At 56.3% G+C, this 461373-nt stretch carries 428 protein-coding genes, 13 tRNA genes and 2 riboswitches (2 of these 443 running past the window's edge); of the genes, 235 read left to right on the plus strand and 206 right to left on the minus strand.

The window, feature by feature from the left end; all coding sequences use genetic code 11:
- From entC to AC0TOY_RS21600, 7 genes are all read left to right on the plus strand, one after another.
- Positions 1–611 carry the 3' portion of an isochorismate synthase EntC gene (gene entC, locus AC0TOY_RS21570; RefSeq protein ID WP_473722543.1) on the plus strand. The gene continues 565 nt to the left of window position 1, outside the view, so the window shows 611 of its 1176 coding nt (coding positions 566–1176); the start codon falls outside the window, past its left edge; it ends in the stop codon at positions 609–611.
- A gap of 9 nt (positions 612–620) precedes the next feature.
- On the plus strand, positions 621–2231 hold the full coding sequence (gene entE / locus AC0TOY_RS21575; RefSeq protein WP_473722544.1) for a (2,3-dihydroxybenzoyl)adenylate synthase EntE: 1611 nt from the start codon (positions 621–623) through the stop codon (positions 2229–2231).
- Between the two features lie 10 nt (positions 2232–2241).
- Complete coding sequence (locus AC0TOY_RS21580; protein ID WP_473722545.1) at positions 2242–3096, plus strand: isochorismatase; 855 nt, start codon at positions 2242–2244, stop codon at positions 3094–3096.
- Positions 3097–3101: 5 nt separating this feature from the next.
- The gene (gene entA / locus AC0TOY_RS21585) at positions 3102–3848 is read left to right on the plus strand and encodes a 2,3-dihydro-2,3-dihydroxybenzoate dehydrogenase EntA (RefSeq protein ID WP_473722686.1); all 747 of its coding nucleotides are present in this window, start codon (positions 3102–3104) and stop codon (positions 3846–3848) included.
- 1 nt (position 3849) lies between these two features.
- Positions 3850–4263: a proofreading thioesterase EntH gene (gene entH / locus AC0TOY_RS21590; RefSeq protein WP_048993150.1), complete on the plus strand. Its 414-nt coding sequence runs from the start codon at positions 3850–3852 to the stop codon at positions 4261–4263.
- Positions 4264–4412: 149 nt separating this feature from the next.
- Positions 4413–6518, plus strand: a complete 2106-nt coding sequence (gene cstA / locus AC0TOY_RS21595) for a pyruvate/proton symporter CstA (protein WP_024906987.1) — start codon at positions 4413–4415, stop codon at positions 6516–6518.
- A 60-nt stretch (positions 6519–6578) separates the two neighbouring features.
- On the plus strand, positions 6579–6776 hold the full coding sequence (locus tag AC0TOY_RS21600; RefSeq protein WP_006809671.1) for a YbdD/YjiX family protein: 198 nt from the start codon (positions 6579–6581) through the stop codon (positions 6774–6776).
- Here AC0TOY_RS21600 and AC0TOY_RS21605 read toward each other — a convergent pair.
- The 4 genes from AC0TOY_RS21605 to AC0TOY_RS21620 all read right to left on the minus strand — a co-directional run bounded on the left by AC0TOY_RS21605 (position 6773) and on the right by AC0TOY_RS21620 (position 9527).
- The gene (locus AC0TOY_RS21605) at positions 6773–7177 is read right to left on the minus strand and encodes a helix-turn-helix domain-containing protein (RefSeq protein ID WP_045909615.1); all 405 of its coding nucleotides are present in this window, start codon (positions 7175–7177) and stop codon (positions 6773–6775) included. The two genes, AC0TOY_RS21600 and AC0TOY_RS21605, sit on opposite strands and share 4 nt — an antisense overlap.
- On the minus strand, positions 7149–7454 hold the full coding sequence (locus AC0TOY_RS21610; RefSeq protein WP_032649596.1) for a type II toxin-antitoxin system RelE family toxin: 306 nt from the start codon (positions 7452–7454) through the stop codon (positions 7149–7151). The genes AC0TOY_RS21605 and AC0TOY_RS21610 overlap by 29 nt, the downstream gene beginning before the upstream one ends.
- A 183-nt stretch (positions 7455–7637) precedes the next feature.
- The gene (locus tag AC0TOY_RS21615) at positions 7638–8381 is read right to left on the minus strand and encodes an SDR family NAD(P)-dependent oxidoreductase (RefSeq protein WP_024906989.1); all 744 of its coding nucleotides are present in this window, start codon (positions 8379–8381) and stop codon (positions 7638–7640) included.
- Positions 8382–8438: 57 nt separating this feature from the next.
- Positions 8439–9527 carry an oxidoreductase gene (locus tag AC0TOY_RS21620; RefSeq protein WP_157188759.1) on the minus strand — a complete coding sequence of 363 codons (1089 nt, stop codon included), beginning with the start codon at positions 9525–9527 and terminating at the stop codon, positions 8439–8441.
- A gap of 159 nt (positions 9528–9686) precedes the next feature.
- Between AC0TOY_RS21620 and AC0TOY_RS21625 the strand changes: the two genes are divergently transcribed.
- The 4 genes from AC0TOY_RS21625 to AC0TOY_RS21640 all read left to right on the plus strand — a co-directional run bounded on the left by AC0TOY_RS21625 (position 9687) and on the right by AC0TOY_RS21640 (position 14600).
- The gene (locus AC0TOY_RS21625) at positions 9687–11189 is read left to right on the plus strand and encodes a sugar ABC transporter ATP-binding protein (protein ID WP_157188760.1); all 1503 of its coding nucleotides are present in this window, start codon (positions 9687–9689) and stop codon (positions 11187–11189) included.
- Positions 11186–12181: an ABC transporter permease gene (locus tag AC0TOY_RS21630; RefSeq protein ID WP_024906992.1), complete on the plus strand. Its 996-nt coding sequence runs from the start codon at positions 11186–11188 to the stop codon at positions 12179–12181. Before AC0TOY_RS21625 ends, AC0TOY_RS21630 begins: the two co-directional genes overlap by 4 nt.
- Before the next feature lie 19 nt (positions 12182–12200).
- The gene (locus AC0TOY_RS21635) at positions 12201–13265 is read left to right on the plus strand and encodes a sugar ABC transporter substrate-binding protein (RefSeq protein ID WP_157188761.1); all 1065 of its coding nucleotides are present in this window, start codon (positions 12201–12203) and stop codon (positions 13263–13265) included.
- Positions 13266–13358: 93 nt separating this feature from the next.
- A complete protein-coding gene (locus AC0TOY_RS21640) occupies positions 13359–14600 on the plus strand; it encodes an LVIVD repeat-containing protein (RefSeq protein ID WP_473722546.1) in 1242 nt (413 codons plus the stop codon).
- 62 nt (positions 14601–14662) lie between these two features.
- Here the strand turns inward: AC0TOY_RS21640 and mtnK are convergent, their stop codons facing one another.
- A complete protein-coding gene (gene mtnK, locus AC0TOY_RS21645) occupies positions 14663–15862 on the minus strand; it encodes an S-methyl-5-thioribose kinase (RefSeq protein WP_473722547.1) in 1200 nt (399 codons plus the stop codon).
- Between the two features lie 103 nt (positions 15863–15965).
- Between mtnK and mtnA the strand changes: the two genes are divergently transcribed.
- Both mtnA and AC0TOY_RS21655 read left to right on the plus strand, forming a co-directional pair.
- The gene (gene mtnA, locus AC0TOY_RS21650; RefSeq protein ID WP_473722548.1) at positions 15966–16982 is read left to right on the plus strand and encodes an S-methyl-5-thioribose-1-phosphate isomerase; all 1017 of its coding nucleotides are present in this window, start codon (positions 15966–15968) and stop codon (positions 16980–16982) included.
- Positions 16983–17024: 42 nt separating this feature from the next.
- Positions 17025–17495: an SRPBCC family protein gene (locus AC0TOY_RS21655; protein WP_473722549.1), complete on the plus strand. Its 471-nt coding sequence runs from the start codon at positions 17025–17027 to the stop codon at positions 17493–17495.
- A gap of 96 nt (positions 17496–17591) precedes the next feature.
- Here the strand turns inward: AC0TOY_RS21655 and AC0TOY_RS21660 are convergent, their stop codons facing one another.
- Genes AC0TOY_RS21660 through AC0TOY_RS21670 form a run of 3 tightly spaced genes read right to left on the minus strand, consistent with a single transcriptional unit; the run spans position 17592 to position 19431 of the window.
- Positions 17592–18134 (minus strand): 1,2-dihydroxy-3-keto-5-methylthiopentene dioxygenase, encoded by a 543-nt coding sequence (locus AC0TOY_RS21660; protein ID WP_473722550.1) that lies wholly within the window; start codon positions 18132–18134, stop codon positions 17592–17594.
- Positions 18131–18820 carry an acireductone synthase gene (mtnC, locus tag AC0TOY_RS21665; protein WP_024906997.1) on the minus strand — a complete coding sequence of 230 codons (690 nt, stop codon included), beginning with the start codon at positions 18818–18820 and terminating at the stop codon, positions 18131–18133. Before mtnC ends, AC0TOY_RS21660 begins: the two co-directional genes overlap by 4 nt.
- Positions 18817–19431, minus strand: coding sequence for a methylthioribulose 1-phosphate dehydratase (locus AC0TOY_RS21670; RefSeq protein ID WP_061715768.1), 615 nt, complete (start codon positions 19429–19431; stop codon positions 18817–18819). The genes mtnC and AC0TOY_RS21670 overlap by 4 nt, the downstream gene beginning before the upstream one ends.
- A 123-nt stretch (positions 19432–19554) precedes the next feature.
- Between AC0TOY_RS21670 and AC0TOY_RS21675 the strand changes: the two genes are divergently transcribed.
- A complete protein-coding gene (locus AC0TOY_RS21675) occupies positions 19555–20715 on the plus strand; it encodes a pyridoxal phosphate-dependent aminotransferase (protein ID WP_473722551.1) in 1161 nt (386 codons plus the stop codon).
- On the opposite strand, the gene AC0TOY_RS21680 is transcribed toward AC0TOY_RS21675, so the two are convergent.
- The 3 genes from AC0TOY_RS21680 to citR form a co-directional block, all read right to left on the minus strand.
- Positions 20716–21342 carry an IbrB-like domain-containing protein gene (locus AC0TOY_RS21680; protein WP_473722552.1) on the minus strand — a complete coding sequence of 209 codons (627 nt, stop codon included), beginning with the start codon at positions 21340–21342 and terminating at the stop codon, positions 20716–20718.
- On the minus strand, positions 21327–22550 hold the full coding sequence (locus AC0TOY_RS21685) for a phosphoadenosine phosphosulfate reductase (RefSeq protein ID WP_048990007.1): 1224 nt from the start codon (positions 22548–22550) through the stop codon (positions 21327–21329). The genes AC0TOY_RS21680 and AC0TOY_RS21685 overlap by 16 nt, the downstream gene beginning before the upstream one ends.
- A 174-nt stretch (positions 22551–22724) precedes the next feature.
- Positions 22725–23624 (minus strand): DNA-binding transcriptional repressor CitR, encoded by a 900-nt coding sequence (gene citR, locus AC0TOY_RS21690; RefSeq protein WP_024907002.1) that lies wholly within the window; start codon positions 23622–23624, stop codon positions 22725–22727.
- 622 nt (positions 23625–24246) lie between these two features.
- On the opposite strand from citR, the gene ahpC reads away from it, so the two are divergent.
- Both ahpC and ahpF read left to right on the plus strand, forming a co-directional pair.
- Entirely contained in the window at positions 24247–24810 is a 564-nt protein-coding gene (ahpC, locus tag AC0TOY_RS21695; protein WP_008501015.1) for an alkyl hydroperoxide reductase subunit C, read from the plus strand.
- A gap of 188 nt (positions 24811–24998) precedes the next feature.
- Positions 24999–26564 carry an alkyl hydroperoxide reductase subunit F gene (gene ahpF, locus AC0TOY_RS21700; protein ID WP_024907003.1) on the plus strand — a complete coding sequence of 522 codons (1566 nt, stop codon included), beginning with the start codon at positions 24999–25001 and terminating at the stop codon, positions 26562–26564.
- A gap of 60 nt (positions 26565–26624) precedes the next feature.
- Here ahpF and uspG read toward each other — a convergent pair whose 3' ends face one another.
- Positions 26625–27053 carry a universal stress protein UspG gene (gene uspG, locus AC0TOY_RS21705; RefSeq protein WP_023310731.1) on the minus strand — a complete coding sequence of 143 codons (429 nt, stop codon included), beginning with the start codon at positions 27051–27053 and terminating at the stop codon, positions 26625–26627.
- 180 nt (positions 27054–27233) lie between these two features.
- Between uspG and AC0TOY_RS21710 the strand changes: the two genes are divergently transcribed.
- On the plus strand, positions 27234–28472 hold the full coding sequence (locus tag AC0TOY_RS21710; protein ID WP_473722553.1) for a zinc-dependent alcohol dehydrogenase: 1239 nt from the start codon (positions 27234–27236) through the stop codon (positions 28470–28472).
- A 10-nt stretch (positions 28473–28482) separates the two neighbouring features.
- Here AC0TOY_RS21710 and yldA read toward each other — a convergent pair whose 3' ends face one another.
- A complete protein-coding gene (yldA, locus tag AC0TOY_RS21715) occupies positions 28483–28572 on the minus strand; it encodes a small membrane protein YldA (RefSeq protein WP_008501020.1) in 90 nt (29 codons plus the stop codon).
- 139 nt (positions 28573–28711) lie between these two features.
- Positions 28712–29122, minus strand: a complete 411-nt coding sequence (rnk, locus tag AC0TOY_RS21720) for a nucleoside diphosphate kinase regulator (RefSeq protein ID WP_024907006.1) — start codon at positions 29120–29122, stop codon at positions 28712–28714.
- Positions 29123–29368: 246 nt separating this feature from the next.
- On the opposite strand from rnk, the gene AC0TOY_RS21725 reads away from it, so the two are divergent.
- The gene (locus tag AC0TOY_RS21725; protein ID WP_023310735.1) at positions 29369–29986 is read left to right on the plus strand and encodes a flavin reductase family protein; all 618 of its coding nucleotides are present in this window, start codon (positions 29369–29371) and stop codon (positions 29984–29986) included.
- Here the strand turns inward: AC0TOY_RS21725 and rna are convergent.
- Positions 29980–30789 carry a ribonuclease I gene (gene rna, locus AC0TOY_RS21730; protein WP_473722555.1) on the minus strand — a complete coding sequence of 270 codons (810 nt, stop codon included), beginning with the start codon at positions 30787–30789 and terminating at the stop codon, positions 29980–29982. The genes AC0TOY_RS21725 and rna overlap by 7 nt on opposite strands.
- Before the next feature lie 94 nt (positions 30790–30883).
- The gene (gene dcuC / locus AC0TOY_RS21735; protein WP_032649567.1) at positions 30884–32251 is read right to left on the minus strand and encodes an anaerobic C4-dicarboxylate transporter DcuC; all 1368 of its coding nucleotides are present in this window, start codon (positions 32249–32251) and stop codon (positions 30884–30886) included.
- Between the two features lie 392 nt (positions 32252–32643).
- On the opposite strand from dcuC, the gene pagP reads away from it, so the two are divergent.
- Together pagP and cspE are read left to right on the plus strand one after the other, a co-directional pair.
- Complete coding sequence (gene pagP, locus AC0TOY_RS21740; protein ID WP_080350496.1) at positions 32644–33261, plus strand: lipid IV(A) palmitoyltransferase PagP; 618 nt, start codon at positions 32644–32646, stop codon at positions 33259–33261.
- Between the two features lie 190 nt (positions 33262–33451).
- Entirely contained in the window at positions 33452–33661 is a 210-nt protein-coding gene (gene cspE / locus AC0TOY_RS21745) for a transcription antiterminator/RNA stability regulator CspE (protein WP_002439184.1), read from the plus strand.
- A gap of 219 nt (positions 33662–33880) precedes the next feature.
- On the opposite strand, the gene crcB is transcribed toward cspE, so the two are convergent.
- The gene (gene crcB, locus AC0TOY_RS21750) at positions 33881–34264 is read right to left on the minus strand and encodes a fluoride efflux transporter CrcB (protein WP_024907010.1); all 384 of its coding nucleotides are present in this window, start codon (positions 34262–34264) and stop codon (positions 33881–33883) included.
- Between the two features lie 67 nt (positions 34265–34331).
- On the opposite strand from crcB, the gene AC0TOY_RS21755 reads away from it, so the two are divergent.
- Both AC0TOY_RS21755 and tatE read left to right on the plus strand, forming a co-directional pair.
- The gene (locus AC0TOY_RS21755) at positions 34332–35120 is read left to right on the plus strand and encodes a deaminated glutathione amidase (RefSeq protein ID WP_473722556.1); all 789 of its coding nucleotides are present in this window, start codon (positions 34332–34334) and stop codon (positions 35118–35120) included.
- A gap of 125 nt (positions 35121–35245) precedes the next feature.
- Entirely contained in the window at positions 35246–35449 is a 204-nt protein-coding gene (gene tatE / locus AC0TOY_RS21760; protein ID WP_023310742.1) for a twin-arginine translocase subunit TatE, read from the plus strand.
- A gap of 82 nt (positions 35450–35531) precedes the next feature.
- Here the strand turns inward: tatE and lipA are convergent, their stop codons facing one another.
- From lipA to leuS, 14 genes are all read right to left on the minus strand, one after another.
- Entirely contained in the window at positions 35532–36497 is a 966-nt protein-coding gene (gene lipA / locus AC0TOY_RS21765) for a lipoyl synthase (RefSeq protein ID WP_024907012.1), read from the minus strand.
- Between the two features lie 207 nt (positions 36498–36704).
- Positions 36705–37658 (minus strand): YbeF family transcriptional regulator, encoded by a 954-nt coding sequence (locus tag AC0TOY_RS21770; protein WP_024907013.1) that lies wholly within the window; start codon positions 37656–37658, stop codon positions 36705–36707.
- 291 nt (positions 37659–37949) lie between these two features.
- Entirely contained in the window at positions 37950–38591 is a 642-nt protein-coding gene (gene lipB, locus AC0TOY_RS21775) for a lipoyl(octanoyl) transferase LipB (protein WP_024907014.1), read from the minus strand.
- Between the two features lie 95 nt (positions 38592–38686).
- Positions 38687–38950: a DUF493 family protein YbeD gene (gene ybeD / locus AC0TOY_RS21780; protein ID WP_003858718.1), complete on the minus strand. Its 264-nt coding sequence runs from the start codon at positions 38948–38950 to the stop codon at positions 38687–38689.
- A gap of 106 nt (positions 38951–39056) precedes the next feature.
- The gene (gene dacA / locus AC0TOY_RS21785; protein ID WP_014069323.1) at positions 39057–40268 is read right to left on the minus strand and encodes a D-alanyl-D-alanine carboxypeptidase DacA; all 1212 of its coding nucleotides are present in this window, start codon (positions 40266–40268) and stop codon (positions 39057–39059) included.
- Between the two features lie 138 nt (positions 40269–40406).
- On the minus strand, positions 40407–41519 hold the full coding sequence (gene rlpA, locus AC0TOY_RS21790; RefSeq protein WP_148769601.1) for an endolytic peptidoglycan transglycosylase RlpA: 1113 nt from the start codon (positions 41517–41519) through the stop codon (positions 40407–40409).
- Positions 41520–41535: 16 nt separating this feature from the next.
- Entirely contained in the window at positions 41536–42648 is a 1113-nt protein-coding gene (mrdB, locus tag AC0TOY_RS21795) for a peptidoglycan glycosyltransferase MrdB (RefSeq protein ID WP_008501037.1), read from the minus strand.
- A gap of 2 nt (positions 42649–42650) precedes the next feature.
- Complete coding sequence (gene mrdA / locus AC0TOY_RS21800; protein WP_032649564.1) at positions 42651–44552, minus strand: peptidoglycan DD-transpeptidase MrdA; 1902 nt, start codon at positions 44550–44552, stop codon at positions 42651–42653.
- Positions 44553–44580: 28 nt separating this feature from the next.
- Positions 44581–45048: a 23S rRNA (pseudouridine(1915)-N(3))-methyltransferase RlmH gene (gene rlmH / locus AC0TOY_RS21805; RefSeq protein WP_003858701.1), complete on the minus strand. Its 468-nt coding sequence runs from the start codon at positions 45046–45048 to the stop codon at positions 44581–44583.
- 3 nt (positions 45049–45051) lie between these two features.
- Entirely contained in the window at positions 45052–45369 is a 318-nt protein-coding gene (rsfS, locus tag AC0TOY_RS21810) for a ribosome silencing factor (RefSeq protein WP_023334893.1), read from the minus strand.
- Positions 45370–45638: 269 nt separating this feature from the next.
- Complete coding sequence (gene nadD / locus AC0TOY_RS21815; RefSeq protein WP_267217066.1) at positions 45639–46304, minus strand: nicotinate-nucleotide adenylyltransferase; 666 nt, start codon at positions 46302–46304, stop codon at positions 45639–45641.
- Positions 46297–47328, minus strand: coding sequence for a DNA polymerase III subunit delta (gene holA, locus AC0TOY_RS21820; protein WP_473722687.1), 1032 nt, complete (start codon positions 47326–47328; stop codon positions 46297–46299). The genes nadD and holA overlap by 8 nt, the downstream gene beginning before the upstream one ends.
- Positions 47328–47897 (minus strand): LPS assembly lipoprotein LptE, encoded by a 570-nt coding sequence (gene lptE, locus AC0TOY_RS21825; protein ID WP_473722557.1) that lies wholly within the window; start codon positions 47895–47897, stop codon positions 47328–47330. Before lptE ends, holA begins: the two co-directional genes overlap by 1 nt.
- Positions 47898–47911: 14 nt before the next feature.
- Positions 47912–50494 carry a leucine--tRNA ligase gene (gene leuS / locus AC0TOY_RS21830; protein WP_407859584.1) on the minus strand — a complete coding sequence of 861 codons (2583 nt, stop codon included), beginning with the start codon at positions 50492–50494 and terminating at the stop codon, positions 47912–47914.
- 214 nt (positions 50495–50708) lie between these two features.
- On the opposite strand from leuS, the gene AC0TOY_RS21835 reads away from it, so the two are divergent.
- Complete coding sequence (locus tag AC0TOY_RS21835; RefSeq protein ID WP_023617134.1) at positions 50709–51191, plus strand: zinc ribbon-containing protein; 483 nt, start codon at positions 50709–50711, stop codon at positions 51189–51191.
- A 146-nt stretch (positions 51192–51337) separates the two neighbouring features.
- Here AC0TOY_RS21835 and rihA read toward each other — a convergent pair whose 3' ends face one another.
- The 10 genes from rihA to miaB all read right to left on the minus strand — a co-directional run bounded on the left by rihA (position 51338) and on the right by miaB (position 61564).
- Entirely contained in the window at positions 51338–52279 is a 942-nt protein-coding gene (gene rihA / locus AC0TOY_RS21840; RefSeq protein WP_420277921.1) for a pyrimidine-specific ribonucleoside hydrolase RihA, read from the minus strand.
- Positions 52280–52399: 120 nt separating this feature from the next.
- A complete protein-coding gene (locus tag AC0TOY_RS21845; RefSeq protein WP_014883001.1) occupies positions 52400–53125 on the minus strand; it encodes an amino acid ABC transporter ATP-binding protein in 726 nt (241 codons plus the stop codon).
- Positions 53125–53799, minus strand: a complete 675-nt coding sequence (gene gltK, locus AC0TOY_RS21850; RefSeq protein ID WP_032649550.1) for a glutamate/aspartate ABC transporter permease GltK — start codon at positions 53797–53799, stop codon at positions 53125–53127. Before gltK ends, AC0TOY_RS21845 begins: the two co-directional genes overlap by 1 nt.
- Complete coding sequence (gltJ, locus tag AC0TOY_RS21855) at positions 53799–54539, minus strand: glutamate/aspartate ABC transporter permease GltJ (RefSeq protein WP_008501048.1); 741 nt, start codon at positions 54537–54539, stop codon at positions 53799–53801. The genes gltK and gltJ overlap by 1 nt, the downstream gene beginning before the upstream one ends.
- A gap of 155 nt (positions 54540–54694) precedes the next feature.
- Positions 54695–55600, minus strand: coding sequence for an amino acid ABC transporter substrate-binding protein (locus AC0TOY_RS21860; protein WP_008501049.1), 906 nt, complete (start codon positions 55598–55600; stop codon positions 54695–54697).
- A gap of 353 nt (positions 55601–55953) precedes the next feature.
- Positions 55954–57492: an apolipoprotein N-acyltransferase gene (gene lnt / locus AC0TOY_RS21865; RefSeq protein WP_148769606.1), complete on the minus strand. Its 1539-nt coding sequence runs from the start codon at positions 57490–57492 to the stop codon at positions 55954–55956.
- A 5-nt stretch (positions 57493–57497) separates the two neighbouring features.
- Positions 57498–58376, minus strand: a complete 879-nt coding sequence (gene corC / locus AC0TOY_RS21870; RefSeq protein ID WP_021242574.1) for a CNNM family magnesium/cobalt transport protein CorC — start codon at positions 58374–58376, stop codon at positions 57498–57500.
- Between the two features lie 89 nt (positions 58377–58465).
- Positions 58466–58933 carry an rRNA maturation RNase YbeY gene (gene ybeY, locus AC0TOY_RS21875; protein WP_008501052.1) on the minus strand — a complete coding sequence of 156 codons (468 nt, stop codon included), beginning with the start codon at positions 58931–58933 and terminating at the stop codon, positions 58466–58468.
- A complete protein-coding gene (locus AC0TOY_RS21880; RefSeq protein ID WP_023310759.1) occupies positions 58930–59976 on the minus strand; it encodes a PhoH family protein in 1047 nt (348 codons plus the stop codon). The genes ybeY and AC0TOY_RS21880 overlap by 4 nt, the downstream gene beginning before the upstream one ends.
- Positions 59977–60139: 163 nt before the next feature.
- A complete protein-coding gene (gene miaB, locus AC0TOY_RS21885; protein WP_248272877.1) occupies positions 60140–61564 on the minus strand; it encodes a tRNA (N6-isopentenyl adenosine(37)-C2)-methylthiotransferase MiaB in 1425 nt (474 codons plus the stop codon).
- A gap of 135 nt (positions 61565–61699) precedes the next feature.
- Between miaB and ubiF the strand changes: the two genes are divergently transcribed.
- Entirely contained in the window at positions 61700–62875 is a 1176-nt protein-coding gene (ubiF, locus tag AC0TOY_RS21890; protein WP_061715753.1) for a 3-demethoxyubiquinol 3-hydroxylase, read from the plus strand.
- 106 nt (positions 62876–62981) lie between these two features.
- Here ubiF and AC0TOY_RS21895 read toward each other — a convergent pair.
- The 11 genes from AC0TOY_RS21895 to nagB all read right to left on the minus strand — a co-directional run bounded on the left by AC0TOY_RS21895 (position 62982) and on the right by nagB (position 69743).
- Positions 62982–63056, minus strand: a tRNA-Gln gene (locus AC0TOY_RS21895).
- 37 nt (positions 63057–63093) lie between these two features.
- Positions 63094–63168 (minus strand) — tRNA-Gln (locus AC0TOY_RS21900).
- 41 nt (positions 63169–63209) lie between these two features.
- Positions 63210–63286 (minus strand) — tRNA-Met (locus AC0TOY_RS21905).
- Between the two features lie 17 nt (positions 63287–63303).
- Positions 63304–63378 (minus strand) — tRNA-Gln (locus AC0TOY_RS21910).
- Between the two features lie 23 nt (positions 63379–63401).
- Positions 63402–63486: transfer RNA gene (locus AC0TOY_RS21915), tRNA-Leu, on the minus strand.
- Between the two features lie 8 nt (positions 63487–63494).
- Positions 63495–63571, minus strand: a tRNA-Met gene (locus AC0TOY_RS21920).
- Between the two features lie 226 nt (positions 63572–63797).
- Positions 63798–65462, minus strand: coding sequence for an asparagine synthase B (gene asnB, locus AC0TOY_RS21925; protein WP_014069343.1), 1665 nt, complete (start codon positions 65460–65462; stop codon positions 63798–63800).
- A gap of 249 nt (positions 65463–65711) precedes the next feature.
- Positions 65712–66464, minus strand: coding sequence for a ribonucleotide monophosphatase NagD (nagD, locus tag AC0TOY_RS21930; protein WP_023310763.1), 753 nt, complete (start codon positions 66462–66464; stop codon positions 65712–65714).
- 45 nt (positions 66465–66509) lie between these two features.
- The gene (gene nagC, locus AC0TOY_RS21935; RefSeq protein ID WP_024907025.1) at positions 66510–67730 is read right to left on the minus strand and encodes a DNA-binding transcriptional regulator NagC; all 1221 of its coding nucleotides are present in this window, start codon (positions 67728–67730) and stop codon (positions 66510–66512) included.
- 8 nt (positions 67731–67738) lie between these two features.
- Entirely contained in the window at positions 67739–68887 is a 1149-nt protein-coding gene (gene nagA, locus AC0TOY_RS21940) for an N-acetylglucosamine-6-phosphate deacetylase (protein ID WP_061715752.1), read from the minus strand.
- Positions 68888–68942: 55 nt separating this feature from the next.
- A complete protein-coding gene (gene nagB, locus AC0TOY_RS21945) occupies positions 68943–69743 on the minus strand; it encodes a glucosamine-6-phosphate deaminase (protein ID WP_023310765.1) in 801 nt (266 codons plus the stop codon).
- Positions 69744–70072: 329 nt separating this feature from the next.
- Between nagB and nagE the strand changes: the two genes are divergently transcribed.
- The 4 genes from nagE (at position 70073) to chiQ (ending at position 76152) form a co-directional block, all read left to right on the plus strand.
- On the plus strand, positions 70073–72094 hold the full coding sequence (nagE, locus tag AC0TOY_RS21950; RefSeq protein WP_024907027.1) for an N-acetylglucosamine-specific PTS transporter subunit IIBC: 2022 nt from the start codon (positions 70073–70075) through the stop codon (positions 72092–72094).
- A 169-nt stretch (positions 72095–72263) separates the two neighbouring features.
- A complete protein-coding gene (glnS, locus tag AC0TOY_RS21955) occupies positions 72264–73931 on the plus strand; it encodes a glutamine--tRNA ligase (RefSeq protein WP_032649541.1) in 1668 nt (555 codons plus the stop codon).
- 446 nt (positions 73932–74377) lie between these two features.
- Positions 74378–75775 (plus strand): chitoporin ChiP, encoded by a 1398-nt coding sequence (gene chiP, locus AC0TOY_RS21960; RefSeq protein ID WP_032649540.1) that lies wholly within the window; start codon positions 74378–74380, stop codon positions 75773–75775.
- 47 nt (positions 75776–75822) lie between these two features.
- Entirely contained in the window at positions 75823–76152 is a 330-nt protein-coding gene (gene chiQ / locus AC0TOY_RS21965; protein ID WP_024908817.1) for a ChiQ/YbfN family lipoprotein, read from the plus strand.
- Positions 76153–76248: 96 nt separating this feature from the next.
- Here the strand turns inward: chiQ and fur are convergent, their stop codons facing one another.
- From fur to ybfF, 4 genes are all read right to left on the minus strand, one after another.
- Positions 76249–76695, minus strand: a complete 447-nt coding sequence (gene fur / locus AC0TOY_RS21970) for a ferric iron uptake transcriptional regulator (RefSeq protein WP_023310771.1) — start codon at positions 76693–76695, stop codon at positions 76249–76251.
- 290 nt (positions 76696–76985) lie between these two features.
- Positions 76986–77516, minus strand: coding sequence for a flavodoxin FldA (fldA, locus tag AC0TOY_RS21975; protein WP_008501067.1), 531 nt, complete (start codon positions 77514–77516; stop codon positions 76986–76988).
- Positions 77517–77671: 155 nt separating this feature from the next.
- Positions 77672–77959, minus strand: coding sequence for a LexA regulated protein (ybfE, locus tag AC0TOY_RS21980; protein ID WP_024908816.1), 288 nt, complete (start codon positions 77957–77959; stop codon positions 77672–77674).
- A gap of 128 nt (positions 77960–78087) precedes the next feature.
- Positions 78088–78861 (minus strand): esterase, encoded by a 774-nt coding sequence (gene ybfF / locus AC0TOY_RS21985; protein ID WP_024908815.1) that lies wholly within the window; start codon positions 78859–78861, stop codon positions 78088–78090.
- 183 nt (positions 78862–79044) lie between these two features.
- Here ybfF and seqA point away from each other — a divergent pair, with 183 nt between their 5' ends.
- Positions 79045–79593, plus strand: a complete 549-nt coding sequence (gene seqA / locus AC0TOY_RS21990; protein WP_008501070.1) for a replication initiation negative regulator SeqA — start codon at positions 79045–79047, stop codon at positions 79591–79593.
- Between the two features lie 24 nt (positions 79594–79617).
- Positions 79618–81258: a phosphoglucomutase (alpha-D-glucose-1,6-bisphosphate-dependent) gene (gene pgm / locus AC0TOY_RS21995; RefSeq protein ID WP_032649535.1), complete on the plus strand. Its 1641-nt coding sequence runs from the start codon at positions 79618–79620 to the stop codon at positions 81256–81258.
- A 104-nt stretch (positions 81259–81362) separates the two neighbouring features.
- Here pgm and potE read toward each other — a convergent pair whose 3' ends face one another.
- From potE to kdpF, 9 genes are all read right to left on the minus strand, one after another.
- Positions 81363–82676 carry a putrescine-ornithine antiporter gene (gene potE / locus AC0TOY_RS22000; RefSeq protein ID WP_248163596.1) on the minus strand — a complete coding sequence of 438 codons (1314 nt, stop codon included), beginning with the start codon at positions 82674–82676 and terminating at the stop codon, positions 81363–81365.
- Complete coding sequence (gene speF / locus AC0TOY_RS22005; RefSeq protein WP_032649529.1) at positions 82673–84871, minus strand: ornithine decarboxylase SpeF; 2199 nt, start codon at positions 84869–84871, stop codon at positions 82673–82675. The genes potE and speF overlap by 4 nt, the downstream gene beginning before the upstream one ends.
- Before the next feature lie 255 nt (positions 84872–85126).
- Positions 85127–85231, minus strand: a complete 105-nt coding sequence (speFL, locus tag AC0TOY_RS22010; protein WP_003858645.1) for a leader peptide SpeFL — start codon at positions 85229–85231, stop codon at positions 85127–85129.
- A gap of 278 nt (positions 85232–85509) precedes the next feature.
- Entirely contained in the window at positions 85510–86187 is a 678-nt protein-coding gene (gene kdpE / locus AC0TOY_RS22015; RefSeq protein ID WP_024908812.1) for a two-component system response regulator KdpE, read from the minus strand.
- Positions 86184–88871, minus strand: coding sequence for a two-component system sensor histidine kinase KdpD (gene kdpD, locus AC0TOY_RS22020; RefSeq protein ID WP_024908811.1), 2688 nt, complete (start codon positions 88869–88871; stop codon positions 86184–86186). Before kdpD ends, kdpE begins: the two co-directional genes overlap by 4 nt.
- Positions 88872–89447, minus strand: a complete 576-nt coding sequence (gene kdpC, locus AC0TOY_RS22025; RefSeq protein ID WP_208763624.1) for a potassium-transporting ATPase subunit KdpC — start codon at positions 89445–89447, stop codon at positions 88872–88874.
- A 12-nt stretch (positions 89448–89459) separates the two neighbouring features.
- Positions 89460–91508: a potassium-transporting ATPase subunit KdpB gene (gene kdpB / locus AC0TOY_RS22030; protein WP_024908809.1), complete on the minus strand. Its 2049-nt coding sequence runs from the start codon at positions 91506–91508 to the stop codon at positions 89460–89462.
- 18 nt (positions 91509–91526) lie between these two features.
- Positions 91527–93206 (minus strand): potassium-transporting ATPase subunit KdpA, encoded by a 1680-nt coding sequence (gene kdpA, locus AC0TOY_RS22035; RefSeq protein ID WP_473722559.1) that lies wholly within the window; start codon positions 93204–93206, stop codon positions 91527–91529.
- On the minus strand, positions 93206–93295 hold the full coding sequence (gene kdpF, locus AC0TOY_RS22040; RefSeq protein ID WP_014069365.1) for a K(+)-transporting ATPase subunit F: 90 nt from the start codon (positions 93293–93295) through the stop codon (positions 93206–93208). Before kdpF ends, kdpA begins: the two co-directional genes overlap by 1 nt.
- Positions 93296–93604: 309 nt before the next feature.
- Here kdpF and AC0TOY_RS22045 point away from each other — a divergent pair, with 309 nt between their 5' ends.
- From AC0TOY_RS22045 to nei, 7 genes are all read left to right on the plus strand, one after another.
- A complete protein-coding gene (locus AC0TOY_RS22045; protein ID WP_013097552.1) occupies positions 93605–93811 on the plus strand; it encodes a YbfA family protein in 207 nt (68 codons plus the stop codon).
- A gap of 347 nt (positions 93812–94158) precedes the next feature.
- A complete protein-coding gene (gene phrB, locus AC0TOY_RS22050; RefSeq protein WP_473722560.1) occupies positions 94159–95571 on the plus strand; it encodes a deoxyribodipyrimidine photo-lyase in 1413 nt (470 codons plus the stop codon).
- Positions 95572–95581: 10 nt separating this feature from the next.
- Complete coding sequence (locus tag AC0TOY_RS22055; protein ID WP_473722561.1) at positions 95582–96325, plus strand: type 2 GTP cyclohydrolase I; 744 nt, start codon at positions 95582–95584, stop codon at positions 96323–96325.
- A 14-nt stretch (positions 96326–96339) separates the two neighbouring features.
- Complete coding sequence (pxpB, locus tag AC0TOY_RS22060) at positions 96340–96996, plus strand: 5-oxoprolinase subunit PxpB (protein ID WP_473722563.1); 657 nt, start codon at positions 96340–96342, stop codon at positions 96994–96996.
- Positions 96990–97922, plus strand: coding sequence for a 5-oxoprolinase subunit PxpC (gene pxpC / locus AC0TOY_RS22065; RefSeq protein WP_024908804.1), 933 nt, complete (start codon positions 96990–96992; stop codon positions 97920–97922). Before pxpB ends, pxpC begins: the two co-directional genes overlap by 7 nt.
- Positions 97909–98649 (plus strand): 5-oxoprolinase subunit PxpA, encoded by a 741-nt coding sequence (gene pxpA, locus AC0TOY_RS22070; RefSeq protein ID WP_473722564.1) that lies wholly within the window; start codon positions 97909–97911, stop codon positions 98647–98649. Before pxpC ends, pxpA begins: the two co-directional genes overlap by 14 nt.
- Positions 98650–98667: 18 nt before the next feature.
- Positions 98668–99459, plus strand: coding sequence for an endonuclease VIII (gene nei, locus AC0TOY_RS22075; protein WP_473722565.1), 792 nt, complete (start codon positions 98668–98670; stop codon positions 99457–99459).
- Positions 99460–99556: 97 nt separating this feature from the next.
- On the opposite strand, the gene AC0TOY_RS22080 is transcribed toward nei, so the two are convergent.
- Complete coding sequence (locus AC0TOY_RS22080) at positions 99557–100840, minus strand: citrate synthase (protein WP_023334930.1); 1284 nt, start codon at positions 100838–100840, stop codon at positions 99557–99559.
- A 639-nt stretch (positions 100841–101479) separates the two neighbouring features.
- On the opposite strand from AC0TOY_RS22080, the gene sdhC reads away from it, so the two are divergent.
- The 26 genes from sdhC to pnuC all read left to right on the plus strand — a co-directional run bounded on the left by sdhC (position 101480) and on the right by pnuC (position 123434).
- Positions 101480–101884, plus strand: a complete 405-nt coding sequence (gene sdhC, locus AC0TOY_RS22085; RefSeq protein WP_020684965.1) for a succinate dehydrogenase cytochrome b556 subunit — start codon at positions 101480–101482, stop codon at positions 101882–101884.
- Positions 101878–102225 (plus strand): succinate dehydrogenase membrane anchor subunit, encoded by a 348-nt coding sequence (sdhD, locus tag AC0TOY_RS22090; protein ID WP_008501088.1) that lies wholly within the window; start codon positions 101878–101880, stop codon positions 102223–102225. The genes sdhC and sdhD overlap by 7 nt, the downstream gene beginning before the upstream one ends.
- Positions 102225–103991: a succinate dehydrogenase flavoprotein subunit gene (gene sdhA / locus AC0TOY_RS22095; protein ID WP_022650618.1), complete on the plus strand. Its 1767-nt coding sequence runs from the start codon at positions 102225–102227 to the stop codon at positions 103989–103991. Before sdhD ends, sdhA begins: the two co-directional genes overlap by 1 nt.
- A 15-nt stretch (positions 103992–104006) precedes the next feature.
- Positions 104007–104723: a succinate dehydrogenase iron-sulfur subunit SdhB gene (sdhB, locus tag AC0TOY_RS22100; RefSeq protein WP_008501090.1), complete on the plus strand. Its 717-nt coding sequence runs from the start codon at positions 104007–104009 to the stop codon at positions 104721–104723.
- 233 nt (positions 104724–104956) lie between these two features.
- A complete protein-coding gene (gene sucA, locus AC0TOY_RS22105; RefSeq protein WP_032649515.1) occupies positions 104957–107764 on the plus strand; it encodes a 2-oxoglutarate dehydrogenase E1 component in 2808 nt (935 codons plus the stop codon).
- 14 nt (positions 107765–107778) lie between these two features.
- Positions 107779–108999 (plus strand): 2-oxoglutarate dehydrogenase complex dihydrolipoyllysine-residue succinyltransferase, encoded by a 1221-nt coding sequence (odhB, locus tag AC0TOY_RS22110; protein WP_008501093.1) that lies wholly within the window; start codon positions 107779–107781, stop codon positions 108997–108999.
- A gap of 117 nt (positions 109000–109116) precedes the next feature.
- The gene (sucC, locus tag AC0TOY_RS22115) at positions 109117–110283 is read left to right on the plus strand and encodes an ADP-forming succinate--CoA ligase subunit beta (RefSeq protein ID WP_006809579.1); all 1167 of its coding nucleotides are present in this window, start codon (positions 109117–109119) and stop codon (positions 110281–110283) included.
- Positions 110283–111152: a succinate--CoA ligase subunit alpha gene (sucD, locus tag AC0TOY_RS22120; RefSeq protein WP_014169173.1), complete on the plus strand. Its 870-nt coding sequence runs from the start codon at positions 110283–110285 to the stop codon at positions 111150–111152. The genes sucC and sucD overlap by 1 nt, the downstream gene beginning before the upstream one ends.
- 730 nt (positions 111153–111882) lie before the next feature.
- On the plus strand, positions 111883–113451 hold the full coding sequence (cydA, locus tag AC0TOY_RS22125) for a cytochrome ubiquinol oxidase subunit I (RefSeq protein ID WP_048990050.1): 1569 nt from the start codon (positions 111883–111885) through the stop codon (positions 113449–113451).
- 15 nt (positions 113452–113466) lie between these two features.
- Positions 113467–114606 carry a cytochrome d ubiquinol oxidase subunit II gene (cydB, locus tag AC0TOY_RS22130; protein WP_023334940.1) on the plus strand — a complete coding sequence of 380 codons (1140 nt, stop codon included), beginning with the start codon at positions 113467–113469 and terminating at the stop codon, positions 114604–114606.
- A 14-nt stretch (positions 114607–114620) separates the two neighbouring features.
- Entirely contained in the window at positions 114621–114734 is a 114-nt protein-coding gene (gene cydX, locus AC0TOY_RS22135) for a cytochrome bd-I oxidase subunit CydX (RefSeq protein WP_003858598.1), read from the plus strand.
- Complete coding sequence (gene ybgE / locus AC0TOY_RS22140; RefSeq protein WP_008501100.1) at positions 114734–115024, plus strand: cyd operon protein YbgE; 291 nt, start codon at positions 114734–114736, stop codon at positions 115022–115024. The genes cydX and ybgE overlap by 1 nt, the downstream gene beginning before the upstream one ends.
- Positions 115025–115172: 148 nt before the next feature.
- Entirely contained in the window at positions 115173–115577 is a 405-nt protein-coding gene (gene ybgC, locus AC0TOY_RS22145) for a tol-pal system-associated acyl-CoA thioesterase (RefSeq protein ID WP_003858593.1), read from the plus strand.
- Positions 115574–116266 carry a Tol-Pal system protein TolQ gene (gene tolQ, locus AC0TOY_RS22150; protein ID WP_008501101.1) on the plus strand — a complete coding sequence of 231 codons (693 nt, stop codon included), beginning with the start codon at positions 115574–115576 and terminating at the stop codon, positions 116264–116266. Before ybgC ends, tolQ begins: the two co-directional genes overlap by 4 nt.
- Before the next feature lie 3 nt (positions 116267–116269).
- Positions 116270–116698, plus strand: a complete 429-nt coding sequence (tolR, locus tag AC0TOY_RS22155) for a colicin uptake protein TolR (protein ID WP_003858589.1) — start codon at positions 116270–116272, stop codon at positions 116696–116698.
- A gap of 28 nt (positions 116699–116726) precedes the next feature.
- Positions 116727–117932, plus strand: a complete 1206-nt coding sequence (gene tolA / locus AC0TOY_RS22160; RefSeq protein ID WP_473722566.1) for a cell envelope integrity protein TolA — start codon at positions 116727–116729, stop codon at positions 117930–117932.
- Positions 117933–118066: 134 nt separating this feature from the next.
- Complete coding sequence (gene tolB, locus AC0TOY_RS22165) at positions 118067–119359, plus strand: Tol-Pal system beta propeller repeat protein TolB (RefSeq protein WP_032649508.1); 1293 nt, start codon at positions 118067–118069, stop codon at positions 119357–119359.
- 35 nt (positions 119360–119394) lie between these two features.
- Positions 119395–119916: a peptidoglycan-associated lipoprotein Pal gene (gene pal, locus AC0TOY_RS22170; protein ID WP_003858578.1), complete on the plus strand. Its 522-nt coding sequence runs from the start codon at positions 119395–119397 to the stop codon at positions 119914–119916.
- Positions 119917–119925: 9 nt separating this feature from the next.
- The gene (gene cpoB, locus AC0TOY_RS22175; protein ID WP_024908792.1) at positions 119926–120717 is read left to right on the plus strand and encodes a cell division protein CpoB; all 792 of its coding nucleotides are present in this window, start codon (positions 119926–119928) and stop codon (positions 120715–120717) included.
- Positions 120718–120878: 161 nt separating this feature from the next.
- A tRNA-Lys gene (locus AC0TOY_RS22180) sits at positions 120879–120954 on the plus strand.
- Between the two features lie 26 nt (positions 120955–120980).
- Positions 120981–121056 (plus strand) — tRNA-Val (locus AC0TOY_RS22185).
- Positions 121057–121059: 3 nt separating this feature from the next.
- Positions 121060–121135 (plus strand) — tRNA-Lys (locus AC0TOY_RS22190).
- Positions 121136–121281: 146 nt separating this feature from the next.
- Positions 121282–121357 (plus strand) — tRNA-Lys (locus AC0TOY_RS22195).
- A gap of 24 nt (positions 121358–121381) precedes the next feature.
- A tRNA-Lys gene (locus AC0TOY_RS22200) sits at positions 121382–121457 on the plus strand.
- A gap of 191 nt (positions 121458–121648) precedes the next feature.
- The gene (gene nadA, locus AC0TOY_RS22205) at positions 121649–122692 is read left to right on the plus strand and encodes a quinolinate synthase NadA (RefSeq protein WP_008501105.1); all 1044 of its coding nucleotides are present in this window, start codon (positions 121649–121651) and stop codon (positions 122690–122692) included.
- A 22-nt stretch (positions 122693–122714) separates the two neighbouring features.
- Entirely contained in the window at positions 122715–123434 is a 720-nt protein-coding gene (pnuC, locus tag AC0TOY_RS22210; protein WP_024908791.1) for a nicotinamide riboside transporter PnuC, read from the plus strand.
- On the opposite strand, the gene zitB is transcribed toward pnuC, so the two are convergent.
- Together zitB and AC0TOY_RS22220 are read right to left on the minus strand one after the other, a co-directional pair.
- Entirely contained in the window at positions 123431–124369 is a 939-nt protein-coding gene (zitB, locus tag AC0TOY_RS22215) for a CDF family zinc transporter ZitB (protein WP_024908790.1), read from the minus strand. The genes pnuC and zitB overlap by 4 nt on opposite strands.
- A 106-nt stretch (positions 124370–124475) precedes the next feature.
- Positions 124476–124856 carry a protein YbgS gene (locus AC0TOY_RS22220; protein ID WP_024908789.1) on the minus strand — a complete coding sequence of 127 codons (381 nt, stop codon included), beginning with the start codon at positions 124854–124856 and terminating at the stop codon, positions 124476–124478.
- 304 nt (positions 124857–125160) lie between these two features.
- Between AC0TOY_RS22220 and aroG the strand changes: the two genes are divergently transcribed.
- The gene (gene aroG, locus AC0TOY_RS22225; RefSeq protein WP_024908788.1) at positions 125161–126213 is read left to right on the plus strand and encodes a 3-deoxy-7-phosphoheptulonate synthase AroG; all 1053 of its coding nucleotides are present in this window, start codon (positions 125161–125163) and stop codon (positions 126211–126213) included.
- A gap of 61 nt (positions 126214–126274) precedes the next feature.
- Here aroG and gpmA read toward each other — a convergent pair whose 3' ends face one another.
- The 7 genes from gpmA to modE form a co-directional block, all read right to left on the minus strand.
- Positions 126275–127027: a 2,3-diphosphoglycerate-dependent phosphoglycerate mutase gene (gene gpmA / locus AC0TOY_RS22230; RefSeq protein WP_023310804.1), complete on the minus strand. Its 753-nt coding sequence runs from the start codon at positions 127025–127027 to the stop codon at positions 126275–126277.
- Positions 127028–127233: 206 nt separating this feature from the next.
- The gene (gene galM / locus AC0TOY_RS22235) at positions 127234–128274 is read right to left on the minus strand and encodes a galactose-1-epimerase (RefSeq protein ID WP_473722568.1); all 1041 of its coding nucleotides are present in this window, start codon (positions 128272–128274) and stop codon (positions 127234–127236) included.
- Positions 128268–129416, minus strand: a complete 1149-nt coding sequence (gene galK, locus AC0TOY_RS22240; RefSeq protein WP_032649494.1) for a galactokinase — start codon at positions 129414–129416, stop codon at positions 128268–128270. The genes galM and galK overlap by 7 nt, the downstream gene beginning before the upstream one ends.
- 3 nt (positions 129417–129419) lie before the next feature.
- A complete protein-coding gene (galT, locus tag AC0TOY_RS22245; protein WP_417927102.1) occupies positions 129420–130466 on the minus strand; it encodes a galactose-1-phosphate uridylyltransferase in 1047 nt (348 codons plus the stop codon).
- A 9-nt stretch (positions 130467–130475) separates the two neighbouring features.
- Positions 130476–131492, minus strand: a complete 1017-nt coding sequence (gene galE, locus AC0TOY_RS22250; RefSeq protein WP_048992115.1) for a UDP-glucose 4-epimerase GalE — start codon at positions 131490–131492, stop codon at positions 130476–130478.
- A 201-nt stretch (positions 131493–131693) separates the two neighbouring features.
- Positions 131694–133166, minus strand: a complete 1473-nt coding sequence (modF, locus tag AC0TOY_RS22255; protein WP_473722569.1) for a molybdate ABC transporter ATP-binding protein ModF — start codon at positions 133164–133166, stop codon at positions 131694–131696.
- Positions 133167–133233: 67 nt separating this feature from the next.
- The gene (gene modE / locus AC0TOY_RS22260; RefSeq protein ID WP_024908782.1) at positions 133234–134022 is read right to left on the minus strand and encodes a molybdenum-dependent transcriptional regulator; all 789 of its coding nucleotides are present in this window, start codon (positions 134020–134022) and stop codon (positions 133234–133236) included.
- A 127-nt stretch (positions 134023–134149) separates the two neighbouring features.
- Here modE and AC0TOY_RS22265 point away from each other — a divergent pair, with 127 nt between their 5' ends.
- The 4 genes from AC0TOY_RS22265 to modC all read left to right on the plus strand — a co-directional run bounded on the left by AC0TOY_RS22265 (position 134150) and on the right by modC (position 137001).
- Positions 134150–134299 carry an AcrZ family multidrug efflux pump-associated protein gene (locus AC0TOY_RS22265; RefSeq protein ID WP_008501118.1) on the plus strand — a complete coding sequence of 50 codons (150 nt, stop codon included), beginning with the start codon at positions 134150–134152 and terminating at the stop codon, positions 134297–134299.
- A gap of 178 nt (positions 134300–134477) precedes the next feature.
- Positions 134478–135251, plus strand: a complete 774-nt coding sequence (modA, locus tag AC0TOY_RS22270; protein ID WP_048992111.1) for a molybdate ABC transporter substrate-binding protein — start codon at positions 134478–134480, stop codon at positions 135249–135251.
- Positions 135251–135940 (plus strand): molybdate ABC transporter permease subunit, encoded by a 690-nt coding sequence (modB, locus tag AC0TOY_RS22275; RefSeq protein ID WP_032649484.1) that lies wholly within the window; start codon positions 135251–135253, stop codon positions 135938–135940. The genes modA and modB overlap by 1 nt, the downstream gene beginning before the upstream one ends.
- A 2-nt stretch (positions 135941–135942) precedes the next feature.
- Positions 135943–137001: a molybdenum ABC transporter ATP-binding protein ModC gene (modC, locus tag AC0TOY_RS22280; protein ID WP_407859597.1), complete on the plus strand. Its 1059-nt coding sequence runs from the start codon at positions 135943–135945 to the stop codon at positions 136999–137001.
- On the opposite strand, the gene AC0TOY_RS22285 is transcribed toward modC, so the two are convergent.
- Positions 137002–137820: a pyridoxal phosphatase gene (locus tag AC0TOY_RS22285; RefSeq protein ID WP_148769225.1), complete on the minus strand. Its 819-nt coding sequence runs from the start codon at positions 137818–137820 to the stop codon at positions 137002–137004.
- A gap of 140 nt (positions 137821–137960) precedes the next feature.
- On the opposite strand from AC0TOY_RS22285, the gene pgl reads away from it, so the two are divergent.
- Both pgl and tisB read left to right on the plus strand, forming a co-directional pair.
- Positions 137961–138956 carry a 6-phosphogluconolactonase gene (pgl, locus tag AC0TOY_RS22290; RefSeq protein WP_473722570.1) on the plus strand — a complete coding sequence of 332 codons (996 nt, stop codon included), beginning with the start codon at positions 137961–137963 and terminating at the stop codon, positions 138954–138956.
- 442 nt (positions 138957–139398) lie between these two features.
- Positions 139399–139488, plus strand: a complete 90-nt coding sequence (gene tisB / locus AC0TOY_RS22295; RefSeq protein WP_023332440.1) for a type I toxin-antitoxin system toxin TisB — start codon at positions 139399–139401, stop codon at positions 139486–139488.
- A 55-nt stretch (positions 139489–139543) separates the two neighbouring features.
- On the opposite strand, the gene AC0TOY_RS22300 is transcribed toward tisB, so the two are convergent.
- Positions 139544–140827: a putative acyl-CoA thioester hydrolase gene (locus AC0TOY_RS22300; RefSeq protein ID WP_024908776.1), complete on the minus strand. Its 1284-nt coding sequence runs from the start codon at positions 140825–140827 to the stop codon at positions 139544–139546.
- A 224-nt stretch (positions 140828–141051) separates the two neighbouring features.
- On the opposite strand from AC0TOY_RS22300, the gene hutI reads away from it, so the two are divergent.
- The 5 genes from hutI (at position 141052) to hutH (ending at position 147296) form a co-directional block, all read left to right on the plus strand.
- Positions 141052–142275, plus strand: a complete 1224-nt coding sequence (gene hutI, locus AC0TOY_RS22305; RefSeq protein WP_248163615.1) for an imidazolonepropionase — start codon at positions 141052–141054, stop codon at positions 142273–142275.
- Positions 142272–143210 (plus strand): formimidoylglutamase, encoded by a 939-nt coding sequence (hutG, locus tag AC0TOY_RS22310; RefSeq protein ID WP_473722571.1) that lies wholly within the window; start codon positions 142272–142274, stop codon positions 143208–143210. Before hutI ends, hutG begins: the two co-directional genes overlap by 4 nt.
- A gap of 19 nt (positions 143211–143229) precedes the next feature.
- Entirely contained in the window at positions 143230–143964 is a 735-nt protein-coding gene (locus AC0TOY_RS22315) for a histidine utilization repressor (RefSeq protein WP_061715730.1), read from the plus strand.
- A 126-nt stretch (positions 143965–144090) separates the two neighbouring features.
- Entirely contained in the window at positions 144091–145779 is a 1689-nt protein-coding gene (gene hutU, locus AC0TOY_RS22320; protein WP_024908772.1) for a urocanate hydratase, read from the plus strand.
- Positions 145776–147296 carry a histidine ammonia-lyase gene (gene hutH / locus AC0TOY_RS22325; RefSeq protein ID WP_061715729.1) on the plus strand — a complete coding sequence of 507 codons (1521 nt, stop codon included), beginning with the start codon at positions 145776–145778 and terminating at the stop codon, positions 147294–147296. Before hutU ends, hutH begins: the two co-directional genes overlap by 4 nt.
- A gap of 103 nt (positions 147297–147399) precedes the next feature.
- On the opposite strand, the gene AC0TOY_RS22330 is transcribed toward hutH, so the two are convergent.
- Both AC0TOY_RS22330 and bioA read right to left on the minus strand, forming a co-directional pair.
- On the minus strand, positions 147400–147876 hold the full coding sequence (locus AC0TOY_RS22330; protein WP_061715728.1) for a kinase inhibitor: 477 nt from the start codon (positions 147874–147876) through the stop codon (positions 147400–147402).
- Positions 147877–147924: 48 nt separating this feature from the next.
- The gene (bioA, locus tag AC0TOY_RS22335) at positions 147925–149214 is read right to left on the minus strand and encodes an adenosylmethionine--8-amino-7-oxononanoate transaminase (RefSeq protein WP_416202943.1); all 1290 of its coding nucleotides are present in this window, start codon (positions 149212–149214) and stop codon (positions 147925–147927) included.
- Positions 149215–149300: 86 nt separating this feature from the next.
- On the opposite strand from bioA, the gene bioB reads away from it, so the two are divergent.
- Genes bioB through bioD form a run of 4 tightly spaced genes read left to right on the plus strand, consistent with a single transcriptional unit; the run spans position 149301 to position 152928 of the window.
- Positions 149301–150341, plus strand: a complete 1041-nt coding sequence (gene bioB, locus AC0TOY_RS22340; protein ID WP_032641628.1) for a biotin synthase BioB — start codon at positions 149301–149303, stop codon at positions 150339–150341.
- Positions 150338–151495, plus strand: a complete 1158-nt coding sequence (bioF, locus tag AC0TOY_RS22345) for an 8-amino-7-oxononanoate synthase (RefSeq protein WP_473722574.1) — start codon at positions 150338–150340, stop codon at positions 151493–151495. Before bioB ends, bioF begins: the two co-directional genes overlap by 4 nt.
- The gene (gene bioC / locus AC0TOY_RS22350; protein WP_463726948.1) at positions 151479–152234 is read left to right on the plus strand and encodes a malonyl-ACP O-methyltransferase BioC; all 756 of its coding nucleotides are present in this window, start codon (positions 151479–151481) and stop codon (positions 152232–152234) included. Before bioF ends, bioC begins: the two co-directional genes overlap by 17 nt.
- The gene (bioD, locus tag AC0TOY_RS22355; protein WP_473722576.1) at positions 152227–152928 is read left to right on the plus strand and encodes a dethiobiotin synthase; all 702 of its coding nucleotides are present in this window, start codon (positions 152227–152229) and stop codon (positions 152926–152928) included. The genes bioC and bioD overlap by 8 nt, the downstream gene beginning before the upstream one ends.
- Here bioD and AC0TOY_RS22360 read toward each other — a convergent pair.
- A complete protein-coding gene (locus AC0TOY_RS22360; protein WP_463726947.1) occupies positions 152891–153613 on the minus strand; it encodes an ABC transporter ATP-binding protein in 723 nt (240 codons plus the stop codon). The two genes, bioD and AC0TOY_RS22360, sit on opposite strands and share 38 nt — an antisense overlap.
- Positions 153614–154365: 752 nt before the next feature.
- Between AC0TOY_RS22360 and uvrB the strand changes: the two genes are divergently transcribed.
- Positions 154366–156381, plus strand: a complete 2016-nt coding sequence (uvrB, locus tag AC0TOY_RS22365; RefSeq protein ID WP_473722577.1) for an excinuclease ABC subunit UvrB — start codon at positions 154366–154368, stop codon at positions 156379–156381.
- Between the two features lie 74 nt (positions 156382–156455).
- Here the strand turns inward: uvrB and yvcK are convergent, their stop codons facing one another.
- The gene (gene yvcK, locus AC0TOY_RS22370) at positions 156456–157364 is read right to left on the minus strand and encodes a uridine diphosphate-N-acetylglucosamine-binding protein YvcK (protein ID WP_048992088.1); all 909 of its coding nucleotides are present in this window, start codon (positions 157362–157364) and stop codon (positions 156456–156458) included.
- 225 nt (positions 157365–157589) lie between these two features.
- A riboswitch (molybdenum cofactor riboswitch) is annotated at positions 157590–157723 on the plus strand.
- Here yvcK and moaA point away from each other — a divergent pair.
- The 6 genes from moaA (at position 157711) to AC0TOY_RS22400 (ending at position 161189) form a co-directional block, all read left to right on the plus strand.
- Positions 157711–158700: a GTP 3',8-cyclase MoaA gene (gene moaA / locus AC0TOY_RS22375; RefSeq protein ID WP_248273154.1), complete on the plus strand. Its 990-nt coding sequence runs from the start codon at positions 157711–157713 to the stop codon at positions 158698–158700. (Overlaps the previous riboswitch by 13 nt.)
- A 23-nt stretch (positions 158701–158723) precedes the next feature.
- Positions 158724–159236 (plus strand): molybdenum cofactor biosynthesis protein B, encoded by a 513-nt coding sequence (gene moaB, locus AC0TOY_RS22380; protein WP_473722578.1) that lies wholly within the window; start codon positions 158724–158726, stop codon positions 159234–159236.
- Positions 159237–159239: 3 nt separating this feature from the next.
- Positions 159240–159725, plus strand: a complete 486-nt coding sequence (moaC, locus tag AC0TOY_RS22385; protein WP_023292962.1) for a cyclic pyranopterin monophosphate synthase MoaC — start codon at positions 159240–159242, stop codon at positions 159723–159725.
- Positions 159718–159963, plus strand: a complete 246-nt coding sequence (moaD, locus tag AC0TOY_RS22390) for a molybdopterin synthase sulfur carrier subunit (protein ID WP_032649449.1) — start codon at positions 159718–159720, stop codon at positions 159961–159963. The genes moaC and moaD overlap by 8 nt, the downstream gene beginning before the upstream one ends.
- Position 159964: 1 nt before the next feature.
- Positions 159965–160417 carry a molybdopterin synthase catalytic subunit MoaE gene (moaE, locus tag AC0TOY_RS22395; protein ID WP_024908759.1) on the plus strand — a complete coding sequence of 151 codons (453 nt, stop codon included), beginning with the start codon at positions 159965–159967 and terminating at the stop codon, positions 160415–160417.
- 64 nt (positions 160418–160481) lie between these two features.
- Positions 160482–161189, plus strand: coding sequence for a Bax inhibitor-1/YccA family protein (locus AC0TOY_RS22400; RefSeq protein WP_024908758.1), 708 nt, complete (start codon positions 160482–160484; stop codon positions 161187–161189).
- 89 nt (positions 161190–161278) lie between these two features.
- Here AC0TOY_RS22400 and AC0TOY_RS22405 read toward each other — a convergent pair whose 3' ends face one another.
- From AC0TOY_RS22405 to AC0TOY_RS22415, 3 genes are read right to left on the minus strand one after another with little or no spacing between them, the layout of a single operon-like run.
- Positions 161279–162241, minus strand: coding sequence for a lysylphosphatidylglycerol synthase domain-containing protein (locus tag AC0TOY_RS22405; protein WP_024908733.1), 963 nt, complete (start codon positions 162239–162241; stop codon positions 161279–161281).
- A complete protein-coding gene (gene clsB, locus AC0TOY_RS22410) occupies positions 162241–163479 on the minus strand; it encodes a cardiolipin synthase ClsB (RefSeq protein ID WP_473722579.1) in 1239 nt (412 codons plus the stop codon). Before clsB ends, AC0TOY_RS22405 begins: the two co-directional genes overlap by 1 nt.
- Complete coding sequence (locus AC0TOY_RS22415; protein ID WP_032649441.1) at positions 163476–164237, minus strand: endonuclease/exonuclease/phosphatase family protein; 762 nt, start codon at positions 164235–164237, stop codon at positions 163476–163478. Before AC0TOY_RS22415 ends, clsB begins: the two co-directional genes overlap by 4 nt.
- 133 nt (positions 164238–164370) lie before the next feature.
- On the opposite strand from AC0TOY_RS22415, the gene AC0TOY_RS22420 reads away from it, so the two are divergent.
- Positions 164371–164781: a YbhQ family protein gene (locus AC0TOY_RS22420; RefSeq protein ID WP_032649440.1), complete on the plus strand. Its 411-nt coding sequence runs from the start codon at positions 164371–164373 to the stop codon at positions 164779–164781.
- Here the strand turns inward: AC0TOY_RS22420 and AC0TOY_RS22425 are convergent.
- Genes AC0TOY_RS22425 through cecR form a run of 5 tightly spaced genes read right to left on the minus strand, consistent with a single transcriptional unit; the run spans position 164743 to position 170383 of the window.
- Complete coding sequence (locus tag AC0TOY_RS22425; protein WP_048991524.1) at positions 164743–165849, minus strand: ABC transporter permease; 1107 nt, start codon at positions 165847–165849, stop codon at positions 164743–164745. The genes AC0TOY_RS22420 and AC0TOY_RS22425 overlap by 39 nt on opposite strands.
- 9 nt (positions 165850–165858) lie before the next feature.
- A complete protein-coding gene (locus tag AC0TOY_RS22430) occupies positions 165859–166992 on the minus strand; it encodes an ABC transporter permease (RefSeq protein ID WP_473722580.1) in 1134 nt (377 codons plus the stop codon).
- Complete coding sequence (locus AC0TOY_RS22435) at positions 166982–168721, minus strand: ATP-binding cassette domain-containing protein (protein WP_473722582.1); 1740 nt, start codon at positions 168719–168721, stop codon at positions 166982–166984. The genes AC0TOY_RS22430 and AC0TOY_RS22435 overlap by 11 nt, the downstream gene beginning before the upstream one ends.
- Entirely contained in the window at positions 168714–169709 is a 996-nt protein-coding gene (hlyD, locus tag AC0TOY_RS22440) for a secretion protein HlyD (protein ID WP_473722584.1), read from the minus strand. Before hlyD ends, AC0TOY_RS22435 begins: the two co-directional genes overlap by 8 nt.
- Positions 169706–170383: a transcriptional regulator CecR gene (gene cecR / locus AC0TOY_RS22445; RefSeq protein ID WP_090417696.1), complete on the minus strand. Its 678-nt coding sequence runs from the start codon at positions 170381–170383 to the stop codon at positions 169706–169708. Before cecR ends, hlyD begins: the two co-directional genes overlap by 4 nt.
- A 207-nt stretch (positions 170384–170590) precedes the next feature.
- On the opposite strand from cecR, the gene rhlE reads away from it, so the two are divergent.
- Together rhlE and dinG are read left to right on the plus strand one after the other, a co-directional pair.
- Positions 170591–171976: an ATP-dependent RNA helicase RhlE gene (gene rhlE, locus AC0TOY_RS22450; RefSeq protein ID WP_473722586.1), complete on the plus strand. Its 1386-nt coding sequence runs from the start codon at positions 170591–170593 to the stop codon at positions 171974–171976.
- 97 nt (positions 171977–172073) lie between these two features.
- On the plus strand, positions 172074–174251 hold the full coding sequence (dinG, locus tag AC0TOY_RS22455) for an ATP-dependent DNA helicase DinG (RefSeq protein ID WP_370883978.1): 2178 nt from the start codon (positions 172074–172076) through the stop codon (positions 174249–174251).
- Here dinG and AC0TOY_RS22460 read toward each other — a convergent pair.
- From AC0TOY_RS22460 to AC0TOY_RS22480, 5 genes are all read right to left on the minus strand, one after another.
- Positions 174238–174741, minus strand: a complete 504-nt coding sequence (locus AC0TOY_RS22460) for a fimbrial protein (protein ID WP_370883977.1) — start codon at positions 174739–174741, stop codon at positions 174238–174240. The two genes, dinG and AC0TOY_RS22460, sit on opposite strands and share 14 nt — an antisense overlap.
- Positions 174738–175724, minus strand: coding sequence for a fimbrial protein (locus AC0TOY_RS22465; RefSeq protein ID WP_090418231.1), 987 nt, complete (start codon positions 175722–175724; stop codon positions 174738–174740). Before AC0TOY_RS22465 ends, AC0TOY_RS22460 begins: the two co-directional genes overlap by 4 nt.
- 23 nt (positions 175725–175747) lie before the next feature.
- On the minus strand, positions 175748–178291 hold the full coding sequence (locus AC0TOY_RS22470; protein WP_473722587.1) for a fimbria/pilus outer membrane usher protein: 2544 nt from the start codon (positions 178289–178291) through the stop codon (positions 175748–175750).
- A gap of 26 nt (positions 178292–178317) precedes the next feature.
- Positions 178318–178992: a fimbrial biogenesis chaperone gene (locus AC0TOY_RS22475; RefSeq protein WP_473722588.1), complete on the minus strand. Its 675-nt coding sequence runs from the start codon at positions 178990–178992 to the stop codon at positions 178318–178320.
- A 68-nt stretch (positions 178993–179060) separates the two neighbouring features.
- Positions 179061–179597, minus strand: a complete 537-nt coding sequence (locus AC0TOY_RS22480) for a fimbrial protein (RefSeq protein ID WP_024908718.1) — start codon at positions 179595–179597, stop codon at positions 179061–179063.
- Between the two features lie 256 nt (positions 179598–179853).
- Between AC0TOY_RS22480 and ybiB the strand changes: the two genes are divergently transcribed.
- On the plus strand, positions 179854–180816 hold the full coding sequence (gene ybiB, locus AC0TOY_RS22485; RefSeq protein ID WP_024908717.1) for a DNA-binding protein YbiB: 963 nt from the start codon (positions 179854–179856) through the stop codon (positions 180814–180816).
- Positions 180817–180935: 119 nt separating this feature from the next.
- On the opposite strand, the gene ybiJ is transcribed toward ybiB, so the two are convergent.
- From ybiJ to mcbA, 3 genes are all read right to left on the minus strand, one after another.
- The gene (gene ybiJ, locus AC0TOY_RS22490) at positions 180936–181196 is read right to left on the minus strand and encodes a DUF1471 family protein YbiJ (protein ID WP_023310874.1); all 261 of its coding nucleotides are present in this window, start codon (positions 181194–181196) and stop codon (positions 180936–180938) included.
- 285 nt (positions 181197–181481) lie between these two features.
- Positions 181482–181748: a DksA/TraR family C4-type zinc finger protein gene (locus AC0TOY_RS22495; protein WP_048991516.1), complete on the minus strand. Its 267-nt coding sequence runs from the start codon at positions 181746–181748 to the stop codon at positions 181482–181484.
- Between the two features lie 124 nt (positions 181749–181872).
- Complete coding sequence (gene mcbA / locus AC0TOY_RS22500) at positions 181873–182139, minus strand: DUF1471 family periplasmic protein McbA (RefSeq protein ID WP_024908715.1); 267 nt, start codon at positions 182137–182139, stop codon at positions 181873–181875.
- Positions 182140–182382: 243 nt separating this feature from the next.
- Here mcbA and rlmF point away from each other — a divergent pair, with 243 nt between their 5' ends.
- Positions 182383–183294, plus strand: coding sequence for a 23S rRNA (adenine(1618)-N(6))-methyltransferase RlmF (rlmF, locus tag AC0TOY_RS22505; protein WP_024908713.1), 912 nt, complete (start codon positions 182383–182385; stop codon positions 183292–183294).
- A 48-nt stretch (positions 183295–183342) separates the two neighbouring features.
- On the opposite strand, the gene ybiO is transcribed toward rlmF, so the two are convergent.
- The 6 genes from ybiO to rhtA form a co-directional block, all read right to left on the minus strand.
- A complete protein-coding gene (gene ybiO, locus AC0TOY_RS22510; protein WP_473722589.1) occupies positions 183343–185556 on the minus strand; it encodes a mechanosensitive channel protein in 2214 nt (737 codons plus the stop codon).
- 125 nt (positions 185557–185681) lie between these two features.
- The gene (gene glnQ, locus AC0TOY_RS22515) at positions 185682–186404 is read right to left on the minus strand and encodes a glutamine ABC transporter ATP-binding protein GlnQ (RefSeq protein ID WP_048991512.1); all 723 of its coding nucleotides are present in this window, start codon (positions 186402–186404) and stop codon (positions 185682–185684) included.
- The gene (gene glnP / locus AC0TOY_RS22520; RefSeq protein ID WP_014169254.1) at positions 186401–187060 is read right to left on the minus strand and encodes a glutamine ABC transporter permease GlnP; all 660 of its coding nucleotides are present in this window, start codon (positions 187058–187060) and stop codon (positions 186401–186403) included. Before glnP ends, glnQ begins: the two co-directional genes overlap by 4 nt.
- 84 nt (positions 187061–187144) lie before the next feature.
- On the minus strand, positions 187145–187888 hold the full coding sequence (glnH, locus tag AC0TOY_RS22525; RefSeq protein ID WP_023310880.1) for a glutamine ABC transporter substrate-binding protein GlnH: 744 nt from the start codon (positions 187886–187888) through the stop codon (positions 187145–187147).
- Positions 187889–188250: 362 nt separating this feature from the next.
- The gene (gene dps, locus AC0TOY_RS22530) at positions 188251–188754 is read right to left on the minus strand and encodes a DNA starvation/stationary phase protection protein Dps (protein ID WP_010428924.1); all 504 of its coding nucleotides are present in this window, start codon (positions 188752–188754) and stop codon (positions 188251–188253) included.
- A gap of 299 nt (positions 188755–189053) precedes the next feature.
- On the minus strand, positions 189054–189941 hold the full coding sequence (rhtA, locus tag AC0TOY_RS22535; protein WP_024908710.1) for a threonine/homoserine exporter RhtA: 888 nt from the start codon (positions 189939–189941) through the stop codon (positions 189054–189056).
- Positions 189942–190295: 354 nt separating this feature from the next.
- Between rhtA and ompX the strand changes: the two genes are divergently transcribed.
- Positions 190296–190814, plus strand: a complete 519-nt coding sequence (gene ompX, locus AC0TOY_RS22540; protein WP_024908709.1) for an outer membrane protein OmpX — start codon at positions 190296–190298, stop codon at positions 190812–190814.
- Positions 190815–190973: 159 nt separating this feature from the next.
- On the opposite strand, the gene AC0TOY_RS22545 is transcribed toward ompX, so the two are convergent.
- Positions 190974–192557 (minus strand): phosphoethanolamine transferase, encoded by a 1584-nt coding sequence (locus tag AC0TOY_RS22545; RefSeq protein WP_024908708.1) that lies wholly within the window; start codon positions 192555–192557, stop codon positions 190974–190976.
- Positions 192558–192840: 283 nt separating this feature from the next.
- Entirely contained in the window at positions 192841–192969 is a 129-nt protein-coding gene (mntS, locus tag AC0TOY_RS22550) for a manganase accumulation protein MntS (RefSeq protein WP_032645368.1), read from the minus strand.
- Positions 192970–193152: 183 nt separating this feature from the next.
- Between mntS and mntR the strand changes: the two genes are divergently transcribed.
- The 9 genes from mntR (at position 193153) to AC0TOY_RS22595 (ending at position 203798) form a co-directional block, all read left to right on the plus strand.
- Complete coding sequence (mntR, locus tag AC0TOY_RS22555; protein ID WP_023310887.1) at positions 193153–193626, plus strand: manganese-binding transcriptional regulator MntR; 474 nt, start codon at positions 193153–193155, stop codon at positions 193624–193626.
- Entirely contained in the window at positions 193623–194732 is a 1110-nt protein-coding gene (locus AC0TOY_RS22560) for an anion transporter (protein WP_024908707.1), read from the plus strand. The genes mntR and AC0TOY_RS22560 overlap by 4 nt, the downstream gene beginning before the upstream one ends.
- A 101-nt stretch (positions 194733–194833) precedes the next feature.
- Positions 194834–195928 carry an HlyD family secretion protein gene (locus AC0TOY_RS22565; protein WP_061715704.1) on the plus strand — a complete coding sequence of 365 codons (1095 nt, stop codon included), beginning with the start codon at positions 194834–194836 and terminating at the stop codon, positions 195926–195928.
- The gene (locus AC0TOY_RS22570; RefSeq protein WP_032649392.1) at positions 195925–197496 is read left to right on the plus strand and encodes a DHA2 family efflux MFS transporter permease subunit; all 1572 of its coding nucleotides are present in this window, start codon (positions 195925–195927) and stop codon (positions 197494–197496) included. The genes AC0TOY_RS22565 and AC0TOY_RS22570 overlap by 4 nt, the downstream gene beginning before the upstream one ends.
- A complete protein-coding gene (locus AC0TOY_RS22575; RefSeq protein ID WP_473722590.1) occupies positions 197496–199019 on the plus strand; it encodes an efflux transporter outer membrane subunit in 1524 nt (507 codons plus the stop codon). The genes AC0TOY_RS22570 and AC0TOY_RS22575 overlap by 1 nt, the downstream gene beginning before the upstream one ends.
- 107 nt (positions 199020–199126) lie before the next feature.
- Positions 199127–200167, plus strand: a complete 1041-nt coding sequence (locus tag AC0TOY_RS22580; RefSeq protein ID WP_473722591.1) for an aldo/keto reductase — start codon at positions 199127–199129, stop codon at positions 200165–200167.
- Between the two features lie 148 nt (positions 200168–200315).
- Entirely contained in the window at positions 200316–201692 is a 1377-nt protein-coding gene (locus tag AC0TOY_RS22585; protein WP_061715701.1) for a glycoside hydrolase family 1 protein, read from the plus strand.
- A gap of 51 nt (positions 201693–201743) precedes the next feature.
- A complete protein-coding gene (locus tag AC0TOY_RS22590; RefSeq protein WP_032649384.1) occupies positions 201744–203066 on the plus strand; it encodes a PTS sugar transporter subunit IIC in 1323 nt (440 codons plus the stop codon).
- 15 nt (positions 203067–203081) lie between these two features.
- Positions 203082–203798, plus strand: a complete 717-nt coding sequence (locus AC0TOY_RS22595) for a GntR family transcriptional regulator (protein WP_024908700.1) — start codon at positions 203082–203084, stop codon at positions 203796–203798.
- Between the two features lie 8 nt (positions 203799–203806).
- On the opposite strand, the gene AC0TOY_RS22600 is transcribed toward AC0TOY_RS22595, so the two are convergent.
- Positions 203807–204616, minus strand: coding sequence for a glycosyltransferase (locus AC0TOY_RS22600; RefSeq protein ID WP_157188808.1), 810 nt, complete (start codon positions 204614–204616; stop codon positions 203807–203809).
- Positions 204617–204858: 242 nt separating this feature from the next.
- Positions 204859–205779, minus strand: a complete 921-nt coding sequence (ldtB, locus tag AC0TOY_RS22605; protein WP_024908698.1) for a L,D-transpeptidase — start codon at positions 205777–205779, stop codon at positions 204859–204861.
- Between the two features lie 222 nt (positions 205780–206001).
- Here ldtB and AC0TOY_RS22610 point away from each other — a divergent pair, with 222 nt between their 5' ends.
- Complete coding sequence (locus AC0TOY_RS22610) at positions 206002–207597, plus strand: ABC-F family ATPase (protein WP_024908697.1); 1596 nt, start codon at positions 206002–206004, stop codon at positions 207595–207597.
- Between the two features lie 89 nt (positions 207598–207686).
- Here the strand turns inward: AC0TOY_RS22610 and AC0TOY_RS22615 are convergent, their stop codons facing one another.
- Together AC0TOY_RS22615 and AC0TOY_RS22620 are read right to left on the minus strand one after the other, a co-directional pair.
- Complete coding sequence (locus tag AC0TOY_RS22615; protein WP_473722592.1) at positions 207687–210050, minus strand: glycoside hydrolase family 31 protein; 2364 nt, start codon at positions 210048–210050, stop codon at positions 207687–207689.
- 17 nt (positions 210051–210067) lie between these two features.
- A complete protein-coding gene (locus tag AC0TOY_RS22620) occupies positions 210068–211369 on the minus strand; it encodes an MFS transporter (RefSeq protein WP_045909413.1) in 1302 nt (433 codons plus the stop codon).
- Positions 211370–211657: 288 nt separating this feature from the next.
- Between AC0TOY_RS22620 and AC0TOY_RS22625 the strand changes: the two genes are divergently transcribed.
- The gene (locus AC0TOY_RS22625) at positions 211658–212731 is read left to right on the plus strand and encodes a LacI family DNA-binding transcriptional regulator (protein WP_370883969.1); all 1074 of its coding nucleotides are present in this window, start codon (positions 211658–211660) and stop codon (positions 212729–212731) included.
- On the opposite strand, the gene AC0TOY_RS22630 is transcribed toward AC0TOY_RS22625, so the two are convergent.
- From AC0TOY_RS22630 to AC0TOY_RS22645, 4 genes are all read right to left on the minus strand, one after another.
- On the minus strand, positions 212728–213984 hold the full coding sequence (locus tag AC0TOY_RS22630) for a DUF1479 domain-containing protein (RefSeq protein ID WP_473722593.1): 1257 nt from the start codon (positions 213982–213984) through the stop codon (positions 212728–212730). The two genes, AC0TOY_RS22625 and AC0TOY_RS22630, sit on opposite strands and share 4 nt — an antisense overlap.
- Before the next feature lie 149 nt (positions 213985–214133).
- Entirely contained in the window at positions 214134–214949 is an 816-nt protein-coding gene (locus tag AC0TOY_RS22635) for a Cof-type HAD-IIB family hydrolase (protein ID WP_148769777.1), read from the minus strand.
- A gap of 193 nt (positions 214950–215142) precedes the next feature.
- A complete protein-coding gene (locus AC0TOY_RS22640; RefSeq protein ID WP_473722594.1) occupies positions 215143–217575 on the minus strand; it encodes a formate C-acetyltransferase/glycerol dehydratase family glycyl radical enzyme in 2433 nt (810 codons plus the stop codon).
- Between the two features lie 4 nt (positions 217576–217579).
- Positions 217580–218479, minus strand: a complete 900-nt coding sequence (locus AC0TOY_RS22645; protein ID WP_473722596.1) for a glycyl-radical enzyme activating protein — start codon at positions 218477–218479, stop codon at positions 217580–217582.
- Between the two features lie 128 nt (positions 218480–218607).
- On the opposite strand from AC0TOY_RS22645, the gene fsa reads away from it, so the two are divergent.
- Complete coding sequence (gene fsa, locus AC0TOY_RS22650; RefSeq protein ID WP_090417634.1) at positions 218608–219270, plus strand: fructose-6-phosphate aldolase; 663 nt, start codon at positions 218608–218610, stop codon at positions 219268–219270.
- Positions 219271–219368: 98 nt separating this feature from the next.
- Here fsa and moeB read toward each other — a convergent pair whose 3' ends face one another.
- Positions 219369–220121, minus strand: a complete 753-nt coding sequence (gene moeB / locus AC0TOY_RS22655) for a molybdopterin-synthase adenylyltransferase MoeB (protein WP_473722597.1) — start codon at positions 220119–220121, stop codon at positions 219369–219371.
- Between the two features lies 1 nt (position 220122).
- Positions 220123–221355 (minus strand): molybdopterin molybdotransferase MoeA, encoded by a 1233-nt coding sequence (moeA, locus tag AC0TOY_RS22660; protein WP_473722598.1) that lies wholly within the window; start codon positions 221353–221355, stop codon positions 220123–220125.
- Positions 221356–221542: 187 nt separating this feature from the next.
- On the opposite strand from moeA, the gene iaaA reads away from it, so the two are divergent.
- From iaaA to gsiD, 5 genes are read left to right on the plus strand one after another with little or no spacing between them, the layout of a single operon-like run.
- Positions 221543–222481: a beta-aspartyl-peptidase gene (iaaA, locus tag AC0TOY_RS22665; protein ID WP_463726933.1), complete on the plus strand. Its 939-nt coding sequence runs from the start codon at positions 221543–221545 to the stop codon at positions 222479–222481.
- Positions 222482–222492: 11 nt separating this feature from the next.
- A complete protein-coding gene (gsiA, locus tag AC0TOY_RS22670) occupies positions 222493–224364 on the plus strand; it encodes a glutathione ABC transporter ATP-binding protein GsiA (RefSeq protein ID WP_473722599.1) in 1872 nt (623 codons plus the stop codon).
- A gap of 23 nt (positions 224365–224387) precedes the next feature.
- Positions 224388–225926, plus strand: a complete 1539-nt coding sequence (gsiB, locus tag AC0TOY_RS22675; protein ID WP_473722601.1) for a glutathione ABC transporter substrate-binding protein GsiB — start codon at positions 224388–224390, stop codon at positions 225924–225926.
- A gap of 5 nt (positions 225927–225931) precedes the next feature.
- Positions 225932–226852, plus strand: a complete 921-nt coding sequence (gene gsiC, locus AC0TOY_RS22680) for a glutathione ABC transporter permease GsiC (RefSeq protein WP_048990345.1) — start codon at positions 225932–225934, stop codon at positions 226850–226852.
- Position 226853: 1 nt separating this feature from the next.
- On the plus strand, positions 226854–227765 hold the full coding sequence (gene gsiD / locus AC0TOY_RS22685) for a glutathione ABC transporter permease GsiD (protein WP_024908682.1): 912 nt from the start codon (positions 226854–226856) through the stop codon (positions 227763–227765).
- A 59-nt stretch (positions 227766–227824) separates the two neighbouring features.
- Here the strand turns inward: gsiD and rimO are convergent, their stop codons facing one another.
- Positions 227825–229150 carry a 30S ribosomal protein S12 methylthiotransferase RimO gene (rimO, locus tag AC0TOY_RS22690; protein ID WP_023335043.1) on the minus strand — a complete coding sequence of 442 codons (1326 nt, stop codon included), beginning with the start codon at positions 229148–229150 and terminating at the stop codon, positions 227825–227827.
- Positions 229151–229503: 353 nt separating this feature from the next.
- The gene (locus AC0TOY_RS22695; protein WP_048990348.1) at positions 229504–230421 is read right to left on the minus strand and encodes a LysR family transcriptional regulator; all 918 of its coding nucleotides are present in this window, start codon (positions 230419–230421) and stop codon (positions 229504–229506) included.
- Positions 230422–230625: 204 nt separating this feature from the next.
- Between AC0TOY_RS22695 and bssR the strand changes: the two genes are divergently transcribed.
- Positions 230626–231009, plus strand: a complete 384-nt coding sequence (gene bssR / locus AC0TOY_RS22700; protein WP_473722602.1) for a biofilm formation regulator BssR — start codon at positions 230626–230628, stop codon at positions 231007–231009.
- 106 nt (positions 231010–231115) lie between these two features.
- Positions 231116–232234: a PQQ-dependent sugar dehydrogenase gene (locus AC0TOY_RS22705; RefSeq protein WP_248163679.1), complete on the plus strand. Its 1119-nt coding sequence runs from the start codon at positions 231116–231118 to the stop codon at positions 232232–232234.
- Here AC0TOY_RS22705 and AC0TOY_RS22710 read toward each other — a convergent pair whose 3' ends face one another.
- Positions 232235–232861 (minus strand): glutathione S-transferase family protein, encoded by a 627-nt coding sequence (locus AC0TOY_RS22710; RefSeq protein WP_473722603.1) that lies wholly within the window; start codon positions 232859–232861, stop codon positions 232235–232237.
- A gap of 241 nt (positions 232862–233102) precedes the next feature.
- Between AC0TOY_RS22710 and dacC the strand changes: the two genes are divergently transcribed.
- Positions 233103–234308, plus strand: a complete 1206-nt coding sequence (gene dacC, locus AC0TOY_RS22715) for a serine-type D-Ala-D-Ala carboxypeptidase (RefSeq protein WP_048990359.1) — start codon at positions 233103–233105, stop codon at positions 234306–234308.
- Positions 234309–234375: 67 nt separating this feature from the next.
- Here dacC and deoR read toward each other — a convergent pair whose 3' ends face one another.
- The 3 genes from deoR to AC0TOY_RS22730 form a co-directional block, all read right to left on the minus strand.
- Complete coding sequence (gene deoR / locus AC0TOY_RS22720; protein ID WP_008503427.1) at positions 234376–235134, minus strand: DNA-binding transcriptional repressor DeoR; 759 nt, start codon at positions 235132–235134, stop codon at positions 234376–234378.
- A 67-nt stretch (positions 235135–235201) separates the two neighbouring features.
- A complete protein-coding gene (gene ybjG, locus AC0TOY_RS22725; RefSeq protein WP_032649343.1) occupies positions 235202–235810 on the minus strand; it encodes an undecaprenyl-diphosphate phosphatase in 609 nt (202 codons plus the stop codon).
- A 7-nt stretch (positions 235811–235817) separates the two neighbouring features.
- The gene (locus AC0TOY_RS22730; RefSeq protein WP_157188820.1) at positions 235818–236546 is read right to left on the minus strand and encodes a phosphatase PAP2 family protein; all 729 of its coding nucleotides are present in this window, start codon (positions 236544–236546) and stop codon (positions 235818–235820) included.
- Between the two features lie 168 nt (positions 236547–236714).
- On the opposite strand from AC0TOY_RS22730, the gene AC0TOY_RS22735 reads away from it, so the two are divergent.
- Complete coding sequence (locus AC0TOY_RS22735; RefSeq protein WP_032649341.1) at positions 236715–237947, plus strand: MFS transporter; 1233 nt, start codon at positions 236715–236717, stop codon at positions 237945–237947.
- Positions 237948–237999: 52 nt separating this feature from the next.
- Here the strand turns inward: AC0TOY_RS22735 and AC0TOY_RS22740 are convergent, their stop codons facing one another.
- Positions 238000–238812, minus strand: a complete 813-nt coding sequence (locus tag AC0TOY_RS22740; RefSeq protein ID WP_473713093.1) for a Cof-type HAD-IIB family hydrolase — start codon at positions 238810–238812, stop codon at positions 238000–238002.
- Positions 238802–240016: an MFS transporter gene (locus AC0TOY_RS22745; RefSeq protein ID WP_061715685.1), complete on the minus strand. Its 1215-nt coding sequence runs from the start codon at positions 240014–240016 to the stop codon at positions 238802–238804. Before AC0TOY_RS22745 ends, AC0TOY_RS22740 begins: the two co-directional genes overlap by 11 nt.
- 81 nt (positions 240017–240097) lie before the next feature.
- Here AC0TOY_RS22745 and AC0TOY_RS22750 point away from each other — a divergent pair, with 81 nt between their 5' ends.
- Positions 240098–240643 carry a TetR/AcrR family transcriptional regulator gene (locus AC0TOY_RS22750; RefSeq protein WP_045908446.1) on the plus strand — a complete coding sequence of 182 codons (546 nt, stop codon included), beginning with the start codon at positions 240098–240100 and terminating at the stop codon, positions 240641–240643.
- Here AC0TOY_RS22750 and AC0TOY_RS22755 read toward each other — a convergent pair.
- From AC0TOY_RS22755 to AC0TOY_RS22785, 7 genes are all read right to left on the minus strand, one after another.
- On the minus strand, positions 240640–241410 hold the full coding sequence (locus AC0TOY_RS22755; protein WP_473722604.1) for an SDR family NAD(P)-dependent oxidoreductase: 771 nt from the start codon (positions 241408–241410) through the stop codon (positions 240640–240642). The two genes, AC0TOY_RS22750 and AC0TOY_RS22755, sit on opposite strands and share 4 nt — an antisense overlap.
- A gap of 117 nt (positions 241411–241527) precedes the next feature.
- Positions 241528–241959: a glutaredoxin-dependent arsenate reductase gene (gene arsC, locus AC0TOY_RS22760; RefSeq protein ID WP_473722606.1), complete on the minus strand. Its 432-nt coding sequence runs from the start codon at positions 241957–241959 to the stop codon at positions 241528–241530.
- Between the two features lie 12 nt (positions 241960–241971).
- Positions 241972–243261 carry an arsenic transporter gene (locus tag AC0TOY_RS22765; RefSeq protein ID WP_473722608.1) on the minus strand — a complete coding sequence of 430 codons (1290 nt, stop codon included), beginning with the start codon at positions 243259–243261 and terminating at the stop codon, positions 241972–241974.
- Positions 243262–243301: 40 nt separating this feature from the next.
- Positions 243302–243622 carry a metalloregulator ArsR/SmtB family transcription factor gene (locus tag AC0TOY_RS22770; RefSeq protein WP_473722609.1) on the minus strand — a complete coding sequence of 107 codons (321 nt, stop codon included), beginning with the start codon at positions 243620–243622 and terminating at the stop codon, positions 243302–243304.
- 223 nt (positions 243623–243845) lie between these two features.
- The gene (locus tag AC0TOY_RS22775; RefSeq protein WP_061715679.1) at positions 243846–244325 is read right to left on the minus strand and encodes an Hcp family type VI secretion system effector; all 480 of its coding nucleotides are present in this window, start codon (positions 244323–244325) and stop codon (positions 243846–243848) included.
- Between the two features lie 221 nt (positions 244326–244546).
- Positions 244547–245254, minus strand: a complete 708-nt coding sequence (locus tag AC0TOY_RS22780; protein WP_061715677.1) for a hypothetical protein — start codon at positions 245252–245254, stop codon at positions 244547–244549.
- Between the two features lie 605 nt (positions 245255–245859).
- Positions 245860–247545: an aspartate:alanine antiporter gene (locus AC0TOY_RS22785; RefSeq protein WP_014169303.1), complete on the minus strand. Its 1686-nt coding sequence runs from the start codon at positions 247543–247545 to the stop codon at positions 245860–245862.
- 273 nt (positions 247546–247818) lie between these two features.
- Here AC0TOY_RS22785 and AC0TOY_RS22790 point away from each other — a divergent pair, with 273 nt between their 5' ends.
- Entirely contained in the window at positions 247819–248193 is a 375-nt protein-coding gene (locus AC0TOY_RS22790) for an inner membrane protein YbjM (protein WP_121425695.1), read from the plus strand.
- Between the two features lie 30 nt (positions 248194–248223).
- On the opposite strand, the gene AC0TOY_RS22795 is transcribed toward AC0TOY_RS22790, so the two are convergent.
- Entirely contained in the window at positions 248224–248493 is a 270-nt protein-coding gene (locus tag AC0TOY_RS22795; protein ID WP_006809455.1) for a GrxA family glutaredoxin, read from the minus strand.
- 184 nt (positions 248494–248677) lie between these two features.
- Here AC0TOY_RS22795 and nfsA point away from each other — a divergent pair, with 184 nt between their 5' ends.
- From nfsA to AC0TOY_RS22865, 14 genes are all read left to right on the plus strand, one after another.
- Complete coding sequence (gene nfsA, locus AC0TOY_RS22800) at positions 248678–249400, plus strand: nitroreductase NfsA (RefSeq protein ID WP_024907858.1); 723 nt, start codon at positions 248678–248680, stop codon at positions 249398–249400.
- 69 nt (positions 249401–249469) lie between these two features.
- Positions 249470–250372: a 30S ribosomal protein S6--L-glutamate ligase gene (gene rimK, locus AC0TOY_RS22805; RefSeq protein ID WP_048990925.1), complete on the plus strand. Its 903-nt coding sequence runs from the start codon at positions 249470–249472 to the stop codon at positions 250370–250372.
- Between the two features lie 63 nt (positions 250373–250435).
- Complete coding sequence (locus tag AC0TOY_RS22810) at positions 250436–250912, plus strand: YbjN domain-containing protein (RefSeq protein ID WP_003858385.1); 477 nt, start codon at positions 250436–250438, stop codon at positions 250910–250912.
- A gap of 351 nt (positions 250913–251263) precedes the next feature.
- Entirely contained in the window at positions 251264–252376 is a 1113-nt protein-coding gene (gene potF, locus AC0TOY_RS22815) for a spermidine/putrescine ABC transporter substrate-binding protein PotF (protein ID WP_024907856.1), read from the plus strand.
- Between the two features lie 102 nt (positions 252377–252478).
- Positions 252479–253612 (plus strand): putrescine ABC transporter ATP-binding subunit PotG, encoded by a 1134-nt coding sequence (potG, locus tag AC0TOY_RS22820; protein ID WP_148768830.1) that lies wholly within the window; start codon positions 252479–252481, stop codon positions 253610–253612.
- A gap of 9 nt (positions 253613–253621) precedes the next feature.
- On the plus strand, positions 253622–254575 hold the full coding sequence (gene potH / locus AC0TOY_RS22825; RefSeq protein ID WP_061715675.1) for a putrescine ABC transporter permease PotH: 954 nt from the start codon (positions 253622–253624) through the stop codon (positions 254573–254575).
- The gene (gene potI / locus AC0TOY_RS22830) at positions 254572–255417 is read left to right on the plus strand and encodes a putrescine ABC transporter permease PotI (protein WP_023310934.1); all 846 of its coding nucleotides are present in this window, start codon (positions 254572–254574) and stop codon (positions 255415–255417) included. Before potH ends, potI begins: the two co-directional genes overlap by 4 nt.
- A 65-nt stretch (positions 255418–255482) precedes the next feature.
- Positions 255483–255956: a YbjO family protein gene (locus tag AC0TOY_RS22835; RefSeq protein WP_024907853.1), complete on the plus strand. Its 474-nt coding sequence runs from the start codon at positions 255483–255485 to the stop codon at positions 255954–255956.
- 40 nt (positions 255957–255996) lie between these two features.
- Positions 255997–257124, plus strand: a complete 1128-nt coding sequence (rlmC, locus tag AC0TOY_RS22840) for a 23S rRNA (uracil(747)-C(5))-methyltransferase RlmC (RefSeq protein WP_473722612.1) — start codon at positions 255997–255999, stop codon at positions 257122–257124.
- A gap of 72 nt (positions 257125–257196) precedes the next feature.
- Positions 257197–257889 (plus strand): response regulator transcription factor, encoded by a 693-nt coding sequence (locus AC0TOY_RS22845; RefSeq protein WP_473722614.1) that lies wholly within the window; start codon positions 257197–257199, stop codon positions 257887–257889.
- Positions 257886–259355 carry a sensor histidine kinase gene (locus tag AC0TOY_RS22850; protein WP_473722615.1) on the plus strand — a complete coding sequence of 490 codons (1470 nt, stop codon included), beginning with the start codon at positions 257886–257888 and terminating at the stop codon, positions 259353–259355. Before AC0TOY_RS22845 ends, AC0TOY_RS22850 begins: the two co-directional genes overlap by 4 nt.
- 61 nt (positions 259356–259416) lie before the next feature.
- Positions 259417–261672 (plus strand): hypothetical protein, encoded by a 2256-nt coding sequence (locus tag AC0TOY_RS22855; RefSeq protein ID WP_024907849.1) that lies wholly within the window; start codon positions 259417–259419, stop codon positions 261670–261672.
- Entirely contained in the window at positions 261669–262553 is an 885-nt protein-coding gene (locus tag AC0TOY_RS22860) for a formylglycine-generating enzyme family protein (RefSeq protein ID WP_024907848.1), read from the plus strand. Before AC0TOY_RS22855 ends, AC0TOY_RS22860 begins: the two co-directional genes overlap by 4 nt.
- 66 nt (positions 262554–262619) lie before the next feature.
- A complete protein-coding gene (locus AC0TOY_RS22865) occupies positions 262620–263327 on the plus strand; it encodes a formylglycine-generating enzyme family protein (RefSeq protein WP_473722616.1) in 708 nt (235 codons plus the stop codon).
- Between the two features lie 149 nt (positions 263328–263476).
- Here AC0TOY_RS22865 and artJ read toward each other — a convergent pair whose 3' ends face one another.
- From artJ to AC0TOY_RS22895, 6 genes are all read right to left on the minus strand, one after another.
- Complete coding sequence (gene artJ, locus AC0TOY_RS22870; RefSeq protein WP_021240923.1) at positions 263477–264208, minus strand: arginine ABC transporter substrate-binding protein ArtJ; 732 nt, start codon at positions 264206–264208, stop codon at positions 263477–263479.
- A 173-nt stretch (positions 264209–264381) separates the two neighbouring features.
- The gene (artM, locus tag AC0TOY_RS22875; protein WP_024907847.1) at positions 264382–265050 is read right to left on the minus strand and encodes an arginine ABC transporter permease ArtM; all 669 of its coding nucleotides are present in this window, start codon (positions 265048–265050) and stop codon (positions 264382–264384) included.
- Positions 265050–265766 (minus strand): arginine ABC transporter permease ArtQ, encoded by a 717-nt coding sequence (gene artQ / locus AC0TOY_RS22880; RefSeq protein ID WP_473722617.1) that lies wholly within the window; start codon positions 265764–265766, stop codon positions 265050–265052. The genes artM and artQ overlap by 1 nt, the downstream gene beginning before the upstream one ends.
- Positions 265767–265772: 6 nt before the next feature.
- Positions 265773–266504, minus strand: coding sequence for an arginine ABC transporter substrate-binding protein ArtI (gene artI / locus AC0TOY_RS22885; RefSeq protein WP_048990934.1), 732 nt, complete (start codon positions 266502–266504; stop codon positions 265773–265775).
- A gap of 19 nt (positions 266505–266523) precedes the next feature.
- Entirely contained in the window at positions 266524–267252 is a 729-nt protein-coding gene (artP, locus tag AC0TOY_RS22890; protein WP_023310942.1) for an arginine ABC transporter ATP-binding protein ArtP, read from the minus strand.
- Positions 267253–267478: 226 nt separating this feature from the next.
- Positions 267479–267997 carry a lipoprotein gene (locus AC0TOY_RS22895; RefSeq protein ID WP_473722618.1) on the minus strand — a complete coding sequence of 173 codons (519 nt, stop codon included), beginning with the start codon at positions 267995–267997 and terminating at the stop codon, positions 267479–267481.
- Between the two features lie 97 nt (positions 267998–268094).
- Between AC0TOY_RS22895 and AC0TOY_RS22900 the strand changes: the two genes are divergently transcribed.
- From AC0TOY_RS22900 to AC0TOY_RS22910, 3 genes are all read left to right on the plus strand, one after another.
- The gene (locus AC0TOY_RS22900) at positions 268095–268418 is read left to right on the plus strand and encodes a heavy metal-binding domain-containing protein (RefSeq protein WP_023310944.1); all 324 of its coding nucleotides are present in this window, start codon (positions 268095–268097) and stop codon (positions 268416–268418) included.
- Positions 268415–269245 carry an N-acetylmuramoyl-L-alanine amidase gene (locus tag AC0TOY_RS22905; RefSeq protein ID WP_473722619.1) on the plus strand — a complete coding sequence of 277 codons (831 nt, stop codon included), beginning with the start codon at positions 268415–268417 and terminating at the stop codon, positions 269243–269245. The genes AC0TOY_RS22900 and AC0TOY_RS22905 overlap by 4 nt, the downstream gene beginning before the upstream one ends.
- Positions 269246–269513: 268 nt before the next feature.
- On the plus strand, positions 269514–270137 hold the full coding sequence (locus AC0TOY_RS22910; protein ID WP_061715669.1) for a helix-turn-helix domain-containing protein: 624 nt from the start codon (positions 269514–269516) through the stop codon (positions 270135–270137).
- Here the strand turns inward: AC0TOY_RS22910 and AC0TOY_RS22915 are convergent, their stop codons facing one another.
- Together AC0TOY_RS22915 and AC0TOY_RS22920 are read right to left on the minus strand one after the other, a co-directional pair.
- Positions 270138–270761 (minus strand): hypothetical protein, encoded by a 624-nt coding sequence (locus tag AC0TOY_RS22915; RefSeq protein WP_473722620.1) that lies wholly within the window; start codon positions 270759–270761, stop codon positions 270138–270140.
- Positions 270761–272311 (minus strand): ExeA family protein, encoded by a 1551-nt coding sequence (locus tag AC0TOY_RS22920; protein WP_473722621.1) that lies wholly within the window; start codon positions 272309–272311, stop codon positions 270761–270763. The genes AC0TOY_RS22915 and AC0TOY_RS22920 overlap by 1 nt, the downstream gene beginning before the upstream one ends.
- Before the next feature lie 300 nt (positions 272312–272611).
- On the opposite strand from AC0TOY_RS22920, the gene gspC reads away from it, so the two are divergent.
- The 15 genes from gspC (at position 272612) to AC0TOY_RS22995 (ending at position 288816) form a co-directional block, all read left to right on the plus strand.
- Positions 272612–273343, plus strand: a complete 732-nt coding sequence (gspC, locus tag AC0TOY_RS22925) for a type II secretion system protein GspC (RefSeq protein WP_473722688.1) — start codon at positions 272612–272614, stop codon at positions 273341–273343.
- A 13-nt stretch (positions 273344–273356) separates the two neighbouring features.
- Positions 273357–275282, plus strand: coding sequence for a type II secretion system secretin GspD (gspD, locus tag AC0TOY_RS22930; RefSeq protein ID WP_290094658.1), 1926 nt, complete (start codon positions 273357–273359; stop codon positions 275280–275282).
- 15 nt (positions 275283–275297) lie between these two features.
- Positions 275298–276776 carry a type II secretion system ATPase GspE gene (gspE, locus tag AC0TOY_RS22935; protein ID WP_473722622.1) on the plus strand — a complete coding sequence of 493 codons (1479 nt, stop codon included), beginning with the start codon at positions 275298–275300 and terminating at the stop codon, positions 276774–276776.
- The gene (gene gspF / locus AC0TOY_RS22940) at positions 276776–277984 is read left to right on the plus strand and encodes a type II secretion system inner membrane protein GspF (RefSeq protein WP_473722623.1); all 1209 of its coding nucleotides are present in this window, start codon (positions 276776–276778) and stop codon (positions 277982–277984) included. The genes gspE and gspF overlap by 1 nt, the downstream gene beginning before the upstream one ends.
- Positions 277985–277987: 3 nt before the next feature.
- The gene (gene gspG, locus AC0TOY_RS22945) at positions 277988–278437 is read left to right on the plus strand and encodes a type II secretion system major pseudopilin GspG (RefSeq protein ID WP_024907836.1); all 450 of its coding nucleotides are present in this window, start codon (positions 277988–277990) and stop codon (positions 278435–278437) included.
- Positions 278437–278922 carry a type II secretion system minor pseudopilin GspH gene (gene gspH / locus AC0TOY_RS22950; RefSeq protein WP_208763672.1) on the plus strand — a complete coding sequence of 162 codons (486 nt, stop codon included), beginning with the start codon at positions 278437–278439 and terminating at the stop codon, positions 278920–278922. The genes gspG and gspH overlap by 1 nt, the downstream gene beginning before the upstream one ends.
- The gene (gspI, locus tag AC0TOY_RS22955) at positions 278915–279295 is read left to right on the plus strand and encodes a type II secretion system minor pseudopilin GspI (RefSeq protein ID WP_473722625.1); all 381 of its coding nucleotides are present in this window, start codon (positions 278915–278917) and stop codon (positions 279293–279295) included. Before gspH ends, gspI begins: the two co-directional genes overlap by 8 nt.
- Positions 279292–279903 carry a type II secretion system minor pseudopilin GspJ gene (gspJ, locus tag AC0TOY_RS22960; RefSeq protein WP_473722626.1) on the plus strand — a complete coding sequence of 204 codons (612 nt, stop codon included), beginning with the start codon at positions 279292–279294 and terminating at the stop codon, positions 279901–279903. The genes gspI and gspJ overlap by 4 nt, the downstream gene beginning before the upstream one ends.
- On the plus strand, positions 279900–280910 hold the full coding sequence (gspK, locus tag AC0TOY_RS22965; RefSeq protein WP_473722628.1) for a type II secretion system minor pseudopilin GspK: 1011 nt from the start codon (positions 279900–279902) through the stop codon (positions 280908–280910). Before gspJ ends, gspK begins: the two co-directional genes overlap by 4 nt.
- A 15-nt stretch (positions 280911–280925) precedes the next feature.
- A complete protein-coding gene (gene gspL, locus AC0TOY_RS22970) occupies positions 280926–282059 on the plus strand; it encodes a type II secretion system protein GspL (protein ID WP_473722629.1) in 1134 nt (377 codons plus the stop codon).
- Positions 282056–282541: a type II secretion system protein GspM gene (gspM, locus tag AC0TOY_RS22975; RefSeq protein WP_024907830.1), complete on the plus strand. Its 486-nt coding sequence runs from the start codon at positions 282056–282058 to the stop codon at positions 282539–282541. Before gspL ends, gspM begins: the two co-directional genes overlap by 4 nt.
- A complete protein-coding gene (locus tag AC0TOY_RS22980; protein WP_473722631.1) occupies positions 282538–283335 on the plus strand; it encodes a prepilin peptidase in 798 nt (265 codons plus the stop codon). Before gspM ends, AC0TOY_RS22980 begins: the two co-directional genes overlap by 4 nt.
- Before the next feature lie 256 nt (positions 283336–283591).
- Positions 283592–286303, plus strand: coding sequence for a glycosyl hydrolase family 18 protein (locus AC0TOY_RS22985; protein ID WP_473722632.1), 2712 nt, complete (start codon positions 283592–283594; stop codon positions 286301–286303).
- Between the two features lie 106 nt (positions 286304–286409).
- Positions 286410–286850: a type III secretion system invasion protein IagB gene (gene iagB / locus AC0TOY_RS22990; RefSeq protein WP_024907827.1), complete on the plus strand. Its 441-nt coding sequence runs from the start codon at positions 286410–286412 to the stop codon at positions 286848–286850.
- A 133-nt stretch (positions 286851–286983) separates the two neighbouring features.
- Positions 286984–288816, plus strand: coding sequence for a chitinase (locus AC0TOY_RS22995; RefSeq protein WP_420277978.1), 1833 nt, complete (start codon positions 286984–286986; stop codon positions 288814–288816).
- Between the two features lie 118 nt (positions 288817–288934).
- On the opposite strand, the gene AC0TOY_RS23000 is transcribed toward AC0TOY_RS22995, so the two are convergent.
- The 4 genes from AC0TOY_RS23000 to poxB form a co-directional block, all read right to left on the minus strand.
- Positions 288935–289948 carry an NAD-dependent epimerase/dehydratase family protein gene (locus AC0TOY_RS23000; RefSeq protein WP_024907825.1) on the minus strand — a complete coding sequence of 338 codons (1014 nt, stop codon included), beginning with the start codon at positions 289946–289948 and terminating at the stop codon, positions 288935–288937.
- Between the two features lie 92 nt (positions 289949–290040).
- Positions 290041–291477, minus strand: a complete 1437-nt coding sequence (locus tag AC0TOY_RS23005) for an SDR family oxidoreductase (protein WP_473722633.1) — start codon at positions 291475–291477, stop codon at positions 290041–290043.
- A gap of 10 nt (positions 291478–291487) precedes the next feature.
- The gene (gene ltaE / locus AC0TOY_RS23010; protein WP_048990963.1) at positions 291488–292489 is read right to left on the minus strand and encodes a low-specificity L-threonine aldolase; all 1002 of its coding nucleotides are present in this window, start codon (positions 292487–292489) and stop codon (positions 291488–291490) included.
- Positions 292490–292527: 38 nt separating this feature from the next.
- Positions 292528–294246 (minus strand): ubiquinone-dependent pyruvate dehydrogenase, encoded by a 1719-nt coding sequence (poxB, locus tag AC0TOY_RS23015; protein ID WP_248163744.1) that lies wholly within the window; start codon positions 294244–294246, stop codon positions 292528–292530.
- Between the two features lie 151 nt (positions 294247–294397).
- Here poxB and AC0TOY_RS23020 point away from each other — a divergent pair, with 151 nt between their 5' ends.
- Positions 294398–294832: a DoxX family protein gene (locus AC0TOY_RS23020; RefSeq protein WP_032649236.1), complete on the plus strand. Its 435-nt coding sequence runs from the start codon at positions 294398–294400 to the stop codon at positions 294830–294832.
- Between the two features lie 59 nt (positions 294833–294891).
- Here the strand turns inward: AC0TOY_RS23020 and hcr are convergent, their stop codons facing one another.
- The 4 genes from hcr to aqpZ all read right to left on the minus strand — a co-directional run bounded on the left by hcr (position 294892) and on the right by aqpZ (position 299434).
- Entirely contained in the window at positions 294892–295860 is a 969-nt protein-coding gene (hcr, locus tag AC0TOY_RS23025; RefSeq protein WP_473722635.1) for an NADH oxidoreductase, read from the minus strand.
- Positions 295861–295870: 10 nt separating this feature from the next.
- The gene (hcp, locus tag AC0TOY_RS23030) at positions 295871–297523 is read right to left on the minus strand and encodes a hydroxylamine reductase (RefSeq protein WP_473722636.1); all 1653 of its coding nucleotides are present in this window, start codon (positions 297521–297523) and stop codon (positions 295871–295873) included.
- A 144-nt stretch (positions 297524–297667) separates the two neighbouring features.
- Positions 297668–298567: a LysO family transporter gene (locus AC0TOY_RS23035; protein ID WP_024907818.1), complete on the minus strand. Its 900-nt coding sequence runs from the start codon at positions 298565–298567 to the stop codon at positions 297668–297670.
- A 171-nt stretch (positions 298568–298738) separates the two neighbouring features.
- Complete coding sequence (gene aqpZ / locus AC0TOY_RS23040; RefSeq protein ID WP_023335104.1) at positions 298739–299434, minus strand: aquaporin Z; 696 nt, start codon at positions 299432–299434, stop codon at positions 298739–298741.
- A gap of 291 nt (positions 299435–299725) precedes the next feature.
- Here aqpZ and AC0TOY_RS23045 point away from each other — a divergent pair, with 291 nt between their 5' ends.
- Positions 299726–301384, plus strand: a complete 1659-nt coding sequence (locus AC0TOY_RS23045; RefSeq protein ID WP_024907817.1) for an ATP-dependent endonuclease — start codon at positions 299726–299728, stop codon at positions 301382–301384.
- Here the strand turns inward: AC0TOY_RS23045 and AC0TOY_RS23050 are convergent.
- Complete coding sequence (locus AC0TOY_RS23050) at positions 301381–302337, minus strand: VirK/YbjX family protein (RefSeq protein ID WP_148769492.1); 957 nt, start codon at positions 302335–302337, stop codon at positions 301381–301383. The two genes, AC0TOY_RS23045 and AC0TOY_RS23050, sit on opposite strands and share 4 nt — an antisense overlap.
- A gap of 159 nt (positions 302338–302496) precedes the next feature.
- Between AC0TOY_RS23050 and macA the strand changes: the two genes are divergently transcribed.
- Positions 302497–303612: a macrolide transporter subunit MacA gene (gene macA / locus AC0TOY_RS23055; protein ID WP_032649222.1), complete on the plus strand. Its 1116-nt coding sequence runs from the start codon at positions 302497–302499 to the stop codon at positions 303610–303612.
- Positions 303609–305549 (plus strand): macrolide ABC transporter ATP-binding protein/permease MacB, encoded by a 1941-nt coding sequence (gene macB, locus AC0TOY_RS23060; RefSeq protein ID WP_024907814.1) that lies wholly within the window; start codon positions 303609–303611, stop codon positions 305547–305549. Before macA ends, macB begins: the two co-directional genes overlap by 4 nt.
- A 70-nt stretch (positions 305550–305619) precedes the next feature.
- Here macB and cspD read toward each other — a convergent pair whose 3' ends face one another.
- On the minus strand, positions 305620–305841 hold the full coding sequence (cspD, locus tag AC0TOY_RS23065; protein WP_006809408.1) for a cold shock-like protein CspD: 222 nt from the start codon (positions 305839–305841) through the stop codon (positions 305620–305622).
- 267 nt (positions 305842–306108) lie between these two features.
- Here cspD and clpS point away from each other — a divergent pair, with 267 nt between their 5' ends.
- The 3 genes from clpS to AC0TOY_RS23080 all read left to right on the plus strand — a co-directional run bounded on the left by clpS (position 306109) and on the right by AC0TOY_RS23080 (position 309437).
- Complete coding sequence (gene clpS, locus AC0TOY_RS23070) at positions 306109–306429, plus strand: ATP-dependent Clp protease adapter ClpS (protein ID WP_006174393.1); 321 nt, start codon at positions 306109–306111, stop codon at positions 306427–306429.
- Between the two features lie 27 nt (positions 306430–306456).
- The gene (gene clpA, locus AC0TOY_RS23075) at positions 306457–308736 is read left to right on the plus strand and encodes an ATP-dependent Clp protease ATP-binding subunit ClpA (RefSeq protein WP_473722638.1); all 2280 of its coding nucleotides are present in this window, start codon (positions 306457–306459) and stop codon (positions 308734–308736) included.
- Between the two features lie 251 nt (positions 308737–308987).
- Positions 308988–309437, plus strand: coding sequence for a hypothetical protein (locus AC0TOY_RS23080; protein WP_473722639.1), 450 nt, complete (start codon positions 308988–308990; stop codon positions 309435–309437).
- Positions 309438–309508: 71 nt separating this feature from the next.
- Here AC0TOY_RS23080 and infA read toward each other — a convergent pair whose 3' ends face one another.
- From infA to trxB, 5 genes are all read right to left on the minus strand, one after another.
- Complete coding sequence (gene infA / locus AC0TOY_RS23085; RefSeq protein ID WP_002211347.1) at positions 309509–309727, minus strand: translation initiation factor IF-1; 219 nt, start codon at positions 309725–309727, stop codon at positions 309509–309511.
- A gap of 284 nt (positions 309728–310011) precedes the next feature.
- Positions 310012–310716: a leucyl/phenylalanyl-tRNA--protein transferase gene (gene aat, locus AC0TOY_RS23090; protein WP_032649215.1), complete on the minus strand. Its 705-nt coding sequence runs from the start codon at positions 310714–310716 to the stop codon at positions 310012–310014.
- Positions 310717–310761: 45 nt separating this feature from the next.
- Complete coding sequence (cydC, locus tag AC0TOY_RS23095; protein WP_473722640.1) at positions 310762–312483, minus strand: heme ABC transporter ATP-binding protein/permease CydC; 1722 nt, start codon at positions 312481–312483, stop codon at positions 310762–310764.
- On the minus strand, positions 312483–314249 hold the full coding sequence (gene cydD / locus AC0TOY_RS23100; protein WP_061715647.1) for a heme ABC transporter permease/ATP-binding protein CydD: 1767 nt from the start codon (positions 314247–314249) through the stop codon (positions 312483–312485). The genes cydC and cydD overlap by 1 nt, the downstream gene beginning before the upstream one ends.
- A gap of 114 nt (positions 314250–314363) precedes the next feature.
- Positions 314364–315332 (minus strand): thioredoxin-disulfide reductase, encoded by a 969-nt coding sequence (trxB, locus tag AC0TOY_RS23105; RefSeq protein WP_024907808.1) that lies wholly within the window; start codon positions 315330–315332, stop codon positions 314364–314366.
- A 545-nt stretch (positions 315333–315877) separates the two neighbouring features.
- Between trxB and lrp the strand changes: the two genes are divergently transcribed.
- The 10 genes from lrp (at position 315878) to AC0TOY_RS23155 (ending at position 329904) form a co-directional block, all read left to right on the plus strand.
- A complete protein-coding gene (gene lrp, locus AC0TOY_RS23110) occupies positions 315878–316372 on the plus strand; it encodes a leucine-responsive transcriptional regulator Lrp (RefSeq protein ID WP_000228469.1) in 495 nt (164 codons plus the stop codon).
- Positions 316373–316507: 135 nt separating this feature from the next.
- Positions 316508–320197 carry a DNA translocase FtsK 4TM domain-containing protein gene (locus AC0TOY_RS23115; protein WP_407859662.1) on the plus strand — a complete coding sequence of 1230 codons (3690 nt, stop codon included), beginning with the start codon at positions 316508–316510 and terminating at the stop codon, positions 320195–320197.
- Positions 320198–320325: 128 nt separating this feature from the next.
- Positions 320326–320940: an outer membrane lipoprotein periplasmic chaperone LolA gene (gene lolA, locus AC0TOY_RS23120; protein ID WP_024907806.1), complete on the plus strand. Its 615-nt coding sequence runs from the start codon at positions 320326–320328 to the stop codon at positions 320938–320940.
- Positions 320941–320949: 9 nt separating this feature from the next.
- Positions 320950–322293, plus strand: coding sequence for a replication-associated recombination protein RarA (gene rarA / locus AC0TOY_RS23125; RefSeq protein WP_029739490.1), 1344 nt, complete (start codon positions 320950–320952; stop codon positions 322291–322293).
- Between the two features lie 92 nt (positions 322294–322385).
- On the plus strand, positions 322386–323678 hold the full coding sequence (serS, locus tag AC0TOY_RS23130) for a serine--tRNA ligase (protein WP_008499983.1): 1293 nt from the start codon (positions 322386–322388) through the stop codon (positions 323676–323678).
- Positions 323679–323888: 210 nt separating this feature from the next.
- Positions 323889–326333: a dimethylsulfoxide reductase subunit A gene (gene dmsA / locus AC0TOY_RS23135; protein WP_090417538.1), complete on the plus strand. Its 2445-nt coding sequence runs from the start codon at positions 323889–323891 to the stop codon at positions 326331–326333.
- A 10-nt stretch (positions 326334–326343) separates the two neighbouring features.
- Entirely contained in the window at positions 326344–326961 is a 618-nt protein-coding gene (locus AC0TOY_RS23140) for a DMSO/selenate family reductase complex B subunit (RefSeq protein WP_021240882.1), read from the plus strand.
- Between the two features lies 1 nt (position 326962).
- Complete coding sequence (locus AC0TOY_RS23145) at positions 326963–327826, plus strand: dimethyl sulfoxide reductase anchor subunit family protein (protein ID WP_473722641.1); 864 nt, start codon at positions 326963–326965, stop codon at positions 327824–327826.
- Between the two features lie 275 nt (positions 327827–328101).
- Complete coding sequence (locus AC0TOY_RS23150; RefSeq protein ID WP_008499979.1) at positions 328102–329250, plus strand: MFS transporter; 1149 nt, start codon at positions 328102–328104, stop codon at positions 329248–329250.
- A 123-nt stretch (positions 329251–329373) separates the two neighbouring features.
- A complete protein-coding gene (locus AC0TOY_RS23155; protein WP_473722642.1) occupies positions 329374–329904 on the plus strand; it encodes an anti-virulence regulator CigR family protein in 531 nt (176 codons plus the stop codon).
- Between the two features lie 35 nt (positions 329905–329939).
- On the opposite strand, the gene pflA is transcribed toward AC0TOY_RS23155, so the two are convergent.
- From pflA to ycaO, 4 genes are all read right to left on the minus strand, one after another.
- Positions 329940–330680, minus strand: coding sequence for a pyruvate formate lyase 1-activating protein (gene pflA / locus AC0TOY_RS23160; protein ID WP_024907799.1), 741 nt, complete (start codon positions 330678–330680; stop codon positions 329940–329942).
- 203 nt (positions 330681–330883) lie between these two features.
- Positions 330884–333166, minus strand: a complete 2283-nt coding sequence (gene pflB, locus AC0TOY_RS23165; protein WP_473722643.1) for a formate C-acetyltransferase — start codon at positions 333164–333166, stop codon at positions 330884–330886.
- 51 nt (positions 333167–333217) lie between these two features.
- Complete coding sequence (focA, locus tag AC0TOY_RS23170; protein WP_008499974.1) at positions 333218–334075, minus strand: formate transporter FocA; 858 nt, start codon at positions 334073–334075, stop codon at positions 333218–333220.
- A 406-nt stretch (positions 334076–334481) separates the two neighbouring features.
- A complete protein-coding gene (ycaO, locus tag AC0TOY_RS23175; RefSeq protein ID WP_290094673.1) occupies positions 334482–336242 on the minus strand; it encodes a 30S ribosomal protein S12 methylthiotransferase accessory factor YcaO in 1761 nt (586 codons plus the stop codon).
- A 127-nt stretch (positions 336243–336369) separates the two neighbouring features.
- Between ycaO and AC0TOY_RS23180 the strand changes: the two genes are divergently transcribed.
- From AC0TOY_RS23180 to AC0TOY_RS23240, 13 genes are all read left to right on the plus strand, one after another.
- Positions 336370–337062, plus strand: a complete 693-nt coding sequence (locus tag AC0TOY_RS23180) for a DUF421 domain-containing protein (protein WP_023310994.1) — start codon at positions 336370–336372, stop codon at positions 337060–337062.
- A 162-nt stretch (positions 337063–337224) separates the two neighbouring features.
- A complete protein-coding gene (serC, locus tag AC0TOY_RS23185; protein ID WP_024907796.1) occupies positions 337225–338313 on the plus strand; it encodes a 3-phosphoserine/phosphohydroxythreonine transaminase in 1089 nt (362 codons plus the stop codon).
- A 69-nt stretch (positions 338314–338382) separates the two neighbouring features.
- Complete coding sequence (gene aroA / locus AC0TOY_RS23190) at positions 338383–339666, plus strand: 3-phosphoshikimate 1-carboxyvinyltransferase (RefSeq protein WP_024907795.1); 1284 nt, start codon at positions 338383–338385, stop codon at positions 339664–339666.
- Positions 339667–339851: 185 nt separating this feature from the next.
- Complete coding sequence (gene cmk, locus AC0TOY_RS23195; protein ID WP_024907794.1) at positions 339852–340535, plus strand: (d)CMP kinase; 684 nt, start codon at positions 339852–339854, stop codon at positions 340533–340535.
- Between the two features lie 111 nt (positions 340536–340646).
- Entirely contained in the window at positions 340647–342320 is a 1674-nt protein-coding gene (gene rpsA, locus AC0TOY_RS23200; RefSeq protein WP_008499966.1) for a 30S ribosomal protein S1, read from the plus strand.
- Between the two features lie 170 nt (positions 342321–342490).
- Entirely contained in the window at positions 342491–342778 is a 288-nt protein-coding gene (ihfB, locus tag AC0TOY_RS23205) for an integration host factor subunit beta (protein WP_008499965.1), read from the plus strand.
- A 214-nt stretch (positions 342779–342992) separates the two neighbouring features.
- Positions 342993–345257, plus strand: coding sequence for a ComEC family protein (locus tag AC0TOY_RS23210; protein WP_473722644.1), 2265 nt, complete (start codon positions 342993–342995; stop codon positions 345255–345257).
- A gap of 36 nt (positions 345258–345293) precedes the next feature.
- On the plus strand, positions 345294–347042 hold the full coding sequence (gene msbA, locus AC0TOY_RS23215; RefSeq protein ID WP_024907792.1) for a lipid A ABC transporter ATP-binding protein/permease MsbA: 1749 nt from the start codon (positions 345294–345296) through the stop codon (positions 347040–347042).
- Positions 347039–348016 carry a tetraacyldisaccharide 4'-kinase gene (gene lpxK / locus AC0TOY_RS23220; protein ID WP_208763690.1) on the plus strand — a complete coding sequence of 326 codons (978 nt, stop codon included), beginning with the start codon at positions 347039–347041 and terminating at the stop codon, positions 348014–348016. Before msbA ends, lpxK begins: the two co-directional genes overlap by 4 nt.
- 44 nt (positions 348017–348060) lie before the next feature.
- A complete protein-coding gene (locus AC0TOY_RS23225; RefSeq protein WP_248163772.1) occupies positions 348061–349290 on the plus strand; it encodes a winged helix-turn-helix domain-containing protein in 1230 nt (409 codons plus the stop codon).
- 45 nt (positions 349291–349335) lie between these two features.
- Positions 349336–349518, plus strand: coding sequence for a protein YcaR (ycaR, locus tag AC0TOY_RS23230; protein ID WP_061098695.1), 183 nt, complete (start codon positions 349336–349338; stop codon positions 349516–349518).
- The gene (gene kdsB, locus AC0TOY_RS23235; protein WP_023311001.1) at positions 349515–350261 is read left to right on the plus strand and encodes a 3-deoxy-manno-octulosonate cytidylyltransferase; all 747 of its coding nucleotides are present in this window, start codon (positions 349515–349517) and stop codon (positions 350259–350261) included. The genes ycaR and kdsB overlap by 4 nt, the downstream gene beginning before the upstream one ends.
- A gap of 142 nt (positions 350262–350403) precedes the next feature.
- The gene (locus AC0TOY_RS23240) at positions 350404–351297 is read left to right on the plus strand and encodes a YcbJ family phosphotransferase (protein WP_148768953.1); all 894 of its coding nucleotides are present in this window, start codon (positions 350404–350406) and stop codon (positions 351295–351297) included.
- Here the strand turns inward: AC0TOY_RS23240 and elyC are convergent.
- The gene (gene elyC, locus AC0TOY_RS23245) at positions 351274–352053 is read right to left on the minus strand and encodes an envelope biogenesis factor ElyC (RefSeq protein WP_024907789.1); all 780 of its coding nucleotides are present in this window, start codon (positions 352051–352053) and stop codon (positions 351274–351276) included. The genes AC0TOY_RS23240 and elyC overlap by 24 nt on opposite strands.
- Positions 352054–352177: 124 nt before the next feature.
- On the opposite strand from elyC, the gene cmoM reads away from it, so the two are divergent.
- The 7 genes from cmoM (at position 352178) to AC0TOY_RS23280 (ending at position 362815) form a co-directional block, all read left to right on the plus strand.
- Positions 352178–352957, plus strand: coding sequence for a tRNA uridine 5-oxyacetic acid(34) methyltransferase CmoM (cmoM, locus tag AC0TOY_RS23250; RefSeq protein WP_032649174.1), 780 nt, complete (start codon positions 352178–352180; stop codon positions 352955–352957).
- 3 nt (positions 352958–352960) lie between these two features.
- The gene (mukF, locus tag AC0TOY_RS23255) at positions 352961–354283 is read left to right on the plus strand and encodes a chromosome partition protein MukF (protein WP_208763692.1); all 1323 of its coding nucleotides are present in this window, start codon (positions 352961–352963) and stop codon (positions 354281–354283) included.
- Entirely contained in the window at positions 354264–354968 is a 705-nt protein-coding gene (mukE, locus tag AC0TOY_RS23260) for a chromosome partition protein MukE (protein WP_008499954.1), read from the plus strand. The genes mukF and mukE overlap by 20 nt, the downstream gene beginning before the upstream one ends.
- Positions 354968–359419, plus strand: coding sequence for a chromosome partition protein MukB (mukB, locus tag AC0TOY_RS23265; RefSeq protein WP_473722645.1), 4452 nt, complete (start codon positions 354968–354970; stop codon positions 359417–359419). Before mukE ends, mukB begins: the two co-directional genes overlap by 1 nt.
- Positions 359420–359597: 178 nt before the next feature.
- Entirely contained in the window at positions 359598–361421 is a 1824-nt protein-coding gene (gene ldtD, locus AC0TOY_RS23270) for a L,D-transpeptidase (protein WP_024907785.1), read from the plus strand.
- Positions 361422–361595: 174 nt separating this feature from the next.
- On the plus strand, positions 361596–362147 hold the full coding sequence (gene mepK, locus AC0TOY_RS23275; RefSeq protein ID WP_023335137.1) for a peptidoglycan L,D-endopeptidase MepK: 552 nt from the start codon (positions 361596–361598) through the stop codon (positions 362145–362147).
- 20 nt (positions 362148–362167) lie between these two features.
- Positions 362168–362815: an MBL fold metallo-hydrolase gene (locus AC0TOY_RS23280; protein ID WP_473722646.1), complete on the plus strand. Its 648-nt coding sequence runs from the start codon at positions 362168–362170 to the stop codon at positions 362813–362815.
- Between the two features lie 50 nt (positions 362816–362865).
- Here the strand turns inward: AC0TOY_RS23280 and aspC are convergent, their stop codons facing one another.
- The 4 genes from aspC to pncB form a co-directional block, all read right to left on the minus strand.
- Complete coding sequence (gene aspC / locus AC0TOY_RS23285; RefSeq protein WP_033145106.1) at positions 362866–364056, minus strand: aspartate transaminase; 1191 nt, start codon at positions 364054–364056, stop codon at positions 362866–362868.
- A gap of 184 nt (positions 364057–364240) precedes the next feature.
- Positions 364241–365332, minus strand: a complete 1092-nt coding sequence (locus AC0TOY_RS23290) for a porin (RefSeq protein ID WP_473722647.1) — start codon at positions 365330–365332, stop codon at positions 364241–364243.
- A 606-nt stretch (positions 365333–365938) separates the two neighbouring features.
- The gene (gene asnS, locus AC0TOY_RS23295) at positions 365939–367339 is read right to left on the minus strand and encodes an asparagine--tRNA ligase (protein ID WP_024907781.1); all 1401 of its coding nucleotides are present in this window, start codon (positions 367337–367339) and stop codon (positions 365939–365941) included.
- Between the two features lie 166 nt (positions 367340–367505).
- Positions 367506–368708, minus strand: a complete 1203-nt coding sequence (gene pncB / locus AC0TOY_RS23300) for a nicotinate phosphoribosyltransferase (RefSeq protein WP_048991015.1) — start codon at positions 368706–368708, stop codon at positions 367506–367508.
- A gap of 254 nt (positions 368709–368962) precedes the next feature.
- Here pncB and pepN point away from each other — a divergent pair, with 254 nt between their 5' ends.
- Positions 368963–371575, plus strand: a complete 2613-nt coding sequence (gene pepN, locus AC0TOY_RS23305) for an aminopeptidase N (RefSeq protein ID WP_473722648.1) — start codon at positions 368963–368965, stop codon at positions 371573–371575.
- A gap of 48 nt (positions 371576–371623) precedes the next feature.
- Here the strand turns inward: pepN and ssuB are convergent, their stop codons facing one another.
- From ssuB to ssuE, 5 genes are read right to left on the minus strand one after another with little or no spacing between them, the layout of a single operon-like run.
- Complete coding sequence (gene ssuB / locus AC0TOY_RS23310; protein ID WP_024907778.1) at positions 371624–372394, minus strand: aliphatic sulfonates ABC transporter ATP-binding protein; 771 nt, start codon at positions 372392–372394, stop codon at positions 371624–371626.
- Complete coding sequence (gene ssuC / locus AC0TOY_RS23315; RefSeq protein ID WP_023311016.1) at positions 372391–373182, minus strand: aliphatic sulfonate ABC transporter permease SsuC; 792 nt, start codon at positions 373180–373182, stop codon at positions 372391–372393. Before ssuC ends, ssuB begins: the two co-directional genes overlap by 4 nt.
- Before the next feature lie 9 nt (positions 373183–373191).
- Positions 373192–374337: an FMNH2-dependent alkanesulfonate monooxygenase gene (gene ssuD, locus AC0TOY_RS23320; protein WP_024907776.1), complete on the minus strand. Its 1146-nt coding sequence runs from the start codon at positions 374335–374337 to the stop codon at positions 373192–373194.
- On the minus strand, positions 374334–375296 hold the full coding sequence (locus AC0TOY_RS23325; protein ID WP_024907775.1) for a sulfonate ABC transporter substrate-binding protein: 963 nt from the start codon (positions 375294–375296) through the stop codon (positions 374334–374336). The genes ssuD and AC0TOY_RS23325 overlap by 4 nt, the downstream gene beginning before the upstream one ends.
- Positions 375289–375864 carry an NADPH-dependent FMN reductase gene (ssuE, locus tag AC0TOY_RS23330; protein ID WP_024907774.1) on the minus strand — a complete coding sequence of 192 codons (576 nt, stop codon included), beginning with the start codon at positions 375862–375864 and terminating at the stop codon, positions 375289–375291. The genes AC0TOY_RS23325 and ssuE overlap by 8 nt, the downstream gene beginning before the upstream one ends.
- A 248-nt stretch (positions 375865–376112) precedes the next feature.
- Between ssuE and pyrD the strand changes: the two genes are divergently transcribed.
- Together pyrD and zapC are read left to right on the plus strand one after the other, a co-directional pair.
- Positions 376113–377123 carry a quinone-dependent dihydroorotate dehydrogenase gene (gene pyrD / locus AC0TOY_RS23335; protein ID WP_024907773.1) on the plus strand — a complete coding sequence of 337 codons (1011 nt, stop codon included), beginning with the start codon at positions 376113–376115 and terminating at the stop codon, positions 377121–377123.
- A 166-nt stretch (positions 377124–377289) separates the two neighbouring features.
- A complete protein-coding gene (gene zapC, locus AC0TOY_RS23340) occupies positions 377290–377832 on the plus strand; it encodes a cell division protein ZapC (RefSeq protein ID WP_024907772.1) in 543 nt (180 codons plus the stop codon).
- Here the strand turns inward: zapC and AC0TOY_RS23345 are convergent.
- Complete coding sequence (locus tag AC0TOY_RS23345; protein ID WP_473722649.1) at positions 377829–378938, minus strand: YcbX family protein; 1110 nt, start codon at positions 378936–378938, stop codon at positions 377829–377831. The two genes, zapC and AC0TOY_RS23345, sit on opposite strands and share 4 nt — an antisense overlap.
- 98 nt (positions 378939–379036) lie before the next feature.
- Here AC0TOY_RS23345 and rlmKL point away from each other — a divergent pair, with 98 nt between their 5' ends.
- The 6 genes from rlmKL (at position 379037) to rmf (ending at position 386964) form a co-directional block, all read left to right on the plus strand.
- Positions 379037–381145 (plus strand): bifunctional 23S rRNA (guanine(2069)-N(7))-methyltransferase RlmK/23S rRNA (guanine(2445)-N(2))-methyltransferase RlmL, encoded by a 2109-nt coding sequence (rlmKL, locus tag AC0TOY_RS23350; protein ID WP_148769586.1) that lies wholly within the window; start codon positions 379037–379039, stop codon positions 381143–381145.
- Between the two features lie 12 nt (positions 381146–381157).
- Positions 381158–383065: an ABC transporter ATP-binding protein gene (locus AC0TOY_RS23355; RefSeq protein ID WP_024907770.1), complete on the plus strand. Its 1908-nt coding sequence runs from the start codon at positions 381158–381160 to the stop codon at positions 383063–383065.
- Between the two features lie 13 nt (positions 383066–383078).
- The gene (pqiA, locus tag AC0TOY_RS23360; RefSeq protein WP_024907769.1) at positions 383079–384332 is read left to right on the plus strand and encodes a membrane integrity-associated transporter subunit PqiA; all 1254 of its coding nucleotides are present in this window, start codon (positions 383079–383081) and stop codon (positions 384330–384332) included.
- A 4-nt stretch (positions 384333–384336) separates the two neighbouring features.
- Entirely contained in the window at positions 384337–385977 is a 1641-nt protein-coding gene (gene pqiB / locus AC0TOY_RS23365; protein ID WP_061715628.1) for an intermembrane transport protein PqiB, read from the plus strand.
- Positions 385974–386540, plus strand: a complete 567-nt coding sequence (gene pqiC / locus AC0TOY_RS23370) for a membrane integrity-associated transporter subunit PqiC (RefSeq protein WP_024907767.1) — start codon at positions 385974–385976, stop codon at positions 386538–386540. Before pqiB ends, pqiC begins: the two co-directional genes overlap by 4 nt.
- A 256-nt stretch (positions 386541–386796) precedes the next feature.
- Entirely contained in the window at positions 386797–386964 is a 168-nt protein-coding gene (gene rmf, locus AC0TOY_RS23375; protein ID WP_013097261.1) for a ribosome modulation factor, read from the plus strand.
- 71 nt (positions 386965–387035) lie between these two features.
- On the opposite strand, the gene fabA is transcribed toward rmf, so the two are convergent.
- Together fabA and AC0TOY_RS23385 are read right to left on the minus strand one after the other, a co-directional pair.
- On the minus strand, positions 387036–387554 hold the full coding sequence (gene fabA / locus AC0TOY_RS23380; protein ID WP_008499931.1) for a 3-hydroxyacyl-[acyl-carrier-protein] dehydratase FabA: 519 nt from the start codon (positions 387552–387554) through the stop codon (positions 387036–387038).
- Between the two features lie 68 nt (positions 387555–387622).
- Positions 387623–389383 carry an AAA family ATPase gene (locus AC0TOY_RS23385; RefSeq protein ID WP_473722650.1) on the minus strand — a complete coding sequence of 587 codons (1761 nt, stop codon included), beginning with the start codon at positions 389381–389383 and terminating at the stop codon, positions 387623–387625.
- A gap of 186 nt (positions 389384–389569) precedes the next feature.
- Here AC0TOY_RS23385 and matP point away from each other — a divergent pair, with 186 nt between their 5' ends.
- Positions 389570–390022 (plus strand): macrodomain Ter protein MatP, encoded by a 453-nt coding sequence (gene matP, locus AC0TOY_RS23390; protein ID WP_008499929.1) that lies wholly within the window; start codon positions 389570–389572, stop codon positions 390020–390022.
- Between the two features lie 65 nt (positions 390023–390087).
- Here the strand turns inward: matP and ompA are convergent, their stop codons facing one another.
- Together ompA and sulA are read right to left on the minus strand one after the other, a co-directional pair.
- Complete coding sequence (gene ompA / locus AC0TOY_RS23395; RefSeq protein ID WP_024907765.1) at positions 390088–391143, minus strand: porin OmpA; 1056 nt, start codon at positions 391141–391143, stop codon at positions 390088–390090.
- A 354-nt stretch (positions 391144–391497) separates the two neighbouring features.
- Positions 391498–392007: an SOS-induced cell division inhibitor SulA gene (gene sulA, locus AC0TOY_RS23400; RefSeq protein WP_024907764.1), complete on the minus strand. Its 510-nt coding sequence runs from the start codon at positions 392005–392007 to the stop codon at positions 391498–391500.
- Positions 392008–392224: 217 nt separating this feature from the next.
- On the opposite strand from sulA, the gene AC0TOY_RS23405 reads away from it, so the two are divergent.
- The gene (locus AC0TOY_RS23405) at positions 392225–392851 is read left to right on the plus strand and encodes a TfoX/Sxy family DNA transformation protein (RefSeq protein ID WP_023311030.1); all 627 of its coding nucleotides are present in this window, start codon (positions 392225–392227) and stop codon (positions 392849–392851) included.
- Here AC0TOY_RS23405 and yccS read toward each other — a convergent pair.
- Both yccS and AC0TOY_RS23415 read right to left on the minus strand, forming a co-directional pair.
- Entirely contained in the window at positions 392808–394970 is a 2163-nt protein-coding gene (gene yccS / locus AC0TOY_RS23410) for a YccS family putative transporter (protein ID WP_048991028.1), read from the minus strand. The genes AC0TOY_RS23405 and yccS overlap by 44 nt on opposite strands.
- Before the next feature lie 19 nt (positions 394971–394989).
- Positions 394990–395436 (minus strand): YccF domain-containing protein, encoded by a 447-nt coding sequence (locus tag AC0TOY_RS23415; protein WP_023311032.1) that lies wholly within the window; start codon positions 395434–395436, stop codon positions 394990–394992.
- A gap of 123 nt (positions 395437–395559) precedes the next feature.
- On the opposite strand from AC0TOY_RS23415, the gene helD reads away from it, so the two are divergent.
- Positions 395560–397614 (plus strand): DNA helicase IV, encoded by a 2055-nt coding sequence (gene helD, locus AC0TOY_RS23420; protein WP_473722651.1) that lies wholly within the window; start codon positions 395560–395562, stop codon positions 397612–397614.
- 58 nt (positions 397615–397672) lie between these two features.
- Here helD and mgsA read toward each other — a convergent pair whose 3' ends face one another.
- Positions 397673–398131: a methylglyoxal synthase gene (gene mgsA / locus AC0TOY_RS23425; protein ID WP_473722652.1), complete on the minus strand. Its 459-nt coding sequence runs from the start codon at positions 398129–398131 to the stop codon at positions 397673–397675.
- Positions 398132–398211: 80 nt separating this feature from the next.
- On the minus strand, positions 398212–398874 hold the full coding sequence (csgI, locus tag AC0TOY_RS23430; RefSeq protein WP_032638793.1) for a curli synthesis inhibitor: 663 nt from the start codon (positions 398872–398874) through the stop codon (positions 398212–398214).
- Between the two features lie 173 nt (positions 398875–399047).
- On the opposite strand from csgI, the gene AC0TOY_RS23435 reads away from it, so the two are divergent.
- Entirely contained in the window at positions 399048–399461 is a 414-nt protein-coding gene (locus tag AC0TOY_RS23435) for a CoA-binding protein (protein ID WP_008499920.1), read from the plus strand.
- A gap of 37 nt (positions 399462–399498) precedes the next feature.
- Here AC0TOY_RS23435 and hspQ read toward each other — a convergent pair whose 3' ends face one another.
- Entirely contained in the window at positions 399499–399816 is a 318-nt protein-coding gene (gene hspQ, locus AC0TOY_RS23440; protein ID WP_008499919.1) for a heat shock protein HspQ, read from the minus strand.
- 60 nt (positions 399817–399876) lie between these two features.
- Positions 399877–401067: a 23S rRNA (cytosine(1962)-C(5))-methyltransferase RlmI gene (gene rlmI, locus AC0TOY_RS23445; RefSeq protein ID WP_473722653.1), complete on the minus strand. Its 1191-nt coding sequence runs from the start codon at positions 401065–401067 to the stop codon at positions 399877–399879.
- A gap of 169 nt (positions 401068–401236) precedes the next feature.
- Here rlmI and AC0TOY_RS23450 point away from each other — a divergent pair, with 169 nt between their 5' ends.
- The gene (locus AC0TOY_RS23450; protein WP_473722654.1) at positions 401237–402046 is read left to right on the plus strand and encodes a DUF4225 domain-containing protein; all 810 of its coding nucleotides are present in this window, start codon (positions 401237–401239) and stop codon (positions 402044–402046) included.
- Here the strand turns inward: AC0TOY_RS23450 and AC0TOY_RS23455 are convergent.
- The gene (locus AC0TOY_RS23455; RefSeq protein ID WP_047071946.1) at positions 402043–402357 is read right to left on the minus strand and encodes a hypothetical protein; all 315 of its coding nucleotides are present in this window, start codon (positions 402355–402357) and stop codon (positions 402043–402045) included. The genes AC0TOY_RS23450 and AC0TOY_RS23455 overlap by 4 nt on opposite strands.
- 201 nt (positions 402358–402558) lie before the next feature.
- Here AC0TOY_RS23455 and AC0TOY_RS23460 point away from each other — a divergent pair, with 201 nt between their 5' ends.
- Genes AC0TOY_RS23460 through yccX form a run of 3 tightly spaced genes read left to right on the plus strand, consistent with a single transcriptional unit; the run spans position 402559 to position 404208 of the window.
- Positions 402559–403116, plus strand: a complete 558-nt coding sequence (locus tag AC0TOY_RS23460) for a kinase inhibitor (RefSeq protein ID WP_061715622.1) — start codon at positions 402559–402561, stop codon at positions 403114–403116.
- A 10-nt stretch (positions 403117–403126) separates the two neighbouring features.
- Entirely contained in the window at positions 403127–403915 is a 789-nt protein-coding gene (locus AC0TOY_RS23465) for a helix-turn-helix domain-containing protein (RefSeq protein WP_473722655.1), read from the plus strand.
- A gap of 11 nt (positions 403916–403926) precedes the next feature.
- Positions 403927–404208, plus strand: coding sequence for an acylphosphatase (gene yccX / locus AC0TOY_RS23470; protein ID WP_024907755.1), 282 nt, complete (start codon positions 403927–403929; stop codon positions 404206–404208).
- Here yccX and tusE read toward each other — a convergent pair.
- From tusE to AC0TOY_RS23500, 6 genes are all read right to left on the minus strand, one after another.
- The gene (gene tusE, locus AC0TOY_RS23475; protein ID WP_008499913.1) at positions 404205–404534 is read right to left on the minus strand and encodes a sulfurtransferase TusE; all 330 of its coding nucleotides are present in this window, start codon (positions 404532–404534) and stop codon (positions 404205–404207) included. The two genes, yccX and tusE, sit on opposite strands and share 4 nt — an antisense overlap.
- Before the next feature lie 68 nt (positions 404535–404602).
- Positions 404603–405154, minus strand: a complete 552-nt coding sequence (locus tag AC0TOY_RS23480) for a LuxR C-terminal-related transcriptional regulator (protein ID WP_473722656.1) — start codon at positions 405152–405154, stop codon at positions 404603–404605.
- Between the two features lie 10 nt (positions 405155–405164).
- The gene (locus AC0TOY_RS23485; protein WP_420278008.1) at positions 405165–406322 is read right to left on the minus strand and encodes a CfaE/CblD family pilus tip adhesin; all 1158 of its coding nucleotides are present in this window, start codon (positions 406320–406322) and stop codon (positions 405165–405167) included.
- Between the two features lies 1 nt (position 406323).
- Positions 406324–409041, minus strand: coding sequence for a TcfC E-set like domain-containing protein (locus tag AC0TOY_RS23490; RefSeq protein ID WP_473722657.1), 2718 nt, complete (start codon positions 409039–409041; stop codon positions 406324–406326).
- Positions 409042–409113: 72 nt separating this feature from the next.
- Positions 409114–409620, minus strand: coding sequence for a CS1 type fimbrial major subunit (locus AC0TOY_RS23495; protein ID WP_061715619.1), 507 nt, complete (start codon positions 409618–409620; stop codon positions 409114–409116).
- A 74-nt stretch (positions 409621–409694) separates the two neighbouring features.
- Complete coding sequence (locus AC0TOY_RS23500) at positions 409695–410438, minus strand: fimbrial protein (protein WP_048991051.1); 744 nt, start codon at positions 410436–410438, stop codon at positions 409695–409697.
- A gap of 309 nt (positions 410439–410747) precedes the next feature.
- Here AC0TOY_RS23500 and AC0TOY_RS23505 point away from each other — a divergent pair, with 309 nt between their 5' ends.
- Complete coding sequence (locus AC0TOY_RS23505) at positions 410748–411503, plus strand: winged helix-turn-helix domain-containing protein (RefSeq protein WP_090417486.1); 756 nt, start codon at positions 410748–410750, stop codon at positions 411501–411503.
- Positions 411500–411976: a hypothetical protein gene (locus AC0TOY_RS23510; protein WP_048991046.1), complete on the plus strand. Its 477-nt coding sequence runs from the start codon at positions 411500–411502 to the stop codon at positions 411974–411976. Before AC0TOY_RS23505 ends, AC0TOY_RS23510 begins: the two co-directional genes overlap by 4 nt.
- Positions 411977–412029: 53 nt before the next feature.
- On the opposite strand, the gene yccA is transcribed toward AC0TOY_RS23510, so the two are convergent.
- Positions 412030–412689, minus strand: a complete 660-nt coding sequence (gene yccA / locus AC0TOY_RS23515; protein WP_023335168.1) for an FtsH protease modulator YccA — start codon at positions 412687–412689, stop codon at positions 412030–412032.
- Between the two features lie 270 nt (positions 412690–412959).
- On the opposite strand from yccA, the gene AC0TOY_RS23520 reads away from it, so the two are divergent.
- Positions 412960–414588: an ABC transporter substrate-binding protein gene (locus tag AC0TOY_RS23520; RefSeq protein WP_473722658.1), complete on the plus strand. Its 1629-nt coding sequence runs from the start codon at positions 412960–412962 to the stop codon at positions 414586–414588.
- A 130-nt stretch (positions 414589–414718) separates the two neighbouring features.
- A tRNA-Ser gene (locus AC0TOY_RS23525) sits at positions 414719–414806 on the plus strand.
- Between the two features lie 65 nt (positions 414807–414871).
- On the opposite strand, the gene AC0TOY_RS23530 is transcribed toward AC0TOY_RS23525, so the two are convergent.
- Positions 414872–415276, minus strand: a complete 405-nt coding sequence (locus AC0TOY_RS23530; protein WP_473722659.1) for a GNAT family N-acetyltransferase — start codon at positions 415274–415276, stop codon at positions 414872–414874.
- A 314-nt stretch (positions 415277–415590) separates the two neighbouring features.
- Here AC0TOY_RS23530 and AC0TOY_RS23535 point away from each other — a divergent pair, with 314 nt between their 5' ends.
- On the plus strand, positions 415591–415848 hold the full coding sequence (locus tag AC0TOY_RS23535) for a YjhX family toxin (protein ID WP_021240841.1): 258 nt from the start codon (positions 415591–415593) through the stop codon (positions 415846–415848).
- A gap of 106 nt (positions 415849–415954) precedes the next feature.
- Here the strand turns inward: AC0TOY_RS23535 and AC0TOY_RS23540 are convergent, their stop codons facing one another.
- The 5 genes from AC0TOY_RS23540 to AC0TOY_RS23560 all read right to left on the minus strand — a co-directional run bounded on the left by AC0TOY_RS23540 (position 415955) and on the right by AC0TOY_RS23560 (position 420996).
- The gene (locus tag AC0TOY_RS23540) at positions 415955–416791 is read right to left on the minus strand and encodes an alpha/beta fold hydrolase (RefSeq protein WP_024907746.1); all 837 of its coding nucleotides are present in this window, start codon (positions 416789–416791) and stop codon (positions 415955–415957) included.
- A gap of 155 nt (positions 416792–416946) precedes the next feature.
- On the minus strand, positions 416947–417165 hold the full coding sequence (locus AC0TOY_RS23545; RefSeq protein WP_008499867.1) for an acyl carrier protein: 219 nt from the start codon (positions 417163–417165) through the stop codon (positions 416947–416949).
- A gap of 17 nt (positions 417166–417182) precedes the next feature.
- Entirely contained in the window at positions 417183–418616 is a 1434-nt protein-coding gene (locus tag AC0TOY_RS23550) for an AMP-binding protein (protein WP_473722660.1), read from the minus strand.
- Positions 418613–419731: an MBOAT family O-acyltransferase gene (locus AC0TOY_RS23555; protein ID WP_208763905.1), complete on the minus strand. Its 1119-nt coding sequence runs from the start codon at positions 419729–419731 to the stop codon at positions 418613–418615. The genes AC0TOY_RS23550 and AC0TOY_RS23555 overlap by 4 nt, the downstream gene beginning before the upstream one ends.
- 128 nt (positions 419732–419859) lie before the next feature.
- Positions 419860–420996: a D-alanyl-lipoteichoic acid biosynthesis protein DltD gene (locus AC0TOY_RS23560; protein WP_061715613.1), complete on the minus strand. Its 1137-nt coding sequence runs from the start codon at positions 420994–420996 to the stop codon at positions 419860–419862.
- A gap of 277 nt (positions 420997–421273) precedes the next feature.
- Between AC0TOY_RS23560 and AC0TOY_RS23565 the strand changes: the two genes are divergently transcribed.
- Both AC0TOY_RS23565 and AC0TOY_RS23570 read left to right on the plus strand, forming a co-directional pair.
- Positions 421274–421361: transfer RNA gene (locus AC0TOY_RS23565), tRNA-Ser, on the plus strand.
- A 463-nt stretch (positions 421362–421824) separates the two neighbouring features.
- Complete coding sequence (locus AC0TOY_RS23570) at positions 421825–422730, plus strand: LysR substrate-binding domain-containing protein (RefSeq protein WP_048989940.1); 906 nt, start codon at positions 421825–421827, stop codon at positions 422728–422730.
- Positions 422731–422777: 47 nt separating this feature from the next.
- Here AC0TOY_RS23570 and cobO read toward each other — a convergent pair whose 3' ends face one another.
- The 10 genes from cobO to glmS form a co-directional block, all read right to left on the minus strand.
- Positions 422778–423380 carry a cob(I)yrinic acid a,c-diamide adenosyltransferase gene (gene cobO / locus AC0TOY_RS23575; protein WP_024907741.1) on the minus strand — a complete coding sequence of 201 codons (603 nt, stop codon included), beginning with the start codon at positions 423378–423380 and terminating at the stop codon, positions 422778–422780.
- A gap of 9 nt (positions 423381–423389) precedes the next feature.
- Positions 423390–425042 carry a class I fumarate hydratase gene (locus tag AC0TOY_RS23580; protein WP_473722661.1) on the minus strand — a complete coding sequence of 551 codons (1653 nt, stop codon included), beginning with the start codon at positions 425040–425042 and terminating at the stop codon, positions 423390–423392.
- A gap of 72 nt (positions 425043–425114) precedes the next feature.
- On the minus strand, positions 425115–426116 hold the full coding sequence (gene glsA / locus AC0TOY_RS23585; protein ID WP_024907739.1) for a glutaminase A: 1002 nt from the start codon (positions 426114–426116) through the stop codon (positions 425115–425117).
- A gap of 54 nt (positions 426117–426170) precedes the next feature.
- Positions 426171–427463 (minus strand): dicarboxylate/amino acid:cation symporter, encoded by a 1293-nt coding sequence (locus tag AC0TOY_RS23590; protein ID WP_024907738.1) that lies wholly within the window; start codon positions 427461–427463, stop codon positions 426171–426173.
- Between the two features lie 165 nt (positions 427464–427628).
- Positions 427629–427946 (minus strand): DUF4387 domain-containing protein, encoded by a 318-nt coding sequence (locus AC0TOY_RS23595; protein WP_024907737.1) that lies wholly within the window; start codon positions 427944–427946, stop codon positions 427629–427631.
- Complete coding sequence (locus AC0TOY_RS23600) at positions 427943–429313, minus strand: acyclic terpene utilization AtuA family protein (RefSeq protein WP_048989929.1); 1371 nt, start codon at positions 429311–429313, stop codon at positions 427943–427945. The genes AC0TOY_RS23595 and AC0TOY_RS23600 overlap by 4 nt, the downstream gene beginning before the upstream one ends.
- Positions 429314–429316: 3 nt before the next feature.
- Positions 429317–430558, minus strand: coding sequence for a methylaspartate ammonia-lyase (locus AC0TOY_RS23605; RefSeq protein WP_473722662.1), 1242 nt, complete (start codon positions 430556–430558; stop codon positions 429317–429319).
- Positions 430558–432003 (minus strand): methylaspartate mutase subunit E, encoded by a 1446-nt coding sequence (locus AC0TOY_RS23610; protein WP_024907734.1) that lies wholly within the window; start codon positions 432001–432003, stop codon positions 430558–430560. The genes AC0TOY_RS23605 and AC0TOY_RS23610 overlap by 1 nt, the downstream gene beginning before the upstream one ends.
- An 18-nt stretch (positions 432004–432021) precedes the next feature.
- The gene (gene glmL, locus AC0TOY_RS23615; protein WP_157188878.1) at positions 432022–433410 is read right to left on the minus strand and encodes a methylaspartate mutase accessory protein GlmL; all 1389 of its coding nucleotides are present in this window, start codon (positions 433408–433410) and stop codon (positions 432022–432024) included.
- A complete protein-coding gene (gene glmS, locus AC0TOY_RS23620; protein ID WP_024907732.1) occupies positions 433410–433859 on the minus strand; it encodes a methylaspartate mutase subunit S in 450 nt (149 codons plus the stop codon). The genes glmL and glmS overlap by 1 nt, the downstream gene beginning before the upstream one ends.
- 518 nt (positions 433860–434377) lie before the next feature.
- On the opposite strand from glmS, the gene cobA reads away from it, so the two are divergent.
- From cobA to AC0TOY_RS23635, 3 genes are read left to right on the plus strand one after another with little or no spacing between them, the layout of a single operon-like run.
- Positions 434378–435148 (plus strand): uroporphyrinogen-III C-methyltransferase, encoded by a 771-nt coding sequence (gene cobA / locus AC0TOY_RS23625; protein ID WP_048989926.1) that lies wholly within the window; start codon positions 434378–434380, stop codon positions 435146–435148.
- Between the two features lie 38 nt (positions 435149–435186).
- On the plus strand, positions 435187–436257 hold the full coding sequence (cobD, locus tag AC0TOY_RS23630) for a threonine-phosphate decarboxylase CobD (RefSeq protein WP_473722663.1): 1071 nt from the start codon (positions 435187–435189) through the stop codon (positions 436255–436257).
- A gap of 4 nt (positions 436258–436261) precedes the next feature.
- Complete coding sequence (locus tag AC0TOY_RS23635) at positions 436262–436909, plus strand: precorrin-2 dehydrogenase/sirohydrochlorin ferrochelatase family protein (RefSeq protein ID WP_473722664.1); 648 nt, start codon at positions 436262–436264, stop codon at positions 436907–436909.
- Here the strand turns inward: AC0TOY_RS23635 and AC0TOY_RS23640 are convergent.
- On the minus strand, positions 436901–437767 hold the full coding sequence (locus tag AC0TOY_RS23640; protein WP_473722665.1) for an L-threonine kinase: 867 nt from the start codon (positions 437765–437767) through the stop codon (positions 436901–436903). The two genes, AC0TOY_RS23635 and AC0TOY_RS23640, sit on opposite strands and share 9 nt — an antisense overlap.
- Before the next feature lie 453 nt (positions 437768–438220).
- A riboswitch (cobalamin riboswitch) is annotated at positions 438221–438396 on the plus strand.
- A gap of 100 nt (positions 438397–438496) precedes the next feature.
- Here AC0TOY_RS23640 and AC0TOY_RS23645 point away from each other — a divergent pair.
- The 21 genes from AC0TOY_RS23645 to cobT are packed head-to-tail and all read left to right on the plus strand — an operon-like array spanning position 438497 to position 455602.
- Entirely contained in the window at positions 438497–439876 is a 1380-nt protein-coding gene (locus AC0TOY_RS23645; RefSeq protein ID WP_157188882.1) for a cobyrinate a,c-diamide synthase, read from the plus strand.
- A complete protein-coding gene (gene cbiB / locus AC0TOY_RS23650) occupies positions 439873–440832 on the plus strand; it encodes an adenosylcobinamide-phosphate synthase CbiB (RefSeq protein ID WP_473722666.1) in 960 nt (319 codons plus the stop codon). The genes AC0TOY_RS23645 and cbiB overlap by 4 nt, the downstream gene beginning before the upstream one ends.
- 12 nt (positions 440833–440844) lie before the next feature.
- Positions 440845–441477, plus strand: coding sequence for a cobalt-precorrin-8 methylmutase (locus AC0TOY_RS23655; RefSeq protein ID WP_420278019.1), 633 nt, complete (start codon positions 440845–440847; stop codon positions 441475–441477).
- Positions 441474–442613, plus strand: a complete 1140-nt coding sequence (gene cbiD / locus AC0TOY_RS23660) for a cobalt-precorrin-5B (C(1))-methyltransferase CbiD (protein WP_248163818.1) — start codon at positions 441474–441476, stop codon at positions 442611–442613. Before AC0TOY_RS23655 ends, cbiD begins: the two co-directional genes overlap by 4 nt.
- Positions 442607–443212, plus strand: coding sequence for a cobalt-precorrin-7 (C(5))-methyltransferase (locus AC0TOY_RS23665; protein ID WP_090417456.1), 606 nt, complete (start codon positions 442607–442609; stop codon positions 443210–443212). Before cbiD ends, AC0TOY_RS23665 begins: the two co-directional genes overlap by 7 nt.
- Entirely contained in the window at positions 443202–443771 is a 570-nt protein-coding gene (locus AC0TOY_RS23670) for a decarboxylating cobalt-precorrin-6B (C(15))-methyltransferase (protein ID WP_267216746.1), read from the plus strand. Before AC0TOY_RS23665 ends, AC0TOY_RS23670 begins: the two co-directional genes overlap by 11 nt.
- Positions 443764–444537 carry a cobalt-precorrin-4 methyltransferase gene (locus tag AC0TOY_RS23675; RefSeq protein ID WP_024907721.1) on the plus strand — a complete coding sequence of 258 codons (774 nt, stop codon included), beginning with the start codon at positions 443764–443766 and terminating at the stop codon, positions 444535–444537. Before AC0TOY_RS23670 ends, AC0TOY_RS23675 begins: the two co-directional genes overlap by 8 nt.
- Positions 444518–445573 carry a cobalt-precorrin 5A hydrolase gene (cbiG, locus tag AC0TOY_RS23680; RefSeq protein ID WP_463726884.1) on the plus strand — a complete coding sequence of 352 codons (1056 nt, stop codon included), beginning with the start codon at positions 444518–444520 and terminating at the stop codon, positions 445571–445573. The genes AC0TOY_RS23675 and cbiG overlap by 20 nt, the downstream gene beginning before the upstream one ends.
- Positions 445573–446298, plus strand: coding sequence for a precorrin-3B C(17)-methyltransferase (locus AC0TOY_RS23685; protein ID WP_024908221.1), 726 nt, complete (start codon positions 445573–445575; stop codon positions 446296–446298). The genes cbiG and AC0TOY_RS23685 overlap by 1 nt, the downstream gene beginning before the upstream one ends.
- Positions 446295–447080 (plus strand): cobalt-precorrin-6A reductase, encoded by a 786-nt coding sequence (locus tag AC0TOY_RS23690; protein WP_048989906.1) that lies wholly within the window; start codon positions 446295–446297, stop codon positions 447078–447080. Before AC0TOY_RS23685 ends, AC0TOY_RS23690 begins: the two co-directional genes overlap by 4 nt.
- A 10-nt stretch (positions 447081–447090) precedes the next feature.
- A complete protein-coding gene (cbiK, locus tag AC0TOY_RS23695; RefSeq protein ID WP_473722667.1) occupies positions 447091–447885 on the plus strand; it encodes a sirohydrochlorin cobaltochelatase in 795 nt (264 codons plus the stop codon).
- Positions 447882–448595, plus strand: a complete 714-nt coding sequence (locus AC0TOY_RS23700) for a cobalt-factor II C(20)-methyltransferase (protein WP_024908224.1) — start codon at positions 447882–447884, stop codon at positions 448593–448595. Before cbiK ends, AC0TOY_RS23700 begins: the two co-directional genes overlap by 4 nt.
- Positions 448592–449329, plus strand: coding sequence for a cobalt ECF transporter S component CbiM (cbiM, locus tag AC0TOY_RS23705; protein ID WP_048989904.1), 738 nt, complete (start codon positions 448592–448594; stop codon positions 449327–449329). The genes AC0TOY_RS23700 and cbiM overlap by 4 nt, the downstream gene beginning before the upstream one ends.
- Before the next feature lies 1 nt (position 449330).
- The gene (locus AC0TOY_RS23710) at positions 449331–449612 is read left to right on the plus strand and encodes an energy-coupling factor ABC transporter substrate-binding protein (protein ID WP_024908226.1); all 282 of its coding nucleotides are present in this window, start codon (positions 449331–449333) and stop codon (positions 449610–449612) included.
- Complete coding sequence (locus AC0TOY_RS23715) at positions 449599–450276, plus strand: energy-coupling factor ABC transporter transmembrane protein (RefSeq protein WP_148768641.1); 678 nt, start codon at positions 449599–449601, stop codon at positions 450274–450276. Before AC0TOY_RS23710 ends, AC0TOY_RS23715 begins: the two co-directional genes overlap by 14 nt.
- A gap of 11 nt (positions 450277–450287) precedes the next feature.
- Positions 450288–451106, plus strand: coding sequence for an energy-coupling factor ABC transporter ATP-binding protein (locus AC0TOY_RS23720; RefSeq protein WP_032649044.1), 819 nt, complete (start codon positions 450288–450290; stop codon positions 451104–451106).
- A complete protein-coding gene (locus tag AC0TOY_RS23725) occupies positions 451103–452626 on the plus strand; it encodes a cobyric acid synthase (protein WP_148768636.1) in 1524 nt (507 codons plus the stop codon). Before AC0TOY_RS23720 ends, AC0TOY_RS23725 begins: the two co-directional genes overlap by 4 nt.
- Complete coding sequence (gene cobU / locus AC0TOY_RS23730; RefSeq protein WP_024908230.1) at positions 452623–453174, plus strand: bifunctional adenosylcobinamide kinase/adenosylcobinamide-phosphate guanylyltransferase; 552 nt, start codon at positions 452623–452625, stop codon at positions 453172–453174. The genes AC0TOY_RS23725 and cobU overlap by 4 nt, the downstream gene beginning before the upstream one ends.
- Positions 453165–453923 (plus strand): adenosylcobinamide-GDP ribazoletransferase, encoded by a 759-nt coding sequence (cobS, locus tag AC0TOY_RS23735; RefSeq protein WP_061715598.1) that lies wholly within the window; start codon positions 453165–453167, stop codon positions 453921–453923. Before cobU ends, cobS begins: the two co-directional genes overlap by 10 nt.
- Before the next feature lie 3 nt (positions 453924–453926).
- Entirely contained in the window at positions 453927–454535 is a 609-nt protein-coding gene (cobC, locus tag AC0TOY_RS23740; protein ID WP_248273042.1) for an alpha-ribazole phosphatase, read from the plus strand.
- 11 nt (positions 454536–454546) lie between these two features.
- Positions 454547–455602: a nicotinate-nucleotide--dimethylbenzimidazole phosphoribosyltransferase gene (cobT, locus tag AC0TOY_RS23745; protein ID WP_048989896.1), complete on the plus strand. Its 1056-nt coding sequence runs from the start codon at positions 454547–454549 to the stop codon at positions 455600–455602.
- 73 nt (positions 455603–455675) lie between these two features.
- On the opposite strand, the gene AC0TOY_RS23750 is transcribed toward cobT, so the two are convergent.
- The gene (locus tag AC0TOY_RS23750) at positions 455676–456533 is read right to left on the minus strand and encodes a helix-turn-helix domain-containing protein (RefSeq protein ID WP_473722668.1); all 858 of its coding nucleotides are present in this window, start codon (positions 456531–456533) and stop codon (positions 455676–455678) included.
- Positions 456534–456761: 228 nt separating this feature from the next.
- Between AC0TOY_RS23750 and AC0TOY_RS23755 the strand changes: the two genes are divergently transcribed.
- From AC0TOY_RS23755 to AC0TOY_RS23765, 3 genes are read left to right on the plus strand one after another with little or no spacing between them, the layout of a single operon-like run.
- Positions 456762–458600, plus strand: coding sequence for a DUF2264 domain-containing protein (locus AC0TOY_RS23755; RefSeq protein WP_061715595.1), 1839 nt, complete (start codon positions 456762–456764; stop codon positions 458598–458600).
- Entirely contained in the window at positions 458597–459877 is a 1281-nt protein-coding gene (locus tag AC0TOY_RS23760) for an oligosaccharide MFS transporter (protein ID WP_090417435.1), read from the plus strand. Before AC0TOY_RS23755 ends, AC0TOY_RS23760 begins: the two co-directional genes overlap by 4 nt.
- A gap of 13 nt (positions 459878–459890) precedes the next feature.
- A complete protein-coding gene (locus tag AC0TOY_RS23765; protein ID WP_473722669.1) occupies positions 459891–461081 on the plus strand; it encodes a glycoside hydrolase family 88 protein in 1191 nt (396 codons plus the stop codon).
- A gap of 80 nt (positions 461082–461161) precedes the next feature.
- Here AC0TOY_RS23765 and AC0TOY_RS23770 read toward each other — a convergent pair whose 3' ends face one another.
- A protein-coding gene (locus tag AC0TOY_RS23770; protein ID WP_473722670.1) for a PDR/VanB family oxidoreductase crosses the window boundary here: on the minus strand, positions 461162–461373 show its end. 724 nt of this gene lie beyond the right edge of the window; 212 of the gene's 936 nt are visible here — the last part of the coding sequence; the start codon falls outside the window, past its right edge; the stop codon is at positions 461162–461164.

Here is a 461373-nt window from a genome sequence, read left to right on the forward strand (position 1 = left end):
GCGTGCTGCTGGGCGCCAGCCCGGAGCTGTTGCTGCGCAAAGAGGGAGCGCACTTTAGCTCGCTGCCGCTGGCAGGCTCCGCGCGTCGTCAGCCGGACGACGTGCTTGATCGTGAAGCAGGCAACAAGCTGCTGGCCTCCGAAAAGGACCGTCACGAGCACGACCTGGTGACCCAGGCGATGAAGGCCATTCTGGCACCGCGCAGCCACCATCTCAGCATGCCGGATTCGCCTCAGTTGATTACCACGCCGACGCTGTGGCATCTGGCGACGCCGGTGGAAGGCGAGGCGCGTGAAAATGAAAACGCCCTGACCCTGGCCTGTCTGCTGCACCCGACGCCGGCGCTGAGCGGTTTCCCGCATCAGGTGGCGAAAGACCTGATCGCCGAGTTGGAGCCGTTCGACCGCGAGCTGTTTGGCGGCATCGTTGGCTGGTGCGACAGCGAAGGCAACGGCGAGTGGGTGGTGACCATCCGCTGCGCGCGTCTTCGTGAAAATACCGTTCGCCTGTTTGCCGGTGCGGGCATTGTGCCTGCCTCCTCCCCGGTGGGCGAGTGGCGCGAGACGGGCGTGAAGCTTTCCACCATGCTCAACGTGTTTGGTTTGCACTAAGGAAGACTCATGACCATTCCCTTTACCCGCTGGCCTGAGGCATTTGCCCGCCGCTACCGTGAAAAAGGCTACTGGCAGGATCTGCCGTTGACCCACATCCTGACGGATCGGGCGGACAGCGATGCGATGGCGATTATCGATGGCGATCGCCACATTACCTACCGCGCGCTGAATCAGGCCGTGAACAACCTGGCCTCAGCCCTTCAGGCGCGTGGGCTACAGCGTGGCGAGACGGCGCTGGTGCAGCTTGGCAACGTGGCCGAGTTCTACATGACCTTCTTCGCGCTGCTGCAAATCGGCGTCGCGCCGGTCAACGCGCTCTTTAGCCACCAGCGCAGCGAGCTGAACGCCTACGCGGCGCAGATCAACCCCGCCGTGCTGATCGCCGATCGCGACCATGCGCTGTTTGCGGGCGATGATTTTCTTCATACCTTTGTGGATGAACATCGCTCGGTGCGCGTCGTGCTCCTGCGCGGCGATAAGGGTGACTACGCCCTGGACGCGGTGATTGCGCGCCCGGCGGACAACTTCATCCCTAACCCGACGCCCGCCGACAAAGTGGCATTCTTCCAGCTCTCCGGCGGCAGCACCGGCACGCCGAAGCTGATCCCGCGGACGCACAACGACTATGACTACAGCATTCGCCGCAGCAACGAGATCTGCGGCATTACTGCGCACACCCGCTATCTGAACGCGCTCCCTGCGGCGCATAACTACGCCATGAGTTCGCCGGGATCGCTGGGCGTCTTCACGGCGGGCGGCTGCGTGGTGCTGGCGAACGATCCGAGCGCCACGCTCTGCTTCCCGCTGATCGAACAGCATCAGATTAACGTCACCTCGCTGGTCCCGCCGGCGGTGAGCCTCTGGCTGCAGGCGATTGCCGACGGCGCGGGCAACGCGCAGCTTAACTCCCTGAAGCTGCTGCAGGTGGGCGGCGCACGCCTCTCCGCCACGCTCGCGGCGCGCATTCCGGCGGAAATCGGCTGCCAGCTTCAGCAGGTGTTCGGCATGGCGGAAGGGCTGGTGAACTACACCGCGCTCGACGACGCGCCGGAGCGCATCATCAACACCCAGGGCCGCCCGATGTGTCCGGACGACGAAGTGTGGGTGGCGGACGAGCACGGCAACCCGCTGCCGCGCGGGGAAGTCGGGCGTCTGATGACGCGCGGTCCGTATACCTTCCGCGGCTATTTCAACAGCCCGGAACACAACGCCAGCGCCTTCGACGCCGACGGCTTTTACTGCTCCGGGGATCTTATCGCCATTGACGAGCAGGGCTACATCACCGTGCAGGGACGCGAGAAGGATCAGATCAACCGCGGCGGCGAGAAGATTGCCGCAGAAGAGATCGAAAACCTGCTGCTGCGCCATGAGGCGGTGATCCACGCCGCGCTGGTGAGCATGGAGGACAGCCTGCTGGGCGAAAAAAGCTGCGCGTATCTGGTGGTGAAACAGCCCCTGCGCGCGGTTGAGGTGCGTCGCTTCCTGCGCGAGCAGGGCGTCGCCGAATTCAAGCTGCCGGACCGAGTGGAGAGCGTGGATGCGCTCCCGCTGACGCCGGTCGGCAAAGTCGATAAGAAACAGTTGCGCCTGTGGCTTGCTGAACGCGCCCGGGGCTGAGGAACAGAGTATGGCCATTCCAAAATTAACCGCTTACGCGCTGCCCACCGCCGCAGAGCTGCCGACCAGCAAGGTGAACTGGACGTTTGAGCCCGAGCGCGCGGCGCTGCTGATCCACGATATGCAGGAGTATTTCCTGAACTTCTGGGGCGAAAACAGCGAGATGATGCAGCAGGTGGTGGCGAACATCGCCAGACTGCGCGCCTGGTGCAAAGAACACAATATCCCGGTGTACTACACCGCGCAGCCGAAAGAGCAGAGCGACGAAGACCGCGCCCTGCTGAACGACATGTGGGGCCCGGGCCTGACCCGCTCGCCGGAGCAGCAGCGCATCGTCGCAGAGCTGACACCGGACGAAGCGGACACGGTGCTGGTGAAGTGGCGCTACAGCGCGTTTCACCGCTCGCCGCTGGAGCAGATGCTGAAAGAAACGGGCCGCAACCAGCTGCTGATTACCGGCGTCTACGCCCACATCGGCTGCATGACCACCGCCACCGATGCCTTTATGCGCGACATTAAGCCATTCTTCATTGCCGACGCGCTGGCGGATTTCACCCGCGACGAGCACCTGATGTCGCTGAACTATGTAGCCGGACGCTCGGGCCGCGTGGTGATGACCGACGAGCTGCTGCCGTCCGTTCCGGCCTCGAAGGCCGCACTGCGCGAGCTGATTCTGCCGCTGCTGGACGAGTCCGACGAGCCGATGGATGACGAAAACCTGATCGACTACGGTCTGGATTCAGTGCGCATGATGGCGCTGGCCGCCCGCTGGCGCAAAGTACACGGCGATATCGACTTCGTGATGCTGGCAAAAAATCCAACAATCGACGCCTGGTGGGCGCTGCTTTCCCGCGAGGTGAAGTGATGGGACTGGATTTCACCGGTAAAACCGTCTGGGTGACGGGCGCGGGGAAGGGGATTGGCTACGCGACGGCTCTGGCGTTCGCCGAAGCCGGCGCGCAGGTGACCGGGTTCGATCTGGCGTTTCCGCAGGATGATTACCCGTTCGCCACCGAAACGCTGGACGTGGCGAACGTCGCGCAGGTGCATGAGGTGTGCGGGCGCGTGCTGGCTTCGCTCGAACGGCTGGACGTGCTGGTCAACGCGGCGGGCATTCTGCGCATGGGGGCAACGGACCAGCTTTCGCAGGAGGACTGGCAGCAGACCTTCGCTGTCAACGTCGGCGGCGCGTTCAATCTGTTCCAACTGACCATGGGCCAGTTCCGCCGTCAGCAGGGCGGGGCGATTGTTACCGTGGCGTCCGATGCGGCGCACACGCCGCGCATCGGCATGAGCGCCTATGGCGCATCGAAAGCGGCGCTGAAAAGCCTGGCCCTGACCGTCGGGCTGGAGCTGGCAGGCAGCGGCGTGCGCTGTAATCTGGTGTCGCCGGGCTCAACGGACACCGATATGCAGCGCACCCTGTGGAAAAGCGACGATGCGGAGCAGCAGCGCATCCGCGGCTTCGGCGAGCAGTTTAAGCTCGGCATTCCGCTGGGTAAAATCGCCCGTCCGCAGGAGATCGCCAGCACGGTGCTGTTCCTGGCGTCCGATGCCGCCAGCCATATCACCCTCCAGGATATCGTGGTGGACGGCGGCTCCACGCTGGGGGCGTAAGATGATCTGGAAACGTCATATACCGCTCGAGGAGCTGAACGCGACCAGCCTGAATACCCTGGTGGCGCATCTCGGCATTGTCTATACCCGTATCGGTGACGACACGCTGGAAGCGGAGATGCCGGTGGATGCGCGTACCCACCAGCCGTTTGGCCTGCTGCACGGCGGCGCGTCGGCGGCGCTGGCGGAGACGCTGGGCTCAATGGCCGGTTTTCTGATGACCCGCGACGGGCAGAGCGTGGTGGGGACGGAGCTGAACGCCACGCACCATCGCGCGGTCTCCCACGGTAAGGTGCGCGGGGTGTGCCAGCCGCTGCATCTTGGGCGTTCGAGCCAAAGCTGGGAGATCGTGGTCTTCGACGAGCAGGGGCGGCGGTGCTGCACCTGCCGGCTGAGTACGATGGTGTTGGGCTAGCCCAGCCAGATCAAAGTGATCGGCTTAACACTGTGGTGTAAATCTCTGGTTTGACCACGCATTATTGCGTTTCAAAGTTGTTAAATTTTTCCGGTTGTTCTAGAAACAAAATGTAACATCTCACTGTTTCACAACAACGGACAACAACTATGAACAACTCAGGGAAATACCTTACATGGGCAGGGCTCTCCGTTGTGGGAGCCTTTGCCCTGGGCTATATCGCCCTCAACCGGGGGGAGCAGATCAACGCGCTCTGGATCGTTGTCGCCTCCGTCTGCATTTATCTGATCGCGTACCGTTTTTATGGCCGCTATATCGCAAAGAACGTGTTAGGCGTTGATGCGACGCGCATGACGCCAGCCGTCCGCCACAACGACGGGCTGGACTATGTGCCGACCGACAAGAAAGTGCTGTTCGGTCACCATTTTGCGGCGATTGCCGGGGCAGGCCCGCTGGTGGGTCCGGTGCTGGCGGCGCAAATGGGTTACCTGCCGGGGATGATCTGGATCCTCGCCGGGGTGGTATTGGCGGGGGCGGTACAGGACTTTATGGTGCTGTTTGTCTCCACCCGCCGCGACGGACGTTCGCTGGGTGAGCTGGTGAAAGAGGAGATGGGGGCCACCGCCGGGGTGATTGCGCTGGTGGCGACCTTTATGATCATGGTAATCATCCTCGCGGTGCTGGCGATGATCGTGGTGAAAGCGCTGACCCACAGCCCGTGGGGAACCTATACCGTAGCCTTTACCATTCCGCTGGCGCTGTTTATGGGGATCTACATTCGCTACCTGCGTCCGGGCCGCATTGGTGAAGTGTCGGTGATTGGTCTGGTGTTCCTGGTGTTCGCCATTATCTCCGGCGGCTGGGTGGCGGAAAGCCCGACCTGGGCGCCGTTCTTCGACTTTACCGGCGTACAGCTGACCTGGATGCTGGTGGGCTACGGCTTTGTGGCGGCGGTACTGCCGGTGTGGCTGCTGCTGGCCCCGCGTGACTACCTCTCTACCTTCCTGAAAATCGGCACCATCATTGGGCTGGCGATCGGCATTCTGATTATGCGCCCGACCCTGACCATGCCGGCATTAACCAAATTTATCGACGGTACCGGCCCGGTCTGGACCGGTAACCTGTTCCCGTTCCTGTTTATTACCATTGCCTGCGGCGCGGTGTCCGGCTTCCACGCGCTGATCGCCTCCGGGACGACGCCGAAGATGCTGGCGAATGAAAATCAGGCCTGCCTGATTGGCTACGGCGGCATGCTGATGGAGTCCTTCGTCGCCATCATGGCGCTGGTCTCGGCCTGTATCATCGACCCGGGCGTGTACTTCGCGATGAACAGCCCGATGGCGGTCCTGGCGCCTGCCGGAACCGTTGACGTGGTGGCCTCCGCCGCGCAGGTAGTGAGCGGCTGGGGCTTTGCGATTACCCCTGATACGTTGACGAGCATCGCCAGTGAAGTGGGCGAGCAGTCGATTATCTCCCGCGCGGGCGGGGCGCCGACGCTGGCGGTCGGCATGGCCTACATCCTGCACGGCGCGCTGGGCGGGCTGATGGACGTGTCGTTCTGGTATCACTTCGCCATCCTGTTCGAGGCGCTGTTTATCCTGACGGCGGTGGATGCGGGAACCCGTGCGGCGCGCTTTATGCTGCAGGACCTGCTGGGGGTGATCTCCCCGAACCTGAAGCGTACCGATTCGCTCCCGGCTAACCTGCTGGCGACGGCACTGTGCGTGCTGGCATGGGGCTACTTCCTGCATCAGGGCGTGGTCGATCCGCTGGGCGGGATTAACACCCTGTGGCCGCTGTTTGGTATCGCCAACCAGATGCTGGCAGGTATGGCGCTGATGCTCTGCGCGGTGGTGCTGTTCAAGATGAAGCGCCAGCGTTACGCCTGGGTGGCATTAGTGCCAACCGCGTGGCTGCTGATTTGTACCCTGACGGCGGGCTGGCAGAAAGCCTTCAGCCCGGACAACAAAGTGGGCTTCCTGGCGATCGCCAACAAGTTCCAGGCGATGATCGACAGCGGTAAGATCCCGGCGCAGTACACCGAGTCGCAGCTGTCTCAGCTGGTGTTTAACAACCGTCTGGACGCCGGGCTGACCATCTTCTTTATGGTGGTGGTCGTGGTGCTGGCGTTGTATTCTCTCAAGACCGCGCTGGCGGCGTTGAAAAACGATAAGCCAACGGCGAAAGAGACGCCGTACGAGCCAATGCCTGAAAACCTGGAAGAGATTGTGACCCAGGCGAAAGGGGCGCACTAACCTTTGTGCCGGGTGGCGGCTTCGCCTTACCCGGCCTACATTCCCTGTGAGATCAGAATCATGTTCGACACCCTTTCCAAAGCCGGTAAGTACCTGGGCCAGGCCGCCAAAATGATGATTGGCGTGCCGGACTACGACAACTACGTCGAGCATATGCGCGTCAACCATCCGGACCAGACGCCAATGACCTACGAAGAATTTTTCCGTGACCGCCAGGACGCCCGCTACGGCGGCAAGGGCGGGGCGAAGTGCTGTTAACCCTCTTTCGGGAGATAGAGGCTGATCTGCTCCTGCTTACAGCCGTAGATCGCCGCCAGCTTTTCGCGGGTGCGTTTTTGCGGACGGGAGTCCAGCGCTTCCAGCTGTGACACGGCGGACTGGCTGATACCGAGTTTCTCCGCCACCTCCTGCTGGGATAACCCACGCAGGATACGCCACGCGGCCTGCAAGCTGACGTTCTGCCAGGTCATGATGCTGCACACTTCTCCGGGCAATTCCACGTCATCCAGACTATCGTGTTCGACCTCAATATCCTCCAGATCGTCATCGGTTTCGTCGTCAATTTCTGACATCTGTAAGAGCATACGAAAATATTCGTGATAGGGAATAACGGCGTACTGCGTTTTCCCGTTATCGTCCTTGATTAGCTGTACAGCCATATGTGGCACTCTCCTCATGCAGGTAAGTCGTTGAAGTTCTGCGCTTGACGGCCAAAACATAACAATGGTCATCGGGATCGTCCCGAAGCGTATAGATGATGCGGTAATCGCCAACGCGTAGCCGGAAATGATCTTCTGTCGCCGATATTTTTTTGATATCGGGCCGGGGAGCCGAGCGGTCATCCAGCTCAGTAAGCTTTACCTCAATGCGTCGCTGATACCGCTCTTCAATCTTTGAAAACGCCTTCTTTGCACCATTGGACCAGACAATCTTCATCCGTACCTCCACTGTACGCCCACACAAAATATAAGGAAATAATAAGACTATTAGATAAATTCCGAATTTCTAATGGGGTACTGTAGAGCGGAGAAAAACCGGGAGAAAGCGGCAAAACGTGAACCGTCGAGGGTGCTCGGGAAGGCCTCTGCCGGACGACAGAGGCTTGCAGGAAATGTGCGATCAGGCGTTCAAACCACCGTCCACATCGAGACCAGTACCGGAGATCTGCCCGGCAGCCGGGCTGGCGAGGAAGGTGACCGCCGCCGCGATGTCTTCCGGCTGGCCGTAGTGACCGACCGCAATCATCTGGCGCTGGGCTTCCGCCTGTTCGCCGTCTTCCGGGTTCATATCGCTGTTGGTGGGGCCGGGGTGCACCAGGTTTACGGTAATGCCGCGCGGTCCTAAATCACGGGCCAGACCGCGGGTGAGGGAGTTAAGAGCGGACTTCGTCATCGAGTAAACGGCAATGCCCGGCATCGCCACGCGGTTTGCCAGACAGCTGCCGATGTTGATGATGCGCCCGCCGTCGGACATGTGCACCAGCGCTTCCTGAATGGCGATCACCACGCCGCGGATGTTGACGTTGATAAGGGCGTCAATATCCGCCAGCGTCATGGACTCCAGCGGGCCGCCGCGCGCGATCCCGGCATTGTTGACCAGAATGTCCAGCCCGCCAAGGGAACGTGCCGCATGGGTGACGGCATCCTGAATCGCCTGCGCACTGGCGCTGTCCGCCTGCACGGCTTCGCTGTGTCGTCCCAGCGCCTTAATCTCATCGGCGACCGCCTGGGCTTTATCGGCAGATTTTTCATACGTAATAATCACATCCGCACCGGCGCGCGCCAGCGAGAGTGCAATAGCCCGACCCAACCCGCGGCTGGCACCGGTAACCAGCGCCTTTTTACCTGTCAAATCGATCTGCATGATGACCTCGTTGCAAGAGTAGAAAGAATCATCATTAGGTATAGCCTGTCGGCGCGATTAACGGCTGAAGGATTCCACTTTCTCAAACGCGGCGCGCAGAACGTCAGGCGTTAACGCAACCGGTAGATAGTGAATCGACTCCACCGGGCGCAGGGTGTGGGCAATGACCTTATCCAGCGCTTCCCGGTTATTGATGTCGACGTCCAGCTCGCGAAGCGTGGTCGGCAGGTTAAAGCGCTGGTACGCCGTCACCAGCTGCGCCAGCACGTCGTCCTGGCCGAGCAGGGCGCTCTGCACCAGAATGCCGTAGGCCACCTTGGTACCGTGGAGGTATTTTTCCGTCTGCGGCAGCACGGTTAAACCGTTGTGCACCGCATGCGCCGCCGCCACGCGGGTATAGCGTTCGCCCAGCCCGCCGACCATCCCGCCGCCGGCGATAATCGCATCTACCACGTCCCGGAACGCCTGCGTCTGTTCGCCGCGCTGCTGGTCGGCCAGCGCTTCCTCACTGTGCTCCAGCAGCACGTCGCGGATCGCCAGCGCGCCGTTGATGCCCAGCCGCACGGTCAGCGGCAGGTTCTCCGGCTCAGGTGCCAACACAACCGCTTCGTACCACTTCGCCAGCGTATCGCCGATACCCGCCAGCAGGTATTCCGCCGGGGCGTTAAGGACGATCTGCGGCTCTACCAGCACCAGGAAGTTGGCGTCGTCGAAGATCTCAAAATGCAGAGCCTGACCGGCATCGTTGTACCAGACGGAGAGCGGGGTCCAGGCCGCACAGGTGGCGGCAATGGTGGGGATACCCACGAACGGCACGTCCAGACGACGCGCCACGGCCTTGACGGTATCCAGCACCGCACCGCCGCCGACGCCAATCACCACGCTGGCGTCGCTGCCGGATTCATTCGCAAGATGGGTGACGTCGCGCTCGCTGCAGTGGCCTTTAAACAGCAGGTGTTTCGCCCCCGGCGCGTGAAAGCTCTCCGGCAGGAAAGGGCGCGCGCCGTCGATAGCGCGCTCGCCGTAGATCCACACCGCGTGGGAAAGCTGTTCCGGGGTAAAGAAGTCATTCAGATGCGCAAGGCTTCCGGGGTGGGAGAAGTAGTTCGCCGGGCCAGGCACGACGCGGATATCGGTGTTGCTCATGGTGTTGTCCTTTTTTAGCAAGCGCTAACCCGATGTTATGTCTGGACATCCGGATGGCTAATAATATTTCGCTTTAACTTATGCCTTTTCCTTCGTTGTCAGTCAACCGGAGCTGTGAAAAATTCGATAAATCAGAAGAGTAATGAAGGATTTACGCGGATGGTTTCCAGTCGCCTTGAAATGCGCGGTATCAGCCTGGCCTTTTCCGGCTTTCAGGCGCTGTCGCGCGTGAACTTCACCTTAACCGGCGGATCGGTACATGCGCTGACCGGCGCCAACGGCGCGGGGAAATCGACGCTGATGGCGGTGCTGTGCGGGACGCACGACCACTATGAGGGTGAGATCAGCATTAACAACCAGTCGGTGACGATCCGCGAACCGCTCGACGCCAAACGGCTGGGCATCCACCTTGTGCAGCAGGAGGTGGACGTGGCGCTGATCCCGGGGTTAAGCATTGCCGAAAACATCATGCTCGACCAGCTGGCGCAGCCGGGGCATCGCTTCAGCTGGGGCGCGGTCCGCCAGCAGGCGAGACAGGCGCTGGCGCAGCTGGACGTTTCTCTGGACGTACGCCGTTCCATCGACAGCTGCACGCTTGCCGAAAAGCAGCAGATTTTGCTGGCGCGCGCCCTGTCCCATCACTGCCGTTTTTTGATTCTTGATGAGCCCACCGCGCCGCTGGACGCGCACGAGAGCGAGCGCCTGTTTGGCGTGGTGAGACGGTTAAAGCAGCAGGGCATCGGCGTGGTGTTTATCTCCCACCGCATTCACGAGCTGAAGGCCATCTGCGACACCTTAACGGTGCTGCGCGACGGCAAGCTGATCGAGTCCGGCCCGATGGCCGATCTTAGCGGCGAAGAGATTGTTGAGAAGATGCTCGGCCACGTGCTGAGCGATATCTACCCGCCCGCTCGGCCGCCGCACGGCGACGAAACGCTGCTGCGGGTGGAAGGTCTGCATGACGACGCGCTGCTGAAAGATATCTCCCTGCACCTGCGCAAAGGCGAAATTCTCGGGATTGCCGGGCTGGCGGGGGCGGGGAAAACCGAACTCTGCAAGGCGCTGTTTGGCGCCAGCAAAAGCCGCGTGTCGCGCGGTGAGTTGAATCAACAGCCCTGGCAGCCGCGCGACCCGGCCGACTCGGTGCTGCGCGGCCTGGCGCTGGTGCCGGAAGAGCGGCGCAAAGAGGGCATTTTTATCGACGAGCCGGTGAGCATGAACCTTGCCGTGTGCGCCGATAACAGCTTCTCGCGCTGGAGCCTGTTTGGCCATCGTCAGGCGTGGCGCTGGGCGGAGGAGGTGATTGCCCGCGTCGGCGTGCGCGCCCGCGGTCCCGGGCAGGTTTTGCGACGTCTCTCCGGCGGCAACCAGCAGAAGGTCGCCATCGGCAAGTGGCTGCGCAATGATGCGAGCGTGCTGATCTTCGACGAGCCAACCAAAGGCGTGGACGTGAAGGCCAAAACCGATCTGTTCCAGCTGATTGACGGCCTGGCGCGCGAGGGCAAAGGGGTCATTTACGCCTCGGGCGAGTTTGCCGAGCTGGTCGGGCTGTGCGACCGCATCTGCGTGCTGTGGGACGGGCGCATCGTGGCGGAAATCGCCGGAGCCGAGGCCCGTGAAGAGACACTACTTTATTATTCAACCGGAGGAACGGCGTCGTGAGCAAGGCCCTTTCAGTAAACGCGACGGCGTCTGGCCGTCAGCAGATTTTCGATTTTCTCTACAAGTGGGGCATGCTGTTAACCGTCGTCGCGCTGGTGGCCGTCTTTGGCCTGGCGTCGGACAGCTTCCTCGATCCGAACAACATCATCAATATTCTGCGCTCAATCGCCATCGTGACGGTGATTGCCGTTGGCGTGTCGATATCATTGACCATTGGCGGGTTCGATCTCTCCGTGGGATCGACCGCCTCACTGGCGAATGCGCTGGTGATTTCCCTGTTCGTCTGGCACGGCTTCGGCACCACCGAGTCGATTCTGATCACCCTCGCGCTCTGCACGCTGGTGGGGCTGTTTAACGCCTTTCTTATCGTCATCCTGCGCATTCCGGACATGCTCGCGACGCTGGCCAGCCTGTTTGTGATCCAGGGCGTGGCGATGACCTACAGCTACGGCGGGTCGATTACCGAGAACATGGTGCTGCCGAGCGGTGACATGGCGGAAGGCACCATTCCGGCGGCGTTCAGCCTGCTGGGGCAGGTGCCGACGATTGTGATCATCATGCTGGTGGTGACGGTTCTGGCGCAGCTGGGGCTGTCGCTCACCACTCACGGTCGTCGGATGTACGCCATTGGCGGCAACCCGGAAGCCGCGCGTCTCTCCGGTATTCGCACCACCCGCTACAAGGTGGCGGCCTACGTGATTGCCTCCCTGCTTGCGGGCCTGGGCGGGATTTTGCTGGCCTCGCGCATCGGCTCGTCGCAGGTAAACGCGGGCGGCGGTTACCTGATGGATGCGGTGGCGGCGGCGTGGATTGGCTTCTCGCTGGCCGGGTCCGGCAAGCCGAATGCGCTGGGGACGCTGGTCGGGGCGGTTATTCTCGGCGTGCTGTCGAACGGGCTGGTGATGCTCTCCGTGCCGTATTACGCCATGGACATTATAAAAGGGCTGGTGCTCGCGGTAGCGCTGGCGATTACGTACATACAAAAACGCTGACAACACAACGGGATAAAAAATGAAAAAGATTGCACTCTCTTTGGTGGCATTAGGGTTATTCACCGCTCTGCCTGGCTTCGCGGCCACACCCGCCCCGCTTCCGGCGGCCATTGCCAGCCATGACGGCCCGATCCGCATCGCGGTGATCCGTAACCTTGGCTCAGACGACAACACCACGCAGTTTATTGCCGGGGCCATTCAGGAAGGGAAGAAGCTTGGCTTTAAGGTCAGCACCTTTTTAAGCAACGGGGACGATGCCAAATTCCAGGACTTTGTGAACCAGGCCATCAGCCAGAAATATGACGGGATTATCCTGTCTCAGGGGCGCGATCCGTACTCCACCGCGCTGGTGAAGAAGGCGGTGGACGCCGGAATTAAGGTCGCCGTCTTTGATACCGCCGTCAACGGCGAGATCCCGGGCGTGACCGTTACCCAGCAGGATGATGCCTCCCTGACTAACCTCTCCTTCGGCCAGCTGGCGAAAGATTTCAACGGCAAAGCCAATATCGTCAAGCTGTGGGTCGCGGGCTTCCCGCCGATGGAGCGTCGTCAGGCGGCCTATAAAGAGCTACAAAAGCAGTATCCGGACATCAAAGAGCTGGAGTCTATCGGCGCGGTCTCCTCTGACGTGCAGGGCGACACCGCTAACAAAGTGGGCGCGATCCTGGCGAAATACCCGAAAGGTAAAATCGACGCCATCTGGGGCACCTGGGACGCCTTCAGCCAGGGCGCGTACAAAGCGCTGAAAGAGAACGGCCGCACCGAGATCAAGCTCTACAGCATCGACATCTCCAACCAGGATCTGCAGCTGATGCGCGAGCCGGGCAGCCCGTGGAAGGTGAGCGTGGCGGTGGATCCGAAGCTGATTGGCGCGACCAACGTGCGTCTGGTGGCGAACAAGATTGCCGGGGAAACCACGCCTGCGACCTACGATTTCAAAGCGGCGGCCATTCCGCAGGCGCTGCTGACCGCCCAGCCGGGCGCGGTGAACGTGGCGTCGCTGGGGAAAATCATTCCGGGCTGGGGCCAGACGGAAGATTTTATCGCGCCGTGGTTTGCGACGCTGGAAGCGAAGAATAAATAAAACCCAGCCGGGTGGCGGCTGCGCCTTACCCGGCCTACATTTCGCACCCGTAGGCCCGGTAAGCGCAGCGCCACCGGGCGAAAGGAGCTCAAGGTGACTCATTTACCCCCTCCCGAATACAGCCGCAATATGCGGCTGATTGGCCATAGCGATCAGGGTGGTCGCCCGGACGGCGTGCAGCTGATGGTGCACCGCGGTTTCGCCTGGATCGGCCATATGGTGTCGCAGGGCTTTTCGATTGTCGACGTGCGCGACCCGAAGAACCCGAAAGCGGCGGGCTACGTGCCCGCGCCGCCCGGCACCTGGAACGTGCACCTGCAGGCGCATGACGACCTGCTGCTGGTGATCAACGCCCGGGATCTGTTTGCCGATGCCCGCTTTGCTGACGAGAAGGTCTACTACACCCGGCAGGTGGGGGAGACCGTCCGCGACGTGCAGGACAAAGGCTGGAGCGCCGGGCTGCGCGTGTTTGATATCTCCACGCCGGACAGGCCGCGCGAAATCGGCTTTCTGTCGCTGAACGGGATTGGCATCCACCGCATCTGGTACGTCGGCGGCCGCTGGGCGTACGTATCGGCGCTGATCGACGGCTTTACCGACTATATCTTCCTGACCATCGATCTTGCGGACCCGCGTAAGCCCGAAGTGGCAGGGCGCTGGTGGCTGCCGGGAATGAACCAGGCCGAAGGTGAACAGCCGAACTGGCCGGAAGGGAAACGCTACGCGCTCCACCATGCGATTATTGCCGGCGATACCGCGTACGGCAGCTGGCGCGACGGCGGCCTGACGCTGCTGGACGTGAAGGATCGTACCCGTCCTAAGCTCATTAGCCACCGTAACTGGAGTCCGCCGTTTGGCGGCGGGACGCACACCGCGCTGCCGCTGCCGGACCGCGATCTGCTGGTGGTGCTGGATGAAGCGGTGCTCGACAACCAGGAGGACGGGGAGAAGCTGATCTGGCTGTTTGATATCCGCGAGCCGTCGAATCCGGTCAGCATCTCTACCTTCCCACAGCCGGATGAAATCGATTATGTGGCTAAAGGGGCGCATTTCGGCCCGCACAACCTGCACGAGAACAGGCCGGGGAGCTTCGTCAGCTCGACGCTGATTTTTGCGACGTATCAGAACGCGGGCGTGCGCGCGTATGACATCTCCAATCCGTATCGTCCGGTGGAAGCCGGCGCGCTGGTGCCTGCAGCACCGGAGAAAATGATGGATACCCGCCCGAATCGCCCGCAGGTGATCCAGTCGTGCGACGTGTTTGTGGATGCGCAGGGAATTATCTACAGCACGGACTATAACGGTGGGCTGTCGGTGATTGAGTATTTGGGGTAAGTGCGGTTTGGTGCCCTCACCCCGGCCCTCTCCCACAGGGAGAGGGAGAAAACCAAATGCACTCAGCTGTACTGTCGCACCCGTGCCACCAGCTCTTCCGCGCTGTCGATGCGGTCGGCAATGACAATCAGCGCTTTACCGAGCGTTATCGCGTGGCGCAGGCATTCGTGGCGCATCGCCTCGTCCTGAATGGTGTCGATATCCGCGACGTGGGAAAGCCCGACGCTGCGGCGAATGAGCTCGGTGCCGCAGAAGCCGATGGCATCATGCCAGACCTTTTTCAGGAAGGCGGAGGCATAGCCCGGCGCGCCGAGCGCGGCGTCGCGTGTTTTCTCGTGTGCCAGCGCCTGGAAGCGCTCCGCGAAGGTGTTCCACAGTTCCTGAATATCGGTCAGACGCTGCTCGCGGGCGGCGGCGGCATCGCGAATGCCCAGATGCCCCGGCAGGCCGCAGAAGTTCAGCAGCAGGTTGCCGATAGCGGTGCCGACGTCAAAGCCAACCGGGCCGAAATAGCCGAACTCGGCGTCGATGGCCTTCAGGCTGCCGTCGGCCACAAAAATCGAGCCGCTGTGAATGTCTCCGTGCAGCAGGGCTTCAGCCTGAGAAAAGAAACGGTGCTTCAGGGAGGCCACGGCAATTTTCAGCTGGGCGTCGTCGCGCAGCGCGGCGACGTCATTTTCCAGCTCGGCCGGGTAGCTGTTGCGTTCGTGGATCTGGTACGGATCGTTGAAGAACAGATCTTCGGTGATCTCGCACATCGCCGGGTTGATGAATTTCGCCACCTGCGCTTTTTTCTCGTGCGGGTGCAGGTAGAAATCGCTGGTGTGGAACAGCGCGTGCGCGAGGTATTCACCCAGCTGACGCGCCGCCTGAGGGTAGTAGATGTTGCCGATCAGCTCGCCGCGCCAGATGCGATGGCTGGAGAGATCTTCCATCACCATCACCGCCAGCTCCGGGTCGAAGTGGTGGATTTTCACCGTGTGCTGCGGGCTGTGCCGGTAGTGCTCGACCAGGGTTTGCGCCTCCAGACGGGCGCGGTCCAGCGTCAGCGGCCAGGACTCGCCGACGCAGCGCACGTAGGGCAGCGCCTGCTTAACGATGATGCGGCTCACGCCCGCGCTGTCGAAGATTTTGAACACCAGATTGAGGTTGCCGTCGCCTACCTCCTGCGCCTCCACCAGCGATGAAGGATCGTCAAGGCCGCCAAACTGCCTGGCATACTCCACGGCGTCCTGAGCGGTAAAGGTACGGTATTGCGACATGGCCTGCTCCTCACGGTTTGCTAATAAAGACATGTAGACGTCTATACATCTGGATTTCATCCTGACACAATGTGCTACAACAACGCAACAGGGAATTAACGACATGCAGACATTACAGACGACCAGCCTGCGGGTAGCGGATAATCAGCTCTTTATTCTCGACCAGCAGGCCCTTCCGCAGGAGAAACGCTGGCTTGATGCCTCAACGGTAGAGGCACTGGTCGGGCATATTCACGCCCTGCGGGTGCGCGGCGCGCCGCTGATTGGTCTCTCTGCAAGTCTGCTGCTGGCGCTGCTGGCGGAAAACGGCAAAAGCCGCGACGAGCTGGCGGTTGCGCTGGAAACCCTGCGCGCATCCCGCCCGACGGCGGTGAACCTGATGAACAACCTTGACCGCATGAAGATTGCGCTGTGGCAGGAAGAGTATGTTCCGGCGCTGGTCGCGGAGGCGCTGCGCCTGATCGACGAAGACAAACGGCTCTGTGACGCCATTGCGCAAGCGGGCAGCGCGCTGGTGAAGCCCGGCAGCCGCCTGCTCACCCACTGCAACACCGGCGGGCTGGCAACGGCAGGCGTCGGTACGGCGCTGGGCGTGATTGCTCGCGCGCATCAGGAGGGCAAGGTCAGCAACGTCTGGGTGGATGAAACCCGTCCGCTGCTGCAGGGGGGAAGATTAACCGCCTGGGAACTTGGCGAGCTGGGCGTGCGGTATCAGCTGATTACCGATTCCATGGCCGCCAGCCTGATGGCGAAAGGGCTGGTGGATGCCGTGTGGGTGGGCGCAGACCGCATTGCCGCCAACGGCGACGTGGCGAACAAGATCGGCACCTATTCCCTGGCGGTGCTGGCGAAGTTCCACGGCATTCCGTTCTACGTGGCCGCGCCGCAAACGACCCTCGATCCGGACTGCCCGAACGGCGACGCGATCCCGATTGAGCAGCGCGCCGCCAGCGAGGTGACGGGCGTAGCCGGAAGCTTTGGCGCGGTGCAGTGGGCGCCGGAAGATGCACGGGTTTATAACCCGGCGTTTGACGTTACCCCTGCCTCGCTGATTAGCGGCTGGGTGCTGGATACGGGCGTGGTCACGCCGGAAGCGGTGGCAAACGGGAAATTCGCCTGAGTCCGGCTATCCTTTAAGGGGTTCCCTTAAGAGGACAATATCGTGACGCTCGATCCTGAAACAGACTTAAAACTGGAGCGCGTGGTGGATGCCCCGCGCGACCTGCTGTGGCTTTGCTGGACTACGCCCGAACACATCAAAAACTTCTTCATTCCTGCTCCCCATAAGGTGACCGAATGCGACCTCGATCTGCGGGTGGGCGGACGGTTCAACACCGTGTTTGAGGTGGACGGTCAGCGGATGGATAACCGGGGTGTGTTCCTTGAAATCGACCCGGGGAAAAAGCTGGTCTTTACCGACGGCTATACCGAAGGCTGGAAACCGGCCGAGAAGCCGTTTATGACGGCGATTTTATTGCTGGAAGATGTCGGGGAGGGCAAAACGCGCTATACGGCGATTGCGCGTCACCCCACGAAGGAAATCCGCGAGCAGCACGAGCAGATGGGCTTCCACGAAGGGTGGGGGATTGTGCTGGATCAGCTGGTGGAGTATGTGAAGGGACTGGAGCGTTGAAGCTCGAGCGGCCTGATGCCCTCACCCCGACCCTCTCCCACAGGGAGAGGGAGCAAACACTAAAAACGGCAGCTATAGCTGCCGTTTTGCTTTTACCTATGCCAGCCGTGGATACGCGTCCGCGATCGCATCACCCGTAAACTGGGCCACCCAGCCTTCCGGATTATCGAAAATACGAATCGCCGTAAAGTTCGGCTCTGAGCCCATATCAAACCAGTGCGGCGTGCCCGCAGGAACGGAAATCAGGTCGTTTTTCTCGCACAGCACCTGATACACCTCATCGCCAATGTGCAGGCAGAACAAGCCCGCGCCTTCCACGAAAAAGCGTACTTCGTCCTCGCCGTGGGTGTGTTCGTTCAGGAACTTCGCGCGCAGCGCCTCTTTCTGCGGATTGTCGGCACGCAGGCTGATCACGTCCCAGCTCTGGTAACCCTTCTCTGAGACCAGTTTGTCGATCGCATGTTGATACGCCGCGATCACGGCTTCAGGCGCGGGATCGTGTCCTAAATCGCGATCCGCCGCCCAGCGTTCAAACCGTACGCCTTTCGCGTTGAGCTGTTGGGCGATCTCGGCGGCATCGGTACTGTGCAACTGGTGTTGACTGGCGTCTTTATCGGAATAAATGGTCAATGCGCTCATGAAGGGATCTGCTCCGGGTTAATCTCGTCAAACTGGTGGACCTGATGGTGGTGGCTTGCGCCGTCATCATCGCCGCGAATCAGCTGCAGGGTGCGAAAACCTGCCTGTTCAGCCGCGTCCAGCTCCTGATGAATATCGGAGAGGAACAGGATCTGCGACGGGGCGATGCCCGTTTGCGCCGCAATGTTCTGATACGACTGCACCTCGCGCTTGGCGCCGATGTGGGTGTCGAAATAGCCGCTGAACAGATGAGTAATATCACCTTCGTCGCTGTAGCCAAATAACAGTTTCTGCGCAGCAACGGAGCCAGAGGAATAAACATAGAGATCAATCCCTTGCGCTTTCCATTTTTCCAGCGCGGGCAGCACGTCCGGGTAGAGATGGCCGGTAAAGTCGCCGTTAACGTAGCCGTCGTGCCAGATGATCCCCTGTAGCGCTTTTAGCGCGGTAGATTTGCGGTCTTCATCCATAAAGGCAAACAGGGCGTCGATAAGCTCGCTGACGCTGGCGTGCGGATTACCGATTTCATCACGCAGGTTGTCCAGAATGGATGTGACCGGCTCGGCGTACTGCTGCGCGGTCACGAAGGCCGCCAGCCGCTCACGCGCGTAGGGGAACAAAACATCATGGACAAAACGAATATCGCTGGTGGTGCCTTCAATATCCGTCACAATCGCGCGAATCATACTCTCTCCAGTTGTCGTAAACGCATTTCACATTCAAACAGGAATTCCAGTCCTTCCAGATGACGGCGGGCTTCGGCCACATCGCGTCCCCAGCAGGTTAAGCCATGGCCGCGCAGAAGAAAACCATAATTAAGCGGACGTTCCTGCGCGTAATGGGCGATTCGCGAGGCGAGGGCGTCAATATCCTGATCGTTATCGAAGACCGGGATAGCCACCGTATCCAGATGCGTGGTCTGCCCGGTGAGGGATTTTTGCATCTCAAAGCCGCTGATGTTGAGCTCGGCTTCTTTGACCAGACGGGACAGCACCGTGGCGTTGACGGTATGAACGTGCAGGACTGCGTTGGCCTCAGGAAACAGACGATAGATAAGGGTGTGCAGCCCGGTCTCCGCCGACGGTCTGCGGCCAGACGGCGCGCGGTTGGTGGCGATCTCCACCTGGAGAAAATCTTCCGTCGTCAGGCTGCCTTTGTCTTTGCCCGATTCGCTGAGCCAGCAGAGGCGTTCGTCCTGACGCACCGACATATTGCCCCCGGTGGCGGGTGCCCAGCCTTTGGCGCCAATCCAGCGGCAGGCGTCGACCAGATGCGTGAGTTGCAGGTTGTCTGTCATTTTCCTTTTACCCTCTCGGACAGGAATATTCATATTGTTTAGACGTCTAAGCGTCTTGATTGCCAAAGACTAACATCGTGTTATAGTGGCAGCAACATAAGTATTACAAGCAGGCACAGCACAATGAGCATTAACGCATTGATTCCGCAAAGTAAACTTCCCAATCTCGGTACCACCATCTTTACGCAGATGAGCGCCCTGGCGCAGCAGCACAACGCCATTAACCTTTCTCAGGGATTTCCGGATTTCGACGGGCCGACCTATCTGCAGGAGCGTCTGGCGTACCACGTGGCGCAGGGAGCGAATCAGTATGCGCCGATGACGGGCGTGCAGGCGCTGCGGGAAGCCATTGCGGACAAAACGGCTGAGCTGTACGGCCATAAGCCCGATGCCAACAGCGACATCACGGTGACGGCAGGGGCGACCGAAGCGCTGTATGCGGCCATCACCGCCCTGGTGCGGGCGGGCGATGAAGTCATCTGCTTTGACCCGAGCTACGACAGCTATGCGCCTGCGGTTGAACTCTCCGGCGGCGTGGTGAAACGCGTGGCGTTACAGCCACCGCATTTCCGCCCTGACTGGCAGGCATTTGCTGCGCTGCTGAGTGATAAAACCCGTCTGGTGATCCTGAATACCCCGCACAATCCGTCGGCGACGGTGTGGCAGAAAACGGACTTCGCCGCGCTGTGGCAGGCCATTGCTGAACGTGAAATTTACGTGCTGAGCGATGAAGTTTACGAGCACATCTGCTTTGCAGAAGAGGGACACGCCAGCGTGCTGGCCCATCCGCAGCTTCGCGAGCGCGCTATCGCCGTCTCATCGTTCGGTAAGACCTACCATATGACCGGCTGGAAAGTGGGTTATTGCGTCGCACCGGCCGCCATTAGCGCTGAGCTGCGCAAGGTGCATCAGTACCTGACCTTTGCCGTGAACACGCCGGCTCAGCTGGCGCTGGCGGATATGCTGCGCGCGGAGCCCGAGCATTATCGCGCGCTGCCGCGTTTCTACCGTGAACGTCGGGATCTGTTCGTGACGGCGCTGAGTAAAAGCCGCCTGGAAATTTTGCCGTCTGAAGGAACCTATTTCCTGCTCGCGGACTACAGCGCGATTTCCGATCTGGATGACGTCAGCTTTTGCCAGTGGTTGACAAAAGAGGTGGGAGTGGCCGCCATTCCGCTGTCGGTATTCTGCGCCGATCCCTTCCCACACAAGCTGATCCGTCTTTGCTTTGCCAAGCAGGAATCGACGCTGCTGGCGGCGGCAGAGCGTTTGAACACGCTCTGATTATTTCACCGTCCAGGCTTCGGAATAGCGACGGTCTGCAAACAGCGCCAGCAGACCGTTGATTTGCTTGAGGCGCAGCACCTCGTCGCTGTCCATTCCGAGCTCTTTGCCAATTCGCTCATCATTCCAGCCGAGCTGTGCCAGTTCGCGCACGATCTCTGACATGGCGTTAATCTGGTGCCGACCCCGCGCCCGATTGTGACGGATCGTGGCGGCCATACGGTCATGCTTTTCCTGTCGGTCCTGGCGCAGGCAGGTGACGGGGAGATATCCCCTGAGCTGACGCTTTAACGCCGCCCGATTTTTGCCGATTTCATGGCGGTGGAAACCATCCACAATTTCGTAATGTTGCGGTTCACTTTCCGTCACGACAAGAGGTTGGGTGAATCCATCGAGTTCCAGCGACCTGGCGAGCAGCCGTTTTTCTGGAGGGGCAACGTTATTGGGGTTGTAGTCGTTAGCGGTAATCGCGTCCTGTTTGATCCAAAGCACGCAGTCTATCGGTTGCTCACGAAAAGGACTGTTTCGATGGATCGCTTCACGAAAAGCATTGATGGCGTTAATCCGATCCTCTTCGGGAAGAGACTGAAGGTACGTTTCGATCTCGGTGATTAATCGTTGTCGCATAATATGCCCCACTCCTTGCGTTTCGCCTTCACTCTTTCACTGTAGCGCTGATAATGTTTGGGTTTATTTGGGCTGAACGACAGCGCTCTGCACCAGTAGTCGTTATTAAGGATAACCTTGCAAATACGGCGCCATGAGGGAATGTCTTTGGCACCAATATCACCGTCCTGGGTGTCGGGAATATCCTCTATGCCTTTCTTCTGATACCAGCGCAGATAAATGGCGATTTTATTGCGGTAATGCTCAGCCGTATTTTGCGGCATGCTGTCGAGCAGCAGCAGGGCATATTCGCGCCAGCAGAGGTGATCGGGTTTCAGGATTTTCCGGTGACCATAAAAGTGGTTATCGTGCCCGGCGTAAATTCCTCCGCTGCGTACGCCGCTCACGCGCTCGCACATGGCCGCCCAGCGATCGGGCTCAACAACATGGTAGAGCCATAATCCCTGACGCTGCTCTGGACCAAAGGGCTCACAAATACGCATATAGCGGGGCGGCACGCCAGCCTGGAACATCAGGTCATAGAGTGGGTTATAGCAACATCCCGATTTGGCGAACCAGGTCCAGATATCGGCGGTTTTCCAGTCATAGAGAGGGTAGATATACCAGGCATGTCCCCCCGGGGCGACGGTTGTCCAGGGTTTATCATCGGCAAACCGTTGTTTACGCGCTGACGCGATAGCCAGAAAACGGTTGTAAGATTCATCGGCGCGGATGCCAATCATCACCGCCGCCGGGCGATTGCGAGAGAACCAGTCGGAGAAGCTGCGAACAAAAGTTTCAAACGTCATGCCGGGCTGGTAGAAGGGAAAAAAAGCGGGATCGGTTATCGCACCGTCAGGGGGCTGGCGGACCCATCGGGTGCCGGGTTCCCAGCATTGCCATTCCGGCTGAAATTGCGACAGGGAATTTTGCGTTGTCAGGGGAAGCGCGACCCACCAGAAATGGCCGATGATATCGCTGTATAACTCTCGCATACGTTCAACATGGGTGATGGTATGGCTAAACTGCGCTTCCCAGTCGATAAAGAGAACGTCTATTTTTATATTCATCTGTCGCGCCTGCCGGGCAACCAGGTGCAGCATGGTGGTGGAGTCTTTACCTCCTGAAAAAGAGACACAGATCCTCGGTAAATTTTCGAGAGTCCATTTTATTCGTTCCTGAGCCGCAGAAAGAACATCCTGATTAAGAGGATACTTATAAATTGACATATTTGTTCTCATCCTGAGGAATAAATACCAGACGTTAGTGTCAATACTAGAGTGAGAATGATATCAGTCAATAATTTATGATGTGTATAAAGTTAATGCTGAATGTTTATATAACGATGGTGTATGTTTCTGGAAAAGGTGGTTCCCATCCTGTGTGAAAACCACGCTAACATCTCACGGTAAAGTTATTTCTTCAATAAAACTCGCGAATGCTGAGCTATTCAGTGCGGAGCGATTATACATCATATAAATATCAATGCTGGGAAATTGAATGTCTGTCTCTACTTTGCGCAGGTTAAGCGCTGGACCATATTGTTCAAAGGCCGGCGTGGGCGCTAACCCTATGAGGTCGGATGAACTGATCACCGACAGAAGGGATATAAAAGAGTCGCTTCGATAAACGATATTTCTTTCGGTTAACAGGCTCTCGGCTTTTTCCTGGTAGTCTTTGACGCTGTTCTCATCGCTCAGGTAGGCGGTGAACTGTTCATTCAGAATCTCTTCACGCGTGGGATTTCCGCTCAAGCGGGGATGATCATTCCGGCAAACGAGCACAAAAGGCAGCTTATGGAAAAGGCTGGAGGCAATTGAGCGGCTGCTTGAGGAGGAAAAAGAAAATATCAGGTCGGCTTTTCGGTAAGCCAGGAGATCTTCTGCTGAATCAGGGGCAAGAAAAACATCATGTAATTCAATCGAATAGTTATACTTGTTCATGAGCAGTTTCATTGGCTCAAGCATCGTTTTGGTGCTCATAAACTGCGGGCAGTAAATGACAAAATTCTTCTTCAACCCGCTGCTGTGCATGATATTGATAGTCTGCTCAAGCTGGTTCAGGTTCTGTTCCAGATGATGATGCAAATTGACGCCGACGGTCGTGGGCGTGATCCCTTTACCGGAACGGATAAACAGAGGATCGTTGAGTTGTCCTCGCAGGCGTTGCAGTGACTGACTCACGGCAGAGGGTGTGATATACAGCGTCTCGGCGGCTTTACTGATACTAAGATGTTGATAAATGCACTCGAAAATGACTAACAGATTAAGATCGAATTTTTTAAGGTCGTAGAGGTTTGCCATGTTTCGTCCTGAGGATGCTGTGTTTGCTGTGGTTATCACATCACTGATAACTATAGTTTGAAGTTAACCATTTACAATCCTTTCGATTAACCCTCTTAAATTTAAATTAAATTCACCTTAATATATCATGACGCCAGATTATTGAAATAGTGCTTCAAGGAACATTAAGATAATTTTATCTCAGATGTTGGAGTGAGCATTTTAAATAACAATTGTCATTTATATATTGAGGTATTTTTATAATGAAAATAAATTTATAACGTCCCGAAATGATGTTTGGCAAAACCTATCGCAGCCATAGGCAGGAATACCTCTCTTATGGATTGCCCAATTCCTGAACGGGTGGTGTAATCAAAGGGCTGTTACCCCTTGATATAAAGGGTTGTAGAGCGCAACGCAACGCCAGCTTCGGCTGGCACTGAATGTACCTGCGGGGAATTCAGGTATCAGGGCCGCCCGTTGAGGCGGCCTTTTTACTTTCAGGCTTTCCTGTAAAAGGTTCACCTTGTTGTCTTGTCGACGTTGTAAGGTTTGGCTGATTGATTTGATAAAGCATACGCATTAGCCCCGATGGATAAAGTTGGTTACCTTACATCTCAACGAAAACACGGAGGAAGTACAGATGTCTTTGATTAACACTAAAATTAAACCTTTCAAAAACCAGGCGTTCAAAAACGGTGAGTTCATCGAAGTAACCGAGAAAGATACCGAAGGTCGCTGGAGCGTCTTCTTCTTCTATCCGGCTGACTTCACCTTCGTTTGCCCGACCGAACTGGGCGACGTGGCTGACCATTATGACGAACTGCAGAAGCTGGGCGTAGACGTTTACTCTGTGTCTACCGATACCCACTTCACCCACAAAGCATGGCACAGCAGCTCTGAAACCATTGCAAAAATCAAATATGCGATGATCGGCGACCCGACTGGCGCCCTGACCCGTAACTTCGACAACATGCGTGAAGATGAAGGCCTGGCTGACCGCGCCACCTTCGTTGTTGACCCGCAGGGTATTATCCAGGCTATCGAAGTTACCGCTGAAGGTATCGGCCGTGATGCGTCTGACCTGCTGCGTAAAGTGAAAGCAGCGCAGTACGTGGCTTCTCACCCAGGCGAAGTGTGCCCGGCGAAATGGAAAGAAGGCGAAGCGACTCTCGCTCCATCCTTAGACCTGGTCGGCAAGATCTAAGTCTGTAAAGCCTGGCGGGGCTGCGCTTGCACAGGCCTACAGTATCGTAGGCCGGGTAAACGAAGTGCCACCCGGCAATCAATGGGCGCCCCCCGCGCCCATTTCATTCCAGCACCATGATGCAAGTTGCATTCAGGCCGCCCGTTAAAGGCAGCTTGCATGATGACGTTTTAAGAGAGGGAAGAATAATGCTCGACACTAATATGAAAACCCAGCTCAAGGCCTATCTTGAGAAACTGACCAAACCCGTTGAGCTGATTGCCACGCTGGACGACAGCGCGAAATCGGCAGAGATCAAGGAACTGCTGGTTGAGATCGCCGAACTGTCGCCAAAAGTGACCTTCAAAGAAGATAACTCGCTTAACGTCCGTAAGCCTTCTTTCCTGATTACGAACCCAGGCTCTGAGCTGGGGCCGCGCTTTGCCGGCTCGCCGCTGGGTCACGAATTTACCTCGCTGGTGCTGGCGCTGCTGTGGACCGGTGGTCATCCGTCGAAAGAGGCGCAGGCGCTGCTGGAGCAGATCCGCGATATCGACGGCGATTTCGAGTTTGAAACCTATTACTCGCTCTCCTGCCACAACTGTCCGGACGTGGTGCAGGCGCTGAACCTGATGTCGGTCCTGAACCCGCGCATTAAGCACACGGCGATTGACGGCGGTACCTTCCAGAATGAAATCACCGATCGCAACGTGATGGGCGTTCCGGCGGTGTATCTGAACGGTCAGGAATTCGGTCAGGGTCGTATGACGCTGACGGAAATCGTCGCCAAAGTGGATACCGGTGCCGAAAAACGTGCCGCAGAAGCGCTGAACAAACGCGATGCCTACGACGTGCTGATCGTCGGTTCCGGTCCGGCGGGCGCGGCGGCGGCAGTGTACTCCGCGCGTAAAGGGATCCGCACTGGCCTGATGGGCGAGCGCTTCGGTGGCCAGGTACTGGATACCGTGGACATTGAAAACTATATCTCCGTGCCGAAAACCGAAGGTCAGAAGCTGGCGGGGGCGCTGAAGGCGCACGTCAGCGACTACGACGTGGACGTTATCGACAGCCAGAGCGCCAGCAGGCTGGTACCTGCTGCGGTTGAGGGTGGTTTACACCACATTGAAACCGCCTCCGGCGCGGTGTTGAAAGCACGCAGCATCATCATTGCCACCGGTGCGAAATGGCGCAACATGAACGTCCCGGGTGAAGATCAGTATCGCACCAAAGGCGTGACCTACTGCCCGCACTGCGACGGCCCGCTGTTTAAAGGTAAACGCGTGGCGGTGATCGGCGGCGGTAACTCCGGCGTGGAAGCGGCTATCGACCTGGCGGGGATTGTTGAACACGTCACCCTTCTGGAGTTCGCACCAGAGATGAAGGCCGACCAGGTTCTGCAGGACAAAGTTCGCAGCCTGAAAAACGTCGACATCATACTGAACGCGCAGACCACGGAAGTGAAGGGCGACGGCAGCAAGGTGACCGGTCTGGAATACCGCGACCGCGTGAGCGGCGACGTGCACAGCGTTCAGCTTTCAGGGATCTTCGTGCAGATTGGTCTGCTGCCAAACACCACCTGGCTGGAAGGCGCGATTGAGCGCAACCGCATGGGCGAAATCATCATCGATGCGAAGTGTGAAACCAGCGTGAAGGGCGTGTTTGCGGCGGGTGACTGTACTACCGTGCCGTACAAACAGATCATCATCGCCACGGGCGAAGGGGCGAAGGCGTCGCTGAGTTCGTTTGACTATCTGATTCGCACCAAAACCGCATAAGAAAAGAAAGTAAGGCGATACCTGCAATAGCGAGAGGCCACCGAAAGGTGGCCTCTTTTTTTATCTTACGACCATCACCGGTATGTGTGTGTGGCGGATCACGCTGGAGGCGTTAGAGCCCAGCAGATGTGTGGTAATGGAAGGGTTGCGCGAACCGATGACCACCACGTCTGCCTTCAGCTCGTTCGCCAGTTCATTTACCGCATCACGTACGCTGCCGAATCTGACGTGCGTTTTGATCCGTGAAGGGTCAATACTGAAGTGGCTGACCATGGTTTGCAGGCGCGTTTCCGCTTCATGCTGCAAATGTTCCTCGAAGCGGCGCACATCGGCAGCAAAGCGGTGAAGGCTCAGGCTGGCGGAGCCCGGGAGCACGTGCAACAGATGGATGACACCGTCCTGCTGCGCCAGGAACTCCGCGTGGCGAACGGCCTTGTCGCTCAACTCCATCTCAAAAACATCAACCGGCATAATGATTCTCTGATACATACCCGTTTCTCCTTGTTTATAAACGCTGTACTCATTCGACCACAAAATATTAATGGTTTCTGTAAGCGCCCCGTCAGTTTTCTTATCTCGCCAGGATAAATCTCAAAAGAACCGTATTACGGGGCAGACCTTCAGGGGTAGCTACCCTTATAGACTTACCTGGAACCTTTCGGAGGTCGCATGAAAGCACTTACGTATCACGGTCCACACCATGTTCGCGTCGAGAATGTCCCTGACCCCATCATCGAACAGCCCGACGATATCATTCTGCGCGTCACGGCCACGGCGATCTGCGGCTCCGATTTGCATCTCTATCGCGGAAAGATCCCGAAGGTGCAGCACGGCGATATTTTTGGCCATGAGTTTATGGGGGAAATCGTTGAGTGCGGTGCAGAGGTAAAGAATTTGCAAAAAGGCGATCGCGTGGTGATCCCCTTTGTCATCGCCTGCGGGGACTGTTTCTTTTGTCGTCTGCAGCAATACGCGGCCTGTGAGAATACCAACGCCGGGCAGGGTGCCGCGCTGAACAAAAAGCAAATCCCCGCGCCGGCCGCGCTGTTTGGCTATAGCCACCTCTACGGCGGTGTGCCGGGGGGACAGGCGGAATACGTTCGCGTGCCAAAAGGTAACGTCGGACCGTTTAAAGTCCCGCAGCTTCTTTCTGATGATAAGGCACTTTTCCTTTCCGACATTTTGCCCACGGCCTGGCAGGCGGCAAAAAATGCGCAGATTGCAAAAGGTTCAAGCGTAGCCGTTTTCGGCGCCGGGCCGGTGGGGCTACTGACCATTGCCTGCGCGCGGCTGCTGGGGGCTGAGCAGATCTTTGTTATCGATCACCATCCGTACCGGTTACGATTTGCCGAGGCACGATACGGCGCAATTCCCATCAACTTTGATGATGACAACGACGCCGCGGAAAAAATCATCGAGCTGACCGCGGGCCAGCGCGGCGTTGACGCCGTGATTGATGCGGTAGGGTTTGAAGCGAAAGGCAGCACCACGGAAACGATCCTCAGCAATCTTAAAATTGAAGGCAGCAGCGGCAAAGCGTTGCGTCAATGCATTGCTGCCGTTCGGCGCGGTGGGGTAGTTAGCGTACCCGGCGTGTACGCCGGGTTTATCCATGGCTTCCTGTTTGGCGATGCCTTTGATAAGGGGCTGACGTTTAAGATGGGTCAGACGCACGTCCATGCCTGGCTGGGTGAACTGTTACCGCTGATCGAAAAAGGGCTGCTTACGCCGGAAGAGATCGTGACCCATTATCTCCCCCTTGCGGATGCGGAACGCGCCTATAAGATTTTCGAAAAACGGGAGGAGGAGTGCCGGAAGGTGATTCTGGTCCCGGGCGCAGAAACGCCTGAGGCCGCAGAGCAGACCGTTAAGGGCCTGGTGAACGCCTTCCCGGGTGGGGTGGCCTGAGAATGTTCGCTTACCAGTGGCGTTCAAGATAGAGCACGGCCGTGACGATAATCGCCACAAAAATCAGAAAGATAAGTGTGATAACGCCTATCTCACTCATGACCGTCCCCGCGGCACCAAAACAGATTAAGCGTGGATTAAGGCCATTTTGCGCGGTATAGGAAAATCGTGTGAATTTGCGGAAAGAGGATGCGGTGGCATCCTCTGTGCAAAGCGGGTAGTCGCTTATTCAGAAGAGATTAACGCAGGTAATCGCCTGCGGCTTCTGGCTGGTAGAGCAGCTCCAGCACTTCCAGATGGGTCGAAGCGCCGCCCGGCAATTCCCAGTGGATCGTATCCCCCGTACGCAGTCCCAGCAGTGCGGCACCCACAGGCGCAAGCACAGAAAGCTGTGCGCTGCTGTCGGTCATCTGCGCCGGGTAAACCAGCGTGCGGGTCAGCTCTTCACCGGTGGTCAGATTGCGGAATTTCACCTGGCTATTCATAGTGACTACGTCATGCGGCATCGTCTCAGGCGTGCACATCTGTGCCCGGTCGAGCTCCTCATTCAGGGCGTCGGCCACGGGGAGCGAGGCAAATTCCGCTTTTTCCAGCAGCCTGTCGATACGTTCTGCGTCGAGCTCATTGATGATAATGGTAGGTCTGGACATTTTTTACTCCATGTCGTTAATGCTGCGTCTAACGCAGAAACTGATCCAAAAGAAAACCCTCGCCGTCTGGCAGCGAGGGTTTAACTCTCCCGATGATACTGGCTGAGCGCGCAAGTTTGAAGTGATGAAAGTCACATTCATGGTCCATATGAATTTTCGCTGAAATTTATTCAGTCTTCATTCCTGGCGGAATACGTTACGCTGAGTGTCCTGAATCCGGGCGTTGCCCGCCAACGAGAGAGCACTATGTACTTCTATCAACCGTCTCAGGGACACGGCCTGCCGCATGACCCGCTGAACGCCATTATTGGTCCACGTCCGATAGGCTGGATCTCCTCATGCGATAAGGCCGGTCAACTGAACCTTGCGCCGTATAGCTTCTTTAACTGCTTTAACTATCGCCCACCGATCATCGGCTTTTCCAGCAACGGCTGGAAGGACAGCGTGCGTAATATTACTGAGACAAAAGAGTTTGTCTGGAATCTGGCGACGCGCGATCTCGCGCAAGCGATGAACCAAACCTCCGCGATGCTTCCCCACGACCGGGATGAATTTAGCTTTGCCGGACTTACGCCAGCGGCCAGCCAGCTGGTTAACGCCCCACGCGTTGCAGAAAGCCCGGTGAATTTTGAGTGTCGACTGTCGCAGTGCATTCAGCTTACCGGTGCCGACGGTACGCCGGTGGACACGTGGCTGGTGTTGGGGGAGGTGGTCGGTATCCATATTGCCGAAACGCTGCTGGAAGAGGGGATATACCAGACGGCGAAAGCGCAGCCCATCCTGCGTGCGGGTGGGCCGACGGCGTACTATGGTATCAGCGATGAAAACCGGTTTGATATGGTGCGCCCGGGCGCGGATCAGTAGCCGGCTTTATCAATCACGAATTGATTTCCGCAGTTACCCGGATGTGGCTGCGGGGCAAATGAGGTCGCAGAAAGCGGGTTGTTAATGGCGTTTGCCTTCAGCGAAATCTGCATCTCGGTGAGATACGCCGGATTGCCGTTGCAGGTCAGCTTGAACGCTTTGACGTTCTCGTTGCCCCAGCTTTTGGCCACGGCGCTGTCAAAATCACTACGGTTGACGGATTTCCCGTAGTTATCGGCGAGGAATTTTCCGACCGCACTGTTTTTAACCTCCTGATTCATCCGTACCATCGTGCCGAAATAGGCATCCGGGTCAAAACCAAAGCAGACGCCATGTTTGGCATATTCGTAGCGTTCCAGGCAGGAATTCCCGCCCGCGCCCGGCATCACGTCATTGAGCTTTGCGGCAGCGGAAAGCGACAGCCCGGTTTCGGCGGCTTCGCATTTGCGGCTGGCCTTCACTTCCGGCATGTTCGGAATGGGGCGTGTGGCGCAGCCAAAACGCATCCATCGACGGTCATCCACGCCGCGTGCGGCAATAGATTTCGGCAGGCCGGGCCATAACCCGTGCACGGTCAGAAAATCGGCTTTATTCTCGCGCTCTTTTTGCAGGCGACATTCGTCAGGTTCATTACGGTTGCGCTCAACCATGCTCTGACAAAACCCGGTTTGCCAGGACAAAGCCAGCACATAGCGATCGAAATCGCCATATTGGGTTGCCTTCAGCGGTTCCGCCTGTGCGGAGAAGATACAGAGTGCAAGCGCCATTGCGCCAGACGGGATGACGATATCCTTCCTGAACATATGATTTCCTGATCGAATGAGCGTGATTAATTTCTGAGGGTTATTAAAGCATAAAAAGCGCCCGCAGGCGCTTTTTGGATATCCCTAATTTAGCTTAGGCCGCGCCGGGAACCAGCACTTCCGTGGCGATAATCACGATAATCAGGCCAACCATAACGGGCACTGAGGTACGTTTTACCACTTCGAATGGTGAGATTTTCGCCATCCCGGCAACGGCGACAACCACGCCTGATACCGGGGAGATGGTACGGCCCAGGTTTGACGCCTGCAGCATGGGTATGGAGAGATAGGCCGGGTTAATACCAGAGGAGTGAGCCAGTTTCGGGATCATCTCGACGAAAGCGTAGAAAGGCGCATTACCGGAACCCGTGGTCATCGCCGCCAGCATGGTGAGCACCACCAGAACCAGCATCAGGATAATACTGGCCGATCCGAACGAGGTGGCGATCGAGATCAGGCTCTGGATAAAGCCGATGGTGCTCAGACCCTGGGCAAAAACGCCCGCTGCCACCAGCAGCATCACCACGCCAGCGAAGGCATCCGCCATACCGCGATAGGCAACTTCCAGACCCGAGAACACCTTTTGCGTGTTAAAACCACGCACAAATTCCAGCACGGCAGCCAGCAGCATGCAGATAACCAGAATGGTGATGATGTGCAGCTGCGGGCCCCATTTGCCGTCAAAAATCAGCACCCCGATAATCGGCGTGAAGGGCAGAATGGCATAAAACGCGGGAGCGGTAGTGGTGATTTCACTCACGTCCATCATTTCATGGCTGATGTTTTCTTTCTTATCGAGATAGCGCTGCCAGAAGAAATGCGCGATACCCATGCCGACAATGGCAACAATGGAGATCGGCAGCGTGGTTTTAAAGGCGAAGTCGATGAGCGACATCTCCGCTGCCTTTGCCGCCAGCACGACGTCGCCGGAGGTAGGGGAAAGAATAATCGCGGCCGGAGACGCGCAAATGGCTGCTGCCGCGCCGCGGCTGATACCGACGTTCACCATGACCGGGAACAGCGTGGCCATCAGCAGTACGCCAAGTCCGGTAGCCGACGAAACGGCCAGCGACATCAGGCAGGCGAGGAAATAGGCGGCGACCATCAGCAGATACGGCGAGTTAATGTACTGCAGGGGTTTTGAGGCAAGTTTAACGACCATGTCGTTGGCGCCGATGTGGGTCATGTAGGCCGCAAAACCACACAGCATCATGATCATCATGCCCAGATCGCCGCCGCGGCTCATGAGCAATATTTTAATGTATTCAACAATATCTGTAGCGGTGTAACCGGTGCTGGTCGCGCTGGCAGGTAACACCTGGTGCCCCATCAGTGCGCTGATAATCAACAGCGTTAAACCGCCAACAAATAATACGCCCGTGGCCGAGTAGCCTTTAATGATGTAGCGTGCGACACCGACAATGACGACGACTCCAATAAGGAGTTCGAATAGCGTAAGCATGATTTCCCCTGTATCTCTGCTGCAATGGAGCACAAAAAATCAATAAAAAAAGAAGGATGAAATGTGCCGAATAAATGGCCTGTTCTTGCTGATTAAAATCAATAAACAGACGACTAGAGAACAGAACAAGCGTGTTTTTGCCATGGCCCATACATTTATACCATGAGGGTCTTGACCATCAGAAATGGCGCAATGTGTCCCAATAATGATAACAAATTGTTAATGTTTTGTATGGTTTCGCATGTCACTGATTACGAACGCTAAATGGAAAAAGGCACACCTCTTGTAGGCTTATTTGAGCATATCTCCCGATTTCTTTAAGAATATTCCCGGAAAATGGCCGAATAATTAGGAATAACGCCGATGCCGTTAAGCCTTGATTCAACTATTTTATGGTAAACTTTGCCTCGAATACTAAGAATGGTAATTGCATTGTGATCGTACGTAATACATTTTTCTCTGTTTTGTTGTTTATTTTTGGGCAGTTAACGTTTTCTTCTGTTGCACAGGCAGAAGGCAACGCGACGGACAAAGGCTGGTTCTCCACCTTTACGGATAATGTTTCCCAGACCTGGACGGCTCCTGAACATTATGATCTCTATGTTCCGGCAATAACGTGGCATGCGCGTTTTGCTTATGACAAAGAGAAAACCGATAAATACAACGAGCGTCCGTGGGGCGCGGGTTTTGGTCAGTCTCGCTGGGACGAAAAGGGAAACTGGCATGGCATCTATCTGATGGCCTTCAAAGACTCGTTTAATAAATGGGAGCCGATTGGGGGGTATGGTTGGGAGAAAACCTGGCGTCCGCTAGCGGACGAGAACTTCCACGTCGGTTTGGGCTATACCGCCGGGGTCACTGCACGTGACAACTGGAACTACATCCCGATCCCGGTGCTGCTGCCTTTGGCCTCTATTGGCTATGGCCCCGCAACGTTCCAGATGACCTACATCCCGGGTACGTACAACAACGGAAACGTTTACTTCGCCTGGATGCGTTTTCAGTTTTAACTGACAAAACGTTACATTGCGGTGAAAAAACGCGCAGGCGTTGATTCATAAACGATAAAAATCTGCCAGTGAAAATTAACGCGACTTTAGTCACTTTTTATCAAAGATCCGCTGGACAAAAGGTCCCACAATTGATGTACTGGTAACCGACACAGCATTTGTGTCGTTTTTTAATGTAAAGGTAATTTTGATGTCTAAGATTAAAGGTAACGTTAAGTGGTTTAATGAGTCCAAAGGATTCGGTTTCATTACTCCTGAAGATGGCAGCAAAGACGTGTTCGTACACTTCTCTGCAATCCAGTCTAATGGTTTCAAAACTCTGGCTGAAGGTCAGCGTGTAGAGTTCGAAATCACTAACGGTGCCAAAGGCCCTTCTGCTGCTAACGTAATCGCTCTGTAATTCAGACGCGTCAGCAAGAATTTCAAAACCCGCTCCCTGAGCGGGTTTTTTTCGTTTTGAATCAGCCAAGCAGATACATTTTCAGGAAGCTGGCAACGATCAGCACGCTTAACAACACCATGCCTGCGCTCATCAGACTCTGTTTCATTCTGTCACCCTCGTTCAGTTCTGCATTCAGAGTGACAGAGAAAAATTAAGCCAACATTAACGGTTCGACGGTTAATGCGTGCTTGCGGAGGAAAAGAGCCAAAATGCGATCCCCGTCATCGCAAACGAGCCGAGCATGTTAATCGCGATGTTCGCCAGTGCCCAGCCGATACGGCCTTCCTGAAAGAGAAACACGACTTCTGCGGAGAACGTCGAGAAGGTGGTTAACCCGCCGCAGAAACCCGTCGTAATCAGGACTTTCCACATCGGGTCGATGTGCGTCATTCGGTTAAACCAGGCCAGACCCATGCCAATGATAAAGGCACCAATCAGGTTAGCGGCCAGTGTCCCCATAGGAATCGCCTGATGAAGAGGATTAAACCGCATACTCAGAAACCATCGCGCAACGCTACCCGTTCCCCCACCAATAAAAACGGCTAAAAGTAGTTGTAACACGCTAAATACCTGCTATTTGATGTGTAAGAGAAGCGAGTTTAACGCCGTTTATGATGAGGGGACAAATATGTATGTTGCGGTAGGGCAATTTGCGGTCACGCCTGACTGGCAGGCGAACGCGATAACATGCGTCAACCTGATGAAGCAGGCCTGGCAGAAAGGCGCGTCGCTGCTGGTTCTCCCCGAAGCGCTGCTGGCCAGGGATGATAATGACCCGGATTTATCGGTGAAGTCCGCGCAGCCGCTGGACGGCGAGTTCTTGCAGCAACTGCTCGCCCAGAGCGTGGGCAATACGATGACGACGATCTTAACGATCCATGTTCCCTCAACGCCGGGTCGCGCAGTCAATACGCTGGTGGCGATTCGTAGCGGGGCCATTGTCGCCCGCTACACCAAGCTGCATCTCTATGATGCGTTCAGCATTCAGGAGTCGCGGCGCGTTGATCCCGGAGACAGTATCCCAACGCTTCTGGAGATTGACGGATTTAAGATCGGGTTGATGACCTGCTATGACCTGCGTTTTCCCGAGCTGGCGCTCCATCTGGCGCTGCAGGGTGCGGACGTACTGGTACTGCCTGCCGCGTGGGTTCGCGGGCAGTTAAAAGAGCACCACTGGGCAACGCTGCTTGCGGCGCGTGCGCTGGATACAACCTGCTATGTGGTTGCCGCAGGGGAATGTGGCACGAAAAACATCGGGCAAAGCAGGGTGGTCGATCCGCTGGGGGTGACGATCGCCGCCGCCGCTGAAGCCCCGCATTTGCTGGTGGCGGAGCTAAACTTAGAGAGAATTACGCTTGCACGTCAGCAACTACCTGTTCTTCGCAATCGTCGGTTTGCGCCACCGCAATTATTGTGATGTTTTTTTCAACAATGCTTGATTCACCTTGTTACAGATTGCTATTGTGTGCACGCGCTAAATGACCGTTAATACAATCAGGTTTTGGCGCTGAATGCAGCCTGTTTTAAGTAAAGAAGGTATCTATGGGTGAGATTAGTATTACCAAACTGCTGGTGGTTGCCGCACTGGTCGTCCTGCTGTTTGGTACCAAGAAGTTACGCACGCTGGGTGGTGACCTGGGGGCTGCCATCAAAGGCTTTAAGAAAGCGATGAACGACGATGATGCAGCGGCGAAGAAAAGCGCCGAGGATGACGTCCCGGCAGACAAGCTTTCTCACAAAGAGTGACAGCAACGCCTGAGGGCTTGCGAAAAAAAAACCGGCTCATGAGGCCGGTTTTTTTGTATTACTGTAAAAGAATATTACAGCATTATTTAACTTCTTCGCCTTTTGCCTGCATATCGGCGTGGTATGAGGAGCGAACGAACGGGCCGCAGGCTGCGTGGGTGAAGCCCATCGCCATCGCTTCGGCTTTCATTTCATCGAACTCGTCCGGGCTAACGTAGCGCTGTACCGGCAGGTGGTGACGGCTTGGCTGCAGATACTGCCCCAGGGTCAACATGGTCACACCGTGGCGGCGAAGATCGCGCATCACCTCAATGATTTCCTCATTGGTTTCACCCAGCCCCACCATCAGACCAGACTTGGTCGGAATATGCGGATGCGCTTCTTTGAAACGCTCCAGCAGTTTCAGAGACCAGTTATAGTCAGCACCCGGGCGGACCTGACGGTAGAGACGCGGCACGTTCTCCAGGTTGTGGTTAAACACATCTGGCGGCGTTGCTGTCAGGATATCCAGCGCGCGGTCCATACGGCCACGGAAGTCAGGCACCAGCGTCTCGATTTTGATGTTAGGGCTTTTCTCGCGAATGGCCGTAATACAGTCGGCGAAGTGCTGAGCACCACCGTCACGCAGATCGTCACGGTCAACGGAGGTGATAACCACATAGCGCAGCGCCATGTCAGCAATGGTCTGCGCCAGTTTCTGGGGTTCGTTAGCATCAGGTGCGACTGGACGGCCATGAGCAACATCGCAGAACGGGCAGCGGCGGGTACAGATAGCACCCAGAATCATAAACGTCGCGGTACCGTGATTGAAACATTCAGCAAGGTTCGGACAAGAGGCTTCTTCACATACGGAGTGAAGGCCATTCTTGCGCATCGCCGCTTTGATCCCCTGGATACGCGAAGAGTCGGCCGGAAGTTTGATTTTCATCCATTCCGGTTTTCTTAACAGCGCCTCGCGCTCTGTAGCCACGTTTTTAACCGGGATAAGGGCCATTTTATCGGCATCGCGGTATTTAACACCGCGTTCCATCACAATGGGTTTACTCATAGCGTGCGTGTTCCAGTTGCGAATATCGAAGGAAAGCGTTTCAATTCAAGGGAATGTTGTATTTATCAACTATTTTTGAACGAACGACAGGCAGTATATCATTGAAACGGTCGTTAAAGCAGCCTGCCAGATCGCCAATTTGTAAAATAGTTGTTGTTTTGTGCCTTTCGCCCTGCCTGTTGCAGGGGCTTGTGCTGGCTAAACCTGTCAGAAGGCCTGACGGATAATGCGGATGACGTTTTCCAGGACCGGGTCGCGTAAACTCAGCTTGTTGTAATGCAGTGAAATCTCGATTGATTCCGCATTAAGCTGACTGAGTGGAATGCTCTCCAGCGGCCAGCATTTTTGTAGCAGGCTGTACAGGCGTGATGGCATAACGCACAGCATATCGCTGCTGCCAATCAGCGATGCGGTGGTAAACATATTGTAACTGCTGAAGCTGATCTGACGTTCCGGGAAAATTTCATCAATACGCTGACGAAGGGCGTGGTTAGACTGCCCTTCGGTCATGAAAGACGAGTGGTCGTAGTTGCGCAGGTTTTCGATGGTCAGCGGTTCGCTGAGAACCGGATGCTGCTGCCGGCAAACCAGCACCAGGTTATCCGAATAGAGCACATTTTGACCCAGCGCTCTGGCACTGAAGCTGCCGCTTTCAATAATCAGGTCCGTCTGGAACTGGGCAAGCTGAATGTCAGGTTCATTGAGCGGCACATTACGAAGCAGGAGCTGCGGAGCATGCTCTTTCACGGCCTGGAAGATCGCCGGCATCACCAGCACACCCACAGAAGGGGAGCAGCCGATGGTGATGGTTCTCTGCTTATCATAGCTCCCGGTTAAATCCAGTGCGCCCAGAATCGACTCCAGCCCCTGGCTAATGTACTCGTGGAGATGCGTGGCGTAAGCCGTCGGCGTTACCCCCTGGCCCTTACGGATAAATAACGGGTCAGGAAATATAGCGCGTAGCTTTTGGATTGACTGACTTATTGCTGATGGCGTGAGATTAAGAATTTTCGCAGCGTTAACGATACCTTTATGGACATATACTGCCTCAAAAATAGTCAGTAAATTGAGATCAATATTACGTAAAGTCCGAAAAATTTGCGGCTTGTCTTCGCCACCAGGTTCATTCAGTCGTTTGGCTGGTAAATTATTATACTCCACGCTTTCACCCCGTATACATTCACAATATGAATGATAGTTGAATTTATTTATTATGCTTGTAGAGATTCGTAAAGTGTTGGTTTTGTATCACTTGTTTATCAAAAGCAAACAGTTGTGTGATAATTGCTCACGTTACTTATGCCGTGTTTGCCGAGCTTGCTGGAGGCTAAATAATATGTAGCGGTAATATTCGGGCGCTTCGAAAATATAGAATCTGTGGATTATTGTAAAGTGCAAAAGCGGTAAATAAACAGTGGCCCGTCAAATTATCGAGCCCTGTTGTACGATATATTAAGCAGGGATATATTCGTGTGGGGGATTGTTAAGTAGCGCTAACACGTTCTTCAAAAGCACGGGACGAATATGTTCGGGCGTAGCGGCTTCTACCCACTGGCGCATTTGCGTCATTTCCATGCCGGCGTAGCCGCAGGGGTTTATGCGCTGGAACGGCGCGAGATCCATATTAATATTCAATGCCAGGCCATGGAATGAGCAGCCTTTTCGAATACGCAGCCCCAGGGAGCAGATCTTCATTTCCCCAACGTAAACGCCCGGCGCATCGGCACGCGGATGCGCGTCAATACCATATTCCGCCAGCGTGTTGACGACGGTTTGTTCCAGTAAAGTGACCAGTTCACGCACGCCCAGCTTTCTGCGCTTCAGATTGAGCAGGACGTACATCACCTGCTGCCCGGGCCCATGGTACGTGACCTGACCGCCGCGATCGCTCTGAATAACCGGGATATCTCCCGTCATTAATAGATGTTCTGCTTTACCCGCCTGACCCTGCGTGAACACCGGCAGGTGTTCGACCAGCCAGATTTCATCTGGGGTGCTGTCATCGCGTGAATCGGTGAAGTCATGCATGGCCTGGGAGACAGGCTCATAAGGTTGCAGCCCGAGGTGACGGACCAGAATTTTATCCTGATACAAAACTGCGTCTCCGAAGACGAGGGACAAAAAGTGTGGGGGGAGTATATCACAGCGGGGAGAAGGGTTACCCGGCAAACCGGGTAACCGCAAAGGGACTACAGTACCATACGAACGATTTCGATATTGCCGAGCTCTTCGTACAGCGTCTCAACCTGCTCAATGTGTGTCGCAGTGATGGTGATAGAAACCGAGTGGTAGTTGCCCTTGCTGCTTGGTTTTACTGACGGAGAGTAGTCACCCGGCGCATGGCGCTGTACCACTTCAACCACCTGATCAACCAGCTCAGGTTTCGCCAGACCCATTACTTTGTAGGTAAATGGGGTAGGGAATTCAAGCAGTTCGTTAAGTTTGGTTTTCATGTCAGCTCCGGCGTAACGTCAAAAAATAATAACTCCCACGTCAGGTGGGAGTTATCAGGATACTTAGTATATGGGGATCAAAATCACACTTTCAAGTGTTCAATTTTTAACCAAACCAGTGGTGGAACATCAATTTAATGTAATCAATGATTTTGCCGAAGAAATTGCCTTCAGGAATTTCTTGCAGGACAACCAGCGGACGCTGATCGATCGTTTTTCCATCCAGCTGGAAGTTGATCGTGCCTACAACCTGGTTTTTCTGCAGCGGGGCGTGCAGCTCGGTGCTGTTCAGCACGTAGCTGGCTTTCAGATCCTTCATACGACCGCGCGGAATGGTCAGGTAGAGGTCTTTATCAACGCCGAGAGAAGCACGGTCGTTGTCGCCGAACCAGACGGGTTCAGACGCAAACTCTTTGCCTGCTTTCAGTGGATTCACGGTTTCGAAGAAGCGGAAGCCCCAGGTCAGCAGCTTCTTGCTTTCTGTTTCACGACCTTTAAAGGTGCGGCCGCCCATCACGGCAGAGATCAGACGCATCTGACCTTCAGTAGCAGAGGCCACCAGGTTGTAGCCCGCTTTGTCGGTATGGCCAGTTTTAATGCCGTCAACGTTCAGGCTGTTATCCCACAGCAGACCGTTACGGTTGGTCTGACGAATCCCGTTGAAGGTGAACTCTTTTTCTTTGTAGATAGAGTATTCGTTAGGGACATCGCGGATCAGCGCCTGACCAATCAGGGCCATATCACGTGCGGAGCTGTACTGACCGTCTGCGTCCAGGCCGTGTACGGTCTGGAAGTGGCTGTTTTTCAGACCCAGCGCGGTAACGTAGCTGTTCATCAGACCCACGAAGGCATCCTGGCTACCGGCGGCGAAATCGGCCATCGCCACGCAGGCATCGTTACCCGACTGCAGGTTGATACCACGAATCAGCTGGGAAACAGGAACCTGCATACCCGGCTTCAGGAACATCAGAGAGGAACCTTTGAAGACAGGGTTCCCGGTTGCCCACGCATCGTTACCGATGGTGACCAGATCCGATTCTTTGAATTTACCTGCCTTCATCGCCTGGCCGATAACGTAGCTGGTCATCATTTTGGTCAGGCTGGCCGGATCACGGCGGGCATCGGCATTCTGTTCTGCCAGCACTTTGCCAGAGTTGTAATCGATCAGGATGTAGGATTCCGCATCGATTTGCGGAACGCCAGGGATCATGGTCTTGATATTCAGGTCATCGGCGTGAGCTGCAGAAAGAGCAGCCGCGCAAAGGGCCGTGGTCAGCGCCATGCGCTGCACAAAACGAGCAGAAAAAGTGGTCTTCATGGTCAGAACTACGACATCCGTGATGGAATTAAAAAAGTGCCTTACTATAGCAAATGCTATTCAGGCAGGCATCCGACTTTAAGCATGAGTTTGTGAATGTGTTTTACACTAACTGACAATTCGGATACCGCCGGTTAATTATTTCGCAACAGCGATAAATGACTGAAGTTGAGCTTCATTCTGCAGACGCTGCTGCAGGGAGGCTGCCTGCGATTTGCTGGCAAACGGCCCCATCTGAATGCGCCAGACCGCGCCGTTCTGCTCAACGCGTCCTGGTACGCCAAACTGCTGGCTCAGACGCTGTTGATACTGTTTGGCCCGGGCCTGATCGCTCACTGCGCCTACCTGAACCACATAGCTTCCGCTGGCCGCTGCTGGAGCCGCCACCGCCGCACTTTGCGTGGCCGCTGGCGCCGTTACGGGAGCCGGCTGGGTCGCTGGCGTAGCGACGGGAGCAGGGGCTGGAGTGGGTTCACTGCCTTCCAGCACGCCCGCGGCTAAGGTCGTCGGTGCGCCAAGAAAGCCGCTACTCTTTACCGGCGCGCCGGTAGCATCCTCGCTTTGCAGCGTGTCATTGCTAATCGGGCGTATTTCTCCTCCCGGCTGAGCAGGCTCTGCCGGAGACGAGACGCTTCCCATTCCGCCGTCAAGATTTGGGCGGTCAGGAAGGGCATAGGTCTGTTTCGCCACCGTTGTACACGCGGTACCCGGTCCGGAGAGCGAACCATCCTGCGCGACGATAATCGGGTCAATACGAACTTTGGTGTTGTTCGAGGTGTTCAGGCGATCGGCAGACGCGCGCGAGAGGGAAATCACCCGGTCATTCCCGTACGGGCCGCGATCGTTGATACGCACGACGATCATGCGGCCATTCGCCAGGTTGGTGATACGGGCGTAGCTCGGAATCGGCAGCGTTGGGTGTGCCGCCGTCAGTTGCATTGGGTCGAACGCCTCCCCGGAAGCCGTCAGGTTACTGCCTGGCTCGGCATCATAAATGGCGGCAAAGCCTGCCTGACTGAAACGGGAAGGATCCTGAACAATTTTATAGCTTTTGCCGTCGCGCTCGTAATCCTGATTGGCACTGGCATTCAGCGGTTCATAAACGGGATCGGCACCGCTGATTTCAACGATCGGGCCATTACACACCGCAGGCTGCGGCGGCGCGACGGTTGCCTGTTGCTGACCATCATCACTTGTGCAGGCCGCAAGTAAACTTGCCGCGATGCAGATCCCCAGCCACTGCTTACGCATTCCGATCCCCTTATTTTTATACGCTTTTTGACAACATTTTTCTGTGGGTATGGATCGACATCACGATACCAAACCCGGCCATCAACACGATCAGTGCCGAGCCTCCGTAACTCACCAGCGGCAGCGGTACGCCTACCACCGGCAGAATACCACTCACCATACCAATATTTACGAAGACATAAACGAATAAAATCAGCATCAACCCGCCAGCCATGACGCGACCAAACGTGGTTTGTGCACGCGCTGCAATCCACAATCCCCGCATGATCAGCAGGACATACAGCGCAAGAAGTATCAGAATGCCAACCAGCCCCAGCTCTTCCGCCAGTACGGCAAAGATAAAATCGGTGTGGCGTTCCGGTAAAAATTCCAGCTGCGACTGCGTACCGTGCAGCCAGCCTTTACCGCGCAGGCCCCCGGAGCCAATTGCAATCTTCGACTGAATAATATGATAGCCCGCGCCCAGCGGATCGGTTTCCGGATCGAGTAGCATCATGACGCGCTGGCGCTGGTAATCGTGCATCAGGAAGAACCAGAGAATAGGGATGAACGCCGCTATCAGCACCACCGCGATGCCAATCAGGCGCCAGCTCAGGCCCGACAGGAAGAGGACAAACAGGCCGGAGAGCGCGATAAGGATTGAGGTGCCAAGGTCAGGCTGTGCCGCAACCAGCAGCGTTGGCAGGAAAATCAGCACCAGCGCGATGGCGGTATTCTTCAGAGACGGCGGACAGACGTCGCGGTTGATAAAGCGTGCCACCATCAGTGGCACGGCGATTTTGGCAATCTCCGAGGGCTGGAAGCGGACAATCCCCAAATCCAGCCAGCGCTGCGCCCCTTTTGAAATGGCGCCAAACGCATCTACCGCAACCAGCAAAATAATACAGAAGATGTAGAGGTAGGGCGCCCAGCCTTCGTAGACGCGCGGCGGGATCTGCGCCATCACCACCATAATGATCAGACCCATGGCAATCTGGCCAATTTTGCGCTCCATCATGCCGATGTCCTGGCCGCTGGCGCTCCAGATAACCAGGGCGCTGTAAACCAGCAGGGCCAGCAGGATCAGCAGCATGGCTGGGTCGATGTGGATTTTGTCCCACAGCGATTTTTTATTTGGATTATCCGTCATGATTATTGGTCCTCCGCCGCAGCGGCGGCCGGGTTTTCAGCCGGCAGTTCGGTGTTGTTATCACCCAGCATAATGTGGTCAAGGATCTGGCGCATGATGGTCCCTACAGCTGGACCGGCACCGCCGTTCTCCAGAATCATCGCCACCGCAACCTGCGGGTTATCATAAGGGGCAAACGCCGTCATCAGCTTATGGTCACGCAGACGTTCAGCAATGCGGTGCGCGTTATAGGTTTCGTTGGCTTTCAGACCGAACACCTGCGCAGTACCGGATTTTGCGGCCACTTTGTACGGCGTACCGGTGAAGTACTTATGCGCGGTACCGTTCGGGCGGTTTGCCACGCCGTACATACCGTCTTTCGCAATTTCCCAGAAGCCGGAATGAATGTCACCCACCGGGGCCTCATGCGGCTGGTTCCACGGCACTTTTTTGCCGTCTTCAACCGTGCTCTGTAGCAGATGAGGCACTTTTACCACGCCGTCATTGATGAGGATCATCATGGCCTTGTTCATCTGAAGCGGTGTTGCCGTCCAGTAGCCCTGGCCGATACCCACCGGAATGGTGTCACCCTGATACCACGGTTTTTTAAAGCGCTTCAGCTTCCATTCACGCGTTGGCATGTTGCCAGAACGTTCTTCGGAGAGGTCAACGCCGGTGTAATGCCCGTAACCGAATTTGCTCATCCACTCTGACAGGCGGTCGATCCCCATGTCATACGCCACCTGATAGAAGAAGGTATCCGCAGATTCTTCCAGCGATTTGGTGACGTTCAGATGACCGTGGCCCCATTTTTTCCAGTCACGATAGCGTTTATCTGAACCAGGCAGTTGCCACCAGCCCGGGTCAAACAGGCTGGTATTACGGTTAATGACGCCAGCACTCAGCGCAGAAACCGCCACGTACGGCTTAACCGTTGATGCCGGCGGATAAACCCCTTGCGTCGCGCGGTTCACCAGCGGCGTGTTCGGGTCATTCAGCAGGCCGGAATAGTCCTTACTGGAAATGCCGTCAACGAACAGGTTCGGGTCATAGCTGGGCATAGACACCATTGCCAGAATGCCGCCGGTACGAGGATCGGTGACCACAACGGCTGCACGGCTGCCCGCCAGCAGGGTTTCGATATACTGCTGCAGCTTAAGGTCGAGGGTCAGATAGACGTCATGCCCCGCCTGAGGCGGCACTTCTTTCAGCTGGCGAATCACGCGGCCACGGTTGTTAACCTCAACTTCTTCATAGCCGGTTTGCCCGTGCAAAACGTCTTCGTAGTAACGTTCGATCCCCAGCTTACCGATATCGTGCGTTGCCGCGTAGTTTGCCAGCTTGCCGTCTTTATCAAGGCGGTCGACGTCTTTGTCGTTAATCTTGGAGACGTAGCCAATCACATGCGTCAGCGCGGAGCCGTAGGGATAGTAGCGACGCTTATAACCCTTCACTTCCACGCCGGGGAAGCGGTACTGGTTTACCGCAAAGCGGGCTACCTGGACTTCCGTCAGGTTGGTTTTAACCGGGATGGAGGTGAAACGGTGAGAGCGGGAGCGCTCTTTTTTGAAGGCCGCGATATCGTCATCGTTAAGGTCGACAACGCTTTTCAGCGCTTCCAGCGTATCCTGAACATTATCAACTTTTTCCGGCATCATCTCGATTTGATAGATGGTGCGGTTTAACGCCAGCGGCGTGCCGTTACGATCGTAAATAATGCCGCGGCTGGGAGCGATAGGCACCAGCTTGATACGGTTTTCGTTTGAGCGCGTCTGGTAGTCGGTAAAGCGGACAATTTGCAGATTATAAAGGTTGGCGATCAGCACGCCGGTAAGCAGCAAAATCCCGGTAAAGGCGACCAGCGCCCGGCGCACAAACAGCGCGGACTCAGCCGTATAGTCGCGAAAAGAATTCTGTAGTTTCATCCGCTGCTTAATCTACCCTGGTCAGTCATTACTCGCGGTGATAGGGGTGGTTGGTAGTAATGCTCCACGCGCGATACAGGCTTTCTGCCACCAGTACCCGAACGAGCGGGTGGGGAAGTGTCAGCGCGGAGAGGGACCAACTTTGTTCAGCCGCCGCTTTGCAGGCGGGGGATAACCCTTCTGGACCGCCAATCAACAGACTGACGTCACGGCCATCCTGCTTCCAGCGCTCCAGTTCGTGCGCCAGCTGCGGCGTATCCCAGGGTTTTCCTGGAATATCGAGGGTGACGATGCGGTTTTTGCCTGCGGCAGCCAGCATCAGTTCGCCCTCTTTATCGAGAATACGTTTGATATCCGCGTTCTTGCCGCGCTTACCGGCGGGAATTTCCACCAGTTCGAACGGCATGTCTTTTGGAAAACGACGCAGATATTCAGTAAAACCGGTTTGTACCCAGTCCGGCATTTTGGTGCCGACGGCGACCAGCTGCAACTTCACGCATTAACCCCAGAGTTTTTCCAGCTCATACAGGCGACGGCTCTCGTCCTGCATGACGTGGACAATCACATCGCCGAGGTCGACAACCACCCAGTCAGCCGTTGCTTCACCTTCAACACCCAGTGGCAACAGTCCTGCTGCACGCGATTCCTGAACCACATGATCGGCAATCGAAACAACATGACGCGTAGATGTACCGGTGCAGATGATCATGCAGTCGGTAATACTGGATTTACCCTTAACGTCGATAGCGATGATGTCCTGACCTTTCAGGTCATCAATTTTGTCAATAACAAAATCCTGGAGTGCTTTACCCTGCAAGTTTTCCCCCTGGGGTGAATGAGATTGTAAAACGTTGAATTCGTAGCCAGACAGTATACCTGAACTCACGCCTGTGTCGGGACAAATGTCTCCGACCGGGCTTTTGAAGGCGGGTATCATCCCACCCTCTGCCTGAGATTGCATCGCCATTTTTGTAAAACAATTTCTGTAAAGCAATGATCGGCGGGAAAGTCTGGCAGCGGAGAATAACAGTATGGCTTAACCTGTCAAGGCAGGATAAACAATAAGCCGCTTTTTATGCCCTCCGGCTATTCATCTGCGCTTTTCTGATACAACCCGTGCGTATGGATATACGCCAGCACCGGGGCTGGCAGTAGATCGTCACAGGTTAAACCCTGCTGTAAACGCTCACGTATGAGGGTTGCAGAGATATCGAACCACGGCGTTTCCGCCAGATAGATCTTCCCGGCAGGCCGATTGTGAAGATCTTCAACATTATCGGTGAGATGATCTTCCAGCCACTGCTGGTACTGCGCTTCACGCATGGTCAGAGGATAGCCAGGGCGGCGGCAGACGAGCAGATGGCTGTTCTCCAGAATGGTTTCATACTGATGCCATGTGGGTAAATTCAGCAGGGAATCCTGGCCGATGATAAACGCCAGCGGCTGGTCTGGACCCTGTTCTGCGCGCCACTCCTGAAGCGTCTGTGACGTCCAGGAGGGCGTGTCGCGACGCAGCTCACGCTCATCAAGTTGGAAGAGCGGTTTATCTGCGATGGCAAGGGTGAGCATCGCTTTTCGCTGCTCGCTGGTCGCCTCGGGCTGTGGACGATGGGGCGGGACATTGTTGGGCATGATGGTGACGCGCTGAAGGCCGATCAGATTCGCCAGAATTTCAACCGGCTTCAGGTGCCCGTAATGTACCGGGTCGAAGGTGCCGCCATACAAGGCCTGTAAAGAATGCATACTATCCATCAATAAAAACGTCTGCCAGCGCCTTGTGGCAGAGCAGCAGAGAAAGGCTTTCCAGCTCCGCCCAGACTGACTGGCCGTAATCTTGTTTTAACGTGAGCTCAGCGCGCATCAGAAGCTGTACAGCCTGACGAAGCTGTTCATGACTCAGGCGGTTGACGGCCTCGGTGGTCAAAGCCCGGCGATTTTGCCACACGCGGTGTTTATCAAACAGCGAACGCAGCGGCGTATGGGCAGACTGACGCTTGAGCGTAATCAGCAGCAGTAATTCGCGCTGAAGCGTACGCAGCAGAATAACGGGTTCGCTCCCTTCAAGACGCAGCTGTTGCAGAATATGCAGGGCGCGTTTGCTTTTTGCCGACAGTAGCGCGTCCACCCAGTGGAACGGCGTGAAGTGCGCCGCGTCGTTAACGGCCTGCTCGACGCGCGGCAAGGTCAGCTTGCCATCCGGCCAGAGCAGGGAGAGTCTGTCAAGCGCCTGCGCCAGGGCCAGCAGGTTACCTTCATAGCAGTAGCACAACAGTTGATTCGCCGCATCATCCAGTTGAAGGTTGTTCTGCTTCGCTCTCGCGGCGACCCATTTAGGCAGATGTGCCTGCTCAGGCGTCTGACAGGTGACCAGCACCGCGTGGGTCGCGAGTTGGGTAAACCAGGCCGCGTTTTCCTGCGCTTTGGTCAGCTTGTTGCCACGCACAATAAGGAGCAGATCGCTGTGTAAGAGGCTGACCAGCGTAGCGAGCTGCTCGTTCATCGCCGCGTTAGGGCCGTTCTCCGGCAGCAGGATCTGAATTGTCTGGCGCGATGCGAAAAGGCTCATCGCCTGACAGAGCGAGAAGAGGGCGTTCCAGTCGGTGTTGTTGTCCAGCTGGACGGTGTGATGTTCATCAAAGCCCTGCGCGGCGGCGGCATGCCGCACGGCATCCAGGCTTTCCTGAAGCAATAACGGATCGTTTCCAAGAAGCAGATACGCCGCGCGCAGCCCTTCATTGAGCTGCGCGCGGAGTTGTTCAGGATACAGCCTGATCATCATTTACCCAGAGAGTTAGCAGCAGGAAGCGTGCCATCAACCGGTTTTTCAACGATGTCAGATCCTTGTTTGGTTGACGCTGCAATACTAGGCAGTTTACGGATCAGCTGTTCCGCCGCCTTGTCGTACATTTCGTTGATGATAATCTGCTGTTCGGCATCTTTTGCCAGTGCCGTCTGCGGGTTATCGAAGAACGAACGGTACACTTTAGCGCTGATCGGGTAGATGTCTTTACCGGGGATCAGGACTGCCGCGTTGACCGTCAGTACCATCTGATACTCTGCGGTACGCCCATCCTGGAAGATAGAGGCTGTATCTTTCGACAGACCGCCTCCTAATAGACGCAGGGACGGTACATCCTGGCGCAGCGTTTGTTTCTCAACAAGCTCAACGCCGTTCAGACGCAGCTGATTTCGAATTGCCCTGCTCAGTGGACCATTCGGATCTGATGAGTCGAACATCATCGTTTTCATCTCAGCGGGCACCGCCGTGGTATTGCGCAGGTGCCAGCCACAGCCAGCGGTGACAAGCACCGCCAGTGATAAGAGTATTGTTGCCAGTTGTCGCACGTTTCCTCCCGCGCTTAGCCAACGACCAGATTGAGCAGTTTACCCGGTACGTAGATCACTTTACGTACGGTAACGCCCTCAAGATATTTAGCGACCAGAGGTTCCTGGCCCGCGCGCTCGCGAACCTGTTCTTCGGTTGCATCGACCGCCACGGTAATTTTACCGCGGACTTTGCCGTTCACCTGGACCACGACCAGCGTCGTGTTTTCCACCATCGCTGATTCGTCAGCCTGCGGCCACGGCGCGTTGTCGATATCGCCTTCGCCTTTCAGCTCCTGCCACAGGGTAAAGCTAACGTGCGGCGTGAACGGGTTCAGCATGCGAACAACGGCCAGCAGCGCTTCACGCATTAAAGCACGATCCTGCTCGCCGTCCTGCGGAGCCTTCGCCAGCTTGTTCATCAGTTCCATAATAGCCGCAATTGCGGTATTGAAGGTCTGACGACGACCAATATCATCGGTCACTTTTGCAATCGTTTTATGAACATCGCGACGCAGCGCCTGCTGATCTTCAGTCAGTGCGGCGGCATTCAGCGCCGGGGCATCGCCCAGGGCGGTGTGTTCATAAACCAGTTTCCAGACGCGTTTCAGGAAGCGGTTCGCGCCTTCAACCCCCGACTCCTGCCATTCCAGGGTCATGTCCGCCGGAGAGGCAAACATCATGAACAGACGCACGGTATCCGCACCGTAACGCTCAACCATCACCTGCGGATCGATACCGTTGTTTTTAGACTTGGACATCTTGCTCATGCCGGTGTAGACCAGTTCATGACCTTCGGCGTCTTTTGCCTTCACGATACGGCCCTTCTCGTCGCGCTCGACGATCGCATCAACCGGAGAAACCCAGTTACGCTCGCCGTTGGCACCGACGTAATAGAAGGCATCCGCCAGCACCATGCCCTGGCACAGCAGCTGTTTTGCAGGTTCGTCAGAGTTCACCATGCCAGCATCGCGCATCAGCTTGTGGAAGAAGCGGAAGTAGAGCAGGTGCATGATGGCGTGTTCGATACCACCGATGTAGATATCTACCGGCAGCCAGTAGTTTGCCGCTTTGGAATCCAGCATACCTTCCTGATACTGCGGGCAGGTGTAGCGCGCATAGTACCAGGATGACTCCATAAAGGTGTCAAAGGTGTCGGTTTCACGCAGCGCAGGCTGGCCGTTGACGGTGGTTTTTGCCCACTCAGGATCGGCTTTGATCGGGCTGGTGATGCCGTCCATGACGACGTCTTCCGGCAGGATCACCGGCAGCTGATCTTCTGGCGTTGGCATCACGGTGCCATCTTCCAGCGTCACCATCGGGATTGGCGCACCCCAGTAACGCTGACGGGAAACGCCCCAGTCGCGCAGACGGAAGTTAACTTTACGCTCACCCACGCCAAGGGAGGCCAGCTTATCGGCGATGGCGTTGAAGCCTTCTTCGAAGCTCAGGCCACTGAATTCACCGGAGTTGAACAGGGTGCCTTTTTCAGTCAGCGCGTTTTCGGACAGGTCTGGTTCAGAACCATCGGCGGCCAGAATAACGGCTTTAATCGGCAGGTTGTATTTGGTGGCAAACTCGTAGTCGCGCTGATCGTGGCCCGGAACAGCCATTACCGCGCCTGTACCGTACTCCATCAGCACGAAGTTCGCTGCCCAGACCGGGATCGCTTCGCCAGTCAGTGGATGCTTAGCATAGAAGCCTGTCGCAACGCCTTTTTTCTCCATCGTTGCCATGTCGGCTTCGGCCACTTTGGTGTTGCGGCACTCATCGATGAAGGTAGCCAGTTCCGGATTGTTTTCTGCCGCTTTCTGCGCCAGCGGGTGACCTGCGGCCACGGCCAGGTAGGTCGCGCCCATGAAGGTGTCCGGACGGGTAGTGTAGACAGTCAGAGTCTGGTCGTAGTTCTCAACGTTGAAGGTAATCTCCACGCCTTCAGAACGGCCGATCCAGTTGCGCTGCATGGTCTTAACGGTATCTGGCCAGTGGTCGAGGTTATCCAGATCGTTCAGCAGCTCATCAGCGTAAGCGGTGATTTTGATAAACCACTGTGGGATCTCTTTACGCTCAACTTTGGTGTCACAGCGCCAGCAGCAGCCATCGATAACCTGTTCGTTCGCGAGAACGGTCTGGTCATTCGGACACCAGTTAACGGCAGAGGTCTTCTTATACACCAGGCCTTTTTTGTACAGCTCGGTGAAGAACTTCTGCTCCCAGCGGTAGTATTCCGGGGTACAGGTTGCCAGCTCGCGGCTCCAGTCATAGCCAAAGCCCAGCATTTTGAGCTGGTTTTTCATGTACGCGATGTTGTCGTATGTCCACGGGGCCGGTGCGGTGTTGTTTTTGACCGCCGCGCCTTCCGCAGGCAGACCGAACGCATCCCAGCCGATAGGCTGCAGAACGTTTTTGCCCAGCATGCGCTGGTAACGTGCAATCACATCGCCAATGGTGTAGTTACGCACATGGCCCATGTGTAGTCGACCAGAAGGATAGGGAAGCATCGACAGGCAGTAATACTTCTCTTTGCTCTCGTCTTCGGTTACTTCAAAGGTGCGCTTCTCGTCCCAGTGTTGCTGGACTTTTGATTCTATCTCTTCCGGGCGGTATTGCTCTTGCATGGCAGCCAGTGGTCCTGTTTTCAATACAGCTACAAATGTAGCCAATGGATGTGGTCATTCAGATCCGCATAGCATAGCCCAAACGCCCGCGTCAAAACAGCCTTTCGCACAAATGCGCTTTGCAGGAATTTACCGGGTCTGTGCTTCACCTGACAAAGCGGCGATGAAATAAGGTCTATTATTAGAAATAGTTACTTACCCGGGAGGCAAAATGATGAACAAGGTTGCTCAATTTTACCGCGAACTGGTGGCGACACTGACGGAACGACTGCGTAACGGCGAGCGCGATATCGATGCGCTGGTGGAGCAGGCGCGTGCCCGCGTGTCGCAAACGGGTGAGTTAACGCGAACCGAAGTGGAAGAGGTGACGCGCGCCGTGCGTCGCGATCTGGAAGAGTTCGCGCGCAGCTACCAGGAGAGCCAGGAGGAGGTCACGGACAGCGTTTTCATGCGGGTGATCAAAGAGAGCCTGTGGCAGGAGCTGGCCGATATTACGGATAAAACGCAGCTGGAGTGGCGCGAGGTCTTTCAGGATTTGAACCACCATGGTGTGTACCACAGCGGTGAGGTGGTCGGGCTCGGAAATCTGGTGTGCGAGAATTGCCACCACCATATTGCGGTGTATACGCCGGAGGTTCTGTCGCTGTGCCCGAAATGCGGCCACGATCAGTTCCAGCGTCGTCCGTTTGAGCCCTAGGTAAAGCGCAGGTTTGCTCCCTCTCCCTGTGGGAGAGGGCCGGGGTGAGGGCATCAGGCCGCAAAAGGTAAAAGCAAAACGGCAACCCCGTTGCCGTTTTTAGTGTTTGCTCCCTCTCCCCGTGGGAGAGGGTAGGGGTGAGGGCATCAGGCTGCACTATAGTAGTCCAGTCTCTCCGCCAGCAAATCCACAAACGCCTCCCTGTCGATGTCCACCATCACGGTAGTATTCGGCTTATTCCCCGTCAGCGAGTAATAATCCACCACCGTCATTCCCTGGGTGTATTTTCCCTGCGTTTCCACGCCAACCCAGCGGTCAACCGTGGTGAATATCTCAGGCTTTAACAGCCAGGCAATGGTGCACGGGTCGTGCAGGGGCGCGCCGTGGAAGCCCCACTTCTCGGCTTTGTGATACTCCATAAAGAAGTCGAGCAGCTCGGCCACGGTTGTCGCGACCGGATTACCAACGGAACGGAAGCGCTCAATATCGTCCGCCATAATCTGCGCGCGATGGGTAACGTCCAGTCCCGCCATTACAATCGGTAAGCCGGACTGGAAGACAATCTCAGCGGCTTCCGGGTCGACAAAGATGTTGAACTCCGCCGCAGGCGTCCAGTTACCCAGCCCCATGGCCCCGCCCATGATGACGATACGGGCTATTTTGCTGTGCAGTTCAGGGTGGCTGTTCAGCAGCAGCGCGACGTTGGTTTGCGGCCCGGTAGCCACCAGCGTCAAGGGTTCCATGCTCTCGCGCAGCACCTTCGCCATCAGCTCCACGGCGGTGCAGTTTTGCGGCGCGAAGCCCGGCTCCGGCAGCGCCGGACCGTCCAGCCCGCTTTCACCATGCACGTTATCCGCGATAATTAATTCACGCATCAGGGGCTTGAGGGCTCCGCCAGCGACGGGAATATCGGTACGCTTGAGCAACGTCAGCATACGCAAAACGTTACGCAGCGTTTTATCCGGCGTCTGGTTTCCGGCAGAAGAGGTGACGGCTTTGACGTCGAGTTCAGGGGAGGCAAGTGCAAGGACGAGCGCGATCGCGTCATCATGACCCGGATCGCAATCGAGAATAATAGGCTGTGCCATAGCGTTCTCCATACGTAGCGTTATTTTGTGACAAGGTTAACGCTGCAATGTGACGCCGACGAGAGGAAGTGAGTGAAAGCGTGAAGCAGTGCGCAATCCGCAGATTGCGCACCGGGAAGATTAGTGCAGGATTTTCGCAAGGAAATCTTTCGCACGCTCGGATTTCGGGTTAGCAAAGAACTCTTCTTTCGGTGAGTCTTCGACAATTTTCCCTTCGTCCATAAAGATCACGCGGTTGGCCACCTTACGGGCGAAGCCCATTTCGTGGGTCACCACCATCATGGTCATCCCTTCGTGCGCCAGTTCGACCATCACGTCCAGCACTTCGTTGATCATCTCCGGATCGAGCGCCGACGTGGGCTCATCAAACAGCATCGCCACCGGATCCATGCACAGCGCGCGGGCGATCGCCACACGCTGCTGTTGGCCGCCAGAAAGCTGCGCCGGGAACTTATCGGCATGCGCAGAAAGCCCAACGCGTTCCAGGAGCTTCAGACCTTTCTCGCGCGACGCTTTTTTATCACGCTTAAGCACTTTAACCTGCGCCAGCGTCAGGTTCTCAATAATAGAGAGGTGAGGGAACAGCTCAAAATGCTGGAATACCATGCCAACGTGAGAGCGAAGCTGGGCGAGGTTGGTTTTCTTGTCGTTGACTTTAGTACCGTTGACGACGATCTCACCCTGCTGCACTGGCTCCAGTCCGTTGACGGTTTTGATCAGCGTCGATTTACCGGAACCTGACGGCCCGCACACTACCACCACGTCGCCTTTTTTCACTTCGGTGGAGCAGTCGGTCAGCACCTGAAAGTGCCCATACCATTTAGAAACATTTTTCAGGGAAATCATTATACCGTCCTTTTCTTCAGCCAGCTGACCAACAGCGACGCGCTTAAACTAATCACAAAATAGACCGCACCCGCGAAGAGCACCATCTCAACCTGCGTACCATCACGCTCACCGATGGTTGACGCGGTACGGAAGAAGTCTGCCAGGCTCAGAACGTAGACCAGCGAGGTATCCTGGAACAGCACGATACCCTGGGTCAGCAGGAGCGGAACCATGGCGCGAAACGCCTGCGGCAGAATAATGAGCTGCATGGACTGCCAGTGCGTCATCCCCAGCGCCAGCGCGGCGCTGGACTGTCCGCGGGAGATACTCTGAATGCCCGCTCGGATAATCTCTGAATAGTAAGCGGCTTCAAACATCGAGAACGCTACCATCGCCGAGATCAGACGGATATCGGTTTTCGGCGACAGCCCCAGCACGTTCTGCAGGAAGCCGGGCACGATCAGGTAAAACCACAGCAGCACCATCACCAGCGGGATGGAGCGGAATACGTTAACGTAAGCGGTCGCGAACCAGGCGAGCGGCTTAAAGCTCGACAGTCGCATAACGGCCAGCAGAGTGCCCCAGACGATACCGACGATGATGGCAATGACGGTGATTTTTAAGGTAATCATCAGGCCATCAAGCAGGTAAGGCATGGATGGAACGATAGAACTCCAGTCAAATTCGTACATTATTTGCCCCCCATGTTGCCCGGCAGGCGAATTTTGCGTTCAACCAGGTTCATCACCAGCATGATGAAAGCGTTTATCAGAACATAGGCGAGCGTGATCGCGGTGAAGGATTCCCACGCGTGAGCGGAGTAATCCAGCAGCTTGCCCGCCTGTGCAGCCATATCGACCAGGCCAATGGTCGAGGCGATGGCCGAGTTTTTCACCAGGTTCATCATCTCGGAGGTCATCGGCGGAACGATGACGCGGTAGGCGTTAGGCAGCAGCACGTAGCGGTAGGTCTGTGGCAGGGTTAACCCCATCGCCAGACCCGCATTTTTTTGTCCACGGGGCAATGACTGAATGGCGGCACGCACCTGCTCGCAAACGCGCGCAGCGGTAAACAGCCCCAGACACATCATGGAGGAGACAAAGAACTGTACGTTCGGATCCAGTTCCGACTTGAACCACATGCCAATATTTTCCGGAAGCAGTTCCGGGATAACCAGATACCAGGTAAAGAATTGCACGATCAGCGGAACGTTACGGAACAGTTCCACATACAGGGTGCCGAGTGTTGAAAGAAAACGGTTAGGGACGGTGCGCAGAATACCGAACAAAGAACCGACAAGAAACGCGATGATCCACGCCGTTATCGATAATGCCACGGTGACCTGAAAGCCGCTCCACAGCCAGCCAAGATAGGTGGTGTTGCCGAACGGGGCTTGTTGCAGAAATATGCCCCAGTTCCAGTCGATTGACATAATAAACTCCAGAAAAAAAAGGGTAGCAGCGCTACCCTCGAAGATTGGTGAGAAGCTCATTTTTCGCGTTGAGTGGGGAACGACCACTCAACGTATAGTCTGTCCATGCTTCCCGACAATCGAGAGGGCAGGAGATCCCGCCCCTGTTGTTCTAATTAGTTAAGAGCCTTGTCATTTGGAGATTTGAACAGCGCTTTCATGTCGTCAGACAGTTCAAAATTCATGTTCAGGTTTTTAGGTGGAATCGGGTTCTTGAACCATTTGTCGAACCATTTTTCCGCTTCGCCAGAGGTCTGCACCTGAGCGATGGTGTCATCGATCAGCTTTTTGAACTGCGGATCGTCTTTACGCAGCATACAGCCGTAGGCTTCTTTCGACTGCGCGGTGCCGACGATATCCCAGTTGTCAGGTTTCTTCGCTTTCGCACGTTCGCCCGCCAGCAGGGCGTCATCCATCATAAACGCGACGGCACGACCGCTTTCCAGGGTACGGAAGGAGTCGCCATGGTCTTTCGCGCTGATGATGCGCATATCCATTTTTTTCTCGTCGTTCAGCTTGTGCAGCAGCACTTCTGACGTGGTACCGGAGGTGACAACAACCGCTTTACCTTTCAGATCAGCGAAGTCTTTAATCTCGCCGCCTTTCTTCGTCAGCAGGCGGGTGCCTACAACAAAGATGGTGTCAGAGAAGGCAGCCTGCTTCTGACGCTCGAGATTGTTGGTGGTGGAGCCACACTCGAAATCAAAGGTGCCGTTTTGCAGCAGTGGAATACGGTTCTGTGAAGTGATTGGGATCAGCTTCACCTGCAGGTCAGGTTTGTTCAGCTTTTTCTTCACGGCTTCAACGATAGCGTTGGAGTAATCCTGTGAATAACCCACGACTTTTTGCGTGTTGTCGTAGTAAGAGAACGGGACAGATGATTCACGGTGGCCGACCACGATGACGCCGTTTTTGGCAATCTTGTCGAGAGTGCTGCCTGCTGCAGGCGCATCTTCAGCGTGGACCACGCCAGCAGACATTCCCATAACCAGCATTGCTGTGGCCAGTTTACGTAATTGCATACCCAACTCCTTTTTTATCAGCGCCAGAGACGCATTGATACCCATTGTGATGTTGTTATATCTCGCGCAATGCGAGTGCAGTGTTATGCAAGCTTGTTAACATTTAGTCTGGCTTAATGTAAAGATTTTGCTGCGTTATTGTTTATTTTTGCGAAGCGCGCCGCACCATTCAGAGGCAAATATCTCCCGTTGCACCGTTTCGGTGCTACCGATGATCTACGCTGGTGCGACAAAGTTGCACGTTAAGCCAAACTGCGTTTACCTGAATAAACAAAGCAATAGGCGTGCCAGAATGGGAGTTTGGGAGGATTTACCGGGTAAGCGTCAGCGCCACCCGGCAACAGAAGGGAAGGTTATTTACGACGCTGACGCAGGCTCATCAGCACTGCGCCAAAGCCGAACAGCGTGGTCAGTATCCACAGCGACCAGTTGCCGGTACGGGCGTATGGCGTCAGTCCCGTGGTCGGCGTGACGTTAGCGGTCAGTACCTCACGGGTAAACTGCGGGATCATCGCCTGAATTTCACCCTGCGGACCAATCACGGCGGTGATGCCGTTGTTGGTGCTGCGCAGTAACGGACGCGCCAGCTCCAGGGAGCGCATACGTGCCATCTGGAAGTGCTGCCACGGGCCAATTGACTTACCAAACCAGGCATCGTTGGAGATGGTCAGCAGATAGTCCGTATCCGGGCGGAAGTTATCGCGCACCTGCTCGCCGAGAATGATTTCGTAGCAGATGGCCGGCGTCAGGGCAGCGCCGTGCGCGTGCAGCTGAGGCTGAACGTACGGTCCGCGGCTGAAGGAGGACATCGGCAAATCAAAGAACGGGGCCAGCGGGCGCAGAATCGATTCCAGCGGCACAAATTCACCAAATGGCACCAGGTGGTTCTTGTTGTACCGGTCAGTGGAGTGGTAGCTGTATTCGCTGTCTTTGCCGAGCGTAATGATGGTGTTGTAGGTGTCGTAGCGGTTCTGCTGATTCAGACGCGCATCGACAATCCCGGTGATAAGCGTGCTGCCGCGGGCCAGCAGCAGATCGTTCATCATGTTGAGGAACGGCTGCTGGTTAATTTCCAGATCGGGGATCGCAGACTCCGGCCAGATAATCAGCTGCGATTTACCCATCACCTCTTCGGTGGCGTTGGCATAGATCTTCAGCGTATTCAGCAGCTCTTTCTCGTCCCACTTCATGGACTGCGGGATATTCCCCTGCACCATGGAAACCCGCATGGCGCGATCGGGCTCAGGCGTGAACCACTGGATATAGCGCAGCGGGAAGGGCAGGGCGAACAGCACCAGCGCCACAGCCAGCGGTTTCCAGCCTCGCGTGACCAGCGCTAATACCAGCAGGCCGCTCACGACCATCAGCAGGAAGTTGATAGCTTCAACACCCATTACCGGTGCCAGGCCTTTCAGCGGGCCGTCAATCTGGCTGTAGCCGAACTGCAGCCACGGGAAGCCGGTCAGCACCCAACCGCGCAGGAACTCGGTTACCTGCCAGACCACCGGCGCGGCAATGGCGACGCGCAGCCAGTTGGTTTTGGGCCACAGGCGAGAAAGGATGCCGGCGAACAGACCGGTATAGAGCGAGAGATAGGCGGCGAGCAGTACCACCAGGAAGACGTTTACCGGGCCAGGCATACCGCCAAACTGGGCGATGCTGACGTAGACCCAGTTAATACCTGAGCCAAACAGCCCCAGCCCCCAGAAGTAGCCGATAGCGGCAGCCTGTACCGGACGACGGTTCAGGGTCAGACCCTGAAGCCCCATCAGGGAGAGAATGGCCGCGGGCCAGATATCGTAAGGAGAAAAAGCCAGCGTACCGCTGGCTCCGAGTAACAGCGCCAGCAGCAAACGGACGCGCTGGCGTTCAAGCAATGGGGCAAATGCCATTTACATTAATCTTCCAGTTTTGGCACCGGTGAGTCGTCCGGCGTTCTGACGTGAACCTGTATAATACGTCGGCTGTCGGCCATGGCTACTTTGAACTGGTAACCGTCGATGTCAACGGTCTCTCCACGCGCCGGGAGGTGGCCAAAGGCCTGCATCACCAGCCCGCCAATGGTATCGACCTCTTCATCGCTGAAGTGGGTTCCGAAGGCGTCGTTGAAGTCTTCGATGGAGGCCAGCGCGCGCACGGTCCAGGTGTGGCGGCTAAGCTGACGGAAGTCGATATCTTCTTCTTCGTCGTACTCGTCTTCGATTTCGCCCACGATCAGCTCAAGGATATCCTCGATCGTGACCAGACCGGAAACGCCACCAAATTCATCAATAACAATCGCCATGTGGTAACGCTGAGAGCGAAACTCTTTCAGCATCCGATCCACACGTTTACTTTCCGGCACAACCACGGCCTGGCGTAACACTTTTTCCATGCTGAAGGCTTCGGCATCGCTGCGCATAAACGGCAGCAGGTCTTTCGCCATCAAAATCCCTTCGATGTGATCTTTGTCTTCGCTGATGACCGGGAAACGCGAGTGGGCGGATTCGATGATCACATCGAGGCACTCGTCCAGCGTCTGGTTACGTTTCAGGGTGATCATCTGCGAGCGGGGGATCATGATATCGCGAACGCGCTGGTCGGCGATGTCCATTACCCCTTCGAGCATTTCGCGCGTATCTTCGTCGATAAGGTCGTTCTGCCCGGAATCACGAATCAGCTCCAGCAGTTCATCACGGTTTTTCGGTTCGCCGTGGAAAAGCTGGTTCAGAATGAGGGAGAAAAATCCCTTTTTACTGGTTGTCGTGTCGCTACTGTGTGAATTGTCGTCGCTCATGGCGTTTGTTAAGGGTTCTCTTGTTAGTTCAACGTTTACCGCCACGCGATGTCCTTTCGTGGCGGCAGGGGAGTCCGTCAGGTGACGGACTATTCTTTCTCGGCAATGTACGGATCCTCATAGCCCAGAGCAAGCATTATCTCTGTCTCGAGGGACTCCATCTCTTCCGCTTCGTCGTCTTCAATATGATCGTAGCCGAGCAGATGCAGGCTGCCGTGTACCACCATATGCGCCCAGTGGGCCTCAAGCGGCTTTTGCTGCTCTTTGGCTTCCTGCTCAACCACCTGACGGCAGATGATCAGATCGCCCAGCAGCGGCATCTCGATGCCCGGCGGCGCTTCGAACGGGAAAGAGAGCACGTTGGTCGGCTTATCTTTCCCGCGATAGGTCAGGTTAAGCTCATGGCTTTCCGCTTCATCCACCAGGCGAATCGTAACTTCTGATTCTTCCTGAAACTGAGGAATAACGGCATCCAGCCATTTCTGAAACTGTGCCTCATCTGGCATGCCGGAATTGTCTTCACAGGCCAGCTGTAAATCGAGGATCACCTGACTCATTTCTGTTCTTGCTCCTGCGCTTCGCGCTTACGTTCTGCGGCCAGTTCGGCCTTACGCTTCTGATCCGCCTCTTCCCAGGCTTCATAGGCATTAACGATACGCGCGACCACCGGGTGGCGTACCACGTCTTCACTGTGGAAGAAGTTAAAGCTGATTTCGTCGACCTCGGCCAGCACCTCAATGGCGTGGCGCAGACCGGATTTGGTACTGCGCGGCAGGTCAATCTGAGTGACGTCGCCGGTAATCACCGCCTTCGAGTTAAAGCCAATACGCGTCAGGAACATTTTCATCTGTTCAATGGTGGTGTTCTGGCTCTCATCGAGAATGATGAACGCATCGTTCAGCGTACGACCGCGCATGTAGGCGAGCGGGGCAACTTCGATAACGTTACGCTCAATGAGCTTCTCGACCTTCTCAAAGCCCAGCATTTCGAACAGCGCATCGTATAAAGGACGCAGATACGGGTCGACCTTCTGGCTCAGATCGCCTGGCAGGAAGCCCAGTTTTTCACCGGCTTCAACGGCAGGGCGGGTCAGCAGGATACGGCGGATTTCCTGACGCTCCAGCGCATCGACCGCCGCGGCAACGGCGAGATAGGTTTTACCCGTCCCCGCCGGACCCACCCCGAAGGTGATGTCGTGGTCGAGGATATTGGCGATGTACTGCGCCTGGTTTGGCGTACGCGGCTTAATGACACCACGTTTGGTCTTGATGTTAATGGCCTTGCCGTAGTCCGGTACGCTCTCCGCGCTCTGCTCAAGCACGCGCGCCTCTTTAATCGCGAGGTGGATCTGTTCCGGTTCGATATCTTGCGTTTCGCCGCGCATTGGGGCGGTATCAACATACAGGCTACGCAGAATATCCGCAGCGGCGTTGACGCAGATAGGGCGTCCGGTAAGTTTGAAATGATTATCGCGACGATTGATTTCGATACCCAGACGTCGCTCCAGTTGTTTGATATTGTCATCAAACGGCCCGCACAGGCTCAGCAGGCGAGCGTTGTCTGCTGGCTCAAGGCTAATTTCACGCGTATCTATGTTCAAACTGTTCCTCTTTAATTGGTTAACCGATCCGTTGCGACAGGACGTAATAAAACGGTCATTACCGAAATTATTCACGCCACAGAATAAAGGCGCAAGCGTTGCGGAAGATATTGGGGACGATGAGAGGAAATACAAGGCCTGCCGGAAGGGCAGGCCATGAGGATTAAGGCTGGTAAATCCCAACGCCAGAATCGTTTTCTTTTCGGGTGCGCGAGATTACGGATTCCGGTGACTCGGCAATGCGCAGGCCCATTTCGTCCTCGGTGCGTACCAGCTTCGCGCGCAGCGAGTTGGTCAGCACTTCAACAATCTCGACGTCTACGAATTTACCGATCATATCCGGGGTGCCTTCAAAGTTCACCACGCGGTTGTTCTCGGTACGACCGGACAGTTCCATAATGCTCTTGCGTGAGGTGCCTTCCACCAGAATGCGCTGAACGGTGCCGAGCATGCGACGGCTCCAGGCGTTGGCCTGCTGAAGGATACGCTCCTGCAGAATATACAGACGCTGTTTCTTCTCTTCTTCCGGAACATCGTCAACCATATCGGCCGCCGGTGTTCCAGGACGCGCAGAGAAAATGAAGCTATAGCTGACGTCAAAATTCACTTCACCGATGAGCTTCATGGTGCGCTCGAAGTCATCAGCGGTTTCGCCAGGGAAGCCGACGATAAAGTCGGAGCTAATCTGGATATCCGGACGCGCTTCACGCAGCTTGCGGATGGTGGACTTGTACTCCAGCACCGTATGCGGACGGCCCATCAGGTTCAGCACGCGGTCAGAGCCGCACTGAATCGGCAGGTGCAGGAAGCTCACCAGCTCTGGCGTATCGCGATAGACGTCAATAATGTCGTCGGTAAATTCCATCGGATGGCTGGTGGTAAAGCGAATGCGGTCGATACCGTCAATCGCGGCCACCAGACGCAGCAGTTCGGCAAAGCTGCCGGTGGTGCCGTCGTAGTTTTCCCCGCGCCAGGCGTTAACGTTCTGGCCCAGCAGGTTCACTTCGCGAACGCCCTGCGCGGCAAGCTGTGCGATTTCAAACAGAATGTCATCTGCCGGGCGGCTGACCTCTTCACCACGGGTGTACGGTACCACGCAGTAAGTACAGTATTTGTTGCAGCCTTCCATGATCGAGACGAAGGCGGTCGGGCCATCGGCGCGCGGCTCAGGCAGACGGTCAAACTTTTCGATTTCCGGGAAGCTGACGTCAACGACCGGGCTGCGGTTGCCGCGAACCTGATTGATCATCTCGGGCAGGCGGTGCAGGGTCTGAGGGCCAAAGACAATATCCACATACGGGGCTCTCTGGCGGATCAGCTTGCCTTCCTGCGACGCAACGCAGCCACCCACGCCGATGATCAGGTCCGGATTTTTTCGCTTGAGAAGCTTCCAGCGGCCTAACACGTGAAAGACTTTTTCCTGCGCTTTTTCACGAATCGAACAGGTGTTCAGCAGCAGCACGTCCGCTTCTTTCACATTTTCTGTCAGCTGGTATCCGTGGGTTGAATCCAGCAGATCGGCCATCTTGGATGAATCGTATTCGTTCATCTGACAGCCCCAGGTTTTTATATGGAGTTTTTTAGTCATCGACTTGCTCAGCTCAGGATTGCAAGCCGCGTATTGTAATGCTTTGGTGGGGTTGTGACCAGTATGAAGGTTATGTGTCTCAGGACCGCAAAAATCCGGTAAACTTAAGGGATTCTCCAATAAGGAAAATTGACCATGACACTCCTACACACCGAAGTTGCCGTTGTCGGCGGCGGTATGGTCGGCGGCGCGCTGGCGCTGGGGCTGGCGCAGCAGGGATTTGAGGTAACGGTAATCGAACAGGCGGCTCCGCCGGCCTTCGATCCCGCCAGCAAACCGGATGTGCGCATTTCCGCGATCAGCGCGGCTTCCGTCGATCTGCTGCGCGGGCTGGGCGTCTGGGAGGCGGTGCTGGCAATGCGCGCCCATCCTTACAGCCGTCTTGAAACCTGGGAGTGGGAAAATGCCCACGTTGCGTTTGATGCCGCTGAGCTGAAGCTGCCGCGCCTGGGTTATATGGTGGAAAACAACGTGCTCCAGCTGGCGCTCTGGCAGGCGCTGGAGACACATCCGAAGGTGACGCTGCGTTTTCCGGCCTCGATTAAGGCACTGCATCCTCACGAGAGCGGCTATCTACTGACGCTCGACAGCGGCGATGAACTGGCCGTGAAGCTGGTCGTTGGGGCGGACGGCGCTAACTCGCAGGTCAGACAGATGGCGGGTATCGGGGTTCATGCCTGGCAGTACGAGCAGTCCTGCATGTTGATTACCGTCGAGTGCGAGAATGCACCGGGAGAAAGCACCTGGCAGCACTTTACGCCGAACGGTCCGCACGCCTTTTTACCGCTGTTTGATAATTGGGCGTCGCTGGTGTGGTACGACAAACCGGCGCGTATTCGCCAGCTGCAGGGGCTTTCAATGGAACAATTGCAGCGGGAAATCCGCCTGCACTTCCCGAGCCGCCTGGGCAACGTTACGCCGGTCGCCGCCGGGGCGTTCCCACTCACGCGCCGTCACGCTTTGCAGTATGCCCGTGAAGGGCTGGCGCTGGTGGGCGATGCGGCACACACCATTCATCCGCTGGCCGGGCAGGGTGTGAACCTGGGATATCGCGACGTCGATGCGTTACTGGATGTGCTGGGCAGCGCCCGCGGACACGCGGAAAACTGGGCCAGCCATCAGGTGCTAAAGCGTTACCAGACGCGGCGAATGGCGGACAATTTCATCATGCAGTCGGGAATGGATCTGTTCTATGCCGGGTTCAGCAATGACCTGGCCCCGGTGCGCATTCTGCGTAATATTGGCCTGATGGCAGCGGAACGCGCCGGTGGTCTGAAGCGTCAGGCCCTGAAGTACGCCCTCGGACTCTAAACTTTTTTCCCTCTCCCCGTGGGAGAGGGCCAGGGTGAGGGCATCAGGCCGCACAATTCTGTACAAAAACAAAAAAGCCCGCAGAGCGGGCTTTTTTGTTACTAAGTGGCTGGGGTGCAGGGATTCGAACCCCGGAATGCTGGTATCAGAAACCAGAGCCTTACCGCTTGGCGACACCCCAATTGCGTTAAACAAACTGCTTAACGACTTTTTTAAATTGGCTGGGGTACGAGGATTCGAACCTCGGAATGCCGGAATCAGAATCCGGTGCCTTACCGCTTGGCGATACCCCAACAATTTTTTTCATTACCGAACAACATCGATAATCTAAATTTGGTGGCTACGACGGGATTCGAACCTGTGACCCCATCATTATGAGTGATGTGCTCTAACCAACTGAGCTACGTAGCCAGTACTGCAATCTTCGATGGCTGGGGTACCTGGATTCGAACCAGGGAATGCCGGTATCAAAAACCGGTGCCTTACCGCTTGGCGATACCCCATCCGTGCAACGCTTACCCGGGAATGGTGCGGGAGGCGAGACTTGAACTCGCACACCTTGCGGCGCCAGAACCTAAATCTGGTGCGTCTACCAATTTCGCCACTCCCGCAAAAAAGATGGTGGCTACGACGGGATTCGAACCTGTGACCCCATCATTATGAGTGATGTGCTCTAACCAACTGAGCTACGTAGCCATCTTTTTTCGCGTTACCTTATCGGCGTTGCGGGGCGCATTATGCGTATAGACCCTTGCAGCGTCAACACCTTTTTCAACGAAAATAGCCGGAATGTGACTGTTTGGTTAGGTTGCGAACAGCGTGACCGAATATTCGGCAATTATTGGTTATTAATCGTTTTTAGCTGTGCAAAAGCGGGGCAAAAAAAATCAGGCCCCGCAGGGCCTGATGATGAAATACGCGATTATTTGTAGGCTGACTGGTGAACGCCTACTGCACGTCCTGACGGATCGTTCATGGATTTGAACGATTCATCCCATTCAATCGCTTTGGCAGACGAGCAGGCGACGGACGGGCCACCCGGCACACACTCCGCAGCGCTCGGTACCGGGAACAATTCTTCAAAAATTTCACGGTAGAGATATGCTTCTTTCGAACCCGGCGTGTTGTACGGGAAGCGGAAGCTTGCGGTTTCCAGCTGTTGGTCAGAAACCTGTTTCGCCGCGACCTCTTTCAGGGTGTCGATCCAGCTATAACCTACGCCATCAGAGAACTGCTCTTTCTGACGCCACGCCACGCTCGCCGGCAGGTAGGATTCAAAACATTCACGCAGGATATGTTTTTCCATTTTACCGTTGCCGCACATCTTGTCCTGCGGGTTGATGCGCATCGCCACGTCGAGGAATTTCTTATCCAGGAACGGCACGCGCGCTTCCACGCCCCAGGCGGACATCGCTTTGTTGGCACGTGCACAGTCGAACATGTGCAGCGCCTGCAGTTTACGCACGGTCTCTTCGTGCAGCTCTTTGGCATTCGGCGCTTTGTGGAAGTACAGGTAGCCGCCAAACACTTCGTCCGAACCTTCACCGGAGAGCACCATCTTGATGCCCATCGCTTTGATCTTACGTGACATCAGGTACATCGGGGTCGAGGCGCGGATGGTGGTCACGTCATAGGTTTCAATGTGATAGATCACATCGCGGATCGCATCCAGACCTTCCTGCACGGTGAAGTGAATTTCATGGTGCACGGTGCCGAGGTGGTTTGCCACTTCCTGCGCGGCTTTCAGGTCAGGTGCGCCTTCCAGGCCCACGGCAAAGGAGTGCAGCTGTGGCCACCAGGCTTCTGAGCGCTCCTGATCTTCCACGCGACGGGCCGCGAATTTCTTGGTGATCGCGGAGATCACGGAGGAGTCCAGACCGCCGGAGAGCAGCACGCCGTAAGGCACGTCTGACATCAGGTGGCTTTTCACAGAATCTTCCAGCGCCTGACGCAGCTCGGCTTTGTCCGTGACGTTGTCTTTTACCGCGTCGAAATCGAACCAGTCACGCTGATAATATTGACGGATCTCGCCGTCTTTACTCCACAGGTAGCTGCCTGCCGGGAACTCTTTGATAGTGCGGCAGACCGGTACCAGGGCTTTCATTTCAGAGGCAACGTAGAAGTTGCCATGCTCATCGTGGCCCATGTACAGCGGGATAATGCCGATATGGTCGCGGCCAATCAGGTAAGCGTCTTTTTCGCTGTCGTACAGCGCGAAGGCGAACATACCCTGCAGGTCGTCCAGGAACTCAGGCCCTTTCTCCTGATACAGCGCCAGGATCACTTCACAGTCAGAACCGGTCTGGAACGCGTAGCGGTCGCCGTATTCGGCGCGCAGCGCCTGGTGGTTGTAGATCTCACCGTTGACAGCCAGCGCGTGCGTTTTTTTCTCGTTATACAGCGGCTGTGCACCGGCGTTGACGTCAACAATAGACAGACGTTCGTGAGCCAGAATCGCTTTGTCACTGGCGTAAACGCCTGACCAGTCCGGTCCGCGATGGCGCATCAGGCGGGACAGTTCGAGTGCCTTTTTACGCAGTTCGCCTGCGTCAGTTTTAATATCCAGTACGCCAAAAATTGAACACATAACCTTCTCCGTTAACCCTGTTGCTTTGTAATGTTGCTTGCTTATGAAAATGCCGCAAAGGGGCAGGGCGCGCAAGCGTTTTACGGGTGAAAACGGAAATAGTGCAATGGCGGTTGCCGATCTGTGAAAAATGCATATGTCATGAGCGCTTTTATTGATGATTATGCAATGAAAGTGCTTTTCCGTTAGATGTAGTTGTGTTTTACAGGCGAGAAAATAAAAAACCACGCCCTGAGGCGTGGTTCGGAATCAGATAATGTCGATTTCGTCGACGGAGGGGTAAATCCAGCTTGGCCGGAACGGCATCGAATCAATGTCATCAAGCTGAGAGACGCCAGAGAGGACCAGAATCGTCTCCAGACCCGCCTGGAAACCGGCCAGAATATCGGTGCGCAGGTTGTCGCCAACAATAACGGTTTCTTCAGAGTGGGCCTGCATTTTGTTCAGTGCGGCACGAATGATCCACGGGCTCGGTTTCCCGACAACGAACGGCTGACGACCAGAGATTTTTTCGATACCGGCACACAGCGCGCCGCAGGCCGGATAAAAACCGCGGCCGTGGGTATCCGGATTGGTAGCGATAAAGCGCGCACCGCTGGCGACAAAGTATGCAGCTTTATGCATCATCTCCCAGTTAAAGGATCGCGTTTCGCCAACAATTACAAAGTCCGGGTTGACGTCGGTGATGGTAAAGCCCGCTTTGTATAGCTCATGGATCAGCGCACCTTCACCCACCACGTAGGCTTTTTTCCCTTCCTGACGCTTCAGAAAATCCGCCGTGGCCATCGCCGAGGTATAAAACACGCTGTCCGGGACGTCGACACCCGCCGTGGCAAAGCGGTTTGCCAGATCCTGACCGGTCTGAGAAGGGTAGTTCGTGAGAAGAACCAGAGGCATTCCTTTGTCGATGATGCGGTGAAGAAACTCCGCAGCACCCGGCACGGCAACGTTGTCGTGCATCAGCACGCCGTCGATATCACAAATTACATTCTTAATGGTCATGGACAGTCCGACATTAAAAAAAGAAGGCGTTACTATAAGGTCCGATCAACTTTCCAGCAAATGCTGCAGCAGAATTCCGTTGAGCATGGCGCGTTTGACCAGCGCGAACGCGCCAATCGCCGAGCGATGGTCAAGCTTTGAACGAACCACCGGAAGATTCTGGCGGAATGCTTTCAGCGCCTGGGTGTTAATACAGCCTTCAATCGCGGGGAGCAGCACCTTTTCCGCTTCCACAATTTCACCGGCGATCACCACTTTTTGTGGGTTAAACAGGTTAATGGCGATGGCGATAGTTTTCCCCAGATGGCGCCCCACCTGCTCGATTACTTCACAGGCCAGCGCGTCGCCTTTATTAGCGGCTTTGCAGATGGTGCCTATTTTGCAGTCGTCCAGCGTGACGCGGCTTTGGTAACCCTGTTCAAGCAGATGGCGGACGCGCTGCTCGATGGCCGTGTTGGCGGCGATGGTTTCAAGACAGCCGAAATTGCCGCAGTGGCAGCGCTCCCCAAGGGGCTCAACCTGAATGTGGCCAATCTCACCGACGTTACCGTTGCGACCAATAAAAATACGGCCGTTAGAGATAATGCCCGCGCCCGTTCCGCGGTGAACGCGCACCAGAATAGAGTCTTCACAGTCCTGACTCGCACCAAAGTAGTGCTCCGCCAGCGCCAGCGAGCGAATATCGTGGCCCACAAAGCAGGTCACTTTAAAACGCTTTTCCAGCGCATCGACCAGCCCCCAGTTTTCAACCGGAATGTGCGGCATATAGCGGATCACGCCGCTTTCCGGGTCGACCAGGCCGGGCAGAATTACGGAGATAGCGATGAGTTCGCGGATCTTGCGCTGACAGCTTTCAATAAACTGCGCGATGGTATTCAGCAGCGCATGCTCCAGCGTCTCCTGGGTGCGCTCCGGAAGAGGGTAGTGCTCTTCCGCGATGGCTTTACTGCTCAGATCGTATAGCGTGAGCGTGGTGTCATGACGGCCCAGACGGACGCCAATTGCCTGAAAATTACGGGTTTCAGTAATAATGGAGATGGCGCGACGGCCTCCGGTGGAGGCCTGCTGATCGACTTCTTTGATCAGACCGCGCTCAATAAGCTGGCGGGTAATTTTTGTCACGCTGGCGGGTGCAAGCTGGCTTTGTTCGGCTATCTGAATTCGCGAGATGGGGCCGTGTTGGTCAATCAGGCGATATACCGCCGCACTGTTAAGTTGTTTAACGAGATCGACATTACCGATTTGAGCTTGTCCGCCAGGTGTCATACTTTTACTTACTCAGTGACGACCTCGTTACCATTAACGATGGTCTTAATAATTTTATAATCGTGTGTGAATGCCGTCAGGTTTGCAACCATACCTGGTGCAATTCCGCCGAGCTGTTTATCCACGCCCATTGCGCGAGCCGGATAAAGGGTTGCCATACGCAGGACTTCCTCAAGCGCAATCCCGCAATGCTCAACCAGGTTACGCACCCCTTCAATCATGGTCAAAGAGGAACCACTCAGCGTACCGTTTTCATCAACACACAGTCCATTGCGGTAGTATATTGTTTTACCGGCAAAAATGAACTGCTCAATATTTGCACCTGCCGGTGCAGTGGCATCCGTCACCAGACAAAGCTTGTCACCTTTCAGCCGCTTAGCATTGCGAATGTTGGTGTAATCAACGTGTAAGCCGTCAGCAATAATACCGCAGTAGACGTCTGGCTCATCCAGAATCGCCCCGACCAGACCCGGTTCACGGCCTGTGATATATGGCATGGCGTTGTAAAGGTGCGTCGCGAAGGTAATGCCCGCGCGGAAACCGGCTTTCGCTTCTTTCAGCGTCGCGTTTGAGTGACCGGCTGAAACGATAATCCCGGCGGCAGCAAGTTTGCTGATGACATCCGTACCCGTCATTTCAGGTGCCAGCGTCACTTTGGTGATCACATCGGCGTTGGCACACATGTAGTCAACCAGCTCCGCATCAGGCTTACGCACGTAATTCGGGTTATGCGTTCCTTTCTTGACCATGTTCAGCCATGGCCCTTCAAGGTGCAGACCCAGCGCCTGATTAGGATGTTTGGCCAGATATTCACGCATCACACGGATACCCTGCTTCATGAGGTCATCACTGCTGGTGATGAGCGTTGGCAGATAGCTGGTGCAGCCCGATTTCTCATTGGCTTTTTGCATGATCTCCAGCGTTTCGACCGTTACCGCCTCGGCGGTATCATTGAATTGCACACCGCCGCAGCCGTTGAGCTGAACGTCGATGAAACCGGGGGAGATTACTGCTCCATTGAGTGAGCGCTGTTCAATCTCCGGCGGCAGTTCTGCCAGCGGGCAAACACGTTCAATCAGGCCATCAGCGATAACAATCGCATGGTCATCCAGAATTTCATGGCCGGTATAAATCCGACCGTGGGTTAAAGCGTACATAACGACCCCCGGTTAAAAAAAGCGGCCGCCTCCTGATGAAGAGGCGGTTATTCAATTACAGACCTTTGATATTCTCGGCTTCTAACTCGTTGAAGTATTTCAGCGTTTTTACCTTCAGCTCCATCGTGGACGGTTCGTCACAGACGATGACGGATTTCGGATGCAGCTGCAGGCAGCTGATGGTCCACATATGGTTAACGTTGCCTTCAACGGCAGCCTGGAGCGCCTGCGCTTTCACGCCGCCCAGCACCAGAATCATCACTTCTTCGGCATCCAGCAGGGTGCCTACGCCTACGGTCAGGGCGTATTTTGGAACCTGGTTAACATCGCCGTCAAAGAAGCGGGAGTTTGCCACGCGCGTGTCATGGGTCAGCGTTTTAATACGGGTGCGGGAAGCCAGAGATGACGCCGGTTCGTTAAACGCGATATGACCATCATTACCTACACCACCCATGAACAGGTGGATCTTACCGTAAGAACGGATTTTTTCTTCATACTGACGGCATTCTGCGTCAATATCCGGCGCGTTTCCATTCAGCAGGTTAATATTTTCAGATGGAATATCAACGTGATCAAAGAAATTGCGGTGCATAAAGCTATGGTAGCTTTCCGGGTGGTCTTTCGGTAAGCCAACGTATTCATCCATATTGAAGGTGACAACATGTTTGAAGCTAACCTGGCCTGCTTTATGCATCTCAACCAGCGCCTTATAGGCTGTCAGCGGCGTGCCGCCTGTTGGAAGTCCAAGAACGAAAGGACGATCGGCAGTCGGCTTGAATGCGTTAATGCGGTTTACGATATGGCGAGCGGCCCATTTACCAACTTGTTCAGCAGTTGCCAGGGGAATCAGTCTCATTGTTCACCTCGAGAGTTAAAGTAGAAGAGTGGGCGGATGGCTATCGGAACCTGATACTTAAGCGTAACCTGGAAACTTTCAGGCCGGATCAATCCGTCTTGATTTTTTGAATGATAAAATAAGTTTTCGCTGTTAGCCAGTATAAGGGAGGGTGAATAACGATATTTGGTGACAAAAATCACAAAAAGTACGCGTTTAATTTGCGATACGAATTAATTTTTCACACACTCACAATGCCAGTGAATCATCAACTGTATCTATAGTTCGTGACACAATAAAAAAACAGAGCTGAGAACATGCCTTAAACGGGGTCTCATAGGGGGAAGAAAGTGAGTATTCTAGGTTATTTACAAAAGGTTGGTCGCGCACTGATGGTGCCGGTCGCCACGCTGCCTGCCGCAGCCATCCTGATGGGTGTCGGCTACTGGATCGACCCCAACGGCTGGGGTAATACCAGCGCGCTGGCGGCGTTCTTTATCAAGTCGGGCTCTGCCATTATCGACAACATGTCCGTGTTGTTTGCTATTGGTGTGGCTTATGGTATGTCCAAAGACAAAGATGGCGCCGCTGCGCTGACCGGTTTTGTCGGTTTCCTTGTGTTAACCACTCTCTGCTCACCGGCAGCGGTGGCCATGATCCAAAAAATCCCGGCGGACCAGGTTCCGGCGGCATTTGGTAAGATCAGTAACCAGTTTGTCGGTATCCTTGTGGGTATCATCTCCGCTGAACTGTATAACCGCTTCAGCAGCGTAGAGCTGCCAAAAGCGCTCTCCTTCTTTAGCGGCCGCCGTCTGGTCCCCATCCTGACCTCGTTTGTGATGATCGTTGTTGCGTTCATCATGATGTACGTCTGGCCGATGATCTTCGACGGTCTGGTGAACTTCGGTGAGCACATCCAGAAACTGGGTTCTGTCGGTGCGGGCGTGTACGCGTTCTTTAACCGTCTGCTGATCCCGGTCGGTCTGCACCACGCGCTGAACTCTGTATTCTGGTTCGATGTTGCCGGTATTAACGATATTCCTAACTTCCTGGGTGGCGCACAGTCCATCGAAGCAGGTAAAGCGGTTGTCGGTATCACCGGTCGTTACCAGGCTGGCTTCTTCCCGATCATGATGTTTGGTCTGCCGGGAGCTGCGCTGGCTATCTACCACTGCGCACGTCCAGAGAACAAAGCGAAAGTGCTGGGTATCATGATGGCGGGGGCGTTCGCGGCCTTCTTCACCGGTATCACCGAGCCGCTGGAGTTCTCCTTCATGTTCGTGGCGCCAGTTCTGTATGTGATCCACGCTGTGCTGACCGGTATCTCCGTGTTCATCGCTGCCAGCATGCACTGGATTGCCGGTTTCGGCTTCAGTGCGGGTCTGGTGGATATGGTGCTTTCTTCCCGTAACCCGCTGGCAACACACTGGTGGATGCTGATTCCACAAGGTCTGGTGTTCTTCGCGATCTACTACATGGTGTTCCGTTTCACTATCACCAAATTCAACCTGATGACCCCGGGTCGTGAGCTGGCCGTGGCCGGTAGCGAAGCGGATGGTCAGGATGTGAACGTGAGCGGTGCTCAGGATCAGGACGTTTCAGGTCTGGCGCGTCAGTACATCGCCGCTGTTGGCGGTTCTGACAACCTGACCGGTATCGACGCCTGTATCACCCGTCTGCGTCTGAACGTGAAAGATTCTTCCCTGGTGAACGAAGCGCTGGCCAAACGTCTGGGTGCTTCCGGTGTTATCCGCCTGAACAAAACCAGCGTGCAGATTATCGTTGGCTTCGTGGCAGAGAAAATTGCTAACGCCATGAAAACCACCGGTCCGGTAGCCGCAGCAGAAGCTTCTGCCGCACCTGCCGCCGCGCCAGCGGCTGCAAAACCGCAGGCAGTACCCAACGCCAAAACGGTAGCCGCGCTGGTTTCACCGGTAACCGGTGAAGTCGTTGCGATTGAGCAAGTGCCTGACGAAGCCTTCGCCAGCAAAGCGGTCGGTGACGGTGTGGCGGTGAAACCAACGGAAAAAACCGTTGTGTCTCCGGCGGCCGGCACCATCGTGAAAATCTTCAACACCAACCACGCGTTCTGCCTCGAAACCGAAAATGGTGCGGAGATCGTTGTCCATATGGGTATCGATACCGTTGCGCTGAACGGTCAGGGCTTTACTCGCCTGGTGGAAGAGGGCGCTGAAGTGGTGGCAGGGCAGCCGATTCTGGAAATGGATCTGGACTTCCTGAACGCCAACGCACGCTCCATGATAAGCCCGGTGGTTTGCAGCAACATTGACGACTTCAGCGGTCTGGTTATCCAGGCGAAAGGTCAGGTTGTTGCGGGTCAAACACCGCTATATGAGATTAAAGGCAAGTAATCGCTCCTGAGTAGAGTCATGCCTTAAGCGGCGGGGGATATCCTCCGCCGCTTTTTTTTGCAGCAAATGCCCCCATTATTTTCTTCAGAGACGTTTTAAGGGTTGTCACTACGTCCGGCTTATAAGATCATACGCCGTTATACGTTGTTTACGCTTTGAGGAATCCACGATGAGTGAGGCAGAAGCCCGCCCGAGTAACTTTATTCGTCAGATCATCGATGAAGATCTGGCCAGTGGTAAGCACACCACAATCCATACCCGTTTCCCGCCGGAGCCGAACGGCTACCTGCACATCGGGCATGCAAAATCTATCTGCCTGAACTTTGGCATTGCCCAGGACTACCAGGGCCAGTGCAACCTGCGTTTCGATGATACCAACCCAGTAAAAGAAGACATCGAATACGTTGAGTCCATTAAGAACGACGTGCAGTGGCTGGGCTTCAACTGGTCTGGCGACATCTGCTACTCCTCTGACTATTTCGATCAGCTGTACGCCTATGCGGTAGAGCTTATCAACAAAGGTCTGGCGTATGTCGACGAGCTGTCTGCTGACGAAATCCGCGAATACCGCGGTACGCTGACCGCGCCGGGCAAAAACAGCCCGTTCCGCGATCGCAGCGTGGAAGAGAACCTGGCGCTGTTTGAAAAAATGCGTGCCGGCGGCTTCGAAGAAGGCAAAGCGTGCCTGCGTGCCAAAATCGATATGGCGTCTCCGTTCATCGTGATGCGCGATCCGGTGCTGTACCGTATCAAGTTCGCAGAACACCACCAGACCGGTAACAAGTGGTGCATCTACCCGATGTACGACTTTACCCACTGCATCAGCGATGCGCTGGAAGGTATTACGCACTCCCTGTGTACGCTGGAGTTCCAGGACAACCGTCGTCTGTACGACTGGGTGCTGGATAACATCACCATTCCTGTGCATCCGCGCCAGTACGAGTTCTCTCGTCTGAATCTGGAATACACCGTGATGTCCAAGCGTAAGCTGAACCTGCTGGTGACCGACAAGCACGTTGAGGGCTGGGATGACCCGCGTATGCCTACCATTTCTGGTCTGCGTCGTCGTGGTTACACTGCCGCGTCTATTCGTGAGTTCTGCAAACGTATCGGCGTGACCAAGCAGGATAACACCATTGAGATGGCTTCCCTGGAATCCTGCATTCGTGAAGATCTCAACGAAAACGCCCCGCGCGCGATGGCGGTTATCGACCCGGTGAAACTGGTCATCGAAAACTATCCGCAGGGTGAAAGCGAGCTGGTCTCCATGCCTAACCATCCGAACAAACCGGAAATGGGAAGCCGTGACGTGCCGTTCAGCGGCGAGATCTGGATTGACCGCGCTGACTTCCGCGAAGAAGCCAACAAGCAGTACAAGCGTCTGGTGCTGGGTAAAGAAGTGCGTCTGCGTAATGCTTACGTCATCAAAGCCGAGCGCGTTGAAAAAGATGCGGAAGGGAATATCACCACCATCTTCTGTTCTTATGACGCTGAAACGCTGAGCAAAGATCCTGCTGACGGCCGTAAAGTGAAGGGCGTTATCCACTGGGTGAGCGCATCCCACGCGCTGCCGGTAGAAATTCGTCTGTACGATCGTCTGTTCAGCGTGCCTAACCCGGGTGCGGCGGAAGACTTCCTGGCGACCATCAACCCGGAATCGCTGGTGATCAAGCAGGGTTATGCGGAGCCTTCTCTGAAAGCCGCTGAAGCGGGCAAAGCGTTCCAGTTCGAACGTGAAGGTTACTTCTGCCTGGACAGCCGTTACAGCACCGCGGAAAAACCAGTATTTAACCGTACTGTAGGTCTGCGTGATACCTGGACGAAGATCGGCGAATAATATTGCTGCTCTGGTCAATGAGAGACAAACGCCGCACTGTGCGGCGTTTTTTTATTTAACGATCAGAGTATTAAGCCAGGGCTTAAAGAGGCGTCATGAAAATATCAGGTCAATGAGGTGCTACTTATTTTTTTAAAAAAAGTTTGTGCCATTGCGAAAATCAAAAATGTTACATAAAAGGAAAGAGATTCCACGTCTACCCACTGAAATACCTGATAATTCCCCGTCATTCCTCGCCTTCCCGTAAATGTTACAAAGCACTACCAATTATGTGCACTTCGTCATAATCCTGACTTTTGTCCGCTAAAAAGCATTGATAATTCGCGTCGCGAAAAATAACCTAAAGACGGTAGTTAATTCGAGGGTATTTAAAACTACCCCTGACCATTTGGTCTTTTTTATTTACGCCGTTTCAGGCGTTTTAATTCGTCAAAGAGGAATAATCTATGCGTACGTTCAGTGGCAAACGTAGTGCGCTGGCGCTGGCTATTGCCGGTGTGACAGCAATGTCGGGCCTGGTGATTGCGCCAGAGGCAAAAGCAGCGGGTTTCATCGAAGATTCTACCCTCACGGGCGGTATTTATTACTGGCAGCGTGAGCGTGACCGTAAAGACGTCACTGAAGATAAATACAAAACCAACCTTTCTCACTCCACCTGGAACGCCAACCTGGACTTCCAGTCAGGCTATGCCGCGGATATGTTCGGTCTGGATATTGCTGCGTTCACCGCGATTGAAATGGCGGAAAACGGCGACAGCGGCCACCCGAACGAAATCGCCTTCTCCTCCAGCAACAAAGCCTATGATGAAGACTGGTCCGGGGATAAGAGCGGTATAAGCCTTTACAAAGCCGCGGCGAAATTTAAATACGGTCCGGTATGGGCGCGCGGCGGTTATATTCAGCCAACTGGCCAGACTCTGTTAGCGCCACACTGGAGCTTTATGCCGGGTACCTATCAGGGTGCGGAAGCGGGGGCTAACTTTGACTACGGTGATGCGGGTGCGTTGAGCTTCTCCTATATGTGGACCAACGAGTACAAAGCGCCTTGGCACATCGAGATGGACAAGTTCTACCAGAACGATAAAAAAACCAAAGTCGATTACCTTCACTCGCTGGGCGCGAAATACGACTTCAAAAACGATCTGGTGCTTGAAGCGGCATTTGGTCAGGCACAAGGCTATATCGATCAGTACTTTGCCAAGGCCAGCTATAAGTTTGATGTCGCGGGTAGCCCGCTGAGTACCAGCTACCAGTTCTACGGTACGCGCGATAAAGTCAGTAACGGTGGGGTCAATGACATTTATGACGGCACCGCGTGGCTGCAGGCACTCACCTTCGGCTACAAGGTTGGCCAGGTTGATTTGCGTCTGGAAGGCACATGGGTGAAGGCGGAAGGGCAGCAGGGCTACTTCCTGCAGCGTATGACTCCGACCTACGCCTCCTCCAACGGCCGTCTTGATATCTGGTGGGATAACCGCTCAGACTTCAACGCCGACGGCGAGAAAGCGGTCTTCTTCGGTGCAATGTACGATCTGAAAAACTGGAACCTGCCTGGCTGGGCGGTGGGCGCTTCTTACGCTTACGCCTGGGACGCAAAACCTGCCGACATGGCAACACCGGATGCTTACTACGATCCCAACTATCGTCTGAAAGAGTCTTCCTACAGTCTGGATGCAATCTATACCCTGCAGGATGGCCGCGCGAAAGGCACGATGTTCAAACTGCACTTCACCCAGTATGACAACCACTCCGATATCCCGAGCTATGCGGGCGGTTACGGCAACATCTTCCAGGATGAACGTGACGTGAAATTCATGGTTATCGCCCCATTCACCATCTTCTGATAAACGCACTGGCGGGCTGAGTCCCGCCGGTATGGAGACTGTATATGATGAAAAAAATCGTAGTCGTCGCGTTGCTGGCATCAGGGCTGGTGGCGTGTGCTCAGACTCAGGCACCAAAAGAGGACTCCCGTCTGAAGGAGGCGTATAGCGCCTGCATTAATACTGCGGAAGGTTCGCCGGAGAAAATTGAAGCCTGTCAGAGCGTGCTAAACGTGCTGAAGAAAGAGAAAGCGCATGAGCAGTTCGCGACGCAGGAAAATGTCCGCGTAATGGATTACCAGGCCTGTATCCAGGCGCGTAAAACCGGTAACGATCAGGAAGTGGCGAAGCGTTGCGACCAGATTTGGAAAGAAATTCGAAGCAATAACAGTAAGTAACTCGCTGTTATCATGCCCGGTGGCGCTGCGCCACCGGGCATTTTTTTAGGCAAAAAAAAGCCAACCTTACGGCTGGCTCAGAGTATGAACACTTGTTTATTTCGCGTCGTGCGCGTGGTCGTCTTCGCGGCAATCGCCTTCAGCACAATGACCGTAAAGGTACAGGCTGTGGTTGGTCAGGCGGATGCCATGACGCGCGGCGATTTCACGCTGGCGTGATTCGATGGAATCATCGCTGAATTCAATGACCTTGCCGCAATCGAGGCAGATCAGGTGATCGTGGTGCTGCTGCTGGGTCAGTTCGAAAACAGATTTACCGCCTTCGAAATTATGACGGGTAACAATGCCCGCGTCATCAAACTGGTTCAGCACGCGATAGACGGTAGCCAGCCCAATCTCTTCACCCATGTCGATAAGACGTTTATAAAGGTCTTCCGCACTGACATGGTGATTGTCTGGACCCTGAAGCACTTCAAGGATTTTTAACCGAGGAAGCGTAACTTTCAGGCCAGCCTTCTTTAATGCGGTATTGTTGTCAGTCATGCGGAATCTGTCCTGTTGCTAAACGATTCACTTCTGTAGGAAGTGACAGAAAATGCACCTGGGATAATGCGTCTCATTATAGAACTGCCATGGCTAAATGAAAACTGCAAGTCTCAGGCAAAATATGCTTATAAAAATGGGGTATCACCAACAAACTTGCTCAATGGAAAACCACATTTTATCAGGGAGACATTGTACAGGTCTGGGCGAAAAAGTTAAAAGATTGTAGCGATTAATTTAATCGGTTTGACCTGGGGCATGGGCGCAACCGCAGTTGCGCCGCGAAATAATCAGGCGTTCAGAATATCGTCCAGGTGCAGTTCTTCACGGATCTGCTTCACCCACTTCTCAACACGCTCGGCGGTCAGTTCTGGCTGACGGTCTTCGTCGATGGCCAGACCCACGAAGTGATCGTCATCGGCCAGGCCTTTAGACGCTTCGAAGTGGTAACCGGCGGTCGGCCAGTGGCCTACAATAACCGCGCCATTCGGCTCAATGATGTCGCGGATGGTGCCCAGCGCGTCACAGAAGTATTCGGCGTAGTCTTCCTGATCGCCACAGCCAAACAGGGCGACCAGCTTACCGTTGAAGTCGACTTCTTCCAGCGTCGGGAAGAAATCATCCCAGTCGCACTGGGCTTCACCGTAGTACCAGGTTGGGATACCCAGCAGCAAAATGTCATAGCCTTCCAGATCTTCTTTGCTGCTCTTGGCGATGTCATGCACATCAGCAACGTCTTTACCGAGCTGTTTTTGAATGTTTTTTGCGATATTTTCAGTATTGCCGGTATCACTGCCAAAGAAAATGCCGATGATTGCCATGAGTAAAATAACCTCTTGAAACTTAATAGTATGGTGGCGCAATTCGGCCACGGATAAGGGCAATAATAGCAGAACTGGCAACCCTGCGGAAACAGCTATCGCGCAGGACTGCACTCTGTGCTACATGAAAAGGGCGATAAAGGGGATTTTCAGACTTATGCCTGGCCGCGTAACGTTTCAAGCTGAGCGATCAACATCTCTTCAATGAGTTCACTGCGGCTGATATTTCGCGCGTCGGCCAGCTCGTTCAGCGCATCGACGGCGTCGGCGTTAAGCTTCAGTTCGACACGCTTAAGCCCACGATTTTTATCGCGTTTAAGCTGGTTGCGTTTATTGATACGCAGCTGTTCATCGCGCGAAAGCGGATTCGTCTTGGGTCGTCCCGGGCGACGCTCATTCGCGAACAGATCTAGTGTCGTACGGTCCGTTTGTTCTTTGGCCATGATTCTGAGACTTCGGGGGAAACACGCCGCCCTGCTAATGCCCGGGCGATAAGCGCGCCATCATACATCACCAAAAACGGCACGCCAACGACTGGACGCCTGCAGCCTTCCAGTCGCTTTCTTTTTAATCAATTTGCAGTATCAGCAAGATAGCGGCGAATGGCGCGCAGCACGGCGTCAGGTTTTTCCGCATGCACCCAATGCCCGGCACCGGCAATAACGTGGGCGCGAGCCTGCGGGAATTGGGCCAGCAGCGTGTCGCGGTATGCGTCGGTTACGTAAGGCGAGTTTCCGCCGCGAATAAAGAGGGTAGGGTGCGGCCAGGCGGGGACGGTTTTCCAGCCCACGATGTTGTTGTACTGGTCCCAGAGCACCGGCACGTTAAAACGCCATTGCCCGTCAACAAACGACTTCAGCAGGAACTGCACGACGCCTTCTTCATCAAGATGCTCACGCATGACGGCAGCCGCCTGTTGGCGTGTCGCGACACCCGCTTCTGTGACCGCATTAATGGCGGCAAAAATCTCGTCGTGACGACGGACGTCATAATCCACGGGCGCGACGTCAATTACCACCAGGCCGCTAATACGGTCCGGGGCCAGTGCCGTCAGGGCCATCACCGCTTTACCACCCATTGAATGCCCGATCAGCGTTACCTTCTGCAGGCTATGTGCGTCCAGTGTATCCAGCAGATCCTGCGCCATCGCCGCGTAGGTCATCTCGTCGGAACGCCCGGAAAGACCGTGATTGCGCATATCGACCTGTAAAATATCGTGGTCGGTAACCAGATCGCGTGCCAGCACGCCCAGGTTATCCAGGCTGCCAAAAAGCCCGTGAACCAGTACGATGGGAGAATTATTGTTCGGCGATTGTGCAGTTTGCGCTCGGGTATTCAATTTCATGGCAAAGTTCTTTTTTTACGTATGTCAGGTTAGGGTATCATGTTGACCATTCTGCCGCCCGGCTGCAAGGTTCCAGTTTAATCTGACTTTTGCCGCCAACCTGGTTTGACGCTATCCGCTGTTGGGATTTGACCTTATAATCCCAATGACTTGTATTCAGATAAGATATCGCACTGGATTAAGATGAAAACAATCGAAGTTGATGACGAACTCTATCAGTATATTGCCAGCCAGACGCGGCATATCGGGGAGAGCGCGTCCGACATTTTACGGCGCATGCTTAAAATTTCCGCCGCTTCACAGCCTGCTACCCCAGTCACCAAAGATGTCGTGTCTCAGCCGAGCGTTGTTGCACAAGCAAAACCTGCCGTGACGCCGGCAAAAGATAAAGTGCGCGCGATGCGCGAGCTGCTGCTCTCCGATGAATATGCGGAACAGAAAAAGGCGGTTAACCGCTTTATGCTGGTGCTGTCTACACTTTATTCACTGGATAACAAAGCGTTTGCTGAAGCGACCGAGTCGCTGCACGGTCGTACTCGCGTCTATTTCGCGGGCGACGAGCAGACGCTGCTGCAAAATGGCAATCAAACCAAACCCAAACATGTTCCTGGCACCCCGTACTGGGTGATCACCAATACCAATACGGGCCGCAAGTGCAGCATGATTGAACACATCATGCAGTCCATGCAGTTCCCGGCGGAATTGATTGAAAAGGTTTGCGGTACAATTTAACCCTTGCATCAGAAGGACCCGGTAATGGCAAATCACAGCCGTGCAGGCCAACCTGCACAACAAAGCGATTTGATTAACGTCGCTCAGCTGACCGCGCAGTATTACGTGCTGAAGCCGGTCGTGGGCAACGCAGAACACGCAGTGAAGTTTGGTACATCTGGTCACCGCGGCAGCGCGGCGCGCCACAGCTTTAACGAACCGCACATTCTGGCCATTGCTCAGGCCATTGCGGAAGAGCGCGCTAAAAACGGCGTTACCGGTCCGTGCTACGTGGGGAAAGATACCCATGCCCTGTCTGAACCGGCGTTCATCTCTGTTGTGGAAGTGCTGGCTGCAAACGGCGTCGATGTCATTGTTCAGGAGAACAATGGCTTCACCCCAACGCCTGCGGTCTCTAACGCCATCCTGGTACACAACAAAAAAGGTGGCGCGCTGGCTGACGGTATCGTTATCACGCCATCCCACAACCCGCCGGAAGACGGTGGCATCAAATACAACCCGCCTAACGGTGGCCCGGCCGACACCAATGTCACCAAAGTGGTGGAAGATCGTGCGAACGCCTTGCTGGCTGACGGCCTGAAAGGCGTGAAGCGCATCTCTCTGGATGCGGCCATGGCGTCCGGCCACGTGAAAGAGCAGGATCTGGTTCAGCCGTTCGTGGAAGGGCTGGCGGATATCGTCGATATGGCGGCCATTCAGAAAGCCGGCCTGAAGCTGGGCGTGGATCCGTTGGGCGGCTCTGGTATCGAATACTGGAAGCGTATCGCCGAGCATTACAAGCTGGATCTGACCATCGTGAACGATCACGTCGATCAGACCTTCCGCTTTATGCACCTGGATAAAGACGGCGCGATCCGCATGGACTGCTCTTCCGAGTGCGCAATGGCGGGCCTGCTGGCGCTGCGCGATAAATTCGATCTGGCGTTTGCGAACGACCCGGATTATGACCGTCACGGTATCGTCACTCCTGCCGGGCTGATGAACCCGAACCACTATCTGGCGGTTGCGATTAACTACCTGTTCCAGCACCGTCCGCAGTGGGGAAAAGAGGTGGCCGTCGGTAAAACGCTGGTTTCCTCGGCGATGATCGACCGCGTGGTCGAGGCGCTGGGCCGCAAGCTGGTGGAAGTGCCGGTGGGCTTCAAATGGTTCGTTGACGGTCTGCACGACGGCAGCTTTGGTTTCGGTGGTGAAGAGAGCGCGGGGGCCTCTTTCCTGCGTTTCGACGGCACGCCATGGTCAACCGATAAAGACGGCATCATCATGTGCCTGCTGGCGGCGGAAATCACCGCGGTCACCGGTAAAAACCCGCAGGAACATTACAATGATCTGGCGGCACGCTTTGGTGCACCAAGCTATAACCGTATTCAGGCTAGCGCGACGTCAGCTCAGAAAGCGGCCTTGTCCAAACTCTCTCCGGAGATGGTCAGCGCAAGCACCCTGGCAGGTGACCCGATCACCGCGCGTCTGACGGCGGCACCGGGCAACGGTGCCTCCATTGGTGGGCTGAAAGTGATGACCGAAAACGGCTGGTTTGCCGCGCGTCCATCCGGTACGGAAGATGCGTATAAAATCTATTGCGAAAGCTTCCTCGGCGCTGAGCACCGTCAGCAGATTGAGAAAGAAGCGGTAGAGATTGTCAGCGAAGTGCTGAAAAACGCGTAAGTGCGGTTTGGGTGCGGGCTGATGCCCTCACCCCGGCCCTCTCCCACAGGGAGAGGGAGAAAACAATAAAAACGGCAACCCTTGGGTTGCCGTTTTGCTTTTACCTAACTGTGCTTGTTCTTCAATTCAAACCGTGGTGACACCAGACCGTACAGCGTCCAGCCCATAAAGGTCACCATCGCGCCATACAGCATCGCTTCCTCACCGGATGAGTAGAGCGCGTAGAAGCTGTAAATCGCGCCAATCAGCGCCACGATATTCGCCGCACGCGCCTTGCGTGGATCCACCTTCGCGACTTTCTGAATAATCACCAGCGCCGCCATCGACAGAATATACGGAATGATATTTGTCACGACCGCCAGGTTGACCAGCACGTTGAACTGGCTGTTTAGCGACGGGCTAATGGTCATCAGCGACAATCCGCTCTGGAAGATGACAATCGCCAGCATGCCCTGCACCGGCGCATCGGCTTTGGTCACGCGGGAGAAGATTTTTGGGAAGTAACCTTCATCAGCGGAGGATTTAAACACCTGTGCGATGGTGAACTGCCACCCAAGGAGTGAACCGCAGCAGGACATCACCATCAGACCCATGATCACTTTCCCGACTTCCGGAGTGAACATCTGCGCGAAGGCCAGCCCGAACGGCGCCGTGGAGTTAGCCAGATCCATATTCGGTACGATGCCCGCAATGACGTTAGTCGAGACGATATAGATCACCGCCGCGCCCAGCGTTCCGCCAAGGACCGCAATCGGCACGTTCTTTTCAGGATTGTCCACCACTTCCGCGTTCGCGCAGGCGGATTCCAGCCCCAGGAAAGCCCAGAGCGTCATAGCGATAGAAGAGCCCACAGCGGTAAAGAACGGCACATGGTGCGGGTTCCAGGAGTTGGCGTACAGCGTCGGGCTGAACCAGAACCAGCCGATGATGCACAGGCCGACAACCGGGATAATCACGCCCCAGACGGTGATACTGGAGAGCTGTCCGGTGATACGCGCGCCGCCAAAGTTAGCTACGGTGCAGATCCACAGAACCCCGATGGTCGCCAGCCCAATTTGTACCGGGCTGAGCGTCGCGCCAAACAGCTCCGTACCGTAACCTACGGCGGAGATGGCAATCGCCACGTTGGCGATCAGCAGCGACACGCCGTAGGTGTAGTTGGCCATAAAGTTGCCCGACTTGCCAAAGGCGTATTCGGCATAGCCCCCCATCCCGCCTGACTTACGACTGAACATCCCGCACTTGGCGAACGCCCACGCCAGCGCCATTGAACCGACTGCCGTCACCAGCCAGGAGATGATAGAGATGGTACCCACCTCTGCAAGCTTGGTGGGCAGCATGATAATCCCGGAGCCCATCATGTTCACCATGGTGAGGATGGTCAGCTGCACCACGCCCATCTTATTGGACTTACTCATAATTTCTCTCCTTTCAGCAGCGCGGGCTGAGCGGCGGGTTGTTTGATGACATTGCAGCGAACCTGTTTGCGGCCCTCACACTCCTCGACGTACACACCCTGCAGCTCCGGCGCGAAGCCCGGCAGAAGGTTGATGCCTTCTTCCAGGGCGGCAAAGTAGCGCAGCACGGAACCGCCCCAGACTTCCCCTGGGACAACACACAGCACCCCCGGCGGATAAGGAAGTGCGCCTTCGGCGGCGATGCGGCCTTCCGCGTCGCGCAGGGAGACCAGCTCAACTTCACCGCGCAGATAGGCGTAGTTCGCGTCCTGCGGGTTCATCATCACGCGTGGGAAGTGAGACTTGCGGAACATCTCTTTCTGCAGCTGTTTCACGTTGTGACGGGCGTACAGGTCATGCATCTCCTGGCAGATCTGGCGCAGGGTGTAATCCGCGTAACGTTCCGGATGCTGTTTGTAGAGAGAAGGCAGGACCTCTTTCAGCGGAACATCGCTCTCGAGCAGTTTTTCGAAGCGCACCAGCTGGGCCACCAACTGTTGAAGTTTGCCCATATCTTCCGCAGGCGTGAGCAGGAACAGGATCGAGTTGAGATCGCATTTTTCCGGCACGATGCCGTTTTCACGCAGGAAGTTGGCGAGGATAGTGGCGGGCACGCCGAAGTCGTCATACTCCCCGGTGCGGGCGTTAATGCCCGGCGTGGTCAGCAGGAGCTTGCATGGGTCGATAAAATACTGATGCTCTGCGTAGCCTTCAAAAGCGTGCCAGTTTTCACCCGGTACGAAGTGGAAGAAGCGCAGGTCGGTCGCAATCTCCGCCGTATCCCAGCTTTCCCACGGACGGCCATCCACCGTCTCCGGCACGAAGGGACGCAGATACTGGCAGTTTTCCAGGATCAGCTTGCGCGCTTCGATACCGTTCACCACGCAGTCCATCCACATGTTGCGGCCGCTCTGGCCTTCATGCATACGGGCGTTAATGTCCAGCGCGGCAAACAGCGGATAAAACGGGCTGGTGGAGGCATGCATCATAAAGGCATTATTCAGCCGCTTATGCGGGACATAGCGCTGTTGCCCTTTGATATGGCTGTCTTTCTTGTGAATTTGCGAGGTCTGGGAGAAGCCTGCCTGCTGTTTATGCACGGACTGGGTGACCAGGATCCCCGGATCGTTTTCGTTCAGCTCCAGCAGCAGCGGCGAGCAGTCGGCCATCATCGGAATAAACTGCTCGTAACCCACCCAGGCTGAGTCAAACAGGATGTAATCACACAGGTGCCCAATCTTATCCACCACCTGACGGGCGTTATAGATGGTGCCATCGTAGGTACCCAGTTGGATCACCGCCAGACGGAACGGACGCGCATCGCGTGCACGGCCCGGCGCCACCTCTGCTACCAGCTCGCGCAGATAGCTTTCTTCAAAGCAGTGGGCGTCAATGCCACCAATGAAGCCGTACGGGTTACGCGCGGTTTCGAGATAGACCGGCGTTGCGCCAGCCTGGAGGAGGGCACCGTGATGGTTAGATTTGTGGTTGTTACGGTCGAACAGCACCAGGTCGCCCGGGGTGAGCAGGGCGTTAAGCACCACTTTGTTGGATGACGAGGTGCCGTTCAGCACGAAGTAGGTCTTATCGGCATTAAAGACTTTTGCCGCATGCTGCTGGGCAATGCACGGTGCGCCTTCGTGGATCAGCAGATCGCCCATTGCGACGTCGGCGTTGCACAGATCGGAGCGGAAAAGCGTCTCACCAAAGAAATCGACAAACTGATTACCGGCTGGATGGCGGCGGAAGAACTGACCGCCCTGATGCCCAGGACAGTCAAACGCGCTGTTACCCTGCTTCACATAGTCGACCAGGGCGCGGAAAAACGGCGGGCGCAGTTGGGTTTCGTACTTCAGGGCTGCTGCTTCCAGCTGGCGTCCATAAAAGTCGTTGCTGGTGTCTGAATACTCAAATACGCCATGAATGCGCGATAAATAGTCTGCCGGAATGATCTCTTCTTTATGCGTCGCGACAAAAACAGGAATGCCAAAACCGGTGGCTTCTATTTCGTCCAGGATACCGCTGGCAATATCCGTTACCGCCAGAACAATGGCGGCAACATCAATATAATCAGAAGCGCGGACATCCACCAGTTCACGCTGGGTGGTAAAGCAATCCGGACAGGCACGGCTGGCTGCGATTTTTAAACTTTTCATCTTTCTCTCTTTATTTTAGGTAATAAACGTCCCTCGATTTCTTGCAAGAAAGAAATCGATAATTTTCCGGAAAAAAAAGCAAAGGGTGGCCGCTGATTTAAATCAGTGAATTGCTTTTTTGATGATTGAAATTCAGTCCGCCCGGTGCGGATGAGTCTGAATCAAAATGAATGAGCGCACGAGTTCACAGGCAATAGCCTGTAAAATAAGGTGTTTCAGGATGACCTGTAAGCGAGTGCGCCAGAAGTCGAAGGACTACCGGGCATTAAAGAGATGAAAGTCAAAGCAGTTTCGGTGGGCAAACATCATGATATGTGTTGTCCGCCTTATATGGGGCATTAAACGATTGTTGTTTTCCATGATTCATTTTCCTTTCAGTAATTGAAAGCATGGTCATTTTATCCAGGAAAAGGCGATTAACCGTGAGGTAGATCACCGATAATCGATCAAATCAGAAATAAATATTCGTTTTAGATGAATATCGCAGATCAAAATTCTGATTTGTTGATGGTGCGTTAATGGGTTGTGTTATCAATGTTTTAAATGAGCAAAAATAACCCGTAAAAATAACGTATGGGTTATTTGTGAAATATTTTCTGAGGGATTAAGTTTTATTTAGAAATAAAATGAATAGTTATTCAAAGCATAAACCGATAACCGATACCGGTTTCAGTTAATAGATGGCGAGGGCGAGCGGGGTCGACTTCGAGTTTCTGACGAAGATGTCCCATATATATGCGTAAATAATGACTATGTTCCACAGCGTTGGGTCCCCACACCTGACTTAACAGTTGGCGTTGGGTGAGTACCTTACCGTGGTTGTTGAGCAGTACGGCGAGCAGGCGAAATTCTATCGGCGTGAGGTGAATCTCCTCATCGCCGCGCACAATGCGCCGCGCGGCCAGGTCAACCCGGATATCCCCAAACGTGTAGGTTGGGTCAGCAGGTGTGGTTGCGCTGTGGCGACGCAGCGCCACGCGAAGGCGGGCCTGTAGTTCGCCGATCCCAAAAGGTTTAATCAGATAGTCATCCGCCCCGGCATCCAGCGCCGCGATTTTATCCGTCTCTTCAGTACGGGCGGAGAGCACGAGGATCGGCATCTGGCTCCACTGACGGACTTCCCGGATAAAATCGATGCCGTCACCGTCCGGTAGGCCAAGATCGAGGATCACCAGGTCCGGCTTGCGGGTAGCGGCTTCAATTAAACCCCGCTGAAGCGTACCCGCATCATGAACGCGCAGACCGTCTCCTTCCAGCGCAGCGCGCAGAAAACGGCTAATGGCGATCTCATCTTCAACAATCAGAACGTTGATCACAAATCCTCTGGTAATTCATTAAGTTCTGGCGGGGTTTCCAGAGGAAGTGTAACACAAAACCGCGCGCCGCCTTCCGGACGATTCTCTGCGGAAATGGTCCCGCCATGGACGTCAATGATCGCCTGGCAAATCGCCAGCCCCAGCCCGACGCCTGGAATGGCCGACTCCTTATTGCCGCGTGCGAATTTCTCGAAAATAGCCAGCTCCTGCCCGGCTGGGATGCCGGGGCCGGTATCCCAGACGTCAAGACGAAGCGTACCATCGTCCACCGTCGCATCCACCCCAATCCGGGCGCTGGAGCCCGCATATTTGCCGGCGTTCTCCAGCAGGTTGATCAGCACCCGCTCAAACAGCGGACCGTCGACGTGAATTAACGTCAGAGGCTCGGGCATGTTCAGCGCGATATGTCGCCCACCCAGGCCGGGTTCGAGCATTTTCAGGGCGCTGCCCACCACCTCTTCCAGCGTGAGCCACTCTTTTTTGAGGTTAAAACCGCCTGACTGGATACGCGCCATATCGAGCAGGTTATTCACCAGGCGCGTGGTATTCAGCACATGCTGGCGGATCTCACTGGCCTGAAGGGCGTGTTTAGAGCCTTCCGCCGCCAGGTCAAGCGTCAGGATTTCTGACTGACCAAACAGGACGGTGAGCGGGGTCCGCAGATCGTGAGAGAGCGCCGCCAGCAGCGAGTTACGAATGCTTTCACGCTCGCTCGCCAGACGGGCCTGTTCCTCGCTGGCGGTAAGGGCCAGTCGTTCCAGCGCGCTGGCAACCAGCAGCGTAAACGTCTCCAGTAAACGCTGCTGTTCGGGGATCATCAGCTGGCGCAGGTTGGAAGGCTCTACGATGACCAGCCCCTGATTTTTATCGGCACTGCGCAGCGGCAGAATTTGATAGGGCACGCCGGGGAGGGTGTCGGTCCCTGCGCCCGCCGGTAAGCCTTTGTCAAAGCTCCAGCGCGCGATGGCTTCGTCCCAGGGCGTCATGCCGCTGGCCGAGGTCAGCGGGCGCAGCTTGCCGTGTTCGTCCGGGAGTAAAATCAGGTTGCTGGCATGAAACGTCGAGCGAATAAACTGCTCGCTGGTCTGCACGATATCCAGCGGCGTACGGCCCACCGCCAGCGATTTCGACATCTCATAGAGATGGCGCGTACGCTGTTCGCGGTAGCGGGCGATGCGCGCCTGGTAGCGCACGCCCGCCGTCAGATTCCCGATCACCAGCCCGACGGTGAGCATCACCGCAAAGGTGAGAATGTATTGTACGTCCGAGACGGCGAGCGTCCCGCGGGGAGCAATAAAGAACAGATCGAAGCTGATGACGTTGACAACCGTCGCCAGTACCGACGGCCAGCGCCCGTAAAAGAGCGCCACCACCACCACGCCAAGAAGGTAGATCATCACCAGGTTGGCGGCATCAAACGCAATCAGCCACTGGCTGGCAATGACGGTAATCAGGGCGCAGAGCACGACGGCGACAAGACAGCCGCGAAGTTGAATGCGCCATTTATCGCTGAAGGTGCGGCTGTCCGGCGCGCGATTCGGTAAGGGGGTAGGTTTGTCATCCAGCGCCACGATCACCAGATCCAGATCCGGCGCACGACGAGCCAGCTTGTCGGCAAAGGATTCGCGGCTAAACCAGCGGCGATGCTGGCGACGGCCAATGACGATTTTCCCCAGGTTGTGCTCGCGCGCGTAGCGCAGAATGGCTTTATCTTCCTGAGGATCTGAAAGGGTGGCGGTTTCGGCACCCAGCTCCTGCGCCAGGCGCAGCGAACTCAGGATCGCGCGACGCTGGTTTTCGGGCAGCGCGTGCAGCTGCGGCGTTTCGACATATACCGCATGCCAGACGCTGCCAAATTTGGCCGCCAGGCGCGCGGCGGTGCGGACAAGTTTTTCGTTGCCGCTGCCGTGGCCGACGCACAGCAGGATGGCATCCCGCGTGTGCCAGACGCGTTCCTGGCCCTGCAGGTCGCGCCAGGCGCGCATCTGATCGTCCACCCGGTCGGCGGTTCGGCGCAGGGCCAGCTCGCGCAGGGCTATCAGGTTGCCTTTACGGAAGAAATGTTCGATGGCGCGCTCGGCCTGGCCGGCGATATACACTTTGCCTTCGTGCAGGCGCTGGCGCAAATCATCGGGGGGCAGGTCGACCAGCACCACCTCGTCCGCGGAATCAAAGAAGGGGTCGGGCACCGTCTCGCGCACCTGAATGCCTGTCACGCCGCTGACCACGTCGTTCAGGCTTTCAAGATGCTGAACGTTAACCGTGGTGAACACATCGATGCCAGCTTCAAGTAGCTCTTCAACATCCTGCCAGCGTTTTGGGTGGCGTGAGCCTGGCGCATTGCTGTGCGCCAGTTCGTCCATCAGGATAAGGGCGGGACGGCGGGCGAGGGCGGCATCGAGATCGAATTCGGTGACTAACCGACCGCGATGGCTGATGCGGCGGGGCGGCTGGGTAGCCAGCCCCTTCAGCAGCGATGCCGTCTCTTTACGTCCGTGGGTTTCAACCACGCCGATCAAAATATCGAGCCCCTGCGCCCGAAGCCGCTGGGCTTCCGTCAGCATGGCGAAGGTTTTCCCGACGCCCGCGCAGGCGCCGAAGAAAATTTTCAGTTTGCCACGATGGGCTTCAGCCGTCTGTTCAAGCAGCCTGTCCGGATCCGGGCGCATGGGCTCGTCGGTCATTTAGTTTTTCCTTAGCGCGTCCAGCGCCAGATTCAGCTCAACAATATTTACCACGGGCATGCCGATGAAGCTGACCAGCGGCTTTTGCGTGTGCTCTGCAACCAGCTGGCTCACCTGTTCGACGGTTAGCTGGCGGGCGGCGGCGACGCGCGGGATCTGCCATGCCACGGCTGCCGGCGTCAGGCTGTAGTCCAGCCCGCTGGCCGAGGCGGTCACCAGCTCCACGGGTACTTCCCGGCTGGCCTGTGGATTCGCGGCGCGAAGGGTTGCCACGCGCTCAGCGACGGCTTTGTCCAGCTCCGGGTTGCTGCCCGCCAGGTTGCTGCCGCCGGATGCCATCGGATTATACGGGCTTTCGGCAGTGGCGGAAGGGCGTCCCTGGAAGTAGCGGGCATCCGTAAAGTTCTGACCAATCAGGCGAGAACCGCGGTTTTCACCGTTTTGCAGTATCAGCGAGCCGTTAGCCTGATCCTTAAACCACCACTGGCCCAGCGCGGTGGTCACCAGCGGGTACAGCCCGCCGGTAATGAGAGACAGCAGAATAAACAGAAGTATAGCGGGGCGTAACATGGTCATTTGATTCACCTTTTAAACCAGGCCGAACAGCGTCAACAGCAGGTCGATAACCTTGATACCGACGAAGGGCACCACCAGCCCGCCCAGGCCGTAAATCCACAGGTTACGGCGCAGCATGGCGGCCGCCGTGAGCGGCTTGTAGCTCACGCCCTTCAGCGCCAGCGGGATCAGGAAGACAATAATCAGGGCGTTAAAGATGACTGCGCTCAGAATGGCCGAGGCCGGAGAGTGCAGGTGCATCACGTTCAGGGCGTTTAACTGCGGATAGGTCGCGGCAAACGCGGCCGGAATGATGGCGAAATACTTCGCCACGTCGTTGGCGATGCTGAACGTGGTCAGCGACCCGCGCGTCATCAGCATCTGCTTGCCGATGTGTACCACTTCGATCAGCTTGGTCGGGTTAGAGTCGAGGTCGACCATATTGCCCGCCTCTTTTGCCGCCTGGGTACCGGAGTTCATTGCCACCGCCACGTCGGCCTGCGCCAGGGCAGGGGCATCGTTGGTACCGTCACCCGTCATCGCCACCAGACGGCCTTCCGCCTGATACTGACGAATCAGTGCCAGCTTGGCTTCCGGTGTGGCTTCGGAAAGGAAATCATCCACGCCCGCTTCGGCGGCAATCGCCGCGGCGGTAAGACGGTTATCCCCGGTGATCATTACCGTTTTGATCCCCATCTTACGCAGCTGGGCAAAGCGCTCCTTGATGCCGCCTTTGACGATATCCTTCAGCGCAATTACCCCCAGCACATGGGCCCCTTCGGCCACCACCAGCGGCGTCGCCCCCTGACGGGCCACGCTTTCGACCAGGCTGTCCACTTCCGGCGGGAAGTGACCGTTGTTAGCCTCGATGTGGCGGCGGATGGCGTCAACCGAGCCTTTACGGATCATGCGATCCTGAATGTTAATGCCGCTCATGCGGGTTTGCGCCGTAAAGGGCACGAACGTGGCGTGCAGGCTCTGAACGTCGCGCTGGCGCAGGTTAAAGCGCTGCTTGGCGAGGATCACGATACTGCGGCCTTCCGGGGTTTCATCGGCAAGCGAAGAGAGCTGTGCGGCATCTGCCAGCGTTTTTTCATCCACGCCCGGGGCGGGTAAGAAATCTGACGCCTGACGGTTACCGAGGGTGATGGTCCCGGTTTTATCCAGCAGCAAGACGTCCACGTCACCGGCGGCTTCCACCGCACGCCCGCTGGTGGCGATAACGTTGGCACCGAGCATACGGCTCATGCCGGCCACGCCGATGGCCGACAGCAGGCCGCCAATGGTGGTTGGGATCAGACAAACCAGCAGCGCCACCAGTACCGTGACGGTGACCGCGGTACCGCCATAGGCAGAGAATGGCCACAGCGTCGCGGTTGCCAGCAGGAAGACGATGGTCAGGGCCACCAGCAGGATGGTCAGGGCAATTTCGTTTGGCGTTTTACGACGCTGGGCGCCTTCCACCATGGCGATCATCCGGTCGAGGAAGGTTTCACCCGGGTTAACGCTGCACTGGATCACCAGCCAGTCGGAGAGAATGCGCGTCCCGCCCGTCACGGAGGCGAAATCGCCGCCGGACTCACGGATCACCGGCGCGGATTCGCCGGTGATGGCGCTTTCATCCACCGATGCGCCCCCTTCAATGACTTCGCCGTCGCAAGGGATGATGTCACCGGCTTCCACCAGCACCACATCGCCTTTACGCAGTTCATCCGCCGGAACGTGGTCCATCTGCGCGCCGTATTTCGGTTCGCGTAGCTTGCGCGCGAAGGCGGTTTTTTTCACCCCTTTCAGGCTGTTGGCCTGGGCTTTACTCCGGCCTTCCGCCAGTGCTTCCGCAAAGTTGGCGAACAGCACGGTAAACCACAGCCACAGGCTGATGGCACCGGTAAACATCGCATTCCCCGGCATGTGGCCCGTTCCCATGGCAATCGCCAGGCCGGTGGTCAGGACGCTTCCCGCCCAGACAATAAACATCACCGGGTTGTGCCACTGCACGCGCGGGCTCAGCTTTTTCACCGCATCCATGAGCGCCTGACGAACTAATGACGGTTCGAACAGGGCCAGTTGTTTACGACTCATGACAATTTCTCCGCAAAATCAGCGTAAAGAGAGGTATTCCGCGACCGGGCCTAACGCGAGGGCGGGGATAAAGGTCAGGGCGCCGACCAGTAACACGGTGCCCGTCAGCAGGCCGATAAACAGCGCGCCGTGGGTCGGTAACGTCCCGGTGGTGGTCGGTTGGATTTTTTTGTTCACCAGCGATCCGGCAATCGCCATAACCGGCACAATGATCCCGAAACGACCCATGAACATGCAGAACGCCAGCAGGCAGTTCCAGAACGGTGAGTTGGCGCTTAAGCCTGCAAAGGCGCTGCCGTTGTTGTTGGCGGCAGAGGAGACGGCATACAGCACTTCACTAAAACCGTGAATGCCAGGGTTAAAGATGCCGCTGCGTCCGGCCTCGGTCATCAGGGCCAGCGCGGTGCCGAGCAGCACAAGCGCCGGGGTGACCAGAATCGCCAGCGCGGTTAATTTCATCTCGCGGACGTCGATTTTTTTACCCAGATATTCCGGGGTGCGGCCAATCATCAGACCGGCAATAAACACCGCCAGCAGCACGAACAGCAGCATGCCGTACAGACCAGAGCCTACGCCGCCAAACACCACCTCGCCAATCTGCATCAGCCACATCGGGATCATGCCACCCAGCGCCGTAAAGGAATCGTGCATGGCGTTGACCGCCCCGCACGAGGCAGCCGTGGTGACCACCGCATACAGGCTGCTGGCAAGAATGCCAAAGCGGCTCTCTTTACCTTCCATGTTGATTGCGCTGTCGGCACCCAGTGTCAGGAAGTGCGGATTACCCTGCCATTCGGCCCACATCACCAGCGCAACACAGACCACGAAGATAAGCGACATGGTCCAGAGCAGGGTGCGCCCCTGACGGCGATCGTTAACCACGTCGCCAAAGGCAAAGCAGAGCGCGGTGGGGATCAGGAAAATCGCCAGCATCTGCACAAAATTGGTCAGGGCGGTAGGGTTTTCAAACGGGTGCGAGGAGTTGGCGTTGAAGAAGCCGCCACCGTTCGTCCCGAGCATTTTGATGGCTTCCTGCGACGCCACTGGCCCCATCGGCAGGAGCTGTTTTGCGCCTTCCAGCGAGGTATAAGGTGCGTAAGGCAGCAGGTTTTGCAGGCTGCCCTGCTGAATGAAGAACAGCGCGATCAGCAGCGCAATCGGCAGCAGGATCCACAGCGTAATGCGCGTCAGATCCACCCACGCGTTACCCAGCGTGCTCACTTTCTGGCGCGCAAACGCACGCGTCAGCGCGAAGATCACCGCAATACCGCTCGCGGCAGAGAGGAAGTTCTGCACGGTTAACCCGACCATCTGGCTGAAGTAGCTGAGCGTGGTTTCACCGGAATAGGACTGCCAGTTGGTGTTGGTGACAAAACTGACCGCCGTGTTAAGCGCAAGATGCCAGGACAGGCCCGGTAACTGTTGCGGATTCAGCGGCAGAATGCCCTGCAACATCAGCATGGCAAAAAGCGCAATGAGCCCAACGATATTCAGCAGCAGAATGGCGATCAGATAGTCACGCCAGTTCATCTCCCGATCGTCTATTCCCAGTACGCGCCAGATCCCTTTTTCAACGCTTCCCGTGCCGGGCAGGGGAACGTTATTGATTAGCCGTGCCAGCCCCGAGCCCAGCGGCCTTGCCAGGACGAACAACACCACTAAGAAACTGGCAATAAGCAAAAACGCCTGAGCAGCCATCAGAATGCCTCCGCATTAATCAGGGCATAAACCAGATAACCCAATAACAGGAACACCAGCACGATGCCGGCAATAAGACCTGCACTCACAATCCACCTCCGGGTGACTTTTGTTGTTGTGCTAACGGTAGGATTTATGGCGCAAAGATTTCGCAAAAATGAGAAGGGCGGGTGTAAAAAAAGTATAAAAATGGCAAAGCCCACAATTTAACTATTGATAAGTAAATCGTTAACTTTTTTGTAACTTAATTACAGTGTGAGTGTAAATTTTTGCTAAACGGACGAAAATAAGTGGTCGGATGAGTAGTAAAATTACAAACAAAGCGATATTATTTTAGCCAGGTCACAGATTTTGAATTTTCCGGATGACGTTTCCGGCCAACTATAGGGGAGAAAAATATGGATCTTTATAAAGAGTATCCGGCTCATATCGTGTTCATGCGCCGCGCTTTCGCCGTAGTGGCTGGCGTGCTGGCTCTGCCGGTGATGCTGTTCTGGAAAGATCGTGCACGTTTTTATAGCTATCTGCACCGCGTCTGGGCGAAAACCAGCGAGAAGCCGGTATGGATGGATCAGGCCGAGAAAGCGACCTGCGACTTCTACTAAGACTACACACAGCAATAAAAAAACCGCCAACAGTAATGTGGCGGTTTTTTTGTCCCTCGGGATTCGCGGTCCGTTGGGTGGTCTTCCAGCCCCTACCCGGGATTTTTATCATCCCCTCCTGTAAGCAGATGGCAATCCCTCGAAGCCTTTATAAAATCCTAATAAGTGATGAGCCGATCGGGTTTGTTGCTTTAACCACGATCTCGCAGGACAAGTAGCGTTAAGGCCGCCTCGGGCGGCCTTTTTTATTTCATCCCGTCTACACTTCATGGCAAAGTAGTTCAATGCATGCTTTTTCCTTTTACGGCATGCCCTTACGGACATAATGGATATTTGCCTGGAGTTTTATGCCCACCCATCTGGTTTGGTTTCGCGCGGAACTGCGCGTACATGACAACATCGCCCTCGCGGCAGCCTGCCGCGCCAAAGACGCTAACGTACTGGCTCTGTTTGTGGCTACGCCCGGGCAGTGGCGGCAGCATGATATGGCGCCACGCCAGGCGGCCTTGCTGCGGGCGTATCTGACCGATCTGCAGCATTCGCTTGCCGGAAAAGGCATACCGCTGATTTATAAAGAGGTAAGTGATTTTGCCGCACAGCTGCAGACGGTGCAGGAGACCTGTAAGCAGCACAACGTCACGCATCTTTTTTACAACTATCAGTACGAATTCAACGAGCAGCAGCGCGACCGTCAGCTGGAGAAGATACTGGAAGATGTGGTCTGTGAAGGATTTGATGACAGCGTGATGCTGGCGCCGGGCAGCGTGATGACCGGCAACCGTGAAATGTATAAAGTTTTCACACCGTTTAAAAATGCCTTTATCAAGCGTCTGAAAGAGTCGCTGCCGGAGTGCGTTGCCGCGCCTGCCGCGAGGGGCGAACCCCTGAAGGACCTGCCTGAACTGACGTTCGATTATCCTCAGCAGCCGTTTGATAAAGCGCTGTTCCCCGCCGATGAGAAAGCGGCCATCGCCCAACTGCGCCAGTTCTGCAAACAGGATGCGGCCAACTACGACGCGCGTCGGGATTTTCCCGCCATCGAGGGCACCAGCCGCCTGTCGGCCTGTCTGGCACTGGGCGCGATCTCTCCTCGCCAGTGTTTACATCGTCTGCTGGCGGAGCAGCCGCAGGCGCTGGAGGGCGGCGCTGGGTCCGTCTGGCTGAATGAACTGATCTGGCGTGAGTTTTATCGCCATCTGATGACGTATCATCCCGATCTCTGTAAGCATCGTCCGTTCATTCCCTGGACCGACAACGTAAAATGGCAGCACGAAGAGGCACTTTTACATGCCTGGCAAAAAGGAGAGACGGGCTATCCGATAGTCGATGCTGCGATGCGTCAGCTCAATGAGACCGGGTGGATGCACAACCGCCTGCGAATGATCACCGCCAGCTTTCTGGTGAAGGATCTGCTTATCGACTGGCGTATCGGAGAGCGCTATTTTATCTCTCAGCTGATCGATGGCGATCTTGCCGCGAATAACGGCGGCTGGCAGTGGGCAGCCTCAACGGGCACCGATGCGGCTCCCTATTTCCGGATTTTTAATCCAACCACTCAGGGACAAAAATTTGATGAGGACGGCGAGTTTATCCGCCGCTGGGTCCCTGAACTTAAGGAGATACCGGCTAAAGCGATCCACGAACCGTGGGCATGGGCGGATAAACAGCGTGTAAAACTGAATTATCCCCGCCCGATTGTCGATCATAAACAGGCGCGTGTCGCCACGCTGGCTGCGTACGAAGCGGCCCGCAAAGCATAAGAGAGTGATGATGAAAAACAGCGAACTGGAACGCCTGATTAACGAAAAACTGAACAGCGCCTCCTTCAGCGATTACGGCCCGAACGGGCTCCAGGTTGAGGGGCGCGAAACGGTGCAAAAAATTATCACCGGCGTCACGGCAAGCCAGGCGCTGCTGGACGAGGCGGTCCGTCAGAACGCTGATGCGGTGATTGTCCATCACGGTTACTTCTGGAAAAACGAATCGCCGATTATTCGCGGCATGAAGCGCAACCGCCTGAAAACGCTGCTGGCAAATGACATTAACCTGTACGGTTACCACCTGCCGCTGGATGCGCACCCGGAGCTCGGCAACAACGTCCAGCTGGCGCAGCTACTGGGCATTACCGTGATGGGGGAGATTGAGCCGCTGGTGCAGTGGGGCGAACTGGCGATGCCGGTTCCGGGGCTGGAGCTGGCCTCGTGGATTGAAGCGCGCCTGGGGCGTCGTCCGCTATGGAGCGGTGATACCGGCCCGGATACGGTCAAGCGTGTGGCCTGGTGTACCGGTGGCGGGCAGGGCTTTATCGACAGCGCCGCGCGTTTTGGTGTCGATGCTTTTATCACCGGCGAGGTGTCCGAGCAGACGATTCATTCGGCGCGTGAGCAGGGGCTGCATTTTTACGCGGCAGGCCATCATGCCACCGAGCGCGGCGGCATTCGCGCCCTCAGCGAGTGGCTGACGGAAAACACCGATCTGGATGTGACTTTTATTGATATCCCTAACCCGGCCTGATGAGAGGTGCCTGAGTGCAGCGAGCGCGTTGTTATCTTCTGGGAGAAACGGCAGTGGTTCTGGAGCTCGAGCCGCCGGTGACCCTTGCCACGCAAAAGCGTATCTGGCGGCTAACCCAGCGTCTGGTCGATCTGCCGGACGTAGTTGAAGCCATTCCGGGGATGAATAACATCACCGTGGTGCTGCGTAGCCCGCATACGCTGGCGCTGGATGCCATCGAACGTTTGCAGCGCTGGTGGGAAGAGAGTGAGGCGCTGGAGCCGGAATCGCGTGCCATCGAGATCCCGGTCGTGTATGGCGGCACGGGGGGACCGGATCTCGGCGTGGTGGCAGACCACTGTGGTTTAACAGCGAAGCAGGTTGTTGAGCTGCACAGCTCGGTTGACTACGTGGTCTGGTTCCTGGGATTTCAGCCCGGATTCCCGTATCTGGGCGGATTATCCCCTCAGCTGCATACGCCACGTCGTGCCGAACCGCGCCTGAGCGTACCGGCGGGGACGGTGGCTATCGGCGGCGAGCAGACCGGCGTTTATCCGCTGACATCGCCCGGCGGCTGGCAGCTTATTGGGCATACCGCCACACCGTTATTTGACCCGGGGCTGGAGACGCCAATACTCCTGCGTCCCGGCGATACCCTTCGCTTTATCCCGCAGAAGGAGGGGGTATGTTAACGCTTATTCGCGCCGGGCTTTATACCTCCGTACAGGATGCGGGCCGCTTTGGTATGCGCCAGTCTGGCGTGAGCTATTGTGGCGCGCTGGACAGGCCTGCGCTGGAGATTGCTAACGTGCTGGTGGGCAACCCCGGCAATACGGCCGCGCTCGAAATTACGCTCGGCCAGTGCGTCATTGAGTTTAGTCAGGAGACCTGGTTTGCCTTAACTGGCGCAGGGTGTGACGCGACGCTGGATGGTAAAGCGGTCTGGACCGGCTGGCGGCTGCGGGCGAAAGCCGGACAGCGTCTGACCTTAAAGCGTCCTTTGCACGGTGTGCGTAGCTATCTCGCGGTGGCGGGCGGCATCGACGTGCCTGAGGTGCTGGGCTCATCCAGTACCGATCAGAAAGCCGGGATCGGCGGTCATGAAGGGCGTTTGCTGCGCGACGGCGATCGGCTGGCAATCAAGCCCTCGGCACGCCATTTCTCGACCGCGCAGGGCGTAAAACAGCTGCTGTGGGGAAACCAGATCCGCGCCTTACCGGGGCCGGAATATCATGAGTTTGACGAGGCTTCCAAAGAGTCCTTCTGGCGCTCGCCGTGGAAGCTCAGTCCGCAGAGTAACCGCATGGGCTACCGTCTTCAGGGGCAACCGCTGACCCGCACGACTGACCGGGAACTGCTCTCCCACGGTTTACTGCCTGGGGTTATTCAGGTTCCAGGCAACGGGCAACCGATCGTGTTAATGAACGACGCGCAGACGACCGGCGGTTACCCGCGAATTGCCTGCATCATTGAAGCCGATCGCTACCATCTGGCGCAAATTCCCCTCGGACAGCCGATTCACTTCGTGCAGTGTTCACTGGAAGAGGCGCTGAAGGCGCGGCAGGATCAGCAGCGTTATCTCGAACAGCTGGCGTGGAGGCTTGATGGTAAAGATTGATTTGAATGCCGATCTGGGCGAGGGCAGCAGCGCCGATGCGGTGCTGATGACGCTGGTCACCTCGGTCAACATCGCCTGTGGCTTTCATGCGGGCGATGCGCAAACCATGCTGGAGAGCGTGCGTAATGCCATCAAAAACGGTGTCGCGATTGGCGCTCATCCGAGCTTCCCTGACCGGGAAAACTTTGGCCGCACGGAGATGGATCTGCCGCCGGAGACGGTCTACGCTCAGGTGCTCTACCAGATCGGCGCGCTGGAGGCGATGGTGCGCGCTGAGAACGGCGTGCTGCGCCACGTGAAGCCGCACGGTATGCTCTATAACCAGGCGGCGAAAGATCCGGCGCTGGCGGGGGCGATTGCCCGCGCGGTACGGGACTGTAATCCGCAGCTGATTCTGGTAGGCCTTGCGGGTAGCGAGCTTATTCGTGCCGGACAGCGGCTGGGCCTGACCACCCGTCAGGAAGTGTTTGCCGACCGGGGATACCTGCCGGACGGCAGCCTGGTTCCACGTACACAGGCCGGGGCGCTGATTACCGACGAAGCTAAAGCGCTGGCGCAGACGCTGGAGATGGTGCGCGCCGGGCGGGTGACCGCCGTGGATGGCACACAGGCAAACGTTCAGGCTGATACGGTATGTTTACACGGCGACGGCGAGCATGCGCTCCAGTTCGCGCGCCGCTTGCGGGCGGCGTTCTCTGAAGAGGGCATTCTGGTCAGCGCAGAATAATCATGAAAGGACAATAACATGCCAGAAGGTCCGGAGATCCGCCGCGCGGCGGATAGCCTGGAGGCGGCGATAAAGGGCAAACCGTTGACGCATGTCTGGTTTGCTTTTCCTCAGCTAAAACCGTTTGAATCACAGCTGGTGGGGCAGACGGTGACCCATATTGAAACGCGCGGCAAAGCGTTGCTCACGCATTTTTCCCATAACCTGACGTTATATAGCCATAACCAGCTTTACGGCGTCTGGCGCGTGGTGGAGGCGGACGAGCAGCCGCAAACCACCCGCGTGCTGCGCGTCAGGCTGCAAACGGCGGATAAGGCGATCCTGCTCTATAGCGCGTCGGATATCGAAATGTTAACGCCGGAGCAGCTGCTGACGCACCCGTTTCTGCAGCGTGTCGGGCCGGACGTGCTGGACATGCGCCTGACGGCGAGCGATGTGAAGGCCCGGTTGTTATCACCTAAATTCCGTAACCGGCAGTTTTCCGGGTTATTGCTCGATCAGGCGTTCCTGGCAGGGCTAGGTAACTATCTGCGGGTGGAAATTCTGTGGGAAGTGGGGATGGCACCGCAGCACAAAGCGTCTCAGCTGAATGATGAACAGCTGGAGGCGTTATCCCACGCGCTGCTGGATATTCCGCGGCTGTCGTACAACACGCGCGGCGTGGTGGATGAGAACAAGCATCACGGGGCGCTGTTCCGGTTCAAGGTGTTTCATCGGGAGGGGAAAATGTGCGAGCGATGCGGCGGGATTATCGACAAGATTATGCTCTCTTCGAGACCCTTTTACTGGTGCCCGCACTGCCAGAAATAAAAGCAAAACGGCAACGAAAGTTGCCGTTTTTAATGTTTTCTCCCTCTCCCTGTGGGAGAGGGCCGGGGTGAAGGCATCAGGCCGCACCCAACGTCTGTTAGCGCTTAATATCAGACTTAAAATCACGCTGCTCGTAGCCGGTATACAGCTGACGAGGACGGGCGATTTTCATGCCTTCGCTGTGCATTTCGTTCCAGTGCGCAATCCAGCCTACGGTACGGGCCATGGCGAAGATGACGGTGAACATGGAAGACGGAATGCCCATCGCTTTCAGAATAATGCCAGAGTAGAAATCGACGTTCGGGTAGAGTTTCTTCTCGATGAAGTACGGGTCGTTCAGCGCGATGTGTTCCAGCTCCATCGCCACTTCCAGCAGGTCATCTTTGGTACCCAGCTCTTTCAGCACTTCGTGGCAGGTCTCACGCATGACGGTGGCGCGCGGGTCGTAGTTTTTGTAAACACGGTGACCGAAGCCCATCAGGCGGAAGGAATCATTCTTGTCTTTCGCACGACGCACGAACTCAGGAATGTGCTCAACGGTGCTGATCTCTTCCAGCATCTTCAGTGCCGCTTCGTTCGCGCCGCCGTGCGCCGGTCCCCACAGGGAGGCGATACCCGCAGCGATACAGGCGAATGGGTTCGCGCCTGAAGAGCCCGCGGTACGGACGGTAGAGGTAGAGGCGTTCTGTTCGTGGTCAGCGTGCAGGATCAGAATACGGTCCATCGCACGTTCCAGTACCGGGTTCACTTCGTACTCTTCGCACGGCGTGGAGAACATCATGCGCAGGAAGTTACCCGCGTAGGAGAGGTCGTTGCGCGGATACACAAACGGCTGGCCGATGGAATATTTGTAGCACATCGCCGCCATGGTAGGCATTTTGGACAGCAGGCGGAACGCCGCGATATCACGGTGACGCGGGTTATTCACGTCAAGGGAGTCGTGGTAGAACGCCGCCAGCGCACCGGTAATCCCGCACATCACCGCCATTGGGTGAGAGTCACGACGGAACGCATGGAACAGACGGGTAATCTGCTCATGGATCATGGTGTGACGGGTCACGGTGGTTTTGAATTCATCGTACTGGGCCTGCGTCGGTTTTTCGCCGTTCAGCAGGATGTAGCACACTTCCAGATAGTTGGATTCGGTGGCTAACTGATCGATGGGGAAGCCGCGATGGAGCAGGATACCTTCGTCACCGTCAATGTAGGTGATTTTGGATTCGCAAGATGCGGTAGAGGTAAATCCAGGGTCAAAGGTGAACACACCTTTAGAACCCAGCGTACGGATATCAATAACATCCTGACCGAGCGTGCCTTTTAGCACATCCAGTTCAATAGCAGTGTCACCATTTAGGGTGAGCGTTGCCTTTGTATCAGCCATTTACGGTCTCCTTAGCGCCTTATGCTTAAGACTGCGCTTCACCGGATTTGCTTTCAGCTGTAAATCACCGTTACCAGATTGTTATTTGGCTTACCGCTCAGCTCACGAGGACAAACCAGGGTACAGAGCTATGGCGCCTTGCAGGTAAACGAATGAAATATCAGTGAAACAACAGCAAATCAGCGTTTTTGCAGTCCGAATTATTCAAACCTGTATATCACTAATAACTGTCCTGATAACTTCGGTCAATACCATCACACTGTTACATAACTATTTGTCAGGTGAAAGTGAGACCTCATAACTTTTGCGCATTATATGCCTTTTCTGATGACGTTTGTAACAATATTGTTTAACATTTGTCAAATCAGATGATTAAAAATTAAAAAGATGTTGTTATCGTGACCCTGATCACTGTTCCAGAGAAAACCCGACAAACTGTATGTAGGTTAATTGTAATGATTTTGTGAACGGCCTATACTGCCGCCAGGTCTCCGGAACACCCTGCAATCCCGAGCCACCCAGCGTTGTAACGTGTCGTTTTAGCATCTGGAAGCAATGTTTTGCATGACGCGCAGTTATAGAAAAGGAACGCTGCTTGACCCGCATCGCAGTCCGGAGGAAGGAAACAATAAGAACAGCATGTGGGCGTTATTCATGATAAGAAATGTGAAAAAACAAAGACCTGTCAATCTGGATCTCAAAACGATCCGGTTCCCTGTAACAGCAATAGCGTCCATTCTGCACCGTGTTTCTGGTGTGATTACGTTTGTGGCGGTCGGTATTTTGCTGTGGTTACTGGGCACCAGCCTCTCTTCCCCTGAAGGATTCCTCCAGGCCTCTGCCATCATGAACAGCTTCTTCGTGAAATTCATCATGTGGGGCATTCTGACCGCGCTGGCGTACCACGTCGTCGTGGGTGTTCGCCATATGCTGATGGACTTTGGCTATCTGGAAGAGACTTTCGAAGCCGGGAAACGCTCCGCTAACATTTCATTTGTGATTACAGTCGTGCTTTCACTTCTCGCAGGAGTTCTCGTATGGTAAGCAACGCCTCCGCATTAGGACGCAACGGCGTACATGACTTCATCCTGGTCCGTGCTACCGCCATCGTTCTCACCCTTTACATCATCTATATGATCGGTTTCTTCGCGACCAGCGGCACGCTGACGTGGGAAATCTGGAGTGGGTTCTTCGGATCCGCCTTCACCAAAGTGTTCACCCTGCTGGCTCTGTTCTCCATCCTTATTCATGCCTGGATTGGTATGTGGCAGGTGTTGACCGATTACGTTAAACCGCTGGCGATTCGCCTCCCGCTGCAGCTGGCCATTGTGGTTGCACTGGTGGTTTACGTTATTTATGGATTCGTTGTGGTGTGGGGTGTGTAATGAAACTGCCAGTCAGAGAATTTGATGCTGTTGTGATTGGTGCCGGTGGCGCAGGTATGCGTGCCGCACTGCAAATTTCCCAGAGCGGCCAGACCTGTGCGCTGCTCTCTAAAGTTTTCCCGACCCGTTCCCACACCGTGTCTGCGCAGGGCGGTATCACCGTTGCGCTGGGTAACTCCCATGAAGACAACTGGGAATGGCACATGTATGACACGGTAAAAGGTTCCGACTACATCGGCGACCAGGATGCCATCGAATATATGTGTAAAACCGGCCCGGAAGCGATTCTGGAGCTGGACCATATGGGTCTGCCGTTCTCCCGTCTGGAAAATGGCACTATCTATCAGCGTCCGTTTGGCGGCCAGTCGAAAAACTTCGGCGGCGAGCAGGCGGCACGTACCGCGGCGGCGGCTGACCGTACCGGTCATGCGCTGCTGCACACCCTGTATCAGCAGAACCTGAAAAACCATACCACCATCTTCTCCGAGTGGTACGCGCTGGATCTGGTGAAAAACGCCGACGGCGCAGTGGTCGGCTGTACCGCGCTGTGCATCGAAACCGGTGAAGTGGTTTACTTCAAAGCCCGCGCTACCGTGCTGGCGACCGGCGGCGCAGGCCGTATCTATCAGTCCACCACTAACGCCCACATCAACACCGGTGACGGTGTCGGTATGGCTATCCGCGCGGGCGTGCCGGTGCAGGATATGGAGATGTGGCAGTTCCACCCAACCGGTATCGCCGGTGCGGGCGTTCTGGTAACAGAAGGTTGCCGCGGTGAAGGTGGTTACCTGCTGAACAAACACGGCGAGCGCTTTATGGAGCGTTATGCCCCGAATGCGAAAGACCTGGCGGGTCGTGACGTGGTGGCGCGTTCCATCATGATCGAAATCCGTGAAGGCCGCGGCTGTGATGGCCCATGGGGTCCACACGCGAAGCTGAAACTCGACCATCTGGGTAAAGAAGTGCTGGAATCCCGTCTGCCGGGCATCCTGGAACTCTCCCGCACCTTTGCACACGTCGACCCGGTGAAAGAGCCGATTCCGGTTATCCCAACCTGCCACTACATGATGGGCGGTATTCCGACCAAAGTGACCGGTCAGGCGCTGACCGTGAACGAGCAGGGCGAAGACGTGGTTATTCCTGGCCTGTTCGCTGTAGGCGAAATTGCCTGCGTATCCGTACACGGCGCAAACCGTCTGGGCGGTAACTCCCTGCTGGACCTGGTCGTGTTTGGTCGCGCAGTGGGTCTGCATCTGCAGGAATCTATTGCCGAGCAGGGCGCGCTGCGTGATGCAACCGATGACGAAATTGATGCCTCTCTTGAGCGCCTCAACCGCTGGAACGGTAACCGTAACGGCGAAGATCCGGTGGAAATCCGTAAAGCGCTGCAGGAATGCATGCAGCACAACTTCTCGGTATTCCGTGAAGGCGATGCGATGGCCAAAGGCCTTGAGCAGCTGAAAGCTATCCGCGAGCGTCTCAAAAATGCCCGTCTGGACGACACCTCCAGCGAGTTCAACACCCAGCGCGTTGAGTGCCTGGAGCTGGATAACCTGATGGAAACCGCGTTCGCGACGGCAATGTCGGCAAACTTCCGTACCGAAAGCCGTGGCGCGCATAGCCGCTTCGACTTCCCGGAGCGTGATGACGAAAACTGGCTGTGCCATTCCCTGTATCTGCCAGAGTCGGAAACCATGACGCGTCGTAGCGTCAATATGGAACCGAAACTGCGTCCGGCGTTCCCGCCGAAGATTCGTACTTACTAATGCGGAGACAGGATAATGAAACTCGAATTCTCAGTTTATCGTTATAACCCGGATGTTGATGACGCTCCGCGCATGCAGGACTACACCCTGGAAGCGGAAGAAGGTCGTGACATGATGCTGCTGGATGCGTTAATCCAGCTGAAAGAAAAAGATCCAACGCTGTCGTTCCGCCGCTCCTGCCGTGAAGGGGTTTGTGGCTCTGACGGGGTGAACATGAACGGCAAAAATGGCCTGGCCTGCATTACGCCAATTTCAGCGCTGCAGCGTCCTGGTCAGAAAATTGTTATCCGTCCTCTGCCAGGCCTGCCGGTCGTGCGTGATTTGGTGGTAGACATGGGGCAATTCTATGCACAATATGAGAAGATTAAGCCTTACTTATTGAATAATGGGCAAAATCCACCCGCTCGTGAGCACTTACAGTCTCCTGAGCAGCGTGAAAAACTCGATGGGTTGTACGAGTGTATTCTCTGCGCATGCTGTTCAACGTCCTGCCCGTCGTTCTGGTGGAACCCGGACAAGTTTATCGGCCCGGCCGGTCTGCTGGCTGCCTATCGCTTCCTGATCGATAGCCGCGACACCGAAACCGACAGCCGTCTGGAAGGACTGAGTGACGCTTTCAGCGTATTCCGCTGCCATAGCATCATGAACTGCGTCAGTGTGTGTCCGAAGGGGCTGAACCCGACGCGCGCCATCGGCCATATTAAGTCGATGCTGCTGCAGCGCAGTGCGTAAGTAGTGAGAGGGGAGCGCTGTTCCCCTCACCCTGCCCCTCTCCCAAAGGGAGAGGGAACAGATTGCAGAAACCTTTAAAAACTGCCCTGTACTACCCTGAAGTCCAGACAGTTTCTAAAGGTTCCTTCGCGGGCCAAATGAAAAGAGCTCGCAGGTGAACCCCGGCACGTACACGCGGTGTGCGTGGTAGTTTCTACGGCGAAAGTAAGCATAAAAATGCTTAAGGGATCACGATGCAGAACGGCGCAATGAAAGCCTGGCTGGACTCTTCTTACCTCTCTGGTGCGAACCAGAGCTGGATAGAACAGCTCTATGAAGACTTCTTAACCGATCCTGACTCAGTGGACGCAAACTGGCGTTCCATGTTCCAGCAGTTGCCTGGCACAGGGGTCAAACCGGATCAATTCCATTCCAAAACACGTGATTATTTCCGTCGTCTGGCGAAGGATGCCTCACGTTACTCTTCTGCGATTTCCGACCCTGACACCAATGCGAAGCAGGTTAAAGTCCTGCAGCTTATCAACGCTTATCGCTTCCGCGGTCACCAGCATGCGAATCTCGATCCGCTGGGACTGTGGAAACAAGACCGTGTGGCCGATCTCGATCCGGCGTATCACGATCTGACCGAGGCCGATTTCCAGGAAAGCTTTAACGTAGGTTCCTTTGCCATCGGCAAAGACACGATGAAGCTGGGCGATCTGATTGACGCGCTCAAGCAAACCTACTGCGGCTCCATCGGCGCGGAATACATGCACATTACCTCTACTGAAGAGAAACGCTGGATCCAGCAGCGCATCGAATCCGTAGCGGGCCACGCGACCTTCTCGGCTGACGAGAAAAAACGCTTCCTGAACGAACTGACCGCAGCGGAAGGGCTTGAGCGCTATCTGGGCGCGAAATTCCCGGGCGCAAAACGCTTCTCGCTGGAAGGCGGCGACGCGCTGGTGCCGATGCTGAAAGAGCTGATTCGTCACGCAGGCAAGAGCGGTACCCGTGAAGTGGTACTGGGTATGGCGCACCGCGGTCGTCTGAACGTACTGGTCAACGTGCTGGGTAAAAAACCACAGGACCTGTTCGACGAATTCGCGGGCAAACATAAAGAACACCTCGGCACCGGCGACGTGAAGTACCACATGGGCTTCTCGTCTGATATCGAAACCGAAGGCGGTCTGGTTCACCTGGCGCTGGCGTTTAACCCGTCACACCTGGAAATCGTCAGCCCGGTGGTTATCGGTTCCGTACGTGCGCGACTGGATCGTCTGGACGAGCCAAGCAGCAATAAAGTGCTGCCAATCACCATCCACGGTGATGCGGCGGTAACAGGGCAGGGCGTGGTTCAGGAAACCCTGAACATGTCGAAAGCGCGTGGTTACGAAGTGGGCGGTACCGTTCGCATCGTGATCAACAACCAGGTGGGCTTCACCACCTCTAACCCGCTGGATGCGCGTTCTACCCCGTACTGCACCGACATCGGTAAGATGGTACAGGCGCCGATCTTCCACGTTAACGCGGATGACCCGGAAGCCGTTGCTTTCGTTACCCGTCTGGCGCTGGACTTCCGTAATACCTTTAAACGCGATGTGTTCATTGACCTCTTCTGCTACCGCCGTCACGGCCACAACGAAGCGGATGAGCCAAGTGCAACCCAACCGCTGATGTACCAGAAAATCAAAAAACACCCAACCCCGCGCAAAATCTATGCTGACAAGCTGGAGAGCGACAAAGTGGCGACGCTGGAAGATGCGACCGAAATGGTCAACCTCTACCGCGACGCGCTGGATGCGGGTGAATGCGTGGTGAAAGAGCTGCGTCCGATGAACATGCACTCCTTTACCTGGTCCCCGTACCTCAACCACGAGTGGGATGAGAGCTACCCGAACAAGGTGGAGATGAAGCGCCTGCAGGAGCTGGCTAAACGCATCAGCACCGTACCGGACGCTATCGAGATGCAGTCTCGCGTGCAGAAAATCTACGCTGACCGTCAGTCCATGGCGGCAGGCGAGAAGCTGTTCGACTGGGGCGGCGCGGAAACGCTGGCTTACGCAACGCTGGTTGACGAAGGTATTCCTGTTCGTCTGTCCGGTGAAGATGCGGGCCGTGGGACCTTCTTCCACCGTCACGCGGTTGTTCACAACCAGTCCAACGGTTCAACCTACACCCCGCTGCAGCACGTGCACAACGGTCAGGGCCAGTTCAAGGTCTGGGACTCCGTGCTGTCTGAAGAAGCGGTACTGGCCTTCGAATATGGCTACGCCACCGCTGAACCACGCACCCTGACCATCTGGGAAGCGCAGTTCGGTGACTTCGCCAACGGTGCGCAGGTGGTTATCGACCAGTTCATCTCCTCCGGCGAGCAGAAGTGGGGCCGTATGTGTGGCCTGGTAATGCTGCTGCCGCACGGCTATGAAGGCCAGGGTCCTGAGCACTCCTCCGCGCGTCTGGAACGTTATCTGCAGCTCTGCGCCGAGCAGAACATGCAGGTCTGCGTGCCGTCCACCCCGGCTCAGGTGTACCACATGCTGCGTCGTCAGGCGCTGCGCGGTATGCGTCGTCCGCTGGTGGTGATGTCGCCGAAATCCCTGCTGCGTCATCCGCTGGCGGTGTCCAGCCTGGAAGAACTGGCGAACGGTACCTTCCAGCCGGCCATTGGCGAAATTGACGAGCTGGATCCGCAGGGCGTGAAGCGCGTGGTGATGTGTTCTGGTAAGGTTTATTACGACCTGCTGGAACAGCGCCGCAAGAACGATCAGAAAGATGTCGCCATCGTGCGTATCGAACAGCTTTATCCGTTCCCGCATCAGGCGATGCAGGAAGTGCTGAAACAATATGCTCACGTACATGATTTTGTCTGGTGCCAGGAAGAGCCGCTCAACCAGGGCGCATGGTACTGCAGCCAGCATCATTTCCGTGAAGTGATTCCATTTGGGTCAGCCCTGCGTTATGCAGGTCGCCCGGCCTCCGCCTCTCCGGCGGTAGGGTATATGTCCGTTCACCAGAAGCAGCAACAAGATCTGGTCAATGACGCGCTGAACGTCGATTAATTAAAGGATACAAAATGAGTAGCGTAGATATTCTTGTTCCCGACCTGCCTGAATCCGTAGCAGATGCGACCGTCGCTACCTGGCACAAAAAACCAGGCGATGCCGTTAAGCGCGATGAAGTGCTGGTAGAAATCGAAACTGACAAAGTGGTACTGGAAGTACCGGCTTCGGCGGATGGCGTTCTGGACGCGGTGCTGGAAGATGAAGGTACCACCGTCACCTCTCGTCAGATCCTGGGTCGCCTGCGTGAAGGCAACAGCGCGGGCAAAGAGTCCAGCGCGAAGTCTGAAGAGAAAGCCTCTACGCCGGCTCAGCGCCAGCAGGCTTCTCTGGAAGAACAGTCTAACGACGCCCTCAGCCCGGCGATCCGTCGCCTGCTGGCTGAACACAGCCTTGACCCGGCAGCCATCAAAGGCACCGGTGTGGGCGGTCGTCTGACCCGCGAAGACATCGACAAACACCTGGCGAAAGCGCCTGCTCAGGCAGAAGCGAAAGCCCCTGCGGCAGCACCAGCAGCTCAGCCTGCTCTGGGCGCCCGCAGCGAAAAACGCGTGCCGATGACTCGCCTGCGTAAGCGCGTGGCCGAGCGTCTGCTGGAAGCGAAAAACTCCACCGCGATGCTGACCACCTTCAACGAAGTGAACATGAAGCCAATCATGGACCTGCGTAAGCAGTACGGTGACGCGTTTGAAAAACGTCACGGTATCCGTCTGGGCTTTATGTCCTTCTACGTGAAAGCGGTAGTTGAAGCGCTGAAACGCTACCCGGAAGTGAACGCGTCTATCGATGGCGATGACGTGGTTTACCACAACTATTTCGACGTCAGCATGGCGGTTTCTACCCCACGTGGCCTGGTAACGCCGGTTCTGCGTGATGTGGATACCCTGGGTATGGCTGACATCGAGAAAAACATTAAAGAGCTGGCTGTTAAAGGCCGCGACGGCAAGCTGACCGTAGACGATCTGACCGGCGGTAACTTCACCATTACCAACGGCGGCGTATTCGGCTCGCTGATGTCTACCCCGATCATTAACCCGCCGCAGAGCGCGATCCTGGGTATGCATGCCATTAAAGATCGCCCGATGGCGGTAGACGGTAAAGTTGAGATCCTGCCGATGATGTATCTGGCGCTCTCTTACGACCACCGCCTGATCGACGGCCGCGAGTCCGTGGGCTTCCTGGTAGCGATTAAAGAGCTGCTGGAAGATCCAACGCGTCTGCTGCTGGACGTCTAGTGACTATTTAGCATCACCTGCCCTGTAGGCCGGATAAGCGTAGCGCCATCCGGCACACAGACTGCGCCGGTCTACAGGTTTGAAGATAACGATTACCCTGAAGGATGGATAGAACACATGAACTTACATGAATATCAGGCCAAACAGCTGTTTGCCCGGTATGGCTTACCGGCTCCGGTGGGTTATGCCTGTACTACCCCGCGTGAAGCAGAAGAAGCTGCATCTAAAATCGGTTCCGGCCCGTGGGTAGTTAAGTGTCAGGTTCACGCTGGTGGCCGTGGTAAAGCGGGCGGTGTGAAGGTTGTTAAGAGTAAAGAAGAGATTCGTGCGTTTGCTGAACATTGGCTCGGCAAGCGTCTGGTGACCTACCAGACAGACGCGAACGGCCAGCCGGTTAACCAGATCCTGGTTGAAGCGGCGACCGACATCGCGAAAGAACTGTACCTGGGCGCGGTTGTTGACCGTAGCTCCCGTCGCGTGGTGTTCATGGCGTCTACCGAAGGCGGCGTGGAAATCGAAAAAGTGGCGGAAGAGACCCCGCACCTGATCCACAAAGTGGCTATCGATCCGCTGGCGGGCCCAATGCCTTACCAGGGTCGCGAGCTGGCGTTCAAACTGGGTCTGGAAGGTAAACTGGTTCAGCAGTTCACCAAGATCTTCATGGGTCTGGCAACCATCTTCCTGGAGCGCGATCTGGCGCTGATCGAGATTAACCCGCTGGTGATCACCACCCAGGGCGACCTGATCTGCCTCGACGGCAAGCTGGGCGCTGACGGCAACGCGCTGTTCCGCCAGCCGGATCTGCGCGAAATGCGCGATCAGTCTCAGGAAGATCCGCGTGAAGCGCAGGCTGCACAGTGGGAGCTGAACTACGTGGCGCTGGACGGCAACATCGGCTGCATGGTTAACGGTGCGGGCCTGGCGATGGGCACCATGGACATCGTTAAGCTGCACGGCGGTGAGCCAGCAAACTTCCTCGACGTGGGCGGTGGCGCAACCAAAGAGCGCGTAACCGAAGCGTTCAAAATCATTCTCTCCGACGACAACGTGAAGGCCGTTCTGGTTAACATCTTCGGCGGTATCGTCCGTTGCGACCTGATCGCCGACGGTATCATCGGTGCGGTAGAAGAAGTGGGTGTTAACGTTCCGGTTGTTGTACGTCTGGAAGGTAACAACGCTGAACTCGGCGCGAAAAAACTGGCTGACAGCGGCCTGAATATTATTGCAGCGAAAAGTCTGACGGATGCAGCTCAGCAGGTTGTTGCCGCAGTGGAGGGGAAATAATGTCAGTTTTAATTAATAAAGATACCAAGGTTATCTGCCAGGGCTTCACCGGTAGCCAGGGGACTTTCCACTCCGAACAGGCGATTGCTTACGGCACGCAGATGGTTGGCGGCGTAACGCCAGGTAAAGGCGGCACCACCCACCTGGGCCTGCCGGTGTTCAACACCGTGCGTGAAGCCGTAGAAGCGACGGGCGCAACCGCGACCGTGATCTACGTTCCGGCTCCGTTCTGCAAAGACTCTATTCTGGAAGCGATCGACGCAGGCATCAAACTGATCATCACCATCACAGAAGGCATCCCGACTCTGGATATGCTGACCGTGAAAGTGAAGCTGGACGAAGCTGGCGTGCGTATGATCGGCCCGAACTGCCCAGGCGTTATCACCCCGGGCGAATGCAAAATCGGCATCATGCCGGGCCACATTCACAAGCCGGGTAAAGTGGGCATCGTGTCCCGTTCCGGTACCCTGACCTATGAAGCGGTTAAGCAGACCACCGACTACGGTTTCGGCCAGTCCACCTGCGTGGGCATCGGCGGTGACCCGATCCCGGGCTCTAACTTCATCGACATCCTGAAGATGTTCCAGGAAGATCCACAGACCGAAGCGATCGTGATGATCGGTGAGATCGGTGGTAGCGCGGAAGAAGAAGCGGCTGCTTACATCAAAGAACACGTGACCAAGCCAGTTGTGGGTTACATCGCGGGTGTGACTGCGCCGAAAGGCAAGCGTATGGGTCACGCAGGCGCGATCATCGCCGGTGGTAAGGGTACGGCTGATGAGAAATTCGCAGCGCTGGAAGCCGCAGGCGTGAAAACCGTTCGCAGCCTGGCGGATATCGGCGAAGCACTGAAATCCATCATTAAGTAAGTCCTCTCTGCTCCCCGAAAGGGGAGCGTTGAAGTATAAAAATGTCCGTTTCGACATGGTTGGCCGCTGTAAAGCGGCCTTTTTTATTGCCTGCCGGGCGTCATGCAATAGTCACAAATAGGTGTTAATTAGAGAGGATGTAAAAGTAAAATAATTGTTATTTATTTGCCTTAAAGAGAGCAGATGGAAAAAAACGAAAAACCCACTAAAATTTATGTCCTGAATAAATCGGCATTCAGACTACTAAGTTAATAAAAATCACTTCTGTTTATATTCACCCGTCGATTCGATAACCTTAATTGTATTTTATATACATATCTTTAACATGGTCTTTACTATGTTCACCGCATCAAAACACAATTAACATAACAGATTGTTTTTGATTTAAATCAATGTTTAATGTTTGGAAAAACACACCAAAAGGCGCTAAATTGTCCGCGATCAAAATGGCCGAAAAGTGGTAATTTTGCTATAAATTGATCACCGTCGAAAAACGTAAATGTGATTCAATAAAAACCTGTTTATTGTAAGGGTTTTGCAGCGTATTATATTTGCGGGATCAATTTGAGTTTTTTATTAACGTATTTGTAACCTCACGTCATCGTTTTTATCCTCCTTCAGGGTAATAACGACGACAAGGATGCGAATAATTTGTATTGGGGCATGCGTGTGGATCTCTTTCTGACGGGGTTCACTCTCGGAGTCTTCATGCGATGAGCAAGGAGTCATGATGTTAGATATAGTCGAACTGTCGCGCTTACAGTTTGCCTTGACCGCGATGTACCACTTCCTGTTTGTGCCACTGACGCTCGGTATGGCGTTCCTGCTGGCCATCATGGAAACGGTATACGTTCTCTCCGGCAAACAGATTTATAAAGATATGACCAAGTTCTGGGGCAAGTTGTTTGGTATCAACTTCGCACTGGGCGTGGCAACCGGTCTGACTATGGAGTTCCAGTTCGGGACTAACTGGTCTTACTATTCCCACTATGTAGGGGATATCTTCGGTGCGCCGCTGGCCATTGAAGGTCTGATGGCATTCTTCCTCGAATCCACCTTTGTAGGTCTGTTCTTCTTCGGTTGGGACCGTCTGGGTAAAGTCCAGCATATGGCGGTGACCTGGCTGGTGGCATTAGGTTCGAACCTGTCCGCGCTGTGGATCCTGGTGGCGAATGGCTGGATGCAGAACCCGATCGCGTCTGATTTCAACTTCGAAACCATGCGTATGGAGATGGTCAGCTTTGCCGAGCTGGTCCTGAACCCGGTTGCGCAGGTTAAATTCGTTCACACCGTCGCTTCTGGCTATGTGTGCGGCGCAATGTTTATCCTGGGTATCAGTTCTTACTACATGCTGCGCGGTCGTGACTTCGCGTTTGCTAAGCGCTCCTTTGCTATCGCGGCAAGCTTCGGTATGGCTGCAATCCTCTCTGTTATCGTTCTGGGTGATGAATCCGGTTACGAAATGGGTGACGTGCAGAAAACCAAACTGGCCGCTATCGAAGCCGAATGGGAAACCCAACCGGCGCCTGCGGCCTTTACGCTGTTCGGTATTCCGGATCAGGACGCGCAGCAAAACCACTTCGCGATTCAGATCCCTTACGCGCTGGGTATCATCGCCACCCGTTCTGTTGATAAGCAGGTGACGGGGCTGAAAGAGCTGATGGTTCAGCACGAAGAGCGTATCCGTAACGGTATGAAAGCCTACTCGCTGCTGGAACAGCTGCGTGCCGGTTCTACCGACCAGGCCGTTCGCGACCAGTTCAATAACGTGAAGAAAGATCTGGGTTACGGTCTGCTGCTGAAGCGCTATACCCCGAACGTGTCTGATGCGACAGAAGCACAGATCCAGATGGCAACCAAAGACTCGATTCCACGCGTTGCGCCTCTGTACTTCGCATTCCGTATCATGGTGGGCTGCGGCATCATCATGCTGCTGATCATTGCGGCGTCCTTCTGGTCCGTGATTCGCAACCGCATCGGCGAGAAAAAATGGCTGCTGCGCACTGCGCTGTACGGTATTCCACTGCCGTGGATCGCAATCGAATCCGGCTGGTTTGTGGCGGAGTATGGCCGTCAGCCATGGGCGATTGGTGAGGTACTGCCAACGGCGGTAGCGAACTCCTCCCTGACAGCGGGCGACCTTATCTTCTCCATGCTGCTGATTTGTGGTCTGTACACCCTGTTCCTGGTAGCTGAACTGTTCCTGATGTTCAAGTTCGCGCGCCTTGGCCCAAGCAGCCTGAAAACCGGTCGCTATCACTACGAGCAGTCCACTGCGACTACTCAGCCGGCACGCTAAGACAGGAGTCATCAAATGATCGATTATGAAGTATTGCGTTTTATCTGGTGGCTGTTGATCGGCGTTCTGCTGATCGGTTTCGCCGTCACGGATGGTTTCGACATGGGGGTGGGGATGCTCACCCGTTTCCTCGGTCGTAATGACACCGAGCGTCGAATCATGATCAACTCCATCGCCCCACACTGGGACGGTAACCAGGTGTGGCTGATCACCGCAGGCGGCGCGCTGTTCGCTGCCTGGCCGATGGTCTACGCGGCTGCGTTCTCCGGCTTCTACGTGGCGATGATTCTGGTGCTGGCTTCTTTATTCTTCCGTCCGGTCGGTTTCGACTACCGTTCCAAGATTGAAGACACCCGCTGGCGCAACATGTGGGACTGGGGCATCTTCATCGGTAGCTTCGTTCCACCGCTGGTCATCGGCGTGGCGTTCGGTAACCTGCTGCAGGGCGTGCCGTTCCACCTGGACGAGTACATGCGTCTCTACTACACCGGTAACTTCTTCCAGCTGCTGAATCCGTTTGGTCTGCTGGCCGGCGTAGTGAGCGTGGCGATGATCATCACTCAGGGCGCAACCTACCTGCAGATGCGTACGGTTGGTGAACTGCACCTGCGTTCTCGCGCGACGGCTCAGGTCGCTGCGCTGGTCACGCTGGTCTGCTTCGCACTGGCTGGTGTGTGGGTGGTGTACGGCATTGATGGCTACGTGGTGACGTCTGCGATTAACCATACTGCGCCGTCTAATCCGCTGACCAAAGAAGTGGCGCGTCAGGCAGGTGCATGGCTGGTGAACTTTAACAATACCCCTGCGCTGTGGGCTATTCCGGCTCTGGGCGTATTGCTGCCGCTGCTGACCGTATTGACGTCTCGTCTGGAGAAAGGCGCTCTGGCGTTCGTGTTCTCATCACTGACCCTGGCGTGCATCATCCTGACATCGGGTATTGCGATGTTCCCATTCGTCATGCCATCCAGCACCATGCTGAATGCTAGCCTGACCATGTGGGATGCAACGTCCAGCCATATGACGCTGAACCTGATGACATATGTTGCTTGCGTGTTCGTTCCGATTGTTCTGGCCTACACCATCTGGTGTTACTGGAAAATGTTCGGTCGCATCACGAAAGAACATATCGAAAGCAACACCCACTCTATGTACTAAGTAAGGAGCTGAATATGTGGTATTTCGCATGGATTTTAGGGACGCTTCTTGCCTGTGCATTTGGTGTCATCACTGCCCTGGCGCTTGAGCACGTAGAAGCGACCAAAGCGGGTGAAGAAAAACACTGATGAATATTATCGCGAAACTTTACGCGGTAATGGACAAGCGCCCGTTACGGGCGCTTTCTTTAGTGATGGCATTACTGCTGGCAGGTTGTATCTTCTGGGACCCTTCGCGCTTTGCAGCGAAAACCAGCGAGCTTGAAATCTGGCACGGCTTCCTCATTATGTGGGCGGTGTGTGCAGGTGTGATCCACGGCGTGGGCTTTCGTCCGAAAGCCGTTCACTGGCAGGGAATTTTTTGCCCGCTGATTGCCGATCTGGTGCTTCTCGCCGGTTTGATTTTCTTCTTCTTCTGAATAAGAAATGTCCGTTAACGTTATGGGCTTACCCGAGCCCATAAAAATTTACTCTCCGTTTACTTTCCCCCATTCCCAACCCTCTTTCCCGCGCGTATAGTAGCGAAGTTTAAAAGCATTAACTTTTGTTGCATTACCGGGATGTAAAGTGAATACAACGCTGTTTCGATGGCCGGTTCGTGTCTATTACGAAGATACCGATGCCGGTGGTGTGGTTTACCACGCCAGCTACGTTGCTTTTTATGAACGGGCACGCACAGAGATGCTGCGCCATCATCACTTTAGTCAACAGGTACTGTTGGCTGAGCGAGTTGCCTTCGTGGTTCGCAAGATGACGCTTGAGTATTTTGCGCCTGCCAGACTCGACGATATGCTCGAAGTCCAAACTGAAATTACATCAATGCGCGGGACCTCACTGGTTTTCACGCAGCGGATAGTCAACGCAGAGAATACCGTACTGAACTCAGCTGAAGTACTGATTGTTTGTGTTGATCCAACCATAATGAAGCCTCGTGCGCTTCCTAAGTCTATTGTCGCGGAGTTTAAGCAGTGACTGACATGAATATCCTTGATTTGTTCCTGAAGGCAAGCCTTCTGGTTAAACTTATCATGTTGATTTTGATTGGTTTTTCAATCGCATCCTGGGCCATCATCATCCAGAGAACGCGTATCCTCAATGCCGCTGGCCGTGAAGCTGAAGCGTTTGAAGATAAGTTCTGGTCGGGTATTGAGCTTTCTCGTCTGTATCAGGAAAGCCAGGGACGCCGTGAAAACCTTACAGGCTCCGAGCAAATTTTTTATAGCGGTTTCAAAGAGTTTGCCCGTCTGCATCGTGCAAACAATCATGCGCCGGAAGCGGTGGTGGAAGGTGCCTCGCGTGCGATGCGCATCTCTATGAACCGCGAGCTGGAAAACCTTGAAACGCACATTCCATTCCTCGGTACTGTCGGTTCCATCAGCCCGTATATCGGCCTGTTTGGTACCGTGTGGGGGATCATGCACGCCTTTATCGCGCTGGGCGCGGTGAAGCAGGCGACGTTGCAGATGGTTGCACCGGGTATCGCTGAAGCACTGATTGCGACCGCTATCGGTCTGTTTGCGGCAATTCCGGCGGTTATGGCTTACAACCGTCTGAACCAGCGTGTGAACAAACTGGAACTGAACTACGACAACTTTATGGAAGAGTTCACTGCGATTCTGCACCGTCAGGCGTTTACCAGCACCGAGAGCAACAAGGGGTAAACCATGGCCAGATCGCGTGGACGAGGTCGTCGCGAGCTCAAGTCCGAAATCAATATCGTTCCACTGCTGGACGTCCTGTTGGTACTGCTGCTGATCTTCATGGCGACAGCGCCAATCATTACCCAGAGCGTGGAAGTGGATCTGCCGGATGCGACAGAATCACAGGCGGTGAGCACCAATGACGATCCTCCGGTTATCATTGAGGTTTCCGGCGTAGGGCAATACAGCGTCGTGGTAGAGAAAGATCGTATGGATCAGCTGCCGCCTGAGCAGGTGATTGCTGAAGCGCAGCGTCGCCTGGAGTCAAATCCGAAAACGGTCTTCTTAATCGGTGGCGCGAAAGACGTACCCTACGATGAAATTATTAAAGCGCTGAACTTGCTACATAGTGCGGGTGTTAAGTCAGTTGGCTTAATGACCCAACCTATTTGATCATCCGCGTAGTTTTTGGGAACCGATAGTGTCAAAGGCAACCGAACAGAACGACAAGCTTAAGCGAGCGATAATCGTCTCCGCAGTGCTGCACGTTATTCTCTTTGCAGCGCTGATCTGGAGTTCGTTCGACGAGCATATTGATGCATCAGCCGGCGGCGGTGGAGGGTCTTCCATTGACGCCGTGATGGTGGATCCCGGTGCGGTAGTACAGAACTATAATCGCGAACAACAGCAGAAGGCGAGTGCCAAACGGGCTGAAGAGCAGCGTGAAAAACAGTCGCAACAGCAGGCGGAAGAGCTGCGTGAAAAGCAGGCCGCAGAGCAGGAACGTCTGAAGCAGCTTGAGAAAGAACGTTTGCAGGCGCAGGAAGCTGCGAAAGAGCAGGCGGAACAGCAGAAACAAGCCGAAGAGGCCGCGAAGAAAGCACAGGAACAGCAAAAGCAGGCGGAAGAGGCGGCAGCAAAAGCCGCAGCGGACGCGAAAGCGCAGGCTGATGCCCAGGCGAAATTAGCGGCAGAAGCGGCGAAGAAAGCCGCTGCTGATGCTCAGAAGAAAGCTGAAGCAGAAGCGGCGAAGAAAGCTGCTGCAGATGCTCAGAAGAAAGCTGAAGCGGAAGCCGCGAAGAAAGCCGCTCAGGACGCAGAGAAGAAAGCTGCTGCCGAGGCCGCTAAGAAAGCGGCTGCTGCTGAGAAAGCGGCAGCAGAAAAAGCAGCTGCCGCGGAAAAAGCCGCTGCTGATAAAAAAGCTGCAGCTGAGAAGGCCGCTGCCGATAAGAAAGCCGCAGCTGAAAAAGCGGCTGCTAAAAAGGCTGCCGCCGCTGAAAAAGCTGCTGCTGCCGCAGGGGTTGACGATCTGCTGGGCGATTTGAGCTCCGGTAAGAATGCACCGAAAACGGGCGGTGGGGCGAAAGGAAACAACGCAGCGCCGACCGGAAGTGGTAACACTAAGAGTAACGGTGCGACCGGGGCTGAAATCAACGGTTATGCCGCGCAGATTAAATCCGCTATTGAAAGCCGATTCTATGATGCGTCTTCCTATACCGGTAAAACGTGTACGTTGCGTATAAAACTGGCTCCGGACGGCATGCTGCTGGATATCAAGTCGGAAGGTGGCGACCCGGCTTTATGTACTGCGGCCCTGGCTGCAGCGCGTCAGGCGAAGATGCCGAAACCGCCGTCTCAGGCAGTTTACGAAGTCTTCAAAAATGCGCCGCTGGACTTCAAACCTTAAGTTACATTTTCCCCGTGCAAACGGGGAAAAATAGACCAGGTTTAGTCACAGGGTTCGGGTAGTTTTGTCTATTTGAGTTTGTTAACATTCTGCTAAATTATCGTGGGTAAGGTTACCCGGATAAGGGAGATATGATGAAGCAGGCATTACGTGTAGCATTTGGTTTTTTAATGCTGTGGGCAGCAGTACTGCACGCAGAAGTACGTATCGAGATCACCCAGGGGGTGGACTCGGCACGCCCAATCGGTGTTGTTCCGTTCCAGTGGGCCGGTCCTGGCGCTGCACCTGAAGATGCCGGTGGCATCGTGGCGGCTGACCTGCGTAACAGCGGTAAATTCAACCCGTTAGATCGTTCTCGTCTGCCTCAGCAGCCGGGTAGCGCGCAGGAAGTACAGCCTGCAGCATGGTCTGCACTGGGTATTGATGCCGTGGTTGTGGGTCAGGTTACGCCTAACCCGGACGGCTCTTACAACGTGGCCTGGCAGCTGGTGGATACCGGCGGTGCACCGGGTACCGTTCTGGCTCAGAACTCTTACAAGGTCACTAAGCAGTACCTGCGCTACGCGGCTCACGCTGCCAGCGATGCGGTATTCGAAAAACTGACCGGCATTAAAGGTGCGTTCCGTACCCGTATTGCTTATGTGGTCCAGACCAACGGTGGTCAGTTCCCATATGAGCTGCGCGTATCTGACTACGACGGCTACAACCAGTTCCTGGTGAAACGTTCTTCACAGCCGCTGATGTCTCCAGCCTGGTCTCCGGACGGTTCTAAACTGGCCTATGTCACCTTCGAAAGTGGCCGTTCAGCACTGGTTATCCAGACGCTGGCAAACGGTGCTGTTCGTCAGGTAGCATCTTTCCCACGTCACAACGGTGCGCCTTCGTTCTCTCCGGACGGTTCTAAACTGGCGTTTGCGCTGTCAAAAACCGGTAGCCTGAACCTGTACGTGATGGACATTGGCTCTGGCCAGATCCGTCAGGTGACCGACGGTCGCAGCAACAACACCGAACCTTCATGGTTCCCGGACAGTCAAAACCTGGCGTTTACCTCTGATCAGGCTGGCCGTCCACAAATCTACAAAGTCAACATCAACGGCGGTGCTCCGCAGCGTATTACCTGGGAAGGTTCGCAGAACCAGAACTCAGACGTGAGCAGCGACGGTAAATTTATGGTAATGGTGAGCTCCAACGGTGGGCAGCAGCACATTGCCAAACAAGATCTGGTAGCGGGTGGCGTTCAAGTTCTGTCGTCAACGTTCCTGGATGAAACGCCAAGTCTGGCACCTAACGGCACGATGGTAATCTACAGCTCTTCTCAGGGGATGGGATCTGTGCTGAATCTGGTTTCTACAGATGGGCGTTTCAAAGCGCGTATTCCGGCAACTGATGGACAGGTAAAATCTCCTGCCTGGTCGCCGTATCTGTAAATAATAATTAATTGATTACTAAAGGAATCATAGAAATGCAACTGAACAAAGTGCTGAAGGGGCTGATGATCGCTCTGCCTGTAATGGCAATCGCAGCGTGTTCTTCTAACAAGAACGCAAGCAATGACCAGAGCGGCGAAGGCATGATGGGTGCCGGCACCGGTATGGACGCGAACGGCAATGGCAACATGTCTTCTGAAGAGCAAGCGCGTCTTCAGATGCAGCAGCTGCAGCAGAACAACATCGTTTACTTCGATCTGGATAAATACGACATCCGTTCTGACTTCGCTGCGATGCTGGATGCGCACGCTAACTTCCTGCGTAGCAACCCATCTTACAAAGTCACCGTAGAAGGTCACGCGGACGAACGTGGTACTCCAGAGTACAACATCTCCCTGGGTGAACGTCGTGCTAACGCTGTTAAAATGTACCTGCAGGGTAAAGGCGTTTCTGCTGACCAGATCTCCATCGTTTCTTACGGTAAAGAAAAACCTGCAGTACTGGGTCACGACGAAGCGGCTTACTCCAAAAACCGTCGTGCCGTACTGGTTTACTAAGAGAATTGCATGAGCAGTAACTTCAGACATCATCTGTTGAGTCTGTCGTTACTGGTTGGAATAGCGGCCCCCTGGGCCGCTTTTGCTCAGGCACCAATCAGTAGTGTCGGCTCAGGCTCGGTAGAAGACCGGGTCACTCAACTCGAGCGTATTTCTAACGCTCACAGCCAGCTTTTAACCCAACTCCAGCAACAGCTCTCCGATAACCAGAATGATATTGACGCTCTCCGCGGTCAGATTCAGGAAAGCCAGTATCAGCTTAACCAGGTTGTGGAACGTCAGAAGCAGATTTTGCTGCAGATGGATAGCCTGAGCAGCGGTAGTGCAGCACAAGCACAGCCAGCCGCGGGCGATCAGAGCGGTGCAGCGACATCAGCTCCGGCTGCGGATGCTTCTGCTTCAACAGGTGCGCCTGTACAGAGCGGTGACGCGAATACGGACTACAACGCGGCCATTGCCCTGGTGCAGGATCAATCTCGTCAGGATGACGCGCTTGCTGCGTTTCAGAACTTTGTTAAGAAATACCCTGATTCCACTTATCAGCCAAATGCGAATTACTGGCTCGGTCAGCTGAATTACAACAAGGGTAAAAAGGACGATGCGGCGTTTTATTTTGCCTCCGTGGTAAAAAACTACCCGAAATCGCCAAAAGCGCCTGATGCGATGTACAAAGTGGGCGTCATCATGCAGGACAAAGGCGACACTGCGAAAGCCAAAGCGGTTTATCAGCAGGTGGTCTCTAAATTCCCGGGTACCGAAGGTGCTAAGCAGGCGCAAAAACGTCTGAATTCGATGGGATGATTATCGCATGACCAGAAATCGCGTTATTTCTGGTCGTGCAGCATGATTACTAAGCAGTTAAGTGATCTTCATCGAAATTTTTGTTGCGCAGAATTCTTAAATCAGTAATATATGCCGCCGTTGCCACGGGATATCAAACAACGTGAAAACAGCGTAAAAGTGGGTCGTTAGCTCAGTTGGTAGAGCAGTTGACTTTTAATCAATTGGTCGCAGGTTCGAATCCTGCACGACCCACCACTTAACGCATACCGGCAGTACAGAGTGGGTGATTAGCTCAGTTGGTAGAGCATCTCCTTTACACGGAGGGGGTCGGCGGTTCGAGCCCGTCATCACCCACCACTCGGGTCGTTAGCTCAGTTGGTAGAGCAGTTGACTTTTAATCAATTGGTCGCAGGTTCGAATCCTGCACGACCCACCAATTTTAATATCTTACTCAGATATTAAACGTGAAGGATAACGTTGCTTTAGCAACGGCCCGAAGGGCGAGGCGAAGCCGAGTCATCCTGCACGACCCACCACTCTCCGGTGGTACCGAGTAAAAATCTTCGAAGTCAGCACCCGAATGGGTCGTTAGCTCAGTTGGTAGAGCAGTTGACTTTTAATCAATTGGTCGCAGGTTCGAATCCTGCACGACCCACCACTTCGAAGAAAAAAATCCCGCAAGGGGTCGTTAGCTCAGTTGGTAGAGCAGTTGACTTTTAATCAATTGGTCGCAGGTTCGAATCCTGCACGACCCACCAGTGTAGAAAGGCGCCCTAAAGGCGCCTTTTTGCTATCTGCGGTACAACAAATGCTCCGCCCATCTATTCCCGGTGACTTTTCAGTCCAGATTCGCTATCTTGTTTAGTATACAAAACACAATTGCCACGCGTTTTGCTATGTCAGGCAAAAGAAAGGCAATATTGTTAAGCCAGTAAAACGAGAAGCCATAATGAGTGTGATGTTTGATCCTGAAGCCGCAATCTATCCGTTTCCGCCAAAGCCTGTCCCGCTGAGCCAGGATGAAAAGCAATTCTACCGCGAGAAGATCAAACGTCTTCTTAAAGAGCGCGATGCGGTAATGGTGGCCCATTACTACACCGACCCGGAAATTCAGCAGCTGGCTGAAGAGACCGGAGGCTGCATTTCTGACTCACTGGAGATGGCACGCTTCGGTGCACGACACCCCGCTTCCACGCTACTGGTTGCTGGCGTGCGTTTTATGGGCGAAACGGCAAAGATCCTGAGCCCTGAAAAAACCATTCTGATGCCCACGCTTAACGCGGAGTGTTCGCTGGATCTGGGCTGTCCGATTGACGAATTCACGGCCTTCTGTGACGCCCACCCTGATCGGACCGTGGTGGTTTACGCCAACACCTCTGCGGCGGTAAAAGCGCGGGCCGACTGGGTAGTCACGTCGAGCATCGCCGTTGAGCTGATTGAACATCTGGACAGCCTGGGAGAGAAAATTATCTGGGCGCCAGATCGTCATCTTGGAAATTATGTCCAGAAGCAGACGGGGGCTGACGTTCTCTGCTGGCAGGGCGCCTGCATCGTGCATGATGAATTCAAAACCCAGGCGCTGGCGCGCATGAAGGCACTTTATCCTGACGCCGCCATTCTTGTTCACCCTGAGTCACCGCAGTCAATTGTCGACATGGCGGATGCCGTGGGCTCAACCAGCCAGCTTATCAACGCGGCAAGGACGTTGCCTCACAAGCAGCTCATCGTGGCGACCGATCGCGGTATCTTCTATAAGATGCAGCAGGCCGTGCCGGAGAAAGAGCTCCTTGAAGCGCCAACGGCGGGTGAGGGCGCAACGTGTCGCAGCTGTGCCCATTGCCCGTGGATGGCGATGAACGGCCTGAAGGCCATTGCCGAAGGGCTCGAGACAGGCGGTGCCGCACATGAAATCCATGTGGACGCCGCTCTGCGTGAAGGGGCGTTGATTCCGCTTAACCGCATGCTGGATTTTGCGGCTACACTACGTACTTAATTCAACACGCCGCGGAGAAAAGATGGATTTTTTTAGCACACATAACATTCTGGTTCATATACCGATTGGTGCAGGTGGCTATGACCTGTCATGGATTGAGGCCGTTGGCACGCTGGCGGGATTACTCTGTATCTGGCTGGCAAGCCTGGAGAAGATCAGCAACTATGCGTTCGGGCTGATTAACGTCACGCTGTTTGCGATTATCTTCTTCCAGATCCAGCTTTACGCCAGCCTGCTTTTACAGCTGTTCTTCTTCGCCGCCAATATCTACGGCTGGTACGCGTGGTCGCGTCAGAACAGCCAGCAGGAGGCAGAGCTGCAGATCCGCTGGCTGCCCTTGCCGAAAGCCATCGCCTGGTTCGTCGCCTGCGTGGTGGCCATTGGCTTAATGACCGTCTACATCAACCCGGTGTTTGCGTTCCTGACCCGCGTCGCCGTTTCGGTCATGTCTGGCATCGGCCTGAACGTGACGATGCCAGAGCTGCAGCCGGATGCTTTCCCGTTCTGGGATTCCTGCATGATGGTGCTGTCGATTGCGGCGATGATCCTGATGACCCGTAAATACGTTGAGAACTGGCTGCTGTGGGTCATCATCAACGTGATCAGCGTGGCGATCTTCGCCCTGCAGGGCGTCTATGCGATGTCGCTGGAATATCTGCTGCTGACCTTCATTGCGCTGAACGGCAGCCGGATGTGGATTAACAGCGCGCGTGAGCGAGGCTCTCACGCGCTTTCCAGCTAGTGGTGATGATGATGTGAATGTCCGGACTGCGCCTCGTTAAGGTGGCAGTCCGGCCCGTTACAGGGCTGATACTCCATCTGGATGGTGGAGTGGCCAATTTCGTAGTGATGCTCAAGAAAATGCTGGATGCGTTCCAGCAGCGCATCGTGGTCGTGAGGCGGGATCACCTGGACGTGCAGCGTCATGACCGGTTTTTCCCCCACCAGCCAGACGTGCACATGATGAACATTGCGGACTTCCGGGACTGAACGGCGCAGGTTGCGCTTCAGCTCGTCAATATCCATGGATGCCGGTGCCCCTTCAAGCAGTTCATTCACGCTCTCCTTCAACAGCCGCCAGGCACTGCGTAAGACCAGACACGACACCAGCACGGACAGAATCGGATCGACAGGCGTCCAGCCGGTATAGAGGATCACCAGCGCGGCGACAATCGCCCCGACGGAACCGAGTAAATCCCCCAGAACATGCAGCGCCGCCGCGCGCACGTTGAGGTTCTTTTCCCCGCTGCCGCGGTGCAGAATCCAGAAGGCCAGGATATTCGCCAGCAGCCCTGCCACGGCAATCACCATCATGGTCGCTCCGGCGATCGGCTGAGGATGCCGGAAGCGCTGTACGGCCTCCCAGACGATAAGCACGGTAATGACCACCAGCGCAATGGCGTTAACAAACGCGGCCAGGGTGGTCAGCCTCAGCCAGCCGAATGTGTGGCGCGCATTCGGTGGACGACGCGCGAACTGCACCGCCAGCAGGGCGAAGAGCAGGGCGGCGGCATCGGTCAGCATATGTCCGGCATCGGCCAGAAGCGCCAGAGAGCCGGAAACCAGGCCGCCAATGACCTCGATAACCATAAACGTTGCCGTGACGCCAAAGGCCAGCATCAGTCGTTTAGCGTTGTCGTTGCCGGGAGAATGCGAGTGGGAATGGGAGTGCGCCATGTCTGCTTTCCTGATGTGTTATTGTTTTTAGTGTAGCGTTTTTAATAGGTTACTCCAAAAAGAAAGGAGAGCCTGGGCTCTCCTTTTTTTGACGGTTCATAACAAATTACTGGGTGGTGCCATCAGTTTTGGTATTGGCGTCGTTACCCACTTTGTCGTTAGGGTCCGGGCATTTGCCGTCCTTACACATCGAGTTCTTATGAACCTCATCCGAACTCATATTGTCATGATTCATGGTACCGGAACCGCTGCCGTTGGGATGCAGCATCGTGCCGCCGGTGTTGGTGTTCCCGGTATTGATCTGGTTGTTGTCGACATTATTCGGGGCGATATTCTGTTTCGCATCTGGGGCGGGCTGGCCTGCTGCCGCAGCCGCATTTGCATCCCCGTTGCTGTCTGATGTGCCCGTTTCCGCGGCCAGGACGCTGCCGCTGGCCAGAGTGAGTGTGGCGGTCAGGAAGAGGGTTGCCAGTTTTGTCATTTTCATCATGGTGCTCCTGTTCTTGTCGTTACGCTGGATAACATTCTCCAACAGTGCATCTTTTTCAGAGGCGAAAGATTCCGCCTTACGGACTTACGTCAGTAGGGAATCGCGTTTAAGCGTGTAAAATTGGTTGTTACAGTTAAAAAGCTTAGGTTAGATCTCATTTTTCGCTATTTTGTGGCGATTTTTAGGCGAATTCCAGGAATTATCTGCGTGAAGTGTAAAACCGTGTTTACACTTCCTGGTCGACAAGATAGATTGAAAGGATTGCTTTCATTACTAAAGATATGGCAGAGCTGGAAAGAAAATGAATTATCAGAACGACGATTTACGCATCAAAGAGATCAATGAGTTATTACCTCCTGTAGCGCTCCTTGAGAAATTCCCCGCCACTGAAAATGCCGCAAACACGGTTTCTCATGCACGTAAAGCGATCCATAAGATCCTGAAAGGTAATGACGATCGTCTTCTGGTGGTGATTGGCCCGTGCTCCATTCACGATCCTGCAGCCGCGAAAGAATACGCTGCCCGTCTGCTCACCCTGCGTGAAGAGCTGAAGGACGAGCTGGAAATCGTCATGCGCGTCTACTTTGAAAAACCGCGCACCACCGTGGGCTGGAAAGGGCTGATTAACGACCCGCACATGGACAACAGCTTCCAGATCAACGACGGTCTGCGCATTGCGCGCAAGCTGCTGCTGGAGATCAACGACAGCGGCCTGCCTGCAGCCGGTGAATTCCTGGACATGATTACGCCACAATACCTGGCAGACCTGATGAGCTGGGGCGCAATTGGTGCCCGTACCACTGAATCTCAGGTGCACCGCGAGCTGGCGTCCGGTCTCTCTTGCCCGGTGGGTTTCAAAAACGGCACTGACGGCACCATCAAGGTCGCCATTGACGCCATCAACGCAGCGGGCGCGCCGCACTGCTTCCTGTCGGTGACCAAATGGGGTCACTCCGCCATCGTTAACACCAGCGGTAACGGCGACTGCCATATCATTCTGCGCGGCGGCAAAGAGCCGAACTACAGCGCAAAACACGTGGCAGAGGTGAAAGTCGGGCTGGAAAAAGCCGGGCTGCCACCGCAGGTGATGATCGATTTCAGCCACGCCAACTCCAGCAAGCAGTTTAAAAAGCAGATGGAAGTGGGTGCAGATGTCTGTCAGCAGATTGCCGGCGGTGAGAAGGCGGTGATTGGGGTGATGATCGAAAGCCATCTGGTTGAAGGTAACCAGAATCTGGAAGGCAGCGAACCGCTGGTGTATGGCAAAAGCGTGACCGATGCCTGCATCGGCTGGGACGATACCGATACCATCCTGCGTCAGCTGGCGAATGCGGTAAAAGCGCGTCGCGGCTGAATTATCAGGCACAAATAAAAAAGCGCGGAAGGCTCCGCGCTTTTTTTATGTCTGGCGAAAATTACTTCGCTTTACCCTGGTTCGCGACAGCCGCTGCTTTCGCCGCGATCTCTTCCGCGTTACCCAGATAGTAATGTTTGATTGGCTTGAAGTTTTCGTCGAACTCATACACCAGCGGTACGCCAGTTGGGATGTTCAGTTCGAGGATTTCGTCTTCACCCATGTTGTCCAGGTATTTCACCAGCGCGCGCAGGGAGTTACCGTGAGCCGCGATGATCACGCGCTCGCCGCTTTTCAGGCGTGGCAGAATGGTTTCGTTCCAGTAAGGCACAACGCGGTCGATGGTCAGCGCCAGGCTCTCGGTGGTTGGCAGCTCAGCGTCGGTCAGCTTCGCGTAACGCGGGTCGTGGCCCGGGTAGCGCTCGTCATCTTTGGTCAGCTCTGGCGGGGTGATTGCGAAGCCGCGACGCCACTGTTTAACCTGCTCGTCGCCATATTTCTCAGCGGTTTCCGCTTTGTTCAGGCCCTGCAGCGCACCGTAGTGACGTTCGTTCAGTTTCCAGGACTTCTCAACCGGCAGCCAGGCCTGATCCAGTTCGTCCAGCACGTTCCACAAGGTGTGGATGGCACGTTTCAGCACAGAGGTGTAAGCAAAATCAAAGCTGAAGCCTTCTTCCTTCAGCAGTTTACCTGCTGCTTTTGCTTCGCTTACGCCTTTCTCAGACAGATCAACGTCGTACCAACCGGTAAAGCGGTTTTCGTTGTTCCACTGGCTTTCGCCGTGACGCACCAGGACCAGCTTAGTTATAGCCATCTCTTACTCCTCAAGCATTTTTAGAATGATAACAATTCTCATTATATTGCCGTGGCCGTGCCACCAGCAACGCTTAACCCTAACCATAGCGAAAATAGTCTCTGAGTGTAAGATGCTTGTGAATCCAGGGTTATGATTTTGTCTGCGATCGGCGCTATTTTCAGCAAGGCGCGCAGAAAAAAGCCCTCCGATGGGAGGGCTGGAAATCAATGCGGAATGAAATGATACTCTGTGACGCTAACGTACTCTTCACCCGGGCGCAGCACGCAGTCCGGCTGGGGCCATTCCGGATGGTTCGGGCTGTCCGGCAGGAACTCGCTCTCCAGCGCCAGGCCTTGCCAGTCGCTGTACTCTTCGTGTTCGCGCGCCGTCGTTCCGCCGAGATAGTTACCTGAGTAGAACTGCAGGGCAGGGGCAGTGGTATACACCGTCATCTGCAGCTTCTCATCCGCAGACCAGACCTGCGCGGCAGGTTGTTTCACATCACCTTTGGCCTGTAGCAGGAACGCGTGGTCGTAGCCTTTCACCTTGCGCTGATCGTCATCGCTCAGGAAATCCTGGGCGATCGTTTTCGGGCTGCGGAAGTCAAAGCTGGTGCCGCTCGCGTCTTTGAGGCCCTGATGCGGAATACCCATCTCGTCAACCGGCAGCCAGGCATCCGCCAGGATCTGCAGCCTGTGGTTACGCACGTCGCACTGGTTACCGTCCAGATTAAAGTACGCGTGATTGGTCAGGTTGACCGGACACGGCTTGTCGACCGTCGCACGGTATTCAATGGCGATACGGTTGTCGTCGGTCAGCGTAAAGCGCGCGGACGCGATAAGATTCCCCGGGAAGCCCTGATCGCCGTCAGGCGAATCCAGCGAGAACAGCACTTCCCCGTCGTTTTGACGAACAATCTTCCAGCGGCGTTTATCAAACCCGTCCGGTCCGCCGTGCAGCTGGTTCTCACCCTGGCTTGGAAGCAGGGCGTACTGCACGCCGTCGAGCTCAAAACGGCTCTTCGCGATGCGGTTCGCATAGCGCCCAACGGACGCGCCCAGATAGGCGGACTGATTGACGTACTGCTCAGGCGAGGCGCAGCCCAGCAGGGTTTCGCGCACGCTGCCGTCCGGCATCGGTACGCGGGCAGAAAGAAGGGTAGCACCCCAGTCCATCACCGTAACGACCATCCCTGCGCGGTTGCGCAGGGTTAACAGGCGATACGGCAGACCATCCGGTGCGAGGGTAGGCGTTTCGTTTAGCACTGTCCGGCTCCTTGTGATGCTTTGCAAACATAGAAGGTTTCTTTGATACCTGTTTTTGCTTCGTACTGCTTCGCCACGGCATCCTGTACGGCAGGAACCAGCTCTTCAGGCACCAGCGCAACGACGCAGCCGCCAAAACCGCCGCCCGTCATGCGCACGCCACCTTTGTCGCCGATGGTGGCTTTGACGATGTCCACCAGGGTGTCGATCTGTGGAACGGTGATTTCAAAATCATCGCGCATGGAGGCGTGAGATTCCGCCATCAGCTCACCCATACGTTTCAGGTCGCCTTTCGCCAGCGCGGAGGCGGCTTCAACGGTACGGGCATTTTCCGTCAGCACGTGACGAACGCGCCTGGCAACGACCGGATCCAGCTCGTGCGCCACTTTGTTAAATTCATTGAGCGTTACGTCGCGCAGGGCGGGCTGCTGGAAGAAGCGGGCACCGGTTTCGCACTGTTGGCGGCGGGTGTTGTACTCGCTGCCCACCAGCGTGCGCTTAAAGTTGCTGTTGATGATTACCACAGCCGCGCCTTTTGGCAGGGGAACGGCTTTAGTGCCCAGCGAGCGGCAGTCGATCAGCAGCGCGTGTTCTTTTTTGCCCAGCGCGGAGATCAGCTGGTCCATAATGCCGCAGTTACAGCCCACGAACTGGTTTTCCGCTTCCTGACCATTCAGGGCGATTTGCGCGCCATCCAGCGGCAAATGATAAAGCTGCTGGAACACCGTACCCACGGCGACTTCCAGAGACGCAGAGGAGCTTAAGCCCGCACCCTGCGGCACGTTGCCGCTGATAACTAAATCTGCGCCGCCAAAGTTTTTGTTACGCTTCTGCAGATGCTTCACCACGCCGCGCACGTAGTTTGACCACTGCTGGCTGTCGTGCGTCACAATCGGGGCATCGAGAGAAAACGCGTCCGTCTCATTACCGTAATCCGCTGCAATCACGCGAACCTGGCGGTCGTCGCGCTTCGCACAGCTGATCACCGTCTGGTAATCGATGGCGCACGGCAGGACGAAACCGTCGTTATAGTCGGTGTGTTCACCAATCAGGTTGACGCGGCCAGGGGCCTGGATAACGTGGGTGGCAGGGTAGCCAAATTTTTCAGCAAACAGGGATTGTGTTTTATCTTTCAGACTCATTTTTTAGACTCCTGATTCGCGATAGTGGACGTCGCTAACGGCACGCAGACGTTCTGCCGCCTGTTCCGCCGTCAGGTCACGCTGGGTTTCCGCCAGCATTTCATAGCCCACCATAAATTTACGCACCGTCGCAGAGCGCAGCAGCGGCGGATAGAAATGGGCGTGCAGCTGCCAGTGTAGATTCTTTTCGCCGTTAAACGGGGCGCCGTGCCAGCCCATGGAGTACGGGAAGGAGCACTGGAACAGGTTGTCGTAACGACTGGTCAGTTTTTTCAGCGCCAGAGCAAGGTCGTCGCGCTGCGCGTCGCTGAGTTCGGTGATGCGCTGTACGTGCGCTTTCGGCAGCAGCAGCGTTTCAAACGGCCAGGCTGCCCAGTAAGGCACGACGGCCAGCCAGTGTTCGGTTTCCACCACGGTGCGGCTGCCGTCGGCCAGCTCACGGCGGGTGTAATCGACCAGCATTGGGGAACCGTTTTCCGCGTAATACGCTTTTTGCAGACGATCTTCACGCTCGGCTTCGTTAGGCAGGAAGCTGTTCGCCCAGACCTGGCCGTGCGGATGCGGGTTAGAGCAGCCCATAGCCGCGCCTTTGTTTTCGAACACCTGCACCCACGGGTAAGTTTGACCCAGCTCGGCGGTTTGCGCCTGCCAGGTGCTTACCACCTCTTTCAGCGCTTCCACGCTCAGCTCCGGCAGCGTTTTGCTGTGATCGGGGGAGAAGCAGATCACGCGGCTGGTTCCGCGCGCGCTTTCGCAGCGCATCAGCGGGTCGTGGCTTTCCGGCGCGTCTGGGGTGTCGGTCATCAGGGCGGCAAAATCGTTGGTGAAGACGAAGGTGCCTTTGTAGTCCGGGTTTTTATCCCCGGTGACGCGCGTGTTGCCCGGACAGAGGAAGCAGTCCGGGTCGTGCTGTGGCAGCGTTTGTTTCGCAGGCGTTTCCTGCGCCCCCTGCCAGGGGCGCTTGGCGCGATGCGGAGAAACCAAAATCCATTGCCCGCTTAACGGGTTAAAACGACGATGCGGATGATCGACGGGATTAAATTGCGTCATGACGGATCCTTAGTCCGGATAGCCCTGCGGGTGGCGTGACTGCCAGTGCCAGGTATCCTGTGCCATTTCATCAAGCGTGCGCGTGACACGCCAGTTAAGCTCTTTGTCGGCTTTGGTGGCATCGGCCCAGTAAGCAGGCAGGTCGCCATCACGACGCGGTGCGAAGTGGTAGCTCACCGGCTTACCGCAGGCTTTGCTGAAGGCGTTAACCACGTCCAGCACGCTGCTGCCGACCCCGGCGCCGAGGTTGTAAATATGCACGCCCGGCTTGTTGGCCAGCTGCTGCATCGCCGCCACGTGGCCGTCGGCCAGATCCATGACGTGGATGTAGTCACGCACGCCGGTGCCGTCTTGGGTAGGGTAGTCATTGCCAAAAATCGCCAGCGAGTCGCGGCGACCCACGGCAACCTGCGCGATATACGGCATCAGGTTGTTCGGGATGCCCTGCGGATCTTCACCCATATCGCCGGACGGATGGGCGCCGACCGGGTTGAAGTAGCGCAGCAGCGCGATGCTCCACTCCGGCTGCGCTTTTTGCAGGTCGGTCAGGATCTGCTCCACCATCAGTTTGCTTTTGCCGTACGGGCTTTGCGGTGTCCCGGTTGGGAAGCTTTCAACGTAAGGGATTTTGGGCTGATCGCCGTAGACGGTAGCCGAAGAGCTAAAGATGAAGTTTTTGACGTTGGCCGCACGCATGGCGGAGATGAGACGCAGAGTACCGTTGACGTTGTTGTCGTAATACTCGAGCGGTTTCGCAACGGATTCACCGACCGCTTTCAGACCTGCGAAGTGGATCACCGCTTCGATGGCGTGGTCGTGAAGGATCTCGGTCATCAGCGCTTCGTTGCGGATGTCGCCTTCTACAAAAGTCGGTTGTTTACCGCCAAGACGTTCAATCACAGGCAGCACGCTGCGCTTACTGTTGCACAGGTTGTCGAGGATGATGACGTCGTGACCGTTTTGCAGCAGTTGCACGCAGGTATGACTACCTATGTAACCGCTACCACCTGTTACCAGAACTCGCATATTTCGCTCCATTGGGCTTATGGTATGTAATAACCATAGCATAACAGAGACGCGAAAAGTGTGACATGGGATAAAATAGTGGAATCGTTTACACTGTTTTTAAAGTCCGATTATCAGCCGCTGTGGGGCATTGTAGATCAACGCGATAGCAATGTCTTTGTGCAGGTTATCTGAAAAACGGAGGGCGGTGCCCTCCGGGGGTTAATCGATTTTGCTTTGCAGATAACGATACTGCTCACCGTCCGGAACAAACTCCAGTCGATGGGTGATGCAGGAGGGGGCATCTTCGGCATGGTGTGAAACGAAAAGCAGCTGCGTTTCACCTTCGCTAATCAGCACGTCCACAAAGCGGCGGATAAGCTGTCGGTTCAGCGGATCGAGTCCCTGCAGCGGTTCGTCGAGGATCAGCAGCGTAGGGTGTTTTACCAGCGCGCGAACGATCAGGGCCAGACGCTGCTGCCCCCACGACAGACTATGAAACGGTGCGTCAGCGACCCGGTTGTCCATGCCAAGGATATCCAGCCACTGCTGGGCCAGCTTGTGCTGTTTGTCCGACACCGCCTGATAAATACCGATGGAATCAAAATAGCCGGAGAGGATCACGTTGCGTACCGTGGTACTGACCCGGTAATCCAGATGCAGGCTGCTGCTGACATAGCCGATATGTTTTTTAATATCCCAGATGGTTTCGCCGCTGCCGCGACGCCGACCGAACAGCGTCAGATCGTTGCTATAGCCCTGCGGGTGATCGCCGGTGATCAGGCTAAGCAGCGTTGATTTTCCCGCGCCGTTAGGGCCGACAATCTGCCAGTGCTCGCCTGGATTGACCGTCCAGCTTAGACGGTTAAGGATCGGGCGATCGTCATAAGAGACCATCCCATCCCGCAGCACGATGCGCGGCTGGTGGGGGTCAAGCGCATGGCGCGCCGAAGGGGCGTCAGGTTCCGGAAGAGTAATACCGTCGAGCTGTTCGCTGTGCGCGAGCTGGGCAATGAGCGCCTGCTTAAGCAGTGCGGTTTTTTCGCCGGTCTCGGTCAGGTTACAGTCGGCCAGGACGCCCGCGTGCTGGATAAAGTCCGGAATTTCATCGAAGCGGTTAAGTACCAGCACGAGGGTATATCCCTGCCGATTAAGCGACTCCAGCAGAGCAGCAAGCTGCGCGCGGGACTGCACGTCAAGACCGTCGAACGGTTCGTCCAGAATAAGAAGGTCAGGCTCGCTCATCAGCGCCTGACAAAGCAGCGTTTTCCGCGTCTCGCCGGTCGAAAGGTATTTAAAGCGCCGGTTCAGCAGGGCAGTGATACCGAACCGTTCTGCCAGGCGCTGACAGCGGGCGGGGTCTTTCACCTCATCCTGAATAATTTCTGCCGTCGTACGGCCGGTATCGTCTTCGCCAGGGCTGAGTAAATCGGTGTTGTTGCGCTGCCACTCGTCGCTGACCAGCTTTTGCAGTTGTTCAAACGACAGGCGCGTCAGGCGCGTAAAGGTGCTCTGGTATTCGCCCTTGAGGAGGTTGAGCTCGCCGGCCAGCGCGCGGGCCAGCGCAGATTTACCGCTGCCGTTAGTGCCGACAAACGCCCAGCTTTCACTCGCGCGTATCGTCAAATCAGCAATCGTCAGCGTTCGGACATCGCTAAGACGAAACGTGCCTTGCGAAATATGCAATGATAACATGATTTATCCCTGTTTTTGCAGCAATAGATATCAGGGATACGCACTGTCGGGGCGATTGTCAATGTGCTCAGCACAATGTGGCGATAATCACCCGATCGGCGTTGAACCAGGCGGTGACGACAGTACCTTCTTCTAAACCGTCCGCATCGCTAAGCGGTATCGTCGCGCAAAGCCGTTGCCCGTCTGCCAGGGTCATCAGCACTTCGCACTGCGCCTGGCCGCGTTCGATGTGGCTAATTGCGCCCTGCAGCTGGTTATCTGCTGCCTTTGCGGTGTCGGGATCGCGCGTGATATTGACCCACGGTGCTTTCAGCAGCACCAGCACCTCTTTCCCTTCGTCCAGCTCAAGGCGCTCTGCACTCTGCGCCGTTATGGCGGCTTTCAGACGGGTGGTGCCATCGGCAAGCAGGATTTCAATATGCTGCTGTACCTGGAGATTATCGCGCGCCGTCACCGTGCCAAACCACTGGTTGCGGGCGCTGGTTTGTAATGAGAAGCGGGAAATGGCGGCCAGCAAACTGTCCAGCGGAACGTCGTCGTCGTCGCTCAACACATCAAACGCTTTTTGCTGGATTCGGGCCAGCAGATCGTAAAGCTGAATAAGGCGCTGACCGTAACGTGTCACGATTGCACCGCCGCCGCCTTTGCCGCCCGTGGCTCTGTCTACCAGCGGCTGTTCGCTCAGGGTGTTCATCTCGTTGATGGCGTCCCAGGCGCTTTTATAGCTGATGCCCGCGTTTTTCGCCCCCTGGCTAATCGAGCCTGTTTGTTCTATTTGTTTAAGCAGGGCGATACGTCGCGGATCGGCGAAAAGCTTTTGCTGAAGTCGGAGTGTGAGAAGAATTTCGGCCTGCATAACAGTGTCCTGGCAAAAAGAGTATTGTGACCCAAATGGTGCAGGGCGCAAAGGGTACCGCACAAAAGGGGATGTTTTTCTCACTTGAAAGGGTAGAATAAGCTATTCACAATATCTGGAGAAAACCATGTTAGAGTTGTTGAAAAGTCTGGTATTCGCCGTGATCATGGTACCAGTAGTGATGGCCATCATCCTCGGTGCCATCTACGGCCTGGGTGAAGTGTTCAACGTCTTTTCGAACATTGGTCACAGAGACCAGGCTAAAAAGCAGCATTGATTCCCCACAAAACGCCCGGCTTGCCCGGGCGTTTTGCTCTCAAGATTTTCCCGTTTTCGCCGATAATATTTAACGTATCACACCGGTTTACCTCTTCAGCGGTACGATTTAACGCTGGGATCTCCCTGACGTTACCGTTATATTAATATGTATATAACGCTACTCACAGGAGTTAAAAATGGCACGTACCTGGGTACGCCTTTTCGCAGGGGCAACGCTGACGCTTTCACTTACCGGCCACGCGCTGGCGGACGACGGTAAAATCACGGTCTTTGCGGCGGCGTCGCTGACCAACGCGCTGCAGGATATCGCGGCGACGTATAAAAAAGAGAAAAACGTCGAGGTGGTCTCCTCTTTTGCCTCTTCCTCGACGCTGGCGCGCCAGATAGAAGCGGGCGCACCGGCGGATCTGTTCATCTCTGCCGATCAGAAGTGGATGGATTACGCGGTGGAGAAGAAAGCGATTGATGCGGCAACCCGCGAAACGCTGCTGGGGAATAGCCTGGTTGTCGTGGCGCCAAAAGCCAGCGCCCAGGCGGACATTACCATCAACAAAGAGACCAACTGGACGAGCCTGCTGAACGGTGGCCGTCTGGCGGTGGGCGATCCGGAGCACGTTCCGGCCGGTATTTATGCCAAAGAAGCGCTGCAAAAGCTGGGTGCATGGGAGACATTGTCGCCGAAGCTGGCTCCGGCGGAAGATGTACGCGGCGCGCTGGCGCTGGTAGAACGCAACGAAGCCCCGCTGGGCATTGTGTATGGCTCTGATGCCGTTGCCAGTAAAGGTGTAAAAGTGGTCGCAACGTTCCCGGAAGACTCCCACAAGAAAGTGGAATATCCTGTTGCGATTGTTGATGGACATAAAAATGCGACCGTGACGGCCTTCCGCGATTACCTGAAGGGGCCGGAAGCGTCCGCAATCTTTAAACGTTACGGATTTACGACTCACTGATGATATTGACCGATCCTGAATGGCAGGCTGTTCTGCTGAGCCTTAAAGTCTCTTCCCTGGCGGTTGCGCTGAGTTTGCCCTTTGGGATCTTCTTTGCCTGGTTACTGGTTCGCTGTCAGTTTCCCGGCAAAACGCTGCTCGACAGCGTGCTTCATCTTCCGCTCGTGTTGCCGCCCGTGGTGGTCGGTTACCTGCTGCTGATTTCGATGGGGCGGCGCGGTTTTATCGGCGAGAAGCTCTACGACTGGTTTGGGCTGACGTTTGCGTTTAGCTGGCGCGGTGCGGTACTGGCGGCGGCGGTGATGTCATTCCCGCTGATGGTGAGGGCGATACGCCTCGCGCTGGAAGGCGTGGACATAAAGCTTGAACAGGCGGCGCGTACGCTGGGTGCCGGGCGCTGGCGCGTCTTTTTCACCATCACGCTTCCCCTGACGTTACCCGGCATTATTGTTGGCACGGTGCTGGCCTTCGCCCGCTCGCTGGGCGAGTTTGGCGCGACCATCACGTTTGTGTCGAACATCCCCGGCGAGACGCGAACCATCCCGTCGGCGATGTATACTCTGATTCAAACGCCGGGCGGTGAAGGCGCGGCGGCGCGTCTGTGTATTATTTCAATTGTGCTGGCGCTGGCATCGCTAATGGTGTCTGAATGGCTGGCGCGGCTCAGCCGCGAGCGAATGGGGAAATAAGCATGCTGGAACTCCATTTCACCCAGACGCTGGGAAACCATACCCTGACGCTTAACGAGACGCTGCCGGCAAGCGGCATCACCGCCATCTTTGGCGTGTCGGGGGCGGGAAAAACGTCGCTGATTAATGCCATCAGCGGTCTGACCCGCCCGCAGTCAGGCCGTATTGTCCTGAATGACCGCGTCCTGAATGACGTGGAGAATAAGGTTTATCTCTCGCCGGATAAGCGCCGCATCGGCTATGTTTTCCAGGACGCGCGCTTATTCCCGCACTACAGCGTGCGCGGCAACCTGCGTTACGGCATGGCGAAGAGCATGGCCGGGCAGTTTGATAAGCTGGTGACGCTTTTAGGTATTGAACCTCTGCTCGACAGGCTGCCTTCCTCGCTTTCCGGCGGAGAAAAACAGCGCGTGGCCATTGGCCGCGCGTTGCTGACCGCACCCGAACTGCTGCTGCTCGACGAACCGCTGGCCTCGCTGGATATTCCGCGTAAACGCGAACTTCTGCCTTATCTACAGCGCCTGACGCGCGAGATTAATATTCCGATGCTCTACGTCAGCCATTCGCTGGATGAGATCCTCCACCTGGCCGATAAGGTGCTGGTGCTGGAAGAGGGTCGCGTCAAGGCCTTCGGCAACCTGGAAGAGGTGTGGGGCAGCAGCGTAATGCACCCGTGGTTACCCCGGGAACAGCAGAGCAGCATCCTGAAAGTGAGCGTGCTGGAACACCACCCGCACTATGCGATGACCGCCCTGGCGCTGGGTGACCAGCATCTTTGGGTCAATAAGATTGATAAACCGTTACAGTCCGTACTGCGAATTCGCATTCAGGCGTCGGACGTCTCGCTGGTGCTGCAACCGCCGCTGCAAACCAGTATTCGAAATATTCTGCGCGCCAAAGTCGCGGAGTGTTTTGATGATAACGGGCAGGTGGAAGTGAAGCTTGAAGTGGGAAGCAGAACGCTCTGGGCGCGCATCAGCCCGTGGGCCAGGGATGAGTTAGGGATCAAACCCGGCCTGTGGCTTTACGCGCAAATCAAGAGTGTCTCGATCACCGCCTGATTACAGCAGGTGGGTATAAATGTACTGCGCGATGCTGTCGGTGGTGTTGTCGCCGATCACCACGTTAGCACGCGCTTTGACCGCGTCGTCGGCATTGCCCATCGCCACGCCGGTACCGGCGGCTTCCAGCATGCTGATGTCGTTGTAGTTGTCACCGAAGGCGATCACGTCCTGCATTGACCCGCCCTGCGATTCCACGTACTGCGTCAGCCGTTTGCCTTTGCTGTTGCCTTTACGGGCAATATCCACCTGATCGTGCCAGGACCATTCGCACTCCAGACCCAGCGTCTGTTCCACGTGTTTTGCGAAGGCATTCAGTTTGGTGGTGTCTTCATCCGTCAGGGCGAATTTCCAGATAGCCTCAACGTCCTGGGCTGCCTGACGCAGTGAAGATACCTGAGTAAAGACCGGACGCTGCGCTTCAGGCAGGGACAACGCCCAGTTGCTGGTGCGCACCACATGGCCGGTTGGGCGCTCGTACACCATCGCGTTATCCACGTACATCAGGCCGTGAACGGCATGCTCATCCAGCAGATCAATCAGTTGCAGCGCCTGGGGAACCGGCAGCGGGTCGGATGCTAAAACCTTTTTTGCCTGATAATCATACAAATAGGTGCCATTACAACAAATTGCAGGTGTATCTAACGCCAGTGCCTGATAAAAAGGGTGAATGGCAACGTGATGTCGACCCGTTACGATAAGGAGTTGATATCCCGCTTCCTGTGCGCGTTTAAGCGCTTCCAGAGAAGAGGGAAGAAGGTTTTTTTGCGGCGTCAGTAAGGTACCGTCTAAATCCAGAGCAATCACACGCGAGGTCATCTGTTTTCCCGGGTTAATATTGAATTTACGTTTTGATGGGATGGTACACCGAGAGGCGAATGCTTCAAAACTCCTGTCGACAATTCAGCATTCACCGTCAAAAGTTAACTACTTTCATGCGCAGTGAGGAGTGAATATTCATGAAACAAACCGTTTATACCGCCAGTCCTGAAAGCCAGCAGATCCACGTCTGGCGTTTAAATACCGAAGGGACACTCACGCTGGTGCAGGTTGTTGATGTGCCAGGCCAGGTGCAACCGATGGTCATCAGCCCGGATAAACGTTTCTTGTACGTGGGTGTGCGCCCGGAGTTCCGCGTGCTGGCCTATCGCATTTCTCCGGATGATGGCGCGCTGACGTACACTGCCGAAGCCCCGCTGCCGGGCAGCCCAACCCATATCTCTACCGATCGTAAAGGCAATTTTGTCTTCAGCGGCTCCTACAACGCGGGCTGCGTCAGCGTAACGCGTCTGGAAAATGGCATTCCGGTCGAAACCGTGGATGTGGTGGAAGGGCTTGAAGGCTGCCACTCGGCGAATATCACGCCGGATAACCGCACGCTGTGGGTGCCTGCGCTGAAGCAGGATCGTATCTGCCTGTTCACCCTGAGCGACGATGGTCACCTGGTGGCGCAGAATCCTGCCGAAGTCACGACGGTAGAAGGCGCAGGCCCGCGTCATATGGTCTTCCATCCGAACCAGCAGTACGCCTACGTGGTGAACGAACTGAACAGCTCTGTGGACGTGTGGGAACTGAAAGATCCTAACGGCCAGATTGAGTGCGTGCAGACGCTGGACATGATGCCGTCTGACTTCTCCGATACCCGCTGGGCGGCGGATATTCACATTACGCCAGATGGCCGTCATCTTTACGCCTGTGACCGTACCTCCAGCCTGATTACCGTGTTTAGCGTTTCTGAAGACGGCAGCGTGCTGGCGGTTGAAGGCTTCCAGCCAACGGAAACCCAGCCGCGCGGCTTTAATATCGATCACAGCGGTAAATACCTGATTGCAGCGGGGCAGAAATCCCACCACATCGCGCTGTATGAAATCAAAGGCGAGCAGGGTCTGCTGGAAGAGAAAGGACGTTACGCCGTCGGCCAGGGGCCAATGTGGGTCGTGGTAAACGCTCACTAAGCGGCTAAAACAAAAAACCTCGCGGATGCGAGGTTTTTTTATGCCCGGTGGTTGCCGGGTGAGCACATCAAAACGTAACCAACATGGTCATCATAATGTCGACTCAAGGTGAAGTAAACGCATCGTCAACGAAGGACAAAGAACACAGAATGATTATCGGTTGTTATTTTTAAAATAATCAGTTGTTTAGAGGCGTTTTCTTTATAAATTCCTAAACTGACCTTATCTGTTTTTATGTACAGTAGTGATTTGATATCATTCTGTCCGTTGGCTTGATGTGTTGCAGTTCCGCAATTCAGAATCCTTATTCAGTGCTGGCTGTCGGGTGGTGCCGACAGTGCCTAAACTGCGGAGCATATCAAAACATAACCAACACACCTCTGGTGACAGGCCGCGGAAAGGTAAATCAGGGGAGAAGTGCTCTATACCAAAGGAGTGGCGTATGAGCGGTGTGGAATGGGCAATTCTGTTCCTGCAACTCATGGTTGCGATTATGCAACTATTGGATGCGTATCTTAAGTTTGGAGCCTGACGCATTCAGTCGCAGTAAAAAGGGGGATTAAGCTCCCCCTTTTACTCTCATCTTATTACTGCTTCGGCTCAGCAACCACTTTGCTACCCAGACCGCGGTTGTTGTATTCCCACATGCGGTTGAAGTTAGCGTCGTTCAGGTTGCGCTGCACGTTCCCTTTATCATCCATCGCACCGGTATTGCCGGAGAACGGACGTTTGGAGATTGCTGCATCAGCCCACGGCTTCGCCATGTTGAAGCCTTCGTTGATCACGCTGTCGCGGATCACGACCTGGCCGTTAGTGGCAGAGTCCACGTCCAGGGAACGTCCCAGCTGCGCCACGCCGTCACCGGCAGCATTAAAGCGGCTGTTCACGGCCAGGAAGCCGTAGAAGAGGTTAGACTGGGTTGCTGGAGCAAATACGTAACCTTCCTGCTGAGTACGTGAGTTCACCACGCGGAAATCGGTGTTATCAAACACCACCGCGCCGCGACCGGACACCAGATCCACGTCACCTTCAACGTAGCTGTTGGTCACCAGGGTACGGGTCAGGCGGTTATTCTGCAGGGCGTTCTGCACGCCGCTGTTGGTCACGAAGAAGGTGTTCTGACGGCCCAGAATGTTGACGTTGTTAATCTGCACCTGGTCACCATCGCTACGCAGCGCAACGGCCTGGTGGTTACCGGCATCAACGCTGTCGCCCAGGGTATTCTGGATGGTCAGGTTCTGCAGCTGCAGACCGTTATTCTGAGACCAGAACACCGCTGAGCACATCACGCCAATGGTGGCGGAACGCTTGCTCTGGCAGTTATCAAACATGTACCACGCCGGTTTACCCGGCATATATTTACCGGCCGGGTTCACCAGGTGACGCCAGGTGTTGCTGTCGATTTCGGAATCAATCGCCAGGCCAATTTTTACGTCGATAGCTTTTTCGCCCAGACCGTAAAGCGTAATGCTGCCTGGTGCGGCCGGAACATACACGGTGCCTTCATATTCACCTGGCAGGATCGCGATGTACTGGCGAGACGCGCTGTGTTTAGTGATGGCAGCATCAACCGCAGCCTGAATAGAGGTATGCGTTACGCCCTGCGCACCCGCCGGGCCTACCACGAAGTCAGGCTGTTTAGGCAGGTTAATAGACGACGGTGTCCACGGTGCAGCGTTAGGATCCATCGCTGAGAAGTAGTGCGCACGATCGAAGTTCTTCGCTTCATCAGCGGACAAAATCGGGCGGGAGGCGGTACCGGGCGCAACCTGCTCAGAAGGTCGCTGATCCGGTGGGGTTGAACTGCATGCGGATAAGGTCACGCCAAAGGCGAGTGCTAACGCCAGACGGGAAATCCTGGAAATGTTCAAGGTGAAGCTCCTGGGTATGCAAGTCTTTACGGGATAGACGAAATAGCCTGCTTTTTTATACTAAGTTGAGCGAAACGGGAAGATAAAAAGGGTAAAAGTTGCATTTTTAGCCCCGGAGCCGCAGGTAAGTGATCACAAATAAATAACATTTTCCACAAAGTCGGTTGACAGCAGGCAACAGATGAAAATAAATGTCTATACAACCTATGACAAGTGGAATGCCCATGCAGCAGATTCATCCCGACGATGTAATATGGCGAAATGCGCGACTGGCTACGATGGTGCCGGACGTCTCTGCGCCCTATGGACTGAAAGAGCAACATGCCCTGGTCGTGCGCGGCCACACCCTTCTGGCCGTGATCCCTGAATCTGACATTCCTGCCGGACACCCTCACTGTGTCGATCTCCAGGGGCGTCTGGTCACGCCTGGCCTGATTGACTGCCATACCCACCTGGTGTTTGGCGGCGATCGCGCGGCGGAGTGGGAGCAGCGTCTGAACGGCGTCTCTTATCAAACCATCAGCGCCCAGGGGGGCGGGATTAACGCGACCGTGACGGCGACGCGCAGCAGCTCACCCGAAACCCTGCTTAAGCTGGCGCAGCAGCGGCTTCAGCGACTGATGAATGAAGGCGTCACTACGGTTGAAATCAAGTCGGGATACGGTCTAAACCCCGAGGCCGAAGAGAAGATGCTGCAGGTTGCCCGCCAGCTGAGCCTCAATAATCCGATCGATATCAGCCCAACGCTGCTGGCGGCCCATGCGGTTCCGTCGGAATACCGACAGGATCCAGATGCGTATCTCACGCTGGTCTGTGAGCAGATATTGCCCGCGCTGTGGCAAAAAGAGTTATATGAAGCAGTAGACGTGTTCTGCGAAAACGTCGGCTTTACCCCGTCGCAAACCGAGCGCCTCTTTCAGGCGGCAACCGCGCTCGGCATCCCGGTGAAAGGACATGTCGAACAGCTGTCGAATCAGGGCGGTGCGGCGCTGGTCAGCCGGTATAAGGGACTCTCCGCCGATCATATCGAATATCTTGACGACGCAGGCGTTCAGGCGATGGCGGAAAGCGGCACGGTTGCGGTCCTGTTGCCGGGGGCGTTCTATTTTCTGCAGGAGCGCCAGCGTCCGCCGGTTGAACAGCTCAGAAAACAGGGTGTCCCGATGGCGGTCGCCACCGACTACAACCCCGGCACCAGCCCGTTTGCCAGCCTGCACCTGGCGATGAACATGGCCTGCGTCCAGTTTGGCCTGACGCCGGAAGAGGCCTGGGCTGGCGTGACGCGACACGCGGCGCAGGCGCTGGGCCGCGGCGCAACCCACGGACAGCTGCGGGCCGGCTTTGTCGCTGATTTTATCGTCTGGGATGCTCACCATCCGGTTGAGATGGTCTACGAGCCGGGACGCAATCCGCTGTATCAACGTATTTTCCGTGGGGAGGCAGTATGAGGTTATGGCGGCCCGTAGCCGAAACGGTCTGGCAGGGGCGCGACGACAGCGCCGAGGCCAGCAATGCGACGCGCATTTTCCAGACGATAAAGCAGCAGGGGCAGTTCACGCCGCTTTCATCCGGCATCGCGCTGATAGGCTTTGAATGTGATGCAGGCGTAAAACGCAATCAGGGCAGGCCCGGCGCCGTGCAGGCGCCTGATATGCTGCGAAAGGCGCTGGCGAATATGGCAAGCCATCAGGGACACGGTCGGCTGGCGGACATGGGCTCGGTTTACGTTGAAGGCGACGAGCTGGAAGCGGCACAGCAGGCGTTAAGCGATGCCGTTACGGCCTGTCAGCAGTCCGGGATGCGTACGCTGGTTTTTGGCGGTGGGCACGAAACCGCCTGGGCACATGGTCGGGGCGTTCTTGACGCGTTCCCTAACGAGCGCGTGGCGGTGATCAACCTTGATGCGCATCTTGACCTGCGCAAGGCCGACCATGCCACGTCCGGCACCCCGTTTCGTCAGCTGGCGCATTACTGCGATGAGCGCGGGCGGGCATTTCAGTACGCCTGCTTTGGCGTGAGCCGGGCGGCGAACACGCAGGCGCTGTGGGATGAGGCTGAACGCCTGAACGTCACGCTGGTGGAAGATCTCCATTTCAGGCGCGATGCGCTATCTGCGCTGGAAAAAGTGCTGGCGCAGGCTGACCGTATCTACCTGACGATCGATCTGGACGTCCTGCCCGCCAGCGAAATGCCTGCCGTTTCCGCTCCGGCTGCGTTAGGCATACCGGCACTGGATCTTCTGCCGGTTATCGAACAAATCTGCCGTAGCGGTAAGCTACAGGCCGCCGATCTGGTAGAGTTTAACCCGCAGTACGATCGGGACGGACAGGGCGCAAAGCTTGCCGCCCGTCTGGCCTGGCAAATTGCTCACTGGTGGGCATAACACTATTCAAGGAGTTACGATGTTTTCACGCTCACCTCTGCCGCAGTCGAGCCTTCCCGCGCCTTTCTACGAAAAGGTGAAGCAGGCGATCAGCGAAAAAATCGCCACCGGCGTCTGGCGGCCGCACGATCGCATTCCCTCGGAGGCCGAGCTGGTGGCGCAGTTCGGTTTTAGCCGGATGACCGTCAACCGGGCGCTGCGCGAGCTGACCGACGAAGGGCTTCTGGTGCGCTTGCAGGGCGTGGGGACATTTGTGGCGGAACCGAAAGGGCAATCCGCCCTGTTTGAAATCCGCAGTATTGCCGATGAGATAACCTCGCGTAATCACCAGCACCGCTGTGAGGTGCTGGTGCTCGAAGAGACCCAGGCCAGCGCCGAGCAGGCGGTAGAGCTGAATGTCAAAGAAGGTAGCCGGATCTTCCACTCGGTTATGGTGCATTTTGAGAACGACATTCCGGTGCAGATTGAAGATCGCTGCGTGAATGCTGAACGGATACCAGACTATCTGAACCAGGATTACACCCAGACGACGCCGCACGCCTATCTCTCGCTCGTCGCACCGCTGACGGAAGGGGAGCACATTGTGGAGGCCGTGCGCGCAACGCCGCAGGAGTGCGAGCGGCTGCGCATTAAAGAGCACGATCCGTGCCTGCTGATTCGCCGTCGGACCTGGTCCTCGTCGCACATTGTGTCGCATGCCCGACTGCTTTTCCCGGGGAACCGTTACCGGCTGCAGGGCCACTTTATGTCATAAGTTTTAAAAGCGTGATAGCTAACGCAATATAACAAAATTGTATCTTTTTTGTTAAAACTGACCTTGTGTGTGCTTGTCTATACAAGTATATCTAAATGCATCACTGTCCCGTATGAGGAGCACACAATGTCGTCAGGTAAATACCGCCAGCAGGATGTCCGCGCCGCGCGCGGCACCACTCTCACCGCCAAAAGCTGGCTCACCGAAGCCCCGCTGCGTATGTTGATGAACAACCTTGATCCTGAGGTGGCGGAGAACCCCCACGAGCTGGTGGTCTACGGCGGCATAGGCCGCGCCGCGCGCAACTGGGAATGCTATGACGCAATTGTAAAATCCCTGACCGAACTCGAACATGACGAAACCCTGCTGGTGCAGTCCGGCAAGCCGGTGGGCGTGTTCAAAACGCACAAAAACGCGCCGCGCGTGCTGATCGCCAACTCTAACCTCGTGCCGCACTGGGCCACCTGGGAACACTTCAACGAACTGGACGCGAAAGGGCTGGCGATGTATGGCCAGATGACCGCGGGTAGCTGGATCTACATCGGCAGTCAGGGGATTGTGCAGGGCACCTACGAAACCTTCGTGGAAGCCGGTCGCCAGCACTATAATGGCTCGCTCAAAGGCCGCTGGGTGCTGACCGCGGGTCTCGGTGGGATGGGCGGCGCGCAGCCGCTGGCCGCCACGCTTGCCGGCGCGTGCTCGCTCAATATTGAATGCCAGCAGAGCCGCATTGATTTCCGTCTGCGTACCCGTTACGTCGACGAACAGGCAACCGACCTGGACGATGCGCTGGCGCGCATCAAAAAATACACGTCTGAAGGTAAAGCGGTGTCGATTGCCCTGTGCGGCAACGCGGCGGACATTCTCCCGCAGCTCGTCGCCCGCGGCGTACGCCCGGATCTGGTTACCGACCAGACCAGCGCCCATGACCCGCTGCACGGTTACCTGCCAAAAGGCTGGACGTGGGAAGACTATCAGCAAAAAGCGGAAACCGATCCGGAAGGCACGGTGCTTGCCGCGAAACGCTCCATGGCGGAACACGTCTCCGCGATGCTGGCCTTCAGCAAGATGGGCATTCCGACCTTTGATTACGGCAACAACATTCGCCAGATGGCGAAAGAGATGGGCGTGAATAACGCCTTCGACTTCCCGGGCTTCGTTCCTGCCTATATTCGCCCGCTGTTCTGCCGCGGCATCGGTCCGTTCCGCTGGGTTGCCCTGTCCGGTGACCCGGAGGATATCTACAAAACCGACGCCAAAGTGAAGGAGATCGTCGCCGATGACGAACACCTGCACCGCTGGCTGGATATGGCCCGCGAGCGCATTAACTTCCAGGGCCTGCCGGCGCGTATCTGCTGGGTAGGGCTGGAGTGGCGGCAAAAACTCGGTCTGGCCTTCAACGAAATGGTGCGCAGCGGTGAAGTTTCCGCGCCGATCGTCATTGGCCGCGACCACCTGGACTCCGGCTCCGTCGCCAGCCCGAACCGCGAAACCGAAGCCATGCGCGACGGCTCGGATGCGGTCTCCGACTGGCCATTGCTGAACGCTCTGCTCAATACCGCCAGCGGCGCGACCTGGGTATCGCTGCACCACGGCGGCGGCGTGGGGATGGGCTTCTCCCAGCATTCCGGGATGGTCATCGTCTGCGACGGAACCGATGAAGCCGCCGCGCGTATCGCTCGCGTACTCCACAACGACCCGGCAACCGGCGTGATGCGTCACGCGGATGCGGGTTATGAGATTGCCATTGACTGTGCCAAAGAGCAGGGCCTTAACCTGCCGATGATCCCTGCCACACAAGGAAAGCATGAATGAACGCATTAACACTCACTCCCGGCTCGCTGACGCTCAAACAGCTGCGTAACGTCTGGCGTAAACCGGTCACCCTTTCGCTTGATGAAAGCGCGCACGCGGCCATTAATGACAGCGTTGCCTGTGTGGAAGCCATTGTGGCCGAAGGGCGCACGGCCTACGGGATTAATACCGGCTTTGGGCTGCTGGCGCAGACCCGCATCGCGACGCACGATCTGGAAAATTTACAGCGTTCTCTGGTGCTGTCGCACGCGGCGGGCGTCGGCCAGCCGCTTGACGATGAGATTGTCCGTCTGATGATGGTCCTCAAAATCAACAGCCTGGCGCGCGGCTTTTCCGGCATTCGCCTGAGCGTCATTCAGGCGCTGATGGCGCTGGTCAATGCGGAAGTCTATCCGTGGATCCCGGCAAAAGGCTCTGTTGGGGCATCCGGCGATCTTGCCCCGCTGGCGCACATGTCGCTGCTGCTGCTGGGCGAAGGCAAAGCGCGCTGGCAGGGCGAGTGGCTGCCTGCGAAAGAGGCGCTGAAAAAAGCCGGCTTAACGCCCATTACGCTGGCGGCGAAAGAGGGGCTGGCGCTGCTGAACGGCACGCAGGCATCGACCGCCTTCGCGCTGCGCGGCCTGTTTGAAGCGGAAGATCTGTTTGCCTCGGCGGTGGTGTGCGGCGCGCTGACCACCGAAGCCGTGCTGGGCTCGCGTCGCCCGTTCGATGCCCGCATCCACGAGGTGCGCGGTCAGCGCGGGCAGATTGATGCCGCCGCGATGTACCGTCACGTGCTTACCGACACCAGCGAAATTGCCGATTCACACCATAACTGCGAAAAGGTTCAGGATCCGTATTCCCTGCGCTGCCAGCCGCAGGTGATGGGCGCGTGCCTGACGCAGCTGCGTCAGGCGGCGGAGGTGCTGCTGGTGGAGGCCAACGCGGTGTCCGATAACCCGCTGGTGTTCGCTCAGGAAAACGAGGTGGTCTCCGGCGGTAACTTCCACGCCGAGCCGGTAGCGATGGCGGCGGATAATATCGCCCTGGCGATTGCCGAAGTCGGCGCGTTGTCCGAGCGCCGTATCGCGCTGATGATGGATAAACATATGTCCCAGCTGCCACCGTTCCTGGTGCGTAACGGCGGGGTCAACTCGGGCTTTATGATTGCTCAGGTGACGGCCGCAGCGCTGGCAAGCGAGAACAAAGCCCTGTCGCACCCGCACAGCGTGGACAGCCTGCCAACGTCTGCAAACCAGGAAGATCACGTTTCGATGGCACCGGCTGCCGGGCGTCGTCTCTGGGAAATGGCCTCCAACACCCGCGGCGTGCTGGCGGTGGAATGGCTGGCGGCAAGTCAGGGTATCGATCTGCGTGAAGGGCTAAAATCCAGCCCGCTGCTGGAGCAGGCGCGTCATGCGCTGCGCGAGCATGTATCGCATTACGATGACGACCGCTTCTTTGCGCCGGATATTGATAAGGCGATGCAGCTTCTGGAAGAGGGGCGGCTGGTGGGGCTGTTACCTTCGGTGCTGTGATTTTTCCCCTCACCCTAACCCTCTCCCACAGGGAGAGAGAATTGCCAGGTTTTCTCCCTCTCCCTGTGGGAGAGGGCCGGGGTGAGGGCATCAGCCCGCACGATTACGAATACATCGCCGTAATCGACGCGCTGCCAAGCGTATGGAAATGCACGTTAAACCCGACCATTGCGCCGCTCGCCCCTTCATCGACCTCAATCCTCTCCACATCCAGCGCGTGCACCGTGAAGATATAGCGGTGGGTTTCCCCTTTTGGCGGCGCCGCGCCGCCGTAGCCCGCTTTACCGAAGTCAGTGCGCGTCTGAATGGCACCTTCAGGCAGGGCAACCAGGTCTGAACCGGAACCCTGCGGCAGGACGCGCGTGTCGGCAGGCAGGTTCGCCACAATCCAGTGCCACCAGCCGGAGCCAGTAGGCGCATCCGGGTCGTAGCAGGTCACGACAAAGCTTTTGGTGCCTGCCGGAACCTCATCCCACGCCAGGTGTGGGGAGATATTGTCTCCCTGATACCCCATGCCGTTGAAAACGTGACGCTCCGGCAGTTTTTCACCGTCGCGCAGATCTTTGCTGATGATTTTCATACGGTTTACCCTCGTTGATCGCTCGTTCAGCAAGTGTAATGCATAGGGTTAAATCGTGAAATGCGCGGGAATGTTAACGGCTGTTACAACCGCGTCGGTTAATTTACGCAGCTGCTCCGACGTAATGCTGTACGGCGGCATCAGGTAGATAAGCTTGCCGAAAGGCCGTACCCACACGCCCTGGTCCACGAAGAAGCGCTGTAGCGCCGCCATATTCACCGGATGGGTGGTTTCAATCACCCCGATGGCGCCCAGCACCCGCACGTCCGCGACGAAATTCGCCCCTGAGGCGGCGCTCAGCTCCGCTTTCAGCTGCACTTCAATCGCCGCAACCTGCGTCTGCCACTCGCCGCTCTCCAGAATGGCGAGGCTTTCGCTTGCGACGGCGCAGGCGAGAGGATTACCCATAAACGTCGGACCGTGCATAAAGCAGCCTGCTTCGCCGTCGCTGATGGTGTCGGCGACCTGGCGGGTCGTGAGCGTGGCGGAAAGTGTCATGGTGCCGCCGGTCAGCGCTTTGCCGAGGCACAGAATATCCGGGGCGATACCCGCATGTTCGCAGGCAAACAGCTTGCCGGTGCGGCCAAAGCCGGTGGCGATCTCATCGGCAATCAGCAGAATGCCCTCGCGGTCGCACATCCTGCGAATACGCTTCAGCCATTCCGGGTGGTACATCCGCATCCCGCCCGCGCCCTGCACGATCGGTTCAAGAATGACGGCAGCAATCTCGTGACGATGCGCCGCCATCAGCCGCGCGAAACCGACCATGTCCATTTCGTTCCACTCGCCGTCGAAGCGGCTCTGGGGGGCCGGGGCAAACAGGTTTTCCGGCAGATAGCCCTTCCACAGGCTATGCATGGAGTTGTCCGGATCGCATACCGACATCGCCCCGAAGGTATCCCCGTGATAGCCGTTGCGGAAGGTGAGGAACCGCTGGCGCGTTTCGCCTTTGGCGTGCCAGTACTGCAGCGCCATTTTCATCGCCACTTCCACCGCCACGGAGCCGGAATCCGCCAGGAACACGCACTCCAGCGATTCAGGCGTCATCGCCACCAGGCGACGGCATAAATCCACCGCGGGCTGATGGGTGATCCCGCCGAACATCACGTGCGACATCTGGTCAATCTGCGCCTTCATCGCCGCATTCAGGCGCGGGTGGTTGTACCCGTGAATGGCCGCCCACCAGGAGGACATCCCGTCAACGAGCTGTTCGCCGCTGGCGAGATGCAGCTCGCAGCCGTGCGCGGAGGCCACCGGATAAACGGGAAGGGGGCGGGTCGTGGAGGTGTAAGGGTGCCAGATATGCTGCTTGTCGAAGGCGAGATCGTCCTGGGTCATAATCGACTTGTAAACCATTTTGAAAAGTTTTAGGTTTACGAGTATAAACCGAACCGAAAATTAACAAAACCCTTTGGAGAAGCCCCATGGCTCACCACGCACGCTGGACGATGTCGCAAGTTACTGAATTATTCAATAAACCTTTCCTTGAGCTGATGTTCGAAGCCCAACAGGTGCATCGTCAGCACTTCGATCCTCGCCATGTTCAGGTCAGCACGCTGCTGTCGATCAAAACCGGTGCCTGCCCTGAAGACTGCAAATATTGCCCGCAGAGCGCGCGCTACAAAACCGGCCTGGAATCCGAACGGCTGATGGAAGTGGAGCAGGTACTCGACTCGGCGCGCAAGGCGAAAAACGCCGGCTCGACCCGCTTCTGCATGGGCGCGGCGTGGAAGAACCCGCACGATCGCGACATGCCTTACCTGGAGCAGATGGTAAAAGGCGTGAAGGAGATGGGCCTAGAGGCCTGTATGACGCTCGGCACGCTGAACGACGAGCAGGCGCAGCGCCTTTCGGCGGCGGGGCTGGACTATTACAACCACAACCTCGACACCTCGCCGGAGTTTTACGGCAACATCATCACCACGCGTACCTACCAGGAGCGTCTGGATACGCTGGATAAAGTGCGTGACGCGGGGATCAAGGTCTGCTCCGGCGGCATCGTGGGCTTAGGCGAAACCGTGAAAGACCGTGCGGGCCTGCTGCTGCAGCTGGCGAACCTGCCGACCCCGCCGGAAAGCGTGCCGATCAACATGCTGGTGAAGGTCAAGGGCACGCCGCTGGCGGACAACGACGATGTGGATGCGTTTGATTTTATTCGCACCATCGCGGTGGCGCGCATCATGATGCCGACCTCTTTCGTGCGCCTCTCTGCCGGTCGCGAGCAGATGAACGAGCAGACCCAGGCCATGTGCTTTATGGCCGGAGCCAACTCTATCTTCTACGGCTGCAAGCTGCTGACCACGCCGAACCCGGAAGAAGACAAAGACGTTCAGCTGTTCCGCAAGCTGGGGCTTAACCCGCATCAGACCGAGGTGCTGACGGGCGATAACGAGCAACAGCAGCAGCTGGAGCAGCAGATTTTCAACGCCGACACCGACCAGTTCTACAACGCGGCAGCCGTATGACCTGGCAGGCACGTATCAACTCTGCGCTTGACGACCGTCGGGCGGCAGAGGCATTTCGCGTTCGCAGGGTGGTGGAAAACGGCGCGGGCCGTTTTCTTACCCGTGAAGGCCAGAGGTTCTGCAATTTCTCCAGCAACGACTATCTCGGGCTGAGCCAGCATCCGGCCATTATCCGCGCCTGGCAGCAGGGCGCTGAGCGGTTTGGCGTGGGCAGCGGCGGCTCGGGACACGTCAGCGGATACACCACAGCGCATCATGCGCTGGAAGAGGAACTGGCTGACTGGCTCGGCTACCCGCGCGCGCTGCTGTTTATCTCCGGTTTTGCCGCCAACCAGGCGGTGATTACGGCCCTGATGGAAAAAGAGGACCGCATTGTCGCCGACCGCTTAAGTCACGCCTCCCTGCTGGAGGCGGCACATTTAAGCCCGGCGCAGCTGCGCCGCTTTGCTCATAACGATGCGGGACAGCTTGCTGCGCTGCTGGATAAACCCTGCGACGGACAACAGCTGGCGGTCACGGAAGGGGTATTCAGCATGGACGGCGACAGCGCGCCGCTTGCCGCGCTGCACGATACCGCCAAACGGCAAAACGCCTGGCTGCTGGTGGACGATGCCCACGGCATTGGCGTAATGGGCGACGAAGGGCGCGGGAGCGCGTATCAGCAAAACGTGAAGCCGGAACTGCTGATTGTCACCTTCGGCAAAGGTTTTGGCGTCAGCGGCGCCGCCGTGCTGTGCAGCGAATCCGTCGCCGACTATCTGCTGCAGTTTGCCCGACACCTAATCTATAGCACCAGCATGCCCCCGGCGCAGGCCGTGGCGCTGTCTGCATCGCTGGCGGTGATCCGCAGCGCAGAAGGGGATGAACGTCGCCAGCGTCTGGCAGAGCATATCGCTCGCTTCCGTCAGGGACTTGAGGCGCTGCCCTTCCGCAGTCCCGATTCGCAGAGCGCTATCCAGCCGGTGATTGTCGGTGAAAATGCCCGCGCGCTGGCGCTGGCACAGGCGCTGCGCCAGCGCGGCATGTGGGTGACCGCCATCCGCCCGCCAACGGTCCCGCCAGGTACCGCGCGGCTGCGCTTAACCCTGACGGCGGCGCATGAACGACAGGATATTGAGACGTTGCTGGAGGCGCTCCATGTTGCCGGTGAATAAGCAGGCCATCGCGGCGGCATTTGGTCGCGCCGCGCAGAGCTATTCGCAGCACGATGAGCTGCAGCGTCTGAGCGCGCAGGGGCTTCTGACCGCGCTTGGCGAGAGTCGTTTTCCGCAGGTACTCGACGCCGGCTGTGGTCCGGGCAGCAACAGCCGCTACTGGCGCGGGGCAGGAAGCCAGGTGACGGCTATCGATCTCTCAGCCCAGATGCTGGAAGAGGCACGCCAGCGGCAGGCGGCAGATCGCTATCTGCTGGCCGATATCGAGGCGATCCCGCTGGCGGATGCGCAGTTCGATCTGGTCTGGAGCCATCTGGCGGTCCAGTGGTGCAGCAGCCTGCCGCAGGCCTTGCGCGAGCTTTATCGCGTGGCGCGACCGGGCGGGAAGGTGGCCTTTACCACCTTGCTGGAGAGTTCGCTGCCGGAGCTGAATCAGGCGTGGAAAGCGGTGGATGAGCAGCCGCACGCTAACCGTTTTTTATCGCATGAGCAGGTGACGCAGGCGCTGACAGGCTGGCGCTACCGCAGCACGGTGCAGACCATCACGCTCAATTTTAGCGATGCGTTCAGCGCCATGCGTTCGCTGAAGGGCATCGGCGCCACGCACCTGCATACCGGACGGGAGAAAAAACCACTCACCCGCGGACAGCTGCAGCGGCTGGAGCTGGCCTGGCCTCAGCAGCGGGGTTATTTCCCGCTCTCTTATCAACTTTTTCATGGGATTATCGAACGTGACTGAACGTTATTTTGTCACCGGAACGGATACGGAAGTGGGCAAAACGGTGGCCAGCTCTGCGCTGCTGCAGGCGGCACGAAAGCTCGGAAAAAACACCGTCGGATATAAGCCCGTTGCTTCCGGCAGCGAGATGACGGCGGAAGGGTTACGCAACACCGACGCGCTGGCGCTCCAGCGTAACAGCACGCGTGAACTCGCCTATTCAGCGGTCAATCCGTACACCTTTGCCGAGCCGACCTCGCCGCACATCATCAGCGCTGACGAAGGTCGTCCGATTGATTTCGCCCTGCTTTCAGCCGGGTTACGGGCGCTGGAAAGCCAGGCCGACTGGGTGCTGGTGGAAGGGGCTGGAGGCTGGTTTACGCCGCTTTCGGACACGCAGACGTTTGCTGACTGGGTGCAGGCCGAGCAGCTTCCGGTCATTCTGGTCGTCGGCGTTAAGCTGGGCTGCATCAATCACGCCATGCTGACCGCGCAGGCCATACGGCAGGCCGGGCTGCGTCTGGCGGGCTGGATAGCCAACGACGTGGTTGCGCCGGGGAAACGACACCAGGAGTATCTGGCGACGCTCAGGCGCGTTCTTCCCGCCCCGTGCCTCGGAGAAATTCCCTGGCTTGCTGACGGCGCGGAAAATGCCGAAACCGGGCGTTATCTCGATCTCAGCGTCTTGCTTCCCGCGACATCCAGTGCGCGATAAGCTCGTCATCCAGTTCGTTAACGTGGCCCTGCGCCACGTTACGCCCGCGATAGAGCATACAGAAACGGTCCGCAACCCGGCGGATAAACGACAGCTGCTGCTCCGCTAACAGCACCGTCATACCTAACTCCCGGTTTAAGCGCGCCAGCAGCTGCCCCAGCTTCTGAGCGAAGCTGTGTCCTGCGCCGTGCAGGGGCTCATCGAGGATCAGCAGGTGAGGACGGTTCACCAGCGCATTAGCCAGCGCCAGCTGGTACTGGTCGTCCGGAGAGAGCGTGTTGGCGCGGGTCTGTCGCAATGCGTAGAGCGCTGGAAACAGGTCGTAAACGTCATTTTTCGCTTCAGGGTTGGGTTTCCCCATCGCCCGCATGGCGATATGCAGATTCTCCTCAATCGTTAACTGGGAGAAGATCCGCCTGTCCTGCGGGACATAGCCTATCTCCGTTCCTGAACGCTGTTCTGGCGGCAGGTTAAGCAAATCGCGCGGCGGCGCGCCTGCCTCATGCCAGATGATGCTACCGCTTTCGACGGGCACTCTCCCGGCGATGCAATTCATGAGGGTGGTTTTCCCCATTCCCGGCAGGCCAACGACGCCTGTACACATCCCTTGCGGAAAATCCAAATTCACGTTCCATAGCGTATGTTGGCTTCCGTAAAACTGATTCACAGCACGCAGACTCAACATCTTTCTCTCCTTAAAAATGTGTGTAGGTGAGGCTCGGGTTTGAATCTGCAAAACCCCTGCCAGAAACCGAAAAGCGTTTAAAAAACCGGCTTTTTTAGGAATAAGTCACCGGAGAGGGGGTGAGAAAAAACGGGATTGCACATCGACGGTGCTGGCGGTGTTGAGTTGTGGTGCAGAACCCGAAATGCTGAAAATGTGAGCAAGATCGCATCGGTTGGTTATGAATGACGCAACTGTTAATCAGCAAAAAATAGCTATAAAAATTTTTTACCGCCGTCTCGTGGGAAAATCCGGGAATTTGCCGAGCGCCAGTCTGCATGGGCTGGAAGCAGTTATCCACTATTCCTGTGGATAACCATGTGCATTAGAGTTAGAAAACACGCGATAAGCGAGAGAAGACGCGGCTTACGCCCAAATTGACGCGAAACGCGGCTTTAGAAAATATCGTTTATTATTTAATTGCTTAGATAAAAGCAATTCCCGTCATGAAAGTGTCACTCGTTGCCACAAAACTATCATTACCTGGCTTGACAAATGTTAAAAAAGAAAAAGTTCTGGGGATAACCTGACCTGACTGGTGTTTTATATTGTCACAGTCCAAATTTTGGTCGCTATCGCGCTAATCATTCAGGCGCTACTCTAAATATCCTGACATGCTACTGGTTTTTCATCCAGTGTTTTTTACTGGCATTCCTGGCAACAAGGAGTAAAATTACTCACCTGCCGCTTATAACGTCATCAGGTTGTCGCCCATGAGTAAACCGTTCAAATTGAATTCTGCTTTCCGTCCATCTGGCGATCAGCCTGAGGCGATCCGTCGTCTGGAAGAAGGGCTGGAAGATGGGCTGGCGCACCAGACGCTGCTGGGGGTAACCGGCTCGGGTAAAACGTTCACTATCGCCAACGTGATTGCGGATCTCCAGCGCCCCACGATGGTGCTGGCACCCAATAAAACCCTGGCCGCACAGCTTTACGGCGAGATGAAAGAGTTCTTCCCGGAAAACGCCGTGGAGTATTTCGTCTCCTACTACGATTACTACCAGCCTGAAGCCTATGTACCGAGCTCTGACACCTTCATTGAGAAAGATGCCTCGGTGAACGAACACATCGAGCAGATGCGTCTGTCGGCCACTAAGGCGCTTCTGGAGCGTCGCGATGTGGTCGTTGTCGCATCGGTTTCCGCGATCTACGGTCTCGGCGATCCGGATCTCTATCTCAAGATGATGCTGCACCTGACGCAGGGGATGATCATCGACCAGCGCGCCATCGTCCGTCGTCTGGCGGAGCTGCAGTATGCCCGTAACGATCAGGCGTTCCAGCGCGGCACCTTCCGCGTACGCGGTGAGGTGATCGACATCTTCCCGGCGGAATCGGACGATATGGCGCTGCGCGTCGAGCTGTTCGACGAAGAGGTTGAACGCCTGTCGCTCTTCGACCCGCTGACCGGACACGTTGAGTCGGTGATCCAGCGCTTCACCATCTACCCGAAAACGCACTACGTGACGCCGCGCGAGCGTATCGTGCAGGCGATGGAAGAGATCAAAGTGGAGCTGGCCGAGCGCCGTAAGGTGCTGCTGGCCAACAATAAGCTGCTGGAGGAGCAGCGCCTGAGCCAGCGCACCCAGTTTGACCTTGAGATGATGAACGAGCTGGGCTACTGCTCCGGCATCGAAAACTACTCCCGCTTCCTCTCCGGGCGCGGGCCGGGCGAGCCGCCGCCGACGCTGTTTGACTACCTTCCGGCAGACGGTTTGCTGGTGATCGACGAATCCCACGTTACGATCCCGCAGATCGGCGGGATGTACCGCGGCGACCGGGCGCGTAAAGAGACGCTGGTGGAGTACGGATTCCGCCTGCCGTCGGCGCTGGATAACCGTCCGATGAAGTTTGAAGAGTATGAGGCGCTCGCGCCGCAAACCATCTACGTCTCGGCCACGCCGGGCAACTACGAGCTGGAGAAATCCGGTGAAGACGTTGTCGATCAGGTTGTGCGTCCAACGGGTCTGCTCGACCCGATTATTGAAGTTCGTCCGGTGGCCACCCAGGTGGACGATCTGCTCTCGGAAATTCGCGCCCGTTCCGCCATCAACGAGCGCGTGCTGGTGACCACGCTCACCAAGCGTATGGCGGAAGACCTGACCGAGTATCTCGAAGAGCACGGCGAGAAGGTGCGTTATCTGCACTCGGATATCGATACCGTGGAGCGCATGGAAATTATCCGCGACCTGCGTCTGGGCGAGTTTGACGTGCTGGTGGGGATTAACCTGCTGCGAGAAGGTCTCGATATGCCGGAGGTCTCGCTGGTGGCGATTCTGGATGCGGACAAAGAGGGCTTCCTGCGTTCCGAGCGTTCGCTGATTCAGACAATTGGCCGCGCCGCGCGTAACGTCAACGGGAAAGCGATTCTGTACGGTGACAAAATTACCCCGTCGATGGCGAAAGCGATTGGTGAGACGGAACGCCGCCGCGAGAAACAGCAGCGCTACAACGAAGAACACGGCATTACGCCGCAGGGTCTGAACAAGAAGGTGGTGGATATTCTGGCGCTGGGTCAGAACATTGCCAAAACCAAAGCGAAAGGCCGCGGCAAGGCGCGTTCAGTGGTGGAAGAAGATACCGTCGTGCTGACGCCGAAAGCGCTGCAGCAGAAAATCCACGAGCTGGAAGGGCAGATGATGCAGCACGCGCAGAACCTGGAGTTCGAAGAGGCGGCGCAGATCCGCGACCAGCTTCATCAGCTGCGGGATCTGTTTATCGCGGCATCATAGGTTAAAGCAGCGTGTTTCTCCCTCTCCCCGTGGGAGAGGGCCGGGGTGAGGGCATCAGGCCGCAAAAAACGAACCTAACCCAGCGCCTGAATCGCCTTCTCCAGCGCCTCGCGCAGCAGGTGACGGTCGTGGCGATACTTGATGTCTGAGGCCTCCAGTGGCTCCTGCACCACCAGACGATCGCCAATCCCTGACACATCCACTTTTGGTCCCACGACTACGCCGTCAATGATTTTCTTGCCGACGTAATGCTCCATTAATTCAAGCTTGTCCGCCAGCGACAGGCTCGCCGCCGCCGGGCTCAGTTCACGTCCCAGATTACCGATGTAAACCATCGGCGCCGGGGTGCGGCGCAGCGCCTGCGCCAGCTCTTTCACCAGCAGAATGGGCATCAGGCTGGTATAAAAACTGCCTGGACCGATCAGGATAAGATCCGCTTCCCCGATTGCCTCTACCGCTTCACGCGTGGCGGGCACGCTCGGATAGGTCATCAACTCCGTTGGCGGCAGAAGGAGCTGGTCAATATTCACCTCGCCGTAAACTTCATGCCCTTCGGCGTCGATAGCCATCAAGTCAACCGGTTGTTCAGACATGGGGATCAGGAATGCGTCCACTTTGAGCAGATTACGGATCAGATTGATGGCTTCGAGAGGCCGTACGCTCAGGTGATCCAGCGCCTTTAACATCAGATTTCCGAGGTTATGCCCGGAAAGTTCGCCATTACCGCCAAAACGGTACTCAAACATCGCCGACGCGACGCTCGGCTCGGTAATTAACTGGTTCAGGCAGTTGCGCATATCTCCCCAGGCAATGCCGCCTTCGGCACGACGAATGCGCCCGGTTGAGCCGCCGTTATCGGTGGTGGTCACTATCCCTGTCAGCCTTGAGCCCAGTGACGACAAAGAGGACATAACCCGGCCTAAGCCGTGTCCTCCGCCAAGAGCGACCACTCGGTCAAGATCCGCAAAAGTGCGATTGCGCATACGTATTCCTTATCACGTTCGATCGCGTAACAGTAACCTAACTACCCCTAAAAGACGATGCCTCACCCGATGCAAAATGACGTATATCAATGTGAAAATGCGGTTTTTAGGTATTCTGTAGCGAAAATGGACGAATGACTCGCTATATACTTAATTATATAGCGAAAAGCGATAATGGCGCCGTCAGAATTTCCGCGCTACTATCGCCCTAACCACGTTTTCAAAATTGAAAACATACACTCTAGCCCTTGCGCCTGTGTCGAAAGATATGGCGCTCTGGCCGTGGCGAATTTGCCACCAGGGTACAGAAAGAAATGACTGTGCCTCCCGATCTGGAAAGGTGTACATGGCTTCACAACTTACTGATGCTTTCGCGCGTAAGTTTTATTACTTACGTCTGTCGATTACCGATGTGTGCAACTTCCGTTGCACCTACTGCCTGCCCGATGGCTACAAACCGGGCAGCGTCACCAATAACGGCTTTCTCTCCGTGGATGAAGTGCGCCGCGTCACGCGCGCCTTCTCTGAGCTCGGCACCGAAAAAGTGCGCCTTACCGGCGGTGAACCCTCGCTGCGCCGCGATTTCCCCGACATCATTGCCGCGGTACGTGAAAACGAACGTATCCGCCAGATTGCGGTGACCACCAACGGTTACCGCATGGCGCGCGACGTGGCGACCTGGCGCGATGCGGGGCTGACGGCGATTAACGTCAGCGTCGATAGTCTGGACGCCCGCCAGTTCCACGCCATTACCGGCCAGGATAAATTCCAGCAGGTCATGGACGGTATCGATGCGGCATTTGCGGCCGGCTTCGAAAAAGTCAAAGTCAACACGGTGCTGATGCGTGATGTAAACCATCACCAGCTCGATACCTTCCTGGCGTGGATTAAATCCCGCCCCATTCAGCTGCGTTTTATTGAGCTGATGGAAACCGGCGAGGGCAGCGAGCTGTTCCGCCGCCATCACATCTCCGGCATGGTGCTGCGCGACGCGCTGCTAAAACGCGGCTGGATCCACCAGATCCGCCAGCGCAGCGACGGCCCGGCGCAGGTCTTCTGCCATCCTGATTACGAAGGCGAGATCGGGCTTATCATGCCTTACGAGAAAGATTTCTGCGCCAGCTGCAACCGCCTGCGCGTCTCCTCCGTGGGCAAGCTCCATCTGTGCCTGTTTGGTGACGGCGGCGTAGATCTTCGCGATCTGCTGGAAGACGATGCGCAGCAGGACGCGCTTGAAGCACGCATTTCTGAAGCGCTGACGCATAAAAAACAGACCCACTTCCTGCATCAGGGCAATACCGGCATTACTCAGAACCTGTCCTACATCGGCGGGTAATCAGGCTTAAGAAGGAACAGAAAATGAGTCAGGTAAGCGCAGAATTTATCCCGACACGCATTGCTATCCTTACCGTTTCCGACCGCCGTGGCGAAGAGGATGATACCTCCGGCCACTGGCTGCGCGAGGCGGCCCATGACGCGGGGCATCGCATCGTCGATAAAGCGATCGTGAAGGAGAACCGCTACGCCATTCGCGCGCAGGTCTCTCAGTGGATCGCCAGCGATGAGGTGCAGGTGGTACTGATCACCGGCGGCACCGGCTTTACCGCAGGCGATCAGGCGCCTGAAGCGCTGATCCCGCTGTTCGACCGCGAGGTGGAAGGCTTCGGCGAGGTGTTCCGCATGCTCTCCTTTGAAGAGATTGGTACCTCCACGCTGCAGTCGCGCGCCGTTGCCGGGGTGGCTAACAAAACGCTGATTTTCGCCATGCCGGGTTCGACCAAAGCCTGCCGCACCGCGTGGGAAAACATCATCGCCCCGCAGCTGGACGCCCGTACCCGTCCGTGTAATTTCCATCCCCATTTAAAGAAATAAGCTATGTCACAACTGACCCACATTAACGCCGCCGGTGAAGCGCATATGGTGGACGTCTCCGCCAAAGCCGAAACGGTGCGCGAGGCGCGCGCCGAAGCGTTCGTCACCATGCTGCCGGAGACGCTGGCGATGATCATCGACGGCAGCCATCACAAGGGTGATGTCTTTGCCACCGCCCGCATCGCGGGGATTCAGGCCGCCAAGCGCACCTGGGATCTCATCCCGCTGTGCCATCCGCTGATGCTGAGCAAGGTGGAGGTGAACCTGCAGGCGCAGCCGGAGCAGAGCCGCGTGCGCATTGAGTCACTCTGCCGCTTAACCGGCAAAACCGGCGTGGAGATGGAAGCCCTGACGGCGGCCTCCGTTGCCGCGCTGACCATCTACGACATGTGCAAAGCGGTGCAGAAAGACATGGTGATTGGCCCGGTTCGCCTGCTGGCAAAAAGCGGCGGAAAATCCGGTGATTTTAAGGTGGACAGCCATGATTAAGGTGCTCTTTTTTGCGCAGGTGCGCGAGCTGGTGAATACCGACAGCCTGACGCTGGATGCGTCTTTTGAAAACGTTGCTGCCCTGCGCGCGCATCTGGCGGCACAAAGCGACCGCTGGGCGCTGGCGCTGGACGAAGGCAAGCTGCTGGCCGCCGTTAACCAGACGCTGGTGGAATTCACCCACCCGCTGGCCGAAGGGGATGAAGTGGCCTTCTTCCCGCCGGTAACGGGGGGCTAAGATGGCTGACACCCGAATTCTGGTGAGCCCCGGGCGTTTTAACGTGGGGACCGAATACAGCTGGCTGGCGGAACGCGATGAAGACGGCGCGGTCGTGACCTTTACTGGCAAGGTGCGCAACCACAACCTCGGCGACAGCGTGAAGGCGCTGACGCTGGAGCACTATCCGGGGATGACGGAGAAGTCGCTGGCGGAGATTGTGGAGGAGGCGCGGGGCCGCTGGCCGCTCGGCCGCATCACGGTAATTCACCGCATCGGCGAGATGTGGCCTGGCGAGGAGATTGTCTTCGTTGGAGTGACCAGCGCGCACCGCGGCAGCGCGTTTGCGGCAGGGGAGTTCATTATGGATTACCTCAAAACCAGAGCGCCGTTCTGGAAGCGCGAAGCCACGCCGGAAGGCGATCGCTGGGTAGAATCTCGCGACAGCGATAAACAAGCCGCCAGCCGTTGGTAGTCGGTTTACGTGGATGTGTTAATCTTAACGTGTGTGTCTACTTAATCTTAATCAGGAGTGAATCATGGACCGATTTCCGCGTTCCGATTCAATAGTACAGCAGACCCGTAGCGGCCTGCAGACGTATATGGCTCAGGTGTACGGCTGGATGACGGTTGGCCTGCTGCTTACCGCGTTTATCGCGTGGTATGCGGCGAACACGCCGGAGCTGATGATGTTTATCTTCTCCAGTAAGATCACCTTCTTTGGGCTGATTATCGCGCAGCTGGCGCTGGTGTTTGTGCTTTCCGGTCTGGTGCAAAAGCTGAGTGCCGGCATGGCAACGACCCTGTTTATGCTCTATTCGGCACTAACGGGGCTGACGCTTTCCAGCATCTTTATCGTTTACACCTACTCATCCATTGCCAGCACCTTCGTGGTCACCGGCGGGATGTTCGGTGCGATGAGCCTGTACGGTTACACCACGAAGCGCGATCTGAGCGGCTTCGGCAGTATGCTGTTTATGGGGCTGATCGGGATTGTGCTGGCGTCGCTGGTGAACCTGTGGCTGAAGAGCGAAGCGCTGATGTGGGCCGTGACCTACATCGGGGTGGTGATCTTCGTTGGATTGACGGCGTATGACACCCAGAAGCTGAAAAACATCGGCGAGCAGATTGACGTGCGCGACAGTTCAAACCTGCGCAAATACGCGATCCTGGGCGCGCTAACGCTGTATCTGGACTTCATCAACCTGTTCCTGATGCTGCTGCGTATTTTCGGCAACCGTCGTTAAGGTTGCTTTGCCGGGTGGCGGCTTCGCCTTACCCGGCCTACGAAGCGCGAACCGTAGGTCGGGTAAGGCGAAGCCGCCACCCGACTTATTCACTTCGCTAGCATCCTCTCATTCTTCGCCCGCAGCTTTTTCGCCCGACTTTCCAGCACCAGATAGCAGACCGTTGCCAGCGCCAGCGGCAGGAAGTAATACAGCATGCGGTAGGCGAGCAGGGCAGCGATGATGGCACCCTGAGAAACGTGCTCCCCGGCCAGCAGGGCAATAAACACCGCCTCCAGCACGCCGATCCCCGCCGGAATATGCACAATCACCCCGGCAATACTGCTCACCAGCAGCACGCCCAGCACGAAGAAGTAGTTTACGTCCTCGCCAATCAGCAGCCAGATGATGGCTCCCATCGCCATCCAGTTAGCGCTGGAAACCGCCATCTGCAGCACCGCAAACTTCCACGAGGGCAGGACCAGCTTTTGCCCTTTAATGGTCATATGACGGCGTCTGGCAAAGGCGCAGGCCCAGAGATAAACGGCGATAATCAGCAGCAGTACGATGCCCAGAATGCGCAGCGTTGCCTCGTCGATATACCAGTGCGCGGGGAGCTGCACCACGCCGATGGTGAAGATCACCCCGCCAAGCAGGATATAGCCCAGCCAGTTGGTGGTAATGCTCAGGGAAAAAATGCGCGTGATGGTTCCGCCCGGCAGGCCAAGGCGCGAATAAAGGCGATAGCGCATGCCAATGCCGCCGACCCAGGTGCTCAGCGTCAGGTTAAAGGCGTAGCAGATAAACGACACCAGCATTACCTGACGTTTGGCCAGCTTGTGGCCGCAGTAAGCGCGGCCCAGCAGGTCATAGCAGCCGTACATCAGGTAGCTCACGATAACCAGCCCCACAGCGCCCAGCAGCACCATCCGGTTATAGTTGCGGATGACCTTCCACACCTCTTCCCAGTCAACTTTCTGCGCGTAGACCACCAGCAGAACCGCGACCGCAATAAAAAACAGCCAGGTGAGGATCTTTTTTGCCAGCCGCCAGCGTGGATGCGATTTCGACATCAGGGTTTGCCTCCGTCTTCCGCTTCAATACGGTCCTGGGTTTCCAGTTCGGGTTGTACCGGCGGGTCCACCTGTGCCAGCTTCGGCGTATGCGCCGGCAGCCAGCCGACCATCGCCGGGAAATGCCGCAGAAAGTGGAACACCACCACGCTGATGCCCAGGTTCCACCAGGTGCGTTTGGGAACCATGGACTCATCCACGCGCACGCAGTCGTTAACGATCAACGCCTGCAGGTTATCCCGCAGGGTCTGATTAAACTGGCGATCGTGGATGATCAGGTTGGCTTCAAGGTTGAGCGATAAGCTCAGCGGATCGAGGTTGCTGGAGCCCACGGTGGCCCAGTGATCGTCCATCAGCGCGACTTTGCCGTGCAGCGGTCGGCGGCGATATTCGTAGATCTGGACGCCGCCCTTCACCAGATAGTTATACAGCAGCCGTGCCCCGACTTTGACGATCGGCATGTCCGGCTCGCCCTGCACAATCAGCTTCACGCGCACGCCGCGTCGGGCCGCATTGCGCATGGCGTGCAGCAGACGATAGCCCGGGAAAAAGTAGGCGTTAGCGATGATCACTTCACGCTTCGCGTTGGCCAGCATCTTGAGATAATGACGTTCAATATCGTCCCGGTGCTCGCCGTTGTCGCGCCAGACGAAAAGGGCCTGCGCTTCGCCGGGCTTCCGGTTCTCTTCCGGGCGATGACGGCGTTTCCACCAGCGGCGAACGGCCTCTTTCCCCGGCAGGTTCTCCAGCTCAAACAGCAAGATGTCCTGTACCACCGGGCCTTCAATGCGAATCGCGTAATCCTGCTTCGCTTCCGGGCCGTAGTCGGACATATGCTCAGCGGAGTAGTTAATGCCGCCGACAAACGCCACCGTCTCATCCACCACCACAATTTTGCGATGCATCCGGCGGAAAAGGTTGGTACGCATACCGAACAGGCGAGGGCCGGGATCATAGTAGCGGAACACCACCCCCGCGGCGGTCAGTTCATTGACGAATGCATCGCTGAGGTCCGGCGAGCCGTAGCCATCCAGCAGCACTTCAATATTCACCCCGCGCTGGGCGGCGCGCAGCAGCACGCTGTGCAGCTGCTTGCCAACGTTGTCTTCGAACCAGATAAAGGTTTCGAGGATCACCTTCTGCTGAGCGTGATCAATCGCCTTAAACACGGCCGGGTAATACTCGTCCCCGTTGACCAGCAGCGTGATCCGGTTGCCTTCCTGCCAGGAACATTTCATAGGTGGATCTCCGCGCTGAGCGGCGCATGGTCGGAAAGATGCCGCCAGTTGAGGAGCGCCAGGGCGGTTGGGCTGCTGGCATGGGCATTTTTTACGTAGATGCGGTCAAGCCGCAGCAGCGGGAAACGGACCGGAAACGTGCGCGCAGGTCTGCCGTTCGCCCGGGTGAAAATTTCCTCCAGTCCGGCCTCTACCTTTAACGGATGGTTTGCCCGCTGTCGCCAGTCGTTGAAATCGCCCGCCACTACCACCGGTTCACCTTCGGGAAGCGCGTTGGCCCATTCGGCCAGCATTTTCAGCTGCGCCTGACGATGGGCTTCGCGCAGGCCCAGATGAACACAGCCGACATGGATGGGCAGCTCAAGATCGGGCGGGGTAACGCGGCAGTAAAGCAGGCCGCGTTTTTCGCTCTCCCCGACGGAAACGTCGCGGTTTTCGTAATGTTCTATGGGATAACGGGACAGCACCGCGTTGCCGTGATGCCCTTCCGGATAGACCGCATTGCGGCCGTAGGCGTAATCACTCCACATGGTGTCGGCCAGAAATTCATAGTGCGGCGTGTCGGGCCAGTTCTCAAAGTGAAGCGGATGCACTTCGTGTGCGCCCATCACCTCCTGCAGGCAGACAATATCCGCGCTGACGGTGCGAACCGCGTCGCGCAGCTCCGGTAAAATGAAGCGGCGATTAAATGCTGTGAAGCCTTTATGAATGTTTATCGTCAGCACTTTAAGCGAGAAATGCTGCATTTTTTTCGTCATAAGCTCCTTCCTGAGTGACTATCCCAATGAAAATAAAGTGTAGTCGGCGTCACAAAAAGATGCGGCGTTACGGAATTTTCCGTAAAGTGCGGTAGTCTGATTAAGCAGAGAAAAATCCTTCAGGAGAGAAGCCATGAAGTGGCAACAACGTGTTCGTGTCGCAACTGGCCTGAGTTGCTGGCAGATAATGTTGCATTTACTGGTCGTGGCCGTACTGGTGATGGGCTGGATGAGCGGCACGCTGGTGCATGTTGGCCTGGGGCTATGCGTCCTTTACGGCGTCACCGTGCTGTCGATGCTGTTCTTACAGCGCCACCATGAAGCACGCTGGCGCGAGGTGGGTGATGTGCTCGAAGAGCTCACCACCACCTGGTATTTTGGTGCGGCGATGATCGTCCTGTGGCTGCTGTCACGCGTGCTGCAAAACAACCTGCTGCTGGCCCTGGCGGGTATGGCTATCCTCGCAGGGCCTGCGGTCGTCTCATTGCTGACCAAAGAGAAAAAGCTACGCAATGTTGCGTCTAAACATCGCGTACGCCACTGAGCCCGTCGTGGCCGCAATCACCAGTAGCGGCCACAAACTTCCCCAGACAATATCCAGACTCGCATCCTTCAGATAGATTTGTTTGGTGATGTCCGTAAAGTGCCGAATCGGATTTACCCACGTCAGATCCTGTAGCCATACCGGCATATTCTCGACGGGCGAAACATACCCCGAGAGCAAAATCGCGGGCATCATAAAGACGAATACCCCGATAAACGCCTGCTGCTGCGTCGAGCAGAGCGCCGAGATCAGCAGCCCAAACCCCACCAGCGACAGCCCGTAAATCACCATCGTGAAGTAAAACAGCGCCAGCGAACCGGCGAACGGGATCTGGTAGGCCCAAATACCGACTCCCAGCACGATGGTGGCCTGGAACGTCGCGACAATCAGCGCCGGCACAGCTTTCCCGACGAAAATCTGCCAGGTGGCGAGTGGGGAGACCAGCAGCTGATCCAGCGTGCCCTGTTCGCGCTCGCGGGCGACGGAGAGGGAGGTCACGATCATCACCCCGATGGTGGTGATCATGGCGATCAGCGACGGCACCACAAACCACTTGTAGTCCAGATTCGGGTTGTACCAGTTGCGCACCACCAGTTCGCTGTTGTTAGGCTTCGGTTTGCCGTCCATCAGCTCCTGCTGGTAATCCTTCACCACCTGCTGCAGATAGTTGGCCGCTATCTGGGCGCTGTTGGAGTTACGTCCGTCGAGGATCAGCTGCATCGGCGCGGTCTGGAAGGTATCCAGATTGCGGGAGAAATCCGCCGGGAACCGTACCAGCAGCAGCGCTTTTTGCGTGTCGATAGTGGGCTGGATCTCCTGCGGGCTTTTTAGCAGCAGGATGTGGGTAAAGGCTTTCGCGCGGGCAAAGCGCTGCGTTAGCTCAACGGCGTGTTTGCCGTTGTCTTCGTTGTAAATGGCGATGGTGGCGTTGGTCACCTCAAGGGTGGCGGCAAACGGGAACAGCAGTACCTGGATCAGCACCGGCAAAACCAGAATGGCGCGGGTTTGCGGCTCGCGCAGCAGGGATTGCAGCTCTTTGCGTATTAACGTCCATAAACGGTAAAACATGCGCGCTCCTTAATCTAACCGCCGTTTGGTTTTCATCCACGTCAACCCGATAAACATCGCCGCTGACGCCAGTAAAAACAGGGTGTTGATAATCAGCACCACCGGAATATTCCCTGCCAGGAACAGGCTTTGCAGCGTGCTTACAAAGTAGCGCGCCGGGATGATGTAGGTCACGGCGCGGATCACGGCAGGCATGCTGTCTATCTGGAAGATAAACCCGGACAGCATAATCGACGGCAAAAAGGCGGCGTTGAGGGCCACCTGGGCCGCGTTAAACTGGTTGCGGGTGATGGTGGAGATGAGTAGCCCCATCCCCAGCGTGCTGAGTAAAAACAGGCTGGTGATAAAGAACAGCACCACCAGCGAGCCGCGATACGGCACGCCGAGGATAAAAACGGAAACCAGCATGCAGAGCAGCATCGCCAGCATACCGAGGAAGTAGTAGGGAATAAGCTTACACAGCAGCAGCTCGACGCGCGTCACTTCGGTTGAAAGCAGCGCCTCCATGGTGCCGCGCTCCCACTCGCGGGCGATCACCAGCGAGGTCAGAATCGCGCCAATGACCGTCATGATGATGGTCACCGCGCCCGGAATAATAAAGTGCTGGCTGATGGCGGCGGGGTTAAACCAGTAGCGCGTCTGCACGTCAATCAGCGGGTTGAACGTCTCGCCCCGGTCTTCCGCCCGCTGCATCTGCCAGAGCTGCCAGATCCCCTCCGCATAGCCCTGCACGAAGTTTGCGGTGTTCGGCTCGCTGCCGTCGGTGATCACCTGGATCGGCGCATCGGCATTGACCCGCGCCATATTGGCGGCGAAATCCACCGGAATGACGATCAGACCGCGAATTTTCCCGGCCTGCATTTTCTGGATCAGTTCCTGACGGCTGTCGCTGATGGTGGCGTCAATATAGGGCGATCCGGTCATGGCGTGGGTGAAGTCCAGCGCCTCTTCGCTCTGCTGTTCCAGCAAAATCCCGACCCGGAGCTTGCTGGAGTCCAGATTAATGCCGTAGCCAAAGATAAACAGCAGCAGCAGGGGGATCACCACCGCAATCAGCCAACTGCTGGGGTCACGCACGATCTGCCGCGTCTCTTTAATGCACAGCGCGCGCACCCGGCGCACGGAAAGGGTTTTACTGCGCATGGGCATTCTCCTTATCCCAGTCGTGGATGAGGGTGATAAACGCCTGCTCCATGGTCGGGTCCGGGACCTCCTCGTCGGCGGCCTGGTTTTTCAGGTCGTCCGGGGTACCGTGGGCAATCAGCTTACCGCGATACACCAGCCCGATGCGGTCGCAGTACTCCGCCTCGTCCATGAAGTGGGTGGTCACCATTACGGTCACCCCTTTTTCCACCATGCTGTTGATATGCAGCCAGAACTCGCGGCGGGTGAGAGGATCAACGCCCGAGGTCGGTTCATCCAGAAACAGAATATCCGGCTCGTGCATCAGCGAGCAGGCCAGCGCCAGCCGCTGCTTAAAGCCGAGCGGCAGCTCGTCGGTGGCGTGGGAGGCAATGTTGGTTAACCCGAAGGCGTCGCTCATGCGGCGGATTTTGTCGTTCTGCGCCCGCCCGCGCAGGCCGTACACGCCGGAGAAAAAGCGCAGATTTTGCTCGACCGTCAGGTTGCCATACAGGGAGAATTTCTGCGCCATATAGCCCAGATGCTGGCGCGCCTTGCCGGAGCTGACCTTCAGGTCCATGTCCAGTACCAGCGCCTTGCCGGACGTCGGCACCAGCAGGCCGCACATCATCTTAAAGGTGGTCGATTTTCCCGCACCGTTCGGCCCGAGCAGGCCGAAAATCTCGCCGCGCTTCACCGCAAAATTAACGTTGTCGGTGGCGGCGAAATCCCCGAACTTTTTGGTGAGGGATTTGGCTTCAATGACCGTTTCGCCCGGCGTGCCTTCCACCGTGTGCAGAATGGCGCCAAGCGGCGACTCTGACGTCCCCGCGCCGCCCAGCAGGTCGATAAACGCATCTTCGAAACGTGGCGCCGTTTCTTCCATGTCGATCTCAGGCATGCCGGGCGCATCGCGAATATCGTCGACGGTGGCCTCTTTTTTGAGGATCACCCGCACCGAGCGGCCCTGAATCATCCCGTCGCTGACCTGCGGCAGCTTGAGCACCCGCTGCAGCAGCGTGCGGTTGGACGCCTGCGGGCTGTGCAGCAGGAAGCTGCGCCCGGCCATGCTCTGCGTCAGCGTCGTCGGCTCGCCCTGATAAAGCAGTTCGCCTTCGTTCATCAGCAGCACGTCCCGGCACTGCTCCGCTTCGTCGAGGTAGGAGGTGCTCCAGAGGATCAGCATCCCGTCGCCCGCCAGCTCGTGCACCATCTGCCACAATTCGCGGCGGGAAATCGGGTCAACGCCGACGCCGGGCTCGTCCAGCAGCAGCACCTTTGGTTCGCCCACCAGCGTACAGGCCAGCCCCAGCTTCTGCTTCATCCCGCCGGAGAGCTTGCCCGCCAGCCGGTCGGTGAACGGGCCGAGGGAGGTAAATTCCAGCAGGCGGGCGAAGGTTTTCTGTCGCGTTTCGCCGGTGACGCTGCGCAGGTCGGCGTACAGGTTCAGGTTTTCCATCACCGTCAGGTCTTCGTACAGGCCAAACTTCTGGGGCATATAGCCGAGCATGGCGTGGAGCGCGCCGTCATCTTTTATCGGGTCAAGGCCGAGCACGCGGGCCGATCCTTCATCCGGCTTCAGCAGCCCAGCCAGCATCCGCATCAGCGTGGTTTTCCCCGCGCCGTCCGGGCCGACCAGCCCGGTCACATAGCCTTTCTGGATGGTACAGTTCAGCGGTGCGACCGCGGGCTTATCCATCCCCTTAAAGCGTTTAACCAGATTGTTGAGCTGAATAACCGCGTCATTCATGTCGTTCCCCGCTGTTCACTTTTACGGTGACGGGCATGCCCTGACGCAGCGCGTCATCCGCATCGGTCACGATGATGCGCAGGCGATACACCAGGTCGGTACGCAGGTCCGGTGTTTCTACCGTTTTCGGCGTGAATTCGGCGGTAGGGGAGACAAAGCCCACTTTGCCGTGATACGGCTTGTCCGGGCGACCGTCGGTATAGAGCAGCAGCTCGCGGCCCGGCTGCATCTGGCCGAGATTCGTCTCATCAATATAGGCGCGCACCCACACCGGGCGGGTCAGGGAGAGAGTCAACACGGTGCTGCCCGCGCTGAGCATGCTGCCCGGCTCCACGGCGCGGGTCATCAGTGTGCCGTCAGACGGTGCGATGAGCGTGGTGTCGTGTAGATCCAGCTCCGCCTGGGCCAGCTGCGCCTGCGCCTGTTCAAGGCTGGCTTTCGCCTGGGCGATATCCTGCGGGCGGTTACCGGTGTGGTACTGGCTTAATTTATCCTGCGCGGATTTCAGCGTTGCCTGCGCCTGGTCGCGGGACGAGCGCGCATTTTCCAGATCGTTAGCGGAAATGGTACGGCTTTTCCACAGCCCCTGCTGGCGAGCGTAGAAATTCTGCGCGTAGTCATAGGCGGCCTGCGCCTGTTTAACGGCGGCGGCGGCCTGGGCGATCTCTTCGTCGCGATAGCCTGCCAGCATCAGGTCATATTGTGCCTGGGCGACGGACACGCCCGCCTTGGCCTGCAGCAGCGCATTCTCATAGGGCGCTTTATCCAGCATCCCCAGCGTCTGCCCGGTTTTAATGGCATCGCCTTCGTCAACGCTCAGCGAGGCGAGACGTCCGCCCACGCGGAAGCTCATGTTCACCGTGCGAATATCCACGTTACCGTACAGGGTCAGACCTTTATCCTGATGGCTCTGATACCACAGCCATCCACCGACTCCGGCGGCAAGCAAAACAACAACCACCAGAACGATGGCGACAGGTTTTTTCATGACTTCAGGCTCCTTTGCGTTAAGCCTTGCAGGATTAGATCGAGATGACAGGCGATGACCTGGCTAATCTGCGCGGCTTTATCCTCATCAAATTGTGTCCAGCCGGTGCGTAACAGGATGGTTTCCCTGCCCAGACGGAAGGCAAGAATTTCACCCAGCAGGGCGTGTGTATGCAAAATTGTCTCGGTATCACTGGCATCGCGCCCGGTATAGGCGGCGATCAGCCGGGTCAGGTGGGAGTGCATCGGCTCAATCACCCGATCGTGTACCCGCTGGTAGGCGGCAGTGGGGGAGAGCTGCTCGCGGGAGATAAACTTGCTCAGGTTGAGCGTATCGTCGTGCGTCAGCAGGCGGATCATATCGTGGCAGGCGTTGAGAATAAGCTGGCGAACGGCGGCGCGATCGGGCGACGGCTGGCCGAGCAGCGCGGTGGCTTCCTCAACGTGCGGGTGAAACTGCGTGCCGATAAAATCGGCGATCCACTCGGCGCAGGCGAGGTATAAATCCTCTTTTGAGCCAAAATAGTAGGTAATCGCCGCAATGTTCTGCCCGGCCAGCGCCGCAATATCGCGCGTGGTTGCATGCAGCCCGTACTCACCAAACTGCGCCAGCGCGGCGGCAATAAGCTGGTTTTTGGCCTGTTCACCTTTTGATGTCGTCGGGGTTGTATTCATAGCGGCATTAAGAATTAATCAATCGATTGATTAAGATTATGCCTGATTCACGCTAACGTCGAGGGAATGCGGAGGGATATTTTATGCGCCACGTCACAAAAGCTGCTACACTCCGCCCCTTCGCGACATTGTGGTTTTTGTCCTCCCCTATTCGTTATATCTCCCTGAAAACTACACCTGTGATGGTCGGGGCGGTTCGGAGTTTTTATGTCTTTTGATTCCCTTGGCCTGAACCCGGAAATTCTGCGCGCGATCGCAGAGCAGGGCTACGTTGAGCCAACCCCAATCCAGCAGCAGGCTATTCCTGCCGTTCTTCAGGGGCGTGACCTGATGGCCAGCGCCCAGACCGGCACCGGTAAAACCGCGGGCTTTACGCTGCCGCTGTTAGAGCTGCTGGTAAAAAATCAGCCGCACGCCAAAGGCCGTCGTCCGGTTCGTGCGCTGATCCTCACCCCAACCCGTGAACTGGCCGCGCAGATTGGCGAGAACGTGCGTGACTATAGCCGCTATCTCAACATTCGCTCGCTGGTGGTGTTCGGCGGCGTCAGCATCAACCCGCAGATGATGAAGCTGCGCGGCGGCGTGGACGTGCTGGTGGCAACGCCGGGCCGTCTGCTGGATCTGGAACACCAGAACGCGGTGAAACTGGATAACATCGAAATTCTGGTGCTGGACGAAGCCGACCGCATGCTCGACATGGGCTTTATTCACGATATTCGTCGCGTGCTGGCCAAGCTGCCGCCGCGTCGTCAGAACCTGCTCTTCTCCGCGACCTTCTCCGACGAGATCAAGGCGCTGGCGGAAAAGCTGCTGCATAACCCGCTGGAAGTGGAAGTGGCGCGCCGCAACACCGCCTCTGAGCAGGTGACGCAGCACGTTCACTTTGTTGATAAAAAGCGCAAGCGCGAACTGCTCTCCCAGATGATCGGCCAGGGTAACTGGCAGCAGGTGCTGGTCTTTACCCGCACCAAGCACGGCGCCAACCACCTGGCGGAACAGCTGAATAAAGACGGCATCCGCAGCGCCGCCATTCACGGTAACAAGAGCCAGGGCGCGCGTACCCGTGCGCTGGCGGACTTTAAATCCGGCGACATCCGCGTGCTGGTGGCGACCGACATCGCCGCCCGTGGCCTCGACATTGAAGAGCTGCCGCACGTGGTGAACTACGAGCTGCCAAACGTCCCGGAAGATTACGTTCACCGTATCGGCCGTACCGGCCGTGCGGCGGCAACCGGTGAAGCGCTTTCGCTGGTCTGTGTGGACGAGCACAAGCTGCTGCGCGACATCGAACGTCTGCTGAAGAAAGAGATCCCGCGCATCGAAACCCCGGGCTACGAAGTGGATCCGTCAATCAAAGCCGAGCCGATTCAGAACGGTCGTCAGGGCGGTGGTGGACGTGGCCAGGGTGGCGGCGGTCGCGGTCAGCAGCCGCGTCGAGCAGAAGGCGGTGCACCGAAATCATCCGGCAAACCGCCGCGTCGTAGCAACGACAGCAAACCGGCCGGTGACAATCCGTGGCGCAGCGGCGAAGGCAAGCCGGCAGGGGAAGGGCAGCGTCGACGCCGCCCGCGTAAACCTGCTAACCCGCAGTAATCTGGAAGCCCGGTCGTAAAGCCGGGCTTTTCTTTTTGCGGCAGCGAGGAGAAAGTGCCACAATAGTGGCTGTTTATACAGTATTTCAGGTTTTCCGATGGCTTTAACCGCGGCGCTGAAAGCGCAAATTGGCGCCTGGTATAAGGCGCTACAGCAGCAGATCCCCGACTTTATCCCCCGAGCGCCGCAGCGGCAGATGATTGCTGACGTGGCAAAAACGCTCGCCGGGGACGACGGGCGACATCTGGCGATTGAAGCCCCGACCGGCGTCGGGAAAACCTTGTCGTATCTCATTCCCGGCATTGCCATTGCACGGGAAGAGGACAAAACGCTGGTGGTCAGCACCGCCAACGTGGCGCTGCAGGATCAGATCTTCAGCAAAGACCTGCCGCTGCTGCGCAAAATTATCCCCGACCTGCGGTTTACGGCCGCCTTTGGGCGCGGGCGTTACGTGTGCCCGCGTAACCTGGCGGCGCTGGCCAGCAGCGAGCCGAATCAACAGGATCTGCTCGCGTTTCTGGATGACGAGCTGACGCCAAACAATAAGGCCGAGCAGGAGCAGTGTGCAAAACTCAAAGCCGAGCTGGACGGCTATAAGTGGGACGGCCTGCGGGATCACACCAGCCAGGCCATCAGCGACGACTTATGGAGAAGGCTCAGCACCGACAAAGCCAGCTGCCTGAACCGTAACTGTCACTACTACCGCGAGTGCCCGTTCTTTGTCGCCCGGCGCGAAATTCAGGAAGCCGAAGTGGTTGTGGCTAACCACGCGCTGGTGATGGCGGCGCTGGAGAGCGAAGCGGTGCTGCCGGAGCCGAAAAACCTGCTGCTGGTGCTCGACGAAGGCCACCATCTGCCCGACGTGGCGCGCGACGCGCTGGAGATGAGCGCAGAAATTACCGCCCCCTGGTTCCGCCTGCAGCTGGATCTCTTCTGCAAGCTTGTCGCTACCTGCATGGAGCAGTTCCGGCCGAAAACCACGCCGCCGCTGGCGGTGCCGGAGCGTCTGAGCGACCACTGCGAAGAGGTTTACAGCCTTATCTCGTCGCTGAACAACATCCTGAATCTATATCTTCCCGCAACCCAGGAGGCGGAACACCGCTTTGCGATGGGCGAACTGCCGGACGAGGTGATGGAGATTTGCCAGCAGCTGGCGAAGCATCTCGAAAAGCTGCGCGGGCTGGCGGAGATGTTCTTAAACGATCTCAGCGAGAAAACCGGCTCACACGACGTGGTTCGCCTGCACCGTATTCTTTTGCAAATGAACCGTGCGCTCGGCATGTTTGAAGCCCAGAGCAAGCTCTGGCGGCTGGCCTCGATGGTGCAGGCGTCGGGCGCGCCGGTCACCAAATGGGCCACCCGTGAAGTGCGCGACGGGCAGGTTCATCTGTTTTTCCACTGCGTGGGCATCCGCGTGGCCGATCAGCTGGAAAAGCTCATCTGGCGGAGCGTGCCGCACGTGGTGGTCACCTCTGCCACGCTGCGCTCCCTGAACAGTTTTTCGCGTTTGCAGGAAATGAGCGGGCTTAAAGAGAAAGCGGGCGATCGTTTTGTCGCGCTGGACTCGCCGTTTAACCACTGCGAGCAGGGGAAGCTGGTGATCCCGCGCATGAAATTCGAGCCGCTGATCGACAACGAAGAGCAGCACATTGCGGAAATGGCGGCCTACTTCCGCGAACAGGTTGAGAGCAGGAAATACCCCGGCATGCTGGTGCTGTTTGCCAGCGGGCGCGCGATGCAGCGCTTCCTGGAGCACGTCACCGATCTGCGTTTACTCCTGCTGGTGCAGGGCGATCAGCCGCGCTACCGGCTGGTGGAAACGCACCGCAAACGTATCGATAATGGCGAGCGCAGCGTGCTGGTGGGATTGCAGTCCTTCGCGGAAGGTCTGGATCTGAAAGGGGACTACCTGACGCAGGTGCATATCCATAAAATCGCCTTCCCGCCTATCGACAGCCCGGTCGTCATCACCGAAGGCGAGTGGCTGAAAAGCCTCAACCGCTATCCGTTTGAGGTGCAGAGTTTACCTGCGGCGTCGTTTAACCTGATTCAGCAGGTGGGGCGTCTGATTCGTAGCCACGGCTGCTGGGGGGAGGTGGTGATTTATGACAAACGTCTGCTCACCAAAAACTACGGCCAGCGGCTGCTGAACGCGCTGCCGATCTTTCCGATTGAACAGCCAGAGGTGCCCGAGGTAAAAAAACGCCCGGCAACACTGACCGCCGGGCGCAGGAAAAGCATCCGTGCTAAGGGGCGCGATCCTACTGGTAAGTGAAGGTCACCTGCACCACGCTGCTGAACGTCCCCGCGCTCACCGGCATGGAGGTGGCGTAGTATCGTGCGGCGAGTGGGAAATCGACGGTATGATCGCTTTGATTAACCAGGGCGCTGAAGCTCGCCTGCGGGGCAATCGTAATGCGATCCAGGCGGTCTGCCAGCTCCAGAGCCAGCCCGCCGGCGCTGCCCGTGCTGGCAAATTTCGTCGGGTGTACGCTGTCTGCCTGGCCGTTAAAGGTCGCGGTGGCGAGCGTGGTGGTGGACGGGCATTTGGACAGCGTAAGATCAAAATTCTTCCACTCCCCGGTATCCCCCACATCCTTAAAATCGCTGGAGGCGGCTTGTCCCAGGTTAACGGTCAAATTCTGGCTGGCGCTGTCTACCGAGCAGGTATTGGCGATGATATTGCCTCTCATCTGGATCGCGATCTCATCGGCATTCGCCTGCGTGAGAAGGCCTGCCAGTAGTAACAAGGTGATTTTTTTCATTTATATCCCAACGTAATCGTGGCAATGCTGTTTGCTGTCCCGGGGGTGACGCTGGCTGCCGTTTGTTGATATGCGACCTCAAACGGGATCGCCAGCGGAACGTTCGCTTGTGCAACTGCCGCCGTATTCTTGTAAGTATCAAAGTTGGCAATTTCCCCGTCGAACATCATGCGCACTCCTACGCCGGTTGCTACGCCACTCTCCTGAGTCAGTTTTACGACGCCAGGGAAATCTGTTTCATAGCCGTTTGCACTGGTGATCATCACTTGAGGCTGTACGGTGTTATTGCAGTTAACGGTAATGTCGAACGTCTGAGGCGACGTCAGAGTTCCTGTCCCGGTGAAGTCGCTGACAGGGAAATTGCCCAGCGTCACGGTGAGGCTTTTCGGCGAAACTGAGCAGGTGACTTCGTTAAACGTGATATTTCCTGAATAGGAAAGGGTGTTCGGACTGCCTAAACCTTCGTGATTGTAAACGCCAAGCCCAAACTCCGTCTGAGCCTGAGAAAGTGAGCCAGAGGAAACCGTGGAGCTGGTTTTCACCAGCTCCAGAGTTACGTCAAAATTGAACGAGAGCTGTCCATCTGAAGAGAGATATCCCACCGGCGTATTCCGGGAATCACAGTGGACGCCGCCGGCCCCCTGGATGCGTTGCCCCTGATCGTTCATCAGGGCGATACCAATCCCGGCGACACCAGAGTCGTACACGCCCGGCAGGCCCGGTATTTCTGAACCGGAACCATAATAGCAAGCCACTATTTCCATCCCCGGGCTGTAGGTACTGGAGCAACTTCCGGCAACGTGCACCGTCTGTTCTGAACCCGGAATGGTCGCGCCAACGGCCAGCGAGGTGGGTACCGATATGGAGGCCACATCAATCATCTTTGGCATATCCGGTGACGTGCATGACGCTTTCGCGTGCGGCATAAAAAATGCGGATATTCCCAGCACTAACAATAAAAAACTCTGTTTAACGATTTGCATCATCTTTCGTCTCAGCCAGTGCATTACTGACATGTTGCGGCAGCGGTAATAATGCCGGATTTATCTCTCTCTTCAGCCAGCGCGTACTGCGCGATGCATTGTTCGCTGACATTGTCACCCCACATAACGGAGAGTTTTCCGCGTGCGGGGAGGCCGGAGAGGTACGTTTGGCCATCTGAGCCAACGATAAATTCGCTGTCCTTATCCTCAGTGGTCACCGTCGCGCCGAAGGGCAGCGGTTTACCGTTGTGCGTGAGCGTCATCAGCACGCGATTGCCCACGCGGGTGTTAAAGCTGGCGCGCACCACCGCTCCCCGCGTTGGGGTGACGACCTGCGCCGCGTGCGTCACGTCGGCATCATCCGGCAGCGTTTCGGTATCCAGCGCAATGGTGTTATGGCGATACGCGGTGACGAATGGTACGACGGTGTAGCCGCGGAAATCGGTCTCAACGCCCGTCTGGTTGGTGATATGCGTCCCGTGCGTTCCCGGCGCCTTCACCAGCGCGATGGTCTCACCGAGCGGCTGGCTCAGGGTGATGCCGTTCGCATGGGCAACCACGCCGCCCTGCAAACCGACGTTCACGGTCTGCTGGTATTTATCCTGACTGACGCCTGCGCTCACTTCGCCATAGGTCGCTTTGTAATCGGCGTTCATGCTGGTGGAGTTACCGCTGCCGGTACTGCTCAGCCCTTCCTGAATATTCCAGTTCAGATTGTCTTCCTTCAGCGCCGTGCCGTTCAGGCCGATATTCTGCGTGGTACCGTCTTTGGTATTGTTCAGGTTGTAGGTGGCCCAGGTGTTATGCATCCAGTGGTCCAGCGGCACGGAGACGCTCAGCGAGAACTGGTTGTCGTTCGTCACTTCGTCGCCGTTTTCATCGCTGTCCTGGGTGTTCTTGTTCATGCTGTAGCTCAGGCTGTAGCTCACCCCGTGCCAGCTGTTGTTGTAGCTGACGCTCATGGAGGTCATGTCCTGGTTCTGGCTCCAGTAAGTCTCTTTCACCATGTTCAGGGTGACGGACCCCCAGCCTTCGGGCAGCGTCTGGTCGATGGTGGCCTCGGTTCGGGCGCGGCGCTGCTGGGGGGCAGACCAGTCGTCAGAGCGGGTATATGACTCCATGGTGTCTTCCAGGGTGTAAAACCCTTTGCTGTTGTAGCGATAGCCCGCGAGCGAGAAGTTGGTGCCTGAACCGGCAAAATCTTTGCTGTAGCGCACGCGCCAGGACTGGCCTTTGCTGGCCTGCTGCTTTTTCAGCAGGGCCTTTGCGCGGGTGACGTCGATGGAGAACGCCCCTAAATCGCCCATGTTTTTCCCGGCGCCGAGCGCCTGGGACTGATAGTGGCTGCTCTGCTGTATGCCGCCGTAAGCGGTAAAACCAAAGGGCAGGCCGTAAATTGCGCTGCCCTGGGCAAACGGAGTTTTCTCGACGTCTTTGTCGTAGGAACGGTACCGCCCGGCGGTCACGCTGTAGCGCAGGTTTTTTTCGCGCTGCAGTACCGGTACGGAGGCATATGGCACCACGAAATGGCTTTCGCTGCCGTCGGTCTCTTTCACGGTGACCTGCAGATCGCCGCTGCTGCCGGTGGGGTAAAGGTCGTTAATTTCAAACGCGCCGGGAGCGACCGTGTTCTGATAAATGACGTAGCCGTTCTGGCGAACCATCACCAGCGCATTGCTGTGTGCGGTGCCGCGAATAATGGGCGCATAGCCTTTTTCGCTGTCCGGCAGCATGTCGCTGTCGGATTTAAGCTCCACGCCGGTGTAGGGTACGCTGTCAAAAACATCAGAAGGCGAAGAGCTTTGTCCAACGGTGAGATCGCTTTTCATCGCCACGATATCGCGCTGGGCATAGGTATAAACGGAAGAGAATTTTTGCTGCTCTTCCTTGCCCTGGGTGCTGCGATTCCACGTGGAGTAGTTGCGTACGCGCCAGGCGCCAACGTTAAACCCGGGACGCAGGTTAACGTACTGGCTGCTGTTATTCTGCTCGCCCGACTGTCGCGCATGGCTCTGGCTGGCGGTCACGCTGTAGTTGAGAATACCTGCGGTGATCCCCTCGTCGAATTCTTTCGGGTCGATATAGCCGCGTGGAACCTGGCCCAGGGCCAGTTGAGGGATACTGAGCAGCAGCTGCTGATTGCGAACGTGAAACGACGTGGAGGCTGCCGGGATGGCGGTTAAATCAGCACACTGGCCTTTTGCCATCAGCGCCGGATATTTTTGGGTTTTGATCCCAAGGCTTTTTAAATCATTCAGGCTAAAGCAGGGCTGAAGTGAACTGCTGCCGTGTGAACCTTTATGCAATGTGAACGTGACGTCGCGGGTATCAATTTTATTATTATTAATAAAAATAGCGACCTGATATTTCCCCGGTGCCTGCCCTGGCCCTTTTTCGTAAACCGACAGATCGGTCTTACCCTGTTGCGGATTATCAATATCCAGCAGCGCCGGGTTAAAATAATCATCAGCCATAACCTGCTGCGCAAAGATCGCCAGTACCAGGCAACAGAGAATGACCAGCAGTGATGAAATTCGGCAGGTGAACGGCTTTTTATGGCTGTACATGATTATTTTATTACCGGGGGATAGTATTAACGAACGGCTTTCGACCAGGTATGGCTGATGCTGCCATAATCAGTAATAATGGAGTACGTGACGGTTGAGCCTCCGATATTGCCAGGTAAGGCAAAATGCGTTTCCGTTTTCGGGATCGCCCAGGTGGCTTTTGTTACTTTATGACCGTTCAGCGTGACGGTCTGGAAGTTCATAAAGAAAGGCGTGGGGTTATTCACCACCAGTTCATTACCTTCACGGCGCCATTCAAGCTTATCGGCCACCTCTTCTGGTCTGCCTTTTACTGCTGACGGGCGATAAAGCAATTTAATACGCGTATTAATGGCAATTTGTAGCGTATTCACACCTTCGACGTGCTTTGATGAAGGGATCGCTTTAATATTCAACCAGTACAGTGTTTCCCTGTCTTCCGGTAAATTTCCGCCCGTACGTACAACGCGCAGAACGTTATCTTCTTTCGCATCCAGACGGAAAAGAGGAGGGGTGATCAGGAACGGCGCTTTGGCCAGGTTTTTACCGCCAGAGTCGACCCAGGACTGTACCAGATAATCCGTTGCATCTGGGTTTGAAAGACCAAGAGACGATTCCTTTTTCTCTCCCTGGTAGACCAGACGTGTGCCATTAATAATGACACCTGCATGTGCAGTAGAGGCCGCCAGTAAAAGCGTGCTCAGTAAATAACCATGGCGCATAAATATTTCTCAATAAGATAAGAGATATTAACGCGTATAACCGCGTTAATATCTCAGGATTGATAATATCAGTTATAGATAACGGTGAAGGTCGAAACGGAGTTAGCCGGACCTGCGGTAATTGCGGCCCCGGTTTGAATATAACGCGCGCCGAATATCAGGTCGTTAACTGCTGTACCGGAGGCTAACGGATATTGCTGAGAAGGGGTGTACAGACTCACCGGCTGCTCAGAAGCGTCAACCAGCTGAATAGCGACACCCGTTGCCGCATCCACATCCGGCGTTAATGCCAGCGTTGCGTTGTTATTCGCATCCGGCGTTCCGCCGAAGTTAATCGCTGCAGAGGTAACGGTTTCCGGACAGTCTTTTAACTGAATATCGAACTTCGTTAACGTGCTGGTAGAGCCTGCACCGGTAAATACCGTTTTAGAGACTTTGCCTAACTGAACGTTTAACGGGTTACTTAACCCATTAACCACCTGACACGCTGAATCAATAATTTCTCCGGTGAAATTGATCTGCCCTTCACCGTTTGTTGCCGCAAATGCGGATGCAGAACATCCCACCGCTGCGGCGATGAATAAACCTAAAGCAACCTTGTTCATAGTGAATCCTGATATGTGACTGGTGCGAACGTTGCCTGGACGTTTTCACCGTTGACCCTGGAAGACTTTCCGCTGGTTATTTAATCAAAAAATACATGTCTAAGAATCTTCTGCAGAAATCACAAATAATTGAAAAATTTCTTGTATATATTTTTTTTCATTAAAACAGAGCATTGGGTTAGGGGATAAAACACTAACGGCCGGGCAATCATCAGGGCTATATTGTTAACAAGATGATGCTGTCAGGAGAGAAGTCGTGGATTACCGCAAAATTATCAAAGAGGTAGGGCGTGGGAAAAATCATGCCCGCGATCTGGACCATGAAACCGCGCGTGCACTTTACACCCGCATGCTTGAGGGCGACGTCCCCGACCTGGAAATGGGGGGCATTCTGATCGCGCTGCGTATCAAAGGAGAGGGTGAGGCGGAGATGCGCGGGTTCTATGAAGCCATGCAGGCGCAAACGCTGCGCTTAACGCCGCCTGTGGCAAAGCCCATGCCGATCGTAATCCCGAGCTACAACGGCGCGCGCAAGCAGGCAAATTTAACCCCGCTTCTTGCTATTTTATTACACAAGCTGGGGTTCCCGGTGGTGGTGCACGGGGTGAGTGAAGACCCCACTCGCGTACTGACGGAAACCATTTTCGGGATGCTGGGCATCGAGCCAACGCGTCATGCCGGTCAGGCGCAGGCGAAGCTGGATGGCCATCAGCCCGTTTATATCCCGGTTGGCACACTTTGCCCGCCGCTTGAAAAGCAGCTCGATATGCGCTGGCGCATGGGCGTGCGCAACAGCGCGCACACGCTGGCGAAGCTGGCCACACCGTTTGGCGAAGATGCCGCCCTTCGTCTTTCCAGCGTCTCGCACCCGGAATACGTGGCGCGTGTGGGTCAGTTCTTTGCGGCTATTGGTGGAAGGGCGTTACTGATGCACGGCACGGAAGGTGAGGTTTATGCGAACCCACAGCGTTGCCCGCAGGTGATGCTGATTGATTCTGCAGGTACGCGCACCATTCTGGAACGCGGGGAGGAAAATAGCGGTGTGATATTGCCTGAGGCAAAAGATCCCCATACTACAGCCCACTGGATTGAGCAGTGCCTTGCCGGAAAAGTTCCTGTTCCGCATTCGATCAAGCTGCAGATGGCCTGCTGTTTGCTGGCAACCGGTGAAGTGGACACGGTAGAAGCCGGGCTGGCACGCGTGGCGCAGTCTTTTTAACTAAAAAAAAAGCCCGTCCAGTGGCGGACGGGCAAGCAAGGGTAACAAACAACAGGGTCAATGAGGGTTGGAGCAGCTCACCAGAGGGTTTGGCGAGGGGACAGCATTCGTTCAGGCGATTATTTGTAGATAACCGCGGTACCGCTCAGCTTGTTATTGCCGTTAGCGGAGGTAATGGTGTATCCGCTTGCACCGGCAGCAGCGGCTTTCTCAGCCAGTTTGGCTTCCAGACCGTCCAGCGTGGTCGCGCCATCAGCACTCACCACACCGACTTTGTTCATGTTCTGTGCCTGAGTTGAAGAGACTGGCTCTACGGCGAAAGCGCCGAAGGACAGAGCGGACAGGGCAACAGCAGCTACAGCATATTTGATGGTTTTCATAATTAATCTCTCGCAGGTGTTTCTGTTAAGGGGACGATGTTCCGTCGATGTGATAAGTATCACGTTTTTTTGCGAGGGATAAAATCGAAGAGAATTGACGTGGTTGCTCAAAAAAACTGAATGATAAATAACTTATTGAATATTAATAAATTCAAACTGGCGATTTACACTTCTTTTTAATGCGCTTTACAGAAGCGAAATGAAGGGCACATTTTGCCACGCGGTTCGTTAAAAATCGTGAGCGTAAAGGTATGGGCCTGCGGGGTTAACTTAGGTAAAGGAAAGTCAACGTAACTGGCTGTCTTTCGAACCTCTGCGATTATATCCCGAATGTGATGAGTTTTTTGAATCTTTATGCTGCTGGCAGGAGATGCAAAGCCTTACGCCGGGGATGGCTTTCCGGCGCGCCTCCGGAATGGGTTCTCCGCATTCTTCGCATTCCGTTAAGCTTTCGCCGCGCGGAATTTCACCGCGGGCGCGCGCAACCGCATCTTCAATAGTACTGTTGATCTGTTCGTTAACAGCGTCGTCATTTGCCCAGCCGGAAGCCATAGCGTCCTCCTGAAATCGGTTTAAGCCATACGTTTACTATGGGGTTAAAAAATGAACAATCAAGGCGAAGGAAAAAGAGAACTGCATCTGTGCGGCAGATGCAGTGTGTTGGAGTGTAGTGGGGTTACTTGTAAATGGTCGCGGTGCCAAACATATGGTTATCGCCGCTGGCGGAATTAATCTCGAATCCTTTTGCACCTTCCTGACGGGCTTTTTCGGCAAGTTTAGCCTGGAGATCGTCAAGGTTGCTGGCACGGCTAACTGAAACGGTGCCTGCAGGACGGAGCTGGCTGGTGTCGGTACTCTGGGTTAGTGACTGAACGGCCATGGCAGAGAATGAAGCAGTTGCCAGGACGCCAGCGATAATAGCAAGGGTCAGATACTTTTTCATAATCACATCCTCATGAGGAAACAGCAGGTGATTCCCTTTAAGTTTAGAAGCCTGATGAGTGTGACTTAGCGCAAATATTTGATGATGATCTGCTTATTTTTTGAACGATATAAATTGACAATTCGCTGACAGATCATAGACATAAAGGTGTTTGATTTACGGCGGTTTTTTGCGCGACGCAGAGAAAGATTTACCGTTGGGCCAGCAAAGGGTATCTTACGCCGCTGTTTAAAGGAGAATGCCATGACTGCCCAAAAGCCGGGATTGCACCCGCGAAATCGCCACCGCAGCCGCTACGACATGAATGCGTTATGCCTGAGCTGCCCGCCGCTGCAGGACTACCTGGTTCAGACCCCCGCGGGAGAGCCCTCGGTCAACTTTGCTGACCCGCAGGCGGTTAAAATGTTGAACAAAGCTCTACTGGCGCATTTTTACGGTGTGGCTCACTGGGATATTCCGGAAGGCTTTCTCTGTCCACCTGTGCCGGGCCGCGCGGATTACGTGCATCACCTTGCCGACCTTCTTGCCGAGGGCAATGAGGGCGTTGTTCCGCCGCAGGCCACCATTCTGGATATTGGCACCGGGGCGAATCTGATTTACCCGCTGATCGGCGCGCATGAATACCACTGGCGCTTTACCGGAAGCGAAATCGGTGCCGAGGCCTTTGCCAGCGCCCAGGCGATTATCAGCGCGAATCCTGGGTTGAGCCGCGCCATTCGCCTGCGTCGTCAGAAAGAGGCGGCGTCGATCTTCAACGGCATTATTCACAAAAACGAAAGCTATGACGCCACGATGTGCAATCCGCCGTTCCATGATTCGGCGGCATCGGCCCGCGCGGGCAGCGAGCGCAAGCGCCGCAATCTGGGTCAGGCTGAAGACGCCGCGCTGAACTTCGGTGGTCAGCAGCAGGAGCTCTGGTGTGAAGGGGGCGAAGTGGCGTTTATCCTGCGCATGATTGCGGAAAGCAAACAGTTTGGCCGTCAGGTGAAGTGGTTCACAACGCTGGTTTCCCGCGGAGATAACCTGCCGCCACTCTACCGCGCGCTGACCGAAGCGGGCGCCGTAAAAGTGGTGAAAAAAGAGATGGCGCAGGGCCAGAAGCAAAGCCGCTTTATCGCCTGGACGTTTATGGACAATAACAAACGTCGCAAATAGCACTCCGTCGCAGGCCGGGTAAGGCGAAGCCGCCACCCGGCAACCGGGCTACAGCGTCGGCTCCTGCGGAGGGAGCGGCGATGCGGGCGGCGGCAGTACCTGATAGGTCTGGACCGGCATCCGCACGTTCGCCAGATCGAAGTGTTTTTTCACCATGCTGTCGAGCGCAAAGCGCACCGTCCACTGCTTCAGCGGCTGGGTGGTGAACGACACGCGCAGGGTAAACGCCGTGTTCGTCAGCCCGACGATGCCGGCGAATGACGGCTCGCCAATCACCAGCCCGCGAATATCCTCCATCTGCATCAGCTCTTCTACCGCATCGCGCAGCGCCTGCTTCGCTTTATCGGCATCCTCGTGACGATCCACATCGTAGTTCGCTACAACTGAACCAATGCCGCGCACAAAGTTGGCGAAGGTGGTGATCGAAGACCAGGGAATGATGTGGTACGCCCCGGTGTCCTGGCGCACGCCCACCGAGCGGATGGACATCCTCTCCACGGTGCCGGTTAACGGCCCAATCGTGACCAGATCCCCCGTGTTCATCCCGTTCTCAAACTGGATAAAGATGCCGGTAATAATATCCTTCACCAGCGTTTGCGAACCGAAGGAGATCGCCAGCCCCAGCGCACCGGCCCCCGCCAGCAGCGGGGCGATATTTACGCCGATTTCCGACAGCACAATCATGATGGTGATGGTGCTGATAATGACCGCCAGCGCGTTACGGAACAGGGTTAACAGCGTTCTTGCCCGCGCGCTGGGCAGGGGACGGCCGTGAATATCGGACACCAGACGGTTCTCGATGAGGCTCGCCAGCAGCGTCCAGCCGACCGCGGAGAAGAACAGGATCAGGGCGATACGAATTAAAATATCGACGGTCTTTTCGCCTGCGCCGTTATGCAGCCAGTTCCAGAAATCAAACAGGCTCCACGCATTCAGAAGCAGCATAATCGCCACGCAGACGGTCAGAATGCGCGCCACCTTGAGCGATACCGACATCCAGCCGTTCACCCGTTTTTGCAGTTCCGGGTAATTACGCTGTACCTGCGGCGACAGGGTGATGGTTTTCGAGATCCAGCGCGACAGCAGCCCCGACACAAACGCCGCGATACCGATAATGGCCAGGCTTTTGAACGTCGCCCCCATCATGAATTTCAGGCTATTGCCCGGGTCGAACAGCGAGAAGAAGCACAGTACGATGAAGTAGGCGCTTGCCAGCCAGTGCCACACCAGGGCGAAAGCGCGGATAAACAGGCTAAAGAACGAAAGGGAGCGATCGGCCAGATTCAGCAGGCTTTGGGTAATGGTTTTTTTATTGTGGAAGATCAGATACAGCGACCAGACGGTAATGCAGATCATGATAATGACGTTTGCCAGCGCCCCGAACTGGACGTTCACCTGGTTGGAGATGATCGGCACGGCAACCAGCAGACCGTAGCCAATCAGCCCGCTGAGCACGCTCAGACGCAGCGCCCAGTACTTCGCGCTCGCATCCCGGATGGCGAAAGGACGCAGTTCAGGCACGTGCGGACAAAAAAGTAACCGCAGCAGCGCTTTGAAGAACTCAATCAGGGCAAAGGCATTCAGGAAAAGCGACTGCTGGAAGGCGATGGTTTTGTTGTCCGCGTTCAGCCTGTCGGCCAACATCTGACCTAAAAACAGCGTCAACGCAAGCAGCAGTAAATCGATGATAAACGCTGAGGCTATCATCAACGGCAGGTGCAGCCAGCTGCTTTTCTGCTGATTCTTTCTGCGTCCCCATTGCCCCATTTTGCGGTAGAGCGGCCACGCGCACAGGCGCACCAGCCAGTAAAAAAGAAATACTGCACCGGCCAGCATCAGGAACTGCGTGGCGGCGGCGGTAAACGTTTGTGGGTTAAACGGCTTATGCGGTGAGCCAATCAGGTTGCGGTAGAGCTGAGCAAAGCGCGAGGAGAGCGCTTCCCCATAGTGCCGGCTCACGTCGGTGACATTTTCCAGCACCGTTTTTTGTTCCTCCACCTGGGGAGGGGTGATGACAGGCACCGGCTCCTGCGGCGGCGTGGCGGCCACTTTCCGCAGCTGACCAATAAGTTCCTGCCGGGAGGTGTCGTTCTCAAGGACGTCGGCGAGGGCGCTGTAGGCGGCTTTTTTCTGTTCGACATCGGGTTCCGGTGGCGGCGTATTTTGCTGGCTGGCGGTTGTTCCGGTGGTCACGCCGGGGATCGCGACGGCGAACGATGGCGCACTAAACAGGCTAATCAACAGCAACAGGATCCACGGCACGGCGTCCTCCGGTGAAAATGTCGAACAAAATGATAAGTATAGAAGTCGGGACGCGGAGGGGGATTTTTGGGAACAATCTGGCGTAAAAAAGCCGGGCAAGCCCGGCTTTAGCGTAAAGCGATGGATCAGGAGACGTGCTGCAGGAACTCCTGCAGACGCGGGCTCGGCGGGTTCGCAATTAATTCCTGCGGGTTACCGTCTTCCGCGATACGGCCTTTATCAATAAAGATCAGGCGGGACGCCACTTTTTCAGCGAAGCCGATTTCGTGGGTCACGATCACCATCGTCATCCCTTCTTCTGCCAGATCCTGCATGACCTTCAGCACCTCGTGGCGCAGCTCGGGGTCGAGTGCGGACGTAGGCTCATCAAACAGCATCATTTTCGGTTTGACCGCCAGCGCGCGGGCAATCGCCACGCGCTGCTGTTGACCACCGGACAGCTCAGAAGGGTAGTGGTGCGCGCGTTCAGCCAGGCCGACTTTCGCCAGCAGATCTTTGGCCAGCGCTTCTGCCGCCGCTTTGTTGGCGCCGCGCACGCGCAGGGGGCCAAACATCACGTTCTCCAGCGCCGTCAGGTGCGGGAACAGGTAGAACTGCTGGAACACCATGCCCGCTTCCTGACGAATCAGACGGTCATCCACTTTCGGGTCGTTCACCTTCAGACCGTCGACGATAAGGTCGCCGCTGGTGATCTCTTCCAGCTTGTTGATGCAGCGCAGCAGGGTGGATTTACCGGAGCCGGATGGCCCAATAATCACCACCACTTCACCCTGTTTAATGTTCAGATCAATATTGTGCAGCACCTGGGTTGGGCCAAAGTGCTTGGAAACGTTTTTAAATTCAATCACAGGATTTTCATCCTTCTTTCAAGACGACGCAGAACGAAGCTCAGAACCAGAGTAATGATCAGGTAGACAACGGCTACCGCACTCCAGATTTCCAGCGCGCGGAAGTTGCCAGCAATGATCTCCTGACCCTGACGGGTCAGCTCGGCCACGCCGATAACAATGAACAGCGACGTATCTTTAATGCTGATGATCCACTGGTTACCGAGCGGTGGCAGCATGCGACGCAGCGCCAGCGGCAGAATAACGTGGCGGATCGTTTCGCGACGAGAAAGACCTAGCGCCAGACCAGCTTCACTGAAACCTTTATGAATCGACAGCACCGCACCGCGGGTGATTTCCGCAATGTAAGCGCCTGAGTTGATCATAATGGTGACGACGGCTGCGCTGAACGGATCGATGCGCAGGTCGGTGAACGCCATTGGCAGGGCGAAGTAGATGAACATGACCTGTACGACAATTGGGGTGCCGCGGATCACTTCGATGAAAACCAGTGCGATGTGGTTTGCAATCCAGCCGCCGTAGGTGCGAGCGAAACCGGCGACAAGACCGATAATCAACCCACCAACCAGACCCAGGACCGAAATCCACAGGGTCATTTTAGCGCCTTCAAGCAAGATAGGAATGGCAGGCCAGATGGCGCTCCAGTCAAACTGCATGATAATTTCCTGTTACTGTTACCGTGTTTCAAAAATAGCAGGGGCGAAAGGTCGCCCCCGAGTGAACGTCATTGTTACATCTTATTATTTAGGCTCGGTACCGAACCATTTTTTGTAGATTTCGTTATAGGTGCCGTTCTCTTTCAGCGTTTTCAGCGCGCCGTTAACTTTCGTGCGCAGGTCGTCGCTGCCTTTCGGGAACGCGATACCGTACTGCTGGGCTTCCAGAGACTCGCCAACCGCTTTGAACTTACCGTTACCGGCTGTTTTGATGAAGTACAGGATGTTCGGCGTGTCGTGCAGAACCGCGTCAGCACGGTTGGTGCCGAGTTCCATGTACGCGTTGTCGATGTTCGGGAACTGACGCAGGTCTTTGGTTTTGATATTTGCTTTCGCGTAATCAACCGAACCGGTGCCGCTCTTCACTGCCACCACTTTGCCGTCGAGATCTTTCACGCTTTTTACGTCGTTATTATCGGCTTTGACCATCACCAGCAGGCCGCTTTTGTAGTAGCCGTCAGAGAAGTCGATCGCTTTTTTACGTTCATCGGTAATGGTGATGCCCGCCAGCGCCAGATCAACGTTCTTGGTTTGCAGTGCCGGGATGATGCCGCTGAAGTCCATCGGCTTCAGGGTGTAATCCAGTTTGAGTTCTTTTGCGACTGCGGCCCACAGATCCACATCAAAACCAACGTATTTATCACCCTGTTTGAATTCAAACGGAACGAACGCCGTGTCGGTCGCCACAACCAGTTTGTCGGCAGCCTGAGAAGACACCGCAAAAGCCAGGGTAAGTGCAGCCAGTGAAACTTTTAATACAGACTTCATAGCATTTCCTTTTATATCCACGGGGCGATCCCCTGCGAGAACAGGTGGCACAATGAAAAAATCGTGCCAACTTTACAAGCTATTGTTTTGCAAAGGGGATGATGTCATACATTGCACATTAAATGGGGCAATGAGGTTTTATTGCACCAAAGTGGAGCACTGTTTTGGTGCGCTTCGTTTGGCTCAACTGACGGGGAGATATTTAGCGTAAATTATGACGAAAAAACAATCTTCCGTTAACGGTTGTGTGAGGTGATTATTACATTTCGTTCACTTTTGCAGGTGTGCAGACAAAAACTGTGCACCATAGATGTGCAAAACCCTCACCGGAGGGCGAGGGTTTGATAGAAAATTCGTATGAATTATTCGATGTTAGATTCGATAAACCAGAGGAATTGATCCAGGTCGCGGGACGCGGCGGTGAAAATGTCAGCGGTATCTTCGTCTTTGGCTTCGCCAATCGCTTTGCGTACATCGTTTGCCACAATCGCGTAGCGGTCCGCCAGCTCTTTCAGGTGATCCTGAACGGTATGGATATCCAGCGGATAACTCTTCAGTGGCGTTTTGCTGTTGATCACCTGCGTGGTACCCAGCGCCACGCCGCCTAGCTGAACGGCACGTTCAGCCATCGTATCGAGGTGGGTCACCAGTGCTGTGCGGAAGCCATCCAGCATTTCATGAACGGCAATAAAGTTTGCACCGCGCATATTCCAGTGGGCCTGTTTGGTGATCAGCGAAAGATCGATGAACTGGATCACCTGGCGATTCAGCAACTCAATGGTTGCTTTTTTGTCGCTGTCCGATACATCGTTACGGGTATAAAGCAGATTAGACGCTTTCGTTTTCACCAGTTTAGCGGTACTCATAATCTCATATCCTCTTGATGTTTATGTCCCAGGTAATTACGGAACTAAGTATAGCACCGGATTTTTTCCCTGCGGTTTGGCTATGCCTATCGGTTTAATAGCGAGAAGGAGGTTGAGAATTTAACTCATTGAAATTAATCTGCAATTTTAAAATTGATACAGATCAATCTTAATTACTGGCTGGGAATGTAAACCCAGAGGGATATTTTGAAAATAGGGTGAAGTGTGTAAAAAATTATAACGACAGTCTTTCTGGCCTTTATTCTGCATGGCGTGGAAGCCATGCAGAATATATGGGCTTAGCGGATATCCACTTTCTCCACTTTAGGTTCAGGGCGCATGGTGAGCGTCGAGCCCATTGATGCCGCGATAATCGAGCAGAGCGCCAGCGTCTGGGTCAATGTCAGGGTTTCGCCGAGAAACACCATCCCGGAAATGGCGGCTAGCGCAGGTTCCATGCTCATCAGGGTGCCAAATATGCGCGTCGGCAGACGCGTCAGGGCAATCATCTCCAGAGAATAGGGAAGTGCGGTAGAGAGGATCGCGACCGCCAGCCCGATGGGCATGACGGACCATTGCCAGATAGATTCGGTCGCCTGCGCCATGCCGATGGGTACAAAGACGATAGCAGCGATCAGTGACCCCAACGCGACGGTCGCCGGACCGTGCTCTTCTCCTGCACGCTGGCCAGTAAGTATATAGACGGCCCAGCAGGCGCCTGCACCCAGCGCCAGCGCTGCGCCCGTCAGATCAATCTCAGAAACACTCTTGCCCAGCGGCAGCAGGAACCATAACCCCAGTACGGCTAACACGACCCAGATGAAATCGACCGGACGTCGCGAGGAGAAAAGCGCCACCGCCAGCGGGCCGGTAAACTCCAGCGCTACGGCGATCCCCAGCGGTATCGTCTGAATAGAGAGGTAGAACAGGTAGTTCATTGCCCCCAGGGAGAGTCCATAAAACAGCAGCGGTAAACGCTGCTCCTTTTTGAATCGCAGACGCCAGGGTTTGAAAATAACCACCAGTATCGCCGTGCCCAGCACGATACGCAGGGCTGTTACCCCAGGCGCACCGACCAGCGGAAAAAGCGATTTTGCAAGCGAAGCACCGCTTTGAATGGACAACATGGCAATGAGTATGACTGCGACCGGCAACCAGACCGACGACGTGCGGGATAACCCAGGCATCCTTTCTCCTGTCAGCTTATGTCAAATGAGGTAAAAGTTGCAGTGTAAAGGAAATATGCGGCTACGGTTGAGGCGCTGTTGAAAAAAAACCACGTCAAATCCGTAAAATGGTTAAGCGCTGGTGGATTTATCGCCTGTCAGATTAGGAATAATCTGGATGAATGTAACTGCGCAGACGCGCACTATGCGCATTTAGTAGTGAAAATTGCATGTGATTTGAAAGAGATAGCTGACGCTGGAAACGTTCTGTTACAGGAAAGGTTTCATTAGACATCACGAATCACAAAGAGTTTCGCAAATTTTTTTGATATATTTAAAACTTACGGACTTACTTGGATCACATTTGAGGTGGTTATGAAAAAAATTGCATGTCTTTCAGCACTGGCCGCTGTACTGGCTGTTTCCGCAGGTACCGCTGTAGCTGCTACTTCTACTGTTACTGGTGGTTACGCTCAGAGCGACTATCAGGGCGTGATGAACAAAGCTAACGGTTTCAACCTGAAGTATCGTTACGAGCAGGATAACAACCCACTGGGCGTGATCGGTTCTTTCACCTACACCGAGAAAGATCGTTCTGAAAACGGCGCATACAACAAAGGCCAGTACTACGGTATCACCGCGGGCCCGGCTTACCGTCTGAATGACTGGGCGAGCATCTACGGTGTTGTAGGTGTTGGCTACGGTAAATTCCAGCAGACCGAAAACCAGGGTCTGAACCGCACTGCAAGCAACAGCGACTATGGCTTCTCCTATGGCGCAGGCCTGCAGTTCAACCCAATCCAGGACGTTGCTCTGGACTTCTCCTATGAGCAGAGCCGTATCCGCAACGTTGACGTTGGCACCTGGATCGCTGGCGTAGGTTACCGCTTCTAATCACTTCGGTGATTAAATAAAAAATCCGCCCAATGTGGCGGATTTTTTTTGTCGAAGTGAAAAGCAAAACGGCAACCTTAGGTTGCCGTTTTTAGTGTTTGTTCCCTCTCCCCGTGGGAGAGGGCCAGGGTGAGGGCATCGGTCCGCACGAGACGGCAATTACTTATTCTTAATATCAAAAATATCCGTACCCAGATGGTTGTAGTCAACTTTCTGTAACTTGAAGTTGGTAACGTACACTGGGGAAGCTTTCTTGTTAGAGACAAACGGGTAAGCATTTTTTATCTGCTCGGCCTTAATCCCGGTCCACTGCGAGAAGAACTGCAGGAAATCATTTGCCGAACGACGCGCTTTAATAACGCGATGCGTTTTATCGTCACTCGACAGCACCATAAACGGCACCTGGAAGTTCTGCTGGAACTTGTCATCGTGCGCCAGGTACTGCACCTCTTTACCACGCTCTTTAAACGCCAGCCCGTGATCCGAGAAATAGACCATGGAGAAGCTGTCGCCCGTATTGCGTAGCTGATCGTACAGCTTGCTCAGCAGGTCGTCGGTTTGCGTCATGGTGTAGAGATAGCAGGACGTCTCTTTGGACTGCACAAACTCCGCGTACTTCCCACCGGTCCGATCGCAGGCCTGCGGGTGCGACCCCATCAGGTGCAGGACGATCAGCTGAGGCTGGGTGCGCGGGGTGGCGAAGACCTGTGCCGTCATTTTCAACAGCGCTTCGTCTTTGGTGTTTTTGTCGGCTTCGAAGTCGCCATTTTTCAGGAACTGCACTTCGTCAGCGCGTTTGGCGATACTGGCGATGGCCGTATCGTATTCGCCAATTTGCCCCTGATTAGAGAACCACCACGTCTGAAAACCCGCACGGTTTGCCAGGGTGACGAAATTATCCTGATACTGCGGTTTGCCATCCACCACCCGGTTAAGGGTCAGGCCGAGCGATTTCTGCGTCGAGCCGCTGGCCGCGACATAATCGGTAAACAGCGTGCCTTTGACTGAGCTGGCAAACGGTGTGTTATCCCAGTGACCGCCAAACGCTCCCATCGCATCGCGACGCGCGCTTTCGCCAATCACCACCACATAGGTGTGATATTTCGGCTTAACGGCCAGCACGTTCCAGGTGTCTTTCATATTGGAAAGCTCAGCCATGCGCGCCTGTTCGTCGAGAACCTCTTTATTGTTTACAACGACGTCTTTCACGAAGCGGAAAACCGGATAACCGATATTGCTGAGCCTTAGTTTACCGTCCCAGGGAATATTCTGGATGGGAGCGACAAAGGCCACGGCAATGCTGAACACCAGACAGAGTATTTCGATCTTACCCCAGGATTTTTTCTCGCCCGACTGACGGCGGATGGCGATAACGCCCAGCGCGAAGATAAAGATCCCGACCACGTAGCTGTACCACGGGAAGATCGTCAGGATCTCCGTTGACTCTTCCATATTGGTCGAGTGCAGCGCCAGCAGGGTATTAAAGTTTGGCGCGCCGTAAGCCTGACCAAACGGGAAATAGAGTGCAGCAACCAGCGAACAGATGCCGATTAACGCTTTTTGCACGCGCGGTGCGGATCGCCACAGCAAATGCAGAACGCAGGTGAACGCCACCGCGTAAAGCAGACTAAAGGGATAACCCAGCGCAAAGTTAATCAGTAATGACTGCAAAAAGTAAAAACCCGTCCACGGGCTTAAGGCCCGGCTGCGGGTCACAACGGTATCTATCAGGGTTACATTCATAGGTCACTATCATGGATGAAAACGCCATGTGCTCACCCTGGCGTCAAGGGTCATAACCTGCCTGACAGTGCGTGGAGAGGGAATGAGGGTCCGCTTCAGCGAGCCGCAAATTGTGCAGGGCTGCAAGAAGATAGTGCGAGCGCTAAATAATATCAACAGTTGCTAAGCAGATGTTTTGCGAAGGGGATTGCAAATCCGTAAAAAAGATCGGGAATAAGGCGGCTGGAAGCCAGTTTAGAGCGAGATTGTGACGGGAAAATGAAGCGGCGTACCGCAACGCCGCTTAGTGGGAAGATTTGTCGTCCTGATGCGGTTTGTTGTTAAACATATCGCACAGCATGTTCAACAGCATTAAGCGCACTTTAAAAGGAGAGTGGGTAAACACGGTCATGCACCTCTTGAATTCGTTCATAAGACCTCCTGAGTTTTGATCCCTTCGATCCGTGAAGGGTGACTGCATTACATACAGATATAGCACAGGCTATATTGTATAGCTATGGCTATTTCGTTAATTTTTTGTGCTTGCGGAGCTATGGTTTACAATGTGCGCTCTCGAAACCGGGCGCTGGAAGCGTCACCCCACTGAGGAAGTACAATGAACCGTCGCGCAGGTCATCCGACAATGAGGAAAACGACGCAACTGGTGAATGTTGAAGAACATGTCGAAGGTTTTCGCCAGGTCCGTGAAGCGCACCGGCGTGAACTGATTGATGATTATGTTGAACTCATTTCCGATCTGATCCGTGAGGTTGGTGAAGCGCGCCAGGTCGATATGGCCGCCAGGCTGGGGGTTTCACAGCCAACTGTCGCTAAAATGTTAAAACGCCTGGCCTCCGTGGGCTTAATTGAAATGATCCCCTGGCGCGGTGTTTTTCTGACGCCGGAGGGGGAGAAACTCGCGCAGGAGAGCCGCGAGCGCCATCAGCTTGTCGAGAATTTTTTACTGGTGCTGGGCGTCAGCCCGGAGATCGCCCGCCGGGATGCGGAAGGAATGGAACACCACGTTAGCGAAGAGACGCTGGTGAAATTTCGTGAATTTACGCTTAAATATGGTCCCTCCGCTGAATGAAAATCCCTGGACTGCAGGCCCTGGCACGCGATCGTTTTTTCCATCTGTTATTACTCATTGGCGCAGCGTTAAGCCTCTTTGTGCCGTTTGCCCCACATGCCTGGCCCGCCGCGATTGACTGGCGCACCATCATTACCCTGAGCGGCCTGATGATGCTCACCAAAGGGGTCGAGCTGAGCGGCTATTTTGACGTTCTGGGACGTAAAATGGTGCGCCGGTTTGCCACCGAACGCAGGCTGTCCCTGTTTATGGTGTTCTCCGCCGCGGTGCTGTCGACGTTTCTGACCAACGATGTGGCGCTGTTTATCATCGTGCCGCTCACGCTCACGCTGCGTAAGCTCTGTGAAATTCCGGTCAGCCGGCTCATTATCTTTGAAGCGCTCGCCGTTAACGCCGGTTCTCTGTTGACGCCTATCGGCAACCCGCAAAATATCCTGCTCTGGGGCCGTTCCGGCCTGTCGTTTGCCGCCTTTACCTGGCAGATGGCCCCGCTGGCGCTGGTGATGATGCTGTCGCTGCTGGCGGTCTGCTGGTTTGCGTTTCCGGATAAAAAACTGCAGTACCACAGCGGCACCACGGGCCCGCAGTGGCAGCCGCGTCTGGTGTGGAGCTGCCTCGGGTTATACATCGTCTTTCTGTTCGCGCTGGAGCTGAAATATGAGCTGGCGGGCGTCCTGCTCGTTGCCGCAGGGTTTGTCGTTCTGGCGCGGCGCGTGCTGGTGAGCGTGGACTGGACGCTGCTGCTGGTCTTTATGGCGATGTTTATTGATGTGCATCTCCTTATCCAGCTTCCGGTGCTGCAAAACGTTCTGCACAGCGTCAGCACGCTGTCTCAGCCGGGATTGTGGCTAACGGCGATTGGGCTGTCGCAGTTTATCAGCAACGTGCCTTCCACCATTTTGCTGCTCAACTACGTTCCGCCGGATACGCTCCTGGCCTGGGCGGTGAATATCGGCGGGTTTGGGCTGTTGCCCGGCTCGCTGGCCAACCTGATTGCCCTGCGTATGGCCAACGACCGTCGTATCTGGTGGCGTTTCCACGTCTGGTCGATTCCGATGCTGGTTTGGGCCGCGGCGATCGGTTTCGGACTATTCCTTCTCATATAGTGCGCAATTTGTCAGTTTTTCCTGGCAAACGTATAGCAACGTCCTAGCTTTAGTGAACGGCATAGTGTGATGCCGCTCACTGACAGGACCGTTGCTGACCTATGGCTGAAGATCAAAACCCGCCTGCTGACGAGCAGGACAAAAACAATAATGCGCGTAAGCGCCCGGGCAAAAAACCGTTAATTATCCTCGGCATTGTCGTGGTGGTGATGGTCGTCGTGGCGCTGGTCTGGTGGTTTTTAACCCGTAACGAAGAGACGACCGACGACGCCTTTACCGACGGCGACGTGGTGACGATTGCCCCCAAAACGGCGGGCTACGTCACCGAGCTGCGCGTGCGTGATAACCAGCGCGTGAAAAAGGGCGATCTGCTGGTGGTCATCGATCCGCGTGATACCACCGCGCAGCGCGATCAGGCCCAGGCCCAGCTTGGGCTGGCTATCGCGCAGCTGCATCAGGCTCAGGCACAGCTGGCGCTCTCAAAAGTGCAGTATCCCGCCCAGCGTGACGAAGCCAAAGCGCAGGTGCTGAAAGCGCAGGCCGATCTGGCGAACGCGCAGGCGGAGTACCGTCGCCAGCGCGGCGTCGACCCGCGGGCAACCACCCAGCAAAGTATTGATTCCGCGAACGCTCAGCTGCGCAGCGCGCAGGCGGGGCTGGCCAGCGCCCAGGCGCAGCTGGAGGTGGCAGAGCAGGTACAGCTGCAAATCCGCCAGCAGGAAACCAACGTTGAAGCGCGCGAGCGTCAGGTCGATCAGGCGAAAGCGCAGCTGGAAACGGCCAATCTGAACCTCTCTTACACCGAAGTCCGCGCCCCGTTCGACGGGTTTGTCACCAAACGCAACGTACAGCCCGGCACGCTGGTGCAGGCGGGAACGGCGCTGTTCTCCCTGGTTTCGCCGAACGTGTGGGTGGTGGCGAACTTCAAAGAGTCGCAGCTTGAGCGCATGAAGCCCGGCGATAAGGTCACCGTGTCCGTCGACGCGTGGCCGGATATGGCGCTCGAGGGCCACGTTGACAGCATCCAGCAGGGCAGCGGCTCGCGCTTCTCGGCCTTCCCGGCAGAAAATGCCACCGGTAACTTCGTCAAAATTGTGCAGCGCGTGCCGGTGAAAATCGTGATTGATAAGGGGCTCGATCCGAACAAACCGCTGCCGCTGGGGCTCTCGGTTGCGCCGAAGGTGACGGTGGAATGACGGACCACAGCCACGACAGCTGGAAGCCAGCCAGCAACCCGTGGGCGGTGGCGATTGTCGTCACCCTGGCGGTGTTTATGGAAATTCTGGACACCACCATCGTCAACGTGGCGCTGCCCCACGTGGCGGGTTCGCTCTCGTCCAGCTATGACGAATCCACATGGGTGTTAACCAGCTATCTGGTCGCGAACGGCATCGTGCTGCCCATCTCGGCGTTTCTGAGCCGGGTGTTTGGCCGCAAGCAGTTCTTCCTGATCTGCATCGTCATGTTCACCGTCTGCTCATTCCTGTGCGGGATCGCCACCGAGCTGTGGCAGATCATCCTGTTCCGCGTGATGCAGGGCTTCTTTGGCGGCGGGCTGCAGCCCACGCAGCAGTCGGTGCTGCTCGACTACTTCAAGCCCGAAGACAGGGGCAAAGCCTTTGGGCTCTCGTCCATCGCGATTATCGTTGCGCCGGTCCTCGGTCCGACGCTGGGGGGCTGGATCACCGACAACTACTCCTGGCGCTGGGTGTTCTTTATCAACATTCCGGTGGGGATTGTTACTGTGCTGGCGATCTACCAGCTGCTGGAAGATCCGCCGTGGGAGAGCAAGTCTAAAGAGAAGCTGACCATCGACTGGACGGGGATCGGCCTGATCGCCCTGGGGCTGGGCTGTCTGCAGGTGATGCTCGACCGGGGAGAAGACGAAGACTGGTTTAACTCGAACTTTACCCGCACTTTCGCGGTATTAACGCTGATCGGCATCATTGGTGCGATTTACTGGCTGATGTATGCCAGAAAACCGGTGGTGGATCTGCACTGCATGAAGGACCGCAACTTTGCCATCTCCAGCCTGCTGATGGCGGGGATGGCGATGATTTTGTACGGCAGTTCGGTGGTGATCCCGCAGCTGGCGCAGCAGGACCTGGGCTATACCGCCACCTGGTCCGGGCTGGTGCTGTCGCCCGGAGCGGTGCTGATTGTGCTGACGATTCCGCTGGTGCTGAAGCTGATGCCGGTGGTGCAAACGCGCTGGATTATCGCCTTTGGCTTTACCTGCCTGGCGGTGTCGTTCTTCTGGTCGCGCACGCTGACCCCGGATATCGACTTCGAAACCCTGGTGTTGTTCCGCAGCGCCCAGTCGCTGGGGCTGGGGTTCCTGTTTGTGCCGCTGACTACCATTGCCTTTATCTCGATACCAAGGCGGCTGAACGCCGATGCGGCGGCGCTGTTCACCATGTTCCGCAACGTGGCGGGCTCGGTCGGGATCTCGCTGTCGACGGCGGCGATTACCGAGCGCTCGCAGGCGCACAGCGCGCACCTTGCGTACCACGCCTCGCCGTTTAACGAGCAGTTTCAGCAGGCGATACGCGAAAGCGCGCAGGCGATCCAGAACTTCACCACCCAGGTGGGCGATCCCACCGGCATCGCCACCGGGCGTATGTACCAGACGATGATTGAGCAGTCGCGCTTCCTGGCCTACATCGACGTCTTCACCATTCTGAGCGCGGTGGCCTTGTTACTGATTCCGTTTTGTTTGTTGCTCTCGCCGGTTAAGAGCGAGGGGAGTGCTGGAGCACATTGATGATACACAGACGTTTACACCCCCTGATGATAATGATGCTGCTGGCAGGCTGCGCCGTCGGGCCGGACTACCAGCAGCCCGCGCCACCTTCCGTCACGCACTGGAACGATAAAGGCGACGGCTCGGTAAAATCGCAAACGACCTCCGCCGCGACCAACCCGCGCTGGTGGAAGACCTTCGGCTCGCCGCAGCTCGACAGCCTGGTTGAACGCGCCATCGTCGGGAACCTGACGCTGCAGCAAACGGTGCTGCGCATCGCGGGAGCGCGTGAACAGATTAACCAGGCGGGCGGGGCGTTTTATCCGTCGGTGAACGGCAATCTGCAGGCGACGCGCCAGCAGCTTGGGCTGGAAGGAGAGCTAAAATCTCACGGCGTTTACGACCAGGTGGATAGCATCGATCCCGCTCTGAAAGGCGCGCTGGGGTCGCTGACGCAGCCGATCAACCTCTACCAGGGCAGCTTCGACGCCCGGTGGGAAATCGACCTGTGGGGCAAGGTGCGCCGTCAGGTGGAAGCCGCCGAAGCGCAGCAGAAAGCGGCTATCGAGCAGCGTAACGACGCGCTGGTGTCGCTGGAAGCCGAAGTGGCGCGCGCGTGGCTCCAGCTGCGCGGGGCGCAGAGCATTATCGCCACGCTGAACACCCAGATTAAAAGCGCGCAGCAGACGCTGGATCTGACCGAGAGCCGCCAGCGCGGCGGGCTGTCGCCGCAAATGGATGTGGAAAACGCCCGGGCGCAGTTAGGCAACCTTGAAGCACAGCTTCCGCAATATCAGGCGCAGGAGCGGCAGGCGATGAACGGCCTGGCGATCCTGCTCGGCAAACCGCCGGGGGCGCTGGATGCGGAACTGCAAAGCGTGCAGCCGATGCCTGCGCTGCCGGATATTGTGCAAACGGGCATTCCGTCGACGCTGGCGCGACGCCGTCCGGACGTGCGCGAAGCGGAGGCGAACCTTCATGCCGCCACGGCGCAAATCGGCGTCTCGGTGGCGCAGCTGTTCCCGAGCTTTACCCTCTCCGGGCAGTTTGGCCTGCGCAACAGCGAAACCAACTGGCTGACCGACTGGAGCAGCCACTTCTACAGCTTTGGCCCGCAGGTCTCCATTCCCATCTTCCAGGGCGGTCGACTGGTTTCCAGCGTGAAGGTGGCGCGCGCGCAGCAGGGGGCGGCGGTGCTGGACTATCGTCAGACGGTGCTCACCGCGCTTGGCGATGTCGAAAATGCGCTGGTGAGCTATCGCACCGACCAGCAGCGTGAAGCGGGGCTGGCGAAAACGATCGATGCGCTGCAAAACGCGTTTGACCTGGCAAGCGACAGCTACCGCCAGGGGATCGCCAGCTTTATCGACGTGCTGGACGCCCAGCGACAGCTGGCGCAGGCCCAGCAGCAGCGCGCGCAGGCGCAGGTGCAGAGCGCGCTCGATCTGGTGGCGCTCTACAAGGCGCTCGGCGGCGGCTGGGAGCCGTATCAGCAGGTGCAATTACCGGACTACAGCGTCTTTGGCGACGCCCCGCGCGGATAAATATTCAGAGGATTGGGCAAGAATCGGACAGGAACGCCACATTCGCGATCGCTGAGGGGCGGGTATAACTATCGGGTACCCCTTAAACGACATGCGAGGATTATCTTATGCGTTATCAAAAACTTGGCAACACCGGACTGTTTGTTTCTGAACTGTGCCTCGGCACCATGACCTTCGGTGGTGAAGACGGCATGTGGGGCAAGATTGGCCAGCTTAAGCAAAACGAAGCCGAGCAGCTGGTGGGCCGCGCGCTGGATGCGGGCATTAACTTCATCGATACCGCTGACGTCTATTCGGAAGGGCGCTCGGAGACGATCCTCGGGCAGGCGCTGAAAAACCTCAACGTCCCGCGCGAGAACGTGGTGGTTGCCACCAAGGTGTTCGGCGAAACGGGTACCGCCGGGGTGAACTCGCGCGGCAGCTCGCGGTATCACATCATCAGCAGCGTGAAGGAGAGCCTGCGCCGCCTGCAGCTCGATCATATCGATCTCTATCAGCTTCACGGTTTCGACCCGGCCACGCCGATTGAGGAGACGCTGTATGCGCTGGATAACCTGGTGCAGCACGGCCACGTGCGCTATATCGGCGTCTCGAACTGGGCGGCGTGGCAGATTGCCAAAGCGCTGGGCATTTCCGAGCGTCTCGGGCTGGCGCGTTTCGCATCACTCCAGGCGTATTACACCATCGCCGGACGCGATCTTGAGCGTGAGCTGGTGCCAATGATGCAGAGCGAAGGCGTCGGGCTGATGGTCTGGAGCCCGCTGGCGGGCGGCCTGCTGAGCGGAAAATATGGCCGCGACGGGCAGAGCGAAGCCGGTGGTCGTCGTCTGGAGTTTGACTTCCCGCCGGTGAATAAAGAGCGCGCCTTCGACTGCGTGGACGTGATGCGCACTATCGCCGAAAACAAGGGCGTCTCCGTCGCGCAAATCGCGCTGGCGTGGCTGCTGCATCAGAAAGCGGTGACCAGCGTCATCATTGGCGCGAAACGCGTTGAACAGCTGGACGACAACATTGCTGCCACCGGGATCCTTCTCAGCGAAGACGAGCTTAAACAGCTGGATGCGGTCAGCGCGCTGCCGCGGGAATATCCTGGCTGGATGCTGGAGCGTCAGGGAGAGTATCGCCGTAATCAGCTCGCGCAACAGTAACCCTTCTTGCCCCGGGAGTGCATCGCTTACCGGGGCTTTTTTTCCCGCCTTGCTCACAAAAAACGATCCTCCTCTTTGATCCTCTTTTCATCATCGCCTATATGACTAGACATGAAATTTTAAATGACTAGTCATATAGGGAGAAAACATGAACCATCAGCTACCGGCCAACTTTTTATGGGGCAACTCGGTCTCCAGCATGCAGACGGAAGGAGCCTGGAACGAAGGCGGGAAGGGGATGTCGGTGTATGACATTCGTGAAGCCGGGGAAAACGTGTCCGACTGGAAAGTGGCGACCGACTCCTACCACCGCTACCGGGAAGATTTCGATCTGATGCAGGATCTGGGCATGAACTGCTACCGCTTCCAGATCTCATGGAGCCGCGTCTGCCCGCAGGGTGACGGCCCGTTCAACGACGAAGGCATCGCATTTTACGACCGCTTTATTGACGATCTGATCGCCCGCGGCATCGAGCCGATGATCTGCCTGTACCATTTCGATATGCCGCTGGCGCTGGCGCAGGAGTACAACGGCTTCAACGACCGCCGCGTAATGGACGCCTTTATCCGCTATGGCAAAAAGATGATCGACTGTTATGGCGACCGCGTGAAGTACTGGTTGACCTTCAACGAGCAGAACATCTTCCATATGCCGGAAGCGTTCCGTATTTCCGGCTATATGAAAGGCGAGAAAACCCTGCGCGAGCTGTACGAGCTGCAGCACCATACGATGGTGGCGCACATGGCGCTAACCGAATACCTGCACCAGACCAGACCGGGCCAGCTGATGGGCGGCATGCTGGCGCACCAGCTGATCTACCCGGCTACCTGCAAACCGCGCGATATCTTCTGCGCCCAGCAGTATGACGAGTTTCTCAACCAGAACCTGCTGCGCGTCTTCGCAGGGCAAGGCTACAGCCCGGCGGTGATGGCGGTGGTGGAACAGGAGGGCTTTGGTGATATCTACCGCGCCGAGGACCTGGCGCTGTTCGCTCGTACAAAGAACGACTATATGGCCTTCAGCTATTACGCCAGCAAAACGCTGGACAGCGATGCGATCCCGGAAGGCACGCCGGTGAACTATTACCTGCTGCACGGCGAGAAAAATAACCCGTACCTGAAGGCCACCGAGTGGAACTGGCAGATCGATCCGCTGGGCTTCCGCACCATCATCACCCGCTACGCCAACGACTGGCGCCTGCCGGTGTTCCCGATCGAGAACGGCATTGGGGTGATTGAGTCATGGGACGGCGTGAACCCGATTGAGGACACCTACCGCATCGACTATCACCGGGCGCACATCGAGGCCATGAAAGCGGCGATGTTCGAGGACGGGGCAGAGGTCATTGGCTACCTCGGCTGGGGATTGATCGACATTCTCAGCTCCCAGGGCGACATGCGTAAGCGCTACGGCGTGGTCTATGTCAACCGGGAAAACCACGACCTGAAAGACCTGAAGCGCGTGCCGAAGAAGAGCTACGCGTGGTTAAAACAGGTTATCCATACCAACGGACGCGAGATGTAAGCCGTACGCTGCCGGGCCGTTTTTGTGACTGATTGATGGGAACACTCCGCTATGTCTGAAACAAAAATCACACCGCACATGCAGTCCTTTGTCGATAAATTTGTCGAGTTTTCGGCGCGCCTGGCAAACCAGGTGCACCTGCGCTCCCTGCGCGACGCCTTCGCCACGGTGATGCCGATTTTCATCCTCGCCGGTCTGGCGGTGCTGGTGAACAACGTGGTGTTTCCGTGGATTTTTCACGGCGATACGCTGGCACACTTCAAAGTGTGGGGCGAGGCGATTATCAACGGCACGCTGAACATTGCCGCGCTGCTGCTGGCGCCGATGATTGCCTGGTCGCTGGCGCGCAACAAAGATTTCGACAATCCGGTCTCGGCAGTGGTTATCGCCGTCAGCAGCTTCATCATCATGATGCCGATGCGATTGCAGATTATGCCCGTCGGCAGCGATACCACGGTGAACGTCACCCAGGTGCTGACGTTCGCCAATATCGGCTCCACCGGGATTTTCGCCGGGGTGCTGATTGGGCTGCTCTCAACGGAAGTGTTTATCGCTATTTCGCGCCTGAAGGCGCTGCACATTTCGCTGGGGGAAAACGTGCCTCCGGCCGTGAGCAAATCTTTTACCGCGCTGATCCCGACCATCCTCACGCTCTCCCTGTTCGCGGTGCTGGCGGCGGTGCTGGCAAACGTGCTGCATACGGATCTGATCCATCTCATTACGACCTTTATCCAGCAGCCGCTGCGGCTGATCAACACCAGCCTGCCGGGGACGATTTTCATCTACAGCTTCGGCAACTTCCTGTTCACGCTCGGCATTCATCAGTCGGTGGTCAACAGCGTGGTGCTGGAGCCGTTCCTGCTGATCAATACCAACGAAAATATGCTGGCCTTCGCCAACGGTCAGCCCATTCCGCACATCATCAACAATATCTTCGTGCCGACGTTTGGCATGGTGGGCGGCACGGGCAGTACAATCTCGCTGCTGATTGCGATATTTATCTTCTCGCGCCAGCAGTCGGCGAAGCAGGTGGCGCGCCTGTCGCTGGCGCCGGGCCTGTTTAACATCAACGAGCCGGTGATTTTCGGCCTGCCGATCGTATTTAACCTGCCGCTGATGATCCCGTTTGTGCTGCTGCCCGCCATCGGCATTTATTTCGCCTGGCTCTGTACCACGCTGGGGCTAATGTCGCGCTGCGTGGTGATGATCCCGTGGACCACGCCGCCGATCCTGAGCGCCTGGCTGGCTACGGCGGGAGACTGGCGGGCGGTGGTGGTGCAGTTGGCAATCATCGTATTTGGTGTATTCTTCTACCTGCCTTTCCTCAAGATTGCCGAGAGAGTGGCGTTGAAAAACAGCGGGATAGAAAACTAACTGAAAGGAAGGACGATGGCGGCGAAGTACATCACCATAGCGCGGGAAATTAAGAAACGCATTATCAGCCAGCAGTACGCCGCCAACGAACCCCTGCCGGACCAGTTTGCGCTGGCGGCGGAGTTCAGCTCCAGCCGGATGACCATTCAGCAAGCGATGCGCCAGCTGATCGTCGAAGGTCTGGTCTATACCCGTCAGGGCCAGGGCACGTTCATCCGTAAAAACTTCCTCCAGCTCTCGCAGTGGGATCTCTCCGGCAGCGACTACTTTGGCGCGACCAAAACCTGGGCGCATCTGGGCACGGTCACGAGCCAGGTGGTGCATTTCGAGCTGCGCTTCCCGAACGAAAAAGAGCAGGCGTCGCTGATGATTAACGCCGATGCGCCGATCTATGACTTTATTCGACTCCGTTTGCTGAACGGTGAACCGATGTCGCTGGATTCCACGGTGATGCCGATGAATCTGGTCCCGGGCCTGACGAAAAACCATCTTGAAGCTTCAGTGTTCCAGTACGTTCAGGAAACGCTGGGGCTGAAAATTATGGGGTCGTACCGGGTGGTGCGGGCGCTTAAGCCCAGCGCGCTGGACAGAGAGCATCTGGTCTGCGAGGAAACCGATCCGGTGCTGGAGGTGGAGCAGGTGATTTATCTGGAAGATGGCACGCCGCTGGAGTATGCCCACTGCCACTATCGCTACGACCACGGCGGGATCGTGATCGTGAATAACGGGTAATCAGTCTTTCAGGCGCACGACTCGAAATAGCTGTCCGTGTCTTTTATGTAAAGATCGTTCTGACACAGATGCTGTATTTGACCAGGCTTAAATGTAAAACGGATTTTTTGAAACCAGGAACGTTTTATTTTGCTGGTATTCTCGCGCGATAATCCATAGTCATGGATTATTTCATGAACAAAACGAATGCTTTGTGCAGAAACATAGACAGGTGTTTTGGTTAGCTGAATCAGTTTGCTGATCCAAATATCATCCGCGCGAGGACAAACCGTAATAAAATCTTCGTTATAATGGAAATATTCCGGGATCATATTTTTCTTGAGCACAACGCCACCAAGACCGGTGATGATATAGTTCTGCTCAACGACTTTTGGCACGGTGATAAGCGGGAAATTACGATAGGTATCAAGAAGTTCTTTCTTCTTCTTTACTGTTTCACGCACCCGCGCGGCAACCACATATTTTTGATTGTGGCGATAAAAATCATCCAGCAGTGTTTCTGCCCAAATTTCGTTATAGATTGCGTCATCATCGGCATAAATCAGAATATCGTCTTCGGTTGCTGCTTGCAGCGCCGGAAACAATTTCCGATAAGGGCCGGTGTTCTTAACCCATTTAAAAACCAGGTTGGTGCCCGTCTGGCGAATTTTCTGCGCCCACTCCGGCTCCTCAGTGATGCCTTCGTCACTGAGATAAGGTGTACTGGAGACCCACACAACAATTTGATCGACCTTCTTACTCTGGTTCGCCAGTGACCACACTGTTTGCGAACAGAGATAAAGGCGCGATTTTGTTGTTGTTAAGTTAATGCTAATCATCAAACTATGCGTGCTCCAGGAGATAAAAAGACCTTAAAAAACCAGATAAAACTGATTTTATAAGTGGGCGCATCATAACACTTAGAGGATTAGATGTAACCCCGCTGGGTTAGCAGAAAATGGCAAGAAAGGCACTTACGGCAGTAATAGCTGTTCAGAAAGGGTCAGCGTGATGGAGATTACAGTGCAATAAGACCCCGATAATACGGGGTCTTATAAGATACGTTATTGATTCAGCGTGATCAGTTCAAACGCACCGGCATACCGGAGCGGTTCTGCACGGCCTGGTCAACAATCGCCGTTTCGACATCTGGCTGAGACGTCACCGCCTGCACCGCGCTGTTCAGCGTAACAGGAACGACTTCGTTGTTGTTGATCTGGTCTTCGCTGGTGGACAGCGGGTTGTGCACTTCGATGTAGCGACTGCCGTCTGGCTCAGAGGTCGCTTTCACCGGTTCATTGATGAACTGCACGCGCGTACCGACCGGCACGTTTTCGAACAGGAACTTGATGTCGTCGTTACGCAGGCGCACGCAGCCGTGGCTCACGCGCAGGCCGATACCGAAGTTGGCGTTGGTGCCGTGGATCGCATACAGACGACCAATGTACAGCGCGTACAGGCCCATTGGGTTATCCGGGCCTGCCGGTACAACGGCTGGCAACGGTTCGCCCGCCGCGATGTATTCTGCGTGCATTTTGGCGGTCGGCGTCCAGGTTGGGCCCGCTTTCTTACGCTCAACTTTGGTGGTCCAGTTCATTGGGGTGTCTTTACCCAGCTGGCCGATACCGATTGGCAGCACGATAACGGTGTTGGTGCCTTTCGGGTAGTAGTACAGACGCATTTCGGCGCTGTTAATCACGATACCTTCATGAACGGTATCCGGCAGGATCAGCTGCTGAGGAATATTCAGCACGGTACCTGCTTTCGGCAGGTACGGGTCAACGCCCGGGTTCGCTTCCAGCATGTTAGACAGGCCCAGCTGGTACTGCGCAGCGAAATACTCCAGCGGCTGAGAGTTACCTTCAGGAACCGTCACCACCTGGTTTTGACCCACCAGACGGCTTCCGTCGGTCGGCAGGGGATACGTCACCGCAGACGCGGTCTTACAAAAACCTACTACGGCTAACGCCGCCGCAAAAAGCGCTGTTAATTTCATGTTCATGTTGTGCGAGGTATCTAAGCCATTCAGGCGATGAGTTGATAAGTCTGAATCTGTGATGGGAGCGCATTATATGTGCATTCCCGCTCACAGGGAATTCAGATGTGTACGAAATCACATTTTTTTCGATTTTGTTAAAGTTTAGTGGATGGTTGCAACGCGGGATCTCAATTCGGAATTGTGGCATAATGCCGTGTTTATCACACTTTTCGCAGGAATCTCCCCGTGTTAGTTACCAGCAACGTCACTATGCAGTTTGGCAGTAAGCCGCTGTTCGAAAACATTTCCGTCAAATTTGGCGGCGGCAACCGTTACGGCCTGATTGGTGCCAACGGTAGCGGTAAATCCACCTTTATGAAGATCCTCGGCGGCGATCTGGAGCCGACCCTCGGCAACGTGTCCCTCGATCCGAACGAGCGCATCGGTAAGCTGCGTCAGGATCAGTTCGCCTTCGAAGAGTTCACCGTGCTCGACACCGTGATCATGGGGCACGCGGAGCTGTGGGAAGTGAAGCAGGAGCGCGATCGCATCTATGCGCTGGCCGAAATGAGCGAAGAAGACGGCTATAAAGTGGCCGACCTGGAAACGCAGTACGGCGAGATGGACGGTTACTCTGCGGAAGCGCGCGCGGGCGAGCTGCTGCTGGGCGTGGGTATTCCGGTTGAACAGCATTACGGCCCGATGAGCGAAGTCGCGCCAGGCTGGAAGCTGCGTGTGCTGCTGGCTCAGGCGCTGTTCTCTAACCCGGACATCCTGCTGCTCGACGAACCGACGAACAACCTGGACATCGACACCATCCGCTGGCTGGAGCAGACGCTGAACGATCGCGACAGCACCATGATCATCATCTCGCACGACCGTCACTTCCTGAACATGGTCTGTACGCACATGGCGGATCTGGACTACGGCGAGCTGCGCGTGTATCCGGGCAACTACGACGAATACATGACGGCGGCCACCCAGGCGCGTGAACGTCTGTTGGCGGATAACGCCAAGAAGAAAGCGCAGATTGCTGACCTGCAGTCCTTCGTCAGCCGCTTCAGCGCCAACGCCTCTAAATCGCGTCAGGCAACCTCGCGTGCGCGTCAGATTGATAAAATCAAGCTGGAAGAGGTTAAAGCCTCCAGCCGTCAGAACCCGTTCATCCGCTTCGAGCAGGACAAGAAGCTGTTCCGTAACGCGCTGGAAGTGGAAGCCCTTACCAAAGGCTTCGATGAAGGCCCGCTGTTTAAAAACTTCAACCTGCTGCTGGAAGTGGGCGAGAAGATTGCCATTCTGGGCGCCAACGGCGTGGGTAAATCCACCATGCTGAAAACCCTGGTCGGCGAACTGCAGCCGGACAACGGCACCGTGAAATGGTCCGAAAACGCGCAGATTGGTTATTACGCGCAGGACCATGAGTACGAGTTCGAAAATGACCTGACCGTCTTTGACTGGATGAGCCAGTGGAAGCAGGAAGGCGACGACGAGCAGGCGGTGCGCAGCATTCTGGGTCGTCTGCTGTTCAGCCAGGACGACATCAAAAAGCCGGCTAAAGTGCTTTCCGGTGGTGAGAAGGGGCGCATGCTGTTCGGCAAGCTGATGATGGAAAAACCAAACATCCTGGTGATGGACGAACCGACTAACCACCTGGACATGGAATCTATCGAATCCCTGAACATGGCGCTGGAGATGTACCAGGGCACGCTGATCTTCGTCTCTCACGACCGTGAGTTTGTCAGCTCGCTGGCGACCCGCGTGATCGAAATTACGCCAGAGCGCGTGGTGGACTTCACCGGTAACTACGAAGATTACCTGCGCAGCAAAGGTATCGAGAACTAAAAAAAAGCCCGGTGGCGCTTCGCTTACCGGGCCTACGTTCTATTCCCTCTCCCTGTGGGAGAGGGTTAGGGTGAGGGCATCAGGCCGCACTACAGCACCCACTCACTCCCTTCAACCCCGTTCACCCGCAGCGTACGTTTTTCCCCCGCCGGTAATGATACCTTCAGCGCCTTCCACGCCGGACGATAGTCGCCGCGCGCATTCACCTTCAGGTTGATACTTGCGCCGTCGCACACCATTTCCCATTCCACCCACAGCGCATTGCCGTTCTGGTATCCCCAGCTTTCGCCGTCGTCTTCAAACAGCATGCCCGAGGTTGTGCCGACGCCCTTCACAGGGAACAGCTTCAGTTCGCGAGCCGTATCTTTTTCGGCACTCACATGCGTGATGCGCTCGCTGAGCGGCAGACCGGCTCCGGCGCGCACCAGCAGCGGCAGTTTTTCCAGCGGCGCGTCGAGAACGATGGACTGGCCGCCCGCATACCACACGTGGGTGTAAAAATCATACCAGCCGGTGTCGTTATCCGGCAGCCAGACGCGGCGCTCGCGCTGCCCGGCTTCGACCACGCTGGCGACCAGCAGGTCGCGGCCCAGCAGGAAGTCATCGCACTCTTCGAAGGTCTGCGCATCGTGCTCGTGGTCGAGGAAAGTCGGACGCAGCATCGGCTCGTCGTCGGCGTGCGCCTGCCAGAGCAAGGTGTAGAGATACGGCAGCAGGCGGTAGCGCAGCTCAACCGCACCGCGAATGGCTGGGGTGAAGCCCGGGTACATCCACGGCTCGTTCACCGTGTGGTCATCGTTCCACGAGTGAATGGTAAAGCGCGGATGCATCACGCCGTTCTGCACCCAGCGCACGAACAGCTCGGCGTCCGGCTTGTCGCCGGAGAAACCGCCCACGTCATGGCCGACGTTGAACAGCCCCGACAGGCTCATGCCCAGCCCCATGCGGATGTTATAGCGCAGCGTGTCCCAGCTGGTGCGGTTGTCGCCGCTCCAGGTCTGAACGTAGCGCTGCATCCCGGCGCAGCCGGAGCGGGAGATCAGATACGGGCGTTTTTCCGGCGCAAAGCGCTGCTGCGCTTCCAGCGAGGCGCGCATCATCAGCAGCGGCATGACCGGGCGAATGTGCTTGATGGCGATCTCCTTACCGAAGCCAAAGCAGCGGGCTTCCCCGTCCCACACTTCATATTCGTTGTTGTCGTTCCAGGTGGAGTCGATGCCCATCTCCAGCAGCTGCGTGGTGACGCCGTTCTGCCACCACTGCACCGTCTGCGGGTTGGTAAAGTCGAGGTGCGAGCCTTCGTCATCCCAGAAGCTGGAACGTTCGGGTGCATCGGTTTCTGAATCGCGAATGAACAGGCCGCTCTCCGCCACTTCGTTATAGCGAGGATGATCCTGCAGCAGGCACGGCTTGATGTTGGCGGCCAGCTTCAATCCCGCGTCGTGGAACGCCTGGCTCATTACCTTCGGCTGCGGCACCTTGTCGTAGTTCCAGTTGAAGACGTAGCGCTTGCCGTTGATGGAGGTATAGCCGGAGGAGAGCTGGAACGAGTCGCACGGGATGGCGTGCTCTTCGCACAGGCGGATGAAGTTCATCAGCTGGTTTTGCGCATCCGGCGCGTCGGTGTAGTGCATGGTCGAGCCGCTGTAGCCCAGGCTCCATTTCGGTCCGAACAGCGTTTTCCCGGTCAGGCGTACGAAGGCTTTGGTGACGTCCAGCACGCGCCTGCCGGTAAAGATGTAGTAGTCGATATCGCCCGCTTCCGCCTGCCAGCGGCGATAGGCGGTGTGGTAGTTGTCGATTTCGTTACCCAGATCCAGCCAGCAGCTGCTCAGGTTGTCGTAGAACAGGCCGTAGCTGACGTCGTCGCGGCGGGCGATAGTGAACGGGATGTGCTTGTAGAGCGGGTCGGTGCTGGCCGCGTTGTACCCCATTGCGTCGAGGTTGCGCATCTCATAGCGTTTACCGTTGCGCTGCAGATCGCCCGCTTTCTCGCCCAGGCCGTAGAAACGCTCGTCTTTACGACGGCTGAGGTAGTGCGCCACGCCGTCGCCGTGGGCGTTCAGCAGGTAGGCGCTGGTGGGGCGGTCATTGACCAGCGGCTGCCACTCGCCCGCCTCATCGCGGTAGTGCCACTCCAGCCACAGCGGCTGGTGCACGGTGACGCGCAGCTGTTCGGTTGCCACGGTTAACGTGTCGTCCTGCTGCGTCAGCGTCCAGGCCGGGCAGGTGAAGCCGCTGACATCGTCACGACGGCGACCTTCCCACGGCACGTCTTGTTCCGGGGCGATGCTCCAGGTGCGGTCCAGCGCCAGCTCGCCTTTGCGTTTGATCAGCACGCGGAACAGGTTCTCTTCCAGCACATACAGGCACAGGCGGTGCTGGTTATCGACCAGCAGTTCAAGATGGTTTGCCGACTGCGTATCAAGGGTCCAGTTTTTCAGGGTTTTCATATGCAATACATCCACTATCAGGCGCGCTTGGCGCGACGTTCAGCAATAAATGCTACCAGGAAGAGAGCGCCAATCAGGTCAAAGAAGCCCATGGCGATAAAGAGCGGGTTAAAGCCGATTTTGTCGGCGGTCACACCGATTAACAGCGAGAACAGGAAGCTGGCGATCCACGCCGCCGAGCCGCGCATGCCGTTGACGGTCGCCATCTGGCCTTTGTCGAACGACTCCACGACCAGGGCGCTGAGCATGCAGGAGATGATCTGGTGCCCGAAGCCGCCGATGGAGATCAGCACGATGGTGATATATGGGTCGCGGGTAATGGCCACGATGGCCAGCGAGATCATCAGGAACGCGCCGGTCACGGAGCTGGCGACGACAGAGTTCACGCGGGAGCAGCCGAACAGGCGGGTGTACAGACGCGTCAGGTAACCGCTCGCCACGCTGCCGAGGTCAGCGGCGAGGAACGGCAGCCAGGCAAACATCGCAATCTGCTTCAGGTCCATGCCGTGCTCTTTGGCAAGGTACAGCGGCACCCAGAAGCTCAGCACCGCCCAGGCCGGTTCCGCCATAAAGGCCGGGATGGCGATACCGTAGAAGCGTTTGTTCTTCGAGACGGTTTTCAGCGCGGTCAGGAAGGGCAGTTTGACGGCAGGCGGTTCGTTATCCTGCTTGATAAACGCCAGCTCGTCCTTGCTCAGGTTCGGGTGCTGCTCCGGGTTATGGTAGAACGCCCACCACAGGATCACCCACAGCAGCGCCAGCACGCCGGTAAACATGAACGCCCCCTGCCAGCCGAACGAGGCGTGAGCAAAGTAGATGATTGGCGGAGCCAGCATCGCGCCGATGGAGAAGCCCACGCCCGCCCAGCCGGCGGCAACGGGTCGTTCTGATTTCGGGAACCATTCACCGATGGTTTTGGCGTTAGCCGGGGTAGCGGCGGCCTCAGAGGCACCCATAAAGAAGCGCAAAATAGCCAGGTGCAGCCAGCTTCCGGCGCCCGCGTGGAAAATACACATCAGCGCCCAGATGCCGGCGCAGACCATAAAGCCAATCTTCAGGCCGATCACGTCAATCAGCCAGCCGCAGAGGGGCTGGAAAATGGTGTAGGCGATCTGGAACGCGCCAACGATCCAGGAGTACTGCTCGGTGGTGATCCCGAGGCTCTCTTTCAGCTCGGGGGCAAGAATGCCTAACGAATTTCGGGTGATGTAGTTAACGGTGACGCCAAGTAAGAACAGCACCAGCACGTACCAGCGCAGGTTCTTGATGACGCGACGGGTTTTGCTTGTCGCAACGGTGTTATTGATGTCCTGACTCATTTTACTCTCCACAAGACGGACGGTAAGGGGACGGAGGTTCAGGTGTCACACAGATTTTTATGCCTTTGATTTCTATCCGTTTAAACTGCTTAAGTTGGTATACAACTAGTATGGAAGTTGTGTGACAAGTTCACCTTAAGGGAGAAAATGAGTGGGCAATAGTGGATTTTGTGCAAAATTTCTCATAACTGACTCAACCACTCTGGCATGATGGCATTTATGTCAGTTATTGCCTGACGGATACGCTATGAAAATTTTTTCATTTCGCAAATGGAGCCAGATCACAAAATGGACAAAAGGCTAAAAATCACCGAAATCGCCGCCCGTACGCAGCTCTCGATCAGCACCGTGTCTCGGGTGCTGGCGGGGAAAGCGAATACCAGCGAAAAAGCGCGCGCAAAGGTGCTGGCGTGCGCGCGGGAGCTGGGGGTGATGGAGGGCATGGCGGCGGGACGGCTGCTGCTCAATAGCCTGGTGGTTTTTGCCCCCCAGCGCGCCTTCGACGAGCGGTCCGACATCTTTTACTACCGCGTGATCCAGAGCGTGAGTAAAGGCCTGGCATCCCACGATGTGCGCCTGCGCTACTGCGCGCTGGAAGAGAACGACAGCGATGCCCAGCTTTTTCTGGCGCGCATGAATGAACCGGATACTCAGGCGGCAATCCTTCTCGGCATTGACGATCCCCATATTCACGATCTGGCGGTAGATGTGGGTAAACCCTGCATGCTGATTAACTGCCGCGACCGGCACATGCGTCTGCCTGCCGTTGCGCCGGATCACCGCGCCATTGGCGAGCGGGCTGCGGAATACCTGTTCGAGATGGGACACCGTGAGGTGATGAACGTACTGTGCCTGCGTCGCTACACCATGGAGCTGCGCCTGTCGGGGATCCGCGACGCGTGGCAGTCCCACAACCTGACGTTCAGCGATAAACGCGATCTGCTGGTGGTGCCCAGCTTCAGCGCGCGCGAAACGGAACAGGCGGTCAGCAGCTGGCTCAGCGAAGTGCAGGGGAAAGATTTACCTACCGCGTTTCTGGTCGGCGGCGACTTTATGGCGGCGGGCACCATCAGCGCATTACAAAACCACGGTCTGCGCGTGCCGCAGGACGTGTCGGTGATGAGCATCGACGGGTTTAACCTGGCGGCGATCCAGGATGTTCCATTAACGGCCGTGCACGTTCCCCGCGACGAACTGGGAACCGAAGCGGTACACATGCTCCAGCAGCGGCTCATGCGCCCGGACGCGCCGGTGGGGACGTTACTGCTTAACGGTACGTTGACCGTGCGGGGATCCGTACGGCGGATACGTCAGGGGAAACGACGCACCGCCGTGGAGCGGGAAGGGCTGTACGACAGTTAGACCATGCCCAGCGCGCGCTTGCCGTGGATGTTGAGATCGTTCACGGTAAAGCGGTCCTGCCAGCTCTTTTCATAATCTTCGCGCGGGAAGTCTCCCGGCGACGCGCCGGTCTCCAGCGCTTCCTTCACCTTCTTCGCATAGGCGAGGTTTTTCTCGCACATCGGTGCGGCGGGAATATACATCACGTTGCCCCAGCCCTGCTGATTGTCCACCGGCGCGACGGAGTGGATCACATCGCAGTGCCACCACACCGAATCACCCGCCTCGAGTGCCGGAATGCTGGTCAGCGCCTCGATGAGCAGCGGGTGCCACTTCTCGGAAACCGGCAGCACGCGCCCCGGCGCAACGCCGCACAGCTCGTCTTCCGGCACGTCGTCCAGCAGCGGACGCAGCAGAATGTACGCCATCGCTTCCGGGATGGGCACCACGTGCAGCAGCCCCTGGCCGGGGATCATGTCCGACAGCGCCGTCCAGCCCTGGAAGGTGCGGAATACCGAGCATTTGGTGGTGTTATCGACGGTGTACTCTTCCACTTCGGTACGGTGCGCGGCGTTCCACGGATCGTATTTCTCGATGTTGCCGTCAAACACGCGGGCAAAGACCTGCTGATAGGCCGGCAACAGCCAGCGCTCCAGCGCGCCGGAGTCGGTATGCGCGCCGAGTCCTTTCGAGGTGGTTCCCGGCGGACGGCGGCGGATACGGTCCGGATAAATCACGCTCACGTCCGGGTCAAACCACTGTTTGCCGTTGCTCTCGAATGTCCATAAACGGTTCAGGAACGACTGCACCTGCGCCATCTCTTCGCTCTGGCGCGCCTGCATCTGCGCCTGCGACCAGTAAATCGGGTAAATCTCCGGACGGGAAGCAGTCAGGGTGCCGAAGAAGTTATCGCCCGGCCCTTTGTACACCTCGTCAAACTTGTTCAGATCGAGGTAGTCGAGCATCGACTGATCCCACGCCAGCGCCTGCTCGCGCGGGAAGTGACCTTTAATCACCGCGCAGCCGCGGCGCTTAACGGCTTCGCGCTGCGCGTCGGTAATCGTGCCGTTTTTTACATCCGCGAACGGGATCGCCGGCCAGACGGATTCGCCTTTGTTTTTAAGGGCGTTGATTTCCGCCACGCGGGTGGCAATTTTATCGCTGAGCTTGTTGAAAACCGCCTGCACGTCGCCGATCTGCGCGCGCAGCTCACGTTTCAACTGACGGATTGCCGCTTTGTGATCCGCCGGCAAGGTTTCACTGGTAAAGGTCATAACTGCCTCTCATCTTTCATTCGAAAGTAAAAATGTCTACAAATGATACTTTAAGTTAAAATTAAGTTAATGCAAGTTTAAAAACTTGACGCAAGCCACAGGACGGAAAAAGAGTGAGAAGCCGGAGCCAGGCTCCGGCGAGGAGAGGATCAGGCGTCGAACGGGGAGTGGTTGTCGAGCACGGCCTGAATAACGTTCAGCGCGCCCTGATGGTTATTGTCGTCGGTGCTGTAGCGGCTGATTTCTTTGATGCTTTCCGCCGCGTTGCCCATCGCAAAGGAATATTTCACCAGCTTCAGCATCTCGGCATCGTTGCCGCTGTCGCCAATGGCCACGCACTCCTGCGGGGAGATTTTCCAGCGCTTCAGCAGACGGCTGATGCCGTTAGCTTTGTGCAGCCCGGGGATAATCAAATCCACAAAGCCAAAGCCGCTGGTGACGGGCTTCATGATGCCGTCCAGGGAGACGTGCAGCTTATCCACCAGGTTAGGGATATCGCTGTCCGGCAGGTTCAGGGAGAACTTAAACAGCACGTCGTCAATTTCACGGTAATCGCTGATGCGCTTTAAGCGATGGTAGTGCTTTGACATCAGCGCCACGAACGCTTCAGGGGCTTTGTCGCTCACGTAGGCACTCTCCAGCCCGCAGGCCACGAAGTTCAGCCCTTTATCTTTCAGCAGTTCGCCAATGACGATCTGCGATTCATGGCGGGTCAGCTCGCCGTGAAAAATTTGCTCCCCGCGATCGAACACCAGCGCGCCGTTTTCCGCCACGAAGGAGATCCTGTCTTTCAGCTCCGGAAAGAAGGAGATGAGCTGGTAATACTGATTGCCGCTGGCGACAACGAATTCAATGTCGCGGGCTTTAAGCTGCTCAAACTGTGCCTGGAAGCGGTCACGATCGTACTGCTTGGCATCATCAAGAAAAGTTCCGTCCATATCGGTGACGATAACTTTAACGGTCATACTGTGCTCCTGGGTCACTGCGTTTTGAAACATTCTAATAACAAGGTGACGGGGAGCACAAATTTAATTTCATTCGAAAGTAAAAGCAAAACGGCAACCGAGGTTGCCGTTTTTAGTGTTTTCTCCCTCTCCCCGTGGGAGAGGGCCGGGGTGAGGGCATCAGCGTGCGCATTTCCCCTTAGGGGATACACCGTTACAGCGTATGCTCAGTACGGGCAATAATATCGTCCTGCGCATCCGGCGACAGGGCGGTGAAGAACGCCGAGTAGCCCGCGACGCGCACCACCAGGTCACGATACTGGTCAGGGTGTTTCTTCGCCTCCAGCAGCGTGTCGCGCGAGACGATGTTGTACTGAATATGCCAGCCCTTATGCACCTCGAAGAAGGTGCGCAGCAGCACCATCAGCTTCTGGCGATCGCTGTCGTTTTCCAGCGTCGACGGGTTCAGCTTCTGGTTCAGCAGCACGCCGCCGAGAATCGCCTCGGTAGGCAGTTTACCCACAGAGCCGATCACCGCCGTTGGACCCAGGTGGTCGGTACCGGAAGCCGGGCTTGCCCCTTCCGCCAGCGGGGTGTGCGCCTTACGTCCGTCTGGCGTCGCCATCGTCGCCGCGCCAAACGGCACGTTCGCGGAAATGGAAGAGGTGCCCGCGTAATAGTTACCGCCAATCGGGCCGCGGCCGTAGCGCGGGTTGTGGTACTGCTTCAGCTCTTCAATATAGGTCTGATAGGCACGGGTCAGCAGCATATCCACGCTGTCGTCGTCGTTGCCGTACTTCGGCGCGCCGTTGATCAGGCGCTGACGCAACTGCTCGTGGGTCAGCCCGTCGAAGTCATCCGCCAGGGCGGCCGCCAGCTGCTGTTGACCGATGACGCCCTGCTCGAACACCAGCTTCTTCACCGCCGCCAGGCTGTTGCCGAGGTTGGCGATGCCCACCTGCAGGCCGGAGACCCAGTCATACTTCGCGCCGCCCTGCTTGATGCTTTTCGCGCGCTCGATGCAGTCGTCCACCAGCGCCGAGCAGAGAATATCGTGGACATTTTCCTCCAGCATGGTGTCCACCACGTACTCAATCTCGATGGATTTACGGGTGTAGTAGCGGATCTGGGTATCCCACGCCGCCATCACCTCGTCGAAATTGTCGAAGTTACCGGCAGAGAGGGCTTTCTCCTGCGGCAGGAACACCTTGCCGCTGGTGGCATCGCGGCCGCCTTCCAGCGCCGCCAGCATCACGCGGGCGAAGTTGATAAAGCTCATGCCGGTGCAGCGATAGCCCCACTTGCCGCCCACCGCGGTTTCGATACAGCCAATCGCCGCGTAGTCGTAGGCGTCGTCGCGCTCAATGCCGAGCTTGATGAATTCCGGGATCACGATTTCGTCGTTGTTAAAGGCAGGCATCCCGAACCCGCAGCGGATCACCTGCACGCAGGCGTCGAGGAAGTCATTGCTCATGCCCGCATGGTAGCGCACGCTCAGGTTCGGCTGGGTGGAGCGCAGACGACCGCAGGATTCCAGAATCGCGTAGGAGAGCGGGTTCACCGCGTCCATCGGCTCACCGTTGACCAGCTTCTGGCCGCCGATGGTGACGTTCTGGTACAGCGGGCTTCCGGCGGAAGCCTTGGAGTGCGAGCCGGAGCGGATCTTGTTCACTTCCAGCAGCTTCAGCCAGCAGCTGTGCAGCAGCTCAATGGCGTGTTCGCGGTCGAGGCTCAGGTTCAGCTCCACGTCGCGGCGGTAGAACGGGTAGAGATACTGGTCCATACGCGCGAAGGAGACGGAGTGGCCGTTGGACTCAATCTGCAGGATCAGCTGAATGAAGTAGCACAGCTGCAGCGCCTGCCAGAAGGTTTTTGGCGGCTCGTGGGCAATGATGTCGCAGTTTTCCGCCATCGCCAGCAGCTCGTCGCGGCGGCTTGCGCGGGTTTCGGTTGAGGCCATCTCGCGCGCCAGAACGGCGAAGCGTTTGATGTGCAGGCTCACCGCTTCCAGCACGATATCAATTGCCTTCAGGAACTGATCGCCGTGCAGGTCTTCCAGCACCGTCAGGTTGATGCGCGAGCGGCGCTCTGCCACTTTGGCGCGCAGGCCGTCGAGACCTTTCTCCAGCACCAGTGGGAAGTTCACCGCCAGGTGCGCGTCGCCGGAAGTCATGTTGCCTTCGGCTTTGATAATGCCGGTTTCCAGCAGGCCTTTCTGCTCGTCGGTGAACATGCCGTAGCAGCGGTCCTGCACCGTCTGGCCGCGCCACCACGGGCAGATCTCATGCAGTACGCGCTTGTTCTCTTCGCTCACCGCAAAGCCCGCGCCCGGGCGATCCGCCAGGTCGTCGATCTCTTTCTCAATCCAGGAGACGGTGTATTCCGGGAAAATCGGTGCGGCGCGCACTTCGCTTGCCTGGTTACCGATAATCAGCTCGTCGTGTTTGATCCAGATGGTACGCTCGGCCAGGTGATGGGCCAGCGCCAGGGCGCGACGGACCGGGATCGGCTTGTCCATGTGCTGCTGGTACATTTCGGTGTAATGCTGCGCGCGCTCGGTGCAGACCGGCGGCTTAACGATATGCACCAGCGCCGTTTTGTGCGCCTTAATGCGCTCGCTGAGGGTGTTGAGATTCAGGGTTGTCATAAGTTTATCCTCGTAAGGTCGCGGTTAACCCTTTCTGGCAGGCGTACTGCTGCGCGAAGTCCAGCAGGGCAGGGTTATCCAGCGGTTTGTCAGGGGCAGAGTAGGGTTGGCCGAGCAGGGTGTATTTGTTCATGCCCAGCGTGTGATACGGCAGAAAATGAATATCGTCGACGCCGAGTTCGTCGGCGGCGAAGTTGGTAATGGCGGTTATGGACGCTTTATCGGCGTTAAAGCCCTGGATCAGCGGCACGCGGATGGTGATTTTTTTCCCGGCGGCGGCCAGGCGTTTCAGGTTGTCCAGGATGCGCTTAGCCGAACCGTCCGTCCACTGCTTGAATAGGTCACCGTCGACGTGCTTCAGGTCGGCGAGGAACAGATCGACGTACGGTAATGACGGCTCGATATAGTGCCACGGCACGTGAAGGCAGGTTTCGACGGCGGTGTGGATCCCGTGTTCGTGGCTGGCTTTAAACAGGGCCTGCGCCAGCTCGGGGTTCATAAACGGCTCGCCGCCGGAGAGGGTGATCCCGCCGCCGCTGCGGTCGTAGAAGGGTTTGTCGCGCAGTACGGTCGCCATGATCTCCTCGACCTGCTGCTCTTCACCGCAGACGGTCAGCGCCTGCGTCGGGCAGCAGTCGGTAAGGGCATTAAGCGTCTCTTCATTCAGCTTTTCGCGGTGGATGACCAGGCCATTCAGCGCGCGTTCGATACAGCCCGGTGCCGCCTGCTGGCACAGGTCGCAGCCGTCCAGACACAGGCGCGCATCAAACAGCACGTCCCGGCTGCGGGAGCGGCTTTCCGGGTTCTGGCACCAGCGACAGCCCAGCGAGCAGCCTTTCAGGAACACCACGGTTCGAATGCCGGGGCCATCGTGGGTAGAGTAACGCTGAATATTGAAGATCATGATTTCGCCTCTCATATTGCATATGAAGATTAAATGACTTTCGAATGAAAGTTATCTTGATGCAGGTCAACTCTTGAGCAGGTTTTGTCGTGATAGGGTAAGTGCAGGCTAATTTTGAGGGTGACATCATGGAACTTTATCTCGACACATCTGACGTTGCGGCAGTCAAAAAGCTGGCGCGTATCTTCCCGCTGGCGGGCGTGACCACCAACCCAAGCATTGTGGCGGCAGGTAAAACGCCGCTGGACGTGTTGCTGCCAGAGCTGCACGACGCGCTGGGTGGCAAAGGTCGTCTGTTCGCCCAGGTGATGGCGACCACCGCCGAAGGGATGGTGGAGGACGCGCGTAAGCTGCGCACCATCATTAACGATCTGGTGGTGAAAGTGCCGGTGACCGCAGAGGGGCTGGCGGCAATCAAGATGCTGAAAGCGGAAGGCATCCCGACGCTGGGCACGGCGGTGTACGGCGCCGCGCAGGGGATGCTCTCCGCGCTGGCGGGTGCCGAGTATGTGGCGCCTTACGTTAACCGCGTGGACGCGCAGGGTGGGGACGGGATCCAGACCGTGGTTGAATTACAGCAGCTGCTGACGCTGCATGCCCCGCAGTCAAAGGTGCTGGCCGCGAGCTTTAAAACCCCGCGTCAGGCGCTGGACTGCCTGCTGGCAGGGTGCGAGTCCATCACGCTGCCGCTGGACGTGGCGCAGCAGTTTATTACTTCTCCGGCAGTGGATGCGGCGATCGTGAAATTTGAGCAGGACTGGCAGGGTGCGTTTGGACGGACGTCGATCTGACGCGGTTGCCGGGTGGCGCTAACGCTTACCCGGCCTACGGTTTTCTCCCTCTCCCTGTGGGAGAGGGCTGGGGTGAGGGCATCAGGCCGCAGCAGGGTTTACCCTCCGCAGACCTCACACCCCGGGTTACGCATCAGCTTCATCTCGCGGAACTGGCAGGTCATCGCGTCATACATCACGATTTTCCCCGCTGCGGGCGTGCCGTAATTCGCCAGGACTTTGATCGCTTCCATTGCCTGCAATGAGCCAATCACGCCGACGAGCGGCGCCATCACGCCCGCCTCAACGCAGGTCAGCGCATTCTCGCCAAACAGACGGCTCAGGCAGCGATAGCAGGGTTCACCCTCGGCGTACGTGAAGACGCTGATTTGCCCCTCCATGCGGATCGCCGCGCCGGAGACCAGCGGGGTTTTGTGGGCAAAACAGCCCGCGTTCAGCTGGTTACGGACGGTGACGTTATCGGTGCAGTCCAGCACCAGGTCGTGCTGCGCAATCTGCGCGGACAACGCGTCGTCATCCAGCATCGCGTCAATCAGGGTGAACTGAACGTGGGGGTTGATGCGCGCCAGCGCCGTGCGGGCGGATTCCACTTTCGGCTGGCCCACAGTCGCGTCGCTGTGCAGCGTCTGGCGCTGCAGGTTCGAGACCGATACGGTATCGAAATCCAGCAGCGTCATCTTTCCCACGCCCGCTGCGGCAAGATACTGCGCGGCGGCGCAGCCCAGACCGCCCAGCCCGACAACCAGCACGCTGGCCGACTTAAGCGCTTCCTGGCCCTCGAAATCAAACCCGCGCAGCACAATCTGGCGGTTGTAGCGCATCATCTCCGGGTCGCTCAGCTCCACCGTCATGTCAGCCTCCGAACAGGTGGTTAAAGCGCTCGACCTCAACCCATTCGCCGGCTTCCACGTTACCGCGCTCGCGCTCCAGCACGATAAAGCAGTTGCCCTGGCTGAAGGAGCTGAAAATGTGCGAGCCCTGGTGCCCGGTGGTGCTCACTTCGAGCTCGCCGTCCGCGCTGCGGGTCAGAATGCCGCGCTGGAAATCGAGGCGGCCCGGTGATTTTTTCAGGCGCGTGGCGGCACGAACGCGCTGGCGTTCCGGCAGCGGGCTGGCCGTGTTGCCGGAAAGCTTCGCCAGCAGCGGGATCGCCAGCTGGTAGAAGGTGAGTGCCGCCGAGACTGGGTTACCCGGCAGGCCGCAGAACCAGCTGTGTGAAAGCTTGCCAAACGCGAACGGCTTGCCCGGCTTGATCGCCAGCTTCCAGAAGGCGATTTCACCCAGCTCTTCAAGAAGGGTTTTGGTGTAATCCGCTTCGCCCACGGAGACGCCGCCGGAGCTGATGACCACGTCGGCGGATTTATCCGCCTCGATAAACGCCGCGCGCAGTTTTTCCGGATCGTCTGGAATGATACCGAGGTTAATCACCTCGCAGCCCAGCTGCTCCAGCATCAGGTGTACCGCCAGACGGTTGGTGTCGTAGATCTGGCCGTCCTGCAGCGGCTGGCCCGGAAGCTGCAGCTCGTCGCCGGTGGAGAAAACGGCAACGCGCACTTTACGGATAACGTCGATGTCCGCGATGCCGAGCGAGGCCAGGACCGGCAGCTCCGCTACCGTCAGCTTCTGTCCGGCGGCAAAGACCGTCGCGCCGAGGGTAATGTCCTCGCCGGTACGGCGGATGTTCTGGCCCGCTTTGACGCTCGCGGTAAAACGCACGCCGTCGTCGGTCTGTTCGGTCTCTTCCTGCATCACCACGGCGTCGCAGCCTGCCGGAACCGGTGCGCCGGTCATGATGCGCACGCAGGTGCCCGCAGGCCATTCACCGCTAAACGGCTGACCCGCAAAGGCTTTACCCGCCACCGGCAGGGCGTTACCCGTCTGGAGATCCGCCAGGCGTACCGCGTAACCGTCCATCGCGGAGTTATCAAACCCCGGCACGTTAAGCGGAGAGACGATATCGCGCGCGGCAATACGGCCAAAACAGCGCACGAGGGGCAGCGTCTCAACGTCATGCAGCGGGGAAACTCGGTCAAGCATCTGCGTGAGTGCCGTCTCAAGCGGCATCAATCCGGCGGTAAAATCCATGGTGGGCTCCTGCGGAGTAACAACGAAAGCGTCCATTATGGCAGAAAAGTGCGGCTAACTGTATGACCGAAGGGTGCACGCTTTACATCACTGTTACGTCTTTCTATATTCAAAAATCATCTGAAGTTTCGTCGACGATAATGATATTTATAGAAAAAGCCGCAAAACAGGCTAACGGGTGATGCGAATGGTTAAGGCGGTAATCGCAATTCATGGCGGGGCCGGGGCAATCACCCGAGCACAGCTCACGCCTGAGCAGGAAAAACGTTACATCGACGCGCTGTACGCCATTGTGGAAACGGGCCAGAGAATGCTGGAAGCGGGCGAAAGCGCGCTGGACGTGGTCACTGAGGCGGTGCGCCTGCTGGAAGAGTGCCCGTTATTTAATGCGGGGATCGGTTCGGTCTTTACCCGGGATGAAACGCACGAGCTGGATGCCTGCGTGATGGACGGCGTCACCCTGAAAGCGGGGGCCGTGGCAGGCGTCAGCCACCTGCGTAACCCGGTGCTGGCCGCGCGTCTGGTGATGGAAGCGAGTCCGCACGTGCTGCTGACGGGCGCGGGGGCGGAGAGGTTTGCCTTCGAACATGGAATGGAGCCGGTATCGCCGGATCTGTTTTCCACGGAAGCGCGCTATCAGCAGCTGCTGGACGCCCGTTCGGCGGGCATGACGCAGCTTGACCACAGTGCGCCGCTTGATGAAACCACCAAAATGGGCACGGTCGGCGCGGTGGCGCTGGATAAGGCCGGAAACCTCGCGGCGGCGACGTCAACGGGCGGGATGACCAACAAGCTGCCCGGACGCGTGGGCGACAGCCCGCTGCCGGGCGCCGGCTGCTATGCCAATAACGCGACGGCGGCGGTGTCGTGTACCGGAACCGGGGAAGTATTTATTCGCGCCCTCGCGGCCTACGACATCACCGCGCTGATGGATTACGGCGGCTTAAGCCTGAGCGAGGCCTGCGAGCGCGTGGTGATGGAAAAACTGCCTGCCCTGGGCGGCGTCGGCGGACTCATTGCGGTGGATCGTGAGGGCAACGTGGCACTGCCGTTCAACAGCGAAGGCATGTATCGCGCCTGGGGTTATGCCGGTGATGAACCGAGCACGGGCATCTATCGTGAATAAGGGGGCAGCGCGTGCCGCACAGTGAAGAACTGGACAACCGCGAAGTGCTGGCTGTCCATCAGCTCGATATTGCGTTTCAGGAAGAGCGGCAGTTCATCCCCGCAGTACAGAATTTATCGTTCACGCTCAGGCGCGGCGAGACGCTGGCGATTGTTGGCGAGTCCGGCTCCGGGAAATCGGTTACCGCGCTGGCGCTGATGCGCCTGCTGGAACAGACGGGCGGGCAAATCAGCAGCGAGAAAATGCTCCTGCGCCGCCGTAATCGTCAGGTCATTGATTTAAATGAGCTAAGCGGTTCGCAGATGCAGAGCGTGCGCGGGGCGGATATTGCGATGATCTTCCAGGAGCCGATGACCTCCCTGAACCCGGTGTTCCCGGTCGGGGAGCAAATTGCCGAGTCCATCCGCCTGCATCAGGGGCTGAGCGGCGATGAAGCGCTCAAAGAGGCCCGACGGATGCTGGAGCTGGTGCGCATTCCGGAGGCGCAGGCCATTCTGGGGCGCTATCCGCATCAGCTTTCCGGCGGCATGCGCCAGCGGGTGATGATTGCCATGGCGCTCTCCTGCCGTCCCGCAGTGCTGATTGCTGACGAACCAACGACGGCGCTGGACGTGACGATTCAGGCGCAGATCCTGCAGCTCATCAAAGTCCTGCAGCAGGAGATGGAGATGGGGGTGATTTTCATCACCCACGATATGGGCGTGGTCGCCGATATCGCCGATCGCGTACTGGTGATGCATAAGGGCAGCGCGGTGGAAACCGGCACGGTTGAGCAGATTTTTCACGCGCCCGTGCATCCTTACACCAAAGCGCTGCTGGCGGCGGTTCCGCGTCTGGGGGCGATGAACGGTAGCGATTTGCCGCGCCGCTTCCCCCTGATTTCTCTCGAGGCGTCCGAGCAGCAGGAGGATGAGCGCGAGCAGGACACCGTGGTGCCGGGTAAGCCCATTCTGGAAGTGCGCGATTTGGTCACCCGGTTTCCGCTGCGCAGCGGCGTACTGAACCGGGTGAAGCGCGAAGTGCATGCGGTGGAAAACGTCAGTTTCGATCTCTGGCCGGGCGAAACGCTGGCGCTGGTGGGGGAGTCCGGCTGCGGTAAATCCACCACCGGACGCGCGTTGCTCCGTCTGGTGGAGTCACAGGAAGGCAGCATTACCTTTAACGGTGAGCGCATTGATACCCTTCCGGACAGCAGGCTGCAGGCGGTGCGGCGGGATATTCAGTTTATTTTCCAGGATCCGTATGCCTCCCTCGACCCGCGCCATACGGTGGGGTATTCGATCATGGAGCCGCTGCGGGTACATAACCTGCTCGACGGCGAAGCGGCACAGCGTCGCGTGGCCTGGCTGCTGGAGCGCGTCGGCCTGAAGCCGGAGCATGCCTGGCGTTATCCGCACGAGTTTTCCGGCGGACAGCGGCAGCGTATCTGCATCGCCCGCGCGCTGGCGCTAAACCCGAAAGTGGTGATTGCCGATGAGTCCGTCTCGGCGCTGGATGTCTCTATCCGGGCGCAAATCATCAACTTATTGCTGGATTTACAGCGGGATATGGGCATCGCCTTCCTGTTTATCTCGCACGACATGGCGGTGGTCGAGCGCATCAGCCATCGCGTGGCGGTGATGTTTATGGGGCAAATCGTGGAAATTGGTCCGCGAAGAGCGGTGTTTGAGAACCCACAGCACCCGTACACCCGCAAGCTCATCGCGGCGGTCCCGGTAGCCGATCCCGCGCATCGTCACGGCCAGCGCGTGCTGCTGCAGGATGAAATGCCGAGCAATATTCGTAAGCGCGGCGAGGCCGTGGAGCGCGTGGCGCTGCGCGAGGTCAGTCCGGGGCATTTCGTGGCTCCCCCGCGTCAGGACAATGCCTTTTCGCGGTTATAACTTTCAACAGGCAGGAGAACACAATGGTTACATTTGTAGCGCGTAGATGGTTGTTAGCCGCGAGCGTGACGGCAGCCCTGGCCGCTGCCCCCGCGTTCGCTGCCAAAGATGTGGTGGTTGCCGTCGGCTCTAATTTCACCACGCTCGATCCGTATGACGCCAACGACACGCTCTCTCAGGCGGTGGCGAAATCGTTCTACCAGGGCCTGTTTGGCCTGGATAAAGAGATGAAGCTCAAAAACGTGCTGGCGGAGGGGTACACCGTGTCCGACGACGGACTGGTGTATACCATCAAGCTCAGGACCGGCGTGAAGTTCCAGGATGGGACAGATTTCAATGCGGAGGCGGTGAAGGTTAACCTCGATCGTGCCAGCAATCCGGAAAATAGCCTCAAGCGCTATAACCTGTATAAAAATATCGCCAGCACCGAGGTGGTCGACCCGGCAACGGTAAAAATCACCCTGAAAGAGCCGTTCTCCGCGTTTATCAATATTCTGGCGCATCCGGCAACGGCGATGATTTCCCCTGCCGCGCTGAAGAAATACGGCAAGGAGATCGGCTTCCACCCTGTTGGCACCGGTCCGTACGAGTTGCTCACCTGGAACCAGACCGATTTTGTGAAGGTGAAGAAATTCGCCGGATACTGGCAGCAGGGGCTGCCGAAGCTCGATACCATCACCTGGCGCCCGGTGGTGGACAACAACACCCGCGCGGCGATGCTGCAAACCGGCGAGGCGCAGTTTGCCTTCCCGATCCCGTATGAGCAGGCCGCCATTCTGCAGAAAAACAGCAAGCTGGAGCTGGTCGCCAGCCCGTCGATCATGCAGCGCTACATCAGCATGAACGTCACGCAAAAGCCGTTCGATAACCCGAAGGTGCGTGAGGCCATCAACTACGCCATTAACCGTCAGGCGCTGGTGAAGGTCGCCTTTGCGGGCTATGCCACTCCGGCCACCGGCGTGCTGCCGCCGGCTATCGCCTATGCGCAAAGCTATCAGCCGTGGCCGTACGATCCGGCCAAAGCGCGCGAGCTGCTGAAAGAGGCGGGCTTCCCGAACGGCTTCAGCACCACGCTGTGGTCCTCGCATAATCACAGTACCGCTCAGAAGGTGCTGCAGTTTACCCAGCAGCAGCTGGCGCAGGTCGGCATCAAGGCGCAGGTGACCGCGATGGATGCCGGACAGCGTGCGGCAGAGGTGGAGGGGAAAGGACAGAAAGAGAGCGGCGTGCGGATGTTCTATACCGGCTGGTCGGCCTCGACCGGTGAAGCAGACTGGGCGCTGTCGCCGCTGTTTGCCTCGCAGAACTGGCCGCCAACCCTGTTCAACACCGCGTTTTACACCAACCCGCAGGTGGACAAAGACCTGGCCGATGCCCTGAAAACCACCAAGCCGGAGGAGAAAGCACGTCTCTACAAGGACGCGCAGGACATCATCTGGAAAGAGTCGCCGTGGGTGCCGCTGGTGGTAGAGAAACTGGTGTCAGCCCATAATAAAGCGTTGACCGGGTTCTACATTATGCCGGATACGGGCTTTAGCTTTGACGATGCGGATTTAAAATAAACCTCATGCTGAATTATGTGTGTAAACGCCTGCTGGGGCTTATCCCGACGCTGCTGATTGTGGCGATCCTGGTGTTTCTGTTTGTCCATATGCTGCCGGGCGATCCGGCGCGTCTGGTTGCCGGGCCTGAAGCGGATGCCACCGTCATTGAGCTGGTGCGTAAGCAGCTTGGCCTCGACCAGCCGCTGTATATGCAGTTCATCCACTATATTTGCAACGTTCTGCAGGGCGATTTTGGTATCTCGATGGTATCGCGCCGTCCGGTGTCGGAGGAGATTGCCAGCCGCTTTATGCCGACGTTCTGGTTAACGATTGCCAGTATGAGCTGGGCGGTCGTGTTTGGGCTGGGCGCCGGGATTATCGCGGCCGTCTGGCGCAACCGCTGGCCGGACAAGCTCGGCATGGCGCTGGCGGTGACCGGCATCTCCTTCCCGGCATTCGCGCTGGGGATGCTGCTGATGCAGATCTTCTCCGTCGAACTGGGCTGGCTGCCGACCGTCGGGGCCGATACCTGGAAGCATTACATTCTGCCTTCCATGACGCTGGGAGCTGCCGTGTCGGCGGTGATGGCCCGCTTTACCCGCGCCTCGTTCGTTGACGTGCTGAGCGAAGATTATATTCGCACCGCGCGGGCGAAAGGGGTCAGCGAGAAGTGGGTCATTCTCAAGCACGGGTTCCGCAATGCAATGATCCCGGTCGTGACGATGATGGGACTGCAGTTTGGCTTCCTGCTGGGCGGCTCTATCGTCGTGGAAAAGGTCTTCAACTGGCCGGGGCTGGGACGCCTGCTGGTCGATTCCGTCGAGATGCGCGACTACCCGGTGATTCAGGCGGAAGTCCTGCTTTTCTCGCTGGAGTTTATTCTTATCAACTTAGTGGTGGATGTGCTCTACGCCGCCATTAACCCGGCCATCAGGTACAAGTAAGATGCGATTGTTGAACTGGCGACGTCAGGCCGTTTTAAACGCGATGCCGGGTCTAAAACCGGACCACGTCCGCACCCCATGGTCTGAATTCTGGCGGCGTTTTCGCCGTCAGCCGGTCGCGATGACCGCGGGGCTGTTTGTGTTGCTGCTGATTGCGGTGGCGGTGATTGCGCCGTGGGTGGCGCCGTTTGATGCGGAAAACTATTTTGACTACGACCGTCTGAACGACGGACCGTCGATGCTGCACTGGTTCGGCGTGGACTCCCTAGGTCGCGATATCTTTAGCCGCGTGCTGGTGGGGGCGCAGATCTCGCTTGCCGCCGGGGTGTTCGCGGTGCTGATTGGCGCGGCCATCGGTACCGTGCTGGGTCTCGTTGCCGGGTATTACGAAGGCTGGTGGGATCGCATCATCATGCGCATCTGCGACGTGCTGTTTGCTTTTCCCGGCATTTTGCTGGCGATTGCCGTGGTGGCGATCATGGGCAGCGGCATGGCAAACGTCATCATTGCGGTCGCTGTGTTTTCGATTCCGGCGTTTGCTCGTCTTGTGCGCGGCAACACGCTGGTGCTGAAACAGCAGACCTTTATCGAGTCGGCCCGCAGTATGGGGGCCAGCGACGCCACCATTCTCTTCAGCCATATTCTGCCGGGGACGGTGTCGTCCATCGTGGTCTATTTCACCATGCGTATCGGCGTGTCGATTATCTCGGCCGCCAGCCTGTCGTTTCTGGGGTTAGGGGCTCAGCCTCCAACGCCGGAGTGGGGCGCGATGCTGAACGAGGCGAGGGCAGATATGGTGATTGCCCCGCACGTGGCGATCTTCCCGAGTCTGGCGATTTTCCTGACCGTGCTGGCGTTTAATTTGCTGGGTGACGGGCTGCGCGACGCGCTGGATCCGAGGATTAAGGGGTAGTGCTGTGAAATGTGCCGGGTGGCGGCTACGCCTTACCCGGCCTACTACAGAGGGGGAGATTAAACCCGGCTACCCCACAGGTCATACTCATCCGCGTTTTCAACCTTCACGCGAATAATATCACCCGGCTTAACGCTGGTTTCGCCGTTCAGGTACACCGCACCGTCGATTTCAGGGGCGTCCGCCATGCTGCGGCCAATCGCGCCTTCTTCATCCACTTCGTCGATGATAACCATAATCTCGCGGCCCACTTTTTCCTGCAGACGCTCGGCAGAGATCTGCTGCTGCAGCTGCATGAAGCGGTTCCAGCGCTCTTCTTTCACCTCTTCCGGCACCTGGTCCGCCAGCTCGTTGGCGGTTGCGCCTTCTACCGGGCTGTACTTGAAGCAGCCGACACGGTCCAGACGCGCTTCTTTCAGGAAGTCGAGCAGCATCTGGAAGTCTTCTTCGGTTTCACCCGGGAAGCCGACGATGAAGGTGGAGCGCAGGGTCAGATCCGGGCAGATCTCGCGCCACTGCTTGATACGCGCCAGCTGGCGGTCAACGGAGCCAGGACGCTTCATCAGCTTCAGAATGCGCGGGCTGGCGTGCTGCAGCGGGATATCCAGGTACGGCAGAATTTTGCCTTCCGCCATCAGCGGGATGACGTCGTCAACGTGCGGGTACGGGTAGACGTAGTGCAGACGCGTCCAGATACCGAGTTTGGACAGCTGCTCGCACAGGCCCACCATGCTGGTTTTCACCGGCTCGCCGTTGTGGAAACCGGAGCGGTGTTTAACGTCTACACCGTAGGCCGAGGTGTCCTGGGAGATGACCAGCAGCTCCTTCACGCCCGCGTCGGCCAGACGTTTGGCTTCCGCCAGCACTTCACCAATGGGACGGCTCACCAGATCGCCACGCATGGACGGGATGATGCAGAAGGTGCAGCGATGGTTGCAGCCTTCGGAAATTTTCAGGTACGCGTAGTGGCGCGGCGTCAGCTTCACGCCCTGTTCCGGCACGAGGCTGAGGAACGGGTTGTGCTTGGGTTTTGGCACGTAGTGATGAACATGTTGCAGCACCTGCTCGTAGCTGTGCGGGCCGGTGATCTCCAGCACCTTCGGGTGCACTTCGCGGATCTGGTCTTCTTTCGCGCCCAGACAGCCGGTCACGATCACTTTGCCGTTTTCCGTCAGGGCTTCACCGATGGCTTCCAGTGACTCCTGAACCGCGCTGTCGATAAACCCGCAGGTGTTAACGATCACCATATCGGCGTTGTCGTAGCTTGGCACCACGTCATAGCCCTCGGTGCGCAGTTCGGTCAGGATGCGTTCTGAATCCACCAGGTTTTTCGGGCAGCCCAGGGAGACGAAGCCGATTTTCGGCTGGTGCGTAACATTGCTCATAGGTTAAAAATTCATCAATTATGGAGTTATCAGGGCGGGATTTTACAGCGTATCGCGGGGGATTTATACAGGTCTGTGGCGATCTCAGCAGGTTTGGATCAACCGCTTTGCTTAGCAACACTGTTTAGAATTACTTATCCCGGCTTTAAGTGATGCTAATTGGCTAAAAAATCATCAAAAGATATCTTTCACCCTGTCAACATGACTTGTGAGATCCTTAATGAAAGATATGTATGTCCAGTCCAAAGTCGCTATGGCTAAAACCCTTTATGCGCACGGCGTCAAGCTAACCGATATTGCTGTCGCAACAGGGCTAAATCCGCGAAAAATTAAATCAGAACTGAAACGCGCCGCTAAGTTGTCGGGACCAGCAGGTCATCCAGCACAGTAGAGAGCAATTTATTGCTCTCTTTTCGGTATGAGGAGTAAATGCTGAATTTCGGTAACGGGAACGGGGTGCCAACTCGTCTGAGCTTGTACATCTCTGAGTAAGTGGCAAAGGCGCGCTCGGGAATAATCCCCAGACATGGAGTTTTGGCGATAATGATCAGAATGGAAGCAAACGAGGTGGTGAGTAAACAGCGTTCGCTGGAGCGGAATTTTTTATCAGCGATGCTGCGGTAATAAATAATTTTTTCGTTTTTAGTGTTATAGCCCACCAGGCTGGCATTTCTGAACAGCTCTTCATCGATAGTACTGCCATAAAGCGGGTTATCCTGCGCGGCGACAAGCACCAGGTCAATATCGCACACCTTCTGACATCGGATGTTGCTGTTTTCCACTGAGAACGTAGAGAACACCACATCAGCCTGACGCATGTTCAGCAGTTCAGTGGTTTTTTGTTCATTCAGGTCTTCAGTGCGATGCAGCAGACTAATGTCTGAATTCGTTTCAAGGAGCTTTTCCGTTAATTCCGGCACCACCAGCGGAGAAATAAAGGATTCTGTATAAAGCGTCACGCGCTTCTTACGTGAGGGGACTGAGTCAGGCAGAAGGGTGGAGAGCTTATCGATTATCGAGATTGTATTATCGTAAAGCTCATCTGAAAACACTGTCGGCAGCAGGATGTTGCCGCTGCGGACAAAGAGGTTGTCCCCCATCATTTCACGCAGTTTTCGCAGCGACTGGCTGACAGCAGAAGCGGATATGTCCAGCATATCGGCAACCTTAGAAATGCTTCCTACGCTATAGATTAAGCAAAAGATGGTGAGAAGATTCAGGTCTACCTTAGAGAGAGAACATATTTTTTCAGACACCGGGAGTGCTGCCATACTCACCTCTGCGAGTGCGATTTTGCAAGCCATTCAGCCTAATAAAAAAGTAGCATAGCTCCCCGTAACGCGCTTCGCTGCGCGTGAGGTTGTAACATTGTAAATTATGTTAATCAGTTAATAAAAATTGATCTCAGGCATTAAACTGTACAAAAAATGAACTTATCCTGACTATGCACCATGGCTGACAGAGGAGGAAAGAGCATGACCGTTGACAGACTTAAACGCGATCTGCTGAACAAGCTGATCAACGCCCGAATCGACCTGGCCGCGTACCTGCAGTTGAGGAAGGCAAAAGGGTATATGTCAGTCAGCGAAAGCGAACATCTGCGTGATAACCTATTTGAACTGTGTAGTTTCATGCGTGAAAAAGCACCGACCCTGAAGGCGAACGGCGGCGAAAGTGAAGAAATAGCGCTGCGCCGCGCCGCCGAGGTGCTCTCCATTGCAGGGGTGTGTCTGATGAACGGACGCCACGACTGCCCGAACTTTATCGCCGTAAACGCGGAGAAGCTTGAAAACTGCCTGACAACGCTCTCTCTATGCATCATGTGTCTGAACGAGCACAAACAGCTTGAACAGCACTGATCCCGGGGGAGGCAACTCCCCCTTCTGATTAAGCTTTTGTAAAAGTGGTAACGCGCCCGGATGCAGTGGCTAACCTTTATGCCATATGCCGATAAAGGAGCGCGTTATGCCTCGATCCTCGCTAATTTCCCTGCCTGCGTTGTTCATTCCGTTTTCGCTTCTTGCTGCCCCAGAGGCGGTCAAGGTCGAGGTATTGCAAAATAAACTCGATCACCCCTGGTCTCTGGCGTTTCTGCCGGACAATAAAGGCCTGCTGGTAACCCTGAAGGACGGTCAGCTCAAACGCTGGCAGGCCGGAAAAGGGTTGTCCGATCCGATTATCGGCGTGCCGAAGGTCTGGGCAAACGGTCAGGGAGGATTGCTGGACGTGGTCCTCGCCCCGGATTTTGAAAAATCACGCCGCGTCTGGCTGAGCTTCGCCGAAGCAGGGAGTGACGGCAAAGCCGGGACGGCGGTGGGCTATGGCCGGCTAAGCGACGATTTTACGCGTATTGAAGCCTTCCAGGTGGTGTTCCGCCAGATGCCGAAACTCTCCACCGGGAACCATTTTGGTGGACGACTGGTGTTTGACGGCAAAGGTTCTCTCTTTATCGGACTCGGCGAGAACAATCAGCGTCCGACGGCGCAGGATCTGGATAAATTGCAGGGTAAAGTGGTGCGCCTCACCGAAGACGGGAAAGTCCCGTCGGATAACCCCTTTGTGAATACCCCCGGCGCGCGGCCCGAAATCTGGTCTTACGGCATTCGCAACCCGCAGGGGATGGCGATGAACCCCTGGAGCGACACGCTTTGGCTGAACGAGCATGGCCCGCGCGGCGGGGATGAGATCAACATTCCGGAGAAAGGTAAGAACTACGGCTGGCCGCTGGCCACGCACGGCATTAACTACAGCGGCCTGAAAATCCCGGAAGCCAAAGGCGAGCACGTTGAGGGCACCGAGAAGCCGCTGTTCGTCTGGAAAGTCTCACCCGCGGTGAGCGGCATGGCGTTCTACAACAGCGACGTTTTCCCGCAGTGGAAAAACAAGCTGTTTATTGGGGCGCTGAAGGAGAAGGACGTGATCGTGCTGAGCGTGGAGGGAAACAAGGTGACGGAGGACGGGCGCATTCTGGGCGACCGGGACCAGCGTATTCGCGATGTGCGGGTCGGGCCGGATGGGTATCTGTATGTCCTGACCGACGAGACGGACGGGCAGCTGTTGAAAGTCAGCCCGTCCGGAGCGTAATCAGGTGACCGGGATCATCACCACGTTGCGGTACGCCGGGCGATCGCTCAGCTGTTTAAGCCAGCGCTCAAGGTGAGGGCGCGGCGTCCACTTCAGACCCATGTTGGTCAGGTTACAGACGAACGGCGCCACGGCGATATCGCCTGTGCCGAACGCCTCGCCGGAGAACCATGCGTGCTTCGCCAGCTCGTCATCCATCATCGCAAACAGATTTTCGCAGGCATCCTGCGCGGCGTGAATTGCGGGATAGTCGCGTTCAGCTTCCGGCGTGCGGATAAGCCCCATCAGGATCACGCGGTGGGTCGGGGATAACGTCTGGTTTGCCCAGTCCATCCACTTTTCGCCCTGAGCGCGCCGGGCGGGGTTTTCAACCCACAGACGGCCCTGACCGTACTGCGCGGCGAGGTAACGCACAATGGTGTTGGACTCCCAAAGCGTCGCGTCTGTTTCATCATCGCGCAGCAGCGGCACCAGACCGTTCGGGTTCATGGCCAGATAGTCTGCCTCTTTGTTCACGCCGAACGACATGCCAGCCATGATTTGATTGAACGGTAAATCCAGCTCTTCCAGCGTCCAGAGCACTTTCTTAACGTTGGTCGAATTATTTCTGCCCCACAGCGTAATCATATTTACTCCCGATGAGATGTGAATCCGAGTCAGCCTTTCGCCATGGTGAGATAAACCTAACAATTACGCAACAGAAGACAAAAAAATCGTCTTAATCAAAGCGTATCTGAATGTTATTGCATAAACTTTAATAACTTTACCCTCGTTGGGTTTCTTTAACGGTTTTAGTGCGCTATTACTCATCGCTTCTTGCGACACGGTGATGTGACGTAATTTTTGAATGGACACTCGGGTGGCATTTATGACGCGTAAAATGACTTCTCTGCGCAGCCTGGCGACCGGCTCTGCGCTTATTTTCCTGTTTGCACCAACGCTCTACGCAGCTGAACAGGCTGCGCCCGAAGCGCCGCCTGTGGATGCGCGCGCCTGGATCCTGATGGATTATTCCAGCGGTAAAGTGCTGGCGGAAGGGAATGCGGATGAGAAACTCGATCCGGCAAGCCTGACCAAAATCATGACCAGCTATGTGGTGGGCCAGGCGTTAAAAGCGGGCAAGATTAAGCTGAACGATATGGTGACCATCGGTAAGGACGCGTGGGCGACCGGCAACCCGGCGCTGCGCGGGTCATCGGTGATGTTCCTGAAGCCGGGCGATCAGGTTTCCGTTTCCGATCTGAACAAAGGGGTAATTATTCAGTCGGGAAATGATGCGTGCATCGCGCTGGCCGATTATGTTGCCGGCAGCCAGGATTCTTTCATTGGTTTGATGAATGGCTACGCGCAAAAGCTGGGCCTGACCAATACGACCTTTAAAACGGTTCACGGTCTGGATTCGCCGGGACAGTTCAGTACCGCGCGCGACATGGCGCTGCTGGGGAAAGCGCTGATCCACGACGTGCCAGATGAATACGCGATCCACAAAGAGAAAGAGTTTACGTTCAACAAAATCCGCCAGCCGAACCGCAACCGCCTGCTGTGGAGCAGCAACGTCAATGTGGACGGGATGAAAACCGGCACCACGGCGGGTGCTGGTTATAACCTGGTGGCCTCCGCGACCCAGGGCGATATGCGCCTGATTTCGGTGGTGCTGGGCACCAAAACCGACCGTATTCGCTTTAATGAATCAGAAAAACTGCTGACCTGGGGCTTCCGCTTCTATGAAACCGTGACGCCGATTAAACCGGATGCCACGTTCGTCAGCCAACGCGTCTGGTTTGGCGACAAGAGCGAAGTGAACCTGGGCGCGGGTGAGGCGGGCTCGGTGACCATTCCGCGCGGTCAGCTGAAAAACCTGAAAGCCAGCTACACCCTGACCGACCCGCAGCTCACCGCGCCGCTGAAAAAAGGCCAGGTGGTCGGAACCATTGATTTCCAGCTCAACGGTAAGTCGATTGAACAGCGTCCGCTGATTGTGATGGAAGCGGTGGAAGAGGGTGGCTTCTTCAGCCGGATGTGGGATTTCGTGATGATGAAATTCCACGGGTGGTTTGGCAGCTGGTTTAGCTAAACTCGATGGGTTTTCTCCCTCTCCCTGTGGGAGAGGGCCGGGGTGAGAGCACCAGACCGCACCCCGTTTAATACATCAACTTCACCTGCTGCGCCTTCGCGTGGGCCACGATCTCGTCGTCCGGGCGGCAATCGCTGACGATGGCATCGAACTGCGCAAGCTCGCCCATTCTTGCCGAACGTACCTTACCAAACTTGCTGTGATCGACTACCAGCACATGGTACTGCGCGGCGCTCAACGCCCAGTGCTTCACCGGCAGCTCTTCCAGATTAAAGCAGGTCGCGCCCTGACGCACGTTGACGCCGGCGGCGGAATAAAACGCGATATCCGGACAGAGATTGCTGAGCGTGTCCTGCAGGTTAAGCGGCTTAAAGATGGCGTTGCTGGCGTGAAACTCGCCGCCGCAGAGGATCACCCTGCACTCGGGTTTCTCCTGAAGCGCCAGAAAGGTGTTCAGGGAGTAGCAGACGGCGGTGAACGGAATGCTGCTGTCGATGGCCTCGATAATCCACGGCGTAGTGGTACCGCAGTCAAAAAACAGCGTCTGGTGCGGCTGTACCAGTGAGGCCGCAAGCCGCGCGGCTTTGCGTTTCTCTTCCACCAGGCGCGTCTTCTGGTCGCTGATCAGATAATGGCTGGCGCTGCGCGGCTCAAGCACAATATACCCGCCCAGCAGCACGACGGGCGCGCTCTCGCTATTCAGATCCCGACGAATGGTCATCTCTGAGACGCCGAGGAGGTTGGCGGCTTCCTTAAGATGCAGCTTATCGCTGCGCTTCAGCGCCTGTAGCAGCTGAGCAATGCGGTCATCGCGACGTGTTTCCATAGTTCCTCGGGATAAAAAAGTGAACCCCCGCAGGGCGGGGGTTCAAGTGTAACCTGTCAGGTTGGGGTTAGTCACGTATCCAGCCTTTGCGGATCGGGATAGCGAAAATGGCACGATAGAGTGAAGACAGCGTGCGGTAGAGCGCTTCACCGAAGAGACTCCACAGGATAGCCGCGCTCACGCAGCCAATCAGCCCGACCAGGAAACCGCCCACCATATCCAGCGGCCAGTGAACACCCAGGTAAATGCGAGACCAGGCGATTGCCAGGGCTGCCACCATCAGGACCGCACCAGACCACAGGCGATGCCAGAACAGGAAAGCCAGTGCGAAGGTGAAGATCACCGTACCGTGATCGCTCGGGAACGAGTCATCCGGCGCGTGGTGCAGGAAGGTATAGCCCACGTGAGCCACAAAAGGACGGGGGTGCGGGAACACATGACCCAGTGCGAAGCTCACCAGAACGCTCACGCCCAGCGCCATCGCCACTTTGATCACCAGCTGGCGGTGCGCTTTCACCTGGCTACGAGGTCCCCACAGCCAGAGGATGGCGGCCAGCGCGGGCACGATGCTGATCAGATCTTTTGCCAGGAAGGTGGCAAAGTCGATCATCCACTCAGGCGAGGCCGGGGTGGCGTTGATCAGATAAAACAGCTGATAATTCAGATTCTCTAACATAGCGTTATCACTCTTTAGCAAACCGGGTGGAAATAAGGCCGTAGACCACCACCTGAGAAAACCAGACCCACCACCCAGCCCACAGGTTGTGAGAGAAAAAATGCGCCCCGCGCATGATCTGGCCGTAGCCCATCACCAGGCCTAACACCACGCCCAGCGCGACGAAGGACCAGGCGAGACGCGGACGCTCGCGCCAGAAGGCAAAAAACAGCCCCATCACCATAAAGCCGCTGGAGGCGTGACCGCCGGGGAAGCAGCGCCCCGGACCGCTGTCAGCAGGGACGGCGCTGAACAGGGGATAAGAGACAGCTTTACCGCCATATTCCACCAGATCCCACGGGCAGCTGTGATGGCTCACGCTTTTCAGCACGCCTACCACCAGCGCACCAACGCCCATCAGCAGCGCCGCCGTGACCAGCCTTGCGTTACGCTTGTAAGCGCCGTAAAACAGCGCCACGGCACCTAAGGCGATGGCAATGTACTTCGCCAGACGGTGGTTCAGCAGATCCAGCAGATGATCTTTCTGCAGCGGAAAGCTCTGCGTTGCCGCGTCATACCAAAAACCAGTGATCCATCTGTCGAGCGCTTCATTGCGTGATAACCACGTGAAAAGCACGGCAAGGACGACCAGTACGAAAAGCTGATAACCATAAAAGCGGCCCGGCAAGCGGTAAAGTCGTTTTGTCTTATTTGTCTGTAAGTTAGACAATTCTGAACGGCTGGAAGTGAGTGCCATAATTTGGGGTCGTTGACGAGTAATGGGGCTATCATAAATCTGTCAACTTAAGGAAACCTTAAACGAAGACGATATGTGCTTTATTTCTGTTTATCCTCGATAAATCACTATCTCGGGCTGCGGCATTTCATTACACTCGTCGCGATTTTGTCATTATAAAGAGATTGCATGTTAAACCGTTCTTCTTCTGGTTCACGTCTGGGTCGTCAGGCGTTGCTTTTCCCTCTGTGTCTGGTGCTCTACGAATTTTCTACCTATATCGGCAACGATATGATCCAGCCCGGTATGCTGGCCGTAGTGGCGCAGTACAACGCGGGAATCGAGTGGGTACCGACCTCCATGACCGCCTATCTGGCCGGCGGCATGTTTTTGCAGTGGCTGTTAGGTCCGCTGTCGGATCGTATTGGCCGTCGTCCGGTGATGCTGACGGGCGTGGTGTGGTTTATCGTCACCTGTCTTGCCACGCTGCTGGCGCAAAACATTGAACAATTTACCCTGCTGCGCTTCCTGCAGGGGGTGAGCCTGTGCTTTATCGGCGCCGTGGGGTATGCCGCCATTCAGGAGTCGTTTGAAGAGGCGGTGTGCATCAAAATTACCGCGCTGATGGCGAACGTGGCGCTTATCGCCCCCTTACTCGGGCCGCTGGTGGGGGCCGCGTGGGTGCACGTTGCGCCGTGGGAAGGGATGTTTGTGCTCTTTGCGCTTCTCGCCGCCTTCGCGTTCTTTGGCCTGCACCGTGCGATGCCGGAAACGGCCACCCGCATCGGCGAGAAACTCTCGCTGAAAGAGCTGGGTCGGGATTACAAAGAAGTGCTGAAGAATGGCCGCTTTGTGGCGGGCGCGCTGGCGACCGGGTTCGTTAGCCTGCCGCTGCTGGCGTGGATTGCCCAGTCGCCTGTTATTATCATCAGCGGTGAAAAGCTCAGCAGCTATGAGTATGGTCTGCTGCAGGTGCCGATCTTTGGCGCGCTGATTATCGGCAACCTGGTGCTGGCACGTCTGACGTCACGACGCACCGTGCGTTCACTGATTATCATGGGCGGCTGGCCGATTGCGGCAGGGCTGATTCTGGCAGCGGTGGCGACCGTCGCGTCATCCCACGCTTACCTGTGGATGACTGCAGGGCTGAGCATTTACGCCTTCGGAATTGGCGTGGCGAACGCCGGGCTGGTGCGCCTGACGCTGTTTGCCAGCGAGATGAGTAAAGGCACGGTGTCAGCGGCGATGGGGATGCTGCAGATGCTGATTTTTACCGTCGGTATCGAGGTGAGCAAGCATGCCTACGCGATGGGCGGCAACGGGCTGTTCAGCCTGTTTAACCTCGCCAACGGCGTGCTGTGGGTTGGCCTGATGGTGGTGTTCCTGAAGGACAAGCGCGTCGGGAACGCCCTGCAGCCGTGATCTTTATTCCCTCTCCCAGTGGGAGAGGGTCAGGGCACCAGACCGCACGCGGTCAATTAAACGGCGCCTCCCCATCCAGCACCTTATCAATCACATCCAGCACGCCTTCATCGTTATTATGCGGTGCTTCAAAACGCGCCGCCGCTTTAATATGCGGTCTGGCATTCGCCATCGCAAAGCTGAACCCGGACTGACGCAGCATCTCCACGTCGTTGCCGCTGTCCCCAAAGGCCACCACGTCGCTGTCGTCAATGCCCCAGCGCTTTTGCAGGATCCGCAGACCGTTGGCTTTATGCACGCCGGGGATAATCAGGTCGATACTGCCGTGACCGGTGGTGACGGGCACCATGATGTCGCTGAGTTTTTCATGCAGCAGCGCCTGAATACGCGGAATTTCATCATCGGATACGTTAAGCCCGAACTTGAAGAAAGTATCGTTCAGGTTGCCGAAATCGCTGACCATTTCCAGACGGTGATAGTACTTTGCCGCGATGGCCTTAAAGCCCTCGTCATAGCACTTGAGCGTGTAGGCGCTGCTCTTCCCGCAGGCGATGATCTCGATGCCCGGCACGTCGTTTAACACGTTCGCGACGGTCTCGAAATGGGCTTTCGACAGTTCACCGTTGAAGACGTCTTCACCCTCACTCACGACCCAGCCGCCGTTTTCGGCGACGAATGAAATTTCATGCGCAATCTCCGGGAAAAAGGAGATCAGCTGGTAGTACTGGTTGCCGCTGGCGACCACGAAGCGAATGCCTTGCGCCTTCATGCGCGCGTACTGCGCCAGAAAGCGCGGGCGATTGTAGGTCTTGGCATCATTCAGGAATGTGCCATCCATGTCGACGGCGATCAGTTTAACGCTCATATCCCTTCTCCAGTGTCGTGTGTTTCGTTTCCGGCTTTGCCACCGCGCGCGCCACCAGCGCCGCGACGATCACCAACCCTAATACCACCAGCATGGCGCTGCGCAGCCCGTAGTGCTCCCCGAGGAAGCCGAGCAGCGGCGGCCCGACCAGGAAGGCGAGATAGCCGGTAGTCGCCACCACGCTGACGCGCGTCGGGGCATCCGGGCCGGTGTCGCTGGCGGCGGAGATGGTCAGCGGGAAGCCGAGGGACGCGCCCAGCCCCCAGAGGATCACCGAGACGCCGGCAATCCAGTCCACATCCACAAAGATGATCATCGCGATGCCCAGCCCGCCGAGCAGGGCGCTGGCGCGCACCACCGCCACGCGGCTGTAGCGGTCGATAAACCAGCCGCCGGTGAAGCGCCCGACGGTCATCCCCAGCGTAAACCCGGCGTAGATCAGCGAGCCGGAGGTCGGGCTAAAGCCGTGACCGTCCACCATCAGCAGCGGCAGCCAGTCGTTGGCGGACCCTTCCGCGAACGCCATCGCCAGCACCACCACGCCAATCAGCATCAGCTGATAATCACGGTAGAAGGGCAGTCCTTTTTCAGCCGAATGTTGTTCATCTGAGGCGTTCTTGCCGGTGCCGTCCGGGATCGCCCGGATGCCGGTCAGAATCGGAATAATGCACACCAGCGCCGCCAGCAAGATATGCAGATTCGCGGTCATGCCGAAGGCCGTCAGCGCCATCCCCACGCCCGCACCGGCCAGCGTGCCGAGGCTGTAAAAGCCGTGCATCATCGGCAGCACGGTTTTGTTCATCTCGCGCTCGACCGCCGCCCCTTCAACGTTTATCGCCACTTCCGCCGAGCCGAAGCTGCCGCCAAACACCGTCAACCCCAGCGCAAACAGCACCGGTGAGGCAAACCACAGCGCCGCGCTCAGCACCATCATCCCGAACACCGCGAAGCACATGGTGGTGCGGATCACCGCCCGCGTACCGAAGCGCTTCACCAGCCATGCGGAGCAGAGAATGCCGCTCATGGAGCCTATCGACAGGCCGAACAGCACGATGCCCATTTCCGCGGTAGAAACGGACAAAATATCGCGAATGGCGGGGGTGCGCGTGGCCCAGGAGGCCATCAGCAGGCCGGGAATGAAGAAGAACATAAACAGCGCCCACAGGCGGAGCTGCAGGGCTTTACGGGGAGAGGTCAGCGTCATTGGGGTAGCACCAGAAGTACAACAATAGCGACAACACTAGCAAGTTTGTGTACATTTGTACACAAACCACGTGAGGAATTTATGAGCAGACCACCAAACGATCCGCATCGCCGGGAGAAGATCCTGCAGGCAACGCTCGATACCATTGCCGAGCACGGGATCCACGCCGTCACGCACCGTAAAATCGCTACCTGCGCGGGCGTGCCGCTGGGGTCGATGACCTACTATTTCGACGGCATGGAGCCGCTGCTGGAGGAGGCCTTCACGTGGTTTACCCGCCAGATGTCGCAGCAGTACCGGGATTTCTTTGCCGGCGTCACCGGGCCGGAGATGGCGTGCGAATCCATCACTACCCTGATCCACAGCTCGCAGGTGACCACGCCGCACAACATGGCGCTGATGTACCAGCTCTACGCCTTTATGCACCGCAGCGCGGCGCTCAAAACGGTGATGCAGGACTGGATGAAGATGAGCCAGACCACGCTGGAGCAGTGGTTCGACCCGGTCACCACCCGCGCGCTGGATGCGTTTATCGAAGGGATGACGCTGCACTATGTCACTGACCGGACGCCCTTAACCCGCGAAGAGATCCGGGCCATGGTGGGCAGGATTGCGGGCGAGAGCTAGGTTGCACCGGCGGTCATATTGACTGTGGTTCCCGTGATGGCGCTGGCCGCATCTGAAGCCAAAAACGCAATCGTGTCTGCTACCTGCGCCAGCGTCGGCAGGCGATGCGTCAGGGTGCTTTGCGCGGCGCCGCCGAGAAACTGCCCGACCGTTATCCCCATCGCCTGCGCCTTGGCGGCGAAAATGGCCCCCACATACGAACCCGCCTGCACCGCGTCGGCTATTGCGTGCGAACGCAGACACAGCACACGAATATTTTGAGTCCCCAGCTCAGCCGCAAGCGCCCGGGTCAAGGCTTCCGTTCCCGCGCAGCCGACGATATGTCCGAGGTGGCCCGCCATCGTCATGTTTGCGGCGGGGGCGACGACGGTAATTATGGTCCCGCCATGCTCGCCGCCCATGCGGGATGACACGGCTTTCGCAATGTTAAAGTACGCGGCCAGGAAAGGGTCGAAGCCCTGACGGAATTCGCCGAGCGTTAATGCCTCAAGACGTTTGCCCTGATCGTGCATAAAGCCCGTGGCGTTGACGACGATATCAATGCGGGCAAGGTCGGGGAGCAGCGAGGACTCCTCAAGCGCATCGAAAATAAACGTGCTGGCAGAACCGCCCGCTGCGCGAATACGGCTGGCGACCTGCTCCAGCCTGGTGTGGCCACGTGCGGCGAGGTATACATCCGCTCCTTCACGCGCCAGAGCGTGTGCCACTGAACTGCCGATGGCGCCGCTGCCGCCGAAGATGACGGCGGTTTTGTTTTTAAAGCCCATACCGCATACCCTCAACAGACTTAACCCTCAAAAGTATGTGCCGGGTTTCGGCTGATGCAACCTGGCCGTTGGGTGGGGCATGCGGTTGGCAGATCTTACCGTGCCATTATCAATGGGTTACTTTGGCAAGATTTTTTTCCCGCCGGCGTCTACGACGGCTTCGCCATCCTCTTTCGTAAACGCTCCTTTTTGCGCGTCCGGCAGAATATCGAGAACGACTTCAGACGGGCGGCACAGGCGGGTGCCCAGCGGCGTGACCACGATCGGACGGTTAATCAGAATCGGGTATTGCAGCATAAAATCGATAAGCTGGTCGTCGGTGAAGTTATCTTTGGCAAGGCCGAGCTGTTCATAGGGCTCCACGTTTTTACGCAGCAGGTCCCGCACCGAAATGCCCATCTCGGCAATCAGGGCGGTCAGCGTATCGCGCGACGGCGGGGTTTCCAGATAGAGGATAATCTCTGGCTCCGTGCCGCTGTTGCGGATCATCTCCAGCGTGTTGCGCGAGGTGCCGCAGGCGGGGTTGTGGTAAATGGTGATGTGGCTCATATCAGTGGCTCATTACAGTGTGAAGGAGAGACGTAGCGCCAGCGCGGCGAGCGTCACAAACAGGACCGGCAGCGTCATAATGATGCCCGTCCGGAAATAGTAGCCCCAGGTAATCGTCATGTTTTTCTGCGCCAGCACGTGGAGCCAGAGCAGGGTGGCGAGGCTGCCGATAGGCGTGATTTTCGGCCCCAGATCGCAGCCAATCACGTTGGCGTAAATCATCGCGTCCTTGATCAACCCAGTTGCCGTGCTGCCGTCAATGGAGAGCGCGCCAATCAGCACCGTGGGCATATTGTTCATTATGGAAGACAGGAACGCGGTGATGAACCCGGTTCCCAGCGTGGCGGCCCATAATCCGTGTCCGGCCAGGCTATTCAGTACACCTGAGAGATATTCCGTCAGCCCGGCATTGCGCAGGCCATACACCACCAGATACATCCCCAGCGAGAAGATGACGATTTGCCACGGTGCGCCGCGCAGCACTTTTCCGGTGTTTATTGCATGTCCGCGTTTTGCGACGGCGAACAAAATCAGCGCGCCGACGGTCGCAATGGCGCTGACCGGAATACCCAGAGGCTCCAGCACGAAGAAACCGACGAGCAGAAGCAGCAGGACGATCCAGCCCGTTCTGAACGTGGGGAGATCGTGAATGGCCCGCGCGGGTTCGCGGAGTTTTGCCAGGTCATATTCCGGCGGAATTTCCTTACGGAAGAAGAGATGCAGCATCACCAGCGTTGCGGCAATTGCGGCGATATCCACCGGGATCATCACCGAAGCATATTCGCTGAAACCCAGCTTAAAGAAGTCTGCCGAGACGATGTTGACCAGGTTCGACACAATCAGCGGCAGGCTGGCGGTATCGGCGATAAAACCTGCCGCCATCACAAACGCCAGCGTGGCCTGCTTGCTGAACCCTAGCGCCAGCAGCATGGCGATAACGATAGGCGTCAGGATCAGCGCCGCACCGTCATTGGCAAACAGCGCCGCGACGGCTGCGCCCAGCAGCACGATATACGTAAACAGCAATCGCCCGCGACCGTTTCCCCAGCGGGCAACGTGCAGCGCCGCCCACTCGAAAAAGCCGGACTCATCCAGCAGCAGGCTGATGATGATGACGGCAATGAACGTTGCCGTGGCGTTCCAGACGATATTCCACACGACCGGAATATCGTTTACGTGGATCACGCCGCTGATCAGCGCCAGCACGGCGCCGATGGTCGCGCTCCAGCCGATACTCAGTCCTTTGGGTTGCCAGATGACCAGTACCAGCGTAAACAGAAAAATAGCCCCTGCCAGAAACATTGTTTACTCCGTTATATCTGTTTTTGTGAATGTGTTTGGGTTAGCACGAGCCTGGAAGTCGGTTTATCAGCTTCAGACGCGTCTCTTCCCGCAGGCAGTTCCAGCTGGTGTCGATAACGGCTGCCGCCCATGCAGGCATGTTGGGAGAGAGACGGTAATGGACCCATTTGCCCTCGCGACGGTCGATCACCAGCCCGGACTCGCGGAGCAGGGCCATGTGGCGGGAGACCTTCGGCTGAGATTCGGCGGTGGCGGCGCAGAGATCGCAGACGCACAGCTCGCCTGCTTCACGGAGCAGCATGACGATGGCGAGCCGCGTTTCGTCGGAGAGGGTTTTGAAGAGCTGGAGTGGGTGGAGCATTCGGTCATCCTGAATGTCTTTTATTATATGCATTAAATCATATGTGTTTATGGCTGGCGAGAGAAGAGGAAAAAGCAGGAAGGATAGAAAAACTCATGGAGGGCTTGTAGAAGGTCAAAATAGTCTTTATGGCTTGCCCGGAGCAATCCTGACAGTCATGGGAACGAAACCGTCCCCTGGAACGGTTTCTTTTTATCTGCTCACTTTCAACACTCTTCTGCGCTCAGGCGCAACAGCGATCGTTCCAGGTGTCACGGTAAATGATATTCCCCTCCGTGTACTTCCATGAGATGGCTTCATAACGCAATTCGAGCGTTTCAAGATGGGTGCTGCTCATGCCGTTAGGGGTCAGGAAGGGTGCCACTGTCGTGAACTTAACGTTTTCCATAACGATATTGAAATATTCGGCCTCGATACCGGACTCCAGAATACGGTACATCTTAATAATCCCCTTCTTCATCACTCGCCCTTCGCACACGGCTCGGTAAAGAAGTGGGGTAGTCTGATCAAATTCTTTGACTATCGTAATAGGGCGATGGACGCGCGTGCCGGTGAGCTTGCCCCAGCTTGGGTCAACCGGAATGGTTACGCCATGGGAGAACGATTTCAGTTCTATGGAGCCATTACGGGTGGGCATCATGCAGCTACCAACAATTGGTGAGCCGTTCTCGTCCTCAAGCCAGAGATGTGCGGGTGTAGACATGTCATTTCCTTATTAGTAAACGTGAAGCTTTTATGGTCCTCAGTGCCATATCCAGTAAGCCAGCCCCAGTGTGACCAGGTAAAACAGGAGGATGAATCCCTGGCTAACCTCAGGGAAGTAAACGTCAAGGACATAGCCAAAAATGAACGCGAGGATGATGGGTATATAAGTCCAGAAGAAAAGCTGGGCCTGAGATTTGAGCCAGCGTCTTAGAAAGCCCATTAGTGCCTGCCCATGAGCTTCAGGATCGTGTCAGCAGCATCATAAGGGCTTTGACTATCAGTCCACTGTTGGGTTAGCACGCCTGCGCGCATAAACGCAGGCTCCACCAGGAAATACATCATCTCTAGCTCTCGCAGGTATAACGCTTGATAGTAGGCTGGATGCATCACTTGCAGGCGATGAGCGCTGTCAGCAGCTTTTTGCACAACCCCGTATACCCCCAGCCCGCCAATAGCCGCGCCCGTTAATCCTGAAACGACTTTTAACCCTGAGGGTGGAAGGGCCACATAGAGGCAAACAGTCGATGCGACGCCTGCAGAGAATGAATACGAGGTTAGCGTGCTGGTGGATATATAAACGTTAGCGCGCATTAGAGCATGCTGTATCGCTGATAATTCTGCCGGGGAATAATCCTTAACCAGCTCCTCAACGTACGTGTTGATTAGGTCAAAGACGATGTTCCAGCGAGAAACGAGATGGAATATGCCCTTTCGGAAGCGAGCGTCCTCCAGGTTTTGTCGGGTGCATACATCGTAATATTCATCAGTAAAGCAGGAAGTGTAGTACAGCAGGCGTTGGGCACCGGCACCTATATTACTCAGCTGGCTCTTTACTTCTTCACCTACCGCGCGTACCGCCTGGTCCAGCTTCATTGCCAGTATCTTTTGGCTCTGAAGCTGGCGGATGATCTCTTCAGAATGGTACATGCTTACTGACCTCGCACTTCAGTTCAATTGTGCGATCTTTTGCTTCATTCCCTAAGACCGGTATTGCTATTACTGAACCTGAAAACTGCATTCCTGTCCCCTCCATAGCGTTTCTATCCGCTCCAGCGTATGCCAGTAACTAATATGGAAGTTCAAAGCAGATCATGTTTATGAAAAGCAGGGGATTTTTAGGATAATGACCTGATATTTTTTAATCTAAATACGATTTATCGGGAGCTTTAAGTGCGAATCGATGAGTTCAATACTGAGTGGCGCGTTCCAAAATCCGAAAGAATTGCAGGAACAATTAGCTGGCTGATACAGACCCGCCGCTGGCTGGTTTTTTATTATCTGTTACAGCTATATAAAAGTTCTGCCGCGACGATGTCGCTATGCAGGGGAACCTGGAGGCATAAAGCATTAATTTACAGAGTGGTAATTTTCAGGCAACAAAAAACCCATCAACCTTGAACCAAAACGGCGGGGTTGATGGGCTCCACAAATTGGGGACATCAAAGAAAAGCAGTGGCACTAGTTATGACTGCCCCCTGATAAAAAAGTTCTGCGCGTAACAAAAATATTTTCACCACGCGCAAACTTAGGAGTTATCCGAGTCCGGGCCAGATGATGATAATCAGCGTACCCGCCAGCGTCAGCAGCACGTTAGCGATAGCGTACGTGCCCGCATAGCCCAGCGCCGGGATGTTGCTGCGCGCGGTATCGCTGATGATTTCCATGGCAGGCGCACAGGTACGCGCCCCCATCATCGCCCCGAAGAGCAGGGCGCGGTTCATGCGCAGCACGTAGGCACCGAACAGGAAACAGATAACGACCGGTACCAGGCTGACGATAAGTCCGGAAACCAACATCTGCCAGCCGACGGCACCGAGGCTGTGACCAATCCCGCTGCCCGCGCTTAAGCCGACGCCTGCCATAAAGACCATCAGACCGAACTCTTTCACCATGTTCAGCGCGCCCTGCGGAATATAGCCGAAGGTCGGGTGGTTGGCTCGCAGGAAGCCCAGCATGATCCCGGCGAACAGCAGACCGGCGGCGTTACCGATGCCGAAACTAAAGTTGCTGAACTGGAAGGTGATCATCCCGATCATCAGGCCAACGATAAAGAAGGCGCAGAAGGCCAGCAGGTCGGTGACCTGGCTGTGAATCGAGATAAAGCCGATGCGGTCGGCCACGGTTTTCACGCGGCGGGCGTCGCCGCTGACCTGCAGCACGTCGCCTTTGTTGAGCACCACGTTGTCGTCGATAGGCATCTCAATCTGGCTGCGGATCACGCGGTTGAGGAAGCAGCCGTGGTCGGTCAGCTTCAGCTGCGCCAGGCGGCGGCCAACGGCGTTATGGTTTTTCACCACGATCTCTTCGGTGACGATACGCATGTCGAGCAGGTCGCGGTCGAACACCTCTTTGCCGTTACGGAAGCTCGGGTCGAGACGGGCGTGGGCGTCCGGGTAACCCACCAGCGCGATGTCGTCACCCATCTGCAGCACCGCGTCGCCGTCCGGGTTCGCCAGAATGCCGTTGCGGCGGATACGTTCGATGTAGCAGCCCGTCTGGCGGTAAATCCCCAGCTCGCGCAGATTTTTGCCGTCAGCCCATGCCACCAGCTCTGGCCCGACGCGATAGGCGCGGATCACCGGGAGATAGACTTTACGTTTGGAATCGGTATCCAGACCGCGCTCGCGGGCGATTTGCTGGGCGCTGGTCTGCAGATCCTGGTGCTGCAGTTTTGGCAGATAGCGCGCGCCAACGATCAGGCTCACCAGACCAATCAGATAGGTCAGGGCATAGCCCAGGCTCAGGTGGTCGAGTGCGGTAGAAAGCTGTGCGCCGGCCATGCCGGAATGGCGTAGGGTATCACCGGCACCCACGAGCACGGGGGTGGAGGTCATGGAGCCTGCCAGCATACCGGCCGTTAACCCGATATCCCAGCCAAACAGTTTACCCAGCCCTAACGCGATCAGCAGCGCGCTGCCGACCATCACCAGCGCCAGCATCAGATAATTTTTGCCGTCGCGGAAGAAAATTGAAAAAAAGTTCGGTCCCGCTTCCACGCCAACACAAAAAATAAACAGCATAAAACCTAAGTTGAGCGCGTCCGTGTTAATGCTGAAGTGCTGCTGGCCTAATAATAAGGAGACGACTAAAACGCCAATGGAATTACCAAGTTGAACTGAACCCAGGCGCAATTTACCCAGGCAAAGGCCCAGCGCCAGTACCACAAATAATAACAGGATGTAATTCCCATTTAACAAGTCTGCGACGTTTATATTCACGGAGGCTAACTTCTTGTTTACCAGTAAGTTGTTGAATGAAAGGACTTTTTGGGCTACTGTTTTCTGGGTCAGGGAAAGGCGTTAACGCTCCCTGTTTCCTGCTTTATTCCCTAAAACATTAGCTGGCGTGTAGTTTAATCGCATTAGCTACTGACAGCTACTGATTATCGCATCACCCTGTGCGTACTTTGGCAAGGATTGCCGCATTGCTTTATCTGACTGGGCGTCTACCCGACGAAAGTGTATTTGATAGAGATAAGTCAGGAGGATAGTTTGAACATTAAACGAAACTGGGCGGGGGTGATCAGCTGCTTTTTGCTGTTCACCGTCGTGTGCATGTCGCTCGCTTTTAACGTGAAAGGGGCATTCAGGGCGTCGGGTCATCCGGAGCTGGGGCTGCTCTTTTTTACGCTGCCGGGTGCCGCAGCCAGTTTTCTCTCCCGTAAAGGGGAGGTGGCGAAACCGCTGCTGGGCGCCATACTGGCCGCACCGCTGTGTCTGCTGCTGATGCGCTTGCTGTATGTGTCGACGAGAAGTTTCTGGCAGGAGCTGGCGTGGTTGCTGAGCGGCGTCTTCTGGTGCGCCCTTGGCGCGCTGTGCTATTTGTTTGTGTGCAGTCTGATTAAGCATCGACGGCACCACAATTAAAAACGCCCTCAGGGTGAGGGCGTCTTAGCATTACTGAGCGGCAAACAGACCCAGATGTTCTTTGGCGTAAGCTTCAAAGTCAGTGCAGCCGCCGATGTGTTTCTGATCGAGGAAGATCTGCGGTACGGTTTCAACCGGCTTGCCGACGGTTTTTTCGAGATCCGCTTTGGTGATGCCTTCCGCGTGGATATCCACGTAGCGGAAGTTGAAGTCATCGCGCTCTTCGGTCAGTTTCTCAGCCAGCTCTTTCGCGCGCACACAGTAAGGGCACCCTGGACGACCAAAAATTACTGCAAACATTTCTCTCTCCTCAAAAAACAAGCCTGACGGCGAATAGGACATATAGTGCCCGATAACCTGCCGCCATTAAAGAAGGTTTCGCCTGTCGCTTTGATACAGTCAGGCTATGTTTCGCCAATTACATCGCGCAAATCATTGCCTATACTGGCTGCAATACGTATTAAGCACGACAAAGAGAGACAAGATGACACCCACGATTGACCTGCTCCGTTCCCACCGTTCCATTCGCCACTTCACCGATGAGCCGATTACCGAGGCGCAGCGTAACGCGATCATCGACAGCGCCAGGGCGACCTCGAGCTCGAGCTTCCTGCAGTGCACCTCCATTATCCGCATCACCGACCCGGCCATGCGTGAGCAACTGGTGACGCTGACCGGCGGGCAGAAGCATGTGGCGCAGGCAGCGGAGTTCTGGGTGTTCTGCGCCGACTTCAACCGTCATCTGCAGATCTGCCCTGAGGCCGAGCTGGGGCTGGCCGAACAGCTGCTGCTGGGCGTGGTGGATACCGCGCTGATGGCGCAAAACGCCTTCACGGCGGCGGAGTCGCTGGGGTTAGGCGGTGTCTACATCGGCGGCCTGCGCAATAACATCGAAAGCGTGACCGAGCTGCTGAAGCTGCCAAAACACGTGCTGCCGCTGTTCGGCCTGTGCCTCGGCTGGCCGGCGGATAACCCGGATCTGAAGCCGCGCATTCCTGCGGCGATGCTGGTGCATGAAAACCACTACCAGCCGGTCGATCAGGATGTCCTGAATCAATACGATGAAGAGCTGGCGAACTACTACATGACGCGCGGCAGCAATAACCGTCGTGATACCTGGACCGACCATATTCGTCGCACCATCATTAAAGAAAATCGCCCGTTTATTCTTGATTATCTGCACAAACAGGGCTGGGCGACGCGATAGTCCATTTATCCTGTGCCTGCCTGCGTATATGATACGCAGGCTTTTTCCATGTCTTGAGAGAGGTGCAGGGTGAAAATTGCCATATTGTCCCGGGATGGAACGCTCTATTCATGTAAGCGCCTGCGAGAAGCGGCGGCGAAACGCGGGCATCAGGTTGAGATCCTCGACCCGATGTCCTGCTACATGAACATCGACCCGGCCGCCTCGTCGATTCACTACAAAGGCCGCAAGCTGCCGCATTTTGATGCGGTCATCCCCCGCATCGGCTCCCAGATTACCTACTACGGCACCGCCGCGCTGCGCCAGTTCGAGATGCTGGGCAGCTATCCTCTCAACGAATCCGTTGCTATTTCCCGCGCCCGCGACAAGCTGCGCTCGCTGCAGCTCCTTGCTCGTCAGGGGATCGATCTCCCCGTCACGGGGATTGCCCATTCACCGGACGACACCAGCGATCTGATCGACATGGTGGGCGGCGCCCCTTTGGTGATCAAGCTGGTGGAAGGCACCCAGGGCATTGGCGTGGTGCTGGCGGAGACGCGTCAGGCAGCGGAGAGCGTGATTGACGCCTTCCGCGGGCTGAATGCCCATATTCTGGTGCAGGAGTATATTGAAGAGGCCAAAGGGCGCGACATCCGCTGCTTCGTCGTGGGAAACGAGGTGGTGGCAGCCATTGAGCGTCAGGCGAAAGAGGGCGACTTCCGCTCTAATCTTCACCGCGGCGGCGTCGCGCGTGTAGCCGATATCAGCGACCGCGAGCGGGAAATTGCGGTGAAAGCCGCGCAAACCCTGGGGCTGGACGTCGCAGGTGTAGACCTGCTGCGGGCGACGCGCGGGCCGCTGGTCATGGAGGTGAACGCCTCGCCCGGGCTGGAAGGCGTGGAAAAAACCACCGGGGTCGATATTGCGGGTAAAATGATCTCATGGATCGAGCGTCATGCCACTCCGGGTTACTGTCTGAAAACGGGTGGTTAAATGGATTACCGCGCGCTTTTTGAGTACCCTATGCGAAGTTTTTATTAAAGAGGCTGCATCGCGATGGATTTACAGGTCGTACCTACACTGGATACGTTACGTCAATGGCTTGATGATGCCGGAATTACGTTCTTCGAATGCGATTCCTGCCAGGCGCTGCATCTGCCTCATATGCAGAATTTCGACGGCATTTTTGATGCCAAAATCGATCTCATTAACGACGTGATCCTTTTCTCCGCGCTGGCCGAAGTGAAGCCGTCCGCGCTGCTGGCGCTGGCCTCCGACCTGTCGGCCATCAATGCCAGTTCTTTGACGGTGAAGGCATTTCTCGACATACAGGATGATAATCTGCCAAAACTGGTCGTTTGCCAGTCTTTATTCTCCGGGGCAGGGCTGTCGTTCAAGCAGTTCGCCTGGTTTATGCGCTTGAGCGAAGAGCAAATTTCGATGGTTATGATGGAAGCCAATGCACACCATCTGCTGTATAGCGCAGAAGATGATGCAGAGAATAATGATGCATCTCCCAATTTTCTTCACTAAGCCTGTCTGACTTTTGCGCAGTCGCTGCCATGGCGGCTGCAGAAGGCCATTTTTTCTGCTGCTTTTAACCTTTCTTTAAAGAATTATTCACCTCCCTGAAGGCCGTTTCGGCTTATCACGTAGACATAACCTGCATAAAAAATTGATAAAAGGCGTTTTTTCGTCTGGGCTATAGCCGGGGACACGGGCTACAGTTATTCTTGCGATGCTTAAAAAAGCGAGCGGAAACTGCCGGGTAAAGAGGTTTCTTTTTATTTTGGGCAGAGCGACAAACTATGCATGATTATTGCATATCTTCAGATTGCACAGTTTTAGTTCGTTTGTTAACGAGCTTTCAGAAGGAATAACACTATGATCGCCTTGAATAAAAAATGGTTATCGGGTCTGGTTGCGGGTGCTCTGATGGCCGTCTCTGCCGGCACGCTCGCTGCGGAACAAAAAACGCTGCACGTTTATAACTGGTCTGACTATATTGCGCCGGACACGGTGGCAAATTTTGAAAAAGAGACCGGCATTAAAGTGGTCTACGACGTGTTCGATTCCAACGAAGTGCTGGAAGGAAAACTGATGGCGGGCAGCACCGGGTTTGACCTCGTGGTGCCTTCCGCAAGCTTCCTGGAGCGTCAGCTGACGGCAGGCGTCTTCCAGCCGCTGGACAAGAGCAAGTTACCGAACTGGAAAAACCTCGATCCGGAAGTGCTGAAGCTGGTGGCTAAGCATGACCCGGACAACAAATACGCCATGCCTTACCTGTGGGCGACTACCGGTATCGGCTACAACGTTGATAAAGTCAAAGCGGTGCTGGGCCCGGACGTGAAGCTGGACAGCTGGGACGTGGTGCTGAAGCCGGAAAACCTTGAGAAGCTGAAAAGCTGCGGCGTCTCCTTCCTCGATGCGCCGGAAGAGATTTTCGCCACCGTGCTGAACTACCTGGGCAAAGACCCGAACAGCAGTAAAGCCGATGATTACACCGGTCCGGCGACCGATCTGCTGCTGAAGCTGCGTCCAAACATTCGTTACTTCCACTCGTCCCAGTACATTAACGACCTGGCGAACGGCGACATCTGCGTCGCGATCGGCTGGGCAGGGGACGTATGGCAGGCGGCTAACCGCGCGAAAGAGGCGAAAAACGGCGTGAACGTCTCTTACTTCATTCCGAAGGAGGGGGCGCTGGCCTTCTTTGACGTCTTCGCGATGCCGACTGACGCTAAAAATAAAGACGAAGCGTATCAGTTCCTCAACTACCTGATGCGTCCTGACGTGATCGCCCACATCAGCGACCACGTTTACTACGCGAACGGTAACAAGGCCTCCGTGCCGCTGGTGAGCGAAGAAATCCGCAATAACCCGGCTATCTATCCGCCAGCGGATGTGTTCGCCAAGCTCTTCACCCTGAAAGTACAGGATCCAAAAATCGACCGCGTGCGTACCCGCGCGTGGACCAAGGTGAAAAGCGGTAAATAAGTTACCGTGAGTCACAGGCCGGGCAAGCGAAGCGTGCCCGGCAACAGGCGCACCGTTCTGGTGCGCCTGCACCATGATTTGATCTCTACCGGAGAACACCCCGTGAATGACGCGATCCCCCGCCCGCAGGCGAAAGTCCGTAAAGCGCTGACCCCGCTTCTTGAAATACGTAACCTCACCAAATCTTTCGATGGCCAGCATGCCGTGGACGACGTCAGCCTGACGATCTTTAAAGGCGAAATTTTTGCCCTTCTGGGGGCCTCTGGCTGCGGTAAATCGACCCTGCTGCGTATGCTGGCCGGTTTTGAACAGCCCACTGCCGGGCAGATCATGCTTGATGGCGTGGATCTCTCCAGCGTGCCGCCTTATCAGCGCCCGATCAACATGATGTTCCAGTCTTACGCGCTGTTCCCGCACATGACGGTGGAGCAGAACATCGCCTTTGGCCTGAAGCAGGATAAACTGCCGAAAGCGGAAATTACCGCGCGCGTGGCCGAGATGCTGAGCCTGGTGCACATGCAGGAGTTCGCGAAGCGTAAGCCGCACCAGCTCTCCGGCGGCCAGCGCCAGCGCGTGGCCCTGGCACGCAGCCTTGCAAAACGCCCAAAACTCTTGCTGCTTGATGAACCGATGGGCGCGCTGGATAAAAAACTGCGCGACCGTATGCAGCTCGAAGTGGTCGATATCCTCGAGCGCGTGGGGGTGACCTGCGTGATGGTGACCCACGACCAGGAAGAAGCCATGACCATGGCCGGACGTATCGCGATCATGAACCGCGGCAAGTTCGTGCAGATTGGCGAGCCGGAAGAGATTTATGAGCATCCGACCACCCGCTACAGTGCGGAGTTCATTGGCTCGGTTAACGTCTTCGAAGGGCTGCTGAAAGATCGTCAGGAGGATGGCCTGGTTATCGAATCGCCGGGGCTGCAGCATCCGCTTAAGGTCGATCCTGATAACTCGGTGGTGGATAACGTGCCGGTCTACGTCGCGCTGCGTCCGGAGAAAATCATGCTCTGTGAGGATCCGCCTGCCGATGGCTATAACTTTGCCGTGGGTGAAGTGGTGCACATTGCCTATCTGGGCGATCTGTCCATCTACCACGTGCGCCTGAAAAGTGGGCAGATGCTCAGCGCGCAGCTGCAGAACGAACATCGCTATCGCAAGGGGCAGCCGACCTGGGGCGACGAAGTGCGCCTGTGCTGGGACGCTGACAGTTGCGTCGTGCTGACGGTATAAGGAGCGATCATGAGCACACTTGAACCGCCAGCCCGCGTAGAAAAGCCGGGTGCCATTGCTGGTTTACTGACGCGCATGCAGATGAAACACGGCCGCAAGCTGGTGATCGCCATGCCGTACGTGTGGCTGATCCTGCTGTTCCTGCTGCCGTTCCTGATTGTTTTCAAGATAAGCCTGGCGGAAATGGCGCGGGCGATCCCGCCCTATACTAACCTGCTGGACTGGGCCGACGGGCAGCTGACGCTGACGCTTAATCTCGGCAACTTCCTGCAGCTCACCGACGACCCGCTCTATTTCGAAGCCTATCTGCAGTCGCTGCAGGTGGCGGCGATCTCGACGCTCTGCTGTCTGGTGATGGGCTACCCGCTGGCGTGGGCGGTGGCGCACAGCAAGCCGTCGACGCGTAACATCCTGCTGCTGCTGGTGATCCTGCCGTCGTGGACCTCGTTCCTGATCCGCGTTTACGCCTGGATGGGGATCCTGAAAAACAACGGCGTGCTGAATAACTTTCTCATGTGGCTGGGGGTTATCGATCAGCCGCTGACCATCCTGCACACCAACCTCGCAGTCTATATCGGCATTGTGTACGCCTATCTGCCGTTTATGGTGCTGCCGATCTACACGGCGCTGACCCGTATTGATTACTCGCTGGTGGAAGCGTCGCTCGATCTCGGCGCGCGTCCGTTAAAAACCTTCTTCAGCGTCATTGTCCCGCTGACCAAAGGCGGCATCATCGCCGGGTCGATGCTGGTCTTTATCCCGGCGGTGGGGGAGTTTGTGATCCCGGAACTGCTCGGCGGCCCGGACAGCATCATGATTGGCCGCGTGCTGTGGCAGGAGTTCTTCAATAACCGCGACTGGCCGGTGGCGTCGGCGGTGGCGATTGTGATGCTCCTGCTGCTGATTGTGCCGATCATGTGGTTCCACAAGCATCAGCAGAAACAGATGGGAGACCACGGATGAACAACTTACCGGTAGTGCGCTCCCCGTGGCGAATTGCGATCCTGGTGATCGGCTTTACCTTCCTGTATGCGCCGATGCTGATGCTGGTGATCTACTCGTTTAACAGCTCCAAACTGGTGACGGTCTGGGCAGGCTGGTCGACGCGCTGGTACAGCGAGCTGTTCCACGATGATGCGATGATGAGCGCGGTGGGGTTGAGCCTGACCATTGCGGCGCTGGCGGCGACCATGGCGTCCGTGCTGGGCACGATCGCCGCGCTGGTGATGGTGCGCTTCGGGCGTTTTCGCGGCTCGAACGGCTTCGCCTTTATGATCACCGCGCCGCTGGTCATGCCGGACGTGATCACCGGTCTCGCGCTGCTGCTGCTGTTCGTGGCCCTGGCGCACGCCATCGGCTGGCCGGCGGATCGCGGTATGCTCACCATCTGGCTGGCGCATGTCACCTTCTGTACGGCCTACGTGGCGGTGGTGATCTCCTCGCGCCTGCGCGAGCTGGATCGCTCCATTGAAGAGGCGGCGATGGATCTTGGCGCGACGCCGCTGAAGGTCTTTTTCATCATCACCCTGCCGATGATTATGCCGGCGGTGATCTCCGGCTGGCTGCTGGCGTTTACGCTGTCGCTGGACGATCTGGTTATCGCCAGCTTTGTCTCCGGCCCGGGCGCGACGACGCTGCCGATGCTGGTCTTCTCCAGCGTGCGTATGGGGGTCAACCCTGAGATCAACGCCCTGGCCTCTATCATCCTCGGCGTGGTCGGAATTGTCGGATTTATCGCCTGGTATTTGATGGCGCGCGCGGAAAAACAGCGCGTGCGCGATATCCAGCGTGCAAGACGCGGCTGAAGGATTTAAAATTTCCAGTGATGTGCCGCGCATGACGCGGCACTGTTTTTCAGGGAAGTAAAACATTGGGATTATTAAAAAAATCACGTATTACGCACGCACGTCCTAACGTACCTGCACTGGTTCAGGTGGCGGCGCTCGCCATTATTATGATCCGCTGCCTGGACGTGCTGATGATTCTGAATACCCTGGGCGTGCGCGGCATCGGTGAATTCATTCACCGCAGCGTGCAGACGTGGAATCTGACGCTGGTCTTTTTGAGCAGCCTGGTGCTGGTGTTTATCGAGATCTACTGCGCGTTTTCGCTGGTCAAAGGGCGCAACTGGGCGCGCTGGGTCTATCTGCTGACGCAGATTACCGCGGCGAGCTATCTGTGGGCCGCCTCGCTGGGGTATGGCTACCCGGAGCTGTTCAGCATTGCCGGTGAATCCAAACGCGAGATCTTGCGCGCGCTGTTTATGCAAAAACTGCCGGACATGCTGGTGCTCTTTCTACTCTTCGTTCCGGCCTCCAGTCGGCGGTTCTTCCGCCTGCAATAATGTGTATAATCGCAGCCCTCGTGATTCTTAAGGTTTTCATATGCAGTGCGCACTCTATGACGCCGGACGCTGCCGCTCCTGTCAGTGGATAGAACAGCCGGTCTCTCAACAACTCACCGCCAAAATGGCCGACCTGCAACAGCTGCTGGCAGCGCACGCGGTGGGCGAATGGTGCGCACCCGTCAGCGGCCCGGAGCTGGGTTTCCGTAATAAAGCCAAAATGGTGGTCAGCGGCAGCGTTGAAAAACCGCTGCTGGGGATGCTGCACCGCGACGGCACGCCGGAAGACTTAACCGACTGCCCGCTTTATCCCGCCTCCTTTGCGCCGGTCTTTTCGGCGCTTAAGCCGTTTATCGCGCGGGCGGGGTTAACGCCCTACAGCGTGGCCCGCAAGCGCGGCGAGCTGAAGTACCTTCTGCTGACCGAAAGCCAGATCGACGGCGGCATGATGCTGCGCTTTGTGCTGCGCTCTGAAACCAAGCTGGCGCAGCTTCGCGCGGCGCTGCCGTGGCTGCAGGCGCAGCTCCCGCAGCTGAAGGTCATTACGGCGAACATTCAGCCGGTTCATATGGCGATCATGGAAGGGGAGGAAGAGATTTTCTTCACCGACCAGCACGCGCTGGCGGAGAGCTTCAACGGCGTGCCGCTGTGGATCCGCCCGCAAAGCTTCTTCCAGACCAACCCGACCGTGGCAAGTAGCCTGTACGCCACCGCCCGCGACTGGGTGCGTGCGTTGAACGTTCACCACATGTGGGATCTGTTCTGCGGCGTGGGCGGGTTTGGCCTGCACTGCGCGACGCCGGAGATGCAGCTCACCGGGATTGAGATCTCTGCCGAAGCGATTGCCTGCGCGAAACAGTCTGCCGCCGAACTGGGGTTAACGAATCTGCACTTCCAGGCTCTGGACTCCACGCAGTTCGCGACCGGCCAGGGCAACGTGCCTGAGCTTGTGCTGGTCAACCCGCCGCGCCGCGGCATAGGCAATGCGCTGTGCGACTACCTGAGCCAGATGGCGCCGGAATACATCATCTATTCCAGCTGCAACGCGCAGACTATGGCGAAAGACATTGCGCAACTACCGGGCTATCGCATTGAACGCGTTCAGCTTTTTGATATGTTCCCGCATACCGCGCACTATGAAGTGCTGACGTTGCTCGTAAAATCTTAAACAAAATGTGAACTCTTCATCCCGGCGAAATCAGGTAAGCTTACGTCATAAGAAATGAATGAAGGCTTACCCATGAAGCAGATCCTGCTGGTGGAAGACGACCACGATATCGCGGCGCTTCTGCAACTCAATTTAGAAGACGAAGGCTACGCCATCACCCACGAGCCCGACGGGGGCAACGCCCTGCAGCGTCTTGAAAAACAGCCGTGGGATGCGGTGATCCTCGACCTGATGCTGCCCAACGTTGACGGTCTGGAGATTTGCCGCCGCATCCGTCAGATGACGCGCTACCTGCCGGTGATCATCATCAGCGCCCGCAGCAGCGAAACCGACCGCATCACCGGGCTGGAAACCGGCGCCGACGACTATCTGGCTAAGCCGTTCTCGGTGCAGGAATTAATCGCGCGCATCAAAGCGCTGTTCCGCCGCCAGCAGGCGATGGGGCAGGCGCAAACCGACGGACACATTCAGGCGCACGGACTGAGCATCGATCCGCTGGCGCGCAGCGTGCTGCTTCACGGCCAGGTGGTGGACCTCACCCCGCGCGAGTTCGAGCTGCTGTACTTTTTTGCCCGTCATCCCGGCGAGGTGTTTTCGCGTCTGGCGCTGCTGGAGCAGGTCTGGGGCTACCAGCACGAGGGCTACGAACACACCGTTAACACCCATATCAACCGCCTGCGCATCAAGATTGAGAAGGACGCCGCCGAGCCGGAGATCATTCGCACCGTCTGGGGCAAGGGCTATAAATTTGCGGAGCCGCAATGATGCGTCGCTTTAGCCTGAGCCAGCGCCTGACGCTGCTCTTCATCCTGCTGATGATGCTCTGCGCCGCCGTCGCCTGCGCGGTACAGCTCTACAGCAGCATGCAGTACGGTAACGCGATGGTGCAGCGTTTGTCGGGTGGGCTGGCTCAGCAGATCGTCCAGCGCGAACCGATTCTGGACGCGCAGGGCCGGGTCGACCGCAGCGCGCTGAAACCGCTGTTTGGCCGGCTGATGACCTTTAATCCGAGCGTTGAGCTCTACGTTATCTCTCCTGACGGCGATATCCTCGCCGATGCCGCACCGCCGGGTCATATTCAGCGGCAAAAAATCGACCTGGCGCCGGTGCAGAGCTTCCTGAGCGGCACCGCCATGCCGGTACTGGGCGACGATCCGCGCAGTCAAAATCAAAAAGTCTTCAGCGCCACGCCGCTACGGCAGGACGGCGAGCTAAAAGGCTATCTGTACATTATCTTGCAGGGCGAGGAGTCAAACGCCCTGGCAGAAATGGCCTGGCACAAGGCGTTGTGGAGTACCGTCCTGTGGTCACTGCTGTGGGTCGCGCTGTTTGGGCTGCTGGCAGGGCTGCTGGTCTGGTACTGGGTTACGCGTCCGGTCAAACAGCTGACGGTGGAAGTGGCCGGGCTGGAGCAGGACAGCATAAGCGCAATCAGGCTGCTGGCGGTACAGACGCCGGACGCGGCGGCAAAAGATGAAGTGGCAATCCTGCGCAACAGCTTTATCGAGCTGGCGCGCAAAATCACCCGCCAGTGGGATCAGCTGGCCGACAGCGATCGCCAGCGCCGGGAGTTTATCGCCAACATTTCGCACGATCTCCGCACCCCGCTGACCTCGCTGCTGGGGTATCTGGAAACCCTGTCGCTCAAATCCGCCACCCTGACGCCACAGGAGCACCAGCAGTATCTCGCCACCGCGCTGCGTCAGGGGCAAAAAGTCCGTCATCTTTCGCAGCAGCTGTTTGAGCTGGCGCGCCTTGAGCACGGCGGCATTAAACCCCAGCGCGAGCGTTTCGCGATGGGGGAGCTGATTTCCGACGTGGCGCAGAAGTTTGAGCTCACCGCCCGCACGCGCAAGGTGAATCTGCATATTGACGTGCCGGGACCGCTGCCGCTGATTAACGCCGATGTGTCGATGATCGAACGCGTGGTGACCAACCTCCTCGATAACGCGATGCGCCATACGCCAGGCGGCGGGGAAATTCGTCTGGCTGTCTGGCAGGAGAATGAACGGCTGCAGGTCGAAGTGGCGGACAGCGGAACGGGCGTGGATGCCTCGCTGCGCGACGATCTGTTCCAGCGGCCATCAGCGTTGAATACCCAAGCATCGCGGGAGAATCGCGGCGGGTTAGGGCTGCTGATTGTGAAAAGGATGCTGGAGCTGCACGGGGGCGGGATCAGGCTGATGGAGGCACAAAAGGGAGCGATTTTTCGTTTTTATGTACCGCTTTGAGATGGTGTTCGTTGGAAGTATGATAGAAGAGAATAACCACTCAAACTAAAAGGACTTAGTGATGACTGTAAAAGTCATACCCTGGGATGGATGCTACAGCGTGATGACACGCCCTGGCGGGGTCTGCAAAGAAGTCGTTGTCCCCTCTTATCCCCGTCTTTATTTTCATCCCGACAGTGAAACCCTTTTGGCAGTTGACCAATGCGACTGGCACGATCTTGAGCAGGAAAGTAACCGACTCACCTACTGTCTGGCGCAGAGAGCGGACGCGTTACAGCGTATTGAGCAACTTCAGAAAGACGTGACTACTCTGGGCTGGGTCGATGTACCAGAGCGTAATCGCTTTCAGAATCTGTTGAAGGATGAGTATCGACATCTTGATGAAGCCTGTCAGACCTTACGGGCCGAACTTGCAGCATTGACCCCTACAGAAAACCTCCCCGCCGCAACATTACTGGATGAAAATAGTAAAAAGAACGCACTAGGGCTGATGGAACTTATAGACGTTATGGGTGGGAAAAACGGAACCAAATATGTCTACGTCCGTTCAGATAAAATTCGTAGCCACTGGCGTCGATACAGGTTGAACAGCGCGGAAAAGAAAAGCGGCGGTAAAAGCTTTTTGAGGGCGGTTGAATATACCGGCAAAGATGGCCATACGCATACCCGCCATCAAATTGACCCGGAGAAGCTGAAGGGGCAACTGGCAAAACTTAAGCCGTCAATGAAAGCCTGGGAAGTGAAACTGCTCGATGATAACTCTGGCGTCTGGAGCGTATGGGCACAAGAATTTAACCAAAGCCTGGAACATTCACCTTATGAAGGTTCCGGCATGGCATTTGATGCACAGGCTCAGCTATTACGTTGGGCGTATGGCGCGAGCATGAAGGGGGTATTTAATCCGTTTGAAATTGATATCCGCACCGGACGATACAGGCCAAAAGCAGAGCTGCACGGTAAGACCAGCGTTTATGCCAACCTTGCACTTGCAGAGGCAAAAAGCAGCGGCAAGCTTCATCTGCCGGATAATGTCGGCGTAAAAATTTGTTATCCGTTAGATCCGGCAAAAATACCCGGCGGTGGTATGGGGATTCTGGGTACGTTTCGTTTTGATATTGAGCTGACATTGTCGGGGAGCGTTGGGGCAAGTCTGGGTATAGAGGCGGGGGTCAATATTACTGGCGATCTGGCAAAAGGGTTGCCTGTAAAAGCTATGCCGGATGAAGGCTACGGATTTTGGCGGCAGATAGACGTCACTAAAGAAGAGCATATGCCCTTAGGCGGTGGGGCAGAGCTAGGCGTATTTGTCGGGGCAGAAGCCGGGGCGAATGTGTCTGGTGCACTGGTCTGGCTCAATCCTGATCACGACGAAAAATACAGTACGTTGGCGAAGGTTGGGGTGGGGGGGGCTGCTCAGGCTGGTGGCGGTCTTAGCGGGCAGCTTAAGTTCAGATGGCAAGATGGTAAGGTGCGTATAGAGGTTAGCGGTGGGTTGTGCTGGGGGACAGGGGGTAAAGGATCGATGAGCTTTGAGGTTGACGGTCCCGCAATCATGTCTGAGTTTATGCCCTGCCTGACCTATATGCTGCGAAATGCGGATTATATCCGGCTGATGCAGATTATGATGGCGGACGATTATTATGCTTTCTGCGCCATTCCGTTATTGGTGGGAATGTATGGGATCAATCGTGTGATTGATGCTGGGGGAAATATAGCCGCTGAACTTAAAAACAGTTGGGATAAAAAAGAATCCCGCGTGGCGCTAATGACTAACATACTGAATACAAAAGGGGATTGTTTAAAGTTTACTCCGCCGGAGAGCAAAGGCGCAGCCATTGCCTCACTGATTGAAACAAACCTTTGGGATAATGTCGCCAGTCCAGTGAGTCATGGAGAGACGACCTGTGAGGGCGGAGCTGTTTTTAGCGCTCGTAAACGAGCCATTATTTATGCTCTTCGCTGGGTACAGTCGCAGCGAGAATATGAAAATGTTATGCAGCATCTTTCAAAAATGCCTGGAGAGGAAAAAAGCAACTGGCGTATTAATGAACAAAGGGTCATTGCTTTTCTGGCACAAGGTGAGACACCCAAAACCTATGGTTTTGCTGGTTCGTTGGTCCCCGCAGCGCGGAACATCACGATTGAACCCAGTCATTATGCCGATAATCTGAGAAACCTTTACCTCCACCTGCCTGAAGCCCCCGCTATCCCTCCAGGGCACATCAATATGTCTACCTTACCATTAAGAGAAGTGCTGCCGACGTATCTCCATAGCTGTACGCGGCTGATTTACTCCATGCATGGAGATACAGCATGACGTATACAGGCTATGGTGTGACAGGATTACTGATTACTCTGGTGCTGACTGGCTGCCGGGATGATCAAAAAATGAAGGCTGAGCAGACAGATCTGGTTAACAGGGCGCTGGAAAATATGGTCACAGTAAAAGGTGGCCGTTTTCAGATGGGTGATTTTGGTGCTCTTATTGGTGAGAAACTGCCGTACAGCGCAGATGCGGATAATAAACCGCTACACTGGGTGACGTTGTCTGATTTCCGTATCAGTAAGTACCGGGTGACGTGGGGAGAATTTAACAGCTGGCTGGAGATCCAGGGGAGGGAGCCGAACGATTATTTTCGGAAGACGGCCAATGATAGCGATCCAGATTATGCCTCACTAAAAATTGCGCTTGGTGATAATTTTCCGGCATCGGCTAACTGGCAGGATGCGCAGGCTTACTGCCATTGGCTCGGGCAGGCCAGCAAGCGCCATATCGACCTGCCAACAGAAGCCCAATGGGAGTACGCGGCACGCAGCAGAGGTCAGTTCCTGATTTTTGGCAACAGTGATAACTGGTATCACTATGAAAATGACATTGCACGCAATATCGCTCCCTCAACGGAAAACCGTCCGGTAGGAAGTTATGCCCCGAATCCGCTCGGTGTATATGATATTCAGGGAAATGGGGCTGACTGGGTCAAAGATTGGTATGCGGCGGATTATTACAGTCATTCTCCTGAGCAAGATCCTCAGGGGCCAGAGAAAGGTGATAAACGGGTTATCCGGGGACTACCCAGAGATGCCGGAGAGGGTTACACCATTACCAGAGGAAGTATGAGACCTGAAACCGTTCAGGGGCCACCCTCACGCTCAACAGGTTTTCGCTGTGTTGAAAGCAATCTGTCAGCACGTTTATAAAAATCGAACTGATCAAGTAAAGGACTATGCATGAGGCTGACAGGTTATGGCGTAACGGGTGTTTGAGTGTTGCTGATACTCACTGGTTGCCGGGATGAACAGAAGATACATGCAGAGCAGGATGTACTTGTTAATCGCGCGCTAGAGGACTTGGTCACGGTAAAGGGCGGGCGTTTTCAGATGGGGGATTTTGGCTCTCTTACGGGAGAGAAACTGCCATTTAGCGCAGATACGGATAATAAACCGCTTCACTGGGTGATATTGTCTGATTTCCGTATCAGTAAGTACCGGGTGACGTGGGGAGAATTTAACCGCTGGCTGGAGATCCAGGGGCGGGATTTAACGGGTTTTTATAAAGATACACGAGACAACAAATACACCTGGAAAAGTGGTCGGGATGCGCAGGCCTACTGCCGGTGGCTGGGTCAAGTCAGCAAGCGTCACATCGACCTGCCAACGGCAGCGCAGTGGGAGTACGCGGCACGCAGCAGAGGTCAGTTCCTGATTCTGGCGAACAGCGATAACCACTGGTATTACGAAGATAATAAAGCCAGTAATTTTGCCCCGTCGGCAGAGAATCGACCAGTGGGAAGCTATGATCCGAATTCACAAGGATTATACGATATGCTGGGAAATGGTACTGACTGGGTTATGGACTGGTATGCTGCAGATTATTACCGTCACTCCCGGGAAAAGGATCCTCAGGGACCAGCGACTGGGGTAAAAAAGGTGATTAAGGCTGGCTGGGAGCCCCATCGGATTCACTCACCGTGACCCGAGACTCCCTTAAACCTGATACGGTTCAGGGGCCCCCCTCGCGCTCAACAGGTTTTCGCTGTGTTGAAAACAGCCCGTTAGCGAATTAAAAAGGCTACGCCTCTGGAATAGCCTTTATAGGTGATTGTTAACTCAGCATTCTGAGATTACTGCGGGAACCACTGCTCGCTAATTTTCTGGTACGTACCGTCCGCTTTAATCGCTTTCAGCGCGCCGTTCAGTTTTTCCAGCAGGGCTTTGTTATCCGGACGTACCGCGATGCCGAGGCCCGTACCGAAGTACTGTGGATCGGTCACTTTTTCCGTTGCGGTGCCCAGCTGTGGATTGGTTTTCAGCCACTCGTTCACCACGGCGGTATCGCCGAAGACGCCGTCGATACGGCCATTTTTCAGGTCGATAATCGCGTTCTGGTAGCTGTCATAGGCCACGGTTTTCACTTCCGGATGTTTGTCCTGCAGGTATTTCTGGTGCGTGGTGCCGTTTTCCATCCCGATGCGTTTGCCTTTCAGCTGATCGAAAGAGGTATAAGCGCCTTTCTTTGCAATTACCACCGCCGAGTTGGCGTAGTACGGGTCGGTGAACGCGACCTGCTTGCTGCGCTCAGGCGTGATGTCCATCCCGGAAATCACCGCATCGTATTTTTTGAACTTCAGCGACGGGATCAGGCTGTCGAAGGCATGGTTGGTAAAGGTGCAGTCGGCCTGCATCTGTTTGCACAGCGCTTTCGCCAGATCGATATCGAAACCGACGATCTGGTTGCTGGCATCCAGCGACTCAAACGGCGGATAGGTGGCGGACACGCCGAAATTGATTTTATCCGCAGCGGATGCGCCAGCGGCGAAGGTGGCGAGTAATGCGGCCAGAACTAACTTTTTCATTGTAATGCTCCCGTCTGTCTTATTGATGCGCCGTGTCTGCGGCCTGGATGTACAATGCCAGTTAATGAATTTGTATGCAATAAAAATGATTAAATATTGTGTTTGTTACAAAAAAAAGCGGATAACCCATCAGGTTACCCGCTTTATGAATACCGTTTTATGCATTCGCGTGGTTAATTTCTGCGCTCAAACGCTAACGCTTTACGCTCGATCAGGCGCATCATCAGCGTCAGCAGACCGTTCACCACCAGGTACACCACGCCCGCCGCGCCGAACACCATTACGTCATAGGTGCGTCCATACAGCAGCTGTCCGTGACCCATCACTTCCATAAGGGTGATGGTGTAGGCCAGCGAGGTACTTTTGAACACCAGCACCACTTCGTTGGAATAGGAGGAGAGGGCGCGCTTAAAGGCGTACGGCAGCAGGATTGCCAGCGTGTCTTTCTTGCTCATGCCCAGCGCCCCGCAGGACTGCCACTGGCCTTCCGGGATGGCGCGGATCGCCCCGTAGAACAGCTGGGTGGTATAGGCCGCGCTGTTCAGCGAAAGGGCAATCAGGGCACACAGCCACGGCTCAGAGAGCAGATGCCAGATAACCGGATAGTCCTGCAGCGACGGGAACTGGCCCGGGCCGTAGTAAATCAGGAAGATCTGCACCAGCAGCGGCGTACCGGTGAAGAGGGTGATGTAACCGCGCACAATCCACACCAGCACCGGCGTTTTCAGCGTCAGGATGATGGTGAAGATAAGGGCCAGGATCAGCGCCACGATAATGGACGCCACGGTCAGCGTCAGGCTGGTGTGCAGCCCTTTCATCAACTCGGGAAAGTATTCAAGCATCAGCCTGGTCTCCGTTCAAAGCGCGTCGCACGCAGGTCAATACGCTTGAGGATGTACTGACTGAGCAACGTGATCACCAGGTAGATCGCCGCAGCCACAATGTACCAGGTAAACGGCTCCTGGGTACGGGTGGCGATGCTTTTGGTTTGCAGCATCAAATCGTTAACGCTGATCAGGCTCACCAGCGCGGTATCTTTCAGCAGCACCAGCCACTGGTTGCCGAGCCCCGGCAGGGCATGACGCCACATCTGCGGCATCACCAGACGGAAAAAGATGGCGGATTTCGACAACCCTAGCGCCTGACCCGACTCCCATTGTCCCTGCGGCACGGCTTTCAGCGCACCGCGCAGGGTTTGCGACGCGTACGCGGAGTAGAGCAGGGAGAGAGCAATCACGCCGCACAGGAACGGGCTGACGTCGAAGTTATCAATCTGCATCTGCACCGGGATCTGCGCAAAGCCGAGATTGAGGATGAAGCCGTCCGACAGCGTAAGCAGCAGCTGCGAAGAGCCGAAATAGATAAACAGGACCACCAGAATTTCCGGTAGCCCACGCAGCACGGTGACCAGCGCGGAGCCTGTCCAGGCGACGGGGAACCATTTCGCGGATTCCCACACCGCAAAGAACATCGCCAGCACGAGGCCGATAATCAGTGCGCAAACGGCAAGGCCGACGGTCATCCCGGCGGCGCTTGCTAAAGGAAAAATTTCATTCATCAGGAATTACTTCTGGAACCATTTTTTGTAGATGGTTTCGTAGGTGCCGTCTTTCTTCACTTTTTCCAGCGCAGCGTTGAATTTCTGCTGCAGCTCAGTGTTGCCCTGACGAACGGCAATCCCCAGACCGGTACCGAAGTAATCCTTATCGGTCACTTTGTCGCCCACTGGCGCCAGCTTGTCGTTGGCTTTCAGCCACTCGGTCACGACCGCGGTATCACCGAAAACGCCGTCGATACGGCCATTTTGCAGATCCAGCTTCGCGTTCTGGTAGCTGTCATACGGAACGGTGGTGATTTCCGGATGCTTATCCGTAATGAATTTCTGGTGTGTGGTGCCGTTCTGCACGCCGACTTTTTTGCCTTTCAGCTGATCGACAGAGGTGAATTTACCTTTCTGACCAATGAACAGGGCGGAATTGTCGTAGTAAGGGGTGGTGAACAGCACCTGCTTTTCACGCTCCGGGGTGATATCCATACCGGCCATCACGGCGTCGATACGGCGGAACTTCAGGCTTGGGATCAGGCTGTCAAACGCCTGGTTGCTGAAGGTACAGGTCGCATCGATCTCTTTACACAGGGCGTTAGCCAGGTCCACGTCGAAGCCCACAATTTTGTTGTTCGCGTCGATGGACTCAAACGGAGGGTAAGAGGCTTCCGTGGCAAAACGAATGGTCTGGGCTGCGGTAGCGGAAAGGGTAACGCCAGCAAGCAGCACGGCAAGTAATACTTTTTTCATTATATTTCCCCTGACACAATCAATGAGATAAATAGTTTTTGAAGGCATCGGTTTGCGGGTTCGCGAAGCAGCTCGCATCACCTTGCTCAACGATATAGCCGTTTTCCATGTAGACCACACGGCTGGCGGTTTTACGCGCCACTTCCACTTCGTGGGTGACGATGACCTGCGTAATGTTGGTTTCCGCCAGCTCGCGAATGATGCTCACGATCTGGGCGGTGATTTCCGGATCCAGCGCCGCGGTGGGTTCATCAAACAGCAGTACCGCGGGTTCCATCATCAGCGCACGGGCAATGGCCACACGCTGCTGCTGACCACCAGAAAGATGCAGCGGATAGCGGTCGCTGTAGGGCTTAAGACGCAGGCGGTCCAGCAGCTTTTCGGCACGCGCGATCGCCTGATCCTTGCTTAACCCCAGCACGCGGCACGGGGCTTCAATCAGGTTTTGCAGGACGGTCAGGTGCGGCCAGAGATTGTATTGCTGGAAGACCATGCCGACGTTTTGACGAAGTTCACGAATCGCTTTATCAGACGGCGTCTTCGCGAAATCAAAATGGTTACCGGCAATCGCCAGCGTACCTGAACGGGGCATTTCAAGCAGATTAAGGACACGCAGAAGGGAGCTTTTGCCTGCACCGCTTGGGCCAAGCAAAACCAGCGTTTCGCCTTCCGGGCAGTTCAGCGTGATGTCAAACAGCGCCTGGTGTGCGCCGTAGAAGCAGTTAATGCCGTTTAGTTTAATACTCATCGGGGCAGTCTTTACTCATCCAGGCAATCTATAGCAATTGAGGCCGCAGATAGTACCGTTGACAGAATAGTTATGCAATATTTCTGCGTTAAAAGTTAAATATAACCCGTGTTTCCTCTTAAACATAGCACAAAATAGCGAACGGCAAGGTCGGCGAGTATAAATGTCGGCATTCCGCATGAAATGCCGCACATTTTACGGGGGTTACCAGGGAATATCGGCGGATTTAGCGATTCTCAATCGACTGGCGAAGCGTGCCTGCCGGGGCATGAACGCTGCCGCCCACGTAGCGTACGTCGTCCACTGCCCAGCATTGACCTTCACGGATCATCAGCACTTCATCCTGCCAGGTTTGGGTTCCCTTCGTCAGCTTCACGCGCAGCGGAATATTACGGGCGTCCGTATTCGGGATGGTTGACGCGCTCGCCACTTCGGCGCTGTCCGGCAGGGTGGTGCGGCTGGAGAACGGATCGGATTTCAGCAGGGCGTTATGCTGTGGATCGCGGGTGGCGTCGTTAAGCAGTTTTGCCAGGCCATCGCTCAGATACGGGCGTAGCCCGGTGAGGTCGTTGCTGCGGTGCTGAATGCGATAATCATAGAACTGCTGCGCCACAGTGTCCGGGCCGCCCTCTATGCATGGGCCGCTGCGGGTACCGATATCCTTAAAGGCTGGCGTGACCGTGGTGGTACAGGCGCTGAGCACCAGCGCGCAGGGCACTAAAAGTGTTAAAGCAGAATAGCGCATGTTGATTTCCTTATTTATTAACTATCCTTTCAATCATAGCGTAACGAACCGATAATGCTGTGCCTAAGGCATTGAACGCTAAAGAAGGAGAGAAACCATGCAGTTTTCAACAACGCCAACCCTGGAAGGGCAGACAATAACCGAGTACTGCGGCGTGGTCACCGGCGAAGCGATTCTCGGCGCCAATATCTTCCGTGACTTTTTTGCCGGTATCCGCGATATCGTGGGTGGCCGTTCGGGTGCATACGAAAAAGAGCTGCGCAAAGCGCGCGAAATCGCCTTTAAAGAGCTTGGCGAGCAGGCGGAAGCCCTCGGCGCGGATGCGGTCGTCGGGATTGATATCGACTACGAAACGGTCGGGAAAGATGCCAGCATGCTGATGGTGAGCGTAAGCGGTACGGCGGTGAAAACCCTCCGATGAGGCGTTCGTTTGCCACAATCCTGCTGGCGCTGCTGCTGGCAGGGTGTGCCGCGGAAAAGGGAATCATCGATAAAGGTGCCTACGAGCTGGATACGCGTCATCAGGCTCAGGCGGCTTACCCGCGCATCAAGGTGCTGGTTATCCACTACACCGCGGATGATTTTGACAGCTCGCTGGCCACGCTGACGGATAAGAACGTCAGCTCTCACTATTTGATCCCGGCTAAACCCCCGGCACCGGACGGCAAGCCGCGCATCTGGCAGCTGGTGCCCGAGAGCGAACTGGCCTGGCATGCGGGCATTAGCTTCTGGCGCGGCACCAACCGCATCAATGATACGTCTGTCGGCATTGAGCTTGAGAACCGCGGCTGGCAAAAAACGTCGGGCGTTAAGCGCTTTACCCCGTTTGAGCCTGCGCAAATTGCGGCGCTGGTGCCGCTCGCCAAAGACATTATTACCCGCTACAACATCAGGCCTGAAAACGTGGTGGCCCATTCAGACATCGCTCCGCAGCGCAAAGACGACCCCGGTCCGCTGTTTCCGTGGCAGCAGCTGGCTCAGCAGGGGATAGGCGCGTGGCCCGATCCGGCGCGCGTCGCGTTCTATATTAACGGGCGTCCGCGCTATCAGCAGGTGGAGACCGGGGCATTACTCGATCTCCTCGCGCGGTATGGCTATGAGGTGCCGGTTGACAGCACCCCTGCGCAGCAAAAGCGCATCATCACGGCGTTCCAGATGCATTTCCGGCCTGACCTGTGGAACGGTATTGCGGACGTCGAAACGATGGCCATTGCCGAAGCGCTTCTGGAGAAGTACGGGCAGGGGTAATCCTTCGGACTACCCCGAATGCCTTAACGCATTCTGATTTTCTTCAGATTAATCTTAAGTACAAACTCAATTCATTTTTAGTTAATTGACTTAAAATTATCCGGATTTAAGATAGACACATAGCTTGCTAATTAATATAGCAAATAAATATATCGCATTTATTCTTTATTTCTCTCATTGAGAATTTCACAGGAACATATTCAGGGCTTAAGGCTTTTTTGCCCTATGCCTGCATTTTTAAATTTCACATCTTAAATCGGGTATAACAATGTTAAGCATCTATGCAAAAAAATTACGTCCGCAATATGAAATGGAAGCCATTATTTCTGCTACATCAGGTTTTGAAGAGAAGATCTTAAAGAAATGGCAGAAACTCTCCACGTCCGATTCACAATATATTCATATTATCGTCAGCGGTGAAGTTGAATTCCGACGCGAATCCGACGAACTGTGTATGTTCACGGTAACGGGCCAGTGCATTTTTGGCCTCTCGTCGATGTACTATAACGCAACCCATATGTACGGCCTCATTCGCGCTAACGCTGTGGTGCGCTCAATCAAAAAAGAGGTCTTCGCGCAGCTGATGACCGATAACAATTTATGGCCTGAACTCACCAAAGTGCTGGCCTGGTACATCTGCATGCTGAGCAAACGTGACGATGTGCTGGTTGCCCGCAGCGCTTATTCTGTAGTGCGCGAGTTTTTATACGAGATTAATGAGCTGATTGTTCATCATCAGCGTGATATCAATATTTACGATTATATTCAGGAATATACCAATCTGGCGCGCAGTACCATCATTAAAATCCTCTCCGACCTCAAAAAAGGTCAATATATTGTGGTGGAAAAAGGTCGACTCCTTAATCTGAACACATTGCCTGAAAAATACTAACTATTCCAGCCGATCTCCTTTTTCACTCAAAGGAGATCGGGATCCCACGTTATGTTGCACTCTCGTCTGCGAATTATCCTGCGTTTCATCCACCGGTGGCGCGGGAATTTTGCCTTGCGAATAATCTTGCTCCTGTTCTTTTAACGCCTGCTTAAACAACTCGGTTAAAGAAGCATCCTCACTGCCTGTACTGGCGGGCGCGACATCATGCGCTTCGGTGCCGGGTAACGTATCCCGCGACGTATCGTGCGGTTCCGCGCCGTCGGGCGCTTGCTGCCAGTCGGCATCGTCGCTGTTAATCGGCAGATCCTGCATGGCAGGGATGTCTGCCTGCACCGGTGCGGGTTTCGGATGCGGGAACGGCTTGCTCACATACACGTAGTGCATATCAGAAAGCTGCGTTTCAGGTTTCGCGACGCTCGCTTTTGTTACCGGTTCCGGCGCAGGATGACGCAGATTCCAGTAAGTATGCGCGTACAGGCCCGCCGTCAACATGACGCACAGACCCAACATCCCTAAAAAGGCGTTGCCGACGATTTTTCTCAGGCTGGGGAGGCGATACGAAAACCAGACCGCCTCCCCTGTAGCGTAGCTGCGCTGGGCCGCAAGACAGAGGGTAGACATCAGGCTTTCTTCTCCTGCATTTTAGGGGTGGTCTGGATCAGCACGCTCGGCGTGGAATGGGTTTCACGCATTAACTGCATCAATGTATCTTCCCCTGGAATGCCATCCACATGCAGATGCATTTTTTGCTGGAACTCGCGGGTGCGTTTCATCATCTCCGCCGTCCAGGTCCGGGAATGGGTTTCCGGCTGGTTAAGGGCTACGCTCAGCTGCTGGTCAAGCCAACCCATGTCCTTCGCATCGCTGGCGGCGCTGATGACGTCTTTACCTTCCGGCGTCAGGCGGTGCAATTGGGTAAAGTTGCCGGTGGCATGCTGGTTAAACCAGCTGCGGCTTACCTGCCAGGTACGGTTGTTCATCAGCAGGTCGAGTGAGTTATCCCCGACGCGGGCGACCACGGCATAATTGAGGTGGTTGCCGGTTTTCAGTTCACTTACCCACGGATACCCTTCCTGCGCCAGCGCGTCCGGTGAGGCGTTACCCTGCCTGCACATCAGGTTCACCTTTGCGGCGTTTTGACACAGGGCATCGTCCGCTGAGGCGTCATATCCCCACATCAGATAGAGCTGATGCATGGCATCCGGCTGATTGACCATTTCATTGTCGATAACCGGCACCACCGGGGCCTGAACATGTGGCGTCTGCTGTTTCCAACTGGCAGGCACCGGGAGCTGAACCGGAAGTTTTGCACCGATCGAGGAGGTCAAATACCAGCCGCAGGCGGCAAACAGCACGGATGCGAACAAACCGACGGTAGCCAGGCGCTTACCGTGTTTTTTCGCAGGCAGCGTCTCGCCGGAGGCCAGACGTAAATGACGCGGGCTGACCTGATCCGCACGCTCGGTCCAGGCGGCGAGCATCGACAGGTGGGCCAGCTCGTTCAGCTTGCTGATATTCCCTCTGGTCAGCGTATGCATCTTGCGCACGCGCGCCGGGGTTAACGGTGAGCTCTCGCATCCGTGCTCTTCACACTGCGCCTCAACGTAGCGGAGAGATTCCCGGCAGGTAAGAGGACGCAGGCTGTGACGGGTATGCGCATATTCACGCAGCTCGGGCTGCTGCATCAGGACGGCTTCCCGACCTGCTGCGCCCATCAGCACGATGGAGAGGCAAAACCCCAGCTCCTGGGCGCGCGTCAGCAGCATAGCCAGCACCTCCTGACAGGTGTCCTTCATGGCTTCGGTGTGGCTAATCACCAGCACTTTCGTCCTGGTTTTTCCCCCTTGCCACTGGTGCAGGATGGTATCCACCGCCTGAAGCCGGTTTTTGCTCTCTTTCGTTCCCGGGTTGAGTTTATACAGCAGGCTACTGGCACTCAGTTTTGGAAACGCGTTGATGGCAAAAACGCCAGGATTAGCGGATTTCAGGGCGTCGCTGAACTGGCCCAGCAGCGGGGCATCGTCAGCAAAGAGCCCAATAATCCCCGCCTGTTGGGTTTTCTCTTTCAGCAGGTTGAATACGTCCTGATGATAAGGCACCAGAAAATCCCCGGATAACCCGGTTATTTTCCGAAAGGGCGGGTTTTTAAAATTAAAGTGGCTTTGATACATAACGACTTACCGTCTCTGATTAGGAATAGCAACAGGACGAGAAAGTAAAGCAACGCTATAGGGTGGTCAATTTGCGCACAGGGTAAAAATATCCTGCCGATGAGGCCTAACATCTGGATTTTATGCGGTCAATATTTTTCTGTATGAAAGTTAGCGGCAAAGTGAGTGGTCGTTTTTACAGCGGGAAATTACGCTTTGCTCACATATTGGCGCAGCGCGACGCTGCTTATTTTCGCTTTGCTAAAGGCCAGATGAAAAATGAGGTTCTCATTTCTGTCACGGTGGATAACGCCTTGCATTATATTTGTGCTGTTAATTTTTTGCGGCCAGCAAGGGTATCTGACGTTTAAAGATTATAAAAAAGTTACGAATAAGTTGGCTAACGCTGATGCGCAGCCGCTGAAAACGCGTCGTGATGAAAAGACATTCACCCTTTTCACGGCGGCCGTGCGTCAGGACAACCTGCCCGCCGCCGCGAAAGCCCCGCTGGCAGCGGAGATCGAAGGTATTGTGCGCAGCGATGACGCCTGGCTTTCTTTCGCCGTGATCAAAACGCCGGGTGGTCAGAGGAGCTACCGTGAAGGCGAGCCGCTGACCGGTTTTAACGATACCTATATTCAGGAAATTAACAAAGACAATGTGGTGGTTAATTACGAAGGTGCTACGCAGGTACTGGCATTAAATAAACCTGATTATTTTAAGGGCGGCGTTGACAGCGGCCCGGTAAGCAAATCGACGAAAGATGCAGGCGCTGAAAGTGTGCATCTGAATGATTATCTGGTGTTAAAGCCGTTAATCGAAAAGGGCCAGCTGGAAGGCTACAACATTAATCCAAGGAATGCCTCTTCCTTCTACAGCCATTCAGGGCTGGAAAAAGGTGATGTGGCGGTAAAAGTGAATTCTGTCGATATGACCGATGAAGCTAAGGCAAAAAGTATTATTGCCAACTGGTCGAAAATGAAAGAGGCGGAGGTCGTCGTCAGACGTCACGCTCACCTTGAAAATATTCGGGTTAATGTTCTAAACAATTAACAAGTGTACAGACATGAAGAAATTTCCCTGGGCGTGCGTGGCGCTGACCGCATTGTCGTTATATTCAAGTTCGCTGCTTGCAGCCAACTTTAGCGCGAGCTTTAAAAATACCGATATCCGCGAGTTTATCGATACGGTTGGCCGCAATCTGAATAAAACCATACTCGTCGATCCGTCCGTGCAGGGCTCGGTGTCGGTGCGAACCTACAACGTGCTGACGGAAGATGAGTATTACCAGTTCTTCCTGAGCGTGCTGGATCTGTACGGCCTGTCGGTGATCCCGATGGACAACGGCATGATTAAAGTAGTGCGTTCCAGCGTGGCCCGTACCGCCGGCGCGCCGCTGGCAGACAGCAAAAACCCGGGTAAAGGTGATGAGATCATCACCCGCGTCGTGCGCATGGAAAATGTGCCGGTACGTGAACTTGCCCCGCTGCTGCGCCAGCTCAACGATGCCACCGGCATCGGCAACGTGGTGCACTTTGAACCGTCCAACGTGCTGCTGTTGACCGGTAAAGCCTCGGTGGTGAACCGCCTGGTGGATCTGGTTCAGCGCGTGGACAAAGACGGGATTCAGCGCCGCGAGATCGTGCCGCTGCGCTTTGCCTCCGCCAAAGAGCTCTCCGACATGTTGAACAACCTCAACAATGAAGAGCAGAAGGGGCAGAACGCGCCGCAGCTGGCCACTAAAGTGGTGGCGGATGACGAAACCAACAGCCTGGTGATCAGCGGCTCGGAAGATGCGCGCATGCGTACCCGCTCTCTGATCCATCAGCTGGACCGCGAGCAGAACAACGAGGGGAATACCCGCGTCTTCTACCTCAAATATGCCAGCGCCACGAAGGTGGTGCCGGTTCTGACCGGGATAGGTGAACAGCTGAAGGATAAGGCCAGTACGCCGAAGTCGAAAACCGCCACCGCGTCCAGCGATCTGAACATTACCGCCGACGAGGCCACCAACTCGCTGGTGATCACCGCTCAGCCTAACGTGATGAACTCCCTTGAGAAGGTGATCGACAAGCTCGACATCCGTCGTCCGCAGGTGCTGGTGGAAGCGATCATTGCTGAAGTGCAGGACGGTAACGGCCTGGATCTCGGCGTGCAGTGGACCAGCAAGCACGGCGGCGTGCAGTTCGGCTCCACCGGCCTGCCAATCAGCCAGATTAAAAACGGCACCATGAAGGGGGCGAGCTTCACCGGCCTTGCGACCGGCTTCTTTAACGGCGATTTCGGGGCGCTGATGACCGCGCTCTCCACCGACGGCAAAAACGATATTCTCTCCACGCCAAGCGTGGTCACGCTGGATAACAAAGAGGCGTCGTTCAACGTCGGTCAGGACGTGCCGGTGCTTTCCGGCTCCCAGACCACCAGCGGCGACAACGTCTTTAACTCCGTTGAGCGCAAGACGGTCGGGACCAAGCTGAAAATTGTGCCGCAGATCAACGACGGCGACATGATCCACCTGAAGATTGAGCAGGAAGTCTCCAGCGTTGACAACAGCGCGACGGAGGACGCCAGCCTCGGCCCAACCTTCAACACCCGTACCATCAACAACGAAGTGATGGTGCACAGCGGGCAGACGGTGGTGCTCGGCGGCCTGATGGAGAACGTCACCAAACAATCCGTCTCCAAAGTGCCGCTGCTGGGCGATATCCCGCTGGTCGGCCAGCTGTTCCGCTATACCTCGCAGGATACGTCGAAACGCAATCTGATGGTGTTTATCCATACCACCGTGCTGCGCGACGACGACAACTACAGCGCGGCGTCGAAAGAGAAATATGACCAGATCCGCGCCCGCCAGCAGCAGCGCGTGGAAGAGAAAAAGCTCGGCATTATCGAACCAACGGATAACGCGGTACTGCCCGCGTTTCCCGTCGACGCCAGCGCCGCGCCGGTAAAAACCAGCGCCAGCACACCGCGCAATCCGTTTAAACACTAAGGCGGCGAGGGCACCGTGGACGAACTGACTAAAACCCTGTGTAGCAGCAGCTACGCAAAAGATAACGGCGTTCTGTTTTACAACAACGACGTCTATATCCGTGATAACACCCCGGCGTTAGCACTGCTGGAAGTGCGCCGGGTGCTGGGACGCGCGTTCGTCCCGGTGACCCTGACATCTGAAGCCTTTGACGAGCTGCTGGCCAAGATCTGGCAGCAGAGCAGCGGCGTTTCGCAGCAGCTGGTGGATGATATGGACGCGGATATCGACCTGATGGCGTTAACCGAGGAGATCCCGGATAACGAAGACCTGCTTGATAACGACGAGAACTCGCCGGTGATCCGCCTGATCAACGCCATTCTCGGCGAGGCGGTGAAGGACGGCGCGTCGGATATTCATATCGAAACCTTCGAGCGCACGCTGAGTATTCGCTTCCGCGTTGACGGCGTGCTGCGCCCAGTGCTGCAACCGGCGCGTAAGCTGGCACCGCTGCTGGTGTCGCGCATCAAGGTCATGTCGAAACTGGACATCGCCGAGAAGCGCCTGCCGCAGGATGGCCGTATTTCTCTGCGCATCGGCCGCAAGGCCATCGACGTGCGCGTCTCGACCATTCCGTCCCAGTACGGCGAGCGCGTGGTCATGCGCCTGCTCGATAAAAGCAACCTGAAGCCCGACATCAACAAGCTGGGCCTGATTGATGAAGAGCTGGAGAAGTTAAAAGGGCTGATTGACCGCCCGCACGGCATTATCCTGGTCACCGGGCCGACAGGTTCCGGTAAAAGTACCACCCTGTACGCCATTCTCTCGGCGCTGAACGGCTACGAGCGAAACATCCTGACCGTTGAAGATCCGATTGAATACGAGCTGGAAGGGGTGGGGCAGACGCAGGTTAACCCGCGCGTGGACATGACCTTTGCCCGCGGGCTGCGCGCCATTCTGCGTCAGGACCCGGACGTGGTGATGATCGGGGAAATTCGCGACGGCGAAACCGCGCAAATTGCGGTGCAGGCGTCACTCACCGGTCACCTGGTCATGTCTACGCTGCACACCAACAGCGCCGCCGGGGCGATTACCCGCCTGCGGGATATGGGGCTGGAGTCGTTTTTAATCGGTTCATCGTTGCTCGGTGTCATTGCCCAGCGTCTGGTGCGTCGGCTGTGTACGCACTGCCGCACCACCAGTCCGCTGGACGCCAATGAAAAAGCGCTATTCAGCTTTATGGAGACGCCGCCGAAAGCGATTTACCGCGCGGTGGGGTGTGAACACTGCCGCCAGAGCGGCTATCAGGGCCGTGCCGGTATTCATGAATTTCTGGTGGTGGACAGCACCATGCGCCGCGCCATCCATGAAGATAAGGACGAAATGTCCATCGAAACGCAGCTCTTTAAGCAGGCCTACAGCCTGCGCGAAAACGGGCTGCTGAAGGTGATTAGCGGCATCACCTCTCTGGAAGAGGTGATGCGCGTCACCGCCGAGCGTGGAGGGGATGAGTAATGGCCTTCTACGCCTGGACGGCAACGGATGCGGCGGGCAAAACCCGGCGCGGCACGCTGCAGGTCGAGGGGCAAAAACAGGTTCGCCAGTGGCTTCGCGAACAAAAGCTAATGCCTGTCAGCATCACCGAAACCCGCGAAGCGGCGGTGTCCGGGAAAGCAAAGACCGGGGCTAAGCTCTCCACGCCGGTGCTGTCGATGTTTACCCGCCAGCTTTCCACGCTGGTCAACGCCGCGCTGCCGCTGGAAAGTGCGCTGAAGGCCATCTCGAAGCAGACGGAAGACAAAAAGCTGGCGGCGATGGTGGTGGAGATCCGTGAAAAGGTGGTGGAAGGGCACACGCTGTTTGACGCCTTCAGCCAGTTCCCGCGCACCTTCGACAAGCTCTACTGCACCCTGGTGATGGCCGGTGAAAAGACCGGTCACCTGGGCGACGTGCTGGAGAAGCTGGCGGAGTACAACGAGCAGCGTCAGAAGATGAAAAGCAAGCTGACGCAGGCGATGGTCTACCCGATTACCCTGACGGTGGTGGCCATCGCGGTGATCGGCATTCTGCTGGTGGCGGTGGTCCCGCAGGTGATCGAACAGTTCACCCACATGAAGCAACAGCTGCCGATCACCACCCGCACGCTGATCGCGGTGAGCGATTTCCTGCAGGCGTACGGCATCTATATTGTCGGGATCATGGCCGGTGGGTTTATCGGCTTTAAGACCTGGCTCAGAAATGCCAAAAACCGCTTTCGCTGGCACAGCTGGCTGGTGAACGGCTCGCCGATTAAAAAGCTGGTGTGCGCCATCAACAGCGCCCGCTATATCCGAACCCTGAGTATTCTGCAGGCCAGCAGCGTGCCGCTGCTTGAAGGGATGTATATCGCGATGGACGGTATCGAAAACCTCTACGCCCGGCAGGTGTTGGAGCAGGCCGCCGATACCGTGCGCCAGGGGGCATCTTTATATGCCGCGCTTGAACAGGCGAAATTATTCCCGCCGACCATGCTGTACATGATTGCCTCCGGCGAAGAGAGCGGGGAGCTCGGCAATTTAATGGACCGCGCGGCGGAAAACCAGGAGTCGGCATTACAGCATCGAATTACGTTAACGCTGTCGGTATTTGAACCGGCGCTGGTGGTCTCCATGGCGACGATTGTTTTATTTATCGTGCTGTCAATATTACAGCCGCTTCTGCAACTTAATAATATGGTAGGTTAAATCATGGCTATAAAACGTAAAAACCTGGCTCGCCAGGCGGGCTTCACCTTGCTCGAATTAATGGTGGTGATCGTTATTCTCGGCGTTTTAGCGAGTATGGTGGTACCAAACTTAATGGGCAATAAAGAAAAAGCGGATACGCAAAAAGCGACCAGCGATATTGTCGCGCTCGAAGGCTCGCTGGATATGTATAAGCTCGATAACCACCGCTACCCGACAACAGAGCAGGGCCTGCAGGCGCTGGTGACCAAGCCTGAAATCGCACCCATCCCGAACGGCTACCGCGCTGACGGCTATATTCGCCGCCTGCCGCAGGACCCGTGGGGAAACGATTATCTGCTCGTCAGCCCGGGCGAACACGGCGCAGTTGACGTCTTCTCTGCCGGTCCGGACGGTGAAGCCAATACCGCCGATGATATTACGAACTGGTCGCTGGATAAGAAAGAGAAATAATGAAAAATCAACGCGGCTTTACGTTGCTGGAAATTATTCTGGCGCTGGTGATATTTGCCAGTTGCGCCATGATGGTGGTGTCAACAATACCCTCACGCAGCGGTGCGGATATATTTGGCCAGCAATTAAAAGCCCTCGTTGATTATGGTTCAGACCGCGCGGTAATGGACGGAAATATCGTTGGGCTGGTAATCACCACCGATAAATATCAGCTGGTCACGCTCGACGATAAAAATGGCGTGCGTCACTGGGTGCCTTTATCTGCCGGACGAATTACCACCAAAGGCGATTTTCCGCAGGAGATGCATGTATCGCTGTCGCCCCAGCGCCTGGCGGCCACCGTCGAGGCTGATCCTCAGATCCTTTTTCTGCCGGACGGTGAGATTGGCCGCTTTACGCTGACGCTGCAAAGCTACGACAAACAGCACCATTTCCGCGTGGTGTCGCAGGGCGCGGCCCCGGTATCGGTAGAGAACGATGACTAAAGGCAAGGTTAAGCAGAACGGGATGACGCTGCTGGAGGTGATGGTCGCGCTGGTCATCTTCTCCACCGCCGCGCTGGCGCTGATGAACTCGGTCTCCCTGAACGTGCGTTTTACCCACGGGCTGTCCGACACGCTGCAGGCCAGTTGGGTGGCCGAGAACCAGCTGACGGAAGCGCAGCTCGCGAAAACCGACTTCCCGGATGCTGAGGAGCAGGGAACGGAAATCATGGGCGGGCGCAGCTGGAACTGGCGCAAGCAGCGGGTCAAAACCGCCGACAAGGGCTGGGCTAACGCGATTCGCGTGTATGCGGAAGGCGACGACAGCCAGCCGGTTATTTCGCTGCAGATCGTTGGGCCAGGAGAGAGCCAGTGAAGAGAACCCGACGCCAGCGCGGTTTTACCCTGCTGGAGATCATGATTGCCCTGACCATCTTTGCGGTGATCGGCACCCTGGCCTGGCAAATTCTGGACGGGGCGATGCGCACCAGTTCGGCCACCGACGCCAGCGCGGCGAAGCTTAATCAGCTGCAGCGCGCATGGAACCTGATGGAGCGTGATTTCTACCAGCTGCAGACGCGCGCGCCGCGCAACGAGCCGGATCTGTTCCGTCAGGCGGACGATGCGCTTGAGCTGACCACGCTGAACGGCGTGAGCGGCACGGTCCAGCTGGAGCGCGTGCGCTGGCGGCTGGAAGAAGGGCATCTGTATCGCGACGTCTGGCCGGTGATTGACGGCCCGGCGGACGCGAAACCCGACGAGGTGCCGATTGTCAGCAACGTTAAATCCCTGCAGTGGCGTTTTTACCGTCAGGGCTGGCAGAAAAGCTGGAGCGACCCGGCGCATCTGCCGGACGGCGTGGAGCTGACGTTGACCATGGAAAATGGCGATACCTGGCGCTGGGTCTTTACGACGCCGGGCGATCTGCCTGAAGCGGCTGCACCTGAAAACGCACCCGTACCGCCACCGGAAGCAAAATCATGAGTGCATTGCGTAAACAGAAAGGTGTAGCCCTGCTGGTGGTGCTGATCCTGCTGGTGATGATGTCGGCGCTGGCTGCCAAAATCAGCCAGCAGTTCTGCCGCAACCTGCAAAAAACGCATTACCAGGTAAGCCAGCAGCAGCTGCGCTGGGCGATGCAGGCCCAGGAAAAGGTGGTCAAAGACCGGCTGCAGGCCGACGCCAGCGGGGAAAGCAAAGCGCTCTCCCCCGACGGCGACTGGCATCAGCCGCTGGAAACCCGGGGCGAAGACTACACGGTGGTCGGCCAGGTGGAAGACGCGCAGGACTGCTTTAACGTCAACAACCTGCTGGCGGTCGAGAAAGTTGCCCAGGGGAAAAACCCCCCGGCGGTGCCGGAAAAGCCCCGCAGAGAGCAGATTGTTGAACAGCTTCTGACGCAGAGCGGCCTGAGCCAGACCAGCGCGGAAGAGGTGTATCTGCAGCTGGTGGACTATCTCGATGGCGACACGACGACGGCCAAAGAGGGCGCAGAGACCGATGCCTGGGCTGGCGTGGTGCCCGCTCGCCAACCGGCAAACCAGATGATGCGAACCATTGCGGAGATCACGCTGCTGCCCGCATTTCCGGCTGCCGCTTACCCGAAGGTGAGCAAGCTGCTGTGCGCGCTGCCGGACGCCGCCAGCAAGGTGGATGTGAATACCCTGAAACCGGAGCAGGCCGCCTTACTGGCCGCGCTGTTCCCGGGAAAACTCAATGAAGATGATGCCGTTCGCCTGATTGAATCGCGTCCTGAAACCGGCTGGGAAAGTATGGAAACCTTCAGCAAAGCGCTGGAGCAGGCCTTCCCCCAGTTAAAAGACGACCTTCCGCAGGTGGCCGACTATCTCTCCATTAACAGCCGGTATTTCCGCGTCAATTATACCGGCAATACCGATGAATTAACGCTTCGCGTGGTGAGCCTGCTTCAGGTCAATAACGAAGCCGGTGAGATCGTGACGTGGCAGCGCCGTTACCGAATGATTGAATAAGAAAAGTAGAACGCTATGAAACAGGTCCTTTTTGTGCGTCCCGACAGCCGCGAGGGCGGGAAAATAATGTGGTGTGAATCCGGTCGCCAGCAGGTTGAGACGCTGGATAGCCTTGACTCGCTGATAAACCATCCCCTGGCGGCACGCGTTTGCCTGCTGCTGCCTGCCAGCAACATGATCTTCCGCCACTTTACGCTGCCGAAAAAAGTTGCCTCGCAGGCGGCTGCATTCTCGTGGATGGCGGAAGAGACGCTGATTGGTGACGTGGATAATCTTCACTGGACGGTGCTCAACAAAAAGGGCGCCGAGGTCGATGCGGTGGCGATTGATGCCGACCAGCTGCGCGGATGGTTAACCCGTTTTCAGGCCGCCGGAATGAAGGTGATCCAGGCGTTGCCGGATGCCTGGCTACTGCCGGTAGCAGAGGGAGGAAGCACGCTGGTTAAGCAGGATGAAAGCTACTGGCTGCGTTTATCCCCCCACACCGCCGGGGAGATGGAGGCCAGCCTGCTGCCGCTGCTGATGCAAAAAGCGGGCGAGGGCGAGGTGTGCTGCTACGGCGCGCAGCCTGAAGGGGTTGACGTTGACCTCCTGCAGCCCTGGCAGCATCCGCTGGTACTGATCCAGCCGCAGTGGCAAACCTGCCGCGTGAATATTATGCACGGTGAATTCAGCGCGAAAGCGGGCTCGGGTAAAGCCCCGAAAGGCATCAAAGCGGCAATGGCCGCAGCGGGTCTGCTGTCTCTCGGCCTGTTGCTCGGCCCGCGCGTCGCCATGGCCTGGATGCTGGTGCAGCAGGAGAATGCTAATCAGCAGGAGATCGCTCAGGTTTTTCAGCACCATTTTCCGAGTATGCGCCAGAAGACCAACATCAAATACCACTTTGATCAAAACATGAAAAAGCAGACCAAAGGGGTATTTTTGCAGCTTGAAGCGCTGGAGAAGGCCAGGCAGGCCGTGCCGGCGATGGAAATCGATCTGCTGGAATACGACGCCCAACAGAACACGCTGACGCTGAGCGTCAGTGCGCAAAACCAAACCGCGTTGCAGACGTTTGTGGATCAGGCGGGGGAAAATTTTGATTTTACCCTGCAGCCTGTTTCTACCGCTGCACCTTATACCGCCATGATCGCAGGGAAATATAAATGAAAGAGCGAATTGCGCAGCTTAAGTCTCGTTATCAGAATTACAGCGCCAGGGAAAAAGTCATTATAAAAATATGTGCCGTTGCCCTGGCGGGGGCGGCCGTTTATTACGCAGGCATGATCCCGCTGGATAATATGATTCTGAACAGTAAAGCCACGCTGAGCAGACAAAAAGAGACGCTGAACTGGATGCGCAGTGAAATAGATAAAAACCATATCCAGGTCCAGATTGTCAAAACAGATAATCCGCGTACGGTGGTGGAGAGTAGCGCACAGGAAATTAATCTTCCTCTGACGGATGTGCGTCAGGATGGACAAACCTTATCGTTCGTCGTAAATCGCGTTAACGTCTACGAATTAAAGAACTGGCTGCGGGAAATAAACCAGACCTCCGGCGTCAGGCTGCAAAAAATGAACCTCACGCCGGTCGATCGCCTCAGTGATGTAAAAGCGGAAGTCCAGCTCACCTGGAGCAAAGCCGCATGAACACCTTCGCGCTGATGCGGGAGGTTTACCCGGTGGGGTTCCCGCTGATGAGTGCGATTCTGGGCGGCATTGTGGGGAGCTTTCTGGGCGTCGTCGCCGAGCGCGTACCGGGCATGGTGATGGAGGAAGAGGACGGCGGTAATTTGCTCTTTCCGGCGTCGCACTGCCCGGCGTGTCAGCACACCCTGGCCGCCTGGGAGAATATTCCGCTGGTCAGCTGGCTTCTCCTGCGTGGACGTTGTAGCCGCTGCGGCGTGGGTATCCCATTGAGAATATTTTTGATCGAACTTTTTTCCGCGCTGTTTTTTGGCGTCACCGCCTGGTGTATGCCAAACGTACAGGTCTTGTTCTCCCTGTGGGTACTGGCGGCGTTCTTGTTGCCTCTGGCCTTGATCGACTGGCGGAATCAGCTGCTGCCGGATTGCCTGACGCAGCCTCTGCTGTGGGCTGGCCTGTTGCTCCATACGTTTGACCATACGATGCCGCTACGCGATGCGCTTTTTGGCGCCGTGGCAGGTTATCTCTCTCTTTGGCTGCTCTACTGGGCATTTCGGCTTTGTACCGGGCGGGAAGGGCTGGGCTATGGCGATTTTAAGCTGCTGGCGGCTTTGGGGGCCTGGTGCGGCTGGCAGGCATTACCCATGCTGGTATTAGTCGCCGCCTTAAGCGGTATTGTCGGTTATTTCATCCTGAATATCTTAAATAAAAATAACCTCATTATTGCTTTCGGACCCTATCTCTCATTTGCTGGAATAGTGGTGTTTATTGGGCAGCAGTTTGCTTTCATATTTTAAATATTTCGGTCAAGTTTTTTTGTCAATTTTTTCGACGGTGTAAGAGCAGGACGTCTATTTGCGCCCAGTGTATCGTAAGGGATATAAGCTATACGGAATTTTGGCTTGTATCTTTTTATGGGGGAATACAACGCAGAAAAATATTTTCTTGTCACGGTTGTAAGGTCAGTTAAATACGCATTATGCAAATAGATTCCATGCTCTCAAGGAAGACATGGATTATTAACGTCACGAATAAATTTATCAGGAAATAAAAATGAAATTTATGAAGCCTAAATATCTGGCGCTCTTCATTGCGGCGGCATCCGGCTCCGCATTTGCAGCAGCACCGGGTACACCGACTATCAGCAGCGGCAATGATAAATTTGCGCTGGTAGAGGTAGACCAGGCGGCTCAGGACTACAACAGCCTTGTCAAAGTGCATAAAGATGGCGTGGATGTGAAAGTTGAGTGGAATGTCTGGAGTGGCGCTGCGCCAACGTCTGCAAAGGTTCTGCTTGATGGCACCCCTGTCTGGACCGGGGCCGGTAGCGCTTCCGGCTCCGCGACGTTTAAAGTGAAAAAAGGTGGCCGTTACCAGGAACAGGTTGAGTTGTGTAACGCCAGCGGCTGTACCAAAAGTGCCAGCAAGCTGATTATTGTGGCGGACACCGACGGCAGCCATCTGCTGCCGCTGAATACAACCATGAAAGAGAACAATAAAACCTTCTCTGAGCATACCGATAAGGTCGTCGGGGCCTATTTCCCTGAGTGGGGCGTATACGGCCGTAACTTCCCGGTTGATAAAATCCCTGCCGCTAACCTGAACCACATCCTCTACGGCTTTATTCCAATCTGCGGTGGCGATGGCATCAACGATGGTCTGAAAACCGTTGAAGGTGGTAACAGCTTCGCCGTATTGCAGCGTGATTGTGCAGGCCGCCCGGACTATACTGTGGCTATCCACGATCCGTGGGCTGCCCTGCAAAAACCGCAGGCTGGCGTGTCTGGATGGGATGACCCCTACAAAGGGAACTTCGGCCAGCTGATGGCGCTGAAAAAAGCGCATCCCGGCCTGAAAGTCCTGCCATCCATCGGTGGCTGGACCTTGTCCGATCCGTTCTTCCACATGGGCGATCCTGCGATCCGCGCTCGCTTTGTATCGTCTGTAAAAGATTTCCTGCAAACCTGGAAGTTCTTTGACGGTGTGGATATCGACTGGGAATTCCCAGGCGGCGGCGGTGTGAGTGAAAACCTCGGTAATCCGCAGCAGGATAAAGCGACCTACACTGCGCTGATGCACGATCTCCGTGCGATGCTCAATGAACTGTCAAGCGAAACGGGCCGTTCCTACGAGCTGACCAGCGCCATTGGCGCCGGTAAAGATAAAGTTGAGGATGTGGATTACACCACCGCTCAGCAGTATCTCGATCACATCTTCCTGATGAGCTATGACTTCTACGGCGGCTGGAGCAACACCGACCTGGGCCACCAGGCCGCACTGCGCGCACCGTCATGGCGACCAGATACCAACTACACCACCGAAAACGGCGTGAATGCGCTGCTTCAGCAGGGTGTACAGCCAGGTAAGATCGTCGTGGGTACAGGTATGTATGGCCGTGGCTGGACCGGCGTGCACGGCTACACCGGCGATAATCCATTCACCGGTACTGCAACCGGCATGGTGAAAGGCACCTGGGAACCGGGTGTTGTCGACTATCGCCAGATCGTAAATGAGTACAAAGGCAAGCCGGGTTGGGAGTATGGCTACGACGCGACTGCAGAAGCGCCTTACGTCTTCAACAAATCAACGGGCGATCTGATCTCCTATGAAGATGCCCACTCCGCGGCCGCGAAAGGCAAATACGTCCTGGCCAACAAACTGGGTGGTCTGTTCTCCTGGTCTATTGATGCTGACAACGGCGATATCCTGAACGCGATGAACGAAAGCCTGCTGGGCAGCACTACCCCGGTTGATCCGGTGGTGACTAACCATGCGCCAATCGCGTCATCTTCCGATCAGAACGTCTCAGGCCCGGCAACCGTTACGCTGGATGGCTCTGCCTCTACCGACCCGGATGGCGATGCTATCACCTACAAGTGGACCCAGATTTCTGGTCCATCGGTGACCCTCACCAACAGCACCAAAGCCAAAGCGACCTTCAACGTTGCGGCCGTGACCAGCGACCAGACCCTGGCGTTCCGCCTGACGGTAACGGATGCGAAAGGCCTGAGCAACGCAATTGATGTGCAGGTCGTGAACAAAGCGCCAAAAGCGAACCAGGCGCCGGTAGTCAATCAGATGGAAGCGGTAACGCTGCAGGCGGGTGAAACCTATGCTCTGCATGCCCAGGCGGCGGATCCTGACGGCGACGCGCTGACCTACGCCTGGAGCATTCCGGCGGATATGCACGCAACCGGAACCGATAGCGCGAACGTGACCATCACTGCGCCAGAGGTGACTTCAACGTCTACTTACACGCTGAGCGTCGTTGTCGGTGATGGTAAAACCAGCGTGCAGTCTAACGTGCAGGTTACCGTGAATCCGAAACCGGCTGAGGTTACGCCGCCAGCTGATGACGTGATCCCACCTGCTGACGAGGTTACCCCTCCGTCTGATGAGGTGACTCCGCCATCTGATGAAGGCACTGCAACCGGTAGCTGCGACGCGCCTGTCGATGCTAACGCCAGCAAATATGCCGCGTGGGATGCCAGCAAAATCTACAACAATGGCGATACCGTAAGCTTCGACCATCTGGTGTGGAAAGCGAAGTACTGGACCCAGGGCAACCAGCCTGGCTTCGGTGTGGATGCCTGGGAGCTGGTCAGCAATGTGAAGATGAACTGGCGTTCTGACCTGGTCTACAACGGCGGCGAAACCACAACCTATCAGGGCAACGTTTACCGTGCCAAATGGTGGACCCGCGGTGATAACCCGGCTAAGAGCGATGTATGGGTGAAAGAAGGCCCATCAACAGACTGCAAATAATATAGCCCAGTAATCACTCACCACCCTTTTGGGGTGGTGAGTGATTCAAAATTCATTTTACAGGATGTTGCTAAGGAGAAATCACTGACGCTTACAGCAGGTAAACATGAAAAAGGTAATGTTGTTGTTATTGATAATAAGCCAAAGCGCGCTGGCAAACTGTTGGGATAAAGCGGCGCATTATTATCATGTCGATCCGTACTTATTATATGCCATCGCCAACGTTGAATCCGGCATGAACCCTTACGCGGTTGGTCAAAACCATGACGGCACGCGTGATGTCGGGCTAATGCAAATTAACAGCTCCCATTTTGCGCAGCTTGAGAGCAGGGGGATCGATGAATACCGGCTGATGACCGAGCCCTGTACCTCCATCATGGTCGGCGCTTCCATCCTGTCCGGGATGATTAAGGTTTATGGCTATAACTGGGAGGCGGTAGGCGCGTATAACGCCGGGTTAAAAAAAGAGAATTATCCGCAACGCATGAAATATGCCCATAAAGTCTGGGCGAAATATCAGCAATTGAAATTAGCGGCACGTTATTAAGGTTTTTTATTTTTGAAGAATTCCCGAGGGTGTTCTTCGAAAAGTGAAAACAGCTGTCTGTGGTTTATTTATTAACGGATTAATACATAAGCCGGGATTTTATAATTTAACTTCTATTAACAGGAATACAGAAATGAACAAAAGGACGTTACTGAGTGTACTCGTTGCCGGCGCATGCGTCGCCCCGTTTATGGTGCAGGCTGCCTCGCTGCAAGCAACCCCCAGTGAGCCGTACACCATGAAAGCCAGCGATCTGGCGAAGAAGGAAAAAGAACTGACCAGCTTCCCGCTGATGGCCTCCGTAAAAGAGACTATTCAGACGCTGGACAATGCTCAGGTAGAAATGATTGAGCCAGGCCGCGCGGCGAACCCTGCAAACGTGAAGCGCGTAGAAGGGATCGTCAAGGCCAGCGACTGGGAATATCTCTTCCCACTGCGCGCGCAGGCGTACACCTACAGCAACTTCCTGAAGGCGGTAGGTAAATTCCCGGCGCTGTGTAAGACCTATAACGACGGTCGCGACAGCGACGCCATCTGTCGTAAAGAGCTGGCTACCATGTTTGCCCACTTTGCCCAGGAAACCGGCGGCCACGAGAGCTGGCGTCCGGAGGCCGAATGGCGTCAGGCGCTGGTTCACGTGCGTGAAATGGGCTGGAGCGAAGGCCAGAAGGGCGGCTATAACGGCGAATGTAACCCTGACGTCTGGCAGGGGCAGACCTGGCCGTGCGGGAAAGATAAAGACGGCGACTTCCTGAGCTACTTCGGTCGCGGTGCGAAGCAGCTGTCCTACAACTACAACTACGGTCCGTTCTCTGAGGCGATGTACGGCGACGTGCGTACCCTACTCGAAAAACCTGAGCTGGTGGCGGACACCTGGCTGAACCTGGCGAGCGCGATCTTCTTCTTCGCCTACCCGCAGCCGCCAAAACCAAGCATGCTGCAGGTTATCGACGGCACCTGGCAGCCGAACGCTCACGATAAAGCCAACGGTCTGGTCCCTGGCTTCGGCGTGACCACCCAGATCATCAACGGCGGCGTTGAGTGCGGCGGCCCAACTGAAATTGCCCAGTCGCAAAACCGTATCAAGTACTACAAAGAGTTCGCGAACTACCTGAAAGTGCCCGTTCCGGCGAACGAAGTGCTGGGCTGCGCTAACATGAAGCAGTTCGATGAAGGCGGTGCTGGTGCCCTGAAGATTTACTGGGAACAGGACTGGGGATGGAGCGCGGATACCCCAACTGGCCAGACCTACTCCTGCCAGCTGGTGGGCTACCAGACGCCGTTCAGCGCCTTTAAAGAGGGTGACTACAGCAAGTGCGTGCAGAAGTTCTTTAACGTCAACATCGTGAACGACGATGGCTCTGCCACCACCCCGGACGAAACCCCGGTGACGCCAGCGCCGACGCCAGCAGAAGATGAAACGCCGGCTCCAGCGCCAGCGCCGACGCCGGATGAAACCCCGGCTGAGCCGGTGGCGGTGAACCACGCCCCGGTCGCGCATATTGCGGGTCCAGTCGGCGCCGTTGAAGCCGGTGCGCAGGTCTCTCTGAGCGCGGAAGGCTCCACAGACGCCGACGGTAACAAGCTGACCTACACCTGGCGTTCACAGGATGGTCAGACCGTGACCGGTCAGGACAAAGCGGTTGTGACCTTCAGGGCGCCAGAATCCGCCACTGCACAGCAGATTGAAGTGAGTCTGACCGTTAGCGATGGCGAACTGAGCAGCACCACCTCTTACCTTCTGAACGTGAAGGCGAAAGCGGCACCGTCTCAGGACGAAGGCACTTCCGGCTCTTACGTCGCGTGGAGCGCGAACAGCAAGTACAAGGCAGGTGATATCGTGAACAACCACGGTAAACTGTTCCAGTGCAAACCGTTCCCGTACAGCGGCTGGTGTAACAACGCCCCGGCATACTACGAGCCAGGCGCAGGTCTGGCATGGGCTGATGCCTGGACGGCACTGTAAAAGCAAACGGCAACCGAAAGGTTGCCGTTTTAGTGTTTGCTCTTTCCCCTCACCCTAACCCTCTCCTCAAAGGGGCGAGGGGACAGTACGGTGCGGAAGTCGCCACCGGGCAAAAAGGCTAGCGATGAAGCTTCCCGTGATCCCGCAGCCACGCCGCGGTGCGCATAATCCCTTCATCCAGCGTCACAACCGGTTTATACCCCAGCTCATTCTCCGCCCGCGAAATATCCAGCGTGAAGTCAAAGTTGAGTTTAGAGACGCCGTAATGCGTCAGCGCAGGCTCTTTGGCCGATTTACTGCCAAAACGCTCCATGCTGCGGGCAATCATATCCAGCATCGGGTAGGGCACGGAACGGATACGGCAGTCGATCTGCAGTTCGTCGATCAGCCGCTGCACAATGCTGCGCAGCGTGCACGGTTCGCCGTTAGTGATGTTGTAGGCGCGACCGGAGATCAGCTTATCGCAGTCCGGCTGGCTTGCCAGCCACATAGCGTGAACGGCGTTTTCGTAATAGGTCATATCCACCAGCGCATCGCCGCCGCGCGGCAGCAGCACGCTGCCGTAGTGGTGCATCATCTGCGCCAGACGCGGAATAAACACCTTGTCGTGCGGCCCGAACAGGCTCTGCGGACGCAGGACCGTAAAGCGGGTATGCGGGTTTGACTGCGCCAGCAGGTCAATCACCTCTTCGCTGGCCGCCTTGCTGCGGGCAAATTCACAGGCAAAGCGAGCAGGGCGGAAATCTTCCTGCACGTCACGATGGTGGTGATAGTCGAAATAGAGTGACGGTGACGAGATATGAATAAAGTTACGCACGCCCCAGGCAACGGCCCATTCACCCAGACGACGGGTGGCGCGCACGTTGGCGAGATCGAAGGCTTCCTGGGTCCCCCACGGGGAGGTAAAACTGGAACAGTGCCATAGCGTGTCGATACCGGCGAGCATCACCTTTGCCTGAGAGGAGACCAGCTCCGTCAGGTCAGCATGGACGAACTCTGCGCCCATTTTTTGCAGCAGTTTACCCATCGCTTCGTTGCGACCGGTAGCCCTGACGCTGATGCCTTTATTGCGCAGAAATTCGACCGCATTTCGGCCTAAGCCGCTGGTCGCCCCGGTAACCAGTACCTTCATAGCTATCCACTGTGTTGAAAAGAATTTCGTGCGCATTCTTTCGTGAATTACGGCGCTATGCAATGGGAAAGGTGAAAGAAAGAGAGTTTTATTTATATCTTTTCCGTCTTTTGTTCTGCCCGTTGCGCAATGCGTTTCGCCATTCCGCGGAAGATAAACAGGTGGGCAGGGATCATCAACAGCCAGTAGAACAGCCCCGGCATTCCGTGCGGATGCCACCAGGCGCGGACGTCCAGCTCACGGTGATCGCCTTTGTCTTTCAGGGTAAAGCAGAGTCGGCCTAGCCCCGGGGCCTTCATACCGAACAGCAGCGCCAGCTGTTTTTCCGGCTCGACGATGATCACCTTCCAGCTGTCAACCGCATCGCCCACCTCAAGATACGGGCGTGCCGGGCGGCCTTTTGCCAGCCTGTGCCCCACCAGCAGATCCATTGCCCCGCGCGTTTGCCAGAGGAGATTACCGAAGAAATAACCGTCTTTGCCGCCAATCTGGTTCACGACCTCCCACAGCGCGGCCAGACTGGCGCGGGTTTTCACCGTGCAGCCCGCCTGTTTCGGGTAATAGCCATACTCCGGGCGCCAGCGGGCAAACGCCTGGGCGTCGTAGCCCCAGTCGCTGGAGTTCACCAGCTGCTCTTCCTCTTTCAGCGTATTACGCACGGCATCGTCAAAGCGGATCAGGTCCTGGGGTATGAGTGCCCGCAGCGCGCGATCGTCCGCCAGCAGATCGTGCTTAAGCCCCTGGATCAGCGCTTTGGCGGTCGTCGGCGGCACGGAGGTGATCACATTCAAAAACCACACCGAGATCCAGCGGGTTGGAAAGGGGATGGGGATCAGCCAGCGGCGGCGGCCGCTGACGCGCATGAAATGTTCGAACTGCTCCTGATAGCTCAGGACTTCAGGCCCGGCGGCCTCCAGCACGCGGTGCTGGTCGGTTGGGTGATCCAGCAATGCCACCAGATAATGCAGCAGGTTCTCCAGCGCAATCGGCGTGGTGCGAGAACGGACCCAGCGCGGCGGCGTGAGCACCGGCAGGTTATACACCATATCACGCATCACTTCGAAGGCGGCGGAGCCTGCGCCGACGATAATTCCGGCGCGCAGTTCGGTGACGGGAATAGCAGCGCCGCGCAGGGTTTCAGCCGTCAGCTGGCGGGCGCGCAGGTGATCGGATTGCTCATGTTCGGGCGCCTGGAGCGAGCTGAGAAAAATCACCTGCTTTACCGGGGTTTGCAGCAGGGCATCGCGGACGTTCATCGCCACCTGACGCTCGTGGGCGATAAAATCCCCGCCTTCGCCCATGCTGTGCACCAGATAGTAAAGCGTGTCGACCCCTTCCAGCAGCGAGGGAAGCTCCTTCGGCCAGTTGAGATCAACGTTGTGGCAGGTGACGCCAGGTAAACTGAGCTTTTGCAGGCGCTCCGTGTTGCGTGCCGCTGCCAGCACCCGGTGTCCCTGCTGGCTTAGCGCCGCGGTGAGGTGCTGACCGATATATCCGCTGGCGCCGAGCACCAGAATGCGTTGCGGCACGTGATGCTCCTTATCGCTGTAAAAACGCCTGCCAGTGTTTCACCACGTCCGCCAGCTGCTCGCGGCTGACGTCAAGATGCATGACCAGACGCACGACGGGTGAGGCGTTGATCAGCACGCCACGGGCTTTCATAAATTCACCCAGCGCAGCGGCGCGATCCTCGCCCACGCGGACGAACAGCATGTTGGTGTCGTGGCGCATCACGTCGGCGCCAATCTCGCGCAGCTGAGCCGCCATCCACGCGGCGTTGTCGTGATCGTCCTTCAGGCGCGCCACGTTGTTTTTCAGGGCATACAGCCCCGCTGCCGCCAGAATACCCGCCTGACGCATGCCGCCGCCGGTCATTTTGCGCCAGCGGTTCGCGCGTTTGATGTAGTCCGCATTGCCCACCAGCAGGGAACCCACTGGCGTGCCCAGCCCTTTAGAGAGGCAGATGGTGAACGAGTCGCAGTATTGCGTAATCTCTTTCAGCTCGCAGCCGTACGCCACCACGGCGTTGAAGATGCGCGCGCCGTCCACGTGCAGGCCGAGCCTGCGCTCGCGGGTAAACTCCCATGCGGCTTTCAGGTATTCGCGCGGCAGCACTTTGCCGTTGTGGGTGTTTTCAAGGCTGAGCAGCCGGGTGCGGGCGAAGTGAATATCGTCGGCTTTGATTTTCGCCGCGACCTTATCGAGCGGCAGGGTGCCGTCCGGCGCGGCGTCAATCGGCTGCGGCTGAATGCTGCCGAGCACCGCGGCACCGCCGGCTTCGTAGAGGTAGTTATGCGCGCCCTGGCCCACAATGTACTCTTCACCGCGCTCGCAGTGGCTGAGCAGCGCCACGAGGTTAGCCTGCGTACCGGTGGGCAGGAACAGGGCGGCCTCTTTTCCGCTGAGCTCTGCGGCATAGCGCTGCAGTTCGTTTACCGTCGGATCGTCACCGTAGACGTCGTCCCCGACCGGGGCGGCCATCATCTCTTCGAGCATGGCGCGGCTCGGGCGGGTTACGGTATCACTGCGTAAATCGATCATGGCATGTCCTTATTATTAAAAAGGCGATGCCAGATGTTTTACCTGAGCCAGTTGGTTTTTGCCAGTTCGATCACCTCGTCACCGCGCCCGCTGATGATCGCGCGCAGCATATAGAGGCTAAAGCCTTTGGCCTGCTCAAGCTTGATCTGCGGCGGGATCGCCAGCTCCTCTTTGGCGACGACGACATCCACCAGCACCGGACCGTCGATGGAAAAGGCGCGCTGCAGGGCTTCATCCACCTCGGAGGCTTTCTCCACGCGGATACCGGTGATACCGCAGGCCTCGGCGATGCGGGCAAAGTTGGTGTCGTGCAACTCGGTGCCGTCCGTCAGATATCCGCCAGCCTTCATCTCCATCGCCACGAAGCCCAGCACGCTGTTGTTGAAGACCACAATTTTCAGCGGGAGCTTCATCTGCACCACCGACAGGAAATCCCCCATCAGCATGCTGAACCCGCCGTCGCCGCACATCGCCACTACCTGACGCTCCGGCGCCGTTGCTTTTGCGCCCAGCGCCTGCGGCATGGCGTTTGCCATCGAGCCGTGGTTGAACGAGCCGAGCAGGCGGCGCTTGCCGTTCATCTTCAGATAGCGAGCGGCCCAGACGGTTGGCGTGCCCACGTCGCAGGTAAAGATGGCATCGTCGTCCGCGAAATGGCTGATCTGCTGCGCCAGATACTGCGGGTGAATGGCTTTGTCGCTCGGTTTGGCGAGATCGTCCAGCCCCTTGCGCGCATCGCGATAGTCACTTAGCGCTTTATCGAGGAACTTGCGATCGGTTTTCTCTTCCAGCAGCGGCAGCAGGGCGGCAAGGGTGGATTTGATGTCGCCCACCAGCGCCATATCGACCTTGCTGTGCGCGCCGATGCTGGCCGGGTTGATATCAATCTGGATGATTTTCGCATCCGTCGGGTAGAACGCGCGGTACGGGAACTGGGTGCCGAGCAGGATCAGCGTGTCGGCGTTCATCATGGTGTGGAAGCCGCTGGAGAAACCGATCAGACCGGTCATCCCCACATCGTAAGGGTTGTCGTACTCGACGTGCTCTTTGCCGCGCAGGGCGTGGACAATCGGGGATTTCAGCTTACCGGCAAATTCAAGCAGCTCCTTGTGCGCCCCCGCGCAGCCGCTGCCGCACATCAGGGCGATATTGCTGGAGTACCGCAGCAGCTGCGCCAGCTTTTTCAGCTCTTCTTCCGCAGGCGTTACCACGGGCTGCGGGGCGTGATACCAGTGGGTGCTGGCCCCTTCCGGCGCGGCCCTGAGGGCCACATCGCCCGGGATAACGACCACCGAAACGCCGCGGTTCAGCACGGCCTTGCGCATGGCGATAGCCAGCACCTGCGGGATCTGCTCCGGGGATGAAACCAGCTCGCAATAGTGGCTGCATTCACGGAACAGCTCCTGCGGATGCGTCTCCTGAAAATAGCCGCTGCCGATTTCGGAAGAGGGGATATGGGCGGCAATCGCCAGCACCGGCACGTGGTTACGGTGACAGTCGAACAGCCCGTTGATCAGATGCAGGTTACCCGGCCCGCACGATCCGGCACACACGGCCAGTTCTCCCGTGAGCTGTGCTTCAGCGCCTGCGGCGAAGGCGGCAACCTCTTCATGGCGGGTGGGCATCCATTCGATGGTCTTCATCTTGTTGAGGCTGTCGCTAAGTCCGTTCAGGGAATCGCCGGTTACGCCCCAGATACGTTTCACGCCAGCCTGTTCGAGCGTTTTCGCAATATATGCAGCCACGGTTTGTTTCATGGTTGTCCGTCTCCTTTTTGTGATATCGCTTACAAGCTTAGAAGAAAGTCTCCGTATTGCCCGTCATCTCCCCCTAATTAAAAGGTGCTTTTCACGCGCAATTATTCGGCATAATCTGGCAATACCTCGGTGAAAACAGGAATCATTTCAAATGGTTAAATCATTGTTAATTGCTGTTAATGAAAAGCTATCGTGCGACGATCTTGGCAAACTCTTGTTACGACTTGCCGTCGGCGGACTGATGCTTTTTCACGGTCTGCACAAGCTGTTTGGCGGCGTGGGCTTTATCAGCGGCATGCTGGTGGAAAAAGGGCTGCCGGGATTTATCGCCTACGGCGTGTTGATTGGCGAAGTGGTGGCGCCGATCCTGATTATTGTCGGGCTCTTTACGCGCCCGGCCGCGCTGGTGCTGGCGTTTACGATGATCGTAGCGTGGCTGATGGTGGGAATGGGGGAAACGCTCGCCCTCGATAAGGTAGGCGCATGGGCGATTGAAAGCCTGGTGTACTTCTTTATCGGCTCGCTGGCTGTCGCGTTTTTAGGGGCAGGGCGCTTTGCGGTAGGGAAAGGTCCGGCGTGGCGGTGAGGATAACAAAAGCCCGGTGGCGCTGACGCTTACCGGGCCTACGATCTAACATTTAACGTTTATGCGAGGACGAGATTGCCCTGTGGATGGCACGAACATGCCAGCACGTAACCTTCGGCAATTTCCGCGTCGGACAGCGTCATGGTGCTGGTGACGGTATACTCTCCCGAAACCACCTTCGTCTTACAGCAGCCGCACACGCCCGCACGGCAGGCAGCCACTACCGGCACCTTATTGCTTTCCAGCGCCTCCAGCAGCGTGGTCCCCACGCGGCCAAAGAAGGTCTGCGCAGGCTGAAGTTTGGTGAACTTAACGCCGCTGGTTGCCGCTTCCGCCACCGGCGTGAAGAACTGCTCTTTGAAGAAGCGGGTCACGCCAAGCGCTTTCATCTCTTTTTCCACGCTATCCATGTACGGCGCCGGGCCGCAGGTCATCACGGTGCGGTTCGCCATATCCGGCACGCTTTGCAGCAGCTCGCGGCTCAGGCGACCGGGCACAAAGCCGTGGGTCGCGTTGTGCTCAGCCACCAGCGTCACCGGATAATTCCGCCACTCATCGGCAAAAATCACATCTTCCGGAGAGCGCACGCTGAAGATCGCCTGCACGTCTGCCTGCGGGCGGTTCTTCGCCAGCCAGCGGCGCATCGACATAATCGGCGTTACGCCACAGCCCGCAGCCAGCAGCAGGAATTTATCGTCTGCTTTGTCGTCACAGGTGAATTCCCCCTGTGCGTCAGACAGCCAGATATAATCCCCGCGCTTCACGTCCCGCGTCAGCCACTGCGAGCCCGCGCCGTCATCAATACGGCGGACGGTAAGCGTGATGTACTCGCTCACGCCCGGCGTGGAAGAAAGGGTGTAGGCGCGCAGGGTGTCTGCCGAATGGCGAACGCTAACCAGCGCATATTGACCTGCACGGTACGGATAGTAGTCATGGCACAGCAGCGACAGCGTCCACACATCCGGCGTCTCCTGATGGATGTGATGAACCTGCATCCGCCACGGACATTGTGGGGTTGGCATGGTCATGAGTTACTCCTTACGCGCTCAGCAGCTGCTTCATATCATCTTCAACGTTGGTCACGGAACGCAGACCGAATTTCTCGTTCAGCACCGCCAGCAGGTCCGGCGTCAGGAAGCCAGGCGCGGTCGGGCCGGTCACGATGTTGGTCACGCCGAGAGAGAGCAGGGTCAGCAGGATGACAATCGCCTTCTGCTCAAACCATGAGAGCACCAGCGACAGCGGTAGGTCGTTCACGCCGCAGCCCAGTTTCTCCGCCAGCGTGACCGCCAGAATGATGGCCGAGTAAGCATCGTTACACTGGCCCGCATCGATCAGGCGCGGCAGGCCTTCGATGTCGCCGAAGTCCAGCTTGTTGAAACGGTATTTGCCGCACGCCAGGGTCAGGATCAGGCAGTCTTCCGGCACGCGGGTGGCGAAATCGGTGAAGTAGTTACGCTCGCCGCGCGCGCCGTCGCAGCCGCCAACGAGGAAGATGTGGCGCAGCTTTTCACGGCTGACGAGGTCGATCAGCGAATCAGCGGCACCCAGCAGGGTTTCACGACCAAAGCCGACGGTGATCAGGTGCGGGATCTCGCTGTACGGGAAGCCCGCCATCTGCTGCGCCTGGGCGATAACCGGACCGAAATCGTCGCCTTCGAGGTGGCTCACGCCCGGCCAGCCGACGATGCTGCGGGTCCAGATGCGGTCGTCATACGCGCCGACGGTAGGGTCGATGATGCAGTTAGAGGTCATCACGATAGGGCCCGGGAAGCGGGCAAACTCCACCTGCTGGTTCTGCCAGCCGCTGCCGTAGTTACCGATCAGATGCTTAAATTTACGCAGCTCCGGGTAGCCGTGCGCCGGGAGCATTTCGCCGTGGGTATAGACGTTAACGCCGGTGCCTTCGGTTTGCTTCAGCAGATTGTAGAGATCTTTCAGGTCGTGGCCGGAAATCAGGATGCACTTGCCTTCGGTCGCTTTAACGTTGACCTGCGTCGGCGTCGGGTGGCCGTAGGTGCTGGTTTCACCGGCATCCAGAATGCTCATCACGCGGAAGTTCATCTGGCCGATTTCCATTGAGCACTCAAGCAGGGCATTCATATTAGCAGGCCAGGTGCCCAGCCACGCCATGATTTTGTGGTACTGGGCGTAGATGTCGTTGTCGTACTGACCGAGCACGTGCGCGTGTTCCATATAGGCCGCCGCGCCCTTCAGGCCGTACAGGCACAGCAGGCGCAGGCCGAGAATGTTCTCGCCAATCGCCGCCTTGTCTTTATTCGGGGTGAATTCTGCCGCCTGACGCTGGAGGTCGCCCAGATCGTCGCTGACCAGCTGAAGTTCTGACATCGGGTTTTCCACGCGGGCGCTGGCGTCCGCCTTCAGACACTGTGCTTTCAGCGTTTCACGCAGGGCAATCGCTTCGCGGGCATAGCCGACAATGCGCGGAGAGTCGAAGTTAACGTTGGTCAGCGTGGAGAAGAAGGCGCGCGGGGCGAAGCTGTCGACGTAGTGGTCGACAATACCGTATTCACGGGCCTTGAACGCCCAGGCGGAAAGGCCTTGCAGGGCCGCAATCAGCAGGTCCTGCAGGTCAGATGTTTCTGCGGTTTTGCCGCACATACCCTGTGCGTAAGAGCAGCCATTGCCTGCCGGGGTACGGATGGTTTGTTCACATTGCACACAAAACATAATCACACCTGTTAAAGTTATATTTGATATACATGTTTAAGGTTATGCTTGTGCCAGAACGGTGAAAAGGGCTTTCTGCTACAAAATAGAGGGAGATTGATTTAGCGCAATTTTGGCGGCAGGAAACCTACCGCCAAAGAAGTATCAGGCAGAGAAGAAGGCCATCAGGACCGGAACCAGCAGGCTTAAAATAAAGCCGTGCACGATGGCGGCGGGCACCATCTCCAGCCCCCCGGAGCGCTGTAGTACCGGCAGGGTAAAGTCCATCGACGTTGCGCCGCACAGGCCCAGCGCGGTAGAACGACTGCGGCGAACCAGGCTTGGGATCAGCATGATGGCAATCAGCTCTCGCGCCAGATCGTTAAAGAAGGCGGCGCTGCCGATCACCGGGCCGAATGATTCGGTCAGCAGAATACCGGAGAGGGAGTACCAGCCAAAACCTGACGCCATCGCCAGGCCGGTTTTCAGCGGCAGATCGAGAATAAAGGCGTTAATGACGCCCGCGACCATTGAACTGGCGACAACAATCACGGCAACCATCATTCCCCGACGGTTGAGGACAATTTGCTTCAGGGTCATGCCATTATTTCGCAGCTGAATACCGATCAGGAACAGCAGGAAGATAAGCGTATATTCGCTGGCCTCTGTCGCGTGCTGTAAAAATGCCCAACCGGTCAGTCCAAGAAGAAAACCGAGCACCACGACGCCGCACAGTTTTAATGATTCCAGCGCCATGGCAATTCGTGAAGGGAGTTTTTCCTGATGATGGTGATTTTTCCATGGAATAGTGCGTTCCAGCCACAGCAGCGCGGCAATATTGCACAGTAAAATAACCACCACGGTGACGACAGAATAATGGAGGATGGAGAGTAAATTCGCCGACAGGTTATCCAGGAATGCCAGGCTTATCCCCATGAAGAAAAGAATGACGTAAACAATCCAGCTGAGAAAACGGTTGATAAGCCGTAATGCAGATTCCTGATGCAGCGGGATAAGGTAGCCCACAATCAGGGGCAGCAGAATAATGAGGAGTCCTGAAAACATGAACAGCCGGTCCTTTTGAGTATCTGTTGAGCGCCAGAGACACTACCCAATAAAGGCTGTCAGGTAAAGGAGCAATAAAAAAGCCGGGTGGCGGCTACGCCTTACCCGGCCTATAAAGTGGACTCTAACGTAGGTCGGGTAAGCGTTAGCGCCACCCGACACCGCGCTCGATTAATCGCGTTTTTCCAGCAGGGTGCGGTACAGCACGCCGCCCAGGATACCGCCGATAATTGGCATCACCCAGAACAGCCACAGCTGTTGAAGCGCCCAGCCGCCCTGGAAGATGGCGACGGCGGTGCTGCGTGCCGGGTTAACGGAGGTGTTGGTGACCGGAATTGAAATCAGATGGATAAGCGTCAACGCCAGGCCAATCGCAATCGGGGCAAAACCGGCTGGCGCGTGTTTGTCCGTTGCGCCGTGGATCACCAGCAGGAAGCCGGCGGTCAGCACAATTTCAATCACGATGGCAGACAGCATGGAGTAACCGCCCGGAGAGTGTTCGCCGAAGCCGTTAGAGGCAAAGCCGCTGGCCGCCGCGTCGAACCCGGCTTTACCGCTGGCAATCACGTACAGAACGCCAGCTGCAATAATACCGCCAACCACCTGCGCCACAATGTAGCCAATCACGTCTTTTGCCGGGAAACGGCCGCCTGCCCATAAACCTAATGTCACTGCCGGGTTAAAATGACCGCCGGAAATATGTCCCACGGCAAACGCCATGGTTAATACGGTTAAACCAAACGCCAGCGCGACGCCGACAAAACCAATACCCAATTCCGGGAATGCTGCTGCCAGAACGGCGCTACCGCAGCCACCAAATACCAGCCAGAATGTACCAAAGCATTCTGCCGCTAATTTTCTAAACATAACCACCTCAAAATAATTATCCGCACGCTTTCCCGCGCGCGGGATATATCGTCATAAAGGGATGACGACTCAAAGAGTCTCTATTCTAAAAAATAACAACACCCCTTCGCCACTTAAATAAATTCTGTTGGTTTGATTTTAGGCAATGCGATGTCAATCCTTGTTCAAATTAGCGGTAAATAGAGCATAGACTAATTCTCGCAAGGGTGAACGTTGTGCTGTCGTGACAGAACGCCTCCCGCTATACTGCTGATAACTTGAAGGAAAAAGTGATCATTTGTCGGGGGATTTATGCTTCTCGAACGTGTGGAAATTGTCGGGTTTCGTGGTATTAACCGTCTGTCGCTGCAGCTGGAGCAGAACAACGTCCTGATCGGCGAGAACGCGTGGGGTAAGTCCAGCCTGCTGGATGCGCTGACATTACTGCTTTCGCCCGAAGACGATCTGTATCACTTTGTTCGCGACGATTTCTGGTTCCCGCCCGGCGACGTGACGGGGCGCGAGAAGCACCTGCATATCATCCTGACATTCCGCGAATCCGAGCCCGGACGTCATCGCGTGCGTCGCTTCCGCCCGCTGTCACCCTGCTGGGTGCCGTGTGATGACGGTTTCCACCGGATTTTCTATCGGCTGGAAGGGGAGATGGCGGAGAACGAGGGGGTACTCACCCTGCGTGATTTTCTCGATGAGAAAGCCAACCCGATCCCGCTTGAGAATATCGACGATTTGGCCCGCCACCTGATTCGCCTGACGCCGGTGTTACGCCTGCGCGATGCGCGTTTTATGCGGCGTATTCGTAACGGTACCGTACCCAATATGCCGGACGTGGAAGTCACCGCCCGCGAGCTGGATTTTCTGGCAAGAGAGCTGGTGTCGCGTCCGCAGAATCTGACCGATGGTCAAATCCGTCAGGGGTTGTCCGCAATGGTGCAACTCCTGGAGCACTATTTTTCCGAGCAGGGAACCTCTGAGTCGCGTCATCGTCTGATGCGCCGCCGTTCTCATGATGAGCAGCGCAGCTGGCGTTACCTCGACATCATTAACCGAATGATCGACCGGCCCGGCGGTCGTACCCATCGGGTGATTTTGCTGGGGCTGTTTTCAACGCTTCTGCAGGCCAAAGGCACCGTTCGTCTTGACCGGGACGCCCGGCCTCTGCTGCTGGTGGAAGACCCGGAAACGCGGCTGCATCCCATCATGCTCTCCGTAGCATGGCATCTGCTGAATCTCCTGCCGCTCCAGCGCATTACGACCACCAATTCCGGTGAATTATTATCGCTGACGCCGGTAGAACACGTCTGCCGTCTGGTCCGTGAGTCCTCCCGCGTCTCCGCTTTCCGGCTTGGTCCGGGTGGTTTGAACGCGGAAGACGGGCGGCGCATCGCGTTTCATATTCGCTTTAACCGCGCGTCGTCGCTCTTTGCCCGCTGCTGGCTGCTGGTGGAGGGGGAAACGGAAACGTGGGTTATCAACGAACTGGCGCGCCAGTGCGGCCACCATTTTGATGCGGAAGGCATTAAGGTGATTGAATTCGCCCAGTCGGGACTAAAGCCGCTGATAAAATTTGCTCGCCGGATGGGGATCGAGTGGCACGTTCTGGTCGACGGTGATGAGGCGGGCAAAAAATATGCCTCGACCGTACGCAGCCTGCTGAATAACGAGCGTGAGGAAGAGCGCGACCATTTAACCATGCTCCCTGCGATGGACATGGAACACTTTATGTACCGTCAGGGGTTCGATGACGTCTTCCACCGCATTGCCATGGTGCCGGTCGATGTCCCGATGAACATGCGGCGCGTGATCGCCAAAGCCATTCATCGTTCGTCAAAACCGGATTTAGCCATTGAAGTGGCGACGGAAGCGGGAAGGCGGGGCGTAGAGGCGGTACCGACCCTGCTGCGGAAGATGTTTTCCCGCGTGCTGTGGCTGGCACGCGGGAAAGCGGATTAGCGTTGGGCCGCCTGTTTCACCTGCTGAATCAGGCTATCCAGCAGCTCGTAGCGGCGGCGATATTCGGAGCGTTTTTTGCTGGCGATCTCTTCCATCGGTTTACGCGGCATGACGAGCGGCAGCATAAAGTTACCGTTATCCTGTTTTTCACCGCCGATGGAGATCCAGAAACTGTCGTAATCGGCCAACAGCTTCCCCTCTTTTTTCTTGCGGTAGCGCCAGCTGCGATAAATATGGGTATCGTTACTGACGGCGATAATCTGTTCTACCGGGAAGGCGGTGCCGAGGGTCATGGCGGCCTCGACCAACAGACGTTTCGGGAACAGACCATGGCAGGCTTTCGTCGCACCCTGGATCAGCTCATGGGGAACATGCGCTTTTGCCCCTTGCAAACCGCCAATGAACAGCGTCGATTTTCCCTCAAACTGGCACAGGGTGAAGGTCATCTCGGCCAGCACCGTATTCTGATGGTCGCAGAAGGCGAGGGTGGCTTCCCCTTCTTTATCCAGAAACGCATCGGCGCACAGACGGACGGTAAATTGCTGTTCATCTTTGCCGGTTAAGGTCAGCAGGGTGAAGCCCTTCTTCGAAAAATAACCCGTTAGCAGCGTCACCGGAAGCTGGCGGCTCATCGTCTGATAGTGCCAGTTGAGGGATTCCAGCGCATGCTGTCGATCCATATTCACCGTCAACCAGGGACGATGCAACCGACACGGTAGCCCTGGTTGTACCTGCAGCATCTGCATCAGACGTGGTTGTTTTGCAAGACTTGTTAACAGGCGCGCAGTGCTAATGGGTGTCGCCAGTGAACGTAACATGAATTTACGTCGATAGGCGGGGTTTTGCCACGCCAGTCCTGGTTTGAGCTTACCGAAAGCCAGATTTTTGAAGAGCTGCCAGCCAGATTTAGGCTGAGGCAAGTTTGAAAAAGGTGTATCGACGATGGAAGACATGATAGATCCTGCTTCTTGATGAAGATCTCCATTTCAGCAGGCGAACGTTCAACGTCTCGTAAACAAATTGTGACGATTTCAAGAAGAAGGGGTTTCGTTGAGGAGTCGTTTAGATAGAATCAACACTTATCATTGCCAGAACATTTATTTGGATTATTTATGAACCTCAAGGGAAAACGCAGAACGCTGTTTCTGCTGCTGGCGGTCGTGGTTTTAGCCGGTGGATACTGGCTATGGCAGGTGCTGAACGCACCGGTGCCGCAGTATCAGACACTGATTGTTCGTCCGGGCGAACTGCAGCAAAACGTCCTCGCGACGGGCAAGCTTGACGCGCTGCGCAAGGTTGACGTCGGCGCTCAGGTCAGCGGCCAGTTGAAAACGCTGTCGGTTGAGATTGGTGACAAGGTGAAAAAAGGCCAGCTGCTCGGCGTTATCGATCCAGAACAGGCTGAGAACCAGATCCGCGAGGTGGAAGCCACGCTGATGGAACTGCGCGCGCAGCGTGCGCAGGCGCTGGCAGAACGTAACCTGGCCCAGGTGACGCTAACCCGTCAGCAGGCGCTGGCTAAAACTCAGGCTATTTCAAAACAAGATTTAGATACCGCCACCACTGAACTGGCGGTGAAACAGGCGCAGATTGGCACGATTGACGCGCAAATCAAACGCAATCAGGCTTCGCTGGATACGGCGAAAACCAACCTCGACTACACCCAAATTGTGGCACCGATGGCGGGCGAAGTGACCCAGATCACCACGCTCCAGGGGCAGACGGTGATTGCCGCACAGCAGGCGCCAAACATTCTGACGCTGGCGGACATGAGCACCATGCTGGTCAAAGCCCAGGTCTCAGAGGCGGATGTGATCCATCTTAAGCCGGGGCAGAACGCCTGGTTTACGGTGCTGGGCGATCCGCAGACGCGCTACGAAGGCGTGCTGAAAGACATTCTGCCGACGCCGGAAAAAGTGAACGACGCTATTTTCTACTATGCTCGTTTTGAAGTGCCAAACCCGCAGGGCGTGCTGCGTCTGGACATGACCGCACAGGTGCATATCCAGCTGACCGGCGTGAAGAACGTGCTGACCATTCCGCTCTCTGCGCTCGGCGAATCCGCCGGGGATAGCCGTTATAAAGTGAAAGTGCTGCGCAACGGCGAAACGCGCGAGCGCGAGGTTGTGATTGGCGCGCGCAACGACACTGACGTGGTGGTGGTGAAAGGGCTGGAAGAGGGCGAGGAGGTTGTTGTCAGCGAAAGCCTGCCCGGAGCCGCCAAATGACGGCGCTGCTTGAGCTGAATAACATTCGTCGCAGCTATCCCTCCGGCGACGGTCCGGTGGAGGTGCTGAAAGGCATCTCCCTGCGCGTGGAAGCGGGCGAGATGGTGGCGATTGTCGGCGCATCGGGTTCCGGTAAATCGACGCTGATGAACATTCTCGGCTGCCTGGATAAACCCACCAGCGGTACCTATCGCGTGGCCGGGACGGATGTCTCCACGCTGGATGGCGACGCGCTGGCGAAGCTGCGCCGGGAACACTTCGGCTTTATTTTCCAGCGTTACCATCTGCTTTCTCACCTCAATGCCGCGCAGAACGTGGAAGTACCTGCGGTCTATGCGGGCGTCGAGCGTAAAAAACGCCTCGAGCGCGCGCAGATGCTGCTGACGCGTCTGGGGCTGGCAGAGCGGGTGGAGTACCAGCCCTCGCAGCTTTCCGGCGGCCAGCAGCAGCGCGTGAGTATTGCCCGCGCCCTGATGAACGGCGGACAGGTGATCCTCGCGGATGAGCCGACCGGCGCGCTCGACAGCCATTCCGGCGAAGAGGTGATGGCGATCCTCCATCAGCTTCGCGATCAGGGGCACACGGTCATCATTGTTACCCACGATCCGCAGGTGGCGGCGCAGGCGGAACGCATTATTGCGATCCACGACGGCGAGCTGGTCAGCAATCCGCCGCCGCGCGAGTCCAGAGCAGCGGCGCCGAAAGAAGCGCTCCCGGCATCAACCGGCTGGGGGCAGTTTTCCAGCGGCTTTCGTGAAGCGCTGACCATGGCCTGGCTGGCGATGGCGGCTAACAAAATGCGTACCCTGTTGACGATGCTCGGCATCATCATCGGTATCGCCTCGGTGGTGTCGATTGTGGTGGTGGGCGACGCGGCCAAGCAGCTGGTGCTGGCAGATATCCGCGCCATCGGCACCAATACCATTGACGTCTATCCCGGCAAAGACTTTGGCGACGACGAGCCACAGTATCAGCAGGCGCTGAAATACGACGATCTCGCGGCCATTCAGAAGCAGCCGTGGGTCAACTCCGCCACGCCTGCGGTGTCGCAGAACCTGCGCCTGCGGGTGGGCAATGTCGACGTTGCCGCCAGTGCGAACGGCGTTAGCGGAGACTATTTCAACGTCTACGGCATGACCTTCAGTGAAGGCGCTACCTTTAACGCCGAACAGCTGGCGGGCAGGGCGCAGGTGGTGGTGCTGGACGCGAACTCGCGCAGGCAGCTCTTCCCCAATAAAGTCAACGTGGTAGGCGAAGTGATCCTGGTCGGCAACATGCCTGCCACGGTCATCGGCGTGGCGGAAGAGAAGCAGTCGATGTTTGGCAGCAGCAAGATCCTGCGCGTCTGGCTGCCCTACACCACCATCTCCGGGCGGATTATGGGGCAGTCCTGGCTCAACTCCATCACCGTGCGCGTAAAGGAGGGCTACGACAGCGCGCTCGCCGAACAGCAGCTTGAGCGGCTGTTAATCCTGCGCCACGGGAAGAAAGATTTCTTCACCTGGAATATGGACGGCCTCTTGAAAACGGCGGAAAAGACCACACGTACTCTTCAGCTGTTCCTCACGCTGGTGGCGGTGATTTCGCTGGTCGTCGGCGGCATCGGGGTGATGAACATCATGCTGGTGTCGGTAACCGAGCGTACCCGGGAGATCGGCATCCGCATGGCGGTCGGGGCCCGCGCCAGTGACGTGCTGCAGCAGTTTTTGATTGAAGCCGTGCTGGTGTGTCTGGTCGGCGGGGCGATGGGCATTGCGCTCTCGATGATGATCGCGTTTGCACTCCAGCTCTTTTTACCCGGCTGGGAGATTGGCTTCTCGCCGGTTGCCATTATTACCGCATTTTTGTGTTCGACCTTTACCGGCATTTTGTTTGGCTGGTTGCCCGCCCGCAATGCGGCGCGGCTGGATCCGGTGGACGCGCTGGCTCGGGAATAACCCGAAAATAAAAATGCCAGCCGATCGGGCTGGCATTTTGACTGCGGGATGTACACAATAAAACAGAGAGCTATGCAACCGTCTCTGCTTCAACGGGTACGATTAGGCTTGCATGATTGCCTTTTGGTCCCTGGTGTACATCGAACCGGACGGACTGCCCGGCTTTGAGCGTTCTGTAACCATCCATCTGAATGGTGGAATAGTGAGCGAAGATATCCTCGCCGCCGCCTTCGGGGCAGATGAAGCCAAACCCTTTGGCGTTGTTGAACCACTTAACAGTACCCATTTCCATGCTTCGACATCCTTCGTAAATCTTATAAGTTAAGATGGAATGAACCGGTGGTGGAGTGGGGGCTGTTCAAAACCTCGCCATCTCACGCTTGTACAATTTAGAGAAACGAAAGAAGTCGTCAAGCGTTTGGCGCTGGAGATGGGACAATAATCAACCAAAGTTTGAAGCAGTTAACGCTATTGCAATAGTTTGTGACAGACATCGCGGATGACAGTAATAGATGATTGTTATCTAACATCTGAGGTAGATTCAAAGTGGTTATGCATAATGGGTAAGACCAACGATTGGCTGGATTTTGACCAGCTGGCGGAAGATAAAGTGCGCGACGCGCTAAAACCGCCATCTATGTATAAAGTTATGTTAATGAACGATGATTACACGCCGATGGAATTTGTTATTGACGTGCTACAAAAGTTCTTTTCTTATGATGTAGAACGTGCAACGCAACTGATGCTTACCGTTCATTATCGTGGCAAAGCTATCTGCGGCATCTTCACAGCCGAAGTGGCGGAAACCAAAGTGGCGATGGTGAACGACTATGCGAGGGAGAACGAGCATCCGTTGCTGTGTACGCTGGAAAAGGCCTGATAAGGCATAAAATTGGGGGAGGTGCCTATGCTCAATCAAGAACTGGAACTCAGTTTAAACATGGCTTTCGCCAGAGCGCGTGAGCACCGACATGAGTTTATGACCGTCGAGCATTTACTGCTCGCACTGCTTAGCAACCCATCTGCCCGCGAAGCGCTGGAAGCCTGCTCCGTGGATCTGGTGGCGCTACGTCAGGAACTCGAAGCCTTCATCGAACAAACCACACCGGTGCTGCCAGCCAGTGAAGAAGAGCGCGACACGCAGCCGACGCTCAGCTTCCAGCGCGTGCTGCAGCGCGCGGTATTCCACGTCCAGTCTTCCGGACGTAGCGAAGTGACTGGCGCAAACGTCTTAGTCGCCATCTTCAGCGAGCAGGAGTCACAGGCTGCCTACCTGCTGCGCAAACACGAAGTCAGCCGCCTCGACGTGGTTAACTTTATCTCTCACGGAACGCGCAAAGACGAGCCTAACCAGGCATCGGACTCCAGCAATCAGGTCAATAACAATGAAGAGCAAACAGGCGGGGAGGATCGTATGGAAAACTTCACCACCAACCTTAACCAGCTTGCTCGCGTTGGCGGTATCGACCCGCTGATTGGTCGCGATAAAGAGCTGGAGCGCGCGATCCAGGTGCTGTGCCGTCGCCGCAAGAATAACCCGCTGCTGGTGGGGGAATCAGGCGTGGGTAAAACCGCGATTGCCGAAGGGCTTGCCTGGCGCATTGTGCAAGGCGACGTGCCGGAAGTGATTGCCGACTGCACCATCTACTCGCTGGATATCGGCTCGCTGCTGGCGGGCACCAAATACCGCGGTGATTTTGAAAAACGCTTCAAGGCGTTGTTAAAACAGCTGGAGCAGGACACCAACAGCATCCTGTTTATCGATGAGATCCACACCATCATCGGCGCAGGTGCGGCCTCCGGTGGCCAGGTGGATGCGGCTAACCTGATCAAACCGCTGCTCTCCAGCGGCAAGATCCGCGTGATTGGCTCCACGACCTACCAGGAGTTCAGCAACATCTTTGAGAAAGACCGTGCGCTGGCGCGCCGCTTCCAGAAAATCGACGTGACCGAACCGTCCGTCGAGGAAACGGTGCAGATCATCAACGGCCTGAAGCCGAAGTACGAAGCGCACCACGACGTGCGTTACACCGCAAAAGCGGTCCGTGCGGCGGTGGAGCTGGCGGTGAAATACATCAACGATCGTCATCTGCCGGATAAGGCGATAGACGTGATTGACGAGGCAGGGGCGCGTGCGCGTCTGATGCCGGCCAGCAAGCGTAAGAAAACCGTTAACGTGGCGGATATTGAGTCCGTGGTGGCCCGCATCGCGCGTATCCCTGAGAAGAGCGTTTCTCAGAGCGACCGCGACACGCTGCGCACCCTCGGCAATCGCCTGAAAATGCTGGTCTTTGGTCAGGATAAAGCCATTGAGGCCTTAACCGAAGCGATCAAGATGGCCCGCGCCGGACTGGGGCATGACCACAAGCCTGTCGGTTCCTTCCTGTTCGCTGGCCCGACCGGCGTGGGGAAAACCGAGGTGACGGTTCAGCTTTCCAAAGCGCTGGGCATTGAGCTGCTGCGCTTTGATATGTCCGAGTATATGGAGCGTCACACCGTCAGCCGTTTGATTGGTGCGCCTCCGGGCTACGTGGGCTTTGACCAGGGCGGCCTGCTCACCGACGCGGTGATCAAGCATCCGCACGCGGTCCTGCTGCTCGATGAAATCGAGAAGGCGCACCCGGACGTGTTCAACATCCTGCTGCAGGTGATGGACAACGGGACGCTGACCGACAACAACGGGCGCAAGGCGGACTTCCGCAACGTGGTGCTGGTGATGACCACCAACGCCGGGGTGCGTGAAACCGAGCGTAAATCCATCGGCCTGATCCACCAGGATAACAGCACCGATGCGATGGAGGAGATCAAGAAGATCTTCACGCCAGAGTTCCGTAACCGTCTGGACAACATTATCTGGTTCGATCACCTGTCTACCGAGGTGATCCATCAGGTGGTGGACAAGTTCATCGTCGAGCTGCAGGTTCAGCTGGATCAGAAAGGCGTGTCGCTGGAAGTGAGCCAGGAGGCCCGCAACTGGCTGGCCGAGAAAGGCTACGACCGTGCGATGGGCGCCCGTCCGATGGCGCGCGTGATTCAGGACAACCTGAAGAAACCGCTGGCGAACGAGCTGCTGTTTGGCTCGCTGGTGGACGGCGGCCAGGTGACCGTGGCGCTGGACCAGGCGAAGAACGAACTGACGTACGATTTCCAGAGTGCGGCGAAGCACAAGCCGGAAGCGGCTCACTGAGTTGTAAGATAAAAGCAAAACGGCAACTTCGGTTGCCGTTTTTTTTGTTTTCTCCCTCTCCCCGTGGGAGAGGGCCGGGGTGAGGGCAACAGGCCGCAGAGGAATTTTGCGAGGCGCTTTCGAGTTTCTTTCGAAGTCAGTTGCTGGATAAATCCACAGTAATAAAATGGCGGCGCACCTGCAAAATCAGGTGCCGGGATTGGCGTCCTGAAAGTGTGCACAAACAATCTTACGTGCATAAAGGATCACATATGACTGATATTAATAATTTCGCCCAACTTTACAGCGAACTCTCCCTCAACCCCGATCTCCCCACCCTCGCCGAGCGCTGCAAACTGCTCACCGAAATCCTCCTCGACTGCAAATCACTCCCCCAAACGCAGCCCGTATGTCGTTGCCTCGGGGCTTATCTGGAAGAGGTAAAAACCGGCCTCACGGAATCCATGCGTGATTTTCAAATAGTGGAATTGGAGGAAGAAGCGGAACAACCACGACAAAAGGAGTGGCTGCTGGAAGATACAGAAACAAAGTGTGACTACTGCCGGGCGTTAAACCACGTGCTGCTGGTGTCGCATTTTGACCGCGATATGCTGCCGCATCTTACGGGATTACTTCACGACATGGCGCATTCTATGGCAGGAGATTTAATCGCTCCTGTACAACCATGGATGACAATACATCTTCCGACGCAGCAACACTAAAGCCATAAATAAAAAAGGCCGGGATAATCCCGACCTTTTAAATATTCATCTGCCATTACAGGCGAAAACAATTAGCGACTACGGAAGACAATGCGGCCTTTGCTCAGGTCGTACGGGGTCAGTTCAACAGTCACTTTGTCGCCCGTCAAAATGCGGATGTAGTTTTTGCGCATTTTACCGGAGATGTGCGCAGTTACCACGTGACCGTTTTCCAGCTCTACGCGAAACATGGTATTAGGTAACGTATCAAGTACGGTACCCTGCATTTCAATATTGTCTTCTTTGGCCATCTAATCCTCTGGGGTATCACTACCAAGTTTTGAACCGGCAAGATAATGCCGAAATTCATCAATTAAGTAAAGAATTGCGCGATTAAAACGCAGCAAAACAGTTTCGGCGCATTGCCCAAGCGTCACGGTACAACCGAACAGGAAGCGCATTCGTAAAGGGGAGACGACAGGATAAACGTCAGGACGTTATCTGAAGCGAGGGTCCCAAACGGCGGCGGGGCAACAGGCAGAAGCTACTCTGCGGCGTAATTATAACACCCTCACAAAAAATATGCGGAAAACATTTAGGCATTGGGCATAAAGAGCGTTCTCGGTATCCAGAAGTCGCGCGGGAGCTTCTCCTGACGGCTGGCATCAAGCTGTTCGATGTACTGGCGTCGCGGAATTTCAACAGCACCCAGGGAGGCGGTGTGCTCATTGAGCACCTGACAATCGATCAGGCGTCCGCCGCGCTGGGCAAACGCCTCGCAGAAGACCAGCAGGGCGGTTTTCGAGGCGTTAACTGCACGAGAGAACATCGACTCGCCGCAGAACAGCGTCCCCTGCGCCACGCCGTACATGCCGCCAACGAGTGCTCCGCCTTCCCACACCTCGATGGAGTGGGCGTAGCCAAGCTCATGGAGCTGGTGGTAGGCGGTAATAATATCGCGGGTTATCCATGTCCCTTCATAACGGTCTTCAGCACAGCCTTCAATGACCTGACCAAAGGCGTGGTTGAGGGTAACGCGGTAAGGTGATTTCGCATGGAAACGCTTCATGCTGCGGCTGACGTGAAACTGCCCTGGCCACAGCACGGCACGCGGATCGGGAGACCACCATAAAATCGGATCTCCGGGGGAAAACCAGGGGAATATACCGCGCTGGTACGCCATTAATAGTCGAGCGGGACTAAGGTCACCGCCGAGAGCCAGCAGCCCATTGGGCTCACGCAGCGCCCCTTCCGGAGAAGGGAACGCGATGTTATGACGAGAAAGCTGGACCAGGCGCATGACAGCAAAACTCCAGTACGCGAGTGAGGACGCTACAAATATAGTCTACAGACGCTGTTTAAACTGGTAGTAGCGACCCTGTTTCGCCAACAGCTCTGCGTGACTACCTTGCTCAATAATGTGTCCGTTGTCCATCACAATTATCCGATCAAAGCTCGCCAGTCCGCGCAGGCGGTGCGTGACCATCAGCACGGTTTTGCCGGTCATAACATTCGCCAGTAAATCAAGGATTTGGCTTTCGGTTGTGGCGTCCAGCCCTTCGGTGGGCTCGTCGAGCAGCATTAGCGGCGCATCGTGCAGCAGCGCGCGCGCAATGGCCAGACGGCGCAGCTCACCGCCGGAGAGCTGACGGCCACCTTCGCCCAGCCAGCTGTTCAACCCCTCGTCCTCAAGCAGCTTTTGCAGTCCGACCTGCTCCAGCACGGCGCGAAGCGCATCATCAGACGCCTCTGGCGCGGCCAGCAGCAGGTTATCGCGCAGCGTGGCGCTAAACAGATGCACGCGCTGTGGAACGACGCTCACGGTCTTGCGCAGGGGCTGCTCGCTAAAATCAGTCAGCAACGTATTATTAAAACGGATCTGACCGCGCTGCGGATCCCAGGCGCGGGTCAGCAACTGCAGCAGTGTCGATTTACCGCAGCCGGTACGGCCGAGGATCGCAATCCGCTGTCCTGCCTTAACAGAAAGGTTGATACCGTCCAGCGCGTTCTGCGCCTGTTTGTCGTAGGCGAAGGTGACATCTTCCAGCGTCAGCGCAACCTGCTCCGGTACAGCGGTCTGCCCGGCACTGAACGAGACTTCAGGCTCCTGCTCGGCAATCTGGGTGATGCGCAGGGCAGAGGCGATGACCTGCCCCAGATGCTGGAAGGCGCCCGTCACCGGGGCCAGCGCTTCAAACGCCGCCAGCGCGCAGAAGACGAAAAGGGCAATAAGAGGACCCGGCTGTGAATTCCCCCCGACATCGCCGGAGGCCAGCCACAGCATGGCTATCACCGCCACGCCGCCGATCAGCATCATCAGCGCCTGAGAGAAGGCCGTCAGCTCCGACTGGCGGCGCTGGGCCTCATGCCAGTTCAGCTCCGTACTTTCCATCCGGGCACGGTAGCGCTTGCTGGCGCCAAAAATGGTCAGCTCTGCTTGCCCCTGAAGCCAGGAGGTTAGCTGCTGGCGGTAGTCTCCGCGCAGACGCGTCAGGTTTTCTCCGGTAGATTTCCCGGCGCGGTAAAACAGCGGCGGCAGAATGATGAGTGTCAGCAGCATGATCCCGCCCAGCGTCAGCGCCACGGGAACATCCAGAACAGACAGCCCCAGCGTGACCACCACAATCACCACAAATGCGCCCACGATCGGGGAGATCACGCGCAGGTACAGGTGATCCAGCGTGTCGACATCCGCAACGACACGGTTGAGTAGCTCACCCTGACGAAAACGCGCCAGCCCGGCAGGGGAGAGGGGCAGCAGCTTGCTGAAGGTGTAGATGCGCAGGTGCTGCAGCACGCGGAAAGTGGCGTCGTGGCTGACCAGCCGTTCGAAATAGCGTCCGGCAGTACGGGTGATGGCGGTACCGCGAACCCCGGCAGCCGGAAGCATATAGTTGAAGCTGTATAATCCGGCGAACCCCGCGACGGCCGAGGCCGACAGGAACCAGCCGGAAAGCGTGAGCAGTCCGATGCTGGCGAGCAGCGTGACAATGGCCAGCACAATCCCCAGCGTCAGCATCCATTTGTGGCGTTTATAGAGCGCAAGATAAGGCAGCAGAGCACGCATCAGATGTCCTCCTGACGGTTCGCCAGCAGGGCGGCAAACGGTCCCTGCGCGGCAACGAGAGAGGCGTAATCGCCTTGCTCAACAATACGGCCGTTCTCCATGACCCAGATCTGGTCCCAGTCGGCAATGCCTTCCAGCTGATGGGTGACCATCAGGGTAGTTTGCTGCCGGGAGGCGGCGTTCAGGGCTTCCATTACGCGCTGCTCGCTGTGGGCATCCAGGCTGGCGGCGGGCTCATCCAGCAGCATCAGCTGGCAAGGATTCAACAACGCGCGGGCAACGGCCACACGCTGCGCCTGTCCGACCGACAGCCCGGCGGACTGGTCACCGACCACGGTATCTACCCCTTGCGGGAGCAGCGGCAGAAACTCGCTGACCCAGGCGCGGTCGAGAACCGATTGCAGTTCATCTTCACGCGCATCCGGACGCGCCAGAAGCACATTTTCACGCAGCGTAGCGGCGGGAAGCTGCGGGTTTTGGCCCACCCAACTGAGCTGTTTACGCCAGGCGTCAGGATCGAGGTTACGCAGTTCGGTTCTGTTGATCCGCAGTGAACCCGTATAGGCCATAAATCCGGATAGCGCATTCAGCAGAGAACTTTTCCCGGAACCGCTGGTGCCGACGAGCACCACGCGTTGTCCGGCAGGTAAGGTAAAGTTCAGCGGACCCGCAAGCACTTTGCCTTCGGGTGACAGAATGGAAAAATCCTGCGCTTCGATGGTCACGGGCTCTTTAGCATTCAGCGTCACGTCACCGCGCTCCGGGTGTGCCAGCGGCGTTTCCAGGAACGTTTTCAGGCTATCGGCTGCGCCAACCGCCTGGGCTTTGGCGTGATAGAAGGTCCCCAGATCGCGAAGCGGCTGGAAAAACTCCGGGGCCAGGATCAGCGCCAGGAACCCGGCAGAAAGGGTCACCGCCGTGCCGTAATGGCCGAAATCCAGCGCGCCGAGGTAGGAGAAACCGAAGTAGACCGCCACGAGGGCAATCGACAGAGAGGTAAAGAATTCCAGTACGCCGGAAGACAAGAAGGCGAGGCGTAACACTTCCATGGTGCGCTGACGGAAGTCCTGTGACGCCTGGCGAATGTTTTCGGTTTCCGCTTCACCACGGCCAAAAATGCGTAACGTCTCCATGCCGCGCAGACGATCGAGGAAATGGCCGCTCAGGCGACCCAGTGCCAGGAAGTTACGGCGGTTGGCATCCGCAGCCCCCATCCCGACCAGCGCCATAAACAGCGGGATCAGCGGGGCGGTGCCCATCAGAATCAACGCAGCCATCCAGTTCACCGGGAAGATGGCGATCACGATCAGCAGCGGAACGAAGACGGCAAGGGCCATCTGCGGCAGATAGCGCGCATAGTAGTCGTGCATATCGTCAATCTGCTCAAGGATCAGCGTCGCCCAGCTACCGGCTGGTTTACCCTGGATCCACGCGGGCCCGGCTTCCTGAAGCCTGTCGAGCACCTGACGACGGATCTCGTAGCGGATGTGTTGTCCGGCGTGAAAACCGACGCGCTCACGCAGCCACACCACCCAGGCGCGCAGGATAAAAATCAGGATCAGGACAATAAAGGGCAGCAGGAGCGCTTCGCGTGGAATGTTCTCCATGATCATGTGATTAAGAATGCGGGCCAGCAGCCATGCCTGGGCAACAATCAACAGGCCGCTAACGAACCCCAGGAGACGGGAAATCGTAAGCCAGCGGCGGGAAATAACGCTTTGCTGTTTCAGCCAGCGTGTTAACTCTTGTTGACGGGTTTTTTCCATTGCGTACTTTGCAGGTGACGTTATTAAAAATTGGGCAGCGCAATGTTACAACGGGGAGACAATAAAGGCGACTTATCGCCGCCTTTATTTACGTTTGTTACTGACTTGTAAAGATTATTTACCTTGTTCTGCCAGTCCATCGAGGTAGCGTTCAGCGTCCAGCGCGGCCATACAGCCGGTGCCCGCAGAGGTGATCGCCTGACGGTAAATATGGTCCATCACGTCGCCGGCCGCGAACACGCCCGGGATGCTGGTCTGGGTCGCGTTACCGTGAATGCCGGACTGCACTTTGATGTAGCCATTTTCCAGCTCCAGCTGACCGTCGAAGATCGCGGTGTTCGGGCTGTGACCGATCGCCACAAACAGACCCGCCACTTCCAGCGTTTCGACGTTATCGGTGTTCTGGGTATCACGGATACGCAGACCGGCAACGCCCATCTGGTCGCCCGTCACCTCTTCCAGCGTACGGTTGGTGTGCAGCACGATGTTGCCGCTTGCCACTTTATCCATCAGACGTTTGATCAGGATCTTCTCCGCGCGGAAGGTGTCGCGACGGTGGATCAGATGCACCTCAGAGGCAATGTTCGCCAGGTAGAGCGCTTCTTCCACGGCGGTGTTGCCGCCGCCGATGACCGCGACTTTCTGATTGCGGTAGAAGAAACCGTCGCAGGTTGCGCAGGCAGAAACGCCGCGGCCTTTGAACGCTTCTTCGGATGGCAGACCGAGGTAACGGGCAGAGGCGCCGGTGGCGATGATCAGCGCATCACAGGTGTATTCGCCGCTGTCGCCCGTCAGGCGGAACGGACGGTTCTGCAGATCGACCTTATTGATGTGATCGAACAAAATTTCGGTTTCGAATTTAGCAGCATGCTCGTGCATACGCTCCATCAGCAGCGGCCCGGTCAGGTCGTTCGGGTCCCCTGGCCAGTTTTCCACTTCGGTGGTGGTGGTCAGCTGACCGCCTTTTTCCATGCCGGTGATGAGTACCGGGTGCAGGTTAGCGCGTGCAGCATAGACCGCCGCGGTATATCCCGCAGGTCCAGAACCAAGGATTAGCAGCTTACTGTGTTTGGCCGTGCCCATGAGATCCCCATTGTTGTTGGCAGACATTTGGCTGGATTGTAGGGAATTTGTTGTCGTAAAAAAAGAGCGCAGCAATTTTGATATCAATCTGTGTAATAGCCACGGACGATGAATAGCGCGCGATAACATCACGCTTTGTCCTGAAAACCGGTCGTTTGTAAGGCAATAAAATGAGGATTAATACCCTGCCGCAATGAATATCCGGCATGTTGTACTAAAAAACGATGTTTTGCTTTGACAATCCCCTGCGCTTTTGCGAAAACATTCAAGGAAGAAGAAAAAACCGTGTTAACCGTATGCCGCATAGGCATGCACGTAAATGCCATTTTTACCGGGTCAGTGAAATCTACGCATGGCGTGGACAGACGCCATACGTGATGTCGGTGACTGCCTTCGGGCAACGGTCTTCTTACCAACAGAACCCGAATCCGCATCGCGTCTAATACATAATCAGGCGATGTGATGACTAACGGGTACAGGCTCTGAACAGTGATGTGCACAGGGTCCAGGCAGGAGTAGGGAAGGAATACAGAGAGACAATAATAATGGTAGATAGCAAGAAGCGCCCTGGCAAAGATCTCGACCGTATCGATCGTAACATTCTTAATGAATTGCAAAAGGATGGGCGTATTTCCAACGTCGAGCTTTCAAAACGTGTGGGACTTTCCCCGACGCCGTGCCTTGAGCGTGTGCGTCGACTGGAAAGACAGGGTTTCATTCAGGGCTATACGGCTCTGCTGAACCCGCATTATCTGGATGCCTCACTTCTGGTATTTGTTGAGATTACTCTGAATCGTGGTGCACCGGATGTGTTTGAGCAATTTAACGCCGCTGTACAGAAACTTGAAGAAATTCAAGAGTGTCACCTGGTATCCGGTGATTTCGACTACCTGTTGAAAACCCGTGTACCTGATATGTCCGCCTACCGTAAGCTGCTGGGTGAAACCCTGCTGCGTCTGCCAGGCGTGAACGACACCCGTACCTATGTGGTGATGGAAGAGGTCAAACAGAGCAATCGTCTGGTTATTAAGACGCGCTAACACGGAACAGGTGCAAAATCAGCGTAGTTTGATTACACTCCTGTTAATCCATACAGCAACAGTGCCGGGGAGTCCCGGCACTGTTGTCCGTTTTAGCAAACAGGCAGGATATGCCTGATACCTGGAGAGCCTTTCTTGAGCCAGGAATACACTGAAGACAAAGAAGTCACACTATCGAAGCTAAGCAGCGGACGTCGTCTCCTCGAGGCTTTGCTGATTGTTATTGCCCTTTTTGCCGTCTGGCTGATGGCAGCCTTACTCAGTTTCAACCCCTCGGATCCCAGCTGGTCACAAACTGCATGGCATGAGCCTATCCATAATTTAGGCGGTGTCCCCGGTGCCTGGCTTGCGGACACGCTGTTTTTCATTTTCGGTGTGATGGCCTATACCCTTCCCGTCATTATCATTGGCGGATGCTGGTTTGCGTGGCGTCATCGTCAGAACGATGATTACATCGACTATTTCGCCGTGTCGCTGCGCCTGATTGGCGCGCTGGCGCTGATCCTCACCTCGTGCGGGCTGGCAGCGATTAATGCGGATGATATCTGGTACTTCGCCTCTGGCGGGGTGATCGGCAGTTTGTTGAGCTCTGCGCTACAGCCGATGCTGCACAGCAGCGGCGGCACGCTCGCATTGCTCTGCATCTGGGCGGCCGGGCTGACATTGTTTACCGGCTGGTCCTGGGTGAGCATTGCCGAGAAAATCGGCAGTTTTATCCTCACTATTCTGACCTTCGCCAGCAACCGTACCCGTCGTGACGATACGTGGGTTGATGAAGACGAGTACGAAGAGGAAGAGGAAGATGACGCGCCTGTGCAGCGTCGCGAGTCTCGTCGTGCGCGTATTCTGCGCGGCGCGCTGGCGCGTCGTCAGCGTGTTGCTGAGAAATTTGCCAACCCGCTTGGCCGTAAAACCGATGCGGCGCTCTTCTCCGGTAAACGCATGGATGAAGACGAGCAGGTGGCGTATCGCGCGGCGGGTGTCGCCGTCGATCCTGACGATGTGCTCTTCTCCGGCAGCCGGGCCATGCCGGGTGACTTCGACGAATACGATCCGCTGTTAAATGGCCACTCGGTTACCGAGCCGGTTGCGGCAGCAGCAGCCGCGACGACCGCTGCGCAGGCGTATGCCGCGCCGGTCGACGCTGTGATGCCATCCGCGCCGGTTTCGCCGCCGGAATCCGTTATTCAGCAGCCGCAGGTTGACTGGCAGACTGCGCCCGGTGTTCACACGCCGGAGCCCGTTATCGCGCCTGAACCTGAAAGCTACGTCCCTGTTCAGCAGGAGCAGTGGCAGCAGCCTTATCAGCCGCCGCAGCCTGCGTATGAACCGCAAAATTACCCGCACGATGAACAGCCGGTGGCCCAACCTTATCAGGAGTATGTGCCTGAACCGGTTGAACCTGTGCAGCCTTATGTTGAGCCGCAGCCTGAACCTGAAATCGTGGAAGAGGTGAAGCCCGCCCGTCCACCGCTGTACTATTTCGAAGAAGTCGAAGAGCGACGTGCGCGTGAACGCGAGCAGCTGGCGGCCTGGTACCAGCCGGTGCCTGAACCGGTGCAGGAGCCGGTGACGAAAGCGCCTTCTGTTTCCGTTCCACCGATCGACCCGACGCCTGCAGTCGCACCCGTAGCGGAAAGCGTGAAGCAGGCTACCGCGGCCGCTGCCGCAGCTGCACCTGTCTTTAGTCTGGCAACAGGGGGCGCGCCACGTCCTCAGGTGAAGGAGGGGATTGGTCCGCAACTGCCTCGCCCTAACCGCGTTCGCGTTCCAACCCGCCGAGAGCTTGCCTCTTATGGTATCAAGCTGCCTTCCCAGCGTATGGCTGAAGAGAAAGCGCGCGAGCCTGACTACGAAGATGACGCCGATGAAATGCAGCAGGACGAGCTGGCCCGCCAGTTCGCTGCGCAGCAGAATCAGCGCTACGGTGAAGAATACCAGCACGATGAACCGGTGCTGGAAGATGAAGAGGACGCGGCAGAAGCAGAACTGGCGCGCCAGTTTGCCGCCACCCAGCAGCAGCGCTATTCCGGTGAGCAACCGGCGGGTGCAAACCCGTTCTCGCTGTCTGATTTTGAATTTTCGCCGATGAAGGATCTGGTGGATGATGGCCCGAGCGAGCCTTTATTTACCCCGAGCGTGATGCCGGAAGCAGCGCCTCTGCGCCAGCAGCCAGCACCACAGACCTACGCGCAGCCTCAACAACCAGTTCAGCAGCCGTATGCTCAACCGCAGCAGGCACCACAGCCGCCGCAGTTCCAGCAGCCTGCGCCTCAGCCGCAGGAGAGCCTGATTCACCCGCTGCTGATGCGTAACGGTGACAGCCGTCCGCTGCAGCGTCCAAGCACGCCGCTGCCGTCTCTGGATCTGTTAACGCCGCCGCCGTCAGAAGTGGAACCGGTCGATACCTTCGCGCTCGAACAAATGGCGCGTCTGGTCGAAGCCCGTCTGGCTGACTTCCGCATCAAAGCGGACGTGGTGAACTACTCACCGGGTCCTGTTATCACCCGTTTTGAACTGAACCTGGCGCCAGGCGTTAAAGCCGCGCGCATTTCCAACCTGTCCCGCGACCTGGCGCGTTCTCTCTCGACCGTGGCGGTGCGTGTGGTGGAAGTGATTCCGGGCAAGCCTTACGTTGGCCTTGAACTACCGAACAAGAAACGTCAGACCGTCTACCTGCGTGAAGTGCTGGATAACACCAAATTCCGCGATAACCCATCCCCGCTGACCGTGGTGCTGGGTAAAGATATCGCGGGCGATCCGGTCGTGGCGGATCTCGCGAAAATGCCTCACCTGCTGGTCGCGGGTACTACCGGTTCCGGTAAGTCTGTCGGTGTGAACGCCATGATCCTCAGCATGCTGTATAAAGCGCAGCCGGAAGATGTGCGTTTCATCATGATCGACCCGAAAATGCTCGAACTGTCGGTCTACGAAGGGATCCCGCATCTGCTGACCGAAGTTGTGACCGATATGAAAGATGCTGCCAACGCCCTGCGCTGGAGCGTCAATGAGATGGAACGCCGCTACAAGCTGATGTCTGCGCTGGGCGTGCGTAACCTGGCCGGTTATAACGAGAAAATCGCCCAGGCGGTGCGCATGGGACGTCCGATTCCGGATCCTTACTGGAAACCGGGTGACAGCATGGATGCCCAGCATCCGGTGCTGGAAAAACTGCCTTATATCGTCGTGCTGGTCGATGAATTCGCTGACCTGATGATGACCGTCGGTAAGAAAGTGGAAGAGTTGATTGCCCGTCTGGCGCAGAAAGCGCGTGCGGCCGGTATTCACCTTGTGCTGGCGACCCAGCGTCCTTCCGTGGACGTTATTACCGGCCTCATCAAAGCGAACATTCCGACGCGTATCGCCTTTACCGTATCAAGTAAAATTGACTCCCGTACCATTCTTGACCAGGGCGGCGCAGAGTCGCTGCTGGGTATGGGTGACATGCTCTATTCCGGCCCGAACTCCACCTCTCCGGTGCGTGTCCACGGTGCGTTCGTCCGCGATGAGGAAGTTCACGCCGTCGTGCAGGACTGGAAAGCGCGCGGTCGTCCACAATATGTTGACGGGATCACCAGCGATACGGAAAGCGAAGGCGGCGGCGGTGGCTTCGACGGCGGCGAAGAGCTGGATCCGTTATTCGATCAGGCGGTTAGCTTCGTTACCGAAAAACGCAAAGCGTCCATCTCTGGGGTGCAGCGTCAGTTCCGCATCGGCTATAACCGCGCGGCGCGTATCATCGAGCAGATGGAAGCGCAGGGCATTGTGAGCGAGCAGGGGCATAACGGTAACCGCGAGGTTCTGGCACCGCCGCCGTTTGATTAACCTTCAGCGATTGCAAAGAAGGGTAAATCAGCCAAAATTAAGCATTTTCTTCTGTCGCCTGCCTTCGGGCAGGTCCAGAATAGAAGACGGAAACCCCATATCGGGAAGACGTATTTTAAGGAATAACAATGAAAAAAATCGCCATCGCCTGTGCATTACTCACCAGTTTTGTCGCCAGCAGCGTCTGGGCTGATGCAGCCAGCGACCTTAAAAGCCGACTGGATAAAGTAAGCAGCTTCCACGCCAGCTTCACGCAAAAAGTGACTGACGGCAGCGGCAACGCGGTGCAGGAAGGCCAGGGAGATTTGTGGGTAAAACGCCCGAATCTGTTCAACTGGCATATGACCCAGCCGGATGAGAGCATCCTGGTATCTGACGGCAAAACCTTATGGTTCTTCAACCCGTTCGTTGAGCAGGCTACGGCGACCTGGCTGAAGGATGCCACCAGCAATACGCCGTTTATGCTGATTGCCCGTAACCAGGCCAGCGACTGGCAGCAGTACAATATTAAACAGACGGGTGACGAGTTTGTCCTGACGCCGAAAGGCAGCAACGGCAACCTGAAGCAGTTCACCATTAACGTAAGCACCAACGGTACCATTAATCAGTTCGGCGCGGTTGAGCAGGACGATCAGCGCAGCAGCTACCAGCTTAAATCTCAGCAGAACGGCGCCGTTGATGCATCGAAATTCACCTTTACCCCGCCGAAGGGCGTAACGGTGGACGACCAACGCAATAAGTAAGAGGCGTGAGTGGGCAATCTGTCGCTCGATTTTTCAGATAACGCGTTTCAACCTCTGGCCGCTCGCATGCGGCCAGAAAATTTAGCGCAGTACATCGGCCAGCAACACCTGCTGGCTGCCGGTAAGCCATTGCCGCGCGCCATTGAGGCCGGGCATCTTCACTCCATGATCCTCTGGGGGCCCCCTGGCACCGGCAAGACCACGCTTGCAGAAGTGATCGCCCGTTATGCCAACGCGGACGTTGAACGCATCTCGGCGGTCACCTCCGGCGTGAAAGAGATCCGCGAAGCGATCGAGCGTGCGCGGCAGAACCGCAATGCCGGGCGGCGCACCATCCTCTTCGTGGACGAAGTCCACCGCTTCAACAAGAGCCAGCAGGATGCCTTCCTGCCGCATATTGAAGACGGCACGATCTTCTTCATCGGCGCGACCACCGAAAATCCGTCGTTTGAGCTGAACTCGGCGCTGCTTTCCCGCGCGCGCGTTTACCTGCTCAAATCGCTGACGACCGAGGATATCGAAAAGGTTCTTACTCAGGCGATGGACGACAAAGCGCGGGGCTACGGCGGGCAGGATATCGTTCTGCCTGACGACACGCGTCGTGCGATTGCCGAGCTGGTCAACGGCGATGCGCGTCGGGCGCTGAATACGCTGGAAATGATGGCCGATATGGCCGAAGTTGACGATGCCGGGAAGCGGGTGCTGAAGCAGGAGCTGCTCACCGAAATTGCCGGGGAGCGCAGCGCACGTTTCGATAACAAAGGCGACCGTTTTTACGACCTGATCTCGGCGCTGCATAAGTCCGTGCGCGGCAGCGCGCCGGATGCGGCGCTTTACTGGTACGCGCGCATTATCACTGCGGGCGGCGATCCGTTATACGTCGCGCGTCGCTGCCTGGCGATTGCATCAGAAGATGTCGGCAATGCCGATCCTCGCGCCATGCAGGTCGCGCTGTCGGCCTGGGACTGCTTCACCCGCGTTGGACCCGCGGAAGGCGAGCGTGCCATAGCGCAGGCGATTGTCTATCTGGCCTGCGCGCCGAAAAGCAATGCGGTTTATACCGCCTTCAAAGCGGCGATGTCCGACGCGCGCGAACGGCCGGACTACGATGTGCCGGTTCACCTGCGTAACGCGCCGACCAAGCTGATGAAAGAGATGGGTTACGGGCAGGAGTATCGCTACGCTCACGACGAACCCAATGCCTACGCTGCCGGGGAAGAATATTTCCCGCAGGAGATGGCACAAACGCGCTATTATCACCCCACAAACAGAGGTCTTGAGGGCAAGATTGGTGAAAAGCTCACCTGGCTCGCCGGACAGGATCAAAATAGCCCTATAAAACGCTACCGTTAGTTCAATCGTTGCGGTAATGTTGGCAATGTATCCTTGTGGCCGCAGGCTGTGGTCACATTTTCCTATTTTAATTCGATAAGCACAGGATAAGCATGCTCGATCCCAATCTGCTGCGTAATGAGCCAGACGCAGTCGCTGAAAAACTGGCACGCCGGGGCTTTAAGCTGGATGTAGATAAGCTGCGCGCTCTTGAAGAGCGTCGTAAAGTTCTGCAGGTACAAACTGAAAATCTGCAGGCAGAGCGTAACTCTCGATCGAAATCCATCGGCCAGGCGAAAGCGCGCGGGGAAGATATTGAGCCATTACGCCTGGAAGTGAACAAACTGGGTGAAGAACTGGATCAGGCGAAAGCTGAGCTGGACGTTCTTCAGGCCGAGATTCGTGATATTGCCCTGGCTATCCCGAATATTCCTGACGACAGCGTGCCTGTCGGCAAAGATGAAAACGACAACGTTGAAGTGAAACGCTGGGGCACGCCTCGTGAGTTTGACTTCGAGGTGCGCGATCACGTAACGCTGGGCGAAATGCACGCGGGCCTGGATTTTGCGGCAGCGGTTAAGCTGACCGGCTCTCGCTTCGTGGTGATGAAAGGCCAGATTGCCCATCTGCACCGTGCGCTGGCGCAGTTCATGCTGGATCTGCACACCGAGCAGCATGGCTACAGCGAAACCTACGTGCCGTATCTGGTCAACCACGATACGCTGTACGGTACGGGCCAGCTGCCGAAATTTGCCGGCGATCTGTTCCATACCCGTCCGCTGGACGAAGAAGCAGACAGCAGCAACTACGCGCTGATCCCAACCGCTGAAGTGCCGCTGACTAACCTCGTGCGTGATGAGATCATTGACGAAGACGACCTGCCAATCAAACTGACGGCGCACTCTCCGTGCTTCCGTTCTGAAGCCGGTTCTTACGGTCGCGACACGCGCGGTCTGATCCGTATGCACCAGTTCGACAAGGTTGAGATGGTGCAGATCGTCCGTCCTGAAGAATCCATGGACGCGCTGGAAGAGATGACCGGCCACGCTGAGAAAGTGCTGGAGCTGCTGGGTCTGCCGTACCGTCGTATGGCGCTGTGTACCGGTGATATGGGCTTTGGCGCCTGCAAGACCTTCGATCTGGAAGTGTGGGTGCCTGCGCAGAACACCTACCGTGAAATCTCCTCCTGCTCTAACGTCTGGGATTTCCAGGCGCGCCGCATGCAGGCTCGCTGCCGCAGCAAATCTGACAAGAAAACCCGTCTGGTGCATACCCTGAACGGTTCTGGCCTGGCTGTAGGCCGTACGCTGGTTGCCGTGCTGGAAAACTACCAGCAGGCAGACGGTCGTATTGAGATCCCTGAAGTGCTGCGTCCATACATGAAAGGCCAGCAGTACATCGGCTAATATTTGTCTTAAAACAAAAAAGCGCCTCAGGGCGCTTTTTTTATGCCTTTGATTTGATACGAAGCAATAACCTCTCCCTCTAAAGTAGTAATACTCCTCCGAATGAAAGTCAGCACAAAAAGCTGATAACGAAGATATTCGTTATATATAAAACTACATAGCGGTATGCGCCGCCTCTCTTTTCTTTGTGAGCAACCAAAGTGAGTCTCTATGAAAATCAACGCGCCTGAAGCATTAATGGCTGCCGAGGTCACTCGCCGTGGGTTGATGAAAACCACGGCCATAGGCGGCCTGGCCGTAGCCAGCAGTGCCTTCACGCTCCCCTTTACCCGACTGGCGTCGGCGGCAGAGGCTCTGTCCCCGGCCACTGCCCCGGAAAAAGTGGTGTGGAGTGCCTGTACCGTCAATTGCGGTAGCCGTTGTCCGCTGCGTATGCATGTGGTGGATGGTGAAATTAAATATGTCGAAACCGACAATACCGGGGACGATAACTACGAAGGGTTACATCAGGTCCGTGCCTGCCTGCGTGGTCGCTCCATGCGTCGTCGTGTCTATAATCCGGACCGCCTGAAATACCCGATGAAGCGCGTCGGTAAGCGCGGGGAAGGGAAGTTCGAGCGAATTAGCTGGGACGAAGCCTACGACATCATCGCCACCAACATGCAGCGTTTGATTAAAGAGTACGGTAACGAATCTATCTACCTGAACTACGGTACCGGGACGCTTGGCGGCACGCTGACCCGCTCCTGGCCACCGGGAAAAACGCTGGTGGCGCGCCTGATGAACTGCTGCGGCGGTTATCTCAATCACTATGGTGACTACTCTTCGGCGCAGATCGCGGCAGGGTTGAACTACACCTACGGCGGCTGGGCTGACGGCAACAGCCCGTCTGATATCGAAAACAGTAAGCTGGTCGTTCTGTTTGGTAACAATCCGGGTGAAACCCGCATGAGCGGTGGCGGAGTAACCTACTACCTCGAACAGGCTCGCGCTAAATCCAATGCCCGCATGATCATCATCGATCCGCGCTATACCGACACCGGTGCCGGACGCGAAGATGAGTGGATCCCCATTCGTCCGGGCACTGATGCGGCGCTGGTTTCGGCGCTGGCGTGGGTGATGATCACCGAAAACCTTGTCGATCAACCTTTCCTGGATAAATACTGCGTCGGCTATGACGAGAAAACCCTGCCCGCCAGCGCGCCGGCAAACGGTCACTACAAAGCGTATATTCTTGGACAGGGCAGCGACGGCGTGGCGAAAACGCCGGAGTGGGCGTCCACCATCACCGGCATCCCGGCAGAGCGTATCGTTCAGCTTGCGCGTGAGATTGGCTCAGCCAAACCGGCCTACATCAGCCAGGGCTGGGGGCCGCAGCGTCATGCGAACGGTGAAATCGCGACCCGTGCCATCTCCATGCTCTCCATTCTGACCGGCAACGTCGGCATTCACGGCGGTAACACCGGCGCGCGTGAAGGCTCATATGAAGTGCCGTTCGAACGTATGCCGACGCTGGATAACCCGGTTCAGACCAGCATCTCCATGTTTATGTGGACCGATGCGATCGAACGGGGTCCGGAAATGACCGCCCTGCGCGACGGCGTACGCGGCAAAGACAAGCTGGACGTGCCGATCAAGATGATCTGGAACTATGCCGGTAACTGTCTCATTAACCAGCATTCAGAAATCAACCGCACCCATGAAATCCTGCAGGATGACAAGAAGTGCGAGATGATTGTAGTGATCGACTGCCACATGACCTCCTCGGCGAAATATGCCGATATCCTGCTACCGGACTGCACCGCCTCTGAGCAGATGGATTTCGCGCTGGACGCCTCCTGCGGCAACATGTCCTACGTGATCTTTACTGACCAGGCTATTAAACCGCGCTTCGAGTGCAAAACCATCTATGAGATGACCTCTGAGCTGGCGAAACGTCTTGGCGTTGAGCAGCAGTTTACCGAGGGACGTACTCAGGAAGGGTGGATGCGACATCTGCATGAACTCTCCCGTAAAGCGATCCCTGACCTCCCGGACTTCGACACCTTCCGCAAGCAGGGTATGTACAAACAGCGCGATCCGGAAGGGCATCACGTAGCGTATAAAGCGTTCCGTGAAGATCCTCAGGCGAACCCGTTGACCACGCCGTCGGGCAAAATCGAAATCTACTCCGAAGAGCTGGCAAAAATCGCGTCGACCTGGGAGCTGCCGGAAGGGGACGTTATCGATCCGCTGCCGATCTACACGCCAGGTTTCGAAAACTACAACGATCCTCTGACGGCGAAATTCCCGCTGCAGCTGACCGGTTTCCACTACAAAGCGCGCGTGCACTCCACCTACGGCAACGTCGACGTGCTGAAAGCCGCCTGCCGTCAGGAGATGTGGATCAACCCGATGGATGCTAAAGCACGCGGCATCAGCAATGGCGATCGCGTACGCATCTTCAACGGTCGCGGCGAGGTGCACATTGAGGCCAAAGTGACGCCGCGCATGATGCCAGGCGTGGTGGCGCTGGGGGAAGGGGCCTGGTACAGCCCTGATGCCAACCGCATCGACCAGGCGGGCAGTATTAACGTGCTGACCACGCAGCGTCCGTCGCCGCTGGCGAAGGGCAACCCATCCCACACAAACCTTGTCCAGGTTGAAAAGGTTTAAGGAGTAGCCGATGACAACCCAGTATGGATTTTTTATTGATTCCAGCCGTTGCACCGGGTGCAAAACCTGCGAGCTGGCCTGTAAAGATTACAAAGACCTGACCCCGGACGTCAGTTTCCGCCGCATCTACGAATACGCCGGAGGTGACTGGCAGGAAGATAACGGCGTCTGGCATCAGAACGTCTTTGCGTACTACCTGTCGATTGCCTGTAACCACTGTGAAGATCCGGCCTGTACCAAGGTCTGCCCGAGCGGTGCGATGCACAAGCGCGAAGACGGTTTTGTGGTGGTGGATGAAGATGTCTGTATCGGCTGCCGCTACTGCCATATGGCCTGTCCGTATGGCGCGCCACAGTACAACGCTGCCAAGGGCCATATGACCAAATGCGATGGTTGCCACACCCGCGTAGCGGATGGCAAAAAGCCGATTTGCGTCGAGTCCTGTCCGCTGCGCGCGCTGGACTTCGGCCCGATTGAAGAGCTGCGTCAGAAACACGGTCAGCTCGCCGCCGTGGCACCGTTGCCGTCTGCGCACTTCACGAAGCCGAGTATTGTGATTAAACCTAACGCCAACAGCCGTCCTACAGGTGACACCACCGGCTACCTGGCAAACCCGAAGGAGGTGTGAGATGGGAAGTGGATGGCATGAATGGCCGCTGATGATCTTCACGGTCTTTGGTCAGTGCGTGGCGGGCGGCTTCATTGTGCTCGCGCTGGCGTTGTTGAAAGGTCAGCTCAATGCTGAACAGCAGCAGCGTTTAGTGTTGAGCATGTTTGGCCTGTGGGTGCTGATGGGGCTTGGCTTTATTGCTTCTACGCTGCACCTCGGTTCACCAATGCGCGCGTTCAACTCTCTGAACCGCGTGGGGGCCTCGTCTCTCAGTAACGAGATTGCCAGTGGGGCGATTTTCTTTGCCGTCGGTGGTCTGGGCTGGCTGCTGGCCGTGCTGAAGAAATTACCTGCGGGTCTGCGCAGCCTGTGGCTGATCGTGACCATGGTGCTGGGCGTGGTGTTCGTGTGGATGATGGTGCGTGTCTATAACACTATCGATACCGTTCCCACCTGGTACAGCGTCTGGACGCCGATGAGCTTCTTCCTGACGATGTTTATCGGCGGGCCGCTGCTGGGCTACCTGCTGCTGCGCGTGGCGGGCGTAGACGGATGGGCAATGCGTTTGCTGCCCGCTGTTTCGCTGCTGGCGCTGGTAGTGAGTGCGATGGTCGCCCTGATGCAGGGTTCTGAACTGGCAACCATTCACAGCTCTATCCAGCAGGCCTCTGCCCTGGTGCCGGACTACGGTTCTCTGATGGCCTGGCGTATCGTTCTGCTGGTCGCCGCGCTGGTATTCTGGATTGCTCCTCAGCTTAAAGGCTATCAACCTGCGCTGCCGCTGCTGTCACTGGCTTTTGTGCTGGTACTGGCGGGTGAACTGATTGGTCGCGGCGTGTTCTACGGGTTGCATATGACTGTAGGTATGGCTATCGCCAGTTAATGTTGTATTTGGTTATATCAAGCCGGGCCTGAGTGCCCGGCTTTTTCTTTTTTCGATCATGAAATTTTTCGACTGTCGTGTTGTTTTAATTTTGCCCATTAATAAATGAAAACAGAGACATAATTAATATCTATAGCAGGCGTGGCATTAGCAGGATAAGTTTTTTAAATCGACAGGAAACATATTGTGCGAGGCGGCTAAATCAGTGGATTGACTTTGTTTTTGCCAGTGGCATGATGCGCACGAAATCTGAACTTCCTCACGGTTTTTAATCCATGACCACCTATACCCGGCCAGTGCTGCTGTTGCTCTGTGGCCTGCTTCTGTTGACCCTGGCGATCGCAGTGTTAAATACGCTCGTCCCGCTGTGGCTCGCCCATGAAAACTTACCGACCTGGCAGGTAGGTATGGTCAGCTCGTCCTTTTTTACCGGGAACCTGCTGGGTACGCTGGTGACCGGGAGCCTGATCAAGCGCTTTGGCTTTAACCGCAGCTATTATCTGGCCTCGCTGATTTTCGCTGCCGGGTGCGCGGGGTTGGGCCTGATGGTCGGCTTCTGGAGCTGGATGGCATGGCGCTTTATCGCCGGTGTTGGCTGCGCGATGATTTGGGTGGTGGTTGAAAGTGCGCTCATGTGCAGCGGCACCTCCCGCAACCGTGGACGCCTGCTGGCTGCCTACATGATGGTTTACTATGTCGGCACCGTGCTGGGACAACTGATGGTGAGTAAGCTGCCAACCGACCTGATGAGCGTTCTGCCGTGGGTGACCGGTATGGTGCTGGCCGCGATCCTGCCGCTGCTCTTTACGCGCATTGTGAACCAGAACAGCGAGCATCAGGAAGCGACACACGTCTGGCCAATGCTCAGACTCCGTCAGGCGCGTCTGGGCGTTAACGGCTGCATTATCTCGGGGATTGTACTGGGCTCGCTCTATGGCCTGATGCCGCTCTATCTTAATCATCAGGGCGTCAGCGATTCCGGAATTGGCTTCTGGATGGCGGTCATGGTAAGCGCGGGTATTGTCGGGCAGTGGCCGATTGGCCGTCTGGCGGATCGTTTCGGTCGTCTGCTGGTGCTGCGCGTTCAGGTCTTCGTGGTGATCATGGGCTGTCTTGCCATGCTCAGCAACGCCGCGATGGCGCCTGCGCTGTTTATTCTCGGGGCCGCCGGCTTTACGCTCTATCCGGTTGCGATGGCCTGGGCCTGTGAGAAAGTAGAACATCACCAGCTGGTGGCAATGAACCAGGCGCTGTTACTGAGCTATACCATCGGCAGTTTATTAGGGCCGACGTTTACCGCGATGCTGATGCAGAATTACTCTGATAATTTATTGTTTATCATGATCGCCAGCGTATCGTTTATTTATCTGTTAATGCTGCTGCGTAAAGCCGGCGAACACCCAACGCCTGTGGCTCATGCCTGATGAATTAAAAGCCTGTCGATGACAGGCTTTTTTGTCCCCACCACAACTCAGAGTTTTACTTATTGTTTGTTTATTGTGCCGGACGATAATTCAGGTGACTCCTACCACAATAAGGCAGCAATCATGTCTATTCGTCGTTTTTCCACTACCGCACTGGCCGTAGTGTTGTCTTTAACGTTTGCAACGGCTCCGGTCATGGCTAATCCTGGCAACGGGAACGGCAATGGTCACGGAAACGGAGGCGGACAGGGTAACAGCGGCAATCATGGTAACGGGAATTCTGGTAATGCTGGTAACCATGGTAATAAGCAAAATAACGGTCAGGATAACCCTGGTAAATCGGATAAGAACTTCAAAAACAGCAAAGATGTCGGTAATGACGTTGATGCTCGCGTGAGCTTCGATCATGCCCGCCATCTGGCCGTGAATTACGGCTTAACGGGCTATAAGTCTCTGCCTCCGGGGATCGCAAAAAACCTGGCGCGCGGTAAACCACTGCCTCCAGGTATTGCGAAGAAGGCCGTGCCAGCCTCAATGCTGGGTCAGCTTCCTTCCTATCCAGGCTATGAGTGGCGGGTAGTGGGTGACGACCTGGTCTTAATTGCACTGAGTACAGCTATTGTGACGTCCGTTATTAACGGCGTCTTTAAATAGAATATAAAAAGGCCCGGTTCTCACCGGGCCTTTCTTTAATACATTACCTTGTGGCCGTACTGTTCAAGAATACCTTTGACGCGTTCCATCGTCTCTTTCTTCGGCGGCTTCACGCCATCGAGTTTGTACTCTTCACCCATTGCCACCCACTTATGTTTACCCAGCTCGTGATAGGGCAGAAGCTCGATTTTCTCGACGTTGCCCATATCGCGAGTAAATTCCCCGAGGCGGTGCGCGGAGTCGTCGTCGTCTGACCAGCCAGGCACCACCACGTAGCGGATCCAGGTTTTAATGCCTTTATCGGCAATGTATTTGGCAAATTCCAGCGTGCGGTGGTTTGAAACACCAACGAGGTTCTGGTGGATCTCATCGTTCATCTGTTTGAGATCGAGCATCACCAGATCGGTCACTTCGAGCAGCTCGTCGATAACCGGATCGTAGCGACGTACAAAGCCGTTGGTATCGAGACAGGTATGAATGCCTTCTTTGCGGCAGGCGCGGAACCAGTCGCGGACAAATTCAGCCTGCAGAATGGCTTCACCGCCGGATGCGGTGACGCCGCCGCCGGAGGCGTTCATAAAGTGGCGATAGGTCACCACCTCTTTCATCAGATCGTCGACGGTGACTTCTTTACCGCCGTGCGTGTCCCAGGTGTCGCGGTTATGGCAGTACAGGCAGCGCATCAGGCAGCCCTGGAAAAAAGTGATAAAGCGGATACCCGGGCCATCGACGGTGCCACAGGATTCAAAGGAGTGAATACGACCAATAGTTGACATTGCGGTGATATCTCCATCATCGGCCCGTCCCGGGCCTGTGTATGCACAGCTCAAAGCCGGCTGTGTTAAGTCTGTTTTGGCTGTTATCCATTCAGTATAGATAGCGGACAAAAGAGACTGAGGTGGAGAGGGTGCTAAAAAGGCCCCACTGACGTGGAGCCTTTATTGTACGCTTGTTAACGCGTGATTTCAGTTAATTCCACTTACATGGACTGAGTGAAAGTACGGGTGATAACGTCCTGCTGCTGTTCTTTAGTCAGGGAGTTAAAACGTACTGCGTAGCCAGATACGCGGATGGTCAGCTGAGGATATTTCTCAGGGTGTTCCATCGCGTCGAGCAGCATTTCACGGTTCATGACGTTCACGTTCAGGTGCTGACCACCTTCGATGGACGCTTCGTGGTGGAAGTAACCATCCATCAGACCCGCGAGGTTAGTTTTACGCACTTCGTCGTCTTTACCCAGCGCGTTTGGCACGATAGAGAAGGTGTAAGAGATACCATCTTTCGCGTAAGCAAACGGCAGTTTAGCAACGGAAGTCAGAGAGGCAACCGCACCTTTCTGGTCACGACCGTGCATTGGGTTCGCACCTGGGCCGAATGGCGCGCCAGCACGACGACCGTCTGGGGTGTTACCGGTTTTCTTACCATACACAACGTTAGAGGTGATGGTCAGAACAGACTGAGTCGGGATAGCGTTACGGTAGGTCGTCAGTTTCTGAATTTTCTTCATGAAACGTTCTACCAGGTCAACCGCCATGTCATCAACGCGAGAATCGTTGTTACCAAACTGCGGATATTCGCCTTCGATTTCGAAGTCGATAGCCAGACCGTCTTCGTCACGAATTGGTTTAACTTTCGCATATTTTATTGCAGACAGGGAGTCAGCAGCAACGGACAGACCAGCGATACCACACGCCATGGTGCGGATCACGTCACGGTCGTGCAGCGCCATCAGAGAGGCTTCGTAGCTGTACTTGTCGTGCATGTAGTGGATAACGTTCAGCGCAGTGACGTACTGTTTAGCCAGCCAGTCCATGAAGTGATCCATGCGGTCCATGACTTCATCGAAGTTCAGAACGTCGCCTTTGATCGGCTCAGACTTAGGACCAACCTGCATTTTCAGTTTTTCATCAACGCCGCCGTTGATTGCGTACAGCATGGTTTTCGCCAGGTTTGCACGCGCACCGAAGAACTGCATTTGTTTACCAACAACCATTGGGCTTACGCAGCAAGCGATAGCGTAATCGTCGTTGTTGAAGTCCGGACGCATCAGGTCATCGTTCTCGTACTGCAGAGAAGAGGTATCGATAGACACTTTAGCGGCGAATTTCTTGAAGTTCAGAGGCAGTTTTTCAGACCACAGAACGGTGATGTTCGGCTCCGGAGAAGGACCCATGGTGTACAGGGTGTTCAGGAAGCGGAAGCTGTTTTTGGTTACCAGAGTACGGCCGTCAACGCCCATACCGCCGATGGATTCAGTTGCCCAGATTGGGTCACCGGAGAACAGCTCATCGTATTCTGGAGTACGCAGGAAGCGAACCATACGCAGTTTCATGACCAGGTGGTCAATCATTTCCTGAGCGTCTTGCTCGGTGATTTTGCCTGCTTTGATATCACGTTCGATGTACGCATCCAGGAAGGTGGATACGCGACCGAAGGACATTGCTGCACCGTTCTGAGACTTAACTGCGGCCAGGTAGCCGAAGTAGGTCCACTGGATAGCTTCCTGAGCGTTGGTAGCAGGACCAGAGATATCGCAGCCATATTTAGCCGCCATCTCTTTGATCTGACCCAGCGCGCGGTGCTGTTCAGCGATTTCTTCACGCAGACGGATAGTCGCTTCCAGGTTTACGCCGTTTTCCAGATCGGACTGCAGAGACACGAACTGAGCGTATTTGTCTTTCATCAGGAAGTCGATACCGTACAGCGCAACGCGACGGTAGTCACCGATGATACGGCCACGGCCATACGCATCTGGCAGACCAGTCAGAACGCCAGATTTACGGCAGTTCAGAATGTCTTTGGTGTAAACATCGAATACACCCTGGTTGTGGGTTTTGCGGTATTCGGTGAAGATTTTTTTCAGCATTGGGTCCAGCTCGCGGTTATACGCTTTGCAGGAACCTTCAACCATTTTGATGCCACCGAACGGGATGATTGCGCGTTTCAGTGGTGCTTCAGTCTGCAGACCAACGATTTTCTCAAGGGCTTTGTTGATATAGCCAGCATCGTGAGAAGTGATGGTGGAAGCAACGGAGGTGTCAAAATCAACTGGCGCGTGAGTGCGGTTTTCCAGTTTAACGCCTTCCATTACGCTGTCCCACAGCTTGGTGGTCGCCTCAGTTGCGCCAGCCAGGAAGGATTCGTCACCTTCATACGGGGTATAGTTTTTCTGAATGAAGTCACGTACGTTTACTTCATTCTGCCAGTCACCTTTCGCAAAACCTTCCCAGGCTGTGGCTAACTTTTCATTAAGCTCGGACATGTAACACCTACCTTCTTAAGTGGATTTTTTATTTACTGCCTGAGAAAACCATCAATGATGATCGTCGCCACGCAGGTAAATGACCCAGTATGTCAACCCAACTAACAGACCCCCACCGATAATGTTCCCGATAGTGACAGGGATCAGGTTATCAGTAATGAAATTCATAATAGTCAGGTGAGAGAAACTTTCCGGGGATGAACCAACTGCGGTCCAGAACTCCGGGCTCGCAAAGTCGCGGATAACAATGCCCATTGGGATCATGAACATATTCGCGATACTGTGCTCAAAGCCGCTGGCAACGAACATCGCAACCGGCAGAACCATAATTAAGGCTTTGTCCATCAGGCTACGACCCGAGTAGCTCATCCATACAGCCAGGCAGACCATCAGGTTAGCGAGGATGCCGAGAGCAACGGCTTCGATAAATGTGTGGTGCATTTTGTGGTCGGCGGTTTGCAGGACGTTAAGGCCCCAGCCACCGTTGGCGGTCATGTACTCGCCAGAAAGCCACATCAACAAAACAAAGAGCAGACAGCCAACCAGGTTACCCACGTAGACGTTAAGCCAGTTACGTGCCAGCTGACCCCAGGTAATTCTTCCGCTGGCCTTGGCCACGACAATCAGCACCGTTGAGGTGAAGAGGTCGGCGCCGCAGATGACGCAGAGAATCAGACCCAGTGAGAAGCAAATGCCGCCAATCAGTTTGGCCATGCCGAAAGGCATTCCGGCAGTACCGGTGGTGGCGGTGATATAGAAGACGAAAGCGATAGAGATGAACACACCAGCCGTGATCGCCAGATAGAACGTCTTCATCGGGTGTTTCGTTGCTTTATAGACACCCGCTTCTTCGGCAACTTTAGCCATCGCAGCGGGGAGTAAAAGATCAAAAGGGTTGTCAGCTTTCACACTAACTCTCTCTTTATTAAGTCGGCGACGAGATACTAACAAAGCATTATAGAAGAGAAATTGATATAGATCATATCTCGCCTGGCTTATAGGCCCGCAGTGTGTATGGTTTTACGACAAATGCGGAGTAAGTATTTGATTATCCGTATAAAAATAAATTTTAAAAGTTATGAAAAGAGTTGAATTTTTTCGTTCAGCCACCTCTGAAACAGTTAATTAATATGGAGTATTAACCATAAAAAGTAACAGTAAAGCCCAGATCAATATTATTATATTTACCCGTATTTAACTTTATTATTACAATCAACAATCATTGCCGAAGAAAATAAAAAACGGGGCAATGAAATTGCCCCGTAATATAGCCCAGACGATTGAATACGCCTACTGCTGGTAATGTTATGTGCGCTTATTTTGACCAGTAAGCGGCTTTTGCTTTCTGCAGCTTTTCGTAGGCCTTCAGCAGCGACTGATGCGCCGGGAAGGCTTTCAGATCGCTATCAACAGCCTGCAGGCCATAGAACGGCGCTTCGCCGCTCAGGGCCGCGCTGGCTGCTTCTACGGCTTCAGCGCCGTACATGCGCACGAAAGCATTCAGGTATTGCAGCGGTTCGCGATCCTCTTCCTGTGCAAGCAGCAGCAGGGTTTGCAGGCAGCGGTAATAATTGGTGCGCTCGGCAGAGAAGACCGACTGGTTGAATTCCATGGTCCACTCGGTCCAGGCCAGAGCCTGATCCAAATCGCCACCCGCCAGGGCCAGCATTGCTTTCAGCTCACCGATACGCAGGGTATACCAGCCGTTGTCTTTACCGGTCGCCAGACCCAGCAGTTCGCGTACGCGGGTGAAGTCATCGTGGCCTTCTTCGTCCAGTTGAGCGATCAGGTTCAGATAATCTTCTTTCTCCCATTCGCTGCCCGGCAGTGCCAGCAGCGTTTCGCGCAGGTGCGCGCCCATGCTGTTATTCGCCAGCCACAGATCTTCAGCAGGGTAGATGTCGGACATGCCCGGAACAATAATGCGGCACGCGTAGACGCCAAGATGCTCGTAATCGGCAATGTACACTTCCTGATCTTCCGCGTTGAAGATCGCCATCAGCGTAGCGAACTCTTCTTCCGTGGTTCCGGCAAAGCTCCAGTCCACGAACGGATAGTCGGCGTCCTGCTTGAACATATCCCAGGAAATTAAGCCGCTGGAATCGATGAAGTGGGTTTCAAGGTTGGTATGCTCGGCCACTTCTTCATCGTCAAACGTTGGCGGGGTGAAGACGTCGAGATCTTTCAGGCTACGGCCCTGCAGCAGCTCGGTGACGGTACGCTCCAGCGCCACGCCGAAGTCCGGGTGCGCGCCGAAGGAGGCGAAGCAGGTGCCGTTGGTTGGGTTAAACAGCACGACGCAGATAACCGGGTACTTACCGCCCAGAGAGCCGTCATAGGCAAAGATTGGGAAACCTTCTGCTTCCAGCTTGGCGATGGACTCCACCACGCCCGGGTAGCGTGCCAGCACGTCTGCTGGAATTTCAGGCAGGCTGATGGATTCAGCGATGATGCGGTTTTTGATGTGGCGTTCAAAGACTTCAGACAGACCCTGCACGCGCGCTTCATTGCGGGTATTACCGGCGGACATACCGTTGGACACATACAGGTTGCCGACGATGTTCATCGGGATATAGACGGTCTGCTCGTCAGACTGACGGGTAAACGGCAGGGCGCAGATACCGCGATCCTCGTTACCGGACTGCAGATCGATCAGCATGCTGGCGGTCAGTTCGTTGTCCGGATCGTAGAAGGCACGCAGGCGAGCGTCGAGAATACCTTTCGGCAGTTCGTCGTCTTCCGTCAGCGGGAACCATTTTTCATTTGGATAGTGAACGAACGGGCCGTTAGCGATGGTCTCGCCCAGCCAGAAATCAGCGAAGAAATAGTTGGTGGACAGACGCTCAAAATACTCACCCAGCGCGGAGGCCAGTGCCGCTTTTTTTGTCGCGCCTTTACCGTTGGTAAAGCACAGGGCACACTCTTTGTCGCGAATATGCACGGACCAGACATGAGGCACCGGATTGAGCCAGGAGGCTTCTTCGATGTTAAAACCCAGGTCGGTCAGTTTCTGCTGGAAGCGAGCGATGGAATCTTCCAGGGCGGCGTCTTTGCCGGGGATAAACGTTTGAGTCATGGCGGTCACTTTTATCGTACGTAAAGCGCGCAATGATACGGGTTTTGCGTGACGGGTGCTATCTTCGGCGAAAATAAATGGCTGGACTATGCTTAGTGGCAGTAACTGACTGTTAAGGCATAGAAAAATGAAAGCATTTGATCTCCAGCGGATGGCGTTTGATAAAGTTCCTCCTGAATTTCTGGGCGAAGTGGCGCTGCGCAGCCTATATACCTTCGTACTTGTCTTCCTGTTTCTTAAAATCACCGGCCGTCGCGGCGTAAGGCAGATGTCGCTCTTTGAGGTGTTGATTATTCTGACGCTGGGTTCAGCGGCGGGGGACGTCGCCTTCTATGATGATGTGCCGATGGTGCCGGTGTTTATCGTTTTTGTCTCACTGGCGCTACTTTATCGTCTTGTCATGTGGCTGATGTCGAAAAGCGAAAAGCTGGAAGATCTGCTTGAAGGGAAGCCGGTCGTTATCGTCGAGGACGGACAACTGGCCTGGGAAAATGTACAAAGCGCCAATATGACCGAGTTTGAGTTCTTTATGGAGCTACGCCTGAACAGCGTTGAACAGCTTGGGCAGGTGCGTCTGGCGATCATGGAAACCAACGGGCAGATCAGCGTTTATTACTATTCTGACGACGAGGTGAAGCCGGGGCTGTGTATCCTGCCGGATATGCTCATTGAGCGTTTCAGAACGGTGCCTGAATCAGGCGAGTATGCTTGCGTAAGATGTAGCCATGTTGTGGCGATGCAGCCGGGGGATCGTCAATTATGCCCTCGCTGCGCAAATCCGGAATGGACGAAGGTTAGCCGGGCCAAACGCATCACCTGACAGCCATTTTGTCGGTTTTGTCTTAACGAGGCGGCAGATTGTTTTGTGTGACGCGGGGCACATTTCACGGGTCATAAGTTTTAGACATTGCGGCGCGTGTCACTGAATGATAAAACCGATATCCACAGTTATAACTTATGGCTTTTAGCGTGGTGAGGGGAAATGGCTCAAGTCTTTAATTTCAGTTCAGGTCCGGCAATGTTGCCGGCAGACGTGCTTAAACAGGCTCAACAGGAACTTTGTGACTGGAACGGTCTCGGTACGTCGGTGATGGAAATCAGCCACCGGGGTAAAGAGTTTATTCAGGTGGCGGAAGAGGCAGAAAAGGATTTTCGCGATCTGCTGAATATTCCCTCGAACTACAAAGTATTGTTCTGTCACGGCGGTGGACGCGGCCAGTTTGCGGGTATTCCGCTGAATATCCTCGGTGACAAAACGACGGCTGACTACGTTGATGCGGGTTACTGGGCAGCAAGCGCCATTAAAGAAGCGCATAAATACTGCACGCCGAATGTGATCGACGCCAAAGTGACCGTTGACGGTCTGCGCGCCGTGAAGCCAATGCGCGAGTGGCAGCTTTCTGATAATGCAGCGTATCTGCACTACTGCCCGAACGAAACCATTGACGGGATTGCCATCGACGAGACGCCAGACTTCGGCAGCGATGTCGTGGTTGCCGCTGACTTCTCCTCCACCATTCTGTCTGCGCCAATTGACGTCAGCCGTTATGGCGTGATCTACGCGGGCGCACAGAAAAATATCGGCCCTGCAGGCCTGACGATTGTTATCGTGCGTGAAGACCTGCTGGGTAAAGCACATACATCCTGCCCGTCGATTCTCGATTACACCGTTCTGAACGATAACGATTCTATGTTCAACACCCCACCGACGTTTGCCTGGTACCTCTCCGGCCTGGTCTTCAAATGGCTGAAGCAAAACGGCGGCGTGGCGCAGATGGACAAAGTAAATCAGCAGAAAGCTGAACTGCTGTATGGCGTGATCGACAAGAGCGATTTCTACCGCAACGATGTGGCGAACGCTAACCGTTCCCGCATGAACGTACCGTTCCAGCTGGCGGACAGCAACCTGGACAAAGTGTTCCTGGAAGAGTCCTTCGCGGCAGGCCTGCACGCGCTCAAAGGTCACCGTGTCGTGGGCGGCATGCGCGCCTCCATCTATAACGCGATGCCGCTGGAAGGCGTTAAAGCCCTGACGGATTTCATGATCGACTTCGAACGTCGTCACGGTTAATTTGCTGTTTTTCACCCCCGCAGCGCCCCTGCGGGGTTTTTATTATGTTGAGTTGAGAGTTTAGTTTTCATGGAATCCCTGACGTTACAACCTATCGCGCGGGTAGATGGCACCATCAATCTGCCTGGTTCAAAAAGTGTCTCGAACCGCGCTCTGCTGCTGGCAGCTCTGGCAAACGGCACCACCGTCCTCACAAACCTGCTGGACAGCGATGACGTGCGCCATATGCTCAATGCGCTGAAAGCGTTGGGCGTTCATTACACACTCTCCGACGATCGTACCCGCTGCGAAGTGACCGGCAACGGCGGCGCGCTGCGCTCGGGTGAAGAGCTTGAGCTTTTTCTGGGCAACGCGGGTACCGCGATGCGCCCGCTGGCGGCGGCCCTGTGCCTGGGAAGCAACAATATTGTGCTGACCGGCGAGCCGCGCATGAAAGAGCGCCCGATTGGTCACCTGGTGGATGCCCTGCGTCAGGGCGGCGCGCAGATTGACTATCTGGAGCAGGAAAACTATCCGCCACTGCGTCTGCGCGGCGGTTTTACCGGCGGTCACGTCGAGGTTGACGGCAGCGTCTCCAGCCAGTTCCTGACGGCACTGCTGATGACCGCGCCGCTGGCCCCGCAGGATACAGTTATCACGATTAAAGGCGAGCTGGTCTCCAAACCGTACATTGATATCACGCTGCACCTGATGAAAACCTTCGGCGTTGAGGTAGAAAACCAGTCTTATCAGCGCTTCGTGGTGCGCGGGGCACAGCAGTACCAGTCTCCGGGCAACTACCTGGTTGAAGGGGATGCGTCATCCGCGTCCTACTTCCTGGCCGCGGGTGCGATTAAGGGCGGAACGGTAAAAGTGACCGGTATTGGCCGTAACAGCGTGCAGGGCGACATCCGTTTTGCGGACGTGCTGGAAAAAATGGGCGCCATTGTCACCTGGGGCGATGACTTTATCTCCTGTACCCACGGTGAGCTGAACGCCATCGACATGGACATGAACCATATCCCGGATGCGGCGATGACCATTGCCACGGCGGCGCTGTTCGCCAAAGGCACGACCACGCTGCGTAACATCTACAACTGGCGCGTAAAAGAGACGGACCGCCTGTTCGCGATGGCGACAGAGCTGCGAAAAGTCGGTGCCGAGGTGGAAGAGGGCGAAGACTACATTCGCGTCACGCCTCCTGCAAAACTGCAGTTTGCGGAAATCGGAACCTATAACGATCACCGTATGGCGATGTGCTTCTCGCTGGTGGCGCTGTCAGATACGCCTGTCACGATCCTTGACCCGAAATGTACCGCGAAAACCTTCCCGGACTACTTCGAACAGCTGGCACGCATTAGCACGCTGGCCTGATAACGCCTTGCCGCATCACCCGATGCGGCATTTGCTTACGCTTCATTACGAACACCTCCGCTCATTTCTTCTACACTCTGCTTCAATCATTCCGTAATTTGCACGCAAAGGTAACAGTTGCGCACGTTGGCGCGTATAATGCGCGGCGTTCATGTAAACGGTATGCCTTATTTAAGGAGAAAAAGATGACGGCAATTGCCCCGGTAATCACCATTGATGGGCCGAGTGGCGCAGGGAAAGGGACTCTGTGCAAAGCGATGGCGGAAGCATTGCAATGGCATCTTTTAGATTCGGGAGCAATCTATCGCGTGCTGGCGCTGGCCGCGCTGCATCATCACGTGGATGTCGCGTCTGAAGAGGCGCTGGTTCCGCTGGCTGCGCATCTGGATGTGCGCTTCGTGTCAACCGATGGCAACCTGGAAGTCATCCTTGAAGGGGAAGACGTGAGCGGGGAAATCCGTACTCAGGAAGTGGCGAATGCGGCCTCGCAGGTCGCGGCCTTCCCGCGCGTTCGCGAGGCGCTGTTGCGTCGTCAGCGCGCGTTTCGTGAAGCCCCGGGTCTGATCGCGGACGGACGTGATATGGGAACCGTGGTCTTCCCTGATGCACCTGTGAAAATTTTCCTTGACGCCTCTTCGGAAGAACGTGCGCAACGCCGCATGCTTCAGTTGCAGGAAAAGGGGTTTAGTGTTAACTTTGATCGCCTTTTATCCGAGATAAAAGAGCGCGATGACCGCGATCGTAACCGCGCCGTCGCCCCACTTGTTCCAGCAGAAGATGCATTAGTTCTGGATTCAACCAGTTTAACTATTGAGCAAGTGATTGAAAAAGCGCTACAATATGCGCGCCAAAAACTGGCACTCGCGTAATCGCGACCGATTTAGCAGTACCCCCGCTGCAATGGATTGACGGCGGGTATGTGAAACAACCCCATCCGGCACGGAGCCAGGTGGACGTTAATATTAACCTGAAGATTAAACATGACTGAATCTTTTGCTCAACTGTTTGAAGAATCCTTAAAAGAAATCGAAACCCGCCCGGGTTCCATCGTTCGCGGTGTTGTTGTTGCTATCGACAAAGACGTAGTACTGGTTGACGCCGGTCTGAAATCTGAGTCCGCCATTCCGGCAGAGCAGTTCAAAAACGCCCAGGGCGAGCTGGAAATCCAGGTTGGCGACGAAGTTGACGTTGCTCTGGACGCAGTAGAAGACGGCTTCGGTGAAACCCTGCTTTCTCGTGAGAAAGCGAAACGTCACGAAGCATGGATCACGCTGGAAAAAGCTTACGAAGAAGCTGAAACTGTGGTCGGTGTTATCAACGGCAAAGTTAAAGGTGGCTTCACTGTTGAGCTGAATGGTATTCGTGCGTTCCTGCCAGGTTCTCTGGTAGACGTTCGTCCAGTTCGTGACACTCTGCACCTGGAAGGCAAAGAGCTTGAGTTCAAAGTAATCAAGCTGGACCAGAAGCGTAACAACGTTGTTGTTTCCCGTCGTGCCGTTATCGAATCCGAAAACAGCGCGGAACGCGATCAGCTGCTGGAAAACCTGCAGGAAGGCATGGAAGTCAAAGGTATCGTTAAGAACCTCACTGACTACGGCGCATTCGTTGACCTGGGCGGCGTTGATGGCCTGCTGCACATCACCGACATGGCGTGGAAACGCGTTAAGCACCCAAGCGAAATCGTGAACGTGGGCGACGAAATCACTGTTAAAGTGCTGAAGTTCGACCGCGAGCGTACTCGTGTATCCCTCGGCCTGAAACAGCTGGGCGAAGATCCATGGGTAGCTATCGCTAAGCGTTACCCAGAAGGTACTAAACTGACTGGTCGCGTAACCAACCTGACTGACTACGGCTGCTTCGTTGAAATCGAAGAAGGCGTTGAAGGTCTGGTGCACGTTTCCGAAATGGACTGGACCAACAAAAACATCCACCCATCCAAAGTTGTTAACGTTGGTGATGTAGTGGAAGTGATGGTTCTGGATATCGACGAAGAACGTCGTCGTATCTCCCTGGGCCTGAAACAGTGCAAAAACAACCCATGGCAGCAGTTCGCGGAAACCCACAACAAGGGCGACCGTGTTGAAGGTAAAATCAAGTCTATCACTGACTTCGGTATCTTCATCGGCCTGGACGGCGGCATCGATGGCCTGGTTCACCTGTCTGACATCTCCTGGAACGTTGCAGGCGAAGAAGCAGTTCGTGAATACAAAAAAGGCGACGAAATCGCTGCAGTTGTTCTGCAGGTTGACGCAGAGCGTGAGCGTATCTCCCTGGGCGTTAAACAGCTCGCAGAAGATCCGTTCAACAACTGGGTTGCACTGAACAAGAAAGGCGCAATCGTAAACGGTAAAGTAACTGCAGTTGACGCTAAAGGCGCAACCGTAGAACTGGCTGACGGCGTTGAAGGTTACCTGCGCGCTTCTGAAGCTTCACGTGATCGCGTTGAAGATGCCACTCTGGTTCTGAACGTTGGCGACGACGTTGAAGCTAAGTTCACCGGTGTTGACCGTAAGAACCGTGCAATCAGCCTGTCTGTTCGTGCTAAAGACGAAGCTGATGAGAAAGATGCAATCGCAACTGTTAACAAACAGGAAGATGCAAACTTCTCTAACAACGCAATGGCTGAAGCTTTCAAAGCAGCTAAAGGCGAGTAATATCAGGTTCTCAGCATCAGTTGCGCTGTAACGCATTTACAGCGCGAAGGATGAGGAGCAAACTTGACAGATTGCAGGATTCGTCCTGTAATCAATAACAAAGGGCGGCTACGGCCGCCCTTGTTTAATGAGCTGTTCAGCTAATTGGTTTGAAAGGAACCGGAGGAATCATGACCAAGTCAGAATTGATTGAAAGACTTGCCAGTCAGCAACCGCATATCCCTGCCAAGGCAGTGGAAGATGCCGTAAAAGAGATGCTGGAGCATATGGCCTCCACTCTTGCCCAGGGCGAGCGCATTGAAATCCGCGGTTTCGGTAGTTTTTCTCTGCACTATCGTGCTCCACGTACCGGGCGTAACCCGAAAACTGGCGATAAAGTCGAGCTGGAAGGTAAGTACGTTCCACACTTTAAGCCGGGTAAAGAACTGCGCGATCGCGCCAATATTTACGGCAACTGAGTTTAGCCAGCCGGTTAAACTGGGTTCGAAAGAAAGCACCTGCGGGTGCTTTTTTTGTCTCTGTCGCTTTCATTCTGAAGGTGCCCCGCATTTTTCGTTTCGTTTTCTGCAACCCGTTAAATACCTTGCTGCGCTTGCTGTAAATCGCATCCTTCACACCTGACGACCCGCTCAACCTGCTTGCATACTGCCACCCTGAAACAGGGAGGTAGCAATGGGAATTCCCGCGCTTAGCGTCTGCGCCATTCTGGCGATAGTTCCGTTACTCTGGTTACCTGAACTGCCATCACCTTACACCGTGTGGGTCATGGTGGCTGGCGGGATAGTGATTGCTGCATGGCAAAACCATCGAGTGAAGTATGCTGGTATTACGCTGTTATTTTGTGCGTGGGGCATTCTGGCCGCACAGGAGAGCGTCTGGCCGATGCAGCATTTAACAACAGGGGCTGTGCAGGCTGAGGTAGAGCTCACCGCGACCGACGGCGCCACTCTGCATCAGGGAAACATTCGCAGCGTCGATGGCAAGCGCTGGTGGGCCTCCACCGGCGTAACGCTGTATGGCAATTATCTGCCCCAGAAATCGTGCGCCGGTCAGCGCTGGACCATGACGCTCAGGCTCAGGCCTGCCCATGGCGAACTGAACGAAGGAGGATATGATTCTCAGCGCAGCGCTTTTGCCCAACATCAAACCCTAAGCGGGCGCTTCACCCGCGCTGAACTCGTCGATGGCCGCTGCAGCCTGCGAGCGCAATACCTGATGTCACTGCAGAACCGACTTTCGGCTTACCGCTGGGGGGCGGTTATCCTCGGACTGGGAATGGGGGAACGTCTGGATGTTCCCCGGGAAATAAAAGACCTGATGCGTGAAACCGGCACGCTGCATTTGATGGCGATTTCGGGTCTGCATATCGCGCTGGCGGCATCCCTCGTCTGGTTACTCGCACGTGGGCTCCAGTTTTTATTACCCAGCCACCGGGTCCACTGGCAGAGGCCTCTCCTGGCCGGGTTGTGCTTTGCCGCTTTCTACGCCTGGCTTACCGGTCTGCAACCTCCTGCGCTACGAACGGCCATCGCGCTTGCTGTGCTTGCCATATTGCGGATCGCGGCCCGTCAATGGTCTCCCTGGCAGGTATGGGTGTGCTGTATCGCGGCGATCCTCATAAGCGATCCTTTAGCCGTACTTTCGCAGAGTCTGGCCCTGTCCGCATTTGCCGTCGCCGCGCTGATTTTCTGGTTCCAGTGGCTGCCTCTTCCTGACTGGCACCGGGCACGACGTATACGGCCGCTACTAAACCTGATCCATCTGCAGGTCGGCATGCTGATGCTGCTCATGCCGTTACAGGTCCTGATTTTTCATGGCTTCAGTATCTCCTCCCTGGTCGCGAATCTCTTTGCCGTTCCCCTGGTGACGTTTGTCTCCGTGCCGCTGATCCTGCTCGGTATGCTGCTTCATCTGCTGCCGCTGGCGGCACTGGAAAGCGTCGTCTGGTTCGCAGCAGATAAGTCACTAGCGGGGTTGTTCTGGCTCCTCATGCGCCTGCCTGACGGCTGGCAGAATGTCGACCAACGCTGGCAATACATGACATTACTGCCGTGGTTGAGCATCATTGCCTGGCGTTTTCGCGCATGGAAAACCCTTCCTGCCGTTTGTCTTGCAGGAAGCGTCTTACTGGCATTTCCTCTCTGGCGAACGGCAAAAAGCGAGAGCTGGACGCTGCATATGCTGGACGTGGGGCAGGGGCTGGCCATGGTCATTGAACGACAGGGAAAAGCCATTCTTTATGATACCGGACTCGCCTGGCCGGGCGGGGATAGCGCGCAGCGGTTAATTATTCCCTGGCTGCGCTGGCATCACCTGCGGCCTGAAGGCGTAATTCTCAGTCATGAACACCTCGACCATGCGGGAGGCCTCGCATCGTTGCAAAAAACGTGGCCTGACGTGTGGGTAAGAAGCCCCTTGCGCCAGGCGGGACATCGCCCCTGTTTTCGCGGGCAGAGATGGCAATGGCAGGGACTTACCTTCAGCGTCCACTGGCCCCCTGAAAATTACCCGGCTCAGGGAAACAACCGTTCCTGCGTGGTAAAGGTGGGCGACGGCAAGCAGAGCGTGCTGCTAACAGGGGACATTGAAGCACAAGCGGAACAGGCTATGCTTAGCCATTACTGGCGTTATCTGACGTCCACGCTAATCCAGGTGCCTCATCATGGCAGCAACACTTCGTCTTCATTGCCGCTGGTCCAGCGGGTAGAAGGTCAGATCGCCCTGGATTCAGCAGCCCGCTATAACGCATGGCGATTCCCGTCGACAAAAGTTGTCCGACGTTATCGAAAAGAGGGGTATATCTGGCATGATACTCCTCATTCTGGACAAATATCGGTGACATTCTCGCAACATCACTGGCAAATCCGGCGCTTGCGAGAACAATATTTACCCGTTTGGTATCATCAGTGGTTTGGCGCGCCCGTCGATAACGGGTAGAATATGCGGCTATTTCAACGAATGCTGGTTTTTTGAATGCATAACGACAAAGATCTCTCCACGTGGCAAACCTTCCGCCGACTCTGGCCGATGATTGCGCCCTTTAAAACAGGCCTGATCGTGGCGGGAGTAGCGTTAATCCTCAACGCAGCCAGCGATACTTTTATGCTATCGCTTCTCAAACCGTTACTGGACGACGGTTTTGGTAAAACGGATCGCTCAGTGTTGCTATGGATGCCTCTGGTGGTTATCGGACTGATGATCTTGCGCGGCATCACCAGCTATATCTCCAGCTACTGTATTTCCTGGGTATCCGGGAAAGTGGTGATGACCATGCGCCGTCGCCTGTTCAGTCACATGATGGGGATGCCGGTCTCATTCTTTGATAAGCAGTCTACCGGGACGCTGCTGTCCCGTATTACCTACGACTCAGAGCAGGTTGCCTCCTCGTCATCAAGCGCACTGATCACCGTCGTGCGTGAGGGCGCGTCGATCATTGGCCTGTTCGCAATGATGTTCTATTACAGCTGGCAGCTGTCAATCATCCTTATCGTGCTGGCGCCGGTGGTTTCTATTGCCATCCGTGTCGTTTCAAAGCGCTTCCGCAATATCAGTAAGAATATGCAGAACACGATGGGACAGGTAACGACCAGCGCGGAACAGATGCTGAAAGGACACAAAGAAGTCCTGATTTTTGGCGGTCAGGAAGTCGAAACCCACCGCTTTGACAAAGTCAGCAACAAAATGCGTCTGCAGGGGATGAAAATGGTCTCGGCCTCTTCCATCTCAGATCCGATTATTCAGCTGATTGCCTCCCTGGCACTGGCATTCGTCCTGTATGCAGCAAGCTTCCCGAGCGTCATGGAGACGCTGACGGCGGGTACCATCACAGTGGTCTTCTCCTCTATGATTGCCCTGATGCGTCCGCTGAAATCACTGACGAACGTCAACGCCCAGTTCCAGCGCGGGATGGCCGCCTGCCAGACGTTGTTCAGCATTCTGGATTCCGAGCAGGAAAAAGACGAAGGTACACGCGAAATTGAGCGCGCCCGTGGCGATGTCGAATTCCGCAACGTTACCTTCGCCTACCCTGGTCGTGAAACGCCGGCGCTGCGTAATATCAATCTGTCCATTCCGGCGGGTAAAACTGTGGCGCTGGTGGGGCGTTCCGGCTCGGGTAAATCGACCATTGCCAGCCTGATCACCCGTTTCTACGATATTAACGAAGGTGAGATCCTGTTAGACGGTCATGACCTGCGGGAATATACCCTGCAGTCGCTGCGTAATCAGGTGGCGCTGGTTTCCCAGAACGTGCACCTGTTCAACGATACCGTGGCTAACAACATTGCCTATGCGCGCACGGATGAGTACAGCCGCGAGCAGATTGAGAACGCTGCGCGGATGGCCTACGCAATGGACTTTATCAACAAGATGGATAACGGTCTGGATACGATAATCGGTGAGAATGGGGTACTGCTCTCCGGTGGTCAGCGTCAGCGTATCGCCATTGCGCGTGCGCTGCTGCGTGACAGCCCGATCCTGATCCTGGACGAAGCGACTTCGGCGCTGGATACGGAATCTGAACGCGCTATTCAGTCGGCACTGGATGAACTGCAAAAGAACCGTACCTCGCTGGTGATTGCGCACCGCCTGTCGACTATCGAGCAGGCTGACGAAATCGTCGTGGTTGAGGACGGCATCATTGTTGAACGCGGAAGCCATGCTGACCTGCTGGAACACCGCGGCGTTTACGCCCAGCTTCATAAGATGCAGTTTGGCGAATGATTGCACGCATCTGGTCCGGTGAATCCCCGCTGTGGCTGCTGCTTTTGCCGCTCTCCTGGCTATACGGCCTGGTGAGCGGCACAATCCGTCTGCTTTACCGTCTGGGGCTGAAGCGTGCCTGGCGCGCGCCGGTTCCGGTTGTGGTTGTCGGTAATCTTACGGCGGGTGGCAACGGTAAAACGCCGGTGGTGATCTGGCTGGTGGAGCAATTGCAAAAACGCGGCATCCGCCCGGGGGTGGTATCGCGCGGATATGGTGGCAAAGCGGCGCGTTATCCGCTGCTGCTGATGGCGGAAACCACGACCGCCGAAGCGGGTGATGAACCGGTATTGATTTTCCAGCGTACCGGCGCACCGGTTGCGGTCTCCCCGGTGCGCAGCGACGCCGTTCAGGCACTGCTTGCCGAACACGCGGTGCAAATCATTATCACTGACGATGGCCTGCAGCATTACGCCCTGGCGCGTGATAAAGAGATTGTGGTTATCGACGGCGTTCGCCGTTTTGGTAACGGCTGGTGGTTACCTGCAGGACCCATGCGCGAACGCGCTTCGCGTCTTAAGTCCGTTGATGCGGTGATTGTGAACGGTGGTGAGGCAAATGCGGGTGAAATCCCGATGCATCTTCAGCCGGGTCTGGCGATCAACCTGGTGACGGAGGAACGCCGGTCGGTTGCGGAGCTGCCTTCACTGGTGGCGATGGCGGGGATTGGCCATCCGCCACGCTTCTTCGCGACGCTGGAACAGTGTGGTGCCCGGCTGGAAAAACGCGTTCCGCTGGCCGACCATCAGGCGCTGGTGGAAGGGCAGGTAGACGCCCTGACCGTACCCGGACAAGCGCTGATCATGACCGAAAAAGATGCGGTGAAATGCCGTGCCTTTGCGAAAGATAACTGGTGGTATCTGCCGGTTGACGCTGAACTCAGCGGCGAGCAGCCGGAACAATTGCTCAAGGAACTGATTGCGTTGGTGCAGTAAAGGCTTACGCGGTTCTGGTGGCGCTTTGACTGACAGGAAAACGCATGTCTTTACCGCAACTCTCGCTTTCAGCCGCACGTCATTTACACCTTGCCGCGCAGGGGCTGCTCAAAAAGCCCCGCCGCCGCGCGCAGCCTGCCGATATTCTCTCGACCGTTCAGCGCATGTCGCTACTGCAAATCGACACCATTAACATTGTGGCCCGCAGCCCTTACCTTGTCCTGTTTAGCCGCCTGGGGAGTTATCCTTCTCAGTGGCTGGATGAGGCGCTCAGCAAGGGGGAGTTAATGGAGTACTGGGCGCACGAAGCCTGCTTTCTGCCCCGCAGCGATTTTGCCCTGGTTCGCCACCGTATGCTTGCCCCTGAAAAGATGGGCTGGAAATACCGACAGGCGTGGATGCTGGAACATGCGGCCGAAATTGAGCAGCTTATCGCGCATATTCAGGAAAACGGTCCCGTACGCTCCGCCGATTTTGAACACCCGCGTAAGGGTACAAGCGGCTGGTGGGAGTGGAAGCCGCACAAACGTCATCTCGAAGGGCTGTTTACCTCTGGCAAAGTCATGGTGATTGAACGGCGTAATTTTCAGCGCGTCTACGACCTGACGCATCGCGTGATGCCGCACTGGGACGACGAGCGCGACCTGCTTACCCAGGAGGCGGCCGAGGCCGTTATGCTGGAGAACAGCGCCCGTAGCCTGGGGATTTTTCGCGCGCAGTGGCTGGCAGATTATTATCGCCTGCGTCAGCCCGCGCTAAAACCGCTGCTGGACATGTGGCAACGCGAACAGCGCGTCATTCCCGTTACCGTGGAAACGCTGGGGGAAATGTGGCTGCATGCGGATCTCCTCCCGTTATTGCCTCAGGCTCTGGAGGGGAAACTTCAGGCAACCCACAGCGCGGTATTGTCGCCTTTCGACCCGGTTGTCTGGGACAGAAAACGCGCCGAGCAGCTCTTTGATTTCAGCTACCGGCTGGAATGTTATACCCCGGCCCCAAAGCGCCAGTATGGTTACTTTGTTTTACCGCTGCTGCATAAGGGACAGCTGGTCGGGCGCATGGACGCCAAAATGCACCGCAAGACCGGCACGCTTGAAATCATTGCGCTTTATCTGCAAGAGGGCGTCAGGGTGACGGCGAGCCTGGGAAAAGGATTAACGTCCGCCATTAGCGAATTCGCGCGCTGGCAGGGTGCCGACGACGTGACGCTGGGCCGGGTACCCGACGGACTGTTTACATCCTGTCGAAGTGGCTGGGAAACAGGCACGCCCTGAAAAGGGAATGTGTTAAGCTTTAGCGATTACCCATACGGAGGAACTATGGATCACCGTTTACTTGAAATTATTGCCTGCCCGGTATGCAACGGCAAACTCTACTACAGCCAGGACAAACAGGAGCTGATTTGCAAGCTGGACAGCCTGGCTTTCCCGCTGCGTGACGGCATTCCGGTACTGCTGGAAAATGAAGCGCGTTCCCTGGTGGTAGAAGAGAGCAAACCATGAGTTTTGTTGTCATTATTCCTGCGCGCTACGCGTCTACGCGTCTGCCGGGTAAACCGCTGGTGGATATCAACGGCAAGCCAATGATTGTGCATGTCCTTGAGCGTGCAAGAGAATCCGGTGCCGACCGTGTGATTGTTGCTACCGATCATCCCGACGTCGCCCGTGCGGTTGAGGCGGCAGGCGGTGAGGTATGCATGACCCGCGCCGATCACCAGTCCGGCACCGAGCGTCTGGCGGAAGTGGTTGAGAAATGTGGTTTTAGTGATGATACGGTCATCGTTAACGTGCAGGGTGACGAGCCGATGATCCCGGCGGTGATTATCCGTCAGGTGGCAGAAAACCTGGCGCAGCGCCAGGTCGGTATGGCGACGCTCGCGGTGCCCATTCACCACGCTGAAGAGGCATTCAATCCGAATGCGGTGAAGGTGGTCATGGATGCCGAAGGCTATGCGCTCTATTTCTCCCGCGCCACGATCCCGTGGGACCGCGATCGCTTTGCGCTCTCTAAAGAGACCATCGGTGATACCTTCCTGCGTCATATTGGGATCTACGGCTATCGGGCCGGTTTTATTCGTCGATATGTGACCTGGGCGCCGAGTCCGCTGGAGCATATCGAAATGCTGGAGCAGCTTCGCGTGCTCTGGTATGGCGAAAAAATTCACGTTGCCGTTGCCAGCGAAGTGCCTGGTACGGGCGTTGACACGCCGGAAGATCTTGAGCGCGTTCGCGCCGAGCTGCGCTAATACCGCCTGCATCCCTCCTGACGGGGGGATGTTCCTCTCCCCGTTAATTTCCCTTTCTTTTCCCTAATTGATCTCTTCCGGGTGACATCTTCCTTCAGGACGCTCATTATAAAAGCAGTAGTCTTAATGGGGGTAATCTCATATGGAACAGCTGCGTGCCGAACTTAGCCATCTGCTGGGTGAGAAATTAAGCCGTGTCGAATGCGTGAGTGAAAAGGTCGATACCGCGCTTTGGTCGTTGTATGACAGTCAGGGCAACCCAATGCCGCTGATGGCCAGAAGTTTCACCTCACCGGGTGTGGCCAGGCAGCTTGCCTGGAAAATGTCGATGCTGGCGCGGGAGGGAACCGTCCGTATGCCGACGGTGTACGGCGTGATGACCCATGAGGAACATCCCGGCCCGGACGTGCTGCTGATTGAGCGCTTGCGCGGCGTGCCCGTTGAAGCGCCCGCGCGCACGCCGGAGCGCTGGGAGCAGTTAAAAGATCAGATTGTCGAGGCGCTGCTCGCCTGGCACCGTCAGGATAGCCGCGGACTTGTCGGTCCGGTCGACAGCACTCAGGAAAACCTGTGGCCGCTGTGGTATCGCCAGCGGGTTGAGGTTCTGTGGGGGACGCTTAACCAGTTCAACAATACCGGTTTGACCATGCAGGATAAGCGAATTCTGTTTCGTACCCGCGAGTGCTTACCGGCGCTGTTCGACGGTTTTAATGATAACTGCGTGCTGATCCACGGTAATTTCACCCTGCGCAGCATGCTCAAAGACTCCCGCAGCGATCAGCTTCTGGCGATGCTGGGGCCGGGGATCATGCTCTGGGCTCCGCGCGAATACGAGCTGTTCAGGCTCAGCGACAGCGGGGCGGCGGAAGGTTTACTGTGGCATTACCTTCAACGCGCGCCCGTTGCAGAAGCGTTTCTCTGGCGGCGCTGGCTTTATCTGCTCTGGGACGAAGTTGCGCAGCTGGTCAATACCGGACGTTTTAATCGCGCAAACTTCGATCTGGCAACAAAATCACTCCTGCCCTGGCTCGCCTGACGATCCTTTCAGCCACTGCCAGAGGCGTCCGAGCGTCTCATAACCGACGCGATCGCTATGCATCAGCCACGCCGGGGACGGTATCGCCCGTTCCCACGGGTTGAGCGGCGCGTCGATAGCCATCTGGTTTGCCGGTGCGGGAAGCGGGTGCAGGCCTTGCTTCTCAAAGAAAATCATCGCGCGTGGCAGGTGTGAGGCGGAGGTCACCAGCAAGAACGGGACATCGCCAATCGCCTGCTTCACTGCGGCAGCCTCTTCTTCGGTATCTTTTGGGCTGTCCAGGGTGATAATGGAGGAACGCGGTACGCCGAGCGATTCCGCGACTCTGGCACCCGCTTCAGCCGTACTCACCGGGTTCGTTTTGGCCGCCGCGCCGGTGAAGATCATTTTTGATCCCGGATTCGCCAGCCACAGGCGAATGCCTTCGTTTAGCCGTGGCAGGCTGTTGTTGATCAGGTTTGAACTGGGGGCCCAGTCAGGATCCCAGGTATATCCGCCTCCCAGTACCACGATGTACGCCACTTTCTGATTTCCCTGCCATGTCGGGTACTTGTTTTCGATGGGGCGTAACAAACCATCCGCGACCGGTTGCAGGCTCAACAGCAGCAGGATAAACCAGCCGAGCGTGATAAGCGTTTTGCCACTCTTCTGAAAGCGACTGAACCACACCAGCGCCAGCCCCAGTGCGATGATGATGAGCAGCAGCGGAAGGGGAAGCATCATCCCTCCAATGTATTTCTTAAGGGTAAAAAGCATCCTTTTTGGTTCCTTTTTTGACCATATAGCAGGTGATTACCGGTGATATTACACCAGAGAGGTTCATTCTCCGCGCGGGTGTGACAAAATAGCGGTTTTGCAGTTAGCGAGTGGAACTCTCCCAATGCGGGATCGCAATTTTGATGACATCGCGGAAAAGTTTTCGCGCAACATTTATGGCACCACGAAAGGGCAGCTCCGTCAGACGATCCTCTGGCAGGATCTGGACACCATTCTGGCTACCTTTGGCGGTCAAACGTTGCGCGTGCTGGACGCCGGTGGCGGTGAAGGGCAGACGGCGATAAAAATGGCCGAGCGCGGCCATCACGTCACGCTTTGCGATCTTTCTGCTGAAATGGTCGCCCGCGCGACGCGTGCGGCAGAAGAGAAAGGTGTGAGCGACAACATGCATTTTATACAATGCGCCGCTCAGGACATCGCGCAGCATTTGGAAACCCAGGTTGATCTGATATTGTTTCATGCGGTGCTGGAGTGGGTTGCCGATCCGCAAAGCGTGTTACAAACCCTGTGGTCGATGTTGCGCCCGGGCGGCACGCTGTCGCTGATGTTCTACAATGCTAACGGCTTCCTGATGCACAACATGGTTGCGGGAAACTTCGACTATGTTCAGGTCGGGATGCCCAAAAAGAAAAAGCGCACGCTTTCCCCGGACTATCCGCGCGATCCACAGCAGGTTTATGGCTGGCTGGAAGCGATTGGCTGGCAGATTGTCGGGAAGACGGGCGTCAGGGTGTTTCATGATTATCTGCGTGAAAAACACAAACAGCGTGACTGTTTTGACACCTTAACAGAATTGGAAACGCGGTATTGCCGTCAGGAGCCTTTTGTCAGCCTTGGCCGCTATATTCACGTCACCGCGCACAAGCCGCAGATGCAAGGATAACCTATGAGTGAATTTTCCCAGACAGTCCCCGAACTGGTTGCCTGGGCCAGGAAAAACGATTTCTCCATCTCGCTGCCGGTAGACAGACTCTCTTTCCTGCTGGCGGTCGCCACGCTGAACGGCGAGCGGCTGGATGGTGAAATGAGCGAGGGTGAACTGGTGGATGCGTTCCGCCATGTCAGTGATGCGTTTGAGCAAACCAGCGAAACCATTAGCGTGCGTGCCAACAACGCGATCAACGATATGGTGCGTCAACGTCTGCTGAACCGCTTTACCAGCGAGCAGGCGGAAGGAAACGCCATCTATCGCCTGACGCCACTGGGCATCGGCATCACCGATTATTATATCCGCCAGCGTGAATTTTCCACGCTGCGTCTTTCCATGCAGCTGTCGATCGTGGCGGGTGAGCTTAAGCGCGCCGCCGATGCGGCAGATGAAGACGGTGACGAATTCCACTGGCACCGTAACGTCTACGCGCCGCTGAAATATTCGGTGGCCGAAATCTTCGACAGTATCGATCTCACCCAGCGCCTGATGGACGAACAGCAGCAGCAGGTGAAAGACGATATCGCGCAGTTGCTGAATAAAGACTGGCGAGCGGCTATCTCCAGCTGTGAACTTCTGCTGTCAGAAACCTCCGGCACGCTGCGCGAACTCCAGGATACGCTGGAAGCCGCAGGGGACAAGCTGCAGGCTAACCTGCTGCGCATCCAGGACGCGACGCTGGCGCATGACGATCTGCATTTTATCGACCGTCTGGTATTCGATCTGCAGAGCAAACTAGACCGCATTATCAGCTGGGGCCAGCAGTCGATCGACCTGTGGATCGGCTACGACCGACACGTGCATAAATTTATCCGTACCGCGATTGATATGGATAAAAACCGCGTCTTTGCCCAGCGTCTGCGTCAGTCGGTGCAGACCTATTTCGATGCGCCGTGGGCGCTGACCTACGCCAATGCCGATCGTCTGCTGGATATGCGCGACGAAGAGATGGCGCTGCGCGATGAAGAGGTGACCGGTGAACTGCCACCGGATCTGGAATACGAAGAATTTAACGAAATTCGCGAGCAGCTTGCGGCGATGATCGAAGAACAGCTCGCTGTCTACAAAACCAGACAAGTGCCGCTGGATCTTGGGCTCGTGGTGCGCGACTATCTGGCGCAATATCCGCGCGCGCGCCACTTCGACGTTGCCCGCATTGTGGTAGACCAGGCGGTGCGCCTGGGCGTCGCACAAGCAGATTTCACCGGACTGCCGCCGAAGTGGCAGCCAATTAACGATTACGGAGCCAAGGTACAGGCGCATGTCATTGACAAATATTGAACAAGTGATGCCAGTTAAGCTGGCACAGGCGCTGGCGAATCCGTTATTTCCGGCGCTGGACAGCCAGCTGCGTGCCGGTCGTCACATTGGCTTAGACGAGCTGGATAATCACGCCTTTTTGATGGACTTTCAGGAGTACCTGGAAGAGTTTTACGCACGCTACAACGTGGAGCTTATTCGCGCGCCGGAAGGGTTTTTCTACCTGCGTCCACGCTCCACGACGCTGATTCCGCGTTCCGTGCTCTCGGAGCTGGATATGATGGTCGGCAAAATTCTTTGCTACCTCTATCTCAGTCCGGAACGTCTGGCGAATGAAGGGATCTTCACCCAGCAGGAACTTTACGACGAGCTGTTGACGCTGGCAGATGAGAGCAAACTGCTCAAGCTGGTGAACAACCGCTCCACGGGGTCGGATCTTGACCGTCAGAAATTACAGGAAAAGGTTCGCTCTTCCCTGAACCGTCTGCGTCGTCTGGGGATGGTCTGGTTTATGGGCCACGACAGCAGCAAATTCCGCATCACGGAATCTGTCTTCCGCTTTGGCGCCGACGTGCGTGCGGGCGATGACGCGCGTGAAGCGCAGCTTCGCATGATCCGCGACGGTGAAGCGATGCCGGTGGAGAACCATTTGCAGCTCAATGATGAGCATGAAGAGAATCTGCCGGATAGCGGGGAGGAAGAGTAATGATTGAACGCGGTAAATTTCGCTCACTGACGCTGATTAACTGGAACGGCTTCTTTGCCCGAACGTTCGATCTGGATGAGCTGGTCACGACGCTCTCCGGCGGTAACGGAGCGGGTAAATCCACCACCATGGCGGCCTTTGTCACGGCGCTGATCCCTGACCTGACGCTGCTTCACTTCCGTAACACCACCGAAGCGGGGGCCACAAGCGGTTCCCGTGATAAAGGTTTGCACGGGAAGCTGAAGGCCGGCGTCTGTTATTCGGTTCTGGACGTCATTAACTCCCGTCATCAGCGTGTGGTGGTGGGCGTACGCCTGCAGCAGGTTGCCGGTCGCGACCGTAAAGTGGATATCAAACCGTTTGCGATCCAGGGGCTGCCAACGTCCGTGCAGCCAACGGCGCTGCTGACGGAAACCCTGAACGAACGTCAGGCGCGTGTGCTGACGCTGCAGGAGCTGAAAGATAAGCTCGAAGCGATCGAAGGCGTACAGTTCAAACAGTTCAACTCGATTACCGACTACCATGCGCTGATGTTCGATCTGGGCGTGGTGGCGCGTCGTCTGCGCTCGGCATCAGACCGTAGCAAATACTATCGCCTGATCGAAGCGTCCCTTTATGGCGGTATCTCCAGCGCCATCACCCGCTCCCTGCGCGACTACCTGCTGCCGGAAAACAGCGGCGTACGTAAGGCTTTCCAGGATATGGAAGCGGCGCTGCGTGAAAACCGCATGACGCTGGAAGCGATTCGCGTTACCCAGTCCGACCGCGACCTGTTTAAACACCTGATCAGCGAAGCCACCAACTACGTGGCGGCGGACTACATGCGCCACGCCAACGAGCGACGCGTGCATCTCGATCAGGCATTAGAATATCGCCGCGAGCTGTTTACCTCCCGTAAACAGCTGGTGGCCGAGCAGTACAAGCACGTCGAAATGGCGCGCGAGCTGGGTGAGCACAACGGTGCCGAAGGCGACCTGGAAGCCGATTACCAGGCCGCCAGCGATCACCTGAATCTGGTGCAAACCGCGCTGCGTCAGCAGGAAAAAATCGAGCGCTATGAAGCGGATCTCGACGAGCTGCAAATTCGTCTCGAAGAGCAAAATGAAGTGGTGGCCGAAGCCGCCGACATGCAGGAAGAGAACGAAGCCCGCGCCGAAGCGGCCGAGCTGGAAGTGGATGAGCTGAAAAGTCAGCTTGCCGATTACCAGCAGGCACTTGACGTGCAGCAGACGCGAGCGATTCAGTACACCCAGGCATTGCAGGCATTACAGCGCGCGAAAGAACTGTGTCATCTGCCTGACCTGACGCCGGATAGCGCCGACGAGTGGCTGGATACCTTCCAGGCCAAAGAGCAGGAAGCCACCGAGAAGCTGCTGTCCCTCGAACAGAAAATGAGCGTCGCGCAAACGGCGCACAGCCAGTTTGAGCAGGCTTATCAGCTGGTCGTCGCGATTAACGGTCCGCTGGCGCGTAACGAAGCCTGGGACGTTGCCCGTGAACTGCTGCGCGACGGTGTGAACCAGCGCCATCTGGCCGAACAGGTTCAGCCGCTGCGGATGCGTCTGAACGAGCTGGAACAGCGCCTGCGCGAGCAGCAGGAGGCCGAGCGTCTTCTGGCGGAATTCTGCAAGCGTCAGGGAAAAAATTACGATTTCGACGAGCTTGAGGCCCTGCATCAGGAGCTGGAAGCGCGTATCGCGGCCCTGTCCGATACCGTATCAAACGCCAGCGAACAGCGTATGACGCTGCGTCAGGAGCTGGAGCAGATTCAGTCCCGTTCGAAGACGCTCTTGCAACGAGCGCCGGTCTGGCTGGCGGCTCAAAGCAGCCTGAATCAGCTCAGCGAACAGTGCGGCGAGCAGTTCGAATCCAGCCAGGAAGTGACCGAATACCTGCAGCAGCTGCTGGAGCGCGAGCGCGAAGCCATTGTTGAGCGTGACGAAGTCGGTACGCGCAAGCGTGAAGTCGACGAAGAAATTGAACGCCTAAGCCAGCCGGGCGGTTCAGAAGATCCGCGCCTGAATGCCCTGGCGGAGCGTTTTGGCGGCGTGCTGCTGTCCGAGATTTATGACGACGTTGGCCTTGACGATGCCCCGTACTTCTCCGCGCTGTACGGTCCATCCCGTAACGCGATTGTGGTCCCGGATCTGTCACTGATTTCTGAGCAGCTTGCCGGCCTTGAAGATTGCCCGGAAGATCTCTACCTGATCGAAGGGGATCCGCAGTCGTTCGATGACAGCGTCTTCAGCGTCGACGAGCTGGAAAAAGCGGTGGTGGTGAAAATCGCCGATCGCCAGTGGCGTTATTCCCGCTTCCCTGAACTGCCGCTGTTTGGCCGCGCCGCGCGCGAAAGCCGCATCGAAAGCCTGCACGCCGAGCGTGAAACGCTGTCTGAACGTTTCGCGACCCTGTCGTTTGACGTGCAGAAAACCCAGCGCCTGCATCAGGCGTTTAGCCGCTTTATCGGCAGCCATCTGGCCGTGGCCTTTGAAGCTGACCCGGAAGCGGAAATTCGCAAGCTCAATACCCGCCGTGGCGAGCTGGAGCGGGCGATTGCCAGTCATGAAAGCGACAACCAGCAGAGCCGCGTCCAGTTCGAGCAGGCGAAAGAGGGCGTTGCGGCCCTTAACCGCATTCTGCCGCGCCTGAATCTGCTGGCGGATGACACGCTGGCCGATCGCGTGGACGAGATCCAGGAGCGTCTGGATGAAGCGCAGGAAGCCGCGCGTTTCGTTCAGCAGCACGGCAATCATCTGGCGAAGCTGGAGCCCGTCGTGTCTGTACTGCAGAGCGACCCGGAACAGTTCGAGCAGTTAAAAGAAGATTATGCCTGGTCACAGCAGGTGCAGCGCGAGGCGCGTCAGCAGGCGTTTGCCCTGACGGAAGTGGTGCAGCGTCGCGCCCACTTCGGCTACTCCGATTCGGCTGAAATGCTGAGCGGTAACAGCGACCTGAACGAAAAACTGCGTCAGCGCCTTGAGCAGGCGGAAGCTGAACGTACTCGCGCCCGTGAAGCAATGCGCAGCCACTCCGCTCAACTGAACCAGTACAACCAGGTGCTGGCCTCGCTGAAAAGCTCCTTCGACACCAAGAAAGAGCTGTTAAACGATCTGCAGAAAGAGCTTCAGGACATCGGCGTGCGTGCCGACAGTGGGGCAGAAGAGCGCGCGCGTATTCGTCGTGACGAGCTGCATTCTCAGCTCAGCAATAACCGCGCGCGTCGTAATCAGCTGGAAAAAGCGCTGACCTTCTGCGAAGCGGAAATGGATAACCTGACCCGTCGCCTGCGCAAGCTGGAGCGCGACTACTTTGAGATGCGTGAGCAGGTTGTGACCGCGAAGGCGGGCTGGTGCGCGGTGATGCGCATGGTGAAAGACAATAACGTTGAGCGTCGTCTGCACCGCCGTGAACTGGCATATCTCTCAGCCGACGAGCTGCGTTCCATGTCGGATAAGGCGTTGGGTGCGCTGCGTCTGGCGGTGGCGGATAACGAACACCTGCGCGACGTGCTGCGTATGTCGGAAGATCCAAAACGTCCGGAACGTAAAATCCAGTTCTTCGTGGCGGTTTACCAGCACCTGCGCGAACGTATTCGTCAGGACATCATCCGTACTGACGATCCGGTCGAGGCTATCGAACAGATGGAAATCGAGCTGGGTCGCCTGACGGAGGAGCTGACCTCCCGCGAGCAGAAGCTGGCTATCAGCTCCCGCAGCGTGGCGAACATCATTCGTAAAACCATTCAGCGCGAGCAGAACCGTATCCGCCAGCTGAACCAGGGTCTGCAGAGCGTGTCGTTTGGCCAGGTGAACAGCGTGCGCCTCAACGTCAACGTGCGCGAAGCCCACGCGACGCTGCTGGAAGTGCTGTCTGAGCAGCACGAGCAGCATCAGGATCTGTTCAACAGCAACCGTCTGACCTTCTCCGAAGCGCTGGCGAAGCTGTATCAGCGCCTGAACCCGCAGATTGATATGGGCCAGCGTACGCCGCAAACCATCGGTGAAGAGCTGCTGGATTACCGTAACTACCTGGAAATGGAGGTTGAGGTAAACCGTGGCTCAGACGGCTGGCTGCGTGCGGAATCCGGGGCGCTCTCAACCGGTGAAGCGATCGGTACCGGGATGTCAATTCTGGTGATGGTTGTCCAGAGCTGGGAAGATGAAGCGCGCCGTCTGCGCGGCAAAGACATCTCGCCATGCCGACTGCTGTTCCTGGATGAGGCCGCGCGTCTTGATGCCCGCTCCATTGCCACGCTGTTCGAGCTTTGCGAACGTCTCGATATGCAGCTCATTATTGCGGCGCCGGAGAACATCAGCCCCGAGAAAGGCACTACCTACAAGCTGGTGCGTAAAGTGTTCCAGAACAGCGAACACGTTCACGTTGTGGGGCTGCGTGGCTTTGCGCCGCAGCCGCCAGAGTCATTGCCGGAAACCACAGCCGACGCTTCCTGAAGCGTCTTCTGACCCGAAGCGGCGCCCTGGCGCCGCTTTTTTTTTAAACTTAACTTGTGCTTAGGGCTGCGTTATCTTTAAACTTCTTTACATAAGGTAAGGCAACAGCTTAGCCGTCTACCTATAATGAAAGAAAGCCCCAACGTGATGGGCATGTCGTGAAAACAGGGGGCAAGGGATGTTGCTTAAGAAAGAATGTGGTCGTCAGCTGTCTGCGCTGAGTTTGTGCCTGGCAGTGATGTTTGCTCCGCTGTTAACCGCCCAGGCCGACGAGCCTGAAATTGTGCCGACTGACAGCTCGGCAACGACAGGCGCGCAGCCAACGTCGTTGTCCCAGCCGCTGGACCAGTCTCCTGCGACGGCTGTCATGGCCGGTATTAAACCGCTGCCGGAAGGCATCGACGCCGAATCGCTCAGTCAGCAGCTGCAGTTGGGGCTACCGTCAGGCTACACGCCTGTCTATATCAATCAGCTCACGCTCCTCTATGCTGCCCGCGATATGAAACCGATGTGGGAAAACCGCGATGCCGTGCGCGCCTTCCAGCAACAGCTGGCGGAGGTCGCGATTGCAGGGTTTCAGCCGCAGTTTACAAAATGGGTTGAGCTGTTAACCGATCCTGCTGTCACCGGGCAGGCGCGGGACGTGGTGCTTTCCGATGCCATGATGGGCTACCTGCAGTTCGTGGCGGGTATTCCTGTCAATGGCAACCGCTGGCTGTACAGCGATAAACCTTACAAACTGGCGACGCCAGCGCTGTCGGTGATTAATCAATGGCAGCTAGCGCTGGATAATGGCGAACTGCCGCGCTTTATCGCCAGCCTGGCACCGACGCACCCACAATATGCCACTCTGCACCAGTCGCTCCTCGCGCTGGTGGGGGACACGCGTCCGTGGCCGCAAATGCGCGGTACCGCGACGCTGCGTCCGGGGCAGTGGAGCAGCGATGTGCCCGCCCTGCGCGAGATCCTGGTGCGTTCCGGTATTCTGGAAGGCGGGCCAAAGATTGCTCTCCCGGGTGATGATCCACAAAACGTCGCCGTCAGCCCGTCAGCTCCCGTGAAAGAGAAGAAAGCCGTTGTCCTGAGCGACAAACCCGCGGCTTACGATCGCGAGCTGGTTGCGGCCGTTAAGCAATTCCAGGCCGCTCAGGGGCTGGGGGCCGATGGCGTCATTGGCCAGACGACGCGTGACTGGCTGAACGTATCGCCTGCGCAGCGGGCAGGGGTGCTGGCGCTCAATATCCAGCGTTTGCGCTTGCTGCCGGGAACGCTCTCTACCGGGATTATGGTTAACATCCCGGCGTATTCCCTGGTCTATTACCAGGACGGTAGCGAAAAACTGGCGTCGCGCGTGATTGTCGGGCGTCCGGATCGTAAAACACCGATGATGAGCAGCGCGCTGAATAACGTGGTGGTAAACCCGCCGTGGAACGTGCCGCCGACTCTGGCGCGAAAAGACATTCTGCCGAAGGTCTGGAACGACCCGGGTTATCTGGAACGTCATGGCTATACGGTGATGCGTGGATGGAACAGTAAAGAGGCCATCGATCCTTATATGGTCGACTGGTCGACGATCACAGCGTCAAATCTGCCGTTCCGTTTCCAGCAGGCTCCCGGGGCGCATAACTCTTTAGGGCGCTACAAATTCAATATGCCGAGTTCAGAAGCTATCTATCTGCACGATACGCCGAACCACAACCTGTTCCAGAAAGATACCCGCGCGCTGAGTTCTGGCTGCGTGCGCGTGAACAAAGCCTCGGAGCTGGCCAATATGCTGCTTCAGGATGCGGGCTGGAACGATACGCGTATTTCGGATGCCCTGAAGCAGGGGGATACGCGTTACGTTAATATTCGCCACAATATTCCGGTCAATCTTTACTATCTGACGGCGTTTGTGGGCGAGGACGGGCGTACCCAGTATCGTACAGATATTTACAATTATGATCTCACCGCGCGATCCGGCGCACAAATTTTGCCAAAAGCGGAACAATTAATCAGGTAAATGAAGCAGTTCGGGAAAAATGATTGTCGTAAGTTATGGTGAATAAGGGGCTATATCGCTGCAAGCCGCGTATTCACTGGGGTTGGGCGCCTTGACGTACCTGGTTTTGCCAGTTATGGTGCCCTTCGTGCGCTAAGCATATTACGATTTCTTTTACCTGTAGACCTGATTATCATGGACAAATTTGACGCTAATCGCCGCAAACTGCTGGCGTTAGGTGGCGTTGCGCTCGGCGCAGCGGCCATCCTGCCGACGCCAGCATTTGCCACCCTCTCGACACCTCGTCCGCGAGTTTTAACGCTCAACAATCTTCATACCGGTGAGTCGCTAAAAGCGGAGTTTTTCGATGGCAGAGGCTATATTCAGGATGAATTAGCAAGACTTAACCATTTTTTCCGTGATTTCCGCGCGAATAAAATAAAAGCCATCGATCCAGGACTGTTTGATCAGATTTTCCGCCTTCAGGGCCTGCTGGGCACCAGCAAGCCGGTGCAGCTCATTTCTGGCTATCGCTCGATTGATACCAACAATGAACTGCGCGCCCACAGTCGCGGGGTAGCGAAAAAAAGCTATCACACGAAGGGACAGGCAATGGATTTCCATATTGAAGGCGTTTCGTTAGCCAATATTCGCAAAGCTGCGTTATCTATGCGCGCAGGTGGTGTAGGATATTACCCCAGCAGCAACTTTGTACATATTGATACCGGTCCGGTTCGGCACTGGTAATAACGAAACACAGGAGCAGTATGAACTATCGTATTATTCCGGTTACCGCGTTCTCCCAGAATTGTTCACTCATCTGGTGCGAACAAACTAAACTGGCCGCGCTTGTCGATCCCGGTGGCGACGCTGAGAAAATCAAGCAGGAAGTCGCTGACAGCGGTGTCACGCTGATGCAAATATTGCTGACGCATGGTCACCTTGACCATGTGGGCGCAGCGGCAGAACTGGCACAACATTATGGTGTGCCGGTGATTGGTCCGGAAAAAGAAGATGAGTTCTGGCTGCAGGGATTACCTGCCCAAAGCCGCATGTTTGGCCTTGATGAGTGTCTGCCCCTGACGCCCGATCGCTGGCTGAATGAAGGAGAGCGCGTTAACGTAGGGAATGTGACTTTACAGGTGTTGCATTGTCCTGGACATACGCCAGGCCATATTGCCTTCTTTGATGACCAGTCTCGTCTGCTGATTTCCGGCGATGTGATTTTCAAAGGTGGCGTAGGACGCAGCGATTTTCCGCGCGGCGATCACGGGCAGCTGATTCAGTCGATTAAACAGAAGCTATTGCCGCTGGGTGATGATGTGACGTTTATTCCTGGACACGGTCCGATGTCGACGCTGGGCTATGAACGGCTCCATAACCCGTTCCTTCAGGATGAAATGCCTGTCTGGTAACCCGAATAAAAAAAAGCCTGCATAACGCAGGCTTTTTTTATGGGCGCAAATTACAGTACGGCGACAATCGCTTCGCACAGTGGCGCCATGTTGTCAGGCGTCATGCCTGCAACGTTCACGCGGCCAGAGGCCACAGCGTACACGCCAAACTCTTCACGCAGACGCAGAACCTGCTCTTTGGTCAGGCCGCTGAACGAGAACATGCCGTTCTGTTTGATGATAAAGCTGAAGTCGCGGTCCGCGCCTTTCTCAGCCAGGGTGTTCACAAACAGCAGGCGCATGCGCTGAATACGCTGGCGCATATCGTTCAGCTCTTGTTCCCAGATAGCGCGCAGCGCATCGTTGCTCAGGATAGTGGCAACAACAGACGCACCGTGTGCCGGTGGGTTAGAGTAGTTAGCGCGGATAACCGATTTCATCTGGCTGAACGCACGATCGACGGTCTCTTCGTTAGCAGCAACCAGCGTACAGGCACCCACACGCTCATTGTACAGACCGAAGTTCTTGGAATAGGAGCTAGCGACAATCAGCTCCTGATGCACGGCTGCGAACGCGCGCAGGCCTTCGGCATCTTCTTCCAGACCACGGGCGAAGCCCTGGTAGGCAAAGTCAAACAGCGGCAGCCAGCCTTTTTCTACGGACAGCTTCGCGAGGTGTTGCCACTGCTCAAGCGTCGGATCGATACCGGTTGGGTTGTGGCAGCAGCCGTGGAACAGCACCACGTCACCCGCCTGCGCTTCGCTCAGGCTCGCCAGCAGGCCGTCAAAGTCGAGAGAGTGGTTTGCCGCGTCGTAGTAGGCGTATTCACGCACTTCCAGACCCGCAGAGTTAAACACGCTCTTGTGGTTAGGCCAGCTTGGGTTGCTTACCCATACGCGCTTAACAGAGGTGTTTTTCGCAAGGAAATCCGCCGCCACGCGCAGCGCACCGGTACCGCCCGGAGTCTGTGCTGTACGGGCACGTTTGTCACTCACAATTGCGCTGCCTTTACCGAACAGCAGCTCCTGGGTACAGCGACCAAATTCAGGGATACCATCAATACCGAGGTAGTTTTTGGTGGTTTCGTTTTCCAGCAGATACTGCTCAGCTTTCTTGACGCTGGTCAGTACCGGAGTTTTGCCGGTTTCATCTTTATATACACCAATACCCAGGTTGATTTTGCCAGGGCGGTCGTCGGCACGAAACAGATCGGCCAGGCCCAGAATAGGGTCGGCAGGAGCGGCGGTAATGTTCTCAAACATGACGAAGTTCCATTGTGATTACAGAAGTGAAATCCGCTATCAGGTTAACGGTAGATTTACAAAATGCCAACCGTTTGCGACGAAAAGCGTGCGGCTTTTCAAAAGTCGCCATTATTTTCTATCACACATAAAAAAACAGGGCCGAAGCCCTGTTCATTAAGCATATAACAAAGTGGTGTTCTGATTAGAACTGGTAAACGATACCAACACCAGCCTGGTCGTCGGTAGACAGAGCTGTTGCACGGGTGTAATCATTCTCATCCAGCAAGTTGAACTTGTACGCAGCATAAACGTTCATGTTCTTGTTGAAGTAGTACCAGGTACCCACTTCGATGTATTTAACCAGATCAGCATCGCCACCTGCGAAAGTAGAACCGTTAGCAGTACGGCCTGTCAGGTCTTTACCCTTAGACTGCACATAGCCAATGGATGGACGCAGACCAAAGTCGAACTGGTATTGAACCACAGCTTCGAAGTTCTGCGTTTTGTTCGCGAATTCGTCATCGTTTTCACGAGTCATGTTACGGGATTCACCGTACATAACAGATGCGTATACGCTGTTCGCATCATATTTCAGTGACGTTGCCCAACCTTCAGCACGTTCACCTTTACCATCGGCAGTCTGCTTAGTGGAACGGTCAGAGTTGGTGTATGCCGCGGTTACGTTGAAGCCGTCTGCGAAGTCATAACCCAGAGAGTAGCTGCCGCCATCGCCGTTCTGGCGAGAAGTGGTGTGGCCGTTTTCATTTTTACCCTGGTACTGCAGGCCCAGTGCCAGACCATCAACCAGACCGAAGAAGTTAGAGTTACGGTAGGTAGCTAAACCGGTGCTACGTGAGGTCATGAAGTTATCAGTTGCGGCCAGAGAGTCGCCACCCCAGATAACCAGCATATCGGTTGAAGCCAGCGCATCATAGAACACACCGTAGTTACGGCCGTAATCAAATGAACCGTATTCACCCGCTTTCAGACCCGCGAAAGCCAGACGGGTTTTGGTACCCTGAGCACCTTCCTGAGAGGAAGCGTCCATGTTGTATTCCCACTGGCCGTAACCTACCAGTTGGTCGTTAACCTGGGTTTCACCTTTGAAACCGATACGGGCATAGGTGGTATCGTTGTTATTAGATGCACCGTTAGTAGTCCATTGATGCTCACCTACAGCTTTACCGTAGAAGTCCAGCTTGTTAGCGTTTTTGTTATAGATTTCTGCAGCGTTAGCTGCACCAGCTACCAGCAGAGCAGGGATAACCACTGCCAGAATATTGCGCTTCATCATTATTTATTACCCTCATTGGTTTTTTTATGACACTCGCCACTGCCGTCAATAAATTCTGTCAATAAATATTTCCGGAACTATTGATGAGAGTTTGGTGTCTTTATGTATCTGACAGGCATCTTTCCATTCGGCGAAGCGTTTCGCTAGCCTGAAAGTGCTACAATTCTCAAGATTAAGTAACCAAAAGAAAATATGTGTAACTAAATATGTATTTTTGGGAACTTTGTGAACCACCTCAAACTTCAGAGTGCCCTGGCGAATTAAGCGACAGGACATATCCTATATATATGAATTCCTTATGATTAATTGAGATAACGGCGATTCATATAAACAGAGGCTAAACGACTCAGTTTTTCTTATGACCCCAGAAAGCCTTCTGGATGGCTGTAAAAGTGGTTGAAATTTGTGCTAACGCTTGAGGATGTAATAATCGCAATAAGAATGGGGTTTATTTTTTGTGGCTGAATATTTCGCGGAAACAAAACGTAACAGGTAGTGGTTGTGACGGGGTGAAGGTTTAAAGATGCTGACTTTGCGCTGACGAAAACTGACAATGCAGAATAAAATAATGGCCAGCACAGGCTGGCCATTTTAGTTTTTTACCGATTAGAAGCTGGCGTTACGTGGTGTACGTGGGAATGGAATCACGTCGCGAACGTTCTGAACTCCGGTAACGTAGGCGATCAGACGCTCGAAGCCGAGACCAAAACCGGCGTGCGGTACGGTACCGTAACGACGCAAATCGCGGTACCAGCTGTAGTCCGCTGGGTTGAGCCCCATCTCTTCCATACGCGCGTCCAGCACGTCAAGACGCTCTTCACGCTGAGAGCCACCGATGATTTCACCGATGCCCGGCGCCAGTACGTCCATCGCTGCCACGGTTTTACCGTCTTCGTTAAGGCGCATATAGAAGGCCTTAATGTCTTTCGGGTAGTTTTTAACGACAACCGGCGCTTTGAAATGTTTCTCGGCCAGATAGCGTTCGTGCTCAGACGCCAGGTCAACGCCCCAGTAAACCGGGTTCTCGAACGTCTCACCGCATTTCTCGAGGATCGCCACCGCGTCGGTATAGTCCACCTGCGCAAAGTCGGCAGACACAAAACGCTCCAGACGCGCCACAGCATCGCTGTCTACGCGCTCGGCGAAGAATTTCATGTCGTCAGGACGCTCTTCCAGCACCGCTTTGAACACGTACTTCAGCATCGCTTCCGCCAGACCCGCAACATCGTCCAGGTCGGCGAACGCCACTTCCGGCTCCAGCATCCAGAATTCCGCCAGGTGACGGCTGGTGTTGGAGTTTTCGGCACGGAAGGTTGGGCCAAAGGTGTAGATCTTAGACAGCGCACAGGCGTACGTTTCGCCGTTGAGCTGACCGGATACCGTCAGGAAAGCTTCTTTACCAAAGAAGTCTTTGTCATAGTCCACTTTACCTTCCGGCGTGCGCGGCAGGTTTTCCATGTCCAGCGTCGAGACGCGGAACATCTCACCCGCACCTTCTGTGTCGGACGCGGTGATCAGCGGGGTAGACACCCAGAAGTAACCCTGCTCGTCGAAGAAACGATGCAGCGCCTGCGCCAGCGTATGACGCACGCGCGCCACCGCACCAATCAGGTTGGTACGTGGACGCAGGTGCGCCACTTCACGCAGGTATTCAATGCTGTGACGTTTTGCTGCCATCGGGTAGGTATCCGGATCTTCAACCCAGCCGGTGACTTCAATGGCTGAGGCCTGAATTTCGAAACTCTGGCCCTGGCCCGGGGATGCCACAACCACGCCGGTGACAATAACGGAACAGCCCGTCGTCAGGCGCAGAACGTCATCATTGTAATTGGGCAGAGAATTATTAATGACGGCCTGTACAGGATCAAAGCAGGAACCGTCATAGACGGCAAGGAAGGAGATGCCAGCTTTAGAATCTCGGCGGGTACGCACCCATCCGCGCACGGTGACCTGTTGGTCAACGGCGACACGGCCCTGGAGTACGTCGGCTACAGGCACAACGCTCATAATATTCTCTCTGTTAATAGTCGGAAAAAATAAACACTTGTCCACCCTTATGGGGGGATATCTATGTTACCTGCCATCCGCTATCAGACAAGTAAATTTCGCAGTCAAAAGAGAAGAATTAAGAAATAAATAAGAAGAGGGGAGCCATAAAGGCTCCCGTAAGCGCTTAACTGGCTTTTTTGATCTGAGGAAGATCGAAGGCTTTGCGCAACGCGCGAACAAACGCTTTGTCATGGCAGATGGTTTTGCCCGGGCTGTCGGAGAGCTTCGCTACCGGCTTGCCGTTACATTCCACCAGTTTGATGACAATATTCAGAGGTTTTACCTGAGGAATATCGCAGGTCAGACGGGTTCCGATCCCGAAGCTCAGGTTCACCCGGGTGTTGAAATGGCGATAGAGTTCGACCGCTTTCGCCAGGTCGAGGTTATCGGAGAAGACCAGCACCTTGCTCATCGGATCAATGCCGAGTTTCTCGTAATGGGCAATGGCCTTCTCGCCCCATTCAACCGGATCCCCGGAGTCGTGGCGTAATCCCTGGTAACGTTCAGCGAACTCGGGACCAAAGTCGCGCAGGAAGGCATCCATCGTAATACAGTCGGTGAGGGCGATCCCGAGTTGATTCGGGTACTCCTCAAGCCATGCGGCCAGTGCCGCGCGCTGGCTGTTAGCCAGATCGGGGCTGATCTGCTGATGCGCCTGGAACCACTCGTGCGCCTGGGTACCCATTGGCGTCAGGCTAAGGCGACGTGCCAGATCGTAGTTACTGGTGCCTACAAACCACGGCTCCTGCTGAAGACGTTTAACGATGGCCTCCTGAACGTCGCGCGAGAAACGACGACGGGTGCCAAAGTCCATCAGGCGGAAGCGGGACATGTCTAACCCTTCGGTCAGCGTGGAGAAGGCAGCGAGCTTGTTTTCAAGCGCGGCGACCGCCTGCTCGACGCCCGTTTCCGGCGAACGGTAGCGGTGAGCCAGTTCGCTGATCACCGCCAGAAGCGGCACTTCCCACATGATCACTTCCCGCCACGGACCTTCAAGGCGAATATCCAGCTTGCCGTTATCGTTAAGCACGGTGACCTGCTCCGGCTTATAGCGGAAATCGCGCAGCCAGTTCAGGTAGTCGGCTTTGAAGAAAGGCAGGCCAGAAAGCCACTGATATTCCTCGTCCTGCAGCGTCAGATGCTGCATAGCATTGACCTGTTCACGAATGGCGTCTGCGTAGATACCGAGCAAGTCGTCGCCACGGCAGCGGAATTCCGCCGCGACATGAACGTCATAGTAATGGTGGAAAACGGCTTGCTGCATATGCAGTTTATACGCGTCGGTATCCAGCAACGTATGCAGAACTGGAGAAGCGAATTGAGTCATAGGTGCGCAGTAGCATCCTCTCACAGGAGCGTTTAGTACAATAAACAACTCCGGAGTATACCTTGTTTAGTGATTTATTGAACCCCGATCACAACATAAGCGCGTTTTATGGTCGAGGGCATTTTGTGCCCCGTGTTATACAAATGTAGCAAAAAAAGGTTTTGACCCTGAAAAGATGAACATTCTGCATAGCGCGTTTTGCGCAACAGGAATATATTGAAACGTTACTCGACAAACGATGCATAAGGTTTTCTATGACACAACAGCCACAAGCCAAATACCGCCACGACTACCGTGCGCCGGATTATCTGATTAGCGAAATCGATCTGACTTTTGACCTGGATGCCACTAAAACCGTTGTCACGGCGGTGAGTCAGGTGACGCGCCACAGCGCAACTGCGGTGCCGCTGCGTCTGGATGGCGAAGACCTGACGCTGGTCTCCCTGCAGATTAATGATGAAGCCTGGTCAGACTATAAAGAAGAAAACAACCAGCTGGTCATCGACAACCTGCCGGAACAGTTTACGCTGCGCATCGTGAATGAAATCAGCCCGGCTGCCAACACCGCGCTGGAAGGGCTTTATCAGTCAGGCGTGGCGCTGTGTACCCAGTGTGAAGCGGAAGGGTTCCGCCACATTACGTGGTATCTCGACCGTCCGGACGTCCTGGCGCGCTTCACCACCAAAATCATCGCCGATAAAACCCTTTATCCCTTCCTGCTCTCCAACGGTAACCGCGTAGGTGAAGGCGAGCTGGAGAATGGCCGTCACTGGGTACAGTGGCAGGATCCCTTCCCGAAACCGTGCTACCTGTTTGCGCTGGTGGCGGGGGACTTCGACGTGCTGCGTGACACCTTCAAAACGCGCTCAGGCCGCGAAGTGGCGCTGGAGCTGTTTGTTGACCGCGGCAACCTTGACCGCGCGCCGTGGGCGATGACTTCCCTCATCAACTCCATGAAGTGGGACGAGGAGCGCTTCGGCCTCGAATATGACCTCGACATCTATATGATCGTCGCCGTCGATTTCTTCAACATGGGCGCAATGGAGAATAAAGGCCTGAACGTCTTTAACTCCAAATACGTTCTGGCGCGTACCGATACCGCAACGGACAAAGACTACCTCGATATCGAACGCGTCATCGGCCACGAATATTTTCACAACTGGACCGGCAACCGCGTCACCTGCCGCGACTGGTTCCAGCTCAGCCTGAAAGAGGGCCTGACCGTCTTCCGTGACCAGGAGTTCAGCTCCGATCTGGGTTCACGCGCGGTAAACCGCATCAACAACGTGCGTACCATGCGCGGCCTGCAGTTTGCGGAAGATGCCAGCCCAATGGCGCACCCGATCCGTCCGGATAAAGTCATCGAGATGAACAACTTCTACACCCTGACGGTGTACGAGAAGGGCGCCGAAATTATCCGCATGATCCACACCCTGCTGGGGGAAGAGAACTTCCAGAAAGGGATGCAGCTGTACTTTGAGCGTCATGACGGCAGCGCGGCCACCTGCGACGATTTTGTGCAGGCAATGGAAGATGCCTCTAATGTCGATCTCTCTCACTTCCGCCGCTGGTACAGCCAGGCCGGTACGCCGATTGTTACCGTCAAAGACGACTACAATCCGGAAACCGAGCAGTACACGCTGACCATCAGCCAGCGCACGCCGCCGACGGCAGAGCAGGAAGAGAAATACCCGCTGCATATTCCGTTCAGCATTGAGCTGTACGATAACGAAGGCAAAGTCATCCCGCTGCAGAAGGGCGGACACCCGGTACACCACGTGCTGAACGTGACCCAGGCCGAGCAGACCTTTATCTTCGATAACGTCTACTTCCAGCCGGTGCCTGCGCTGCTGTGTGAATTCTCCGCGCCGGTGAAGCTGGAGTACAAGTGGAGCGATCAGCAGCTGACGTTCCTGATGCGTCACGCGCGTAACGATTTCTCCCGCTGGGATGCGGCGCAAAGTCTGCTGGCGACCTACATCAAGCTCAACGTAAACCGCCATCAGCAGGGCCAGCCGCTGTCGCTGCCTGTTCACGTAGCTGACGCGTTCCGCGCGATCCTGCTGGATGAGAAGATTGACCCTGCATTGGCCGCTGAAATTCTGACCCTGCCGTCAGCGACTGAAATCGCCGAGTTGTTCGAGATTATCGATCCGATCGCGATCGTGGCGGTGCGTGAAGCGCTGACCCGTACGCTGGCTGCTGAACTGGCGGACGAGTTCCTCGCCATTTATAACGCCAACAAGCTTGACGCTTATCGCGTTGAGCACGCGGACATTGGTAAACGTTCTCTGCGCAACACCTGCCTGCGCTATCTGGCGTTTGGTGAAACCGAGCTGGCGAACACCCTGGTGAGCAAGCAGTATCACGAGGCGGATAACATGACCGACGCCCTGGCCGCGCTGGGCGCAAGCGTTGCCGCCGAACTGCCGTGCCGCGATGCGCTGATGCAGGAGTACGACGACAAGTGGCATCAGGATGGCCTGGTGATGGACAAGTGGTTCATCCTGCAGGCGACCAGCCCGGCGGCCGATGCACTCAGCAACGTACGCAGCCTGCTGAAGCATCGTTCTTTCACCCTGAGCAACCCAAACCGCGTGCGTTCGCTGATTGGCGCGTTTGCCAGCAGCAACCCGGCGGCGTTCCACGCCGAAGACGGTAGCGGTTATCAGTTCATGGTGGAAATGCTGACCGAGCTGAACAGCCGTAACCCGCAGGTGGCGTCGCGTCTGATTGAGCCGCTGATCCGTCTGAAGCGTTACGATGCGAAGCGTCAGGCGAAGATGCGTGCCGCGCTTGAGCAGCTGAAAGGGCTGGAAAATCTGTCTGGTGATTTGTACGAGAAGATCGCCAAAGCGTTAGCGTAAAATAAGTTAACCCTCCCTCTCCCCGTGGGAGAGGGCCGGGTGAGGGCATCAGGCATTAGCCTTAGCTCGCTGTAACTCTATGCTCCCGCGCTTCATCACTCGATCTAATACCTCAGCTTCGAGCTCCGCCAGTCTTGCTGAGCCCACGCGACGAGGCCGCGGAAGATCCACCGTCAGATCCAGACCTATTTTCCCGTCCTCTATTAACAGCACCCGGTCCGCCATCGCGACGGCTTCGCTCACGTCATGCGTCACCAGCAGTACCGTAAAACCGTGTGCCTGCCAGAGGGATCCAATCAAATCCTGCATTTCAATCCGCGTCAGGGCGTCGAGCGCGCCGAGCGGTTCATCAAGCAACAGCAGGCCAGGACGGTGAATCAACGCCCGCGCCAGCGCCACGCGCTGCTTCTGCCCACCCGAGAGGGCGGCAGGCCATTCATCGGCTCGATTTTCCAGCCCAACGGCGGCCAGCGCCTGGCGGGCTTCATCCCGCCAGCTGCCCTTAAGACCGAGCCCGACATTGTCGATAACCGTTTTCCACGGCAGCAGCCGCGCGTCCTGAAACATCATGCGGGTATCGTCCTGAATATTCGAAAGCGGCGTTGTTCCTGCCAGAATGTCGCCGCCGTTAGGGGCTTCCAGTCCGGCCAGCAGCCTTAGCAGGGTACTCTTGCCGCCGCCGCTGCGCCCGACAACGGCCACAAATTGTCCGGCGGGAATATGCAGATCCAGCCCGTTAAGAATGGTGTTTTCGCCGTAGCGTTTGGTCACGCCGTTCAGCAGTAACGGTGTTCCCTGGTTCAGTCGTGCAGTATTCATGCTTTCGCCTCCTGAAGGGTGTAGGCCGGGTTCCAGCGCAGCCAGCTGCGCTCCAGCCACTGGGCGCTAACGTCGGCGAGTTTGCCGAGCAGGGCATACAGAATGATGGCAACCACCACCACGTCCGTTTGCAGGAATTCGCGGGCGTTCATCGCCAGATAGCCAATGCCAGAGTTGGCCGAGATAGTCTCTGCTACAATCAGCGTCAGCCACATCAGGCCGAGCGCGAAACGCACCCCGACCATAATGGAGGGCAGGGCGCCCGGCAGGATCACGTGTATAAAGAGAGAAAAACCCGATAAGCCGTAGCTGCGCGCCATCTCCACCAGACCGCGATCGATATTGCGGATCCCGTGCCAGGTGTTGATGTAGATCGGGAACAATGTGCCCAGCGCCACGAGGAAGATCTTGGCGCTCTCATCAATCCCAAACCACAGGATAACCAGCGGGATCAGCGCCAGATGCGGCACGTTGCGCAGCATCTGAATTGAGGTATCCAGCAGCCGCTCGCCCCAGCGGGAAAGGCCACTGATCAGGCCCAGAACCAGACCGATACTGCCGCCGATGGAAAACCCAATCACGGCGCGCCAGGAGCTGATCGCCAGATGCTGCCACAGCTCGCCGCTCACGCTCAGCGACCAGAACGCTTCTACGACGCCCTCCGGGGAGGGCAGAATGCGGCTCGACAGCCAGCCGGTGGACGACGCGAGCTGCCAGAGTGCCACAATGCCGACGGGTAAAAACCACGGCGCGGCGCGCAGCAGCCATTTTTGTGAGGTGGCAGACATGGTCACTCCTTAGCTCTGCGCGGCTTTGCGTGGAATAAACTCGTTCGCCACGGCTTCACCCTGAAGCTGAAGCCGCTGCGGCTGTGGAATTTCCGGAATGGCGACATCCAGATGCGGGAATAACAGCTCGCCCACCTTGTACGCCTCTTCCAGATGCGGATAGCCGGAGAGAATAAAGCTGTCGATGCCCAGCTCGGCGTATTCATTAATTCGCGCGGCCACGGTGGGGCCGTCGCCAACCAGCGCCGTACCCGCACCGCCGCGCACCAGACCGACGCCTGCCCACAGGTTCGGGCTGATCTCCAGGTTCTCGCGCTTGCCGTTGTGCAGGGACGCCATTCGGTGCTGCCCGACGGAGTCGGTTTTGGCAAATGCGGCCTGGGCTCTGGCGATCGTTTCATCATCCAGATGCGAAATCAGGCGGTCCGCCGCCTGCCAGGCTTCTTCATTGGTTTCGCGAACAATCACATGCAGGCGAATGCCGAAGCGCACCTTGCGGCCATGGGCGGCCGCCTTAGCGCGGACCTGGGCAATTTTTTCTTTCACCAGCGCAGGCGGTTCGCCCCAGGTCAGATAGAGATCGACCTGCTCTGCCGCCAGATCCTGAGCCACATCCGACGATCCGCCAAAATAGAGCGGCGGGCGCGGCTGCTGCACCGGCGGGAAGTAGAGTTTCGCGTCACGAACGTGGATATGCTTGCCTTCAAAGGTAACGGTTTCACCTTCCAGCAGACGTCGCCAGACGCGGGTGAACTCGGCGGAGGCTTCATAGCGCTCGGTATGGTCGAGAAATACCCCATCGCCCGCCAGCTCCTGCGGATCGCTGCCCGTCACCAGGTTAAACAGGGCGCGGCCGTTGGACAGTCTGTCCAGCGTTGCCGCCTGACGCGCCGCCACGGTGGGGGAGACGACGCTCGGGCGTAACGCAACCAGGAACTTCAGACGCTGGGTGACCGGGATCATCGACGCGGCCACGAGCCAGGCATCTTCACATGAACGTCCGGTCGGGATCAGCACCCCGGTGAAACCGATTCGGTCTGCTGCCTGAGCAATCTGCTGCAGGTAGCCGTGGTCAACCGGGCGCGAACCCTCTTCTGTACCAAGATAGTGTCCATCACCGTGGGTGGGTAAAAACCAGAAAAGATTCAGACTCATGATTTAGCTCCTTCTTTGCCTGCGGGCTGCCAGATGCGTTCGCGAATAGTGACCTGTTTCGGCACCAGGTGGTTTTGATAGAAAAGGTCAGCCGTTTGTTGCTGAAGCGCGGCGACGTGGGCGTCCACGGGCGTGATGGTGGTCGGTGGACGGTGGTTGAGATAGCTCGCGATCACCGGTTCAGGTAAGCCCATGGTTTTCGCCAGCAGGGTAATGCTCTCCTGGCGCTGGGTCTGGGTCAGCGCATCGGCCTGGGTAAAGGTATCCAGTACGCCCTGAATAAATGCGCCGTTCTTTTCCGCATAAGGACGCGCGGCCAGATAGAACGAACCGGTCTGCTTCAGCGTGGTGCCGTCTTTCAGCACGCGAACGCCGCCCTGCAGCAATGCGGCGGAGTAGTACGGATCCCAGATGGCCCAGGCATCAACGTTCTTCTGCTGGAACGCGGCGCGCGCGTCGGCAGGCGTCAGGTAAACAGGTTGAATGTCAGTGAACTTGAGTCCGGCTTCTTGCAGGGCACGCAGCAGCAGGTTGTGTGAGCTGGAACCCTTCTGGAATGCGACCTTATGCCCTTTAAGATCGGCGACGCTTTTGATATCGCTGTTTTCAGGCACCAGGATCACCTCGGCCTTCGGCTTGGGCGGCTCAACGCCAACATAGACGAGATCCGCTCCCGCCGCCTGGGCGAATATCGGCGGAATATCACCCGTACTGCCGAGATCGATACTGCCGACGTTCAGGGCCTCCAGCATCTGCGGGCCAGCCGGGAACTCCACCCAGGAGAATTTGGTGTCCGGGAAGCGTTTTTCCAGAAGCTGGTGGCTTTTCGCCAGCACCATGCTGACGCTGCCTTTCTGATAGCCAATGCGTAAACTTTCCGGAGCCGTTTCTGCGGCATGGGCCAGCGAGGAAAGCGCCATCAGACCTGCCAGGCCGATACGGGTTAATGTTTTAAACATGTGCGACTCCTTGAGCCTGACCAAACGCCGGCGCCTGGATATCCCTGCGGTGCAGAGCATGCCAGAAGGTTTCCAGGGCAGTATCGAGGCGGGTTTGCAGGTTCGGCGTAAAATGAGGTTTATGTTGATAATCGATAACCTGGGAGTCATCGGCGAAAACGCCGTGGAGGATCTCCTGCGCTTTCAGCGCGTTCAGCACCGGCTTCAGGGCATAATCCACGGCCAGTAGATGGGCAACCGTACCGCCCGTTGCCAGCGGCAGTACGACTTTGCCGTCCAGGGCACGTTCCGGAAGCAGATCGAGCAGGGTTTTCAGCGCCCCGGAAAAAGAGGCTTTATAAATGGGCGTTGCCACAATTAGGCCGTCAGCGCCGTTAAGCTGCTCGATGAGCGTTTTAAGCGCAGGGCTGTCGAAACGGGCATAAAGCAGATCTTCAGGTTCGAAGTTATGCAGGTTCCAGTGGCACACTTCCACATCCAGGGCATTGAGTTTTTCGCGGGCATATTCCAGCAGGGCGCTGGAGCGCGAAGGGAATCGTGGACTTCCGGCCAGGGTAATGACGCGCATACTTCCTCCTTATAACTAATTGTTTGCTTTTATCTAACATTCATAACAATTTTCAGGAGTGTGACACCGCGCGGTTATTCCACTAAATGATTTATCTGCAATTAAAATGCGAAAAAGTGCATAAGAAATAGACAGGGAGGTAAACGATTGCGTTTTACGCTGATTTTTTGCCGCAGGTCAATTCCCTTTCGCGCGTGGATCGCCCATAATCCCCTCCCGGTTTGCACACCGGGAATCCAGGAGAGTTCATGTACTACCCCTTCGTTCGTAAAGCTCTTTTCCAGCTCGACCCTGAGCGCGCTCATGAATTTACAATGCAGCAATTACGTCGTATTACCGGAACGCCGCTGGCCGCGCTGGTGCGTCAGAATGTCCCGGTAAAACCTGTGCAGTGCATGGGTCTGACCTTTAAAAACCCGCTGGGTCTGGCGGCTGGTCTGGACAAAAATGGCGAGTGTATTGATGCCCTGGGCGCGATGGGCTTTGGCTCTATTGAAATCGGGACCGTCACGCCGCGCCCGCAGCCGGGAAATGACAAGCCGCGCCTGTTCCGCCTGGTTGAAGCCGAAGGGCTGATCAACCGCATGGGCTTTAATAACCTTGGCGTTGATCACCTTGTTGAGAACGTTAAAAAAGCCCACTTTGACGGAATTCTGGGCATCAATATCGGCAAAAATAAAGACACACCGGTCGAGCAGGGTAAAGATGACTATCTGATTTGTATGGAAAAAGTCTACGCCTATGCCGGTTATATTGCGGTGAATATTTCTTCACCCAATACTCCGGGGTTGCGCTCCTTACAATATGGCGAAGCGCTGGACGATCTTCTGAGCGCCATTAAAAATAAGCAAAATGAACTCCAGACGGTCCACCATAAATATGTTCCGGTCGCGGTTAAGATCGCCCCGGATCTTTCTGTCGAAGAATTGATCCAGGTTGCCGACAGTTTAGTTCGCCATAATATTGATGGTGTGATTGCAACCAATACCACCCTCGATCGCTCCCTCGTGCAGGGAATGAAAAACTGTGACGAAGCGGGTGGGTTAAGCGGACGTCCGGTACAATTAAAAAGCACCGAGATTATTCGCGCCCTGTCTGCGGAATTAAAAGGACGCCTGCCGATTATTGGCGTCGGTGGCATCGACTCCGTGATTGCTGCGCGCGAGAAGATGGCGGCGGGTGCGTCACTGGTGCAAATCTATTCCGGCTTTATTTTTAAAGGACCACCGCTGATTAAAGAAATCGTTACTCATATCTAATCTTTTCTCTTAATCAGACAACCAGGGCTTTATTTCCAGCCCTGGTTGTTTTATATTCCGTCACTGTTGCTTATTTAGACATTATAGTCTTTTATTAATGGTGTTATAAACGAAGCGGCGATCAGGACATTTTTAGTACAGGACGTTTCGGGGACGGGAGAGAAACATGCGAATTAAACCTGACGATAACTGGCGCTGGTATTTTTGCGACGAGCATGATCGAATGATGCTCGATTTAGCCAATGGCATGTTGTTTCGCTCTCGTTTCGCCCGCCGAATGTTAACCCCGGACGCGTTTTCCCCGTCGGGCTTTTGCGTTGACGATGCGGCGCTTTATTTCTCTTTCGAAGAAAAATGCCGCGATCTGGTGCTTTCTAAAGAGCAGCGTGCCGAGCTGGTATTAAATGCGCTGGTGGCTATCCGCTTCCTGAAACCGCAAATGCCGAAAAGCTGGCATTTCCTGCCGCACGGTATGAACTGGACCCCGGCAACGGGTGACGCGGCGAGCGTCAATCTGAGCGATACCGCAGAAGAGGTAAGCCTGCTGGTGGTTGAGCCTGGTGAAAATGCTGCGCTCTGCCTGCTGGCCCAGCCCGGCGTAACCATTGCCGGGCGGACGATGCAGCTTGGCGATGCCATTAAAGTGATGAACGACAGGCTGAAGCCACAGCTGCGCGTAGATTCTTTCAGCCTCGAACAGGCGGTTTAAGCTTCCAGCTGTACGGACGTTTTCGGTATGCAGCTACAGCACAGAATTGTGCCATCATTTCCAATTGCCGATTTTTTCAACGCACTTACTTCGCCATCCACCAGCCTGATGCGGCAGCATCCGCAAATGCCTGCGCGACAGGAATAGGGGACGCGAATACCTGCCTGCTCCAGTTGCTCCAGTAATACCTGCTGGTTGTTGCCACGGATGACGTTGCCCTGCCAGTGAATATCTACCCCAGAGGCGACATTCGTCACAACGTCGACCATTTCTTCTTCCTGACCTGAGCCGTACACTCTTGCAGGCCCTCGGGCAAGGATCTCTACCTCATCACCGACGCGGATTGCACCGCTGGAGCGCGGGATCAGGTTCTGGCCGAAATCCACATCGCCGTTGTCCTGCGCGGTGCGGAATGACTGCAGCGTCTTCAGCGGTTCGCCGGAAGGGTGCTTCTGGCCTTTCTCCGGGCTCACCGTGGTGAAAATGCAGCGGCTACAGGGTTTTACGACATCAAAGATGACGCTGCCAATGCGGATCACTTTCCAGGTGTCTTCGTCCCAGGCGTCAACACCGGTCACCACCAGGTTCGGACGAAACTGTTCCATCTGAACGCTGGCTTTGCAGCGGCGTTGTAAATCACGCAGCGAGGCTTCGTTAGTCAGCAGGAACGGGAAGCCATCGGCGAAGGAGAGGGGAACGGCGTCGTGGCGCTTCACGCGACGCGTCAGCTCAGGCCCAACCCAGCGCAGCTGCACGTCACGGGAAAAGAAGCCGCTCAGCCAGCGGTTAATCTCATCCGGGGCGATGCGCGCGGTAAAATGGTTACCCCACACTTCCGTTGGCGCATCGACGGGCGCAAAATCCGCAAAGCGAATCACCGCGCTGGAACCGTCCGGCGCGGTAAGGTGCAAACCGTCGTGAAGCGGGGAAGGGGTAAAGCGAACCATCTGCGGGAACTGGCGTGCGGTAATAAACGTGCCGTCAGGCTCGGTGACCATAAAAATACGATCGAAGGCGAATCCGCTCATGTCGGCCAGCGCGTGAGAGACGCCGATTCCGCGCATGGATTTCACCGGATGAATAAAAAGCCTGGATAACGTCGCCACTGCACACTCCCACAAATGAAAATAAGCCTTCAACTTTATGACATACACGCCATATTAGCTATAATGCGCGACAATTTTCTAAGAGTAAAAGTGACGATATGAATTCTCTGTTTGCCAGTACGGCCCGTGGGCTGGAAGAGCTGTTAAAAACTGAACTGGAAAGCCTGGGCGCACAAGAGTGCCAGGTGGTTCAGGGTGGTGTCCATTTTGAGGGCGACACGCGGCTTATTTACCAGAGCCTGATGTGGAGTCGCCTGGCGTCGCGCATCATGCTGCCGATGAAGGAGTGCAAGGTTTATAGCGACCTTGACCTCTATACCGGCGTACAGATGATCGACTGGACAGAGATCTTCACCCCGAATGCCACCTTTGCGGTGCATTTCAACGGCGTGAACGACGAGATCCGCAACAGCCAGTACGGTGCCCTGCGCGTAAAAGACGCCATTGTGGACTGCTTCACGCGTAAAAATAAGGAACGTCCGAACGTCGATCGTGAAAACCCCGATCTGCGTATTAACGTCTGGCTGAACGGTGACACGGCGAGCATCTCTCTCGATCTAAGCGGTGCAGGTCTGCATCTGCGCGGCTACCGCGATCGTACCGGTATGGCGCCAATTAAAGAAACGCTGGCGGCTGCCATTGTCATGCGCTCCGGCTGGCAGCCGGGCACGCCGCTGCTCGATCCGATGTGTGGTTCCGGTACGTTGCTGATTGAGGCGGCCATGCTGGCAACCGATCGCGCGCCGGGCCTGCATCGCGGTCACTGGGGCTTTAAAGGCTGGGCACAGCACGATGAAGCGCTCTGGAAAGAGGTCAAAGACGACGCGCAAACCCGCGCACGCAAAGGCCTGGCAGAGTACACCTCCCACTTTTATGGTTCGGACAGCGACCCGCGCGTCATTGAACGCGCGCGCAGCAACGCCCGTCGCGCTGGTATCGGCGAGCTGGTCACCTTCGAAGTGAAAGACGTGGCGAACCTGACCAACCCGTTGCCAAAAGGCCCGTACGGTACCGTGATCAGCAACCCGCCATACGGCGAGCGTCTGGACAGCGAGCCTGCGCTGATTGCCCTGCACAGCCTGCTGGGCCGCAATATGAAGGACCACTTCGGCGGCTGGAACCTGTCTCTGTTTAGCGCCTCGCCGGAGCTGCTGAGCTGCCTCCAGCTGCGCGCCGATCGCCAGTTTAAGGCCAAAAACGGCCCGCTGGACTGCGTGCAGAAGAACTACCATCTGGCGGAGAAAGCGGCCGACAGCAAGCCGTCCGGCGTGGCGGAAGATTACGCCAACCGCCTTCGCAAAAACCTGAAGAAATTTGAGAAGTGGGCGAAGCAGGAGGGCATTGAATGCTATCGCCTGTACGATGCCGACCTGCCGGAATACAACGTGGCGGTTGACCGCTACGCGGACTGGGTGGTGATTCAGGAATATGCGCCACCGAAAACCATTGATGCGCAAAAAGCGCGTCAGCGCATGCTGGACGTCATTGCCGCCACCATCGCCGTGCTCGGCATTGCGCCGAACAAGCTGGTGCTGAAAACCCGCGAGCGTCAGAAAGGAAAAAATCAGTATCAGAAGATGGGCGAGAAGGGCGACTTTATCGAAGTGAGCGAATACAACGCGCGCCTGTGGGTCAACCTGACCGACTATCTGGATACCGGTCTGTTCCTCGACCACCGTATCGCCCGACGCATGCTGGGCCAGATGAGTAAAGGCAAAGATTTCCTCAACCTGTTCTCCTATACCGGCAGCGCCAGCGTGCATGCGGGTCTGGGCGGGGCGCGGAGCACCACCACGGTGGATATGTCCCGCACCTATCTGGAATGGGCGGAGCGCAACCTTCGTCTTAACGGCTTAACCGGACGTCAGCATCGCCTGATGCAGGCTGACGTGCTGGGCTGGCTGCGCGACACCGACGAGCAGTTTGACCTGATCTTTATCGATCCGCCGACCTTCTCCAACTCCAAGCGTATGGAAGATAGCTTTGATGTACAACGCGATCACCTGCGCCTGATGACCGACCTGAAGCGCCTGCTGCGCAAAGGCGGCACCATTATGTTCTCGAACAACAAACGCGGCTTCCGTATGGATCATGACGGCTTAGCAGCCCTGGGACTGAAAGCACAAGAAATCAGCCAAAAAACGCTGTCTCAGGACTTTGCCCGTAACCGTCAAATCCATAACTGCTGGTTGATTACCGCGGTCTGAAAGGAAAAATAAATGTCTTTAATTAGTATGCACGGCGCGTGGCTCTCTTTCAGCGACTCACCGCTTCTCGACAATGCAGAACTGCACATCGAAGATAACGAGCGCGTCTGTCTGGTGGGCCGTAACGGCGCGGGTAAATCCACGCTGATGAAAATCCTCAACCGTGAACAGGGTCTGGATGACGGGCGTATTGTTTACGAGCAGGATCTGATTGTCTCCCGCCTGCAGCAGGATCCACCGCGTCACGTGACCGGCAGCGTTTACGATTTCGTGGCGGAAGGGATCTCCGAGCAGGCTGAATACCTGAAGCGCTATCACGAGATTTCGCATCTGGTGATGACCGATCCGAGCGACAAAAACCTCAACGAACTGGCGAAAGTGCAGGAGATGCTCGATCACCACGGTCTGTGGCAGCTTGAAAACCGCATTAATGAAGTACTGGCGCAGCTCGGTCTGGAACCCGATATGGAACTGTCGGCGCTCTCCGGCGGCTGGCTGCGTAAAGCGGCTCTGGGCCGCGCGCTGGTCAGCGGGCCGAAGGTGCTGCTGCTGGACGAACCGACCAACCACCTGGATATCGAAGCGATTGACTGGCTGGAAGGTTTCCTGAAAACCTTCAGCGGCACCATCATCTTTATCTCGCATGACCGTTCGTTTATTCGCAACATGGCGACGCGCATTGTCGACCTCGACCGCGGCAAGCTGGTGACCTATCCCGGCGATTACGATACGTATCTGCTGGAGAAAGAAGAAAACCTGCGCGTGGAAGAATTGCAGAATGCCGAGTTCGACCGCAAGCTGGCGCAGGAAGAGGTCTGGATCCGCCAGGGCATCAAAGCCCGTCGTACCCGTAACGAAGGCCGCGTACGTGCCCTGAAGGCGATGCGTCGCGAGCGCAGTGAACGCCGTGAAGTGATGGGCAGCGCCAAAATGCAGGTGGAAGAGGCGTCCCGTTCCGGCAAGATTGTCTTCGAAATGGAAAACGTCAACTATCAGGTTGACGGTAAAGTGCTGGTGAACGATTTTTCCGCGCAGGTGCAGCGCGGCGATAAAATTGCGCTCATCGGCCCGAACGGCTGCGGTAAAACCACGCTGCTGAAACTGATGCTGGGCCAGCTGCAGGCCGACAGCGGACGTATTCACTGCGGGACCAAGCTGGAGGTCGCCTACTTCGACCAGCACCGCGCGGAGCTGGATCCGGACCGTACGGTGATGGACAACCTCGCCGAAGGTAAGCAGGAGGTGATGGTAAACGGTAAGCCGCGCCACGTGCTGGGCTACCTGCAGGACTTCCTGTTCCATCCGAAACGCGCCATGACGCCGGTGCGCGCGCTGTCCGGCGGTGAGCGAAATCGTCTGCTGCTGGCTCGCCTGTTCCTTAAGCCAAGCAACCTGCTGATCCTCGATGAACCGACGAACGACCTCGATGTCGAAACGCTGGAATTGCTCGAAGAACTGATTGACGGCTATCAGGGTACCGTGATGCTGGTCAGCCACGATCGCCAGTTCGTGGATAACACCGTGACCGAGTGCTGGATCTTCGAAGGTGAAGGGCGAATTGGGCAATACGTAGGCGGTTATCATGATGCAAAAGGGCAGCAATTGCAGTCTCTGGCGCAGAAACAGTCAAAGTCCAAAATAAGTTCTGAACCTGCTGTAACAAAAGCAGAAACTGTCAAGAAAACCTCGGCTAAACTAAGCTATAACCTGCAGCGCGAACTGGAGGGGCTACCGCAGCGTCTTGAAGAGCTGGAAGCCGCGCTTGAGGATTTGCAAAAACAGGTTGCTGATGCGTCATTCTTTACTCAATCGCATGACTATACTCAGAAAGTACTGTCAGAAATGTCCGCGGCTGAAAAAGCCCTGGAAGAAGCATTTGAGCGCTGGGAGTACCTTGAGTCTCTGAAAAACGGCGCATAAACAGGGATAACATATGTGTGACCAGCACCATGCCGACAGGCATATTTTATGCTCGCAATGCGATATGCTCGTGGCGTTGCCAGAGCTTGGTCACGGACATAAAGCCCTGTGTCCACGTTGCGGTGCGACGTTGACAACCGAGTGGGACGCGCCGCGGCAGCGTCCCACTGCTTATGCTTTGGCAGCATTGTTTATGCTGCTGCTCTCCAATCTCTTCCCCTTCATCTATATGAAGGTGGGGGGGATCACCAGCCAGGTAGATTTGCTTGAAATTCCGGGCGTGATGTTCTCGGAAGATTACGCCAGCCTGGGGACCTTTTTTCTCCTGTTTGTCCAGATAGTCCCGGCTTTTTGTCTGGTCGTCATCCTTTTGCTGGTGAACCGCGTCAGGATGCCGGCACCGCTGAAAATCCGACTGGCGCGTATCCTTTTTCAGCTCAAAAGCTGGGGGATGGCCGAGATCTTTCTGGCGGGGATTCTGGTCAGCTTCGTGAAGCTCATGGCATACGGCGACGTGGGGATTGGCAGCAGCTTTATTCCCTGGTGTCTGTACTGCGTTCTGCAGCTGCGCGCCTTCCAGTGCGTGGACAGGCGCTGGGCGTGGGACGATATCGCGCCAGCGCCGACGCTTGCACAGACGGTGAAGGTCGGCGTACCCGGTATTCGTCAGGGGCTGCGTTCTTGCCCATGCTGCACCGCCGTGCTGCCCGCCGATCTCGACGTTTGTCCGCGCTGCGAAACGAAAGGGCACGTACGCCGTAAAAATAGCCTTCAGTGGACGATGGCGCTGCTGGTCACATCCATCATGCTGTATCTGCCAGCCAATATTCTGCCGATCATGATCACCGATTTGCTCGGTGACAAAATGCCCTCGACGATCCTCGCCGGGGTGATACTGCTCTGGGGCGAAGGTTCTTATCCGGTCGCCGGCGTCATCTTTATCGCCAGTATTATGGTGCCCACCTTAAAAATGATTGCCATTGCCTGGCTCTGTTGGGATGCGAAAGGGCATGGAAAACGCGATAGCGAACGCATGCACCTGATTTATGAAGTGGTCGAGTTTGTCGGACGCTGGTCAATGATTGACGTGTTTGTCATCGCCGTTCTCTCTGCACTGGTGCGGATGGGCGGTTTGATGAGTATTTATCCCGCGATGGGGGCTTTAATGTTTGCACTGGTCGTGATTATGACCATGTTTGCGGCCATGACCTTCGACCCTCGTTTATCGTGGGATCGTGAGCCTGAATCAAGCCATGAGGAAGAGTAAGAGCATGGAAAATAAGAGTGGAGAGGCGAAAGTGCAGAAGGTCAAAAACTGGTCGCCGGTGTGGATTTTTCCCATCGTGACTGCGCTGATCGGTGCATGGATCCTGTTTTATCATTACAGCCATCAGGGACCGGAAGTCACGCTGATAACCACCAATGCCGAGGGGATTGAGGGCGGTAAAACGACTATCAAAAGCCGAAGCGTGGATGTGGGAGTGGTGGAAAGTGCAACCCTGACCGACGATTTAACCCATGTGGAGATCAAGGCGCGCCTTAATGCCGGCATGGAAAAACTGCTGCACGGCGATTCCGTTTTCTGGGTCGTTAAGCCGCAGGTGGGGCGTGAGGGAATCAGCGGCTTAGGGACGCTGCTTTCGGGCGCTTACATTGAGCTGCAGCCCGGCGCTAAGGGTAACCAGCCAGCCAAATACCAGCTCCTGGACTCACCGCCGCTTGCACCGCCTGATGCCAAGGGTATCCGCGTGATCCTCGACAGTAAAAAAGCAGGTCAGCTCACGGCGGGCGACCCGGTTCTGTTCCGCGGCTACCGGGTCGGGTCGGTTGAGAAAAGCACGTTTGATCCGCAGAAACGCGCGATCAGCTATCAGCTCTTTATCAATGCGCCAAACGATCGGCTGGTCACCAGCAATGTCCGTTTCTGGAAAGACAGCGGGATCGCGGTGGATCTGACCTCGGCAGGTATGCGCGTTGAAATGGGGTCGCTGACCACGCTGTTTGGCGGCGGCGTAAGTTTTGACGTGCCGGAAGGCCTGGATTTAGGGCAGCCGGTCGCAGAGAACACCGCTTTCCGTCTCTTTGACGATCAAAAAAGTATTCAGGATGCGCTCTATACCGATCACGTCGACTTCCTGATGTTCTTCAAAGATTCTGTCCGCGGTCTGCAGCCGGGGGCACCTGTTGAGTTCCGCGGTATTCGTCTCGGTACGGTTGGACAAGTTCCGTTCTTCGTCCCGGGCCTGAGCCAGATGCTGGATGATGACTATCGTATTCCGGTGCTGATCCGCATCGAACCGGAGCGTCTGCTAAACCAGATTGGCGAAAATCAGGATATTGCTGCCCATATCTCTCAACTGATGGAACGCGGCCTGCGTGGATCGTTGAAGACGGGTAACCTGGTGACCGGTGCGCTGTATGTGGATATGGACTTCTACCCGAAAGCGCCGCCGATTACCGGTATCCGTGAATTCGGTGGATATAAGATCATCCCAACGGTGAGTAGCGGCCTGGCGCAGATCCAGCAGCGTCTGATGGAGACGCTGGATAAGATCAACAATCTGCCACTGAATCCGATGATTGAAGCGGCGACGAACTCTTTGAGCGAAAGCCAGGCAACGATGCGTCGTCTGCAAACCACGCTGGATAACATCAACAAGATTACGGCGAGCCAGAGCATGCAGCAGCTTCCGCAGGACATGCAGAAAACGCTGCGTGAGCTGAACCGCAGTATGCAGGGCTTCCAGCCGGGTTCAGCGGCCTACAACAAGATGGTGGCAGATATGCAGCGTCTTGATCAGGTCTTACGTGAACTGCAGCCGGTGCTGAAAACGCTCAACGAGAAGAGCAATGCGCTAGTGTTCGAAGCGAAAGATAAAAAGGATCCTGAGCCGAAGAGGGCAAAAGAATGAAAAAGTGGCTATTGATGGTTGGTGCTCTGCTGTTAACGGCGTGCAGTTCAGGAGTAGATAATAAAAGCTACTATCAGCTGCCTGTGGCGACCCACAGCGGTGGGCAAAGCACGGCCAGTCAGGGAAACCGTCAGCTGTGGGTTGAGCAGGTTGCGGTGCCGGATTATCTGGCAGGAAACGGCGTGGTCTATCAGACCAGCGACGTTAAATACGTGATTGCGACGAACAACCTGTGGGCCAGCCCGTTGGATCAACAGCTGCGCAACACGCTGGTGGCCAATCTGGGCAGTCAGCTACCGGGTTGGGTTGTCGCGTCGCAGCCGTTGGGTAACGACCAGGATACGCTGAACGTCACCGTAACGGGCTTCCACGGCCGTTATGATGGTGCGGTGGTGATCAGCGGGGAGTGGTTGCTGAATCATCAGGGGCAGCTGATTAAGCGTCCTTTCCATCTGGAGCTCAAGCAGCAGAAAGATGGCTATGACGAAATGGTGAAAGTCCTGGCTCAGGGTTGGGCACAGGAGTCGGCCAGCATCGCGAGGGAAATCTCCCGGCTGCCATAAGTAAAATTCATCATCAAAAACCGCAGTTGGCCTCTCGCTGATTGCGGTTTTTTTTTCGTTTTCACTTCAGTTTGTTACTTGTGCTGCGTCACAATTTTTGTACAAATGAACTTCCAGGTAGCTCACAAATATGACACCCGTATGAATTTTGAACATTGACGATGGGGCTAATTCGGGGTATTCGTTATCTGTGCCTGTACATTGAGTGCAGACACTGTTTTCTTTCCACCAGACAAAAGAATGAGGGAAACGAGGCATGAAGAGACAGAAACGAGATCGCCTGGAACGGGCTCATCAACGTGGTTATCAGGCCGGCATCGCTGGACGTTCTAAAGAAATGTGTCCTTATCAGACGATAAATCAAAGGTCACAATGGCTTGGAGGTTGGCGAGAAGCCATCGGCGACAGGGCACTCATAGCCTGATAACGTCTCTTTCAAAAAAGAAACCTCCGCAATGCGGAGGTTTCGCCTTTCCGGGAGTGCGAAAAGCACGATCAGAACGCAGAAGTATCCTGGAACAGGCCAACTTTCAGGTCGCTTGCGCTATAGATCAGACGCCCGTCTACCAGCACTTCGCCATCTGCCAGGCCCATAATCAGGCGGCGGTTAACGATGCGCTTGAAGTGAATACGATAGGTCACTTTCTTCGCTGTAGGCAGAACCTGGCCAGTGAATTTGACTTCGCCCACGCCCAGTGCGCGGCCTTTACCTTCACCGCCCAGCCAGCCCAGATAGAAGCCAACCAGCTGCCACATCGCATCCAGGCCCAGACAGCCAGGCATTACCGGATCGCCAATAAAGTGGCAACCGAAGAACCACAGGTCCGGGTTGATATCGAGTTCTGCTTCTACGTAACCCTTATCGAAGTTGCCGCCGGTTTCGGTCATTTTCACGACACGGTCCATCATCAGCATGTTCGGGGCCGGTAACTGTGGGCCTTTCGCGCCAAACAGTTCACCGCGACCAGAGGCAAGAAGATCTTCTTTTGTATAGGATTCGCGTTTATCTACCATGTTCTCAGTAAGCCTTATTTTAGTGAAGGACGCAGGATAGCTAACACGTGTACGCTGAACAAGTCCGATCAGTTCGAACTAAACCAGCCCAGCCAGCGTAACGGCCATGGATAACGATGACGAGCATCCTGCTGTGTCGCCTGAGCAATGCGCTCCTGGATAGTCTGCATCAGAGTGGTTTGCCCTTCGCCGTCCCATACCAGGTTTGTCAGTAAGGGTAGTGCATCCTCAATCCCTTCGATGGCCCAGATAGCGAACTGCTCTTGTTCCACCGCATCCAGAATCTCCTGACTGAGGCTTAAATGGCGTGCGTTGGGAGCCGGGATAATCACACCCTGCTTGCCGTTTAAACCGCGCTGCTGACAGATAGAGAAGAAGCCTTCAATTTTCTCGTTGAGGCCTCCCACTGGCTGGGCGCGGCCGAACTGGTCCACCGAACCGGTGATCGCGATGTTCTGATTGATGGGCACTTCCGCCAGGGCGCTGATTAAGGCGCACAGCTCGGCCATAGAGGCGCTGTCGCCATCCACTTCGCTGTAGGACTGCTCAAACGTCAGCGAGGCGGAGAAGGGGATCTGTTGCTCAAGCTGCAGCTCTGACATCAAAAACGCCTGCATGATCATCATGCCTTTGGCGTGTATGTTGCCGCCCAGCTCGGCTTTCCGTTCAATATCGGTAAACTCGCCATCGCCAATGTGCACAACGCAGCTGATACGGGACGGCTCCCCGAATGCGCGCGGATGGCCTGGAAATTCAATCACCGACAGGGCGTTAATCTGCCCGACGCGTTCGCCTTCGGTTTCCACCAGAATTTGTTCGAGCAGAATTTCATCCTGCATGCGGTCAGCAAGATAGCCTTCTCGCCACTCACGCTGAGCCAGCATCTGAGTGAGCTGTTCGCCGGTGAACGCCCCGTCACCACTGATCACACCCACTTCACGCAGCTGTTTGCCGATCCAGAGCGGGCAAAGCGGCAGCGTTTCCTGGTCACCGGTGTAGCGTACCGCTTCGCGGATTAAGCCCGGCCATGCGTCAGCCGCAGGGGTTGGCAGCGCAGAACGTTCTGCTACAGCCATCACCCACTGGCACCACTGCGCCATATCGTCGGCATCAGCAATCTGGATGTTGTCTTCGTATTCGCTATACACGGCCTGCTCAGCCAGTTCCGGCTCCATTTCCTGGAAGTCCGCCAGCGATTCACGGTCGCCCGTCAGCACGACGGTCAGCGACAGCGGCATAGACGGAACAGAGACGGGCAGAGGACGAGACTCATCGTAGCCGACCCAGTCGAAACGCTGCTGGTGCACGATGGTTTTCAGACGCATCCACAGCAGCGGCTGCGAGAGCAGGGTGCGCAGTGAGATGATCAGAACACCGCCATTTGCGCGATGTACCAGCCCAGGCTGCAGCGAAAGCTCGCCGTTAAACTGGCGCAGACAACCAAAGAGTTGTTCAGCCTCAACCCAGTTAGCGGTAATCACCTCGCCCTTAGCGGCAAAATGGTCGTCGGCCTGTGCCGCCGGTTCGAAAGTGACATCATGTCCCGCGATACGATACTGGCCGCCAAAAACGGCGTTCGCTTCCGGCTTTAACTGACGCACGGCATCCCCGAACAACGTCAGGTATTCCGCTTCTTCCGGGGCTTTGAGCAGCATGAAAGGCGCAGTTGCCCATGGGCTTAAGACCTGCTCCAGCGCATAATGCAAACGGGGCTGCGTATCGCTAAGGATGAATTCGTGTTCTTTTGCGAGTTCGGGCTGTGCAAACAGTTCCTGATAACTTTCGGTATCCGGAACAAGGTCACGCCATGCAAGTTTCGTAATGGTCAAAGTTGATGTTTTTTAGTCAGATGTAAAAGCGTGGAGTATACCGTAAGCGGGGGGCTGTACCCAAGCAGGATTGGGGATTTCGACAGGGTGATTGGCTGCATTCACTCACAGGATATGATTTCTTTTCAGCAGATTGCTAAAAAACTGATATTCTGAACAGAGTTACGTGGTAACACTGAGATCGCAATGAAATATCAACAACTGGAAAATCTCGAAAGCGGCTGGAAATGGAAGTACCTGGTCAAAAAGCACCGTGAAGGGGAGCTGATCACCTGCTACATCGAAGCCAGCGCTGCACAAGAAGCCGTGGATATTTTGCTGACCCTCGAAAATGAACCGGTACAGGTTAACGGCTGGATTGAGAAACACATCAATCCTGCCTTGTTAAACCGGATGAAGCAAACTATCCGTGCGCGACGCAAACGGCATTTTAATGCTGAGCATCAGCACACTCGCAAAAAATCAATCGACCTGGAATTTGTTGTCTGGCAGCGCCTGGCCGGACTGGCACAACGACGGGGCAAAACGCTGTCGGAAACCATCGTGCAGCTGATTGAGGATGCAGAACATAAAGAGAAATACGCCAACCAGATGTCGACACTGAAGAACGACCTTCAGGCGTTGTTGGGTAAAAAGTAGATTTTTTACTTTTCTTCAGACAATAAAAAACCCCGCATGGCGGGGTTTTTTTATAAGACGATAACTTATGCCGCTGGCTGAGTTACAACGTCTTTGATGCCTTTAACTTCGATCTCTACGCGACGATCTGGAGCCAGGCAGTCGATCAGTGCAGCGCGAGCTTTCACGTTGTCACAGGTGTTGCCAGTAACTGGGTTAGATTCGCCCATACCACGTGGGGAGATCTTGTTAGCTGGGATACCTTTAGAGATCAGGTAATCAACAACAGACTGAGCACGTTTCTCAGACAGTTTCTGGTTGTAAGCGTCAGAACCGATACGGTCGGTGAAGCCCAGAACCACTACAGAACCGTCTTTAGGATCCAAGTTGCTCAGCTGAGAGTACAGCTGATCCAGTGCCTGCTGACCTTCTGGTTTCAGAGTTGCTTTGTTGAAGTTGAACAGAACGTCAGACTTCAGAGTGAAGTGCTTGGTCTGTACTTCTGGAGCTGGAGCCGGCGCTGGAGCAACAACTGGTGCTGCTTCTTCCTGCTGGCCGAAACGGTAGGAAACACCTACGCTCAGCATGCCGTTGTCTGGACGAACACCAACGGTGTTGCCGTCGCCGATGTTGTTAACCCACTGGTATTCCAGACGGGTAGCGATGTCACGGGTCATAGCCCACTCAACGCCACCAGCGAATACTGGGGAAACACCGGTGTCATGGTCGCTACCAACCTGGTTGTTGCTGGAGTCAGCGCGCCATACCATGCCGCCCAGACGGGTGTACACGTCCAGATCGTCAGTTACTGGGTAACCCAGTTTAGCGGTCAGCTGAACGCCCTGTGCTTTGAAAGCGCCGTTTACGGTGTCGCCTTTGTATGGCATACGACCTAACCAGTCGTAACCCATTTCAAAACCAACATACGGGTTAACCTGATAGCCACCGAACGCACCTGCACCAAGCTGGCTCTCGTGAGTCGGGCCATCGTTGTTCAGGTCTTTGTTGTACCAGCCGGTGTCGTGGAACTGAGACCAGCCCAGTTTACCACCTGCATACCAGGTATTATCTTTCGGAGCGGCCTGCGCTACGGTAGCGAAGCCAGCCAGTGCCACTGCAATCGCGATAGCTGTCTTTTTCATTTTTTGCGCCTCGTTATCATCCAAAATTCGCCATGAAAGTCTCAAGAGAGAATCACGGTTAAATCCTTCACCGGGGGGCGTGGTCAAATATAAATCTACCGATATCTTCGGCTTAGGCCGAGCACCCCTGGCGATGTAAAGTCTACAACGTAGCTGAAAACTTACAAGTGTGAAGTCTGTCAGGCATATGAAAAAAAAAGTTCCGTATACCGATTATTTAACATTTTTAGAACGAATTTTGTGCAATAAAATGAAGGAGAACCGCACCAGACAAGCCTTGCCGCAATTTTCAGACCGGGAACTTTAATGCCATCTTGTGGTCGAAAAAAATTCCAGGAAAAATCTTAATTTCACTCAATGATACAAATTTGAGTGAATTTTTAGCCCAGAAAGTTGTCCTCTGCGGTAAGAATCCGATCGAACCGGACGCATAATGAACCCGATCGCACTCCCTTCTTCAGCGGCTTCAGTCAGACGGAAATGTTCCTCTTCCGTCAATTCTTCGGGTAACCATCCAATTACCACGCTGTAATTTCCGGTGCGTAACGCGCGGATCATCGACTCAACGGTATCGCACGGTGAGAGCTGATTAATCTGCATGACCTTGGTCAGCGGAAGGCCAGCGGACTGAACCCACTCACGGCTCAGTTTTTGCTGAGGCGTGAGCCAAAGCTGCCAGCGCGATTGCTGACCAAGCTGTTGTAATAACGGCAACAACAGAAGTTGCGTCAACAGGGGCTGGTCTTCACGATAAACCACTTCACTGATAAGCCCTGTGGAAACACGCTCGACGGAATTCTGCGCGACATTGCCTGCGGCAGAAGAGAGAGAGATTGCGCGATTTGCATAGCCTGAAGTGTGCATATTCATTCCAGCCCTGTAGTTACTGTATGGATATACAGTAACCCCTGTATGCATAAAGATCAACCTCATTTTCGGAAAGCGACTCGCAAAATTCATTCAATCTTGATGCCCCTGGAAAAATCATCTTGCTCAACGGCGATAAGTTGCCTATTTTCCTGCTAACGGATCCGCTAGTAAGAAATTTCGTTGTTATTTTATGATTTTGAAGGGAAATATCATGAAAAAGATATCTTATGAACGGATTTATAAATCCCAGGAATACCTCTCCCCGTTGGGCGAGATTCATCATCGCGCGCTGTTTGGCGGCTACACCCTGGCGGTGGATGATGCGGTTTTTGCCATGGTGTCTGATGGCGAGCTTTATCTTCGGGCTTGTGAGGAGAGTGCGAAATACTGTGTAAAGAATGCCTCCTCATTTTTGACATTGATGAAGCGAGGCCGCCCGGTGCTGCTCAACTATTATCGTGTGGATGACGGATTATGGCAGGACAGGGAGCGGTTGCTTCAGCTCTCCTCGTTTGCGCTCAGTGCGGCAAGAAAAGAGCGCTATCAGCGCCATCAACGAAACCGACTCAAGGATCTGCCAAACCTGACCTTTCAGCTTGAAGTCTTGCTTTTTGAAGCCGGTATTACCAATGAAGAAACACTCCGGGCGCTGGGCGCCAGAGCCAGCTGGCTGAAGATGCGGGCGAAAAATAAAGCGCTCAGTATTAAAGTCCTCTTCGCGCTCGAAGGGGCTATTGAAGGGCTGCATGAGGCGGCACTCCCGGCAGGCATTCGCCGGGAGCTGACGGAGTGGTTTAATGCGCTGCCTGAGCCACAGGAGAATCACTCCTCCAGGTAGCGATTTGCTGTTGCAGCCGGCAAATTTCAGGCAGCAGAGCGATAAGCAGGCCTATCTGCTGAAGAACCAGCGGCGCTTTGCTGTCGTTTCCCGGGTCAAGATGCGCAATGCGTTGCGCCAGTTCATTCAGCGCCTGTTGCACGCGTGGCTCATCGGCTGGGCGGTGATGAAGCGCGTCATCGACATAACAGACGGCGTCATCGAGCAGGTTGAGAATACCCGGGTTGGTGAGCTTCTCACGGTGGGCACCCAGCGTCGAAATATAGCTGGTAAACGTATGGTTCAGGCAGAGCAGGCGGAACGCAGTCTCACGAATTTCCGCCGTGGCGCGAGGCTCCGTTGACATGTTAGAGACAACGGAGGCCAGTTCTGCATCACTGTTGTGCGCATCACGACGTGCTATCCGGTAAGCCAGGCGGTTATCGCGCCCCTGGTGGTACTGCTCCAGGATAGCGTCAAGGTATCGACAGTTGGCATTCATCGCCCTGTCGACCACGCGCGGTAAATTACGGAAACGCCAGTCCGGCCAGATAAAGCTGACCGCGGCCCAGGCGATCGCGCAGCCAATCAGGGTATCGATCACGCGGGGCAGGGCGACTTCAAACCCTTCACCCAGCAGGTTAAAGCAGAGCAGCACCAGCAGCGTGATGAACATGGTGGCGTGGGCATACTGCACGTTGCGAAACGCGAAGAACAGCACGCCGGTGATGACGATCAGAATCAATTGACCTTCGACGGAAGGCACGAAATAGAGCACCGGAAGGCCGATCGCGACGCCAACCAGCGTACCGATAATACGCAGCGCAAGTCGGTGTCGGGTGGCGTTATAGTTCGGCTGGCAGACAAACAGGCTGGTGAGCAGGATCCAGTAGCCGTGGTGCAGTCCGGTTATCTGAATAAAGGCATACCCCACGCACAGCACCAGCGACATTCTCACCGCGTGGCGAAAGAGAGCCGACTCCGGCGTAAAGTTGCGGCTCAGGCGTAGCCACATATCGCTAACGCTGTGCACGCTGTCATCAGCAAGCTGGTTTTCCACCTCACTGCCCGGCAGTGCCATCGCCTGTTCGGACTCAATGGTTGCCAGCTGTGCATCAATCGCCCGCAGGTTGTTCAGCAGAAAGCCCAGCGCTTTGATGTGTTCCGGTGACGTTCCGCTGGCCTGAACGCGGTCGAGCGCCGCATCAAGGTGGCTGAATACGCGTTCAAAGCGGGGATCATGCTGATAGGGCGTGCGCAGCAGAATGGAGCGCGAGAGCCGCTGACACGCCTGAGACTGCATGGAGAGCAGGCGCTGGAAGCGGAACATCACGTCGCTGTAGCGGAATCTCTCGCGCAGTGCGGCATACTGAACGTGCGATGAGCTGGCGCGTTCATGAATATCCTGGGCGGCAAAATAGTAGTGTAAGGTCCTTCGCGTTCCGCGCTGACCGCGATCGCCGCGCAGACGGGTCAGCAGAGAGGCTTTTGTCTGGTTAAGGGTGGCAACCAGCTGGCCGTTTGCCAGCGCCAGATCGTAGAGCGGCGCCTGGCTTTCTTCCTCGATATCCGGGTCGAACAGCCGGGATTTCAGTTCCAGATAGTGGGCTAACTGCTCAAAGCTGCGGGCAAGGTTATCCTGTAGAGGGCGAACCGGGAAGATCAGATGACCGGTTAGCGTCAGCAGGTTATACCAGATGGCACCCAGCAACAGCAGAACCGGCTGCTGGTACCACTGGTCGTACAGGGAAACGCCCAGCATAGTGTAGATGGCGATCAGCAATGCACCAAAAGCGATGGTGGCATAGCGCTGCCCAAGGCCACCGAGCAAAATAAACCCGCTGGTTGAGAGGGTAAGACCCAGGGCAAACAGCCAGGGCCACGGGAAAAGCAGCTCAACGGACGCTGACGCAATAAAAAAGCAGACAAGCGTAATGACCAGATTACGCAAACGCCCGGCCAGACGATCGTCCAGGTCCGCCAGCGCCCCGGCCACCACTCCTAGCGTGAGCGGAATAGTGAGTTTGACATCATTCAGCCACCAGGGCAGAGCAACCGTGCCGCAAAGCGCGATGAATATCCTGACGTTATAAAGCCAGGTGCTGTTCCAGGTATAACGGCGAAGCAGTGGGCTTAGCATAAACGCGGCCGGTCCTTATTTACTGAAAACGACGACGAGCGTTTGCTTCACGCGCCGCCTGGGCCACTTCTACCGGAACAACCCTGCGGCCGACGGGCCAAAGGGCGATGGCGGCGATCTTAAAGTTCGCGATCCCCACCGGAATGCCAATAATCGTGATGCACTGTGCAATACCGGCAAAAATATGCATGATGCACAGCCACCAGCCGAAGAAAATCAGCCACAGAATGTTCAGCAGGGTTCCGCCCGTATTCATCAGGGCGTTTTTGCTCTCCGGATTCAGCTCGTCAACGTGGATGGCTTCATTCCCGTAGGGGATTAAGGAGAGTTTTGTGATTTCCCAGCAGGAACGGGTCAGGGGAAGCGTGAAAATCAGGACGATGCTCACCAGCGTGGCAAAAAGCCAGGAAAGGGTGGTGGCAAAACCGCCCAGCACAAAATTCAACACATTCAGAACGGTACGCATAAACCCTCACTTCCTTTCGATAAAATTAACGCCCAATGATTGTAACGTTTTTTTAGGCTGGAGCACCTTAAAACTGGCAGTTAAACTGTCAGGTAAATTATCTCTTCGTGGATTTGGCGGAACATGGAACTGAAAGCAACGTCGTTAGGCAAACGCCTGGCGCAACACCCTTACGACAGGGTTGTTCTCCTTAATGCCGGGGTGAAAGTCTCCGGGGAACGCCACGAATACCTTATTCCGTTTAATCAGCTTCTGGCTATCCACTGCAAACGCGGGCTGGTGTGGGGCGAGCTGGAGTTCGTTCTCCCTGACGATAAAGTCGTGCGTCTTCACGGCACCGAGTGGGCGGAAACTCAGCGTTTCCACCATCACCTGAACGCGCTCTGGCAGCAGTGGAGCCAGGATATGAGCGTGATTGCCGCCCAGGTGCTCCAGCAGGTGCTGGACGATATCGCGCAAAGCAACGCGCAACACGCGTGGCTGACCCGTCAGCAGACCGCCGGGCTGCAGCAAAAGATCCGACAGGCACTCTCGGCGCTGCCGCTCTCCGTGACGCGTCTCGACGAGTTTGACAACTGTCGCGACGCCTGGCGCCAGTGTCAGGCCTGGCTGAATGATAAGGATAAAAGCCGTCTCGCCCATAATCACGCCTGGACGGACGCCATGCTCACCCAATATGCCGACTTTTTCAGTACGGTGGAATCGTCACCGCTCAATCCGGCCCAGGCGCGCGCGGTGGTCAACGGCGAGCAGTCGCTGCTGGTGCTGGCGGGGGCCGGTAGCGGTAAAACGTCGGTGCTGGTGGCGCGTGCCGGCTGGCTGCTGACGACCGGGGAAGCGGTAGCCGATCAAATTCTGCTTCTGGCTTTTGGCCGCAAGGCTGCCCAGGAGATGGACGAACGTATCCAGGAACGCCTGCACACCCGGGATATCACGGCCAGAACCTTTCATGCCCTTGCGCTGCATATTATTCAGCAGGGCAGTAAAAAAGTACCTTCCATCAGTAAGCTGGAAAACGACGCGCAGGCGCGTCAGGCGCTGTTCATCAAAACGTGGCGCCAGCAGTGCAGTGAGAAAAAGGCGCAGGCAAAAGGGTGGCGTCAGTGGCTGGAGGAGGAGCTCAGCTGGGACGTGCCAGAGGGTAGCTTCTGGCAGGATGATAAGCTGGCGCGTCGGCTGGGTTCGCGACTTGACCGCTGGGTCAGCCTGATGCGAATGCACGGTGGATCGCAGGCAGAGATGATTGAAAGCGTGCCGGAGGCGATCCGCGATCTGTTTTCGAAGCGGGTCAAGCTGATGGCTCCGCTACTGAAAGCCTGGAAAACCGCGCTGAAAGAGGAAAATGCCGTTGATTTCTCCGGCCTGATCCATCAGGCCATCATCATTCTTGAGAAGGGGCGTTTTGTCAGCCCGTGGAAGCATATTCTGGTGGATGAGTTCCAGGACATCTCTCCGCAGCGTGCAGCGTTGCTCTCAGCGCTGCGGGCGCAAAATAAGCATACCTCGCTGTTTGCGGTGGGGGACGACTGGCAGGCCATCTATCGCTTCAGCGGGGCGCAGCTCTCCCTGACAACCGCATTCCACCACTATTTTGGCGAAGGCGATCGCAGCGATCTGGACACGACCTACCGCTTCAATTCACGGATTGGTGAAATCGCCAACCGCTTTATCCAGCAGAACCCGCATCAGCTGGCAAAACCGCTCAATAGCCTGCGGGCAGGGGATAAAAAAGCCGTGACCCTGCTGGCGGACGATCAGCTGGAACCGCTGCTGGACAAGCTCAGCGGCTATGCGAAGCCCGATGAGCGTATCCTGGTGCTGGCGCGTTACCATCACCTCAAACCCGAGGCGCTGGAAAAGGCGGCCACCCGCTGGCCGAAGCTGCAGCTTGAATTTATGACGATTCACGCCAGCAAAGGGCAGCAGGCCGACTATGTGATTGTCATGGGGCTGAAAGAGGGCAGCGACGGTTTCCCGGCTCCGGCCCGCGAGTCGGTAATGGAACAGGCCTTGCTGCCGGTGCCGGAAGACTTCCCGGATGCCGAAGAGCGGCGTTTGCTGTATGTGGCTATCACCCGCGCGCGCCATCGCGTGTGGCTGCTGTTCAATAAAGAGGAGCCATCCGTGTTTGTCGATATCCTGAAGAGTATTGATGTGCCGGTAGCGCGTAAACCATAACGACGTCAGGGAAGGTTTTGTAGGCCGGGTAAGGCGTAGCCGCCACCCGGCAAAAAAGCTACTTCAATCTGTCGGAAAGATAACGCTGATAGTCCGGAATGAGGATATCAACCGGCGAATTAAACTGCGGCGATTCGATGATGAAATCCGCCGTCGACAGGTTTGTCGCCACCGGAATATTCCACACCGTCGCCAGACGCAGCAGGGCTTTGACATCCGGGTCGTGCGGAACCGCGTTCAGCGGGTCCCAGAAGAAGATCAGCACATCAATCTTCCCTTCGGAGATCTGCGCGCCGACCTGCTGATCGCCGCCCATCGGGCCGCTCAGCATGGCATTCACCTGCAGACCCGTTTCGCGCTGGATCAGGTTACCGGTAGTACCGGTCGCCGACAGATCGTGCTTTTCCAGCGAAGACTGATGGTGGCGAACCCAGTTAAGCAGCATTTGTTTACAGTGATCGTGCGCCACCAGCGCAATGTGTTTGCGTTCAGGTAGCGTGCGTGTTGTCAGTTCCATAATCATATCCATCAGGTTAACTGCCTACACGATGACGGGAACCGTCTGACGCTGCAAGAGAAAGGCGTAAAAAATGTGGCTTATGATGAAGGTTGTTGTTTTGCCCACTGTAAAAACCGGGCCCGCGTGTCGGGATCGGCCTGCTGGAACCAGAATTTTAGGCGCTGTTCCGTCAGGGTCTGGGACTGGGGAGGAATAACGTCCAGTTCCGAGACGCCGGATAGCAGCGTACTGTCGTCAGCCATCATGGTGGCAAACTGAGGAAGCGACGCGCGTTTACCCGCTTTGTTATAGGTCTGGGTCGCGGCCTCGTAATCCGGACCTTTTGGTGAGGTCGTCAGCGCCAGAATATCCAGCTTCACCGGAATCGGCATCGCATCTCCGTCCAGCAGTTCAATGCGGGGAGACGCGTCGAAGGCCGCCGATTCTTTCTCCGTTTCAAGACGAGGCAGGGTAATGTTGACCTGACTGATTTGCCGGGTATTAAAGCTGACGATCAGCGGCGGCGAGATGTACATCCTTTGCTCGTGATTCGCCAGACCGATCGATTTTTCCACCCGGAATACCAGCTGATGCGGCCCGTTATCCAGCTCGATGCTGTCCGCACCGCGCAATAACGAACTGGAAACCTTTTTTCCGTCCAGTACCAGGAGATCAATATCGGTAGAGAGCCGGAGCGTGGTCGCAAAAACGCAGACCGGCATCACTAACGCAATCAGAGCAGTGGCAATACCGGTTTTCATAGAAGGCTCCCGTCAGAAATCCTCTCGCCGCATTAATGTATCTAAATTTTTCGAGAATCATGTTTACTAACATATAGACATATTTCGCCGTTTTGCCCTCATGCGTCGGTATGGGATGGATGGTTGAGATGTGCGGTTTGGCGTACACTTTTAAAAAAGCCAGGAGAAAAACCATGAAAGAGAACGATATTGCCGAGATTCTGACATCCACGCGTACCATTGCGCTGGTGGGCGCGAGCGATAAACCCGATCGTCCAAGCTATCGGGTGATGAAATACCTTCTCGATCAGGGCTATCACGTCATCCCGGTCTCGCCAAAAGTGGCGGGGAAAACCTTACTGGGCCAGCAGGGCTATGCCACGCTCGCTGACGTGCCGGAAAAAATTGATATGGTCGACGTCTTCCGAAATTCCGAGGCGGCGTGGGAAGTGGCGCAGGACGCTATCGCCGTCGGGGCGAAAACGCTGTGGATGCAGCTGGGCGTGATTAACGAGCAGGCTGCGGTGCTGGCGCGGGATGCGGGGTTAAACGTCGTCATGGATCGCTGTCCGGCGATCGACATCCCCCGCCTGGGGCTGGCGAAGTAATAAAAAAAAGCCCGTTCATCGGGCTTTTTTTACACGCTTAGTTCCGCAGGCGCGGAGCCTGTAACTGTTTGCGGATAGTCTGAGCAAGTTCATCCATAGTGGGTTGCTCCGGATGCTCTTCCTGCAGCTCGCTGCTCAGCTGCGCTTCAGCAAGATAGGTGTGAACGGGTTGTCCATCATCACCTTCCATCACCACATGGTACCAGGGCGCGGCGCGAAGCTCTGCATTCACCGCCAGCTCGTCTGCTGACGGTTCATCAAGTGAATACTCCGGGTCGATATCCACGACCACACCCAAATACCCGAGCAAAGTGTGGCGGACCTGCTGGCCGATACCGAATTTGCTGGCAATCATAGTCACCTCCCGGGAAATACGACTTACACGTTATGTGCGGGCAATATTTCTCTTTTCAAGTTACATGACGCGACAGGCAAACCCTTTCAGATACAGTCCTTCCGGGTAGGTAGCAATCACGGGGTGATCGGCTGCCTGACGGAACTGCTCTATAAATTGTACATCACGGCCAGCATCTATTGCGGCATCGGCGATGATTTTCTGAAATAAATCTGTGGTCATCAGGCCTGAGCAAGAGAAGGTGAGCAGAACCCCGCCCGGGTTCAGCAGCTGGATAGCCAGCATGTTGATATCTTTATATCCACGGCACGCGCCCATCAGCTGGCTTTTGTTTTCCACAAACTTGGGTGGATCCATCACGATGACGTCGAACTTTTCGCCCTGATCGCGATATTTACGCAGCAGCTTGAACACGTCATCGCGTACAAACTCCGCTTTGCTCAGATCCAGCTTATTCAGCTCGACGTTCTGTTTTGCCACGTCGAGCGCTTCCTGTGAGGTGTCCACGCTCACCACCTGGGCACAGCCGCCCATCAGTGCCGAAACGGCAAAACCGCCGGTATAGGAGAAGCAGTTCAGCACGCGTTTGTCGGCAACGTACTGACGCGTAGCCAGACGGCTGTCGCGCTGGTCGAGGTAGTAACCGGTTTTGTGCCCGCCCTGAATATCCACCAGCAGCTTCATGCCGTGCTCTTCAATCGGCAGCAGGGCAGGCGGCAGTTCACCCGTGACCGGACCCTGCGTCAGCTCCATGCCCTCTTTTTTGCGCACCGCAACGTCGCTGCGGTCATAGATGGCGCACTGCGGGAACAGCGTTTGCAGCGCGCTAATCAGCGCGGCACGCTGGTATTCCGCTCCGGCGCTCAGGAGCTGCAGCACAAGGAAGTTACCGAAGCGATCGATGGTCACGCCCGGCAGGCCGTCGGACTCACCGGCAATCAGACGGTAGCTGTCCAGCCCGTCGCGTTTTGCCAGCCAGTCGCGCCACTGCTGCGCCTGCTGCAGACGATGCACAAAGAAGTCGATGTCGATGGTTTCATCTTTATCAAACGTCCAGACGCGCGCGCGGATCTGGGAGGCTGGCGAGTAAGCACCTCGCGCTAACCATTTCCCCTGATGGTCCACGATATCAATGGTTTCACCGAGGCTGGCTTTGCCTTCCATACGGGCAACCGCGCCGGAAAAGACCCAGGGATGACGGCGCAGTAATGATTTCTCGCGCCCTTTGGCTAACACTAAACGTACACTCATAATTTGCTGTTCTGTCGATTCCAAGGAAATGGCGCGTAGAGTAGCACATCAAAACGGATCAGAGCTTGTTGAAATCATTTTCTGTTGTTCCTGATCGCGTCGCACGTAAAATAATCAAAGCGATGGAGTAATTAAGCTCGTTACCGTTAAAAAGCCGGAGGGAATCAAAATGGATATTGCGTTACTAAATAAGGGAAGAAACAGGGCATGGTCTGAGACCATGGTTAATCTGGAGGCGCATAAGCTCGTTGATACAGCCAACCAGTTATCAGCCTTCTACCTTCAGGACGGGCTTTGTCGTATCAAGTTTGTAGAAGAAATAAAACAGGTCGTTGAAAAGGAGTTTGCAACAGCGCGTCGTGCCAGAACAGATGAAGAATGTATGGTTTGCATCAAGAATCTTCGAGCTGAAACGGAAAATCTTCGTGAGCAAGAGCATCTGCTAAGAACCCGCGCCGCGCAGCTTTATGCAAAAGTCGAGATTGTCAGGGAAAATAATAAAATTGTCGGATATGTCATTTCGGCAGTGAATGTTGTGCTATCAGGCGTCGTTTTGTTTGGTGGATTTGTGATGTTATCCACTATGGGGCCGATAGGCATGTTTGCAGGAGCTGTCCTTATTGCTGATGGAATTAACGGGTTGACCCGGGAAGTACTCAACTTTGATCTACCAGCAGGACAAAAACCTTCACAGGGAATGATTGCTGATACCGTTATGGAAACAGCTCAGTTTATGGGGTTCAGTCCCAACTCAGGATTGGCTTTTTATAACGGTGTTACTCTTGGTGCAAGTGTCTATAGTATCGCTGGACTAGCCCGAAAAACGGGAGCGTGGAGATTGTTTCGATGGCTTCCACACGATTACTATCGCAAAGTCAGTACGATGGGCGCGCCTAAACTCACGATGAAGATTGTCGGATATGGCGTTAAAGCCAAGGTCATTTTTGATCTGATAACAACAGATAACGGAATCCGTTAATCTCTGGTGCTTTTTCGGTAACGCCAGGATTTATACGACAGTACAGGAGGCTGTGCGAGAGTCATAATGCTTACCCCTATGATAATCGCCAGCCCCCACGCCAATGCTTTGAGAGGTGAACTGAAAACGACAAGTATAATCAGGATCGTGAAGCATACACTGGCTACCCAAAGTAAGGTATTAAATCGACGGGCGAGATCGTAAATCGCCTCTTCAAGCGTTCCACCGTATCTCTCAACGTTATTTTTTATCTTCTGCAAGTCAGACAGTGTGAAACCAGAACGCAACAGAGCTTCATCAGTGACATTCATATCGTTTTCCTTTCACGCAAAAAATCCCATTTACTGTTTGTACACGTACATACTCACGGTGCGTAGAGTAGCACATTCAGCAAGGTGCAATCATCTGTGGATGCCGTTGAGCGTTTCGGCACAAAATCGAATCGCTTAGGCACATTACGGCATTGCAGCAGGCTTTACAGTAGGGCCTCCAGTTCAGCAGAGGAAGCACCCATGAAAAAGCGCAGTGTCATCACAATAGCCGCTCTGACGGCAATGAGTTTTCAGGTTTTCGCAGCAACGTCTTTCAGCATGACCAGCCGGGATATTTCCGGCGATCGGCGGCTGGCGCAGCAGCAGGTATTTGAGGGATTTGGCTGCCATGGTGGGAATACCTCTCCCCAGCTGGCATGGAAAAATCCGCCCGCCGGTACAAAAAGTTTTGCCGTTACGGTCTATGACCCTGATGCGCCCACCGGCAGTGGCTGGTGGCACTGGACCGTAGCCAATATACCGGCGAATACAATGACGCTGCCCGCTGATGCCGGTAACCCGAACGGCGAGAAATTACCTGCCGGCGTGGTGCAGGGGCGCAATGATTTCGGCTATTCTGGATTCGGCGGCGCATGTCCACCTGCCGGGGACAAGCCTCACCGCTATCAGGTTACCGTCTGGGCGCTGGACGTAGATACACTGCCCGTCGACAAAAATGCCAGCGGCGCGCTGGTCGGTTTTATGATTAATAGTCACACTCTGGCAAAGGCTCAGTTAACAGCAACCTACAGCAGATAAGGATGACAGGGTGCAGGAGTTCCATTTTCGACATAAACATCTTACTGCGGATGAAGTGACTGCCAGCAAAATGCATCGCCTGCACCAGGTTAAACTCTTCTTTCCGGCTATTTGTCACATCACTCACGGCAGTAAGGTGATTGTTCAGGACGATAACCGCCTGGAGGCGACACGGGATCAACTCATCATTATCCCTGCCAATACGGTGATGGAGATTATCAATCAGCCCGCGAACGGCATGTTTCGATCGGACTTGCTCATGTTATCTCCGGAGATCGTTGCCGAGTTTAAAGCGCATTACCTGAAATCCTGGCCGCGCACGACGTTGCATTCGCTCTGCGCGCCGCTGAGCGAGGGGCTGGCGTTTATGTGGGATAATCTGCTGCACGCCGTGCGTCAGGATTTACCGGAGGCGCTACAAAAGCATCAGGCTTTCGGTCTGTTGCTGGCCTTGCTGCATGACGGTGTGGCAGGTCCGCTGCTTATTGAGCGACACAGTAACCTGACCGAGCAGGTGCGGCAGTTCATTATGCTGTCGCCCGCCAGAGCCTGGAGCGCGCAGGACGTCGCCAGCCGTCTGGCCTTAAGCGTACCGACGCTGCGCAGGCGGTTACGCGAGGAGTCACAGAGTTTTCGCCAGATTGTGGAGGAGGTGAGGATGGCCGTTGCTTTATCACAGCTACAGTCAACCCGATTACCGATCGGCGAAATCGCATTACAATGTGGGTATCTTTCCAGCTCTCGTTTCACCGCCCGTTTCCGGCAGCACTACGGCTGTTTGCCGAAAACGCTACGTTAAGGAGAAAAAGAATGTCTAAAGTCTGCACCATTGCCTGGGTTCACGGCGTTGTTCAGGGCGTGGGGTTCCGCTACAGCACCCAGCGCGAGGCCGTTCAGCTTGGGCTAACGGGATACGCGCGAAACATGGACGACGGCAGCGTTGAGGTGGTCGCCTGCGGCGAAGCGGAGCAGGTCGACAAGCTGGTGGCGTGGCTGAAAGCGGGTGGGCCGCGTAGCGCACGGGTTGATAAGGTCTTAACAGAACCGCATCAGCCCGGGCGGGAATATATGAACTTCGGTATTCGCTACTAAATGCACTTCACCGGTTTTGGCAGGCCGGCAATTTTGGTGGCCTGTTTTGCCGGGCCTTTCGGGAACAGACGATACAGATAGCGGCTGTTGCCTTTCTCTTCACCGAACTTATTGGCCATCGCCTTGACCAGCATGCGGATGGCCGGAGAGGTGTTGAATTCAAGGTAAAACTCGCGGACAAAACGCACCACCTCCCAGTGTTCGGGGGAGAGGGTAATCCCTTCGTTTTCCGCAATTTTCTCCGCCAGCGGTTCGCTCCAGAGCGTCGTATCTTTCAGATAGCCTTCGCTATCGGTCTCAATTTCCTGGCCTGCAAAAATGAACATAATCTTCTGTCGTAGGTAAAAAATCAGCGACAGTGTAGCAAAAAAGCGGGCTCAGGATAAACCGTGACCTACAGGAGCAGCTGAAGCAGGTTGTTGGCATTGAGCTTCTTCAGCGCGTTGCATTTATGGCTTGAAACCTGTTTCTCCGACATGTGCGTCACGATGGCAATGTGGCGGACCGGCAACCCGGCCAGCATCAGATCGAGCACGTTGAATTCAGGAACGGTCAGGCAACAGTCAAGGCTTCGAACGCGACGCGGCTCTTTTGCCAGCAAATATGCCGCATCGGCAACGGCGATCCTGTCGTCGATGATATAAAGCGTTAGCGTACCGAAACGCTTGCGTAAATGCGTCGCCAGCGCCCATCCCTTTTCGTTGCAGACCAGATAAAGACTGCCTTTCCAGCGGGCGGCTTCAAGCCTGAGCAAAATGTTGATCAGCGCCTGATGCGTCGCCGCCACGGAAAAACGGCAGCGGACGACCACAACGCGGCGGGTAAGCAGCGTTGGCTGCCATTGTACGGTATCGCTTATGACCTCTGGCTGGACGCCCCGACGCAGCAGCGCATAGCGCAACCCTTCGGCGTAAAATCGATTATTGTCGAGAATGGCGTAACTCACGGTGACCTCGTTATAACGTGCTGGGCGTATAGATAACGCGCAGCGTGCCGGTATAGTCGCCTGCGTTTTTGCTGCTGGCAGCAAACGCAGGCGTTTTCAGGATAATCGGCGCAGGAATGCACAGTACGCTCTCGCGTCCGCCCGGCAGCACGACCTGACGCAGATGCTGCGGATCGTTTGTGCCTTGCCAGACCAGGGTTTTACCGTTCGCGACCGTTTCGGTTGCGCCTGTGATTGGATTGGTGACGGAGACCCGATAATCGAGACGGTCCCGCGCATCGGTCTGGCTACCGCCGCGCCGCCGGATAGAAAACGCCCCTTCGGCACGCCCATCTGAGGGAAGCCCGTCGTCCTCAAAGCGAAGATAGGCGCGGGTGCTGGTACTGTTTTTGCCGTCGTACAGGCACATATCCAGCGTGTTTTCCCCCTGGATCTCGCTGCCCCCGGGGCGCCCCGGGAAGTTGGTCAGGTTGAGGTTAACGATGGGCGTGGAGTGCGGAAAGGCCGGCAGATAAATCTGCTGGTTTCCCGGGTCGACCACCTCAATGCGAATATTGGCCTGCCATTTGGCGAGGGTGAGATAGCCCGGACAGCCGACATTCACGTCATTGAAGTTCCCGCCGCAGTCGGCGCTTCCCCACTGGCGCAGGTTCTGCTTCAGCGTGGCGGTCCAGATCCCCGGCAGGGCGAGCTTATCCAGTTCGCTTTTTACGATGTAGAAATCGAAGTAAGGCTCTCTGTTCCACGCTGGGAGGTCGACAGTTCCTCCAGTCACGAAGCTGGCGAAAGTAAACACTCTGTTATTGATAAACATGTAATGATCGCCATACACCTTGATATCCACCGTCTTGCTGGTGAGGGCATGCGTAAAACGCAAGTTGATGGCATAAGGCGCGGCCGGGTTCGCCGAGAACCAGACCGGGGCGTTCATGCAGGCGCCGTTCGTGGTGTCAGTCCGGGACTCACAGGTCAGGGTATTACGCCCCCACTTTTGCGGATCGGCGGGGTCATAACCGCCCGATTCATGAAACCAGATGTCAAAGCGCGCAGGCGGTGCCATACGATCGAAGCTGATCCCAACGCTGGAGTTACGTCCCGCGGGGGCGCCCGCCAGCGTCTGGCCGGCCCACAGGCTTAACAGCAGTAAAATAAAGAGGCGTTTAATCACATCATTTCCCTTTAGTGAGGCTATCGGTATTCATGGCAGTCGGGCCAGCAGGGACCGACCGTCCGGCCAGCATCAGCTGCGCCTGCTGCTGGACTGCATCCGGCAGGGCGGAGAAGGTTAATTCCTTACAGGGAATCGAACCGACGTAACGCACAACGTCGCGCATGCTCTTCACGTTCAGCGCGCACTGATAAAATTGCTGCTGACGCACCAGGTAGAGGTTATGCAGCAGGGCGTCGCTTTGCGCGCTAAACCCGCCATTGCCAAGGTCGCTCCAGCCGTTCACGTTCAGCGGCACGCCGCCGATAAACGGCGAATGGCGCTCGTCGGTTAACTGGCCAAGCCAGGTGTAGCTTGCGGTAGTTTGCACGTCCCGGCGCAGCAGTTTGCCTGGCACCATAAACAGCGTTCTGCTGCCTGACCCTTGCGTGATTTCACTGCTGGCTCCCCGGGAGACGTCCAGCGATTCGTTAATCGTCAACGTCGTCTGCTGATAGCCCGGTACCGCGAAGAGGGCGCGGCTATTGCCCGGAATGTCTGCGCTACCGCTATTATCCAGCGACACGGCGACGCGCGGATCCTGAGCATCTTCCGGCGTGGCCACGTTCACCGCGACGGCGGAAGCAGGGCGACCGTCGCTCCAGCGGCCCAGCCACAGGCCAGAACGGGACAGCGCGAGCGTTGAGCTGTAGTTACCGCTGCTGCTCAGCGTATGGCGGCGGTCCTGACGATCCCAGGCGTCGCTGACCGTCAGGCTTCCGTTGCCATATCGTCCGCCCTGGCGCGTATAGGCTGAGGTATTCAGCGAGTCGCTGTTAATGCCCGACGCGCTGAGGCCATACTCATTTTCACCGCGGGCATCGGCATACCAGTTATGCGCCACGCTGTAGCTCAGCTGGTTTTTTTCACGCTGCTGGTGCTGCCACGTTGCGCCCAGAGAGGTGTAGCTTGACGCATCACCCTGACGGTTATGCGCCATGGACAGGCTCACGCTCAGGTAGCCGCCTTTATCCCTGCCGTCGCGGGCGTCATCGTTACGCATAAACAGGTTAATGCTGCTGTTAATGTTCAGCCCATGGGTACTGAAGGCGTTGCTCAGGCCTCCCTGCCAGGCCCGCGTGCGCGTGCGGGTCATATAGACCGATTCCCACGGCAGACCCGCATCGTGGCGATCGTCGCTGTCCGGGAGCTCACGGCGTGAAACGTACCGGCCTTCGTTGCGGTTATCCGAATATCCCAGGCTCGCATACCAGGCGCCGACCGGGACGGAGAACATCACCGAGAGGGTGCGATAACAGCCGTTCACGGCGTCAAATCCCGCGCTTTGGGTGGTGCAGTTTTCAGCGGACAACGCGTTGCGATAGATGCTCAAAGAAAAACCGTCGTTGTAGCTGATTTGCTGAATATTGCCGCGCTGACCTTCGCTGCCGTAGAGGTAGCTAAACCGGGTACTCAGCACGCCATCGATCGGGCCCGCGTTGAAGCCCCGGCTCCAGTCGATCGCATTTTCCAGGAAACGCTGGTTTTTCTTGAACGTTGCGCCGCTGGTCAGCGCCAGCGTCGGGGTCACGGGCAGACGAACGCCCGCCTGCGCAACCGCGCTACGTTCTTCGTTTTGATCGCTATTATCGGTTTCGCCCGCCTGCAGGAACCACTCGACGCGGTCGAATGGCGTAATGCCGGTTCGGGTAAACGGCACCTGCTCGGTGCGCGTCAGCCGGTTATTTTCATAGATGGAGAGCGTCACGGTGTAGCTCCCGTCCGGGAACGAACGCGTGTCCAGGGTTTGCGCCCCGGCATTCAGATAAAAGCTCGCCAGCAGCTGATTGCCCCGGCGGGCGTCGATACGCGCGTCATGGGAAAGCAGCACGGTCACTGGGGTTCCCTTCGACTGCTGAACCGGGTTCATCCATGCCCTTGTTGAACCCGTGCGCAGGCCGCGAATTTTGCCCAGCGGCAGCTGGCTGAGGTTGATATTCCCACCGGCGTTGCTGAACAGATCGCGGGTATCCATCTCGCCCAGCTGAACATAGTACTGACGCAGGATATCCTGGCGAAACCAGGCGTTGTTGACGGTGACCTCCTGCAGCTGCTTCTGCCGTGAACGCTGCCCCAGCCAGGTCCAGTCGAGATTCGCATAGCCGTCCTGCGTGAGCGCCAGCGCGCCGTTGCCCTGCACGGTTGCCGACTGATAATCCCTGTCGGCAACGAAGTTAATGTTTTGCTGATGGATCAGCGCATTTTCGGTGCCCTGAGTAGGCTGATACCATTGATTCTCTGCCGTCTGCTTAGGCAGAAATTTCTTGTCCAGGAACAGGTTAATGCGGGCGTTATTCTCGTCATAAATAATGGCCGCGCGGTCGGTATCGATGTAATCACAGCCCGTTGCGGAGCCGTTGCTGTTACAGGCCAGGTTGCCGTTACGGGCAAGCGGAACAGCCAGCGCGGCAGACACGGTGGCAACAAGCGATGGGTCGTCATTAAACCGGCGTTTGATGGCCGCTACCACGGTTTCAGGTGCGACAAAGCTGACCGTTTCAAGCGTGATATCCGTTTCAAAAAGGCCAAGCGCCTCGCCATAGAGGTTCACCTCTGTCCACAGGCGCTGCGTCTTCGCCAGATCTTCAAAACCTGGCGGGACGGCCATCCCGGCGCAGGCGAGTTGGATGGAAGCGGGTAACAAAGCAACAAAGAGGAGGGTATTTCTGTGAAACGCCATGAACGAGCCTCGACATCATCCTGACGTCAGAGGGTGAACACCCTCTGACGTTATTCCTTAGGTGCAGTGGTGTTACGCACCGCCTTCCGTGGTCGTCGCCTGCGTCAGCATCAGGCTGACAACGCCGCTGTACTGACCGGTTTTCAGAATGCCTTTGGTGGTCTGGGAAATGGTCAGCGGCAGTACCGCTGAACCGTTTTCAATGCTCCCCGGGAACAGTTCGGCGCCTGTATATTCCACATCTGCGGTAGAGAGGGTTTTATCACCCAGAATCACCGTCATTGGGATGGTCTCAGCACCGTCAGCATTCGCCAGCTTCGCGGCGCTAACCAGACGGACTTTTACGTTGCTGGTCGCGGAGTTAGACCACACCTTGGTATTCAGGCGGTAGCTTTCCAGGCCACGGCCAGGCAGGTACTGCATATCGATGCTTGCCGGCAGCGGTGTGTTATCGGCCTGGGTCATATCCAGCTGTGAATCAACGCTGGCGTTGACGGTAATATCTTTTTGAATCGCCAGCGCGCTAACGGACGTGGTCATCGCGGCAACAATCATCAGAGGTTTAAAATACTTACGCATTGATATCTCCATATTTACAAATGAGCACCCTGGCTCTTTAAACAAACCCTTTGGGTCTTTACGGTAACGTCGTGTTATTGCACGACGGGTAAATCAGCTTCTTCAGCGGTTTTATTCAGCCAGTTGAAGTAGCGGAATTTATATTTCTGGCCTTGTACCTTCGAGAGCGTTTTTAATTTCCGTTCGGTGTCCGGATAAATCGTCGCGTCTTCTTTAATCCATCTGCACGACGAATCCGCATCACAAATACCGATCTCTCTGAGCGGCACGCGCAACGTGCCGCTGTTTTTTAACGTTCCCCTCTGAGGGTCAATTGACAGCGCAACCACGCTTTTTTTCGGTGCGAGATGGATCAGGGCACCCCAGATCACATTGACGCCCAGTCTTGCCGTCGCAGCAGGGCTTTCTGCCTTGCCCGGAATAATGCTGTCAGGCTGCTTGACCCCTTCAAAATAGACGCGCCAGGTCGTCTCTTTTTCCGGGGGCGTAAGCGATACCAGGCGAACCACGCGCATTGCGCCTGCCGCAAGGGCGAATTTTTCCGGCGTGACAACAACGCCACCCTCTTTCCACGACGCCACATCAATTTCTTTTTCCAGGGCCGTGCCGGGATTAAGAATTTTCTTTTGCCTCACCCGAATGAACTGAATATCATCCGTTTTTGACGCCACCTTAATTTGCGCCGCACCGGACTTATCTACGTTAAGTTCCATGGGATACACGCTCATATTGGCCAGTGCCATTTCCGGGAAAAATGGCAGTGACAGCGCGGCGACATAAAGGGCGGTTGTGACGCTCACTCTTTTTTTCTGTTTCACAATCAAGTCTGCCTGCTCTGAGTTTAAAGGCGGCGCGTTAACACCAGGACACCGTCTGCTTTCGTATCGCTTCAGGGCAGGGAAACTTTAACCAGAACAGCGGTTTGTGAAAATTTGTATTAATTAACTCGTTATATACAGTTTTTTATCCTGATTTTCTGGCTTTAAGGTTGTATAGTTAAGCGAAAATACCGCGACCAGGGATGGGGAGAAAATTCCTTCTGATGAGAAAATAAGCAAGTCAGGAGAGGGTTTTCATGTCGATGTACCAGGGATTAAAAAGCATGCGGTAACAGCCGAGAATAAAAGATGTTTTTTATATGCAATAATTCGTTGTTATTTGATCCTGAAGCACATGCAATAAGTCTTGTTGGACAACCGGAATCTGTATTAACGCTTTCGGCACCCGCCGTTCGCCTCTTACAGGAATTTATTAAACACAAAGGGCATGACCTGAGTCGGGAGGAATTGATTACCCGCGTGTGGGAGGAGTTTGGCTTTACGCCATCGGGAAATAATCTCAATAAAGCGGTGAGCGAATTACGTAAAAGCTTCCAGGCACTGGGAGAGGGGTACGAATTTATCGTAACCGTACCCCGTTATGGGTTTCGTTTTGAGGCCGATGTGATTTTTCAGCCCGGAGAGAGTATTCAACCCGCTGATCCGCAGCCTCCGTCTGCACCGCAAGTGGAAAAGCCTCAGCGCGCTTCCCTGAAAAGGTGGGGGATTCCGGCCATATTGATTATTGCTGCATTGGGGGCGAGCTTCTACTTTAGCCGGCAGCAGGGGATATTCGTCCCGGCGAAACTCATGCCGGTTAAGGAGAAAATCGCGCGTTGTCGTCTCTGGATTATCAACGATCACGGAAGACCGCTGGTGTTATCGAAATTAGCGGCGCAGCTGGCGGCCAATAACGTGGCGTGCGAACGTGAGGAGTACGACATTTATTATTTCAGCGCCCGTTTTTCTATTGCCGCCGCAGATGAGGTGTTCATTGGCGCCTGCCCGGTCAGTAAATCCAGCCTGTGCAAAACCATCCGTTATAAAAGCGGGGCCCAAATATGAAAATAAAACTTCTCTTTGGTCTGGGTGGTGTGTTGGTCGGCAGTGCCCTGGCGCTGTTTTACTATTCCGGCTGTGTGTTTAAAAAGGATGTGCTGGCCTGTAGCACCGAATTTAACTTTACGCGCAATGAGGGAAAAACCAGCGAAGTGAAGGTCAATACCGTTGCCCAGTTCTATTTTCATCGGGACGGTACCGGAGTGACCACCTATAAAGGCGCGGCAAGGGCTGACGGGCAAAATCTGATCGTTGACAGGGACGTGGACTTTACCTGGCAGCAGCGGGACGATGATAACGTCATTGTATTGAGCTACACTGAAACCTGGCGTCGACACAACGACAATACGCCTGACGCCCAGTGGGGGAGCTTTGCCAGTCCGACTGCACGCTACTACCTCACGATCTCTGAACTCTCGCCTTCCGTGTGGCTGATTCAGGACCGGCGCTATCCGACCTATATTTGCCGGGGTGAGTAGGGCATAAAAAAAGGAGAATGCCGGGGCATTCTCCTTTTTCATATCCGTTGTGCTTAATCCCGACTGGCGAAGCCCAGGATGCTCAACAGGCTGACGAAGATGTTGTACAGCGACACATACAGGCTCACGGTGGCGCGAATATAGTTCGTCTCACCGCCGCGAATGATGTTGCTGGTTTCAAACAGGATCGCGCCGGAAGAAATCAGAATAAACACGGCGCTGATCGCCAGATGCAGGGCAGGCAGTTGCAGGAAGATGTTGGCCACCATACCCACCAGCACCACCACAACACCCGCCATCAGCATGCCGCCGAGGAAGGACATGTCCTTACGGGTGGTCAGCACGTAGGCCGAACAGCAGAAGAACACCAGTGCAGTACCGCCCAGCGCCATGCCGATAAGATCGCCCATACCGGCAGACAGATATGCGTTCAGCATCGGCCCCAGGATGTAGCCCAGGAAGCCGGTGAAGGCAAACGCGGACAGAATACCGACCGGTTTGTCAGCGGTTTTGTAGGTCAGGAACATCAAACCATACATACCCACCAGGGTCAGGATCAGCCCCGGAGACGGCAGCATCAGCACGGTGCTGGCGGTGGCGGTGATCGCGGAAAACGCCAGCGTCAGGCTGAGCATGAAATAGGTATTGCGCAGCACCTTGTGGGTGCTGAGTAGCGATGTGCGGTCGCGTGAGGAAGTAATTATACGATCCATGAGTCACTCTCTTATGACAGATGTAATTAACGGAAAGAATAGGAAACGGCGCGTCACTCTCAAAGTGGTTTTACCCATCTTTACTCAGCAGGTTAGCGCGGGAGCTGGTTGTTTCTTCTGCATAAATACGTTTCACCAGTATGAACAGCGGTTTGACGCGATTAATCAGATCAACCTCTTATAGGTTACTGAAAATTATTGCGTTATTACCATAAGGCCGCTAAGAGTTATTTCCGGATCGTCACAAAAACAGACAATAAGGCGAAGGAAATGAAACCACAAACACGCACGCGCTTTACGCTCTCTTTGTTAACCGCCGGGATCCTGTGCGCCAGCACGACAGCCTGGGCGGCTAACGTGCCGGCAGGAACGCAGCTGGCCGATAAGCAGGAACTGGTCAGGAACAACGGTAATGAGCCCGCTTCGCTCGACCCGCATAAAGTCGAAAGCGACGTCGAATTCAATATTATCAGTGATTTATTCGACGGACTGGTCAGCGTTTCCCCGTCGGGGGACATTCAGCCACGGCTGGCGGAAAAATGGGAGAACAAGGACAACACCGTCTGGACGTTCCATTTGCGTCCGGGCATCACCTGGAGCGACGGCACTGCCATTACCGCGGAAGATGTGGTCTGGAGCTGGCAGCGTCTGGTTGATCCTAAAACCGCTTCACCGTATGCCAGCTATCCAGGCAACATGCACATCGTAAATGGTGCGGACATCGCGCAGGGGAAAAAAGCCCCCGATACGCTGGGCGTGAAAGCCATTAACGACACCACCCTGGAAGTGACATTGACGCAGCCTAACGCGGCGTTCCTCGCGATGCTGGCGCACCCGTCGCTGGTGCCAGTGGATAAAGTGCTGATTGGCCGCTTTGGCGACAAGTGGACCAAGCCTGAACATATCGTCACCAGCGGGGCGTATAAGCTGTCGCAGTGGGTGGTCAACGAACGCATTGTGGCGGAGCGCAACCCGCGCTACTGGGATAATGACCATACCGTGATTAACAAGGTGACGTATCTGCCTATCACCTCCGAGGCCGCAGATGTGAACCGCTATAAAGCGGGCGAAATTGACATTGTCTACACGGTGCCGATTAACCAGTTTGCCCAGCTCAAGAAAACCCTGGGCAGCCAGCTGGACGTTTCACCTCAGCTTGCGACCTATTACTACGAATTCAATACCACCCGTCCGCCGTTCAACGACGCGCGCGTGCGCAAGGCGCTGAACATGGCGCTCGATAAAGACATCATTGCCGGAAAAGTATTAGGGCAGGGGCAGCGCCCGGCGTGGCTCATCAGCCAGCCGGATATTGGCGGCGTTAAGCTCCAGAACCCGGATTACGCCAGTTGGCCGCTGGACAAGCGCATCGCGGAGGCGAAAAAGCTGCTGAACGAGGCCGGATATAATGCCAGCCATCCTCTGAGCTTCAACCTGCTCTATAACACCTCTGAATCGCACCAGCGCATCGCGATTGCGGCCAGTTCCATGTGGAAAAAGAACCTCGGCGTGGAGGCGAAGCTGCAAAATCAGGAGTGGAAAACCATGCTGGATACCATGCACACCCACAACTTTGACGCGGTGCGTTACGCGTGGATTGCCGATTACGACGATGCGGCGACCTTCCTGAACACCTTCCGCACCGGCGACAGCGAAAACACCAGCCAGTACAGCAATCCGGAATACGACCAGGCGCTGCTCAATGCCGCAAAAGCCAAAACAGCGGAAGAGCGGGGTAAGTACTACCAGCAGGCGGAAGATCTGCTGGGGCGCGATGTGCCCGCCATTCCGATTTATCACTATGTCCGCACGCACCTGGTTAAACCGTGGGTCGGTGGATTTACGCCGGATAAGCTCGGGTACTATTACACGAAAGACATGTACATCAAAAAACACTAAGCCTGTGCTGATAAAATCGTCGATGTGTCGTCAGTTCAACCGATTAAACACGTTTTGACTATTTTTACAGCGAACGAGTGCCACCACTCTTTACAGCACGCGGTGAGGTGTTTATAGTTCGCCTCACTTAGGAAGTGTGGCCGAGCGGTTGAAGGCACCGGTCTTGAAAACCGGCGACCCGAAAGGGTTCCAGAGTTCGAATCTCTGCGCTTCCGCCAGATATAAACCCCAGGTTACTCGTTAACCTGGGGTTTTTCTTTTTGTCTTAACGCGGATTTGCCCTTCACCAGTCTCTGGCCATCCCTTCGCTTGCCGGGCGAACGAGCGTAAAACCAAATTTTGCATAAAGCTCAGGAACATCGGCCATTAAGCAAACGTACGCTCCTTTACAGGCGTGGTTATCCAGCCAGGCAACAAGCGTTTCCATAATGATTCTGCCCAGCCCTTTCCCCTGATGAAGCGGATCAACCGCGACGTCGACAATATCAAAATTCAACGCACCATCCCCCACGATGCGCCCCATACCGACCGGTTTTCCCTGAAACACTATATGCATGCCATAGCAGCTGCCGGGCAGCGCTTTTTGTGCCGCTTCCAGCGGGCGAGGGCTAAGACCCGAGATTTCGCGCAGCCGGCAAAACGCTTCTGCAGTGGGGACGGTTTCAACCACGGTATAGTTATCAGGCATAAGAGGAGCTCCAGTCGGTGTTCAGTAAAGGGTTTCAGTCTGGCAGTAAAATTGACGAAAGACGATTTTACGGACCGATCCCGTTCACACTTTTAACTTCCCGCTATTCCCCTGTAAAAAACAGGCGTTATCATTCACCCCGTAAATACCTTTTTATCTCTTACCGAGGCTTTGATGCTGGAGAATGTTTTCATCAGATAATCAGCTTCCCGCCCTTTTCAGGACGGACTGGTTATCGCTGCGCTTAAACCTTACGCACGCACCTGCGGGTGTGGGCTCGTTTTTACGCATGATGATTACACAGGTTTTCCAGTATGAATTTATCCCGTCAGGAACAACGTACCTTACACGTTCTCGCCAAAGGTGGACGTATTGTGCACGTCCGCGACAGTTCTGGCCGCGTCACGTCCGTTGAGTGCTACACCCGCGAAGGGCTGGTGCTGAGCGACTGTACGCTCAGCGTCTTTAAAAAACTCCGCACCAAAAAGCTGATCCGTTCCGTGAACGGGCAGCCTTACCGAATCAACACCACCGGGCTGAACAACGTTCGCGCCCAGCTGGATAATCGCTAAGCGGAATAAACAACGCCACCCTCGGGTGGCGTTCATGCATTGAACGGGATATCGTGGCGGAATGTAGGCCGGGTAAGCGCAGCGCCACCCGGCAAGAAACGCGGCGTTATGAGCGAATAAAAGCCAGAATGTCCGCGTTGATGGTATCCGCATGAGTGGTATGCATCCCGTGCGGGAAGCCCGGATAAATTTTCAGCACGCTGTTCGCCAGCAGCTTGTCCTGCAGCAGGGCAGCATTTTTATAAGGCACGACCTGATCGTCATCGCCCTGCAACACCAGAACGGGAACCGTGATGGTTTTTAAATCTTCCGTCTGGTCGGTCTCTGAAAACGCCTTAATCCCCTCGTAGTGGGCCTTGGCGCTTCCGATCATCCCCTGACGCCACCAGTTCTGGATCGTGCCCTGTGAAACGTCCGCGCCATCGCGATTAAAGCCGTAGAAAGGACCGCTGGCAACGTCGAGGTAAAACTGGGCGCGGTTAGCCGCCAGCGCTTTGCGGAAGCCGTCGAAAACCTCAATGGGCGTGCCGCCGGGGTTAGTTTCGGTTTTTACCATCAGAGGGGGAACGGCGCTGACGAGCACTGCTTTGGCGACGCGCCCCTGCGGTTGGCCATACCGCGCAACATAGCGGGCGACCTGGCCGCCGCCGGTGGAGTGACCGACGTGCACGGCATTACGCAGATCCAGGCTTTCAACCACGGCTGACGCATCGGCCGCATAATGATCCATATCGTGGCCTTCACTCACCTGGTCCGATCGTCCATGTCCGCGGCGATCGATAGCGATAACGCGATAGCCTTCTGCAAGGAAGAAGAGCATCTGGTTATCCCAGTCATCGGCACTCAACGGCCAGCCGTGGTGGAAGACAATGGGCTGGGCCTCTTTTGGGCCCCAGTCTTTGTAGTAAATATTGACGCCGTCTTTCGTGGTTACGAATGCCATACCGCAGACTCCTCTGTTAAGAACAACACGACCCCTAAAGTGTAGGAGAAATCACAAAAGCGGTTGGTTTAATTCCGGTGATGGATATTCATTTTGCGTCTGGGCTCTGGCGCGATGCGCCAGAGCCTTCAGGACAGGATTAACAGCAGGGGCGTTTAGCGGTTTTCTTCAATATAACGGGCCAGGTCCGCCGGGGTTTTCAGCACCGTCGCCACGTCAGTTGGCGGGATCATGCAGCCATAAACGTCCTGCACTTCCAGCACCATATCGACTGCCAGGATGGAGTCGAGAATGTCGGATTCAATCAGTTCATCGTGAAAGCCCACCTTACGGGATAACACTTTTTCGAACAGGGCGAGAATTTCTTGTTCCATAATTTTTCCTGGAGTCATTAATTTGTGCGGGCGTAAGCGTCCAGCAGCTTGCGGTCAATTTTGCCGTTAGGATTCAGCGGCAAAGCGTCTTTTACGATAATTTGTGAAGGCACCATATAGTGCGGAACCACCTTCGACAGCGACGTTTTGATGGTATCCGGCGCCATATCCGTCACGCAGAACGCGGCAATGCGCAGCACGCTGCCGCAGGATTTCATCAGCGGCAGAACCACCGCTTCATTGATGCCGGACATGGCCAGAAGGCGGTTTTCAATCTCATTGATTTCAATACGGTAGCCATTCAGTTTGACCTGGCTATCGTTGCGGCCCTGGCAATAGATAAGCCCCGCTTCATAGCCCAGATCGCCGGTCCGGTAGCCGCGAAATGCTTCATTTTCCCGACGGAGTAATTTTTCTGCGTTCTCCTGCGGCAGGCCGAGGTAGCCGCGCATGACGTTTTTACCCCAGATAATCAGCTCGCCCTCAGCGGAAATTTCCATTCTGCTCTCAGGCATCATGACCCCCACCGGCAGCACGGCGCTGTCGCTGTTCAGGATCTCATCCGTGATTTCAACCACGGTCGTCGCGATGGTCGCTTCCGTTGGGCCATAGGAGTTGATGATTTTGGCCTGCGGGAAACGGCGGCGGAGCTGTTTAACCAGCGCCTTATTTAACACTTCACCAATGAAGATAAAGACGTTGAGCGCAGGCAAATACTCGCTGTTGAACTGCGGGGAAAGCAGCTGCTGGTATGCAAAAGAGGGGGTGGAAACCCAGGCGGAGACCGCATTACTTTTCAGTCGCTCCAGCCAGTTCTCTTTCTGAATATCGTCTTTGGCGTTCAGCACAATGTGTCCGCCCATCGCCAGATTCGCCAGCAAAGGGATCAGGGAGAGGTCAAAACTGAACACCGCGTGGTTCATCAGCACCGGTTTTTCCGGCAGCGAAAAGTCCTGGCTGACCCATTTCATGAAGTGCCATACGCTTTCACGCCCAATCTGCACCCCTTTAGGCTTGCCGGTGCTGCCTGAGGTAAACATGATATAGGCCAGATCCTTCTCCTCCAGCACCTTGCCCGGTTCACCCGTGGCGATGAACTGCCGGGTCGCGACGTCGTAATAGTAAGGGGCATTGGCCAGATGGCAGATCTCCCGCAGGCGCTCCTGTGGGTAGATGCAGTCCACCGGGATGTACGGAATGTTGTGCAGCAGACAGCTATAAATCGCCACGGCGAACTCGGCCTGCTGGTGTCCGTACAAGACGACCGGCGTACCGGCAACAGGCTGGCAACGCTGATAGCGCTGTGCCCAGTCCGTCACGGCAGCAGAAAGCTGTAGCCAGCTTAAGGCTTCGTCGCTGCCGCTGATGGCCAGTTGCTGCGGGGAGGCGGGATCGCATAATGCCGCACGTAAGAAATCCTGCAGTTCCTGAAGATCGGAGTGATTTTTCATAGAGGTGACATTCCACTAAAGATGTAAAGGGATCCCGCGGCGCTTCCCAGCGTCAGAATTCTCCCTAAAAACGCAACGGCCGGATACTGCAAACCGCGGTGCAATGCCGGGCTGCGCTTGGCTGACCACAGCAGCATGTTATGAGTAACGGAAATCGCGCCAAACAGCGCGCCGCTGATGACGTAATGGCGTTCCAGGCCATTCCATGCCCCCATGCAGAACAGGGTGCAAAAAATACCGATATTTTGCGCCAGCGTTTTGTTCTGACGGAAAAAGTTGAACTTCATCAGGTTCATATAGACGGGCATAAAGACCACATCGCGCAGCCATTCAGACAAACTGATGTGGAAGCGGCGCCAGAAGTCCTGCGGGTTCTTTGCCAGAAGGGGCATATTGAAGTTTGCCGGAATGTTCAACCCAAACAGGCGGCCCGCACCGATGGCCATATTGCTGTAGCCCGCAAAATCAAAGTAGAGGTAGGCGCTATAGGCAATAGACATCACCACGCCCACGGTCAGCGTAAACGGCTTATGGCTCCAGGGCTGCACGACAAGTGAATCAACCAGCATGGCAAACAGGAACTTCTGGATAATGCCGGTAACGATTTGCTCTAACGCGACCAAAAACTGTTCACGGTTAAGGGCAAACACGGGCTTGCTGACGTCACTCATCCATGTCCGCCAGCGGTACATGGGGCCTGCCAGGATGATAAAGGGCATAAACAGATAGCAGAAATAGTGCAGGAAATTCTGGCCTTCTTTTTTACTGCGATAGAGCAGCACGTCCACTGCGCGGAACGTCATAAAAGAGAGGCCGATCATGCCGAGATGATGATTAACGTGTAATTTCACTAAAAATAAAGGAAGCAGCGTTAATACAATAGCTTGCCAGGTTTTTAACCATCCTTTTTCTTTTAACGCGGCGACAAGGTAAAAACTGATAAAAACGACCGCGGGAACACGGTAATCACCCTGAAAAATATAGCCCCAGCCTAATGCAGCCAGGACAGATAAGGCCGATAAATAAGTCAGGCGATGACGTAATACGCGATTGACCAGCGCAAACACCAGAGCGGATGAAAACAAATAGACAAAAAACATTCCTGAGCTATACATCATTCGGCCTCAGAACTTTTGATATTCAAAATGCAGCTGCATACTCATGCTGTCATCGACAGAGGTCCACGCGACGATAGTGATCGCCAGCAGGAGATAAAGGAAAAAAAGACGGATCGCGATTTTCATTATTTAAAGCTCTGTGCAATAAAGCGAATCATAGGAACCCAGGCCAGTTCGGAAGGGTGCAAACGATCCCAGTTCCAGCCATTCTGATAAGGCATGGCGTACATATCTAAATAAGGGATCTGGTTCTTTTCCAGAATGGTTTTAATTTGCTTATCAACCGGGCGGAAGGTATCGGTATTGTAAAGCGCCCAGGGGTTAACCGGGTCGACGATAGCAATTACCTGCACGTGACGTTCCTTCAGCAGCTGGACGGTTTTACTGAACGCGGCGATTTGCGCAGGCACGACCGGCGTGTCATCCCACTGTTGCGGCTTACCGTCCTCTTCGTAAATCGTTTTGTCCATCCACAGCGTGGCCGCGCTCTGCTGGCGTTTTTTATTTAACTCGCGCGCGTTCGCCAGCTCTTTATCCCAGTCAGGGGTAATGTGGGCGGTGGGCTGCTGCGGCCACGGTTGTACCGTCTGGGGCGTGACGTTGAGCAGCGCCAGCCAGTCGTTTTTTATCATTGTGCAGACGTTCGCAAACTGGAAGCTCAGCTCGTCCCACATCAGATCGGGGTGCCAGCCAAAGACGCGCATTTGGCCAAAGGTTAAATGGCTTATCTCTTTACTATTAATATGCTTTAAATAATTAACCAGCAGCGGGCGCGCCTGCGGGTCCTTCATCAGCGGATTAAAAATAGAACCGGGGAAATTATCGGCATAGATAGCCGGTGGCAGCCCTTTTGAGTAAAAGCTGTCAGGTGCCAGAAGTAAAACAACTTTACTGTTTGCGTTAAGGCTATTTTTAAAACGCGAGAACAGTAAAAACTGCGTTTCGTCATCGACAAACGCATCGCCATACGCCACAACGGGTGTGTGCAATTGCTTATTAAAGTAATTATATACAGCGTAATGTTCATCTTCTGAGGTGGCAACCTCAGACGCGCCAATGAAGAAAATCGCATTACCTTGTAAGGCATGGGAAATAGTCGCAATTTTTTCCGCTTGTTCTTTCGGCGTGCCCTCCATTGATTTAATCAGCGGCTGGAAGGTGAGGGGCGGATCGAAGCTCGTCACCAGCGGGTGAACACACAGGAACAAAATGGCCAGGGTCGCCATCAGGATATGTAAGCAAAGCGTATTTTTGATTTTCATCATCAACCAGTAACACTGCATGGCAGTAATTTCTAAAATCTGTCGGTACTCAGATTTATAACAATTACACAACAAATGGCCGTCTATTTTTGTGGCATTCTATACCAGAGCGATTTAAAAGGATGAGCGTTGCTGTGTAACGGTATGTACAAGGGAGCAGAGACCGATGCGCGGTAAGCGTCTGGGTGATTTTTGCGCAGTCAAACGCCGGTGGCTAAAAATAGAAAAATTCCTGCTTTACAAGGCGCTAATAGATGTTTATAGTGCGCCTCACTTTGGAAGCGTGGCCGAGCGGTTGAAGGCACCGGTCTTGAAAACCGGCGACCCGAAAGGGTTCTAGAGTTCGAATCTCTACGCTTCCGCCAAATTCGAAACCCAGATCGTTATGCGATCTGGGTTTTTTGTTTTGAGCCGGTTTCTGCTTGCGTGCTGAAGAGGCGCTGGAACGGTGCTCTGGCATCCGTCACGCGGGTGCGCCGCTGATCAAAAGACGTACACAGAACCCTGCTCTATTTTTAGCACAACGTTTTGTTTTATATTTTTTAACGTCCAGCCCTATGCTATTCCTGTTTTTAATGGCCATATGATTTTTCATATAATAAGACGCTGTCTCCATTACACGAGGCACAAAAGAGAACAGGTTCTTAATAATCTTTCATGTTTCATTTCATTTTCTGCAAGTAGTTTGGCCTGACGCGCAAAACTGATTAAATCATGGTGTGGATCACTGCCGACAGAGCATAACTAAAATATAATGGCGGTATCGTTCTGAAGCAGGGTTTATTCGCTTCAAAAAATTACTGTTACCCACCATGAATGGAAGACATGATGAGAGGAAAAATCCCCAAGAGCGAGTTGCTGGTGACGTTCGAAGTTGTGGCGCGTCACGAAAGCTATACCCGCGCGGCAGAAGAGCTGGCGTTAACGCAGAGTGCAGTGTTCAGACAGGTGACGGCCCTGGAGGAGTTTTTACACACCTCATTATTCAATCATGCCAAAAAGCGGATTTTTCTGAATGCAGCAGGCAAGCATTATTTGAATATCGTCAAAGAGACGCTTAATAAGCTGGAACGCGATACAAATATGATAATGTCCTGGCAGCCTGCCGTTCAGGTTGTGGAGCTGGCGGTAAATCCCACCTTCAGTACGCATTGGCTGATCCCTAATTTATGGGAGTTTAATAAATTAAATCCTGATATTATTGTTAACATTCACTCGCTGGCCAATATCGGCGATTTTTTAAATCGCGAATACGATGCAGCTATTATGCGTGCCGATTTTTGTCCCCCGTGGTCGGAAGTCGATTATTTATTTGAAGAGGAGATCCTGCCGGTCTGCAGCCGAAGCTTGCTCCCCAGCGCGGAGCAGAAGCTGGGGGTTGAGGAGCTGCTCAGTGAGTTTCCGCTGTTACACCAAAGCACTCGCATCAATGGCTGGCAGGAGTGGTTTGCGCTGTCCGGTATCACCAGTCCGGACGTGAATCTTGGCCCGCGTTTTGACCTCCTCTCGATGCTGATTGCCGCAGTACGATCGAATCTTGGGGTCGCGCTGCTTCCCCGCTTCGCCATCCAGCATGACCTGGACTGCGGCGAGATGGTGATCCCCTGTGATGTTCCTATCCGCACCGGCAACCGCTTCATCATGACGTGGCGGGAGGAAAAGGCTCAGTCCCTGCCGTTACAAACCTTCCGCGAGTGGCTATTACAAAAATCAGTGGTATCGCCGGCCGCGTAATAACACCGGATGGCGGCAGTGCGGCGCGCCATCCGGTACCGACACGCTTACCAGTCAATGCCCTCCTGCGCCTGAATACCGCTGTCAAATGCGTGTTTTACCGGGCGCATTTCGCTGACCGTGTCGGCAAGCGCCAGTAACTGCGAGTGACAGCCGCGTCCGGTGACGATCACAGTCTGCTGCACCGGACGGTTCTCAACTGCCGCGATCACCTCCTGAGTATCCAGATAGTGATAAGCCAGCATATAGGTGAGCTCATCCAGAACCACCAGGTCGTAGCTCGGGTCAGCCAGCATGCGCTTGCTCTCCTGCCACACCGCCGCTGCGGCCTGAATATCCGTCTCCCGGTTTTGTGTCTCCCAGGTAAAGCCGGTGCCCATAATGTGAAACTCGACGCCGAGCGGATGCAGGGTGTTGTATTCACCATTATCCCACTGGCCTTTAATAAACTGCGCGACGCCAACGGTTTTACCGTGGCCGACGGCACGCGTCGCCGTACCGAAGGCGGCGGTGGACTTGCCTTTTCCGTTGCCGGTGAAGACGATCAGAATGCCTTTCTTCTCTGTTGCCGCCGCCACGCGGATATCAACCTGCTCTTTGCGCTTTTGCTGTCGTTGGCGGTGTTTTTCTGCGTTAGCTCGCGCTTCCATAGTGGCTCCTTAATGTCCGGCAGGGCAGGATGCACAGCGATGCTGCTGCTCAAACTGGCTGAAGAAATTATTCCCTTTGTCGTCAACCAGCACAAAGGCGGGCAGATTCTCGACCTCCATCATCCATACCGCCTCCATGCCCTGTTCGGGATACTCAAGGCAGCGCAGGCTTTTCACATACTGCTGCGCCAGCAGCGCCGCCGCACCGCCGATGCTGCCGAGGTTGAAGCCGCCGTGCTTATGGCAGGCATCGGTAACCTGCTGGCTGCGGTTGCCCTTGGAAAGCATGATCAGGCTTCCGCCCGCGGCCTGGAAAGCATCGACGTAGCCGTCCATGCGCCCGCCGGTGGTCGGACCGAGGGAGCCGCAGGCCTGATTCTCCGGTGTTTTCGCCGGACCGGCGTAATAGACGATATGGTTTTTCATGTACTCCGGCATCGGCTCGCCGTTATCCAGCCGGGCTTTGATTTTTGCGTGAACAATATCGCGTGCGACCACGATCGGACCGCTTAACGACAGCCGGGTGCCGATCGGCAGGGCAGACATATCGCGCAGGATCTCGCGCAGCGGGCGGTTCAGGTTGATCTGTACGGTTCGGGCGTCGTATTCCTCACGGCTGGCGTCGGGGATGTATTTCCCTGGGTTATGTTCCAGCTTCTCCAGCCAGATACCGTGCTTGTTGATTTTTGCTTTGATATTGCGGTCGGCGGAGCAGGAGAGCGCCATGGCGACAGGGCAGGAGCCGCCGTGACGCGGCAGGCGGATGACGCGAATATCGTGCGCGAAATACTTGCCGCCAAACTGGGCACCGATGCCGAATTCGCGGCTGGCGTTGAGCAGCGTGGCTTCCAGCGCCGTATCGCGGAACGCCTGGCCCAGCTCGTTCCCGCTGGTGGGCAGGTTGTCATAATATTTTGTTGAGGCCAGCTTCGCCACCTTCAGCGCCTGGTCGGCAGAGAGGCCGCCGACCACAAAGGCAATGTGATACGGTGGACAGGCCGCGGTACCGAGCGACTTCATCTTCTCGATCAGGAACGCGGTGAGCTTCTCCGGCTGCAGAATCGATTTCGTTTCCTGGAACAGCGCGGCTTTGTTAGCCGATCCGCCGCCTTTATTGACAAACAGGAAGCGATATTCGCTCCCCGGCGTCGCGCTGATGTCTATCTGCGCCGGCAGGTTGGTTTGGGTATTAACCTCGGTATACATGTCCAGCGGTGCGTTTTGCGAGTAGCGCAGGTTACACTCGCTAAAGGTGGTATAAATCCCTTTGCTCAGCGCTTCGGCATCATCACCGCCGGTCCAGACGTGCTGGCCTTTGCTCGCCACAACGGTGGCCGTGCCGGTATCCTGACAGTTTGGCAGGACGCCTTTTGCCGACACTTCGGCGTTGCGCAGCAGCTGCAGGGCGACATACTTATCGTTACTGCTGGCCTGCGGGTCGTGCAGGATGCTGGCTATCTGCGTTAAATGTCCGGCGCGCAGGAAAAATGAGGCTTCATAAAAGGCCTGCTGGGCCAACAGGGTCAATGCCTCAGGCGCCACCTTAATGACCTCTTCGCCCTCAAGCTCCGTCACCGTAACGTGCTGTGTGCTGAGGAGTTCATATTCCGTCGTATCGTTACTCTGAACAAACAGTTCCTGCCAGACAAATGGTTTAGACATAGTACTTCTCACTTTGTGGTTGTTTTTGCCGGGCGCTGGCGCAGCTGCCGCGCCCGGCTGACAAAATCACAGTCAATGGGCTAAAAAGAGGCTGGCCTGCGTCGCCCCGGCAACATACGCAATCGTCTGCTGGGCGCGGACGCTATTCCCGGCGGCATCCAGCGGTGGCGAGTAGACCGCGATGGCGTATTGACCGGGCACGATGGCAACCATGCCGCCGCCGACGCCGCTCTTCGCCGGGATCCCAACGGTGTACAGCCATTTGCCGCTGCCGTCGTACAGCCCGGCAATCGCCATTTCCGCCAGAACCTGCGGCACGTAGCGTTCATTCAGCAGTTGCTTACCGTTGAAAGGCGATTTGCCCTTGTTCGCCAGCACCGCGCCCATTTTGGCGAGCTGCTCAACGGTGATGTCTACGGAACACTGGCGGGTGTAGATTTCGACGGCTTCACGGGTATCGCCATAAAAGCTGTTGTAGGAGGCCATCAGCATCGCCAGCGCCTGGTTATGCTGATTGGTCTCCATTTCCGATTTGAACACCGGCTCGTTGACGGTCAGCGAGGCATCGGCCCACGCGTTCAGGTTATTGAGGATCGTGTTCCAGCGGTCGGTCTTATCTTTCGCCTCAATCAGGCTAACCGTGCTCATCGCCCCCGCATTCACCAGCGGGTTTTCCGGCGCACCTTTGGTCAGCTCAATGGCTAAACCGGAGTTGAAGGGCAGACCGGTCGCACTGGCGCCGAGTTTATCCAGCACCTCCTGCGGACCGCGCTGCTCCATCGCCAGCGCCAGGGTGAAAACCTTGCTCAGCGACTCCATTGGAAACGCTTTTTTCACGTCGCCAACCTGGTAAATCTTGCCGTCGACCGTGGCGAGGGTGATGGCGAAATTGTCGGGGCTATAGGTCGCCAGGGCAGGGATGTAGTCGGCGACCTTCCCCTCATGATTACCTTTGAATTTTTGGTGAGCCTGTTCAAGCAGCTGCGCATAGTCCGGCGCGGTTTGCGCCAGTGTGGCAGCGCTAAACATCAGGCTGACGGATAAGAGGCTGACGCCGAAAATGTTTATCTTCATGGGGCTTTCCTGTACATCGGAAGACGAAAGGCCAACCACGGTTGGCCTTTGTAATCAATACATGGCGATTTCAGTTTCTGAAGCAGTGCTTTCTTTGGCCGGAACCTTGCCGCGGCAGCCGGCGCCGAAGTGCTCGCCTTCCCAGCGACCGACGATAGCGGCACCCATTGCGTTACTCATCACGTTGGTAGCGGAACGGCCCATGTCGAGGAACGGATCGACGCCCATCAGCAGAATCAGACCCGCTTCCGGAATGTTGAACTGGTTGAGCGTGGCGGCAATAACCACCATCGATGCGCGCGGCACGCCCGCCATCCCTTTAGAGGTCAGCATCAGGATCAGCAGCATAGTGATCTGCTCGCCAATGCTCAGTTCGATGTTGCACGCCTGGGCGATAAACACGGTCGCAAACGAGCAGTAGGCCATTGAGCCGACCAGGTTAAAGGAGTAGCCGATGGGCAGGACAAAGCTGGCAATCCTGGAGGAGACGCCGAATTTTTCCAGTTTGTTCAGCGTGCCCGGGAAAGCCGCTTCTGAACTTGAGGTCGTAAAGGCCAGCAGCGCAGGTTCGAGAATCGCTTTAGTCAGACGACTGATGCACGGACCGACAATCATCGTGGACAGGCCAATCAGAATCGCCCACAGCAGACCGAGCGTCATGTAGAACTCACCCATGAAAATACCGGCGCTGACCATCACGCCCAGACCGCGTTCGGCAATCAGTCCGGAGATCGCGGCAAATACGGTCAGCGGGGCAAACAGCATGACGTAACCCGTCAGCTTCAGCATCACATGCACCAGAGAGTCGAGCACCTTAATGATGGGGTCGGCTTTCTCACCAATGGCTGCCAGGCTGCAGCCGAGGAAAATCGAGAACACCACGATTTGCAGAATCTCGTTGCGGGCCATCGCATCAACGATGCTGGTCGGTACCGCGTGAGAAATAAACACTTTCAGCGTGAACGGCTCGGACTGAACGGCCGCAACGGCCCCGGCGTCATGGGGAACAAAGTTAATGCCTGCGCCAGGCTGGAAGATATTGACGATAACCAGCCCCAGGGCGATGGACAGCAGCGAGGCGCAAATAAAGAGGAAAAAGGTTTTGGAGAATATACGGCCAAGCGTTTTAGCATCACCCATTTTGGCTATGCCGACCACCAGGGTGGAAATGACCAGCGGGGCGATAATCATTTTCACCATGCGTAAGAATATGGTAGTGAAAATAGAGATATCCTGTGCGTACGTTTTTGCTGTATCTGCTGATGCCATATTATTAATGACCACCCCGGCAATCATGCCGAGTATCAAACCTAATATGATCATTTTCGTTAAGCTTATTTTTTTCATGTTTACTCCATCGGATAAAGGTTGGTTAATGTGTAGGGTCGCGTGCGCCTGAGCCCTGATGAACCGCTCAGACGCACGTTTGTTGTGACCAACCGCATGAATTATCTGGAATACAGTGATACAGCAAATATCTATATCCCAATGGACGTTGTTGTATTTGTAGTGTTACAGATCAAACTCGATACTTAATAACGGTGCATGCTGCTGGGCACCATAGACATCATTGTCACCGACGTTGCCGGAGATAATATCGCGAGGCATGACGATTTTGACCGCATTGGCCGGATCGAACCAGATAATGCGATGAATAAAGTCAGGCTTAACGTTATATAAACGGGCAATAAGCTGCGGCGTTAATTGCTCCGAGGCTTTTACCCGCTGATAGTCTTCACGCGTTTTAAATAAAATATCCAGAACCAGCTCATACGGTCCGGCGTTTTTAGAACGAATGACCTGCGCCAGTGAGCAAATACCCTGTTTCATAACTGAACTCCTTCTGGCGTGACCTGCTCGAGGTGGAAATCAAAACGCAGCGCGTCGCTCGCTTCGATCAGGTGGTAGATTGAGAACTCATACACCGGGCCGCTCTGAATGTCGGAAGGGGAGAACGGGAACGCGAGGTTGCCCGCTGTTGCGATCCGGTTTTCATAGCCGTAGTGCAGCAGGGTAGAGCGCACCAGCGAACAGACGCTGTTGGCGATATCCTGGGTGGGGGCCACTACGTCCAGCAAAATACCCAGTTCGTGCCCGGCGGACTGCATCGGCTCATGGTTGCCCATCACGCCATTCTTTCCGTACAGGTGGAACGTCATGCGGATGCTGTCGTCATTCAGCGAGAGGTTGCGCTTCACGCTGACCTGCACTTCTTCGAGGATATTATCGATCCCGGCAATCATGATCGGATCGCGCGTACCGGCAATGGTCAGGCAGCGGAAGCCGACCCGGCGGGCGCCTTCCAGCTTCAGCGCGTACGGCGTTTCTTCGTGGCGGGAACCGCTGACGTACACTTCGCCCTCGTTGACCGCTTTGAAGCTGCACCCTTTCAGGTTCAGAACGCCGCCCGGCCCCGGCAGGAAGTACGGGTCAGATTTCTCGTACAGGGTGTGCGCGGCCGCCGATGTTTCGGTGAATTTACGCTTCGGATTAAACGTTTTCAGCGTAAAGCCGTTATCGTCAATGATGCCCATCGCGCAGTCGGAGCCGGACCCCGGCGTAGCGGCAATCGCCGCGCACTCGAGGATCTTACCGCAGTGCAGCGCCAGACCTTCATCGAAGCCCTGCATGATGGGCAGCGCGGCAAAGCAGGCCGGATCGTACGCCCGTCCGCCCAGCACCACCTGCGCCCCGGCCGCCAGCGCCCGCTGGAAAGGCTCGATACCCATCTGCGCTACGATATAGGTGCTCTCTTCGATAGCCTCGTGGGTCAGTTCCGGAACGAAATCCAGGGCGGTGATTTTCCCGTCATCCAGCGCCTGATGCACGGTGGCTTTATCGACATCCGACGGGATCAGCGCCATGGAGAATGAGAGTTTCTCTTCCTGAGCAATCTCAAGGATTATCTGGCGGCACCACTCCAGATGAGGCGCGGCGCCGGACCCACCGGCGGTACCGATCACCACCGGAATGTTGTGCTTAACGCCGGCCACGATCATATAGCGCAGATCGCGTTTTACCCCCGCCCGGTCGGTGAAAGGCTTACCTGCCCCCAGGTAGTGGGGGCCAGGGTCGGAAGAGCCTGCGTCGACCGCAATAAGATCCGGCGATGCTTCCATGGCCTTCCGAAAGCTCTCTTCCGGGAAGCCATAGCCCAGGATAGCCGTTGGCGATAAGATCTTAAATGTACGTGCCATCTTTTAATCCTTAGTCTGCAACAGTGCGATGGTGCGGTTCATTTCGTTAAACACGATGTTAAGACCTTCATCGAAGCCCATGCCCGGTTTGATCAGCATGCGCATCGGGCGAGCGGCGAGGGCCACGTGCACGCAGGTGCGGGCGCTGATTTCCGTTTCGTTACAGGTACCGCCCTGATAGGCTTCCATGCCGTGCTTGTTGCAATACAGCACCGCATCAACGATGTTGTGAATACCGCCCAGGTCCGGGGTTTTAATCTGCACCATGTGGCAGCTGCCCGCATCGGTGAAGTCCACAATGTCCTGATAGGTGTTACACCACTCATCGGCAACGATTTTCACGCCGGAACCCAGACGCATCAGCTCGTGGGTGATGGCGGTCAGCAGGCGGATCTGATCCGGCTTGTTACCCGCATCCACCGGCCCTTCAATGTACAGCGGCAGGCCCTGGGCCTCTTTTTCGAGGCTGGCGATATAGGCGGCGCAACGTACCGGATCCATATCGAAAATCAGACCGATGGTGCCGTACACGTCAATGTGCAGCGTCGGGCGATAGCGCGGGCTGGTACGCAGGCTCAGGATGCGGTCGGATAACCAGCGCACATACTCCCGCAGTTTTTCCCCTTTCAGGCCCAGCTTCTCTTCCACGTTGTTGATAAGCGCGTGTGGCAGTACGTCAACGCCTTTGAGGATCATCTTGTCGACGGCGATATAGCGGTCGTCGCCGCTCTGACCAAATAACGGAATGGCCTCCGGAACGCACGGCAGCTGCCATTCATCACACACGACTTCCGTTTTCAGGCGGCCGGTCGCCAGTGCCGCCGCGTCGAGCAGCGCCTGCGACAGACCATAGCGTACGGCGGTATGCAGCAGATGGCCGTCTATACGCAGTTCGTCAAAGAAACGGGCATTCGTCAGGAACCGGTCAACGTCACGGCCTTCCAGCAGCGGCTTGATGTGATCGTTGAGGAACGGAATGAAGTGTTCAGCCAGGAACAGCGGATCACGACCGCCTGCCCCTGAATATTGCACCGCTGCACAATCGCCCACCGCCACCGCGCCGCTTTCCAGAATCAGCTGTACGGATACGCATTCACCCGCCTGACGAACGGACGTAAATCCAGGCGTTACCGGATTGCCGGTATAGATAAACCCGTCATGACCGGCGCCGTTTTTGATGGCCTGCTGATCGTCGAAATAGAACGAGGAGTAGCCTGCGGTGAAAAGGGCCTGCTTAATTTTCATTATGGTCTTCCTATTAATTTACTGTGGGATACCGCGTTGATGTCATCAACAACCATCTGGAATGAGGGCTTACGGCCTTCAAAACGCGCGCGCTCGGCGACGTAATCGTGATGCAGGGCGAGGATATCTTTCGGCAGCGGAACCGCACCGGCTTCCAGCACGCGAATGGCACCGGCGTTATCACGCACCGGCAGAATTTTGCCTGCGTTGCAGGAGGCAGGGGCGAACGGTACGTCCAGCACGCCCGCTTCAAACGCCAGCACCGTCCCGCGCGCGACATCGCCGTTGCCCAGTTCGAAGACTTTCTTCAGCACGGCGCGGACTTCGCTCTTAATGAGCTCGACTTCCTGCTCGACGGCGGCGCACGGCGGGAATTTCTGATCGCTGACCATGTTGAGCATCTGACGCGAGGCCTTCAGCCCCTGGGCATTTGCGGCGGCGGTCGGAATACCGAACGCCTCGTGCGGGCTCTTGGTGATCACTTTGGTCGCCCCGGACATACCGGCAACCGCTGCGCCCCAGGAGATAATGGCAAACGCTTTCGACTCATCTTCCGGGAAGCCGCCCATCCACTGGTGGAAGACGGTACTCAGCTCGTAATCGTCAAAGCCGTGGTTATGGAAATATTCGTGGGACAGCTCGCGCAGAGCCTGAATCGCGGCGATATCCTGCGTCAGGCTACCGACCTGGCCGTAGCCGACGGTAATTGACTTCACGCCCTGCTCCAGCGCCAGCAGACCTTCGATAATCGCCACCGAGTGGGACACAAACGGCGGGATCAGGGTGCCGGTCAGCGGGCCAAACGGTTCACGGTTAATGCGAATGCCGTTCTCCTCGTACAGGCCCATCAGGCGGTCGCAGTACTGCCAGTCGCGGATAGATTTTTCCAGAGTGACGCGCTTGGCGTACGGAATGTTGTAGGAGATACCGCCGCCTTCATAGCTGGTAAAGCCGCTGGCCATCGCGATCTCCGCCAGCAGGCGCGCATCCGGCGTGCCGTGACGTACCTGAATCGGTTTCTCCAGCGCTTCAGTCATGCGGCGGCAGGCGGCGACGCCGTGGTTGACGACCGGTAAGCCGTTAAGTTTGGAGGTGCCCGCTTCGATGGATTTTTGGATCCCTACCGCCGCCTCTTCATAGCGATTCAGACGGGTGTAGGCATCGATGGTACTGGGCAGCAAATCGCAATCTTCCTGCAGCGTTTTGAGCAGGGCGATATGTTCATCCATCAGCGCTACGCCTGCGCGCGGCTGGCTCAGGGTTTTACCTTCCTGGTCCGCCTTCAGTAGGGCGTGAGAAAAGCGTTTTTGCTCAGGAATGGTTTGCTGGTACTTCACGCCATCTTCGAAGTTCTCAACGTCCTTGCCGGTTTGCCAGGTCTGCAAGACCTGTTGCCGCTCAGTCATGAATTCGTCATGGGTTAGCTTTTTATTTCGAAGTTCCATTCGTTGCTGCCTTAGGTTTTATAGGGTTAAACATTGAATACTGGTGCGAGCCGCCGCCTGCGGGTCCAGCCTGGCGACGTTCGCCAGCAGAGGAAGCAGACCTTTTGCATCGCGGTAATAGTCAAACTGCCCGGGTAAAAGAACGCGTCTGCTGCTGTCGTCCAGCTCGCGGTACTTCAGCCAGCGGTGAATATCGAACTGGCTGGCGCGGGAGAGCCATCCCCCGGAACCCACCACTTTGCGCACGGTGGTCAGATCGCGCCCCATCTGCAAATCGACGTTGCCTACGCAGGTACAGACCTGTTTTTTGGTGCCGGCATGGCGCTCGCTGGCGTACCCCACGCACAGCCCGGCCAGCAGCGTGTCGAAATGCTTTTCTTCTTCGGTAGCAGGGAGGTAGTCCGGATGCGCGACCAGATGGCGCAGATAGCCATAGAACGCTTCCCTGCGCTGAGGCTGGTGGGCGAACACCGCGTTCACCAGTTCCTGCGTACTTTCGCCAACCACCACCGCCGAGACGCGCATGCCGAGGTCGCCCTCTACGGTGCGTTTCACAAACGGCTCAGGCACGCCGTGCAGGACGGTATCCGGGGAGAGCATGTTAGCGCTGGCGGAATAGACGTCGGTGGTGGCTCCGCCCATGTCGATCAGCATGAATTCTTTCCACGCGCTGTCGATGTCGCTTATCGCTTTCACCAGCTCGTAGACGGTCCACGGCGTAGGCATCGGCTCTTCGCCGGTTTCCCCGACGATAACGTCCAGGCCTTTCCCCTTCACGATGCGGGAGAGAAAGACATCGCAGATAGCCTTGCGGGCGGCATACGGATTCGGGTGATCGAGGTCAGGCAAAACGTTGTCGACCACGATCAGATCTTTGTGGCCAAGAATGGCCTGCACGTCGTCCTGAATATCGCGATTTCCGGCGTAAATAATGGCGCAGTCCAGCGTTGACGCTGCCAGCGTGCGGGCATTGGCCAGTCCGTAGCTCTCTTCGCCGCCGTCCGTACCGCCCGTGAACAGCAGAATGTCCGGCGGGGAGTCCTCCAGCGCCTGGATATCGTGACGGTTCAGTTTGTACGAGTAGTACTGGGCGATTTTGGCACCCGCTGAATGGGCGGTGACTTTGGCTGATTCCAGGGTTATTGACGGCACCAGACCCATTGCGGCAACGGCGAGCCCGCCTTTTGCCGACGACGAGTATTTCAGCGTAACGTCCCCGCTGTTCAGCAACGGTCGCGCATCGGCAACGTTTAGCACCTGGTTCAGGCTGGTAAAGAAACCCTCCGCCAGATGGTGGGTCGTCGTCGGGGTCAGAACGTGGTTGACCAACGTTAACGCATCACCCTCCGGCGTGAAGAGTGCGGCTTTGGTCCACGTCGAACCAATGTCGACTGAGACGATTTGCATCAGAAGCCCTCTTCAAGACAGAGCTCTTCAACGCGCTGACGCTGCTGTATATCGTTCGCCATCAGCTGACAGACGTCCTCCAGGTCGTGGCTCGGAGCGAACACGCGGTTGAAACCCATCTCTTTGAATTTGGCTTCGACATCGGCGAAATCGTGCTTACCCACGACCAGGTTACCGCCAACAAAAAGCAGAATGTCGCCGATACCGCGTTCGATGCAGCGCTCGCGCAGCCCCAGGCAGTCGATGTCGCCATGGCCGTAGATGGATGAAACGACAATAGCATCAGCACCCGTTTCGATGGCCGCATCAATATATTCATCCTGGCTCACCATCACACCAAGATTGATGACGTGAAAATCATGGGAAGTAAAAACACGATCCAGAACTTTATTGCCTACCGCATGGCAGTCAGCACCAATGACGCCAATAACAAGTGTTGATTTCTTCATGGGTAATCCTCTGTAGGGCTGATAGTGAAAATAAAATGGGTATTAAAAACGGTTAATGTACATTGGGTCTGTTAATGGTGTTGGAGTGTGTTTTGAAGACGAAAGGGATGCAATTGATCTATTTTCAAAAAATCCTTCCAAAAATGATGATGGTAATGATGTTGCATTGAAAAATGATTTATATCAGTTACTTGTGCGCGCTTTATTTTAGGGTTGATATTTATCTGTAAACGTCGCTGACAAAACCATTTTAATATTTGTGATCGCGCGCCTGTTTTATTGCTGAAGGCGATTTATATGTTTTTTTAAGCATGATGTCCAAAGCAATAATGTCGTAATGGCAGAGGGAAGGCGGTATTCACTGTTTTATTGATATTGGTCATAAACGCCATTCGTAAAATTAAGAAAGAGTGATAAATACATCAAATTTTTGACGTGTGGAGGGGATGTATAATTCAGCACTAATTTTAATTACCCGCTTTCTTGCGTCTTTAAATATTTAATCTGAGGATATAACGATGAGTAAAGGGAAGGTTTGGCTTGTAGGGGCAGGGCCTGGCGATGCGTCTTTGATTACGGTAAAAGGTTTGCACTGTATCCGCCATGCGGAGGTGATTGTTCACGATCGCCTGGTAAACCCTGAACTTCTGGCTCAGGCTCCGGCAGGCTGTCTGATTATTGATGTCGGTAAAACCCCAAGCCATCATCCGGTGCCTCAGGAACAAATCAATGCCCTGCTGGTCAAGCATGCCGGGGAAGGGCGCCAGGTGGTGCGCCTGAAAGGCGGGGACCCCTACGTTTTTGGCCGCGGGGGCGAAGAGGCCGAGCAGCTGGCGAAAGCCGGCCTGACGTTCGAAATTGTGCCGGGGATCAGTTCCGCGATTGGCGGACTGGCCTATGCCGGGATCCCGGTCACGCACCGTCATTACGCCTCCAGCTTTCATATTGTGACCGGTCATATGTGCCAGGGGAACGATCCGCAAAACTGGCATGCCCTGGCGCAAATCAACGGAACGCTGATCGTTCTGATGGGAATGACGCGGCTGACGGAAATCTGCCAGCAGCTCATCGAGGGAGGCATGTCCGCTGAAACGCCGGTGGCGGTGGTGATGTATGCCAGCCAGTCTCGTCAGCAGATCGCCAAAGGTACGCTGACCGATATCCATCTCGAGGTTGAACGTCAAAAACTGCATGCCCCGGCGCTTATCGTCATTGGTGAGGTGGTCAGCCTGCAGGAGATACTGGCGTTTACCGCATCACATATCGCGCTGAATCAGGTTGTGGTCTGATGTTATCCTGACATTTTCGAAATGGACGAGTGAAACGAATGAGTGAGCATGGTGGTAACGTTCTGGAAACGGGGCTGCAGTTGGGGATCGATCCCGAGCTGCTGGTGGACTTTAGCGCGAACATCAATCCGTTAGGGCTGCCCGAGCGCGTCAGGTCGCTCATTGTGTCCCATCTGGATATCATCATGCAGTACCCGGACGTTGAATACCGCCATCTTCATCAGGCGCTGGCCAGCGCCAGCCGGTGCGACTATGACCAGACGATTGCCGGGAATGGCGAAACGGAGCTGATCTATGGCCTGGTGCGAACGCTTGCCCCTCGCCGGGCGATGCTGCTGGTACCGGGCTTCGCCGAATATCGCCGGGCATTACAGCAGCAGGGTTGCGAGATAATTGACCATGCGCTGAGTGAGCAGAACGGGTTCCAGGTGGATGTTTCCATACTGGACGCCGTTCGCGCGCACAGTCCCGATTGCCTGTTCATCGCGACGCCAAACAACCCTACCGGACTCATGCCTGATGCCGGTCTTCTCGACCGGCTGGCCTCGCTGTGCGAATCGCTGCAGATTGCGCTGATTGTGGATGAGGCGTTCATCGATTTTCTGCCGCAGGGCTCCACGCTGGCGCCGCGGCTGGCGGAGTCACGCTATCTTTACCTGCTGCGATCCCTGACCAAGTTTTTTGCTATTCCCGGGCTGCGCCTTGGGTATCTGCTGAGCGGCAATACGCAAACCATTCACCAGCTGAAACGCACCCGTGAGCCCTGGTCCGTGAATGCCTTCTCGGCGCTTGTGGGGCAACATTTGCTGTCGGATGAGGACTATATTGCTCGCAGCCACGCCTTTATCGCCCGGGAGCGGGATTTCCTGTGGCAGGCGATGGCGCGCTTTTCATCGCTGGCGGTCTGGAAGCCGCAGGCCAACTTTATTTTCTTCCGCTGTCTGCGTCCGGGTTTCGACCTGAAGGCGGCGCTACTCGGCCATCACATTCTTATCCGCCACTGCGAAAACTATCCAGGGCTCGATCGCGACTACTACCGGATTGCCGTGCGTACCGAGGCGGAGAACCGCCGGTTTATTGCCGCGCTGACTCACGTTTTACAAGGCTAAGGCGATGGACTATTTCCCGATTTTTTGCAACCTGAAGGGGAAACGCTGCCTGATCGTCGGTGGCGGGCAGGTGGCGACGCATAAGGCGAAGGGGCTGCTGGCGGCCGGGGCGATGCTGCATCTGGTTGCGCCCACCCTGACGCCGGAACTCGCCAGCCTGCACGCGAGCGGTGACATCGAGTGGTTTCCGGCGACGTTTTCGCCGCAGTATCTGCAGTCGTGCTGGCTGGTCATTGCCGCGACCAGCGATCCGCAGGTGAACCGTCAGGTCGCCGCAGCCGCCAGCGCGGAGCGTATCTTTTGCAATGTCACGGACGATCCTTCGACTGCCACCTTTATCTCACCGGCCATTATCGACCATTCGCCGGTCATTATTGCGCTGAGCTGCGGGGGCAACGCGCCGGTGTACAGCAAGATCCTCAAAGCGCATGTCGCCGCCCACCTTCCTCCGGGCATGCGGGAAAGCGTGCGGCTGGCGGGGACGCTGCGTGAACGGATTAATCGCGCATGCGGTGACCGGGAGCGCAAGCGTGCATTTTGGGGCGCGTTCTTCCGGCATGCTCCGCTGCAGCAGGCTTTAGCGCAGGAGCACGAGCAAGAGGTCAGACAGCAGGTCGAGTGGCTCATTCAGCACAGGCTGCTGTCAGAGTAGCGTCACGCCGCCTTTTACCATCCGCAGCAGGTGTTGTTCAGGCCAGTGGCGGGTGAGCTGTTTTTTTACCAGCAGCCATTTCACATAATCGACATCGTCTTTATTTCTGTCCAGCATCAGACCCACGACGCTGCCGCTGTGCGCCACGTTTACCCCGTAAATACCGCACTCCTCCACCAGTGAGAGCAGTGCGTCAAAATCCGGTTTAGGCAACAGCGTCTGGCTGGCGATGGCGCTGAGGGTGGCCGCTTCGCCCATCCGATAAGGGTTTTGCGTTATGCAGGACTCCTGGACTTTTTCCCACGCGCGTTCCAGCGCTGGCGCACCGGCCAGTAGCCCCGCCTGACGCGGGATGCGGTGGTAATCTGCCGTACGCAGCGTTTGCGGACTTTCCAGAACGAGCAGGTCGAGAGCGGGCTGGGCGTGGCAGGCGATCTGCGTGGAAGCGTCGTTATGATCGAAAAGGGTCAACTGGCGAAACACGGTGCTGTCGGTGGGTTCGAGCGAAACGCAAAGCGTTGCCAGCGTGCTTTCGTCGAGCTGACGCCCCAGATGGTGGGCGGTGGCGACGGCGGTGGCGGCGATATCCGCGGTGCTGCTGGCCATCCCTTTGGCAACCGGGATGGTCGAGTGCACGTCAATGCGGATATCCTGGCTTAGCTGCGCTGGATAATGCCAGTGCTGCAACAATCGCTCGACCATCGCGCGCGACAGCGGGCGTTCATCCGCCAGGGGTGAGCCGTGGCTCACCTCAACGGTGCTGTACCATTCGACAGGGCAGGAGACCAGCTTCTCACTGCCCAAAATCCAGCCCTGGATAAGCTCACCGCACGACGCGGGGCATTGCGCAACAGCCACGTTTCCACCTTACTGGTCAGAAATTTCTGGAGCATAGTGTCATGAGGATATTCCTCTTACCTTGATATACCGCAAATTCCGACCTGGATAGTCTCCATATTATTTTGCGATCCTGCTGAACGCGTAATGCATCAATGAAATCACACTGACTTACGTTGAACAGCAATATTATGTTTTTACCGGGCTTTAATATCCTGATGAATTTTGATCACAATAAAATGAAAAAATATCAAGTAGTGCAATAACTTGTCATAGAACAATAAATATTGAGATTTTAAGCGTGATTATCTTTGCTTTTTATTTTTTGTGATAAAACGTTGAGTTATTGAGAAAGGTGTCAATTATTCTGGCGCCACGTTTTACTCAGCATGGTTTTCATTTGTGGTTAAGTATTTGCCTAAGGTGAATTGAAGCGCCGCAAATAGCATTGCTGTTTTGAGAACGAACTCTTTCTCATAATGTAAGCCGACAGGTTTTGCCACATTTGTGGCAGGGAAGGGGGTGACAATCCCCCGCAGCCCCCGCTGCTGTGATGCTGACGACCCCGTAATGACCACTGATCGCGAGATTGGGAAGGACGGGCGAGGAGGACGCTAAGCCAGAAGACCTGCCTGTCGGGAACGTTCAACAACTTCGGTGGGAAGTGGGTTGTACTGATGCATCATACAGTCGAAAGACTGGGACGACGTGTATCTATACCTCCCAACCACCCTGGACAGGATCGGGGTCATGGCGGCAAAGCAGTACGCGTTTGTTCTGGCAGGTACCGGAAGCGGTTGTGGTAAAACCACGGTGACGCTTGGCCTGTTGAGTCTGTTAAAACAGCGTGGATTACGCGTCCAGCCGTATAAAGTGGGCCCTGACTATCTTGATACCGGCTGGCATACCAAAGTCAGCGGCACCTCCTCCCGCAACCTCGACAGCTTCATGCTTCCTGAGCCAATACTCAATGCGCTGTTTTGCGAGCATATGCAGCAGGCGGATATCGCGGTCATTGAAGGCGTGATGGGGCTGTATGACGGCTACGGCACCGATCCGAACTATTGCAGCACCGCCGCGATGGCAAAACAGCTGGGCTGTCCGGTGGTTCTGCTGGTGGACGGCAAGGCGGTATCTACGTCGATTGCCGCGACCGTAATGGGCTTTCAGCGGTTCGATCCTACCCTCAATATTGCCGGGGTGATTGTCAATCGCGTCAACAGCGAATCACATTATCAGCTGCTCAAAACGGCCATTGAGCACTACTGCACGCTACCCGTCCTGGGCTATGTGCCGCACGTTGAGGGCGTCGGTTTGCCCGAGCGCCATCTTGGGTTGGTCACCGCCCGGGAGTCGGCCGCGGACCCGCAGACCTGGCAAAATTTTGCCGCCATTCTCGAACGTACGCTGGATATCGAACAACTTCTCGCGCTCAGCCAGATGGCGTCGCTACCGCAGGGCGCCTGGCCCGCGCGCCCTGACGGGGACGCCGGGCGCGGGTTAACGCTCGCGATGGCCGATGACGAGGCCTTCAACTTCTATTACCCGGATAACATCACGCTGCTTGAACGTTCCGGGGTCGACATTATCCGCTTTAGCCCGCTGCGCGATAGCCGCTTACCTGACTGCCAGATGGTCTGGCTCGGGGGCGGTTACCCGGAGCTGCATGCGGCACGGCTTGCGGAAAACACCGCGATGCTCGCCAGCCTGCGGGAGGCGCATCGGCGCGGGGTGGCGATCTACGCCGAATGCGGTGGGTTGATGTACCTCGGCAGCACGCTGGAAGATAGCGAGGGGGTCACCCACCGGATGGCCAATATTATCCCCGGCCACAGCAGGATGGGTAAACGGCTGACCCGTTTTGGCTATTGTGAGGCGCAGGCGCGCCAGCCCACGCTGCTGGCCGATAGCGGGGAGGTGCTGCGTGGGCATGAGTTTCACTATTCCGACTTCTCCCCCCAAACCCCTGCGGTACTGGCGTGCCGCAAAGTGCGTGATGGCGTGACGATGCAGGAATGGGCGGGTGGCTGGCAGGTTGGCAACACGTTCGCAAGCTACCTGCACCTCCACTTCGCCCAACGCCCCACGATGCTCAGCCGCTGGCTGACGGCGGCGAGGGGGGCGCTATGACCCTGATGGCATGGTGCGTCGCGTGGTTGCTCGATGTCATCATCGGCGACCCGCAACGCTGGCCGCATCCGGTGCGCTGGATAGGCAACCTGATCAATGCGGTGCAGCGGGGTGTTCGCCGCTGCTGCCATAGCGACGCGGCGTTACGCATTGGCGGCGGCGTCATGTGGCTGGCCGTCGTGGGGCTGACCTGGGGCATAGCCTGGGGCGTGCTGGCGCTCGGACGATGGGTGCATCCCTGGCTGGGCTGGGCGATTGAGGTGTGGATGATATTTACCGTGCTGGCCGGGCGCAGTCTGGCAAACGCCGCGCGGGACGTTGAACGCCCGCTGCGGGCAGGCGACCTTGATGAAAGCCGCGAAAAGCTCTCCTGGATAGTGGGGCGCGATACCTCTCAACTTCAGCCGGAACAGATCAACCGGGCGGTGGTGGAGACCGTCGCGGAGAACACGGTTGACGGCGTTATCGCCCCGCTGTTCTTCCTCCTGCTGGGCGGTGCGCCGCTGGCGATGGCCTATAAGGCGGTGAATACCCTCGATTCAATGGTGGGCTACAAGCATGAAAAATACCGCGCGATCGGCATGGTCAGCGCCCGTATGGATGACGCGGCGAATGCTATCCCCGCGCGCCTGAGCTGGCTCTTGCTGAGCGTTGCGGCGTGGCTATGCCGCGAGGATCCCTCCCGCGCGCTGCGCGTCGGCTGGCGCGACCGCTATAACCACAGCAGCCCCAACTGCGCGTGGGCTGAAGCGACGGTTGCCGGTGCGCTGGGCATCCGGCTTGGCGGACCCAACACCTATTTTGGCCAGCGCGTGGAAAAGCCGTGGATCGGCGACGCGCTGCGCCCGATTGCGGTAGACGACATTTCCCGAACGATTCGACTGATGTGGGTTTCCTCCACCCTGGCGCTGGCGCTGTTTATCGCAGCACGCTGGCTGATGGCTGGCGCGGCCTGAGGACAAAAGACAATGCAATACATCCAGCAACCCCAGGCGATTGAAGCCAAAAGTTTCGACATCATTGGCGAAATCATTCGCGAAACGCGGCCGGAGTACCGGTTCGTCAGCCCGCTGCATGAGGCGATCGTCAAGCGGGTGATCCATACCACCGCAGATTTCGACTGGCTGGATATTCTCTGGTTTTCAGATGACGCGCTGGAGCAGCTTTGCGCGGCGCTCCGTCGCCCGTCCGTTATCTATACCGATACCACGATGGCGCTCTCCGGGATCAACAAAACGCTGCTGGCCACGTTCGGGGGCGAATGCCGCTGCTATATCAGCGACCCGCGGGTGGTGGCACAGGCAAAGGCCCAGGGAATCACCCGCTCGATGGCGGCCGTGGATATCGCCGTGACGGAAGAGAGCGAGAAGATCTTTGTCTTTGGCAATGCGCCCACGGCGCTGTTTCGCCTGCTTGAGCATGATGTTGCCGTCAGCGGCGTGGTGGGCGTCCCGGTGGGGTTTGTGGGGGCGGCGGAATCGAAAGAGGCGCTGACGCACAGCCATTTGCCCGCGATTGCGGCACTCGGGCGCAAAGGCGGCAGCAATGTGGCGGCGGCGATTGTAAACGCCATGCTCTATTACCTGCAGGGGGCGCGATGAGCGATTCCACCTTCGATGCCCCGGTATGGCATAACGGGAAGGCATTACGTAAAGGCTACACCACCGGCTCCTGCGCGACCGCGGCAGCGAAAGTCGCCGCACTGATGGTGCTGCGCCAGCACCTGATTCATCAGGTCTCCATTGTGACACCCTCCGGCGTCACGCTGTGTCTGAACGTGGAATCGCCGCACATTGAAGGGCAGCAGGCGATTGCGGCCATCCGCAAAGACGGCGGTGATGACGTCGACGCCACCCACGGCATGCTGATTTTCGCCCGCGTGACGCTCAACGACAGCGGCGAGATTACGCTGGCGGGCGGCGAGGGCGTGGGGACCGTGACGCGCAAAGGCATCGGCCTGCCCATCGGCAGCGCGGCGATCAACCGCACGCCGCGTCACACCATTGAGTCCGCCGTGCGCGAGGCGATTGGCCCGACGCGCGGGGCCAACGTGGAAATCTTCGCCCCTGAAGGCGAAGAGCGGGCGCAGAAAACCTACAACTCACGCCTCGGGATCCTGGGCGGTATTTCGATCATCGGCACCACCGGCATTGTCACGCCGATGTCAGAGGAGAGCTGGAAACGCTCGCTTTCTCTGGAGCTGGAGATTAAACGCGCGGCCGGGCTGGAGCGGGTCGTGCTGGTGCCGGGCAATCATGGCGAGCGCTTTGTGCGCGAGCAGATGGGCATTGATCAAGATGTCGTGGTCACCATGAGCAACTTTGTCGGCTACATGATCGAAGAGGCGGTGCGGCTGGGGTTTCGCCAGATAGTGCTGGTCGGCCATCCCGGCAAGCTCATCAAAATTGCCGCCGGGATATTCCACACCCACAGCCATATCGCCGATGCGCGCATGGAAACGCTGGTGGCGCATCTGGCGCTGCTCGGTGCGCCGCTGGAATTACTCACCGTCGTCAGCGAGTGCGATACCACCGAAGCGGCGATGGAACACATCGAAACCTGGGGTTTTCAGGCGCTTTACAGCCATCTCGCCGAACGGATCTGCCTGCGCGTAATGCAGATGCTGCGCTTTACCAAAAATCCGCCGACCTGTGACGCCATTCTGTTTTCCTTTGATAACCAGGTGCTGGGCAGCAACCGCCCGGTCGAGGCGATTGCCCGGGCGCTGCAATGTTAACGGTCGTGGGAATGGGGCCTGCGGGATTGCGCCTGATGACGCCCGCCGCGCGTGAAGCTATCGATCGCGCCGATGCGCTGGTCGGCGGAAAACGCCATCTGCTGCAGTTCCCGGCGTTTTGCGGCGAGACGTTTGTCCTGGGGGCCAACATTCCGGCGCTGCTGGCCTGGGTTGAGGCGCGTCAGGAGAAAAAGGTGGTGATTGTGGCCTCCGGCGATCCGCTCTTTTACGGCATCGGATCGCGGATGGTGGCGCATTTCGGTATGGCGCGCGTGCGCATTATTCCCGGTATCAGCGCGGTGCAGTACCTGTGCGCGCAGGCGGGCATTGATATGAATGAGATGTGGCTCACCAGCAGCCATGGCCGCAGCGTGAACGTCGACGAGCTGGCACGGCATCGCAAAGTGGCGATGGTCACCGATAGCCAGTGCGGGCCGAAAGAGATTGCCGCGCAGCTGGTGGCGCGCGGGAAGGGCCATCGCTGGATGGTGATTGGTGAAAACCTGGCGATGGAAAATGAACGGATCCACTGGCTGCCCGTCAGTGAGGTCAGTGCCGACTATGAGATGAATGCTGTGGTGATCCTCGATGAAAGATGAACTGTTTCTGCGCGGCGAAACGGTGCCGATGACCAAAGAGGCGGTACGCGCGCTGGCCCTCGCGAAGCTCGAGCTGCATCGCGCCAGCCACCTGATTGACGTCGGTGCGGGAACCGGGAGCGTGTCGATAGAGGCGGCGCTGCTGTTTCCCTCGCTGCACGTGACGGCCATAGAGCGTAACCCTGCAGCTCTGCAGCTGCTTGCGGAAAATCGCCAGCATTTTGCCTGTCGCAATATCGCGATTTTGCCGGGCGTTGCGCCCTTACCCGTGGCGGATAAGGCCGATGCGGTCTTTATGGGCGGCAGCGGCGGCCATCTGACCTCGCTTATCGACTGGTCCCTGCGCCAGCTACATCCGGGTGGACGTCTGGTGATGACGTTTATCCTGCAGGAAAACCTCACTACCGCACTGGCCCATCTGCAGCAGATCGGCGTCCAGAACATTGATTGCCTGCAAATGCAGGTCTCCGCGCTGACCCCGCTCGGCAGCGGTCACTATTTCAAACCGAATAATCCCGTTTTTGTTATCGCCTGTCAGAAGGAAGAACACCATGTCTGAGACGTTTGATTCCCGTTGCGTGTGGTTTGTCGGTGCCGGTCCCGGTGACCGTGAGCTTATCACGCTCAAGGGCTACCGGCTGCTGCAGCAGGCGCAGGTGGTTATCTATGCCGGTTCGCTGATCAATACCGAGCTGCTGGCGTATTGCCCGCAGGGAGCCGAATGCCACGACAGCGCGGAACTCCATTTAGAACAGATAATCGACCTGATGGCGGCGGGCGTGAAGGCCGGAAAAACGGTGGTACGTTTACAGACCGGCGATGTCTCGCTCTACGGCTCCGTTCGTGAGCAGGGCGAAGAGCTGACCAAACGGGGCATTGCCTGGCAGGTGGTGCCCGGCGTCAGCGCTTTCCTCGGCGCCGCGGCGGAGCTTGGGGTGGAATACACCGTGCCTGAAGTCTCGCAGAGCCTGATTATTACCCGCCTCGAAGGCCGCACGCCGGTGCCGGAACGTGAACAGCTGGAGTCATTTGCCAGCCATCAGACCTCCATGGCGATTTATCTCTCGGTCCAGCGTATTCACCGGGTGGCGGAACGCCTGATTGAAGGCGGTTATCCGGCCACCACGCCCGTTGCCGTCATTTATAAAGCGACCTGGCCGGAAAGCCACACCGTCCGCGGCACGCTGGCGGATATCGCCGACAAAGTACGCGAGGCGGGGATCCGCAAAACGGCGCTCATTCTGGTCGGGAAGTTCCTGGGCGAGGAGTATCACTACTCAAAACTCTATGCCGCGGATTTTAGCCATGAATACCGTAAAGCCTGAGCCCATCGCGCTGTTTTGCCTGACGCCGGGCGGCGTGCGGCTGGCGAAGCGTCTGGCGGCAATGCTGCCGGTCACCTGCTTTACCAGCGAGGGCCTGCGGGAAGAGGGCTTTATCTCCTTCGACGGCGGCTTTGCCCCGGCGGTGCGCGAGGCGTTCACGCGCTATCCGGCGCTGATTTTTATCGGCGCCACCGGCATTGCGGTGCGCGTTCTGGCGCCACTCATCCACGACAAGCTGAGCGACCCGGCGGTGGTGGTGATCGACGAGCGTGGGCAGCACGTGATTAGCCTGCTTTCCGGCCATGCTGGCGGGGCGAATGCGCTGACCCGCTATCTGGCGGAAATGCTGGGGGCGGACCCGGTGATTACCACCGCCACGGACGTCAACGAGATGGCCGCGCTGGATACCCTTGCCTTCCAGCTGAATGCCCGAATGCGCGATTTCCGAACGACGGTGAAAATCGTCAACCAGATGCTGGTGAGCCATCAGCGGGTAGGGCTGTGGTGGGATGCGGAACTCGACGACGACGTCAGCCGGTGCGATCGGCGCGGGTTTATCACCGTGAGCGACCTGCAGCACCTCCCGGAACTGGATGCGCTGGTGTGCATTACGCTGCGCAACGCGCTGCCGGAACTGCCGTTACCGCACTGGACGCTGGTTCCCCAGCGGGTCGTGGCGGGCATCGGCTGTCGACGCGACACGCCGTATCCGCTGCTGGCGACCCTGTTGATGCGCCAGCTTGCGGCGCAGCAGTTCGATCCGCTGGCGCTGAAAGCGATTGGCAGCGTCTCCCTTAAAAAAGACGAAGCGGGCCTGCTTCAGCTTGCCGCCTGCTGGGGTGTGCCGTTTGAAACCTTTACCGCTGATGCGCTGCGTGAGCACGAACACCGCTTTCCGACTTCACCGTTTGTACGCCAGACGGTTGGGGTGGGGAGCGTCTCGGGACCGGCAGCGTGGCTGCTGAGCCATGGGCAACTACGAGGAGAAACCCTGCGCGAACAGGGCGTCACTATCACTTTGGGAGTTTCACACTGATGTTAACCGTAATTGGAATCGGCCCGGGCTCGCAGGCCATGATGACCATGGAAGCCGTAGACGCGCTGCAGGCGGCAGAAATCATCGTTGGCTACAAAACCTATACCCATCTGGTGAAGGCCTTCACCGGCGACAAACAGGTGATCAAAACCGGGATGTGCAAAGAGATTGAACGCTGTCAGGCGGCGATCGAGCTGGCGCAGGCCGGGCATAACGTCGCGCTTATCAGCAGCGGCGACGCCGGTATTTATGGCATGGCGGGGCTGGTGCTGGAACTGGTCAGCAAACAGAAGCTGGACGTTGAGGTTCGCCTGATCCCCGGGATGACGGCCAGTATTGCCGCCGCGTCTCTGCTTGGCGCGCCGCTGATGCACGATTTTTGCCACATCAGCTTAAGCGATCTGCTGACGCCGTGGCCGGTCATTGAAAAACGCATTGTTGCTGCGGGAGAAGCGGACTTCGTCATCTGCTTCTATAACCCGCGCAGCCGGGGTCGCGAGGGCCATCTGGCACGGGCGTTTGAGCTGCTGTCCGCCAGCAAAAGCCCGCAAACGCCGGTAGGGGTAGTGAAGTCTGCCGGGCGCAAAAAGCAGGAGAAGTGGCTGACCACGCTGGGCGACATGGACTTTGAGCCGGTCGATATGACAAGCCTGGTGATCGTCGGAAATAAGGCCACTTACGTTCAGGAGGGGCTGATGATCACACCCCGGGGCTATGTGCTGTGAACTATGGCGACGTGCTGGTCATGGGCGGCACCAGCGATGCCCGCGCGATCTGCCAGCAGCTGGATGCGGCCGGCGTGGCCTACACCCTGTCGGTGGCGACGGCCACCGGGCAGCGGCTGGCGGGCGACATTAATGGCCGGGTGCGCTGTGGCCGCCTGGAGCCGCAGCAGATGGTTGACTGGCTTGCGCAAAACAGGACCCGCTGGGTGATTGACGCATCGCATCCCTACGCTGAGGTGGTCAGCCGCAACATCCTGGCGGCCTGTGAAACGGTGGGCGTGTTGCTTAGCCGCTATCAGCGCCCCGAACAGCTCAGCGAGCTGACGCATCCGCTGCTCTACAGCGTGCCGGGCATAGAAGAGGCCTGCGACATCGCGCGGCGGCTGGGCGAACGCGTGCTGTTGACCACCGGCAGTAAAGATCTGGCGCGCTGGCGCGCCGGGCTGCCAGAGAAAACGCTGCTGGCCCGGGTGCTGCCGGTGCCCGAGGTCCTTGAGCAATGCGCCGGGCTTGGCTTTGGCGTTACCGAGATCTTCGCGATGTGCGGGCCATTCAGCGCTGAGTTTAACGCGGCGTTTTATCGCCAGTGCCGGGCTGACGTGATGATCACCAAAGCGTCCGGTGCGGAAGGCGGCTATCGGGAAAAGGTTCAACCCTGTCTGGATGCGGGCATCCCCTGCATCGTGATTACACGCCCGGCGCCGCTGGTGACGGGAGACGAGTTACTGGAAAGTCAGGCCGCATTCGCCGGGCGCTTAGCCCGCTGGCTGGCCGCTGCTTAAGGAGTTAGAGATGAAAAAGGCGCTTCTGGTGGTCAGCTTTGGTACCAGCTACCACGATACCTGCGAGAAAAACATTGTGGTCTGCGAGCGTGCGCTGGCGGAAAGCTGCCCTGACCGCGAGCTGTTTCGGGCATTCACCTCCGGGATGATCATTCGCAAGCTCAAACAGCGTGACGGCATTGAGATCGATACGCCGCTGCAGGCGCTGAAAAAGCTTGCGGCTCAGGGATATCAGGACGTGGCGATCCAGTCCCTGCACATCATCAACGGCGATGAGTACGAGAAAATCGTCCGTGAAGTGCAGAGCCTGCGCCCGCTCTTTACCCGCCTGACGCTGGGGGTACCGCTGCTGAGCAGCCACGACGATTACGCGCAGCTGATGTGCGCCTTGCAACAGCAGATGCCGACGCTTGGGGCCACGGAAAAAGTGGTATTTATGGGCCACGGCGCCAGCCATCACGCCTTTGCGGCCTATGCCTGTCTCGACCACATGATGATGGCCCAGGGCTTCCCGGCCCGCGTCGGCGCGGTGGAGAGCTATCCGGAAGTCGACATCCTGATTGAGAGCCTTGATAAAGAAGGGGTCACCGCCGTGCATCTGATGCCGCTGATGCTGGTGGCGGGCGATCACGCCATTAACGATATGGCCTCTGATGACGAGGACTCCTGGAAGACGCTGTTTAACGCTGCCGGGATCCCGGCAACGCCGTGGCTGAGCGGGCTGGGCGAAAACCCGGCGGTGCGCGCGATGTTCGTCGCCCATTTACAGCAGGCGCTGAGCGTGGCGATGGAGGAGGCAGCATGAGCGGCAAACTGTACGCCCTCAGTACCGGGCCGGGCGCGTCTGACCTTATCACCGTGCGCGCCTCACGGATCCTCGGTTCGCTGGATATTCTCTACGCCCCGGCGGGACGAAAAGGGGGCGACAGTCTGGCGCTTTCTATCGTTCGTGAATATGTCGGTGAGCAGACTGAAATCCGCTGCTGCCACTTTCCCATGAGCGCCGACAGCGCTGAAAAGGAGGCGGTGTGGGATGCGGTGGCCGACGCGTTAGTAACGGAGGTGAACGACGGAAAACAGGTTGGCTTTATCACCCTGGGCGACGCCATGCTGTTCAGTACCTGGGTGTTCTTACTTCAGCGCATCGGCAGCCCGGACTGGCTGGAAATTGTGCCCGGCGTGACGTCGTTTGCCGCGATTGCCGCGCGGTCCAAAACGCCGCTGGCGATGGAACAGCAGTCGCTGGCGGTGATCGCATGCACCGCGCCGGAAGCGGAGATTGCGCAGGCGCTGCAGCAGCACGACAGCCTGGTGCTGATGAAGGTCTATGGCCGGTTTGCGCGCATCAAAGCGCTGCTGACGCAGGCCGGGCTGCTGAACTGCGCGCTGATGATGTCAGAAGCCACGCTCCCCGGCGAGCAGTGCTGGCGGCATCTGGATGAGGTTGCTGACGACCAGCCGTTACCCTATTTCTCGACCATTCTGGTCAACAAACAGTGGGAGTATGCGCAATGAAACTCGAACAACAGCTTAAACAGCTGTCATTAAGTGGCCTGGCGGCGGCGCTATTGCTGATGGTGGTGCCGGAGCAGGCGTTCGCGATGCACATCATGGAAGGCTTTTTACCGCCCATGTGGGCGCTGGCGTGGTGGCTGATCTTCTTACCGTGTCTGTGGTATGGACTGGTGCGCCTGCGCCGTATCGTGCAGGAGGATAGCCACCAGAAAGTCCTGCTGGCGCTGTGCGGGGCGTTTATTTTCGTGCTGTCGGCGCTGAAGATCCCCTCGGTGACCGGCAGTTGCTCGCATCCGACCGGCGTGGGGCTCGCCGTGATTCTGTTCGGGCCGGGCGTCGTCGCCATTCTCGGCGCCATCGTGCTGCTGTTTCAGGCGCTGCTGCTGGCGCACGGCGGGTTAACCACGCTTGGCGCGAACGGCATGTCGATGGCGGTGATTGGGCCGGTTGTCGGGTACATGGTGTGGAAAATGGCCTGCCGTGCCGGGCTCCGTCGTGACGTCGGGGTATTTTTGTGCGCGATGCTGGCGGATCTGGTGACCTATTTTGTCACCTCAGTCCAGCTTGGCGCGGCGTTCCCGGACCCGGCGACGGGTGCCGCGGGCTCGATTGTGAAATTCATGGGCATTTTCTGCCTGACGCAGATCCCCATCGCCATCGCGGAGGGACTGTTAACCGTCATGATTTATGACCAGTTGACCAAACGTCAGCTGATTACCGCACAAGGACACTGAGATGAAAAAGACGCTGATGCTGTTGGCGATGGTGCTTGCTCTGATCGTACTGCCATTTTTTATCGATCACGGGGGGGAGTTTGGCGGCTCGGATGGTGAAGCCGAAAATCAAATTCAGGTTGTGGCGCCGCATTACACGCCGTGGTTCACGCCGCTCTATGAACCCGCCAGCGGCGAAATTGAAAGCCTGCTGTTTACGCTCCAGGGCTCCATTGGCGCAGCGGTGATTTTCTATATTTTGGGCTACACCAAAGGCAGACAGCGCCGTGATGACCGGGCTTGACAGGCTTAGCTATCAGAGCCGCTGGGCTCACGTGGCGCCGGAACGCAAGTTTCTGCTCTGGCTGGCGCTGATGACGCTGGCGTTTGCGCTGCCGCCGCTGGGGCAGGGGATCGTCCTGGCGTTGACGGCGGGACTGACCTGCTGGCTGCTGCGGATGACCTTCTGGCGCTGGTGCCGCTGGATGGCGCTGCCGTTTGGCTTTCTGCTGGTCGGCGTGCTGACGATCCTCTTTAGCGTCACCCGTGACCCGCACACGCTGGCGGCAGGCGTCCCGGTGGGGCACTACTGGCTGGGGATAACCGCGTCCGGGCTGACTGCCGCCAATGAAACCTTCTGGCGCAGCCTTGCCGCGCTGGCGGCGACCTTCTGGCTGGTGCTGAACCTGCCGTTTCCGCAGCTGATTGTGCTGCTTAAGCGGGCGCGCGTGCCGCGCCTGCTTACCGAGCAGATCCTGCTGACCTGGCGCTTTATTTTTATTCTGTTAGACGAAGCGCTGGCAATTCACCGCGCGCAGACGCTGCGTTTTGGCTATCGTAGTCTGCCAAAAGGCTATCGCTCGCTGGCGATGCTGGTGGGTTTGCTGTTTACCCGGGTGCTGATTCGCTATCAGCAGATGGCGACCACGCTGGATATTAAACTCTACCAGGGTGATTTTCCCCTGTAAGGAATCGCACCATGCTTACCACCGCCGATCTCTGGTTTCGCTATCAGGAGGCGCAGGTGCTCAAAGGGCTGACGCTGGATTTTTCGACCCATCCCGTCACCGGGCTGGTCGGAGCTAACGGCTGCGGAAAGTCGACGTTATTTATGAATCTGAGCGGCCTTCTGAAGCCGCAGCAGGGTGCGGTGCTGTGGCAGGGGAAGCCGCTGGACTACAGCAAGCGCGGACTGCTGGCGCTCCGTCAGCAGGTGGCAACGGTGTTTCAGGATCCCGATCAGCAGATCTTTTATACCGATATTGATAGCGACATCGCCTTCAGCCTGCGCAATCTGGGCGTGGCGGAACCGGAGATTGCACGGCGCGTCGACGATGCGCTGACGCTGGTTGACGCGCAGCGTTTTCGCCAGCAGCCGATCCAGTGCCTGAGCCACGGGCAAAAGAAGCGCGTCGCCATTGCCGGGGCGCTGGTGCTGGGCGCCCGCTATCTTCTGCTGGACGAGCCCACGGCCGGGCTTGATCCTTCAGGACGCACGCAGATGATCGAGATTATCAGGCGCATTGTGGCGCAGGGGAACCACGTGGTGATCTCCAGTCATGATATTGACCTGATATACGAAGTGAGCGATGCCGTCTACGTGCTGCGTCAGGGAGAAGTGCTGGCGCACGGCGCGCCGGGTGAGGTCTTTGCCCGCGGCGAACTTATTGAACGGGCCGGATTAACGCAGCCCTGGCTCGTCAAGCTGCACGCGCAGCTTGGCCTGCCGTTATGTAAAACCGAAGATGAATTTTTCAGCCGTATGCGACAAAAAAACGTAATGAAGGAGGCCTCATGACGCAGGCAATTATGTTGCAGGGCACCGCTTCTGACGTGGGTAAAAGCGTCCTGGTGGCGGGGCTGTGCCGGATTTTTTATCAGGATGGCCTGCGTACCGCACCGTTTAAGTCGCAGAATATGGCGCTCAACTCCGGTATTACGCCGGAGGGAAAAGAGATGGGCCGCGCGCAGATATTTCAGGCTCAGGCGGCGGGGATAACGCCGGACGTACGGATGAATCCGGTGCTGTTAAAGCCGACCAGCGATCGTAAAGCGCAGGTGGTGCTGATGGGGCAGGTGGCAACCGATATGGATGCGGTCAGCTACCACGAGTACAAACCGCGCCTGCGGGAGCAGATCCGCGACGTCTATAACAGCCTGGCCGGAGAGTATGACGTGGTGGTGCTGGAAGGCGCGGGCAGCCCGGCGGAGATTAACCTGCGCGATCGCGATATCGTCAACATGGGGATGGCGGAAATGGCGCAGTGCCCGGTGATCCTCGTGGCGGACATTGACAGAGGCGGCGTGTTTGCCGCCATCTACGGCACGCTGGCGCTTTTGCACGATCGCGAGCGGGCGCGGGTGAAAGGGGTCATCATCAATAAATTTCGTGGCGATGTTGCGCTGCTTTACTCGGGTATTGAGCAGATAGAAAACCTGACCGGCGTGCCGGTGCTGGGCGTGATGCCATGGCTGGATGTGGATCTGGAAGATGAAGACGGTGTGGCGCTGCAAAAGGGAAAATACCTGCGAACCGCCCAGCGCGATATCGACATTGCCGTGGTGCAGGTACCGCATATCTCCAACTTCACCGATTTTAACGCCCTGGCGGCGCAGCCCGATGTTCGCGTGCGCTATGTCCGTTATCCCCAGGAGCTGGCGGGGGCCGATCTCGTGATTCTCCCCGGCAGTAAAAATACGCTGGGCGATCTGGCCTGGCTGCGGGAAAGCGGCATGGCGCACGCGGTGCTCCAGACCCACCAGCAGAACGTGCCCGTCATGGGCATTTGCGGCGGCTACCAGATGCTTGGCGATACCATCATTGATGAGGTGGAGTCGGGGCTGGGAACCCAGCCGGGGCTGGGTCTGCTCCATACCGTGACCCGCTTCGCGCAGCGAAAAACCACGACGCAGGTCTCGGCGCAGATGGCGTCGGCGCTCCCGGCGTGGCTTAAGTCGGCAGCGGGCATTAAGGTGCAGGGCTACGAGATCCATATGGGAGAGACCCAACTGACATCCGACGGTAGCCCGGCGCTGTTTCTGGAAAAAGAGGGCGAGCGCATCGCGGACGGTGCCATCAGCGCTGACGGGCAGGTGATAGGGACCTATCTCCACGGGTTATTCGATAACGATGCCTTCACGCGCGCGATGGTGGACGGCTTGCGCCAGCGCAAAGGACTGGCGCCCTTAGACGTTGCGGTAGATTACGCCGCCTGGAAAGCGCAACAGTTTGATATCCTGGCGAGCGCGATGAGAGAACATATTGATATTAAAAAGATCTATCAAATAATGCGGGAGCATCAGGAGGAAGGCGCATGATTTTGGTCACCGGAGGCGCGCGCAGCGGGAAAAGTGCGCACGTCGAACAGCTGGCGGCGCAGCAGTGCGAGCGCGTGCTGTATATCGCGACGTCGGTGATTACCGATGAAGAGATGGCGCTGCGCGTTGATAAGCACCGCGCCCAGCGTCCTGCGCACTGGCGAACCTGGGAAGGGTATCGCGATCTGGGCGACGTGATTCGCCACCAGGTGCAGCCGGGCGAAGGCGTGGTTCTGGAATGCGTCACCACCCTGCTGTCGAACCTGCTCTATGACGCCAGCGGCGGCGCGTCGCCGGAGACCCTCGATTTTTCCGCGCTTGAGGCGGTGCTGCAACAGCAGGTGGACGACCTGATTGCGGCCTGCCAGCAGTCGGCGGCGCCGGTTTATATTGTGACCAATGAGCTGGGCATGAGCATCACGCCAGAGAATCGGCTGGCGCGTCATTTTGTTGATATTGCCGGGCGCGCGAACCAAAGGCTGGCGCAGGCGGCGCAGGAAGTGTGGCTGGTTGTCTCGGGAATTGGAGTAAAGATTAAATGCCGTTAAAAATGTTGTGGGCGACGCTGGGATTCATTACCCGCATTCCGGTGCCGCAAAAGTGGAGCGACGGCGTTGAATTTTCGCAGTATGGCCGTGGCGTCCCCTGGTTCCCGGTAGTGGGTCTGATCGTTGGCGTGCTGGCTGCCCTGGGCTATCTGGCGGTGAGCCAGACCGGCGGGGGGATCTATATCGGCGCGGTCGCCTGGGTTCTGGCGCTGGTGCTGCTGACCGGCGGGTTTCATCTGGACGGTCTGGCGGACACCTGCGATGGCGTCTTTTCTGCCCGCACCCGCGAACGGATGCTGGAGATTATGCGCGATAGCCGGTTGGGAACCTATGGCGGTCTGGCCATCGTATTCTGCATCCTTATCAAAGTCGCTGCGGTAATTTCCCTGGCCCACCTTCCGGTTAATACCCTGTTTGCGCTGCTGGTCTGCGCGCCGATCGTCGGGCGAACGGCAATGGTGTTGGCCATGTACCGGCAGCGCTATGCGCGCGAAGGGGCTGGAATGGCAAACGCCTATCTTGGCCATATCAGCGGCAAAGAGACGGTCATCACCCTCTGCATCGGCGTGGCGCTCGTGGGGCTATTGGCCGGGGCGCACGGGCTTATCGCCAGCGTCATCACCTGGATTGTCGTCAACGCGGTAAAGACCTTTTTAAGCCGCCGACTGAACGGGCTGACGGGGGATACCCTGGGCGCGATGGAGGAGATCGGTGAAATGGTCTTCCTGCTGTCGCTACTGTGGGTCTGATGTATGCGTCTTTTTCTGGTTCGTCACGGTCAAACAGCCGCTAACATCAGCGGCGTATTTTACGGGAGTACCGATCTGGCGCTCTCACCGCAGGGCATTGCCCAAAGCCAGCGTGTTGCCGGGTACCTGTCCGGGGTCGCGTTCGGGCACGCGCGCGTCAGCGCGCTGCAGCGTTCGCAGCAAACGGCGCGGCTTATCGTGCCGACAGCCCATGATGTCCACGTCGATGCGCGGCTTAACGAGCTGGATTTTGGCGAATGGGAAATGCGTCACTTCAGCGACATCGAAAAAGAAAGTCCCGCGTCGTGGCAGCACTGGATGGATGACTGGCAAAACGCAACGCCAGACGGCGGCGAAGCCTTCCCGCATTTCGCCGCGCGCGTCAGGGCGGCGGCGGATGAGATGAGTCAGCTGCAGCAGCGCGAAGACATGCTCATTGTGGCGCATCAGGGCGTGTTGAGCCTGCTGCTGGCAACCTGGTTAGGGATGCCCGTGGCGGCGATGTGGCATTTCCCGTTCAGTCACGATGCCTACACGGTCGTTGAAAATCGGGGCGGGCATTGGGTGTTACGGGTATTTAATGGCGGAAGCGTTTGGCAAACAGAAGAGTGAGGGTGATGAGGATGGGGACAGTGAAGGCGCTGGCGGCGGCCATCAGACCGCTTGATAAACAGAAGATTCAGGCGGCCTCAAGGCATGTTGATGGCTTAATAAAGCCGACAAACAGCCTGGGTCGGCTGGAAAGTCTGGCAATACAGCTTTCGGGAATGTGGGGCATCGACAGGCTCGATAATCTGCAAAAAGAGATTATCGTCATGTGCGCCGACCATGGCGTGTTTGATGAAGGCGTGGCCGTGACGCCGAAAGTGGTGACCTGGCTTCAGGCCGTCAATATGCAAAAGGGGTTGACCGGAGTGTGCGTGCTGGCCCGCAATAGCCAGACGTCTGTACTGCCCGTTGACATCGGTATTGACGGCGAGCCTATCGACAATATGCTCAGCCTTAAACTCTCGCGTGGCTGCGGGAATATCGCTCAGGGTCCGGCGATGAGCCGTCAGGATGCCGAGCACCTGCTGCTGGCGAGTGCCAGCCTCGTTAAAAAACGCGCGCAGGAGGGGATCTCCGTCTTTGGCGTAGGCGAGCTGGGTATTGCCAATACCACGCCAGCCTCGGCAATCATCAGCGTGCTGACCGACAGCGATCCGCATGATGTGGTGGGGATTGGAGCCAATTTGCCGCAGGACCGGGTGCAGCATAAGGAAACCATAGTCCGGCAGGCGATACGCATAAACCAGCCGGATGCGCGCGATGCGGTTGATGTGCTGGCCAAAGTCGGCGGCTATGACCTGGTGGGCATGACCGGGGTGATATTGGGCGCTGGCGCATGCGGACTGCCCGTTGTGTTAGACGGTTTTCTCTCGTATGCCGCCGCCATCGCCGCCTGTCAGATTGCGCCAGAAGTGAAGAACTACTGTATTCCCTCTCATTTTTCCGCCGAAAAGGGGGCCAGGCGCGCGCTGGAGCACCTTGGGCTGGCGCCGTTTATCCATCTTGACATGCGTCTTGGCGAAGGGAGCGGTGCCGCGCTGGCAATGTCTATCGTCAGCGCGGCCTGCGCAATGTACTGCGAGATGGGGCAACTGGCGCAAAGCGGCATTGAGTTGCCCGTTCCGGCATGACGAAAAGGCAAAAACCACCAGCCAGGCTGGACGCCGGAAAGCGTCCAGCTTTGGGCCAGCGGTCAACCCCCCCTTAACAGGGCATTCTGGTGCAGCGGATACTGCGCCGATACTGCAGCGGCGTCTGACGCATCATCTTTTTAAAGCAGGTAATGAAATAGGTCACCTCGCTAAACCCGACTGCCAGCGCAATAGCGTCAATTGGCTCATCGCTGTACCGCAACAGCTCGCAACTGTTTTTTATCCGCCGGGTCAGCAAATATTCGTGGATGGTACCGCCGGTCTGCTGGCGGAAAATGCGTGAGGTATAGCTGCGCGAAAGCCCCAGGTCGTGGGCTAGCTGGTCGAGCGAAAACTTGCTGGCATAGTGGGCTTCGACCCAGCTCATGATCCGCGAGGCGACGGTCTGCTGGCGCGGCGGGTAGGGCTGCGGCTGCTCGGGCAGAAACGTCATGAGCTGCATCATCAGAAAGGCCACCTCGCAGGCCTCGGTCTGCTCGTTGCCCTCCAGGCGCTGAAACTGTTCAAGGATCCTCTCAATAAACGCCGCGTGATTGCTGAGATCGTAAATCTGTGCTGGCAGATTGCTGGCGGCCAGCGCGGCGAACCGGGCCTGATGGCGCGGGAAGGCGCCGAGCGCACTTTCGACCACCGATTGCTCAATGTGCATGGTGGTGCGGTGATAGGGATTCTTATCGCTATGATCGACCTGCACTTTGTGCAAACGGAAGGGCGGGAAGATAAATAATCGCCCCGGACGGGCGGTGTAGTGCTGATTATCCACCACCACGATGCCGTAGCCGCTGGATATATAGAGCAATTCAACGCATTGATGCCAGTGGTAGTAAATCGCGCTGGTGGTGGACATGCGGTTAAAAGAAATGGCCTGCCGATCGAGCGTAATCCGTTCCAGCAGCTGCGTTTCACCCATATTACCTCCAGGACAACAGATTTAAATTTTTAGGCCATCATTTGTAATTTATCCCCCTCGCGTTCGACAAAATCCAGCAGAAATGAAATGGCGGTTTAATTTTGTGAGTCTGCTCACTCAGCGCCGGGAATAAAAGCAGTTACTCTTCATTCAGACGTCGCACTCGTGGCTTTAAAAAGCCTAATAACAATAACTTATCTCTACCCTCGTGTAATGCGGGAGGACCCTGTGCAACCTGAAAATATTCATCTGGATAACCCACTGACAAGCCGGGAAGAGGTGCTACGGCTGGTTAACGACATGCTGAACGCGGTGTCGCCCTGGTTTAAAAAAGACGCCAGCCGCATTGATTTAGCGAACTTTACCGCTCACTACGGCCAGCAGGTGGCGTGCATGGAAACGTTTTCCCGCCTGCTGTGGGGCGTGACGCCGCTGTTAGCTGGCGGCAGCGAGCCGCAGCATTTCTCATTCTATTTACAGGCGATAAAAAACGGCACCGATCCGCAGCATGCGGATTACTGGGGCGACGTCGGGCCTTACGATCAGCGAATCGTCGAGATGGCGGCCTACGGGCTGCTGCTGGCGCTGGCGGGTGAAACCGTACTGGCACACTTCACTGAGACGGAGAAAGAGAATTTATGGCGCTGGCTAAAGCAGTGCGAGACCCAGGAAATCCCCGATAACAACTGGCACTTCTTTCCGGTGCTGGTGCAGGTCGGTTTCCATTATTGCGGCATGCCGACCAACCCGCAGGCGCTGGAAGATCATTTTGCTGCCATGGAGCACTACTACCTCGGCGATGGCTGGTACGCCGATGGTCCGGGACGGCCGCGCGACTATTACATCTCGATGGGCTTCCATTTCTATGGCCTGATTTACGCGAAGCTCATGGCCGGGGTCTATCCACAGCGCTGTGCAACGCTGCGTGACCGGGCCGCGCGTTTCTCCTCTGACTTCATCCATTTCTTTGCCGAAGACGGCGCGGCGATCCCGTTTGGCCGTAGCCTGACCTACCGCTTTGCCGAGGCGGCGTTCTGGAGTGCGGCGGCCTTCGCCGGGCTGGAGGTCTTTTCGCCCGGCGTGATGAAGGGCATCGTTCTGCGTCATCTGCGCTGGTGGCTAAAGCAGCCGATATTCGACCGCGACGGCGTGCTGAGCGTCGGTTACAGCTACCCGAATCTGGCGATGGCGGAAGACTACAACGCGCCGGGGTCGCCGTACTGGGGCCTGAAGACCCTGCTGGTGCTGGCATTAGATGAGGGCGATGCTTTCTGGCAGGCGGCCGAGCTGCCGCTGCCGCCGTTGCCCGCCCGGCACACGATAGCCCACGCGGATCAGGTGGTGGTGCATCAGGACGATCACCTGTGGATGCTGACGTCCGGCCAGCTGGAGCTGAACAACTTCGTGAACACCGAAGCGAAATACTGCAAATTTGCCTATTCCACCCGCTTTGGCTTCACCATCGAACGCGGGCGCTACGGCCTGAACCATGCCTCGCCCGATTCGATGCTGCTGCTGGCCGAAAAGGATAACTACTGGCGTGGCCGCCGCGAATGCCAGCACGTGGTCACCGCTGACGGCACCATTTACAGCCGCTGGCTGCCGTGGCGCGACGTGGAGATTGAGAGCTGGCTGCTGGCGCTGGGCGACTGGCAGCTACGCGTCCATCGCATCAATACCCGGCGCGCGCTGGACTGCGCGGAGGGTGGCTTTAGCCTGGCGAACCGCCCGCAGCCGCAGGTACACGAGAGTGACGGTGCCTGCTGGTTACGCAGTGCCCGGGATGTCTCCTCCATTTTCTGTCTACACCCGCACGCCCGCCGCGGCGAGACGGTGGTGACGCCGCCAAACAGTAATCTGCTGTTCGCCGAGCGCGCGGCGGTGCCGGTGCTGCGCGGCGAGCTTGACCCCGGCACGCATATGTTAATCAGCGCGGTGTGGGCGGGAAATGCCGCCGACTTCGATCCGCAACGCTGCCCGCAGGCCTTCATTAGCGATGACGCGGTACGCTTCGTGACGGCACGACAAGAAACGACGCTCGTTCTGGCTCCGGAGGCATCGCTATGAGCACATCATCGTCCGTACGCGCCGCGCAGTACAAAATGAGTACCTTTATTTTCCTTTACTTCTTCACGTGGTCATCCAGCTTTGGCCTGTACGCCCTGTGGCTGAGCCAGAAAGTGGGCCTCGATAGCGTCACCATCGGCAGCGTGTTCGCCATCAACGGTGTCTTCGCGGTGGTTCTGAAGCCGGTGTACGGCTACATCATGGACAAAATAGGTATGAGCAAATGGCTGCTCTATTTTGTCTGCGCCATTTCCGCGCTGATGGCGCCGTTCTTCGCGCTGGTGTACCAGCCGCTGCTGCAAAGCCATGCGATGGCGGGGATTATCATCGGCGCGCTGTATCTGAGCCTGGGCTGGTACGCCGGCGTGGCGGCGTCTGAATCTTACGCCGACCGCTTTAGCCGCCTGTACGGGCTGGAGTTTGGCCGCATCAGAATGTGGGGTTCGCTTGGCTGGGCGATGGCGGCGTCGGTCTCCGGGCTGTTGTTTAACGTCACCCCGCTGGCCAATTTTCTGCTCAGCAGCGGGACCTCGGTACTGATGCTGCTGGTGCTGATTAGCCTCAAAATCGGCGATGAGCAGCTGCGCAACAACAGCGTTATTTCCGCCAATAAGATCGTTTTTGCCGACGTGCTGATGCTGCTGAAAAACCGCAAGTTCTGGATGTTCAGCCTCTACGTCGCCGGGGTGGCGTGGATGATGTTTATCGCCGAACAGCAGTTCCCGCGCTACTTCGTGTCGTTCTTCGCCACCAAAGAGCAGGGTAATGCCTGGTACGGCTACCTGAGTACCGTCCAGTCGGGGATGGAGTTCGTGATGATGATGTTTATCCCGTGGCTGGTGAATCACTATGGCGCCAAGCGCGGCCTGCTGTTCTGCGGCTGCGTGGTCGGAGCGCGGCTGATCGCCTCCGGGCTGACCAGCGACCCGATTGTTATCTCCATCATCAAACCGTTTTATGGCGTCGAGATCGCGCTGCTGCTCATCTCGGTCTTCAAATACATTGCCGAACATTTCCATCGTCGGGTTAACGCCACGATGTACCTGCTGGGCTACCAGGCGATGATTTACGTGGGTTCGATTGTGGTCGCCCCACCTGCCGGCTATCTGTACGACAGGATTGGCTTTGAGCATACCTATCTGCTGATGGGCTGCTGCGCCCTGGTATTTACGCTGATTTCCGCCTTTACGCTGTCGCGCTGCCAGTCGACGCGCGATGACTCACGATCCTTTGCTCCGGCTTTAGATACCGCCCCGGTTGAACCGGCCAAACATTAATTCAGGAGTTGTTATGACCAAATCTGTTATCACCGAAGCGCTGCGGCCAATCGAACTGCATCAGGTCGATCGCCTGGCACTGAGCCAGAAGCTGGAGGCGGCGTTAACCCGCGTCACGCGCAAGCTCGACAAAAATATTGTCGCCTTCGGCGATAAGTTCCCCGGAGAGGCCTGTGAGAAGGGGGTCTGGCCGCGCACCGATAACGTGGAGTGGACCACCAGCTTCTGGCCTGGCCAGCTGTGGCTGGCGTGGGAGATGACCGGCAAAGCGCACTATCGCGAAGCCGCCGAACGCTATTTACCGTCGTTCGCCCGGCGTATTGAGCAGCGCATCGACACCGCAACGCACGATCTCGGGTTCCTCTATTCGCTCTCCTGCATCAGCGCTTGGCGCCTCACAGGCAACGAAGGCGCTCGCCAGTCGGCGCTGCTGGCTGCCGATCGCCTGATGGAGCGCTTTAATCCGACGGCCAACATTATTCAGGCGTGGGGTGATTTAAACGACCCGGAGCAGCAGGGGAGAATGATCATCGACTGCAATATGAACCTGCCGCTGCTGTACTGGGCCAGCGAACAGACCGGGGATCCGCGCTATGCGCAGGCGGCGACGGCGCACGCAGGACAGGCAGCAAATTATATCGTGCGTGAAGATGCCTCGACTTATCACACTTACTATATGGACGTGCAGACGGGCGAGCCGCGCTTTGGCAACACCCATCAGGGCTACAGCGATACCTCGTGCTGGTCGCGCGGCCAGGCATGGGGCATTTACGGCTTCCTGCTCAGCTATCAGCACACCGGCGATAAGCAGATGGTTGAGCTGTCGCGCAGCCTGGCGCATTACTTCCTCAACCGTCTGCCGGAAGATGATGTTTGCCACTGGGATCTGGCGCTGCTCGGTACCGACGCCGTGCGCGACAGTTCAGCGGCGGCGATTGCCGCCTGTGGCCTGCTGGAGCTGGTTAAGGCGCTGCCGACGCTCGACGCAAACCGTGCATATTATGAAGAGATGGCGCTGCGTATCGCGCTGTCGCTGACCGATAACTACCTTGCTCATGACGACGATCCGACCGAAGGGCTGCTGCAGCACTCGGTTTATCATATGGGCAGCGGTAAGGGGGTCGATCAGTGCTGTAGCTGGGGGGACTATTTCTATCTTGAGCTGCTGGCGCGGCTGCGACAGATTTGGCACCCGTACTGGTAATCCATAAGCTCTTGTGCGATTTGCACAATGTAGGCCGGGTAAGCGCAGCGCCACCCGGCAAAAAAGACTGTGCAGGTGGTTTACAGCCCAATCACCAACTCCCCGGAATGGCTCCGCGAACAGCACAGCGCCACCTGCTGGTCCGCTGCGCTTTTTTCCGCCTCCGACTGCACGCTGTCCCGGTGATCCACCACGCCGTCAATCACCGGCGTCAGGCAGGCGCCGCAGATCCCCATTTCGCAGGACAGCGGAACGTCCACGCCGTTTGCCTGCAGCACCTGGGCAATGGTTT

Source organism: Enterobacter sp. PL_is379, from assembly GCF_055817355.1.

Excerpts from the sequence above, each read along its gene's own strand:
- AC0TOY_RS22755 (WP_473722604.1), bottom strand. The coding sequence starts at position 241,410 with ATGGGCTTTAAAAACAAAACCGCCGTCATCTTCGGCGGCAGCGGCGCC.
- AC0TOY_RS23455 (WP_047071946.1), bottom strand. The coding sequence starts at position 402,357 with ATGAATGTCACTGATGAAGCTCTGTTGCGTTCTGGTTTCACACTGTCT.
- gspL (WP_473722629.1), top strand. The coding sequence starts at position 280,926 with ATGAAACAGGTCCTTTTTGTGCGTCCCGACAGCCGCGAGGGCGGGAAA.
- chiP (WP_032649540.1), top strand. The coding sequence starts at position 74,378 with ATGCGTACGTTCAGTGGCAAACGTAGTGCGCTGGCGCTGGCTATTGCC.
- mntR (WP_023310887.1), top strand. The coding sequence starts at position 193,153 with ATGAACCGTCGCGCAGGTCATCCGACAATGAGGAAAACGACGCAACTG.
- AC0TOY_RS22465 (WP_090418231.1), bottom strand. The coding sequence starts at position 175,724 with ATGCAAATCGTTAAACAGAGTTTTTTATTGTTAGTGCTGGGAATATCC.
- AC0TOY_RS22045 (WP_013097552.1), top strand. The coding sequence starts at position 93,605 with ATGGATCTTTATAAAGAGTATCCGGCTCATATCGTGTTCATGCGCCGC.
- zapC (WP_024907772.1), top strand. The coding sequence starts at position 377,290 with ATGCGAATTAAACCTGACGATAACTGGCGCTGGTATTTTTGCGACGAG.
- AC0TOY_RS22855 (WP_024907849.1), top strand. The coding sequence starts at position 259,417 with ATGACTGTAAAAGTCATACCCTGGGATGGATGCTACAGCGTGATGACA.
- AC0TOY_RS23405 (WP_023311030.1), top strand. The coding sequence starts at position 392,225 with ATGAAAAAGATATCTTATGAACGGATTTATAAATCCCAGGAATACCTC.
- AC0TOY_RS21660 (WP_473722550.1), bottom strand. The coding sequence starts at position 18,134 with ATGAGCGCATTGACCATTTATTCCGATAAAGACGCCAGTCAACACCAG.
- rna (WP_473722555.1), bottom strand. The coding sequence starts at position 30,789 with ATGTTCAGGAAGGATATCGTCATCCCGTCTGGCGCAATGGCGCTTGCA.
- AC0TOY_RS21680 (WP_473722552.1), bottom strand. The coding sequence starts at position 21,342 with ATGCGACAACGATTAATCACCGAGATCGAAACGTACCTTCAGTCTCTT.
- AC0TOY_RS22995 (WP_420277978.1), top strand. The coding sequence starts at position 286,984 with ATGAACAAAAGGACGTTACTGAGTGTACTCGTTGCCGGCGCATGCGTC.
- fsa (WP_090417634.1), top strand. The coding sequence starts at position 218,608 with ATGGAACTTTATCTCGACACATCTGACGTTGCGGCAGTCAAAAAGCTG.
- rnk (WP_024907006.1), bottom strand. The coding sequence starts at position 29,122 with ATGTCCAGACCTACCATTATCATCAATGAGCTCGACGCAGAACGTATC.
- ldtB (WP_024908698.1), bottom strand. The coding sequence starts at position 205,779 with ATGAACATGAAATTAACAGCGCTTTTTGCGGCGGCGTTAGCCGTAGTA.
- glnP (WP_014169254.1), bottom strand. The coding sequence starts at position 187,060 with ATGCAGTTTGACTGGAGCGCCATCTGGCCTGCCATTCCTATCTTGCTT.
- ltaE (WP_048990963.1), bottom strand. The coding sequence starts at position 292,489 with ATGATCGATTTACGCAGTGATACCGTAACCCGCCCGAGCCGCGCCATG.
- kdpC (WP_208763624.1), bottom strand. The coding sequence starts at position 89,447 with ATGACCATGTTACGCCCCGCTATACTTCTGTTTATTCTGCTGTCTCTC.
- holA (WP_473722687.1), bottom strand. The coding sequence starts at position 47,328 with ATGATCAGGCTGTATCCTGAACAACTCCGCGCGCAGCTCAATGAAGGG.
- aat (WP_032649215.1), bottom strand. The coding sequence starts at position 310,716 with ATGCGCCTGGTCCAGCTTTCTCGTCATAACATCGCGTTCCCTTCTCCG.
- ahpC (WP_008501015.1), top strand. The coding sequence starts at position 24,247 with ATGTCTTTGATTAACACTAAAATTAAACCTTTCAAAAACCAGGCGTTC.
- csgI (WP_032638793.1), bottom strand. The coding sequence starts at position 398,874 with ATGAAAACCGGTATTGCCACTGCTCTGATTGCGTTAGTGATGCCGGTC.
- AC0TOY_RS22730 (WP_157188820.1), bottom strand. The coding sequence starts at position 236,546 with ATGGCACTCACTTCCAGCCGTTCAGAATTGTCTAACTTACAGACAAAT.
- dacC (WP_048990359.1), top strand. The coding sequence starts at position 233,103 with ATGACGCGTAAAATGACTTCTCTGCGCAGCCTGGCGACCGGCTCTGCG.
- ssuE (WP_024907774.1), bottom strand. The coding sequence starts at position 375,864 with ATGCGCGTCATTACCCTGGCCGGAAGTCCACGATTCCCTTCGCGCTCC.
- lolA (WP_024907806.1), top strand. The coding sequence starts at position 320,326 with ATGAAAAAAATCGCCATCGCCTGTGCATTACTCACCAGTTTTGTCGCC.
- phrB (WP_473722560.1), top strand. The coding sequence starts at position 94,159 with ATGCCCACCCATCTGGTTTGGTTTCGCGCGGAACTGCGCGTACATGAC.
- macB (WP_024907814.1), top strand. The coding sequence starts at position 303,609 with ATGACGGCGCTGCTTGAGCTGAATAACATTCGTCGCAGCTATCCCTCC.
- AC0TOY_RS22910 (WP_061715669.1), top strand. The coding sequence starts at position 269,514 with ATGTTAAGCATCTATGCAAAAAAATTACGTCCGCAATATGAAATGGAA.
- AC0TOY_RS22565 (WP_061715704.1), top strand. The coding sequence starts at position 194,834 with ATGGCTGAAGATCAAAACCCGCCTGCTGACGAGCAGGACAAAAACAAT.
- ihfB (WP_008499965.1), top strand. The coding sequence starts at position 342,491 with ATGACCAAGTCAGAATTGATTGAAAGACTTGCCAGTCAGCAACCGCAT.
- AC0TOY_RS21620 (WP_157188759.1), bottom strand. The coding sequence starts at position 9,527 with ATGAGCAACACCGATATCCGCGTCGTGCCTGGCCCGGCGAACTACTTC.
- rlpA (WP_148769601.1), bottom strand. The coding sequence starts at position 41,519 with ATGCGTAAGCAGTGGCTGGGGATCTGCATCGCGGCAAGTTTACTTGCG.
- nadD (WP_267217066.1), bottom strand. The coding sequence starts at position 46,304 with ATGGATAGTATGCATTCTTTACAGGCCTTGTATGGCGGCACCTTCGAC.
- AC0TOY_RS22400 (WP_024908758.1), top strand. The coding sequence starts at position 160,482 with ATGGACCGATTTCCGCGTTCCGATTCAATAGTACAGCAGACCCGTAGC.
- rpsA (WP_008499966.1), top strand. The coding sequence starts at position 340,647 with ATGACTGAATCTTTTGCTCAACTGTTTGAAGAATCCTTAAAAGAAATC.
- pncB (WP_048991015.1), bottom strand. The coding sequence starts at position 368,708 with ATGACTCAATTCGCTTCTCCAGTTCTGCATACGTTGCTGGATACCGAC.
- AC0TOY_RS22765 (WP_473722608.1), bottom strand. The coding sequence starts at position 243,261 with ATGTTTCTGGCAGGGGCTATTTTTCTGTTTACGCTGGTACTGGTCATC.
- pflA (WP_024907799.1), bottom strand. The coding sequence starts at position 330,680 with ATGTCAACTATTGGTCGTATTCACTCCTTTGAATCCTGTGGCACCGTC.
- hcr (WP_473722635.1), bottom strand. The coding sequence starts at position 295,860 with ATGACCATGCCAACCCCACAATGTCCGTGGCGGATGCAGGTTCATCAC.
- mntS (WP_032645368.1), bottom strand. The coding sequence starts at position 192,969 with ATGAACGAATTCAAGAGGTGCATGACCGTGTTTACCCACTCTCCTTTT.
- AC0TOY_RS22695 (WP_048990348.1), bottom strand. The coding sequence starts at position 230,421 with ATGGCAGCACTCCCGGTGTCTGAAAAAATATGTTCTCTCTCTAAGGTA.
- moaC (WP_023292962.1), top strand. The coding sequence starts at position 159,240 with ATGTCACAACTGACCCACATTAACGCCGCCGGTGAAGCGCATATGGTG.
- AC0TOY_RS23415 (WP_023311032.1), bottom strand. The coding sequence starts at position 395,436 with ATGCGTACCGTTCTGAATGTGTTGAATTTTGTGCTGGGCGGTTTTGCC.
- asnS (WP_024907781.1), bottom strand. The coding sequence starts at position 367,339 with ATGAGCGTTGTGCCTGTAGCCGACGTACTCCAGGGCCGTGTCGCCGTT.
- AC0TOY_RS22330 (WP_061715728.1), bottom strand. The coding sequence starts at position 147,876 with ATGAAAATCATCAGCAAAGATCTGCGCGACGGTGAAAAACTGCCGGAG.
- AC0TOY_RS23710 (WP_024908226.1), top strand. The coding sequence starts at position 449,331 with ATGAAAAAGACGCTGATGCTGTTGGCGATGGTGCTTGCTCTGATCGTA.
- AC0TOY_RS22900 (WP_023310944.1), top strand. The coding sequence starts at position 268,095 with ATGCAGTTTTCAACAACGCCAACCCTGGAAGGGCAGACAATAACCGAG.
- AC0TOY_RS22580 (WP_473722591.1), top strand. The coding sequence starts at position 199,127 with ATGCGTTATCAAAAACTTGGCAACACCGGACTGTTTGTTTCTGAACTG.
- AC0TOY_RS21685 (WP_048990007.1), bottom strand. The coding sequence starts at position 22,550 with ATGTCAATTTATAAGTATCCTCTTAATCAGGATGTTCTTTCTGCGGCT.
- AC0TOY_RS22860 (WP_024907848.1), top strand. The coding sequence starts at position 261,669 with ATGACGTATACAGGCTATGGTGTGACAGGATTACTGATTACTCTGGTG.
- AC0TOY_RS22795 (WP_006809455.1), bottom strand. The coding sequence starts at position 248,493 with ATGTTTGCAGTAATTTTTGGTCGTCCAGGGTGCCCTTACTGTGTGCGC.
- AC0TOY_RS23600 (WP_048989929.1), bottom strand. The coding sequence starts at position 429,313 with ATGGCACGTACATTTAAGATCTTATCGCCAACGGCTATCCTGGGCTAT.
- ldtD (WP_024907785.1), top strand. The coding sequence starts at position 359,598 with ATGTTGCTTAAGAAAGAATGTGGTCGTCAGCTGTCTGCGCTGAGTTTG.
- AC0TOY_RS23655 (WP_420278019.1), top strand. The coding sequence starts at position 440,845 with ATGCAATACATCCAGCAACCCCAGGCGATTGAAGCCAAAAGTTTCGAC.
- rlmI (WP_473722653.1), bottom strand. The coding sequence starts at position 401,067 with ATGAGTGTACGTTTAGTGTTAGCCAAAGGGCGCGAGAAATCATTACTG.
- ybeD (WP_003858718.1), bottom strand. The coding sequence starts at position 38,950 with ATGAAAACCAAACTTAACGAACTGCTTGAATTCCCTACCCCATTTACC.
- gspD (WP_290094658.1), top strand. The coding sequence starts at position 273,357 with ATGAAGAAATTTCCCTGGGCGTGCGTGGCGCTGACCGCATTGTCGTTA.
- AC0TOY_RS22430 (WP_473722580.1), bottom strand. The coding sequence starts at position 166,992 with ATGCGCAGTAAAACCCTTTCCGTGCGCCGGGTGCGCGCGCTGTGCATT.
- AC0TOY_RS21845 (WP_014883001.1), bottom strand. The coding sequence starts at position 53,125 with ATGATTTCCCTGAAAAATGTTTCTAAATGGTATGGGCACTTTCAGGTG.
- AC0TOY_RS23720 (WP_032649044.1), top strand. The coding sequence starts at position 450,288 with ATGCTTACCACCGCCGATCTCTGGTTTCGCTATCAGGAGGCGCAGGTG.
- pnuC (WP_024908791.1), top strand. The coding sequence starts at position 122,715 with ATGGATTTTTTTAGCACACATAACATTCTGGTTCATATACCGATTGGT.
- rimO (WP_023335043.1), bottom strand. The coding sequence starts at position 229,150 with ATGAGCAATGTTACGCACCAGCCGAAAATCGGCTTCGTCTCCCTGGGC.
- glnS (WP_032649541.1), top strand. The coding sequence starts at position 72,264 with ATGAGTGAGGCAGAAGCCCGCCCGAGTAACTTTATTCGTCAGATCATC.
- AC0TOY_RS22080 (WP_023334930.1), bottom strand. The coding sequence starts at position 100,840 with ATGGCTGATACAAAGGCAACGCTCACCCTAAATGGTGACACTGCTATT.
- AC0TOY_RS23450 (WP_473722654.1), top strand. The coding sequence starts at position 401,237 with ATGGATATTGCGTTACTAAATAAGGGAAGAAACAGGGCATGGTCTGAG.
- gsiC (WP_048990345.1), top strand. The coding sequence starts at position 225,932 with ATGCTGAATTATGTGTGTAAACGCCTGCTGGGGCTTATCCCGACGCTG.
- AC0TOY_RS23290 (WP_473722647.1), bottom strand. The coding sequence starts at position 365,332 with ATGATGAAGCGCAATATTCTGGCAGTGGTTATCCCTGCTCTGCTGGTA.
- AC0TOY_RS22845 (WP_473722614.1), top strand. The coding sequence starts at position 257,197 with ATGAAGCAGATCCTGCTGGTGGAAGACGACCACGATATCGCGGCGCTT.
- dcuC (WP_032649567.1), bottom strand. The coding sequence starts at position 32,251 with ATGCTTACGCTATTCGAACTCCTTATTGGAGTCGTCGTCATTGTCGGT.
- cobS (WP_061715598.1), top strand. The coding sequence starts at position 453,165 with ATGCCGTTAAAAATGTTGTGGGCGACGCTGGGATTCATTACCCGCATT.
- infA (WP_002211347.1), bottom strand. The coding sequence starts at position 309,727 with ATGGCCAAAGAAGACAATATTGAAATGCAGGGTACCGTACTTGATACG.
- AC0TOY_RS22590 (WP_032649384.1), top strand. The coding sequence starts at position 201,744 with ATGTCTGAAACAAAAATCACACCGCACATGCAGTCCTTTGTCGATAAA.
- AC0TOY_RS22980 (WP_473722631.1), top strand. The coding sequence starts at position 282,538 with ATGAACACCTTCGCGCTGATGCGGGAGGTTTACCCGGTGGGGTTCCCG.
- asnB (WP_014069343.1), bottom strand. The coding sequence starts at position 65,462 with ATGTGTTCAATTTTTGGCGTACTGGATATTAAAACTGACGCAGGCGAA.
- AC0TOY_RS23150 (WP_008499979.1), top strand. The coding sequence starts at position 328,102 with ATGACCACCTATACCCGGCCAGTGCTGCTGTTGCTCTGTGGCCTGCTT.
- AC0TOY_RS23180 (WP_023310994.1), top strand. The coding sequence starts at position 336,370 with ATGAAAGCATTTGATCTCCAGCGGATGGCGTTTGATAAAGTTCCTCCT.
- uvrB (WP_473722577.1), top strand. The coding sequence starts at position 154,366 with ATGAGTAAACCGTTCAAATTGAATTCTGCTTTCCGTCCATCTGGCGAT.
- AC0TOY_RS23020 (WP_032649236.1), top strand. The coding sequence starts at position 294,398 with ATGGTTAAATCATTGTTAATTGCTGTTAATGAAAAGCTATCGTGCGAC.
- AC0TOY_RS23325 (WP_024907775.1), bottom strand. The coding sequence starts at position 375,296 with ATGTTTAAAACATTAACCCGTATCGGCCTGGCAGGTCTGATGGCGCTT.
- rhlE (WP_473722586.1), top strand. The coding sequence starts at position 170,591 with ATGTCTTTTGATTCCCTTGGCCTGAACCCGGAAATTCTGCGCGCGATC.
- clsB (WP_473722579.1), bottom strand. The coding sequence starts at position 163,479 with ATGAAATGTTCCTGGCAGGAAGGCAACCGGATCACGCTGCTGGTCAAC.
- ompA (WP_024907765.1), bottom strand. The coding sequence starts at position 391,143 with ATGAAAAAGACAGCTATCGCGATTGCAGTGGCACTGGCTGGCTTCGCT.
- kdsB (WP_023311001.1), top strand. The coding sequence starts at position 349,515 with ATGAGTTTTGTTGTCATTATTCCTGCGCGCTACGCGTCTACGCGTCTG.
- AC0TOY_RS22435 (WP_473722582.1), bottom strand. The coding sequence starts at position 168,721 with ATGAATGACGCGGTTATTCAGCTCAACAATCTGGTTAAACGCTTTAAG.
- AC0TOY_RS22285 (WP_148769225.1), bottom strand. The coding sequence starts at position 137,820 with ATGACCTCGCGTGTGATTGCTCTGGATTTAGACGGTACCTTACTGACG.
- hutG (WP_473722571.1), top strand. The coding sequence starts at position 142,272 with ATGAGGTTATGGCGGCCCGTAGCCGAAACGGTCTGGCAGGGGCGCGAC.
- yldA (WP_008501020.1), bottom strand. The coding sequence starts at position 28,572 with ATGAGTGAGATAGGCGTTATCACACTTATCTTTCTGATTTTTGTGGCG.
- cpoB (WP_024908792.1), top strand. The coding sequence starts at position 119,926 with ATGAGCAGTAACTTCAGACATCATCTGTTGAGTCTGTCGTTACTGGTT.
- cecR (WP_090417696.1), bottom strand. The coding sequence starts at position 170,383 with ATGAATACAACCCCGACGACATCAAAAGGTGAACAGGCCAAAAACCAG.
- fabA (WP_008499931.1), bottom strand. The coding sequence starts at position 387,554 with ATGGTAGATAAACGCGAATCCTATACAAAAGAAGATCTTCTTGCCTCT.
- hutH (WP_061715729.1), top strand. The coding sequence starts at position 145,776 with ATGAACGCATTAACACTCACTCCCGGCTCGCTGACGCTCAAACAGCTG.
- cobD (WP_473722663.1), top strand. The coding sequence starts at position 435,187 with ATGAGTGAGCATGGTGGTAACGTTCTGGAAACGGGGCTGCAGTTGGGG.
- modC (WP_407859597.1), top strand. The coding sequence starts at position 135,943 with ATGCTGGAACTCCATTTCACCCAGACGCTGGGAAACCATACCCTGACG.
- AC0TOY_RS22905 (WP_473722619.1), top strand. The coding sequence starts at position 268,415 with ATGAGGCGTTCGTTTGCCACAATCCTGCTGGCGCTGCTGCTGGCAGGG.
- cydC (WP_473722640.1), bottom strand. The coding sequence starts at position 312,483 with ATGCGTGCTCTGCTGCCTTATCTTGCGCTCTATAAACGCCACAAATGG.
- galT (WP_417927102.1), bottom strand. The coding sequence starts at position 130,466 with ATGACGCAATTTAATCCCGTCGATCATCCGCATCGTCGTTTTAACCCG.
- AC0TOY_RS23495 (WP_061715619.1), bottom strand. The coding sequence starts at position 409,620 with ATGCGTAAGTATTTTAAACCTCTGATGATTGTTGCCGCGATGACCACG.
- ybeY (WP_008501052.1), bottom strand. The coding sequence starts at position 58,933 with ATGAGTCAGGTGATCCTCGATTTACAGCTGGCCTGTGAAGACAATTCC.
- potH (WP_061715675.1), top strand. The coding sequence starts at position 253,622 with ATGAGCACACTTGAACCGCCAGCCCGCGTAGAAAAGCCGGGTGCCATT.
- cspD (WP_006809408.1), bottom strand. The coding sequence starts at position 305,841 with ATGGAAATGGGTACTGTTAAGTGGTTCAACAACGCCAAAGGGTTTGGC.
- ybfE (WP_024908816.1), bottom strand. The coding sequence starts at position 77,959 with ATGGCCAAAGAACAAACGGACCGTACGACACTAGATCTGTTCGCGAAT.
- tisB (WP_023332440.1), top strand. The coding sequence starts at position 139,399 with ATGAGCGGTGTGGAATGGGCAATTCTGTTCCTGCAACTCATGGTTGCG.
- AC0TOY_RS22615 (WP_473722592.1), bottom strand. The coding sequence starts at position 210,050 with ATGAAAACCCTGAAAAACTGGACCCTTGATACGCAGTCGGCAAACCAT.
- modE (WP_024908782.1), bottom strand. The coding sequence starts at position 134,022 with ATGCAGGCCGAAATTCTTCTCACACTCCGACTTCAGCAAAAGCTTTTC.
- AC0TOY_RS22475 (WP_473722588.1), bottom strand. The coding sequence starts at position 178,992 with ATGCGCCATGGTTATTTACTGAGCACGCTTTTACTGGCGGCCTCTACT.
- aroA (WP_024907795.1), top strand. The coding sequence starts at position 338,383 with ATGGAATCCCTGACGTTACAACCTATCGCGCGGGTAGATGGCACCATC.
- iaaA (WP_463726933.1), top strand. The coding sequence starts at position 221,543 with ATGGTTAAGGCGGTAATCGCAATTCATGGCGGGGCCGGGGCAATCACC.
- yccA (WP_023335168.1), bottom strand. The coding sequence starts at position 412,689 with ATGGATCGTATAATTACTTCCTCACGCGACCGCACATCGCTACTCAGC.
- serC (WP_024907796.1), top strand. The coding sequence starts at position 337,225 with ATGGCTCAAGTCTTTAATTTCAGTTCAGGTCCGGCAATGTTGCCGGCA.
- AC0TOY_RS22415 (WP_032649441.1), bottom strand. The coding sequence starts at position 164,237 with ATGACGAAAAAAATGCAGCATTTCTCGCTTAAAGTGCTGACGATAAAC.
- AC0TOY_RS23145 (WP_473722641.1), top strand. The coding sequence starts at position 326,963 with ATGGGAAGTGGATGGCATGAATGGCCGCTGATGATCTTCACGGTCTTT.
- lnt (WP_148769606.1), bottom strand. The coding sequence starts at position 57,492 with ATGGCATTTGCCCCATTGCTTGAACGCCAGCGCGTCCGTTTGCTGCTG.
- ssuC (WP_023311016.1), bottom strand. The coding sequence starts at position 373,182 with ATGTCTGCCACCTCACAAAAATGGCTGCTGCGCGCCGCGCCGTGGTTT.
- moaD (WP_032649449.1), top strand. The coding sequence starts at position 159,718 with ATGATTAAGGTGCTCTTTTTTGCGCAGGTGCGCGAGCTGGTGAATACC.
- AC0TOY_RS22775 (WP_061715679.1), bottom strand. The coding sequence starts at position 244,325 with ATGTCTACACCCGCACATCTCTGGCTTGAGGACGAGAACGGCTCACCA.
- artJ (WP_021240923.1), bottom strand. The coding sequence starts at position 264,208 with ATGAAAAAGTTAGTTCTGGCCGCATTACTCGCCACCTTCGCCGCTGGC.
- kdpB (WP_024908809.1), bottom strand. The coding sequence starts at position 91,508 with ATGAGTCGTAAACAACTGGCCCTGTTCGAACCGTCATTAGTTCGTCAG.
- rlmKL (WP_148769586.1), top strand. The coding sequence starts at position 379,037 with ATGAATTCTCTGTTTGCCAGTACGGCCCGTGGGCTGGAAGAGCTGTTA.
- odhB (WP_008501093.1), top strand. The coding sequence starts at position 107,779 with ATGAGTAGCGTAGATATTCTTGTTCCCGACCTGCCTGAATCCGTAGCA.
- cobO (WP_024907741.1), bottom strand. The coding sequence starts at position 423,380 with ATGGAAGCGCGAGCTAACGCAGAAAAACACCGCCAACGACAGCAAAAG.
- pal (WP_003858578.1), top strand. The coding sequence starts at position 119,395 with ATGCAACTGAACAAAGTGCTGAAGGGGCTGATGATCGCTCTGCCTGTA.
- clpA (WP_473722638.1), top strand. The coding sequence starts at position 306,457 with ATGCTCAATCAAGAACTGGAACTCAGTTTAAACATGGCTTTCGCCAGA.
- AC0TOY_RS23435 (WP_008499920.1), top strand. The coding sequence starts at position 399,048 with ATGAAAGAGAACGATATTGCCGAGATTCTGACATCCACGCGTACCATT.
- AC0TOY_RS23240 (WP_148768953.1), top strand. The coding sequence starts at position 350,404 with ATGGAACAGCTGCGTGCCGAACTTAGCCATCTGCTGGGTGAGAAATTA.
- AC0TOY_RS23590 (WP_024907738.1), bottom strand. The coding sequence starts at position 427,463 with ATGAAAAAAATAAGCTTAACGAAAATGATCATATTAGGTTTGATACTC.
- bssR (WP_473722602.1), top strand. The coding sequence starts at position 230,626 with ATGACCGTTGACAGACTTAAACGCGATCTGCTGAACAAGCTGATCAAC.
- pxpA (WP_473722564.1), top strand. The coding sequence starts at position 97,909 with ATGGTAAAGATTGATTTGAATGCCGATCTGGGCGAGGGCAGCAGCGCC.
- AC0TOY_RS21610 (WP_032649596.1), bottom strand. The coding sequence starts at position 7,454 with ATGAAGATTGTCTGGTCCAATGGTGCAAAGAAGGCGTTTTCAAAGATT.
- speFL (WP_003858645.1), bottom strand. The coding sequence starts at position 85,231 with ATGGAAAACAACAATCGTTTAATGCCCCATATAAGGCGGACAACACAT.
- AC0TOY_RS22595 (WP_024908700.1), top strand. The coding sequence starts at position 203,082 with ATGGCGGCGAAGTACATCACCATAGCGCGGGAAATTAAGAAACGCATT.
- corC (WP_021242574.1), bottom strand. The coding sequence starts at position 58,376 with ATGAGCGACGACAATTCACACAGTAGCGACACGACAACCAGTAAAAAG.
- nei (WP_473722565.1), top strand. The coding sequence starts at position 98,668 with ATGCCAGAAGGTCCGGAGATCCGCCGCGCGGCGGATAGCCTGGAGGCG.
- citR (WP_024907002.1), bottom strand. The coding sequence starts at position 23,624 with ATGGCAAACCTCTACGACCTTAAAAAATTCGATCTTAATCTGTTAGTC.
- cbiB (WP_473722666.1), top strand. The coding sequence starts at position 439,873 with ATGACCCTGATGGCATGGTGCGTCGCGTGGTTGCTCGATGTCATCATC.
- miaB (WP_248272877.1), bottom strand. The coding sequence starts at position 61,564 with ATGACTAAAAAACTCCATATAAAAACCTGGGGCTGTCAGATGAACGAA.
- elyC (WP_024907789.1), bottom strand. The coding sequence starts at position 352,053 with ATGCTTTTTACCCTTAAGAAATACATTGGAGGGATGATGCTTCCCCTT.
- ybiJ (WP_023310874.1), bottom strand. The coding sequence starts at position 181,196 with ATGAAAACCATCAAATATGCTGTAGCTGCTGTTGCCCTGTCCGCTCTG.
- mrdB (WP_008501037.1), bottom strand. The coding sequence starts at position 42,648 with ATGACGGATAATCCAAATAAAAAATCGCTGTGGGACAAAATCCACATC.
- AC0TOY_RS22850 (WP_473722615.1), top strand. The coding sequence starts at position 257,886 with ATGATGCGTCGCTTTAGCCTGAGCCAGCGCCTGACGCTGCTCTTCATC.
- pepN (WP_473722648.1), top strand. The coding sequence starts at position 368,963 with ATGACACAACAGCCACAAGCCAAATACCGCCACGACTACCGTGCGCCG.
- hlyD (WP_473722584.1), bottom strand. The coding sequence starts at position 169,709 with ATGAAAAAACCTGTCGCCATCGTTCTGGTGGTTGTTGTTTTGCTTGCC.
- mtnK (WP_473722547.1), bottom strand. The coding sequence starts at position 15,862 with ATGTCGCAATACCGTACCTTTACCGCTCAGGACGCCGTGGAGTATGCC.
- AC0TOY_RS23595 (WP_024907737.1), bottom strand. The coding sequence starts at position 427,946 with ATGAAACAGGGTATTTGCTCACTGGCGCAGGTCATTCGTTCTAAAAAC.
- moaA (WP_248273154.1), top strand. The coding sequence starts at position 157,711 with ATGGCTTCACAACTTACTGATGCTTTCGCGCGTAAGTTTTATTACTTA.
- AC0TOY_RS21580 (WP_473722545.1), top strand. The coding sequence starts at position 2,242 with ATGGCCATTCCAAAATTAACCGCTTACGCGCTGCCCACCGCCGCAGAG.
- gspF (WP_473722623.1), top strand. The coding sequence starts at position 276,776 with ATGGCCTTCTACGCCTGGACGGCAACGGATGCGGCGGGCAAAACCCGG.
- rlmC (WP_473722612.1), top strand. The coding sequence starts at position 255,997 with ATGCAGTGCGCACTCTATGACGCCGGACGCTGCCGCTCCTGTCAGTGG.
- AC0TOY_RS21835 (WP_023617134.1), top strand. The coding sequence starts at position 50,709 with ATGAACAAGGTTGCTCAATTTTACCGCGAACTGGTGGCGACACTGACG.
- kdpA (WP_473722559.1), bottom strand. The coding sequence starts at position 93,206 with ATGGCTGCTCAGGCGTTTTTGCTTATTGCCAGTTTCTTAGTGGTGTTG.
- aspC (WP_033145106.1), bottom strand. The coding sequence starts at position 364,056 with ATGTTTGAGAACATTACCGCCGCTCCTGCCGACCCTATTCTGGGCCTG.
- hcp (WP_473722636.1), bottom strand. The coding sequence starts at position 297,523 with ATGTTTTGTGTGCAATGTGAACAAACCATCCGTACCCCGGCAGGCAAT.
- potF (WP_024907856.1), top strand. The coding sequence starts at position 251,264 with ATGATCGCCTTGAATAAAAAATGGTTATCGGGTCTGGTTGCGGGTGCT.
- ycaO (WP_290094673.1), bottom strand. The coding sequence starts at position 336,242 with ATGACTCAAACGTTTATCCCCGGCAAAGACGCCGCCCTGGAAGATTCC.
- nagA (WP_061715752.1), bottom strand. The coding sequence starts at position 68,887 with ATGTACGCTTTAACCCACGGTCGGATTTATACCGGCCATGAAATTCTG.
- AC0TOY_RS22735 (WP_032649341.1), top strand. The coding sequence starts at position 236,715 with ATGTTAAACCGTTCTTCTTCTGGTTCACGTCTGGGTCGTCAGGCGTTG.
- moaE (WP_024908759.1), top strand. The coding sequence starts at position 159,965 with ATGGCTGACACCCGAATTCTGGTGAGCCCCGGGCGTTTTAACGTGGGG.
- yccX (WP_024907755.1), top strand. The coding sequence starts at position 403,927 with ATGTCTAAAGTCTGCACCATTGCCTGGGTTCACGGCGTTGTTCAGGGC.
- AC0TOY_RS23540 (WP_024907746.1), bottom strand. The coding sequence starts at position 416,791 with ATGGCATTCGTAACCACGAAAGACGGCGTCAATATTTACTACAAAGAC.
- gspI (WP_473722625.1), top strand. The coding sequence starts at position 278,915 with ATGACTAAAGGCAAGGTTAAGCAGAACGGGATGACGCTGCTGGAGGTG.
- AC0TOY_RS23510 (WP_048991046.1), top strand. The coding sequence starts at position 411,500 with ATGAAAATAAAACTTCTCTTTGGTCTGGGTGGTGTGTTGGTCGGCAGT.
- AC0TOY_RS22705 (WP_248163679.1), top strand. The coding sequence starts at position 231,116 with ATGCCTCGATCCTCGCTAATTTCCCTGCCTGCGTTGTTCATTCCGTTT.
- AC0TOY_RS23210 (WP_473722644.1), top strand. The coding sequence starts at position 342,993 with ATGGGAATTCCCGCGCTTAGCGTCTGCGCCATTCTGGCGATAGTTCCG.
- AC0TOY_RS21635 (WP_157188761.1), top strand. The coding sequence starts at position 12,201 with ATGAAAAAGATTGCACTCTCTTTGGTGGCATTAGGGTTATTCACCGCT.
- AC0TOY_RS23080 (WP_473722639.1), top strand. The coding sequence starts at position 308,988 with ATGACTGATATTAATAATTTCGCCCAACTTTACAGCGAACTCTCCCTC.
- gspK (WP_473722628.1), top strand. The coding sequence starts at position 279,900 with ATGAGTGCATTGCGTAAACAGAAAGGTGTAGCCCTGCTGGTGGTGCTG.
- pqiC (WP_024907767.1), top strand. The coding sequence starts at position 385,974 with ATGAAAAAGTGGCTATTGATGGTTGGTGCTCTGCTGTTAACGGCGTGC.
- AC0TOY_RS22710 (WP_473722603.1), bottom strand. The coding sequence starts at position 232,861 with ATGATTACGCTGTGGGGCAGAAATAATTCGACCAACGTTAAGAAAGTG.
- gsiB (WP_473722601.1), top strand. The coding sequence starts at position 224,388 with ATGGTTACATTTGTAGCGCGTAGATGGTTGTTAGCCGCGAGCGTGACG.
- mukF (WP_208763692.1), top strand. The coding sequence starts at position 352,961 with ATGAGTGAATTTTCCCAGACAGTCCCCGAACTGGTTGCCTGGGCCAGG.
- AC0TOY_RS23050 (WP_148769492.1), bottom strand. The coding sequence starts at position 302,337 with ATGTCTTCCATCGTCGATACACCTTTTTCAAACTTGCCTCAGCCTAAA.
- tatE (WP_023310742.1), top strand. The coding sequence starts at position 35,246 with ATGGGTGAGATTAGTATTACCAAACTGCTGGTGGTTGCCGCACTGGTC.
- AC0TOY_RS22770 (WP_473722609.1), bottom strand. The coding sequence starts at position 243,622 with ATGCTCCACCCACTCCAGCTCTTCAAAACCCTCTCCGACGAAACGCGG.
- msbA (WP_024907792.1), top strand. The coding sequence starts at position 345,294 with ATGCATAACGACAAAGATCTCTCCACGTGGCAAACCTTCCGCCGACTC.
- artQ (WP_473722617.1), bottom strand. The coding sequence starts at position 265,766 with ATGAATGAAATTTTTCCTTTAGCAAGCGCCGCCGGGATGACCGTCGGC.
- moaB (WP_473722578.1), top strand. The coding sequence starts at position 158,724 with ATGAGTCAGGTAAGCGCAGAATTTATCCCGACACGCATTGCTATCCTT.
- chiQ (WP_024908817.1), top strand. The coding sequence starts at position 75,823 with ATGAAAAAAATCGTAGTCGTCGCGTTGCTGGCATCAGGGCTGGTGGCG.
- AC0TOY_RS23605 (WP_473722662.1), bottom strand. The coding sequence starts at position 430,558 with ATGAAAATTAAGCAGGCCCTTTTCACCGCAGGCTACTCCTCGTTCTAT.
- mtnC (WP_024906997.1), bottom strand. The coding sequence starts at position 18,820 with ATGATTCGCGCGATTGTGACGGATATTGAAGGCACCACCAGCGATATT.
- galE (WP_048992115.1), bottom strand. The coding sequence starts at position 131,492 with ATGCGAGTTCTGGTAACAGGTGGTAGCGGTTACATAGGTAGTCATACC.
- dmsA (WP_090417538.1), top strand. The coding sequence starts at position 323,889 with ATGAAAATCAACGCGCCTGAAGCATTAATGGCTGCCGAGGTCACTCGC.
- AC0TOY_RS22780 (WP_061715677.1), bottom strand. The coding sequence starts at position 245,254 with ATGTACCATTCTGAAGAGATCATCCGCCAGCTTCAGAGCCAAAAGATA.
- modB (WP_032649484.1), top strand. The coding sequence starts at position 135,251 with ATGATATTGACCGATCCTGAATGGCAGGCTGTTCTGCTGAGCCTTAAA.
- moeA (WP_473722598.1), bottom strand. The coding sequence starts at position 221,355 with ATGGATTTTACCGCCGGATTGATGCCGCTTGAGACGGCACTCACGCAG.
- pqiA (WP_024907769.1), top strand. The coding sequence starts at position 383,079 with ATGTGTGACCAGCACCATGCCGACAGGCATATTTTATGCTCGCAATGC.
- AC0TOY_RS23555 (WP_208763905.1), bottom strand. The coding sequence starts at position 419,731 with ATGTATAGCTCAGGAATGTTTTTTGTCTATTTGTTTTCATCCGCTCTG.
- bioF (WP_473722574.1), top strand. The coding sequence starts at position 150,338 with ATGACCTGGCAGGCACGTATCAACTCTGCGCTTGACGACCGTCGGGCG.
- AC0TOY_RS23460 (WP_061715622.1), top strand. The coding sequence starts at position 402,559 with ATGAAAAAGCGCAGTGTCATCACAATAGCCGCTCTGACGGCAATGAGT.
- pxpC (WP_024908804.1), top strand. The coding sequence starts at position 96,990 with ATGTTAACGCTTATTCGCGCCGGGCTTTATACCTCCGTACAGGATGCG.
- AC0TOY_RS21670 (WP_061715768.1), bottom strand. The coding sequence starts at position 19,431 with ATGACAGACAACCTGCAACTCACGCATCTGGTCGACGCCTGCCGCTGG.
- glmS (WP_024907732.1), bottom strand. The coding sequence starts at position 433,859 with ATGAAGAAATCAACACTTGTTATTGGCGTCATTGGTGCTGACTGCCAT.
- cobC (WP_248273042.1), top strand. The coding sequence starts at position 453,927 with ATGCGTCTTTTTCTGGTTCGTCACGGTCAAACAGCCGCTAACATCAGC.
- tolB (WP_032649508.1), top strand. The coding sequence starts at position 118,067 with ATGAAGCAGGCATTACGTGTAGCATTTGGTTTTTTAATGCTGTGGGCA.
- rhtA (WP_024908710.1), bottom strand. The coding sequence starts at position 189,941 with ATGCCTGGGTTATCCCGCACGTCGTCGGTCTGGTTGCCGGTCGCAGTC.
- lpxK (WP_208763690.1), top strand. The coding sequence starts at position 347,039 with ATGATTGCACGCATCTGGTCCGGTGAATCCCCGCTGTGGCTGCTGCTT.
- mrdA (WP_032649564.1), bottom strand. The coding sequence starts at position 44,552 with ATGAAACTACAGAATTCTTTTCGCGACTATACGGCTGAGTCCGCGCTG.
- AC0TOY_RS22460 (WP_370883977.1), bottom strand. The coding sequence starts at position 174,741 with ATGAAAAAAATCACCTTGTTACTACTGGCAGGCCTTCTCACGCAGGCG.
- iagB (WP_024907827.1), top strand. The coding sequence starts at position 286,410 with ATGAAAAAGGTAATGTTGTTGTTATTGATAATAAGCCAAAGCGCGCTG.
- dps (WP_010428924.1), bottom strand. The coding sequence starts at position 188,754 with ATGAGTACCGCTAAACTGGTGAAAACGAAAGCGTCTAATCTGCTTTAT.
- AC0TOY_RS23715 (WP_148768641.1), top strand. The coding sequence starts at position 449,599 with ATGACCGGGCTTGACAGGCTTAGCTATCAGAGCCGCTGGGCTCACGTG.
- ybgE (WP_008501100.1), top strand. The coding sequence starts at position 114,734 with ATGAATATTATCGCGAAACTTTACGCGGTAATGGACAAGCGCCCGTTA.
- sulA (WP_024907764.1), bottom strand. The coding sequence starts at position 392,007 with ATGCACACTTCAGGCTATGCAAATCGCGCAATCTCTCTCTCTTCTGCC.
- cstA (WP_024906987.1), top strand. The coding sequence starts at position 4,413 with ATGAACAACTCAGGGAAATACCTTACATGGGCAGGGCTCTCCGTTGTG.
- AC0TOY_RS22745 (WP_061715685.1), bottom strand. The coding sequence starts at position 240,016 with ATGACGCTGACCTCTCCCCGTAAAGCCCTGCAGCTCCGCCTGTGGGCG.
- hutI (WP_248163615.1), top strand. The coding sequence starts at position 141,052 with ATGCAGCAGATTCATCCCGACGATGTAATATGGCGAAATGCGCGACTG.
- hspQ (WP_008499919.1), bottom strand. The coding sequence starts at position 399,816 with ATGATTGCCAGCAAATTCGGTATCGGCCAGCAGGTCCGCCACACTTTG.
- AC0TOY_RS23750 (WP_473722668.1), bottom strand. The coding sequence starts at position 456,533 with ATGGGTGAAACGCAGCTGCTGGAACGGATTACGCTCGATCGGCAGGCC.
- nfsA (WP_024907858.1), top strand. The coding sequence starts at position 248,678 with ATGACACCCACGATTGACCTGCTCCGTTCCCACCGTTCCATTCGCCAC.
- pyrD (WP_024907773.1), top strand. The coding sequence starts at position 376,113 with ATGTACTACCCCTTCGTTCGTAAAGCTCTTTTCCAGCTCGACCCTGAG.
- AC0TOY_RS22575 (WP_473722590.1), top strand. The coding sequence starts at position 197,496 with ATGATACACAGACGTTTACACCCCCTGATGATAATGATGCTGCTGGCA.
- lipA (WP_024907012.1), bottom strand. The coding sequence starts at position 36,497 with ATGAGTAAACCCATTGTGATGGAACGCGGTGTTAAATACCGCGATGCC.
- hutU (WP_024908772.1), top strand. The coding sequence starts at position 144,091 with ATGTCGTCAGGTAAATACCGCCAGCAGGATGTCCGCGCCGCGCGCGGC.
- cbiK (WP_473722667.1), top strand. The coding sequence starts at position 447,091 with ATGAAAAAGGCGCTTCTGGTGGTCAGCTTTGGTACCAGCTACCACGAT.
- ycaR (WP_061098695.1), top strand. The coding sequence starts at position 349,336 with ATGGATCACCGTTTACTTGAAATTATTGCCTGCCCGGTATGCAACGGC.
- gltJ (WP_008501048.1), bottom strand. The coding sequence starts at position 54,539 with ATGTCAATCGACTGGAACTGGGGCATATTTCTGCAACAAGCCCCGTTC.
- helD (WP_473722651.1), top strand. The coding sequence starts at position 395,560 with ATGGAACTGAAAGCAACGTCGTTAGGCAAACGCCTGGCGCAACACCCT.
- AC0TOY_RS23670 (WP_267216746.1), top strand. The coding sequence starts at position 443,202 with ATGAAAGATGAACTGTTTCTGCGCGGCGAAACGGTGCCGATGACCAAA.
- AC0TOY_RS23035 (WP_024907818.1), bottom strand. The coding sequence starts at position 298,567 with ATGTTTTCAGGACTCCTCATTATTCTGCTGCCCCTGATTGTGGGCTAC.
- AC0TOY_RS23505 (WP_090417486.1), top strand. The coding sequence starts at position 410,748 with ATGTTTTTTATATGCAATAATTCGTTGTTATTTGATCCTGAAGCACAT.
- AC0TOY_RS23045 (WP_024907817.1), top strand. The coding sequence starts at position 299,726 with ATGCTTCTCGAACGTGTGGAAATTGTCGGGTTTCGTGGTATTAACCGT.
- AC0TOY_RS23155 (WP_473722642.1), top strand. The coding sequence starts at position 329,374 with ATGTCTATTCGTCGTTTTTCCACTACCGCACTGGCCGTAGTGTTGTCT.
- AC0TOY_RS23685 (WP_024908221.1), top strand. The coding sequence starts at position 445,573 with ATGTTAACCGTAATTGGAATCGGCCCGGGCTCGCAGGCCATGATGACC.
- gsiD (WP_024908682.1), top strand. The coding sequence starts at position 226,854 with ATGCGATTGTTGAACTGGCGACGTCAGGCCGTTTTAAACGCGATGCCG.
- ompX (WP_024908709.1), top strand. The coding sequence starts at position 190,296 with ATGAAAAAAATTGCATGTCTTTCAGCACTGGCCGCTGTACTGGCTGTT.
- cbiD (WP_248163818.1), top strand. The coding sequence starts at position 441,474 with ATGAGCGATTCCACCTTCGATGCCCCGGTATGGCATAACGGGAAGGCA.
- glmL (WP_157188878.1), bottom strand. The coding sequence starts at position 433,410 with ATGCAAATCGTCTCAGTCGACATTGGTTCGACGTGGACCAAAGCCGCA.
- rlmF (WP_024908713.1), top strand. The coding sequence starts at position 182,383 with ATGACTGCCCAAAAGCCGGGATTGCACCCGCGAAATCGCCACCGCAGC.
- AC0TOY_RS23550 (WP_473722660.1), bottom strand. The coding sequence starts at position 418,616 with ATGAAAAATCACTCCGATCTTCAGGAACTGCAGGATTTCTTACGTGCG.
- AC0TOY_RS22425 (WP_048991524.1), bottom strand. The coding sequence starts at position 165,849 with ATGTTTTACCGTTTATGGACGTTAATACGCAAAGAGCTGCAATCCCTG.
- AC0TOY_RS23530 (WP_473722659.1), bottom strand. The coding sequence starts at position 415,276 with ATGCCTGATAACTATACCGTGGTTGAAACCGTCCCCACTGCAGAAGCG.
- fur (WP_023310771.1), bottom strand. The coding sequence starts at position 76,695 with ATGACTGACAACAATACCGCATTAAAGAAGGCTGGCCTGAAAGTTACG.
- cobA (WP_048989926.1), top strand. The coding sequence starts at position 434,378 with ATGAGTAAAGGGAAGGTTTGGCTTGTAGGGGCAGGGCCTGGCGATGCG.
- AC0TOY_RS22620 (WP_045909413.1), bottom strand. The coding sequence starts at position 211,369 with ATGAGTCAGGACATCAATAACACCGTTGCGACAAGCAAAACCCGTCGC.
- pgl (WP_473722570.1), top strand. The coding sequence starts at position 137,961 with ATGAAACAAACCGTTTATACCGCCAGTCCTGAAAGCCAGCAGATCCAC.
- AC0TOY_RS22585 (WP_061715701.1), top strand. The coding sequence starts at position 200,316 with ATGAACCATCAGCTACCGGCCAACTTTTTATGGGGCAACTCGGTCTCC.
- AC0TOY_RS22740 (WP_473713093.1), bottom strand. The coding sequence starts at position 238,812 with ATGAGCGTTAAACTGATCGCCGTCGACATGGATGGCACATTCCTGAAT.
- AC0TOY_RS23760 (WP_090417435.1), top strand. The coding sequence starts at position 458,597 with ATGAGCACATCATCGTCCGTACGCGCCGCGCAGTACAAAATGAGTACC.
- AC0TOY_RS22405 (WP_024908733.1), bottom strand. The coding sequence starts at position 162,241 with ATGTCGAAATCGCATCCACGCTGGCGGCTGGCAAAAAAGATCCTCACC.
- artM (WP_024907847.1), bottom strand. The coding sequence starts at position 265,050 with ATGCTTGAATACTTTCCCGAGTTGATGAAAGGGCTGCACACCAGCCTG.
- moeB (WP_473722597.1), bottom strand. The coding sequence starts at position 220,121 with ATGACGGTGGAGCTGAGCGACCCGGAGATGATGCGCTACAACCGCCAG.
- AC0TOY_RS23725 (WP_148768636.1), top strand. The coding sequence starts at position 451,103 with ATGACGCAGGCAATTATGTTGCAGGGCACCGCTTCTGACGTGGGTAAA.
- AC0TOY_RS22220 (WP_024908789.1), bottom strand. The coding sequence starts at position 124,856 with ATGAAAATGACAAAACTGGCAACCCTCTTCCTGACCGCCACACTCACT.
- AC0TOY_RS23765 (WP_473722669.1), top strand. The coding sequence starts at position 459,891 with ATGACCAAATCTGTTATCACCGAAGCGCTGCGGCCAATCGAACTGCAT.
- AC0TOY_RS23610 (WP_024907734.1), bottom strand. The coding sequence starts at position 432,003 with ATGGAACTTCGAAATAAAAAGCTAACCCATGACGAATTCATGACTGAG.
- cbiM (WP_048989904.1), top strand. The coding sequence starts at position 448,592 with ATGAAACTCGAACAACAGCTTAAACAGCTGTCATTAAGTGGCCTGGCG.
- mcbA (WP_024908715.1), bottom strand. The coding sequence starts at position 182,139 with ATGAAAAAGTATCTGACCCTTGCTATTATCGCTGGCGTCCTGGCAACT.
- mukE (WP_008499954.1), top strand. The coding sequence starts at position 354,264 with ATGTCATTGACAAATATTGAACAAGTGATGCCAGTTAAGCTGGCACAG.
- AC0TOY_RS22315 (WP_061715730.1), top strand. The coding sequence starts at position 143,230 with ATGTTTTCACGCTCACCTCTGCCGCAGTCGAGCCTTCCCGCGCCTTTC.
- AC0TOY_RS23570 (WP_048989940.1), top strand. The coding sequence starts at position 421,825 with ATGAGAGGAAAAATCCCCAAGAGCGAGTTGCTGGTGACGTTCGAAGTT.
- AC0TOY_RS22645 (WP_473722596.1), bottom strand. The coding sequence starts at position 218,479 with ATGATCTTCAATATTCAGCGTTACTCTACCCACGATGGCCCCGGCATT.
- poxB (WP_248163744.1), bottom strand. The coding sequence starts at position 294,246 with ATGAAACAAACCGTGGCTGCATATATTGCGAAAACGCTCGAACAGGCT.
- AC0TOY_RS21860 (WP_008501049.1), bottom strand. The coding sequence starts at position 55,600 with ATGCAATTACGTAAACTGGCCACAGCAATGCTGGTTATGGGAATGTCT.
- nagD (WP_023310763.1), bottom strand. The coding sequence starts at position 66,464 with ATGACCATTAAGAATGTAATTTGTGATATCGACGGCGTGCTGATGCAC.
- nagB (WP_023310765.1), bottom strand. The coding sequence starts at position 69,743 with ATGAGACTGATTCCCCTGGCAACTGCTGAACAAGTTGGTAAATGGGCC.
- cmk (WP_024907794.1), top strand. The coding sequence starts at position 339,852 with ATGACGGCAATTGCCCCGGTAATCACCATTGATGGGCCGAGTGGCGCA.
- arsC (WP_473722606.1), bottom strand. The coding sequence starts at position 241,959 with ATGAGCCACATCACCATTTACCACAACCCCGCCTGCGGCACCTCGCGC.
- AC0TOY_RS22495 (WP_048991516.1), bottom strand. The coding sequence starts at position 181,748 with ATGGCTTCCGGCTGGGCAAATGACGACGCTGTTAACGAACAGATCAAC.
- zitB (WP_024908790.1), bottom strand. The coding sequence starts at position 124,369 with ATGGCGCACTCCCATTCCCACTCGCATTCTCCCGGCAACGACAACGCT.
- pgm (WP_032649535.1), top strand. The coding sequence starts at position 79,618 with ATGGCAAATCACAGCCGTGCAGGCCAACCTGCACAACAAAGCGATTTG.
- sucC (WP_006809579.1), top strand. The coding sequence starts at position 109,117 with ATGAACTTACATGAATATCAGGCCAAACAGCTGTTTGCCCGGTATGGC.
- pqiB (WP_061715628.1), top strand. The coding sequence starts at position 384,337 with ATGGAAAATAAGAGTGGAGAGGCGAAAGTGCAGAAGGTCAAAAACTGG.
- glnH (WP_023310880.1), bottom strand. The coding sequence starts at position 187,888 with ATGAAGTCTGTATTAAAAGTTTCACTGGCTGCACTTACCCTGGCTTTT.
- AC0TOY_RS22545 (WP_024908708.1), bottom strand. The coding sequence starts at position 192,557 with ATGAATGTAACCCTGATAGATACCGTTGTGACCCGCAGCCGGGCCTTA.
- AC0TOY_RS22750 (WP_045908446.1), top strand. The coding sequence starts at position 240,098 with ATGAGCAGACCACCAAACGATCCGCATCGCCGGGAGAAGATCCTGCAG.
- AC0TOY_RS21755 (WP_473722556.1), top strand. The coding sequence starts at position 34,332 with ATGTATGTTGCGGTAGGGCAATTTGCGGTCACGCCTGACTGGCAGGCG.
- glsA (WP_024907739.1), bottom strand. The coding sequence starts at position 426,116 with ATGAAGATAAACATTTTCGGCGTCAGCCTCTTATCCGTCAGCCTGATG.
- sdhA (WP_022650618.1), top strand. The coding sequence starts at position 102,225 with ATGAAACTGCCAGTCAGAGAATTTGATGCTGTTGTGATTGGTGCCGGT.
- sdhB (WP_008501090.1), top strand. The coding sequence starts at position 104,007 with ATGAAACTCGAATTCTCAGTTTATCGTTATAACCCGGATGTTGATGAC.
- AC0TOY_RS21600 (WP_006809671.1), top strand. The coding sequence starts at position 6,579 with ATGTTCGACACCCTTTCCAAAGCCGGTAAGTACCTGGGCCAGGCCGCC.
- AC0TOY_RS21710 (WP_473722553.1), top strand. The coding sequence starts at position 27,234 with ATGAAAGCACTTACGTATCACGGTCCACACCATGTTCGCGTCGAGAAT.
- entE (WP_473722544.1), top strand. The coding sequence starts at position 621 with ATGACCATTCCCTTTACCCGCTGGCCTGAGGCATTTGCCCGCCGCTAC.
- AC0TOY_RS22570 (WP_032649392.1), top strand. The coding sequence starts at position 195,925 with ATGACGGACCACAGCCACGACAGCTGGAAGCCAGCCAGCAACCCGTGG.
- AC0TOY_RS22480 (WP_024908718.1), bottom strand. The coding sequence starts at position 179,597 with ATGAACAAGGTTGCTTTAGGTTTATTCATCGCCGCAGCGGTGGGATGT.
- AC0TOY_RS22265 (WP_008501118.1), top strand. The coding sequence starts at position 134,150 with ATGTTAGAGTTGTTGAAAAGTCTGGTATTCGCCGTGATCATGGTACCA.
- lrp (WP_000228469.1), top strand. The coding sequence starts at position 315,878 with ATGGTAGATAGCAAGAAGCGCCCTGGCAAAGATCTCGACCGTATCGAT.
- cydB (WP_023334940.1), top strand. The coding sequence starts at position 113,467 with ATGATCGATTATGAAGTATTGCGTTTTATCTGGTGGCTGTTGATCGGC.
- sucD (WP_014169173.1), top strand. The coding sequence starts at position 110,283 with ATGTCAGTTTTAATTAATAAAGATACCAAGGTTATCTGCCAGGGCTTC.
- clpS (WP_006174393.1), top strand. The coding sequence starts at position 306,109 with ATGGGTAAGACCAACGATTGGCTGGATTTTGACCAGCTGGCGGAAGAT.
- AC0TOY_RS23665 (WP_090417456.1), top strand. The coding sequence starts at position 442,607 with ATGTTAACGGTCGTGGGAATGGGGCCTGCGGGATTGCGCCTGATGACG.
- AC0TOY_RS22895 (WP_473722618.1), bottom strand. The coding sequence starts at position 267,997 with ATGCGCTATTCTGCTTTAACACTTTTAGTGCCCTGCGCGCTGGTGCTC.
- AC0TOY_RS23645 (WP_157188882.1), top strand. The coding sequence starts at position 438,497 with ATGGCGGCAAAGCAGTACGCGTTTGTTCTGGCAGGTACCGGAAGCGGT.
- ahpF (WP_024907003.1), top strand. The coding sequence starts at position 24,999 with ATGCTCGACACTAATATGAAAACCCAGCTCAAGGCCTATCTTGAGAAA.
- cydX (WP_003858598.1), top strand. The coding sequence starts at position 114,621 with ATGTGGTATTTCGCATGGATTTTAGGGACGCTTCTTGCCTGTGCATTT.
- cmoM (WP_032649174.1), top strand. The coding sequence starts at position 352,178 with ATGCGGGATCGCAATTTTGATGACATCGCGGAAAAGTTTTCGCGCAAC.
- artP (WP_023310942.1), bottom strand. The coding sequence starts at position 267,252 with ATGAGTATTAAACTAAACGGCATTAACTGCTTCTACGGCGCACACCAG.
- bioA (WP_416202943.1), bottom strand. The coding sequence starts at position 149,214 with ATGACCCAGGACGATCTCGCCTTCGACAAGCAGCATATCTGGCACCCT.
- entH (WP_048993150.1), top strand. The coding sequence starts at position 3,850 with ATGATCTGGAAACGTCATATACCGCTCGAGGAGCTGAACGCGACCAGC.
- mukB (WP_473722645.1), top strand. The coding sequence starts at position 354,968 with ATGATTGAACGCGGTAAATTTCGCTCACTGACGCTGATTAACTGGAAC.
- kdpD (WP_024908811.1), bottom strand. The coding sequence starts at position 88,871 with ATGACCGACGAGCCCATGCGCCCGGATCCGGACAGGCTGCTTGAACAG.
- sdhC (WP_020684965.1), top strand. The coding sequence starts at position 101,480 with ATGTGGGCGTTATTCATGATAAGAAATGTGAAAAAACAAAGACCTGTC.
- pagP (WP_080350496.1), top strand. The coding sequence starts at position 32,644 with ATGGTAAACTTTGCCTCGAATACTAAGAATGGTAATTGCATTGTGATC.
- macA (WP_032649222.1), top strand. The coding sequence starts at position 302,497 with ATGAACCTCAAGGGAAAACGCAGAACGCTGTTTCTGCTGCTGGCGGTC.
- AC0TOY_RS23355 (WP_024907770.1), top strand. The coding sequence starts at position 381,158 with ATGTCTTTAATTAGTATGCACGGCGCGTGGCTCTCTTTCAGCGACTCA.
- matP (WP_008499929.1), top strand. The coding sequence starts at position 389,570 with ATGAAATATCAACAACTGGAAAATCTCGAAAGCGGCTGGAAATGGAAG.
- sdhD (WP_008501088.1), top strand. The coding sequence starts at position 101,878 with ATGGTAAGCAACGCCTCCGCATTAGGACGCAACGGCGTACATGACTTC.
- AC0TOY_RS22635 (WP_148769777.1), bottom strand. The coding sequence starts at position 214,949 with ATGACCGTTAAAGTTATCGTCACCGATATGGACGGAACTTTTCTTGAT.
- AC0TOY_RS22810 (WP_003858385.1), top strand. The coding sequence starts at position 250,436 with ATGGATTTACAGGTCGTACCTACACTGGATACGTTACGTCAATGGCTT.
- yvcK (WP_048992088.1), bottom strand. The coding sequence starts at position 157,364 with ATGCGCAATCGCACTTTTGCGGATCTTGACCGAGTGGTCGCTCTTGGC.
- AC0TOY_RS23675 (WP_024907721.1), top strand. The coding sequence starts at position 443,764 with ATGTCTGAGACGTTTGATTCCCGTTGCGTGTGGTTTGTCGGTGCCGGT.
- ssuD (WP_024907776.1), bottom strand. The coding sequence starts at position 374,337 with ATGAGTCTGAATCTTTTCTGGTTTTTACCCACCCACGGTGATGGACAC.
- mtnA (WP_473722548.1), top strand. The coding sequence starts at position 15,966 with ATGCAGACATTACAGACGACCAGCCTGCGGGTAGCGGATAATCAGCTC.
- ubiF (WP_061715753.1), top strand. The coding sequence starts at position 61,700 with ATGACACTCCTACACACCGAAGTTGCCGTTGTCGGCGGCGGTATGGTC.
- galK (WP_032649494.1), bottom strand. The coding sequence starts at position 129,416 with ATGAGTCTGAAAGATAAAACACAATCCCTGTTTGCTGAAAAATTTGGC.
- bioC (WP_463726948.1), top strand. The coding sequence starts at position 151,479 with ATGTTGCCGGTGAATAAGCAGGCCATCGCGGCGGCATTTGGTCGCGCC.
- cydD (WP_061715647.1), bottom strand. The coding sequence starts at position 314,249 with ATGGAAAAAACCCGTCAACAAGAGTTAACACGCTGGCTGAAACAGCAA.
- AC0TOY_RS23520 (WP_473722658.1), top strand. The coding sequence starts at position 412,960 with ATGAAACCACAAACACGCACGCGCTTTACGCTCTCTTTGTTAACCGCC.
- nadA (WP_008501105.1), top strand. The coding sequence starts at position 121,649 with ATGAGTGTGATGTTTGATCCTGAAGCCGCAATCTATCCGTTTCCGCCA.
- AC0TOY_RS23280 (WP_473722646.1), top strand. The coding sequence starts at position 362,168 with ATGAACTATCGTATTATTCCGGTTACCGCGTTCTCCCAGAATTGTTCA.
- AC0TOY_RS23580 (WP_473722661.1), bottom strand. The coding sequence starts at position 425,042 with ATGTCTAAACCATTTGTCTGGCAGGAACTGTTTGTTCAGAGTAACGAT.
- tolR (WP_003858589.1), top strand. The coding sequence starts at position 116,270 with ATGGCCAGATCGCGTGGACGAGGTCGTCGCGAGCTCAAGTCCGAAATC.
- dacA (WP_014069323.1), bottom strand. The coding sequence starts at position 40,268 with ATGAAGACCACTTTTTCTGCTCGTTTTGTGCAGCGCATGGCGCTGACC.
- AC0TOY_RS21615 (WP_024906989.1), bottom strand. The coding sequence starts at position 8,381 with ATGCAGATCGATTTGACAGGTAAAAAGGCGCTGGTTACCGGTGCCAGC.
- AC0TOY_RS22470 (WP_473722587.1), bottom strand. The coding sequence starts at position 178,291 with ATGTACAGCCATAAAAAGCCGTTCACCTGCCGAATTTCATCACTGCTG.
- speF (WP_032649529.1), bottom strand. The coding sequence starts at position 84,871 with ATGAAAAGTTTAAAAATCGCAGCCAGCCGTGCCTGTCCGGATTGCTTT.
- AC0TOY_RS22360 (WP_463726947.1), bottom strand. The coding sequence starts at position 153,613 with ATGTTGAGTCTGCGTGCTGTGAATCAGTTTTACGGAAGCCAACATACG.
- modF (WP_473722569.1), bottom strand. The coding sequence starts at position 133,166 with ATGTTATCATTGCATATTTCGCAAGGCACGTTTCGTCTTAGCGATGTC.
- AC0TOY_RS21725 (WP_023310735.1), top strand. The coding sequence starts at position 29,369 with ATGTACTTCTATCAACCGTCTCAGGGACACGGCCTGCCGCATGACCCG.
- AC0TOY_RS22985 (WP_473722632.1), top strand. The coding sequence starts at position 283,592 with ATGAAATTTATGAAGCCTAAATATCTGGCGCTCTTCATTGCGGCGGCA.
- gspM (WP_024907830.1), top strand. The coding sequence starts at position 282,056 with ATGAAAGAGCGAATTGCGCAGCTTAAGTCTCGTTATCAGAATTACAGC.
- AC0TOY_RS21625 (WP_157188760.1), top strand. The coding sequence starts at position 9,687 with ATGGTTTCCAGTCGCCTTGAAATGCGCGGTATCAGCCTGGCCTTTTCC.
- AC0TOY_RS21605 (WP_045909615.1), bottom strand. The coding sequence starts at position 7,177 with ATGGCTGTACAGCTAATCAAGGACGATAACGGGAAAACGCAGTACGCC.
- AC0TOY_RS22560 (WP_024908707.1), top strand. The coding sequence starts at position 193,623 with ATGAAAATCCCTGGACTGCAGGCCCTGGCACGCGATCGTTTTTTCCAT.
- seqA (WP_008501070.1), top strand. The coding sequence starts at position 79,045 with ATGAAAACAATCGAAGTTGATGACGAACTCTATCAGTATATTGCCAGC.
- AC0TOY_RS22630 (WP_473722593.1), bottom strand. The coding sequence starts at position 213,984 with ATGACCTTTACCAGTGAAACCTTGCCGGCGGATCACAAAGCGGCAATC.
- AC0TOY_RS22600 (WP_157188808.1), bottom strand. The coding sequence starts at position 204,616 with ATGATTAGCATTAACTTAACAACAACAAAATCGCGCCTTTATCTCTGT.
- AC0TOY_RS23140 (WP_021240882.1), top strand. The coding sequence starts at position 326,344 with ATGACAACCCAGTATGGATTTTTTATTGATTCCAGCCGTTGCACCGGG.
- cydA (WP_048990050.1), top strand. The coding sequence starts at position 111,883 with ATGTTAGATATAGTCGAACTGTCGCGCTTACAGTTTGCCTTGACCGCG.
- AC0TOY_RS23000 (WP_024907825.1), bottom strand. The coding sequence starts at position 289,948 with ATGAAGGTACTGGTTACCGGGGCGACCAGCGGCTTAGGCCGAAATGCG.
- tusE (WP_008499913.1), bottom strand. The coding sequence starts at position 404,534 with ATGTTCATTTTTGCAGGCCAGGAAATTGAGACCGATAGCGAAGGCTAT.
- yccS (WP_048991028.1), bottom strand. The coding sequence starts at position 394,970 with ATGCTAAGCCCACTGCTTCGCCGTTATACCTGGAACAGCACCTGGCTT.
- AC0TOY_RS22915 (WP_473722620.1), bottom strand. The coding sequence starts at position 270,761 with ATGTCTACCCTCTGTCTTGCGGCCCAGCGCAGCTACGCTACAGGGGAG.
- AC0TOY_RS22640 (WP_473722594.1), bottom strand. The coding sequence starts at position 217,575 with ATGACAACCCTGAATCTCAACACCCTCAGCGAGCGCATTAAGGCGCAC.
- pflB (WP_473722643.1), bottom strand. The coding sequence starts at position 333,166 with ATGTCCGAGCTTAATGAAAAGTTAGCCACAGCCTGGGAAGGTTTTGCG.
- AC0TOY_RS23635 (WP_473722664.1), top strand. The coding sequence starts at position 436,262 with ATGGACTATTTCCCGATTTTTTGCAACCTGAAGGGGAAACGCTGCCTG.
- gpmA (WP_023310804.1), bottom strand. The coding sequence starts at position 127,027 with ATGGCTATAACTAAGCTGGTCCTGGTGCGTCACGGCGAAAGCCAGTGG.
- AC0TOY_RS23545 (WP_008499867.1), bottom strand. The coding sequence starts at position 417,165 with ATGGAACAAGAAATTCTCGCCCTGTTCGAAAAAGTGTTATCCCGTAAG.
- bioB (WP_032641628.1), top strand. The coding sequence starts at position 149,301 with ATGGCTCACCACGCACGCTGGACGATGTCGCAAGTTACTGAATTATTC.
- mgsA (WP_473722652.1), bottom strand. The coding sequence starts at position 398,131 with ATGGAACTGACAACACGCACGCTACCTGAACGCAAACACATTGCGCTG.
- AC0TOY_RS23535 (WP_021240841.1), top strand. The coding sequence starts at position 415,591 with ATGAATTTATCCCGTCAGGAACAACGTACCTTACACGTTCTCGCCAAA.
- AC0TOY_RS22625 (WP_370883969.1), top strand. The coding sequence starts at position 211,658 with ATGGACAAAAGGCTAAAAATCACCGAAATCGCCGCCCGTACGCAGCTC.
- AC0TOY_RS22420 (WP_032649440.1), top strand. The coding sequence starts at position 164,371 with ATGAAGTGGCAACAACGTGTTCGTGTCGCAACTGGCCTGAGTTGCTGG.
- modA (WP_048992111.1), top strand. The coding sequence starts at position 134,478 with ATGGCACGTACCTGGGTACGCCTTTTCGCAGGGGCAACGCTGACGCTT.
- serS (WP_008499983.1), top strand. The coding sequence starts at position 322,386 with ATGCTCGATCCCAATCTGCTGCGTAATGAGCCAGACGCAGTCGCTGAA.
- artI (WP_048990934.1), bottom strand. The coding sequence starts at position 266,504 with ATGAAAAAAGTATTACTTGCCGTGCTGCTTGCTGGCGTTACCCTTTCC.
- gspH (WP_208763672.1), top strand. The coding sequence starts at position 278,437 with ATGAAAAATCAACGCGGCTTTACGTTGCTGGAAATTATTCTGGCGCTG.
- AC0TOY_RS22055 (WP_473722561.1), top strand. The coding sequence starts at position 95,582 with ATGAAAAACAGCGAACTGGAACGCCTGATTAACGAAAAACTGAACAGC.
- cobT (WP_048989896.1), top strand. The coding sequence starts at position 454,547 with ATGGGGACAGTGAAGGCGCTGGCGGCGGCCATCAGACCGCTTGATAAA.
- sucA (WP_032649515.1), top strand. The coding sequence starts at position 104,957 with ATGCAGAACGGCGCAATGAAAGCCTGGCTGGACTCTTCTTACCTCTCT.
- cspE (WP_002439184.1), top strand. The coding sequence starts at position 33,452 with ATGTCTAAGATTAAAGGTAACGTTAAGTGGTTTAATGAGTCCAAAGGA.
- aroG (WP_024908788.1), top strand. The coding sequence starts at position 125,161 with ATGAATTATCAGAACGACGATTTACGCATCAAAGAGATCAATGAGTTA.
- cbiG (WP_463726884.1), top strand. The coding sequence starts at position 444,518 with ATGAATACCGTAAAGCCTGAGCCCATCGCGCTGTTTTGCCTGACGCCG.
- ssuB (WP_024907778.1), bottom strand. The coding sequence starts at position 372,394 with ATGAATACTGCACGACTGAACCAGGGAACACCGTTACTGCTGAACGGC.
- AC0TOY_RS23490 (WP_473722657.1), bottom strand. The coding sequence starts at position 409,041 with ATGGCGTTTCACAGAAATACCCTCCTCTTTGTTGCTTTGTTACCCGCT.
- dinG (WP_370883978.1), top strand. The coding sequence starts at position 172,074 with ATGGCTTTAACCGCGGCGCTGAAAGCGCAAATTGGCGCCTGGTATAAG.
- aqpZ (WP_023335104.1), bottom strand. The coding sequence starts at position 299,434 with ATGTTTAGAAAATTAGCGGCAGAATGCTTTGGTACATTCTGGCTGGTA.
- potE (WP_248163596.1), bottom strand. The coding sequence starts at position 82,676 with ATGAGTAAGTCCAATAAGATGGGCGTGGTGCAGCTGACCATCCTCACC.
- ybjG (WP_032649343.1), bottom strand. The coding sequence starts at position 235,810 with ATGTTAGAGAATCTGAATTATCAGCTGTTTTATCTGATCAACGCCACC.
- gspG (WP_024907836.1), top strand. The coding sequence starts at position 277,988 with ATGGCTATAAAACGTAAAAACCTGGCTCGCCAGGCGGGCTTCACCTTG.
- AC0TOY_RS23560 (WP_061715613.1), bottom strand. The coding sequence starts at position 420,996 with ATGAAAATCAAAAATACGCTTTGCTTACATATCCTGATGGCGACCCTG.
- AC0TOY_RS21675 (WP_473722551.1), top strand. The coding sequence starts at position 19,555 with ATGAGCATTAACGCATTGATTCCGCAAAGTAAACTTCCCAATCTCGGT.
- AC0TOY_RS22920 (WP_473722621.1), bottom strand. The coding sequence starts at position 272,311 with ATGTATCAAAGCCACTTTAATTTTAAAAACCCGCCCTTTCGGAAAATA.
- nagC (WP_024907025.1), bottom strand. The coding sequence starts at position 67,730 with ATGACACCTGGCGGACAAGCTCAAATCGGTAATGTCGATCTCGTTAAA.
- gltK (WP_032649550.1), bottom strand. The coding sequence starts at position 53,799 with ATGTACGAATTTGACTGGAGTTCTATCGTTCCATCCATGCCTTACCTG.
- cobU (WP_024908230.1), top strand. The coding sequence starts at position 452,623 with ATGATTTTGGTCACCGGAGGCGCGCGCAGCGGGAAAAGTGCGCACGTC.
- ybfF (WP_024908815.1), bottom strand. The coding sequence starts at position 78,861 with ATGAAATTGAATACCCGAGCGCAAACTGCACAATCGCCGAACAATAAT.
- mepK (WP_023335137.1), top strand. The coding sequence starts at position 361,596 with ATGGACAAATTTGACGCTAATCGCCGCAAACTGCTGGCGTTAGGTGGC.
- fldA (WP_008501067.1), bottom strand. The coding sequence starts at position 77,516 with ATGGCAATCATCGGCATTTTCTTTGGCAGTGATACCGGCAATACTGAA.
- potI (WP_023310934.1), top strand. The coding sequence starts at position 254,572 with ATGAACAACTTACCGGTAGTGCGCTCCCCGTGGCGAATTGCGATCCTG.
- deoR (WP_008503427.1), bottom strand. The coding sequence starts at position 235,134 with ATGGAAACACGTCGCGATGACCGCATTGCTCAGCTGCTACAGGCGCTG.
- AC0TOY_RS23225 (WP_248163772.1), top strand. The coding sequence starts at position 348,061 with ATGTCTTTACCGCAACTCTCGCTTTCAGCCGCACGTCATTTACACCTT.
- leuS (WP_407859584.1), bottom strand. The coding sequence starts at position 50,494 with ATGCAAGAGCAATACCGCCCGGAAGAGATAGAATCAAAAGTCCAGCAA.
- rihA (WP_420277921.1), bottom strand. The coding sequence starts at position 52,279 with ATGGCACAGCCTATTATTCTCGATTGCGATCCGGGTCATGATGACGCG.
- uspG (WP_023310731.1), bottom strand. The coding sequence starts at position 27,053 with ATGTATCAGAGAATCATTATGCCGGTTGATGTTTTTGAGATGGAGTTG.
- trxB (WP_024907808.1), bottom strand. The coding sequence starts at position 315,332 with ATGGGCACGGCCAAACACAGTAAGCTGCTAATCCTTGGTTCTGGACCT.
- rmf (WP_013097261.1), top strand. The coding sequence starts at position 386,797 with ATGAAGAGACAGAAACGAGATCGCCTGGAACGGGCTCATCAACGTGGT.
- AC0TOY_RS23700 (WP_024908224.1), top strand. The coding sequence starts at position 447,882 with ATGAGCGGCAAACTGTACGCCCTCAGTACCGGGCCGGGCGCGTCTGAC.